The organism is Thauera aminoaromatica (assembly GCF_000021765.1).
GTDB classification, from domain to species: domain Bacteria; phylum Pseudomonadota; class Gammaproteobacteria; order Burkholderiales; family Rhodocyclaceae; genus Thauera; species Thauera aminoaromatica.
Genome location: NC_011662.2, coordinates 284,858 through 737,123 on the forward strand (window position 1 = coordinate 284,858; position 452,266 = coordinate 737,123).

381 protein-coding genes, 4 tRNA genes, 3 rRNA genes, 17 pseudogenes and 1 riboswitch (2 of these 406 cut by a window edge) are annotated in these 452,266 nt (G+C 67.3%); of the genes and pseudogenes, 241 read left to right on the forward strand and 164 right to left on the reverse strand.

All coding sequences use genetic code 11. The annotated features are described in order from the left end of the window. On the forward strand, positions 1-402 hold the final stretch of the coding sequence (locus TMZ1T_RS01185; RefSeq protein ID WP_012584315.1) for a UvrD-helicase domain-containing protein. The gene continues 1,590 nt to the left of window position 1, outside the view; the window shows 402 of its 1,992 coding nt (coding positions 1,591-1,992); its start codon lies off the left edge, out of view; it ends in the stop codon at positions 400-402. 138 nt (positions 403-540) lie between these two features. On the opposite strand, the gene TMZ1T_RS01190 is transcribed toward TMZ1T_RS01185, so the two are convergent. Next, complete coding sequence (locus TMZ1T_RS01190) at positions 541-987, reverse strand: c-type cytochrome (RefSeq protein ID WP_012584316.1); 447 nt, start codon at positions 985-987, stop codon at positions 541-543. Positions 988-1,134: 147 nt separating this feature from the next. On the opposite strand from TMZ1T_RS01190, the gene TMZ1T_RS01195 reads away from it, so the two are divergent. Continuing rightward, positions 1,135-1,211 (forward strand) — tRNA-Arg (locus TMZ1T_RS01195). A gap of 153 nt (positions 1,212-1,364) precedes the next feature. Here TMZ1T_RS01195 and TMZ1T_RS01200 read toward each other — a convergent pair. Continuing rightward, positions 1,365-1,583, reverse strand: a complete 219-nt coding sequence (locus TMZ1T_RS01200) for a helix-turn-helix domain-containing protein (protein ID WP_004357365.1) — start codon at positions 1,581-1,583, stop codon at positions 1,365-1,367. Positions 1,584-1,731: 148 nt separating this feature from the next. Here TMZ1T_RS01200 and TMZ1T_RS01205 point away from each other — a divergent pair, with 148 nt between their 5' ends. Genes TMZ1T_RS01205 through TMZ1T_RS01215 form a run of 3 tightly spaced genes read left to right on the forward strand, consistent with a single transcriptional unit; the run spans position 1,732 to position 4,220 of the window. Beyond that, positions 1,732-1,965: a hypothetical protein gene (locus TMZ1T_RS01205; RefSeq protein ID WP_012584317.1), complete on the forward strand. Its 234-nt coding sequence runs from the start codon at positions 1,732-1,734 to the stop codon at positions 1,963-1,965. Between the two features lie 25 nt (positions 1,966-1,990). Beyond that, on the forward strand, positions 1,991-3,265 hold the full coding sequence (locus tag TMZ1T_RS01210) for a site-specific integrase (protein WP_261789162.1): 1,275 nt from the start codon (positions 1,991-1,993) through the stop codon (positions 3,263-3,265). After that, positions 3,258-4,220, forward strand: a complete 963-nt coding sequence (locus TMZ1T_RS01215) for an HD domain-containing protein (protein WP_004303625.1) — start codon at positions 3,258-3,260, stop codon at positions 4,218-4,220. The genes TMZ1T_RS01210 and TMZ1T_RS01215 overlap by 8 nt, the downstream gene beginning before the upstream one ends. Positions 4,221-6,133: 1,913 nt before the next feature. On the opposite strand, the gene TMZ1T_RS01220 is transcribed toward TMZ1T_RS01215, so the two are convergent. Both TMZ1T_RS01220 and TMZ1T_RS20950 read right to left on the reverse strand, forming a co-directional pair. After that, entirely contained in the window at positions 6,134-7,495 is a 1,362-nt protein-coding gene (locus tag TMZ1T_RS01220) for an IS1380 family transposase (protein ID WP_004357889.1), read from the reverse strand. Positions 7,496-7,580: 85 nt separating this feature from the next. Next, positions 7,581-8,804: a hypothetical protein gene (locus TMZ1T_RS20950; RefSeq protein WP_012584320.1), complete on the reverse strand. Its 1,224-nt coding sequence runs from the start codon at positions 8,802-8,804 to the stop codon at positions 7,581-7,583. 553 nt (positions 8,805-9,357) lie between these two features. Here TMZ1T_RS20950 and TMZ1T_RS01230 point away from each other — a divergent pair. Then, positions 9,358-10,395 (forward strand): IS5-like element ISAzo41 family transposase, encoded by a 1,038-nt coding sequence (locus TMZ1T_RS01230; RefSeq protein ID WP_012584321.1) that lies wholly within the window; start codon positions 9,358-9,360, stop codon positions 10,393-10,395. A gap of 113 nt (positions 10,396-10,508) precedes the next feature. On the opposite strand, the gene TMZ1T_RS01235 is transcribed toward TMZ1T_RS01230, so the two are convergent. Next, a complete protein-coding gene (locus tag TMZ1T_RS01235; protein ID WP_012584322.1) occupies positions 10,509-11,036 on the reverse strand; it encodes a tyrosine-type recombinase/integrase in 528 nt (175 codons plus the stop codon). Positions 11,037-11,264: 228 nt separating this feature from the next. On the opposite strand from TMZ1T_RS01235, the gene TMZ1T_RS01240 reads away from it, so the two are divergent. Together TMZ1T_RS01240 and TMZ1T_RS01245 are read left to right on the forward strand one after the other, a co-directional pair. Continuing rightward, on the forward strand, positions 11,265-12,140 hold the full coding sequence (locus tag TMZ1T_RS01240; RefSeq protein WP_004265662.1) for a tyrosine-type recombinase/integrase: 876 nt from the start codon (positions 11,265-11,267) through the stop codon (positions 12,138-12,140). 7 nt (positions 12,141-12,147) lie between these two features. Further along, entirely contained in the window at positions 12,148-13,353 is a 1,206-nt protein-coding gene (locus TMZ1T_RS01245) for an IS91 family transposase (RefSeq protein ID WP_012584323.1), read from the forward strand. A 506-nt stretch (positions 13,354-13,859) separates the two neighbouring features. Here TMZ1T_RS01245 and TMZ1T_RS01250 read toward each other — a convergent pair. Both TMZ1T_RS01250 and TMZ1T_RS01255 read right to left on the reverse strand, forming a co-directional pair. Continuing rightward, positions 13,860-14,459 carry an OmpA family protein gene (locus TMZ1T_RS01250; RefSeq protein ID WP_012584324.1) on the reverse strand — a complete coding sequence of 200 codons (600 nt, stop codon included), beginning with the start codon at positions 14,457-14,459 and terminating at the stop codon, positions 13,860-13,862. Positions 14,460-14,510: 51 nt separating this feature from the next. Beyond that, positions 14,511-15,473, reverse strand: coding sequence for a TerC family protein (locus TMZ1T_RS01255; protein WP_012584325.1), 963 nt, complete (start codon positions 15,471-15,473; stop codon positions 14,511-14,513). Positions 15,474-16,101: 628 nt separating this feature from the next. Here TMZ1T_RS01255 and TMZ1T_RS01260 point away from each other — a divergent pair. The 7 genes from TMZ1T_RS01260 to TMZ1T_RS01290 all read left to right on the forward strand — a co-directional run bounded on the left by TMZ1T_RS01260 (position 16,102) and on the right by TMZ1T_RS01290 (position 24,737). Continuing rightward, the gene (locus TMZ1T_RS01260) at positions 16,102-17,436 is read left to right on the forward strand and encodes a hemolysin family protein (protein WP_012584326.1); all 1,335 of its coding nucleotides are present in this window, start codon (positions 16,102-16,104) and stop codon (positions 17,434-17,436) included. Positions 17,437-17,473: 37 nt separating this feature from the next. Then, complete coding sequence (gene htpX, locus TMZ1T_RS01265; RefSeq protein WP_012584327.1) at positions 17,474-18,349, forward strand: protease HtpX; 876 nt, start codon at positions 17,474-17,476, stop codon at positions 18,347-18,349. A 25-nt stretch (positions 18,350-18,374) separates the two neighbouring features. Beyond that, a complete protein-coding gene (locus tag TMZ1T_RS01270; RefSeq protein WP_012584328.1) occupies positions 18,375-19,466 on the forward strand; it encodes an AI-2E family transporter in 1,092 nt (363 codons plus the stop codon). Positions 19,467-19,496: 30 nt separating this feature from the next. Further along, entirely contained in the window at positions 19,497-19,796 is a 300-nt protein-coding gene (locus tag TMZ1T_RS01275) for a hypothetical protein (RefSeq protein ID WP_012584329.1), read from the forward strand. 324 nt (positions 19,797-20,120) lie between these two features. Then, complete coding sequence (locus tag TMZ1T_RS01280; protein ID WP_012584330.1) at positions 20,121-22,796, forward strand: cation-translocating P-type ATPase; 2,676 nt, start codon at positions 20,121-20,123, stop codon at positions 22,794-22,796. A gap of 316 nt (positions 22,797-23,112) precedes the next feature. Further along, positions 23,113-23,532 (forward strand): hypothetical protein, encoded by a 420-nt coding sequence (locus tag TMZ1T_RS01285; RefSeq protein WP_021248568.1) that lies wholly within the window; start codon positions 23,113-23,115, stop codon positions 23,530-23,532. A gap of 128 nt (positions 23,533-23,660) precedes the next feature. Then, positions 23,661-24,737 (forward strand): calcium/sodium antiporter, encoded by a 1,077-nt coding sequence (locus TMZ1T_RS01290; RefSeq protein WP_012584332.1) that lies wholly within the window; start codon positions 23,661-23,663, stop codon positions 24,735-24,737. Between the two features lie 526 nt (positions 24,738-25,263). Here TMZ1T_RS01290 and tnpC (TMZ1T_RS01295) read toward each other — a convergent pair. From tnpC (TMZ1T_RS01295) to tnpA (TMZ1T_RS01305), 3 genes are read right to left on the reverse strand one after another with little or no spacing between them, the layout of a single operon-like run. Beyond that, positions 25,264-26,859: an IS66 family transposase gene (gene tnpC / locus TMZ1T_RS01295; protein WP_012584333.1), complete on the reverse strand. Its 1,596-nt coding sequence runs from the start codon at positions 26,857-26,859 to the stop codon at positions 25,264-25,266. A 29-nt stretch (positions 26,860-26,888) separates the two neighbouring features. Next, complete coding sequence (gene tnpB, locus TMZ1T_RS01300) at positions 26,889-27,248, reverse strand: IS66 family insertion sequence element accessory protein TnpB (RefSeq protein WP_012584334.1); 360 nt, start codon at positions 27,246-27,248, stop codon at positions 26,889-26,891. Beyond that, entirely contained in the window at positions 27,248-27,556 is a 309-nt protein-coding gene (gene tnpA / locus TMZ1T_RS01305; RefSeq protein ID WP_012584335.1) for an IS66 family insertion sequence element accessory protein TnpA, read from the reverse strand. Before tnpA (TMZ1T_RS01305) ends, tnpB (TMZ1T_RS01300) begins: the two co-directional genes overlap by 1 nt. A 221-nt stretch (positions 27,557-27,777) precedes the next feature. On the opposite strand from tnpA (TMZ1T_RS01305), the pseudogene TMZ1T_RS01310 reads away from it, so the two are divergent. From TMZ1T_RS01310 to TMZ1T_RS01325, 4 genes and pseudogenes are all read left to right on the forward strand, one after another. Then, positions 27,778-28,065: pseudogene (locus tag TMZ1T_RS01310) on the forward strand (transposase); the annotation flags it as partial. Next, entirely contained in the window at positions 28,034-28,408 is a 375-nt protein-coding gene (gene tnpB / locus TMZ1T_RS21820; RefSeq protein WP_455431905.1) for an IS66 family insertion sequence element accessory protein TnpB, read from the forward strand. The pseudogene TMZ1T_RS01310 and the gene tnpB (TMZ1T_RS21820), both read left to right, overlap by 32 nt. Before the next feature lie 56 nt (positions 28,409-28,464). Further along, entirely contained in the window at positions 28,465-29,991 is a 1,527-nt protein-coding gene (gene tnpC / locus TMZ1T_RS01320; RefSeq protein ID WP_012584337.1) for an IS66 family transposase, read from the forward strand. A gap of 87 nt (positions 29,992-30,078) precedes the next feature. Then, positions 30,079-30,423: a hypothetical protein gene (locus TMZ1T_RS01325; protein ID WP_261789163.1), complete on the forward strand. Its 345-nt coding sequence runs from the start codon at positions 30,079-30,081 to the stop codon at positions 30,421-30,423. 146 nt (positions 30,424-30,569) lie between these two features. On the opposite strand, the gene TMZ1T_RS20960 is transcribed toward TMZ1T_RS01325, so the two are convergent. The 4 genes from TMZ1T_RS20960 to tnpA (TMZ1T_RS01345) all read right to left on the reverse strand — a co-directional run bounded on the left by TMZ1T_RS20960 (position 30,570) and on the right by tnpA (TMZ1T_RS01345) (position 33,639). Beyond that, on the reverse strand, positions 30,570-31,169 hold the full coding sequence (locus tag TMZ1T_RS20960; protein WP_144312133.1) for a hypothetical protein: 600 nt from the start codon (positions 31,167-31,169) through the stop codon (positions 30,570-30,572). Between the two features lie 177 nt (positions 31,170-31,346). Next, entirely contained in the window at positions 31,347-32,942 is a 1,596-nt protein-coding gene (tnpC, locus tag TMZ1T_RS01335) for an IS66 family transposase (RefSeq protein ID WP_012584333.1), read from the reverse strand. 29 nt (positions 32,943-32,971) lie between these two features. Continuing rightward, positions 32,972-33,331: an IS66 family insertion sequence element accessory protein TnpB gene (gene tnpB, locus TMZ1T_RS01340; protein WP_012584334.1), complete on the reverse strand. Its 360-nt coding sequence runs from the start codon at positions 33,329-33,331 to the stop codon at positions 32,972-32,974. Next, positions 33,331-33,639, reverse strand: a complete 309-nt coding sequence (gene tnpA / locus TMZ1T_RS01345; protein WP_012584335.1) for an IS66 family insertion sequence element accessory protein TnpA — start codon at positions 33,637-33,639, stop codon at positions 33,331-33,333. Before tnpA (TMZ1T_RS01345) ends, tnpB (TMZ1T_RS01340) begins: the two co-directional genes overlap by 1 nt. 660 nt (positions 33,640-34,299) lie before the next feature. Between tnpA (TMZ1T_RS01345) and TMZ1T_RS01350 the strand changes: the two genes are divergently transcribed. After that, complete coding sequence (locus TMZ1T_RS01350) at positions 34,300-35,031, forward strand: SOS response-associated peptidase (RefSeq protein WP_012584340.1); 732 nt, start codon at positions 34,300-34,302, stop codon at positions 35,029-35,031. A gap of 96 nt (positions 35,032-35,127) precedes the next feature. Beyond that, on the forward strand, positions 35,128-36,750 hold the full coding sequence (locus tag TMZ1T_RS01355) for a nuclease-related domain-containing DEAD/DEAH box helicase (protein ID WP_012584341.1): 1,623 nt from the start codon (positions 35,128-35,130) through the stop codon (positions 36,748-36,750). Positions 36,751-36,862: 112 nt separating this feature from the next. On the opposite strand, the gene TMZ1T_RS01360 is transcribed toward TMZ1T_RS01355, so the two are convergent. The 3 genes from TMZ1T_RS01360 to TMZ1T_RS01370 form a co-directional block, all read right to left on the reverse strand. Beyond that, positions 36,863-38,185 (reverse strand): IS110 family RNA-guided transposase, encoded by a 1,323-nt coding sequence (locus TMZ1T_RS01360; protein ID WP_041589740.1) that lies wholly within the window; start codon positions 38,183-38,185, stop codon positions 36,863-36,865. A 319-nt stretch (positions 38,186-38,504) separates the two neighbouring features. Beyond that, complete coding sequence (locus TMZ1T_RS01365; protein WP_012584343.1) at positions 38,505-40,328, reverse strand: hypothetical protein; 1,824 nt, start codon at positions 40,326-40,328, stop codon at positions 38,505-38,507. 24 nt (positions 40,329-40,352) lie between these two features. After that, positions 40,353-43,466, reverse strand: coding sequence for an SNF2-related protein (locus TMZ1T_RS01370; RefSeq protein WP_012584344.1), 3,114 nt, complete (start codon positions 43,464-43,466; stop codon positions 40,353-40,355). A 125-nt stretch (positions 43,467-43,591) separates the two neighbouring features. Between TMZ1T_RS01370 and TMZ1T_RS01375 the strand changes: the two genes are divergently transcribed. The 14 genes from TMZ1T_RS01375 to TMZ1T_RS20965 all read left to right on the forward strand — a co-directional run bounded on the left by TMZ1T_RS01375 (position 43,592) and on the right by TMZ1T_RS20965 (position 63,366). Next, positions 43,592-44,479 (forward strand): helix-turn-helix transcriptional regulator, encoded by an 888-nt coding sequence (locus TMZ1T_RS01375; protein WP_012584345.1) that lies wholly within the window; start codon positions 43,592-43,594, stop codon positions 44,477-44,479. Continuing rightward, entirely contained in the window at positions 44,476-45,075 is a 600-nt protein-coding gene (locus TMZ1T_RS01380; RefSeq protein ID WP_012584346.1) for a DUF1819 family protein, read from the forward strand. Before TMZ1T_RS01375 ends, TMZ1T_RS01380 begins: the two co-directional genes overlap by 4 nt. Positions 45,076-45,077: 2 nt before the next feature. Next, the gene (locus TMZ1T_RS01385) at positions 45,078-45,662 is read left to right on the forward strand and encodes a DUF1788 domain-containing protein (RefSeq protein ID WP_012584347.1); all 585 of its coding nucleotides are present in this window, start codon (positions 45,078-45,080) and stop codon (positions 45,660-45,662) included. A gap of 43 nt (positions 45,663-45,705) precedes the next feature. Further along, positions 45,706-49,317: a BREX system P-loop protein BrxC gene (brxC, locus tag TMZ1T_RS01390; protein ID WP_012584348.1), complete on the forward strand. Its 3,612-nt coding sequence runs from the start codon at positions 45,706-45,708 to the stop codon at positions 49,315-49,317. A gap of 53 nt (positions 49,318-49,370) precedes the next feature. Further along, positions 49,371-49,988, forward strand: a complete 618-nt coding sequence (locus TMZ1T_RS01395; RefSeq protein ID WP_012584349.1) for a hypothetical protein — start codon at positions 49,371-49,373, stop codon at positions 49,986-49,988. Then, the gene (locus TMZ1T_RS01400) at positions 49,975-50,964 is read left to right on the forward strand and encodes a nucleotidyl transferase AbiEii/AbiGii toxin family protein (protein ID WP_012584350.1); all 990 of its coding nucleotides are present in this window, start codon (positions 49,975-49,977) and stop codon (positions 50,962-50,964) included. Before TMZ1T_RS01395 ends, TMZ1T_RS01400 begins: the two co-directional genes overlap by 14 nt. Before the next feature lie 3 nt (positions 50,965-50,967). Next, positions 50,968-54,471 carry a BREX-1 system adenine-specific DNA-methyltransferase PglX gene (gene pglX / locus TMZ1T_RS01405; RefSeq protein ID WP_012584351.1) on the forward strand — a complete coding sequence of 1,168 codons (3,504 nt, stop codon included), beginning with the start codon at positions 50,968-50,970 and terminating at the stop codon, positions 54,469-54,471. Positions 54,472-54,531: 60 nt separating this feature from the next. Then, positions 54,532-54,702, forward strand: coding sequence for a hypothetical protein (locus TMZ1T_RS21255; protein ID WP_012584352.1), 171 nt, complete (start codon positions 54,532-54,534; stop codon positions 54,700-54,702). A gap of 13 nt (positions 54,703-54,715) precedes the next feature. Continuing rightward, positions 54,716-55,582, forward strand: a complete 867-nt coding sequence (locus TMZ1T_RS01410) for a GTPase (RefSeq protein ID WP_012584353.1) — start codon at positions 54,716-54,718, stop codon at positions 55,580-55,582. 43 nt (positions 55,583-55,625) lie between these two features. Next, complete coding sequence (locus TMZ1T_RS01415) at positions 55,626-56,453, forward strand: hypothetical protein (RefSeq protein WP_012584354.1); 828 nt, start codon at positions 55,626-55,628, stop codon at positions 56,451-56,453. Next, positions 56,450-57,844, forward strand: a complete 1,395-nt coding sequence (locus TMZ1T_RS01420; protein ID WP_012584355.1) for a hypothetical protein — start codon at positions 56,450-56,452, stop codon at positions 57,842-57,844. Before TMZ1T_RS01415 ends, TMZ1T_RS01420 begins: the two co-directional genes overlap by 4 nt. Before the next feature lie 194 nt (positions 57,845-58,038). Further along, positions 58,039-60,657, forward strand: coding sequence for a BREX-1 system phosphatase PglZ type A (gene pglZ / locus TMZ1T_RS01425; RefSeq protein WP_012584356.1), 2,619 nt, complete (start codon positions 58,039-58,041; stop codon positions 60,655-60,657). Between the two features lie 7 nt (positions 60,658-60,664). Continuing rightward, positions 60,665-62,695, forward strand: coding sequence for a protease Lon-related BREX system protein BrxL (brxL, locus tag TMZ1T_RS01430; RefSeq protein ID WP_012584357.1), 2,031 nt, complete (start codon positions 60,665-60,667; stop codon positions 62,693-62,695). A 137-nt stretch (positions 62,696-62,832) separates the two neighbouring features. Continuing rightward, complete coding sequence (locus tag TMZ1T_RS20965; RefSeq protein WP_144312134.1) at positions 62,833-63,366, forward strand: DUF4124 domain-containing protein; 534 nt, start codon at positions 62,833-62,835, stop codon at positions 63,364-63,366. A gap of 156 nt (positions 63,367-63,522) precedes the next feature. Here the strand turns inward: TMZ1T_RS20965 and TMZ1T_RS01440 are convergent, their stop codons facing one another. Next, positions 63,523-63,720 carry a DUF4926 domain-containing protein gene (locus tag TMZ1T_RS01440; RefSeq protein WP_012584359.1) on the reverse strand — a complete coding sequence of 66 codons (198 nt, stop codon included), beginning with the start codon at positions 63,718-63,720 and terminating at the stop codon, positions 63,523-63,525. A 710-nt stretch (positions 63,721-64,430) separates the two neighbouring features. Between TMZ1T_RS01440 and TMZ1T_RS01445 the strand changes: the two genes are divergently transcribed. Genes TMZ1T_RS01445 through TMZ1T_RS01455 form a run of 3 tightly spaced genes read left to right on the forward strand, consistent with a single transcriptional unit; the run spans position 64,431 to position 67,779 of the window. Then, the gene (locus TMZ1T_RS01445; RefSeq protein WP_012584360.1) at positions 64,431-65,153 is read left to right on the forward strand and encodes a UPF0149 family protein; all 723 of its coding nucleotides are present in this window, start codon (positions 64,431-64,433) and stop codon (positions 65,151-65,153) included. A 9-nt stretch (positions 65,154-65,162) separates the two neighbouring features. Continuing rightward, complete coding sequence (locus TMZ1T_RS01450) at positions 65,163-65,441, forward strand: hypothetical protein (RefSeq protein WP_012584361.1); 279 nt, start codon at positions 65,163-65,165, stop codon at positions 65,439-65,441. Then, positions 65,425-67,779: a TOTE conflict system archaeo-eukaryotic primase domain-containing protein gene (locus tag TMZ1T_RS01455; protein ID WP_012584362.1), complete on the forward strand. Its 2,355-nt coding sequence runs from the start codon at positions 65,425-65,427 to the stop codon at positions 67,777-67,779. The genes TMZ1T_RS01450 and TMZ1T_RS01455 overlap by 17 nt, the downstream gene beginning before the upstream one ends. 142 nt (positions 67,780-67,921) lie before the next feature. On the opposite strand, the gene TMZ1T_RS01460 is transcribed toward TMZ1T_RS01455, so the two are convergent. Then, on the reverse strand, positions 67,922-68,623 hold the full coding sequence (locus TMZ1T_RS01460) for a hypothetical protein (protein WP_012584363.1): 702 nt from the start codon (positions 68,621-68,623) through the stop codon (positions 67,922-67,924). Positions 68,624-68,756: 133 nt separating this feature from the next. On the opposite strand from TMZ1T_RS01460, the gene TMZ1T_RS01465 reads away from it, so the two are divergent. The 5 genes from TMZ1T_RS01465 to TMZ1T_RS01485 all read left to right on the forward strand — a co-directional run bounded on the left by TMZ1T_RS01465 (position 68,757) and on the right by TMZ1T_RS01485 (position 71,860). Continuing rightward, complete coding sequence (locus tag TMZ1T_RS01465; protein ID WP_012584364.1) at positions 68,757-69,161, forward strand: nuclear transport factor 2 family protein; 405 nt, start codon at positions 68,757-68,759, stop codon at positions 69,159-69,161. A gap of 14 nt (positions 69,162-69,175) precedes the next feature. Beyond that, positions 69,176-69,469, forward strand: coding sequence for a hypothetical protein (locus TMZ1T_RS01470; RefSeq protein WP_012584365.1), 294 nt, complete (start codon positions 69,176-69,178; stop codon positions 69,467-69,469). A gap of 60 nt (positions 69,470-69,529) precedes the next feature. Then, on the forward strand, positions 69,530-70,441 hold the full coding sequence (locus TMZ1T_RS21260) for a hypothetical protein (RefSeq protein WP_012584366.1): 912 nt from the start codon (positions 69,530-69,532) through the stop codon (positions 70,439-70,441). A 124-nt stretch (positions 70,442-70,565) separates the two neighbouring features. After that, a complete protein-coding gene (locus TMZ1T_RS20195; RefSeq protein WP_012584367.1) occupies positions 70,566-71,570 on the forward strand; it encodes a DUF932 domain-containing protein in 1,005 nt (334 codons plus the stop codon). Between the two features lie 11 nt (positions 71,571-71,581). Further along, positions 71,582-71,860: a hypothetical protein gene (locus TMZ1T_RS01485; RefSeq protein ID WP_012584368.1), complete on the forward strand. Its 279-nt coding sequence runs from the start codon at positions 71,582-71,584 to the stop codon at positions 71,858-71,860. Between the two features lie 300 nt (positions 71,861-72,160). On the opposite strand, the pseudogene TMZ1T_RS20970 reads toward TMZ1T_RS01485, so the two are convergent. The 6 genes and pseudogenes from TMZ1T_RS20970 to TMZ1T_RS01510 form a co-directional block, all read right to left on the reverse strand. Further along, positions 72,161-72,322: pseudogene (locus tag TMZ1T_RS20970) on the reverse strand (IS5/IS1182 family transposase); the annotation flags it as partial. A 128-nt stretch (positions 72,323-72,450) separates the two neighbouring features. Then, a complete protein-coding gene (locus TMZ1T_RS01490) occupies positions 72,451-72,663 on the reverse strand; it encodes a hypothetical protein (RefSeq protein ID WP_004359146.1) in 213 nt (70 codons plus the stop codon). Further along, the gene (gene istB, locus TMZ1T_RS01495; protein WP_012584369.1) at positions 72,660-73,418 is read right to left on the reverse strand and encodes an IS21-like element helper ATPase IstB; all 759 of its coding nucleotides are present in this window, start codon (positions 73,416-73,418) and stop codon (positions 72,660-72,662) included. The genes TMZ1T_RS01490 and istB (TMZ1T_RS01495) overlap by 4 nt, the downstream gene beginning before the upstream one ends. Continuing rightward, positions 73,405-74,895 carry an IS21 family transposase gene (gene istA / locus TMZ1T_RS01500; protein WP_012584370.1) on the reverse strand — a complete coding sequence of 497 codons (1,491 nt, stop codon included), beginning with the start codon at positions 74,893-74,895 and terminating at the stop codon, positions 73,405-73,407. Before istA (TMZ1T_RS01500) ends, istB (TMZ1T_RS01495) begins: the two co-directional genes overlap by 14 nt. Positions 74,896-75,702: 807 nt before the next feature. Continuing rightward, a pseudogene (locus TMZ1T_RS01505) lies at positions 75,703-76,587 on the reverse strand (IS5-like element ISAzo41 family transposase); the annotation flags it as partial. A gap of 73 nt (positions 76,588-76,660) precedes the next feature. Next, positions 76,661-76,807 (reverse strand): annotated as a pseudogene (locus TMZ1T_RS01510) (DDE-type integrase/transposase/recombinase); the annotation flags it as partial. Between the two features lie 90 nt (positions 76,808-76,897). Here TMZ1T_RS01510 and TMZ1T_RS01515 point away from each other — a divergent pair. The 6 genes and pseudogenes from TMZ1T_RS01515 to TMZ1T_RS21460 form a co-directional block, all read left to right on the forward strand. Then, a complete protein-coding gene (locus tag TMZ1T_RS01515; protein WP_012584372.1) occupies positions 76,898-78,883 on the forward strand; it encodes a relaxase/mobilization nuclease domain-containing protein in 1,986 nt (661 codons plus the stop codon). A 287-nt stretch (positions 78,884-79,170) separates the two neighbouring features. Then, positions 79,171-80,229 carry an efflux RND transporter periplasmic adaptor subunit gene (locus TMZ1T_RS01520; RefSeq protein WP_217683748.1) on the forward strand — a complete coding sequence of 353 codons (1,059 nt, stop codon included), beginning with the start codon at positions 79,171-79,173 and terminating at the stop codon, positions 80,227-80,229. Next, positions 80,226-83,534: an efflux RND transporter permease subunit gene (locus TMZ1T_RS01525; protein WP_012584374.1), complete on the forward strand. Its 3,309-nt coding sequence runs from the start codon at positions 80,226-80,228 to the stop codon at positions 83,532-83,534. The genes TMZ1T_RS01520 and TMZ1T_RS01525 overlap by 4 nt, the downstream gene beginning before the upstream one ends. After that, on the forward strand, positions 83,527-85,017 hold the full coding sequence (locus TMZ1T_RS01530) for an efflux transporter outer membrane subunit (RefSeq protein ID WP_012584375.1): 1,491 nt from the start codon (positions 83,527-83,529) through the stop codon (positions 85,015-85,017). Before TMZ1T_RS01525 ends, TMZ1T_RS01530 begins: the two co-directional genes overlap by 8 nt. A 9-nt stretch (positions 85,018-85,026) precedes the next feature. Then, entirely contained in the window at positions 85,027-86,772 is a 1,746-nt protein-coding gene (locus tag TMZ1T_RS01535) for an ABC1 kinase family protein (RefSeq protein WP_012584376.1), read from the forward strand. Further along, positions 86,769-87,785 (forward strand): annotated as a pseudogene (locus TMZ1T_RS21460) (MGDG synthase family glycosyltransferase); the annotation flags it as partial. The gene TMZ1T_RS01535 and the pseudogene TMZ1T_RS21460, both read left to right, overlap by 4 nt. 1,431 nt (positions 87,786-89,216) lie before the next feature. Here TMZ1T_RS21460 and TMZ1T_RS21465 read toward each other — a convergent pair. Then, positions 89,217-89,441 (reverse strand): annotated as a pseudogene (locus TMZ1T_RS21465) (ISL3 family transposase); the annotation flags it as partial. 76 nt (positions 89,442-89,517) lie between these two features. Between TMZ1T_RS21465 and TMZ1T_RS01545 the strand changes: the two are divergent. The 7 genes from TMZ1T_RS01545 (at position 89,518) to TMZ1T_RS20395 (ending at position 93,785) form a co-directional block, all read left to right on the forward strand. Continuing rightward, complete coding sequence (locus TMZ1T_RS01545) at positions 89,518-90,255, forward strand: CerR family C-terminal domain-containing protein (protein WP_222702374.1); 738 nt, start codon at positions 89,518-89,520, stop codon at positions 90,253-90,255. A gap of 36 nt (positions 90,256-90,291) precedes the next feature. Beyond that, positions 90,292-90,900 (forward strand): sll1863 family stress response protein, encoded by a 609-nt coding sequence (locus TMZ1T_RS01550; RefSeq protein ID WP_012584379.1) that lies wholly within the window; start codon positions 90,292-90,294, stop codon positions 90,898-90,900. A 48-nt stretch (positions 90,901-90,948) separates the two neighbouring features. Further along, entirely contained in the window at positions 90,949-91,656 is a 708-nt protein-coding gene (locus TMZ1T_RS01555; RefSeq protein WP_012584380.1) for a coiled-coil domain-containing protein, read from the forward strand. Positions 91,657-91,765: 109 nt separating this feature from the next. Then, entirely contained in the window at positions 91,766-92,047 is a 282-nt protein-coding gene (locus TMZ1T_RS01560) for a hypothetical protein (RefSeq protein WP_012584381.1), read from the forward strand. 30 nt (positions 92,048-92,077) lie between these two features. Beyond that, on the forward strand, positions 92,078-92,527 hold the full coding sequence (locus TMZ1T_RS01565) for a hypothetical protein (protein ID WP_012584382.1): 450 nt from the start codon (positions 92,078-92,080) through the stop codon (positions 92,525-92,527). Positions 92,528-92,663: 136 nt separating this feature from the next. Beyond that, positions 92,664-93,584, forward strand: coding sequence for a LysR family transcriptional regulator (locus tag TMZ1T_RS01570; RefSeq protein ID WP_012584383.1), 921 nt, complete (start codon positions 92,664-92,666; stop codon positions 93,582-93,584). A 21-nt stretch (positions 93,585-93,605) separates the two neighbouring features. Beyond that, positions 93,606-93,785: a hypothetical protein gene (locus tag TMZ1T_RS20395; protein ID WP_012584384.1), complete on the forward strand. Its 180-nt coding sequence runs from the start codon at positions 93,606-93,608 to the stop codon at positions 93,783-93,785. A gap of 1 nt (position 93,786) precedes the next feature. Here the strand turns inward: TMZ1T_RS20395 and TMZ1T_RS01575 are convergent, their stop codons facing one another. Beyond that, positions 93,787-95,112 carry an ISL3 family transposase gene (locus TMZ1T_RS01575; RefSeq protein ID WP_004265459.1) on the reverse strand — a complete coding sequence of 442 codons (1,326 nt, stop codon included), beginning with the start codon at positions 95,110-95,112 and terminating at the stop codon, positions 93,787-93,789. A 686-nt stretch (positions 95,113-95,798) separates the two neighbouring features. On the opposite strand from TMZ1T_RS01575, the pseudogene TMZ1T_RS20980 reads away from it, so the two are divergent. Beyond that, positions 95,799-96,273: pseudogene (locus tag TMZ1T_RS20980) on the forward strand (IS1634 family transposase); the annotation flags it as partial. Positions 96,274-96,630: 357 nt separating this feature from the next. Further along, complete coding sequence (locus TMZ1T_RS01580) at positions 96,631-96,864, forward strand: S24/S26 family peptidase (RefSeq protein ID WP_012584385.1); 234 nt, start codon at positions 96,631-96,633, stop codon at positions 96,862-96,864. A 133-nt stretch (positions 96,865-96,997) separates the two neighbouring features. Here TMZ1T_RS01580 and TMZ1T_RS01585 read toward each other — a convergent pair whose 3' ends face one another. The 4 genes and pseudogenes from TMZ1T_RS01585 to TMZ1T_RS01595 form a co-directional block, all read right to left on the reverse strand. Beyond that, positions 96,998-98,035: an IS5-like element ISAzo41 family transposase gene (locus TMZ1T_RS01585; RefSeq protein ID WP_012584386.1), complete on the reverse strand. Its 1,038-nt coding sequence runs from the start codon at positions 98,033-98,035 to the stop codon at positions 96,998-97,000. A gap of 18 nt (positions 98,036-98,053) precedes the next feature. Further along, positions 98,054-99,793 (reverse strand): sigma-70 family RNA polymerase sigma factor, encoded by a 1,740-nt coding sequence (locus TMZ1T_RS20200; RefSeq protein ID WP_187283018.1) that lies wholly within the window; start codon positions 99,791-99,793, stop codon positions 98,054-98,056. A 226-nt stretch (positions 99,794-100,019) separates the two neighbouring features. Beyond that, a pseudogene (locus TMZ1T_RS21475) lies at positions 100,020-100,259 on the reverse strand (IS5/IS1182 family transposase); the annotation flags it as partial. A 169-nt stretch (positions 100,260-100,428) separates the two neighbouring features. Next, on the reverse strand, positions 100,429-100,701 hold the full coding sequence (locus TMZ1T_RS01595; RefSeq protein WP_049766889.1) for a helix-turn-helix domain-containing protein: 273 nt from the start codon (positions 100,699-100,701) through the stop codon (positions 100,429-100,431). Here TMZ1T_RS01595 and TMZ1T_RS01600 point away from each other — a divergent pair. The 4 genes from TMZ1T_RS01600 (at position 100,700) to TMZ1T_RS01610 (ending at position 105,390) form a co-directional block, all read left to right on the forward strand. Next, entirely contained in the window at positions 100,700-101,287 is a 588-nt protein-coding gene (locus TMZ1T_RS01600) for a hypothetical protein (protein WP_041589595.1), read from the forward strand. The two genes, TMZ1T_RS01595 and TMZ1T_RS01600, sit on opposite strands and share 2 nt — an antisense overlap. A 15-nt stretch (positions 101,288-101,302) precedes the next feature. Then, entirely contained in the window at positions 101,303-103,648 is a 2,346-nt protein-coding gene (locus TMZ1T_RS20205; protein ID WP_012584390.1) for an AAA family ATPase, read from the forward strand. Beyond that, entirely contained in the window at positions 103,645-103,800 is a 156-nt protein-coding gene (locus tag TMZ1T_RS21265; protein ID WP_012584391.1) for a hypothetical protein, read from the forward strand. Before TMZ1T_RS20205 ends, TMZ1T_RS21265 begins: the two co-directional genes overlap by 4 nt. A 75-nt stretch (positions 103,801-103,875) precedes the next feature. Beyond that, positions 103,876-105,390 (forward strand): NYN domain-containing protein, encoded by a 1,515-nt coding sequence (locus TMZ1T_RS01610; protein ID WP_012584392.1) that lies wholly within the window; start codon positions 103,876-103,878, stop codon positions 105,388-105,390. Positions 105,391-105,573: 183 nt separating this feature from the next. Here the strand turns inward: TMZ1T_RS01610 and TMZ1T_RS01615 are convergent, their stop codons facing one another. After that, on the reverse strand, positions 105,574-106,272 hold the full coding sequence (locus TMZ1T_RS01615; protein ID WP_222702381.1) for an NUDIX hydrolase: 699 nt from the start codon (positions 106,270-106,272) through the stop codon (positions 105,574-105,576). Between the two features lie 175 nt (positions 106,273-106,447). Between TMZ1T_RS01615 and TMZ1T_RS01620 the strand changes: the two genes are divergently transcribed. The 8 genes from TMZ1T_RS01620 (at position 106,448) to TMZ1T_RS01660 (ending at position 115,810) form a co-directional block, all read left to right on the forward strand. Beyond that, on the forward strand, positions 106,448-107,473 hold the full coding sequence (locus tag TMZ1T_RS01620) for an SPFH domain-containing protein (RefSeq protein WP_012584394.1): 1,026 nt from the start codon (positions 106,448-106,450) through the stop codon (positions 107,471-107,473). Positions 107,474-107,489: 16 nt separating this feature from the next. Continuing rightward, positions 107,490-107,972 carry a beta/alpha barrel domain-containing protein gene (locus tag TMZ1T_RS01625; RefSeq protein ID WP_187283019.1) on the forward strand — a complete coding sequence of 161 codons (483 nt, stop codon included), beginning with the start codon at positions 107,490-107,492 and terminating at the stop codon, positions 107,970-107,972. Positions 107,973-108,002: 30 nt separating this feature from the next. Then, positions 108,003-109,703, forward strand: a complete 1,701-nt coding sequence (locus TMZ1T_RS01630; RefSeq protein ID WP_012584395.1) for an IS1634 family transposase — start codon at positions 108,003-108,005, stop codon at positions 109,701-109,703. Positions 109,704-109,819: 116 nt separating this feature from the next. Next, entirely contained in the window at positions 109,820-110,359 is a 540-nt protein-coding gene (locus TMZ1T_RS01635; protein ID WP_049766891.1) for a diacylglycerol kinase catalytic domain-containing protein, read from the forward strand. Between the two features lie 382 nt (positions 110,360-110,741). Next, on the forward strand, positions 110,742-111,368 hold the full coding sequence (locus TMZ1T_RS01640) for an HAD family hydrolase (protein ID WP_012584396.1): 627 nt from the start codon (positions 110,742-110,744) through the stop codon (positions 111,366-111,368). A gap of 379 nt (positions 111,369-111,747) precedes the next feature. Then, positions 111,748-113,205 (forward strand): protein kinase domain-containing protein, encoded by a 1,458-nt coding sequence (locus tag TMZ1T_RS20400; protein WP_012584397.1) that lies wholly within the window; start codon positions 111,748-111,750, stop codon positions 113,203-113,205. Further along, positions 113,202-114,368 carry an ATP-binding domain-containing protein gene (locus TMZ1T_RS01655; protein ID WP_012584398.1) on the forward strand — a complete coding sequence of 389 codons (1,167 nt, stop codon included), beginning with the start codon at positions 113,202-113,204 and terminating at the stop codon, positions 114,366-114,368. The genes TMZ1T_RS20400 and TMZ1T_RS01655 overlap by 4 nt, the downstream gene beginning before the upstream one ends. After that, positions 114,365-115,810, forward strand: a complete 1,446-nt coding sequence (locus tag TMZ1T_RS01660; protein WP_012584399.1) for a hypothetical protein — start codon at positions 114,365-114,367, stop codon at positions 115,808-115,810. The genes TMZ1T_RS01655 and TMZ1T_RS01660 overlap by 4 nt, the downstream gene beginning before the upstream one ends. Positions 115,811-116,133: 323 nt before the next feature. Here TMZ1T_RS01660 and TMZ1T_RS01665 read toward each other — a convergent pair whose 3' ends face one another. The 4 genes from TMZ1T_RS01665 to TMZ1T_RS01680 all read right to left on the reverse strand — a co-directional run bounded on the left by TMZ1T_RS01665 (position 116,134) and on the right by TMZ1T_RS01680 (position 120,263). After that, complete coding sequence (locus tag TMZ1T_RS01665; RefSeq protein WP_012584400.1) at positions 116,134-117,621, reverse strand: Fic family protein; 1,488 nt, start codon at positions 117,619-117,621, stop codon at positions 116,134-116,136. Positions 117,622-117,972: 351 nt separating this feature from the next. Beyond that, positions 117,973-118,968 (reverse strand): tellurite resistance TerB family protein, encoded by a 996-nt coding sequence (locus tag TMZ1T_RS01670; RefSeq protein WP_012584401.1) that lies wholly within the window; start codon positions 118,966-118,968, stop codon positions 117,973-117,975. Between the two features lie 5 nt (positions 118,969-118,973). Beyond that, positions 118,974-119,459, reverse strand: a complete 486-nt coding sequence (locus tag TMZ1T_RS01675) for a hypothetical protein (RefSeq protein WP_144312138.1) — start codon at positions 119,457-119,459, stop codon at positions 118,974-118,976. 183 nt (positions 119,460-119,642) lie between these two features. Continuing rightward, positions 119,643-120,263, reverse strand: a complete 621-nt coding sequence (locus TMZ1T_RS01680) for an HD domain-containing protein (protein WP_012584403.1) — start codon at positions 120,261-120,263, stop codon at positions 119,643-119,645. Between the two features lie 293 nt (positions 120,264-120,556). On the opposite strand from TMZ1T_RS01680, the pseudogene TMZ1T_RS21755 reads away from it, so the two are divergent. Then, a pseudogene (locus tag TMZ1T_RS21755) lies at positions 120,557-120,763 on the forward strand (IS66 family insertion sequence element accessory protein TnpA); the annotation flags it as partial. Positions 120,764-120,843: 80 nt separating this feature from the next. Here the strand turns inward: TMZ1T_RS21755 and TMZ1T_RS01685 are convergent. The 7 genes from TMZ1T_RS01685 to TMZ1T_RS01720 all read right to left on the reverse strand — a co-directional run bounded on the left by TMZ1T_RS01685 (position 120,844) and on the right by TMZ1T_RS01720 (position 129,903). Further along, positions 120,844-122,184: a sigma-54-dependent transcriptional regulator gene (locus tag TMZ1T_RS01685; RefSeq protein ID WP_012584404.1), complete on the reverse strand. Its 1,341-nt coding sequence runs from the start codon at positions 122,182-122,184 to the stop codon at positions 120,844-120,846. Then, positions 122,181-124,040, reverse strand: a complete 1,860-nt coding sequence (locus tag TMZ1T_RS01690; protein WP_012584405.1) for a sensor histidine kinase — start codon at positions 124,038-124,040, stop codon at positions 122,181-122,183. The genes TMZ1T_RS01685 and TMZ1T_RS01690 overlap by 4 nt, the downstream gene beginning before the upstream one ends. Before the next feature lie 20 nt (positions 124,041-124,060). Then, positions 124,061-124,762, reverse strand: coding sequence for a TorD/DmsD family molecular chaperone (locus TMZ1T_RS01695; RefSeq protein WP_012584406.1), 702 nt, complete (start codon positions 124,760-124,762; stop codon positions 124,061-124,063). Beyond that, positions 124,755-125,423, reverse strand: coding sequence for a 4Fe-4S dicluster domain-containing protein (locus tag TMZ1T_RS01700; protein WP_012584407.1), 669 nt, complete (start codon positions 125,421-125,423; stop codon positions 124,755-124,757). The genes TMZ1T_RS01695 and TMZ1T_RS01700 overlap by 8 nt, the downstream gene beginning before the upstream one ends. A gap of 10 nt (positions 125,424-125,433) precedes the next feature. After that, complete coding sequence (locus TMZ1T_RS01705; protein WP_012584408.1) at positions 125,434-128,007, reverse strand: molybdopterin-containing oxidoreductase family protein; 2,574 nt, start codon at positions 128,005-128,007, stop codon at positions 125,434-125,436. 17 nt (positions 128,008-128,024) lie between these two features. Beyond that, a complete protein-coding gene (locus tag TMZ1T_RS01710) occupies positions 128,025-129,107 on the reverse strand; it encodes a hypothetical protein (RefSeq protein WP_012584409.1) in 1,083 nt (360 codons plus the stop codon). Positions 129,108-129,180: 73 nt separating this feature from the next. Further along, a complete protein-coding gene (locus tag TMZ1T_RS01720) occupies positions 129,181-129,903 on the reverse strand; it encodes a hypothetical protein (RefSeq protein ID WP_144312140.1) in 723 nt (240 codons plus the stop codon). Positions 129,904-130,032: 129 nt separating this feature from the next. Between TMZ1T_RS01720 and tnpA (TMZ1T_RS01725) the strand changes: the two genes are divergently transcribed. From tnpA (TMZ1T_RS01725) to TMZ1T_RS01745, 5 genes and pseudogenes are all read left to right on the forward strand, one after another. Then, entirely contained in the window at positions 130,033-130,341 is a 309-nt protein-coding gene (gene tnpA, locus TMZ1T_RS01725; protein ID WP_004355067.1) for an IS66 family insertion sequence element accessory protein TnpA, read from the forward strand. Then, positions 130,341-130,700 (forward strand): IS66 family insertion sequence element accessory protein TnpB, encoded by a 360-nt coding sequence (tnpB, locus tag TMZ1T_RS01730; protein WP_012584411.1) that lies wholly within the window; start codon positions 130,341-130,343, stop codon positions 130,698-130,700. Before tnpA (TMZ1T_RS01725) ends, tnpB (TMZ1T_RS01730) begins: the two co-directional genes overlap by 1 nt. A 29-nt stretch (positions 130,701-130,729) precedes the next feature. Then, a pseudogene (tnpC, locus tag TMZ1T_RS01735) lies at positions 130,730-131,923 on the forward strand (IS66 family transposase); the annotation flags it as partial. A 93-nt stretch (positions 131,924-132,016) separates the two neighbouring features. Then, complete coding sequence (locus TMZ1T_RS01740; protein ID WP_012584412.1) at positions 132,017-133,342, forward strand: ISL3 family transposase; 1,326 nt, start codon at positions 132,017-132,019, stop codon at positions 133,340-133,342. A 31-nt stretch (positions 133,343-133,373) separates the two neighbouring features. After that, positions 133,374-133,805 (forward strand): annotated as a pseudogene (locus tag TMZ1T_RS01745) (IS66 family transposase); the annotation flags it as partial. 85 nt (positions 133,806-133,890) lie between these two features. Here TMZ1T_RS01745 and TMZ1T_RS20410 read toward each other — a convergent pair. From TMZ1T_RS20410 to TMZ1T_RS01775, 7 genes and pseudogenes are all read right to left on the reverse strand, one after another. After that, positions 133,891-134,046, reverse strand: a pseudogene (locus TMZ1T_RS20410) (tyrosine-type recombinase/integrase); the annotation flags it as partial. 134 nt (positions 134,047-134,180) lie between these two features. Continuing rightward, entirely contained in the window at positions 134,181-135,179 is a 999-nt protein-coding gene (locus tag TMZ1T_RS01750; RefSeq protein ID WP_012584413.1) for a site-specific integrase, read from the reverse strand. Next, on the reverse strand, positions 135,176-136,108 hold the full coding sequence (locus tag TMZ1T_RS01755) for a tyrosine-type recombinase/integrase (RefSeq protein WP_012584414.1): 933 nt from the start codon (positions 136,106-136,108) through the stop codon (positions 135,176-135,178). Before TMZ1T_RS01755 ends, TMZ1T_RS01750 begins: the two co-directional genes overlap by 4 nt. Continuing rightward, positions 136,105-137,340 carry a site-specific integrase gene (locus TMZ1T_RS01760; RefSeq protein ID WP_012584415.1) on the reverse strand — a complete coding sequence of 412 codons (1,236 nt, stop codon included), beginning with the start codon at positions 137,338-137,340 and terminating at the stop codon, positions 136,105-136,107. The genes TMZ1T_RS01755 and TMZ1T_RS01760 overlap by 4 nt, the downstream gene beginning before the upstream one ends. Before the next feature lie 86 nt (positions 137,341-137,426). Further along, a complete protein-coding gene (locus tag TMZ1T_RS01765; RefSeq protein ID WP_012584416.1) occupies positions 137,427-138,206 on the reverse strand; it encodes a tyrosine-type recombinase/integrase in 780 nt (259 codons plus the stop codon). A gap of 259 nt (positions 138,207-138,465) precedes the next feature. Beyond that, positions 138,466-139,422 (reverse strand): hypothetical protein, encoded by a 957-nt coding sequence (locus tag TMZ1T_RS20995; protein WP_012584417.1) that lies wholly within the window; start codon positions 139,420-139,422, stop codon positions 138,466-138,468. After that, positions 139,419-144,242, reverse strand: a complete 4,824-nt coding sequence (locus TMZ1T_RS01775; RefSeq protein ID WP_012584418.1) for a site-specific integrase — start codon at positions 144,240-144,242, stop codon at positions 139,419-139,421. Before TMZ1T_RS01775 ends, TMZ1T_RS20995 begins: the two co-directional genes overlap by 4 nt. A 971-nt stretch (positions 144,243-145,213) precedes the next feature. Between TMZ1T_RS01775 and istA (TMZ1T_RS01790) the strand changes: the two genes are divergently transcribed. From istA (TMZ1T_RS01790) to pstB, 6 genes are all read left to right on the forward strand, one after another. After that, positions 145,214-146,434, forward strand: coding sequence for an IS21 family transposase (gene istA / locus TMZ1T_RS01790; RefSeq protein WP_004299421.1), 1,221 nt, complete (start codon positions 145,214-145,216; stop codon positions 146,432-146,434). Continuing rightward, complete coding sequence (istB, locus tag TMZ1T_RS01795) at positions 146,434-147,222, forward strand: IS21-like element helper ATPase IstB (protein WP_004299423.1); 789 nt, start codon at positions 146,434-146,436, stop codon at positions 147,220-147,222. The genes istA (TMZ1T_RS01790) and istB (TMZ1T_RS01795) overlap by 1 nt, the downstream gene beginning before the upstream one ends. Positions 147,223-147,543: 321 nt before the next feature. Continuing rightward, on the forward strand, positions 147,544-148,524 hold the full coding sequence (locus TMZ1T_RS01800) for a PstS family phosphate ABC transporter substrate-binding protein (protein ID WP_004307145.1): 981 nt from the start codon (positions 147,544-147,546) through the stop codon (positions 148,522-148,524). A gap of 94 nt (positions 148,525-148,618) precedes the next feature. After that, entirely contained in the window at positions 148,619-149,551 is a 933-nt protein-coding gene (gene pstC, locus TMZ1T_RS01805) for a phosphate ABC transporter permease subunit PstC (protein WP_004307147.1), read from the forward strand. 16 nt (positions 149,552-149,567) lie between these two features. Further along, positions 149,568-150,491, forward strand: a complete 924-nt coding sequence (gene pstA / locus TMZ1T_RS01810) for a phosphate ABC transporter permease PstA (RefSeq protein WP_004307148.1) — start codon at positions 149,568-149,570, stop codon at positions 150,489-150,491. A 42-nt stretch (positions 150,492-150,533) separates the two neighbouring features. Further along, positions 150,534-151,316, forward strand: coding sequence for a phosphate ABC transporter ATP-binding protein PstB (pstB, locus tag TMZ1T_RS01815; protein WP_012584421.1), 783 nt, complete (start codon positions 150,534-150,536; stop codon positions 151,314-151,316). Between the two features lie 48 nt (positions 151,317-151,364). On the opposite strand, the gene TMZ1T_RS01820 is transcribed toward pstB, so the two are convergent. The 3 genes from TMZ1T_RS01820 to TMZ1T_RS01830 are packed head-to-tail and all read right to left on the reverse strand — an operon-like array spanning position 151,365 to position 155,054. Beyond that, positions 151,365-152,720, reverse strand: coding sequence for a sigma-54-dependent transcriptional regulator (locus TMZ1T_RS01820; protein WP_004307151.1), 1,356 nt, complete (start codon positions 152,718-152,720; stop codon positions 151,365-151,367). Beyond that, a complete protein-coding gene (locus TMZ1T_RS01825; protein ID WP_004307153.1) occupies positions 152,707-154,155 on the reverse strand; it encodes a sensor histidine kinase in 1,449 nt (482 codons plus the stop codon). The genes TMZ1T_RS01820 and TMZ1T_RS01825 overlap by 14 nt, the downstream gene beginning before the upstream one ends. Continuing rightward, on the reverse strand, positions 154,152-155,054 hold the full coding sequence (locus TMZ1T_RS01830; RefSeq protein WP_012584422.1) for a substrate-binding domain-containing protein: 903 nt from the start codon (positions 155,052-155,054) through the stop codon (positions 154,152-154,154). Before TMZ1T_RS01830 ends, TMZ1T_RS01825 begins: the two co-directional genes overlap by 4 nt. A gap of 330 nt (positions 155,055-155,384) precedes the next feature. Between TMZ1T_RS01830 and TMZ1T_RS01835 the strand changes: the two genes are divergently transcribed. From TMZ1T_RS01835 to TMZ1T_RS01875, 9 genes are all read left to right on the forward strand, one after another. Beyond that, on the forward strand, positions 155,385-156,095 hold the full coding sequence (locus TMZ1T_RS01835) for a 4Fe-4S dicluster domain-containing protein (protein ID WP_004307157.1): 711 nt from the start codon (positions 155,385-155,387) through the stop codon (positions 156,093-156,095). A 10-nt stretch (positions 156,096-156,105) separates the two neighbouring features. After that, positions 156,106-156,963, forward strand: a complete 858-nt coding sequence (nrfD, locus tag TMZ1T_RS01840; protein ID WP_004307160.1) for an NrfD/PsrC family molybdoenzyme membrane anchor subunit — start codon at positions 156,106-156,108, stop codon at positions 156,961-156,963. 24 nt (positions 156,964-156,987) lie between these two features. Next, positions 156,988-159,627 carry a molybdopterin-dependent oxidoreductase gene (locus tag TMZ1T_RS01845; RefSeq protein WP_004307163.1) on the forward strand — a complete coding sequence of 880 codons (2,640 nt, stop codon included), beginning with the start codon at positions 156,988-156,990 and terminating at the stop codon, positions 159,625-159,627. Between the two features lie 94 nt (positions 159,628-159,721). Further along, on the forward strand, positions 159,722-160,564 hold the full coding sequence (locus tag TMZ1T_RS01850; protein WP_012584423.1) for a TorD/DmsD family molecular chaperone: 843 nt from the start codon (positions 159,722-159,724) through the stop codon (positions 160,562-160,564). 19 nt (positions 160,565-160,583) lie between these two features. Beyond that, positions 160,584-161,036 (forward strand): hypothetical protein, encoded by a 453-nt coding sequence (locus TMZ1T_RS01855; RefSeq protein WP_004307166.1) that lies wholly within the window; start codon positions 160,584-160,586, stop codon positions 161,034-161,036. Next, positions 161,033-161,737, forward strand: a complete 705-nt coding sequence (locus TMZ1T_RS01860; protein WP_004307168.1) for a beta/alpha barrel domain-containing protein — start codon at positions 161,033-161,035, stop codon at positions 161,735-161,737. The genes TMZ1T_RS01855 and TMZ1T_RS01860 overlap by 4 nt, the downstream gene beginning before the upstream one ends. After that, a complete protein-coding gene (locus TMZ1T_RS01865; RefSeq protein ID WP_004307169.1) occupies positions 161,734-162,204 on the forward strand; it encodes a hypothetical protein in 471 nt (156 codons plus the stop codon). Before TMZ1T_RS01860 ends, TMZ1T_RS01865 begins: the two co-directional genes overlap by 4 nt. After that, positions 162,201-163,316, forward strand: a complete 1,116-nt coding sequence (locus TMZ1T_RS01870) for a 4Fe-4S dicluster domain-containing protein (protein WP_004307171.1) — start codon at positions 162,201-162,203, stop codon at positions 163,314-163,316. The genes TMZ1T_RS01865 and TMZ1T_RS01870 overlap by 4 nt, the downstream gene beginning before the upstream one ends. A 36-nt stretch (positions 163,317-163,352) precedes the next feature. Continuing rightward, a complete protein-coding gene (locus TMZ1T_RS01875; RefSeq protein WP_012584424.1) occupies positions 163,353-163,745 on the forward strand; it encodes a hypothetical protein in 393 nt (130 codons plus the stop codon). A gap of 358 nt (positions 163,746-164,103) precedes the next feature. Here TMZ1T_RS01875 and TMZ1T_RS01880 read toward each other — a convergent pair whose 3' ends face one another. Beyond that, on the reverse strand, positions 164,104-164,799 hold the full coding sequence (locus TMZ1T_RS01880) for an alpha/beta hydrolase (protein WP_004307177.1): 696 nt from the start codon (positions 164,797-164,799) through the stop codon (positions 164,104-164,106). A 98-nt stretch (positions 164,800-164,897) separates the two neighbouring features. Here TMZ1T_RS01880 and TMZ1T_RS01885 point away from each other — a divergent pair, with 98 nt between their 5' ends. From TMZ1T_RS01885 to rrf, 8 genes are all read left to right on the forward strand, one after another. Further along, entirely contained in the window at positions 164,898-165,143 is a 246-nt protein-coding gene (locus tag TMZ1T_RS01885; protein ID WP_040828928.1) for a DUF3820 family protein, read from the forward strand. A 117-nt stretch (positions 165,144-165,260) separates the two neighbouring features. Beyond that, the gene (locus TMZ1T_RS01890) at positions 165,261-166,385 is read left to right on the forward strand and encodes a metallophosphoesterase family protein (RefSeq protein WP_004307180.1); all 1,125 of its coding nucleotides are present in this window, start codon (positions 165,261-165,263) and stop codon (positions 166,383-166,385) included. Then, the gene (locus tag TMZ1T_RS01895; protein ID WP_004307182.1) at positions 166,382-169,018 is read left to right on the forward strand and encodes an AAA family ATPase; all 2,637 of its coding nucleotides are present in this window, start codon (positions 166,382-166,384) and stop codon (positions 169,016-169,018) included. Before TMZ1T_RS01890 ends, TMZ1T_RS01895 begins: the two co-directional genes overlap by 4 nt. A 546-nt stretch (positions 169,019-169,564) precedes the next feature. Beyond that, a 16S ribosomal RNA gene (locus tag TMZ1T_RS01900) occupies positions 169,565-171,103 on the forward strand. Between the two features lie 71 nt (positions 171,104-171,174). Further along, positions 171,175-171,251 (forward strand) — tRNA-Ile (locus TMZ1T_RS01905). A gap of 22 nt (positions 171,252-171,273) precedes the next feature. Then, positions 171,274-171,349: transfer RNA gene (locus tag TMZ1T_RS01910), tRNA-Ala, on the forward strand. 289 nt (positions 171,350-171,638) lie between these two features. After that, positions 171,639-174,525: ribosomal RNA gene (locus TMZ1T_RS01915) — 23S ribosomal RNA — on the forward strand. 117 nt (positions 174,526-174,642) lie between these two features. After that, positions 174,643-174,756, forward strand: a 5S ribosomal RNA gene (gene rrf / locus TMZ1T_RS01920). The 16S, 23S and 5S rRNA genes sit together here with 2 tRNA genes alongside, the layout of an rRNA operon. A gap of 159 nt (positions 174,757-174,915) precedes the next feature. On the opposite strand, the gene TMZ1T_RS01925 is transcribed toward rrf, so the two are convergent. Next, positions 174,916-175,941 carry an AraC family transcriptional regulator gene (locus TMZ1T_RS01925; protein ID WP_004323280.1) on the reverse strand — a complete coding sequence of 342 codons (1,026 nt, stop codon included), beginning with the start codon at positions 175,939-175,941 and terminating at the stop codon, positions 174,916-174,918. Between the two features lie 217 nt (positions 175,942-176,158). Between TMZ1T_RS01925 and TMZ1T_RS01930 the strand changes: the two genes are divergently transcribed. From TMZ1T_RS01930 to TMZ1T_RS01980, 11 genes are all read left to right on the forward strand, one after another. Next, the gene (locus TMZ1T_RS01930) at positions 176,159-176,992 is read left to right on the forward strand and encodes an ABC transporter ATP-binding protein (protein WP_004323279.1); all 834 of its coding nucleotides are present in this window, start codon (positions 176,159-176,161) and stop codon (positions 176,990-176,992) included. Position 176,993: 1 nt separating this feature from the next. Further along, entirely contained in the window at positions 176,994-177,884 is an 891-nt protein-coding gene (locus TMZ1T_RS01935; RefSeq protein ID WP_004323278.1) for a branched-chain amino acid ABC transporter permease, read from the forward strand. Further along, positions 177,884-178,924: a branched-chain amino acid ABC transporter permease gene (locus tag TMZ1T_RS01940; protein ID WP_004323276.1), complete on the forward strand. Its 1,041-nt coding sequence runs from the start codon at positions 177,884-177,886 to the stop codon at positions 178,922-178,924. Before TMZ1T_RS01935 ends, TMZ1T_RS01940 begins: the two co-directional genes overlap by 1 nt. 49 nt (positions 178,925-178,973) lie before the next feature. Next, positions 178,974-180,143, forward strand: coding sequence for an ABC transporter substrate-binding protein (locus TMZ1T_RS01945; protein ID WP_004323274.1), 1,170 nt, complete (start codon positions 178,974-178,976; stop codon positions 180,141-180,143). Positions 180,144-180,146: 3 nt separating this feature from the next. Then, the gene (locus TMZ1T_RS01950) at positions 180,147-180,959 is read left to right on the forward strand and encodes an ABC transporter ATP-binding protein (protein ID WP_004323273.1); all 813 of its coding nucleotides are present in this window, start codon (positions 180,147-180,149) and stop codon (positions 180,957-180,959) included. 14 nt (positions 180,960-180,973) lie between these two features. Beyond that, positions 180,974-182,803 carry an AMP-dependent synthetase/ligase gene (locus TMZ1T_RS01955; protein ID WP_012584426.1) on the forward strand — a complete coding sequence of 610 codons (1,830 nt, stop codon included), beginning with the start codon at positions 180,974-180,976 and terminating at the stop codon, positions 182,801-182,803. Further along, positions 182,796-183,611: an enoyl-CoA hydratase/isomerase family protein gene (locus tag TMZ1T_RS01960; protein ID WP_012584427.1), complete on the forward strand. Its 816-nt coding sequence runs from the start codon at positions 182,796-182,798 to the stop codon at positions 183,609-183,611. Before TMZ1T_RS01955 ends, TMZ1T_RS01960 begins: the two co-directional genes overlap by 8 nt. Before the next feature lie 118 nt (positions 183,612-183,729). Beyond that, entirely contained in the window at positions 183,730-184,866 is a 1,137-nt protein-coding gene (locus tag TMZ1T_RS01965; RefSeq protein ID WP_012584428.1) for an acyl-CoA dehydrogenase family protein, read from the forward strand. A 16-nt stretch (positions 184,867-184,882) separates the two neighbouring features. After that, the gene (locus TMZ1T_RS01970; RefSeq protein ID WP_012584429.1) at positions 184,883-186,082 is read left to right on the forward strand and encodes a thiolase family protein; all 1,200 of its coding nucleotides are present in this window, start codon (positions 184,883-184,885) and stop codon (positions 186,080-186,082) included. 19 nt (positions 186,083-186,101) lie between these two features. Next, positions 186,102-186,869: an SDR family NAD(P)-dependent oxidoreductase gene (locus TMZ1T_RS01975; protein WP_004321104.1), complete on the forward strand. Its 768-nt coding sequence runs from the start codon at positions 186,102-186,104 to the stop codon at positions 186,867-186,869. A gap of 10 nt (positions 186,870-186,879) precedes the next feature. Continuing rightward, a complete protein-coding gene (locus tag TMZ1T_RS01980; protein WP_012584430.1) occupies positions 186,880-188,448 on the forward strand; it encodes an acyl-CoA synthetase in 1,569 nt (522 codons plus the stop codon). Positions 188,449-188,482: 34 nt separating this feature from the next. On the opposite strand, the gene TMZ1T_RS01985 is transcribed toward TMZ1T_RS01980, so the two are convergent. Then, complete coding sequence (locus TMZ1T_RS01985) at positions 188,483-188,974, reverse strand: RrF2 family transcriptional regulator (protein WP_004321108.1); 492 nt, start codon at positions 188,972-188,974, stop codon at positions 188,483-188,485. A 120-nt stretch (positions 188,975-189,094) separates the two neighbouring features. Here TMZ1T_RS01985 and TMZ1T_RS01990 point away from each other — a divergent pair, with 120 nt between their 5' ends. The 3 genes and pseudogenes from TMZ1T_RS01990 to TMZ1T_RS20415 form a co-directional block, all read left to right on the forward strand. Then, positions 189,095-189,451, forward strand: coding sequence for a hemerythrin domain-containing protein (locus TMZ1T_RS01990; protein ID WP_004321110.1), 357 nt, complete (start codon positions 189,095-189,097; stop codon positions 189,449-189,451). Then, complete coding sequence (gene fdxA, locus TMZ1T_RS01995; protein WP_012584431.1) at positions 189,448-189,801, forward strand: ferredoxin FdxA; 354 nt, start codon at positions 189,448-189,450, stop codon at positions 189,799-189,801. The genes TMZ1T_RS01990 and fdxA overlap by 4 nt, the downstream gene beginning before the upstream one ends. Before the next feature lie 150 nt (positions 189,802-189,951). Beyond that, positions 189,952-190,659: pseudogene (locus tag TMZ1T_RS20415) on the forward strand (putative bifunctional diguanylate cyclase/phosphodiesterase); the annotation flags it as partial. 119 nt (positions 190,660-190,778) lie between these two features. Here the strand turns inward: TMZ1T_RS20415 and TMZ1T_RS02000 are convergent. Further along, positions 190,779-191,879, reverse strand: a complete 1,101-nt coding sequence (locus tag TMZ1T_RS02000) for a methyl-accepting chemotaxis protein (protein ID WP_012584432.1) — start codon at positions 191,877-191,879, stop codon at positions 190,779-190,781. Positions 191,880-192,050: 171 nt separating this feature from the next. Between TMZ1T_RS02000 and TMZ1T_RS02005 the strand changes: the two genes are divergently transcribed. Next, positions 192,051-192,659 (forward strand): MarC family protein, encoded by a 609-nt coding sequence (locus tag TMZ1T_RS02005; protein ID WP_004321114.1) that lies wholly within the window; start codon positions 192,051-192,053, stop codon positions 192,657-192,659. A gap of 8 nt (positions 192,660-192,667) precedes the next feature. Here TMZ1T_RS02005 and TMZ1T_RS02010 read toward each other — a convergent pair whose 3' ends face one another. Beyond that, positions 192,668-193,564, reverse strand: a complete 897-nt coding sequence (locus TMZ1T_RS02010; RefSeq protein WP_004321119.1) for a LysR family transcriptional regulator — start codon at positions 193,562-193,564, stop codon at positions 192,668-192,670. Between the two features lie 142 nt (positions 193,565-193,706). On the opposite strand from TMZ1T_RS02010, the gene TMZ1T_RS02015 reads away from it, so the two are divergent. Genes TMZ1T_RS02015 through TMZ1T_RS02030 form a run of 4 tightly spaced genes read left to right on the forward strand, consistent with a single transcriptional unit; the run spans position 193,707 to position 197,860 of the window. Then, the gene (locus tag TMZ1T_RS02015; RefSeq protein WP_012584433.1) at positions 193,707-194,894 is read left to right on the forward strand and encodes an acyl-CoA dehydrogenase; all 1,188 of its coding nucleotides are present in this window, start codon (positions 193,707-193,709) and stop codon (positions 194,892-194,894) included. Between the two features lie 17 nt (positions 194,895-194,911). Continuing rightward, complete coding sequence (locus TMZ1T_RS02020; protein WP_012584434.1) at positions 194,912-196,135, forward strand: CaiB/BaiF CoA transferase family protein; 1,224 nt, start codon at positions 194,912-194,914, stop codon at positions 196,133-196,135. 40 nt (positions 196,136-196,175) lie between these two features. Then, positions 196,176-196,925: an electron transfer flavoprotein subunit beta/FixA family protein gene (locus TMZ1T_RS02025; RefSeq protein ID WP_012584435.1), complete on the forward strand. Its 750-nt coding sequence runs from the start codon at positions 196,176-196,178 to the stop codon at positions 196,923-196,925. 2 nt (positions 196,926-196,927) lie between these two features. Then, the gene (locus TMZ1T_RS02030) at positions 196,928-197,860 is read left to right on the forward strand and encodes an electron transfer flavoprotein subunit alpha/FixB family protein (RefSeq protein ID WP_012584436.1); all 933 of its coding nucleotides are present in this window, start codon (positions 196,928-196,930) and stop codon (positions 197,858-197,860) included. A gap of 74 nt (positions 197,861-197,934) precedes the next feature. On the opposite strand, the gene pdxR is transcribed toward TMZ1T_RS02030, so the two are convergent. Next, positions 197,935-199,419: a MocR-like pyridoxine biosynthesis transcription factor PdxR gene (gene pdxR, locus TMZ1T_RS02035; RefSeq protein WP_012584437.1), complete on the reverse strand. Its 1,485-nt coding sequence runs from the start codon at positions 199,417-199,419 to the stop codon at positions 197,935-197,937. A gap of 120 nt (positions 199,420-199,539) precedes the next feature. Here pdxR and TMZ1T_RS02040 point away from each other — a divergent pair, with 120 nt between their 5' ends. The 6 genes from TMZ1T_RS02040 (at position 199,540) to gabT (ending at position 206,878) form a co-directional block, all read left to right on the forward strand. Then, positions 199,540-200,646 carry an ABC transporter ATP-binding protein gene (locus TMZ1T_RS02040; RefSeq protein ID WP_012584438.1) on the forward strand — a complete coding sequence of 369 codons (1,107 nt, stop codon included), beginning with the start codon at positions 199,540-199,542 and terminating at the stop codon, positions 200,644-200,646. 87 nt (positions 200,647-200,733) lie between these two features. Beyond that, positions 200,734-201,774 (forward strand): ABC transporter substrate-binding protein, encoded by a 1,041-nt coding sequence (locus TMZ1T_RS02045; protein ID WP_012584439.1) that lies wholly within the window; start codon positions 200,734-200,736, stop codon positions 201,772-201,774. 117 nt (positions 201,775-201,891) lie between these two features. After that, positions 201,892-203,166, forward strand: coding sequence for an ABC transporter permease (locus TMZ1T_RS02050; protein WP_012584440.1), 1,275 nt, complete (start codon positions 201,892-201,894; stop codon positions 203,164-203,166). A gap of 11 nt (positions 203,167-203,177) precedes the next feature. After that, positions 203,178-204,002, forward strand: coding sequence for an ABC transporter permease (locus TMZ1T_RS02055; RefSeq protein WP_004314498.1), 825 nt, complete (start codon positions 203,178-203,180; stop codon positions 204,000-204,002). Between the two features lie 76 nt (positions 204,003-204,078). After that, the gene (gabD, locus tag TMZ1T_RS02060) at positions 204,079-205,539 is read left to right on the forward strand and encodes an NADP-dependent succinate-semialdehyde dehydrogenase (protein ID WP_012584441.1); all 1,461 of its coding nucleotides are present in this window, start codon (positions 204,079-204,081) and stop codon (positions 205,537-205,539) included. Positions 205,540-205,576: 37 nt separating this feature from the next. After that, positions 205,577-206,878 carry a 4-aminobutyrate--2-oxoglutarate transaminase gene (gene gabT, locus TMZ1T_RS02065; RefSeq protein WP_012584442.1) on the forward strand — a complete coding sequence of 434 codons (1,302 nt, stop codon included), beginning with the start codon at positions 205,577-205,579 and terminating at the stop codon, positions 206,876-206,878. 37 nt (positions 206,879-206,915) lie between these two features. Here gabT and TMZ1T_RS02070 read toward each other — a convergent pair whose 3' ends face one another. Further along, a complete protein-coding gene (locus TMZ1T_RS02070) occupies positions 206,916-208,028 on the reverse strand; it encodes an NAD(P)/FAD-dependent oxidoreductase (RefSeq protein WP_012584443.1) in 1,113 nt (370 codons plus the stop codon). Between the two features lie 299 nt (positions 208,029-208,327). Here TMZ1T_RS02070 and TMZ1T_RS02075 point away from each other — a divergent pair, with 299 nt between their 5' ends. The 3 genes from TMZ1T_RS02075 (at position 208,328) to TMZ1T_RS02085 (ending at position 211,771) form a co-directional block, all read left to right on the forward strand. Further along, the gene (locus tag TMZ1T_RS02075; RefSeq protein ID WP_004314492.1) at positions 208,328-209,278 is read left to right on the forward strand and encodes a TAXI family TRAP transporter solute-binding subunit; all 951 of its coding nucleotides are present in this window, start codon (positions 208,328-208,330) and stop codon (positions 209,276-209,278) included. Positions 209,279-209,354: 76 nt separating this feature from the next. Continuing rightward, the gene (locus TMZ1T_RS02080; protein WP_012584444.1) at positions 209,355-211,388 is read left to right on the forward strand and encodes a TRAP transporter permease; all 2,034 of its coding nucleotides are present in this window, start codon (positions 209,355-209,357) and stop codon (positions 211,386-211,388) included. Then, entirely contained in the window at positions 211,388-211,771 is a 384-nt protein-coding gene (locus TMZ1T_RS02085; protein ID WP_004314490.1) for a DUF1850 domain-containing protein, read from the forward strand. The genes TMZ1T_RS02080 and TMZ1T_RS02085 overlap by 1 nt, the downstream gene beginning before the upstream one ends. A gap of 19 nt (positions 211,772-211,790) precedes the next feature. Here TMZ1T_RS02085 and TMZ1T_RS02090 read toward each other — a convergent pair whose 3' ends face one another. From TMZ1T_RS02090 to TMZ1T_RS02100, 3 genes are read right to left on the reverse strand one after another with little or no spacing between them, the layout of a single operon-like run. Then, positions 211,791-212,339: a chromate transporter gene (locus TMZ1T_RS02090; RefSeq protein ID WP_012584445.1), complete on the reverse strand. Its 549-nt coding sequence runs from the start codon at positions 212,337-212,339 to the stop codon at positions 211,791-211,793. Further along, positions 212,336-212,965, reverse strand: coding sequence for a chromate transporter (locus tag TMZ1T_RS02095; RefSeq protein ID WP_012584446.1), 630 nt, complete (start codon positions 212,963-212,965; stop codon positions 212,336-212,338). Before TMZ1T_RS02095 ends, TMZ1T_RS02090 begins: the two co-directional genes overlap by 4 nt. After that, positions 212,962-213,729, reverse strand: a complete 768-nt coding sequence (locus TMZ1T_RS02100) for a 2'-5' RNA ligase family protein (protein ID WP_004314484.1) — start codon at positions 213,727-213,729, stop codon at positions 212,962-212,964. Before TMZ1T_RS02100 ends, TMZ1T_RS02095 begins: the two co-directional genes overlap by 4 nt. Positions 213,730-213,823: 94 nt before the next feature. Here TMZ1T_RS02100 and TMZ1T_RS02105 point away from each other — a divergent pair, with 94 nt between their 5' ends. After that, positions 213,824-214,726: an alpha/beta fold hydrolase gene (locus TMZ1T_RS02105; RefSeq protein WP_012584447.1), complete on the forward strand. Its 903-nt coding sequence runs from the start codon at positions 213,824-213,826 to the stop codon at positions 214,724-214,726. Beyond that, positions 214,723-215,919 carry an FIST signal transduction protein gene (locus TMZ1T_RS02110; RefSeq protein WP_004314481.1) on the forward strand — a complete coding sequence of 399 codons (1,197 nt, stop codon included), beginning with the start codon at positions 214,723-214,725 and terminating at the stop codon, positions 215,917-215,919. Before TMZ1T_RS02105 ends, TMZ1T_RS02110 begins: the two co-directional genes overlap by 4 nt. A 52-nt stretch (positions 215,920-215,971) precedes the next feature. Here the strand turns inward: TMZ1T_RS02110 and TMZ1T_RS02115 are convergent, their stop codons facing one another. Together TMZ1T_RS02115 and TMZ1T_RS02120 are read right to left on the reverse strand one after the other, a co-directional pair. Continuing rightward, entirely contained in the window at positions 215,972-217,297 is a 1,326-nt protein-coding gene (locus TMZ1T_RS02115) for a DEAD/DEAH box helicase (protein ID WP_012584448.1), read from the reverse strand. 530 nt (positions 217,298-217,827) lie between these two features. Continuing rightward, a pseudogene (locus TMZ1T_RS02120) lies at positions 217,828-218,106 on the reverse strand (HU family DNA-binding protein); the annotation flags it as partial. Between the two features lie 217 nt (positions 218,107-218,323). On the opposite strand from TMZ1T_RS02120, the gene TMZ1T_RS02125 reads away from it, so the two are divergent. Beyond that, the gene (locus tag TMZ1T_RS02125) at positions 218,324-219,499 is read left to right on the forward strand and encodes a hypothetical protein (protein ID WP_041589762.1); all 1,176 of its coding nucleotides are present in this window, start codon (positions 218,324-218,326) and stop codon (positions 219,497-219,499) included. Positions 219,500-219,532: 33 nt separating this feature from the next. On the opposite strand, the gene TMZ1T_RS02130 is transcribed toward TMZ1T_RS02125, so the two are convergent. Next, positions 219,533-220,033 (reverse strand): flavin reductase family protein, encoded by a 501-nt coding sequence (locus tag TMZ1T_RS02130; protein WP_004323949.1) that lies wholly within the window; start codon positions 220,031-220,033, stop codon positions 219,533-219,535. 111 nt (positions 220,034-220,144) lie between these two features. On the opposite strand from TMZ1T_RS02130, the gene mutY reads away from it, so the two are divergent. Further along, complete coding sequence (mutY, locus tag TMZ1T_RS02135; RefSeq protein ID WP_004323951.1) at positions 220,145-221,224, forward strand: A/G-specific adenine glycosylase; 1,080 nt, start codon at positions 220,145-220,147, stop codon at positions 221,222-221,224. Positions 221,225-221,268: 44 nt separating this feature from the next. Here mutY and TMZ1T_RS02140 read toward each other — a convergent pair whose 3' ends face one another. From TMZ1T_RS02140 to TMZ1T_RS21010, 10 genes are all read right to left on the reverse strand, one after another. Then, positions 221,269-221,871, reverse strand: coding sequence for an LON peptidase substrate-binding domain-containing protein (locus TMZ1T_RS02140; protein ID WP_012584450.1), 603 nt, complete (start codon positions 221,869-221,871; stop codon positions 221,269-221,271). A 41-nt stretch (positions 221,872-221,912) separates the two neighbouring features. Next, positions 221,913-222,539: a flavin prenyltransferase UbiX gene (locus TMZ1T_RS02145; protein ID WP_004323955.1), complete on the reverse strand. Its 627-nt coding sequence runs from the start codon at positions 222,537-222,539 to the stop codon at positions 221,913-221,915. 458 nt (positions 222,540-222,997) lie between these two features. After that, entirely contained in the window at positions 222,998-224,164 is a 1,167-nt protein-coding gene (locus tag TMZ1T_RS02150; protein ID WP_004323957.1) for an ABC transporter substrate-binding protein, read from the reverse strand. A gap of 112 nt (positions 224,165-224,276) precedes the next feature. Beyond that, positions 224,277-224,501 carry a hypothetical protein gene (locus tag TMZ1T_RS02155; protein ID WP_012584451.1) on the reverse strand — a complete coding sequence of 75 codons (225 nt, stop codon included), beginning with the start codon at positions 224,499-224,501 and terminating at the stop codon, positions 224,277-224,279. 94 nt (positions 224,502-224,595) lie between these two features. After that, on the reverse strand, positions 224,596-225,570 hold the full coding sequence (locus tag TMZ1T_RS02160; protein WP_012584452.1) for a branched-chain amino acid ABC transporter permease: 975 nt from the start codon (positions 225,568-225,570) through the stop codon (positions 224,596-224,598). After that, on the reverse strand, positions 225,567-226,433 hold the full coding sequence (locus TMZ1T_RS02165; protein WP_012584453.1) for a branched-chain amino acid ABC transporter permease: 867 nt from the start codon (positions 226,431-226,433) through the stop codon (positions 225,567-225,569). The genes TMZ1T_RS02160 and TMZ1T_RS02165 overlap by 4 nt, the downstream gene beginning before the upstream one ends. A gap of 293 nt (positions 226,434-226,726) precedes the next feature. Then, positions 226,727-228,901: a hypothetical protein gene (locus tag TMZ1T_RS02170; RefSeq protein ID WP_012584454.1), complete on the reverse strand. Its 2,175-nt coding sequence runs from the start codon at positions 228,899-228,901 to the stop codon at positions 226,727-226,729. 188 nt (positions 228,902-229,089) lie between these two features. After that, positions 229,090-229,731 (reverse strand): MBL fold metallo-hydrolase, encoded by a 642-nt coding sequence (locus tag TMZ1T_RS02175; protein ID WP_004265378.1) that lies wholly within the window; start codon positions 229,729-229,731, stop codon positions 229,090-229,092. 278 nt (positions 229,732-230,009) lie between these two features. Beyond that, positions 230,010-231,353 (reverse strand): NADP-specific glutamate dehydrogenase, encoded by a 1,344-nt coding sequence (gdhA, locus tag TMZ1T_RS02180; protein ID WP_004265379.1) that lies wholly within the window; start codon positions 231,351-231,353, stop codon positions 230,010-230,012. Then, positions 231,350-231,529: a hypothetical protein gene (locus TMZ1T_RS21010; protein ID WP_138860752.1), complete on the reverse strand. Its 180-nt coding sequence runs from the start codon at positions 231,527-231,529 to the stop codon at positions 231,350-231,352. Before TMZ1T_RS21010 ends, gdhA begins: the two co-directional genes overlap by 4 nt. A gap of 128 nt (positions 231,530-231,657) precedes the next feature. Here TMZ1T_RS21010 and lysM point away from each other — a divergent pair, with 128 nt between their 5' ends. From lysM to TMZ1T_RS02200, 4 genes are all read left to right on the forward strand, one after another. Next, entirely contained in the window at positions 231,658-232,134 is a 477-nt protein-coding gene (gene lysM / locus TMZ1T_RS02185; protein ID WP_004265381.1) for a peptidoglycan-binding protein LysM, read from the forward strand. Positions 232,135-232,230: 96 nt separating this feature from the next. Next, positions 232,231-232,659, forward strand: coding sequence for an acyl-CoA thioesterase (locus TMZ1T_RS02190; RefSeq protein WP_004265383.1), 429 nt, complete (start codon positions 232,231-232,233; stop codon positions 232,657-232,659). 6 nt (positions 232,660-232,665) lie between these two features. Next, entirely contained in the window at positions 232,666-233,964 is a 1,299-nt protein-coding gene (locus TMZ1T_RS02195) for a TIGR03862 family flavoprotein (protein ID WP_004265384.1), read from the forward strand. A gap of 49 nt (positions 233,965-234,013) precedes the next feature. Continuing rightward, positions 234,014-234,646: a trimeric intracellular cation channel family protein gene (locus TMZ1T_RS02200; RefSeq protein WP_004265386.1), complete on the forward strand. Its 633-nt coding sequence runs from the start codon at positions 234,014-234,016 to the stop codon at positions 234,644-234,646. A 30-nt stretch (positions 234,647-234,676) separates the two neighbouring features. On the opposite strand, the gene TMZ1T_RS02205 is transcribed toward TMZ1T_RS02200, so the two are convergent. Then, positions 234,677-235,879 (reverse strand): ammonium transporter, encoded by a 1,203-nt coding sequence (locus tag TMZ1T_RS02205; RefSeq protein WP_004265388.1) that lies wholly within the window; start codon positions 235,877-235,879, stop codon positions 234,677-234,679. A 345-nt stretch (positions 235,880-236,224) separates the two neighbouring features. Between TMZ1T_RS02205 and TMZ1T_RS02210 the strand changes: the two genes are divergently transcribed. The 3 genes from TMZ1T_RS02210 to TMZ1T_RS02220 all read left to right on the forward strand — a co-directional run bounded on the left by TMZ1T_RS02210 (position 236,225) and on the right by TMZ1T_RS02220 (position 238,549). Next, positions 236,225-237,559 carry a TrkH family potassium uptake protein gene (locus TMZ1T_RS02210; protein WP_012584455.1) on the forward strand — a complete coding sequence of 445 codons (1,335 nt, stop codon included), beginning with the start codon at positions 236,225-236,227 and terminating at the stop codon, positions 237,557-237,559. After that, positions 237,552-238,247: a potassium channel family protein gene (locus TMZ1T_RS02215; protein WP_012584456.1), complete on the forward strand. Its 696-nt coding sequence runs from the start codon at positions 237,552-237,554 to the stop codon at positions 238,245-238,247. Before TMZ1T_RS02210 ends, TMZ1T_RS02215 begins: the two co-directional genes overlap by 8 nt. Before the next feature lie 80 nt (positions 238,248-238,327). Next, positions 238,328-238,549: a hypothetical protein gene (locus tag TMZ1T_RS02220; RefSeq protein WP_004265401.1), complete on the forward strand. Its 222-nt coding sequence runs from the start codon at positions 238,328-238,330 to the stop codon at positions 238,547-238,549. Between the two features lie 795 nt (positions 238,550-239,344). On the opposite strand, the gene TMZ1T_RS02230 is transcribed toward TMZ1T_RS02220, so the two are convergent. Both TMZ1T_RS02230 and TMZ1T_RS02235 read right to left on the reverse strand, forming a co-directional pair. Continuing rightward, entirely contained in the window at positions 239,345-239,596 is a 252-nt protein-coding gene (locus tag TMZ1T_RS02230) for a hypothetical protein (RefSeq protein WP_004265416.1), read from the reverse strand. A gap of 113 nt (positions 239,597-239,709) precedes the next feature. Continuing rightward, the gene (locus TMZ1T_RS02235) at positions 239,710-240,894 is read right to left on the reverse strand and encodes a DUF4062 domain-containing protein (RefSeq protein ID WP_012584457.1); all 1,185 of its coding nucleotides are present in this window, start codon (positions 240,892-240,894) and stop codon (positions 239,710-239,712) included. Between the two features lie 203 nt (positions 240,895-241,097). On the opposite strand from TMZ1T_RS02235, the gene TMZ1T_RS02240 reads away from it, so the two are divergent. Beyond that, positions 241,098-241,511: a VOC family protein gene (locus TMZ1T_RS02240; RefSeq protein WP_012584458.1), complete on the forward strand. Its 414-nt coding sequence runs from the start codon at positions 241,098-241,100 to the stop codon at positions 241,509-241,511. A gap of 49 nt (positions 241,512-241,560) precedes the next feature. Here TMZ1T_RS02240 and TMZ1T_RS02245 read toward each other — a convergent pair whose 3' ends face one another. The 8 genes from TMZ1T_RS02245 to TMZ1T_RS02280 form a co-directional block, all read right to left on the reverse strand. Further along, on the reverse strand, positions 241,561-241,947 hold the full coding sequence (locus TMZ1T_RS02245; RefSeq protein WP_004265432.1) for a bacteriohemerythrin: 387 nt from the start codon (positions 241,945-241,947) through the stop codon (positions 241,561-241,563). 7 nt (positions 241,948-241,954) lie between these two features. Next, complete coding sequence (locus tag TMZ1T_RS02250; RefSeq protein WP_012584459.1) at positions 241,955-243,604, reverse strand: solute carrier family 23 protein; 1,650 nt, start codon at positions 243,602-243,604, stop codon at positions 241,955-241,957. A 563-nt stretch (positions 243,605-244,167) separates the two neighbouring features. After that, positions 244,168-244,242 (reverse strand) — tRNA-Gly (locus TMZ1T_RS02255). A gap of 82 nt (positions 244,243-244,324) precedes the next feature. Next, the gene (gene ptsP / locus TMZ1T_RS02260; protein ID WP_004265629.1) at positions 244,325-246,055 is read right to left on the reverse strand and encodes a phosphoenolpyruvate--protein phosphotransferase; all 1,731 of its coding nucleotides are present in this window, start codon (positions 246,053-246,055) and stop codon (positions 244,325-244,327) included. A 1-nt stretch (position 246,056) separates the two neighbouring features. After that, positions 246,057-246,326 (reverse strand): HPr family phosphocarrier protein, encoded by a 270-nt coding sequence (locus TMZ1T_RS02265; RefSeq protein ID WP_004265630.1) that lies wholly within the window; start codon positions 246,324-246,326, stop codon positions 246,057-246,059. Positions 246,327-246,379: 53 nt separating this feature from the next. Beyond that, positions 246,380-246,769 (reverse strand): PTS sugar transporter subunit IIA, encoded by a 390-nt coding sequence (locus TMZ1T_RS02270; protein ID WP_004265631.1) that lies wholly within the window; start codon positions 246,767-246,769, stop codon positions 246,380-246,382. Positions 246,770-247,262: 493 nt separating this feature from the next. Then, a complete protein-coding gene (locus tag TMZ1T_RS02275) occupies positions 247,263-248,444 on the reverse strand; it encodes a Fic family protein (protein WP_012584460.1) in 1,182 nt (393 codons plus the stop codon). 209 nt (positions 248,445-248,653) lie between these two features. After that, positions 248,654-250,279 carry an ABC-F family ATPase gene (locus tag TMZ1T_RS02280; protein WP_012584461.1) on the reverse strand — a complete coding sequence of 542 codons (1,626 nt, stop codon included), beginning with the start codon at positions 250,277-250,279 and terminating at the stop codon, positions 248,654-248,656. 220 nt (positions 250,280-250,499) lie between these two features. On the opposite strand from TMZ1T_RS02280, the gene TMZ1T_RS20425 reads away from it, so the two are divergent. From TMZ1T_RS20425 to TMZ1T_RS02295, 3 genes are all read left to right on the forward strand, one after another. Beyond that, positions 250,500-250,664: a DUF1328 domain-containing protein gene (locus tag TMZ1T_RS20425; protein ID WP_004265637.1), complete on the forward strand. Its 165-nt coding sequence runs from the start codon at positions 250,500-250,502 to the stop codon at positions 250,662-250,664. Positions 250,665-250,753: 89 nt separating this feature from the next. Then, a complete protein-coding gene (locus TMZ1T_RS02290; protein ID WP_004265641.1) occupies positions 250,754-251,389 on the forward strand; it encodes a response regulator in 636 nt (211 codons plus the stop codon). 13 nt (positions 251,390-251,402) lie between these two features. Further along, positions 251,403-251,834 carry a response regulator gene (locus TMZ1T_RS02295; RefSeq protein WP_012584462.1) on the forward strand — a complete coding sequence of 144 codons (432 nt, stop codon included), beginning with the start codon at positions 251,403-251,405 and terminating at the stop codon, positions 251,832-251,834. Between the two features lie 6 nt (positions 251,835-251,840). Here the strand turns inward: TMZ1T_RS02295 and TMZ1T_RS02300 are convergent, their stop codons facing one another. The 3 genes from TMZ1T_RS02300 to TMZ1T_RS02310 all read right to left on the reverse strand — a co-directional run bounded on the left by TMZ1T_RS02300 (position 251,841) and on the right by TMZ1T_RS02310 (position 254,370). Next, positions 251,841-253,235, reverse strand: coding sequence for a CHASE3 domain-containing protein (locus TMZ1T_RS02300; RefSeq protein WP_012584463.1), 1,395 nt, complete (start codon positions 253,233-253,235; stop codon positions 251,841-251,843). A gap of 110 nt (positions 253,236-253,345) precedes the next feature. After that, positions 253,346-253,657, reverse strand: coding sequence for a BON domain-containing protein (locus TMZ1T_RS02305; protein ID WP_012584464.1), 312 nt, complete (start codon positions 253,655-253,657; stop codon positions 253,346-253,348). Positions 253,658-253,914: 257 nt separating this feature from the next. Then, positions 253,915-254,370, reverse strand: a complete 456-nt coding sequence (locus tag TMZ1T_RS02310; protein ID WP_012584465.1) for a ferritin-like domain-containing protein — start codon at positions 254,368-254,370, stop codon at positions 253,915-253,917. A 340-nt stretch (positions 254,371-254,710) separates the two neighbouring features. On the opposite strand from TMZ1T_RS02310, the gene TMZ1T_RS02315 reads away from it, so the two are divergent. Both TMZ1T_RS02315 and TMZ1T_RS02320 read left to right on the forward strand, forming a co-directional pair. Continuing rightward, a complete protein-coding gene (locus TMZ1T_RS02315; protein WP_012584466.1) occupies positions 254,711-254,956 on the forward strand; it encodes a type II toxin-antitoxin system Phd/YefM family antitoxin in 246 nt (81 codons plus the stop codon). Continuing rightward, positions 254,953-255,378 carry a type II toxin-antitoxin system VapC family toxin gene (locus TMZ1T_RS02320; RefSeq protein ID WP_012584467.1) on the forward strand — a complete coding sequence of 142 codons (426 nt, stop codon included), beginning with the start codon at positions 254,953-254,955 and terminating at the stop codon, positions 255,376-255,378. Before TMZ1T_RS02315 ends, TMZ1T_RS02320 begins: the two co-directional genes overlap by 4 nt. On the opposite strand, the pseudogene TMZ1T_RS21760 reads toward TMZ1T_RS02320, so the two are convergent. From TMZ1T_RS21760 to TMZ1T_RS02340, 6 genes and pseudogenes are all read right to left on the reverse strand, one after another. Further along, positions 255,333-255,536 (reverse strand): annotated as a pseudogene (locus TMZ1T_RS21760) (hypothetical protein); the annotation flags it as partial. The gene TMZ1T_RS02320 and the pseudogene TMZ1T_RS21760 overlap by 46 nt on opposite strands. 336 nt (positions 255,537-255,872) lie before the next feature. Continuing rightward, positions 255,873-257,606: an ATP-binding protein gene (locus TMZ1T_RS02325; RefSeq protein WP_004303623.1), complete on the reverse strand. Its 1,734-nt coding sequence runs from the start codon at positions 257,604-257,606 to the stop codon at positions 255,873-255,875. Positions 257,607-257,615: 9 nt separating this feature from the next. After that, positions 257,616-258,629, reverse strand: a complete 1,014-nt coding sequence (locus TMZ1T_RS20430; RefSeq protein WP_004303621.1) for an SIR2 family protein — start codon at positions 258,627-258,629, stop codon at positions 257,616-257,618. A 245-nt stretch (positions 258,630-258,874) separates the two neighbouring features. Next, the gene (locus tag TMZ1T_RS02330; RefSeq protein WP_004357889.1) at positions 258,875-260,236 is read right to left on the reverse strand and encodes an IS1380 family transposase; all 1,362 of its coding nucleotides are present in this window, start codon (positions 260,234-260,236) and stop codon (positions 258,875-258,877) included. A 490-nt stretch (positions 260,237-260,726) separates the two neighbouring features. Then, a complete protein-coding gene (locus TMZ1T_RS02335) occupies positions 260,727-261,584 on the reverse strand; it encodes a hypothetical protein (RefSeq protein ID WP_004303620.1) in 858 nt (285 codons plus the stop codon). A gap of 183 nt (positions 261,585-261,767) precedes the next feature. Beyond that, entirely contained in the window at positions 261,768-262,886 is a 1,119-nt protein-coding gene (locus TMZ1T_RS02340) for an ISAs1-like element ISTha1 family transposase (RefSeq protein WP_004265615.1), read from the reverse strand. Between the two features lie 347 nt (positions 262,887-263,233). Here TMZ1T_RS02340 and TMZ1T_RS02345 point away from each other — a divergent pair, with 347 nt between their 5' ends. Further along, complete coding sequence (locus TMZ1T_RS02345) at positions 263,234-264,595, forward strand: IS1380 family transposase (RefSeq protein WP_004357889.1); 1,362 nt, start codon at positions 263,234-263,236, stop codon at positions 264,593-264,595. Positions 264,596-264,783: 188 nt separating this feature from the next. Here TMZ1T_RS02345 and TMZ1T_RS02350 read toward each other — a convergent pair whose 3' ends face one another. From TMZ1T_RS02350 to TMZ1T_RS02370, 5 genes are all read right to left on the reverse strand, one after another. Further along, positions 264,784-265,242 (reverse strand): hypothetical protein, encoded by a 459-nt coding sequence (locus tag TMZ1T_RS02350; protein ID WP_041589604.1) that lies wholly within the window; start codon positions 265,240-265,242, stop codon positions 264,784-264,786. A gap of 300 nt (positions 265,243-265,542) precedes the next feature. Next, positions 265,543-266,496: a restriction endonuclease gene (locus TMZ1T_RS02355; protein WP_004265719.1), complete on the reverse strand. Its 954-nt coding sequence runs from the start codon at positions 266,494-266,496 to the stop codon at positions 265,543-265,545. Between the two features lie 133 nt (positions 266,497-266,629). After that, complete coding sequence (locus TMZ1T_RS02360) at positions 266,630-267,967, reverse strand: ferredoxin reductase family protein (RefSeq protein ID WP_012584469.1); 1,338 nt, start codon at positions 267,965-267,967, stop codon at positions 266,630-266,632. Between the two features lie 164 nt (positions 267,968-268,131). Then, complete coding sequence (locus tag TMZ1T_RS02365) at positions 268,132-268,461, reverse strand: PepSY domain-containing protein (protein WP_004265721.1); 330 nt, start codon at positions 268,459-268,461, stop codon at positions 268,132-268,134. Positions 268,462-268,611: 150 nt separating this feature from the next. Then, positions 268,612-269,496, reverse strand: coding sequence for a putative RNA methyltransferase (locus TMZ1T_RS02370; RefSeq protein WP_012584470.1), 885 nt, complete (start codon positions 269,494-269,496; stop codon positions 268,612-268,614). Between the two features lie 119 nt (positions 269,497-269,615). Here TMZ1T_RS02370 and TMZ1T_RS02375 point away from each other — a divergent pair, with 119 nt between their 5' ends. The 9 genes from TMZ1T_RS02375 to TMZ1T_RS02415 all read left to right on the forward strand — a co-directional run bounded on the left by TMZ1T_RS02375 (position 269,616) and on the right by TMZ1T_RS02415 (position 277,958). Continuing rightward, positions 269,616-271,223: a bifunctional aminoglycoside phosphotransferase/ATP-binding protein gene (locus TMZ1T_RS02375; protein WP_012584471.1), complete on the forward strand. Its 1,608-nt coding sequence runs from the start codon at positions 269,616-269,618 to the stop codon at positions 271,221-271,223. 73 nt (positions 271,224-271,296) lie between these two features. Continuing rightward, positions 271,297-272,388, forward strand: coding sequence for a metal-dependent hydrolase (locus TMZ1T_RS02380; RefSeq protein WP_012584472.1), 1,092 nt, complete (start codon positions 271,297-271,299; stop codon positions 272,386-272,388). Next, positions 272,385-273,017, forward strand: coding sequence for a redoxin family protein (locus TMZ1T_RS02385; RefSeq protein ID WP_004265725.1), 633 nt, complete (start codon positions 272,385-272,387; stop codon positions 273,015-273,017). The genes TMZ1T_RS02380 and TMZ1T_RS02385 overlap by 4 nt, the downstream gene beginning before the upstream one ends. Further along, positions 273,018-273,362, forward strand: coding sequence for a toxin-antitoxin system TumE family protein (locus TMZ1T_RS02390; protein WP_261789164.1), 345 nt, complete (start codon positions 273,018-273,020; stop codon positions 273,360-273,362). Next, complete coding sequence (locus TMZ1T_RS02395) at positions 273,343-273,690, forward strand: HVO_A0114 family putative DNA-binding protein (protein WP_004265728.1); 348 nt, start codon at positions 273,343-273,345, stop codon at positions 273,688-273,690. The genes TMZ1T_RS02390 and TMZ1T_RS02395 overlap by 20 nt, the downstream gene beginning before the upstream one ends. Before the next feature lie 12 nt (positions 273,691-273,702). Further along, on the forward strand, positions 273,703-274,683 hold the full coding sequence (locus TMZ1T_RS02400; RefSeq protein WP_012584474.1) for an alpha/beta hydrolase: 981 nt from the start codon (positions 273,703-273,705) through the stop codon (positions 274,681-274,683). A 398-nt stretch (positions 274,684-275,081) separates the two neighbouring features. Next, positions 275,082-276,113 (forward strand): DctP family TRAP transporter solute-binding subunit, encoded by a 1,032-nt coding sequence (locus TMZ1T_RS02405; protein ID WP_004265731.1) that lies wholly within the window; start codon positions 275,082-275,084, stop codon positions 276,111-276,113. A 79-nt stretch (positions 276,114-276,192) separates the two neighbouring features. After that, positions 276,193-276,678 carry a TRAP transporter small permease gene (locus TMZ1T_RS02410; protein WP_004265732.1) on the forward strand — a complete coding sequence of 162 codons (486 nt, stop codon included), beginning with the start codon at positions 276,193-276,195 and terminating at the stop codon, positions 276,676-276,678. After that, a complete protein-coding gene (locus tag TMZ1T_RS02415) occupies positions 276,675-277,958 on the forward strand; it encodes a TRAP transporter large permease (RefSeq protein WP_004265733.1) in 1,284 nt (427 codons plus the stop codon). Before TMZ1T_RS02410 ends, TMZ1T_RS02415 begins: the two co-directional genes overlap by 4 nt. Positions 277,959-278,031: 73 nt before the next feature. Here the strand turns inward: TMZ1T_RS02415 and TMZ1T_RS02420 are convergent, their stop codons facing one another. Beyond that, positions 278,032-278,433 carry a DUF995 domain-containing protein gene (locus TMZ1T_RS02420; RefSeq protein WP_012584475.1) on the reverse strand — a complete coding sequence of 134 codons (402 nt, stop codon included), beginning with the start codon at positions 278,431-278,433 and terminating at the stop codon, positions 278,032-278,034. Positions 278,434-278,561: 128 nt separating this feature from the next. Further along, positions 278,562-279,080 carry a TetR family transcriptional regulator C-terminal domain-containing protein gene (locus tag TMZ1T_RS02425; protein ID WP_261789192.1) on the reverse strand — a complete coding sequence of 173 codons (519 nt, stop codon included), beginning with the start codon at positions 279,078-279,080 and terminating at the stop codon, positions 278,562-278,564. 30 nt (positions 279,081-279,110) lie between these two features. Here TMZ1T_RS02425 and TMZ1T_RS02430 point away from each other — a divergent pair, with 30 nt between their 5' ends. Then, on the forward strand, positions 279,111-280,472 hold the full coding sequence (locus TMZ1T_RS02430; RefSeq protein ID WP_004357889.1) for an IS1380 family transposase: 1,362 nt from the start codon (positions 279,111-279,113) through the stop codon (positions 280,470-280,472). 241 nt (positions 280,473-280,713) lie between these two features. Here the strand turns inward: TMZ1T_RS02430 and TMZ1T_RS02435 are convergent. Continuing rightward, positions 280,714-280,884 (reverse strand): annotated as a pseudogene (locus tag TMZ1T_RS02435) (TetR/AcrR family transcriptional regulator); the annotation flags it as partial. Between the two features lie 198 nt (positions 280,885-281,082). Here TMZ1T_RS02435 and TMZ1T_RS02440 point away from each other — a divergent pair. The 4 genes from TMZ1T_RS02440 to TMZ1T_RS02455 all read left to right on the forward strand — a co-directional run bounded on the left by TMZ1T_RS02440 (position 281,083) and on the right by TMZ1T_RS02455 (position 288,304). Then, positions 281,083-282,282: an efflux RND transporter periplasmic adaptor subunit gene (locus TMZ1T_RS02440; protein WP_012584476.1), complete on the forward strand. Its 1,200-nt coding sequence runs from the start codon at positions 281,083-281,085 to the stop codon at positions 282,280-282,282. 11 nt (positions 282,283-282,293) lie between these two features. After that, a complete protein-coding gene (locus TMZ1T_RS02445) occupies positions 282,294-285,449 on the forward strand; it encodes an efflux RND transporter permease subunit (RefSeq protein ID WP_012584477.1) in 3,156 nt (1,051 codons plus the stop codon). A 1-nt stretch (position 285,450) separates the two neighbouring features. Beyond that, a complete protein-coding gene (adeC, locus tag TMZ1T_RS02450; protein ID WP_012584478.1) occupies positions 285,451-286,929 on the forward strand; it encodes an AdeC/AdeK/OprM family multidrug efflux complex outer membrane factor in 1,479 nt (492 codons plus the stop codon). 241 nt (positions 286,930-287,170) lie between these two features. Continuing rightward, positions 287,171-288,304 (forward strand): CobW family GTP-binding protein, encoded by a 1,134-nt coding sequence (locus tag TMZ1T_RS02455; RefSeq protein ID WP_012584479.1) that lies wholly within the window; start codon positions 287,171-287,173, stop codon positions 288,302-288,304. Positions 288,305-288,383: 79 nt separating this feature from the next. On the opposite strand, the gene TMZ1T_RS02460 is transcribed toward TMZ1T_RS02455, so the two are convergent. Next, the gene (locus tag TMZ1T_RS02460) at positions 288,384-288,869 is read right to left on the reverse strand and encodes a hypothetical protein (RefSeq protein ID WP_004265751.1); all 486 of its coding nucleotides are present in this window, start codon (positions 288,867-288,869) and stop codon (positions 288,384-288,386) included. A gap of 65 nt (positions 288,870-288,934) precedes the next feature. After that, positions 288,935-289,411, reverse strand: coding sequence for a bacteriohemerythrin (locus TMZ1T_RS02465; RefSeq protein WP_004265753.1), 477 nt, complete (start codon positions 289,409-289,411; stop codon positions 288,935-288,937). Between the two features lie 208 nt (positions 289,412-289,619). Here TMZ1T_RS02465 and TMZ1T_RS02470 point away from each other — a divergent pair, with 208 nt between their 5' ends. Together TMZ1T_RS02470 and TMZ1T_RS02475 are read left to right on the forward strand one after the other, a co-directional pair. Further along, positions 289,620-291,074 carry a DUF2868 domain-containing protein gene (locus tag TMZ1T_RS02470; protein WP_261789165.1) on the forward strand — a complete coding sequence of 485 codons (1,455 nt, stop codon included), beginning with the start codon at positions 289,620-289,622 and terminating at the stop codon, positions 291,072-291,074. Further along, positions 291,071-292,459: a GTPase/DUF3482 domain-containing protein gene (locus TMZ1T_RS02475; protein WP_012584481.1), complete on the forward strand. Its 1,389-nt coding sequence runs from the start codon at positions 291,071-291,073 to the stop codon at positions 292,457-292,459. Before TMZ1T_RS02470 ends, TMZ1T_RS02475 begins: the two co-directional genes overlap by 4 nt. A gap of 124 nt (positions 292,460-292,583) precedes the next feature. Here TMZ1T_RS02475 and TMZ1T_RS02480 read toward each other — a convergent pair whose 3' ends face one another. Further along, positions 292,584-292,862 (reverse strand): type II toxin-antitoxin system HicA family toxin, encoded by a 279-nt coding sequence (locus tag TMZ1T_RS02480; protein ID WP_004325032.1) that lies wholly within the window; start codon positions 292,860-292,862, stop codon positions 292,584-292,586. A gap of 34 nt (positions 292,863-292,896) precedes the next feature. Continuing rightward, on the reverse strand, positions 292,897-294,345 hold the full coding sequence (locus tag TMZ1T_RS02485; protein WP_261789166.1) for a PEP-CTERM sorting domain-containing protein: 1,449 nt from the start codon (positions 294,343-294,345) through the stop codon (positions 292,897-292,899). A gap of 187 nt (positions 294,346-294,532) precedes the next feature. Here TMZ1T_RS02485 and TMZ1T_RS02490 point away from each other — a divergent pair, with 187 nt between their 5' ends. Next, positions 294,533-295,588, forward strand: a complete 1,056-nt coding sequence (locus tag TMZ1T_RS02490) for a hypothetical protein (protein ID WP_012584483.1) — start codon at positions 294,533-294,535, stop codon at positions 295,586-295,588. A 176-nt stretch (positions 295,589-295,764) separates the two neighbouring features. On the opposite strand, the gene TMZ1T_RS02495 is transcribed toward TMZ1T_RS02490, so the two are convergent. Together TMZ1T_RS02495 and TMZ1T_RS02500 are read right to left on the reverse strand one after the other, a co-directional pair. Then, positions 295,765-297,441: an ATP-binding domain-containing protein gene (locus tag TMZ1T_RS02495; protein ID WP_012584484.1), complete on the reverse strand. Its 1,677-nt coding sequence runs from the start codon at positions 297,439-297,441 to the stop codon at positions 295,765-295,767. Positions 297,442-297,655: 214 nt separating this feature from the next. After that, positions 297,656-298,675, reverse strand: a complete 1,020-nt coding sequence (locus TMZ1T_RS02500) for a DUF4351 domain-containing protein (protein WP_012584486.1) — start codon at positions 298,673-298,675, stop codon at positions 297,656-297,658. Positions 298,676-298,854: 179 nt separating this feature from the next. Here TMZ1T_RS02500 and TMZ1T_RS02505 point away from each other — a divergent pair, with 179 nt between their 5' ends. Then, entirely contained in the window at positions 298,855-299,448 is a 594-nt protein-coding gene (locus tag TMZ1T_RS02505; RefSeq protein WP_012584487.1) for an IMPACT family protein, read from the forward strand. A gap of 226 nt (positions 299,449-299,674) precedes the next feature. Here TMZ1T_RS02505 and TMZ1T_RS02510 read toward each other — a convergent pair whose 3' ends face one another. From TMZ1T_RS02510 to TMZ1T_RS02525, 4 genes are all read right to left on the reverse strand, one after another. Then, complete coding sequence (locus TMZ1T_RS02510; protein ID WP_012584488.1) at positions 299,675-300,445, reverse strand: LamB/YcsF family protein; 771 nt, start codon at positions 300,443-300,445, stop codon at positions 299,675-299,677. A gap of 94 nt (positions 300,446-300,539) precedes the next feature. Beyond that, positions 300,540-301,592 (reverse strand): 5-oxoprolinase subunit C family protein, encoded by a 1,053-nt coding sequence (locus TMZ1T_RS02515; protein WP_012584489.1) that lies wholly within the window; start codon positions 301,590-301,592, stop codon positions 300,540-300,542. Next, a complete protein-coding gene (gene pxpB / locus TMZ1T_RS02520) occupies positions 301,589-302,350 on the reverse strand; it encodes a 5-oxoprolinase subunit PxpB (RefSeq protein ID WP_012584490.1) in 762 nt (253 codons plus the stop codon). Before pxpB ends, TMZ1T_RS02515 begins: the two co-directional genes overlap by 4 nt. Positions 302,351-302,380: 30 nt before the next feature. After that, complete coding sequence (locus TMZ1T_RS02525; protein WP_004309481.1) at positions 302,381-302,896, reverse strand: winged helix DNA-binding protein; 516 nt, start codon at positions 302,894-302,896, stop codon at positions 302,381-302,383. Positions 302,897-303,171: 275 nt separating this feature from the next. Between TMZ1T_RS02525 and TMZ1T_RS02530 the strand changes: the two are divergent. The 3 genes and pseudogenes from TMZ1T_RS02530 (at position 303,172) to TMZ1T_RS02540 (ending at position 305,955) form a co-directional block, all read left to right on the forward strand. Then, positions 303,172-304,067, forward strand: a pseudogene (locus TMZ1T_RS02530) (TRAP transporter substrate-binding protein). A 58-nt stretch (positions 304,068-304,125) separates the two neighbouring features. After that, a complete protein-coding gene (locus TMZ1T_RS02535) occupies positions 304,126-304,644 on the forward strand; it encodes a TRAP transporter small permease (RefSeq protein ID WP_004309483.1) in 519 nt (172 codons plus the stop codon). Between the two features lie 12 nt (positions 304,645-304,656). Further along, positions 304,657-305,955, forward strand: a complete 1,299-nt coding sequence (locus TMZ1T_RS02540) for a TRAP transporter large permease (RefSeq protein ID WP_004309484.1) — start codon at positions 304,657-304,659, stop codon at positions 305,953-305,955. 28 nt (positions 305,956-305,983) lie between these two features. Here the strand turns inward: TMZ1T_RS02540 and TMZ1T_RS02545 are convergent, their stop codons facing one another. Beyond that, positions 305,984-306,946 carry a LysR substrate-binding domain-containing protein gene (locus tag TMZ1T_RS02545; RefSeq protein ID WP_004309486.1) on the reverse strand — a complete coding sequence of 321 codons (963 nt, stop codon included), beginning with the start codon at positions 306,944-306,946 and terminating at the stop codon, positions 305,984-305,986. A 142-nt stretch (positions 306,947-307,088) separates the two neighbouring features. Here TMZ1T_RS02545 and TMZ1T_RS02550 point away from each other — a divergent pair, with 142 nt between their 5' ends. The 4 genes from TMZ1T_RS02550 (at position 307,089) to tdh (ending at position 312,322) form a co-directional block, all read left to right on the forward strand. After that, a complete protein-coding gene (locus TMZ1T_RS02550) occupies positions 307,089-308,468 on the forward strand; it encodes an L-serine ammonia-lyase (protein WP_004309487.1) in 1,380 nt (459 codons plus the stop codon). A gap of 134 nt (positions 308,469-308,602) precedes the next feature. After that, a complete protein-coding gene (sstT, locus tag TMZ1T_RS02555) occupies positions 308,603-309,841 on the forward strand; it encodes a serine/threonine transporter SstT (RefSeq protein ID WP_004309489.1) in 1,239 nt (412 codons plus the stop codon). A gap of 153 nt (positions 309,842-309,994) precedes the next feature. After that, positions 309,995-311,251 carry a glycine C-acetyltransferase gene (locus TMZ1T_RS02560; RefSeq protein WP_012584491.1) on the forward strand — a complete coding sequence of 419 codons (1,257 nt, stop codon included), beginning with the start codon at positions 309,995-309,997 and terminating at the stop codon, positions 311,249-311,251. 33 nt (positions 311,252-311,284) lie between these two features. Next, positions 311,285-312,322 carry an L-threonine 3-dehydrogenase gene (gene tdh, locus TMZ1T_RS02565; RefSeq protein WP_004309492.1) on the forward strand — a complete coding sequence of 346 codons (1,038 nt, stop codon included), beginning with the start codon at positions 311,285-311,287 and terminating at the stop codon, positions 312,320-312,322. 66 nt (positions 312,323-312,388) lie between these two features. Here tdh and TMZ1T_RS02570 read toward each other — a convergent pair whose 3' ends face one another. After that, positions 312,389-313,924, reverse strand: coding sequence for a cryptochrome/photolyase family protein (locus TMZ1T_RS02570; RefSeq protein ID WP_012584492.1), 1,536 nt, complete (start codon positions 313,922-313,924; stop codon positions 312,389-312,391). 215 nt (positions 313,925-314,139) lie between these two features. Between TMZ1T_RS02570 and TMZ1T_RS02575 the strand changes: the two genes are divergently transcribed. Continuing rightward, positions 314,140-316,584, forward strand: a complete 2,445-nt coding sequence (locus tag TMZ1T_RS02575) for a sensor domain-containing protein (RefSeq protein WP_004309497.1) — start codon at positions 314,140-314,142, stop codon at positions 316,582-316,584. Here the strand turns inward: TMZ1T_RS02575 and TMZ1T_RS02580 are convergent, their stop codons facing one another. Further along, entirely contained in the window at positions 316,585-317,970 is a 1,386-nt protein-coding gene (locus TMZ1T_RS02580; RefSeq protein ID WP_231570626.1) for a fused MFS/spermidine synthase, read from the reverse strand. Between the two features lie 218 nt (positions 317,971-318,188). Between TMZ1T_RS02580 and TMZ1T_RS02585 the strand changes: the two genes are divergently transcribed. From TMZ1T_RS02585 to TMZ1T_RS02620, 8 genes are all read left to right on the forward strand, one after another. Continuing rightward, complete coding sequence (locus TMZ1T_RS02585) at positions 318,189-318,422, forward strand: hypothetical protein (protein WP_004309500.1); 234 nt, start codon at positions 318,189-318,191, stop codon at positions 318,420-318,422. A 207-nt stretch (positions 318,423-318,629) separates the two neighbouring features. Next, the gene (locus TMZ1T_RS02590; RefSeq protein WP_041589767.1) at positions 318,630-319,643 is read left to right on the forward strand and encodes an extracellular catalytic domain type 1 short-chain-length polyhydroxyalkanoate depolymerase; all 1,014 of its coding nucleotides are present in this window, start codon (positions 318,630-318,632) and stop codon (positions 319,641-319,643) included. Between the two features lie 845 nt (positions 319,644-320,488). Then, positions 320,489-321,289: a molybdate ABC transporter substrate-binding protein gene (gene modA / locus TMZ1T_RS02595; RefSeq protein ID WP_012584494.1), complete on the forward strand. Its 801-nt coding sequence runs from the start codon at positions 320,489-320,491 to the stop codon at positions 321,287-321,289. Between the two features lie 188 nt (positions 321,290-321,477). Next, positions 321,478-322,167 carry a molybdate ABC transporter permease subunit gene (gene modB / locus TMZ1T_RS02600; protein ID WP_004318985.1) on the forward strand — a complete coding sequence of 230 codons (690 nt, stop codon included), beginning with the start codon at positions 321,478-321,480 and terminating at the stop codon, positions 322,165-322,167. Beyond that, positions 322,167-323,315: a molybdenum ABC transporter ATP-binding protein gene (modC, locus tag TMZ1T_RS02605; protein WP_004318983.1), complete on the forward strand. Its 1,149-nt coding sequence runs from the start codon at positions 322,167-322,169 to the stop codon at positions 323,313-323,315. Before modB ends, modC begins: the two co-directional genes overlap by 1 nt. 77 nt (positions 323,316-323,392) lie before the next feature. Then, complete coding sequence (locus TMZ1T_RS02610; RefSeq protein WP_012584495.1) at positions 323,393-324,067, forward strand: glutathione S-transferase family protein; 675 nt, start codon at positions 323,393-323,395, stop codon at positions 324,065-324,067. Between the two features lie 73 nt (positions 324,068-324,140). Continuing rightward, on the forward strand, positions 324,141-325,040 hold the full coding sequence (locus TMZ1T_RS02615; RefSeq protein ID WP_004318979.1) for an LOG family protein: 900 nt from the start codon (positions 324,141-324,143) through the stop codon (positions 325,038-325,040). A 202-nt stretch (positions 325,041-325,242) separates the two neighbouring features. After that, the gene (locus tag TMZ1T_RS02620) at positions 325,243-325,971 is read left to right on the forward strand and encodes an IclR family transcriptional regulator (RefSeq protein WP_187283021.1); all 729 of its coding nucleotides are present in this window, start codon (positions 325,243-325,245) and stop codon (positions 325,969-325,971) included. Between the two features lie 4 nt (positions 325,972-325,975). Here the strand turns inward: TMZ1T_RS02620 and TMZ1T_RS02625 are convergent, their stop codons facing one another. The 4 genes from TMZ1T_RS02625 to TMZ1T_RS02640 all read right to left on the reverse strand — a co-directional run bounded on the left by TMZ1T_RS02625 (position 325,976) and on the right by TMZ1T_RS02640 (position 330,291). Then, the gene (locus TMZ1T_RS02625; RefSeq protein WP_004318975.1) at positions 325,976-327,370 is read right to left on the reverse strand and encodes an FAD-binding oxidoreductase; all 1,395 of its coding nucleotides are present in this window, start codon (positions 327,368-327,370) and stop codon (positions 325,976-325,978) included. 28 nt (positions 327,371-327,398) lie between these two features. Next, positions 327,399-328,679 carry a TRAP transporter large permease gene (locus TMZ1T_RS02630; protein WP_012584497.1) on the reverse strand — a complete coding sequence of 427 codons (1,281 nt, stop codon included), beginning with the start codon at positions 328,677-328,679 and terminating at the stop codon, positions 327,399-327,401. Next, entirely contained in the window at positions 328,676-329,161 is a 486-nt protein-coding gene (locus tag TMZ1T_RS02635; RefSeq protein WP_012584498.1) for a TRAP transporter small permease, read from the reverse strand. Before TMZ1T_RS02635 ends, TMZ1T_RS02630 begins: the two co-directional genes overlap by 4 nt. Positions 329,162-329,250: 89 nt before the next feature. Beyond that, a complete protein-coding gene (locus TMZ1T_RS02640) occupies positions 329,251-330,291 on the reverse strand; it encodes a TRAP transporter substrate-binding protein (protein WP_012584499.1) in 1,041 nt (346 codons plus the stop codon). Positions 330,292-330,597: 306 nt separating this feature from the next. Here TMZ1T_RS02640 and TMZ1T_RS02645 point away from each other — a divergent pair, with 306 nt between their 5' ends. Then, the gene (locus tag TMZ1T_RS02645) at positions 330,598-331,227 is read left to right on the forward strand and encodes an esterase/lipase family protein (protein ID WP_231570627.1); all 630 of its coding nucleotides are present in this window, start codon (positions 330,598-330,600) and stop codon (positions 331,225-331,227) included. A 153-nt stretch (positions 331,228-331,380) separates the two neighbouring features. Here the strand turns inward: TMZ1T_RS02645 and TMZ1T_RS02650 are convergent, their stop codons facing one another. Continuing rightward, positions 331,381-332,016 carry a hypothetical protein gene (locus tag TMZ1T_RS02650; RefSeq protein ID WP_012584500.1) on the reverse strand — a complete coding sequence of 212 codons (636 nt, stop codon included), beginning with the start codon at positions 332,014-332,016 and terminating at the stop codon, positions 331,381-331,383. A gap of 98 nt (positions 332,017-332,114) precedes the next feature. On the opposite strand from TMZ1T_RS02650, the gene TMZ1T_RS02655 reads away from it, so the two are divergent. Then, positions 332,115-334,352: an ATP-dependent helicase gene (locus tag TMZ1T_RS02655; RefSeq protein WP_012584501.1), complete on the forward strand. Its 2,238-nt coding sequence runs from the start codon at positions 332,115-332,117 to the stop codon at positions 334,350-334,352. 146 nt (positions 334,353-334,498) lie between these two features. Then, positions 334,499-336,490 (forward strand): acyl CoA:acetate/3-ketoacid CoA transferase, encoded by a 1,992-nt coding sequence (locus TMZ1T_RS02660; protein ID WP_012584502.1) that lies wholly within the window; start codon positions 334,499-334,501, stop codon positions 336,488-336,490. Positions 336,491-336,547: 57 nt separating this feature from the next. On the opposite strand, the gene TMZ1T_RS02665 is transcribed toward TMZ1T_RS02660, so the two are convergent. The 3 genes from TMZ1T_RS02665 to cysK form a co-directional block, all read right to left on the reverse strand. Further along, on the reverse strand, positions 336,548-337,594 hold the full coding sequence (locus tag TMZ1T_RS02665) for a patatin-like phospholipase family protein (RefSeq protein WP_012584503.1): 1,047 nt from the start codon (positions 337,592-337,594) through the stop codon (positions 336,548-336,550). A gap of 179 nt (positions 337,595-337,773) precedes the next feature. Then, the gene (locus TMZ1T_RS02670; protein WP_004313065.1) at positions 337,774-338,154 is read right to left on the reverse strand and encodes a DUF488 domain-containing protein; all 381 of its coding nucleotides are present in this window, start codon (positions 338,152-338,154) and stop codon (positions 337,774-337,776) included. Between the two features lie 7 nt (positions 338,155-338,161). After that, positions 338,162-339,139 carry a cysteine synthase A gene (gene cysK / locus TMZ1T_RS02675; RefSeq protein ID WP_004313067.1) on the reverse strand — a complete coding sequence of 326 codons (978 nt, stop codon included), beginning with the start codon at positions 339,137-339,139 and terminating at the stop codon, positions 338,162-338,164. Positions 339,140-339,312: 173 nt separating this feature from the next. Here cysK and TMZ1T_RS02680 point away from each other — a divergent pair, with 173 nt between their 5' ends. From TMZ1T_RS02680 to TMZ1T_RS02695, 4 genes are all read left to right on the forward strand, one after another. Continuing rightward, positions 339,313-341,799: a patatin-like protein gene (locus tag TMZ1T_RS02680; protein ID WP_004313069.1), complete on the forward strand. Its 2,487-nt coding sequence runs from the start codon at positions 339,313-339,315 to the stop codon at positions 341,797-341,799. Between the two features lie 69 nt (positions 341,800-341,868). Beyond that, positions 341,869-343,140 (forward strand): Eco57I restriction-modification methylase domain-containing protein, encoded by a 1,272-nt coding sequence (locus TMZ1T_RS02685; protein WP_004313071.1) that lies wholly within the window; start codon positions 341,869-341,871, stop codon positions 343,138-343,140. Between the two features lie 226 nt (positions 343,141-343,366). After that, on the forward strand, positions 343,367-343,675 hold the full coding sequence (locus tag TMZ1T_RS02690) for a DUF485 domain-containing protein (RefSeq protein ID WP_004313076.1): 309 nt from the start codon (positions 343,367-343,369) through the stop codon (positions 343,673-343,675). Beyond that, positions 343,672-345,390, forward strand: a complete 1,719-nt coding sequence (locus tag TMZ1T_RS02695; RefSeq protein ID WP_004313077.1) for a cation acetate symporter — start codon at positions 343,672-343,674, stop codon at positions 345,388-345,390. Before TMZ1T_RS02690 ends, TMZ1T_RS02695 begins: the two co-directional genes overlap by 4 nt. Before the next feature lie 75 nt (positions 345,391-345,465). Here TMZ1T_RS02695 and TMZ1T_RS02700 read toward each other — a convergent pair whose 3' ends face one another. Then, a complete protein-coding gene (locus TMZ1T_RS02700; RefSeq protein ID WP_012584504.1) occupies positions 345,466-346,908 on the reverse strand; it encodes a sensor histidine kinase in 1,443 nt (480 codons plus the stop codon). After that, positions 346,886-347,563 (reverse strand): response regulator, encoded by a 678-nt coding sequence (locus TMZ1T_RS02705; RefSeq protein ID WP_004313080.1) that lies wholly within the window; start codon positions 347,561-347,563, stop codon positions 346,886-346,888. Before TMZ1T_RS02705 ends, TMZ1T_RS02700 begins: the two co-directional genes overlap by 23 nt. A 174-nt stretch (positions 347,564-347,737) precedes the next feature. Here TMZ1T_RS02705 and TMZ1T_RS02710 point away from each other — a divergent pair, with 174 nt between their 5' ends. Continuing rightward, positions 347,738-349,000, forward strand: a complete 1,263-nt coding sequence (locus TMZ1T_RS02710) for an MgtC/SapB family protein (protein WP_012584505.1) — start codon at positions 347,738-347,740, stop codon at positions 348,998-349,000. Between the two features lie 34 nt (positions 349,001-349,034). On the opposite strand, the gene TMZ1T_RS21270 is transcribed toward TMZ1T_RS02710, so the two are convergent. Genes TMZ1T_RS21270 through TMZ1T_RS02720 form a run of 3 tightly spaced genes read right to left on the reverse strand, consistent with a single transcriptional unit; the run spans position 349,035 to position 351,394 of the window. Continuing rightward, positions 349,035-349,202 (reverse strand): hypothetical protein, encoded by a 168-nt coding sequence (locus TMZ1T_RS21270; protein ID WP_004313084.1) that lies wholly within the window; start codon positions 349,200-349,202, stop codon positions 349,035-349,037. Positions 349,203-349,212: 10 nt separating this feature from the next. Next, on the reverse strand, positions 349,213-350,385 hold the full coding sequence (locus TMZ1T_RS02715; protein WP_012584506.1) for a YeeE/YedE family protein: 1,173 nt from the start codon (positions 350,383-350,385) through the stop codon (positions 349,213-349,215). A gap of 13 nt (positions 350,386-350,398) precedes the next feature. Continuing rightward, positions 350,399-351,394 carry a sulfurtransferase gene (locus tag TMZ1T_RS02720; protein WP_004321574.1) on the reverse strand — a complete coding sequence of 332 codons (996 nt, stop codon included), beginning with the start codon at positions 351,392-351,394 and terminating at the stop codon, positions 350,399-350,401. Here TMZ1T_RS02720 and TMZ1T_RS02725 point away from each other — a divergent pair. Beyond that, complete coding sequence (locus tag TMZ1T_RS02725) at positions 351,393-352,415, forward strand: DUF3750 domain-containing protein (protein WP_261789167.1); 1,023 nt, start codon at positions 351,393-351,395, stop codon at positions 352,413-352,415. The genes TMZ1T_RS02720 and TMZ1T_RS02725 overlap by 2 nt on opposite strands. A 72-nt stretch (positions 352,416-352,487) precedes the next feature. On the opposite strand, the gene TMZ1T_RS02730 is transcribed toward TMZ1T_RS02725, so the two are convergent. From TMZ1T_RS02730 to putA, 7 genes are all read right to left on the reverse strand, one after another. Beyond that, the gene (locus TMZ1T_RS02730; RefSeq protein WP_012584508.1) at positions 352,488-353,405 is read right to left on the reverse strand and encodes a DMT family transporter; all 918 of its coding nucleotides are present in this window, start codon (positions 353,403-353,405) and stop codon (positions 352,488-352,490) included. Positions 353,406-353,749: 344 nt separating this feature from the next. Further along, positions 353,750-354,463 (reverse strand): ABC transporter ATP-binding protein, encoded by a 714-nt coding sequence (locus TMZ1T_RS02735; protein ID WP_004321579.1) that lies wholly within the window; start codon positions 354,461-354,463, stop codon positions 353,750-353,752. Next, entirely contained in the window at positions 354,463-355,296 is an 834-nt protein-coding gene (locus TMZ1T_RS02740; protein ID WP_012584510.1) for an ABC transporter ATP-binding protein, read from the reverse strand. Before TMZ1T_RS02740 ends, TMZ1T_RS02735 begins: the two co-directional genes overlap by 1 nt. Next, complete coding sequence (gene livM, locus TMZ1T_RS02745; RefSeq protein ID WP_012584511.1) at positions 355,293-356,624, reverse strand: high-affinity branched-chain amino acid ABC transporter permease LivM; 1,332 nt, start codon at positions 356,622-356,624, stop codon at positions 355,293-355,295. The genes TMZ1T_RS02740 and livM overlap by 4 nt, the downstream gene beginning before the upstream one ends. After that, positions 356,624-357,538: an ABC transporter permease subunit gene (locus tag TMZ1T_RS02750; RefSeq protein WP_012584512.1), complete on the reverse strand. Its 915-nt coding sequence runs from the start codon at positions 357,536-357,538 to the stop codon at positions 356,624-356,626. The genes livM and TMZ1T_RS02750 overlap by 1 nt, the downstream gene beginning before the upstream one ends. 208 nt (positions 357,539-357,746) lie before the next feature. Beyond that, positions 357,747-358,841, reverse strand: a complete 1,095-nt coding sequence (locus TMZ1T_RS02755; RefSeq protein ID WP_012584513.1) for a branched-chain amino acid ABC transporter substrate-binding protein — start codon at positions 358,839-358,841, stop codon at positions 357,747-357,749. Between the two features lie 346 nt (positions 358,842-359,187). Beyond that, positions 359,188-362,913 (reverse strand): trifunctional transcriptional regulator/proline dehydrogenase/L-glutamate gamma-semialdehyde dehydrogenase, encoded by a 3,726-nt coding sequence (putA, locus tag TMZ1T_RS02760; protein WP_012584514.1) that lies wholly within the window; start codon positions 362,911-362,913, stop codon positions 359,188-359,190. 195 nt (positions 362,914-363,108) lie between these two features. On the opposite strand from putA, the gene TMZ1T_RS02765 reads away from it, so the two are divergent. From TMZ1T_RS02765 to TMZ1T_RS02805, 9 genes are all read left to right on the forward strand, one after another. Next, a complete protein-coding gene (locus tag TMZ1T_RS02765) occupies positions 363,109-363,573 on the forward strand; it encodes an Lrp/AsnC ligand binding domain-containing protein (RefSeq protein ID WP_004323527.1) in 465 nt (154 codons plus the stop codon). 160 nt (positions 363,574-363,733) lie between these two features. Beyond that, positions 363,734-365,596, forward strand: a complete 1,863-nt coding sequence (locus TMZ1T_RS02770; protein ID WP_012584515.1) for a potassium transporter Kup — start codon at positions 363,734-363,736, stop codon at positions 365,594-365,596. A gap of 119 nt (positions 365,597-365,715) precedes the next feature. Then, positions 365,716-367,029: a glutamate--cysteine ligase gene (gshA, locus tag TMZ1T_RS02775; protein ID WP_004323529.1), complete on the forward strand. Its 1,314-nt coding sequence runs from the start codon at positions 365,716-365,718 to the stop codon at positions 367,027-367,029. 49 nt (positions 367,030-367,078) lie between these two features. Next, on the forward strand, positions 367,079-368,035 hold the full coding sequence (gshB, locus tag TMZ1T_RS02780; RefSeq protein WP_004323530.1) for a glutathione synthase: 957 nt from the start codon (positions 367,079-367,081) through the stop codon (positions 368,033-368,035). Beyond that, complete coding sequence (locus tag TMZ1T_RS02785) at positions 368,026-369,060, forward strand: FAD:protein FMN transferase (protein WP_004323532.1); 1,035 nt, start codon at positions 368,026-368,028, stop codon at positions 369,058-369,060. The genes gshB and TMZ1T_RS02785 overlap by 10 nt, the downstream gene beginning before the upstream one ends. A gap of 30 nt (positions 369,061-369,090) precedes the next feature. Next, complete coding sequence (locus TMZ1T_RS20210; protein WP_187283022.1) at positions 369,091-369,798, forward strand: YhcB family protein; 708 nt, start codon at positions 369,091-369,093, stop codon at positions 369,796-369,798. Between the two features lie 64 nt (positions 369,799-369,862). Further along, complete coding sequence (locus TMZ1T_RS02795; protein ID WP_012584517.1) at positions 369,863-370,750, forward strand: DUF6279 family lipoprotein; 888 nt, start codon at positions 369,863-369,865, stop codon at positions 370,748-370,750. Between the two features lie 49 nt (positions 370,751-370,799). Next, a complete protein-coding gene (locus tag TMZ1T_RS02800; RefSeq protein WP_012584518.1) occupies positions 370,800-371,681 on the forward strand; it encodes a DMT family transporter in 882 nt (293 codons plus the stop codon). Between the two features lie 124 nt (positions 371,682-371,805). After that, positions 371,806-372,414, forward strand: a complete 609-nt coding sequence (locus TMZ1T_RS02805; RefSeq protein ID WP_012584519.1) for a 2-hydroxychromene-2-carboxylate isomerase — start codon at positions 371,806-371,808, stop codon at positions 372,412-372,414. Between the two features lie 323 nt (positions 372,415-372,737). Here the strand turns inward: TMZ1T_RS02805 and TMZ1T_RS02810 are convergent, their stop codons facing one another. Further along, positions 372,738-373,472 carry a hypothetical protein gene (locus TMZ1T_RS02810; protein WP_012584520.1) on the reverse strand — a complete coding sequence of 245 codons (735 nt, stop codon included), beginning with the start codon at positions 373,470-373,472 and terminating at the stop codon, positions 372,738-372,740. A gap of 126 nt (positions 373,473-373,598) precedes the next feature. On the opposite strand from TMZ1T_RS02810, the gene TMZ1T_RS02815 reads away from it, so the two are divergent. Continuing rightward, the gene (locus TMZ1T_RS02815; protein WP_041589772.1) at positions 373,599-375,530 is read left to right on the forward strand and encodes an ATP-binding cassette domain-containing protein; all 1,932 of its coding nucleotides are present in this window, start codon (positions 373,599-373,601) and stop codon (positions 375,528-375,530) included. A gap of 60 nt (positions 375,531-375,590) precedes the next feature. Here the strand turns inward: TMZ1T_RS02815 and TMZ1T_RS02820 are convergent, their stop codons facing one another. Then, positions 375,591-376,793, reverse strand: a complete 1,203-nt coding sequence (locus tag TMZ1T_RS02820; RefSeq protein ID WP_012584522.1) for an HD-GYP domain-containing protein — start codon at positions 376,791-376,793, stop codon at positions 375,591-375,593. A gap of 202 nt (positions 376,794-376,995) precedes the next feature. Here TMZ1T_RS02820 and thrH point away from each other — a divergent pair, with 202 nt between their 5' ends. Both thrH and purU read left to right on the forward strand, forming a co-directional pair. Next, entirely contained in the window at positions 376,996-377,604 is a 609-nt protein-coding gene (gene thrH / locus TMZ1T_RS02825) for a bifunctional phosphoserine phosphatase/homoserine phosphotransferase ThrH (RefSeq protein WP_012584523.1), read from the forward strand. Between the two features lie 45 nt (positions 377,605-377,649). After that, positions 377,650-378,525 (forward strand): formyltetrahydrofolate deformylase, encoded by an 876-nt coding sequence (gene purU, locus TMZ1T_RS02830; protein ID WP_004321158.1) that lies wholly within the window; start codon positions 377,650-377,652, stop codon positions 378,523-378,525. Between the two features lie 10 nt (positions 378,526-378,535). Here the strand turns inward: purU and TMZ1T_RS02835 are convergent, their stop codons facing one another. Beyond that, on the reverse strand, positions 378,536-378,958 hold the full coding sequence (locus TMZ1T_RS02835; protein ID WP_012584524.1) for an Lrp/AsnC family transcriptional regulator: 423 nt from the start codon (positions 378,956-378,958) through the stop codon (positions 378,536-378,538). Between the two features lie 144 nt (positions 378,959-379,102). Here TMZ1T_RS02835 and TMZ1T_RS02840 point away from each other — a divergent pair, with 144 nt between their 5' ends. The 4 genes from TMZ1T_RS02840 to TMZ1T_RS02855 all read left to right on the forward strand — a co-directional run bounded on the left by TMZ1T_RS02840 (position 379,103) and on the right by TMZ1T_RS02855 (position 382,784). Then, positions 379,103-380,191, forward strand: coding sequence for an ornithine cyclodeaminase (locus TMZ1T_RS02840; RefSeq protein ID WP_012584525.1), 1,089 nt, complete (start codon positions 379,103-379,105; stop codon positions 380,189-380,191). A 201-nt stretch (positions 380,192-380,392) separates the two neighbouring features. Further along, a complete protein-coding gene (locus tag TMZ1T_RS02845) occupies positions 380,393-381,793 on the forward strand; it encodes an aspartate kinase (RefSeq protein WP_004321164.1) in 1,401 nt (466 codons plus the stop codon). A gap of 129 nt (positions 381,794-381,922) precedes the next feature. After that, complete coding sequence (locus TMZ1T_RS02850; RefSeq protein WP_004321166.1) at positions 381,923-382,414, forward strand: thioesterase family protein; 492 nt, start codon at positions 381,923-381,925, stop codon at positions 382,412-382,414. 7 nt (positions 382,415-382,421) lie between these two features. Further along, positions 382,422-382,784 carry a cupin domain-containing protein gene (locus TMZ1T_RS02855; protein WP_004321169.1) on the forward strand — a complete coding sequence of 121 codons (363 nt, stop codon included), beginning with the start codon at positions 382,422-382,424 and terminating at the stop codon, positions 382,782-382,784. Between the two features lie 61 nt (positions 382,785-382,845). On the opposite strand, the gene TMZ1T_RS02860 is transcribed toward TMZ1T_RS02855, so the two are convergent. The 6 genes from TMZ1T_RS02860 to TMZ1T_RS02885 form a co-directional block, all read right to left on the reverse strand. Continuing rightward, positions 382,846-383,553: a PEP-CTERM sorting domain-containing protein gene (locus tag TMZ1T_RS02860; RefSeq protein ID WP_004321171.1), complete on the reverse strand. Its 708-nt coding sequence runs from the start codon at positions 383,551-383,553 to the stop codon at positions 382,846-382,848. 360 nt (positions 383,554-383,913) lie between these two features. Beyond that, positions 383,914-384,693 carry a bestrophin-like domain gene (locus TMZ1T_RS02865; protein ID WP_012584526.1) on the reverse strand — a complete coding sequence of 260 codons (780 nt, stop codon included), beginning with the start codon at positions 384,691-384,693 and terminating at the stop codon, positions 383,914-383,916. Positions 384,694-384,853: 160 nt separating this feature from the next. After that, positions 384,854-385,102: a hypothetical protein gene (locus tag TMZ1T_RS02870; RefSeq protein WP_012584527.1), complete on the reverse strand. Its 249-nt coding sequence runs from the start codon at positions 385,100-385,102 to the stop codon at positions 384,854-384,856. Positions 385,103-385,556: 454 nt separating this feature from the next. Continuing rightward, positions 385,557-386,783, reverse strand: a complete 1,227-nt coding sequence (locus TMZ1T_RS02875; RefSeq protein ID WP_004326123.1) for an ammonium transporter — start codon at positions 386,781-386,783, stop codon at positions 385,557-385,559. 110 nt (positions 386,784-386,893) lie between these two features. After that, positions 386,894-387,232 (reverse strand): P-II family nitrogen regulator, encoded by a 339-nt coding sequence (gene glnK / locus TMZ1T_RS02880; RefSeq protein ID WP_004326122.1) that lies wholly within the window; start codon positions 387,230-387,232, stop codon positions 386,894-386,896. Between the two features lie 29 nt (positions 387,233-387,261). After that, complete coding sequence (locus TMZ1T_RS02885) at positions 387,262-387,966, reverse strand: TorF family putative porin (protein ID WP_004326120.1); 705 nt, start codon at positions 387,964-387,966, stop codon at positions 387,262-387,264. 423 nt (positions 387,967-388,389) lie between these two features. Here TMZ1T_RS02885 and TMZ1T_RS02890 point away from each other — a divergent pair, with 423 nt between their 5' ends. From TMZ1T_RS02890 to metH, 11 genes are all read left to right on the forward strand, one after another. After that, a complete protein-coding gene (locus TMZ1T_RS02890) occupies positions 388,390-388,641 on the forward strand; it encodes an accessory factor UbiK family protein (RefSeq protein WP_004326118.1) in 252 nt (83 codons plus the stop codon). A 271-nt stretch (positions 388,642-388,912) separates the two neighbouring features. Further along, positions 388,913-390,415, forward strand: a complete 1,503-nt coding sequence (locus TMZ1T_RS02895) for a YifB family Mg chelatase-like AAA ATPase (protein WP_041589606.1) — start codon at positions 388,913-388,915, stop codon at positions 390,413-390,415. A gap of 66 nt (positions 390,416-390,481) precedes the next feature. Further along, positions 390,482-391,690, forward strand: a complete 1,209-nt coding sequence (locus TMZ1T_RS02900) for a multidrug effflux MFS transporter (RefSeq protein ID WP_004310400.1) — start codon at positions 390,482-390,484, stop codon at positions 391,688-391,690. A 187-nt stretch (positions 391,691-391,877) separates the two neighbouring features. Continuing rightward, positions 391,878-392,717, forward strand: a complete 840-nt coding sequence (locus TMZ1T_RS02905) for an ABC transporter ATP-binding protein (protein WP_004310398.1) — start codon at positions 391,878-391,880, stop codon at positions 392,715-392,717. Further along, positions 392,717-393,421 carry an ABC transporter ATP-binding protein gene (locus TMZ1T_RS02910; RefSeq protein ID WP_004310396.1) on the forward strand — a complete coding sequence of 235 codons (705 nt, stop codon included), beginning with the start codon at positions 392,717-392,719 and terminating at the stop codon, positions 393,419-393,421. The genes TMZ1T_RS02905 and TMZ1T_RS02910 overlap by 1 nt, the downstream gene beginning before the upstream one ends. Before the next feature lie 15 nt (positions 393,422-393,436). Beyond that, positions 393,437-394,306, forward strand: a complete 870-nt coding sequence (locus TMZ1T_RS02915) for a branched-chain amino acid ABC transporter permease (RefSeq protein WP_004310394.1) — start codon at positions 393,437-393,439, stop codon at positions 394,304-394,306. Then, a complete protein-coding gene (locus TMZ1T_RS02920; protein WP_004310392.1) occupies positions 394,306-395,250 on the forward strand; it encodes a branched-chain amino acid ABC transporter permease in 945 nt (314 codons plus the stop codon). The genes TMZ1T_RS02915 and TMZ1T_RS02920 overlap by 1 nt, the downstream gene beginning before the upstream one ends. Positions 395,251-395,343: 93 nt before the next feature. Further along, complete coding sequence (locus tag TMZ1T_RS02925) at positions 395,344-396,549, forward strand: ABC transporter substrate-binding protein (RefSeq protein ID WP_012584530.1); 1,206 nt, start codon at positions 395,344-395,346, stop codon at positions 396,547-396,549. Between the two features lie 233 nt (positions 396,550-396,782). Continuing rightward, complete coding sequence (bamE, locus tag TMZ1T_RS02930; protein ID WP_012584531.1) at positions 396,783-397,274, forward strand: outer membrane protein assembly factor BamE domain-containing protein; 492 nt, start codon at positions 396,783-396,785, stop codon at positions 397,272-397,274. A gap of 13 nt (positions 397,275-397,287) precedes the next feature. Continuing rightward, positions 397,288-397,911 carry a hypothetical protein gene (locus TMZ1T_RS02935; protein ID WP_012584532.1) on the forward strand — a complete coding sequence of 208 codons (624 nt, stop codon included), beginning with the start codon at positions 397,288-397,290 and terminating at the stop codon, positions 397,909-397,911. A gap of 46 nt (positions 397,912-397,957) precedes the next feature. After that, positions 397,958-398,032, forward strand: a riboswitch (S-adenosyl-L-homocysteine riboswitch). A 75-nt stretch (positions 398,033-398,107) separates the two neighbouring features. Then, the gene (gene metH, locus TMZ1T_RS02940) at positions 398,108-401,806 is read left to right on the forward strand and encodes a methionine synthase (protein WP_012584533.1); all 3,699 of its coding nucleotides are present in this window, start codon (positions 398,108-398,110) and stop codon (positions 401,804-401,806) included. A 77-nt stretch (positions 401,807-401,883) separates the two neighbouring features. Here the strand turns inward: metH and fghA are convergent, their stop codons facing one another. Together fghA and TMZ1T_RS02950 are read right to left on the reverse strand one after the other, a co-directional pair. Then, positions 401,884-402,732: an S-formylglutathione hydrolase gene (gene fghA / locus TMZ1T_RS02945; RefSeq protein ID WP_012584534.1), complete on the reverse strand. Its 849-nt coding sequence runs from the start codon at positions 402,730-402,732 to the stop codon at positions 401,884-401,886. A gap of 14 nt (positions 402,733-402,746) precedes the next feature. Then, the gene (locus TMZ1T_RS02950) at positions 402,747-403,859 is read right to left on the reverse strand and encodes an S-(hydroxymethyl)glutathione dehydrogenase/class III alcohol dehydrogenase (protein WP_012584535.1); all 1,113 of its coding nucleotides are present in this window, start codon (positions 403,857-403,859) and stop codon (positions 402,747-402,749) included. 111 nt (positions 403,860-403,970) lie between these two features. Between TMZ1T_RS02950 and trxA the strand changes: the two genes are divergently transcribed. Continuing rightward, a complete protein-coding gene (trxA, locus tag TMZ1T_RS02955; protein ID WP_012584536.1) occupies positions 403,971-404,348 on the forward strand; it encodes a thioredoxin in 378 nt (125 codons plus the stop codon). A gap of 30 nt (positions 404,349-404,378) precedes the next feature. Here the strand turns inward: trxA and TMZ1T_RS02960 are convergent, their stop codons facing one another. Next, positions 404,379-405,296 carry a LysR family transcriptional regulator gene (locus tag TMZ1T_RS02960; protein ID WP_012584537.1) on the reverse strand — a complete coding sequence of 306 codons (918 nt, stop codon included), beginning with the start codon at positions 405,294-405,296 and terminating at the stop codon, positions 404,379-404,381. A gap of 154 nt (positions 405,297-405,450) precedes the next feature. Between TMZ1T_RS02960 and TMZ1T_RS02965 the strand changes: the two genes are divergently transcribed. The 3 genes from TMZ1T_RS02965 to TMZ1T_RS02975 all read left to right on the forward strand — a co-directional run bounded on the left by TMZ1T_RS02965 (position 405,451) and on the right by TMZ1T_RS02975 (position 407,496). Then, positions 405,451-405,843 carry a TerB family tellurite resistance protein gene (locus TMZ1T_RS02965; RefSeq protein WP_012584538.1) on the forward strand — a complete coding sequence of 131 codons (393 nt, stop codon included), beginning with the start codon at positions 405,451-405,453 and terminating at the stop codon, positions 405,841-405,843. Between the two features lie 80 nt (positions 405,844-405,923). Then, a complete protein-coding gene (locus TMZ1T_RS02970) occupies positions 405,924-406,397 on the forward strand; it encodes a phosphate-starvation-inducible PsiE family protein (protein ID WP_012584539.1) in 474 nt (157 codons plus the stop codon). Between the two features lie 187 nt (positions 406,398-406,584). After that, complete coding sequence (locus tag TMZ1T_RS02975; protein WP_041589774.1) at positions 406,585-407,496, forward strand: bestrophin family protein; 912 nt, start codon at positions 406,585-406,587, stop codon at positions 407,494-407,496. A gap of 12 nt (positions 407,497-407,508) precedes the next feature. Here the strand turns inward: TMZ1T_RS02975 and TMZ1T_RS02980 are convergent, their stop codons facing one another. After that, on the reverse strand, positions 407,509-408,453 hold the full coding sequence (locus TMZ1T_RS02980) for a ribose-phosphate diphosphokinase (RefSeq protein WP_012584541.1): 945 nt from the start codon (positions 408,451-408,453) through the stop codon (positions 407,509-407,511). Positions 408,454-408,731: 278 nt separating this feature from the next. On the opposite strand from TMZ1T_RS02980, the gene TMZ1T_RS02985 reads away from it, so the two are divergent. Further along, positions 408,732-410,354, forward strand: coding sequence for a SulP family inorganic anion transporter (locus TMZ1T_RS02985; RefSeq protein WP_012584542.1), 1,623 nt, complete (start codon positions 408,732-408,734; stop codon positions 410,352-410,354). Here TMZ1T_RS02985 and TMZ1T_RS02990 read toward each other — a convergent pair. Together TMZ1T_RS02990 and TMZ1T_RS02995 are read right to left on the reverse strand one after the other, a co-directional pair. Continuing rightward, positions 410,342-411,565: an exo-beta-N-acetylmuramidase NamZ family protein gene (locus TMZ1T_RS02990; protein ID WP_012584543.1), complete on the reverse strand. Its 1,224-nt coding sequence runs from the start codon at positions 411,563-411,565 to the stop codon at positions 410,342-410,344. The genes TMZ1T_RS02985 and TMZ1T_RS02990 overlap by 13 nt on opposite strands. Before the next feature lie 4 nt (positions 411,566-411,569). Then, positions 411,570-412,205 carry a DOMON-like domain-containing protein gene (locus TMZ1T_RS02995; protein WP_012584544.1) on the reverse strand — a complete coding sequence of 212 codons (636 nt, stop codon included), beginning with the start codon at positions 412,203-412,205 and terminating at the stop codon, positions 411,570-411,572. A 209-nt stretch (positions 412,206-412,414) separates the two neighbouring features. On the opposite strand from TMZ1T_RS02995, the gene TMZ1T_RS03000 reads away from it, so the two are divergent. The 3 genes from TMZ1T_RS03000 (at position 412,415) to TMZ1T_RS03010 (ending at position 415,502) form a co-directional block, all read left to right on the forward strand. Further along, on the forward strand, positions 412,415-413,590 hold the full coding sequence (locus tag TMZ1T_RS03000) for an MFS transporter (RefSeq protein WP_012584545.1): 1,176 nt from the start codon (positions 412,415-412,417) through the stop codon (positions 413,588-413,590). Between the two features lie 94 nt (positions 413,591-413,684). Beyond that, positions 413,685-414,089: a hypothetical protein gene (locus tag TMZ1T_RS03005; protein ID WP_012584546.1), complete on the forward strand. Its 405-nt coding sequence runs from the start codon at positions 413,685-413,687 to the stop codon at positions 414,087-414,089. Between the two features lie 105 nt (positions 414,090-414,194). Beyond that, the gene (locus TMZ1T_RS03010) at positions 414,195-415,502 is read left to right on the forward strand and encodes a tryptophan--tRNA ligase (RefSeq protein WP_012584547.1); all 1,308 of its coding nucleotides are present in this window, start codon (positions 414,195-414,197) and stop codon (positions 415,500-415,502) included. Between the two features lie 43 nt (positions 415,503-415,545). Here TMZ1T_RS03010 and TMZ1T_RS03015 read toward each other — a convergent pair whose 3' ends face one another. Genes TMZ1T_RS03015 through TMZ1T_RS21485 form a run of 5 tightly spaced genes read right to left on the reverse strand, consistent with a single transcriptional unit; the run spans position 415,546 to position 419,437 of the window. Further along, positions 415,546-416,475: a CysB family HTH-type transcriptional regulator gene (locus TMZ1T_RS03015; protein WP_012584548.1), complete on the reverse strand. Its 930-nt coding sequence runs from the start codon at positions 416,473-416,475 to the stop codon at positions 415,546-415,548. Beyond that, positions 416,472-417,569, reverse strand: a complete 1,098-nt coding sequence (locus tag TMZ1T_RS03020; protein WP_004304861.1) for a sulfate/molybdate ABC transporter ATP-binding protein — start codon at positions 417,567-417,569, stop codon at positions 416,472-416,474. Before TMZ1T_RS03020 ends, TMZ1T_RS03015 begins: the two co-directional genes overlap by 4 nt. After that, complete coding sequence (cysW, locus tag TMZ1T_RS03025; RefSeq protein ID WP_012584549.1) at positions 417,566-418,474, reverse strand: sulfate ABC transporter permease subunit CysW; 909 nt, start codon at positions 418,472-418,474, stop codon at positions 417,566-417,568. The genes TMZ1T_RS03020 and cysW overlap by 4 nt, the downstream gene beginning before the upstream one ends. A gap of 1 nt (position 418,475) precedes the next feature. Beyond that, positions 418,476-419,312, reverse strand: coding sequence for a sulfate ABC transporter permease subunit CysT (cysT, locus tag TMZ1T_RS03030; RefSeq protein ID WP_012584550.1), 837 nt, complete (start codon positions 419,310-419,312; stop codon positions 418,476-418,478). After that, positions 419,312-419,437, reverse strand: coding sequence for a hypothetical protein (locus TMZ1T_RS21485; RefSeq protein ID WP_261789168.1), 126 nt, complete (start codon positions 419,435-419,437; stop codon positions 419,312-419,314). Before TMZ1T_RS21485 ends, cysT begins: the two co-directional genes overlap by 1 nt. Before the next feature lie 213 nt (positions 419,438-419,650). Between TMZ1T_RS21485 and TMZ1T_RS03035 the strand changes: the two genes are divergently transcribed. From TMZ1T_RS03035 to TMZ1T_RS03045, 3 genes are all read left to right on the forward strand, one after another. Next, the gene (locus tag TMZ1T_RS03035; protein WP_012584551.1) at positions 419,651-419,908 is read left to right on the forward strand and encodes a hypothetical protein; all 258 of its coding nucleotides are present in this window, start codon (positions 419,651-419,653) and stop codon (positions 419,906-419,908) included. Between the two features lie 112 nt (positions 419,909-420,020). Continuing rightward, positions 420,021-420,341 carry a c-type cytochrome gene (locus TMZ1T_RS03040; RefSeq protein ID WP_012584552.1) on the forward strand — a complete coding sequence of 107 codons (321 nt, stop codon included), beginning with the start codon at positions 420,021-420,023 and terminating at the stop codon, positions 420,339-420,341. 10 nt (positions 420,342-420,351) lie between these two features. Further along, positions 420,352-421,635: an NAD(P)/FAD-dependent oxidoreductase gene (locus TMZ1T_RS03045; protein ID WP_012584553.1), complete on the forward strand. Its 1,284-nt coding sequence runs from the start codon at positions 420,352-420,354 to the stop codon at positions 421,633-421,635. Between the two features lie 56 nt (positions 421,636-421,691). Here the strand turns inward: TMZ1T_RS03045 and TMZ1T_RS03050 are convergent, their stop codons facing one another. After that, a complete protein-coding gene (locus TMZ1T_RS03050) occupies positions 421,692-422,699 on the reverse strand; it encodes a sulfate ABC transporter substrate-binding protein (RefSeq protein WP_012584554.1) in 1,008 nt (335 codons plus the stop codon). A gap of 247 nt (positions 422,700-422,946) precedes the next feature. On the opposite strand from TMZ1T_RS03050, the gene ydfG reads away from it, so the two are divergent. Further along, a complete protein-coding gene (gene ydfG, locus TMZ1T_RS03055; RefSeq protein WP_004302354.1) occupies positions 422,947-423,693 on the forward strand; it encodes a bifunctional NADP-dependent 3-hydroxy acid dehydrogenase/3-hydroxypropionate dehydrogenase YdfG in 747 nt (248 codons plus the stop codon). A gap of 272 nt (positions 423,694-423,965) precedes the next feature. Continuing rightward, on the forward strand, positions 423,966-427,010 hold the full coding sequence (locus tag TMZ1T_RS03060; RefSeq protein WP_012584555.1) for a transglycosylase domain-containing protein: 3,045 nt from the start codon (positions 423,966-423,968) through the stop codon (positions 427,008-427,010). Positions 427,011-427,031: 21 nt separating this feature from the next. Here the strand turns inward: TMZ1T_RS03060 and TMZ1T_RS03065 are convergent, their stop codons facing one another. Then, positions 427,032-428,831, reverse strand: coding sequence for an SLC13 family permease (locus TMZ1T_RS03065; protein ID WP_012584556.1), 1,800 nt, complete (start codon positions 428,829-428,831; stop codon positions 427,032-427,034). Positions 428,832-429,078: 247 nt separating this feature from the next. On the opposite strand from TMZ1T_RS03065, the gene TMZ1T_RS03070 reads away from it, so the two are divergent. Further along, on the forward strand, positions 429,079-430,623 hold the full coding sequence (locus TMZ1T_RS03070; protein WP_004302359.1) for an SIR2 family NAD-dependent protein deacylase: 1,545 nt from the start codon (positions 429,079-429,081) through the stop codon (positions 430,621-430,623). Then, complete coding sequence (locus TMZ1T_RS03075) at positions 430,620-434,171, forward strand: WD40 repeat domain-containing protein (protein ID WP_012584557.1); 3,552 nt, start codon at positions 430,620-430,622, stop codon at positions 434,169-434,171. The genes TMZ1T_RS03070 and TMZ1T_RS03075 overlap by 4 nt, the downstream gene beginning before the upstream one ends. A 42-nt stretch (positions 434,172-434,213) precedes the next feature. Here TMZ1T_RS03075 and TMZ1T_RS03080 read toward each other — a convergent pair whose 3' ends face one another. Further along, positions 434,214-435,146, reverse strand: a complete 933-nt coding sequence (locus tag TMZ1T_RS03080; protein WP_004302361.1) for a LysR family transcriptional regulator — start codon at positions 435,144-435,146, stop codon at positions 434,214-434,216. A gap of 189 nt (positions 435,147-435,335) precedes the next feature. Between TMZ1T_RS03080 and TMZ1T_RS03085 the strand changes: the two genes are divergently transcribed. The 4 genes from TMZ1T_RS03085 to TMZ1T_RS21490 all read left to right on the forward strand — a co-directional run bounded on the left by TMZ1T_RS03085 (position 435,336) and on the right by TMZ1T_RS21490 (position 438,445). Further along, positions 435,336-436,277 carry a sodium-dependent bicarbonate transport family permease gene (locus tag TMZ1T_RS03085; RefSeq protein ID WP_004302362.1) on the forward strand — a complete coding sequence of 314 codons (942 nt, stop codon included), beginning with the start codon at positions 435,336-435,338 and terminating at the stop codon, positions 436,275-436,277. 366 nt (positions 436,278-436,643) lie between these two features. After that, on the forward strand, positions 436,644-437,123 hold the full coding sequence (locus TMZ1T_RS03090) for a PACE efflux transporter (protein ID WP_144312142.1): 480 nt from the start codon (positions 436,644-436,646) through the stop codon (positions 437,121-437,123). 1 nt (position 437,124) lies between these two features. Further along, positions 437,125-438,174 (forward strand): UDP-N-acetylmuramate dehydrogenase, encoded by a 1,050-nt coding sequence (gene murB, locus TMZ1T_RS03095; protein WP_012584558.1) that lies wholly within the window; start codon positions 437,125-437,127, stop codon positions 438,172-438,174. A gap of 145 nt (positions 438,175-438,319) precedes the next feature. Beyond that, positions 438,320-438,445 carry an FAD-linked oxidase C-terminal domain-containing protein gene (locus tag TMZ1T_RS21490; protein WP_231570704.1) on the forward strand — a complete coding sequence of 42 codons (126 nt, stop codon included), beginning with the start codon at positions 438,320-438,322 and terminating at the stop codon, positions 438,443-438,445. A gap of 20 nt (positions 438,446-438,465) precedes the next feature. Here TMZ1T_RS21490 and TMZ1T_RS03100 read toward each other — a convergent pair whose 3' ends face one another. Beyond that, positions 438,466-439,212, reverse strand: coding sequence for a flagellar brake protein (locus tag TMZ1T_RS03100; protein ID WP_004310527.1), 747 nt, complete (start codon positions 439,210-439,212; stop codon positions 438,466-438,468). Between the two features lie 226 nt (positions 439,213-439,438). On the opposite strand from TMZ1T_RS03100, the gene TMZ1T_RS03105 reads away from it, so the two are divergent. Further along, entirely contained in the window at positions 439,439-440,326 is an 888-nt protein-coding gene (locus tag TMZ1T_RS03105; protein WP_012584559.1) for a hypothetical protein, read from the forward strand. A gap of 266 nt (positions 440,327-440,592) precedes the next feature. On the opposite strand, the gene TMZ1T_RS03110 is transcribed toward TMZ1T_RS03105, so the two are convergent. Together TMZ1T_RS03110 and TMZ1T_RS03115 are read right to left on the reverse strand one after the other, a co-directional pair. Further along, positions 440,593-442,029 (reverse strand): NAD-dependent succinate-semialdehyde dehydrogenase, encoded by a 1,437-nt coding sequence (locus TMZ1T_RS03110; protein WP_004310529.1) that lies wholly within the window; start codon positions 442,027-442,029, stop codon positions 440,593-440,595. A gap of 446 nt (positions 442,030-442,475) precedes the next feature. Beyond that, positions 442,476-443,627, reverse strand: a complete 1,152-nt coding sequence (locus TMZ1T_RS03115; RefSeq protein WP_004310533.1) for a transglutaminase-like domain-containing protein — start codon at positions 443,625-443,627, stop codon at positions 442,476-442,478. 535 nt (positions 443,628-444,162) lie between these two features. Between TMZ1T_RS03115 and TMZ1T_RS03120 the strand changes: the two genes are divergently transcribed. The 4 genes from TMZ1T_RS03120 (at position 444,163) to TMZ1T_RS03135 (ending at position 449,877) form a co-directional block, all read left to right on the forward strand. Next, a complete protein-coding gene (locus TMZ1T_RS03120; RefSeq protein ID WP_004310535.1) occupies positions 444,163-444,879 on the forward strand; it encodes a class I SAM-dependent methyltransferase in 717 nt (238 codons plus the stop codon). Further along, on the forward strand, positions 444,822-445,604 hold the full coding sequence (locus TMZ1T_RS03125; RefSeq protein WP_012584561.1) for an enoyl-CoA hydratase/isomerase family protein: 783 nt from the start codon (positions 444,822-444,824) through the stop codon (positions 445,602-445,604). The genes TMZ1T_RS03120 and TMZ1T_RS03125 overlap by 58 nt, the downstream gene beginning before the upstream one ends. Position 445,605: 1 nt before the next feature. Then, the gene (locus TMZ1T_RS03130; RefSeq protein ID WP_012584562.1) at positions 445,606-447,792 is read left to right on the forward strand and encodes an acetate--CoA ligase family protein; all 2,187 of its coding nucleotides are present in this window, start codon (positions 445,606-445,608) and stop codon (positions 447,790-447,792) included. Between the two features lie 216 nt (positions 447,793-448,008). Then, positions 448,009-449,877: an MFS transporter gene (locus tag TMZ1T_RS03135; RefSeq protein WP_004310542.1), complete on the forward strand. Its 1,869-nt coding sequence runs from the start codon at positions 448,009-448,011 to the stop codon at positions 449,875-449,877. A 173-nt stretch (positions 449,878-450,050) separates the two neighbouring features. Here TMZ1T_RS03135 and TMZ1T_RS21025 read toward each other — a convergent pair whose 3' ends face one another. After that, the gene (locus TMZ1T_RS21025) at positions 450,051-450,233 is read right to left on the reverse strand and encodes a hypothetical protein (protein WP_144312143.1); all 183 of its coding nucleotides are present in this window, start codon (positions 450,231-450,233) and stop codon (positions 450,051-450,053) included. On the opposite strand from TMZ1T_RS21025, the gene TMZ1T_RS03140 reads away from it, so the two are divergent. Next, complete coding sequence (locus tag TMZ1T_RS03140; protein WP_012584564.1) at positions 450,213-451,568, forward strand: MFS transporter; 1,356 nt, start codon at positions 450,213-450,215, stop codon at positions 451,566-451,568. The two genes, TMZ1T_RS21025 and TMZ1T_RS03140, sit on opposite strands and share 21 nt — an antisense overlap. Before the next feature lie 150 nt (positions 451,569-451,718). Next, positions 451,719-452,266, forward strand: partial view of an adenosine deaminase gene (locus TMZ1T_RS03145; protein WP_012584565.1) — the 5' portion only. 484 nt of this gene lie beyond the right edge of the window; the window shows 548 of its 1,032 coding nt (coding positions 1-548); its start codon is at positions 451,719-451,721; the stop codon falls past the right edge of the window.

A 452,266-nucleotide genomic window follows, 5' to 3' on the forward strand; every position in this document is an offset into this window, starting at 1 on the left:
CTGATGTCCATGCTCGACAAGGAAGACCCCGACTTCGACGGCGTGCAGATGGCCACCCTGCACGCCTCCAAGGGCCTGGAGTTTCCGCATGTGTTCCTGGTCGGCGTCGAGGAGGGCCTGCTGCCGCACCAGAGCAGCATCGACGAGGACAAGGTCGAGGAAGAGCGCCGCCTGATGTACGTCGGCATCACCCGCGCGCAACGCAGCCTCAACCTGACCTGGTGCGAGCGGCGCAAGTCGGGCAAGGAGTTCCGCACCTGCGAGCCGAGCCGCTTCATCGCCGAGATGGGCGGCGACATCAAGATGAACGACCGCAAGACCGCGCAGCCGGTGACGAAGGAAGAAGGCAAGGCGCGGCTGGCGAACCTGATGGCGATGTTCGAGAACCGCGACAAGGCTTGAGCGGCCGCTCGCTTGTGGCGCCCCGACAGGAAAGGGCGCGATAGGGGTCTGCTGCAGGCCGGGGCCCCAGGCGCAAAAAAGGCAGCCGCGGAGGCTGCCTTTCCTGACTTGGCCGACGGCTGCGACGCAGCCCGCGGATTACTGCTCGACCGGCGGCTCGGTATAGCCGGCGCCGGCGAGGTTCGCGAGGTAGGCCACGGCGCGTTTCACCTCGGTGTCGGTGAGGTCGCTGCCGCCGCCGCGCGGGGGCATGGCGTTCTTGCCGGCGATCGCCGAGGCGGTCAGACCGTCGTGGCCGAGCGCCAGGCGGGGTCCCCAGGCCGCGGCGTCGCCGGTCTTCGGCGCACCCACCGCGCCGGCGTCGTGGCAGGCGGCGCAGATCGACTTGTAGATCTGCTCGCCGGTGCGGGTTCCCGGCGTGATGGTCACGGCCTGGATCTCGACACGGGCGACCGGCTGGATCAGCGTGGCGCGGAGTTCTTCATCGACCTTGCCCGAGTCGCCACAGCCGGCCAGCAGCGCGGCTGCAACCAGGGCGACGGGCATTGCGAGGCGGGCGGGCCGCAGGGGGCGTGGGTTCGACATGCTTTGATCCTCGGACGGTGGCGCAAGACAGGGTCTAAAGCGGGGATTATAGCGGGCTAAAAACCATTGTGGCAGCGCGCCATGGACTTTGCCGCCGAAGCGGGCTATGCTTCCGCGCCTTGTTCGGGCGCTTCGTCCGGACACCACGCGCCCGTAGCTCAGCTGGATAGAGTACTGCCCTCCGAAGGCAGGGGTCGGACGTTCGAATCGTCTCGGGCGCGCCATATTTTTCAATGGGTTAGGTCTTCGCGGACCTAGCCCATTGTTCTTTGTGCCCACCCTGTGCCCATTTTGTGCCCGCGTCGTGCCCGCGTCGTGCCCGACGTTTTTGGCACAAGACGTACTAAGTCACCACTTCGACCTTTGCCCGCCGTGCCTCACGCGGTGTTCGTTGCGTCGGGGATGTACTCGAACAACTCGCCAACCGTGCATTCGAACAATGCACACAAGCGATCAATGGTTTCGAGATCAACCCGATTTGCCGTCTCGTTGTAGAGCAGGGTGATTGTGTTGCGGTGCAAGCCCGTTTCACGGGCTACATCGGCGATCTTCAGTTTGTGCTCGCCCATCAGGCGTGAGAGGTGGCAGCGCACCATTGTCGTCCCCTAGGACTAAATGTCGTTCAGAATGACAAAAAAGCCTTGACAAGGGCGTTTTGCGTCTTAGAATGTTATTCAGGGTGGCAAAAAGATCTTCTCAAAGACTTTCTGTCGTTCTGCATGATTCTAACGAGTGGAGAAAGCCATGTCACTGACTTACCTGACCACCGACGAACTGTCCGGAAGGATCAAATACGACCCGCGTACGATTCGCGAGCGCCTTAAAGACAGCGTCCTGTTGGAGGGAACGCACTACATCCGCCCCTTTGGCGGACGAAAGATCCTCTACATCTGGGAGCACATCGAGCGCGACATGGGCTGCACCTCCGAGCAGTCGTTTGCGATCCCAATGGCCAACGGAGGCGTCTGCCATGGCTAGCATCCGTGCCAGAAAGGATAACGGAATGCTCTTCATCGACTTCCGGTACCAGGACAAGCGTTACCGCGAACAGACCGCGCTCGGCGACACCGCAGCCAACCGCAAGCGCTTGCAGAAGGTGCTTGACCGCATCGAGGCCGACATCGCCGCCGGCACCTTCGACTACCGCCGCTTCTTCCCAGGCAGCAAGAACGCCGCGAAGTTCGATCCAGCCCCTGGGGGGATGGTCGGGCCGGTCAGCGCTGCTGCGGTTGCGTTGCCGTCGGCGGCAGCCAGCGTCGCGAGCACTCCGCTCTTCAAGGACTTCGCAGAGACCTGGTACGGCGAGAAAGAGGTGGAGTGGCGGCGTTCGTACAAGACCACGCTGCGCGCGACCCTCGATCGCGCCCTCATCCCGAGGTTCGGGGAGAAGGAGGTCGGCCAGATCTCCAAGGCGGACGTCCTTGCCTATCGCGCCGAGCTCGGGAAAGCGACCGCGAAAGGCAAGCAAACCAAACTGTCTGCGGCAAGGATCAACAAGATGCTGAACCCGCTCAGGCAAGTCCTCAATGAAGCGGCCGACCGGTTTGATTTTCGCACGCCCTTCGACAGCGTGAAACAGCTCAAGACGAAGCGCACCGACGTCGATCCCTTCACCCTCGCCGAGGTCAAGCAGATCCTCGACACCGTGCGGCCCGACTTCAGGAACTACTTCACCGTGCGCTTCTTCACCGGCCTGCGCACCGGCGAGGTCGACGGACTGCAGTGGAAGTACGTCGACTTCGACAACCGCCTCATCCTGGTTCGCGAGACCATCGTCGGCGGTGAAGAGGAATACACCAAGACGGACGGCAGCCAGCGCGACATCCAGATGAGTCAGCTCGTCTTCGATGCGCTGCAGGCGCAGTTCGAGGCCACCGGCAAGCTCGGCAAGTTCGTGTTCTGCAATCGGCTGGGGACGCCGCTGGACCACAAGAACGTCACCAACCGGGTGTGGTACCCGCTGCTGCGGCACCTCAACCTCAAGCAGCGCCGGCCGTATCAGTGCCGCCACACCGCCGCCACGCTGTGGCTCGCCAGCGGCGAGGCGCCCGAGTGGATCGCCCGTCAGCTCGGGCACACCACCACCGAGATGCTGTTTCGGGTGTATTCGCGCTACGTGCCCAACCTCACGCGGCGGGATGGCTCGGCCTTCGAGCGCCTCATCACGCAGACCCTCGGCACCCAGCTCCTGCCGGTGAAGACCGCCCCTGCGGAGGAGGCGGAGCAGGAGGCCGAGCTGCTGGCAGAGAACGCCGCTCAAGGAGGAGACCATGAGTGAATACCGCCTGCCCATCCCCACGGCCGCCCCGGACAACGTAGTGGCCAAGCTCCCGCCCGTGTTTCGCGTGCAGTCGATCAGCCGCCTGCCGCTCGATGAGCATTGCGTCCTGAACCGCGCTGGGCTGTTTCATGAGCGGGCCAGCCTGATGGTCGAGTGGCCCTCGCGCAAGGTCGATGTCCGGCTGGGTGCGGGTTGCCTGGTGTCGATTCGCTGGCTCGGTCGGCCTGTGAGCCTCGGCGGTGCGGTGCGCATCAGCCGCCTGGTCGTGCTCGGGCGCCCCGAGGCCAGCCTCGATCTCTTCCAGACGATCCCGACGGTCTGGGTGAAAGAGCGCACGCTCGTCCGTCGTGCCAGCGCGCTGTGGCAGCGCCTGCCGGTGCACTTCCAGCACCTGTTCAACGCCATTTTCTGGGACAGCCGACGGCTGCATCGCTACCTGGTGGGCGCCAGCTCCTTGAAGGGCCATCACAGCTGCGTGCACGGCAATCTGTGGCATACCCTGGAGGTTGCCGAGCAGGCGCTCAGGATGGCCCAGGGCCAGCCCCTCGCCTGCCCCGAGGTGCTCCTGATGGCCGCCCTGCTGCACGACGCGGGCAAGGCGGACGAGTACCGTCTCGGCTACAGCGGTCTCGAGCTGACGACCCGCGGCAAGCTCGTCGGCCATCGCAACACCATCATCGAGTGGATCGCCGCCGCCATCGCCCACGCGCGCATCGCTCTCCCCGAGTCCCACTACCTCGGCCTGATCCACGCGCTGACGAGCGCCCGTGGGGCGCCGGATTGGCTCGGTCTGCGCGAGCCCTGCACGCTCGACGCGGTCCTGCTCTCCGCGGCGGACCGGCTCTCGGGGCAGATCGAGTTGATGGCGCGGCACTCGCCGGCGGAGTCCGGGTTCGGGCGGTTTCATCCGCATCTGCGCGGGCGCCCCTACGTGGTTGGGGCGGCTTTCTGAAGGGGGAGTCCGGGAAGGACTCCGCTGCGCGGGCCTACATGAAGCAGGCGAGTCAGAGGGGACTTTCCGCGGTGTGGGGACGCTGCGAAGATCGGGTTGTCGGCCTCAGCTGCCGGTGGCTTTAAGGCGCAGTCAGGCGACGGCGAACGGCAGCTTCACCATCCGGCCAACTGGAACTACCGACCCAGTGCCGCCGTTGAGCTTTGAGGAAAGCTGTCGTTCAACGTTTGAGCGGAGGCGACTTCCACTGCATGGCGCTTGGCCGCGAGACTGATGATAGGCACCACGGCCTCGTAGCCCACTCGCCAAGCAATGAAGGGTTGTCTCGAGCGAAGGGTCAGGCTGTGCCTCGCTGCGACTCAAGCTTGACAGCGCCCTGAAGCACGGAGCCGACAAAGTGAACGGCTTCCTCGAGCGTCATTGGGTTAGTCGGTGGTTCATTTCTACCCAGAGCATGCCGTGCATCTTTGCCCGCGACCTCGGCGGAGTTTGCGGTGCGTTCGAATCGCTTCTGCTCGGACTTCGCACATAGGCTACGTCGATAGGGATCGGTACCCAAGTGCTGCTGAACCTCCTCGAGAATTCGATACAGGCGCGGCCAAGTGCGATTGGGATCCGCCCAAATCAGCATGGCGTGCCTAAGGTGCTGTGAGCGTTGCCCTGCTCGAATGAACAACTGCGGATACGTTGGACCATCCGGCGCAGCTCCTAGACTGGAGCGGGAGTACACGGTAGATCTTTCGGCCTTGAGAAAGTAATGCTTCTTCGTTTGACCGTCAGTTCCTCGCTCATGCACGGGGCCTACTCGCGGCCTAGGGTATCGACCTATGTGAGTAGCCATTGCGCCGGTAATGTCGTCGACGAGCGACTCTGCCATGGCGTGCACTTGGGATGGCTCTTGTTGGCCTTCAAAGGCTTGGGCAATTAGGAAGAAGGTCCCGTCCTCGGCCAAACAGCAGATCTCTCCAGTCGCAAAGAAATAGGGCAATTCCTCAAGATCGTAGGCTTCCCCAAGTAGTTCGACCTGCCAGCGTGTCATTGATGTATTTTCTGCTGTCTAACCAGTAGGGCCTATCCCTTGCGTTGCGAGCGTAATTCAGTGTGCGAGTGCGCGCCGCAAGGGATAAGCCTCATTGAACTTGACCGCCGCTCGGTCGGTGGCATTGGCGATACTACGCGCAGCCCATCCACATTGGATAGCGCATAGCTCGGTCTTGGCATCCAGAATGCCAGCAGTGGCGATTTGACCGCTAGATGCATGAGCTTCCGCAAGCCCGACGCTAAGCCGACCGACAGCTTGTGGCTGAACTGAGAGATTTCCGGCGACTAAGCCACGCAGCATCTCGCAGGCCTCCTACGATAGTCTCAAAGCAACCCAATGCCGCTGCTGAGCTTTCAGAAAAGCTGTCGCTCAACCTCGAAGCTCAGTCGACGGACAAAAGTCTTGCTTTTGGCCGGTCGGCTGCAGCCTATTGTTACCCCTAAAACAGAATGTTGTTGATGTCACTAGCCGTGTTCCTGCCAGCTCGATGATCGCTGCTTGTCTTGGGGAGCGTAAAGGTATAACGGCCATCACCCTGGAATACCGCCTTATAGTGCTTTCCGTCCTCTGAGAGTTCAAAGCCCATCCTGGCGAGCGTGCTTCTTGTACGCGCATCCATGTCTCTATAGCCTGAATCCGTGTTGTCTTCAGCGCGTACCCGCTCCGCGAGCCCCAGCGCATGATTTTTCTGCTGCCTGACTCCCAATCTCAGCTCACCGCAGCCCCGAGCACCGTCCTTTCACGGCCCGGAGGCCCGGCGAGCCGGGCTTACGGGGGGTGCGCTACGTCATTTTCCTGCTCCCACGCGGCCGTCGCCCTTTCGCCGCAGCGAAATGGCCTCGATTCGGAGAATTTGGCCGTCGGATTTGCATCACGGCGAAGCCACCGCGCACAGTCGCGCCTGCACCGTGGTGAACACCTTCACATGCGCGGCGACGCCGCGTCCGAAGTCCAGCACCAGGCGGCGGGCGTGTTCGACGAACTTCGCCGCACGGTACATCACCTCCTGCAGCACTGTCTTGATGCGTCGGCGCTTGGCCGGGTGACGGATCGGCGAGAGCTCGCCGGTCAGCCCGAGTTGGCCGATCAGGCGCAGGCAGTTGTAGGCGAACGCGGCCAGATGCATGACCGCGTCGTTGGTGTCGAACTTGCCCGAGGGCAGGCGCTCGAGGTCCAGGTCGGTCTTGATCTCGGAGTGGAACTGCTCGTGCGTGCCGTGGTGCTTGTAGAGCTCGATCACGTCAGCCATCGCCACTTCGAGGCTGGTCCACCAGCCTTCGATCTCGATCTCGGGGGTCAGCAGGTGCTGGCCCTTCTTGTCGATCGTGCGCTCGGTCACCCGCACCACCAGACGCAGCGTGCGCTTGGCCTTCTTCCAGGCACGGTCGATCTTCAGGTCCAGCAGCCCCACCCGCTTGCCCGCGCGCACTTCCTCGAAGACGCCGGCGGCCTCGGCCCGGTCCACCCAGGCGGTCTTGTCCTGACGGCGCGGATTCCACTTGGTGAGGTAGTCGAACGAACGCCCCAGCGCTGCCCAGCGATCGCGCTCGTCGGCCAGCGCGAACAGCAGCCGGGCGCTGTCGAAGCCGCTGTCGGCCCGCCACAGCAGCTTCGCATCGGCCGCACACACCCGGCGCAGGCGCGGGAACGCGCGCTCGAAGAAATACTCGGTCTCCAGCGCCGAGTGGTGCGACCCCGCGCGCAGCTCCAGGCCGAGGTTCCAGCCCTCGTTGCCCAGGTACAGCGCGATCGGCGTGTAGCCATCGACGCCCTGGTAAGTGCGGCTGACCGCCTCCTTCTTGGTGTCGGAGTTGTCCATCACGAAGGTGTCCAGATCGGCGCAGACGTAGCCCTTGTGCGCCGTGATCGGCGCCTCGGTGCGCTCGAGCAGGCGCAGGCTCAGCTCGTCGGTCAGCTCGCGCAGCTCGGCCGCGCGGGCATCGAGCCGTTGGCGCATCCACACGCTGCCGGGCACCTTGGCGAGCCCGAGCGCTTCCTTGAAGAAGCGGTCGCCGCGAAACGGCTCGATCGCCTCGAAGTCGCTTTTGCCCAGGCTCAGCAGCCCCACCACCGACTTGACCAGGTCCGAGCTCCGCATACCCTGCGACACCGGCAGCCTCGGGTCGATCACCGCCTCGACCTGTGCCGCCTGGCAGCACTGCCCGATCAACGCCAGGCCCGAGTAGGACGTCAGATTGAGCTTGGCGGATTGCTTGACTTCGAAGCGCGGCATGGTCGGTTGGGTGAAAGGCTCGGATGCGTAATTATACAATTACATCAATGCGTTAGGCTGGATTTCCGGCTAAGCGAACACGGATTCAGGTATAGGTCTTGAAGAGTGACTTGATTTCCTCTTCGAGTTTCTGCCTAGTATCCGATGATTTGTTAGCAGCCAACAGATCCGTCAAGACGTGATGGCGACGGCTATTTTCTCGGGCGGCACGTAGCGCTTCCCGCAGCGCGTCAACAATGATGTCAGCGATTTCGTGTTCATATAGATCCTGCTCCTTCCCGGCATTAACTAAGCCGCGAGTTGAAGACTGACTGGATGAAGTGACTCGCCTAAGCTCAGCGTTAAGTCTTGAAATTTCCTGCTCGGCGTCAGCCAGTTTGACGTCCTTGGCTGCTTGATCCGCGTCAAACGCCTCGATGTACTCTTGTAGCGCTGTGGATCCCTGCGATTTCAACAAATCGTAGCGCTTACGGGAAATCGATTCCTTTAGATGTGCCCACGTACAATTGGTGCGAGCCCTTCTATTTGAAAGCGCGAGGCGAATGTCCTTTGCAATTTCAATCTGTATGGCGCGAGGGTTCGGTGTTTCGTCATCGATAAAGTATGCGTTGCGCGCATTGCTCTCAGGCCAGTAGACGCCGATAGTGCCACCGAATACGTTACCAGAGTTTGTGAGCGTTTTAACCTTAAATGAAAATATTCGGCTAGGCTCAACTACCACGTGCGCCATTCCGGATACGAATTTCGCCAGTTCGTCGGGATTGATTAGATGGGTACCGTCGAAGCCCGCGCTGACGTAGACAATGGGCAGCTTGTTATTTGCCACTCCCATCATTAGCGCTGCAGCAATTCCAGCCTCGCCCTCGCCCAAACGGAACGGCTTGTCGGTTACTGGTATTTCCCCATCCATGCCGCCGCCCAACTCCGTGAGAGCTTGGCGAATGAAGTACGGCTTCTTCGGAGGGGGTAACCTAACTGCGGTACTGAGAGCTTCACACGAAACCTGAAGGCTGAGCATATGTCGCTCGGGGGTCTTGAGCGACACAATAGATGTAACCCACTCAAGACCATTTTCCGTACGTACGTGCCGGAGGCCACCGATGTCGTAGTCGGCGTTCTTAGCGATAGCGGTGGTTACCTCCTCTGGTCCGTTTGAGTAGCGCTGCTCCAAATCGAGCGGCAGCTCATCAAAAGCCGTTGAAGGAATTCTCGTGTGAGGACTCCCCGTCACCCACTTGCATGCCAAACGGACTACGTCCTCAACGCTATTCTTTGTGTCGATCGGAAATTCTGTTGAAAAGTTGGCCATGACATTTGCTTGCAACGAAAAAAGATAAGGTATTTTCGCCCGCAAATATGCGGGCTCATCCGTTATATTTTGGTATATTAATTCAAATCTGCACCCGTATCAGACTATTCCTAGGCTCTTTCTTGTTTAATCCGAGTTATTTCAGAACCTAAATCAGCAGCGAAACCCGGCAGGGGGTGAAAGTCGTCTCGATGGCTCTGGGAGCTTCTATGCCGAAAACATGAAGTGTAACAGCGACGGACTGCTCTTGGCCGATAGTACCCCCTCGGCATCATCACCGTAAGCAGCCGCCCGCCGGCAAAAGGTGCTTGGCGGGCAGCCGCGCCGGGTTCAGATCTCAATCTGCTCGGAGATCTCCAAGGCATCATCGACCTCGATGCCCAAGTACCGCACTGTCGACTCCAGCTTGGAGTGACCCAGTAGGAGTTGAACGGCCCTCAGATTCTTCGTGCGCTTGTAGATCAATGTCGCCTTCGTGCGGGCGCCTCGAAAAACCTCCGCCTCGCCCGCCCTTGGTAAAATTACGACGTCCTGAACCCCGCAGCCTGCACCGATGAAACCGCGTAGCGCCATCAAGACCGACCTGTTCGCCGACGAGCATCACCGCAAGAAGATCGATTCGCTGGGCGACCCGCTGATCGACATCGAGTCGCACATCGACTTTGCGGCGCTGGCCGCCGAGGTCGATCGGGTCGCACCGCGCACGGTCAGCGCGCAAGGCGGCCGTCCGCCTTACCCGACGGAGACGATGGTTCGGATCCTGGTGCTCAAGCGCCTGTACAACCTGTCGGACGAGCAGATGGAGTACCAGCTGCTCGACCGCATGAGCTACAAACGCTTCTGCGGGCTCGCGAACGCAGCCAATATTCCGGACCGCACCACGGTGTGGACCTTCGAGAACCGGATCGGTGAGCTTGGCGCGAAGGCGCTCTTCGAGGGCGTCTCGGCGCAGCTGCTCAAACGGGGCTTCATCGCGCGTGGCGGGCAGATCATCGACGCCACCTTGGTGCCTGCCCCCAAGCAGCACAACAGCCGAGGGGAGAAGGCGCTGATCGACCAAGGCGCGATGCCTGCCGACTGGAAGCCGGCCAAGCGCCGGCAGAAGGACACCGACGCCACCTGGACGAAGAAACACGGCAAGAGCCACTTCGGCTACAAGCTGTCGATCAACGTCGACAAGAAGTACAAATTCATCCGTGCGCTCGAGACCGACACGGCCAGCACGCACGACAGCCAGCACTTCGACAACGTCTTCGACACGAGCAACACGAGCCGCGACGTCTATGCCGATCGCGGCTATCCGTCCGAGGAGCGGGCGGCCTGGTTGAAGGCGAACGGCTTTCGGAATCAAATCCAGCGCAAAGGACAACGCAACAAGCCGCTGTCCGAATGCCAGCAGCGGCGGAACACGCGCATCGCGCGGACGCGAGCGCGGGTGGAACACCCGTTCGCGGCCATCGCGCAAATGGGCGGCAAGTTGATCCGAACCATCGGCCAGGCGCGGGCGAGCTTCGCGATGACGATGATGGCAGCCTGCTACAACCTGAAGCGGCTGACGTATTTCCAGAAGGCCGGAATCGTGGCCTTCTGACGCCCGAAATGGGCCGAACCGCCGCTGCCCGAGGCGATTCGGAGCAAAAACGGGACAACGCCGCCGGGTGAGGCAGCGTGGTGCCGAGGAAGTCGAGCGGAATTCCGTCGTGATCATCGTTGCACGGCAGGATTTACTGAATACCTCGGGTTATTCGAGGTGCCCGTGCGTCGCATCGAGTGCGTACCGTAGGCGGACGGATCGAGGCCGGCGGCCACCACCCAGTGCTCGACGATCCTCGCGTACTGACGGGTAGAGACATGCGGTGAGTCGTGCAGGCGGCTCGGAAAGAGGAAGTCCTCCGCCCTCAGGCCGGCCTTCGCGATCCAGGCAGCCACAGCCGTACGCGTGGGCTCGGTCAGTTCGAACTGCACGGGCCGCTGCGTTTTCCGCTGCACGACCATGGCGCGTGAGAGCACCTGGTTTCCATGGGTCACGTCGCGCACCCGCAGGCTGACGAGGTCACACCCTCGGAGCTTGCTATCGATCGCGAGGTTGAACATGGCGAGGTCGCGCACTTCGTGCGCGTTCTGCAGATGAATACGGATGGCCCAGATGTCCTTGGGTTTGAGCGGTGCCTTCTGGCCCACCAACTTCCCCTTGTTCCAGGCTTCCCGAAGCGGATGTTCTCGGGTTTCCATGACAGACTCCTTGTTGTTGATCGGAGTCTGATTCTTGAGCCCGTGGCGTGCGGCGGCTATCGGGGAAGATGCCCACAGCGTACTATCGGCCAGGGGACTAAACCGCTCGCGCGGTAGGGGTGTGCTGAACCGCTCGTGACGAGCATCGAAGTTCGTGGTTTCCATCGGCAGCGGGCTTGCCATGGTGGGAGATGAGGCAATCGGCCTCATTTTCGACAGGAGCAAGCCATGGACACCCCGACTCGTCCCGTCAGCCCCTTGCGCCAGCGCATGCTCGACGACATGCGGATGCGCAAGCTCACCCCCAAGACGCAGAGTGCGTACATCCGTGCGGTGTGCCGGTTCACGCGCTATCTGGGGCGCGCGCCCGATAGCGCCACGGTGGAGGACCTGCGCAACTACCAGTTGCACCTGGTCGATACCGGCACCTCGCCGATGTCGCTCAACGCCGCCATCAGCGGGCTGAAGTTCTTCTTCGATATCACGCTTCAACGCGGCGAGTTGATGGCACGAATGCAGCCGGTCCGGCTGCCGCAGCGCTTGCCGGTGGTGCTCAGCCGCGAGGAGGTCGCGCGCCTGATCGCCGCCTGCAACAATCTCAAGCACCAGACGGCGCTGTCGCTCGCCTACGCGACCGGACTGCGAGCGAGCGAAGTGGTCTCGCTCAAGGTCAGCGACGTCGACAGCGGGCGCATGACCCTGCGGGTCGAGCAAGGCAAAGGCCGCAAGGATCGCTACGCGATGCTCTCGCCCCTGCTGCTGGAGCGGTTGCGCGTGTGGTGGCGGGTCGCCCGGGCGCAGGGCAAGATGCTCGATGGCGGCTGGTTGTTCCCGGGCCTCAACCCGATCGAGTCACTGAGCCCGCGTCAGCTCAATCGCGCTGTTCAGGCCGCCGCCCTGGCGGCCGGCATCGACAAGCGGGTGTCGATGCACACGCTTCGCCACTGCTTCGCGACCCACCTGCTCGAGCAGAAGGTCGACATCCGCATCATCCAGGCGCTGCTCGGCCACAAGAAACTCGACACCACGGTGATCTACACGCAGGTCGCCACCGACCTGCTGCGCGAAGTCGTCAGTCCGCTGGAGACCTTGCAGTCGGCGTAGGCGCATCGTGGCTCGCCCCGCACTGGAGGTCGCGGACATCTTCCGCGCCTTCGGGCCGGCGTGGCGTCTCGCCCAGCACGGTCACCTGAGCCTCGGGCAGTTGAAGGTCATGTCGGCCATCGAACAGTGCCGCACTGCGGCGCTGGGTGGGCATGTGCTGCGCTGTGAGGCCTGCGAGCAGATCGACATCAGCTACAACTCGTGCCGCAACCGGCACTGCCCGAAGTGTCAGGCGCGGGCTGCCCAGCGTTGGCTCGAGGCCCGGCAGGCGGACCTGCTGCCGGTCGAGTATTACCACGTGGTCTTCACGCTGCCGGCGCCGATCAGCGCGTTCGCCTACACGAACAAGGCGCTCGTCTATCGGCTGCTGTTCGAGGTCGCCGCCGAGACGCTGCTCACCATCGCTGCCGACCCGAAGCACCTCGGCGCGACGATCGGCGCCACGCTCGTGCTGCACACGTGGGGTTCGGCGATGACGCACCACCCGCACGTGCACGGCATCGTCCCCGGGGGCGGCCTGTCGGCCGACGGGCAACGCTGGATTGCCTGCAGGCATGGCTTCTTCTTGCCGGTCCGCGTGCTCTCGCGGCTGTTCCGGCGGCGTTTCCTGGAAGAGCTGGCGAAGGCGCATCGCGCCGGGGCGCTGCGCTTCTTCGGCGAGTTCGCCCCGCTGGCACAACTGGCCGCGTTCCTGCGCTGGCTCGCGCCGCTGCGCACGAGCGAATGGGTCGTCTATGCCAAGCGGCCCTTCGCCGGCCCCGAGGCGGTGCTCGCCTACCTGTCGCGCTACACCCATCGGGTGGCGATCTCGAACCGTCGCCTGGTGTCGCTCGACGCCGGCAGCGTCTCCTTCCGCTGGAAGGACTACCGCGCCAAGGGGCGCACCCGCCACAAGACGATGACGCTCACTGCCGAGGAGTTCATGCGCCGCTTCCTGTTGCACGTGTTGCCGTGCGGCTTTCACCGCATCCGGCACTACGGATTGCTCGCCAACGCAGGACGGCGGCAGCACCTAGCGCATGCGCGCGAGTTGCTCGTCGCGACGCCGCCAGACGATCCACACGCCATCGCGGTGGAGCCAGCCGCCGCGCTGTCGACCACGCCCACCGCCGGCTTCGTGTGTCGCTGCTGTGGATCGGTGATGCGCGTCATCGAGACCTTTGCTCGGGGTGCGACGATCCGGGCGCCGCCACTCCATGGGGCGACCTCATGACCGGGCATCGCGTCCACGCCCGCAGCCTTCCGCCAGCACCCGTTCGGACGGGCCTGGTCGAAACCCGCTGCGCCCGCCACGCGCCTTCGCATCACATGTCGCGCTGCACTGACGCCGCCCATGCCACCGAGGGCGGGCAACGGCTTCACGCAACACGCCGCACATGGCGCAGCACCATGCACATCGCGTACCTGCGCGGTCGGGCGGCGCTCAAATGCCCATAGCGCTGCGCCCCGATTGAACGGCCTCGCCTCGTTTCGCGGTTTCCTCCCCCGGGCTTTGTCCAACGCCTGCCCACCGACCTGGGTCGGACCTTCATCGCCGCGAGGCAGGGGCAGGCGTCGAACAAAGCTAAACACAAGCTGCCCCCCGACGCTCTGGAGCGTGAATCGTTAAGCCGTCAGCTTCGCCCGGATACCTGCCGCACTAGCGGATGATCTGCAACTTGGCCACAAGCTTAGCGACGGTCTCCCTGAGCAGAACCTTGGCCGGCTCTTCGCCGGGCATCAGCGATCACGGACGCGGACATAAATCTCAACCCAGTGATTGGTGGGGGAGCGTGCACGGTTGTGGTGCTCACCAAAAGGAATGATCTGTATCCGGCCAACGGGCACGCGCATGGCGATCAACTGCTTGCGCACAACCATCAGGGATTGCTCGGCGAGACCGATGTTCAACTGCGGACTTCCACCATCGGGCACGAAGCCTTCCAGCGAAAGTGTGACGCGCTCGTCGGCCTTCGCTGCCTCGGCTACCTCGCGCAGACGGGCGGTCATTTCGGGCGATAGGGAGTCTGCAATCGGCGGCAGCTCGATGACGGCAACCGGTTCCTCTGCGAGGGACGGCATCCCGGTGTCTGCCGCTCCGAACGAGGACTGGCTAGCCCTCGATGCAGCCAGCTCAGCCGAGGAGCCGCCTGCAATCGGATGGGTGGATGCTCCCTGCACCCGCATGCCCTCGGCACTGTTTCCTGACTGCAGACCTTGATCGGGTACCACCGTGCATCCGACAAGCCCGAGTAACACGAAGGCAGGGAGCAGAGGACATTGCCGCTTTGCTCTTGCGGTCACCCGGGTGTGAGTGAGTACGCGTGCTTTGATTGTCATGGTCAGATTCCTCTCCTTGTTGCCGCCAATCTTGTTCGAGGCCTGTCCTCTTCAGACGACGGGTTTCGCCTTGCGCGCCGAGTACCACAGGCTGGCGAACACCGAGCACGCCAGGATGGTGGCAACCACCGACAGCGACACCAGCACGGGAATCTTCACCCACTCGACGATCAACATCTTGGTGCCGATGAAGACCAGGATCGCCGCCAGGCCGTACTTGAGCAGCTCGAAGCGGTCGCCGAGGTCGGCGAGCAGGAAGTACATCGCGCGCAGGCCGAGGATGGCGAAGAGGTTCGAGGTGAGCACGATGAAGGGGTCGGTGGTGATCGCGAAGATCGCCGGGATGCTGTCGACCGCGAAGATCACGTCGGAGATCTCGACCAGGACCAGGGCGAGGAATAGCGGGGTCATCATGCGCACGCCATCGCGCATCACGAAGAAGCGCTCGCCCTCGAGCTTCTCGGTGACCGGGTAGTGGTTGCGGATCCAGCGGATGAGGGGGTTCTTCTCGAGGTCGGGGTCGTGCTCGGAGAACCACGCCATCTTGATGCCGGTGACGATCAGGAAGGCGCCGAAGACGTACAGCAGCCAGTGGAACTCGTTGATCAGCCAGCTTCCGGCGAAGATCATGATCGTGCGCAGCACGATCGCGCCGACGATGCCGTACAGCAGCACGCGGCGCTGAAGCTCCAGCGGTACCGCGAAGAAGCTGAAGATCATCATCCACACGAAGACGTTGTCGACCGCGAGCGACTTCTCGACCAGGTAGCCGGTGACGAAGGCGGTCGCCTGCTCGTTGGCCAGCGCACGCCCGAGCGTGCCGTCGAGGTACCACCACAGCCCGGCGGCGAACAGCATCGCCACCGTGACCCAGGCGAGCGACCAGCCCGCCGCTTCCTTCAGCGACACCCGGTGCTGCTTGCCGCCGCCGAAGGCGAACAGGTCGACCAGCAACATCGTCACCACGATGGCGGCAAAGGCCGCCCACATCCACCACGTTCCGATCGATTCCATCGCGCGCTCCGCACACAAAAACAAAAAGGGCCTGTTCCCGAAGGACACAGACCCTTGCGTATGCTTCGCTCGCACGGACCTTGCCCCTCGGGCAAGGTCTCGCTTGCAACGATGTCGTTGCCTGCAGCACCGGGAGGACGTATTGCGACGATCCTACCGTGATGACGATGCTGCAGCGTGAAAAGCTACTCCCCTTGATGGAGAGCGAGTGTATGTTGCGCTACAGCAAAGTCAAGGACCGTGGTGAGTAGGATCCTCTTTCAGATATCGACACGGCCCCCCAACTCGGGCATGATTATTTTCGTCGCAACAGATAAAGGATTGCGCGGGGTGTTCTGCACTCCGCTCTATGAGTCGTTTTACCCGCCTCCAGAGAACTCTCTCTGCATCCCCGGACGATGGAAGCGATCTGTCTCCGGAAGACGTCCCAGGTCGATGTTGTCCCTGGTTCGTAAGACGCTTTACCACGCACACGAAACGATACGACGCCCTCCGTGATGGGGCTTGTCGGACGCGCCATGCGCCCTTGTGGCCGTGTGGGGCGGGTCCCCTGCGTTCATCTCTCGGCCATGCCTGCGGGCAGGCCTTCGCTCGTCCTCCCCTTTGCGCATTGCGCTGAACCTACACCATGGAAATCGCCTTACTCATCGCCCTCATCGTGCTCAACGGTGTCTTTGCAATGTCCGAGATCGCGCTCGTCACCGCGCGCCGCGCGCGCCTCGCACGGCTTGCGGACGACGGTGACGGCTCGGCCGCAGTCGCCATGAAGCTCGGCGAGGATCCCACGCGCTTCCTGTCCACGATCCAGATCGGCATCACCTCGATCGGCATCCTCAACGGCATCGTCGGCGAGGCGGCCCTCGCGGGCCCGCTGGCGGAGTGGTTGCAGACGCTGGGCATGGAGCAGCGCACCAGCGAGATCGGATCGACCGTGCTGGTCGTCGTCGTCATCACTTACGTCTCGATCGTGGTCGGCGAGCTCGTCCCCAAGCGCATCGGCCAGATCAATCCGGAGGGCATCGCCCGCCTCGTAGCCCGGCCCATGAATGTGCTGGCCATGGCCTCGCGCCCCTTCGTCTATCTGCTGGCCGGTTCGACCGCGCTGCTGCTACGTCTGATGGGACAACGCGAGACGACTGGCCCCAGCGTGACTGAGGAAGAAATCCACGCGATGCTCAATGAGGGCTCGGAAGCCGGCGTCATCGAGAAGAGCGAACATGAGATGGTGCGCAACGTGTTCCGCCTCGACGATCGTCAGATCGGCTCGCTGATGGTGCCGCGTGCCGACATCGTCACCCTGGACGTGGATCGCCCCCTCGATGAGAACCTCGCGCTGGTGGCCGAATCCGCGCACTCGAGTTTCCCGGTGTGCCGGGATGGGCTGGATGAGATCCTCGGCATCGTCAGCGCCAAGCAGATCTTCTCCCAGATGGTGCGTGGCGAGTCGGTCGACTTCACACAAAACCTGCAGGCGCCGGTCTACGTGCCCGAATCGCTCACCGGCATGGAACTGCTCGATCAGTTCCGGGCCTCCGGCACGTACATCGTCTTCGTGATCGACGAGTACGGCGAGGTGCAAGGCATGGTCACGCTGCACGACGTCATCGAATCCGTGACCGGCGAGTTCCTCCCGCACGACACGAAGGAATCGTGGGCCGTGCAGCGCGAGGACGGCTCCTGGCTGCTCGATGGACTCATCCCGATCGTCGAGTTCAAGGATCGCCTGGGCATCAAGGCCGTGCCCGAAGAAGAAAAGGGGCGATACCACACGCTGTCGGGCATGGTGATGTGGCTGCTCGGCCGCCTGCCCAACACCGGCGACATCGCCACCTGGGAGAACTGGCGTTTCGAGGTCATCGACCTCGACGGCAAGCGCATCGACAAGGTACTGGCGATGCAACGGCCGGAACCGGCCCCTGAGACGATCGTCGAAAGCGAGTCTCAGGCGCCTTCGCAAGCCTGAGGCGTGGCAACACACGAATTTTCTGATGGAGTTTTCGATGAAACGCGTTCTGCTATTCCTCGCCACGAACCTGGCGGTGGTGCTCGTGCTGGGCATCGTCGCGAACCTGCTGGGCGTCAACCGCTTCCTCACCGCGAACGGGCTGAACCTCGGGGCGTTGCTGGGCTTTGCGGCCATCATGGGCTTCGGCGGCGCCTTCATCTCGCTGCTGATGTCCAAGCCGATCGCCAAGTGGAGCACTGGCGCCCACGTGATCGACCAGCCGCGCAACGCCACCGAACAGTGGCTGGTCGAGTCGGTGGCCCGCATGGCCAAGGGCGCCGGGATCCCGATGCCCGAGGTCGCGATCTACGAGGGCGACCCGAACGCCTTTGCGACCGGTGCAAGCAAGAGCAGCTCCCTGGTCGCGGTATCCACCGGCCTGCTGCAGACCATGTCGCGGGAAGAGGCCGAGGCCGTCCTTGCTCACGAAGTCGCCCACATCGCCAACGGTGACATGGTGACGCTGACCCTGATCCAGGGCGTGGTGAATACCTTCGTCGTGTTCCTGTCGCGCGTCGTCGGCTACCTGGTCGATTCCTTCCTGCGCCGCAACGATGAGGAGTCGAGCGGCCCGGGCATTGGCTACATGGTGACAACGATCGTCTGCGACATCCTCTTCGGCGTGCTCGCCAGCATCATCGTTGCGTGGTTCTCGCGCCAGCGTGAGTTCCGTGCCGATGCCGGTGCCGCACAACTGATGGGCAGCGCCCAGCCCATGGTGGGCGCGCTGCGCCGCCTCGGCGGGCTGGAGGCGGGCGAGCTGCCGCAGAACGTCGCCACCGCCGGCATCGCAGGCCGCCCTGCGTGGATGGCCCTGTTCGCGAGCCATCCGCCGATCGAAGAGCGCATCCGCGCACTGCAATCCCGCTGACCGCTAAAGCTCCTCGCGAATCCCCATGATCGATCAGGTTGCCGAGAAGATTGTCCGCAGAGTCATCCTCGGCTTCCTGCTCGGCGGTCTGTTGGTCCTCAGCTATGCCGTGCTGCACGTTTTCATCGTACCCGTGGCCTGGGCGATCATCATTGCATTTGCGACCTGGCCGCTTTATCGGAAGCTGCGCGCGCGCCTGAGGCGTTACCCGACGGTCAGCGCGCTGCTGATGACCTTGCTGCTCAGCGCTGCATTCATTCTGCCCGCGCTATGGATGGGCGCGCTGCTGCGAACGGAAGTCGGTGTGGCCATTGCCACGGTCACGGCGCAGATCAAGGCGGGCTCCCTTGCGCTCCCGGATTTCATTCGCTCGATGCCGTGGGTGGGCGATTGGCTGCAGTCGCTCCTCGACAGCCTTACCGGTGACCCCGACGCCTTCAGGGCACAACTCACCGAGTGGGTGCGGCAGGGCAGCGACCAAGCGGTCGCACTCATCGGCGATGTGGGGCGGAACGCCGCCAAGCTCGGCTTTGCGCTGATCACCGTGTTTTTCCTGTACCGCGATGGCGACCGTGTGCTGGCCCAGGTCCAGGTGGTGCTGCACCGGTTTCTGGGCGAGCGGGTCGACGCCTACCTCGCCGCTGTCGGTGGCATGACGAAAGCGGTGGTCTGGGGGCTGATTGCGACCGCGCTGGGGCAAGGCCTGGTGGCTGGGCTGGGTTATTGGTGGGCGGGCCTTCCCGCGCCGGTGCTGCTCGGGGCGGTGACCGCCTTGATTGCGATGATCCCCTTCGGCACTCCATTCGCGTGGGGCTCCCTGGGCGTCTGGTTGCTCGTCAGTGGCGATACGGCCGCCGGCATCGGCCTGCTGCTATGGGGAACCTTGGTCGTGAGCTGGGTCGACAACCTCATTCGCCCCCTTGTCATCAGCAACGCAACCCAGATACCGTTCCTGCTCGTGATGTTCGGGGTCCTCGGTGGCTTGGCGGCATTTGGCCTGGTCGGCCTCTTCCTGGGGCCGGTGGTCTTGGCAGTCCTGATGGCGGTATGGCGGGAATGGATCGAGGAGTCCGACCTAGTCAGCCTCAATCATGCTTCATCCACAAGCAAGAGTTGAGCCGGCGCAGCTTCTGAAGGACATGCTGAGATGGCAGTGAAACGCGCCTTTCCGACCTACTTCAGTGCCCGCTGGAACGGGCATCGGCCCGCGCGCAGCCTCTTCTGGTGGGACCTGACGATCGTCGGAACCTTGGTCAATGGCGTCATGGGCCTGATTGCGCTGATCTTGCTCGCAAAAGGCGTCGATGGCTCTGTCTGGTTGGCGCTTCACCTCCTGCTGATCCCCTACAACCTATTCCTCGTCTTCAGTGTGCACCGGAATACCGGATCCAACCTGATCCACAGGGGCGGATCGATTGCCTGGTTCGGTTGTACGTTGCTGGTTTGAAGGATGCTCGAACGGCAATCGCGCGCAGTGCTCCTCAACGAAGCGAATGACGCCACCGTTAAGGATCCTGGCGGACGATCGGCTCGCCTCCGTTGACTTTGCGATTGACCCACTTACACTCGAGCGCATCAAGGGGAGTAGCTTCACACGTCCCGGCATCGTCATCACGGAAGTTTGATCGAATGACCACTTCCCGGTGCCGGGGGTAACGAGCGTATCCGTTACAAGCGAGACCTTGCCCGTGGGCAAGGTCCGTGCAGCGACAACATGCAAGGGTCTGTGTCCTTCGGGAACAGACCCTTTGTTGTTTCTGTGGAGTCGAACTTGGACACGAACACGCGCCCCTCCGTGGTTCCCTGGCATGCGATACCCGACAAGGCCGTCTGTCGCAAGCTTGAGGTCGCCCCCGATACCGGCTTGCTGCAGACGGAGGTTGCTGTCCGGCTGCAGCGCCATGGTCCGAATCGGCTCGCGGAGAAGCCTCCGCGCCCCGCATGGCTCAAGTTTCTCGACCAGTTCAGGAGTGTGCTGATCGGGATCCTGATCGGCGCAGCGCTGCTCGCCGGACTGATCGGCGACATCAAGGATGCGGCGGTCATTGCCGTGGTCGTTCTGCTCAACGCGACGCTGGGCTTCTTCCAGGAGCGCCGTGCGGAGAACGCGCTGGCCGCCTTGCGCGGCATGCTGGCGCCAAGCGCGCGGGTACGCCGTGATCGCGAAACCCGCGTCGTTCCTGCCGAAGAGCTCGTGCCGGGCGATATCCTGCTGCTCGAAGCGGGCGATCGCGTGCCGGCCGATGCCAGGGTGCTGCAGGCGCATGGGGCCGAAGTGGCCGAGGCGGCGCTGACCGGCGAGTCCCATGCGGTCGGCAAGACCGCCGGGGCGGTGGATGGCGGCGCATCCCTCGCCGAACGTGTCTGCATGGTGTTCATGAACACCGTGATCACCCGGGGTCGCATCGAAGCCGTGGTGATCGCAACCGGCATGCACACCGAAATGGGGCGCCTGGCCGGGCTGCTTGCTCAGACCGCCGAGTCCTCGACACCCCTGCAGATCCAGCTCGATGCGCTGGGTAAGCGTCTCGCGTTCATCGCCGCCGTGGTGGTCGGCCTGATGTTCGTGGCCGGGCTGATGCGTGGTGATGACCTGATCACGACGGCGATGACGGCCATCGCCCTCGCCGTCGCCGCGATCCCCGAGGGTCTGCCGGCCGTGGTCACGGTGACGCTCGCGCTCGGCATGCACCGCATGGCCAGGCGCCACGTGATCGTCAAGAAGCTTGCCGCAGTCGAGACGCTCGGCTGCACCACGGTGATCTGCTCGGACAAGACGGGCACGCTGACGCTGAACCAGATGACCGCTCGCGTGCTGCACGCTGCAGGTCGCCGCTACGCCATCGAAGGCGAAGGCTATGTCGCCGCTGGCCGCATTCTCGACGAAGAGGGGCGCGCTGCCGGCACCGAGCTTCATGGACTCCTGCTCCCAGCCGCCTTGTGCGCCGACGCACGCCTGCAGGACGGCCAGCTGATCGGCGACCCGACTGAAGGCGCATTGCTTGCGCTCGCGGTCAAGGCGGGGGTGGATCCTGCGTTGCAGAACCGGCACACCCCGCGTATTGCCGAGCTGCCATTCGACTCGGCACACAAGTTCATGGCGACCTTCCACCATGATGGCGACGCGGTGCAGATCTGGGTGAAAGGTGCGCCGGACGTGCTCATCAGTCGCGCCGCGCGCATGCAAGGCCCGGACGGCGAGGTCGCGCTCGACACGGACGCGCAAGAAACGCTGCTCCGTGCCAATCAGCAGCTCGCCGAGGGCGCGATGCGGGTGCTCGCGCTCGCCGGACGCCGGATTCCGGCGTCTGCGTTCGACCCTTCCGCTGACCTGATGGACTGGGTGAAGGACCTGAACCTGTACGGATTGGTCGGCATCATCGATCCGCCGCGCCCCGAGGCGCGCGAGTCGATTGCACAGTGCAATGCTGCAGGGATCCAGGTGAAGATGATCACTGGCGACCATCCGCTGACGGCCGCCGCCATCGCGCGCGAGCTCGGGCTGGTCGGCGAGGTGCATGAGGGGCGCGAGCTCGATGGCCTGAGCGAGGAGGCCACCACCGCCCTGGTCGAACGCAGCGCGGTGTTCGCGCGGGTGGCGCCGGAGCACAAGATGCGCATCGTGGAATCGCTGCAGCGGCGCGGTCATGTCGTGGCGATGACGGGCGATGGCGTCAATGATGCGCCTGCGCTCAAACGTGCCGACATCGGCGTGGCGATGGGCATCACCGGCACGGAAGTCACCAAGGAGGCTGCCACCCTGGTGCTCACGGACGACAACTTTGCCTCCATCGTCGGCGCCGTACGCGAGGGACGAACGATCTACGAGAACATCGTCAAGTTCGTCCGTTTCCAGCTGTCGACCAACATCGGCGCCATTCTCACCGTGCTTGGGGCGCCCTTCATGGGCCTGGCGACACCCTTCACCGCAGTGCAGATCCTCTGGGTGAACATCATCATGGACGGCCCGCCGGCGATGACCCTCGGCGTGGAGCCGGCCCGCCCCGGGATCATGGACCAGCCGCCACGCTCGGACGATGCCGCCATCCTGTCGCCGCAGCGCATGTGGCGCATCGCGCTGTACGGGCTGACCATGGCGGTGGGGACCCTGGGCGTCTATGCGTGGGCCATGGCCTCGGGCGATACCGCCCGCGCGATGACGCTGGCCTTCACAACCTTCGTGCTCTTCCAGTTCTTCAACATCTTCAATGCCCGCACCGAGCACGGCAGCGCCTTCAATCGCCAGTTCTTCAGCAATGGGAAGCTATGGGTGGCCCTGCTGGGCGTGGTCCTGCTGCAAGTCGTCGTGGTGCATTGGGCGCCAGCGCAGACGGTGTTCGACACCGTCGACCTGAGTGTGAATGACTGGTTGATTGCCAGTGCTGTCGCATCCTCGACGCTTTTGCTCGAAGAGGCACGCAAGCTGTTGTTCAGGCTGGTGAGGTGACAGCAGATCTGCATGGGGCCGGTTCTTTCTGCCGGCACAGGCCGGTCCCCTTCAACCGAATTACCAGAGAACGGCCTTGCCGCATCACTGGGGAAGGTCTCAGTCCGGCCAGGAGCTGTAGGGCACCCTCACGGCGGATCTGCGATTCCGGTGGCCACTCTAGCCCAGGTACAAGTCGTTCCCAGTTCGGGGCGCTAATTAGCGCGCTGCGATCAAAAGTTCGTCGAAAAAACGGAAGCTTACCATCCTCATAAACGATTAATTCGAACGTTGAACAGTGTAAGAATGGCTTCCGTTACTGCAATACAGCCAGGAGATGATCTTGTTCTACGCACTCAGTTGGTTTTCGGTGTTCGGCCTACTCGCACTCTGGTCGCTATCAGCCTGGGCGCTGCATTCAGTTGCCGTTTGGTCGGTTTCGAATGCCAGCGCGCTGACCGGTGTCGCATCAGGTGTCGAGGGGCTGCGTCTGCCGGAATGGCTACCGTCTTGGGTGCCGCCGGAGATCGCACAGGCGATGACTTCGCTGCTGGCAGGTTTTGTGCCGGTCATGGAAGGTCTGTTGCAGGCTATGCCAGTGCTGGCGGGCGGCCTGACCATGGTGGCCTGGGTAATCTGGGGTCTTGGCAGTGCGCTGCTGCTCCTGCTTGGAGCGGGGCTGCATCTGAGCATTGCAATGTGGCGCCGCCACAGCGGTGATTCCGGGCCGCAACCGGCGAGTCGGTTGGCGGCATGACGGGAGTCACCCCTCCGCGTAAGGGTATTCGACGCCGTGCTCAAGTGGTCCATCGCCAATTTCTTGGCTGTTCGCGCAAGGCGGATAATGCGTATTGGGCAACTTTTTGAGCTCTGCAGGAACTGATCATGAACCTTCTCTTGTTCCTCGGCGGCCTGACCTTGCTGGTTATCGGCGCCGACATCCTGGTTCGCGGTGCGTCCAAGCTGGCGATGTCCGTCGGTATCAGCCCGCTTGTCGTCGGGCTCACCATCGTTGCCTTTGGCACTAGCGCGCCCGAGGTTGCGGTGAGCGTTGGCGCCATCCTCGACGGCAAGACCGACATTGCCATCGGCAACGTGGTGGGCAGCAACATCTTCAATGTGCTGTTCATCTTGGGCATCAGTGCCCTGATCACGCCGCTGGTAGTCAACATCCAGTTGATCCGGCAGGAGGTGCCGATCATGCTGGGCGCAAGCCTGTTGCTGCTGGCGCTCACTCTGGATGGCAGGCTCTCGTTCCTTGACGGGGGCTTCCTGTTTGCCCTGCTGTTGGCCTACACCGTATTCTTGGTCGTGCAATCGCGGCGCGAGACCCAAGCCGCAAAGGACGAGTTTGCCGAAGAGATCAAGCCAGCTCAGACCGGAGCCTGGGACAGCCACTGGGCTGTGCAGATAGGATTGATCGCTGCGGGTCTGGTGGCGCTGGTCTTCGGCTCGGACTACCTGGTCCAGGCTTCGGTGAACTTTGCCAAGGCCATGGGTGTGAGCGACCTCGTCATCGGCCTGACGATCGTCGCCGCCGGCACCAGCATGCCTGAGGTGGCTACCAGCATCACAGCCGCGATCAAGGGCGAACGCGATATCGCGGTGGGGAACGTCGTCGGCAGCAACACCTTCAACATCCTGGGCTGCCTGGGCTTGTCGGGGCTGGTGTCGGGCGACCTGGGCCTGGCGATGGCGCCATCGCTGCTGGCCTTCGATATCTGGGTGATGTTGGCGGTGGCCCTGGCCTGCCTGCCGGTGTTCATGACCGGTCGCGAGATCGCGCGCTGGGAAGGCGGCGTCTTTTTGGGTTACTACATCGCCTACGTGGCCTACCTGCTTCTGGCGGCGCAGCAGCATGATGTGCTGCCGGTCTTCTCGAGCGTGATGATGAGCTTTGTCGTACCGCTGACCGTGGTGACCCTGGTGGTGGTGGTGATCCGCCGTCCGTCCGCAACATGACGGCGCCCATCGTGCAGCGGTTACGCGAAACATCCGCAGCCTTATCCGAAGAGCGGGTGTCGATGCAAACCCTGGCGCACGGCCACGGGGCCGCAGCACACGGCACTATGCTGCTGTTGATGGCAGGGCCTTGCCTCCTGCCCGCATATTGATGAGTCCGCGCCGTTCCGTCCAAACGGGACGTCGCAATGCATACGCAGATTCTCCATCGATTCAAAGGTCGCTCGCGAATGGCGGGTTTCTGCAGGAAGACGTCGCAAAGCCCTCGATTCAGCGACCGTCCGGTCTGGGTCGGTAGTTCCAGTTGGCAGGACGGAGAAGCCGCCGTTCGCCGTCGCCCGACGCGCGAACGGCAGGTGACCGGCACATTGTTGCCTGACTGCGCCATAAAGCCACAGGCAGCTGCGGCCGAGGACTTGACATCGCCCCAGCGCGCACGTAAGCGTCCGCCCAATGCCGTCTTCCCTTCAGCGTAGCTGTCGCTGACGATCGCCCCTCGGTAAGCGCTCACCCAGCGGCGTCGTTGCTACGCAGCGCGCCTTGAGATATCCGAGCGCAACGGCGCTTTGCCGAAGTGCTGCTTCCACAGCCTTGGCGTCAGCTGTGCGACGTCTGCGGCCGGATGTTGGTCGACACGCTGGAGCACGTCGACGAGATAGTCGTACGGATCGAGTTCATGCAGCCGACAGGTCGCAATCAGGCTCTGGACGACGCCGACATGCTGGGCGCCGAGCTCGGTCCAGCTGAACATCCAATTTTTTCGACCCAACGGAATTGGCCGTAGCGCCCGTTCAAGGTGGTTGGTATCGATCGGCACATCCGGGTCGGCCAGGAACACTTCCAGTGCCGCCCGTCGCTTGTGCGCGTAGATCAGCGCCTTGGTCAGCGGGCTGCTCGGCAGCAGCCCTTGCGCGTCCAGGCGTTCCTGTACCCACGTGAAGAAGGCCGCCACGATCGGCCGCGCGTGATCGAGCCGGTACTCGCGCTTGGCCTCGCCCTTGAGCTTGTCGTCGCGGATCTTCGCTTCGACCGTGTAGAGCGCGCCGATGAACTCGAGCGCCTTGGCCGCCAGCTCGGGCTCGGCCGCTTCGGCGTTGATGAATTCGCGTCGGCAGTGCGTCCAGCACTGCGCGTGCGTGAGCCCGGTCTTGCTCGCGTAGGTCTCGTAGGCGCCATAGCCGTCCGAGAGCAGCACACCCCCCTCGGTGGGCTTGAGCCCAAGCACCTTCTCGACGTTGCTGTGCGCGCGGCTGTCGAAGAACGGGAAACAGATCTCGTGCAACTCGCCATAGACTGGCCAGAAGTAGCAGGCCTTCATCTTGCCCGGGCCGGCCCGCCCGGCCTTGATCGGGGTCTCGTCCATGGCCTTGACGCGGCTGGCGCGGATCGATGCGAGCTGCGCCTCGTAGATCGGCACGAGCAGTGCGGCCGCCTGCGCAGCCAGTTGCGTGAGCCAGGCGCGGCTGACCGTGATGCCCGCGTCCGCCAGGCGCTGATGCTGGCGGTACAGCGGGAGGTGCCAGGCGAACTTGTCGAGCAGCAGCCCGACCAGGAAACTCACGTCGGCGCGGCTGCCCTCGAGCACCCCGGCGGGCGCCGCCGGGCAGTGGATCGTCTGCGTGTCGCGACGCTTGATGACCGGGCGCACGTACTTGAGGATCACGTAGCTGCCCGGGCGCTGCGCCAAGCGGTGGCTGACCTTCTCGCCGATCACCTCGAACTGGTCGGCGGCAAGCCCCTCGGTCTCGGGGTTGGCGAGCGTGATGGTCTCGATCGGGACGCGCGTCTCGTCGAAGAACAGCGCCGATTCGTCCTTGTCCTGTGCGTAGTCGGTGCGCGGCGCACGGCGGGTGTGTCCCGCCACGGTCTTGCCGGCGAGTTCGGGCTGTGTGTCGGGGATCGGCAACTCGCCCAGATGCATCTGCGCCGGGTCCGGTGAGACCAGGCGCTTCTCGCTCTTCTGGCCGAAGAGCTGGCGGCGGAACCACTCGAGCTGATGTTGGATGGTCTGCACTTGGCGCTGCAGATCCTCATGCGCCTGGGCCAGCTCGACGACGCGCTCGGGCGCCCACTGGGCGGCCTCGGCAAGGGTCGGAACAGGGGCGGAAGACGGCGCGGGCATGACGCGTATTTTACCGTAGAACCCAGCATTCATGCGGGTTGCACAGCGTTTTCGGGCAGCCGGAAACGGCGCTTGTAGCGGATCGGCTCGATGCCTTCGAGCAGCAGCTTGAGCCCGGTCCAGTCCATCTGGCGCGTGCGAACCTGCGCCCAGTTCGACACGAAGCGCCCCTGTTCGAGGCGCTTGGCCCACACACAGAATCCGGTGCGATCCCAGTACAGCACCTTCATCTGCGTGCCGCGCCGGTTGATGAATACGAACAGCTCGCCCGACAGCGGATCGCAGCCGAGCGCCTGGCGGGTGAGCGCGTACAGGCCATCGAAGGATTTGCGCATGTCGACCGGGCGGCCATAAACATGGACCCGGACCGCGCCTTCGGGGAAGAACATCAGCCGCGCGACAGGTGAAGGATCACGCCCTCGCCCAGATCGAGTCGGAGCTCGAGGCGACCCGTGCCGCCGAGTTTGAGCGTGCCGGCGTCGACGAAGCCGATGCGCTCCATCGCCGGCGCGGCGCACTGCGTACTCGGCTCGCCCAGCAGGCTACGCCAGCGCCGGAAGGTCGACTCGCTGAGCCCCTCACGGGCGCAGAACGGCTCGACCCCCAGCCCACTCTCGGCAAACCGCGCGATGGCTGCTTGCCATTCCTGACGGCTACGCCGCCGCCACTTGTTGTTGGTCGCTGTCGCCCTGGTCACTGCCGGCTCCTCCCTGATGAATGTGGGAGGGATTGTTCTGCGCGGACGGGGGCTGGAGAAGGACGCCGCTCAGTGACCGGTTACGCCCCTCGGAGGGGGCACCCAAATTTGTGCCCACAATTGCATTCATGGACACAAATTTGGACGAACGTCCGCATCGCGGCCCGCGCGGGCCATACCGCCGCCATTCGATCGATTTCAAGCGCACCGTCGTCGAACAGTCGCTGCAACCGGGCGCCTCCGTGTCGCGTCTCGCTCGCCAGCACGACGTCAACGCCAACCAGATTTTCGCGTGGCGCAAGGCCTACCAGGAAGGCCGCCTGGGGGTAGCTGCGTTCGTACCGATCATCCTCGCCGACACCGACGATGAGGACGCGCCCGAGATGCTCGATACCCCAGCGGCCGCGTTCGGTCGGCTGACGATCGAGCGCAAGGGCGCACGGCTGACCGTCGAGGGACGTCCCGACGCCCAGGTGCTTGCGCAGGTGCTGGCGGCGCTGCTGCGATGATCGTCCCGCCCTCCGGGACGCGGATCTGGATCGCGGCCGGCATCACCGACATGCGGCGCGGCTTCGACGGCCTGGCCGCGCTCTCGTTCAGACCCAACTCCAGGCCGATCCCTTCAGCGGACAGATCTTCGTGTTCCGGGGCCGGCGTGGAGACCGGATCAAGGTGCTGTGGTGGGACGGCGACGGGCTGTGCTTGTTCGCCAAGCGGCTCGAGCACGGCAGATTCGTCTGGCCGCAGGTGACTCATGGGACCGTGGCGCTGACGCCGGCCCAGTTGTCGATGCTGCTCGAGGGCATCGACTGGCGGCGTCCGATCAGAACGGCGCCGAATCGCGCTGCATAGCGGCTTATAGGAGCTTTTTAGCGTCATTTGGCGGCATGCTCCGGTAGCATGTCGCCATGTCGAACACCCCTGTTTCCTCTCCTGACGAAGTCATCGCCCTGCGGGCGAAGGTGAGCGAACAGGCCGCCGAGATCGAGCACCTGAAGCTGGTGATCGCCAAGCTGCGCCGCATGCAGTTCGGCCGCAGCTCGGAGCAGATGAACGAGATGCTCGGCCAACTTGAGCTCTCGCTCGAGGAGCTCGAGACCCTGCGTGCCGAGACCCCGGCCGAACCGACGACGCCAGCCGATACGCGCGAGGCGCCCCCGCCTCGCAAACCGCTCCCCGATCATCTGCCCCGCGACATCGAGGAGCACCTGCCTTCGGCGTGCGACTGTCCAGCCTGTGGCGCCTCGCTCAAGAAGCTGGGCGAGACCGTGAGTGAGATGCTCGAGTACGTGCCGGCGAGCTTCCGGGTGATCCGTCATGTGCGCCCGAAGTTCGCCTGCAGCCGCTGCGACACGATCGTGCAGGCGAACGCGCCCGCGCGACCGATCGCCCGGGGGCTGGCCGGCGCGGGGCTCCTGGCCCATGTGCTGGTCGCGAAGTATTGCGATCACCTGCCGCTGTACCGCCAGAGCACCATCTACGCTCGGGAGGGTGTCGAACTCGAGCGCTCCACGCTGGCCGACTGGGTGGGGCAATGCAATGCGCTGCTGCGCCCGTTGGTTGAGGCGCTGCGCAAGCATGTGCTCTCGGCCACCAAGCTGCATGCCGACGACACCCCGGTGCCGGTGCTCTCGCCGGGTGAAGGCCAGACCCGGACCGGTCGGTTGTGGACCTACGTGCGCGACGACCGCCCCGCAGGCGACGCGACGCCGCCGGCGGTGTGGTTCGCCTACTCGCCCAACCGCCGGGGCGAGCACCCGCAACGCCACCTCGCGCACTTCAAGGGCGTGCTGCAGGCCGATGCCTTTGCCGGATTTGCGCCGCTCTATCTGGGCGGGGCCATCCAGGAGGCCGCCTGTTGGGCGCATGTGCGGCGCAAGTTCTTCGATCTGCACAAGGCGCAGGCCTCGCCCCTGGCGGCCGAGGCGCTCAAGCAGATCGGTCTGCTGTACGCGGTTGAAGAGGCGATTCGCGGCAAACCGCCCGAACTGCGCCGGGCCGAGCGGCAGGCGCGCGCTGGCCCCGTGCTGGTCGCGCTACGCGCCTGGCTCGACGCCACGCTCAAACAACTCTCGCAGAAATCGGCATTGGCCGAGGCGATCCGCTATGCGCTCGCCCGCTGGGACGCGCTCGTGCGCTACAGCACCGACGGGCGCATCGAGATCGACAACAACGCCGCCGAACGGGCGCTGCGCACGGTCGCCCTGGGGCGGAAGAATTTCCTCTTCGCGGGCTCTGACGCCGGGGGCGAGCGTGCGGCGGCGATCTACGGCCTGATCGGCACGGCCAAGCTCAACGGCCTCGACCCCGAGGCCTACCTGCGGCATGTGATCGGCCGCATCGCCGAGCATCCGGTGAACCGGGTGGCTGAACTGCTGCCGTGGAACGTCGCAGCCGAATTGGCGCCGCCCGAGCTACAGGCCGCCGCTGCCTGAAAGACATCTCGCCGCATAGACGGTCTGCGGCGGACGCTTACGCTCTTCGGGCGCGGGCCGGCCGGCAAGGACGTCGCGGCGCGCTCGGTGAAGATGCTCGCCGAGCAGCTCGACGCCGACTTCGTCTTCGTGCTGATGGAGGCCTACAGCCTGCGTGCCGACAAGGTCGCCCGCTACGAGGAGATCCTCGACGAGTACGGCTCGCTGGCCGACTGCCCGGCGAGCTGGCGGATCGACGTGGTGAGCCTGGCGCTCGAGACCCGCCACGGCGTGTGGGTCGCCCAGGTGCCGATCAGGCCGAAGGGGATCAGCAAGAAGAAGCGCACGATCGGGGCGCCGGAGTTCCGGCATTACACCGAGGTGCAGGGGCGGTTCACGGATCTGTTGCCGGTGAAGGAAGGCGAGGGCGGTGCAGGTGGGGTGCTGCACTGAGGTTGATCGCACAATTCTTTCCGTGTTCGGGGACACAGGTAAAACCACCGGCACCGGAATGCTACGCTTCAGCTTTGCATTTGACGCGACCTCGATCTCGCATCGTCCAACCGTGATTGTCAGCATGATCGCTTGCTTTACCCCAACTATCGAGTCGCACCGGAGCCGACTTGTTGCGCGGACGGCGATTGCTGAAGCAAGTTCACCGGCTTGATGCGGTAGACCTCGATGAGGAAGAGGTACAGGAAGGCGATCGACATGAAGAGCACCACCAATCCAACGATCGACGAAGTGACCCGTACCTTGTTTGCGCTGATTTCGATCTCGTTTGCTGCCGGATCCTTGCCAAGCCTCGTCGCGTGGTAGAGCTGGTAACCCGAGAATCCCAGACCGCAGAAGACGACAGCTAGGACGGTCCACATCAGCACCTCGGACGCGCGTTGTTGCCACCTGAAATTCTCGATCGCCACTTCGGTCTGCTGCCCCAGGAAGGCGTAGTACTGCACTTGATACTTATCGAAGGCTGCTTGTACTTCAGGGGGCACCAGATGCGACTCCGCTCCCGGTGACCCGTTTTGCCCTTCGACGTAGGGCACAAGCGGTTGACCGCTCGGCTCCCGTGGTGAGGATCTAATTTCCGGTGCATCCGCCGGTGGCAAGGGCTCGGGTACTGCCACTTGAGCGACACGCGGCCAAGCGAGCGCGAACATCAACAGTCCGAGCAGTCGGATTGCAAGCCAACTCACCGAGTCCTCCTTGATCCCTGGATCGTGCCACCGTGGATCTGGCCACCAGCGTCCTGGCAGGCACACGGGCCACCATAGCGACCCACTTGGGCAGTCCAGTCGCAGTATCCGATTGTCGTGTGGCAGATTACGACTCGCGATGGAAAGGGCGTAAGCGCTCACCCAGCGGCGTCGTTGCTACGCAGCGCGCCTTGAGATATCCGAGCGCAACGGCGCTTTGCCGAAGTGCTGCTTCCACAGCCTTGGCGTCAGCTGTGCGACGTCTGCGGCCGGATGTTGGTCGACACGCTGGAGCACGTCGACGAGATAGTCGTACGGATCGAGTTCATGCAGCCGACAGGTCGCAATCAGGCTCTGGACGACGCCGACATGCTGGGCGCCGAGCTCGGTCCAGCTGAACATCCAATTTTTTCGACCCAACGGAATTGGCCGTAGCGCCCGTTCAAGGTGGTTGGTATCGATCGGCACATCCGGGTCGGCCAGGAACACTTCCAGTGCCGCCCGTCGCTTGTGCGCGTAGATCAGCGCCTTGGTCAGCGGGCTGCTCGGCAGCAGCCCTTGCGCGTCCAGGCGTTCCTGTACCCACGTGAAGAAGGCCGCCACGATCGGCCGCGCGTGATCGAGCCGGTACTCGCGCTTGGCCTCGCCCTTGAGCTTGTCGTCGCGGATCTTCGCTTCGACCGTGTAGAGCGCGCCGATGAACTCGAGCGCCTTGGCCGCCAGCTCGGGCTCGGCCGCTTCGGCGTTGATGAATTCGCGTCGGCAGTGCGTCCAGCACTGCGCGTGCGTGAGCCCGGTCTTGCTCGCGTAGGTCTCGTAGGCGCCATAGCCGTCCGAGAGCAGCACACCCCCCTCGGTGGGCTTGAGCCCAAGCACCTTCTCGACGTTGCTGTGCGCGCGGCTGTCGAAGAACGGGAAACAGATCTCGTGCAACTCGCCATAGACTGGCCAGAAGTAGCAGGCCTTCATCTTGCCCGGGCCGGCCCGCCCGGCCTTGATCGGGGTCTCGTCCATGGCCTTGACGCGGCTGGCGCGGATCGATGCGAGCTGCGCCTCGTAGATCGGCACGAGCAGTGCGGCCGCCTGCGCAGCCAGTTGCGTGAGCCAGGCGCGGCTGACCGTGATGCCCGCGTCCGCCAGGCGCTGATGCTGGCGGTACAGCGGGAGGTGCCAGGCGAACTTGTCGAGCAGCAGCCCGACCAGGAAACTCACGTCGGCGCGGCTGCCCTCGAGCACCCCGGCGGGCGCCGCCGGGCAGTGGATCGTCTGCGTGTCGCGACGCTTGATGACCGGGCGCACGTACTTGAGGATCACGTAGCTGCCCGGGCGCTGCGCCAAGCGGTGGCTGACCTTCTCGCCGATCACCTCGAACTGGTCGGCGGCAAGCCCCTCGGTCTCGGGGTTGGCGAGCGTGATGGTCTCGATCGGGACGCGCGTCTCGTCGAAGAACAGCGCCGATTCGTCCTTGTCCTGTGCGTAGTCGGTGCGCGGCGCACGGCGGGTGTGTCCCGCCACGGTCTTGCCGGCGAGTTCGGGCTGTGTGTCGGGGATCGGCAACTCGCCCAGATGCATCTGCGCCGGGTCCGGTGAGACCAGGCGCTTCTCGCTCTTCTGGCCGAAGAGCTGGCGGCGGAACCACTCGAGCTGATGTTGGATGGTCTGCACTTGGCGCTGCAGATCCTCATGCGCCTGGGCCAGCTCGACGACGCGCTCGGGCGCCCACTGGGCGGCCTCGGCAAGGGTCGGAACAGGGGCGGAAGACGGCGCGGGCATGACGCGTATTTTACCGTAGAACCCAGCATTCATGCGGGTTGCACAGCGTTTTCGGGCAGCCGGAAACGGCGCTTGTAGCGGATCGGCTCGATGCCTTCGAGCAGCAGCTTGAGCCCGGTCCAGTCCATCTGGCGCGTGCGAACCTGCGCCCAGTTCGACACGAAGCGCCCCTGTTCGAGGCGCTTGGCCCACACACAGAATCCGGTGCGATCCCAGTACAGCACCTTCATCTGCGTGCCGCGCCGGTTGATGAATACGAACAGCTCGCCCGACAGCGGATCGCAGCCGAGCGCCTGGCGGGTGAGCGCGTACAGGCCATCGAAGGATTTGCGCATGTCGACCGGGCGGCCATAAACATGGACCCGGACCGCGCCTTCGGGGAAGAACATCAGCCGCGCGACAGGTGAAGGATCACGCCCTCGCCCAGATCGAGTCGGAGCTCGAGGCGACCCGTGCCGCCGAGTTTGAGCGTGCCGGCGTCGACGAAGCCGATGCGCTCCATCGCCGGCGCGGCGCACTGCGTACTCGGCTCGCCCAGCAGGCTACGCCAGCGCCGGAAGGTCGACTCGCTGAGCCCCTCACGGGCGCAGAACGGCTCGACCCCCAGCCCACTCTCGGCAAACCGCGCGATGGCTGCTTGCCATTCCTGACGGCTACGCCGCCGCCACTTGTTGTTGGTCGCTGTCGCCCTGGTCACTGCCGGCTCCTCCCTGATGAATGTGGGAGGGATTGTTCTGCGCGGACGGGGGCTGGAGAAGGACGCCGCTCAGTGACCGGTTACGAAAGGGCGGTGTCGGCAAAGGCACCGGCGGCACATTCGCCGGCGTAAGAATCATGGGCGCTTGGCGACCCATCGGGTGACCAAGGTCAGCCGGGCGTGGTGACACTATGACCGGTGCAGGGATCACAGGTAACTCTGATGGGAGCTCCTTCGAACAGACGCCATTCGCATCGCAGCGCGCGTTCTGTGCAAAGGCAGTCTGATCGACGGAGGGGCCGGCCAGGGCGGCTAAGAGAGCGAGTGCTGGCCTATTCATCGCGTGCCCTCCGGACAGGGATGCTTACGGTATAGCAGTGGAGGTGAGTCGGGGCAAGGAGAGCGCACAGCAAGCGCAACCGGTCCTCAGGGTGTGGCGCGCCGTTGCCTGGCGGCTGCGTTCGGGATGTCGCCGGCACTCACGGTTAACTTATGCCAGGTTCCGTCAGGCAGGTCTCGTGCGATCGCCGCATCTCGGACACCGTCCACGTGGTGACACGGATGTGCATGATGGAACTATTGTGAAAAAATGCAGCCCATCGACGCTCAGGGTGCCCTGTTTGGGGCGGTGGTCGCTCCAAGGTCTTGAGGCAAACGCCAATGTGCGGACGCTATGCGCTCTACGGTCCGGTCTCGCGCCTGCGCGAGGCCTTCGACGCGGTGCCCGAAGGTTTCGACTTCGAGCCGCGCTGGAACGCGGCGCCGATGCAGTGGCTGCCGGTGGTGCGCCAGCGGTCGAACGGCGAGCGGGTGATCCACCGCCTGCGCTGGGGCCTCGTGCCGTCGTGGGCGAAGGACGCGACGATCGCCACCAGGTTGATCAACGCGCGCGGTGAGTCGGTGGCAGAGAGACCTTCGTTCCGGGCGGCGTTCCGCCGCCGGCGCTGCATCGTCCCGGCGAACGGCTTCTACGAGTGGCAGCAACTCAGTGACCAGCAGGGCGGCGGCAAGCAGCCGTTCTACATCCATCCGGTCGGGGGCGAGTTCTTCGCGCTCGCCGGGCTGTGGGAACGCTGGACGCGGCCGGCTGACGGCGAGGCGCTCGACACGTTCACGATCGTCACCACCGAGGCCAACGCGGCGATGCGGCCGTTGCACGATCGCATGCCGGTGATCCTGGCGCCGGGGGATTGGTGGGCGTGGCTGAACGGGGCGACTGCGGCCGACCAGGTGCAGGCGCTGGTGAGGCCGTGTCCCGAGGCGGCGCTGGCGGTGTATCCGGTGGGGAGGGCGGTGGGGAATGTGAGGAACGAGGGGGCGGGATTGATCGATCCGTTGTCCAGTGACCATAGTTCCTGTCGCTCGCAAATTGCTCGGGGCTCTCGAGGCTAGCAAGCGAGCTGCATGTCATCCGGCGTCCGGGCGCCCTTAGGAGGGATGTCGTTGTGGGACAATCCATGCCGTCATCCTCAACAACAAGCACACCCGATGGCGCAAATCTCCCCGGCTCTGGATACCCTCCGACACGACGCCGGCCTTTTCCGTGAGCTCGACGTCCTCGACCGCCTGCAGCAGTCGCTGCCCGACGGCTACGACGTGTTCCACAGCGTCGCCTGGCAGACCGCGCATCAGGGCGAGGACCGACACGGCGAGATCGACCTGGTCGTCCTCGCGCCCAGCGGCAATATGCTCCTGGTCGAGGTCAAGGCCGGCGACGTCGCGCTGATCGACGGCAAGCTCGTCAAGCTGTATGGCCGACGCGAGCACGACGTCGCCCGCCAGACCCGCATGCAGCACGCGGCCATGCTCAACCGCCTGGCGGAGTCGGGCCTGAATGCACACGTCACCGGTTGCGTCGTGCTGCCGGACTTTCGGGTGGATGAGGCCGCCATCGTTGCGATGCCGCGCGAACGCATCATCGACGCGAGCGCCTATGCCCAGCTCGGTACCCGCGTGCGCGAGCTGCTCGAGCAAGGCAGCAGTCGCAGCGACGTGGAAGCGCTCCGCCGCTTCCTGGGCAACGTTTTCAAAGTCTCAATTGACCTGCAGGTGCTCGGTGACCAGGTGCGGCAGACGAGCCGCCGCCTCGCCGACGGCCTTGCCACCTGGGTTCCGCGCATTGCATCGCCATCGGGCGTGGTGCGCATCCAGGCGACGGCAGGTTCCGGCAAGACGCAGCTTGCGCTCCGCCTCCTCGACGACGCGGCGGCCGCAGGGCAGCGGGCCCTTTACGTCTGCTTCAACCGCACCCTGGCGGATCACATCGGCCGCATCGCACCGGCGCGTGCGCGGGTGTCGAGTTTTCACGAGCTCTGTGTGGAGCACTGGCGGCGTACGCAGGGTGAGCCGGACTTCACCGCCGAGGGCATCTTCCAGGCGGTCGTCGAGCGCTACGGCAGTGACGCGCAGGACTTCGAAGCGCTGTACGACCTCGCGATCATCGACGAAGGGCAGGACTTCGACCCCGCCTGGGTCACGTGCCTGCTGCCGCATTTGAAGGAAGACGGACGGCTTTATCTCCTCGAGGACGAGGCGCAGCGTCTCTATGAGCGCGACGGCTTCGAGCTCCACGGTGCGGTCGCCGTGCGCTGCAACGACAACTTCCGTTCGCCGCGCGCAATCGTCGATGTGATCAACGCCATGAATCTGGCGGAAGGCATAGTCGAGGCGCGCAGCCCCTATGTGGGCGACCTCCCGACGTTTCGTGCGTACGACGACGAACGCGGCCTGCGTCGCGAGACGCTGGCGGCAGTGGAGTCTTTGCGCGAACGCGGCATTCCGCTCGCCGAAATCGTAGTCTTGAGCGCGCGCGGACACGGTCGCTCGCACCTGCTGAAGGAGGCGAAGCTGGGGGTGTTTGCGCTGCGGAAGTTTCTGGGGCGGTACACAGCCGACGGGGAACCGGTGTGGTCCGAGGGCGAGCTCCTGATCGAGTCCGTGCATCGGTTCAAAGGACAGAGCGCCATGGGCGTCGTGCTGGCGGAGGTGGACTTCGACCAGCTCGACGAGGCAGCACGCAGGCGCCTGTTCGTGGGGATGACCCGGGCTCAGTTGGGGTTGGAGGTGGTGGTGTCGAGGCGAACAGAGGCGGATCTTGCCGCCTTGCTGTAGGGCGATCCTTCGTTGATCGACGCGGTATTGGATTACGACGCCCTACCGAGTGCCAGACATCGTCAACGGTGAGCCTGCCGCTCTCAAGAAACAAAACTAGCCGGGGCGGTTTTCATGCGGCTGCCCCGATGGGGTTGATCTGGAACCCGAGCGCGGTGGCTCGGCGTTTGAGTGCAGCGATGCTGCGCTCGCGTTGCAGTTCTTCGTATCGCTGCTGCCCCTGGTCGACGAAGGCCTCGCCGCGGGTGAGCATGAAATACACCATGCGCGCGAGCTTATGCGCCGTTGCGGTGTTCGCCTTGGGTTTGTCCATCCGGCTGCAAAGGCGCCGATAGAACGCTCCGAGGGCGGAGTTGCTGTGCGATAGCGTCATCGCGGCCATCTTCAGGGCCTGGCGCACGCGGTTGGCCGAACGCTTGGTACCGGCCGAGAGCACCTTGCCACCGCTGACCTTGGTCCCTGGGCACAGCCCCAGCCACGAGCAGAAGTGCTTCACGTTGGCAAAGCGGGAGAGGTCGGGTCCGATCTCGGTCAGGATCTTCATCACCGAGCTCACCTCGAGCCCGTTGATCCGCGTCAGATCGACCCCTGCCCAATTGGCGAGCATCTGCCGGACATCGAAGGCAGCGCGCGCCTTGCTGCCGGCTCGAGGCACCGCGCCAACGTTGATCGCGCACTGCGCCCGCTGCCCGAGCAGCACCTGCATCTGGGCGTCGCATTCGCGCAGGTGACGGGCGATGTCGTCGTACATCGACAGTGCCTGACCCAGCACGAACAGATGCTCCTGGCGCCAGTTCCCGGTCAGCGCACGGATGACCTCCTCGGTGCTGGCCTTGACCCGCCGGTGACGGTGACGCGCCAGCACTTCAGGGTTGCGCTCGCCGGCGACGATGTCACGGATGATCGCCTGACCGCTCATCCCCATCACGTCGGTGAGCACCTCGGTGAGTTGAATGTTCATCTGCACCAAGGCTTTTTGCATGCGCTGCACCCAACTGGCCTGCTCGGCGAGCAAGGTCTCGCGCAGCCGGGCAATCGCCCGTAGCTCACAGACCTCTCCGGCAGGTCGCCATGCTGCGCGCAGCAGCCCGTAGCTCATCAAACGCTGCAGCCACTGACAATCCTGCACATCACTCTTGCGGCCGGGCACGTACTTCATCTGTCGCGCATCGACCAGCCAGACCTGCAGTCCGCGCTGCTCCAGGATCTCGAACAGCGGGATCCAGTACACGCCGGTCGACTCCAAGGCGACGATCTCCACCTTGCACGCCATCAACCAGTCGGCCAAGGCGCGCAGATCGTCCGTCATGACGCCGAACTCGCGCACCGACTCCTCTGCCGCGTCGGGCGGCACCGCCACCCAGTGGCTCGAAGCACCCACATCGATCCCCGCCGCGTTCGGGAACACCGTGTCTGTCCGCTTGCGCATCGCCATCATCTGCTCCATCCTCGTCCAAGAACGGCAGCGCCAAGGGAAGCGTCGATTTCGACTCGATCTCTCAAACGGGATGCACATCGCTGTGCTCACCACTGTCGCCGACGATTCCCGGACCATGCTCAGAGTCGGGCTCGCTCCACAGCGTCCTCTAACGCCGCGAGCTCGCACCAATGACGTGTCGGTCATCGCGGCGCTGCCGTTCTCCTTGTAAGCCATAGTCGTTTCTTCCGGAACGCCGGGCGTGCGGGACGCGCGGATGGGATGCTCAGCAGTGTTCCTTTCCGACATAGTTCGCTGCCCAGGATGTCTCTGGGTCTCAGCAGTGTTCCTTTCCGACATAGTTCGCTGCCCAGGATGTCTCTGGGTCTAGGGGCAGTTTCGGGGGAGGGAGCGCTCTCGTAACCTTGCCCACCTCGAGGAAGCTCAGGCCATAGGCGACGGTCATCCGGTCGTAATTGCTCCGGTGAAGCCCCGGGGCCTCGAGGTTCTTCGGCAACTCGACTCGCCTGGGTTCAGCCCTGAGCCAACTGTAGCCAGGCATCGACTGCATCTGGCTTTGCAGCCTGCTGTAGAACTCCATGCGCATGCCTCCGCCGCAGTAGAACGCAGGTACGCCGATCAGTTGGGCTTGGGTTAGATGCCCGTCCTTCCATGCATGCCAGTAGCTCTTGCCGCGCACCTGGCTGACAACCTTTTTCTGGAAGAACGTGTCGTCGGGGTCGTCCGAGGGCTTGCGTAAGAACACCTTCGCATCATGGACGTAGCGAGTGAAGCGACTCGGCAGAGCGACGGTCCGATCCGTCGGATACTTGTGCTCCGCGAGCGCATTCGAGATGAGTCCGGCCGTGGGTTCGCTGCACCGCGAAAGTGCCTCTTCCCACCACCCCACACGATGACGATGGAGGTTCATGACGCCGTGCGGTTCGACGATCGAGGTGAAAAATTCGAAGTCCCATTTGCCCCCGCGCGCCGGCTTGACGTGGAACAGCGATGAATCGACCGAGCCGGCGCCGACGTCCACCATCAGGTAGATGTTCTGCTCTTTGCGATTGAAGCGGCTCGAATTCACGAAGCCGTAGATCTGCGCAGCGATCTCCGGAACGACGCTGATCTCGACATCCTCGTCCTCCGACATGCGCTCGGGGGCTGCCGCAATTTCGCGCTTGCGATCCCTTGCGGCTGCGATTGTGGTGCGTGAGATATCTCGAGGCGTGCACGCTGCAAGCCAGGCCACGTGCGCGACATCGTTGAAGGTCTGGGTCAGCTCATCGTCCAGGTGGTGGGCGACGGGCAGGCCAATCGAGAGCTTCCACAGGAGTCGGGTTCGGGCGAATACGTCCGCATGCGTTGCGAACAGCCAGCCCCGGGCTTGCCTGATGACCAGGGCGAGCACGGCGGACACGCGCTCGCGCAACAGCAGGTCGCCGGGGTTCGCAATCAATGCGAGTTTCAGGTCGCGATGTGTTTCTTCTCCTTCGCATAAGGAGAACCGTCCTGCCGATTCGTGCAAGCGGGTCGGCAGGAGATACCGGGCGACATCGCTTGCCGTTGTGAACGGTACTGCGAAGGCTTTGCCAAGGGCAGGGTCGCCGATCACCACCTTGATGCTCGATGTCCCGAAATCGACTCCCATGGCGATCAGGTGCTCGTCATCCGCCGTCTCGCGGCAGCACTGGCTGCTCCGTCCCAACTCCTCGTATACATCCAGCACTTCGAGCTCGACCTGTTCGTCGAGGGTGAGCGCAAGCCTTGCGGCGGAGCCGAGGCGAACCTCATAGGGCGACACCTTGCCTTCGGGTGATTTGCCAGCACGCACGGGTGACGAGTCGTAGCAAGCGAGGGGAGCGGCCCTTTGAGACGATTTGACTGGCGCCTTTGCGCGAGCCACCGGATGCTCCGCACGCCACTTCTTGCAAGCCTCGGCGATCGGGTCGGATCTCTTTCCTTCCTTGGGTGCCGTGGGTGCCTTGGGGCCCGCCGGGGGCGATACCGTCGGTGTTTCCGCGCTTTGGCCCGTGTGCTGTGATGACTCGCCACTGCCGGTTGGGAGAACCTTTCGGGTCTCGACCTTGGCGCCTGGAAGCTGCACGCCCTTCTCTGCAAAGGCCTTCTTCAACAGTTCTGCCATCTGGCCAGCCATCTTCTTCTCCCTTTTCGTGCCGGTTCAGACCACTCGGATGACGCCGCCTGACACCATGCTGTCGTGGGCCTGGATCGACTCCTTCAGGCGCAACTCAGCGATCCGTGCCTCGATGCGCTGGGTGAGCTTCTTGAGCCGGCCCTCTTCCGCTGGAATCAGTCGCCTCTGCTTGTCGGTACCGTGCAGTCGATACTTCTCGATTCGTTCGTGGAAGCGCCTGCGCTGGTTATCCAGGTGATGCCGAAGGGTGTTCACCATGAAGCTGACGCGATCTCGGTTCTCGCGGATCTGTGCGTCACGAAATGCGCGAAAACGCTCTTCGAGCTCGGCACGGCAGTCGTCGAGCACCCCGGCGGTGTGCGCATGGTTCAGGCTTGTGCTTGCGCCCAGCCAGTCCCGGCCCTGGAGACCGGCGGCATTCACGAGAAACTCCGCCTGCTCGCCGTCGAGCAACCAACCGTCCGCAAGCCGCTGGACCAGATACTCCAGCCGCTCGATGTCGCGGGCACCCGAGACGGTCCAGCGTGCGATCGCATAGACGTAGATGTCGCGCTCGATGTTTCCAACCGTGTTGCCCAGGATTTCCACCGCCGCAACCGGGCTGTATAGCGGCCCCTTTCCAGCCTTCTTCAACTCATCCGCCACGAAGCGCACGAGCGGATGATCTTGCGTGATCCGTTCCTTTCCGGACGGGTTCCGCCCATGACGGTTCTCGAAGATGAGCCTTGGCGGTGCGGCGCCAAGAAGGCGCGTTGCGCCCTGAAGCCGTTGTTGCTGGAGAAACTCGGAGAAAGCGACGCGGGCCTCGGTCGAGAGCTCGATCACATGCTCGAGCTCGTCGTCATCGTCCGCAAGCAAACGCGTCCCCGGAAACTCTCGCTCGAGAAAATCCTTCACGTAGGCGAGCAGATCTTCGCCTCGGATGAAGCGACCCAGCTCCTTGGCGGCCTGTACCTTGTTCTGGATGAAATCGCCGTGGGCGATCAGTTGGGTGGCTTCCTCTTCCAGCAGCGCCTGCTGCCTGCTCACTCGCTCGATAGCAAGACTGGCGCGGTCGATGCGTTCTTGTTCCTGCTCCGGTGTGAGCTTGTGCGACAGCAGCTCGTAGCTCAGCGTGCGGATCTCGGTGCCCAGCATCGCCTCCATGCTGCCGAGCGCCTGGCGGAAAATGTCGAGGCGCTCCAGCAGTCGGTCGTAGATCCGTTCATCAATCGTGTGCGTGTAGATGAAATTCCAGATCAGGATCTTCTCGGCTTCCTGTCCGATCCGGTCGATACGACCAATGCGCTGTTCGATCCGGGCGGGGTTCCAGGGCAGGTCGTAGTTGATGAGCAGGCTGGAGAACTGGAGGTCCACACCCTCGGAAGCGACCTCTGAAGAAATCAGGATGTCGGGGCCTTCGGTCGACTCGAAGTGCCGCAGCACGCCATGCTTGTCCATCCCGCCGTGAAGCACTGCAGACTGGATCCCTTCTGCCGCCAGCCGGCGTGCGAGGTAGTGGAGCGTGTTGCGGTAGAAGGAGAACAGAACGATCTTCTTGCCGGGGTAGGCGGCCCAGTATTGCTTCAGGTTGCGGACCAGCATGTCGTACTTGCTGTCCACCGATTCGAGTGCCGTGTGGTCGCCAACGCGTCGTGCAATGCCTACGAGTGTTCGCAATAGGGCGCCAAGGTTCGGGCGTTTCTCGTTGTCCTCGGCATCGCCGTAGAGCTCGAAGACCTCGCTTTCAAGCTCTTCGTCATCGACTTCCGTGCGATCGAGCCAACCCTTGCACGCGGCTGCCACGCAGCTGGACAACTGGCGCTGCGGAATCGTCAGCATGAAGCCTTCAGAGATGTCGATGCGCGCGCAGAACTCGCGAACCGCCTCGGTCACTTGATCGTAGAACTCGCGCTCGATCGGGTTCATCTCTACGCGGACCGTCACCGGATCTCGCTGCACGCGCATTTCCTGCACGTCGCGTTTCAGGGTTCGCGTGACGACCTTGGTCAGCGGGTTGATTCGGTCCAGCTGATCGGCAATTTCTGAGCGTCCGCGCGGCGAGGAAAGGTCCTCGGCAGAGGGCGGATGATTGATGAGGTGCTCGAGCTGAGCGTTGTCGCCGAAGATGCGACCACCAACTGCCTCACGCAAGGTCTCTACGAAATCCGTGGGCGTGACCACGTGACTCAGGATCCGGTCGCGCAAGGCGACGATCGGTGCGTTTTCCTGCAGGGAGTATTGGAACGAGGTGGGGAAGGGGAAGGAGTCCTCGTCGATCAGGTTGAGCAGGTTGAAAAGATCGTCGCTCCGCAACTGGATCGGTGTCGCCGACAGCATCACCATGCTCTGCACGACTGGACGAAGCAGCCGGGCCAGACGATGGGTAGCCGTTTCGTCGTTTCGCAGGTAGTGCGCCTCGTCGATGATCAGCATGTCGAGCAGGGGCTCTTCGAGGTCCGCCTCGTTCAGAAAGCGCGCCAGCTTTGCAGTGGTTGCCTGGGAGGGCTCCTCATCGTCATTCCAGCCCTTGGCCGGGCGCAAACCCTGCATGCTGGCGATCAGCGCGAACTGCTGCTGGGGGCGTTCTCGTACGCTCTGCAGGTGGTCGAGCAGGCCGCGTGCATCGACGATCTCCGCGCTCACCCCGAAGCGCTCGGAGAGTTCGGCCTTCCACTTTTCGCGAAGCATCGCGGGACAGATCACCAAGAGGCGCTTCGCATCGACACGGGCGCGGAGCTCCGTCCAGATCAGGCCGGCCTCGATGGTCTTGCCGAGGCCGACCTCGTCCGCAATGAGGATGCCGTTCGAAGGCGAGTCGAGGAACTGCAGTACGGGCTTGAACTGGTAGGCAAGGAACTGCGTGTTCGTCGTGTTCAGGCTGTAGATGAGGTTCGCCAGCCGACCGCTTAAGCGGTAATACGTGATCGCACCACGGAGATCCTCGACTCGGCCGTAACGACCACTGGCCACCATTGCATAGGGGCCGGCCGATGCCCGGTCGACCTTCTCGAGCGAATTCTTGAGCACGAATTGCTCGTCTCCATCCGTGAAGGTGACGAGAACCCGGAGTCGATGCGGTGGGCCATCGGTTTCGTTACCGAGGATGCCAACCCTGCCCGGGTTGGCCTTCAAGCGGACTTTGTCGCCGGGCTGCATTCAGATCTCCGAGGTGGTGCGGGAATCCAGTCGCGTGATGCTGTGCATAGTATGCATCAAAATGATGCCCATCCAGCCCCGGCGCTGGTACCATCCATGACAGATTTCTCAACGGGTGGTATTCCATGCAGCTTCCGCTGTCGCACTCCCAGCGCGAACGCCTTGCCTACCTCGAGCTGAAGGCCTTTTTCGTTGGCGAGCTGCGTCGAGGTGATCTCGAGGCGCGCTTCTCGATCAAGCCAGCGGCGGCTACGCGCGACCTCAACGCCTATCGCGAGTGTGCCCCCGACAACCTGGCCTACGACCGCTACGTCAAGGCCTACATCCCCACCGAGCATTTCCGTCCGCTGTTCCCTTTCTCGGCAGAACGCATCCTGTCCTGGCTGCTGCATGGCTTTGGGGATGGGCAGGCGCCGACGGTTGCGCGGACCTTTCCGTGCGAGGGCGCGGGCGAGCTGGTCCGGCCGGACTTTGGCCTGTTGGGCGTGATCACCCGGGCGATGCATGGCAATCGTCCCTTGCAGGTGACCTACCTGTCGCTCAACTCCGGTCCGGCAAAGCGGGTGATCGTCCCGGTCGCGCTTGCCGACAACGGCTTGCGCTGGCATGTCCGCGCTTACGACCGTCAGCGCAAGCGCTTCTCCGATTTCGTGCTCACCCGGATCGCCAAGGCCAAGCCGCTCGACGAGCGTGCCGAACCGTACGAGGGCATCGAGGCCGATGAGCAATGGAATCGGCGGGTCGAGCTGCAGCTCGTTCCGCATCCCCGCTTGAAGCATCCCGAAGGGGTGGTCGCCGATTACGGCATGAAGGACGGCAGGCTGACCCTCGACGTCTCTGCCGCGCTGGCCGGGTACGCACTGCTGCGCTGGGCGGTGGATTGCTCCGCAGGCCACAGCCTGGACTGCGCACGGCATCACCTTTGCCTTGCCAATCGTGCAGTGTTGGACGGTGTGGAGAGTGGGGTGCTCGCGCCGGGCTACGTCCAGCCCGCCGCTGGAGGCGAAGCGTGAGCGCAGCCATCTACAACGCCGAAATCTCCGCCGGCTCGCTCATGTTGCCCGAGAGCCGGCGCGTCGCCCGCTTCATGCTCACCCAGCCCGACCGCGCGACCTGGTTTGACACGCTCCGAACCGAGAACATCCTGCAGAAGAAGTCGCCTGCGACCGCACGTCGGCAGGCGCGGCTCATCCGCAACCGCCTCGAAACGCTCGACGAGCAAGCGTGGCAGCTGGTGGCCGAAGGCGACCAGGAACTCGCACTGCAGATCCTCCTCGCCGCTTCGGTCAAGCACAGCCGCCTGCTGGGCGATTTCATGCGCGACGTGGTCGCCGGCCACGTTCGCCGATTTGAAGAGCACCTGGTCCCGTCGGACTGGGATGCCTTCCTCGCCGACTGTATCCAGCGCGACCCGGCCGTCGCCGGCTGGTCCGACACCACCAAGGCCAAGTTGCTGCAGGTCATCCTCCGCATCCTGGCCGAGGCCCGCTACCTCGAATCCACCCGCAGCCTGCGCCTTACGCCGCCGCTGCTGCATCCCGAGGTGCAGCACTACCTCAAGTCTCGCTCCGAGGCCGCCGTCTTGGCCACCATGGAGCTCACGCACTGACCATGACCATGACGCAGACATTTGAGGAACGCCTCAACCAGATCCTGCCGCGCATCACGTCTGAGGACTTCCTGCAGAACCGGGGGCTTGGCAACGAGATTGGTTTCTGGATCTTTGAGTACCCGCCGGAGCAGGAAATGGCTGTACGGAGTTTCCTGTCTGAGGTCGTGGAGCCCGCATTGCGGCGCAGACAGCCGCCGTTGAGATATGTCTGTGTCAACCTTCTCGAACTCGTCGTTGACGTGCTCGAGCACCGAAAGCTGTTCGACAAAGTCATCAAGATGCAGGCGGAGAAGGGGGATGACGCAGTCTTTGCATCGCTCCAGGGGGTACTCAACCAAGAGAAGCTTGCGCAGCGAATCGTCGGTCTCCACAACCCCGATGAGCTCGACATGATGATCTTCACCGGCGTCGGGGCCGCGTACCCGCTTGTTCGTAGCCATACGCTCCTCAATGCGCTCCATCCCTTGATGAAGAACACGCCCCTCCTGATGTTCTTTCCTGGCCGGTACGACGGGTACTCCCTGCGGCTCTTCAACAAGCTGACCGACAAGCACTACTACCGCGCCTTCCGCCTCGTGCCTTGAGCTTTTCGCTTTGACCTTTTCGATTGATCACGGACAACAAGAAATGAAGATCGGCGACCTTTTTACCAAGCCCATCAACCGCCCTATAAACGGGGTGATCAAGGCCGACCAGAAGGACGCCGAGAGCGTCTGGCAGGAGCTCGACGAGTACGTCGTCACCAAGCAGCTCACCGAGTATTTCCGCCGCTTCTTCGACGCCTACCTGGCAGCGGCCGACAACCCGAACGACCCGGTCCTCGCTGCGCGCATGGGCGTCTGGGTGTCCGGCTTCTTCGGTTCGGGCAAGTCGCACTTCATCAAGATCCTGTCCTACCTGCTCGAGAACCTCGACGCCACCAACCCCGCCACCGGCGAGAAGAAACGCGCCGCTGCCTTCTTCGACGAGCACAAGATCAAGGATTCGATGCTGCTCGCCGACATCCAGCGCGCGGTGCGCGGCAGTGCCGATGTGGTGCTCTTCAACATCGACGCTAAGGCCGACAGCAAGGACGAGCGCGACGTCATCCTCCAGGTCTTCCTGCGCGTGTTCAACGAGAAGCTCGGCTTCAGCGCCGATGCCCCGCACATCGCCCACATGGAACGCTACCTGGTGGAGAAGGGCGCGTATGACGCCTTCCGTGCAGCCTTCGCCGAAAGCAACGGCTCCACCTGGGAGGCCGAGCGCGATGCGGTCGACTTCCTGCGCGACGACGTCGTGCATGCGCTCTCGGTCGCGCTCGGGCAAAGCGAGGAATCCGCCGGCCAATGGTTCGACCGCTCGCGCGACGAGTACCGCATCAATATCGAATCCTTCGCCAGGCTGGTGAACGCCTACCTCGAGACCCGGCCCGCCGGCCACCGCATCATCTTCCTGGTCGACGAGGTCGGTCAGTTCATCGGCGACAACACCAAGCTGATGCTCAACCTGCAGACCATCACCGAGCAGCTCGGTACCGCGACGCAGGGTAGGGCGTGGGTCATCGTCACCAGCCAGGAAGACATCGACGCCGCGCTCGGCGAGGCCAACAAGGCCAAGTCGCAGGACTTCTCCAAGATCCAGGGACGCTTCCACACCCGGTTGTCGCTCGCCAGCTCCAACACCGACGAGGTCATCGGCGAGCGCCTGCTCGCCAAGCGCGAGGGCGCGCACGATGCGCTGCGCGACACCTTCGAGAAGTCCGGCGACATCATCAACAACCAGCTCGCCTTCGTCGGCAACTCGGTGAACCTGCGCGGCTACAAGGACGCCGCCGAGTTCGTCAGCGTCTATCCCTACGCCCCCTACCAGTTCACCCTGCTGCAGAAGATCTTCGAGTCCATCCGCAAGGTCGGCGCCACCGGCAAGCACCTGTCGCGCGGCGAGCGCTCGCTGCTCGACGCCTTCCAGTCCGCCACCGTTCGCAACATGGACCGGGACGTCGGCCTGCTCATCCCGCTGTACGACTTCTACCCCTCGATCGAGAGCTTCATCGACACCGTCGCCAAGCGCTCCATCGACGAGGCGCCCAACAACGGCGCGCTCGAAGCCTTCGACGTGTTGCTGCTCAAGGCCCTGTTCCTGATCCGCTACATCGCCGACATCGTCAAACCCAACGTCGACAACCTCGCCACGCTCTGCGTCGATCGCATCGACACCGACAAGCTCGCGCTCAAACGCCAGATCCAGGAGAGCCTCGGCCGGCTCGAGCAGCAGCGCCTGGTCAGCCGCAACGGCGACCTGTGGTTCTTCCTCACCAACGAAGAGCGCGACGTCGCGCGCGAGATCGGCAACGTCGAAGTGTCTTCCGCCGAGAAGGCCCGCCTGCTGTGCGAGCTGCTGTTCGACGACATCCTGCAGGGCAGCACCCGCATCCGCCACCGCGACACCAAGGGCGATTACGACGTCAACCGCCTGCTCGACGGCGCCCCGTACAAGAACGCCAGCCACGAGCTCAGCGTCGAGGTCGTCTCGCCGCTGGGCGACGACTGGGACGCGCTCAACGATGCCCGCGCCGTCCTGCGCAGCAGCGAGGGCAATGGCCGGGCGCTGATCCGCCTCGCAGAGGGCGAGCGCTTCGACATCGAGCTCACCCTCTACCGCCAGATCGAGAAGTACATCGACAGCCCCAAGGCCAGCAACGCCACGCCTTCGCTGCGCAACATCCTCATCAACCGCAAGGACGAAAACCGCGAGCGCCGCGCTCGCCTGCGCGAACAACTCGCCACCATGATGCTGCAGGGCGACTTCTACGCCCTCGGCCAGCGCGTCGAACTCAAGGCGTCCAACCCCGGTAGCCTGCTCGACGAGCTGGGCAACTACCTCATCACCAACACCTATACCAAGCTCGGCTACCTCAAGCACCGCAACGCCGACCCGATCGCTGAGATCAAGGCCGTCCTGCTCGCCGACGACACCGCCCAACGCAAGCTCGCGCTCGGGGGCGAGGAGGGCAACCCGCTCGCGCTCGTCGAACTGCGCGAGTTTCTCCAGCTCAAGGCCAGCAACACCCGGGTGATCCTGGACGAGGTGGTCAACCGCTTCACCGGCATCCCCTGGGGCTGGAAGCCCGACTGGGAGGTTGTCCTGCTGGTCGCGCGCCTCTTCATGGCCGGCGAGATCAAGCTGATGATGGACAGCGCCGACCTCGAACCCAAGGCCGCCATCGAGCCGCTCACCAAGTCGGCGCGCTTCAAGCACGTGTCGATCCTCAAGCGCAAGGTGGCCGACGCCGCCAGCATCAAGCGCGCGCGCGAGCTGCACCGCGACCTCTTTGCCGAGATGCCGCCCGAGGCCGAGGACGGCCTGGTCGCCGCCACCCGCGAGCGCCTGGCCGCGCTGCAGGCCGACCTCAAGGGCTACGCCCACGTCGCCGCCACGCCGCATCACCCCGGCAAGGCCGTCATCGACAGCGCGATCGCCGCCATCGGCAAGCAGCTCGGGGTGGCCGACAGCTACGAATTCATCGACGCCTTCGTCAAGGCCAAGGACGACTGGCTGGACCTGTCCGACGACATCCACGACGTCATCAGCTTCTACAAGACCCAGACCCCCACCTGGCGCCGGCTACTCGAGGCTCTGGAGCGCTTCGAGCCCAACCGCGAAGCCCTCGACAAGGACGTCAAGGCCGCCGTGGCGCTGTCGAACCTCGAAGGCATCCGCGACAACCCGAACCCCTGGGGTGCCGTCAGCCAGATTGAGCCGCTGATCACCACGGTCGACGCGGTTAACGAGGCCCTCGCCCAGAGCAAGCGCGAGCACGCGTTGCTCTCCATCGACGCCAAGATCGCCGAAGTGGAAAAGGCGCTCGACGCCGCACAAGCCTCGGACGGCCTGCGCAACCGCGCGCTGCTCAAGCTGCAGGAGCTCAAGACCAAGGTCGTTGGCCTCACCAGCATCCCGATGATCTTCTACAGCCAGGAGCGGGCAGGCGATGCGCTGGATGCGGCGATGACCATGATCGAGTCCGCCACGCCCAAGGCGGCCCCGATCACGGCCGCCGAAAAGGGCAGCACGACCGCTGCCACCAAGACAAGCGGTCCGGTCGTTGCGCCCAAGCCGACCAAGGCGGTCCGCGCGGCCGATTTCAGCCCCAAGACCTACCTGGAAACCGAAGCGGACATCGACGCCTACCTCGCCAAGCTCAAGGCCGAATTGCTCGCCGTCATCCAAAGCGGCGGGCGTGCTCGGCTGCAATAAGTCGATTCATCGACCATGGCATACTGCATGAAACGTCAACGAGGATTCTGACAATGCCCGCCACCGTTTCTGCCGACCTCTCCCGCCTGGGGCAGGGTGCCCGGCTGCATGCCGGCAAGGTCTTCCGCCGCAAGGATCTGGCCGCCTCTCTGCCCAGTGTCGACCGCGAGCTGGGCAGGGCGCTCAAGGCCGGGCTGGTGCGCCGGGTGGCGCAGGGGCTGTACTACGTGCCTCGGCACACCCCCTTTGGCGAAGCGCCGCCCAGCGAGGAGGAGCTGGTCCGCAGCTTCCTCGACGACGACCATTTCCTGCTCTTCAACCCCAGCGTCTACAACAGCCTCGGCCTGGGCACCACCCAGCTCTATCGGCGCAACGTGGTGTACAACCACAAGCGCCACGGGCTCTTCACGCTCGCCGGCTTCGAGTTCGATTTCCGCGACAAGCCCCGCTTTCCCGCGCGCGATCAGGTCAGCCGCGAATACCTGCTGGTCGACATGCTCAACAACCTCGAACAGCTCGCCGAAGACCCGGAAACGCTGCTCGATGCCGTGCATCGCAAGCTCGACACCTTCGATTCCGCACGCCTGGAGCAGGCGCTGCGTGACTACGGCTCGGCCCGCACGCGCCGCCTGTTTCGCCCATGGATGAGCGAGCACGATGCCCAGGCCTGACGCGGCAACGCCCGCCCCGGGCTTCCTGCACGATCACCCCAACTTCGTGGATCTGCTGCGCCAGCTCGCGCAGCAAACCGGCATCGCCACCTACCTCATCGAGAAGGACTACTGGCTCATGCACGGCCTGTGGGTCCTGCAGCAGCAGGGCTGGCAGTTTCAGCTCAAGGGCGGCACCTCGCTCTCCAAGGGCTTCGGCATCATCCAGCGCTTCTCCGAAGACATCGACCTGCGCATCGAGCCGCCTGCCGAACAGCAGGTGAAGGCCGGCAAGAACCAGGACAAGCCCGCACACATCGAAACGCGCCGGCAGTATTTCGACTGGCTGGCGGCGCAGACCCGCATCCGTGCGCTGGCCGGCTTCGAGTCGGTCGAGCGCGACACCGAATACGACGACCCCAAATACCGGGGCGCCGGCATCCGCCTGCATTACCCGGTGCGCACCGACTACCTCCCCGGCATCAAGGAAGGCATCCTGCTCGAGGTCGGCTTCGACGACACCGCGCCCAACACCCCCTGCCTGATCAGCGCCTGGGCGCTCGACGCCGCGCTGGCCAGCCCGGTGCAGGTGATCGACAACCGGGCCGTGGACGTGCCGTGCTACAGCCCGGCCTACACCTTCGTCGAAAAGCTGCAGACGGTCTCCACCAAGTTCCGCCTGCAGCAGGCGGCTGATCCGGCCGCCCCGTTTCCGAAGAACTTCCTGCGTCACTACTACGACCTGTATTGCCTGCTCGCACACCCCGAGGTGCTGGCCTTCATCGGCACGCCGGACTACGAGGCGCGCAAGCGGCAACGTTTCCGGGGCGGGGACGAACTGAACATCGCCCGCAACCCCGCCTTCACCCTGAGCGACCCCACCGTGCGCGAGCGCTACCAGCGCAAGTACGAGGAAACCGCCGGCCTGTACTACGCCGGCCAGGTGCCGTTCGCCGCCATCCTGGCGCGCATCGCCGAACACATCGACCGTCTCTGAGCCATGAACAAAGCCAAACTCAAAACCTACGCCCCCCAGGCCCGCAAGGACTTCATCGCCGCCGTCACCCAGCGCGCCAACCTGCTTGGCCTCTCTGAATCCGCCGGCAAGTTCGAAGCGCTGCCGGCTGAGCGCCGGGGGGATGTGGTGCTGATCGCCGGGCGTGAATGGCCGGCCCGCGTCGCCCAGCAGCGCGAGCGCCTGGTGCGCCGCATCCAGCGCGACGGGTTTGGCTACACGATGGAGGCGGTGGCCTACACCTGGTTCAACCGCTTTGCTGCGCTGCGCTACATGGAGCTGCACGACTACCTCGGCCACGGCCACCGTGTGCTCTCCAGCGCCACCGCCGGCGGCCTGCCGGACATCCTTGCCCACGCGGCGGATCTCGCCGCCAGCCGCGAACTGCCCGGTCTGGACACCGCCCACATCGCCGAACTCAAGCTCGCCGGCAACAAGGACGGCGAGCTCTACCGCCTCTTGCTGGTCGCCCAGTGCAACGCGCTCTCCACCGCCATGCCCTTCCTCTTCGAGCGTATCGACGACGAAACCGAGCTGCTGCTGCCCGACAACCTGCTGCGTACCGACTCGGTCATCGCCAAGCTGGTCGCCGAGATCCCGGAAGAAGATTGGGCCGAGGTTGAGATCATCGGCTGGCTCTACCAGTTCTACATCAGCGAGAAGAAGGACCAGGTCATCGGCAAGGTGGTCAAGAGCGAGGACATCCCCGCCGCCACCCAGCTCTTCACCCCCAACTGGATCGTGCAATACCTGGTGCAGAACAGCGTCGGCCGCCTGTGGCTGATGGCCAACCCGGCCAGCACGCTCAAGAGCGAATGGCCGTACTACATCGAGCCCGCCGAGCAGACCCCCGAGGTCAACGCCCAGCTCGACGTCCTCATCCAGACTCGCATGGCCGAGGACGGCGGCAGCCTCAACCCCGAATCCATCACCGTGCTCGACCCCGCCTGCGGCTCCGGCCACATTCTGGTCGAAGCGTACGCGCTGCTCAAAGGCATCTACCTCGAACGCGGCTACCGCCTGCGCGACATCCCGCGCCTGATTCTGGAGAAAAACCTCTACGGCCTCGACATCGACGACCGCGCCGCCCAGCTCGCCGGCTTTGCCCTGCTGATGAAGGCCCGCGCCGACGACCGCCGCCTGTTCAACGACCCGCCCCGGCTCAACGTGCTGAGCCTGCAAGAGAGCAAGGGGCTGGACCTGGACGAACTTGCCACCCACCTCGCGCCCTTCGGCGTGCAGCGCGCCACCGTCAAGGCGCTGCTCGACACCTTCGAACACGCGAAGACCTTCGGCTCGCTGATCCAGATTCCGGACGTGCTGAATGCGCAACTGCCGGCGCTGGCGGAGGCCTTGGGGAAGGCGAAAGAGACCGGGGATCTGTATGCGCAGATGGCGGCGCAGGATTTGATGGCTCTGGTGGAGCAGGCAAGAGTGCTGGGGCGGAAATTCGATGCGGTGGTGGCGAATCCGCCGTACATGGGTAGCGGCTTCATGGACCCTGTGCTCAAAGCATTTGTAGAACGTCGCTATCCGATGGAAAAAGGCGATCTGTTCAGCTGCTTCATTCGACAGGGTGAGCAGGTATCCACCCCTACCGGTTTTATCGCGTTTGTAACGATGCAAGGTTGGATGTTTTTGTCTAATTATGAATCATTTCGGCGCGATTTTTTGCAGAGGAATGTTATATCCAGTCTTCTGCATTTGGGTAATGGTGTGATGGGTATTGCCTTTGGAACGTGTTCTGCGGTATTCCAGAGGTCTCCCATTAAAGCGTTTGCTGCTAAGTATATTCAGGTCGATGCTTCACAGCTCTCTGATGAAGGTGAGATTGATTTATCAGAATCAATTGCGACTGTTCGAAGCATAAATCATTTTCAGTCTTCTCCAGGTTTGGCCTTGGCGTATTCACTTGAGCCTCATCAAATGGCTCTGTTTGATCAGAATCCTCCCATCTCTGAAAAGGTTGAAGCTCGCGAAGGCATGACAACTGCCGACAACGGGAGATTCCTTCGTTATTGGTGGGAAATTAATACGGAACAGATCAACCGAAGCGCCCTTTCCGAGGCTGATGCCAAGAACTCCCCTCGGCGATGGTACCCGTACCAGAAGGGTGGGGAAGCTGTCAAATGGTTCGGGAACAACCAGTGGGTAGTGGACTGGCAGGATGACGGGGCTGGAGTGAAGGGAAATGTTGATCCGAATACAAAACGGATTCGATCCCATAACTACAATGGGGTGTACTCGTTCAGAGAAGGTATAACGTGGTCGTCATTTAGTAATGGAGGGCTCGCTTTTCGCTATGTTCCTCCGGGAAGTCTGTTCGATAGCACCGGCTCAATGGCATTTTCGTCCTCTAATTTATTCGGTTATCTGGCTCTTCTCAACACTCCTTCGGTATTTCGCTTTCTAAAAGCATATTCTCCTTCGCCGCGTATCAAGATTGAAAGTCTGCTTGCTATTCCAGATATTCTTCAAAATCATGACATCAATGAGCTCGATGAGCTTTCGCGGGAGTGCGTTCAAATCTCGTCAAAAATTAGCAGATTTGAGGAAGTGTCGCCGACCTTCGCTATCAATAAGGAACAAGATCTTCTTTCTCCAAAGGCCCTGAGTTCTACGTTTAAAGCATGGAGAAGCCGCATCACGGAAAACGAGATTCGGATGGAAGAACTTCTTTCCAAAGGATTCGGATTTTCAGAGCATGGCACCATTGATAATGGCACAGGCGGGAGTGAGTTCAATGCGCGTCATCTGATCTCCTACGCCATCGGCTGCATGATGGGCCGCTACAGCCTCGACGAACCCGGCCTGATCTACGCCCACGCCGGCAACGTCGGCTTCGACTCGACCCGCTACAAGACCTTCCCGGCCGACGCCGACGGCATCGTGCCGATCACCGACGAATTCTGGTTCGAGGACGACGCCGCCAACCGCGTGCGCGAGTTCCTTCGCGCCGTGTGGGGCGCCGACACGCTCGACGAAAACATGGCCTGGCTCGCCGAGAGCCTGGGCACCAAGGCCGGCGAGACGGCGGACGAAACCATCCGCCGCTACTTGGCCGACAAATTCTTCAAGGACCACCTGCAAACTTACAAGAAGCGCCCCATCTACTGGCTGTTCTCCAGCGGCAAACAGGGCGCCTTCCAGGCGCTGGTCTACCTGCACCGCTACCACGAAGGCACGCTCGCCCGCCTGCGCGCCGAATACGTCGTTCCGCTTACCGGCAAAATGCAGACCCGCATCGACATGCTGGAAAAAGACGCCGCTGCCGCCCCCAGCACCGCCGCCCGCAACAAGCTCAACAAGCAGATCGAGAAGCTGCGCAAGAAACACGTCGAACTGCTGGCCTACGACGAAAAGCTCCGCCACTGCGCCGACATGCGCATCAGCCTTGATCTGGATGACGGGGTGAAGGTGAACTACGGCAAGTTCGGGGATCTGCTGGCGGAGGTGAAGGCAGTCACAGGTGGCACGGGAGAGGAGTGAGAACATGAGTTCAGTATCGAAGGTCGCTGGCTCGACAGCCCTTGATGCAGGATGCGTACGATGAGATTGATTCTTTTTTTCGTAGTCCTGATCGGGATGATTTTCTTGTTCGCCACCATCCGTAGCGGCATCAGAGACGGTGCGACGCTGACGCTGAAGGTGATCCTGAGTGGGCTTGGCTTCATTGCGTTGCTCCTCTTGTTGTTCGCGCTAGGTGGGTTATTTGGTTGACGAGAGAGACGACATGAACAGGATTCGCGTACTGGTGTTTGGCGCAACGGGCTCCGGCAAGACCAGCTTGTGCAACGTGCTGACTGGCCGGACACGACCTACCGATAGCGACGCGCGTGGGGTGACGAGCAGATCGCATTCATATGCACCCTTTGAGGCGCAGGGCCAGCGGATCGAACTGATCGATACGGTGGGCCTCCATGAGAGCACCGAGGGCACCGTTCCAGCCGACAAGGCAATCCTCGAACTCGTTGAATTGCTCGAGAAAGCCCGGGACGGCTTCAGCCTCCTGATTCATGTGACTCGCGCGACACGCATCACCAAGGAGCATGAGGACGACTACGCGTTCTTCGTGAAGAAGATGACCCAGGGGCGGATCCCGGTGATCCTTGCCGTCGCCGGGTGTGAAAACGAGCACCCGATGGGTGCATGGGTCGAGCGCAATCGTTCGGCGTTCGCAAGTTACCGCTATCGCGAGCTGATTCCCTGCTGTTTTGCCTCGGGTGGGCCGCTCGAGTCTCACTATGTGCCGTTGCGTGAGCAATCTCGCGAGGCTTTGATCGCTTCCGTCGTCCGCAATGCACTCCTCGAGCCTGAGAAAATTTATGGGGGCGAGACCGGGAGTTCCTTCACCGATGCGCTAGCGCGCATCTGGAACGAGTTCGTGGAGATTGCTGGCCTTCCTGAGAAATACCGCAAGAACGTAAACGAATCAGCCTACGAGTTGATGAAGCGCATGGGGGTACCCAAAACCCTGCGAGATGCTGCCGTTGCTCATATTCCAGACCTGTTGCAGGAACTCGGTAACAAGCTGCCAGTGCCGTTCCTTGGACGTATCTTGAAGTTCGTTGCCGGGAAGGCGCTGGGTGCAGGCAAGTAGGGGTGATGGCGGAGGCCGTGACGAGGCATGGCGAGTGGCGGAAATGAGCATGAAAGCCGATTGTTCTGCCGGCCAGCCCTTGATCCGCCGGGTCCTGCTGCTCATCGCGATCGCGCTGGTGTTTTTCGGAGCGTTTCCGGATGAGGGGAGGGCGTTTTGGGGCTCGACCGGAAAGCTAGCGCCCATCATCGCGAAGATTTCGAAGGCACCCGAGGTGCTGCCGAATGACGAGATCGTTCGGCTTGCGCGCCTTGCCTCCGAAGCGAAAGGTACCGCCTGGGTGGGTGAGGAGTTGGGGCGGCTCAATCTACCCAACGAGGTGCTCGAGGACGCCTTCCTGCGCATCGCAGTGCATCAGGGGCGGATCGCTCGAACCGAGGCTGAGGGCATGTTTTCCCGTCTGACGGGCGTGCCGGGCTTCCGCACGACGTTGCGGAAAGTCGTCGGCAACAGCGAGGTGGGGACGGCAGGCCATTTGTACGAACTGCGCTTGGCGGACGGTGCAGCCGGTCGCGGTATGAAGGTGCTCGGGATCGGCGAGAAATTCGACGATGGCCTGAAGCGGGCGCCGACCGATATCGACGTGCTGCTTGAGCATGGACGAACGACGTTCGCGATCGAAGCGAAGAACTACGCGCCCACCACATTGATGCCGCTCGATCGCTACCGTGCCGACCTCGATTCTCTGGTGGCTTACCGCAAGGTGCATGGAAAGAGGGTGGTGCCGGTTTTCAGCATGAGCAACCGCCCTGAGGATATGCGCTACCTGAAGCTGCTGCAGCACGAGGCGAAGAAGCGGGAAGTGGAGCTGATCTTCGGCAGCGCGGAGGAGAGCGTCGAGCAGATCAAGCTTCTGGGAGAGCTGCGATGAGGGGCGTTGTTCTGTTAGGGATGCTGGTAACACCACAGCTCGGTTTGGCAGGCGATGAGGTCGCGACGTTTGCGGCGTTCTACGAGCCATCAGGCATGGTGAATTGGTTGCTGATCAGCCTGATTGCGATCGCTGCGGGTGCCGCCATCTTCTTCTCTGGAGGCGCGGCTAGCCCTGCTGTTGCAGCCATAGGAACGTGGGTTGGGGGAACGATGGGTTTGTCGGGAGCAGCTGCAACCAAGGCTGGTCTGGCCCTACTGGGTGGGGGCTCGATTGCCTCGGGTGGCTTTGGCATGGTTGGGGGGGCTGCGCTGCTGACCGCTGCGCTGACGTTCTCGACCGAACTGGCTTTCGACTATTCGTTCGGTGCCCTGTACGCGAAGTACGAGTATCACGAGCTGGTTGAACGGAGCAAAGGTCTTACGACCCTGCCATTGCCCAGGACTACGGGGGGACTTGAGAAGCGGATCGAGGCGTTGAACGCACTCGACAATGTGGATAAGAAAAAGCCGCTTGTGGCGCCTGGGGACGTCGAACTGATCCGTAAGGCCATCAGTGAGCTGGAAACTGCTGCCGAGGGTGGTGAGTTCGAGCGGCATGAGCAGGCGAGATTGCACAGCCTGTTGTCGCTGCTGCTGTTCATCGTCAACGACTACCAGTCTGCACATGACCATGCCGAACGTGCGATCGAGACCAGCGAGGGGTTGGGCTTATCGAGCACCTTGCCAACCTTCATCCATGCGACAACTCGGTTGTACGACGAACGACTGCGCTGGCGAGACGCATACGCGGACGGTTTGCGCACCGCGCTTGTCGACGAGCCAAAGAACAAGCTCATCCCCCTGTTGGTGGCGATCTATGTTGATCGACTTTCCTTGCGAATGGACGACGGCTCGGTCGGCCCGGAGGCGCTTGCAGTCATCAGGGCCGTGGTGAATGACCCGTTGCTCGAGAAGCACCGGACTACGAATCTGATCGGGCTGACTGGCCGTTACTTCGTCCGGTTGAAGCTTGCACAACAGAAGATCGGTGCCCTCGCGACGAGCAACAGTGTACTCATCCAGAACGATGCCCGCTCGGCCGACGTGCTGGAGCAGACGCTGTCCGATTACGACGTGTTGCTGGAGGGGGCTGAGTCCGCGCTGACCGATCTGCAGGGGACAAACCCCTCTCGCAAGGATGCCGAGCAGATTCAGGTGTTCACGAAGCTCTTTGCGGACTACAGAGGGGATCGCGTCAGACTTGAAGGCCTTGTGAGTGATTTCCGTGAGCGACAGGTTCAAGCGGGTGTAGCGCCAGGGGGCGTGGTGATGTGGCTCATCCTTGGGCCCGTGCTGCTGTTGGTGCTGTTTGGGCTTGCTGCATGGCGGATCAGGGGAAAGGGCGCTTGAGATGGCGTGTGATGGTTGAATCGCTGAAATGTCGGGGGTCGCCTCGCCATCATTGTTTGCGGCGATCACGCGCCTTAGGGAACGTGTTCCTGCGCTGTGCGAGTGTCGCAAGTTCGACTGCACATCTTGGCCGGAGCAGCGATGGATCACCTGGTCTTTACTGAATTGTCCGTCTCCACGGGCTTGGAGTTTCCGTGAGTCACCAACGCATCATCGACGCCCTCGAGGCGCAGTTCGTAGCCCATCAGCTGCTGTTCTGGGACGACCCGGAAGGCGAGTTCGCTGCCTGGGTCGATGGCCTGAGCCTGGAAGGGGTGCAGGTGCTACGGCTCGACCGCACGCCGTCACTGCAGGTAAAGCTCGACGTCGAGCGCTCGCCGGGCACGCGCTGGCTGTTCTACCGGCCTGCAGCCGAACCCGATCCGGCGAAGGACTGGCTCCTCGATCTACGCCTGCGCGGAAGGGCGTTCCGTGCGGACTCGAACTCCATGCTGCTGGACGATCTGGGCCTGACGAGCCAGGCCCTGCGTCCGCATCTGAAGGCGCGCAGCAAGTTCCTGCGGGCCAAGGATCGCGTGGAAAAGCTGCGCCGGCTGGTGACGCCGAGTGATGACGCCGAGGCGCTGGACCGCAAGATGCTGGCGGTGCTGGTGCGCTCGGAGCAGGCGGATTTCCAGACCATTCTTCTTCGCCTGTTGAGTTCGATGGTGCATGAGGGCGAGGCAGATTTGGCGGCCGAGCCGCGTGCGTGGCAGGACATCGTCGCCAATGAGCTGGACTCGGCCTTCTGGGCGCTTGCACTGCAGACGCTGGGGTATGGCGCGGATGGCGTGGCACCGGCCTTTACCCTGCGGGATCTGCTGTACCGAATCCTGGTGACGGATTTCTGCCGCTCGCTCTCTGGCGCGGCGCCGGAGTCGCTGCGGCATTTTGTGTTGCCGGATCGCACGCTGGCGGCCAACGCGTCGGTGTTTGCAGCGCGGTGGCGGACTGATATGGCCGCCTATGAGAGCTACAACCTGCTGTCGGACGCGGTGGCCGGCGAGATCGGCCTGGATGGGGTGCTGAGCGTGTTGCCCGGCGAGGCCTTGGCAGAGACCATGACCTTTGCGGTCGTCGAGCGACGGATCCTGAAGGACTTGAAGGATCGTGTGCTGGCCGGCGCAGGGGCGAGCGATGAGGCCATGCAGGCGCTGATCGCCCGTCGGCGAGATGGTCACTGGGCGAGCCGGCTGATGGCGCAGAGCTCGAGTGAGAGCCGGGCGCTGGCGGCGTGCTACGACGCGATGGAGGCTGGGGCGGCTTTCTTCGAGCTGAAGGCGCGCTTCGATGCGGGTTTCAGCTTTGCCAACGCCGAGGCGGCGCTGATGGCCTATCAGGCAGAGCTGTTCCGCTTCGACCAGCTGTATCGGCATTTCCATGAGGCGGCGGAGAAGGTCGAGCCGATGGGCTGGGCGGTGCTGCATGAACTGCGCGTTCGAATCGAGGAAACCTACACGGGGTGGTTCCTGCCGCAGTTTGGTACCGCCTGGGCGAGAGTGATCGAGGGCGAGGGCGGCTTGCTGAGTCAATGGACGGCCGCCGGGATGCCGAACCAGCATCGCTTCTTCGACATCCAGGTAGCGCCCCTGCTGGCGGCCGGTGCGAAGCGGGTGTTCGTGGTGATCTCGGATGCCTTCCGTTACGAGGCCGCCGAGGAACTGGTGCAGCAGCTCAACAGCAAGAGCCGGTTCAAGGCGGGGCTGTCTTCGCAGCTGGGTGTGCTGCCGAGCTACACCACGCTGGGGATGGCGGCGCTGCTGCCGCATCACAGTCTGGCCTACAAGGCCAACAGCAATCTCGATGTGCTGGCCGATGGGCAGCCAGTGTCGACGCTGGAGCAGCGCAACGCGCACTTGGCGAAGTATGAGGGCTTGGCGATCAAGGCCGACGAGCTGCTGGCCTTGGGGAAGGACAAGGGTAGGGCGCTGGTGCGCGATCGGCGGGTGATCTACGTGTATCACGACCACATCGATGCCCTGGGCGACAAGCAGGCCACAGAGGGGATGACGTTCCGCGCTGTGGACGAGGCACTGGCTCAGCTTTCGCAGCTGGTGAGCTTCATCATCAACAGCTTGAATGGCTCGACGGTGCTGGTCACTGCAGACCACGGCTTTATCTACCAGGAGGCGCCGCTGCTGGCGGCGGACAAGTCGGCGCTTGAAACACAGCCCGAGGGCACCTTGAAGGCGAAGAAGCGCTACCTGCTCGGGCGCGGCATCGGCACGTCACCCAAGGCATGGTGTGGCAACACTGCGCTGACGGCGGGCACGGATCCGGAGGCCAGCCTGGACTTCTGGGTGCCGAAGGGTGCGAGCCGCTTCCACTTTGCCGGTGGGGCGCGCTTCGTGCACGGCAGTGCGATGCCGCAGGAGATCTTGGTGCCGGTGATCACGGTGCGCGAGAGCGAGTCCGACAAGGAGAAGGCGCGCTACGTGGAGTTCAGCCTGCTCGGCGCGTCGAACAAAGTCGTCACCAACACCCAGCGCTTCGAGTTCATCCAGACCGAGGCTGTCTCCGACAAAGTGCTGCCGCGTACGGTGGTGATCGCGCTAAGCGATGGCGAACGGCCGATCAGTAACGAGCAGACGCTCACCTTCGATAGCGCCTCGCAGCTGCTCGACGAGCGCAAGAAATCGGTGTTCCTGACCGTGCTCGCCGGCACCTACGACAAGACGCGCGATTACTGGCTGACCGCGCGAGATGTCACGACCAAGGTCGAGGTGTTGCGCGTGCCGCTGCGTGTTGATCTCGCCTTCACGAATGACTTCTGAAACACATATGACCGAACCCGTAGATACCGCCCGACTTGATGGGCTGCTCAACACGCACTTCGCCGGCAAGGTGGTCCGCAAGGACCTGACCAAGCTGATCAAGGAGGGGGCAAACGTTCCCGTTTATGTGCTTGAGTACCTGCTCGGGATGTACTGCGCGTCGGACGACGAGGCGACGATCCAGAACGGGATGACGATGGTCAAGCGCATCCTGGCCGAGAACTACGTGCGCCCGGACGAGGCCGAGAAGATCAAGTCGAAGATCCGCGAGAGCGGCAGCTACAAGGTCATCGACAAGGTGACCGTGAAGCTCAACGAGAAGCGCGATGTCTACGCGGCGCTGCTCTCGAACCTTGGGGTGAAGAACGCTGAGGTGTCGGACGCCTTCGTTCGCCAGTTCGAAAAACTGCTCGTGGGCGGCATCTGGTGCATCGTCACCCTGAACTACCTGTTCGAGGAGAACCAGCGCGGCTCACCCTTCACGGTGACCGATCTCAAGCCGATCCAGATGCCCAACATGGACATGGCGGGCCTGTTCGAGGGGCGGCGGGCCTTCACCGAGGACGAATGGATCGACGCGCTGATCCGCTCGACCGGCATGGAGCCGAGCTGCTTCAAGGAGCGGGTGAAGTGGCATCTGCTCGCGCGGATGATTCCGCTGGTCGAGAACAACTACAACTTCTGCGAGCTGGGTCCGCGCGGCACGGGCAAGAGCCACATCTACAAGGAAATCAGCCCTAACAGCATTCTGGTGTCAGGTGGGCAGACGACGGTGGCCAACCTCTTCTACAACATGAGCGCGCGCAAGGTGGGCCTGGTGGGCCTTTGGGATACGGTCGCCTTCGATGAGGTGGCTGGCATCAACTTCAAGGACCACGACGGCGTGCAGATCATGAAGGACTACATGGCGTCCGGCTCCTTCAGCCGGGGCAGGGAGGCGATCAACGCCAATGCCTCGATGGTCTTCGTGGGCAACATCAACCAGACCGTCGAATCCCTGGTGAAGACCAGCCATCTGCTCGCCCCGTTTCCCGAGGCCATGATCGACTCGGCCTTCTTCGACCGGTTCCATGCCTATGTGCCGGGCTGGGAGATCCCGAAGATGCGCCCGGAGTTCTTCACCAACCAGTACGGCCTGATCGTCGACTATCTGGCCGAGTACCTGCGCGAGATGCGCAAGCGCAACTTCGCCGACGCGATCGACAAGTGGTTCAAGCTCGGCAACAACCTCAACCAGCGCGACACCATCGCCGTGCGCCGAACCGTCTCCGGCCTGCTCAAGCTGATCTGCCCGCACGGCGAGTACGACAAGGAGATCGTGCGCCGCTGCCTGGAGTACGCGCTCGAGAGCCGTCGCCGGGTGAAGGAGCAGCTCAAGAAAATCGGTGGCATGGAGTTCTACGACGTCCACTTCAGCTACATCGACCTGGAGGCGGGCGAGGAGCGCTTCGTTACGGTGCCCGAACAATCCGGCGGGGCGCTGATCGCGGAAGGCCGGCTCAACCCGGGTACCCTGCACACCATCAGCCTGGGCGACACCGAGATGCCGGGCGCTTATCGCATCGAGATCCAGACCATCGCCGGCGGCGGCAAGGTCTCGGCCTCGGGCCTTGCGCCGCGCGAGGCGGTCAAGGTCGCCTTCGATTACTTCAAGGCCAACTCGGGCCGGGTGAGCGCATCGATCAAGCCGGGCGAGCACGATTTTCACCTGCACTTGGTGGAGCTGCAGCACACCGGCACGCCGAAGGCGCTGACCCTGGCCGGGTTCATCGCCCTGTGCTCGGGTGCGCTCGCCAAGCCGGTTCAGAGCCAGATGGTGGTGATGGGCGACATGAGCCTCGGCGGAACGGTCGTCCAGGTGCGCAACCTGGCCGAGAGCCTGCAGGTGGCCTTCGATGCCGGCGCAAAGCGGATCCTGCTGCCGATGTCGAGCGTGACGGATATTCCGTCGGTGCCTGGGGAACTGTTCGCGAAGTTCCAGACGAGCTTTTACTCGGATCCGGTGGATGCGGTGTTCAAGGCGTTGGGGGTGGAGTGACTGTGTTCCGTGGCGTCCGTGAAGCATCGCTTTCCTCGAATGACCCGGACCGCAGTAGAGCCAGTGGTCCAGAATCTAGACCATTGCGTCGGAATGTTGTTCATCAACCTGCGAACCTTCATTTGTACGGAGGCTGCTTGAGAAACGACCATATGCTGTCGAGAAGTGTCGTACGCGAAACAATCTGCCGCATAGAGAGAGGTTTTGCACTTGTCGCGATCGGATTGTTGTTGATGGCCGCGCCGGGCATGGATGCATGGGCCCAAAGTCTGCCGCAGCCTTCGCGAACGGTCTTTCGATGTGAGGTGGAGGGCAAGGTGACCTACTCGGACTCCCCGTGCCTAGGAGCGCGGAGGATCCAGATCGAACCCACACGGGGGGTAAGCAAGCTTTCCGGAAGAGAACGGATCGGCAATGACGTTCGAGTCGAGCGGCACCGTGAAATCATGGCGGAGGCGTTGCAGCCGCTGACGGGTATGGACGCAAAGAAGATGCAGCTCTTTGGGCGACGGCTCAAACTTGAACCTACCGAGCGGCAGGAATGCTTCGATTTGGACGGCGACCTCGCAACGCTGGAGCAGCGCGAAAGCACCTCCTCAGGATCACAGCTCCAGTCTGTTCAAGGCTCCCTGCTAAAGCTGAGAATTCGCTATCGCGAGCTTGGATGTTAGACGGGGTGCGGCTTGAGGCATTGGAAGGCAGGTTGTTCGAGGGGCCCTATAGAGCGCTGGCACGTTCTTCACAGAGGGAGCCTTGAGGGCCAAGATGCGGGCCGGAACGCCACTCTGTAAGGGGCGCGGGCCGAAGATTCACGCTTACGCAGCCTGTCAAGCGGGGGCGTGTTTGAGCTTCATCAGTTGGCCCATGGGAATGGTAGCGATGGCATATGCGACTCCGTTCACGTCAGCGAACTCGACGAGAACATGGTCATTGTCTAGTTCCTCGACTACCGTTCCGACCTGACCTTTCACCACCTGCTGCTGAGGAAGATCCTGCAGCGAGGCAACCACATCAAACATTTTCATCGCGTTCCCATGGTAAGGACCCGACGAACGGGTTCAGCCGTTTCGCTCAGTTGCAGGCGGCCGGCTGCCAGCGACGCGACAGCGGTTCCCCAACCCTTCTGAAGGGCTGCCAGCATGTCGGCGTAGTCCACACTTGTTGCGACCTGTCGGCGGCATGAAATCGATCCGTACGACGATCTCGTCGAGGTACTGCTGTGCGCCTTGGCCAACACCTGGCCGCCGACGTCGCGCAGTTCAACGCCCAGGTTGTGGAAACAGCGCCTGGGGAAAGCTCCATTGCAATCGGATATCTCAAGGCGTGGCACCGAACAGCGACGCCGCTGGCTGAGTGCTTAAGCTACTACATTCGCAACGGAGTGAGAAACGCCGAGGCGAGTGAACGTCGCGGACGTGTTCAGCTGCGGTGACCCACCGCATTAACGGTACTCCAAGACGCTACGGATTCTGCAAACGGTATGCTGTGGCGCCGCTCTACTTGCGAAACAGCCGCGTTATCATTTTGAAAGGTGTTCGGAACGGCTCGCACGAACCTTGTCCCCAGCCAATGGGGACAGGGGTGTGGGTGGAGCTGTGGATAAATCGTTCCGAGGCTTGCGGATCCCGGCAGTGCAGCATGTGCCTACAAATGAGGCATCGCCTAACATCGGCGTGCTGACGAGCCGCTCGGCAGTAGAATCCACGCGTGACCACGCGATCGATAGCCTCACACGATGACGGAAACCGAGCTGGAAGAACTGGAGGCCTTGCTTTCGTCCGTCGAGGGGGGGAGCGCATCGCTCCCGGTCGATGGCTTACACGGCTTTCTGTCGGCGCTGGTCATGAGCGGAGGCGACACGCGAGCGGAGCCGCTGCTGCCGTGGATTCTCAGCCCCATGCCAGGTTCGCCACTGGATCTCGACCATGTCCCCCAGGCCCGGCGCGTGGGCGAACTGGTCAGCAAGATGCTGACCAGCATCGATATCGAGCTCGATGACCCCGACTATCTCTTTTCGCCGATGGTGCGGGTTTATCCGCACCGGGGTGAGGAGCGTGCGGATGGCTGCGTGTGGTGTGCGGGGTTCTTGCGCGGTATGGCGCATGCTTGGGACCGGTGGTCGTCCTTGTGCGACCTGCAAGATATGGCGTCCCTGCTGTGGCCGATTCACCAGCTGGCGGCCCTCGCCCAGGAGCCCGCACTCGAGGTTGATCGAACGTTTTGCCGCACCGTTCCGGACAGGCCGCTGAGCCCGGCGCAGTGCGAGGCGCTCACCGAGGCACTCACCCGTACCTTGGAGGAAATTGCCGAGCGGATCACCGAGCATGAGGTCAGACATGCGATGGGGGCGATCGCGCGTGGGGAGGAAGCCTCGGCGTGGCGCGAGGATGGGCCTTGTCCGTGTGGTAGCGGGCGTGGTTTTTCGGTTTGCTGTGGCGGGCAGCGGGTGTTGCACTGAGTGCGCACAGTGGGTGCAGAGGCCGTTTATTGGCTTCGCTCCAGGCTGAGATGGGGGGCCGAAGTCTCCAAGAACCAGGATGCCTCGGTCGCCAAGGCGAAGAAGGCCATCGGCCAGCCGGAGGGGCTCGCCGTGCTGATGGTGTTCTTCTGCGAGTGCGCGACGGGCCGCGACAGCGACGTCGGCCTGCATGTCGCCCGACGCCTCGGCCAAAACCTGGGCTATGGTGTCGGTGACAACATGGACGATCTGCTGGCCAAGCATGGATTCGATGGCGGACCACGATGAACTCCGCGCGCTCCGCGCAGAGAACGGCCGGCTGATCGCGCTGCTCGAATCGCACGGCATCGAATGGCGTGCGCAGCAGCGGCCAGCCTCATCGCCTGTCGAGCCAGCGCGGCTGTCCGCTGAAGAGAAGGTCTCGCTCTTCCGACGGCTTTTCCGCGGTCGCACGGACGCCTACCCGGTCCGATGGGAAAGCAAGACCACGGGCCAATCGGGCTACGCGCCGGCCTGTGCAAACGAGTGGCGTGCCGGAGTGTGCGAAAAGCCGCGCATCAAGTGCGGCGACTGCGCCAATCGCCTGCTGATCCCACTCTCCGATGCCGTGATCTATGACCATCTTGCTGGCGAGCACACGGTCGGGGTCTATCCGCTGCTGGAAGATGACACCTGTTACTTCCTGGCGGTCGATTTTGACGAAGCTGCCTGGCGCGATGACGCGCGCGCCTTTATGCAGTCCTGCGAGGAACTGGGCGTTCCGGCCGTGCTGGAAATTTCAAGATCAGGCAAGGGCGCACACGCGTGGGTGTTCTTCGCCAGTCGCGTTGCCGCCCGTGACGCCCGGCGCCTGGGTACGGCCATCATCAGCCATACCTGTTCGCGTACCCGGCAACTGAAGCTGGAGTCTTACGACCGCCTGTTTCCGAACCAGGACACGATGCCCAAGGGCGGCTTCGGCAACCTGATCGCCTTACCGTTGCAGAAACGGCCTCGCGGGAGTGGCTGCAGCGTATTCGTTGATGCTGACCTGCGGCCATACCCGGATCAGTGGGCGTTCCTGGCGTCCGTCCGGCCGATGGCGCCGCACGACATCGAACCGACCATCCTGCTGGCGACGGGCGGCGTCCACCCGTTGGATGTGACATTCATCGAAGATGAAGAGTTGGCCACACCTTGGAAGCGGCAGAGCACGTCAATCAAGAAGCTGGCCGGGCAGATGCCCAAGTCCCTGACCGTGACGCTGGCCAACCTGATCTATTTTGAGAAGGCCCAACTGCCGCAGGTACTCGCCAATCGTCTGATTCGTCTGGCCGCCTTCCAGAACCCAGAGTTCTACAAGGCTCAGGCCATGCGGATCTCGGTGTGGGGCAAGCCGCGCGTCGTCGGCAATGCGGAGAACTACCCGCAGCACATCGCTTTGCCTCGCGGTTGCCTCGATGCTGCCCTGGATCTACTGCGGGACAACGGTATCGCCTGTGATTTGCGGGATGAGCGCTTCGGCGGCGACCCCATCGATGTCGCCTTTGCCGGCACTTTGCGTTTGGACCAGGAAGCCGCAGTTGCCGGAATGCTGCACCACGACACCGGCGTGCTCTGCGCTCCGACAGCCTTCGGCAAGACGGTCACCGCCGCCGCAATGATCGCGCGGCGGGGCGTGAACACCCTGGTGCTGGTGCATCGCACAGAACTGCTCAAGCAGTGGCAGGAGCGTCTGCAAGCCTTCCTGGGTGTTGGTCAGGGTGTGGTCGGCACCATTGGCGGTGGCAAGGCCAAGCCCACGGGCAAGATAGACATCGCCGTTATGCAATCCTTGTCCCGCCAGGGCGAGGTCAACCCACTGGTCGAAAACTACGGGCAGGTGATTGTGGACGAGTGCCATCATGTCGGCGCAGTGTCATTCGACGCGATCCTGAAACGGTCCAAGGCCAAATACGTGCGGGGACTGACGGCAACGCCCATCCGCCGTGATGGTCAGCAGCCCATCATCTTCATGCAGTGCGGGCCGATCCGATACACGGCGGCGAAGCCAGTCGGTGCACCGCACGATCTCGAAGTGCTGCCGCGTTCGCGCTTCACACGGATCGACCTGCCGACCGATGCAGGCATCCAGGACGTTTTTCGGCATCTCGCCAATGACCGGGCCAGAACTGAAGCTATCGCCGACGAGGTGCGCGATGCCCTCGGGCAGGGGCGCAAGGTGCTGGTCCTGACCGAACGTACTGAACACCTTGATGCGATCAAGGCAACCCTTGATGGATTGGAGCCCGCGCCTTTCGTTCTGCACGGTCGAATGTCCAGAAAGCAGCGAGCGGCGCTGGTTGCTGACCTGGATGCACTGCCGCCCGACGCGCCGCGCGTCCTTCTTTCGACGGGGAAGCTGGTTGGCGAGGGCTTCGATCACCCGCCGCTCGACACGTTGGTGCTGGCCATGCCTGTGTCCTGGAAGGGCACTCTGCAGCAGTACGCCGGACGCCTGCACCGGGAGCACGCTAGCAAGACCGACGTACGGATCATCGATTTCGTGGATGCGGGTCATCCGGCGTTACTGCGGATGTGGGACAAGCGGCAGCGCGGTTACCGTGCGATGGGGTACAAGGTCGGCCCCGATGGCCCTGCGGAATGACGACGAATTCTCCAGAGGCCGTCTGGGTTTTCGCCACAACCCGCACCGTCCCACGAGCCCGATCTGCTGCTATGCATCACATTGAGGTCGGTTTCGCGGGGGCAACCGTACCCCACCAGTCAAAGCCATTGCGGCGGATGGCTCATGCCGACGAAGTCGGCTCATCCTTCCACTCCACCGTGTGCTCGCCGTGTGGGTGATCCCAGAACTCTTCTTCTGTGGCCAACCGCATCGGCACCTGACGTCCCTCGCACCAATCTTCAACAGAGGACAGCGGCGCAGCCTCGAGCATCTGTGGCCGTTTCGGTAGGGCGCCGTGCCCGAGCAGGCGTGAGATCACGATTTCGCGCACGTACTGCGAGAGCGTGATGTCGACGTGGGCCGCCAGCGCTTCCAGGTCGTTACGTAATCTGGACGGAACCCAGACCTTGATGGGCGCGACGTTCTTGCCGAACTCGGGCACCCAGTAGGTATCGACCCGAACCTTGCCGGGAGGAGGCGTGGGAGCGGACCTGCTGAACATCACTGGGGGCGGGTCCCTGAAAATCTCCGGGACGGCGGCGCTCATGACGTGGGCGGCATACACGCCATAGGAGTGTTGGGTGAGGAAACGGCGCAACATCTCGCTTCTCGACTCGCCGCCCAATTCTCCCATCTCCGTGAGCGCGAAGCTCACTGGCTCTGGCAGCCAGAACTTGAGCGCGACGTCGTGAGTGGCGAGGTCGCTGAAGTCGCCCATGTCGGCAACCAGGTCCTCGAACCGCATCGGCTTGCGACGAGCCGCCCCTGCACCCTGGGGGTCTGAGTTCTTGGATGCGCGTGCTTTTTTGAGAAACGGCCACATGCCCAGCGCCTAAAAAGTAGGGGAATTTTCGTCCCGATTTTACGACAGGGGTAAGGTTCGCATCGAAACATGATTGATGTGGTTGATGGCCTCGACTGCTTCGACTACGTCCCCACGCCTGGAGGGTGATCGCATGGATGACTTGACCGAGGAGAAGGCAGCCTACCTCTTCGCCAGGGCCTGGAACCGCCTGAATCCGGAGGGCTTCCTGGCCTTGCTGGCGCCTGATGCACGCTACGCATCACAGTGGGTTTTTGAGGAGCTGATCGGTGCTCCTGCGATTGCCGCGTATCTGCGCGGCAAGATGGCGACCCTTTGGGATAAGGCCCGGGAGGATCCCGGCGCAGCGGTCCGCGTCGAGATGGGGAGGACGGCTGAAGGACGCCGTGGGCGCCCTTGCGCCTTCATGACCCAAGGCCACTTCGAGGAGGTGCAGGCAGCAGTGGTTTTCGAGGTCGAGGGTGGCCGGATCATTCGCTACGACCTCTGCATCCCGCAGCTGCTCGGGGCCGTGCGGACAGGCGTGTATCCACTTTGAGGAGACGGACGCGGATGACGAATCAGCCGCCAATGAGCGGAACGGCCGTCGAGATCTCGCAAGGCGACGCTGTCGAAATTGCCGCACGAAAGGTCGGGGTGCGCCCAGAGGATCTGTCCGTGATTTGCCAGGACGATGAAGCTGCGCCGTTCAAGATTTACAACGCGCCAACCGAGCCGTGCTGGTGGATCGTCGCCCCGCATGCCGCCGGTCAGGGTGTGCTGACGTTGCGCAGCAGTCGCTTTGTGCTGGTCGGGCGTTGGACAGGGGTGGTGCACTACGATGGCTCGGCCAACGATGAGGGCTGACGCTCGGTTTGTACCGACGGGCCCGGCGTTTGATCCGCAGCGTCTGGAAGGAGCACTGTGATGACCAAGGTTTCACCTTTCCCGTTGCTGTCTCGCATCGCCCACCAAGCGGGTGTCGTCGAGGCCGCACCGGCGCTCGACGAGATCAAGGCGGTGCTCGCTTCTGTGGGCATCAACCAACGCGGCTGGCGTCTTCTGCTCAGCTTCGGGGATGCGCTCCTCGCCCCCCTCATGCCGCGTGCTCATGGATCGGTATCTCCGTCGATGCCGTCCTTCCGGACGATTTGTGCGCTGCTGTGCTTGATCCAGCAATGTGAGATGGACGTGCTGCCCCCACCCGAGCTGACCCGGGCGTGGATGCGAATGCGGTTCCCGAGCGCGAAGCAGGATCTGGGCGATGTACCGGTCGGGCTGTTTCGTGCCTCATGGCTTGAGGCTGTGCGCCGCCAGTACGAGGGGTACGCGTTCCATCTTCTCTTGGCCGAGGAATTGCCCGCGGTCGTGCGGTGGTTCTTCAGTCAGGAGCCGCCGCTCTCGGGACAACAGCTGAAAAATCCGTGGCGATGGTTCCACGCACAAGCGGAGAACTGGTCGCTTCGCTGCGAGCAGCACTTCTCGTTCGACGTTTGGAAGCCGATTTTGCCGACCCCGGTGTCTGCTGGGTCGCTGCGCATCATCGAGTTGTTGTCCCCGGCGGCCGTCGAAGACGAAGCGCGCTGCATGCGCCACTGCGTCGACATGTTTATCCCCGATTGCGAGTGCGGAGACTATCGGGTGTTCTCGGTCCAGGTCATTCCTACCGGGGAGCGGGTGGCCACCATCGGGATGATCAACGATGACCGCGTCTGGATCATCGATGACATCCGAGGTCAGGACAACGAGGACGTCGACGAGATGGTGTGGGCCTTGGCCGTGCGTGTCCGCCTGGACTGCAACTCGGTGGAAACGCTGCAACAAAGGTTCCGGTTTTGATGGGCCTTCTCGCTGCCCGTCGATGCGTCACGAAGTGCGCAGGGCAGAAAGTAGGGGAATTTTCGGACCGGATCGACGACGAGGGTATCGTCGGAATCGAACGAACAGAACAGGGAGCGCGAACATGGCCCACAACATTGGCGAGATGTTCTACTACGGCGAGCGGCCGTGGCATCGGCTCGGCGAGCGGCTCGAGCAGCCTGCAACGCTGGAGGAGGCGCTGAAGCACGGCGGGCTCGACTGGGAAGTCGAGCTACTGCCGCTGGCGGTCGCCGACGAGCCTGAATCGAAAGCGCCGCAGCGCTGCGCGGTCGTGCGCAAGGATCGCAAGCCGGGTCAGGCCGGCCGGGTGATCGGCGTAGTGCATCCGGGCTTCGGCCCACTCCAGAACCGGGCGGGCGCGGAAATGTTCGACGCGCTCCTCGGTCAAGGGCGGCCCATCTACCATACGGGCGGCTACCTGAAGAACGGAGAAGTGGTCTGGCTGCTGGCCAGGCTCCCCGGGGACATCCAGGTGCAGGAGAAGGATGTCATCGAGACCTATCTGCTCTTCAGCAACAGCCATGACGGTTCGAGCGCGATCGATATCCGCCTCACCACGGTACGCGTGGTCTGCCAGAACACCTTGTCGCTGGCACTGGACAACACCTCGGTGGGCAAAGTCTTCCGGCGTGCGCACGACGGTCGTTACCGGGTGCTGAAGGAGGAGGCGCGCGCGTTCTTCGAGTTCAGCGTGAAGCGAAGCGAGGAAGCGCAGGCGCTCTTTGGCCGCCTCGCGAATGCTGAGTGTGATGACAGGGCGTTCGAGGACTTCCTGGCACAATTGCTGCCGGACCCCAAGCGCCCTGTCACGGCCGGCCAGAACCTGCAGGTGCAGCGTGCCTGGGAGACCCGGCTGGCCAACGTGCGGGCGACCCGCGCCCAGGTGATGGGCGTGCGCCGCGAGGGCATTCCCGCCCAGTGCGTCCCCCCCGAGGGCAAGACCTGGTGGGGCGCACTCAACACGCTCACCGGGTGGGTCGATCACGTTCAGAAAACCAACGCCGACCGATACGCCCACATCCTGTTCGGTGAGGGTGACCGCATCAAGACGACCGCGCTCCACCGGATCCAGGCGATCGTGCGCTGAGTGAGGAAATCATGACCACCCACGACTCGGACCCGGACATCCCCGCATTCCTGCGCCTGCCGCCCGGTGAGCGGCCGCAGCGCATGCGCTGCCTGACGCCGATGGTTTCGCTCGGTGCGCTCGCTGCGGCGCGCGAACGCTATGAGGCGCGGTTCGGCACGGCGCCCGACGAGCGCTACCTGCAGCGCCACGGCATCTGGCACCGGGTCGGGCTCCTCGACCTGGCCTGCGAGCGCGGGGTCGCGCTGGAAGGGCTGCCCGAGGCGCAGCTGGCGGACGCGAATCGATGAGGCTGGCGCAGTTGATCCTGCAACGGGTGATGCGCATGCGTCTGAGAGCGGCCGATACGCCGCTCTCGCCCGAGCGCGCATGGGTCTCGAACGGAACTCAGAGGGGGTGATGGAGACGAGGTGCATCCTTGTTGTGGGCACCTCGAATAACCCGAGGTTTTCAGTAAATCCTGCCGTGCAACGATGATCACGACGGAATTCCGCTCGACTTCCTCGGCACCACGCTGCCTCACCCGGCGGCGCTGCCCCGTTTTTGCTCCGAATCGCCTCGGGCAGCGGCGATTCGGCCCATTTCGGGCGTCAGAAGGCCACGATTCCGGCCTTCTGGAAATACGTCAGCCGCTTCAGGTTGTAGCAGGCTGCCATCATCGTCATCGCGAAGCTCGCCCGCGCCTGGCCGATGGTTCGGATCAACTTGCCGCCCATTTGCGTGATGACCGCGAACGGGTGTTCCACCCGTGTTGCCGGCTCCCTGATTCCGCACAAATCTGGCGTCGTTAAACGGCGTCGTCGAGTGGGCGCCGGCGGCGCCGTAAACGGCACGAGGGCCGCGCGCGTCGGCCCTCGTTGTGCTGGGGGGCGGGGCTCGATCAGAACGACGGATCGTCGAACGGCAGCTCGGCCTGCGTGAGGCGGTCCTGGCGGTAGTGCTCGAACAGGGCGAGCTCGTAGTGCGCCCAGATGCGCTCGCGCAGATCGTCGAGCAGTTCGATCACGGCCCGGGCCTGCTCGGGCGTCCAGTCGGCGTCGATGAGCAGGTCCAGGCCGCGCAGCAGCCCGGACGGCGGGTGGTCGGTCTTCATGCGGGACTCCGTGCGGATTTGCGTTTGCGGGCGTTGGTGGCGGCGCGCTCCTGGGCTTCCTTGTGGCGCCAGGACAGGCCCTTGAGGGCGATGATCTCGGCGTGATGGACCAGGCGGTCGATGAGCGCGACCACGCAGGCGGCGTTGGGGAGCACCTCGGACCATTCGGCAAAGGACTTGTTGGTGGTGATGAGGGTGCTCTTTTTCTCGTGGCGACGGCTGATGAGCTCGAAGAGCAGATCGGCGTGGCGGTTCGAGTAGGAGAGGTAGCCGACCTCGTCGATCACCAGGAGCGTGGGGCTGGCGTAGTGGCGCAGGCGGCGGCGCAGCGCGGAGTCGGAGTCGAGCGCGGCGAGCTCGCCCAGGAGCTGGCCGGCGGTGGTGAAGAGCACGGTGTGCCCGCGCAGCACCGCCTGGTGGGCGATGTTCTGCGCGATGGTGGTCTTCCCGAGCCCGGAGGGGCCGACCAGCAAGGCGTTGGTGGCGGTCTCGAGGAAGCCGAGCGTCATCAGCTCTGCGATGGCGGCCTGGTCGCACTGCTCGGGCCAGCGCCAGTCGAAGTCGGCCAGCGGCTTGAAGCGGCCGATGTGCGCGCAGCGCAGCCGGCGCTCGAGTGAGCGTCGGGCGCGCTCGGTCTCCTCCCACTCGATGAGCGGGGCGATCCACGGGGCCTGGGCGCACTCGGCCCAGTGGCTCACCACCCCGTGCAGTTGCAGCGCACGGGCGCGTGCGAGCAGCGGTTCAGGCGTCGTCATGGTCGTCCTCCAGCAGGCGGTCGTAGCCGGCCAAGGGGTGGGCGCGCACGGTGACGTCGCGCGTCTTCAGATGCGCGGGCAGCGGCACACCCAGCGGCGGGGGCGCCTCGCGCCGGCGCTCGAGCGCCAGGCGCACCGCGTTGGGATGCGGCACGCCGCGCGCGAGCGCCTCGTCGACGGCAACGGCCAGTTCGCCCGCGCCGTAGCGGTCGAGCAGGTCGGTGAGCGCGCGCGTGGTGCGCCCGAGCGGCTCGCCGCGCTCGGCGGCCTGGGCGAGCAGCGCCTGGCAGGTGGGCACGGCCGCCGTCAGGCGGTCGGTGGCGCGGTGGGCGCGGGCCGCGTGCTTGTGCGCGACGAGCGCCTCGAGGTGCGCGGCACACTCGATCTGCTGGCGGCGGTCGTAGCTGCGCGCGTGGGTGGCGATGACGTCCTCGCCGTCGAGGATGCGCACCCGCAGCGGGTCGGCGCACACGGTGAGGGGGCGCTGCACATGGGTGTGGGGGATCGAGTAGTCGTTCAGATCGAAGCGCACGTACGGAGTCTTGCCCGCCGATACCGCGCGCAGCTCATCGGTCGGGAACGGCGCCTCGGGCAGCGCGAGCAAGCGCTCGCGCTCGGCCGCGAAGGCCTCGGTCACCGTCATCGAGGCGTCCTCGGGGCAGCGCCGCGCGCCGGCGGCGCCCTCGCACCAGGCCTGGGCCTGCGCGTTCAGATCATCCAGGTCGGCGAAGGGGCGTCCGGCGAAGAAGGCCTCGCGCACGTAGCGGATCGCGCGCTCGACGCGTCCCTTCTCGTTGCCACGCGCCACCGCCACTGGGCGCGGCTCGAAGCGGTAATGGCCAGCGAGCGCGAGCAAGGTGGGATGGAAGCGGATCGCGTTGCCACAGCGCTCGAGCACCGCGCTCTTCAGATTGTCGTAGAGGGCGATGCGCGGCACCGCCCCCCAGTGCGCGAAGGCGCCCACGTGACCGCGCAGGAAGTTCTCCATGCGCGCATCGAGGAAGAAGCGCAGATAGATCTGGCGCGACCACGACAGCACCATGACGAAGGCCATCAGCGGACGGCGTGCGCGCCCGATCGTCAGGTGCCCGAAGTGCCCCCAGTCGACCTGGGCCTGCTCGCCGGGCAGGGTGCGTAGCCGCAGGTAGGCCTCGGCGCTCGGGCGCGGGCGGTGGCGGGCGATGAGGTGGCGGAAGTGATCGGGGCGCCCGGGGTAACCGCGTGCGCGCACCATGTCGTAGAGCCGCGCGGCCGTAAGGCGCGGAAACTGCGCGAGCGTCTCGTGGAGGAAGGGTAGATAGGGGTCGATCGCCGAGGCGCGCTGCACGGGGCCGTGCCGGGGCAGGCCGGCCTGGGCGAGCACGCGCGCGACGGTGTCGCGGTGCAGCCCGAGCTGCACGGCGATGGTGCCGATGCGCCAGCGCTCGGCGTGGTAGTAGCGCAGGATCTGCGCTTCGTGTTCAGGGGACAGGGCCATGGCGGGGCGGACTCCGTTCGGATCGCGGACAGGGGCGCCGAACCGGGGAGTGCAGGAAGTCCTGACGCACGAACGGGGACAGTGCGCGGTGGCACAGGTGGCACTGCCCGCTCGCGGACGGTACGGACTCGGGCACGGTCGGCGCGGTCCTTACTTCAACAGGCGGGGCCGGCGGCGGGGAACCCTGATGCGTCACTTCCTGGCGTCGCGCGCGGTAGCGGCGCTGGCGTTGCGCGTGCGCCAGGCGCCCCGCAAAGCTCGCCTGGTAGCGCGTGCCGGCTGCCCGCAGCGCGGCCGCGCGGGCACGCTGGGCGCAGCCGGCGGCGCAATAGCGCTGCCCCCGATCACTGTGGCTGCAGATCAGCACTGCCGCGCGGCACGCGGCACAGAGATAGCGTCGTCCGGTCGACTCCATGGGGCCTTGGGCCCGTGGGAGACTCGACGCCAGCGCCCACTTCGTGAAAGACTACGGGCGCAACGACCGCGCAGCCTTGCGCGGGTGTGGGGCGCGACACTGGGGATGACTTGGCGGTTTGAGCCGGTGTCGCGCCTGCGTTGCCACAGGCCGAGCCCGATTGTGCGCGCATCGGCCACTCGGGTGCCAAACGCCCTCCCTCCCGATTGCACGAACACCCCGCCCGCCATCGGCGCGCCGGGGTCAGGGGCGTTTCCAGTCGCCCTACGGGCGCCTTCCAACGCCCCTGACCCCATCAAGCAAACAGCCGCTATCCGCTCACCAGATCAAGGTCATGCTGTGCCGTGCCGGCGGTGGACGCCGGATTTGTGCGGGAATCGACCGCCGTTAACAACCCGCGCTCGCGTCCGCGCGATGCGCGTGTTCCGCCGCTGCTGGCATTCGGACAGCGGCTTGTTGCGTTGTCCTTTGCGCTGGATTTGATTCCGAAAGCCGTTCGCCTTCAACCAGGCCGCCCGCTCCTCGGACGGATAGCCGCGATCGGCATAGACGTCGCGGCTCGTGTTGCTCGTGTCGAAGACGTTGTCGAAGTGCTGGCTGTCGTGCGTGCTGGCCGTGTCGGTCTCGAGCGTGCGGATGAATTTGTACTTCTTGTCGACGTTGATCGACAGCTTGTAGCCGAAGTGGCTCTTGCCGTGTTTCTTCGTCCAGGTGGCGTCGGTGTCCTTCTGCCGGCGCTTGGCCGGCTTCCAGTCGGCAGGCATCGCGCCTTGGTCGATCAGCGCCTTCTCCCCTCGGCTGTTGTGCTGCTTGGGGGCAGGCACCAAGGTGGCGTCGATGATCTGCCCGCCACGCGCGATGAAGCCCCGTTTGAGCAGCTGCGCCGAGACGCCCTCGAAGAGCGCCTTCGCGCCAAGCTCACCGATCCGGTTCTCGAAGGTCCACACCGTGGTGCGGTCCGGAATATTGGCTGCGTTCGCGAGCCCGCAGAAGCGTTTGTAGCTCATGCGGTCGAGCAGCTGGTACTCCATCTGCTCGTCCGACAGGTTGTACAGGCGCTTGAGCACCAGGATCCGAACCATCGTCTCCGTCGGGTAAGGCGGACGGCCGCCTTGCGCGCTGACCGTGCGCGGTGCGACCCGATCGACCTCGGCGGCCAGCGCCGCAAAGTCGATGTGCAACTCGATGTCGGCCAGCGGGTCGCCCAGCGAGTCGAGCTTCTTGCGGTGGTGTTCGTCAGCGAACAGGTCAGTCTTGATAGCGCTACGCGGTTTCATCGGTGCAGGCTGCGGGGTTCAGGACGTCGTAATTTTACCAAGGGCGGGCGAGGCGGAGGTTTTTCGAGGCGCCCACCAGTCGGTGCGACTTCAGGAAGTCTTGCCAGTCGTGGCTGCTGAACTGGCTACCCTGATCTGAATGCACCAGCACCTCCTCAGTCGGTTTGCGCCGCCACACCGCCATCAGCAAGGCGTTCAACGCCAGTTCCTTGGTCATCCGCTCACCCAGTGGCGCGAGGCCCGCGCCACGACAGGACGCCCCGCGTGCTTCGCACGCCGGGGCACGCCCCAGCTTTCAGGGAGCGCAGCCATGAGCGACCGCCGCGACGACGATTTCCGCGTGCGCCCCAGCGCCCCGAAGAACCGGGGCAAGGGCCAGGGGCAGAGCTTCGTTTCCAAGGTACTCAAGCAGGCGGGCAAGGCCAGCAGCGGCAAGTCCACGGTGCGCCTCCCAGCATCGGCGCGTGGCACCGGCCAGCGCCCCGGCTCGCGCCTGGGGCGCGGCCACACGGCGGCGCGCTTCGCCAGGGCGAAGCTGACGCCCATGTCGCGGCGCGTGACCATCAAGACGCTGCTGGTGAATCACCAGCGGGCCAGCCCGCAGTCGCTCGCCAAGCACCTGCGCTACATCGAGCGCGATGGCGTGGGGCGCGACGGCGAGCCGGGCCAAGCCTACGGGCCGCAGACCGATACCGCCGACCTCGACGCCTTCAAGGAACGCTGCGCCGACGACCGGCACCATTTCCGCTTCATCCTCTCGCCCGAGGATGGCGCGGAGCTGGAAGACCTGCGCACCTACACGCGGCACCTCATGGGCCGCATGGAGGCCGACCTGGGCACGGGCCTGGATTGGGTGGCCGTCAACCACTGGAACACCGACAACCCGCACACGCACATCGTCGTGCGCGGGCGCGACGACATCGGCAAAGACCTCATCATCGCGGGCGACTACATCGCCGACGGTTTCCGCCACCGCGCCGCAGAGCTGGCGACCGAATGGCTGGGGCCGCGCACCGAACTGGAGATCCAGCAGACCTTGCAGCGCGAGGTGGAGCAAGAGCGGTGGACGAGCCTGGATCGCACCTTGAAGCGCGAAGCCGGCGACGATGGCCTGTTGCATGTCGAACGGCTCAACGAACCCCACTTGCAGCGCCAGCGCCTGCTGCTGATCGGCCGCCTGCAACGCTTGCAGCGCCTGGGCCTGGCCGACGAGACGCAGCCCGGCACCTGGGCCGTCCATGCCGATGCGGAAAAGACCCTGCGTGCCCTGGGCGAGCGCGGCGACATCATCCGCACCATGCAGCGGGCCATGCGCGGCGAGCCGCGCGAGCTGGCGGTGTTCGAGCCGGGCGACGACGGGCAAACCATCCTCGGGCGCGTGGCCGCGAAGGGACTGGCCGACGAGCTGCGCGACCGGGGCTATCTGGTCATCGACGGCGTGGATGGCAAGGCGCACTACGTCGCGCTCAACGCCCACGACGAACTGGCGAACTATCCGACCGGCGCCGTGGTGGAGGTCAAGGGATCGGCCGACGTGCGCGCAGCCGACAGGAACATCGCCGCGCTGGCGAGCGATGGCCTGTACCGCACCGATCACCACTTGGCGATCGAGCAAGGCCGAGCCAAAGCCGGACGCGATCCGCAGGAGGTTGTCGCCGCCCACGTCCGCCGGCTGGAAGCCCTGCGCCGGGCCGGCATTGTGGAGCGCGTGGCGGAAGGGCTATGGAAGGTGCCGGACGACCTGGCCGAGCGTGGCCGCCAGTACGACGCGCAGCGCCTGGGCGGCGTGGCTGTGGAACTGAAATCGCACTTGCCCATCGAGCGGCAGGCCCGCGTGATCGGTTCCACCTGGCTCGACCAGCAGTTGATCGGTGGCGGCTCGGGCCTGGGCGACCTGGGCTTTGGCGGCGAGGCCAAGCAGGCCATGCAGCAGCGCGCCGACTTCCTGACCGAACAAGGGCTGGCCGAGCGGCGCGGGCAGCGCGTGATCCTCGCCCGGAACCTGCTGGGCACGTTGCGCAATCGGGAACTGGCGCAGGCCGCCAAGGACATTGCCGCCGAATCCGGCTTGGAGCACCGTCCGGTGGCCGACGGCCAGCGCGTGGCCGGTATCTACCGGCGCAGCATCATGCTCGCCAGCGGGCGCTACGCGATGCTCGATGACGGCATGGGGTTCAGCTTGGTGCCGTGGAAGCCAGTGATCGAACAGCGGCTGGGCCAGCAGCTCGCGGCCACAGTGCGCGGTGGCGGGGTGTCTTGGGAGATTGGGCGCGCACGCGGGCCTGCTATCAGTTGAGGCGGTAAACAAAACGCAGCTAGCAACACGATACGGAGGGCTTGCACACCTTCCGATCAAGAAAACATCGAGCGAGCACGGAGGTCATCCGCTCGTTCCGCACTTGACCAAATTATTCGATAAAATATAGTTCGATCGTACGAACTCTATTAGAATCTGACATAACCAAGACCTTCGAGACACTCATGAATCGCTTGACTACCTATGCGCTCGACCTCCATAGACCCGTGCCGTCGGTCCGGGAGACTGGCACTTTGAGCACGGGCAGGAGCGTGCAGGCGTGCACGGTGGCCGTGCTGTCCATGTGTGTACTTCTGCTCGCTGCCTGCACTGATGGCTCAATCTCGTCTAGATCCGTGGCCACGCCGGTGGCTGCAGAAGTCGCTGTGGTACGGCAGGCACGATTACCTGTTACCAACGATGTGACTGGCAGCGTCGTCTCTGACGGACGCATCGACGTAGCTTCGCGCGTGACCGGATTCATTCGCCAGCTCGATGTTCGCGAGGGCCAGGCGGTCAGGCGCGGCGACCTGCTGTTGCGCATCGACGCCTCTGACATCGACGCGGCTATCGCGCAGGCACGCGCCGGCGTGCAGGCCGCCCAGGAGGCTTGGCGGGATGCGCAGTACGACGTGAACCAGAATGCGCAACTGGTGCCGGCTGGCGCGATCTCGGCCGACGCGCTGCGCAAGTCCAGGGTGCGGGAGGAAACCACCCGCGCGACGCTGGAGCAAGCGCAATCGGCGCTGGCGGCGGCACAAGCGCAGCGCAACTACGTGGCCATCACCAGTCCGGTGGATGGCGTGGTCGTCTCGGTGGCCCGGCGCAGCGGTGAGATGGCCACTCCCGGCGCGCCGCTGATGACGGTGGAGTCGCGTGAGGTCTTGCTGTTCAAGGCGTTCGTACCTGAGCGCAGCCTGGCGGCAATCAAGTCCGGTGACTTGATTCCCGTGCGCATCGACGCGCTGGGCGATGAGCGCTTCAAGGGACGGGTCCGGGGCGTGGTGCCATCGGGCGATGGCGTGACCCGCCGCTACGAGGTGGACATCGTGCTGCCGCGGGACGCGCGCCTGCTGCCGGGAATGTTCGGCCGTCTCGAAATCCTGCTGGACGAGAAGCGGGCCGTCACGGTGCCGCGTACGGCCCTCGTGCGGCGCGGCGGTTTGGACGGCGTGTTCGTGCTGCAGGAAGGTGTGGCGCGTTTTCGCTGGCTGCGCACAGGCCAGCGCCTGGGCGATGTGGTGGAGGTGACCGCGGGCCTGTCGGACGGAGAAACCATCCTCGCCAGCGTCGCCGACACCGTCCATGACGGCATGCCGATCCAGGCCGTCGGGGGCGCGCGATGACGTCGCGGCGCCTGAACTTCGCGGGTTTTCTCGCGAAGCACTTCATCACCTCCAAGCTCACGCTGGTCTTCATCATCGCCGTGGCGTTGATGGGTGTCGTGGCGGTGCTGCAGACCCCGCGCGAGGAGAACCCGCAGATCATCGTGCCCGCCGCCGCCGTTATGGTCGGCTTGCCGGGCGCCTCTGCCAGTGAGGTCGAATCGCTGGTGGTCACGCCCCTCGAAGGCATCCTGAGCGAACTGCCCGGCGTCGATCACATCGAGAGCACTTCCCGCAACTCACAGGGAATCGTTCAGGTGCAATTCAAGGTCGGCGAATCCAAGGAGCAGTCACTGGTCAAGCTCTATGACCGCGTGATGGCCAGCCGCGCCTGGCTGCCTGCCGATGCCACGACGCCATTGGTGCAAAGCGTCGACGCGGACGACGTGCCGATCGTCACCTTCACGCTGGCTTCGTCGAAATACGATGACTACGCGCTCAACCGCATGGCCGAACGCATGGCCGAGCGCCTGCGCAGTACCGAGAACGTCTCGGTGGTGTCGCTGCGCGGCGGGCAGCACCGCGAAATCACCATCGAACTGGACCCCGATCGCCTACAGGCTTACGGCGTGACCCTGGGCCAAGCCCGAGCGGCCTTCCCAATCAGCAACCTGACGTTGCCACTGCCGCCCACCGTACGTGACGGCCAGGTACAAGCCATCAAGCTGGATGCGGCCTACACCTCGGCCGAGGATGTGCGTAACCAGCTCATCGCCGTGCGCGACAAGCGGCCGGTTTACGTGCGCGACGTGGCCACCGTTACCGACGGCCCGCCGTCGGAGCCAACCACGGCCAGCCGCCTCTCCTTCGGTCTCGGTGATCCACGCTTTGGCACGGCCGATGCCACAGACCTGCCCGCCGTCACCATCGCCGTGGCCAAAAAGAAGGGCACCAATGCCGTGGTGGTCGCCAATGCAGTGATCGACCGCATGCAGCGCATGCAGGCCACCTTCGTGCCCCAGGACATCCAGGTCGTGGTGACGCGCAACGACGGCCAGAAGGCCGACGACGCGGTCAACCTGCTGCTGGAACACCTGACGATCGCCCTGGTCACCGTGGGCCTGGTGCTGATCCTCTTCCTGGGCTGGCGCGAGGCGTTGATCGTGATGATCACGGTGCCGTTGATCATGGGTATCACGCTGACGGCCAACCTGCTGGGCGGCGTCACTATCAACCGCGTCACGCTTTTCGCCCTGATCCTGGCGCTAGGACTGCTGGTGGATGCCGCCATCGTGGTCATCGAGAACATCCACCGCCACTACGCCAGCCGCAAACCGAAGGCAGACAAGGAAGCGGAAACCGTGCTGGCGACCAACGAGATCGGCAACGCCACCAACCTGGCCACCTTCGCGGTGATGCTGGTTTTCATTACCTTGCTGCTGGCCTTGACCGGCATGCCGCGCCAGTATTTTTTCCCGGTGGCGGTCACCGTGCCAGTTGCCATGGCCGCCTCCATCGTGGTGGCCTACATCGTCGTACCGTGGGCATCCAATCGCTGGCTTCATCGCCACGACATCCGGCAGGAAGAATCAGCGCACGGGCAACAGTCCCATGGCCATGATACACCGGGGCGGATCGAGCGCCTCTACCTGCGCCTGTTCAGCCCCTTACAGCAATACAGAAACGTGCGCATCGGCTTCGCTCTGGCGGTGCTGCTGCTGATGACGGTCTCGCTGATGCAAGGCGCCTGGCAGTTCGTCCGTCCGGCGGGCGTGGGCGGGGCCGTGTCCGCGCTGGGCGTGCCGATCGGCTTTCTGCCCAAGGACGACCAGAACACCTTCAACGTGGTGGTTTCGATGCCGGAAACCACGCCGGTGGAAGACACCGATCGCCTGGTGCGCCAGGTCACCGCAGTGCTGGCGCAGGAATCGCAGGTGCTCAACTACCAGACTTGGGTCGGCCAGGCAGGTGTGGCCGACTTCAACGGCCTGTTCAAGGGCACGGCCGCGCGTGCCGGCAGCCACATCGCGGAAATCCGCGTCAACCTCATCGACAAGCGTCACCGCAAGGAAAGCTCCATCGACATCGTGCGCGAATTGCGTCCCAAAGTGGAGACCATTCGCGCTGCCTGGCCCGGTGCCGAGGTGGCGCTGGTCGAGCAGCCGCCGGGTCCGCCGCTGCGCTCGACTGTTTTGGCGGAAATCTATGGCCCGGACGCCGAGGGTCTGCGCGCACTGTCGGCCCAGGTACGCGGGGCCTTCGCACAGACCTACGACATCGTCGATATCACCGATACCGAGCCGGAAGACGTGCCGGAGCACCGCATCGTGCCGGACAAGGACAAGGCCGCGCTCTCCGGCGTCTCGACTGCGCAGATTGCCGAGGCGCTGGCGCTGGTCTACGGCGGCACCACCCTCGGCCGCGCCCACCTGCCGGACGAGAAACTGCCGGTATCAGTCAGGGCCTTCGTGCCGCGCCGCTTCGAGGTCGATCCCGCCCGGCTCGACCGGGTATTCGTGGACAACGCTGCCGGCCAGCCCGTGCCGCTGGCGGAGTTGGTCAAAGTGGCCCCCGCATCGGTCGATCGCCCCATCCTGCACCGCGACAACGAGAAGGTCACCTTCGTCGGTGCGGAACTGTCGGACTCGGTGCCGCTGTACGCCGTGCTCGACCTGCAACGGCGCCTGCATGGCATCACCGCGCCGGACGGACGTCCGCTGCGCACCGGCAACCTGCGCTTCAAGGAGGACGTACCCGACACCATCGACGGCTACCAGTTACTGTGGGGCGGCGAGATGCGCATGACGATGGACGTATACCGGGATCTCACGATCTCGCTCAGCGGCGCGCTGCTCATCATTTATTTCGCGCTGGTCGCTTATTACCGCTCGTTCATCATTCCGCTGGTGGCCATGTCAGCCGTGCCGCTGGGCATCATCGGCATTTTTCCGGGGCACTGGCTGGTCGGCGTGGATTTCTCCGCGACATCCATGGTCGGCATCATCGCCCTGGCGGGCGTGGTGATCCGCAACTCGCTGCTGATCATCGACTTCATCCAGGACAACATCAGGCACGGCATGCCGCTGGAGGATGCCGTACGCGAGGCCGGCGCGGTGCGTCTGCGGCCGATCCTGCTGACGATGCTGGCGATCATCTTCGGCTCGGCCATCATGGTGACCGACCCAGTCTTCGGGGGGCTGGCCATTTCGCTGATCTTCGGCACGCTGGTCTCGACTGCGCTGACTGTGTTCGTCGTGCCGCTGCTCTATGAGTTGCATGCAAAACGTCATGCGGCCCCTACGTCCCCAGGAGCAGATCATGCATGAGAAGGACCACGGCACATCATCGGCTAGCCATCGCCAAGCCCGCGCAGGCCATGAAACCGGCCCGTCGGTTCACCATCGGCTCGTCGGCACGCTGGCCGTGGCAGTGCTGGCGATGCTGAGCGGTTGCGCCTCGCTGGCACCCGCGCTCGATCCCATCGCACTCCCCGTCGCATCGAACTGGCGGACGCAGCCTGACGCGCCAAGTGGTGCGGCCGCGACTGAATTGGCCTGGCGCGAGTACTTCACCGACCCGGCCTTGCAGGCGCTGATCGAGACCGCGCTGGAAAACAACCGCGATCTGCGCGTGGCGGTGCTGCGCACCGAGGAAGCGCGTGCCGCCTTTCGCATCCAGCGTGCGCAGCAGGCGCCAATGGTCGGCGTGGGGGCGCAGCAAATCCGCGCCGGCCTGCCCGATGGGCTACAGCCGCTGGCGGGCCGCTCGGTCCTGGAGGTCAACGTAGCCTCCGTGGGCATCAGCAGTTGGGAGCTGGACCTGTGGGGCCGCGTACGCAGCATGAAGACCGCCGCATTGGAGCAATGGCTGGCCACCGAGCAGGGCCAGCGCGCCGTGGAATTGGCGCTGGTCGCCCAGGTCGCTGATGCCTACCTGGGCCTGCGCGAACTCGACGAGCGCATTTCGCTGGCAAGGCGCACGGTTGAAAACCAGCAAGAGCTGGCGCAAATCTTCCAGAAGCGCTTGGAGCTGGGCCATGGCTCGCGGCTGGAACTGACCCAAGTGCGCACCCTGCTCAGCCAGGGCAAAGCCCTGCAGGTGCAACTGGAGCTTGCGCGCGAACAGCAGCGCAATGCCCTGGCGCTACTGCTCGGCAGCGAACCCCAATTGCCGCCGTCATCAGCCCCGATGGATGAAGCCCTGGTCATGCCCGAACTGAGGCCCGGGCTGCCATCGGACCTCTTGGTCAACCGCCCGGACATCCTGGCCGCCGAGCATGCGCTGCGGGCACGCCAAGCCAACATCGGTGCGGCGCGCGCCGCATTCTTCCCGCGCATCGCACTGACCGGTGGTGCCGGCTCGGTCAGCACCAGCCTGAGCGACCTGTTTTCGTCGGGCACCCGGGCGTGGTTGTTCCAGCCGACGATCGAACTACCGATCTTCGATGCCGGCATGCGACAGGCCAATCTCGACGTTAGCGTCGTGCGGCGTGACATCGCCATTGCCGAATACGAAGGCGCGATCCAAGCAGCGTTTCGCGACGTTTCCGACGCCCTGGCCGCAAGGCAGAAGCTCACCGAGCAGCTTATCGTGGCACGCCAGGCCCACGCCGAGCAGAGTGAGCGTTTGAAACTGGCGCGAACGCTGTTCGATGCCGGCTCGGCGGCGCACCTGGAGGTGCTGGACGCCGAGCGCGACCTGCTTGCCGTCGAGCAGCAACTGGTGCAGGTACGCAGGGCGGCATTGTCAAGCCAAATCGGGCTGTACGCAGCGCTGGGCGGTGGCATCAACCAGCCCCCGAAAAGATGAGGAGGCGCAATGCTCTGGCAGGCACTGACCGCGATGCGTGATCTACGGCGTTTGCACGAAATCGCCTCGATCCTGATCCGCTACGGGTTTGGCGACATGGTGCGCCGGATGGGGCTGTCCAACGCCTTGGAGCGGGCGGGGACGGCACTGCACTGGAACGAAGCGACAGACTTCGCCCACATGACGCCCCCTGAACGAGTGCGGCGGGCGCTGGAGGAGATGGGGCCGACTTTCGTCAAACTCGGCCAGGTGCTCGCTACCCGGGTCGATCTACTCGAACCCGAGTGGACCGCCGAATTCGGGAAATTACAGGACAGCGCGCCGCCCGCTCCCTGGGCAGCCGTACATCAGCAGCTCACCGAAGACCTCGGCGCGCCGCCCGAGGAAATCTTCGCGGCCTTCGATCCCGAGCCCTTGGCGGCCGCTTCCATTGCGCAGGTGCATCGGGCGCGTCTCGACGATGGCAGCGAAGTCGTGGTCAAGGTGCGCAGGCCCGGCATTCGGCCCATTCTGGAAGCCGATCTGCGCTGGCTTGCGCGCTTGGCCGAACTCGCTGAGACGGAGAGCGCGGAATGGCGCGTCCTGCATCCGCGCGAGATGGTGCGCCAGTTCGGCCAGTCGCTGCGCAATGAACTCGATTTCGCCGGCGAATGCCGCAATGCCGAACGCATCGCCGAGAACTTCACCGGCTATACCGATCAGGACTCTCCTCCTGTCGTCCCGGGCGAGGAGAAGCCGGACGCGGATGGCGCACATCCCATCATCGTCATTCCCCGCGTGTATTGGCAGTGGACCGGCGAGCGGGTCTGCGTACAGGAATTCATTGGTGGTATTTCCGGGCGCAGGCTTCAGGCCGTAGATCAGGCTGGCCTGGACCGCAAGATGCTCGCACGGCGTGGCGCCAATGCCGTACTGAAGATGATCGTCGAGGACGGGGTGTTTCACGCTGACCCCCATCCGGGCAACGTGTTCTATTTGCCGGGCAATCGAATCGCCTTCATCGACTTTGGCATGGTTGGCAGGCTGGAGGAGGAACGCCGCGACCAGTTGATCCGCCTGCTGCTGGGGCTGGTGAGGAACGACGCCCGCAGCGTCGTCGACGTCATGCTCGAATGGACGAGCGACGGTGTGGCAAATGAGCAGGATCTGTTGTCGGAAGTCCAGTCTTTCATAGATCGCTACCACGGCGTGCCACTGAAGCAACTGCGGTTGAGCGTAATGTTGTCCGACCTCGTGGCGATCCCGCGCCAGCATCACCTCGCCCTGCCCAACGATCTGTCCCTGCTGGTCAAAGCCTTCGTCACACTGGAAGGCTTGGGCCGTGAACTCGATCCCGGTTTCGACATGGCCAACCAGGCACTGCCGCTGCTGGAGCGTGCCATGCACGCGCGCTACTCCCCGGCAGCGCTGCTCAGACGGGGGCGGCGGGCGGCCGGTGACATCTTCTCGTTGTTGGCTGGCTTGCCCCAGGACATCTCCCGGTTGCTGCGAGCCGCCCGCCGCGGTCGCCTGGAAGTACACATCGACGTCACCCATCTGAGACGGGTCGGCGATCAGCTCGACAATGCCGCCAACCGTCTGGTGATCGGGATCGTCGTCGCCGCGCTCATCGTCGGTTCGTCCATCGTCATGACCGTGTCGGGAGGGCCGACGCTCCTGGGGTTGCCGGTCTTTGGCTTTCTCGGATTCCTTGGCGCGACAGTCGGCAGCCTATGGCTTCTGCTTTCCATTCTGCGCAGCGGGAGAGGACGATGAGCACCACCGGGAAGGTCGTCATCTTCTATTCTTCCATCGGATACGGACACATCAGTGCCGCGCAATCCATTCAGGACGAGATACGGCGGCAATCTCCGGCGACCCGGGTGCTGATGCAGGACATCCGCACGTTCATGCATCCGGTGTGGCGACGGGTTGACGAGCGCCTGTACTGGTTCGTCGCCAACCATCTGCCGGAGTGCTTCGAGAGTCTGTTCCGTACGATGCAGGCGCGCGGCAGCCGTGTGGCCTCGCTGTCGATGCTGCCCAACGATTATCCAGAAGAAAGCGTATCGGCCTACTTGACCGCGCAGCGGCCTGATGCCGTTCTCGCCAGCCATTACGGGGCGGCCCAAGTGCTGGGAACCTTGCGGGAAAAAGGACTGCTGTCCGACACGAGAATCGGTTGGCTGCATACGGATTTCTTCGAGGGCTATTTCCCGCGCATCTCCAAGCGGATCGACCGTACCTTTCTTGCCCACCCGGAACTGAAAACGCGCTGGCTGGCCGCAGGCGTTCCGGCCGATAAAATCGTTACCAGCGGCATGCCGGTGCGGATTCCCGCGGCATCCGCCGACGCCCGCCGTGCCACGCTCCAGGGCCTTGGGCTGTCGTTGGAGGTGCCGACACTGCTGCTGACCGGCGGCAAGGAAGGAGCGGGCGACTATCTGGGGGTCGTCGAAAGCATCGTTCGCCGCCGCCCGGGCCGCCTGCAGATCATCGCAGTGTGCGGCACGAATACGCGGCAATACGAGGCGCTTGCCGATCTGCGCGAAAGGCTGCCGGACACGGTGACGTTGAAGCCGCTGGGGCTGCTGCCGCGCAGCGAGATGGCGTCGTGCATGGCAGCCACCGACATCCTGGTCACCAAGGCCGGCGGGATGACGCCCGCAGAGGCTTTTGCCCTCGGGGTGCCGACCGTGCTGCTCGACGTGATCAGCGGGCATGAACGCGAAAACGCCGCGCTGTTCCTGCGCCAGGGCCTGGCCCGGTTCGCGGCCAGCGCCGACGATGCGGGCAGATCCGTGATGGAACTGCTGGGCGACCCTGCCGAGCGCGAGGCCATGCTGCGAGCCCAGCAGGAGTTCCGGCAGGGCATCGACATCGCGAGCATCGTGCGGTTTGCGCTGGACGATGGCTTCCGGCCAGGCCGCCCGCTGCCCGGCTATGGCGTCGAGAACGGCGCGCCCGTCCAGGGCATCGATCAGGCGCTGGCGCAACTGGATTCCGAAGCACCGGCAGAGGTCGAGCTGCTGTTGTCCTACGCCACGTCCAAAACGCCGCAACGGGTCGTTCTCGAAAACCCGTTCGGGCATCTTGCCGTGCGCATCGGCGACACCGTCTACAGCGCGAACTACATCGCGGACCCGTCCGTCGACCCGAACTTCCTGCAGCACGTGAGCCTGGCGGACTACCTGTACGGCATCCATCGTCCGTCCCGTTCGCAAGTTCACACCAACACCTACGGCATGGCCTATGGCCGTGAGACGCTCGGGCTGCGGGTCCAGGGCATTCCCGCCGAGCGCCGTGCGGCGATGGTGGCCGAGGCCCACCGCATCGAAAACGGATTCCGGGACGCAAGCCTGCGCTGGAGCAGGAGCGATCTCAATTGCGCCGACGTGGTTGCGCGAATTCTCGCCGCCGGTGGCTACGACGACCGCTCCTTGTACGACCGGGCGGGTCTGCCGAGCATGCCGCTGGATTTGTTCGAGCGGATGCGGGCGCACTTCGAGGCCGATACTTCCTTGCGGGAAGAACTGGTGGCCTACCGATTGCTGCCTGGAACGCAGGCAAGCTACCGCTTCTCCCGTTTTCCGCTGTCGGTCGGGCAGCCATTGCGCTCGATGGCGCGCGTCCTGAGCGATGCACCGCGGGATGCGCTTGAGCAGGCAGCGACCCGGCAGGTCACCGGTTACTTCGGCGACCGGCGGCTCTACGTGGAGAACCTGCGGGCATGCTGGCCAGCTTCGGAATCTGCGCACTCCTCCTTGACCAGCCGTCCTCATTTGGCGCTGGCGCAGGCCATCCGCGCCGATTTGCGGCGTCTGCTCGCGGTATACGTGAAACTGCCGCTCAAGCGGATCGAACGCCTGGGCAGCTTCCCCGCCGCACAGGAGTTCCACCGTCTCGCCGACCGCGGGCTCCAGCTCGCCCGACTCGCCACCGAGCACGTCGAAGATGACTTGCATCCCCGCACCGATCGCCTGCGCGCGCTGTTCACCCGGCTCGTGGAGGACTACGGGCGGATTAACCCGCAGCGTTTGGAGTCGCGCCACGTGCGGTCATACCTTGCGCGGCTTCGGGCGTTCGAGTCGACGCTGGGACGTGAACTCGTACCTACCGGTACTGCGTGGGCGCTCCTGCCCGCCTGGTGGCACAGGATAGCGGCGCTCGCTCGCACCAGTGCGCGGTCGCACCCTCGCAGCGGGGGGACGAGTGGGTTCAGCGGCATGCGGGTTGATCCGGGCGAAGTCGAGCTTAACGGCGATGCGAAAGAGCACGGTGCGCATCCTCTCGAAGCTGATCCGGCCGCGCGTTTGACGCTTGGTGACCTGGAAAAACCCATTCAGGGCTTCCAGGAGGCTGTCAGCCTGGTAGGTCTGGGTCCAGGCGGCGAAGCCCTCAAAGGAGCTTCGGATCAGCCAGGCGACGTCCCTCATCGGCTTGAGACCCCTATGACCGTTGCCACTGACCATGAGGCACCCGATTTTTCGCAATTCCATTACCATTGAAAAGATCGTTCGTATGAACTATATTTTCATCGGAACAGTCGGAGGATGTATGCCAAATCATGCCGAAACAACCAGCGGCCACGAGGCCCGCAGTGCCAAGACCCGATCGCAGTTGATCGAAGCGACGATTGACGTTGTCGCTGCCGTTGGCTACGAGGGGGCAACCACACGTGCCTTGTCCCAAGCGGCTAAAACCACGCTGTCGGCCATTCCCTACCATTTCGGCAGCAAGAAGGAACTCTATCTGGCCGCAGCGGACATGATCGCCGAATATGCGGCCATTCGCTTCGCGGAAGCCGCAGCCTTGCTTGACGATACGTCGGACGTCGGGCTTTCCGCTCGCTTCGAACTCGCACTGATCCAACTGCTCCACACCATGCTGGAGGAAGCCGAGCCGCATGCCTGGACGGCATTCGTGGCCCGCTGCGCTTACGACAACGACGACGCCTTCGCCCTGATTTACGGACGCGCAATCGCTCCGCTGCAGGAGCGTCTAGTGCATGCCGCCAGCCAGTTTAGCGGCAGATCTTCCGATGACGAGGCACTGCGGCTGCGCGTCATCGCAATTCTGACGGCAATTTTCAGTTTCAGGTTTCTGCGCGGCGTGATGCTCCGTGGCATGGACTGGCAAAGCATTCAGAACGAAGCCGTCAGGCAGATCACGGACATGGTCCGCGATCTCTGCCGAAGCGGCTTTCTTGCTGTTCGGCCGGCTGATGACAGCGCGAACCGAAAAACAGGCCCCACTTGACTCCATCAATCCCTCTCAACTGAAAGGAAATGCACTATGACTCTCCAATCCTACGTACACCAGACCATCGCATGGGCGAAGCAGCGTCTCGATGAGACCGATGCCATTCTCTCCGAGGTCGAGAAATCGGCCGCCAGTATCAAGGAGGATGCCCGCAAGCAAGCCGATACAGCTCGCGCACGCCTCGCGGCATCCCGCGCGAAGCTGCAGCAGTACTACGATGATCTGCGCGCCCAGGCGGATACCGCGAAGCAGGAAGCGGGCGAGATTCAGGACAAGCTCGAAGCCGAATGGGTCGAGGTCGAGTCCGCCCTCCAGCAATTTGTCGCCACGACCGGCGACCAAGTGAAAACCGTGCGCAGCATCGTCGTCGTCCGTGCGCGCGCACAGCGGCAAGCGTGGCAAAACTCCCTGAAGGAGTTGCGTGACCAAGCGGCCGATGCCGTCGAGAAGGCCCGCGGCGAACTCGATGCCGCGTTCGATCACCTTTCCACTGAGGCCGAGAAGTTCCAGGCGCGCATCGGCGAGGTCAAGGACGCCGGCGATGAATCCTGGCGTGCCGTCAAGCAGGGGTTCACCAATGCCAAGGCAGCTCACGACGTCACGGTCCAGAAGATCAAGGATGCCTTTTCCAAGGTTCTCTGAACCTAGGCGCCGCATTGCTTTTGTTTTGGCTCATCAGGAGAAATCACCATGAAACTTCGCTTTTCCACGGTCGCCTTGGCGCTGCTTACTCAGGCAGCGCTGCTGTCGGCCCCTCCCGCACTGGCACAAAATGCAGAAGCACAGGCCGCTTCAGCCGCCACGCAGAAGGAGCCCTCAAAGGTTCATCAAGCACTGGCGTGGTCGCAGGATCGGCTGGCCCAGCTTGATGCCAACATTACTGCCCTGGAAAAAGACGCCAGCAGGCTCCGGGACGAGGCGCGTACCAAGGCCGATGCGGCGTTGGCGGACCTGCGCAAGCAGCGGGATGCCTATCGCCGCCGGGCTCAAGATGCCGCAGTCAACGCAAAGGACTGGAGCGATGCCCAGATCGCCGAAGCACGTCAGGCACTCGACAACGATTGGGCCACCTTCCAGGCCGCCCGAGACAAGTATCTTGAAGAAAGCAAGGCCAGCATCGCTACACAGCGTGCCGTACTGGAGGCGGAACTGAATGCGCAGCAGAAAGCGCTTGCTGGATTGCGTGCCGACGCGGCCAAGCTCGCGGCAGATCAGCGCGCAGCCATTGAAGGGCGTATTGCTGCACTGAATGCAGACGTGGAGGAGACCAAGGCCCGGGTCTCAAAAGCCTCGGCCGAGGTATGGGAGACCACGAAAAAGAGCTATGGGGAAGCCCAGCGGCTTTTCTCTGAGACCTATGCGTCTATCCGCCAGTCCATCGACGAGGCTAAAAAGTAATCTCCCTAATGCCGGAGACGCAGACATGTCCTGCGCATTCTCGTCTCTGGCGCATGTGCAGATGCATGGGAAGGTGACAGCCGGAAAATTCTATTGAAGAGGAAAGGCGATGAATCTGGCAAATGAAATCAAAGCCCTTGGCGTACAGATCGCCGAGCAAGCTCGCCAACGGCCGAAGCCGGATGATGAAGCCCCGCCGCCCATCGAAGAAGCGACCGGCGTCGGCGAAGCACGTTCTCAATTGCACGATGCTGACGCTTTCTTGAAAGCTGTAAACGAAACCCTTGATGAGTTTGCGGACGATCTGAATAGGCACCCGCGCTTGACGGCGCTGGCCGCGCTTAGCATCGGCCTGGCTGCGGGCATCGTCATCGGTTACCAGGCTCGATAACCGATTTGTGCTTTCCTTGAAAGGTCTCCTATGTCGACTCTCAACTCTGCAAAACTTTATGGCCGCATCGCATTTCTGCGCCGCCAAGTCCTGCTTCGACAACTCATGCGGCGCAGCGTCACCGCCGCTCTGGCTGTCGCGGCGTTCATCGTTACCTCCGGGCTGGCGACTTATGCACTGTTCCTGGCCATCAAAGCTCCTCTCGGCGATCTCGGGGCAACACTGGCAATCGCTACCCTTTACTTGGTGGCGGCGCTCACTTTGCTGGGTTACACCTTGCATGAGCCACATTCCCCTGAACTGGAGGCACTTGCCGAGATGGAGGCCGCCGCGCTTGAAATAGTCACGGCCGATACGCAAGGCATCGTGCAACTGGCCACCGCAGCCGGCCACCGCATCGAGAATCTTGGCAGCAGCTTGACTCTTGGCGTTGGCATTCTGGGCGCACTTCGCAAGCTCCTGGCTTCTCGAAAGCCTTAAAGAATGGGGCGCAACCGACCGGCTGTGCCGGTGAGTGCTCACAAGAAGAATGCACCGCGAGACGTCGATCTGTGCCAACGCGGAACTCAGTTATCACGGCAAGGATTTGCCAGCCACCCAGTGAGGAAGGGGACGCATGGAACTTCGTCACTTGCGCTGCTTTCTGGCCGTGGCCGAAGAACTCCACTTCGCCCGAGCTGCTGAGCGGCTGCATATCGAACAGTCTCCGCTATCGCGAGCGATCAAGGAGTTAGAAGAGGAGCTGGGCGTGACGCTGTTCGCCCGCACCACACGCAGCACACGACTGACCCTCGCGGGCAAACTATTCTTGGAACATGTCCGGCGTGTCTTCGCCGCCTTGCAGCAGGCGCGCGACAGTGTAAAGGCGGCCGCTAATGGATTTCATGGCCAATTGCGCATTGCCTTGTCGGACGGCATCACACCATCTAGGTTGCCTGCTCTGCTGGCGCTGTGCCGGCAGGAAGAGCCCGAGGTCGAAATCCGGCTGTTCGAGGTTCCGCTATCGCAGCAGATAAAGGGGCTGCATGACGACCTGTACGACGTGGGCTTCGCCCGATCCGATGAGGTCGGTGATGGACTCATTGCCGAACCGGTATGGAGCGACCCGCTTATGGTGGCTGTTCCGGCACGCCATCCTCTACTGGCGCACAAGCGCATTCCGCTGGAAGAGTTGCTGCGTTATCCGTTGGTGCTGTGCGATCCAACGGTATGCGAAGGCGATGCGCGACAAGTTGAGCGCGTGCTGCGGCGGGTGGATATGGAGCCGCTGATTGCCGAGCGGGTCGCTTCCTCCGATCTGATGATGGCGCTGGTATCTGCAGGTTTTGCGCTGGGGCTGACAGGTGCCGCGCATATCGCGACAAGTCGGGAGCCGGGTGTCGTAGCGCGACCCCTGGCAGGACGCTCGCCGGTACTCACGACCTACCTACTGCGTCTTGATGGTGTCCCCTCGGAGACGTTGGCTCATTTCATTGAACGGGTCCAAGCCATCGAATCACCCGAAGCCAACCGGCCCATATCGGGCCGTCCATCCTGACTCTTTAGAGAAGCCCGAGCCATGAAGAAAGCCATTCCGTTCTTGCTGGCCGTGGTATTGACCGGCTGCGGCCAGTCCGAAGTGCCGCAAAAGGCAGACCTGCCAACTGTGGAGGCATTGGCATCCAACCCCGAGCGCCTGAAAGAGCTGCGCCAGCAATGCAAGCTGGAACGGCTCTATGCCCTTTCCAGTGGAAATTGACTCAACAACAAACATGACGGTAGCGCCCGTATTCGCGGGGGATCGCCGGCACCATGGGGTTCTTCGGTAGATGCTCGAGCTTGGACATGCGCAGGTAGGCGACGGCGATGAAATTGTCGAGGTTGCGGAAGCCTCGGGCGGCGGTCTTCGTCTGCTGAAGCTGCCCGTTCATCGCCTCGACGTAGGCGTTGCTGCGCCCGTCGAGCATGCCGCGGAGCACGCCGCCCAGATGCGCCTTGACCGTGGCGCCGAGCCGCTTGAAGGGTTCCAGGCGAGAGCGTCGGGCCCAACTGATCCACTTCATCAAGGCCCCGCGGGCGACCTCTTCGCAGTTGCTCGCCGCCGCCTCGCGGTAGACGAGCCGCAGGCCCTGCTTCATCCGCCACGCCCGCGCACTCTTGAGGCCCGAGCGCTGCAGCCAGTTCATCGCGTCGCACTGTGCCGGCGTCCATTGCGGCGGGTTCTTGCGCATCGCCCACAACAGCTGGCGCAGCGTCTTCTTGTTTCCCGTACCGGCCGCCGCGCGGACCGCGGCTGCGGCGCTGCGCATCTCCTCGCGGCGAACCTCGTCCATCGCCGTATTGGCCAGGGCCACGACGTGGAAACGGTCGTAGCTGACCTGCGCCGTGGGCAGCGCCTGGGCAATCCCCTTGGCGTAGGCCGCGCTCATGTCGATGCAGGCGTGCTCGATCCGCTCCGGCTCGCCACCGTGCGCGCGCAGGTCCTGGGCAAAGGCCTGCAGGGTCGCGTGGTCTCGCCCGGGCGTGGCGAACAGCAGGCGCTTGGCCTCCAGGTCATGCACCACGGTGATGTACGCGTGCCCGCGCTTGACGCTGGTCTCGTCGATGCCGACGTAGCGCACGCCCGACATGTCATCCCGAGCGCGTGCACCGTGAACGTAATGGCGGATCCGCCCCCACAGCCGCTTGGGCGCGACGCGCATCTGGGCGGCGGCCTGGCGCACGGGCAACTCGCTGCACAGGGACAGGCCCAGCGCCTCGAACAGCAGCGTGAAACCGCTGCCCTCGCGAGCCCACGGCACCGGCAGCTGCGTGGTCTTGCCGCAGCCCGAGCACTGCACGCGCGGGATGTCGGCATGGAGCCACGCCTCGAACTGAAAGAAGTCCAGGTGACGCCAGCTGCGCCGCACTCGATCGTGGACCGGCTGATGCGCCGCCCCACAGGCCGGACAGGGCACGCGCTTGCCGGCGTGCTCGACTTCGAAGTCGATCCGCCGCTTCGCGGTGTCGAGGTCCACCTTGGCGACGTACCAGGGCGGCTGCAGGCCGAGCGCGGTGGTGAAGAGGGCTTCGATCGGAGAGCTCATGGTCTGTGCGGGTGCGGGTGCGGGTGCGGGTGCGGGTGCGGTCAAGATCGGGGCGTTGTACCACCGATCACACGGTTTGTTGTTGAGTCAATTTCCACTGGAAAGGGCATAGAGCCGCTGGAACGCGCTCGATTGGGCGACGAGCTATGCAACCGAGTTGCCGAGGCCACGCGCAAGCGGTTCTATGGTGACGGCAAAGTGCCCTACACACCGCCGGAGAACCAGCCCAAGTTCTGATCGTTGGCATCCCGCCAATCATTCAGATAAGCGCACGGCGGAGATGGTTAAGGTCTGATCAAGAGTCGGAAGTTCGGGTTCATCGGCTAGAGAAGCGGCCACTGCCCGCAGTCAGGGGCTTAACGGCCGGTTAACGGCGCATTGCCGACCGAGTTGGGCGAGGGGTCCAAGGTCGGCTCTGGCCGACAACCAGAAGTTCGCACCACCCTCGCCTCGCCCGCTGAACTCGAGAAATCGTCAAAGCACTTGAGTTTTCCTCAAAACTTGCAGCTTTTGTGGCGCTCGAGTCGAAAAGCGTGAAACCTTAGCGTGCCTCGGAGCCGTCCTCCGGCGTGAGCTCAAACGACTCCCGCCCCACGTCTTCAACACGGTCCAGCACGTGTGGCGGTCAGTGACACCCAGTCGGTAGCAGCCCCGAGTGCGTCAGCACCTGATGGATGAGAACCCCCCTGTTGCCCACGCTCAACAAGAGGTGCTCGAGCGCTTCCTATCGGCGCAGCGCCTGATGCTGGACGCCGACCGCTGGCTGCTCAGCCTGGACACACCTCGAGGCGTTGAAGGCCGTGCGCCTAGCCAGCGACAAGCCGCTCGAATTCATCGACGCGGCGCCGGGCCGGGGCTACAGCGAGTTCGTCGAGTTGCTCTAACCCTTCCACGACCAACGACACCACCGCCCACGCAGGAAGTGATCGCGGAGCACCCCTGGAGCGCGCCGCGGTTGGTGGTCGCGCACGATCCAATGGCTTCGGCCACCAAGGCGGATCAGCGCAATGCGCGTCTCGATGAGCTGATCCGCCAGGCAAACCAATGGTCGGGCTAGCTCACCGAGCAGGGCGAAGGTGTGAATCTCCGCGGGCGCGGTACTCGGACAGCGGCGCCAACGCGCGCTTCTACCACGCGGTCAGCGAAGTTCGACGACTGCGCGCTTGAAATCGATCGAATGGCGGCGGTATGGCCCGCGCAGGCCGCGATGCCGGCGTTGGTCCAAATTTGTGTCCATGAATGCAATTGTGGGCACAAATTTGGGTGCCCCCTCCTTGGGGCGATCGTCAGCGACAGCTATCCCGGGGGGAAGACGGCAGTGGGCGGACGCTTACGAAACACGCGCGCCGATGAGGCATCGATAGATGACCGACACGGGGCGTCCGTCACGCACCTTTGACCGATTGCAGTACAGCTCCCGCTTACACCACCTCCTGGAGCGACCTACCGATCGCCCTGGCCATCTGAAGCTGCTGGCCCGGAAGACGTGCCTACACTGGCACCCGAGAACAAGAAAGAATGATGTTCGTGAGTCCCTCCCCTATCAACGAAGAGTTCCTCTTGGCAGCGCTCGACTCTCCGGCGATATTCATCCCGACCGGGCCGACGCCTGTTTCCGCAGGTTTTCCATCACCCGCAGAGGACTACGCGCAGAAGCGTCTGGACATCAAGGAGTACCTCGTCCGCAATCCGATCTCGACCTTTTTCTTCACCGTCAAAGGGGCACCTCGAATAACCCGAGGTTTTCAGTAAATCCTGCCGTGCAACGATGATCACGACGGAATTCCGCTCGACTTCCTCGGCACCACGCTGCCTCACCCGGCGGCGCGTCCCCGTTTTTGCTCCGAATCGCCTCGGGCAGCGGCGATTCGGCCCATTTCGGGCGTCAGAAGGCCACGATTCCGGCCTTCTGGAAATACGTCAGCCGCTTCAGGTTGTAGCAGGCTGCCATCATCGTCATCGCGAAGCTCGCCCGCGCCTGGCCGATGGTTCGGATCAACTTGCCGCCCATTTGCGCGATGGCCGCGAACGGGTGTTCCACCCGCGCTCGCGTCCGCGCGATGCGCGTGTTCCGCCGCTGCTGGCATTCGGACAGCGGCTTGTTGCGTTGTCCCTTGCGCTGGATTTGATTCCGAAAGCCGTTCGCCTTCAACCAGGCCGCCCGCTCCTCGGACGGATAGCCGCGATCGGCATAGACGTCGCGGCTCGTGTTGCTCGTGTCGAAGACGTTGTCGAAGTGCTGGCTGTCGTGCGTGCTGGCCGTGTCGGTCTCGAGCGTGCGGATGAATTTGTACTTCTTGTCGACGTTGATCGACAGCTTGTAGCCGAAGTGGCTCTTGCCGTGTTTCTTCGTCCAGGTGGCGTCGGTGTCCTTCTGCCGGCGCTTGGCCGGCTTCCAGTCGGCAGGCATCGCGCCTTGGTCGATCAGCGCCTTCTCCCCTCGGCTGTTGTGCTGCTTGGGGGCAGGCACCAAGGTGGCGTCGATGATCTGCCCGCCACGCGCGATGAAGCCCCGTTTGAGCAGCTGCGCCGAGACGCCCTCGAAGAGCGCCTTCGCGCCAAGCTCACCGATCCGGTTCTCGAAGGTCCACACCGTGGTGCGGTCCGGAATATTGGCTGCGTTCGCGAGCCCGCAGAAGCGTTTGTAGCTCATGCGGTCGAGCAGCTGGTACTCCATCTGCTCGTCCGACAGGTTGTACAGGCGCTTGAGCACCAGGATCCGAACCATCGTCTCCGTCGGGTAAGGCGGACGGCCGCCTTGCGCGCTGACCGTGCGCGGTGCGACCCGATCGACCTCGGCGGCCAGCGCCGCAAAGTCGATGTGCGACTCGATGTCGATCAGCGGGTCGCCCAGCGAATCGATCTTCTTGCGGTGATGCTCGTCGGCGAACAGGTCGGTCTTGATGGCGCTACGCGGTTTCATCGGTGCAGGCTGCGGGGTTCAGGACGTCGTAATTTTACCAAGGGCGGGCGAGGCGGAGGTTTTTCGAGGCGCCCGTCCCTCGAGTTCGCGAAGGACGCGCGACACCTTGTTGATTGATTCGACCATATGGACGGGAACCCGGACAAGGCGTTGCTGATCGGCAATGCCGCGCGTGATGGCCTGCCTGATCCACCAGGTTGCGTAAGTCGAAAACTTGAAGCCGCGACGATAGTCGAATTTCTCGACCGCCTTCATGAGGCCCAAGTTGCCTTCCTGGATCAGATCGAGGAACGGGAAGCCCGTATGTGTGTACTTCTTTGCAATCGAAATGACCAGTCTAAGGTTCGACTTGATCATTCGATTTCTGTGATCCAGAGCGGAATTCAGGGCGACAGCGACCGCGGCTCCGATGTCCCGATGATCGGGCGAAGCGAGGAGCGTGTTGCACACTGCTTCCAGGAAATCGAAGTTCAGTCCAAGGGCATTCAGTAGGGAGACAATCCGCCCCTGAGCGGCGACAGGGACTTCGGTACTGGCGGGAAGCGAGTACACAAGCCTGCGCAAATCGGCCAGTGCTGCACCGAGTTCTGGCTGGAGTTGCATCTGCTGGCGACCTGCATCGTCGGATGCTTGATCCTGTTCGTCATCCTGCATGGTGGATGACAGTCCAAAGGCGGATTCGTGCGGTTCGTCCTCTGGATTGCCTGCGGCCCGATCAAACATTGATCCGGCATCTGCCTCCCCGCGGCAGACCGCATCTCCAGCGTCGATAATCTGGTCGAGTGCTGCCTTGCATGAGGCAATTGTACGTATCGCTTGCGATACTCCCTCCTCCATCGCGCGTGCGATGAAGGCTTCATCCTCACGTGTGAGTGCCTGATGGGGCCCCACCTCCCGGATATACAGTTTCAACGGATCGTTGTCGCCAGAACAGATGTCGCGGAGATACTCGAGGGCATCCTCACAAGCGTCCTCCGACTCGGCAGCGCCGTGTTCATCAAGACCAAAGGAAGGCGAAACGTCCTCAATGTGGAGCCCCAGGTCGCCAATCAGCCGCTCGATACGCTCCTCAAGGTCGGCCTCATGTGATTCTGTTGCATCGGCGCACGCTTCGACGATATCCGAGCGGTTCACGAACCCGACTGACAGGCCCTGCATGAGCAGAAGGCGGAGACGTGCGAGATCCTCGTCATCAAAACGCCTTCCTCCCGCGGGGCCAGTGCGGACCTCGGGAAGATCGATTTCGATATCTGACCAGTCCTCGTCGGTGCTCGTTGGTGCATGCGAGGAGATCGCCTGCTGAATGGTCCTTGCTGAACTTGTGCGTCGAGTGTCATCGGGTGGTGTGAGCGACTCTTCTTCCGCCTCCCAGCCATTTGGACTGAATTCATCCTCTGTCGTCGCGCCCGACTCGGGTGATGAGCCAGCTGCGGAAACCGGCCTGCCCGTAGGTGGAGGGCATACCGCGGAACCGTCCGCGGTTTCGACTCGGAACTGCATTAGAACTTCCACAACTCCGGTCTTCCCTGCTGCCAAGGCAAGACCGACGGCATCTCGCCCTTCGTGATCGGTGAGAAGCGGGTCTGCTCCCGCGTCGAGAAGCAGTTTGCAGACGTCGGCGTGCCCCCGGACTGCGGCAAGCATGAGCGGCGTTCGACCGTTCTCCTCGACGGCATCCAGATCGTCACCGCGGCGGATGTGCAGTCTGATGGCTGTCTGCACGCCAGCTACAGCTGCCATTTTCAGAAGCGGATTCAAGGGCTTCTTCCGGAATGGGGCCGGATCGTTCAAAGCGGCGTTCCTCGCGGGGGGTGTTGCCTGGGGCGGTTTCCGTCCCTTAGGTGGATGCGCCCTGGATCAGGCAGCGAGCATGGGAAGGATCACCAACGTCATGTGACAAAGTGTATCGGCAAAGGTGTTTGTCCGGCCAGTCTTTACATTTGGCTGAATGTGCTGCATGCCACGCCCGCACTGTGCTTGGCAGGCGCTTGGGCGTCTCATCTGCATAGCCCGTGCCACCGAACTCCGCCCGGTCGTCTTCTCGGATCAGGTGCGGCAACTGGCTGATGGCGGACGTGTAGGCGGGCATCACCGGCACCGCATGTGGCAAGCCGGGCCTGATGTCCGCATCGACGCGGATCTTCATGCCGAAGTGGCGCTGCATGCATTTCCTGATCTGGTGAATTTCGGGGGCGCGTTGCGTGGCCTGATTCTTCCTCGAGGGGCGCCGCAAGCCGGATGATCGCATGCCCTCCGCTCATCGGGCTGGGTGGTGATCCCGGAGGAGCTGACCGGAATCGCCTCGGGATCGTCCACGACGTGGAGCTGCTGGCCACTTCGACTGCCAAGCGCCTGCCCTTCTGCATCCGACGAGGCAACAGTTGCGGATGCCCTCACGCAGCCGGATTGACGATCTCGGCATCCCGTGGTGGCACCTGGAGCAGGTCCGGCGCAGTGACCTCGAGAGCGACGGCCAGTCGGGCGATGTTGTCGAGCGAGATGTTGCGGGCAGCCCGCTCCACGTGGGCCACGAAGGTGCGGTGCAGTCCCGATTCGAAGGCCAGGACTTCTTGGGACCAGCCACGGGCCGAGCGCAGGCGGCGCACGTTCGCGGCGAGCGCGCGCCTCAACGCCAAGCAGTACGGCGCGGCCTTGTCCTGATCCATGGCTGGCATGGTCGGGCTCTGCAGCTTTTGCGTCAGCCGCTTTTACGTCACAATCCGGACGGCGACGCTCGATGCAGTTGTCGTGCGCCGATTCACTTTCCATGACAGAGGAACCGACACCATGAAGTGCGCCCATCACCCCGCCCACGATGCCGTCGGCGTCTGCGCCGACTGCGGCCTCGCCCTGTGCCCCGACTGCCGGGCAAGTGACGAGCGACTTCTCTGTGGGCGCTGCCTTGTCCAACATAACCAGCGCGTGATCCGGCATTTCAGCCTGCGCCTGGCCGGGAGCCTCGCGCTCTTTTTTACGGCCCTCTCGTTGGTCATCAATGCCCAGCTTGGTGTCCTCGAGAAGCTTGCGATTTGCCTCATGGCGGCCTTTTTCCCATTCGGCTGGAGCGCGCTGTCAAAGGTGTTCTCTCCGGGTGACCAATACCCCTTCGGGCTGATGCGGTGGGTTGCGCTCGCGTCGCATGCCGGGGCGTCCGCGGCGCTGGGGTGGGTCGTGGGACCCTTTCAGCTCTACAAGGGAGTGCGGGAGATCCTGAAGGCGAGGCGGGCCAACGTGAGTGTGCAGCAGCCGTAGCGCGGAGGTTGACGGATGAATGCCCGGAATGCCGCGGCAGCGGCCGAAACTGCCCGACGACCTGTCGACAGCGGCGTCCCTGATCGTGTGGAGCGACTCATTGTCCATCTCGACGCAGAGCACGCCCGACGTGACCGCGCACTCGATGCTGCATTTGCGTCGATCGGTCCCGAGCTGCGTGCGATCGAACAGGAACTCAGGGCGACGCTACGCTGGGGCGCGCTGTACCCGGGCCTGACAGCCTTGCGTCGGAAACTGGGTCTCGCGCCGCTCGAGCTCCCCGCATTCCTCATCCTCGGATGTGCGCTCGTCCTATGGATCCTGGCATGGGAAATGATCGGCAGCATGCTGTCGGGGCTTGTCGTTGCCGTCGCCGCGACCCTCGGCGGCATGGTTGCCCTGCGCAGGTATCGGCTGACGGGCGTGCAGGACCGGCTCGAGACGAAGCTGATGCGCTTCGCGGGGCGTGACGACAGCCAGGCGTTTCCCTACCGGTTCGAGTTGCTGTTCGACTACCCCGATGCGGCGCCGGAACTGGGCGAGATGAGTTTTTCGAACATCGACGAGCCGTTGCCCGGAGGCTGCGCCATCCTCCTCTGTGACACGCTGGCGGACAGTATCGCCTGGATTACACGGGGCACAGTCGGCTGGCGGATTCAGGTCGAGGGCAGTGCGCCGCTCGTCCCGGCCGGCATGCCGGTCGATGCCCGCTTCGATGCCTTGGTCGCCCGTTTCGACGCGCTGCGCGAAAGGATCCTCGAGCGCAATGAGGCCCGACAGGCGCTCGAGTCGGGGTGCTTGCGCCGCGACGCGCTTGCCGCCCGTTGGGCAGACATTGCGCTGCCCGCAGATGTCAGGGAGACGCTGCTCGCAGGGCTCGTGCACTTCGCCTACGGCGACGCTGCAGCCCCTCGCGGAATCCTCCTGAAGGGGCCACCGGGTACGGGCAAGTCGCTGGTGGCGCAGGCGTTCGGTGACTGCGTCGAAGCCACGTTCTTCAAGTGCTCGGTGGCCGAGCTCAAGGGGAGGCACATAGGCGAATCGGCCGGTAACGTGAGAGAGCTGTGGGCGCGGGCGCGCGAGGCGGCGCCGGCGATTGTCTTCATCGACGAGTGCGAGGGCGCCTTTCCCGCGCGCGGCTCCGATCAGGCGGACACCTTCACCAACGAGGTGGTACAGACCTTTCTCACCGAGTGGGACGGCATCGGCGGCGAGCATCGCGTGCTTGTGATCGGCGCGACCAATCGTTCCGAACTTCTCGACGACGCCATCGTGAGCCGCTTCACCGACGTGGTGGAGCTGCTGCCCCCGCAGGGTGAGACGCGGCGCGAGCTGGTGCTTGCGGTGGCGCGGGTCGTAGGCATCGCGTCGCCGCCGTCAGATGAGGCGATCGCCCTGTTTTCGGGCATGAGCGGGCGGGAGGTGAGGAATGCACTCCGCCAAGCGATGCGTCTTGCTGCGCCCGCCGAGCCGGCGGTGGAGCACTTCCGGGAGGCGGTGGCGAAGATGCGGGGCAAGACTTCCACGCGCACCGACGAGAACGCCTGCTGGGAGCGTCTCGTCCTGCCTGAACCGGTCAAGCGCGAGTTCGAGGTGATGACGGAGATGGTGCGGGAGTCCGGGGCGCTGCAGCAGAAGGGTATCCCGGTTCCGCGCGCTCTCCTGCTCTACGGCCCGCCGGGAACGGGCAAGACGCAGATCGCGCGCACTCTCGCCAAGGAGGCGGGCGTGGCCTTCATCGCCCGCTCGACGGCAGAGCTCAAGGGCCAGTATCTGGGTCAGGCGGCAAGCCGCATCGCGCAAAGCTTCGAGAGTGCCCGTGCGAACTCGCCCGCGATCCTTTTCATCGACGAGCTCGACGCGCTTACCGCGGCCCGCGGCAGCGAGGCGGGCGATGCGCTCCAGGCCGAGGCGCTCACCCAACTCCTGCAGGAGATGGACGGCGTTCGCGCGTGCTCCGGCCTTGTCTTCGTGGTGGCGGCGACGAACCGGCTCGACGTGATCGACGCAGCGGTGCGTTCGCGATTCGCGAAGCAGATCGAGATCGGCATTCCCGACGAGGCCGGGCGTGCCGAATTGCTGCGCGTGCTCCTTACTGGCCGTCCCGTGGCAGAGGAGCTGGATGTCGCTACGCTGGCCTCCCGCACTGAAGGGTATTCCGGGCGGGACCTCGGCGAACTGGTGGCGACCGCCTTTCAGCGGGCGGTGAGCCGCACCCTTGACGCGGGAGGCGCTGCGGCTGACACGGTGCTGCTGGCAGACGACTTCGGAGTCGCGCCTTGCGGCGTCGAGCGGTCGGGGCTTTGTCGATCGGTGGGTGCCAGGCAACCGGCATTTGCAGCGACGGGAGGTGATGAATGAACGCGGTTGGGCTGGATCGGAACAGCCTTAGAGCGCCGGGTCAGGTTGTCGGGCTGCTGACCGCGGTTGCTGCGATGCTGTTCGGGTTGATGGCGCTTGCCGTGCAGTCACGCTTCGCCGCGTCGGAGCTCGTCCTGACCGCCTCGGGGTAGGTGCATCGTTCGTGACGCTCGTGCAACATGCATTTTTGATATGCTCGCCGATCCATCCAGGCCGAGGGGATAGGGTTGAAAAGCGCACTCTTCGTTGATTTCGATAATGTCTATTCCGGACTGCGCAAGCTCGATCCGGCAATGGCCGACCAGTTTGCGCAGAAGCCGCAGCGCTGGATGCAGTGGCTGGTGGCGTCCCTGGGTCTTCCCGAGCACTCCCCCGAAAGTGCCCGGCGTCGCGTTCTGGTGCGGCGCTGCTACCTCAATCCGCAGGTTTATCAGCGATTTCGCCCCTCGTTCAACCTCGCGGGCTTCGAGATCATCGACTGCCCGTCGCTCACGAGCGAGGGCAAGACGAGCACCGACATCCACATGGTGCTCGACATCATCGATCTGCTGCAGCACGAAGCGCATTACGACGAATTCATCGTGTTCTCGGCGGACGCGGACTTCACGCCCGTCCTGCGCAAGCTTCGTCGCTGGGACCGGCGCACCACCGTCCTTGCGATCGGATTCCCGTCGGCGGCCTACCGGGCTTCCGCCGACCTGCTGATCGATCAGGATCTCTTCGTCCGCGATGCGCTTGGGTTCCGGGAAGAGGAATCCGGAGCGTCGGAGCCGGCGCCGGTGGCCGCACCAGCCCTTGCGACGGCGGACATCGTGCGCGCTGCGCGCGAGCTCATTCGGCGCAAAGTTGAGGAGTCCGTCGGGCCGGTTTCCCTTTCCCATCTCGCCTCGACCATTCTCAGGGACGTCGAAGGTGTTGACGCGACCAGTTGGGCGGGCTTCGGGAGCTTTCGGCAGCTTGTCGATGAGGCCCGTTTCGCGCCGCTGGTGGTGAGCTGGGAAGGCGGTGGGGTCATCTTCGATCCGGCCCGTCACGCGAAACCCGAGCCCGCAGCCAGGAAGGTGAAGGTCGAGGACGAAGTGAACGACGTGACCCGGCTCATCCGGACGGAGGTGGAGGCGTCAGCGCAACCGGTGCCATGCGCACGCATCGCCCAGCTCATCACGTCCAGGCATGGCGCAATCGCCAAGGACTGGAACGGCCTGGGATCCTTCCGCAAGATGGTGGAAGGCCTCAACCTTGCGCCGATCAAGGTGGATTGGGCGGGTGCCGGAGGGCGCATGTACGATCCTGCACGACATCGCCTGACCGCGCCCAATGGGGCAAAGACGAACGGCAGCGCCATGCCGGACTGGGGCAAGGATGCCGATCTCCTGCCGATCGCATCCCAGATCCATGATGTGACCAACGCTCCGCTGTGGTCTCCGGCCGACTACCAGAACCTGTTCCGAATGCTCGCCGAGGACTTGGCGGCGCAGCCGTTCGACCTCGCCGAGACGGGCAAGCGCGTGCGCGACAGGATCCGGGCGCAAGGGCGACCCATCAATCGCCAGAACGTGAACTGGATCCTGCAGGGTTTGCTGTTCCGCGGGCACGTGTTCGGGAGGGGCGAGGATGACTCCACGACGCTGGCGCGCAAGTGCGCCGACAACATCAAGTCCCTGTGCCTGCGCGAGCAGATGGTGATCGACTCGGTGGTGGATGCGGCGATCATGCGGTGGATTGTCGGCGGCAGCGACTGAAGGGGATTGGCCACACGCTGTCACGGGGCATGGCGTCGGAGAAACGGGTTTGCCAAGCGACGGGACGTGATGGTTGCCTGGCGGGCTGGGGCTTTGGATTGTGCAATCCACAAGTGCCGACAAGCCCGGCCATGCGGATGGATCCGTTCCCCACGCTGACGCGATAACACCCGTGCCACCGCACTAATCCGCGGCCGACGCGACGGAATGCGGTTCAAGCGCCCGCGGAAAGTAATGCAACCCCTGGCCCGCCCTGCGTCGGTACAGCCGTGCTGGTCGTCGACTCGTCTCCCTCATCGCATCGAGTTCCTCGACGAGTCCCGCCGCGAGAATGCGCGTGCGAAACGCCTTTTTCTCCAATGGTCGGCCCAGCACCGCCTGGAAGACCTGCTGCAGCTCGCTCAGCGTGAAGGTCGGCGGCAAGAGATAGATCGGCAGTGAGGTGTATTCCGCCTTGCCGCGCAGCCGGGCGATTCCGGCCGCGAGCAGGCGATCGTGGTCGAAGGCGAGAGGTGGCGCGACCGGGTTCGAGCCACCGCCATGGACCGGGAACCATGCCACGTCAGAGACGTTGCCGCCCCGAGTCGGGTGAAGGGATGCGGCGGGCAACAGGGCGAGATAGACGTGGGTGGTCGACCACCCGCGCGGATCCCGGCTCGCGTCCCCCCAACTGCCAATCTGTTCCAGATAGGGCGCATCCACCCCCGTCTTCTCCTTGAGCTTGCGCCGCGCGCAGTCTTCGAGGCTGAGATCCCGTGCCGTGTCCACGATGCCGCCGGGCAGCGCCCACTGCCCCGGAAAGGGCTCGTCAGGGGCACTGTCGCGCTGGACGAGCAGGACCTGCAGCGCATCGTCGAGCAAGGTGAGGATGATCACATCCACCGTGCTCAGGGGGCGCGGGAAGGGCGTGGATTCCGCGGGCGAGAGGGGCTTTCGGGGCACGGCGAACACTCCGGTAGGCGGTTGAAGTTATTTTAGCGCTTGACAGGTGGTCCTGTGCCACTTAAATTAGTGGCACAGAGACACCTAATTCGCAGAGCGCGGAAAGGAGGGCATCATGTTCGGAATCCGATTCATCAAGGCCGATCCCACGACCTACCTCATGCAGGTGCGCGGTGGCCAGATCGTGCGGGAGGGCGCGGGTCAATCCTTCTTCTACTACGCGCCGACGAGCTCGCTCGTGGCGGTGCCGGTCGGCAGCCAGGTGCTGCCCTTCATCTTCGAGCAGACCACGGCCGATTTTCAGAGCGTGACGGTGCAGGGCAGCCTCGCCTACCGCATCGCCGATCCCAAGAGGATCGCCGGGATGCTCAACTTCACCCTCGCCGCCGACGGGTGCGGTTATGCTGCCGAGGACCCCGAGAACTTGCGCACGCGAGTCGAAGGCGCGGTCGAGGTGCTGGTGCAGCAGGCCGTCAGTCGCCGCCCGTTGCGCACGTGCCTGCAGGGCGCCGAGGCGATCGCGGCGGAAGTGCAGGCGGCGCTCGCGGTGCGCGGCGACATCGTCGGGCTCGGCCTCGAGATTCTCTCCTGCTCGGTGACGGCGGTGCGGCCCAAGGCGGAGACGGCGCGGGCGCTCGAGGCCGAGGTGCGGGAAACGATCCTCAAGGCCGCCGATGACGCGATCTACGCGCGGCGCAACGCCGCCGTCGAGAACGAACGGGCGATCCGCGAGAGCGAGCTCGATACCGAGGTCGCGGTGGAACTCAAGCAGCGCACGATCCGCGAGACCCGCATGGCGGCGGAAGCGTCGATTCGCGAGAAGGAAGCCGAGTTGCAGGCGGCGGAGCTGGAGGCACGCATTGCGCTGGAGGGCCGGCGCCAGGAATTCGTCGGGCTCGAGGCCGAGAACACCCGCACGGCTGCCGAAGCGGAGGCCTTCCGCGTGGGGGCGGTGATGAAGGCGATTGGCAGTGCCGATCCGAAGATCGTTCAGGCGCTCGCCTCGACCGGCATGGCGCCGGCGCAGCTGATCGCGCTCGCCTTCGGCGGCATCGCCGAGAAGGCCGAGCGCATCGGCCAACTCAACATGTCCCCCGAACTGCTGCAGTCGCTTGTGGGCGCGGGCGGCCGCGGGCAGTGAGCGGGGAGCATCGGCCATGTCCGTCACGCTCGACCGCAAGATCGTCGTCGTCACGCGCAGGACGCGCCTCGAGGAACTGATCGCTCGCTTCAACTCGGCGGCCCAGGCGCGTTTTTACCTCGAGCACCTCGGCGCCGACTTCGCGGACTATCAGCGCGAATTCGACACCTACCGCGCTGCGCGCGACAGGGTCATGCAGGCGGTCGCCGAGTTCCCGCGCCGCCAGGTGATGGATCGCCAGTTCCTACCCAACTTCCTCTTCGGGCCCGACGATATCGTCGTGGCGCTTGGGCAGGACGGGTTGGTGGCGAACACGATGAAGTACCTCGCGGGCCAGCCGCTCGTGGGTGTCAATCCCGATCCGGGCCGCCCGAGTTCGACAGTTCACCCCGAATTTCGCCCCATTTCCGGAGGCGCCTCCAGCACCGGCGCGGGTTTGAGGGCCACGACCGCAAAAGCGCTGTGGTGGCACGTTTGTAACAGTCACCCTCAAACTTGACGCTGCTTTGTAGGCGGATAGAGTGGCGGCATGCACGTGAAGCTCACCACCTCCGGAGGTCGCCGCTACGTCCAACTCGTCGAGTCCTATCGCGACGAGGCCGGGCGAGTGAAGAAGCGCACCGTCGCCACGCTCGGGCGTGCCGAGCAGGTCGATGGTTCGCTTGACGCGGTGATCAACGGGCTGCTGAAGATCACCGGCCGCGAGCCGATGGGTGCGAAGCCGCCGGCGCCGACGGTGTCGTTCGAATCCGCGCGGGCACTCGGTGACGTGTGGGCGCTGACCGAGCTGTGGAACTCGCTGGGCTTCTCGGGGCTGCGTCGGGTGTTTAGCCGCACCCGCCACACCACGGACGTGGAGGCCCTGATTCGCCTGATGGTGCTCAACCGTCTGTGCGACCCCGAATCCAAGCTCGGCGTGCTGCGCTGGGTGCACACGGTGGCGCTGCCCGACTTCAGGCCGAAGGCGGTGACGCACCAGCAGTTGCTGCGCAGCCTCGATGCGCTCATGGATCACCAGGACGAGGTCGATGCGGTGGTCGCCGGGCTGCTGCGGCCACTGATCGATCAGGACTTGTCGGTGGTGTTCTACGACCTCACCACGATTCGCAGCGAAGGGCTCAGCCAGATGACGGGCGATGTGCGCCAGTTCGGCATGGCCAAGGAGGGGCTGATCGCCCGTCAGTTCATGCTCGGCGTGGTGCAGACCGCCGAAGGGCTGCCGATCTACCATGAGGTGTTCGATGGCAACGCGGCCGAAACCAGGACCTTGCTGCCCACGCTCACCAAAGTGCTCGAGCGCTTCCCTGCGGTGCAGCGCCTGGTGCTGGTCGCCGACCGGGGTCTGCTCAGCCTGGATAACCTCGAGGCCCTGAAGTCCGTGCGTCTGGCCAGCGGCAAGCCGCTCGAATTCATCGTCGCGGTGCCGGGTCGGCGTTACAACGAGTTCATCGACCTGCTCGAACCCTTCCACGAACAGCAATGCGTCGGCGCGACCCAGGAAGTCATCTCGGAGCGCGCCTGGAACGCGCTGCGGCTGGTGGTCGCGCACGATCCGCTCGCCGCCGCCGACAAGACGCAGCAGCGCAACGCGCGCATCGATGCGCTGTTGCGTCAGGCCGAGCAATGGACGGGCAAGCTCACCGACCAGGACGAAGGCGTCAAGTATCGCGGTCGCAAGCTCTCGGACAGCGGCGCGAAGGCGCGCTTCTACCATGTGGTGAGCGAAGCGCACCTGTCGCGCATCATCAAGGTGGATCTGGCCGAGGAGCTCTTCAGCTACGACATCGACGACAAGGCCCGGCGCCTGGCCGAGATGATGGACGGCAAGCTGCTGCTGGTCACCAACGCCGAGGGGCTCTCCGCGCAGAACGTGATTCAGCGCTACAAGTCGCTCGCCGACATCGAGCGCGGCTTCAAGGTGCTCAAGTCCGAGATCGAGATCGGCCCCGTGTATCACCGCCTGCCCGAGCGGATCCGCGCGCATGCGTCGATCTGCTTCATGGCGCTGATCCTGCATCGGGTCATGCGTCGCCGGCTCAAGGCCGCCGACGCGGGCTACACGCCCGAGCGGGCGCTCGAACAACTGCAGCGCATCCAGCATCACCGCGTGCGCCTGAACGGCGGCGAGCCGGTCGCCGGGGTGTCGACGATCAGCACGGAGCAGAACGAGGTGCTTCATGCCTTAGGAATAGGAAAACCGACGGCGCCGGAGCAGCTGGCGCTGTTGTAGTGGCATTTTTGAAAGTGCGCTCCAGCAGAAACAAGGACTTGCGAGCGTAACTGTCGAACTCGGGGGGCCGCTACGACGGACTCCTGCTGCCTTTTGCACCCGGTGACCTCGGCAGGGTGCTCAAGGAGGTCGCCGCCGATCGCCGCGCCGCGCGCGCGGTGACGATGGCCCGGGCGAGTCTGTCGGACGGGCAGGTGCTGCGGGCGGTGAACGATTTCTTCATCGGTCCGCGCAGCCACACCTCGGCGCGTTACGAGATCGGTCTCGGCGAGCGACGCGAAACGCACTCGTCCAGCGGGCTTATCGTGTCGACCGGGCTCGGTTCGACCGCATGGATGAAGAGCATTATCACCGGCGCGCGCGCCATCGCTGCCGGGCTCGGCGTGGATGTCGCGCCCGCGGTGGAGTACCGTCCGCTGCCGTGGGACACCGACCGGCTGCTCTTCGCCGTGCGTGAGCCCTTCCCGAGCATCGCGACGCAGGCCGGACTGGTGTTCGGCGCCATCGAAGCCGACCGGGAACTGAGCTTGCGCTCGCTGATGCCCGAAGAGGGCGTCATCTTCAGTGACGGTATCGAAGCCGACTACCTGCGCTTCACCTCCGGCCTCGAGGCGCGGATCGGTCTGGCGGAACATCGAGGGGCGTTGATCACGTGATTGCGGAGGGGTGAAGGGGATATGTCTTATGGGTGTTTTGCGACCTGCGTGGAAGGGAGGCTCTATGCGTCACGGTATTAGGCAAAGTGAGAAGAAATCGATGCGGGCAGTCCTGAGGATTCGCCCTGGCGGGCTGGTCATCATTCGGCCTCCACTGTTGCGGAGGCTCGGGGGCGATCCTACGAATGTGACCGTCGAGTTGGACGGGAACCGGCTGTATGTTGGGAGGCGCCCGTCACCGCAGGAAGCACGGGTGGCGCGCTTCAGATCGCGACTGGCCGAACGCCTCGGCAAGCTGAATCCCTGAATTCGGAAACTTGAACGAGGGCAGGGGCGGGGGGATCCTTATGCCCGACTCACGCCAATCATCCAGCGGAACACCATGAGACCGATCATTGCTCTGGACGCTGACGGCGTTCTCGTTGATTACCATCACGCCTATGCGGATGCTTGGGCCAAGGCCTTCGGTCGTCGGCCCGCATTGCGCGATCCGGCGGCGTACTGGCCGATGGATCGTTGGGACGTGCGGCGCTTGACTGGCGACGAGCTTGAGACCTTTCGAAAGTGCTTCGATGCCGAGTTCTGGTCGTCGATCCCTGCCATGGCGGGCGCGTTGGAAGCGTGCCGTGAGCTGGTGGAGGCTGGTTACGATCTCGTCTGCGTCACGGCCATGGAAATGCAGTTCGAAACGGCCCGGCTTCGCAACCTCCGCGGCCTGGGTTTCCCGATCGAGCGCGTGATCGCAACTGCGAATGCACAGTCGGCGGAGAGTCCCAAGGCGGCCGCCCTGCGCGAACTGCAGTCGGTGGCTTTCGTGGATGACTACCTGCCTTACATGCGGGGGATCCCGCCGCAGATTCATGCGGCTCTGGTGCTGCGGGAGCCGAACGGGTCACCAAATCGTGGTGCTGAGTTGGAGCAGGTGCATTCGACGCACAAGAATCTCGCGGCGTTTGCCGAATGGTGGTTGAGTGGAAGGCCGGCGGGCACCCCATTCTCGATGCCTTGAAACTGCTGCACGCGGAGACCGGAACGCAATAATCCCCCATCGAGTTGGTCGCCTTCTTGTGCCGGGACCGTACAGGACCGTCCTCGTTCGTTCATCCACAGATTTCGTGGATAACGTGGAGATCCCTGCGAGAGCTTCCTGTGTCTCAGTGCCATCGGTGCTGTGCCAAAATTTTTGCGACGACGGTCCCTTGTTCGGCCTGAACGGACAGTCGGTTACCTCATGGCAGGTGGGCGCAGAATGCTCTACAGCGGCCGCTCGGCACGGTTATGCTACGGCCCGTCGTGCAGGACGCCACTGGCATGCAGCAACGCAATCTATATGCATAGTTCAGTGCAGGGTCTTAATACGCTGGTATTGTTGACCCCCGGAGGAAAATATGCCCGATTTAGCAAGCGAAATCATTGAAGACCTGACCACTCGTGTCCGTCGGTTCCTGAACGCAACTGGCGGATACGAACACCTTGACTTTCTTGCTGCTGGAGGATCGGCAGCGGTCTATCGAGTAGTTCGCAATGGCAATTCGAGTGCGCTCAAAGCATTCAATCCACGTTTCTTCTCAGGCGCTGGTGGTGATGCCGAAAGGCATCGCCTGGATGTTCAAAAGCGACTGATTGGGCACGGCTGCACATCACTGGTTCAGACCTATCAAGTCGTAGAGACGGAGGGCACCGCCTTCGTCGAAATGGAATACATCGAGTGGCCACAGTTAACTAACAAGCTCGGCGAAGTACCAGATAGCGCAATTGTGCCACTCATATCCCAACTCGTCGAAGCCGTTCGTTTCCTCGATTCGCTGAATATCGTTCATCGAGACATCAAGCCTGAGAATATTCACGTTTCTCCTGATTTCAAGTATCTCAAGCTGCTTGATCTCGGTGTCGTTCGTGAATTCGACTCGCCGGATGCTAGCGACGCCTGTGTGACCGATCACGGCAACCAGCGTCCCTTCCTGGCAACCGCGCAGTACAGTTCCCCCGAATACCTGTTTCGCCTTGATGAGCCGACCGCCAAGCTCTGGCGTGGTCTCAACATCTACCAGATTGGCGCGGTGCTGCACGATTTGATCAAGAAGGAGCCGCTGTTCAAGCATGAGATGTCGCTCGGGAATCGATGGCTGGTTGCCAGAGCGGTACTCGCCAAGCAGCCTTCTTTCGCAGACCCCATCCCGAACCGATTGCTGGCCCTCAAGGCCTTGTCATCTCGCTGTCTGATCAAAGACCTTGATACTCGGCTCGCGGTCGTGGGTTGGGAAGATTTCGTACTCGAAGGCGCAAGCGATCCAGTCAGCGCCTTGCGAGGAAGGCTCGCCAAAGGGGCGATCACAAACCGGCGTGGGGCAGGGGAATCCTCTGCCGCACGACTCGAATTCGAGAGGGCGGAATTCATGAAGCGATTCTCCGATCGAATCCGCGCAGAACTGATCCACATCTGTGGTGCACAGTTGCCGTTGACCATGAAGCCACCATCACCCGGTGCGCCGATGGACGTCAGATACGAATTGGCCGTGGACAAGCAGTTGTCCATCAGTTGCCACCTTGGATTCGACTGGCAGGCTGGCCTCTATGAGCGAAGTGCGAATTTGCGCGTTGGTGCGCAATTTCTGTCCGCTGGCCGTGACGATGAGGCACCTGCTATTGAATACAGGCCTGTGGGCGTTGCGGTGATTCAGGAAGCCGAAGATGAGGCCGCAACCCTTGTAACCAATGAGCTGGCGAACTTGGTTGGCCGTGCCCTTGACCGGATTGAAGGCGGGGAGAACTCCGCCAGCCTTCATGGACTGAACCTTCAAGACACACAGGAAAGTCAATCGCTGCAACTGGGAGATAACCAATGATGAACAGAAGTTGGTGGCGTTCGAAAAACGAACTTGATGAAGATCAGAAGGCCTTCATTCAATTGCCAGCCCATGGTCGCTACTCCCTGGTCGGACCGCCGGGTTCCGGAAAAACAAATCTCTTGCTGCTACGTGCGCAATTCATTGCCGGTATGGGTGAAAAGAATGTCTTGATCGTTACCTACACCAAGGCACTTGCCAATTTCATCCGCTCCGGGATCGGCGCAAGCGGATTGATTTCCCCGAATCAAGTCAGAACCTACCACTCATGGGCTTCATCGCACATTCTCGAAAATCTCGGGCAACGTGCGGTTCCAAAAGGCGCTGACTTCGATGACGCCACACGACCAGCAATTCTTGAAATGCTGCGCGAGGCCAATGCCAAGCTGCCTACAAAACAGCTTTTCAGCGCCATCTTCGTCGACGAAGCACAAGATCTTACCGCGGATGAACTCGAAGTTCTTTTGTCTCTAAGCGACAACGTCGCCATCTGTGGCGACGCGCGGCAGGGAATTTATGACAAAAATGGATTGTCGGCCGTCGAGAAACTTGCCTTGCAACCGCACACGTTGAAGCGACACTTCCGTATCGGCCAGAGGATCGCCAAGGTCGCAGACAGGCTCATGCCACCTGAGAATCCGGCGGACAGCCTGGAAGCGATGTCCAATTACGACCTGAAAGCACAGGGCGAATCGAGCGCACACATGAATCCATGTGCGAACCGCGACGAGCAGTTCGAGAAAATGCTCGAGAAAATCGAGATTCAGCTCGATGCCTTCAAGGACGACACCATCGGTATCTTCTGCGGCAAGCGCGAAACCCTCGAAGATCTGCGCATCCGTTTTAACAAGACCAAGCTCTCGAAGCAGGTCTGCGTACACGGCGTGGATGACGACTCTAGTTTTTCTGACAACAAGCCCATCCATGTGCTTACTATTCACGCTTCGAAGGGCACCGAGTTCCGTGCGGTTCACCTGTTCGCAGTCGAAGAGCTGGCCAGCTACCCACTGAACCGCCGCCGTCTGGGCTTCACGGCCATCACTCGTGCCAAGACGGCCCTCAACGCGTACCGCACCGGGGACACGAATCAACCGCTGGAAAATGCGTTTGCGCAACCCCAGCACATGGAGCTGGACGACCTTTTCCCTGGTGACAAATCATGAGGCACGATGAAATCCGCTGGGCAACCATCGACCGTGAGGACTTGCTCGACGTACTGCTGGGAGAGCATCAGCTGCCGGATCTCGACCGCATTCAGTCCGACCTGAGCCTACGCGGGGCCAAGTTGGCTGTCGGCTATCGGGATGTGCGAGGCGGGGGGCGCTACGAAGTACCGGCGTTGATCGTCGTTCCTGACGACACGGCTACGGAAACATTTTCCTGGCTCCGAACCTTTGCCGACGAAGCGTCGCCCCTCAGCCTGTATGGCCGCGTTGCGCTAGCCAGCGACTGGCGCCAGTTTGAGATGCGGCGTAACGTCATGGGCACTAGCGAGCAAAGGCCCGACCGCTGGTCTTCCATCGCCGTAGGCGAAGCGCTGTCCCAGATGGAGAGCGAAACCAGCCTGCAGAATCTGCCCTTATCCCGGTTCTCCGGCTGCTTCACCACCCCGATTGCACGTGCAGCCCTCATCTGGGGGAGCAACGAGGCCACCCATGCCTGCACCAACAGGCTCCGCCTGTTGGAAAGTGACCGGCGCTTTGCGCGCAGACCAGTGGGCATCGAACAACTGCTTCCTGTGTGGGCCATCGCCAGCGCCCGTATCGAGGAGCACCTTTCCCCGTCCGAAGCAGCCAGTTACGTGCTGGATGCGGCAGGCGCCTACTACGGGGCCTACGACCGAAAAGGTGCTGTCTTGGCGTCGTCGCCGATGTTCAACGAGATTCCAGGGTTATCCAGCGACTCGATTGAGGAACGCGTCGGTGCGTTCAACCGGATCGCTTCGGACATTCTCCAACGGGCGCAGTCATCCCGAAGCACGCCGGCACCAGCATTCGACAGTTTGCTTCTGGCTGCCGCCGCGTTCCAGGTGGGCCGGGGCACGTCGCACGTTTTCCTGCTGCAGCGCGCGCATGGGTTTGCGCCCATGGCTGCCGCTTGGTTCGGTGCCATGGCCGCGCTGACCGGCCCGCGTGCGTGGGACAAAGGCTGGCTGAAGGCGGCAAAGGGTGCCGAACGGCTGCTGCGCCCCGAGTTCAGTTGGCTGGACATCTCGGGCGCTGACATCTGCTGGGCCGAGTTCGAATGGATGGCAGAAACGTTCGACGGCCTGGACGTGTTCTTGGAGCTGCCCAAGATGCTCCCACGCACCCTGGGAATCGAAATCGTTCCTGGGGCCGTAGGTCAGTTTCGCCTGGCGGGTGAATCGACCGAAAATGAACCGAAACCTCAACAGGAGCCTCAACACACGGCACGCGAACGTAGGCTCATGGAGACCCTCGCGCAGTTCATCACCCTCGCACAGCGCGCAAAGGATCAAGTCGCCCCGTCATTCCTGGCATCGGGTGGCCAACCCGTGCAGAAATCCTTTGGATTCGACAGCGACACTGACGCCGCCCCGCGCGCGCGAGCCAAGAGAGGCAAACGGGATGCCAACAACAGTTAACCTGAGGGCCGGCCACAACCTTGCCTAGGTGGTCGGCTACGCGTCGGGTACAGCGCTGGTGCTACCCTCCACATCGAAGAACCCGCATATTTCTTCATTCCCTAGAAGCGAGGCCCGGTATTGAACAAGGCCGGATGACTGACGTCCGGTTTACGCCCAAGGATGGACCTACCAAGTCGCCTAGTTCGATGGCCGTTCCGGCCGACGAGCCGATGTTCGTATCCGACACGCCTCACCCGCCGAACTCGAAAAATCGTCACAACACTCGAATTTTCCTCACAACACGCAGCGTTCGTGGCGCTCGAATCGAAGAGAGCCAAACCCTACCTTGCCTCGGAGCCGTCCTCCGGCGTGAGCCCAAACGACTCCCGCACCACTTCTTCAACACGGTCCAGCACGTCGGCAGGCAGATGAGAATACTGTTTTCGCCGCCTCACGGAGAGCCGCCCCTCATTCGACTGCGCCATTCGGATCAAGGCCGACAGGTCCTTCCTGGGCAGATCGAACTCTGCATCCAGCTGCGCGAAGGCCTTGTCGTAGCCGCTCAACCAAGCCAGCTCGCGGGGAATCTCGTCTTCCACGGCTTGCTGGATCATGCTGTGCAGGAAAGCCACTTCCCTGCTGGCATCAAAGAACCGGTAGGCCCTGCTCCCGGGATGCGCCGTCACATGAGCCTCCTCGGCGCGTACATAGCGCCAGAGCCGCGTCACCGGCAGGGAGAAGCCCGACAGCACCTCGAGGTAGGCCGGGATGTTCTTCAGGATGACGGCGGATACGGGTACCACCGTTCCGGTCGGCAGCAGCCCCGAGTGCGTCAGCACGTGATGGATGAGAAACCGGTGCAGGCGCCCGTTGCCATCCATGAAGGGGTGCAGGTAGACGAAGCCAAACGCTGCCGCTGCTGCCTTGACCAGTACATCGGTACAGCGGTGGTCATCGTTGATGAAGGCATCCCAGCCCCTCATCGCGCGCGCGAGTTCGGCCTGCGGCACCGGAAAGAAGGTGACGCGGCCGGTGGCGTCCTCCAGCCAGTTCTGCCTTGTCCGGTAGGAGGCTTCCTGGCTGTAGACGTCGCGCACGACGGCGTTCTGCAGGCTCACCAGCCAGTCCTCGGTGACCTGCATGGTTTCTCCAGCCCGCCGGAGCAGTTGAACGAAGCGCTCCTGCTTGTCCGAGCTCGGATGCTCGCGCTCGATCTCAAAGCTGCTACGGGTCTCTGAAAGGTACAGGTAGCTCAGCGCGCGCTCATGGAGCGACGGGTCCGTCACGGACGCCAGGGTCTCGCGCGCCTTGTCGAGGAGTTCTGGCAACGAAGGTGCGCTCGGAAGCGCCGCGCGCCTCACCACTGGGGAGAAGTCGGCCGTTCCCAGTGCGTTGTTGCGCACGCGGAACTTGCGGTCGTTGGTGGGCTGCCCGGCGGTGACGTAATCGTCCGCAGGAAACAGGTCGACGTAGCCTCCCGCCGGCAAGGCCTCCGCCGGGAGCTCCTGTCCCGTCAGCCACTCCCAAAGATGGCAAGCCCGCCGGATGTGCGCGCCGTTGGGCGCCGCATTCAACCGGGCCAGCAAGTCCTGCGGCGGGAGATGCTCGAACAGGGCGTCGATGACCTCAAGATTCACGCCCTCATGGCGCAGGGCAAATTCGAGGTGGCCGACCAGCGTGTCCTCGATGGCGACGCCACGCGGGAAAAGGACGCGGTCGGCCGAATCCACACGCCGATTGACCGAGCCGCTGATCTCCGCCGGCTTCGCCAACGGTCGGACGGCCAGAGAGAGTCGGCTGATGAGTTGTGCGTAGCCAATCGTGGGCATCGAATCCTCGAAATCTGTTTGCTCGGCTCGAAATACGTTATCAACGAGGCAGCTTACTCACAATTTCATCGAAATTCTCTAGCTCTTTCCGATCGGTCACTTCTTCCGAGTGGTAAGGCGACCGCCACTGCGGTCACCGTCACCAGGACGAGGTCGAGCCAAGTTCCAAGTCGCGGATGCGGGCGTGGATGGGATGGTCAGAGGCGACCGGAACCACGAAAAGGGAATCTGAGCGAGCTGCTTAAATCATTCCGTCCGCAGTCGGGCAAGCTTCAACACCGCTGCCAAGTCGGGCTGCAGCATGCAAGCGACCGCTCTTCATGGGCCGCACGAAAACGTGCCGCTTCGGAGTCAGTCTTGCCGATCGGTTGTCCTCTTTCCGCGCACGAACAGACCTCCAAGCCGGGACACCCCAGCCACCCCCGAACGCACAGTCGCAGTCAGTGCGTCCGAGGCGGTAAGCCCGATCTGGGAAGCGCCCGCAACCGTGGTATTCAGCGCCCACGTAGCCCCCTCGGCAACGGCACCGCCGGCAGTCTCCGCCGAATCAGACAGCTTGCGACCCAGTTCTTTGGCGCTCCGGCCCAGGTGAACTCGCCCTTCATCTTCGAATATGTGAGCGATGCGCTCCACTGCCATTTCTTCACGCTCGTCGATGACGCCATCAGCCTCAATGACCTCCCTCAGGAAGCGCACCACCTCGCGGGTCATCACCCGATAGTTGCAGTCCGGGCTCTCTCGCTTGTAACGGGCCAAAGCCGTGGCAATGTCGGCGATCCGCACTTCGTCAAGGCGCGAATCGAAAAATGCGAGGCCCTTCTGGACGAAACTCGGGTCGTACCCCCATTCCCGAACGAACCAGCGTTCGATCGCCTGCGCCTCAGCCTGATCGATCTCACCGTCCACATGCGCAACCTTCAGTACCAGCGGCGCCATCAAGTCGAACAAGGCCAGGCCGATTATGTCGAGCGGGGTATTGATGAATTCAGGTACGGTTTTGACCCGTGCATCGGCGTGTTCGCGCACATAGCGCGTAATGCCGATCCAGGCCCCGCCAGCAACGACTGCTGCGCCGACGACCCACCCCACGGGCGTCGTCGCCGTCCCGATTCCGATCGCCGACAGGACGCCCGACGACGGGAAAAGAGCTGAGGCGACAGCGGAGGATTTCGCGATCGCCGCTGCAGACGTTGCCGCCCCAAAGACGTCCCACGCCTCGAACACGGCCTTCCTGACACGCAGGCTCGTGTACGCATCCTCGCCGATAGCCAATTGAAGCTTGAACTTGAGCGGTTCGGACACGACTTCGTCCACGCCAGCGAACCAGTCGGTTTGATTGTCCTTCATGTGGTTCACGCAAGCGGAGCGAACTGGGCATGGAACTCGGTGATCTTGCGCTTGAGGGCTTGATCCCGGATATCTTCAAGCACACCAAACGCCGCGCCGACGGCGATGGCGATCGGGGTCACGATCGGCCCCAGGACGACTCCGAGGATGGGGATCGTCGCCACCAAAAATCCGGCGATCGCCCCAAGCAACGCGAAGAAGGTCACCTTGGGAAACTCCTTGACCAGCATGCACACGTAATCGATCACCTTGCGTCCAATGCGGACGACCTGTGCGCCGATCGCGATGCTCGCTTTTGCCAAGGAATAGAGGAGAGACTTGACGTCAGCCGAGACTGCGAGTCGATCAATCCGTTTCCGGATGTCGTCCTCGCTCAGGTCGAAATTGACCATTCGGTCAATGAACTCGCGGCCGATCAGTTCGCTCTCGAACTCCACGGCCTTCTTGCCATCAGGGCTTACTCCCTTGACTCGCATAGTGATCTCCTTCATCGACAGGGCTGGATCGTCCAGAGCATGCGATTGAAATAATAAACCTTTCCTTGTTAGGCGGGGCTGCACCAGTCGCGCACGGCTTGGTTTGGCCTCTTGAAGAGAACCTGCCCGAAATCTCCTTGGATGTAGCTGCTGTGAGCGTTGATGGGGAGACGAGAGTAGCGAGGAACATGAGCACGGCTACTCAGCAGACGGCTTGGACACCTCATCCATCCGCGCCGATGCGAGCTCCAACACCGCCGCCAAGTCACGCCTCAAGGCCACCTCCAGCGCCGCCGGCACCCGTCCGCCAAAGGCCTCGACCAACTCCACGTAGTACCACAGCGATCCATCCTTGCCTCCGGTGAAGCGCGTCCACACCGACTCACCGATCTCCGTCAGATCGAGCAGGATTGCCTGCAGGTTGGCCAGCTTGTCGCAGGCAGAAACGAGAACGCCCTCACCTTCCGCCGCGCGCAGGTGGGCGAGGTAGAGCTCCTTCCGCTCGCGCCAGGGGCTTTTCTGCCCCTGCGCATCGGGCAGGCCATCGGTACAGAACCGCACGAGGTCGAGGACCTGGCCACCAAAGGCGTCGCGGATCGGATCCGCCCACTGCGGGCCACCGTCTTCGAGAACGTCGTGCAGCAGCGCCGCGATGACTTGGTCCTCGTTGCCTCCGTAGCGTTGCGCCAAGGTCGCCACGGCAACCGGGTGCGTAATGTACGGCAATGGCAAACCAAGCGCGTTCTCGGTCCCTTTTCGGATCTGGCCGGAGTGAGCTTCAAGGGCGAGCGACAACGCAGTATCGAACTTCTGGGTCATGATACGAACTCCTGGGTGGTCGTTTTTTCGATTGGGATTCTCGGACATCCAAGGCTCACCCGGTGCGCCCGCTTCGGCATGCTCTCTGTATTTCACCGAACGGTCTCCCAGCATGAACCGGGGCGAACGCTTCTACAGGATCGATCAGTTGCTGACCGCCCGGAGGGTGAGCGGTGTTCTTTTCCCGCCCGCGCCCTCGCACAACAATCCCTCCCACGTTCATGAGGGAGGAATCAGCGGTGACCAGGGCGACAGCGACCAACGACAAGTGACGGCGGCGCAGCCGCCAGGAGTGGGAAACCGTCTTTGCGCAGTTAGCTGCGAGCGGTCTCGGGATCGAGCCGTTCTGCGTGCGCGGGGGGCGAAGCGAGTCAAGCTTCCGGCGCTGGAGGATTCTGCTGGATACCCAGACGCCGGCCGCGCGCCCAGGATCTGGGCAAACGCCTGAGCCCACCGGCTTCGTCGCCGCCGACACGCTCGCCAACCCCGAGACCGAGTGACTCACCGCCGAGCAGTGCTCGACCCATTCAGGCGTCGACGCCCGCCTCGACGCAATGGGGGGCGGGTGGGCGAACACGCGCTAAGTGAGCTCCGCACCATACAAACCGATGAGGCGATAGACGTTTCGCTCGCTGATGCCGAGCGCGGCTGCGGTACGCGCGCGGTTACCGCCGAAACGTTCAAGCGTGCGCAGGAAGTAGCTGCGTTCGAGATCCTTGAGCGTCGGCGGGTGCTCGAAACTGAAGCTGAGTACGCTCGCACCCTCCAGTTCGGGCATCGAAACGTGATCGCGCCGGATGACCACTGCATTGCGAGCCAGGATCACCGCGCGTTCGATCACGTTGCGAAGCTCACGGACGTTGCCCGGCCAGTCGTAGGCCGTCAGCGTGGTGATCGCGTCGCGGGCGAACAGTTTCTTCTGGCCACGGCAGAATTGGGACAGGAAGTGCTCGGCGAGCAGGGCAATGTCCTCGCGACGGTCCCGCAGTGGTGGCGAGGTGAGCACGAAGCTGGAGAGACGGAAGAAGAGGTCGCTGCGAAAGCGCCCCTCGCGCACCATGAGCCCGAGGTTGCGGTGAGTGGCGACGATGAAGCGGACGTCGGCCCGAAGCGTCTTGGTGCCGCCTACACGGCGGAACGTGCCGCTCTCGAAGAGGCGTAGCAGGCGGGCCTGGTTGGCGAGGCTGACCTCGCCGATCTCGTCGAGGAACAGGGTGCCGCCTTCGGCGGCCTCGATCAGGCCCTTCTTCTGCCGGTCGGCGCCGGTAAATGCACCCTTCTCGTGGCCGAAGAGCTCGGACTCGAACAGCGTCTCGGACAAGGTCGTGGCGTCGACGGTCACCAGCTCGCGGTTCTTGCGCTCGCTGCGCTGATGGATCGCGCTGGCGACGACCTCCTTTCCGCTGCCCGATTCACCATGGATCAGCACGGTGGCGTTGGTCGGGGCGACCGCGTCGATGAGGCTCTCGAGCGCCAGGATCGCCGCCGAGTTTCCGATCAGCCCCGATCCCTGGCGTGCCGCCAGCTGACGCTTGTAGAGCGCATTCGAACGACGCATCTCGGCGTTGTCGAGGACGCGGGCGATGGTGAGTTCGAGTTCGGCGAGACTGATGGGCTTGGTCAGATAGTCGAGGGCGCCGGCGTGGATGACCGAGACCGCGCTACGAATACTGCCGTAGCCAGTAAGCACGATGACGGGATACTCGGCAGCGAGCTCGGGCACTGCGAGCTCGGGCGTGGTGTCGGGCAGCTTCATGTCGAGCAAGATGAGGTCGGGCTCGATCTCCTTGAGGCAGGCGCTCGCCTCGGCCCAGCTTGCAGCACCCGTGGTGTCGTAGCCCATGTCGGCGAGCTGGGCGGTCAGCAGGCCGCGAAAGCCGCGGTCGTCATCGATGACGAGGATGACCTTGCTGCGACTCATTCGAGCACCCGGGGCAGAGACACCCTGAAGCGCGCGCCCTCGCCCGGGCGGCTCTCGACCGCGATGCGGCCACCGTAATGGTCCACGATGCTGCGGCAGATGCTGAGCCCCAACCCGGTTCCCGGTTCGCCATCCGCGCGCCGACTGAAGAAAGGCTCGAAGAGATGCGGAACGTCGTCTTCGGGGATCCCAACCCCGGTGTCCTCCACCTCGATCAGCACCTCGTCTCCGATGATGTGGCTGCGCAGGGTCACCTGCCCTCCCGAGGGCATCGCATGGTGGGCGTTCTGCACGAGGTTGATCATAAGCATCCGCAGGTCGGCGTCGTCCGCCCACACCCGCGGTGCCGCCTTGTCGGCCTCAAGGATGTGCTCGATCTGGCGATTCTCCGCATCGTAGGCGAGCAGGCAGGAGGTGTCCGCAAGCACCGGATTGACATCCACCGGCTGGACACGAGCCTGGGGCGGGCGGGACAGCATCAGTAGCCGCTGGGTGACCTGCAGGCAGCGGTCAATCTCCTCATCCATCGTGCGCAGGTAGTCGTCGATGCGATCGTCGCGCTCGGGGCGTCCGCGCAAGCGGCGCTCCATCGCCTCGAGGCCGAGGCGCAGCGAACCGAGCGGGTTGTGGATCTCGTGCGCGATGCCGGCAGCCAGCAAACCGAGCTCGGTCATCCTGTGTTCCTGCGAGATGCTTGCCGCGCGGCTCAGGTCGCGGACCGATTCGACGATATAGCGCTCACGGCCCTGCTCGGTATCGACATCGATCAGGCCGGCGTGTACCTCGACCGCGAACTCCTCGCCGCTTGCACGCCGATGACGGTGGTGGCACTTCAGGACCTGGCCATGCTCGTGCAGCTCGGCGACCGGGCAGCGCACCATCGTCGGCACACAGGGGCTGCTGCGACCATGGCTGGAGAGGTAGCAGGGCTGGCCCGCCGTCGCGGACAAGCCGAGTTGCTCGCCGAACGCCCGGTTTGCGCTAACCACGGTGAAGTCGGACTTGCGGATGACGCGCAGCCCGTCCGGCAGGCCATCGATGAGGTCCTGCAGATATTTGCGGTGCGCGGCGTGGCGGCCGAGTTCGCGCTGGAGCGCGTCGGCCATCGTATTGAAGCGCTGTGCGCTGCGCCCGATCTCGTCGAGGTGGGCGACCTCGACGCGCGCGCTCAGATCGCCAGCGGCGAGCGCGCCTGCGGCGCGATCGAGGTGCGCAAGCGGGTTGAGCACCCGTCTGCGCAACAACCACCATACCGCCATGATTGTGAGCACGATGACCAGCCCGCCCGCAGCCGCGAACAGGGCGGCGCTCGCAAGCGCCTGCTGGCGCACCGGGGTGGCGTCGTAGTCGATCACGAGGACGCCGTTGATCGGCGACGACGACACCGGGCCATGGCACGGCACGCACTCTGTACGGTTGGGCACCGGATTGATCGAACGCAGCACTTCCTCATCCTCGATGCCATGCTCGAACCGGCTCGTGGCCATTCCGCCCGCTGTCGAGGCCACGAGCCCGGGGAGCTGCATTCCGAGCCGGACCGGGTTGGAGGCGAAGCGCACTTCACCATTGGGGGCGAGTACCAGGACGTCACGGATATCGCGCAGCGCACCCAGGCTGGAGACGATCTCGCGCAAGCCCTCGACGTCGCGCTTGAGCATCGCGTTTTCCCAGGTGGTCGCGAGCATCCGGTTCAGGTTGAGCGAGGCATCGGCGCGCGTCGCCTTGAGTTGATCGAGGTAAAGCGCGACGAAGACCGTCGCGAACGCGACCGAGGCGGCGCTCGCAACAATCAGGATTCTCCAGAGCATCTGGCGCGCCAGGCTGTCCTGGCGGGCCGCAACGACACGTATCGGCACTCGCAAGCTTCCGTTCGGGCTCAGTGCTGCACGTCCTTCGCATCGCTACGCGCTTCCGCCGGCTGGGCATGCGCCATGGGCGGGACGTCGATGCAGGCTCGCAGGCTCGCGCACCAGGTCGCGGTGAGCACGGCGAGTGCAGCATAGAAAGAGGCGCCCGTCCGCGCGTGCACCGCACGCGCAAAGTCGTGGATCCAGCGCAACAGGTGCTGGTCGAGGAAGCTGGCGAGCTGTTTCCAGTTCTCTTCGCTCCGCGCCGCCGAGAGCAGCCTTGCGACGAAGCCGAGCTGATGGGTCATGTGGTCTTCCGGACGCTTGCGCCAGTCCTTGACACGCAGCCCCGCCTCGGCATAGCGCTGGCGTAGCTCGAACATTGGCCCTTGGTAGAGCAGATGGTCCTGATCGAGCCAGTAGGATTCGCACGGCGACAGCCGGTACGCGCCGGTGAGATAGATCGCGGCGAACTCCGCGGCGAGCTCATCCAGCGCGGCTGCGTCCGGTTGCACCGGGATCTCGCGCAGCGCAGCAGACAGTGCGCGCCATGCCTCCCTGGCCATCGCATCGCCGGGCAGCAGCGCGAGATTGGCCGGAAAGCCGACCGCGCGCAGGCTCTCGAGCACGGCCGCATCGAGCTCGCTGGCATGCAGGAAACTCAGCATGTCGGCGTCGGCGGCGAGCGCTTGCGCCGCCTCCTGCCCTGGCCAGCGCGCGTGCTCACTCATCTACGCGACCTCGGCGATGTGGCACGAAAACGATCGATGGGTGGGTGAGCGCGGGGTTCGCCATGTCCTTGACCTGTCCAGTGACCCTGTCTCCCGGGCCGACCGCGGTCGTCGGGTACGTCCCCGCCCGCAACGCGTCGATCGGACCGATATCCAGTACCCGCATCATACAGGCCATCACACAGTAAGGCTTACGCCCGGCCTCGAGCTCGTCGATGCACATGTTGCATTTCTTCACGATGTGCTCGGTCGGGTCCCACTGCGGCGCGCCGTAGGGGCAGGCCGCCTCGCAGCGCCGACACCCGATGCAGAGGGTGGAGTCGATGTCGACGACGCCGTTGTCGGCCCGCTTCCAGATCGCACCGGTCGGGCAGGTGGGCAGGCAGGCAGGATCGGCGCAATGGTTGCAGCTCATGTTCACCTTGTAGGCAAACACGTCGGGGTAATGGCCGCCTTCGACATACATCACGCGCCGGAAGCGCGGCCCGGGGGCGAGACCGTTCTTGTCCTTGCAGGCGATCTCGCAGGCGCGACAACCGATGCAGTCGACGTTGTTATGCACGAAGCCCAGCTGTACCGCTGGCTTGACGGGTCTGTAGGTCTGGGCCGCCTGGCGTTCGAGGGCCGAGCGGACTTCGTCCATATCGAGCTTCTTGCTCATGAGCGCATCCTCAATAGTCGCGTCGGAAAACGATCGAGCGCGCGGTAGCGAGCGAATCCCAGCCTGGGCGATGCTCCAGCGTCGTCTTCTTCACGTCGGCCAGCACGGTGTTGTAGGCGAATGCCCCGGCAGGCGAGGGTTGGTCGTCGGTCAGAAAATCCGGGTTACCCGCGCGATCGACGCCCTTGTCGTCGAGATCCATCCACGCGCCCTCATGCAGCACGAGGACGCCCGGCATGCAGCGTTCGGTCACATAGGCCGGCACCACCACCTTGCCGCGTTCGTTCCACACCTCCACTACGTCACCGGTGCGGATGCCGAGCCGCTCCGCATCGCGCGCTGCGATGGTGACCTCTTGCTGGTAGGTCTCCCGCAGCCAGGGAATGTTGTTGAAGATGCTGTGGGTGCGCCAGCGCGGGTGCGGAGAGATCAGGTGGAAGGGATGCTTCGCGGCCTTGCCGGTATCGCCCAGCCACTCGAAGGGCTCGATCCACTTCGGGATCGCCGGGATCGGGTAACCGTACTGGGTCTTGGTCCAGTCGCTGACCTGGGCCAGCGTGGTGGAGAAGATCTCGATCCGCCCCGACGGGGTGTTGAACGGCACCCCTTTTTCGATCTGGTCGCGGAACGCTACGTGCGGTTGCGCGAATTCGAACTTGTATACCCCGCGCTGCTTGAATTCTTCCCAGCTCATCGTGACCCCTTGGTGCGATTGCACCCGGTGCCACCAGTCCACCAGATAGGCCTCGTCTACCGGATCGTCGTTCTCGAAGTAGCTGCGGTCGGCCTTGGGGTTGTAGCGCTTGCCGAAACCTGACAGTCGGGCCGGGTCGAGGGCCTCGAGGCGATAGGCGAGCTCGGTGAAGATCTGGAAGTCGCTCTTGGACTCGCCGAGCGGGGCGATGACCTTGGGCCGATGGATGTAGTAGTGCCCCTTGTACCAAGGCAAGGCGACATCGTGGCGTTCGAAGTGCGTGGCCACCGGCAGCAGGATGTCGGCCCACAGCCCCGAGGGCGTGATCGTGGAGTCGGCGCATACCACCAGCTCGAGCTTGCGGATGGCTTCGATTTCCTTGTTGATGTTGGTCAGCTGATTGAACCAGTCCGAGCCATGCCACCAGATCGCCTTGATGTTCGGGATGACGCCGTCGAACTGGTCAGCGCGCGGCCACAGGCCGATCTCCTCGCGCCGCACGTCGGGGTAGTTGAGTACGCAATGCGCCCAGCGGTCGGACTTGATGGAAGCCGACCACACGTTGGCGTACTCGTCATAGGGGTAGGCCACCGCTTCCGCGTGCCAGCCCTTGCCGACGCCTTCCGCACAGCCGCCGAGGATGCCGATGTTGCCGGTCATTGCCTGCAGGGCCGCCGCCATGCGGTTGTACTGCTCGCCGTAGGCGTTGCGCCCGGGTGACCACGAGGCCTTCAGCGCCGCCGGCTTGGTGCGGGCGTACATGTCGGCAAGCTTGCGGATGTCGTCTGCCGCCACGCCGCAGATCTCGGCAGCCCACTCCGGCGTCTTCGGCTGCCCGTCGTAGGTGCCGAGGATGTAGTCCTTGAAGTTCTCGTGCCCGCGCGCCCAGTCCGGCATCGTGCCCGCGTCCACGCCCAGGCAGAAACGGTTGATGAAGGCCTGGTCCTGCAGCTCATTGACAAAGATGTAGTGCGCCATCGCGGCCAGCATCGCCGCGTCGGTATTGGGGCGGATGGGAATCCACCAGGCGTCATAGGCCGACGCCGAATCCGTGTACTGGGGGTCGACCACGACGAACTTGCAGCCGCGCTGCTTGGCCAGCCGCATGTAGTGGAACGTGTTGCCGCCGTGGAAGGTGTAGGCCGGGTTCCAGCCCCACATGATGATGAGCTTCGAGTGCGCGAAGGCGTCGTCCTCGTTGCCGTCCTCGATGGTGCCGAACGTGGTGCGGCTGGAGAAGGTTGTGCCCTGGTAGCTTGGCACGGACCAGGAGCTGGTTCGGCAACCGAACATCCCGAGGAAACGTGCCAGCAAGCCCTCGATCTGATCCGATTTGTGCAGGACACCGTAGGAGGCGCCGGCATAGGACTGGTCGAGGATGGCCGTCGGTCCGTAGGTGTCCTTCAGCTCGATCATCTTCTTGGCGATGCGGTCGAGCGCTTCGTCCCACGACACGCGCTTGAAGCGGCCCTCCCCGCGTTCGCCCACGCGCACCATCGGGTAGAGCAGGCGCTCGGCGGAGTAGAGCCGCGCGCGGTAAGAGCGTCCGCGCAAGCAGGCGCGCAGCTGCGGCACCGCCTCGGTCTCGAAACCAAAGGCGCCGCCTGCCTGGTAGCGGCCGTCATCGGACGACAGGCGAACGATCACGTCTCCTTTCTTGTGCGCGACCAGCATGTGGCGGGAGCCGCAGTTGTGCGCGCAGCTGGTCACCATGGTGGTGAGCTGGTCGTCGGTGTAGTAGGGCTCGTAAGCGAAGGCCGAAGCCTCCTTGCCCGTGCTTGCCAGTTCCACGAAGCTGCTGGCGGCGGCCGCGGCGGCGCCCGCCGCGGTGGTCTTGAGGAAGTCGCGGCGCGCCGGGTTGATCGGCGCGGCGAGTGTGTCCTTGTTCATGGCGAGTTCCCGTGCTGTCATTTGGCCGCTGGTTTGTCGATCAGGAAGCGTGCTTCCGACCGCGTCGGGCGATCCTTGGCCCATTCGGGCACCTCGTCCGCCATGCCGGGCCAGGCGTTACGTGCAAACGGATAGGCGATGCGGTACCAGGGCCTGCCGCCGTGACAGCCAAAGCACACATCACCGCCGGCCATGTGCTCGCGTCCGGCCTCGGCTGCGGCCTCGATCGCGGCGGGCTTGAGGTAATTGACCTGGTGCCGATTGGTACGGAAGGCCACGTGACAGGCGAGGCAGTCGTTCTGCATGTCGATGCGCACCTCGTGCCAAGGCCCGGGCAGCCCCATGATCGTGTAGTCGGTGGGCTGGCCATGACACTTCAGGCAGATTGCCTCGGTATTGACGGCCTTGCGCAGGGTGAAGTCGCCGCTTCCCTGCGCTGCGGTGTTCGCCGACGTGCCCGGGGCCTCGTCACGCGGGTCATGACCCTGATGGCAGGTCGTACATTTCAGATCCATCAGCTGCTTGGCCAGCGGCGTGACCAGGTGACGACGGTGGAAACTGTCCTGTTCGCCCTGGTAGGTGGAAACCTGTTGGTACCACGCTAGGCTGCCCTTGGCCGCGACACCGGCCGGACTCCGCGCCAGCGGCTTGTCCTCGAGGACGTCGGCATGGCAGGCGAGGCACTGTGCATCGGTGGCCGTCTCGATCGCCGGCTTGAAGTGCAGCGGGCTGTACGTTGCGCGCATGTGTTCGCCAGGCCGCTCGGCGGAGCCGCCGGGCTTGGCGGGCTTCTTCGCCGCGGTCTTCTTTGGTGCAGCGGCATGCCAGCCGCGCAGATCGTAATAGCCGAGCATTCCCGGTTGGTCGAAGGGCGTGTACCAGGCCTCCTGATCGCGCATGACGGCCAGAGTGGCCGGTGCAGGCAGCACGATTCCGCGCTGCAGACGGGTCTTTGCCGCCTCGCTGGTCGTGTGCTGGTGGATCACTGGTGCGCCTGCTGGCCTGGCATCAGGTTGCAGGCCTGCAACGGGATAAGCCGGCGCGTCCGCCATCGCGGCGTTGATGCCAGCAAGAAGAAGGATCAAAACAGGAAGACGCATCTCCGGCACTCTCCAATAAGGGAGGAAGGGGGGCGGCCCCCTTCCCGTGCCCAGCTAGGGCAAACAGTCCCGCTTACTTCTTGGGTGCGTCGGCCGCCATGCCCGACATGCCACCCATGCCCGACATGCCACCCATCCCCGACATGCCCCCCATGCCCGACATGCCGCCCATACCCGACATGCCGCCCATACCGGACATGCCCGACATGCCGCCCATGCCAGCCATACCGGCGGGGATGTTGATGATTACGGTCGTGCCGCCCATGCCAGACATGCCACCCATGCCGGCCATGCCGGACATACCGCCCATACCGCCCATGCCGGACATGCCACCCATGCCGGACATGCCGCCCATGCCACCCATACCGGCCATGCCGCCCATGCCCGACATGCCGCCCATGCCACCCATGCCCGACATGCCGCCCATGCCACCCATACCCGACATGCCACCCATGCCACCCATGCCCGACATGCCACCCATGCCCTGCTGCTGGGCGAAGACGGAGCCGGCCATGGCAAGGGTCAGCGCGCTCGCGGCAACAACGATCAGTTTTTTCATGGCGATACCCATATCAACGTTGATTGAATGCTTGCTCTTGCCTCGCATCCGAGGATGCAGGTAATCCATACCTTGCAATTCCTGGGCCAGAACACCACATACGGCTATCAATCTGTTTTTACTGGACTTTCTTTCTTCATTTGGAATTCGGATACCGGGAAAAACCTGACAAGATTGCAGGTAAAAATCGATAACATCGAAGAAGGTATTGTTTTTTCTGAGAAAAGAGACCTGCAAGAATTGCAGGCCGTCTACAGGCAGTCATCGCGCGCTTTCCCCAGCGTAACCGGTCACTGAGCGGCGTTCTTTTCCAGCCCGCGCCCGCGCGGAACAATCCCTCCCGCATTCATCAGGGAGGAGCCGGCAGTGACCAGGGCGACAGCGACCAACAACAAGTGGCGGCGGCGTAGCCGCCAGGAGTGGGAAACCGTCTTTGCGCGGTTTGCCGCGAGCGGCCTGGGGATCGAGCCGTTCTGCGCCCGCGAGGGGCTCAGCGAGTCGAGCTTCCGGCGCTGGCGTAGCCTGCTGGGCGAGCCGAGTACGCAGCCTGCCGCGCCGGCGATGGAGGCCACTGGCTTCGTCGACGCCGGCACGCTCAAACTCGGCGGCACCGGTCGCCTCGAACTGCGGCTCGATCTGGGCGACGGCGTGATCCTTCACCTGTCGCGCGGCTGATGTTCTTCCCCGAAGGCGCGGTCCGGGTCCATGTCTATGGCCGCCCGGTCGACATGCGCAAATCCTTCGACGGCCTGTACGCGCTCACACGCCAGGCGCTCGGCTGCGATCCGCTGTCGGGCGAGCTGTTCGTGTTCATCAACCGGCGCGGCACGCAGATGAAGGTGCTGTACTGGGACCGCACCGGATTCTGCGTGTGGGCCAAGCGCCTCGAGCAGGGTCGTTTCGTGTCGAACTGGGCGCACGTCAGCACGCGTCAGATGGACTGGACCGGGCTCAAGTTCTTGCTCGAAGGCATCGAGCCGGTCCGCTACAAGCGCCGTTTCAGATTACCTACAAACGCCGTGCAGCCCGCATGAATGCTGGGCTCTGCGGTAAAATCTGTGCCATGTCCGCACCGCACTGCACCCCCGTTCCGACCCTTGCCGAGGCCGCCCAGTGGGCGCCCGAGCAGATCGTCGGACTGGCGCAGGCGAACGTCGCCTTGCAGCGCGACATGGATGCGATGCGCCTCGAGTTTGCGGCGCTCAAGCATCAGCTCGAGTGGTTCCGCCGCCAGCTCTTCGGCCAGAAGAGCGAGAAGCGCGTGGTTTCACCCGACCCGACGCAGATGCATCTGGGTGAGTTGCCGATCCCCGACACGCAGCCCGTCTCCCCAGGCAAGAGCGTAGCCGGACACACCCGTCGTGCCTCGCACACCGACTTCGCCCAGAGCAAGGACGAATCGGCGCTGTTCTTCGACGAGACGCGCGTCCCGGTCGAGACCATCACGCTCGCCAACCCCGAGATCGAGGGCCTCACCGCCGAGCAGTTCGAGGTGATCGGCGAGAAGGTCAGCCACCGCCTGGCGCAGCGCCCGGGCAGCTACGTGATCCTCAAGTACGTGCGCCCGGTCATCAAGCGCCGCGACACGCAGACGATCCACTGCCCGGCGGCCCCCGCCGGGGTGATCGACGGTAGCCGCGCCGACGTGAGCTTCATCGCCGGGCTCATCACCGACAAGTTCTGCTACCACCAGCCGCTGTACCGCCAGCATCAGCGGCTCGGGGACAACGGCATCCGGGTCTCGCGCCCGTGGCTCACGCAGCTCACCCACGCGGCGCTCGCGCTGCTCGAGCCGGTCTTTACGGCCCAGTTCGACTCGATCCGCGCAAGTCGCATCAAGGCGATGGACGAGACCCCGATCAAGGCCGGGCGCGCCGGCCCGGGGAAGATGAAGGGCGGCTACTTCTGGCCGGTGTATGGCGAGCGCGACGAAATCTGCTTCGCCTATCACGAGGGGCGTAGTGGCAAACACATTGCGCAGACCCTGGGGACCGACCCACCGCCCGAGGGGGCGGTGCTGCTCACCGACGGCTACGCGGCCTACGAACGTTACGCACAAAAATGCGGGCTCACGCGCGCGCAATGCTGGGCGCACTCGAGAAGAAAATTCTTCGAGGCCCAGTCGATCGAGCCCGAACGGGCGACGCAGGCATTGGAGATGATCGGCCAGCTCTACGCGGTAGAGCAGCACATCCGTGAGGCACAACTCATCGGCGAGGCACGCCGCGCATACCGGCTCGCCCAGGCCAAGCCGATGGGGCTCTATGCCCTTTCCAGTGGAAATTGACTCAACAACAGACATGACGATCGGTGGTACAACCGTCCGTTCCAGCCGCTGACCAGCCTTTCTATGAGCAACCAGATCGAAGCCCTCTTCACCACCGCGCTTGGCCTGCAGCCGCCCTGGCACGTTGCCAAGGTCGAGCTCAACACGGGCAAGCGCCGGATCGACTTCGAGGTCGAGCACACCGGCAAGCGCGCGGCGTGCCCGGCGTGCGGGATGGAACATCAGCTGATCCACGATCGGGTGCGGCGCAGCTGGCGGCACCTGGACTTCTTCCAGTTCGAAGCCTGGCTGCATGCGGAGATCCCGCGCGTGCAGTGCACGGGCTGCGGCAAGACCACGCAGTTGCCGGTGCCATGGGCGCGCGAAGGCAGCGGCTTTACCTTGCTGTTCGAGGCGCTGGGCCTGTCGCTGTGCCGGGAGCTTCCGGTGCGCCAGGCGGCCAACCAGATGCGGGTGGCGCCCAAGCGGCTGTGGCGGCGGGTGCGGCACTACGTCGAGGTGGCGCGCGCCCGGGACGACATGAGCGGCGTGCGCTACGTCGGCATCGATGAGACCAGCGTCAAGCGCGGACACGAATACATCACCGTCGTCCATGACCTCGAGGCCAAGCGCCTGCTGTTCGCCACGCCGGGACGCGATCACACCACGCTGCAGGCCTTTGCGCAGGAGCTGCGTGCGCACGGCGGCGATCCGCAAGGGGTCGAGCATGCGTGCATCGACATGAGCGCCGCCTACGCCAAGGGCATCGCCCAGGCGCTGCCCGGCGCCCAGATCAGCTACGACCGCTTCCACGTCGTGGCGCTGGCCAATGCGGCGATGGACGAGGTGCGTCGCGAGGAAATGCGCAGCTCGGCCGCCGCAGTCCGTGATGCGGCGGGCACGCACAGCAAGAAGACCCTGCGCCAGCTGCTGTGGGGCATGCGCAAGAACCCGGTGAGCTGGACCCGCGCGCAGTTCGAGGCGATGCACTGGCTGCAGCGCTCGAACCTGAAGAGCGCACGGGCCTGGCGCCTGAAGCAGGCGCTGCGGCTGGTCTATCGCGAGGCGGGCGCGAGCAACAGCGAAGAGATTGCCCACGGGGCGCTGACCAAGTGGATGAGCTGGGCTCGGCGCTCTCGCCTGGAGCCGTTCAAGCGCTTGGCGGCGACGTTGAAGGCGCACCTCGCCGGGGTCGTGCGCGGCATGCTCGACGGGCGCAGCAACGCCTACGTCGAGGCGATGAACGGTCTGCTTCAACAGACGAAGACCGCCGCCCGGGGCTTCCGCAAGGTCGAGAACTTCATCGCTATCGCCTACCTGCGCATGTCCAAGCTCGAGCATCTACCGAAGAACCCTCTGCTGCCGGCCATCGCCCGCGACTACGGGCGCTACCGTCATGTCTGTTGTTGAGTCAATTTCCACTGGAAACGGCATAGAGCCGCCGATGGTCGACCGGTTCTTCGACTGGGTCGGCGCCCAATTCGAATCCCAGGGGCTACTGCCGAGCTCACCGCTGACCACTGCCCTGGCCTACGTGCGTGAGCGCCGGGCCGCCCTCGAGGTCTACCTCGCCGACCCCGAGGTGCCGATCGACACCAACCGCCTCGAGCGGGCGCTACGCGTAGTGCCGATGGGCCGCCGCAACTGGCTCTTCTGCTGGACCGAGGTCGGCGCGAAATACGTGGGGATCGCGCAGAGCCTGATCGCCACCTGTCGCCTGCACGACATCGACCCCTATGCCTATCTGGTCGATGTGCTCCAGCGCGTCGGCCAGCACCCTGCCGCCGATGTCGCGCAACTCACCCCAAGGCTGTGGAAGCAACACTTCGCGGCCAATCCGCTTCGATCCGATCTCCACCCGCGCTCGAAGTAGGCAAGAACGCCGCTCGGTTACCGCTTACGGCCCGAAGGCGCGGAAGATGTCCGCGACCTCCAGTGCGGGGCGAGCCACGATGCGCCTACGCCGACTGCAAGGTCTCCAGCGGACTGACGACTTCGCGCAGCAGATCAGTGGCGACCTGGGTGTAGATCACCGTGGTGTCGAGTTTCTTGTGGCCGAGCAGCGCCTGGATGATGCGGATGTCGACCTTCTGCTCGAGCAGGTGGGTCGCGAAGCAGTGGCGACAATGCCGATATCGGCATTGGAGGCACTATTCCGTGTGCCGGACTACGCCGCGCCGAATCAACCGCGCGCATCGGACTGGCCGAGGCGCGTCGGCAAACTCGGCATAGTCCTGTGCTTCAAGTCTCAGAGTTCTGTGAGGAAGGCGAGCAGTTGGTCATCCGGTCGAAATCTCCCAGGGGTGCTGTCGGGTGGTGTAGTCCGGGCCAAGGCTTGCTCCTTGATGGCGAGGTTCGCGTCCAGATAGATCTGCGTCGTCTCCACGGACTCGTGGCCCAGCCACAGCGCGATTACCGCACGATCGACACCCGCCTGAAGCAACTCCATCGCGGTGGTATGGCGAAGCACGTGCGGTGTGACCCGCTTTTGGGCCAGGGACGGGCAGCTCCGGGCCGCCACCGCGACGTGTTTGGCGAGCAGATACTGCACGCCATCCGCGCTCAGGCGAGTGCCACGGGCACTCGGAAATATTGTCGCGTCGGGGTTGGCGGGAATCTCCTTCAACCAGGCATTGAGGACGGCAGCGGTCTGTCGGGTCAGCGGTGTGGCGCGTTCCTTGCGGCCCTTCCCCATGACCAGGACGTGGGCACCGGATCCCAGGATCACCGTATCTCGCCGCATCGCGGTCAGCTCGGACAGGCGTAGTCCGGCTTGAACTGCGAGCAGGAGCAGCGCGTGGTCCCGGCGTCCGGACCACGTCTGCCGATCGGGCGCGGCCAGCAGCGCGTCGACTTCCGGTCGGGTCAGGAACCCGACCTGGGTACGCGTGAAACGCTGGCTGGGAATCGCGAGCACCCGCTGAATCTGCTCCGCATGGGTCGGCGCCTCGAAAGCGGCATAGCGGAAGAACGAGCGAATCGCGGTGAGGCGTAGGTTGCGGCTGCGGGCCGTGATCCCGCGTTTGTCCTGGAGCTCGTCGAGGAAAGCGGCGATCAGTGGCGCATCGATCTGCTCGAACGCCAACTGCGAGGGCTGCCTGCCGAGTCGCATCTGGGCAAAGCGCAGCAGCAGACGAAAGGTATCCCGATAGGAGCCGATCGTATGCGGGCTTGCCCGACGCTGCTGCATCAGCCGGTCGGTAAAGAAGCGCTGCAACAACGCAGGGAAACTGGGCGTCGCACTCATGGCAGTTCTCCCCAGCGTCGTTCAAGACGCCCGACCGCCAGTCCCATCAGCTCCGGACAGGCGCTCAGATACCAGTAGGTGTCGGCGACATGGGCATGGCCCAAATAGGTCGACAGCACCGGCAACCGTCGCTCGACATCCTCGCCCGAGCGGTACCAGCGCAACAGCGTCTGGACCGCGAAGCGGTGCCGAAAGTCGTGCAGGCGCGGACCGTGGCTGGCGGTCGCGCCGCGCAGTCCGACTTGGCGCGACAGGCGATAGAACGTTCGATGCACATCACCGATGTCGAGATGATGACCGCGACCGGTGATGAAGAATGCCGAGGCTGCATGGCCTGCGAGAAAGGGTTCGCGGTGGGCGCGGTACTGTTGCAGGACCTCCAGCGTTGACGAATGGATCGGGACGAGGCGCGACTTGCCGAACTTGGTGCCGCGAATCGTCAGCAGCCCTTCCTGCAGATCGACGTCCGCGTCCATGAGGCGGATCGCCTCGCCAACTCGCAGGCCGGCGACGCTGAGCAAGCCGAGCAGTGTGTGATACGTCCACGGGCGCAAGCCGCCGGCAGGCGGTAGATCGAGCGCGCTGCGAAGCAGTTGTGCGATGTCCTCATCGGAGTAGAGGTAGGGTCGCGCCCTGCGTGGGCGAAACGGCAGCAGACCCGCCGGGGGCACCTCAGTCTGCGGGTCACTCGCCGCATGATGGCGGGCGAAGCCACGGACGTAGCCCAGCCGCTGCGCCCAGGTCGCAGGCGTCACCGATGGACTTTGGCGAATCCACTCCAGTGCCAGCGCGGTCGTGATGTGTGGGGCGTCGCGGGCTTCCATGAATGCCGCGAACTTCACTAGGCAAAGCCCGGCATCCCGGAGTTTGAACCCCAGCCTGCGGCGCAAGGCGAGATAGTCTTGAATCGCTTGTCCGAGCGGGGTCATGACACACCCCCTGGCCACGGCAAGGCCAACGGGCGCAACAGGTCCAGGTCGACCTTCGCGTAGATCATCGTCGTCTGCGGGCTGCGATGACGCAACAACTCACCGATCTCAGCCAACGAGGCGCCCTGGCGCAACATCTGGGTGGCTACCGTGTGCCGCAACAGGTGGGCACCATGGTGGGCAGGATCCAGTCCGGCGCGCGCGAGCGCACGCCGCACGACGGTGGAAACGGCCGATGAACTCTTGAAGCCACGAGTGGGCGCGCGCATGCGAACAAACACCCGGCGCGAGGTGCAGGCGGGACGCCCGTCACGCAGATAGTCGGCCAGCGCCGCACCGACCTCGTGGGGAAGCGGCAGACGGTTTGCAGATACGCCTGCGCCTTGAATGCAGAGTTCGGCCGCCGCCCAATCGATATCGTCGAGCGTCAGCGCAGTGACTTCACCGGCACGCAGTCCCAAGCGGGCGAGTAACAACAGGATCGCCCAGTTGCGGCGGCCGACTGCGGTCCCCCGCTCGCAACTGGCGAGAAGTCGTTGGAGCTCGACCGCTGACAGGGCGCGTGGCAGCGAGGCCATCGACCAATTCGCCACCGCCGGCACGCTGGGTTTCAAGTCGGCCTCGATAAGCCCCCGGTAACGCGCGTACTGCAGGAACGACCGGACCGCCGTGGTCATCAGCTTGGCCCGCTTGGCATGATGAAGCCGGGCGGCTTCCCGCTGGACAAAGTCCACCACGTCCGCTGCCTGCACGTGCGCGAGCGACGCTTCACCTTTCGGGACCATCTGGGCCAGAAAGCGCCGCGCGAACTCCAGATAGTGGAATACCGTCGCCGGGGCCAGTCGGCGTTCCCGCTCCAGGTAATACCGGAATTCCGTCTCCAGTTGCTCGACCGCCGTCGGCGCGATCGGCGGGTCCTCCACCACGATCCCTTGTTCGGCGAGCAGATTCCGCAAACGCCGCAGAATCGATGCATCTCCCGGTCTGAAGTGCCCACGTCGGGTTCGATCGCGCAGGTAGCCGCTCAGGCTCTCTGGCGTGACACGTGATACCAGGATCCTGCGCTGCATCAGCCATCGACCGAAATCGGCGACCAGTTGCAGCGAGTATCGGATCGAGGGCCTCGCGTACCCCTGGTCGATCAATTGCCGGGCAAAGGCATCAACATATGCACCCAACAAACCTGCCCGCATGCGCTCGAGCGTGCGCGCATCCTTGTATAGCTGTTCCATTGCGATCTCCTTCCTCCGGGGCGATATGCCCCTGAAAGAAGATCAAACTATGCCGAGCCATCGAGAATCCTCTGCTGCCGAAACCCTCACGGCTGCCTGCTTTCCAGGCCCCAGCTGACTCGGCGCGGCGTAGTCCGGCACACGGAATAGTGGCGAAGCGTGTGCATCGACACCCCCTTGTCGATGCCGGCCGCCAGGGCGGCGGCCTGAACAGCGCGATTGAGTTGGCGCGGGCTCAGTGACTCGATCGGGTTGAGGCCCGGGAACAACCAGCCGCCATCGAGCATCTTGCCCTGCGCCCGGGCGACCCGCCACCACACGCGCAACCGCTCCAGCAGCAGGGGTGAGAGCATCGCGTAGCGATCCTTGCGGCCTTTGCCTTGCTCGACCCGCAGGGTCATGCGCCCGCTGTCGACGTCGCTGACCTTGAGCGAGACCACTTCGCTCGCTCGCAGTCCGGTCGCGTAGGCGAGCGAGAGCGCCGTCTGGTGCTTGAGATTGTTGCAGGCGGCGATCAGGCGCGCGACCTCCTCGCGGCTGAGCACCACCGGCAGGCGCTGCGGCAGCCGGACCGGCTGCATTCGTGCCATCAACTCGCCGCGTTGAAGCGTGATATCGAAGAAGAACTTCAGCCCGCTGATCGCGGCGTTGAGCGACATCGGCGAGGTCCCGCTATCGACCAAGTGCAACTGGTAGTTGCGCAGGTCCTCCACCGTGGCGGTATCGGGCGCGCGCCCCAGATAGCGCGTGAACCGGCACACCGCGCGGATGTACGCACTCTGCGTCTTGGGGGTGAGCTTGCGCATCCGCATGTCGTCGAGCATGCGCTGGCGCAAGGGGCTGACGGGACGAGTCGGGGTATCCATGGCTTGCTCCTGTCGAAAATGAGGCCGATTGCCTCATCTCCCAACATGGCAAGCCTGCTGCCGATGGAAACCACGAACTTCGATGCTCGTCACGAGCGGTTCAGCACACCCCTACCGCGCGAGCGGTTTAGTCCTCTTGCCATTATCGCTCCGTGACCAACGCCGCGGGTAGTCCTATCGGAGCAGCTGTGAGCTATCCATCGCTATCGGGTCGAGGCGTTCCCGCAATCTCGTTTTAGCACTTGGCTGGTCGCAGCCCTTACTCGTTTGCGGCCAACTCGGTGAGTAGCTGGAGGCGCGATGCCAGAGAATCGATCACCGCGTCACGGTTGCATACGCGCAGCGGGATGGCAGTGTGCTTCCCTGTTCCCACTCGCTCCGCTACGCAGATATCGAGGTCGATCGGAATCTCTCGCAGGACCGATTCCGTGACGAACGGCAGTTCCGGGCTTTCCTCCTCCAGACGCACCTCCATGCAGTCCGGAAACATCTGGATCAGCCGATGCCATTCGGGGTCGTCTCGATGGCCACGCATCGTGAAGGTGAAGGCGGTGTTGGTTGAGACAAGCCGGCAGCCGCGTAGCGCGAATGTTTCTCGGGAGTGATGGTTAGCAGGCGTCTGGCGGTTGCCGCCAATGGTGCGAGTTGCGGTGATGTAGTCCAGCTTCATCTCGGCACCACGCGCGAGGGTGTACGTGGCCCTCGATATTGCCTGATCTGGGCTGTTGGCCAGCAGTTCCGGCAGATCCTCGGCATCCATCGCGTGTATTTCTGCCCGTGAGGCCAAGTCGTTTCCTACGTCAACGGCCTTGATCGAAATGGTGCGCGCCTCGGTGGCCAAATACTCCGCATTCCGAAGGGCTGTGGCTTCAAGCGTTTGAGCGGTGGGTGTTGTACTTGCGTTGTTGGAGCGAAGATCGATCGCTGCTGAGGCGGGTTCGGCGGGGCTGGATTGCGGGTCTTGTGGCCCGAAAAGCCCGCCGTTCGCAGCTGCGGGAATGACTGCCCGGACGGTGATGCCGGCCGGAAATTCCGCCACCAGGGTTGAAGGACAACGGGGATTGATTTGCCTGAGTGCAGATCCGCACTTTCGGAGATGTTCAATCAGCGACTTTAGAGGAATCGGATTGGTGGCGGCATCCACTGTGATGAAGTTGATGACGGCATACTCTCCAGGCTTCAGTTGACAGCTACGCAGATCAGGTTCGACGCTCATTGTTTCAGCTCCTTGCGGAAATGGACTGCGAGAATTGAGATGGTCACGAGGAATGCATGCCGCGGCGATGCGCGGCGATGACCCGCCGAGTCGGATGACTTGGGGCAGAACAGCACCTTGCATTGGCTGCCGCGCGGGAAGTCCCGGGGCGGACGACATTGGACCGACCCGAACCCCGCGTTGCGGAAGCGATCCAACCAGCATGTGTCGACCGCTGATTGACCCGAAGATCGCACGAGGCACACTGTTTGAATGTCCGCAGACCTGATCGGGCCGAGAAGGGGGCTCATCCGGAGGGCATGTTCAGGCCGTGCGAACGTGAGAGGATCCCCCGCGGTATGTGCTGCGAGGACCACCTCGCGCAGGAGGTCGGCATCCAGATTGCAGGCGGCAATCGCTGCAGGCAATCTGGCTTTCGCCATTTCGGTTATGAAGCGCTGTCGGGAGAGGTCGCGTCGGCCTGCAAGTCGGGTGAGGCGTGCTCGCTGCAGTTCAGAAAGCATCTGTTCCGCGGATTCTGTCTCCTGACGGGTCAGTCGCGCGGTCAATCGAGCCGAATGGATCTCCTCCTTGAGCATGCGCAGACCGAGATAGATGGCGGTCGCCGTGAGGCGCTCCTCCTGGAGATCCGCGTCGGTCCAGGGGATTTCTTCGAGCCCGGCCTGCACAAGCGATCCGAGTTCGCACACCTTGGCGCCAACGGTGGGTATGGCGTCCGACTGCAGGCCCTCAAGGACGTCAAACCAGTCGTCATTGAGGCCTCTGCTCAGTCGTTTGCGATAGGTTGCCGCGGCGATTCCGGTTAGCGCTTCCAGAAATGCGGGGCGGGGTGGGCAATCGGCGGCCCGCAGAATTTCCGTGGCCCAATCCCGTCGTTGGTGGTCCATCCCTGCGAAATACTCCCCGACAGTGACGTCAGGGTGTCCGTGTCCTGCTCGTGCGGAGATGGAATAGAGGGCCTGACGCAAGTCGATCGGCCGACGTTCGTGCCTGGACGGAGACAGAACTGCGTCAATTTCCGAAGTGATTACCGTGCCGCGAGTGCAATGAGGATGAATGCCCCACGCCCCGCTCGCTCGCCGCAGCGCCTCGGTAACCAGGTCATGGATGCGGTCGCCGGAGTCGGTTGCGCGATCCTCGAGATCGGCGCCCAGAAGGGGGATCATTTTGTCTCCTCCGAAGCGCGAGCTTCGCAGGTCGTAGAGCGCCCGTACTTCGCGAATCGTCTCCATGCCATTTAACGGCAGCACGCGCCGCGCATTTCTCGTCTTGAGGGCTGCGCGCGATTCGTTGGTCACGACGATGTGCGGGGCGGGGGAGCTCCCAATCCAGACATCGGTCAATCGGAGATTGATGATCTCGTCCCATCGCAGTGCGACGTCGGACATCAGCCGCAAGGCCGCTTCGGCCCGATGCCACTCGTCACCGGGGGTCCTTCTGCGTGCCGCCAGCATCGAAATGGCCAGGCGAGTTTCACGGTCGGTCAGGAGGTCCGTATACCTGAGTGCTGCTGGCGGTGGTCCGACTCTTCGACCGAGACGATAGTCGATCCCCAGCCAGTCAAGCGCCTGGTTGATGGCCGCTCTGGTTGGTGCGCTGTCGTGGCCATCATGCGCGTCCTTATCCTCGGGCGCCTCGTTGATCAGTTCAAGCCAGTCGACTCCCTCAAGTCCGCCGGAGGCAATGACGCGGCTGAGCGCATGAAGGAAGGGGGCGGCGGCCGTCAGGTAGCGCAGGATCGTGTGTACATTGTCGTGACGGTCCAGCAGAGACCGGCAGTATCCGACCGACAACTCGTGTTCTGAGCTCGGATCGTCTGCCGATCCGGTTTCATCGAGCCATTCCCTGAGTTCATCAATGGCCCTTCGGTGGGACTTCGACGCCGGGACGTCGTCGCAAATGTCCCTTACATGTTTTCTGAACGCGTCAGGTCTGCGGACTGTTCGCGAATTGCGCGAGACCCGGGGAGCAGGCGGCTCACACAACCCCAGATACTGTCGCGCAACGCAGTGTGGCCTGACAGTGCGAGAGAACTTGGAACCGTCCATCCACGCGCGGAGGATGCCCGGGGTGCGGAGTGCAAAGTACGCGCGGGCACATGCCGTGACATAACTGACTGGGGAGCCTCCGGCTGAATCGGCTCCCGACATGGTCAGAAACAGTCGGAACGCCTCGGAAATTGTGTCGAGCGTGACGAGCGAACCGCCGAGTGCAGGTGTTTGGTAAATCAGGCGCACCGTGATTGGCGACAGCCACACGCGTCGAATTCCGAGTGGAGCGGGTCGGGCGTCGACGAAATGAATCTCGCGATGGCGGTACAGGATGCCCTGCCGGAGTTCCTGCAGGACTGCGATGACCTCCTCATCCAGCACAATCGCGTCCTCGAAGATCAGGCTCAGGGCGATTCCCGCCCAGCCGCCTGGAGGACTGTCGGTCCGCCAGAAGCGAAGCAGGTCGGGGAATTGGGCCGCCAGGTGAATCGTGTCCCGGCCGATGGGGCAGGGTTCGGCTCCCTTTGCGTCCTTGAGCGACGCGGGGCAGTCGTCGAGAAGCACGGGGCGATACTCCGGATGAGTGTGGTGGCGGGCGTCATGGAGTTTGCGGGACGACATGGCCGGTGCCGGCGGGAGCGCCAGTTCGCTTAACCAGTCTTCGATGACGGTCGCGCACCGGAGCAGGAATTCGAGCGGCGCAACGCTGCTGGCTGCGCCAATGATTTCCTGTCCGGGCATCGCCCGGCCCATCCAGCCCATTACCGCCGCGCTGTCGAGCCCCGCGTCGCGAAACAGCACATCGAGGAAATGGCGTCCTGCATTCGACGCCATCTGGTGGCGGCCGAGGATCGGGGAAATGTCGTGCGCGCCGAGCGGAGCTGTCGTGCCATTGGCCGAGAAACAAAAAAACAGGGGATGAGCTTCGACCTTTGTGTCGCCCTCCGCGACGGAGCGGATGGCGCGCGCGAGGTGGGGGTCGATCGAGGCCATGCGATAGGCCACGCTGCTGAGCCAGGCGAGATAGGCCCGGAGCCATTCCCTCAGTGTCGGGGGCAGGCAGCCCAGACGGTGTTCGTGGTAGCGCGCGGTGCGCTTGTCCGTGACGACGAACAATCCGGTTTCGACATCGATGCACCGGCGAGTCAGCGTCTCCTCTTGCAAGCTGCGGCCTGCGAGGATGAATTTCAGCGCGGCGTAGAAATGTGTTGCGACCAAGTTGTGGGCCTCATGCACAACTTCGATTGCGCATCGGCGAGGCACGCCTGTCATTGCGGTCCGCACTATCGACAGGCTGTCGCGAATGAAGGCGCGAGCCGTGGCATCTGGGATGAGTCGCAACGAGCCGACGTCCGGCAACGGCTGCCCGCCGCAGTTTCCCGATAGCCCGACGCGCCTGTAGCACTCGCTTGCGATTGACCGGATTCTCGCTGCGCGAAGGAGGCAGTAATTCAGGTTGGCGGTCGTCCCGAGTGTGAAATCGACGCCCATCGCGGCGGCGTAGGTTTCATCCCCTGTCCGGGAGAGGACGTAGCGACCCCAGGAGAAGGACAGTCGTTTCAGCGCTGGTCGGTGGGATGTCAGGGACAGCTCACGAAGCATCAACTTGGTCTTCTTCCCGAGGTGCCCCTTCTCGGAATCGAACAGATCGGCGAGTGTTTTCCCTCCGGTGCTCTGCTGTCGTCTCCTCAACTCTGCGACGGTTTCGGACGGAAGCGGCACCTGCACGTAACGGTCCGATGACGATCTGGTAAACGAATTGTCAGGGGTGTGCCGTCCGATTACCTCGTCGAGATTCCATTCAAGGCATCCAGCAGCGAGATTGATCCGGATTCCAGCCCCTGATTCGGACGTGAGAGGTACCTGGCAGAAGCTCGAAGGCATAACGCCAAGATGAAGCGTCAGCAGAGCGCCGAGCGCTTCGTCCTCCTGTCCTGTGCGCCAGCGGTCCAAGATCTTCGGAACAATGGCCTCGAGCTCGAACGGTTGTGCGTATTCATACAGGGCCGGTGTGCCGGACAGAACCCGGCAACCGGCCTTTCCGATGGTAGCTTTACGTCCTCTCAGGGGGTCGGCAACAGACCGGGCCTGCTGATCACTTCCCACTTCGGAAGCCGCCTCGTGCGCCTCGCGTCGCTCCTCGCCTGAAGAATGCGAAATGACTTGAACAGCCCGGCGAGTAACGAACGGGTTGCTGAACTTTCGGGAAAGTGCCTCAACCAGAACTGCCATGAGTGCAGCTTGAGGGGTGCCGGGTGGGAGACTGTCCCGCCGGAGTCGAAGTTCGTCGGCCGACAGCTCCAGGGGCTGTGCAAAACGGAGGCCCTTTCCGCGCATCCAGCGCGAGAGCTCGGCGGCCAACGTTCTCCCAAGACCGTTGCTTTCGGAAAGGAGGTGGAGTGCAAGGAGTGCGCGGACGCTCCGCAGGCAGCGTCGTTCAGGGGGCGGGAGGGTCAGACTTGGTTGTGTCAGCAAATCCCGCAGCGGGCAGGCCGGCAGGGATCGGAGGTAGGCCAGATCGCGAACCGCGTCTGCTCTGTCTTGGCAGAGGGTATCAAGCAGCTTCCGAAGTGCGTCGGGCAGCTCAGTGGAGACGATGCCGCGGTCCAAGGCATCCAGGTCTGCCCTGAGTTCATGCGCCAAGGCCGCCAGCCCGATGCCGGAGATTGGAACGGCAAAAGTTCGAATGAGGAGCTGGCGAGCGTGGCGGAGTTCGTCCGACTGCGTTTCGGCTTCCGGATGGCTGGCGGTGGACTGGGGTTCGGCAGGGCGCAAGTAGTCCTCGCCTTCCGGCGATGGCATGAGAGTGCAAGGGTTGGTGTCATCCATGGTCAGATCTCCCGAATTGACCAGAAGGGTTGAAGGGAAATGGAGATCTGTTGCCGCGATGGGGCAACGTGGATAACGACGACGCGATCAGACGCCCGCCAGCTGGAGCGTCAGCAGCGAAGGATCAATGCGGAGTTGAGCGAGGACGGATGATGCGTGAGTCGGTTCGTGGCAGCGACAGACGGACTGACGCTGCGATGGCACCATGTGCAGGTGCAGGCGGCCTGAAGGCCTTTTGCGGCATGAATTGCTCGATGCCGTGAGGGGCGGTCCTAGGGGACCTTTTGCGCAAGTGATCTGCGTGAATGTATGTTATACAGAAGTGCTTGAATGCCGCAAGAAAGGGATGTGCCTTGCGGCAGGCACGGGTCATTTCTGGTGCGATAAATCCATGTCGCAAAACCTGATCTGTTTGCCCGGATGTGACAAATCGGCGTGGCGATCGGTTTGGCAAGGCGTGCGATGTCACTAAGTGGCGAACAGATAATCTCTTTTGCGACAGAAGTTTACGGTTCCGGTGATGTGCTGAGCACGTTGTGGACCGATTAAGAACAGCGGGAAACAACGGCCTGCTTTACCCTCCGAAGGCAGGGTCGAATCGTCTCGGGCGCGCCAAACAATTCAATGGGTCAGGTCTTTGCGGACCTGGCCCGTTTTGTTTTGTGCTCATCCCGTGGCCGAACCGCGACCACGCTGTGACCGAGCCGGTGTGAGCTCAGCCCGTCCTCGCTCCCGTTCGAGCGTTGCCTTCCGTGACCGAGCTGTCGGGGCTCGTGCGTCCTGTGCCAGCTTCAGTTCGATCTGCAGTCCCCGGGGTGGCCAGGTTCCAGTTTCCAACTGTCAGGCGACACCGTAAATTGACCCCCTAGCGACACGAGGAACTGACCCCCTCGTTCGCGAGGAGGCCATCATTGGAAACGAAGCACATCGAGGTGAATCCTGTACGCCGTCTGGTTTGCGGAGTGCAGGAGATGTTGGAGCCGGAGGCGGTCACGACGATCGTTCGGTTGGGGCAATCGGGCTGGGGTGCGAAGCGGATTGCGAAGGCGCTGGGCATCGCGCGCAACACGGTGCGGCGGTATCTGAACGCGGGCGGGCCGGTGGCGTACCGGCAGCCGCAGCGTGCCAGCGTGCTGGGCGGTCACGACGCATGGCTGCGGGAGCGTTTCCTGCAGCACCGGGGCAACTGCGACGTGGTGCGTCAGCAGTTGAGCAAGGAATTGGGGATCGAGACGAGCCTGCGCACGGTCGAGCGCGCGTGTCGAGGGTTCCGCCAGGAACTGGAGGCGAGTCGCCGTGCGACGATCCGCTTCGAGACCGGACCGGGCGAACAGATGCAGATCGACTTCGGCCAGACACGTGTGCTGATCGGCGGCGAGTCGGTGCGAGTGTTCCTGTTCGTGGCGACGCTGGGCTATTCGCGCCGGGGATTTGCGTGCGCGTTCCGGCACGAGCGCCAGAGTGCGTGGTTCGCTGGGATCGAGGCGGCGTTTGTCCACTTCGGCGGACGGCCGCAGACGCTGCTCATCGACAACGCCAAGGCGCTGGTCGACAAACACGACACGCAGACGCGCCAGGTCCGACTCAACAGCCGCTTCGAGGCGTTCTGCCGGCACTGGGATATCCGTGCCAAGGCGTGCGCGCCGTTTCGCGCGCGCACCAAGGGCAAGACCGAGAACGGCGTGGGCTACGTGAAGAAGAACGCCATCGCCGGCCATGCTTTCGAGAGCTGGACGGCGATGGAGGCGCACCTGGCGCGCTGGCAGCGCGAGGTGGCCGATGTGCGCATCCACGGTACGACCGGTGTCACGCCCGCTGAGCGCTTCGACTTGGAGCGTGAACACCTGCGTCCGGTTGCCGGGATCGCCCCCTTCCTGCAGGTGCGCGAGCTCGTGCGCCGAGTCAATGCGGAGGGCTGCATCGAGCTCGACACCAACGCCTACAGCGTGCCGTGGCGGCTGATTGGCGAGACGGTGACGGTCGTGGTCAGCGCCGACACCGTGGTGGTCGAGTACGCCGGCGAGGAAGTCGCCCGCCATGCGGAGCTCGCCGGCAGTCGCGGTCGCAGCATCGAGCGCAGCCACCTGCTGGGTGGGTCGCTGCCGCCGGCCCAGATCGAGGCGCCGCCGCCCACCGATGCGCTGCTGCGTCCGCTGGCCGAGTACGAAGCGCTCGTCGGAGGAGGCTGGTGATGATCGATGCCGACCGACTCGACGAACTGCTCACCCGGCTGCGGCTCACGGCGATCCGCGACCAGCTCGACAGCCTGCTCGACGAAGCCAGCCGGGCGCAGATGACACTGCGCGAAGCGCTGCTCTTCCTGGCCGAGCGCGAGGTCGCCCGGCGCGACACCCGACGCATCCAGATGGGCATGAAGCTCGCCCGTTTCCCGTGCGTGCGCACGCTCGAAGGCTTCGACTTCGACGCGCAGCCCTCGATCGATCCAGGGCAGATCCGGGATCTGTCCTCCGGTCGCTGGATCGGGCACGGTCAGGCCCTGCTGCTGCTCGGTCCGCCGGGCGTAGGCAAGACGCACCTGGCGGTCGCCCTCGGGCGCGAAGCGGTGGATCGCGGCTACACGGTGCTCTTCACCTCGGCAGCGGCGCTGATGGCCGGGCTCACGAAGGCGCACGCCGACGGACGGCTCGAGGAGAAGCTGCTGCAGCTCTCCAAGCCCAAGCTGCTGATCATCGATGAGCTGGGCTACCTGCCGCTCGAGCCGGCCGCTGCGCACCTGTTCTTCCAGCTGGTGTCGCGACGCTACGAGCGGGCCAGCATGCTGATCACCAGCAACCGGCCCGTTGGCGAGTGGGGGCAGGTGTTCGGCGACGCGGTGGCCGCTACCGCCATCCTCGATCGGCTGCTGCATCACAGCCAGGTCATCACAATTAGGGGCGACAGCTACCGGCTGCGCGACAAGCGCCGCAGCGGCCTTCTGCAGAAGGCCGCTGCCCCCACCCCGATCACGTCGGAGAGTTGATTAACCCAGGGGGTCAATTCCAGATGTCGTCAGGGGGTTAAATCTTCGTGTCGCTTGACACCAACTGCCGTGAATGCCCGCGGCGCATGGCTGCTTCTCCGACCGCGTTGCGCTCAGTGTGCGCTTCGAAGCCGCCCGGGCACGCGCCCGAATCGGCTCGCCGAGTCATCCTCGTGCTCGATCGAGCCTCTCCCGCGACGCCCATGATTGCAGTGTTTGTGACGATTCATTTTTCTGAAACATTGCGCCGCTAGCATTCGGCGTGGTGCTACAGGTGCCGTTTCTTGCGCCTGGCCTCGTGCATAACTTTCGGAGAAATCGATGAAACGAACCGTTCTTGCTTCTGCATTCCTCGCGCTCGCCGCGACGTCGGTCCAAGCCGAATCGCTGGTCAAGGTTGACGGCTCCAGCACCGTGTACCCGGTCACCGAGGCCGTCGCGGAAGATTTCCAGAAGTCGGTCAAGGGCGAGATCAAGGTCACCGTGGGCATTTCCGGGACCGGTGGCGGTTTCAAGAAGTTCTGCCGCGGTGAGATCGACGTCGCCAACGCATCCCGCCCGATCCTGAAGAAGGAAATGGAAGACTGCGCCAAGGAAGGGATCACCTACTACGAACTGCCGGTGGCCTTCGATGCCCTGACCGTCGTCGTCAATCCGAACAGCAAGATCACCCAGCTCAGCGTCGCGCAGCTCAAGAAGATGTGGGAGCCGGATGCCCAGGGCAAGGTCTCGAACTGGAACCAGGTCGACCCGTCCTTCCCGGATGCGCCGCTCAACCTCTTCGGGGCGGGTTCCGACTCCGGTACGTTCGACTACTTCACCGAGGCCATCAACGGCAAGTCCAAGGCTTCCCGGGGCGACTACACCGCCTCCGAGGACGACAACGTTCTCGTCCAGGGCGTGTCGCGTGATGTCAACGCGATCGGCTACTTCGGCTACGCCTACTACGCCGAGAACCAGGGCAAGCTGAAGGCCGTGGCGATCGTCAATGCCAAGGGCGACGCAGTGCTGCCGTCCGAGAAGAGCGTGATCGATGGTTCGTACAACCCGCTGGCCCGTCCGATCTTCATCTACGTCTCGGCGAAGGCGCTCGAGCGCGCCGAGGTGCGCCAGTTCGTCGATTTCTACATGAAGAACGCCCCGGCGCTCACTTCGGAAGTCAAGTACGTGCCGCTGCCGGCCAAGGCCTATGAGGCCAACATGGAGCACATGAAGAGCAAGAAGCTCGGCACGGTGTTCGGTGGCCATGCCGACGTGGGCGTGACGATCGAAGAGCTGATCTCGCGCGAAGCCAAGCTCTGATCCTTGATTCTCCGAACTGCCTGGATGGGGGTTGTCCCGTCCAGGCAGTTTTTCACCCTTGGAGGGAGCCGTGCCTGGATCCCGAGTCATGAGGATGGACATGTCGTCCATGCACACCACTACGGTCAGCGAGCGCCTGTCGAGAAAGCTTTCGCGCAATGTGCGCGAGCGTGCCATCGAACTCGTACTCTTTCTTGCCGCCTCGGTTTCAGTCCTGACGACCATCGGGATCATCTGGATCCTGATCTTCGAGTCGTATCACTTTTTCGAACACGTCCCGGTGTGGGATTTCCTCACCGACACGATGTGGACGCCGCTGTTCTCGACGCCGCGCTACGGCATCCTGCCCTTGCTGCTCGGTACCGTAACCACGTCCCTGGTCGCGCTTGCGGTCGCGGTGCCGCTGGGCACGGTGATCGCCATCTACATTTCCGAGTTTGCCTCACCTCGTGTGCGTGAGATCGTCAAACCGTTTCTCGAGTTGCTCGGTGGTGTCCCGACCATCGTTTATGGCTATTTTGCGCTGACGGTCGTTTCGCCCGTTCTGCAATACTTCTTTCCGTCCCTGCCCGGCTTCTCGATGCTCGCAGCGGGTCTCGTGATGGGCATCGCGATCGTTCCGTACATCAGTTCGCTCTCCGAGGATGCGATGCGGGCGGTGCCGATGAGCCTGCGCGAGGGTGCATACGCGATGGGCAGCACGCGCTTCCAGACTGCCGTGAGGGTGGTCCTGCCGGCCGCGATTTCCGGCGTGCTTTCGGCCTACATCCTCGGGATTTCGCGTGCAGTCGGCGAGACTATGATCGTGGCGGTTGCTGCAGGCATGCAGCCGAACTTCACCATGGATCCGACGCAGCCGGCGCAGACGATTTCGGCCTACATCGTGCAAGTCGCAATGGGCGACCTGCCGCATGGTTCGATCGGATATCAGTCGATTTTCGCTGCTGGTCTGAGCCTGATGCTGCTGACCCTGTTCTTCAACATCATGGGGCACCTGATTCGCCGTCGTTATCGCGAAGCCTACTGATACCGGATTCCTGAGAATGAACAATCAAGACATCGCTTCGATCCGCGGCATCATCCGAGGCAACCGCCGCTGGGATCTGATCTTCGCAGTTGCCGGCTTTCTGGCATTGACGGTCGGGGTGCTGGCCTTCGTGACCTTGTTCGGCCAGATGGTGATCAACGGATGGGAGCGCCTGAACCCGGACTTCTTCACCAGCTTTCCGTCGCGTCGGGCGGCAAATGCGGGCATCTTGTCGGCGTGGGTCGGCTCGCTGCTGGTCATGCTCGTGACCGCCTTGTCGGCCGTTCCCCTCGGCGTGGCGGCAGGCGTCTATCTCGAGGAGTACGCACCGAAGAATCTGGTCACCGACATCATCGAGATCAACGTGACCAACCTCGCCGGCGTGCCGTCCATCGTCTATGGCCTGCTCGCCCTGGGCGTGTTCGTCTACATGTTCGGCTTTGGCCAGAGCGTGCTGACGGCGGGCTTGACGCTCGGCCTGCTGATCCTGCCCGTGATCATCGTCGCCACGCGTGAGGCGCTGCGCGCGATTCCGGTTCATGTGCGCGAAGGTGCGTATGGTTGCGGCGCGACCCAGTGGCAGGTGGTCAGCGACCATCTGGTGCCTTACGCGACTCCCGGCATCATGACCGGCGTGATCATCGGCCTGTCGCGAGCGATTGGCGAAACCGCGCCGATCATCACGATCGGTGCCCTGACCTTCATCGCCTTCCTGCCCGCGTCGCCGATCTCCTCCACGGCGCCGTTCATCAACTTCGACTGGCTGTGGTCGGGCTTCACCGTGATGCCGATCCAGATGTTCAACTGGACCTCGCGCCCCGAAGAGGCATTCCAGCAGAACGCGGCCGCGGCAGGTCTGATCCTGGTGCTGATGACCCTGCTGATGAATGCACTTGCGATCTGGCTCCGCTATCGCCTGCGCAAGAGCATCGCTTGGTAAGCGACGCTGCCCGACTCCGAAAACTGATCCAGAGACGCCCTCATGGCCAAAACTGAACTGAAAACCGAACTGAAGGCGGAAACCCGCGATTTCAACTTCTATTACGGTGACTTTCACGCTCTCAAGAAGGTGAACCTTCCGGTGCTGGACAAGCGCGTGACCGCGCTCATCGGCCCCTCGGGGTGCGGCAAGTCGACCCTGCTGCGCTCGTTCAACCGCATGCACGATCTGTATCCCGGGAACCGCTACGAGGGCGCCATCGTTTTCCATCCGGACAACACCAATATCGTCGATCCCAAGGTGGACCCGATCGAGGTTCGCATGCGCATCGGCATGGTGTTCCAGAAGCCGAACCCGTTTCCCAAGTCGATCTTCGAGAACGTGGCCTATGGCCTCAAGGTACGGGGGGAGCGCAGTCGCAGCGTGATCGAAGGCCGTGTGGAAAGCGCGCTGCGTGGCGCCTCCCTGTGGAATGAGGTCAAGGATCGCCTCCAGCAGCCCGCCACCGCGCTGTCGGGCGGCCAGCAACAGCGGCTCTGCATTGCGCGCTGCCTGGCCACCGATCCGGAGCTGCTGCTGTTCGACGAGCCCACCTCCGCGCTCGATCCGATCGCGACCGCGAACATCGAGGAACTGATCACCGAGTTGCGCGAAAAGGTCACCATTCTGATCGTGACCCACAACATGCAGCAGGCCGCGCGGATTTCGGATTTCACGGCTTACATGTACGTGGGGGAATTGGTCGAATACGGCGTGACGGGCGACATCTTCACCAAGCCGGTCAAGAAGGAAACCGAGGATTACATCACCGGGCGTTTCGGCTGAGCGAAGTTTCGGCCAGGTGCGGCGGCTGAGATCCTCGGGATGCCATCTTCAGGCGTCGTCGCGCGCCTGCAGCCCGAGGCGTCGCATCTTTTCCCACAGGGTCTTGCGGGTGATGCCGAGTGCCTCGGCGCTGTGGGTCATGTGCCCGCCGTGCTGCTCGAGGACCATGCGCAGGTAATCGCGCTCGCAGTCCATCAGGTAATCCGCCAGCGGGCGTGAGGTCGGCGCTTCGGCGCCGACGTCCTGGTCTTCGCCAAAGAAGGCGTCGGCGCCGAGGACCGGGCCCGGCGACAGGATGCAGGCGCGCTCGACGGCGTGCTTGAGTTCGCGCACATTGCCCGACCACGGGTAACGCGCGAGCGCTTCCTGCGTGCGCGGATCGATCCGCCGGGCTTCCTCCGGATGGGCGCGGTTGAAGGCCTCGACGAAGTGCTGCATGAACCAGACGATGTCTTCCTTGCGTTCGCGCAGCGGCGGAATGCGCAGGTGGATGACGTTGATGCGGTAGTAGAGGTCCTCCCGGAAGCGGCCTTCCTCCACCATCGCCTTGAGGTCGCAGTGGGTGGCGCAGACGAGGCGGAAGTCCACCGCAATCGTCGTCTCGCCGCCCAGGCGTTGCAGCCGATGTTCCTGCAGGACGCGCAGCAGCTTGGCCTGCATCGACAGCGGCATGTCGCCGATCTCGTCCAGGAACAGCGTGCCGCCCTGCGCCTGTTCGAAGTAACCGCGCCGGGCCTTGGCCGCGCCGGTGAATGCGCCCTTCTCGTAGCCGAACAACTCGGACTCGATCAGGCTCTCTGGAATTGCTGCGCAATTGACCGCGACGAAGGGCGCCTCGCCGCCGGCGGCATGGTAATGGAACAGGCGTGCCACATGCTCCTTGCCGACCCCGGACTCGCCCGTGATGAGCAAGGACTCGGTATGCCGGGCCAAGCGAGGCATGTTCTCGGCGATCCGGCCCATTGCCGGCGATACGCCAAGACGCTCGTCGCGTCCTGAGGCAGTCCGGGCCACCCCATAGCGCTCGGCGAGCGCACAGACCTTGGCGACCAGAGCGTCCGGATCGAAGGGCTTGGTGATGTAGTCGGCGGCGCCTGCCTTGATCAGCGCGACCGCGCGCTCAATCGCCCCGAACGCGGTCATGAACAGGAAGGGCGGCAGCGCCGGGGCTTCGGCGAGGAGCTCGATAAAGAGGTCGCCACCGTTGCAGTCGGGCAGGCGGATGTCGCTGACCACGACCGCATGGCGCCGGGTGGCGAGCGCATCCCTCGCTTCGGCGCCGGTGCGGCACCAGTCCACGTCGAAGCCCTCGAGCCGGAACCGGTCGGACAAGGACTCGCCGATGATCTCGTCGTCCTCGATCAGGCAGATCCGCGGCTGCGGCGTACTGTCAGGAGTTGCCATAGGGAATCTCGATGCTGAAGGTCGTGGAGCCGGGTGCGCTTTCGACGTGGATCTCTCCGCCGAGCTGGCGGGTGATCTGATACACGATCCACAGTCCGAGCCCGTGGCCGCTCTCGCGCCCGCTGGAGAAGGGCTCGAACAGGTAGGGCATCTCGTCCTGGCCGATATGGGCGCCATCGTTGAAGACGGCGACGGCCAGTGCGCGCCCGGCCGTGCGCACGTCAAGCCTGACCATGCCCCCGGCCTCGGCGGCGGTCACCGCGTTCAGGAGCAGGTTCAGCACGATCTGGCGCAGCAGTGTCGCCGGTAGCGGGACCGGCGCGGCGATGCGTCCATCGACGACGACGCGCACCGCGCGCGCATGGGCCTCGGCCTCGACCAGGATCAGCAGATCGTCGACGTCCTCGGGCGCAAAGTCCCGATCGGCAATCTTCGCCTCCACCAGCAGCGCGCAGACCGTGTTGCGGATCTGGCTCAGCCCGCGCTGCAGCAGCGACAGCGTGCGTTCGGTGCGTTCGGCGTCGCCCCCGTGGCGCTGCAGGGTGTTGAGCGCGGTGAGCATGCCGGTGAGCGGGTTGTTGATCTCGTGCGCGATGCCGGCGGTCAGGCGGCCGATCGCTGCCAGCCGCTCGGAGCTCAGCATCTGGCGCTCCATCTCCTGCTTGACGCGCATCTCGGCCACCATGCGCCGGAAGGCCGCGCCGAGCTGGCCGATTTCGTCGCGACTCTCCGGCAGGTCGGCCAGCCGTGCGGCCTCGACCTCGAGCGGGAGCTGCTTCATGGCCTCCGCCAGGCGCAGCAGCGGCCGTGCGGTGCGCTGGGCCCAGGCCCAGGACACCGGCAGCAACAGGATCAGCACCAGCACCGTCACCCCGCCCGCCCGTCCGACCAGGCCCGCGACGCGCGGCAGCAGGGCCGGCTTTGCATAAGCCAGGATGACGTGGCCGAGCGCGACACCGTCCGAAATCAGCGGTGTCATCACGAAGAAGAGCGGGCTGTCGGCGGGTTCCAGCAGGCGCTGGTCCTCGGGGGCGCCGTGCGATAGCTCTGCGCGCAGCAGCCCGTAGGCACCCCCCGGGGTGGCTGCGCTTGATCCGATCGGAAAGGTGCGCGGCCGGGTGGAGACGAACACGCGATAGTCCGCATCAGTGACGAGCACCACCTGGGCCTGCAGCTCCGGTGCGGCGGGGTTGGGTTCATGGGCCGACTGCAGGATCTCGTACGCGCGCCAGATGTCGTCATGGAGCACCGGCATGACCAGCGTGTGCGCCAGCACGCGCCCCATGCTGCGGGCGTGGCCTTCGAGGTTCTGGCGCACGATCTCGTAGTCGCGCGCGACCAGCGCCACCGTCACCGCGATCGCGGTGCCGAGCACGGCCCCCACGACCCGCAGCGGAATCTTCCAGCGCAGGGAGAGATCGGCGAGCCGGTTCATGGGTGGCTGACGCGCGCGGCCATGTCAGCGATCTCGTCGTAGAGCGTGGGTGCGCCGACGGTGAAGCCGTCGAGGCGAAGGCGACGCAGCAGCTCCAGCCCGCCGGGGTCGTCCGCCATCTCGAGCAGGACGGTGCGGAACCGGTTCAGTTCGTCGGCCGGGATGTCCGCGCGCGCAACGAAGGGCGGGTAGCCCAGCGGGGGCGAGCGATCGATGATCCGGGTCGCGCGCGTCAGGTCGGGGTGGGACTCGGCGAGGGTCTCCCAGACATAGCCGTCTACCGCCCCCCCATCGGCGAGGGCGACCCCGACCGCCTCGACCACCTTGCGATGCGCCCAGGTGAAGAAGCTGCGGGCGAAGAAGTTGTCCGGCGCCTCGCCCTGTGTGGTCAGCACATAGCGGGGGTAGAGGTAGCCGGAGTTGGAGTCGGGGTCGGAGTAGGCGAACACCTTGCCGCGCAACTCGGACAAGGCCGTGCTGCGGGTGTCGTCCGCGGGCACGATGATGTAGGACTGGTAGCTTGGCTGACCGCGCCAGAGCGGCACCGCCACCAGCGTCATCTCGTTCTGGTAGCGCACGAAGGGATAGCCACAGACCCACGCGAAATCGAGCTTGTGCGCGCGCACGAGGTCGACGATCTCGCGGTAGCTGCCGCGCTGCACGAAGACGACCGCGCGCCCGAGCTTGCGCTCGAGCCACTGCCGCCACTGACCCACGAAGCGCATCTGGTCGTCGAGGAAGACCGGGGTCAGGCCGATGCGAATGGGCATGGCCTCCGCGCGCGCCGGAAGTCCTTGCAGCAATACCGCTGCGCCGACCGCGCGCAGAAAGCCCCGCCGCGGCGCGTGTTCGAGGTCGCTTTGGGGGGCAGGCGAGCGGGCGGAGGCATCCCTGTTCATCTGCCCATGATAGGCATCGTGGCGATTCCTTGTCAGCCCGTGCCGGCGGGGCGTTACGGCGGCGTAACGGTTTGCGCTGCAGCAATCGGTGCCGATGTTACGCCGCCGTAACACCCCCGATTCCCATCTCGCATGGCGACGGGGCTGGCGTCCCCGGCGTTGCTGACTCGTGGCCAAAAACCCTGTTCCTGGCCTGGTTTTTGCGACGGACCCCTCAAGTGGTCCGCATGCACACGGACGGGGCCGGCGGATTGGGCGCCGATGACCCGTCTGCTGCGAAGGCCACTGCGATCGCGGCGCGGCGCGCTGCATTCATTGGAGGGGGAAGGCATGAGTGAAGAACTCAGGGTCTCGCCGATCGAGACCAGGGAGGCGCCAGGCAAGCGCCGGTTCGCGATGGTGGTCGACACGCGGCGCTGCATCGGCTGCATGGCCTGTCAGGTGGCGTGCAAGGCGGAGTACGACACGCCGCTCGGCGTCAATCGCACCTGGGTGCCGTACAAGGTTGTCGGCAAGTACCCCAACGTCAGGAAGCAGTTCCTGCCGCGGCTGTGCAACCACTGCGACGATCCGCCCTGCGTGCGCAACTGCCCGGTGGAGGCCACCTTCAAGGTGGAGGACGGCGGCTTCGTGCTGCAGCGCTATGAGCGCTGCATCGGCTGCCGGAGCTGCATGGCGGCGTGCCCCTACAACGCGCGCTTCATGCTGCCCTCGCACCGCAGCTACACGCCGATCACCAATGTCGTGGACAAGTGCACCTTCTGCTTCCACCGCGTGACGCAGAACCTGGTGCCGGCCTGCGTGCAGACCTGCATCGGACGCTCGCGCGTGTTCGGTGACCTCAACGATCCGAACAGCGAGGTCTCGTACCTGGTCGCGACCCACGCCACCCAGGTGCTGCGCCCGGAGGAGGGCACCAAGCCGCACGTGTTCTACATCGGGGCCGACCGCAACCAGACCGAGTTCGGGCGCGATGCCTATCGCAAGCCCGAGGTGATGGAGCTCGATCGAAGCGCGTTCAAGCGCCACTTCGACATCTGAGGAGAAAACCATGGGTGACTACGTCTGGTTCCACGATGTGTCGTGGCACGCGACCTACGCGATCTACTTCTTCGTGATCGGCATCTGCGCAGGGCTGGCCTTCCTGTCCTACGGCTCGTGGGTGACGCCGGAGCTGCGGCCGCTGCGCGTCAAGGCGGCGGTGGTGTCCTTCGTCCTGCTCGCGCTGGGCGGCCTGCTGCTGATCGGCGACCTGTCGCAGCCGATGCGCTTCCTCGCCATCCTCAATCCGGCCTACCTCAACTTCTCGTCGCCGCTCGCCTGGGGAGCGCTGAACATCGTCGCCTTCGGCATCGCGTCGGTGCTGTATCTGCTGGCGCTGAAGAAGGGGGACGAAGGCCGGGGCAAGCTGCTCGCCGCAATCACCGCGCTGCTCGCGCTGGGCCTGCCGATCTACACCGGCTACGACCTCACGGTGCATCAGTCGCGTCCGGTGTGGAACACGCCGGTCATCCCGGTGCTGTTCGTCGCCATGGCGATCGCGTCGGGCTCGGCGGTAGGGGCCTTGCTGGCGGCCGGGAACGAGGGCGCCCAGCGCGTGCTGCGCCAGTACCTGATGTGGTCCTGCGGGGCGGTGGGCGTGATGCTGATCTCGATCCTGGGCACCACCAGCTACGGCGGCTCGGCGCAGGAGCTCACCTTCCTCATCCTCACCACCGGCACGATGGGCCTGATCTTCGTCGGCATGGGCATTGTCGCCGGCACCGCGGCGCCGATCGCGCTGCTGCTCGCGCCCTTCGGCCGCCAGCAGGTGGGCATCGCGCTGGCTGCGCTGCTCGTCCTGCTCGGTGGCGCGGCCCTGCGCTATGCGCTGCTGATGGGTCCCCAACAGTTGCAGACCCTCTACTGACCGGTCAGGCAAGGAGATCTTCAAATGGACTTCCCGAAAATCACCCGTCGCACCTTCCTGCAGGCCAGTGCCGGCACGACTGCCGCCGCCGCGCTCGCGCCGCGCATGCTGCACGCCATGGAGAACGAGCTGGGCGGCAAGGACTTTAGCCCGGTCACCGCTGCCGAGCGCAAGGCGATCCCGGTCAACTGCCACGTCTGCAACATCCAGGACGGCGCCATCGCCTACGTCGAGAACGACCGCGTGGTGAAACTCGAAGGCAATCCGGAGCACGTCTCCACCCGCGGCCGCCTGTGCGCGAAGGGCAACTCGGGCATGTGGTACAGCTACGACCCCGACCGCATCCTGTATCCGCTCAAGCGCGTCGGCGCACGCGGCGAAGGCAAGTGGAAGCGCATCACCTGGGAGGAGGCGCTGACCGAAGTGGCGGCGAAGCTCGACGCTGCGCTCAAGGAAGACCCCAACACGATCATGCTGAAATACGGGCGCAACCGCACCGGCGGCACGATCGACCGCTTCATGAAGACGCTGGGCTCGGCCACCGTGCTCAACCACACCTCGGTGTGCGAGTCGTCGAAGAAGGTGGGACAGGAGCCGACCTGGGGGCCGGACATCGAGACGCCCGACTTCGCCAACGCCAAGTACGTGCTGAACTTCGGCTCCAACATCCTCGAGGCGGCCTACTTCCACAACCCGCTGTCGCAGCGCATCGCCGAGGGCCGCGTCGACAACCACATGAAGATCGTCACCTTCGACGTGCGCCTGTCGAACACGGCGGGTTTCTCGGACGAGTGGATCCCGGTGTTCCCGGCCACCGACGGCGCGGTGGCGCTGGCGATCGGCCACGTGATCCTGCGCGAGGACCTGCAGGACAGCGCGTTCATCGACACCTGGACCAACGTCACGGTGGATGAGCTGAAGGCGCACTACGCGCAATACACGCCGGAATGGGCGTCGAAGATCTCCGGCGTGCCGGTGCAGACGATCGAGCGCATCGCGCGCGAGTTCGCCACCACCAAGCCGGCGACGCTGTTCACCTACCGCGGCCCGGCCAAGCACCTGTACGGCTCGTACAACGAGAAGGCCTGCATGATGCTGCCGATCATGACCGGCAACGTGGAAAAGCGCGGCGGCTACTGCCTGCCGCGCGGCATGGGCTGGCCGCAGCCGAATCCGCAGCCCCCCGGGCCGAAGCACGATTCCGTGCTCGCGCATCCGCCCGAGTATCCGCTCGCCTCGCACAAGGTCAGCCACCTGGTGCCGTTCTGGATTGCCGAGGGCCGGCAGAAGATCAACGTGGCCTTCACCTACCAGGACAACCCGGTCTACACCAACCCGGGTGCGCAGGCGGTGTGGGGCAAGCTGTACCGCGACGAGAAACTGATCCCGTACTTCATCTCGATGAGCTCGCACATGGGCGAGGAGACGGCGCTGGCCGACATCATCCTGCCCGACTGCCCCTACCTCGAGCGCTGGGAACCCGAGTCGATGCCCAACTCGCTGTGGCCGTGGCTCGGCATCCGCCAGCCGGTGCACAAGTCGCTCGGCGAGTCGCGCGAGAACCGCGTGCTGCTGCGCGACATCATCTGGAAGCTCGACCCGGACGGTTCGCGCGGCATGAAGCAGTTCTGGGCCTTCAAGGATGGCGAGGACTACATGCGCCATCACTTCGACAACGTGCCCGGGCTTAAGGAGGCGGGCGGGCTGGACTTCCTGAAGAAGCACGGTGTGTGGCCGATCTACGGCACGCTCGACCCCAAGACCGGCAAGGTCACCGACAAGACCGGACGCGAGATCCAGGCCGAGTACGGCCTGTACCGGAAGGAACTGTCGGCGGCGGACATGGAGGGCGCGATGGTGGACGCGCACGGACTGATCACGAAAAACGGCAAGGCGATCGGCATCCGGCGTAACGGGCGCAACTACGTGGGTTTCCCGACGCCCAACCGGGTGATCAACGTGCGCGTGGATGAATGGGCCGAGTACGGCTTCAACCCGATGCCGACCTTCAAGCGCATCCCCTGGCACGAGACCATGAAGGACGACGAGATGATCCTGTCGACCTTCAAGCTCAACGTGCACAAGCAGTCGCGCACGGCGGCGGTGAAGTGGCTGGCCGAGATCGCGCACAGCAACCCGGCGTGGATGAACCCGGAGACGGCGAAGAAGCTCGGTGTGAAGACGGGTGATCTGGTGCGCGTCGAGAGCCCGGTCGGCTATCTGGTGACCAAGGCCTACGTCACCGAGGGCATCCACCCGCAGGTGATCTCGATCGCCACCGGCTTCGGCCACTGGGAATACGGCCGGCTTGCCACCCTGAAGCTCAAGGACAGGAAGGGTGACGCCAGCCACGGTGAAGAGGATCCGGACCTGAACAACGTGTGGTGGGACGACAAGGGCGTGCATCCGAACGCCATCATCCCGGCGGTGGCCGACCCGATCGGCGGCTCCCAGGGCTGGTACGACACGGTGGTGAAGGTCACCAAGGCCGGGCCGAACGACAAGTACGGCGATATCCACGGCGACTGGGACAAACACTACGCGGCCTACAAGGAGACCATGCGCTACGCCTACACGGGTGACCTGCATCGCAAGATGCACCCCGAGATGGCGGCGTGGGCCGGACCCGAAAGCGTGAAGCCCAAGGCGTCGGGCGGGCACTGAGCCCAGGGGGTGGGGGCGCCGATTTCGGCGCTTCCGCCGGCTGTGAATCGTCCAGCCGGGCCGCATGGCGACCCGGAATCGAACCGGAGACAACATGCTGAAAACATTGCTTGCGATCGACGACGAGCATGCAGTGGTCGTCGACGAGCGCGCGCCACCGCCGCGCCCGATCGCCGAGCGGCGTGCCGAGTACGACGCGCGCGCCAGCCTGTGCCGGCTGCTGGCCGGGGTGTTCGTCGAGGAGGCCGATGCTGATTTCGTTCGCGCCCTGCGCTGCCCGGAAGTGCTCGCGAGCTTGGCCGCCGCGGGCGTGTGCTTCGAAGCCGATTTCCTCGACGCGGAGGAGGGCGCCCTGGTCGAGCGGCTGGCCTGCGAATACACCACCTTGTTCGCGGCCAGCGGTGGCTTTCCGCCCGTCGAATCGGTGCGGCTGACCGGACGCTACAAGCAGGATCCGCACTTTCAGGTCGCCCAGGACTACGCGAAGTGGGGCTTCGTCGTGGGCAAGGGGCGCTTCGAGCTGTTTCCCGACCAGCTCGGGGTCGAGCTGATGTTCGTCGCCGAGCTGCTCGAGCGTTGCAGTGGGGCACTCGCCGCCGGCGACGAAGCGCTCGCCCGGCGCATCGAGCGCGACCTCAAGCGCTTCTGGACGCAACATCACGCGCGCTGGGTGCGCGGCTACGCCCGCCTCGTCGAGCAGGTCGCCGAGCATTCCTTCTACCGTGGCATGGCCGCCTTCCTCCAGGGCTTTGCCGGCGAGGAGATCGCTGCGATGGGCTTGCGCATCGACGACGAAGATCACGCCCGCGCCGTGGTCCCGAAGAGCGAGATCCGCGTCGAGTTCAATCCCGACGAGCCTGTGTGCAATGGCTGCGAGTCGATTCCGGACACGCAACAGCGTGCGGCGAACGTTCACACCCTGCACGATCTGCGCTGACCCACAGGAGGTTTCGACCATGCTGCTCGATCTTCAAGCCCGGCCGATCCTGCCGCCCGACCGCCAGGTGCTGTCCGAAATCGACTGGTCCGAGGTGGCCACCTTGTGGAACTCGAACGAGCTCGGTGTGCTGCACGACCTGCTCAATGAGCGCTGGTCGCGCCTGATCCGCAACAGCGTGCTGGGCACGCGCGACCCCGAGGCCGAGTTTCTGCAGGGGTTGGCGTTTGCCACGCTGGCGCTGTTCTTCACCCAGAACCGCAATCAGGAGGGCGCCTTGCTGATGGTGGATGATGCGCTCATCGCGCTCGGCAAATACCGGCCTCGTTTCATGGGGGTGCAGATCGATCCGATCATCGGCACCCTTCAAACGCTGCGCCCGCTGATCGCGTCGCTGCCGGCTGATGGCGAAAACCCGATGTTCCCCTTCGTGTATGCGAAGTTCGAGCACGACGGAGCGCTGCCGACATGATCCGCTGCGCCTGCCTTGCCGATACCGCCGATACCGCTGACAGGGCCAAGGTGTCGGCGGAAGTCGAGTTGCTGTTCCGGTTCGATGAGCCTGGGTGCGCACCGCTTGTGGAGGACGGCGGTATCGCGATCCTGCGCCAGGGCGACGAGACCCGTGCCGCCGCCCTGCTCGAAGCCGGTGCGCCGCAGGTGCTGCTGGGCGAGGCGGTGCTGAGCGATGCGGATCTGCCGCTGCGGCTCGCCGCGCGCTTCGGGCTTGATCGCGTCGGGCTGTTCGTGCCTGCTCGCCGCATGGCGGTGTCGTGGTCCTTCGACACCGTGTCGAACGCCGACTTTCGGGTGGTGACGCCGTCGCTGTGCGAGCCCGGCTGGGAAATTGTGCGCGCCGACGGTAGCGCCACCGGCATCCGCGTGGACTGGTGGCTGGGCGAGATGAAGAAGCGTGGGATCGCCACCGTGCTGGTGCAGGTGGATGTCCTCGACGACACTGACCTCAACCTGTGTGCCGGGCTGGTCGAAGCCCTGGGCGAAGGCTTTTGGATCGCCCCGGGCGGGCAGTTCGAACCGGCGCTGGCTGACTGGGTGCGCTACGGCAAGGTCACCCGGATTGCGCTGCCGACGGCGCTTTTTGAGCGTCGCGCTGTGCTGCTGGGTGATCTGTTGGTCCCCGTGGAGCCGATGACCGACATGGAGGAAGCATGATCACGCGATTCCGACGCTACGTTGGCGGTGTGCTGGCGGTCTTTTTGCTGACCGCTTCGGTACAGGCCCACGCAGCAGCGAGCCTGCGCAACGAGATGCAGCTCGGCCTGGCGCTGCGGGTGAGCCCGCCTTGTTGCGTCGTCGATGCGCGCACCGCGGCCGCGCGCGAGGCCTCGCCGCTGGACGAGGCCCTCGTCTATCGCGAGGATCTACGGATCAACCCGACGGCCACGGTGGTGGTGGTCGCGGACACCGACGAGGCCGCGCTGGCGGTGGCCGATTCGATCGCAGCCGCCCATCCCGGCAGCCCGGTCCTGGCGGTCGAGGGCGGTGTCCTCGCCTGGCAACGCGTGCTTACTCGCATCAACGCCGAGCCGCCGGGCGGCCGCGCGTTCCAGTTCGTGATTCCCAAGAACACCTGCGAGCACGGACCCGCCCTGCAGCAACTGCGGACCGCGCCCCGATGAGCCTGGCCTATCCTGAACTCCGCGCCAGCCGCTGCACGCGCTACCGCTTTCGCTACAGCGCATGCAGCCGGTGTGCGGACGCCTGCCCGCACGACGCCCTCGCGCTCACCGACGAGGGGGGGAGGATCGACCCCGCGCGTTGCCAGAACTGTGCGCTCTGCGTCACCGCCTGCCCGACCGACGCCCTCGCGAGCGAGGCCTTGAAGCCGGTGGACATGCTGCGTCAGGCGATCCGGCATGAGCACTTCACGATCGCCTGCGCCCCGTCGGGCGCGAGCGGAGACGCTGTCGTGCCCTGCCTTGGCGCGGTGGATGCGGCCAGCCTCGCGTATCTGGCCAAGCGCCGGATTCCGGTCACCCTGCGGGGGGCCGCGCATTGCGAGCACTGCGCGCACGGTCCCCGCGGCGCGGCCCAGCTCGCCAGCAATCTCGATGCCTGCGGGCTACTTGAGGATGCGGCTGCCAGCATCGAGAAACCCGCCGACTGGATCGCTCCGCAACTGGACGAGGCCGATTTCGCGAACGCCGACAGTCGCGGATCTGCGCCCTTTGCGGCTGTGCGGCGACAGTGGTTCCGCCGCCTGGTGGGACGCGGTGTGGCGGAGGTTGCGCAGTCTCTCGAGCCCCCTGCGTCGGCGCCATCGACTCCGGACAAGGCGATCCGCCCCGGCCCCTACGCGCTGCCGGAGCGGCGCGAGCTGTTGCAGATCGTGTGCAAGCGCAAGGACGACCAGCCTTTCCGTGTGCCGCTGCACGATGCGCTCCCGATGATGGCCTTGTCGCTGCAGCCCGGATGCAACAACTGCGAGGCCTGCTTCCGCGTTTGTCCGACGGGTGCGATCCAGATCGAGGAGTCGCCGGCGGATTATCAGCTCAAGTTCGATGCCGACCGCTGTGTTGCTTGCGCGGTCTGCCTCGAGGTCTGCCAGCCGCACGTGCTCGATGCCGATGCGTCCTTCGACGCGCGGCCCGAACAAACGCCGCGCGTGCTGTTGTCGATGGCCAAGCAGCGCTGCACGCGCTGCGACCGCCATTTCGTCTCGCATACCCCGCAGCAAAGCTGCCCGATCTGCCGCGACGACGAGGACGCCTTCACGGCCATCTTCGGCTGACACGGCACGTTTGCCGAAAGAGGAGGAGAAAACGCCATGGAATGGGAATTCACGCCTGAAGATGTCGTCAAGGCACATGCGGCCTACCCGCTCGAGGACTTCCGCCGCGACCTGGCCGAGGAGGTCCGCATCAACCTGGGGGAGAGCGACCCGCTGCAACAGGTGCGCTGCTTCAACCTGCTCTACGACATGTGCCACGCGCTCGCCACCGGGCGCGCGCTCGAAGACTTCCTGCAACCATACGCCTACGATCCGCCGACCTGCGAGTTCCTGCGCGAGGTCCGGCCGCTGATGGCCGCGAATGTCGACATGCTCGGCGCCATTCTGCAGAGGATGATCATGGAGGGTGTCGAGGAGGGGATGCCGCTGGAGCAGGCGCTAGGCGAGGCCGCTTCGCGTCATGAGCGGATTGTGGCGACGGGCGCGTAGGAGGCGACTCAGCAGGTACAGGGTCCGGCATGTTGCGGCGCACCTTGTTGGTGGCATCCTGGTGCGGGACGGCGCCGGCCGCCATCACGGAGTAGCCAAGGACACGGCCGATCCGATCCGCAAGCGCGAAAGGGCGACGGGCGCCACTTGGCTCATTTGCCAGCACGTGTGGCCTGAGCCACTCGTCGAGCGTGGCTTTCCCGCAGGCGAGCCTGTCGAGCAGATGGGTGGCTGCAAGTGGCTGCGGCGCGATCGAGGGCGAAGTCCGCGACGCACAAGCGGTGCGCGCCTCGATTGCCCGCCGTATGGGTGTGGACATTGGCGCCGTCGTGCCGGCGGGTCTCGCCGGGTCTTCCGGTCAATGCACGAGGGTGCGCAGCCACCGACCGATGTCGGCGATCTCCTCGAGGCTCACCGAGTGCGGCAAGGGGTAGCGGTGCCATTCCGGCTCGATGCCCAGCTGCCGGAGGACCTCGACCGCGTGCTCTCCGAGTGCGGGAGAGACGACATCGTCGTGGGTGCCGTGCGCGGCGAAGACCGGAACCTGTCGATTCGCTTCCACGAACCCATCGACCAGCAGCCCGGGGCTCGGGATGTAGGTCGACAGCGCGATGATGCCGGCCAGCGGGGTGGGGTGGGTGAGCCCGGTCAGATAGGCCACGGCGCCCCCCTGCGAGAAACCGGCGAGGATGACGCGCTCGCCGGGCACGCCGCGCTCGGCCTCGCGCTGGATCAGTTGGCGGACGAGGGTGCGCGATTCGAGCAGTCCGGCCTCGTCGATCTGGCGGCTGTGCGGGGCGAGCGAGACGATGTCGTACCAGGCGCGCATGACGTAGCCGGCGTTGCAGGTGACCGCACGATAGGGGGCGTGCGGAAAGAGGAAGCGCACGGCGGGGCTGCGGGGCAGAGCCAGCGCCGGGACGACCGGCTCGAAATCGCTGCCGTCCGCGCCCAGGCCGTGCATCCAGATGACGCTGTAGCGGGGATCGGGTCCGGTCTCGAGCTCGATGGGCGGGGTGTCGAAGACGAGGCCTGGGGAGGAATGGAGGCTCAAGCGGGTCACCTTGTGGGAGAGTGGAGCGTCGGCGCGCGCGGCCGCGCTCGCAATTGGGCACGGAAATGCGGATGGGCACGGAAAAACGGATCGAACGGATGAATCCTGAACACCTGGTGCTGCTGCTCGAGCGCGAGATGCCCTTCGGCAAGTACAAGGGGCGGGTGATCGCGGATCTGCCGGGATACTACCTCGCGTGGTTCGCCCGCAAGGGTTTCCCGCCAGGGCAGCTGGGCCAGTTGCTCGCGCTGATGCACGAGCTCGACCACAACGATCTGGCCGGGCTGCTCGAGCCGCTGCGCAGGGCGCGGAGGCAGGCTGCCGCAGGGCCGGGCGGCGTGTAACATGCCGGCCGGTGACAAACAGGGATGTGCATCGGTCATGCGCCCGGGTCCGGTGATCGGAGCCCCGGGACGGCGGCCGTGCATGCACGACTTTCCGCTGGATCAGGGGACGGACCGATGCCGCGCTTTCTTCATACCGCCGATTGGCAGATCGGCCGCCAGTACGCGCGCTTCGCGCCCGAGGACGCGCTCGCGCTGGCCGAGGCGCGCTTCTCTGCGGTGGAGCGCCTGGCGGGCATCGCGCGGCAGGAGGCGGTGGATGCGGTGCTGGTGGCCGGGGATGTCTTCGATGCGCAGACGGTGTCCGATCGCACGATCCGCCGGCTGTTCAACGCCATGGGGGCGTATGCAGGCCCGTGGGTGCTGATCCCCGGCAACCACGACGCGGCGCTGGCCGAGAGCGTGTGGTCGCGCGCCCGCCGCCTCGGGGCCGTGGCGCCCAATGTGCATCTGGCGCTGGGCGCGCAGGTGATGGCGTTCCCCGAGCGCGGTTTCGTCGTGCTGCCGGCGCCGCTCACCCAGCGCCAGACCCCGGCCGACGAGACCGCGTGGTTCGATCACGCGGAGACGGCGCCCGGCTTGGTCCGCGTCGGCCTCGCCCATGGCAGCGTCCAGGGCGTGCTCGCCGAGGACATCGACTCGCCCAACCCGATCGCCGCCGACCGCGCCACCCGCGCCGCGCTGGATTACCTCGCGCTCGGCGACTGGCACGGCACACGGCGGATCGATGCGCGCACCTGGTATAGCGGCACGCCCGAGCAGGACCGATTCAAGGCCAACGATCCGGGCAATGTGCTGCTCGTGGACATCCCCGCGGTCGGGGCCGAGCCGGAAGTGGAGGTCCGGGCGGTGGGCCGGCACCCCTGGATCGCGCTCGAGGAAAAGCTGGCGGTGGCCTCGGATCTCGAGGGCACGATCGCCCGCCTGGAGGCCTTGCCCGAGCTTGCCGTGGTCGACCTGAGCCTGTCCGGCGAGATCCACCTGCTCGGCAGGCAGCGGCTCGAAGCCGCGCTCTCGGTGGCGGAGGCGAGGTTCCGCAGCCTGCGCGCCGACCTCTCCGGGCTGCGGCTGCAGCCCACCGAGGATGATCTCGCCGCCCTGCACGCAGACGGCTACGTGGGCCGGGTGATCGCCGAGCTGCGCGAGGAGCAGGATGGCGAGAACGCGGAGGTCGCGAGCGAGGCGCTGGCGATCCTCGCCGCGCTGCTGCTCGAGGCGCAGGCCCAGGGAGCTGCGGCATGAGGCTGCTGCGCCTGAAGGTCGAACAGCTGCGCCGCTTCCGGCAGCCCGTAGAGATCCGCGATCTCGATCCCGGCATCAACCTCTTCACCGGACCGAACGAGTCCGGCAAGAGCACCCTGGTGCGCGCGATCCGCGCTGCATTCTTCGAGCGCTACAAGTCCTCCAGCGTGGAGGATCTGCAGCCCTGGGGCGATTCGGCCGCCGCGCCCACGGTCGAGCTGGAGTTCGAGTCGCAGGGCAAGCGCTGGAAGCTGGTCAAGAGCTTCCTGAAGCGCAAGCGCTGCGATGTCAGCGTAGACGGCGTGGGGTTCAGCGGCGAGGAGGCGGAGGACAAGCTCGCGGACCTGCTCGGCTTCGAGTTCCCCGGGCGCGGGGCCAGCCGACCGGAGCACTGGGGCATCCCCGGCCTGCTGTGGATCGAGCAGGGCGCCGGGCAGGAGATCCACAAGCCGGTCGAGCATGCGGGCAGCCACCTGAAGTCCGTCCTGGGCGCCAGCCTCGGCGAGGTGACCAGCACCGCGGGGGACGAGCTGATCGCCCGGATCACCCGGGAGCGCGCGCGCCTGCTGACCGCCACCGGCCGGCCCACCGGCGACTTCGCTGCGGCGCTCGAGGCGCACGAGCGGCTCGCGCGCGAGCACGCCGATCTGCAGGGGCGGATCCGGCAGTATCGCCAGCAGGTGGATCGGCTCGGGCAGCTGCGCGAGGAGCAGGCCCGCGACGAGTCCGAGCGCATCTGGGAGGTCTACCGGCAGCAGGCCAGGGCGGCTGACCTCCGGCTGGCCGAGGTCGTCTCCTGGCAGCGCGAGCAGGAGCGCGACCAGCAGGCGCTGCAGGCCTGCCAAGCCGGCATGCGCACGAGCCTCGATCTGCTCGGCCGCTTCGAGGCGCAGCGCAAGGACCTGCACAGGCGCGCCGCCGACCGCCAGGCGGCCGAACAGGCGCTCGCCGCGCAGGATGCGCGCAGGCCGGCCGTGGAGCGTGTGCTCGGCGATGCCCGCAAGGCCTTCGAAGCGGCCCGGGCGACGGTCAGGCTGGCTCGCGAGCATCAGCAACGCAAGGACCTGGTACGGGAGCTGGCGCAGGTCGATGGCGAGCTCGCCGGCCTGGATCAGGCGCTGGCGCGCGCCCGCGAGCTGCACGAGCGGTGGCTGCGGCAGCGCGCGTTGCGCCAGTCCCTGCAGGTCGACGCCAAGGCGCTCAAGCGCCTGCGCAAGGTGGAGGAGGAGCTCGCCCGGCTTGCCATCCGCCAGGAGGCGGTCGCCACCCGACTGCAATTCGACCTGCGCGAGGTGGGCGCGCTCACCTTGGGCGGCGAGCCCTTGAGCGGGCGGGGGGAGCGCCTCCTGCTGGAGCCGACCGAGATCCTCGTCGCGCAGCTGGGAAGCCTGCGCATCCTGCCCGGCGGCGACGACATCGCCGATCTGGTGCGCGCGCGCCAGGGGCTGGCGGACGAGAGGGCGAGCCTCCTGTCCGCGCTCGGCGCGGACTCGCTGGCCGCGGCGGATGCCCGCCACGAGCAATGCCGCGAGCTCGACGAGTCCATCAAGCGCGACGCATCGGTGCTCGAGTCGCTGGCGCCCGAGGGCCTCGAGGCGCTGGCGGGTCGAAAGCAGCTCACGCAGGCGCGCCGGGAGGATCTCGGCAAACGGATCGGGGCCCTTCCCGAACCGCAGGAAGACAGCCTCTCGGTGTCCAGGGCCGAGGCGCAGCTCGACGCTGCCGAGGTGTCCCTCAAGGCGGCCGAGGCCGACGAGGCGGGCTTCCGCAGTGCGCTCCTGCTCGCCACGCAGGCGCTGGAGAGTGCCCGGGCCGAGTGGAGCCGGCTCGACGGCGAGCTGCAGGGCGCGGATCGCAAGGCGCGCGAAAAGCAGGCCGAGGACCAGCTGCTGGAGCTGCGTGCCGGCGAGAACCGGCTCGACCAGGCCCTGCGAGAACGGCAGAAGCAGATCGATCAGGCCAATCCCGGCGTCCTGCGCCAGGACGTCGAACGCTTCACGCGCAGTGCGGATGCGGCGGAGAAGGCCGCCGAGCAGCGCCGCCTCGAACTCGAGCGCCTCCGGGCCAGCCTGGAGGCGCTCGGGGCGGAGGGCCTGGAGGAGCGCAGCGCGGAACTGGACGTCGAGCTGGCGCGTGCTGCGCGCCGTAGCGACGAGCTCACGCGGCGTGCCCGCGCGCTGGACCTCCTGCTCGTCCGTCTGACGGATCACCGCCTGCAGCTCACCCGTCAGCTGCAGGCGCCCTTGCAGCGCCACCTGAACCGCTATCTGCAACTGCTGTTTCCGGAGGCCAGCCTGAGCGTGGACGAGGCGCTCGTGCCGGAGATCCTGGTGCGCCAGGGCCACGGCGGGGAAGAGCGTGGCCGATTCGCCGAGCTGAGCTTCGGCGCGCGCGAGCAGATGGGCCTGATCAGTCGCCTCGCCTACGCCGACCTGTTGCGCGAGGCCGGCCGGCCGACGCTCGTGATCCTGGACGATGCGCTGGTGCACAGCGACGTCGAGCGCCTCGGCAACATGAAGCGGGTGCTGTTCGATGCTGCCGACCGGCATCAGATCCTGCTGTTCAGTTGCCACCCGGACAGCTGGCGGGACCTGGGCGTCGTGCCCCGGGACGTCGCCGCGCTGGGAGGCTGAGCGACCACGCCATGACCCGCCGACGGCCCGACAACTCCTTCCACGGTCTCACGCTGGAGGAGGTCCTCTTCCGACGCGCAGACCGGCTCGGCTTGCCGACGCTCGGCGGCGGGTGAGCATCCGCGGCTTCGATCACGAACCCGGCATCGCCTCCGGCCCGAGTTCCTGCACCGCACGCCGTGGGCGCGCGCACAGGTCGAGGCCCTGTACCTCGACACCCGGCCGCCCGCCACCGGCCCGAGCGCGGGCGCGCAGATCCACGGTCCGGGCGCCGGAATCGACTCATAAGAATCTTCGATTCATTTTGTGTTGACGGATTTTCTCGGGTCTCTATAATGCGCGGCTTCCCGAACGCAACAGCGAATCGGCGAAACAGGAAAGCAGCTGAATTCTTTCCTTGCTGCAAGACGGCAGATCTTTAAAAACTTGGACAACCGATAAGTGTGGGTGCTTGGTTGTTGTGGTCGGCGACTTTGGTCGCATAGGTATCACAATGATTGGTGCTCATGCTGATGTAAGTCAGTATTTTGAGTACTTTGCTGGATTGAACTTAAGAGTTTGATCCTGGCTCAGATTGAACGCTGGCGGCATGCTTTACACATGCAAGTCGAACGGCAGCGGGGGCTTCGGCCTGCCGGCGAGTGGCGAACGGGTGAGTAATGCATCGGAACGTGCCCATGTCGTGGGGGATAACGTAGCGAAAGCTACGCTAATACCGCATACGCCCTGAGGGGGAAAGCGGGGGATTCTTCGGAACCTCGCGCGATTGGAGCGGCCGATGTCGGATTAGCTAGTAGGTGAGGTAAAGGCTCACCTAGGCGACGATCCGTAGCGGGTCTGAGAGGATGATCCGCCACACTGGGACTGAGACACGGCCCAGACTCCTACGGGAGGCAGCAGTGGGGAATTTTGGACAATGGGCGCAAGCCTGATCCAGCCATGCCGCGTGAGTGAAGAAGGCCTTCGGGTTGTAAAGCTCTTTCGGCCGGGAAGAAATCGTGGTCTCTAACATAGGCCATGGATGACGGTACCGGACTAAGAAGCACCGGCTAACTACGTGCCAGCAGCCGCGGTAATACGTAGGGTGCGAGCGTTAATCGGAATTACTGGGCGTAAAGCGTGCGCAGGCGGTTTTGTAAGACAGATGTGAAATCCCCGGGCTTAACCTGGGAACTGCGTTTGTGACTGCAAGGCTAGAGTACGGCAGAGGGGGGTGGAATTCCTGGTGTAGCAGTGAAATGCGTAGAGATCAGGAGGAACACCGATGGCGAAGGCAGCCCCCTGGGCCTGTACTGACGCTCATGCACGAAAGCGTGGGGAGCAAACAGGATTAGATACCCTGGTAGTCCACGCCCTAAACGATGTCGACTAGTCGTTCGGAGCAGCAATGCACTGAGTGACGCAGCTAACGCGTGAAGTCGACCGCCTGGGGAGTACGGCCGCAAGGTTAAAACTCAAAGGAATTGACGGGGACCCGCACAAGCGGTGGATGATGTGGATTAATTCGATGCAACGCGAAAAACCTTACCTACCCTTGACATGTCTGGAACCTTGCTGAGAGGCGAGGGTGCCTTCGGGAGCCAGAACACAGGTGCTGCATGGCTGTCGTCAGCTCGTGTCGTGAGATGTTGGGTTAAGTCCCGCAACGAGCGCAACCCTTGTCACTAGTTGCCATCATTTGGTTGGGCACTCTAGTGAGACTGCCGGTGACAAACCGGAGGAAGGTGGGGATGACGTCAAGTCCTCATGGCCCTTATGGGTAGGGCTTCACACGTCATACAATGGTCGGTACAGAGGGTTGCCAAGCCGCGAGGTGGAGCCAATCCCTTAAAGCCGATCGTAGTCCGGATCGTAGTCTGCAACTCGACTACGTGAAGTCGGAATCGCTAGTAATCGCAGATCAGCATGCTGCGGTGAATACGTTCCCGGGTCTTGTACACACCGCCCGTCACACCATGGGAGTGGGTTTCACCAGAAGTAGGTAGCTTAACCTTCGGGAGGGCGCTTACCACGGTGAGATTCATGACTGGGGTGAAGTCGTAACAAGGTAGCCGTATCGGAAGGTGCGGCTGGATCACCTCCTTTCAAGAGATCAGGCCATGATGGCCAAGTATCCACAACTTATCGGTTGTTCAGGCGAGAAGAGCCTCGGATGAGGGTCTGTAGCTCAGCTGGTTAGAGCACCGTCTTGATAAGGCGGGGGTCGTTGGTTCGAACCCAACCAGACCCACCAATCAAGGGTTGCTCGAGACAGGGGGGCTGTAGCTCAGCTGGGAGAGCGGCGGCTTTGCAAGCCGTAGGTCGTCGGTTCGATCCCGACCAGCTCCACCAGGACTGTCCAAGCAACAGGTTCGAGAAGTAAGAGATGTCGATGGCGCTCGAAGATCGTGGCGTCGTCATCTCTTACTTCTTGGTCGGCAGCTTCGGCTGTCGCGCGTAGAGGTTTGCTCTTTAACAAAGTGGAAGAAGTGTAGTACGTACCGAGCCGGTGCGTACTGCAAGTTGTGTGATTGCATCGATCCAGGCTGAGCTTGTCAGCGCAGGCTGGATCGCACAAACGAGTTCGTTCCTGTACGCGGGCCTTCGGGATGGCAACATCGAAGAGGGTCCAAGGTTATAGGATCAAGCGACTAAGTGCATGTGGTGGATGCCTTGGCGATCACAGGCGATGAAGGACGTGTAAGCCTGCGAAAAGCGTGGGGGAGCTGGCAATAGAGCATTGATCCCACGATGTCCGAATGGGGAAACCCGGCCCGCAAGGGTCATCTCACACTGAATACATAGGTGTGTAGAGGCGAACCGAGCGAACTGAAACATCTAAGTAGCTCGAGGAAAAGAAATCAACCGAGATTCCGTAAGTAGTGGCGAGCGAACACGGAAGAGCCTGCACGACTAAACCATCAGCTTAGCAAAACGGTCTGGAAAGTCCGACGATACAGGGTGATAGTCCCGTATGCGAAAAGCCGGTGGCGGGTCTGAGCGTGCGACAAGTAGGGCGGGACACGAGAAATCCTGTCTGAAGATGGGGGGACCATCCTCCAAGGCTAAATACTCGTGATCGACCGATAGTGAACCAGTACCGTGAGGGAAAGGCGAAAAGAACCCCGGGAGGGGAGTGAAATAGATCCTGAAACCGCATGCATACAAACAGTGGGAGCCTCGAAAGGGGTGACTGCGTACCTTTTGTATAATGGGTCAGCGACTTACGTTCAGTTGCGAGCTTAACCGAATAGGGGAGGCGTAGCGAAAGCGAGTCTGATAAGGGCGTCAGAGTAGCTGGGCGTAGACCCGAAACCGGATGATCTATCCATGGCCAGGATGAAGGTGCCGTAACAGGTACTGGAGGTCCGAACCCACTAACGTTGAAAAGTTAGGGGATGAGCTGTGGATAGGGGTGAAAGGCTAAACAAATCCGGAAATAGCTGGTTCTCCCCGAAAACTATTTAGGTAGTGCGTCGTACGGACACTTGCGGGGGTAGAGCACTGTAATCGTTGGGGGGGTCATTGCGATCTACCCCGCGATAGCAAACTCCGAATACCGCAAAGTGATATACGGCAGACAGACATCGGGTGCTAACGTCCGGTGTCAAGAGGGAAACAACCCAGACCGCCAGCTAAGGTCCCAAATGCATGGCTAAGTGGCAAACGAGGTGGGAAGGCATAGACAGCTAGGAGGTTGGCTTAGAAGCAGCCATCCTTTAAAGAAAGCGTAATAGCTCACTAGTCGAGTCGTCCTGCGCGGAAGATGTAACGGGGCTCAAGCCATGAACCGAAGCTGCGGATGTGTCTTTGACACGTGGTAGGGGAGCGTTCCGTAAGCCTGCGAAGGTGTCTCGTAAGGGATGCTGGAGGTATCGGAAGTGCGAATGCTGACATGAGTAGCGATAAAGGGTGTGAAAAGCACCCTCGCCGTAAGCCCAAGGTTTCCTGCGCAACGTTCATCGGCGCAGGGTGAGTCGGCCCCTAAGGCGAGGCAGAAATGCGTAGTCGATGGGAAACAGGTCAATATTCCTGTACCGCTCTTAGATGCGATGGGGGGACGGAGAAGGTTAGCTCGGCCATCTGTTGGAATAGGTGGTTTAAGCGTGTAGTCGTGCCGCGTAGGCAAATCCGCGTGGCTTAGATGAGGCGTGATGACGAGGATCCTCGGATCCGAAGCGAGTGATACCCAGCTTCCAGGAAAAGCCTCTAAGCTTCAGTCTAAGAGTGACCGTACCGCAAACCGACACAGGTGGGCTGGTAGAGAATACCAAGGCGCTTGAGAGAACTCAGGAGAAGGAACTCGGCAAATTGATACCGTAACTTCGGGAGAAGGTATGCCCCTGGTACGTGAAGGCCCTCGCGGCCGGAGCGGAACGGGGTCGCAGAGAATCGGTGGCTGCGACTGTTTATTAAAAACACAGCACTCTGCAAACACGAAAGTGGACGTATAGGGTGTGACGCCTGCCCGGTGCCGGAAGGTTAAGTGATGGGGTGCAAGCTCTTGATCGAAGCCCCGGTAAACGGCGGCCGTAACTATAACGGTCCTAAGGTAGCGAAATTCCTTGTCGGGTAAGTTCCGACCTGCACGAATGGCGTAACGATGGCCACACTGTCTCCTCCTGAGACTCAGCGAAGTTGAAATGTTTGTGAAGATGCAATCTCCCCGCGGCTAGACGGAAAGACCCCATGAACCTTTACTGTAGCTTTGCATTGGACTTTGACGGGACTTGTGTAGGATAGGTGGGAGGCTTTGAAACCGGGACGCCAGTTCCGGTGGAGCCAACCTTGAAATACCACCCTGGTGTCGTCGAGGTTCTAACCCAGGCCTGTGAATCCAGGTCGGGGACCGTGCATGGTGGGCAGTTTGACTGGGGCGGTCTCCTCCCAAAAGGTAACGGAGGAGTACGAAGGTCACCTAGGTACGGTCGGACATCGTACTGATAGTGCAATGGCAAAAGGTGGCTTGACTGCGAGACCCACAAGTCGAGCAGGTGCGAAAGCAGGTCATAGTGATCCGGTGGTTCTGTATGGAAGGGCCATCGCTCAACGGATAAAAGGTACTCTGGGGATAACAGGCTGATTCCGCCCAAGAGTTCACATCGACGGCGGAGTTTGGCACCTCGATGTCGGCTCATCACATCCTGGGGCTGTAGCCGGTCCCAAGGGTATGGCTGTTCGCCATTTAAAGTGGTACGTGAGCTGGGTTTAAAACGTCGTGAGACAGTTTGGTCCCTATCTGCCGTGGGCGCTGGAAGTTTGAGAGGGCCTGCTCCTAGTACGAGAGGACCGGAGTGGACGCACCCCTGGTGTACCGGTTGTGACGCCAGTCGCATCGCCGGGTAGCTATGTGCGGAAGAGATAACCGCTGAAAGCATCTAAGCGGGAAACTCGCCTCAAGATGAGACTTCCCCGGGGCCTCGAGCCCCCTGAAGGGTCGTTGAAGACCACAACGTTGATAGGCCGGGTGTGTAAGCGTGGCAACACGTTCAGCTAACCGGTACTAATTGCCCGTGTGGCTTGATCCTATAACCTTCAAAACAAAACGAACTCAACCCCCTGGTTGCCAAAACAACGCAACCAGACAATCACACAACACTTCTTCCTAACTTTGGCCTGCAAACCACGCAGGCAACAAGTCAAAGTCTGACGACCATAGCTGTGTGGAACCACCCCTTCCCTTCCCGAACAGGACCGTGAAACGCACATGCGCCGATGATAGTGAGGTCCGCCCTCGTGAAAGTAGGTCATCGTCAGACTAACCACACCAACACAACGCCCCACGCACACATCCGTGCCTGGGGCGTCGTGCCGTCTACGCAGAACGCAGGGGTTGAGCCCCCGCGGACCCGTCCCCGGGTACGCGCGCCGCAAGGCGCGAACGCGGCCGCCGTCCGTTCGGCGACCACGTCACAGGCTCAGCGGCCCGCCCCCGCCCTGCGGTAGCTGCCTGGCGGGGATCCCGTCCATTGCTTGAAGGCGCGATTGAAAGCCGCGGGATCGTCGAAGCCGAGATCGGCGCCGATGCTGCCGATCGGCTCGTCGGTGCGCGAGATCCGCGCGATGGCGACGTCGCGGCGCAGCGCGTCCTTGACCGCCTGGAAGTGCGTTCCTTCCGCATCGAGCCGGCGGGCGAGCGTGCGCGCCGAGATGTGCAGCATACGGGCAACGTCTTCCACGGACTGCGGGCTTCCCAGCCCGGCTTCGAGCAGATCGCGCACGCGGTGCGTGAACAGCCGCTCGCTCACGGAGACGTGGATCCAGTCCATCGGCGCCTTGCGCAGGAAGGCCGACAGCGCGGCCTTGTCCTGGCGGATCGGGGCGTCCATGAAGGCCGGCTCGATGTAGAGCGCGGTGAGCGGGCGATCGAAGCAGGCCGGGCCGGCGAACATGTTGATGTACTCACCCGCATGCGGCGGCGCCGGATAGGCGAGATCCACGCGCGCGAACAGGAGCTTGCGCTCGATCATCCACGAAGCGATGCCCTGCACCAGCATCAGCATCAATTCGAGGATCAGGGGGCGGTGGGGTTGGAGCGCAACGCGCTCGACGAGCGCGATGCGGCTCAGGCCCTCGTCCTCACCCAGCTCGAAGTGCAGATCGTCCAGCACCAGGCGGAAAAACCAGCAGAAGCGGTGCAGCGCGACGCGCAGGTTGGCGGCGTCGAGCATTCCAAGGCACAGGAACTTCAGCGTGCCAGGGCGCAGCGGGCGTGAGAACAGCCCTGGCGTCTCGTCGTCGAGTTCGACCGCGAGGGTGCGGTAGAAGAGCGCGAACTGCTCGACCGTCACACGGGCCGATTCGTGTTCCAGCAGCGCGGAAGCGATCCCGGCGCGCTCGACGCATTCCAGGGCCAGCGGCCTGTGCTCACCCAGCCGATCCAGGATCTGGCAGACCATGCGGATGGAGACGGTGACCGCCGGTGCGTGCTGACGCTCGTTCATGTGCAAGAGATTGGTGGCAGAAAATGTCAATCGATTGGCCGGTTCTGTCATCCACAAGGTCGGCCATACTGCCTAGTATGGCGTGCAAATAGCTGCAGCGAAAAGTTTTATGTCTGCGTCGGCGGTTCGAGGCCTCTCGTGTGGTCGCGCTCGCTGGCAATTAAAGCACAGCACGCACAGGTCACCCGCAAAGAGGTGGCCGGCAGGAGGAGACAAGGTGCATCCAGGCAAGGCCAGTCCGATCCTCGAGGTCGAGGGGCTCACATTGTCGTTTGGCGGCATCAAGGCGCTGACCGACGTGGGCTTCGAAGTCGCTCCGGGGTCCATCACCACCGTCATCGGTCCGAACGGCGCGGGTAAGACCTCGCTGTTCAACACGATCTCCGGTTTCTACAAGCCCTCGGTGGGGCGCATCCGCTTCCAGGGCGCGGACATCACCGCCACCCGCCCGCCCGAGCGCGCCCGGCTGGGCCTGGCGCGCAGCTTCCAGAACATCGCGCTGTTCCGCGGTATGACCGTGCTCGACAACATCAAGCTCGGTCGTCACGCCCACTTGCGCACCAACGTCTTCGATGCGCTGGTCTATTTCGGCCGCGCCCGGCACGAAGAGATGAAGCTGCGCGAGGAGATCGAGGAACGCATCATCGACTTCCTCGAGATCGACCACATCCGCCACATGCCGGTGTCGGTCCTCTCCTACGGGCTGCAGAAGCGGGTGGAGATGGCGCGCGCGCTGGCGATGCGACCCAAGGTGCTGATGCTCGACGAGCCCGTGGCGGGCATGAACCGCGAGGAGACCGAGGACATGGCGCGCTTCATCCTCGACGTGCGCGAGGAGTGGGGCGTGACGGTACTGATGGTCGAGCACGACATGGGCATGGTCATGGACCTCTCCGACCACGTCGTGGTGCTCAACTTCGGCCAGGTCATCGCCGACGGCACGCCGGCCGAGGTGCAGGCCGACCCCGAGGTGATCAAGGCCTACCTGGGCTCGGGCGAGGTCTCCGAGCTGCGTCAGCGCCTCCACCAAGCGCTTGCCGTGGAGGCCTGAGATGAGCCTGGAATTCGACTGGCTGTTCCTCGCCGAGATCATGCTCGCCGGCCTCGGTGCCGGCGGCCTGTACGCGCTGACCGGCCTCGCCTTCGTGATGATCTACAAGGCCACGCGGGTGGTGAACCTGGCCATCGGCGAGATGCTGATGATCGGCGCCTACCTGTGCTTCGGCCTGGCCACCGCCATGAACCTGCCGATGTGGCTGGCGATCCTGGTCGCAGTGATCGGCAGCGGCGGGGCCGGCGCACTGCTCGAGCGCGTGGCGATCCGCCCCATGCTGGGCGAGTCGCCGATCGCGGTCTTCATGGTCACCGTGGGCCTGGCCTCCATCCTGGTCGGCGTCGTCGAGCTGATCTGGACCTCGGAGCCGCGCCGCCTGCCGGAGTTCATGCCCGCGACGCCGGTGATGATCGGCGAGGCCTTCGTGCCGTCCAAGGTGTTCTACGGCTTCCTCGTCGCGGCCGTGCTGATCGGCGTGGCGCTGGCGGTGTTCCGCTTCTGGCGCGGCGGCGTTGCGCTGCGGGCGACGGCCTCGGACCAGCAGGCGGCCTACTCGATGGGCATCGACGTGCCCAAGGTGTTCTCGCTGTCCTGGACGGTGGCGGCGATGATCGCGGCGATCGCCGGCGTCATCGTCGGCGCGGTGGGCGGCATCTCCTCGACGATGGGGGTGTTCGGCCTGTCGGTGCTGGTGGTGGTGATCGTCGGCGGCCTCGACAGCGTGCTCGGCGCGCTGGTCGCCGGCCTCCTCATCGGTGTCGTCGAGTCGCTCGCGGGCGGCTTCCTCGGCGGCGAGTACAAGCTGCTGGCCACCTTCCTGATCCTGATCGTCGTGCTGCTGGTCCGTCCCTACGGACTGTTCGGCACCCACGAAATCGAGAGGCTGTAATGCGCATCGGAACCGCACGCTCTAGCTACCGCCACGACGAGGCGCTGTTCGACAGCCGCACCCAGCACGCCTGGCTGGCGATCCTCGCCGTCGCGCTGATCGGCTTCCCCTTCCTCGCCGACGAGTACTGGCTCTACCTCGCCTGCCTGGTGGCGATCAACATCGCCAGCACCACCGGGCTCAACATCCTCACCGGCTACACCGGGCTGGTGAGCCTGGGCCAGGCCGCCTTCATGGGCATCGGTGCCTACACCGTCGCCGCGCTGGAGCAGAAGCTGGGCGCGCCGGTACTCCTCAACCTGCTCGCCGGCGGCTTCGTCGCCATGCTCGGCGGGCTGGTGGTGGGCCTGCCCTCGCTGCGGGTCAAGGGCCTGTACCTGGCGATCGCGACCATCGCCGCCTCGGTGGTGCTGCACTTCGTGTTCGCCAACTGGCATGCGGTCACCGGCGGCCATGCGGGCATCACCCTGGTGCCGGCGGAGATCCTCGGCCTCAGCTTCGACACCTCCTTCCGCCTGTACTGGCTGTTCGTGCCGATCACCATCCTGATGGTGGCCGGCGCGGCCAACCTCTTCCGCACCCGCATCGGCCGCGCCTTCATCGCCATCCGCGACCGCGACATCTCCGCCGAGGTGCTGGGCATTCCGCTGCTGCGCTACAAGCTGCTGTCCTTCGGTCTGTCGTCCTTCTACGCCGGGGTGGCGGGCGGGATGTGGGCCTACTTCTTCCGCGTGGTCACGCCGGAGAGCTTCCCGCTGATCCTGTCGATCTTCTTCCTCGCCGCGGTCATCGTCGGCGGCATGGGCACCATCCTCGGCGCCATCCTCGGCGCGGTCTTCATGACCATGGTGCCCGAGGCGCTGAAGCTCGTCGTCGGCTGGCTGCCGCTGTCGGCCGACGCCACGCTGATCCTGTCGCCGGTGCGCACCATCGTGTTCGGCGTGCTGATCGTCGGCTTCCTGGTGTTCGAGCCGCTCGGCCTGCAGGAGATCTGGCGCCGCATCCGCCGCTTCTTCCACCTCTGGCCGTTCCGCGCCTGAGCTTTCCTCGCCGCACCGCTTCACCCCATATCAAGAGAAGGAGACAAGCATGAGAAGAACCGTACTCAAGAGCCTGCTGGCCACCGCGATCCTCTCCGCCACAGCCGGCCTGCCCGCAGCCCGGGCGGCCGACAAGGAGATCGTCATCGGCGGCTCCATCCCGATGAGCGGCGTGTTCGCCTTCGCGGGCATCGGCATCCACGCCGGCATCCAGGATTACGTGAAGATGGTCAACGCCGCCGGCGGCATCGCAGGCCACACGCTGCGCTACGTGCCCGAGGACAGCGCCTACAAGGTCGACCAGTCGGTGGCGGCGTTCAAGAAGATCACCAGCCAGAACAAGGTGAACTTCTACTACGGCGACTCCACCGCCTTCAGCAAGACCATCAACCCCGAGCTCGACCGCGCCGGCTCGATGATCATGTCGGGCGCCTCCTTCGCCACCGAGCTCAACGACCCGAAGAAGTACCCTTACCAGTTCGTCGCCGGCCCGGACTACACCCAGCAGTTCGGCATCCTGCTGCGCTACATCGCCCAGCAGAAGCCCGGCGCCAAGGTGGCCTTCGTCCATTCCGACACCGAGTTCGGCCGCGACCCGATCGAGACCAGCCGCGGCGTGGCCAAGGCACTCGGGCTCGACGTCGCCATCGAGATCATGACCCCGCCGGGCGCGGTCGATGTGTCCACCGAGATCGCCAAGCTGCGCCGCGCGCGGCCCGACTTCACCATCTTCCACGGCTACATCCTCGGCCCCATCCCCGAATTCATCGGCCAGGCGCGCCAGATGGGCCTGGACACCCAGTTCATGGGCACCTTCTGGACCATGGACAACTCGACCGTGATGCAGATGGGCGAGCTCGCCGAAGGCTTCATGGGCGTGATGCCCTACAACTACTACTACGACCAGAGCGCACCGGCGCCGATGCTCGACAAGATCCGCGCGATGCGTCCCGAGTACCAGAACGTGCCCTACATCCAGGGCTTCCTGTCGGCCATGCTGTACGCCGAGTCGGCCCGCCGCACGCTGGCCGCAGGCAAGGAGATGAGCGCGGCCAACCTCAAGGCGGCGCTCAACTCGATCGAGAATTTCGACACCGGCGGCCTGATCGGCGTGCCCGTCACCCTCCGCGGCAACACCATCCCGGTCGGCCGCATCTACCGCGCCGACACCAAGGCCAGGCGCATGGTGCCGGCCTCCGACTGGATCGTGCTGGAGTAAGCGATGAGTGCGGCCGAATCCGTCCTCGAGGTGAACAACATCGAGGTGATCTACAACAAGGCGGTGCAGGTGCTGCGCGGCCTCTCGCTGGCGGTGCCGCGCGGGCAGATCGTCGCCCTGCTCGGCTCCAACGGCGCCGGCAAGAGCACCACGCTCAAGACCGTCTCCGGCCTCCTCGGGCTGGAGAACGGCGAGCTGACGCGCGGCGAGATCCGCTTCGAGGGCAGGCCGCTGGCGGATTCCAAGCCGCACGAGCTGGTGCGCGCGGGGCTCTTCCACGTGATGGAGGGGCGCCGCGTGTTCGAGGACCTCAGCGTCGAGGAGAACCTCGTCGCCGCCACCTACGCACTCACCGGGCGCAAGGGCGAGAAGGCCGACAAGGAGCTCGTCTATGAATACTTCCCGCGCCTGTACGAGCGCCGCAACGGCCTCGCCGGCTATCTGTCGGGCGGCGAGCAGCAGATGCTGGCGATCGGCCGCGCGCTGATCGCCCGCCCCAGGCTGATCCTGCTCGACGAGCCCTCGCTGGGCCTCGCGCCGCTGCTGGTGGAGAACATCTTCCGCATCATCGCCCGCATCAACGCCGAGCAGAAGGTGTCGATGCTGCTGGTGGAGCAGAACGCCTCGGTGGCGCTGGCGGTGGCGCACTACGGCTACATCATGGAGAACGGCAAGGTCGTCACCGACGGCCCGGCCGAGCGTCTCGCCGGCGACCAGGACGTGCGCGAGTTCTACCTCGGCATGGGCGGGCACGGCGAGATGAAGAGCTTCCGCGACATCAAGCACTACAAGCGCCGCAAGCGCTGGCTGTCGTGATCGAGAGGGTGGCCATGAGCAACAACCTACCCACGCTGACCCTGCCGCAGATGCTGCGCGAGCAGGCGAGGCTGCAACCCGGGCGGCCCGCCATCCGCCAGAAGGACTTCGGCATCTGGCAGGCCATCGGCTGGGACGACTATTACCGCCGCGCGAGCCATGTCGGCCTCGGCCTGCGCGCGCTCGGCCTGCCCGCCGGCGGCCATGTCGGCGTGCTCGCCGAGAACCGCATCGAATGGGTGCTGGCGCAGATGGGCTGCGGCCTCGTCGGCGCCATCGCGGTCGGCGTCTATCCGACCAGCCCGGCACCCGAGGTGGCCTACGTGCTCAATCACGCCGACGTCGAGGTCGTGGTGTGCGAGGACCAGGAGCAGACCGACAAGGTGATCGAGGCGCTCGACCAGCTGCCGCACCTGCGCGCCATCGTGGTGATGGAGACCAAGGGCCTGCGCAACGCCGACGAGCGCGTGCGCGATCGCATCCTGTCCTTCGCCGACCTGGAGCGGCTCGGCGTCGAATACGAGGCCACCCACCGCCACCTGGTCGAGGAGACCCTGGCCGCGCAGCGGCTCGACGACCTCGCGCTGATGATCTACACCTCGGGCTCCACCGGCAAGCCCAAGGGCGCGATGATCCGCTACGCCAACATCCGCGGCGTCGCACCCGGCATCATCGACCGCCTCGGGCTCGCGGCCGACACCGTGCACCTGTCCTACCTGCCCCTTTGCCACGTCGCCGAGCAGATGCTGACCACCTTCTGCCCGATCTACCTCGGCTCCACCGTCGCCTTCGGCGAGTCGATCCGCACCGTGCAGGAGGACCTGCGCGAGATCGCGCCCACGATGTTCCTCGGCGTGCCGCGCATCTGGGAGAAGCTGCACTCGGCGATCACGATCCGGATGCAGGAGAGCGGGCCCGTGCAGCGCTGGCTGTTCGCACGCGCGCTGGCGGCCTGCGCGCCCTTCGCCCACAAGTCGGCGGCGCAGCGCACGGCGGGCGAGCGCCTGACCCACGCCATCTGCTACGGCCTCATCCTGCGCGCGCTGCAGAACTTCATCGGCCTGCGCAAGGCGCGCGTGGCGCTGACCGGCGCGGCGCCGATCCCGCCCGCAGTGGTGCACTTCTTCCGTACCCTCGGGGTGCCGCTGGTCGAGGTCTACGGCCTCACCGAATCGACCGGCATGATCACCGGCCAGCCGCTCGACGCGGTGGCCTTCGGTTCGGTCGGCACGCCCATCCTCGGCGTCGAGCACCGCATCGGCGCGCGTGGCGAGCTGCTGGTCCACGGCGAGATGGTCTTCGCCGGCTACTACAAGAACCCGGAGGCGACCGCCGACGCCATCCGCGACGGCTGGCTGCACACCGGCGACGTGGTCGAGGAGCGCGACGGCCAGCTCTACATCGTCGATCGCCTCAAGGACATCATGATCACCGCCGGCGGCAAGAACCTGACGCCGTCCGAGATCGAGAAGGCGATGAAGTCCAGCCCCTACATCAAGGAGTGCATCGTCGTTGCCGACGGGCGCAAGTTCGTCTCGGCGCTGATCCAGATCGACTACGAGACGGTGTCGAGATGGGCCGAGGGCCGCCAGATCCCCTTCACCCACTTCCGCTCGCTGGTCGAGCACCCCGAGGTGCGCGCGCTGATCGAGGCCGAGATCGCACGCGGCAACGCCCAGCTCGCCCAGGTCTCGCACATCCGCCGCTTCCACCTGCTGAACAAGGAGCTCGACCACGACGACGGCGAGGTCACGGCGACCATGAAGGTGCGTCGCGCGAGCGTCTACAAGACGTACGCCGACGTGATCGAAGCCATGTACCGGGGAGGGGCCGCCCATGCCTGACCCGATCCACGGCGACTGCGTGCGACTCGAGCGTGAAGGCGGGCTCGCCTTCATCACCCTCGACCGCCCGCAGGCGCGCAATGCCCTCGACCTGGCGATGGGGCTGGGGCTGCGCGACGCCGTGCGCGAACTTGCCGCCGCGCCGCCGCGCGTGCTCGTGCTGCGCAGCAGCGGCGCGCACTTCATGGTCGGCGGCGACGTGCGCCGCTTCGACGCCCTGCTCGGCGAGTCGCAGGTCGCCTGTACCGACGAGATCGGCCGCCTCATCGATGCGGTGCACGAGGCCGTCACCGGCCTCACCCGGCTGCCTTGCCCGGTGCTGGGTCTGGTGGGCGGCTCGGTGGCGGGCTTCGGCCTGGCGCTGGCCATGGCTTGCGACCTGCTGGTCGCGGCCGACGACGCGCGCCTCGTGCTCGCCTACGGTGCCATCGGCGCCACGCCCGACGGCGGCGCGAGCTGGCAGCTGCCGCGCCGCGTCGGCCTGCAGCGGGCGCTCGCGATCGCGCTGCTCGACCCGCAGCTCGATGCGGCGCAGGCGAGGGAGATCGGCCTGGTGGCCGACGTGGTGCCGGCAGCGCAGCTGGCCGAGGCCGGGCTGGCGCTGGCCCGACGCCTGGCCGCGGGACCGGCCGCCGCCCAGGCCGGCATCAAGCGCCTGCTGCGCGCGGGCCTCGACACCGACCTGGCGACGGCGCTCGACGCCGAGAAGGCGAGCTTCCTCGCCCTCTCCGCGACGCCGGACTTTGCCGAGGGCGTGCGCGCCTTCTGCGAGCGGCGGCCGGCGCGCTTCGCGCGACCCTCCGGCTAGGCTCGCCCGCGACGCGCTGCTCGAGCGCCTTCCACCCGCAATCCCCGTCGGCGTGCCCAGGCATGCCCGCCCCTTTATTGCCCGTCGTCTGCGCACGGCGGCTTCGCATGGAGACACCATGGACTTCCAGTTGAACCCGGAGCAGCGCGAGATCCGCGACCTGGCGCGCCGCTTCGCCGAGCGCGAGATCGCCCCCCGCGCCGCGCAGGCCGATCTCGACAAGGCTTTCCCGACCGAGGTGCACCAGCGCGCGCAGGAGCTCGGCCTGCTCGGCATCAACCTGCCCGAGACGGTCGGCGGCGGCGGCCTCGGCTGCCTGGAGCTGGTGCTGGTCACCGAGGCTTTCTGCCGCGGCTGCCTGGGCATCGGCACCGCGCTGTGCGTGAACGCGCTCGCCACCGAGCCGATCGTCATCGCCGGAACCGATGCGCAGCGCAGCCGCTACCTCGGCGCCGCGGCCCGCGGTGCGCTCGCCAGCTTCGCGATGACCGAGCCCGGCGCCGGCTCCGACGTGGCCGGCATCCGCACCCGCGCCGAGCGCGTCGAGGGCGGCTATCGCCTCACCGGCAGCAAGATCTGGATCTCCAACGCCAACCTCGCCGAGTTCTGCGTCGTCTTCGCCAAGACCGCGCCGGACGGCGGCCACCGCGGCATGAGCGCCTTCATCGTGCCGCGCGCCAGCGCCGGCCTGACGGTGGGCGAGCCCTTGGGCAAGCTCGGCCAGCGCTGTTCGCCCACCTGCGAGGTCTTCCTCGACCAGGTCTTCGTCCCCGAGGACCACCGCCTCGGCGAGGAGGGCGGCGGCTTCGCGCTGGCGATGGCGGTGTTCGACCACTCGCGCCCGATGGTGGCCGCCTTCGGCGTCGGCCTCATCGAGCGCTGCCTCGACGAGTCGCTCGCCTACGCCACCCAGCGCAGCAGCATGGGCAAGCGCCTGATCGACCACCAGGCCGTGGCGCACAAGCTCGCCGAGATGCGCATGAAGCTCGAAGCCGCGCGCCTGCTCACCTACCAGTCGGCCTGGCTGCTCGACCAGGGTCGGCCGAACACCATCGAAGCCTCGATCGCCAAGGCCTTCGCCGCGGACGCGGCGATGTGGGCGGCGACCGAGGCGGTGCAGATCTTCGGCGGCATGGGCTACTCGACCGAGTACCCGGTGGAGAAGCTCTTCCGCGACGCCAAGGTGCTGCAGATCTACGAAGGCACCAGCGAGATCCAGCGCAACATCATCGCCCGCGAACTGCAGCGGGCATGAACCCGAGGACCCGGAAATGAACCCAAGCAATCCATCGAACCCTAACGAGGCGCTGATCCTGGGCGCCGTGCGCACCCCCTTCGGCCGCCGCGGCGGCGCCCTGCGCGAGACCCGCCCGGACGAGCTCCTCGCCACCGCCATCGGCGGCGTGCTGGCGCGCACCGGCCTGCCTGGCGACAAGGTCGGCGACGTGCTCGCCGGCTGCGTCAGCCAGGCCGGAGAGCAGGGCGCCAACATCGCCCGCCAGGCGCTGCTGATCGCCGGCCTGCCCGCCGAGGTGCCGGGCGTGTCGATGAACCGCATGTGCGGCTCCAGCCAGTACGCCACCCACGCCGCGGCGCAGGCGGTGGCCGCGGGCGACCTCGACTTCGCCATCGGCTGCGGCGTCGAGAGCATGAGCCGGGTGCCGATGTTCCTCGACCTGACCCTGGGCCGGGGCGACTTCCGCGGCTTCGACAACTTGCACCCGAAGATCCTCGAACGCTTCGCCATCCCGCACCAGGTCGAGAGCGCCGAGCGCATCGCCGGGCAGTGGAAGATCTCGCGCACCGAAATGGACGACTACGCGATCGAGAGCCACCGCCGCGCCGAGGCCGCGCGTGCGGCCGGCGTGCACAGCGAGATCCTGCCGGTGGCGGGGGTGGACAAGGAGGGCGGGGCGATCACGCTCGCGCACGACGAGGGCATCCGCGCGGTCATCGACGTCGAGCGCATGCGCGCCATGCAGCCGGTGTTCCGCCAGCCCGGCGAGGGCGGCGTGACCGCGGCCAACGCCAGCCAGATGTCGGACGGCGCCGCTGCGGTGCTGGTGGGCCGCCGCGCCGCCGCCGAGGCGCTCGGCATCCGGCCGCGCGCCCGCTTCCGCGCCCGCGTCGCGGTCGCCTCCGACCCGGTGCTGCAGCTCACCGGGGTGATCCCGGCGGCGCGGCGCGCGCTCGAGATGGCCGGGCTGTCGATCCGCGACATGGACTGGATCGAGGTCAACGAGGCCTTCGCCAGCGTGGCGCTGTGCTTCGTGCGCGAGTTCGCGCCCGACCTGGATCGCCTCAACCCCTGGGGTGGGGCGATCGCCCACGGCCACCCGCTGGGCGGCAGCGGCGCCGGCCTGCTGGCCAAGATGCTCGCCGGCCTCGAATGCCGCGACGGCCGCTTCGGCCTGCAGGTCATGTGCATCGGCCACGGCATGGCCACCGCCACCGTCATCGAACGAATCTGAGACACAAGGAGCACACGCAATGAAGATCGCAAACTCGGTATTCCTGGTGACCGGCGGCGCCTCCGGGCTGGGCGCGGCCACCGCGCGCATGGTGGTCGAAGGCGGCGGCAGGGTGGTGCTCGCCGACCTCAACGAAGAGGCCGGCAAGGCGTTGGCGGCCGAACTCGGCGCGGCGGCCCGTTTCGTGCGCACCGACGTCACCGACGAGGCCTCGACGCAGGCGGCGGTCGAGGCCGCGGTGCAGGGCTGCGGGGGCCTGCACGGCCTGGTGTGCTGCGCGGGCGTGGCGCCGGGCGAGAAGGTGGTGGGCAAGGACGGCCCGCATGGTCTCGACCGCTTCGTTCGCGGCGTGATGATCAACCTTGTCGGCACCTTCAACCCGATCCGCCTCGCCGCCGCCGCGATGAGCAAGGCCGCGCCCAACGAGGAGGGCGAGCGTGGCGTGATCGTCACCACCGCCTCGGTCGCCGCCTTCGACGGCCAGATCGGCCAGGCGACGTATGCGGCGTCCAAGGCCGGCGTGGTCGGCATGACGCTGCCGATCGCGCGCGAGCTGGCACGCTACGGCATCCGCGTGATGAGCATCGCCCCCGGCATCTTCGAGACGCCGATGCTGCGCGGGCTGCCGCAGGCGGTGCAGGATTCGCTCGGCGAGATGGTGCCTTTCCCCTCGCGCCTCGGCCGCTCCAGCGAATATGCGCAGCTGGTGCGTTCGATCTGCGAGAACCCGATGTTGAACGGCGAGGTCATCCGTCTCGATGGCGCGATCCGCATGGCAGCCAAGTGAGGAGCCCGGCATGAACCCCGTACACACGACCATGATTCCCGCCGACGTCCGTCGTGCCGGGCGCAACCTGATCGGCGACGCCTTCGCGCGCTCGGTGCGCCGCAACCCCGAGCGCGAGGCGCTGCGCTTCGAGGGGCGCAGCTGGCGCTACGCCCAGCTCGACCGTGCCGCCAACCGCGTCGCCAACCGCCTGCTCGGCCTCGGCCTGGCGGTCGGCGATCGCGTCGCCGCCTATGGGCGCAATTCCGACGCCTACGTGCTGCTGTGGCTGGGCTGCGTGAAGGCGGGGCTGATCCATGTCCCGATCAACTACGCGCTGCTCGACGCCGAGCTGCGCTACATCGTCGAGCAGTCGGGCGCGCGTGCGTTGTTCTGCGACGCCGACATGGCGACCCACGTCGAGGCCCTCGGCAGCGACCTGCCCTGCGAATGGCGCGGCACGCTGCACGGCGGACAGGAGCGCGACGTCCTCGAGTGGGCGCAGGCCGGCGGCACGGACACGGCCCCGGCGATCGCGCTCGACGAGGAGGCCATCGCGCAGCTGCTGTACACCTCGGGCACCACCGCCGCGCCCAAGGGCGCGATGATGAGCCATCGCGCGCTGCTCGCCGAATACACCAGCACGCTGCTCGCCACCGACATCCGCGCCGAGGACTGCGCGCTCGCCGCGCTGCCGCTGTACCACTCGGCGCAGATGCACGTCTTCCTGATGCCGCAGCTGCTGGTGGGCGCGACCACCCTGCTGATCCAGGCGCCGCAGCCCGAGCGCTGCTTCGAGCTGATCGAGCGCGAGCGCGTGACGTCCTTCTTCGCCCCGCCCACGGTGTGGATCGCCTTCCTGCGTCATCCGGCCTTCGAGCCGGCGCGGCTGGCCTCGCTGCAGAAGGGCTACTACGGCGCCTCGATCATGCCGGTGCCGGTGCTGCAGGAGCTGGCCGCAAGCCTGCCGGCGCTGCAGCTCTACAACTGCTATGGCCAGAGCGAGATCGCCCCGCTCGCCACCGTGCTGCGTCCGGAGGAACACGCCGAGCGCCCCGCGTCCGCCGGGCGGCCGATCTTCAACGTCGAAACCCGCATCGTCGACAGCGACCTCAACGACGTGCCTGCGGGCGAGATGGGCGAGATCGTGCACCGCTCGCCGCAGCTCATGAGCGGCTACTGGGACAAGCCGGAGGAGACCGCGGCCAGCTTCCGCGACGGCTGGTTCCGCTCGGGGGACGTCGGCTACCTCGACGAGGCCGGCTATCTCTACATCACCGACCGCATCAAGGACATCATCAAGACCGGCGGCGTGGTGGTGGCGAGCCGCGAGGTGGAGGAGTGCCTGTACACCCACCCCGCGGTGGCCGAGGTCGCGGTGATCGGCCTGCCCGACGAGCGCTGGATCGAGGCGGTGACGGCGGTGGTGGCGCTCAAGCAGGGCGCGCAGGCCACGGCCGCAGAGCTGATCGCCCACGTGCATGCCCGGCTGGCGGCCTTCAAGGTGCCCAAGCGGGTGTTCTTCGTCGAGGACATGCCGCGCAACGCCTCCGGCAAGCTGCTCAAGCGCGAGCTGCGCGTGCGCTACGCGGAAACCTGAGCGCACCGGGTGGCGGTACCCGTGCCGACTCGCCTCAGTCTGCCCGGGTGCCCGGCCTGATCTCGATCGTCGGCCGGGGGGCTTGCGCGTCCGCTTGCGGGATGCCGAGCACGGCGTGCAGCTGCCCGTCGTCGCCGATCAGGTCGGCGAGCGTGAGGCGGTCGAGGGCGGCAAAGAAGGCCTGCAGGGCGCCGGCCAGTGCGCCCTTGAGCCGGCAGGCCGGATCCAGCAGGCAGTGCGATCCCGATCCGAAGCACTCGACCAGCTCGAAGCTGGGCTCCATCCCGCGGACCACGTCGCCGAGACCGATCTGCGTCGCCGCACGCGCCAGCCGGAGTCCGCCGCCCTTGCCGCGCGCGCCGTCGACAAAACCCTTCGCCACCAGCCCGGTGACCACCTTCATCAGGTGGCTGCGCGAGATGTCGAAGCGTTCCGCCACTTCCTTGATGGTCACGCGTCGCTCGGTGCAGGTGCCGAGGTACATGAGCAGGCGAAGCGCGTAATCGGTGTGCTGGGTGATGTTCATCGCGAAGGAGCGCCGGGGCGTATGGCGGGCTGCATGGTAGCAGCAATAGATTCATTTCTGTTGACTCTTTTAAAGATGCATTTAATATGTATCTTAAAGGCCTCGACCGAAGGAGCTGCCATGAAACGCCACCCCCATCTCGTCCGGCTGTCGCGCGAACACCATGCCGCGCTGCGGCTCGGCAGGCATCTGCTCGCCGGCGGCGCGGCGGCCGAGCTGCGCGCGGAACACGTCGCGCTCGTCACCCACTTTGCCGAGGAAGAGCGCGAGCTGGCCCCCTTGCTCGAAACGGGCGGTCACGGCGCACTCGCCGCGCGCCTGCGCGCCGAGCATGCCCACCTGAGGTCCCTGTTCGCCACCGCAGCGGACGGCGTGCGCGAGGCCGCGGCCGGGCAGGCGCTGATCGACCATGTGCGCTTCGAGGAGCGCGAACTGTTTCCGGCGATCGAAACCCTGTTCGAGGAAGTGCTGCCATGACCCATGTCGTCACCGAAGCCTGCATCCGCTGCAAATACACGGATTGCGTGAGCATGTGCCCGGTCGACGCCTTTCGCGAGGGGCCGAACTTCCTCGTGATCGACCCCGAGGAGTGCATCGACTGCACCCTGTGCGTCGCCGAGTGTCCGGTCGATGCGATCGTGCCGGAAGATGAGTTGAGCGACGAGCAGCGCGAATACCTCGCCCTCAACGCGGCGCTGGCGAAGGACTGGCCGCGTATCGTCGAGGCGCATGCGCCGCTGCCCGATGCCGATGCATGGGCGAAGGTGGCCGACAAGCGCGCGTGGCTCGACACGGCGCGGGCGGGCGACCCCGACGCGAAGGCATGAAACGGCGCCCGGGCGGGCGCCTGCACGCAATCCTCATGAACCGGGAAGAGGGTGGCAGCGGATACAGCGAGAAGGCGAGGACAGCGCACGCGAGATGCGCATCGATGCGGAGGAGATCGTGCATCCGCCGCAATCATGTGGACGATGGCTATGCCGAGGACCGGGCTGCCCAACCGGATGCTGTTCCATGACCGTCTCCGCCATGCGATCGCCCGCCGCAACCACGGCGCGCTGGCGGTGCTCTTCCTCGACCTCGACCGCTTCAAGCAGGTCAACGACGGCTACGGCCACGACGTCGGCGACGCCTTGCTGCGCGAAGTCGCGGCACGCCTGTCGTCCTGCCTGCGGGCCGAGGACACCGTGGCCCGCTTCGGTGGAGACGAGTTCGTCGTCCTCATCGAGGACCTGCCCGGGACGGCGTTCGCGGCGAAGATCGCCGCCCGCCTCGCCGAGCCGGTGCTCATCGGCGGGCGCACGCTTCCGGTGTCCGCCAGCGTGGGCATCGCCCTCCATCCGCGCGACGGCCGCGACCCGCAGACCCTGCTCAAGAATGCCGACACGGCGATGTACCGTGCCAAGGAGTCGGGCCGGGGCGGGTTCTGCTTCTACGCCGGGGAGATGAACGCGCAGGCACATCGGCGCCTCGACCTCGAGAACGGCCTGCGTCGCGCCCTCGCCGAGGGGCGGCTGGAGGTGCATTGCCAGTCCCAGGTGTCGCCCGGGGACGGACGCCTGTGCGGGGTGGAGGCGCTGGTGCGCTGGCGCCATCCGCGCGAGGGGACGATCGGGCCCGACGAGTTCATCCCGATCGCGGAGGAGACCGGCCTGATCGTTCCGCTCGGCCAACATGTGCTGCGCACGGCCTGCCTGCGAGGGCGACCGGCCGCTCTTGCCCGCACTGCGCGGATCCGGTCGCCGCAGCGCCCGGCGCCTGAGCGGCGCCCGTCGCGTACGCCGGATGCCGGCGCGGCGCGTACTCAGCGACCGACGGCCTTGTCCAGCATCCTGCCGAGGCCGCGCATCACCATCAGGTTTGCCCGCTCCATCGCCTGCAGTTCGGCGAGCGCCTCCTCCAGTCGGCCCTGTGCGTGCAGTTCCACGGCGCGCCGCGCATGCACGTGCACCGCGCGATGCGGGTCTTCGAGTTCCCCGTAGCCCGGCAGCCCGGCGAAGTGCTCGCGTCCCTCGCCGTCGTAGTACCACTGGCCGAGGCGGCAGTGCCGCTCGTCGGGCAGGTCTGCGGGGCGCAGCGTCGATACGCCGAGGAAGACCTTGTACACCTCGAGCTTGAGCGCGAGTTCGTCGATGTTGGCGAGCTCGACGTTGGCGAGCAGGGCGGAAGAGGTCACCGCCCGTTCCATGCGGCGCGACAGCTCGAGCAGGTGCTTCATGCTGGAGACGGCCTGCGTGCTGTCCGCGGCGTGGCGTCCGGCGTCGGCGGCGCCGAACTCCATGACCTCCCGCGCGGCGCGCGTCTCGTCCTGGATGTTCTCGACCAGGGTGGCGATCTCGGTGGTGGCCTTCGCGGTGCGCTCGGCAAGCTTGCGCACCTCGTCCGCCACCACCGCGAAACCCCGTCCCGCGTCGCCGGCGCGCGCAGCCTCGATCGCCGCGTTGAGGGCGAGCAGGTTGGTCTGGTCGGCGATCTCCTTGATCAGGCGGACGATGCCGCCGATCTCCTCGGCCCGACGGCTCAGGATGCCGACGTTCCCCGACGCCTCGCCCATGCGCTCGAAGGTGGCGTGGAGATTGCCGGCGATCCGCTCGAACGCGGCGCGGCTGGTGTCGGACTGCGCCGCCGCTTCGAGCGCCGATGCCTTTTCCTGGTTGAGGGTGCCGGCGAGGCCCAGGAAGGATTCGCGCACGCCGCCGAGCGAGTCGCCAAAGCTGCCCAGGCTGGCGAACACGCCGCCCAGCACGGTGCGCTCGCGGCGCAAGGCGTCGGTCTGCGCGCGCAGCTCGGACTGCTCCGCCTCGAGGTCGCGGATACGTTCCTGCAGGGCGGCGTTGGCCTGCTCGAGCAGCAGGTTCTCGGCTTCGCTGGCGCGCAGCCTGTCTCTCGGTCCGGAGAAGAACATCGGGGGCTCTGGTAGGATATTTAAAGTGGAGTATCAGATGAATCTTTTGGCCGGTCAAGCCGCGCATTGCGTCCGCGCCCACGTCGATTTGCGGTGGGTCCGGCCGGCATCGTAGTCTGCGCGTCGCGGGACGACGGCGGGGATGCCCGCCCGCCCGCAGGAGCAAATCGAATGGAATTCGCGAAGATCTTCATCACGCTGGCGGCCCTGATCAACCCCTTCGGCGCCATCCCGGCCTTCATCGGCCTGACCCAGGGGCAATCGTCCCTCGAACGCCGCCGCACCGCGCGTACCGCCGCACTGGCGACCGTCCTCGTCATCACCGTGACCGCGCTCGCCGGCCAGTACATCCTGGCGGGTTTCGGCATCACCGTGCCCTCGCTGCAGGTCGGTGGCGGCGTGCTGCTGTTCATCGTCGCGATCTCGATGTTCAACGCCCAGCCCGCGCCGAGCCGCACCACCCCCGAGGAAACCGACGAGGCCGCCGAGCGCGCCAACATCGCCGTGGTGCCGCTGACGATCCCGCTGCTGACCGGGCCGGGCACGGTCAGCACGGTGATCATCTACGCCGACCAGGGTACGCGAACGGTGCTGATGCTGCTCGGCGCCGGCCTCGTGATGGGCGTCGTGGTGTGGTTCGCCTTCAACCTGGCCGGTCCGATCAGCCGCCTGGCCGGGCGCACCGGACTCAACATCATGACCCGGCTGATGGGCCTGGTGCTGGCGGCGCTCGCGGTGGAGTTCATCGCAGCGGGCATCCGTGCCTATGTGAACGCCTGAGGGCGCCCCTACAGCGGCGTGGCGCGCGCTTCCTCGACCAGCCATTCGCGGAAGTTCGTCAGCGCCGGCCGTTCCGCCTTGCCCTCGGGCACGATCAGGTAGTACGCCCGCGTGCTCGGGAAGCTGCGCAGGCAGGGGCTGATCAGGCTGCCGGCGGCGAGCTCCTGCTGGATCAGGAAGGGCGGGATCAGCGCCACGCCCATGCGCTCGATCGCCGCCTGCGCGAGCATCGAGAACAGCTCCAGGCGCATGCCGCCCATGTCGTTCGCGGGGCGCACGCCGGCCGAGGCGAACCACTGCCGCCAGGCGTAGGGGCGGGTGGTCTGCTGCAGCAGCGGCAGCTCGGCGACCTCGTCCGGGCTCATCTGCTCGCGCACGCCGGGCAGGGCCGGGCTGCATACCGGCACCGGATATTCCCGCATCAGGAAGTGCGCCTCGGTGCCCGGCCAGCCGGTGTCGCCGAAGTAGATCGCGGCGTCGAACTCGGTCTGGTCGAAGAGGAACGGCCGCGTCTGGGTGTGCATGTTCACCACCACGTCCGGGTTCCGCGCCTGGAAGCCGGCCAGGCGGGGCAGCAGCCAGCGCGTGGCGAAGGTCGGCACGACGGCCAGCTCGAGCACGCTGCCGGCGCCGTGGTGTGCCATGACCGCGAGCGTGTCGTGCTCGATCGCATCCAGCCGCGGGGCGATCTGGCGGCTGTAGCTCAGTCCTGCCTCGGTGAGCTGCACGCCGCGCCGGGTGCGGCGGAACAGCGGCACGCCGAGGAAGTCCTCGAGCGCGCCGATCTGCCGGCAGATCGCGCTCTGCGTGAGCGCGAGCTCCTCGGCGGCGCGGGTGAAGCTCTCGTGGCGCGCGGCGGCCTCGAAGGCGAGCAGCGCGGCGGTGCTGGGGATCTTCTTGCGCATGGCGGTCGAGATTTTCTTTCGGAGTTCCGGAAAGGCACAGATTACTGCAGAAATATCGCTTGAGCTGCGCTTCCGGAGTTCATAGGATGCGAATCACACACAGGCAGCCGCCTGCACGACCGATCGCACGAGGAGACACGACATGGCTTCGAACAAGGCTAGCTTCAACTGGGAAGACCCGCTGCTGCTCGACCTGCAGCTGACCGAGACCGAGCGCATGGTGCGCGACACGGCGCGCGCCTACAGCCAGGACAAGCTGCTGCCGCGCGTGCAGGAGGCCTTCCGCCACGAGAAGACCGATGCCGCGATCTTCCGCGAGATGGGCGAACTCGGTCTGCTCGGCGCCACCATCCCCGAGCAGTACGGCGGCTCCGGTCTCAACTACGTGTGCTACGGCCTGATCGCCCGCGAGGTCGAGCGTGTCGACTCCGGCTACCGCTCGATGATGAGCGTGCAGAGCTCGCTGGTGATGGTGCCGATCAACGAATTCGGTACCGAGGCGCAGAAGCAGAAGTACCTGCCCAAGCTCGCCACCGGCGAATGGATCGGCTGCTTCGGCCTCACCGAGCCGAACCACGGCTCCGACCCGGGCTCCATGATCACCCGTGCGCGCAAGGTCGATGGCGGCTTCAGCCTCTCCGGCAGCAAGATGTGGATCACCAACAGCCCGATCGCCGACGTGTTCGTGGTGTGGGCCAAGGACGACGAAGGCCAGATCCGCGGCTTCATCCTCGAGAAGGGCTGGAAAGGCCTGTCCGCGCCCGCCATCCACGGCAAGGTCGGCCTGCGCGCCTCGATCACCGGCGAGATCGTCATGGACGAGGTCTTCGTGCCGGAAGAGAACGCCTTCCCGACCGTGCGTGGGCTCAAGGGCCCCTTCACCTGCCTCAACTCGGCGCGCTTCGGCATCGCCTGGGGTGCGCTCGGCGCCGCCGAGGCCTGCTACGAGACGGCCCGCCAGTACACGATGGACCGTAACCAGTTCGGCCGTCCGCTCGCCGCCAACCAGCTCATCCAGAAGAAGCTCGCCGACATGCTGACCGAGATCACCCTCGGCCTGCAGGCGGTGCTGCGCGTGGGCCGCATGAAGGACGAGGGCATCGCCCCGGTCGAGATCACCTCGATCATCAAGCGCAACTCCTGCGGCAAGGCGCTCGACATCGCCCGCATGGCGCGCGACATGCTCGGCGGCAACGGCATCTCGGACGAGTACCCGGTGGCCCGCCACCTGGTGAACCTCGAGGTGGTCAACACCTACGAAGGCACCCACGACGTCCATGCGCTGATCCTCGGCCGTGCCATCACCGGCATCGCCGCGTTCAGCAACTGAGCCCACGGAGAGCCCCGATGCCCGGCGCCCTGTCGCACGTCCGCGTCCTCGACCTCTCGCGCATCCTGGCCGGCCCCTGGGCCGGGCAGATGCTGGCCGACCTCGGCGCGGACGTCATCAAGGTCGAGCGCCCCGGCGCCGGCGACGACACCCGCGGCTGGGGGCCGCCCTGGCTCAAGGACGAGCAGGGCGCCGACACCGACGTGGCGGCGTACTACCTGTGCGCCAACCGCAACAAGCGCTCGATCACCATCGACATCACCCAGGCCGAAGGCCAGGCGCTGGTGCGCCGGCTCGCCGCCGAGTCCGACGTGGTGCTGGAGAACTTCAAGGTCGGCGGCCTGGCGCAGTATGGCCTCGACTACGACAGCCTGAAGGCGGTCAATCCGCGCCTGGTGTATTGCTCGATCACCGGCTTCGGCCAGGACGGACCGTACGCGCCGCGCGCCGGCTACGACTTCCTCATCCAGGGCCTGGGCGGGCTGATGAGCATCACCGGCCGGCCCGACGGCGAGGAGGGCGGCGGTCCGATGAAGGTGGGCGTGGCACTCACCGACATCCTAACCGGGCTGTACGCTACCAACGCGGTACTCGCTGCGCTGGCCTGGCGCGAGCGCAGCGGCGAGGGCCAGTACATCGATATGGCCCTGCTCGACGTGCAGGTGGCCTGCCTCGCCAACCAGGCGGGCAACTATCTCGCCACCGGGCAGAGCCCGCAGCGGCTGGGCAATGCGCACCCCAACATCGTGCCCTACCAGGACTTCCCCACCGCCGACGGCTACATGATCCTCGCCATCGGCAACGACGGGCAGTTCGCGCGCTTCTGCGCGGCCGCCGGTGCGCCGCAGCTCGCGACCGACGAACGCTTCGCCACCAACCGCGCGCGCGTGGTCAATCGCGCCACGCTGATCCCGCTGCTGAAGAAGCTCACCGTCGAGCGCGGCACCGCGGAGTGGATCGCGAAGCTCGAGGCGCTCGCCGTGCCCTGCGGTCCGATCAACACCCTGGCCGACGTCTTCGCCGACCCGCAGGTGCAGGCGCGCGAGATGAAGGTGACGATGCCGCATCCGGTCGCCGGCCAGGTACCGCTCGTCGCCAGCCCGATGAAGCTCTCGGCCACGCCGGTGGACTACCGCCTGCCGCCGCCGATGCTCGGCGAGCACACCGACGAGATCCTCGCCGCAACGCTCGGTCTCGATGCCGGGGCGATCGCCCGCCTGCGTGCGGACGGCGTGGTCTGAGCCGGAACAAGAACACAGAAGACGAACACAAGGGAACAGCATGAAGATCCTCGTACCCGTAAAGCGCGTGGTCGATTACAACGTCAAGGTTCGCGTGAAGGCCGACGGCAGCGGCGTGGACCTGGCCAACGTCAAGATGAGCATGAACCCCTTCGACGAGATCTCCGTCGAGGAGGCGGTGCGGCTGAAGGAAGCGGGCGTGGCCACCGAGGTGGTGGCGGTGTCCTGCGGCGTGGGCGCCTGCCAGGAGACCCTGCGCGCGGCGATGGCGATCGGTGCCGACCGCGGCATCCTGGTCGAGACCGACGTCGAGCTGCAGCCGCTGGCGGTGGCCAAGCTCCTGAAGGCGGTGTGCGACAAGGAGCAGCCGCAGCTGGTGATCTGCGGCAAGCAGGCGATCGACGACGACGCCAACCAGACCGGCCAGATGCTGGCGGCGCTGGCGGGCTGGCCGCAGGCGACCTTCGCGTCCAAGGTGACGCTGGCCGACGGGAAAGCCGCGGTGACGCGCGAGATCGACGGCGGCCTCGAGACCCTGTCGGTGAAGCTGCCGGCGGTGGTGACCACCGACCTGCGCCTGAACGAGCCGCGCTACGCGACGCTGCCCAACATCATGAAGGCCAAGAAGAAGCCGCTCGACACCGTGAAGCCGGCCGACCTGGGCGTGGATGTCGCGCCGCGTCTGGCCACGCTCAAGGTCGCCGAGCCGCCCAAGCGCAGCGCCGGCGAGCGCGTGGCCGACGTGGCCCAGCTGATCGACAAACTCAAGAACGTTGCGAAGGTGATCTGAACATGGCCATTCTCGTCATTGCCGAACACGACAATCAATCGATCAAGGCGGCCACGCTCAACACCGTGAGCGCGGCCGCGAAGCTGGGCGGCGACGTCCATGTGCTGGTGGCCGGCGCCGGTTGCGCAGCCGCGGCCGAAGCGGCGGCGAAGGTCGCCGGCGTCGCCAGGGTGCGGGTGTGCGACGCGCCGCAGTACGAGGCGCAGACCGCGGAGAACGTCGCCGAGCTGGTGAAGGGCCTGGCGGGCGGCTACAGCCACGTGCTCGCGCCGGCGACGCCGGCGGGCAAGAACATGCTGCCGCGCGTGGCCGCGCTGCTGGATGTGGCGCAGATCAGCGACATCGTCGCGGTCGAGTCCGCCGACACCTTCGTGCGCCCGATCTACGCCGGCAACGCGCTCGCCACCGTCAAGAGCGCCGACGCGATCAAGCTGATCACCGTGCGCACCACCGCGTTCGACGCGGCCGAAGCCGGCGGCAACGCCGCGCCGGTGGAGGCGGTCGCGGCGGCGGCCGACCTCGGCGTGACCGCGCTGGTCGGCCGCGAGATCGTCAAGAGTGCGCGCCCCGAACTGGGCGCGGCCAAGGTCATCGTCTCCGGCGGTCGCGGCCTGGGCAGCGGCGACAACTACCACAAGCTGCTCGAGCCGCTCGCCGACAAGCTCGGCGCCGCGCTCGGCGCCTCGCGCGCGGCGGTGGACGCGGGCTACGTGCCCAACGACTACCAGGTCGGCCAGACCGGCAAGATCGTCGCGCCGCAGCTCTACATCGCGGTCGGCATCTCGGGCGCGATCCAGCACCTGGCCGGCATGAAGGACTCCAAGGTGATCGTGGCGATCAACAAGGACCCCGAGGCGCCGATCTTCCAGGTGGCCGACTACGGCCTGGTGGCCGACCTTTTCGACGCAGTCCCCGCCCTCGTCGCGGCGGCCTGACTCCTACCCGCCTCTCCCCCTCTGCGGCTCGTCCGGTCCGTTTCGACCGGCGGCCGCATTTTTTTCGTCCGCGTTCAGCGGCCTCCTGCCGGCAGGAGGCCGTGGATCAGCCGCACCAGCTTGAGTGCCGGGGCCTCGATCTGCTCCACCGGGACCGCCGCGAAGCCGAGGTTCATGCCGGGGCGCCGGTTGGCGGCGTCGATCGCGTAGAGCGACAGCGGCCGCATCACCACGCCCTCGCGCAGCGCCTGCGATGAGAGCAGCACGTCGTCGAGCGGGCGCTCGAAGTGGACCGGGATGTGCAGGCCGGCGAGGCCGCCGGCCGGCGTGGCGATGCCGGCGAGGTGGCGCCGCAGCACCGCGATGAGGCGGTCGCGGCGCTCCTCGTAGATGCCGCGCATGCGGCGGATGTGGGTGGTGAAATGGCCGCCGTCGATGAACTCGGCCAGCGCCGCCTGCTCGAGCATGCGGCCCTCGCGGTAGAGCTCGGCGTTGCCGGTGGTGAAGGCCTCGACGAGATCCTCCGGCACCACCAGGTAGGCCAGGCGCAGGCCGGGATACATCACCTTGCTGAAGGTACCGACGTAGATCACCCGCTGCGCCGCCGACAGGCCGAACAGCGAGGCCACCGGGTGGTCGTGGTAGCGGATCTCGTTGTCGTAGTCGTCCTCGATGATCCAGATGCGGTTCTTCTCGGCGTATTCGAGCAGGCGGAGCCGGCGTTCGAGCGACATCACCGCCCCGGTCGGGTACTGGCTCGAGGGCGACACGAAGATCAGGCGCGGCGGATGGTCCCAGTCCTCGGCCTGAGGATGGATGCCCTGCGCGTCCACCGGCACCGGGTGGATGGCGAGATCGCAGGCGGACAGCACGTTGCGCGCCCCCCAGTAGCCCGGATCCTCCATCCACGCCACGTCGCCGACGTCGGCGAGCATGCGCGCACACAGGTCGAGCGCCTGGTGCGAGCCGTTCAGGATCAGGATCTGCTGCGGGCTGCACGACATCATGCGGGTCACGCGCAGGTATTCGGCGAGCACCAGCTTCAGCGGCCCGTAGCCGCCGTAGCCGTACTGTGCGAGGTGGCGCTGCTCGAGCCGCATCTGCTTGGCGACCAGCTTGCGCCAGGTGGCGAAGGGAAAATGGGTGACGTCCGGGAAGCCGGGCATGAATGCGCCCGCCTGCACGCGGCTCGACAGCGCATCGGCGGCGATCCGGCACCCCCTTCGCGACAATCCCTCGCTGCGCGCGCCGACCATCCGCCGCGGTTTTTGCTGCGGCGCGGTAGCGGCCACGGCGTCGGAGACGAAGGTGCCCGAGCCCACCCGGCTGTCCAGATAGCCCTCGACGATGAGCTGGTCGTACACCCGCACCACGGTGTTGCGCCCCAAGGCCAGATCCGCCGCCAGGGTGCGGGTGGGCGGCAGCGCGGTGCCGGGGGCGAGCCGGCGCGCGATGATGGCCTCGCGGATGGCGAGGTAGAGGCGCGCGCGGGCGCTGGACGAGGGCGCCTGTTCCGCATAAGCGTGGGCGATGAGCTCGCAGCTGAGTCGGCAATCCATTGCAGTGCAGCAAAAATTGGTTCTATCAAATTATAAGTAATTGGATCAAGCCTGGGCCAATTCGTGGCCTAGGATTCGATCGCCAGAGCGCACAGCGCCCCTTGCAGGAGACGGAGACAGATGGAAGCGGTCCATAACAGCCAGGCACCCCATGTAAGCTTTCGCAACGTCCAGAAGACCTACGACGGCGAAACCCTCATCGTGCGGGACCTCAATCTCGACATTCGCCGCGGCGAGTTCCTCACCCTGCTCGGACCGTCCGGCTCGGGCAAGACCACCTGCCTGATGATGCTGGCCGGCTTCGAGACCCCCACCGGCGGCGAGATCCGCCTCGATGGCGAGGTCATCAACCGGGTGCCGCCCTATCGTCGCAACATCGGCATGGTGTTCCAGAACTATGCGCTGTTTCCGCACATGACGGTGGCCGACAACCTGCGCTTTCCGCTGCGCGTGCGCAAGCTGGCGGCCAACGAGGTCGAGGCGCGGGTGAAGCGCGCGCTCGGCATGGTGCAGCTCGAGGCCTTCGGCAGCCGCTATCCGCAGCAGCTCTCGGGCGGCCAGCAGCAGCGCATCGCGCTCGCCCGTGCGCTCGTGTTCGATCCACAGCTGGTGCTGATGGACGAGCCGCTCGGCGCGCTCGACAAGAATCTGCGCGAGCGCATGCAGCTCGAGATCAAGCACATCCAGCAGAACCTCGGCATCACCGTGGTGTTCGTCACCCACGACCAGAGCGAGGCGCTGACCATGTCGGACCGCATCGCCGTGTTCAACCACGGCGTGATCCAGCAGATCGACGCCCCCGAGGCGCTGTACGAATACCCGACGAATTCCTTCGTCGCCGACTTCATCGGCGAGAACAACGCGCTGGACGGCACCGTGGTGGCCGTGGCGGGCGAGGAGTGCGACGTGCGCCTCGACTGCGGCACGGTGCTGCGCGCGCGCACCGGCAACGTCGGTGCCGGCGGCCGCGCCCGCATCGCGGTGCGTCCGGAGCGCGTACAGCTCGCCGGCGAGGGCGAGGGCGCCAACCGGCTCGACGCCACCGTCCGCGAGCTGATCTACCTCGGCGACCAGATCCGCCTGCGCGTCGAGCTCGCCGGCAAGCACGAGTTCACCATCAAGGCGCCGATCTCGCAGCTCGACCGCTCGCTGCGCCCCGGCGACGCGATCCGCGTCGGGCTCGATCCGGCGCACACGCGGGCGCTCGACGTGCCCGCGGCGCACTGAGGCATCCGCCCACCGCCGCATCCGCAGTCCCGGCCGGCCGCCGGTCTTCACCCGCAGCACCCACATAACCAGAACCGGAGACACATCATGAAGCACGCCGCATCCTTCCTTCGCGCCGCCGTCCTCGTCGCCCTCGGGGGCGCCGTCGGCACCGCATCGGCCGACATCACCGTCATCTCCTTCGGCGGCGCCTCGCAGAAGGCGCAGGACAAGGCCTACTACGCGCCCTTCACCAAGGCCACCGGGGTCAAGGTCGTCGCCGGCGAGTACAACGGCGAGCAGGCCAAGGTGAAGGCCATGGTCGAGGCCGGCAACGTGACCTGGGACGTGCTCGAGGTCGAGTCGCCCGAGCTGGTGCGCGGCTGCGAGGAAGGCCTGTTCGAGAAGATCGACTTCGCGCAGGTGGGCGACAAGGCCGATTTCGTCCCTGCCGCCGTGAGCGAATGCGGCGTCGGCATCTTCGTGTGGTCGACCGCGCTCGCCTACAACGCCGACCGCCTCAAGGAGGCGCCGACCTCCTGGGCCGACTTCTGGAACGTGGACAAATTCCCCGGCAAGCGCGGGCTGCGCAAGGGCGCGAAGTACACCCTCGAGTTCGCCCTGCTCGCCGATGGCGTCCCGACCAGCGATGTATACAAGGTGCTCGCCACCCCGGCCGGCGTCGACCGCGCCTTCGCCAAGCTCGACAAGCTCAAGGCGAACATCCAGTGGTGGGAAGCCGGCGCGCAGCCGCCGCAGCTGCTTGCCTCGGGCGACCTGGTCATGAGCGCCGCCTACAACGGTCGCATCTCCGCAGCGCAGGTCGAAGGCAAGAACCTGAAGGTGGTGTGGAACGGCAGCATCTACGACGTCGATTCGTGGACCATCCCCAAGGGCTCGCCGAACAAGGCGGAGGCGCTCAAGTTCATCCGCTTCGCCAGCCAGCCGGAGAACCAGGCGGTGTTCTCGGGCGAGATCGCCTACGGCCCGGTCAACCTGAAGGCGGTGCCGGCGATCGACGCCAAGGTCGCCGCGGGCCTGCCGACTGCGCCCGCGAACATGAAGGGCGCGATGGCGACCGATACCGAGTTCTGGGTCGAGCACGGCGAGAACCTCGAGCAGCGCTTCAACGCCTGGGCCGCGCGCTGAGCGCTGCCTTCGTCGCATGCCCGTGCGCGGGCATGCCCGTGCCGCCGCGGGCGTCCGGCCCGCGCTGGCGGCCGCAACGCGCGGCCACCGTCTCCATCTGCCCGAACGGACTCGTCCATGAGCACTGCCGTCGACACCTCCGCTGCCGTTCCCTTGCCCGCCGAGGGCAATGGCACGCCGCTGAAGAAGCGCCTGCGCCGCGCCGAGCGCCGCCGCAACCTGCTCTTCGGCGCCCTGATCCTGCCGCTCGCGCTGGTGGTGCTGGTGGCCTTCATCTGGCCGATCGGCTCGCTGCTGACGATCGGTGTCGATAACCCCGAGATCCACGACAACCTGCCGCGCACGCTGGCCGCGCTCGAGGACTGGGACGGTCGCGCGCCACCGGCCGAGGCCGCCTTCCGCGCGCTCGCCGACGAGCTCGCCGCGGCCAAGGGCTCGCCGGCGATCGCCGCGATCGCCAAGCGCCTGAACCGCGAGGACGCCGGCTACCGCAGCCTGGTCATGAAGACCGCGCGCAAGCTGCCGCTCGATCCTGCCGTGCCGGCGCGCGAGGCGCTGCTGGCGATCGACGCGCAGTGGGGCGAGCTCGCCACCTGGCAGGCGATCCACCGCGCCGGCGGCGCGCTGACGCCGTTCTACCTGCTCGCCGCGATCGACCGCACGATCGACGCCGACGGCAACATCGTCGCCGCCCCCGCGGACGAGCGCATCTATGTGGACGTGCTGCTGCGCACCTTCTGGATGAGCCTGGTCGTGACCGTGTGCTGCCTGGTGCTCGGCTTCCCGGTGGCTTACCTGATGGCGAATCTGTCCACCCGCCACAGCAACATGCTGATGGTCTTCGTGCTGCTGCCGTTCTGGACCTCGGTGCTGGTGCGGGTGGCGGCGTGGATCGTGCTGCTGCAGAACGAGGGCCTGGTGAACCGCCTGCTGATGTGGCTCGGCCTCACCGACAGCCCGCTCCAGCTCCTCTTCAACCGCTTCGGCGTGTATGTGGCGATGGTCCACATCCTGCTGCCCTTCATGGTGCTGCCGCTGTACTCGGTGATGAAGGGCATCTCGCCGGTGTATGTGCGCGCCGCGCTCTCGCTCGGCTGCCCGCCCTTCCGCAGCTTCTGGAAGATCTACTTCCCGCAGACCCTGCCCGGCATCGGCGCCGGCGGCCTGCTCGTGTTCATCATGTGCATGGGCTACTACATCACGCCCGCGCTGCTCGGCGGTCCGAAGGAGCAGATGCTGAGCTACTTCATCGCCTTCTACACCAACCAGACGATCAACTGGGGCATGGCCGCCGCGCTTTCCGCGGTGCTGCTGGCGGCGACCCTGCTGCTGTACATGGTCTATGCCCGCTATCTCGGGCCGACCCGGGTCAAGTACATGAAGGCGCGCTGAGGACGACGACGATGCTGCAACCCTACGCTTCGCCCGTGGAACGGGCATGGTATTACGGCATGCGCGGGCTGGTCGGGCTGATCCTGGCCTTCCTGTTCCTGCCCATCCTGGTCATCGTGCCGCTGTCCTTCAACGCCGACAGCTTCCTGATGTACCCGATGTCGGGCTTCTCGCTGCGCTGGTACGAGGAGTTCGCCACCTCGCCGGCCTGGCGCCAGGCGCTGATGAACAGCCTGATCGTGTCGCCGCTCGCCACCCTGCTGGCGATGGTGCTCGGCACGCTGGCCTCGATCGGCCTGGTGCGCGCCGATTTTCCCGGCAAGGCGCTGCTCACCGCGGTGCTGATCTCGCCGATGGTGGTGCCGGTGGTGGTGATCGGCGTGGCGATGTACATCTTCTTCGCCCCGCTCGGCCTCACCGGCAGCTACACCGGCCTGGTGCTGGCGCATGCCATCCTCGGCGTGCCCTTCGTCGTCACCACGGTGACCGCGACGCTGCAGGGCTTCGACTTCAACCTGGTGCGCGCGGCCTCCAGCCTTGGCGCCAACCCGCTCACCACCTTCTTCCGCGTCACCCTGCCGATGGTCGCGCCCGGGATCATCTCGGGCGGCCTGTTCGCCTTCGCCACCTCCTTCGACGAGGTCGTGGTCACGCTCTTCCTCGCCAGCCCCGAGCAGGCGACGCTGCCGCGGCAGATGTTCGCCGGCATCCGCGAGAACATCAGCCCGACCATCGCGGCAGTCGCGACCATCCTGATCGTGCTGTCGACGCTGATGCTGATGACGCTCGAATGGTTGCGCCGGCGCGCCGAGCGCATGCGTGGCGCGCGCCGCTGAGCGCCGCGCTCGCGCCACCCCCGGCACCGACTCCAAGAACCCAAGCTTTCCCCCGACCACCCGACGGACCCCGACCATGAGCCTGAACCTGAAAGATCCCGACCTCTTCCGCACCCGCTGCCATGTCGATGGGCAGTGGATCGACGCCGACGACGGCGCCACCACGAGCATCCGCAACCCGGCCACGGGCGAGGTGCTCGGCACCATCCCGCGCATGGGCGCGGCCGAGACCCGGCGCGCCATCGCGGCCGCCAACGCCGCATGGCCGGCGTGGCGTGCGCTGACCGCCGGCGCGCGCGCGAAGATCCTGCGGCGCTGGTTCGAGCTCATCCTCGCCAACCAGGAAGACCTCGCCGTGCTGATGACCAGCGAGCAGGGCAAGCCGCTCGCCGAGGCGCGCGGCGAGGTGCTCTACGCCGCCTCCTTCATCGAGTGGTTCGCCGAGGAAGGCAAGCGCATCTACGGCGACGTGATCCCCGGCCACCAGCCCGACAAGCGCATCGTCGTCACCAAGGAGCCGATCGGGGTGTGCGCGGCGATCACGCCGTGGAACTTCCCCGCGGCGATGATCACGCGCAAGGCCGGTCCGGCGCTCGCGGCCGGATGCACGATGGTGCTCAAGCCCGCCACCCAGACCCCTTACTCGGCGCTCGCGCTGGCGGTGCTCGCCGAGCGCGCGGGGGTGCCGAAGGGCGTGTTCAGTGTGGTCACCGGCGGCGCGGCCGAGATCGGCGGCGAGCTGACCGCCAACCCGATCGTCCGCAAGCTCACCTTCACCGGCTCCACCGAGATCGGCGTCAAGCTGATGGCGCAGTGCGCGCCGAGCGTCAAGAAGCTCTCGCTCGAGCTCGGCGGCAATGCGCCCTTCATCGTCTTCGACGATGCCGACCTCGACGCCGCGGTCGAGGGCGCCATCGCTTCCAAATACCGCAACACCGGCCAGACCTGCGTGTGCGCCAACCGCCTGCTGGTGCAGGACGGTGTGTACGACGCCTTCGCCGCCAGGCTCGCCGCCGCGGTGGCGCGCCTGAAGGTGGGCAACGGCCTCGCCGAGGGCAGCACCCAGGGCCCGCTGATCGACATGAACGCGGTGGCCAAGGTCGAGGAGCACATCGCCGACGCGGTGGAGAAGGGCGCGCGCGTGCTCGCCGGCGGCAAGCGCCACGCGCTCGGCGGCAGCTTCTTCGAGCCCACCATCCTGGTCGACGTGACCCCGGCGATGAAGGTGGCGCGCGAGGAGACCTTCGGCCCGGTGGCGCCGCTGTTCCGCTTCAAGGACGAGGCCGAGGCGATCCGCATGGCCAACGACACCGAGTTCGGCCTCGCCGCCTATTTCTACGCCAGCTCGATGAACCGCGTGTGGCGGGTCGGGGAGGCGCTCGAGTACGGCATCGTCGGCATCAACACCGGAATCATCTCGACCGAGGTCGCGCCCTTCGGCGGCATGAAGTCCTCCGGCCTCGGCCGCGAAGGTTCCAAGTACGGCATCGAGGACTACCTCGAGGTCAAGTATCTGTGCATGGGCGGCGTGCAGTGAGCCGCCGTTCCCCCAAGCGAATCGACAGGAGACACCCATGAACGCCAACACCCTTCCCCCCGGCCTGCACAACGCCGACTTCATGGCCCGCCGTGCCGCCGCGCTGCCGCGCGGCGTGGGCCAGGCCCACCCGCTGTTCGCCACCAAGGCCCTCAATGCCGAAGTGTGGGACGTCGAGGGCCGCCGCTTCATCGATTTCGTAGCCGGCATCGCCGTGGTCAACACCGGTCATAGCCACCCGCGCGTGGTCGCCGCGGTGCAGGCGCAGCTCACCCACTTCAGCCACACCTGCTTCCAGGTCGTGGCCTACGACGGCTACCTGCGCCTGGCCGAGCGCCTCAACGCGCTCGCCCCGGGCGATGCGGCGAAGAAGACCATGCTGGTGAGCACCGGCGCCGAGGCGGTCGAGAACGCGGTCAAGATCGCGCGCGCCTTCACTGGCCGCCCGGGCGTGATCGCCTTCAACGGCGCGTTCCACGGCCGCACGCTGCTCGCGCTCGGCCTCACCGGCAAGGTCGACCCCTACAAGCTCGGCGTCGGCCCCTTCCCTGGCGAGATCTACCATGCCCCCTATCCCTGCGCGTTGCACGGCATCAGCGTGGAGGACGCCATCCACGGCATCGAGCTGCTGTTCAAGAACGACATCGAGGCGCGTCGCGTCGCCGCCTTCATCGTCGAGCCGGTGCAGGGCGAGGGTGGCTACTACCCCGCGCCCGCCGAGTTCCTGCAGCGCCTGCGCGCGCTCGCCGACAAGCACGGCATTCTGCTGATCGCCGACGAGATCCAGTCCGGCATCGGCCGCTGCGGCAAGATGTTCGCGGTCGAACACAGCGGCGTGGTGCCCGACATCATCACCCTGGCCAAGGGCCTCGGCGGCGGCTTCCCGGTCGCGGCGGTGGTGGGCCGTGCCGAGGTCATGGACGCGCTCGCCCCGGGCGGCCTCGGCAGCACCTATGCCGGCGCGCCGATGGCCTGCGCCGCCGCGCTCGCCGTGCTCGACGTGATGGAAGAGGAGAAGCTGTGCGAGCGCGCGCTCGCGATCGGCGAGCACATGCAGCGCCGCCTGCGCGACATGGCGGCGCGCCACAAGTGCATCGGCGACGTGCGCGGCCTGGGCGCGATGGTGGCGGTGGAGTTCTTCCACGATGGCGACCATGCGCGTCCGGCGCCGGAGATCGCCAAGGCGGTGATCGCCGCGGCGCTGCAGCGCGGCTTGTTGCTGCTGTCCTGCGGCAGCTACGGCAACGTGCTGCGCCTGATGGTGCCGCTCACCATCGAGCAGGCGGTGCTCGACGAAGGCCTCGACCTCCTCGCCGCGGCGATGGACGCCGCGGCCTGATCGGGGTCGGACCTGTGCGCCGGGGAGCGCTGCGGAGTCAGCGCCCCTCGGCCGCGAGCAGCGCCGCGACGTGCTCGCCGATCGCGAGCGCCGCGGTGAGGCCGGGCGATTCGATGCCGTAGAGATGCACCAGCCCCGGCGTGCCATGCGCCGACGGGCCGTCGATGCGGAAGTCGGCGTCGGGCTCGCCGGGGCCGACGATCTTCGGGCGCACGCCGGCATAGCCCGGCTGCAGCCGCTGCGCGTCCAGGTCCGGCCACCAGCGCCGGATCGCGCCGGCGAAGCGCTCCACGCGCGTTGGATCCACGGTGTAGTCCGGCGCGGCGATCCACTCCACGTCGGGACCGAACTTCGCCTGTCCGCCCAGATCCAGGGTCAGGTGCACGCCCAGCCCGCCCGGCTCCGGGATCGGGTAGATCAGGCGCGAGAACGGCGCCTTGCCCGCGTAGCTGAAATACACCCCGCGCGCGTAATGCGCCTGAGGCGCCTGCGCAGAGGCCGGAGCCAGGATCGCGCGCCCGAGCGCCGGCGCATCCAGCCCCGCGGCGTTCACCACCCGCTTTGCCTTCAGCGCGGTGGCGGCCTCGCCTCCGATGCGCAGCACGATGCCGTCGGCCTCCGCGCGGCCCTCCAGCACCGGGCTGCCGAGCGCCAGCATCGCGCCATGGCGCTCGGCCTCGCCGAGCAGCGACAGCATCAGGCCGTGGCTGTCGACGATGCCGGTCGAGGGCGACAGCAGCGCGCCGTGGCCGGCGAGCGCCGGCTCGAGCGCGGTGAGCTCGGCGGCGTCGATGTGGCGCAGGTCGTCCACGCCGTTGGCGCGCGCGCGTTCGGCGATCGCCTGCAGGGCCGGCGCCTGCGTCGCGGTGCTGGCGACCACCAGCTTGCCGCAGCGCGCATGGTTGACTCCGTGCTGCGCGCACCAGGCGTACAGGCGCTGGCGGCCCTCCACGCACAGGCGGGCCTTGAGCGAGCCGGGCGGGTAGTACAGCCCGGCGTGGATCACCTCGCTGTTGCGGGCGCTGATGCCGGTGCCGAAGGCGGTCTCGCGCTCGACGATCACGACCTCGCGCCTGCTGCGGGCGAGGCTGTGCGCACAGGCGAGGCCGACCACGCCGGCGCCGATCACGACGGTATCGACTGTTTCCATGGGGTTGGGACGGCTGGACGCGTGTGCGAGCGTAGGCCGGAAGGGTTGCGGAGCGGCGGTTGTAGCAGATCGCCCACGCGCCGGGGAAGAGGGGGAATCCCCGGGATAGACCCCTGGGGTCGCCCGTGCGCAACCGCCGCTGCGCGGGATTCGAAGTGCGCAAGTGGCGGCCGGACGCGTTCGCCTATCAGGGAAAACGCCGAGCACCGCGGTGGTGCGCTGCGGGCGGGGGTGTTGTTAAAGTGTGGCTGTCCATCGATGGGCAGATAATCGATATTTATTCCAAGGAGGAGTCATCGATGAAGTCCCTGATCCGCAAGTGCGCCCTCGGCACCGTGTTCGTCGCCATGACCACCGCGGCCTCGGCCGCCACCTTCGTGAACGTGCTGACCGGCGGCACCAGCGGGGTGTACTACCCGCTCGGCGTCACCCTGTCGCAGCTCTACGGCGAGATCATTCCCGACAGCAAGGTCCAGGTGCAGGCCACCAAGGCCTCGGCGGAGAACCTCAACCTGCTGCAGGCGGGCCGTGGCGAGATCGGCTTCTCGCTTGCCGACTCGGTGTCCGACGCCTGGAAGGGCAACGCCGATGCGGGCTTCGCCAAGCCGCTCGACAAGCTGCGTGCGATCGCCTCGGTCTACCCCAACTACATCCAGATCGTCGCCCTGGCCGACGCCGACGTGAAGACGCTCGCCGACCTCAAGGGCAAGCGCATCTCGGTCGGCGCGCCGCGCTCGGGAACGGAGATCAACGCGCGTGCCATCCTGAAGGCCGCGGGCCTCTCCTACGCGGACTTCGCCAAGGTCGAATACCTGCCCTTCGGCGAATCGGTCGAGCTGATGAAGAACCGTCAGATCGACGTCACCCTGCAGTCGGCCGGCCTCGGCGTGGCGGCGCTGCGCGACCTGTCGGCGGCGGTGAAGGTCAACTTCGTGCCGGTGCCGGCCGAGGTGGTGGCCAAGGTGGGCGACCCCGCCTACCGTGCGGCCGCGGTCCCGGCCAACACCTACGAGGGCCAGGCCGCCGAGGTGCCGACGGTGGCGATCAACAACCTGCTCGTGACCAACGACAAGGTCTCGAACGAGGTCGCCTACCAGATGACCAAGGGCCTCTTCGACAACCTCGAGCGGCTGGGCAACTCGCACTCCGCCGGCCGCCAGATCAAGCTCGAGAAGGCGGTCGAAGGCCTGCCGATCCCGCTCCATCCGGGTGCGGAGAAGTTCTATCGCGAGAAGGGCCTGATCCAGTAAGCCCTCTCGCCCGCCGCCCGGGTGCGCATCGCCGCGCCTGGGCGGGCCGTGCCCCGCTTCCCTCTCCGGAACTGCCATGAGCTCCTCCGTCGATTCGCCTGTCGCCGTCGCCGGCAAGGGCATGCTGCGCGTCGTCTTCTACAGCGCGATCCTGTTCTCGGTCTTCCAGCTCGTCACCTCGGCCTTCAGCCCGCTGTCGAGCACCGTCGTGCGCGCGCTGCACGTCGGTTTCCTGCTGCTGCTGACCTTCCTGCTCCATCCTGTGCAGGGCGGGCAGGGGCGCACCAGCCTGGCGACCAAGGTCATCGGCTTCGGCGCGCTGCTGCTGTCGGGCTATCACTGGATCTACGAGGCCGACCTCGTGCAGCGTGCCGGTGAGCTCACCCAGGCCGACATGGTGGTGGGCGTCGTCACGCTGGTGCTGGTGTTCGAGGCTGCGCGCCGCATCATGGGGCTGGCGCTGCCGCTGATCTGTCTCGGCTTCCTCGCCTACGCCCTGTTCGGCGAGTACCTCCCGGGCGAGCTCGCCCACCGCGGCTATGGGCTGGACCAGGTGGTGGGCCAGCTCGCCTTCGGCACCGAGGGGATCTACGGCACGCCGACCTACGTGTCCTCGTCCTACATCTTCCTGTTCATCCTGTTCGGCGCCTTCCTCGAGCAGGCGGGCATGATCGACCTGTTCACCAACTTCGCCCTCGGCACCGTAGGCCACACCAAGGGCGGCCCGGCCAAGGTCGCAGTGGTGTCGTCCGGCCTGATGGGCACGATCAACGGCTCGGGGGTGGCCAATGTGGTCACCACCGGCCAGTTCACCATCCCGCTGATGAAGAAGTTCGGCTACACGCCGGCCTTCGCCGGCGCGGTCGAGGCCACCAGCTCGATGGGCGGGCAGATCATGCCGCCGGTGATGGGTGCGGTGGCCTTCATCATGGCCGAGACGATCAACGTGCCCTACGTCGAGATCGCCAAGGCGGCGGCGATCCCCGCCATGCTGTACTTCTTCACCGTGTTCTGGATGGTCCACCTCGAGGCCGGCCGCGCCGGGCTGAAGGGGCTGCCGAAGGAGGAGTGCCCCGACCCGTGGGTGGCGATCCGCGCGCGCTGGTACCTGCTGCTGCCGCTCGTCGGCCTGGTCTACCTGCTCTTCGCCGGCTTCACGCCGATGTTCGCCGGCATGGTGGGCCTGGCGCTGACCGTGGTGCTGCTGTTCGGCAGCAGCCTGGCGCGCCATCTCAACGGCACCTCGCTGCGCCTGCTGTTCTGGATCGTGCTCGGCCTGGCCTGCTCGGCCTTCGCCAAGGTCGGGATCATCTCGGTGGTCGCGGTGGTGGCGGTGCTCGCGGTGCTGCTCGCGCCGCGCGCCGATGGCCGCCACACCCTGCGCCTGGCGGCGAGGGCGCTGGTGGACGGCGCGCTGCACGCGCTGCCGGTGGGCGTGGCCTGCGCGCTGGTGGGCGTGATCATCGGCTCGCTGACCCTGACCGGCGGCGCCACCGCCTTCGCCGGCTACATCATCCAGATCGGCGACGACAGCCTGTTCGTCTCGCTGCTGCTCACCATGCTCACCTGCCTGGTGCTCGGGATGGGCATCCCGACCATCCCGAACTACATCATCACCAGCTCGATCGCCGCACCCGCGCTGCTCGAGCTCGGCGTGCCGCTGATCGTCTCGCACATGTTCGTGTTCTATTTCGGGATCATGGCCGACCTCACCCCGCCGGTCGCGCTCGCCGCCTTCGCCGCGGCGCCGATCGCCAAGGAGAGCGGGCTGAAGATCGGCGTGCGCGCGGTACAGATCGCCATCGCCGGCTTCATCGTGCCCTACATGGCGGTGTATGCGCCCGAGCTCATGCTGCAGGGCGACAAGGGCTTCGAGGCGACGCTGTACGTGGTCTTCAAGGCCCTGCTCGCCGTCACGCTGTGGGGTACGGCGGTGGTCGGCTACTTCCGCTCGCCGATGAACCCGCTCGAGCGCGTGCTCGCCTTTGTCGCCGCGTCCATGCTGGTGGTCGCGCTGCCGATCACCGACGAGCTCGGCTTCGGCCTGGCGGCGCTGGTGCTGGGCTGGCATATCTGGCGCTCGCGCGACACACAGGCGCTCACCGTCTGATGGCGGTCTGCCTCGCCACCAGCGTCGCTGCCGCGGTGGTCGCCGCAAACGCCTTCACCCTGGCGTGGACGCACTCGATCGAGCGCGTGCGCTGGGAGGAGGCGTGGCGGGTGGAAGACGGGGGGCTGGTGCTCGAGCGCGTGCGCGTGCGCGGCCACGGGGCGGGAATGGAACCGGCGGAGGGCGCGGTGCTGCGCGATGGCGCCTGGGAGTGGCACCCGCGCAGCCGCCACGCCGTGCTGCGCCTCACGCGCTCGGCCTATACCGCCGACTACGAGTGGTGTGCAGATGGCGAGTCCTGCAGGCCCTTGTCCGCGCTGATCGCCTCCGATGGCGGCGTCACCGAGCTGCGTGCCTGTCCGGGAGGCGAAGCGGTGCGCTGAGTCGCTCGCGCCGCGCTGCTCAGGCGATGCCCGCGGCCCCCAGCAGCGCGCCGACCAGGATCATCCAGATCGGCGCCAGCTTCGTCCGCAGCGTCACCAGCGCGGTCAGCGTGATCAGCACCAGGGCGCCGTTGCGGTGCGCCGGGTCGCCGAGGAAGGGCAGGGCGAGCAGCCAGCCGGTGGCGAATACCAGGCCCACGGTGACGGGCGCGAGCCCGGCGGTGAACGCGCGCACCAGCGGCGTGTCGCGCCGGCTCGCGCCCCAGCGGCTCACCCCCAGCGAGAGCAGCGTCGAGGGCAACAGGATGCCCACCAGCGCCGCCGCCGCCCCGGGCAGGCCGGCGGCCTGGAAGCCGAGCACCGGCACGAACAGCACGTTGGGCCCGGGTGCCGCCTGGGCGAGCGCGATCGCGGTGGTGAAGTCGGCGTCGCCGATCCAGCCGCGCTCGACGACGAAGTAGCGGTGCATCTCGGGCGCGGTCGACATGGCGCCACCGATCGACAGCAGCGACAGGGTCAGGAAGTGCAGGAAGAGGGCGAGCAGCTCGCCCGCCGGCAGCGTGTTCATCGCATTTCCTCCCCGTGCGCGGCACGCGCGTCGAGCACCGTCACTCGCCAGCGCGCCAGGCCCCAGCCGAGCAGGCCGAGGCCGATCACGATCCATGCCAGCGGCAGGCGGAACACCGCGATCGCCACCAGGCTGGCGAGGCCGAGTGCTGCGCACAGCCAGGGGCCGAGCAGGTTGCCGCGCAAGGTGCCGAGCATCTTGAAGGCCATCGCCAGGATCAGCCCCGCCGCCACCGCGCCCATGCCACGCAGCGCGCCGGCGACGGCGGGGTATTCGGCCAGGCGCTCGTAGCTCGCGGCGAGCGCGATCACGATCAGGAAGGGGGCGAGCAGCATGCCGGTGATGGCCGCGAGCGCGCCGCGCCAGCCGAAGTAGCGGTCGCCGATCATCAGCGACAGGTTGACCACGTTGGGCCCGGGCAGCATCTGCGCGATCGAGTACAGCTCGACGAACTCGGCGCGGCTCAGCCAGCCGCGGCGGTCGACCAGCTCGCGCTGGGCGACCGCGAGTACGCCGCCGAAGCCCTGCAACGCGAGCAGGCTGAAGGCGATGAAGAGCGCGAAGGGCGAGGCGGGGCGATTGCCTGCGGGCCCGCTCGGCGCGACGTCGGGGGAAGGTGTGCTCATGGCGTCTCCGGATGGCGGCCCGCTGCCGGCGTGGGGGCCTGGTCCGCGTCGCCGCGCGCGTCGGGGGCAGGGAGGCGCTCGACGGCGGGCACCGCGTCCCGCCAGTGCAGGCGCCGTGTGGCGAGATCCCACTCGGCCAGCGTGAACAGGGCACCGCCGATTTCGGTGGCGGCGTAGCCCATCAGGCTGATGTGCTCGACCGTGCAGTGCAGCGGTGGCTGTGGCGCGAAGGCGTCGAGCCGGGGCGCGACCGCGGCGGTGTGCAGCGCGTCGGCGTACAGGCCCACGGTCACGTGCGGCACGTACTCGCCCTGCGGGTGCGGCGTGTCCGTGTGCAGGCAGGCGCGCAATGCGGCCAGCGCACCGAGGGCGCCGTCGACATGCAGGAAGGGCGCCGACGAGAAGCTCTCCAGGCCGCCGATGGTGAGCGTGAAGGGCTTGATCCGCGCCGCCGCCAGCGCCTCGACGCGGGCCTGCAGCCAGGCGTGGTCGAACTCGTCCGCCGCCGGCTCCGCGCCCTGTGCCGGAAAGCCGCAAAGGGCCAGGGTGATGTGCGGCTGGCGGCGGTAGCCGTCGAGCAGCAGCCCGTCGAGCGCGCGCTGCGCGGCGACCACGCGCGCGCGCACCGCCGGCAGGTCGACGTCGATCGCCCACAGCAGGTAGTGCGGCCGGCCGCGATGCCACTCGTGGAAGTCGCGGCGTTCGTTGCGAAGGGTCTGCGCCTCGGCGAGAAAGCGCCGGCGCAGCGTGGCGGGATCGGTCATGCGGGAGCGCGGGGTGGCGGGGCGGGGGATGCCCGACGGACGGTGGCGGGATGGAATCGACGGCTAGAATGGAAGCGTGATTGTCCCGGAAAAGATGCCCGCCCGCATGCACTACACCGTCCTCGAGCCCTCCTCCACCGAACGCGTCGCCATCCGCGGCCTCGAATACAACGTGCGCCGCTGGGGCCCGGCCGACGCGCCGAAGGTCTTCCTGCTGCATGGCTGGATGGATACGTCCGCCACCTTCCAGTTCGTCGTCGATGCGTTGCGTCACGACTGGCAGCTGATCGCCCCCGACTGGCGCGGCTACGGCGAGACCACCTGGCTGCACCGCCCCTACTGGTTTCCCGACTACTACGCCGACCTCGAGGCCCTGCTCGCCCACTACGCGCCCGCTGGCCCGGTGCGCCTGGTCGGCCACAGCATGGGCGCCAACATCGCCGGCATCTACGCCGGTCTGCGCCCGCAGCGCGTGGCGCGGCTGGCGATGCTCGACTTCATCGGGCTCAAGGCGCCGGCCGACGTCGATGCGCCGCAGCAGCTCGGGCGCTGGCTCGACGCCCAGCTCGCACCGCCGCCTGCCCGCATCTACGCCGACCGGGCCGCGCTCGCGGAACGCCTGCGCGCGGTCAATCCGCGCCTCACCCCGGCGCGTGCGGAGTTCCTCTGCCGCCACCTCGGGCGCGTGCGTGCCGACGGACAGGTCGAGATCGCCGGCGATCCCTGGCACAAAATCCCCTCGCCCGCGGTCTACCGCATCGAGGACGCGATGGCGTGCTGGCGGCGTGTGCGTGCCCCGGTGCTGATGCTGGTCTCCGCCGAGGGCTATGTGCATGACCGCTTCGGCGACGAGCCGGAGGAACTCCAGCGCCGCATCGACTGCTTCGCCGATGCCCGCGTCGTCACCGTGGCCGATTGCGGCCACAATCTGCAGCACGACCAGCCCGAGGTGGTGGCGGCCGAGCTGGAGGCGTTCCTCGACCGGGAGATCCCATGAACCCGACCCGCTTCGCTGCCGGACATGCCGCCCACGCCGACTGGCGGGTGGCGCTCGCACGCGCGCTCGACGCCCTGCTGCTCGACCTGCGCGCCGCGGGAGGCCATGACCATGCGGGGCGGGACGGGCTGCCCGAATATACCCTCGGCTTCTGCTACCTGAGCGACCGCTTCGCCGCCGACGCCGACGAGATCGTCGCCGAGTTGCAGCGCCGCCTGCCCGGCGTGCATTGGGTCGGCACTGTGGGCATCGGGGTGGCCGCGACCGGTGCCGAGCACTTCGACGAGCCGGCGCTCGCGCTGATGCTCGCACCCCTGCCGCGGCGCGCCTTCCGCGTGTTCTCGGGGGTGCAGCCACTGCGTGCGGATGCCGAGGACTTCCACCCGCACACCGCGCTGGTGCACGCCGACGGCCGCACCCCGGACCTGCAGGAGCTGCTGCCCGAACTCGCCGAGCGCACCGCGAGCGGTTACCTGTTCGGCGGGTTGACCGCCTCGCGTGGGCGCAGCGTGCAGATCGCCGACGGTGTGTTCGACGGCGGCGGCCTGTCAGGGGTGGCCTTCTCCGCCGAGGTCGGCGTCGTCTCGCGCGTCACCCAGGGCTGCCAGCCGATCGGGCCGCGGCGGCTGGTGAGCCGCGCGCGGGACAACTTCGTCATCACACTGGACGGTCGCGGTGCGCTCGACTGCGTGATGGAGGATCTCGGCCTGCCGCCCGACATGGCGCTGGAGCCGGTCGCCGAAGCCTTGTCGAACACCCTGGTCGGGCTGCATCCGGGGGCGGACGCGGAGCTCGTCGCCCCCGCCGCCTTCGGTGCCGACATGCTGGTGCGCAACATCATCGGCCTCGATCCACGTGCCGGCGTGGTGGCGATCGGCGATGAGGTGGAGCAGGGCGCCTGGCTGATCTTCTGCCGGCGCGACCCTGCTGCGGCGCTCGCCGACCTGCGCCGCGTGGCGCGCGAGATTCGCGACGAGCTGGTGGACAGCGACCGTGTCGCGCTCGGCGCGGTGTATGTGAGCTGCTCGGGCCGCGGTGGCCCGCACTTCGGCCGTCCGGCGGCCGAGCTCGAGCTGATCCGCGACGTGCTCGGCGACGTGGCGCTGGCGGGCTTCTTCGCCGGCGGCGAGATCGCCCACAGCCGCCTCTACGGCTACACCGGGGTGCTCACCGTGTTCGCCGCGCCGCGCTGACGCCGCCCGTCGGGATCTTCACGAGGCTCGGGCCCTGGGCGGGCCCGCCGGGTCAGCCGCGCGAGCGGCGGTCGTCGTGGCTGCGCTCGCTGCGCGAAGGATGGCCGTCGCGGCTGAAGCCGCCGCCGCTGCGGCGCGCGTCGCCGCCGGGGCGGCCGTAGCTGCTGCCAGAGGGCTTGGCGCCGCTGCCGAAGCGGCGACCGCTGTTGCCGCCCGGGCGCGGGCCGGCCGGCTTGCGCGGCGAGGGCTCCATGCCGGGGATGGTGTGCACCGCGAGGCGGTCGCCGGTGAAGCGCTCGATCGCGCGGATGAGGCCGGTCTCGCGCGGGCCGGAGAGCGTGATCGCGATGCCGTCGCGGCCGGCGCGGCCGGTACGGCCGATGCGGTGCACGTAGTCCTCGGCCTGGCGCGGCGGGTCGAAGTTGATCACATGACTGATGCCGGCGACGTCGATGCCACGCGCGGCGACGTCGGTCGCCACCAGCACGCCGATGCGGCCCTGGCGCAGGCGGTCGAGGGTGCGGTTGCGCTGGGTCTGGTGCATGTCGCCATGCAGCGCGGCGGCGGAGATGCCCTTTTCCTGCAGCGCGAGCGAGAGCTCGTCGGCGCTGCGCTTGGTGGCGGTGAACACCACCGCCTGGTTCATCCCGTCCTCGCCGAGCAGGGCGTGGAGCAGGCGGCTCTTGTGGCCGAGGTCGTCGGCGAACATCAGGCGCTGCTCGATCTGGCCGCGGTCTTCCTGGGCGACCTCGATCTCGATGCGCTCGGCGTCGCGCGTCATGCGCGTCGCCATGCTGCCCACCACACCGTCGAGCGTGGCCGAGAACAGCAGGGTCTGGCGCTTGGCCGGGGTGGCGGCGACGATGGCGTCGATGTCCTCGGCGAAGCCCATGTCGAGCATGCGGTCGGCCTCGTCGAGGATCAGCACCTCGACGTCCGACAGCTTGATCTTGCGGCGGGTCAGGTGGTCGAGCAGGCGGCCCGGGGTGGCGACGACGACGTCGCACTGGCGCTGCAGCTGCTTGATCTGCGCGAACATCGGCGCGCCACCGACCAGGCAGGCGGTGTTGAGCCAGCGCAGGGCCTTGCCGTAGGTCTGCACCGCCTTCTCGACCTGCTGGGCGAGCTCGCGGGTGGGGGTCAGCACCAGCACGCGCGGACCGCTGCCGGGCGCCGGACGGCGGTCGATGATCCTGTTCAGGGCGGGCAGGGTGAAGGCGGCGGTCTTGCCGCTGCCAGTGTGGCTGGAGACGAGCAGGTCGCGGCCGGCGATCGCCGCCGGGATGGCGCGCTGCTGCACCGGGGTCGGGGTGGTGTAGCCGGTGCTGGCGACGGCCTTGAGGAGTTCTTCGGCGAGGCCGAGGTTTTCGAAGTTCATGCTTCTTCCTGTCTTGCTGCCCGCCGCGCGGGAATGGGCGGGCGGAGCGATCCGGACCCGCCGCAGGCGGGCCGCAATGACATCACGCCGTGCCGTGCCTGCGGACAGGAACGGCACGAGACGTCGCAAGGGCGACGGGACGCGCGATGGGCGTGGCCGGTCGATCCGGTGGCGCATGGACGCCTGGAAAGACCGCGCATCGGCACCAACCGGTTGTCACGATGCCAGACGATCGGAAGAACGAATGGAAAACCCGACGGAGTGTCGGCGACGGGAGGTCGGAGGCGATGGGGCTGTGGTTACAGTCCCTCGGGCCGCTCCGGCTCGCGTCCCTCGACGCGTCGGTATTGCTCTCGGCCCTGTTGCTGCATTGCACAACGACAGGCAGTATACCGGTTGGACGGCAGGCTGTCGCGGTTTATTTTGCACGGCCCGCCTTGGACACGGCGCCGGAATGCAAGCGGGCCCGCTCCGGCAGCAGCCGGAACGGGCCCGCAGGCCACGGCGCCGAGGGCGCCGTCGGTGTGCGCTTACTTGTTGACCGAGGCCTTCAGCGTGGCGCCGGCGGTGAACTTGGGCACGCTCGACGCGGCGATCTCGATGGTGGCGCCGGTCTGCGGGTTGCGGCCGGTGCGGGCGGCGCGCTGCGAAACCTCGAAGGAGCCGAAACCGGTGAAGGCCACCTTTTCGCCCTTGGCGAGCTGCTCGGCGATGATGTCGAGCACGGCGGACAGCGCGCGGTCGGCCTGGGCGCGGTGCACATCCAGACGGTCGGCCAGGGCTTCGACGAATTCACCTTTATTCATGCTTTTCCTCGATTGGTGTGTGAGTGGGAGTTCCGGAAAGTCCGGTCTACGCGGCGGATTCTAGCACTGTCGCGGATCCTGGGGCGTGCGCAGCATTGCACGCTCGCCCTTCTTCCTCCCCGTGGCGGGCGGCCTCGATGCACATCCGTCCACGCGAACAACAAACTTCCCCGATGCGGGTATTCTCCAGCTTGATTCAAGAATGCATACGAGCGACGACATGAGCACACAGGACAGCACCGGCGAGGATCCGATCCGGGTTCTCGCCACCCATGCCGCGGGTCAGGTCCTTGCGGTGTCGCTGCACATCCCCGACCGCGCCTGGATGGGCGGCGCGGTGATCGGCATGGCGCCCGCGGAGGGCGTGGAGCATCTGCGCCGCCACGCCAGCCACAGCCCGCAGGCCCACGCTCACGCCCTCGCGCACGCCTGCGCGGCGGCCGCGGGCGAGCCGCCGCCGGAGCGCGCAGAGCAGCTGCGTACCGAGCGCCGGCTGGCCGCCGAAATGATCGACATGCATCTGCGCCGCCTCCTCCTCGACTGGCCGCCCTCGCTCGGCTTCGAGCCACGCATCAACCGCTATGCCGAATTCCACCGCCGCCTGCTGCATGCCGGGGAGCACGACAACGACTTCGTGCTCGGCGGCGAGGTGCTCGACCTGGTCGCGCGCGAGCTGCTCGCCGGCTTCTTCAACCAGATCCGCATGCCGCACGGAATCGGCGAGTTCCTCGACCGCCTCGCGGGCGGCGGCAGCCTGAGCTCGATCCTGGGCGAGCTGATCGCCCACGGCCCGTCCACCGTGCTGCCGGAAAAACGCACCGCGCTGCTCGGCACGCTCAGCGCCGACGCCTGGGCCGCCGAGGTGGGCACCTGGCCGAGCGCGCAATTCATCCGTCACCCGCGCTACGCCGGCGAGCCCGCCGAGACTGGACCGCTCGCGCGCCACGCCGCCTCGCCACTGGTGCGCATCCTGCTCGAGCGCGGCAACCGCATCTCGGCGCGCCTGTTCGCCAAGGCGATCGACGTGGCCGACTGCGCGAGCACGATGCGCCATCCGGGCAGCGCAGAGGTGGCGCCGCTGATCGACGCCTGCCGCGTCGCCCCGGATGTCGGTCTGGCGCGCGTGATCAGCGCGCGCGGCGTGCTGTTATGCTGGGTCCGCCTCGCCGAGGGTCGCATCGCCGACTGCGCGATCGTGCCGGCGGGTGCGTGGAACCTCGAGCCCGACGGCGTCTATTGCCGCGAGGCGATGTGCCTGCAGGTCACGGACGGCGACCCCGAGGCGTTGAAGAAACGGCTGGAGTGGCTGATGCTCGCGATCGACCCCTCGCTGCCTTTCGTGGTCGAGCTGGTCGCCGCAGGGGAAGGCGCGGGCGTGGCGCCGGCATCCGCCTGAGCCCGGACCGCCGCCGCGCCCGCGGCGCGGCCTTCAGGCACGCAGCTGGCGGTAGGCGCCGCCGAAGTACAGCAGCGGCGCGCGCTCTTCGGCGCGGTCGAAATCGACCACCTCGCTGATGAAGACCACGTGGTCGCCGCCCGCGTGGCGCACCGTGTTGCGGCACTGGAAGCGCGCGCAGCAGCCCGCGAGCAGCGGCACGCCGCCGACCCCCGAGTCGAACTCCAGCCCGGCGAACTTTTCGCCGAGCCGGCTCGCGAAGCGCTGCGACAGATCGGCCTGGTCCTCGGCGAGCACATTGATCGCGTAGTATTCGCAGCCCTCGAAGAGCGTGCGGCTGGGCAGTTCGTTGGCCAGGCTCCACACGATCAGCGGCGGGTCGAGCGACACCGAGTTGAAGGAGTTGACCGTAAGGCCGATCGGCTCGCCGACGGGCGTGCGCGTGGTCACCACGGTGATGCCGGTGGCGAACATGCCGAGCGCGTTGCGGAAGTGGCGCTGGAAGTCCTCGCCGGAAGCTTGCTGTTGGGTCATGGACGGACGGGCGCGGTGGGCCGCGCTGCTCGGGTGGGAGTAAAGCCGGGATTATCGCCGCGCGCGCGGGCAGCGTCGAGCGCGCAGGCAACGCAAGGAACAAAAGGGGACATGAGCGATTTTTCCATCCGCCTGATCGAATGGCAGCGCAAGCACGGCCGCCACGACCTGCCCTGGCAGGGCGGCCACGACCCCTACCGCATCTGGCTGTCGGAGATCATGCTGCAGCAGACCCGGGTCGAGACCGTGATCCCCTACTACGAGCGCTTCCTCGCGCGCTTCCCCGACGTCGCCGCGCTCGCCGCGGCGCCGGTCGAGGACGTCATGGCGTTGTGGAGCGGCCTGGGCTACTACGCCCGCGCGCGCAACCTGCACCGCGCGGCGCGGGTGGTCATGGACGCGCACGGCGGCGCCTTTCCGCGCAGCGCCGCGGCGATCGCCGGGCTGCCCGGCATCGGTCGCTCCACCGCGGCGGCGATCGCCGCCTTCGCCTGGGGCGAGCGTGCGGCGATCCTCGACGGCAACGTCAAGCGCGTGCTGTGCCGCGTCTTCGGCATCGAGGGCTTTCCCGGCGACAAGGCGGTGGAGACGCGGCTGTGGGCGCTCGCCGAGTCGCTGCTGCCGGAGCGCGGGATCGGCCGCTACATCCAGGCGCAGATGGATCTCGGCGCCACGCTGTGCACCCGCGCCCGCCCCGCCTGCGCGCGCTGCCCCTTCCACGACGACTGCGTCGCCCGTCGCGACGGGCGCGTGGCCGCGTTGCCGACCGCGCGCCCGAAGAAGGTGGTGCCGCGGCGTGGTGCGCGCTGTGCGGTGATCCTGCACCAGGGCGCGGTGCTGCTGGAGCGTCGCCCGCCGGCGGGGATCTGGGGCGGCCTGCTGGCGCTGCCGGAATTGCCCGCCGAGGTGGACGACGCCCAGGCCTGGAGCGCCCAGCGTTTCGGCCTGGCCACCGCCGCGCCCCGGCCGCTCGCACCACTCACCCACGCCTTCACCCACTTCGTGCTCGAGCTGCAGCCGCTGCTGCTGCACGCCAGTGCCATCCAAGGCCTGGCCGACGACGGCGCGCTGTGCTGGCTGCCGCTGGGCGCCCACGCCGAGGCCGCCCTGCCCGCGCCGGTGCGGCGCATCCTCGACGGCCTCGCGGCACCGGGCCTCTTCGACGAGGGCGCGCCCGCGCGCGGCGCCTGAGCCTGCGGGGAACGCACCGGCGCGCCGCGACGAGTCGTGCGCGCTCAGGCCTTCTTCGGCATCAGGCCGTGCTCGCGCAGGAACTGCTGGAGGATCTCCAGCCGGCTGACGATATCGTCGAGCTCGAGCAGTTTCTGCTTGGCGAGCAGCGGAATGGGCAGCAGCTCGATGTAGCGCGCGCCCACCCAGGCGGCGTCGTCGAAGTCGTGCGGCGGCGGCAGGCGGTCGCCGAGCTCCTCGACGATCGAGCGCAGCAGCGGCAGAAGCTCGGCCTGCGCGGCGGGCACCGGCTCCGCGGGCGGCTCCTCCAGCCAGCGCACGCTGCCCACCAGGAGGCCGTCGCGCTCGAGCTCGTGGTCGACGATGCGGAAGCGCCGTCCGCCGCGCACCAGCAACTCGAGCACGCCGGGCTGCTCCATGTCCCAGTGCTCGATCAGCGCCTCGGTGCCCACCGGGTGCGGCACGGCGGCTTCGCCGACCTCGTCGCCGGCCGCGATCAGGCAGACGCCGAAGGAGCCGCCCTCGCGCATGCAGCGCGTGACCATGTCCATGTAGCGCGGCTCGAACACGCGCAGCGGCAGTACGCCGCCGGGAAAGAGCACGGTCTTGAGCGGAAACAGCGGGAGGGTGTCGGGCGGCGGGGTCATGGGACGCTCCGGTGCGCAGGGGGCAGCGGTGCCGGCAGGCTTCAGCCGGCCTGCTCGCGATCCTCGCCCCAGCGCGCCATCAGGCTGTGCGGCACGCCGAGCTGGTCGAGGATGCGGGCGACGACGAAGTCGACCAGGTCCTGCACGGTCTGCGGATGGTGATAGAAGCCGGGGTTGGGCGGCAGGATGCACACGCCGAGGCGGGCGAGCTTGAGCATGTTCTCGAGATGGATCGCCGAGTACGGGGTCTCGCGCGGCACGAGCACGAGCTTGCGGCCTTCCTTGATGACGACGTCGGCGGCGCGCTCGATGAGGTTCTGGCTGAGCCCGCCGGCGATCGAGGCGAGGGTGGCGACGGTGCATGGGCACACGACCATGGCGTCGGGCGGGTTGGAGCCGGAGGCCGGCGGGGCGAACCACTCCTCGCGGCCGAACACGCGCAACTGCCCGGGTGCGGCGGTGAAGCGCGCGGAAAGCTCGGCCTCGACCTCGGCCGGGCGCGCGGGCAGGTTCCAGTCCATCTCCTGGCGGGCGACGATCTGCGCGACCTGCGAGTACAGCAACCACACCCGGCAGCCCGCCTGCAGCAGGCATTCGACCAGGCGCACGCCGTAGGGCAGGCCGGAGGCGCCGGTGAAGGCGACGGTGATCGTGCGGGGAGGCGTCATCGAGGTGCGGGAAGGTCGGCGGATGGCGTGAAGCGTACCCCATCCGGCGGACGAGGGGCGCGGCTTCGATACGGTCGCGGGAAGCGGGCGGAGGGCCGCCTGCACTCGCGGCCCTTCGCTGCGCTCCGGGCTGCCCTCGGCCTTGCCGCGTCAATGCGTCATCGTCGGCTCGCACACCGCGCAGCTTTCCAGTGGGAGCGACGCAAGTCGCGATTGCACCGGCAAAGCTGCGTCGACGCGAATCCCGTGCGCCGGAATCGCGACTTGCGTCGCTCCCACGAAAACCGGCACGGCCCCGGGAAGCTCTGCCGCCGCATCCCAGTACCCGTGGAAGGCGGCAGGGAAACTACCGCGGTCGGGGTGACGCTCCGGCAGGAGCGACGCAAGTCGCGATCGCAGCTTTCCAGTGGGAGCGACGCAAGTCGCGATACGCCGATCGCTGGAGCGCGGCCCGCGCCTCACTCCAGGTAGTCGGTGATCAGCTCCCAGCGTCCGTTGCGGATCTGGGCGAGGCGGCCCTTGCGGTTGCCGAGGTGGTCGTCGGCGCTGAAGCGGTAGGCGGGACTGCCGAAGTAGTCGCGGGTGAACGCCATGCCTTCGAGCGTGTGCGCGAAGCGCTCGGGGGTGAGCTCGCGCCCGGTGGCCTCGGCGGTGCGCACGAACAGGTCGGCGAGGGTGTAGCCCATCACGCTCCACACGTTGGGTTCGGTGTTGAAGCGCGCGCGATAGCGCTCGATCCAGGCGGCGAGCTGGCTGTTCGCGCCCTCGGCGTAGGGGTGCGGCAGCACCGAGACGCCGTACAGGCCCTCGACCGCGGCGCCGCCGAGCTCGTGGGTCTGCGCCGAATAGCCGGAGGCGGTGACGAGCATGTCGACGTCCCAGCCGATCTTGCGCGCTTCGGACATGGCGGCGACGGTCTCGCGCACCACGGTGGCGAGCACCACGAGGTCGCAGCGCGCGGCGCGCAGGCGCGCGATCTGGCTGGAGAAATCGGTGGCGCCGCGCTTGTAGCTGGTGCGCTCGACGAGCTCGGTGCCGAGCCCGGCCAGCGCCTTTTCGACGCCCTTCATGACTTCCAGGCCGTAGTCGTCGTCCTGGTAGAGCAGGCAGCTGCGCTGGTAGCCGCGCTCGCGCACCATGTGGCGGGTGGCGGCTTCCATGTAGTCCTGATAGGGCGCGAAGTTCTGGAACTTGAGCGGGTGCAGCGGCTCGTAGGTCGCACGGTGGGGCGAGAAGGGGAACAAGTGCAGGCGGCCGGCATCGACGATGATCGGCATGCTCGCCATGACCACCGGCGTGCCCATGTTGGCGATGAAGGCGAAGGCCTGATCGTGCTGCACCAGCTTGCGCGCGGCCAGCACCGCGCGCTTGGGGTCGTAGCCGGCGTCCTCGACCGCAAGGCGGATCTTGCGCCCATGCACGCCACCGCCGGCGTTGGCCTCGTCGAAGCGCATCAGCATGCCGTCGCGCACGGGCACGCCGAGCATGGCGATCGGGCCGGAGAGGTCGGACACGGTGCCGACGACGATTTCATCGGCGCTCACCCCCGCCGCCGTGGCGGGCAGGGCGCAGGCGAGGGACAGCGAGGAGGCGAGCGCGAGCGCAAGCCGACGCAAGGGGCTCATCGGGAGAACTCCTGGAGGTTGGTTGGATTGCCGTGCGCGGCTACGGCAAGGCGACCGCGGAGCGCGCGCGAGTGGCCCGCAAGCCGGGCCGGTGGGTGATGCGAAGCGTGGATCAGAACGGCAGGCGGCGGCGCGGGGCTGCGGCGGCGCCGGGCTTGGGCTCGGGCCTGGTCTCCGCCGGGCGCGCCTTGACCGGCTTGCGCGGCTCGTTGAACTCGTCGAGCGCGAAGCGCACCTTGCCCTCGAGTTCGCAGCCGCGCATGCCCGGCGAGCAGATCGCGCCGCGCACGCGTTGGCAGATTCCATCGAGGTCGTGTGGGCAACTCCAGGCACTCATGGCGGGCTCCGGCGCAAACTGCATGCAGAATTACGAGAGCGTTACTATCGTCTGCTGCAGCGCGAGAATCAAGCGCCGTCCCACCTCGGCGGCCTCACCGGTCGTGCCCCTTCGCTTCGCCCGCGAGTCCGGCCGGGCGCAGCAGCACGACGCCGACGATCACCGCGCCGAACAGCAGCAGCTCCAGCCCCGAGGCGCGCGCCCAGTCGCCGGGCAGGCGGTCGCGCAGCAGCGAGATCAGCGGCGGGATGGCGACGATCACCAGCGCCCCCCAGGCGGCGCCGGCGAGGCGGCGTGCGCCGCCGATGAAGGCGAGCATGAGCAACTCGAAGGAGAACACCAGGCCGAACTGCTCCGGGCTGATGAAGCCGATCCAGTGCGCGTAGAGCCCGCCCGCCAGCCCGGACAGCGCGCCGCCGACCACGAAGGCCTGCATCTTCGCCGCGTCGTTGTCGATGCCGCAGGCGGCGGCGGCGATTTCGTCGTCGCGCACGGCGCGCCAGGCGCGCCCGTGGCGCGAGGCGAAAAGGCGTGCGCAAGCCAGCATCGCGAGCGCGAGCACCGCCACGCTGACCGTGGCCTGCGCTAGGGTGGAGTCCGCGCGCCAGCCGGCGAGGGTGAAGGCCCCCACCGTGAGGCCCGCGGCGCCGTGGGTAAGCGACTCCCAGCGTGCGAGCGCCTCCTCGACGATGAGGGCGAAGGCGAGCGTGCTCATGCCGAAATACAGCCCGCCCAGCCGCCGCGCCGGCAGGCTGGCGAGCGCGCCGCCGAGCGCACCGGCCGCCGCGGCGACGGGCAGGGCCAGCGGCGCCGGCACGCCGCGCGCGACCAGCAGCGCCTGGGCATAGGCGCCGAGCGCCACGAGTGCGGCCTGGCCGAGGGCGATCTGGCCCGCCTGGCCCACCACCACGACCACGCCGAGGCCGGCGATCGCGTAGGTCGCCACCAGAGTCGCCTTGCCGAGCGCGTAGTCGGTACCCAGCCCGGCGAGCGCGAGCAGCAGCACCGCCAGCCAGGGCAATGCGGCGCGCACCGCCGGCACGCCACCGCGCAGGATGGGTGCGCTCACGCCCGCCCTCGCGCGCCGCCGAGCCCCTGCGGGAACAGCAGCAGCGCCGCCAGCAGCAGCACGTAGGGCACGAAATCCTTCGTGCCTTCGGGCAACGCCAGCCCGGCGAGCGCCTCGGCGACGCCGAGGAAGATGCCGGCCACGAGCGCGCCCGGCAGGCTGGTCAGCCCGCCCAGCACCGCGGCGGGGAAGGCTTTCAGGGCGATGAAGCCCATGTTCAGATGCACGAAGGTGATCGGCGCGAGCAGCAGCCCGGCGACCGCGGCGAGCGCCGCGCCGAGCGCCCACGCCAGGGTGTGCATGCGCGCCACCGGGATGCCCATCAGCGCGGCGCTGCGCGCGTCCTCCGAGCAGGCGCGCAGCGCCAGCCCGGTGCGGGTGTGGCGGAAGAAGGCGGCGAGCAGGCCGGCGAGCAGCACGGTGGCGGCGATCACCCACAGGTGGCTGGCGGCGAGCACGAGGGGGCCGATCGCCAGCGTGTCGGCGGCGAAAGGCAGGCGGTGCATGTCCTGCGCCGCCGCCGGCACCGAGGCGACGCCGCCGCGCATCATCATGCCCAGGCCGAAGGTGAGCAGCACCGCCACCAGGTGCGGCTGGCCGAGCGCGCGCCGCAGCACGGCGCGCTCCAGCACGGCGCCGAGCACGCCCACCGCCAGCACCGCCGCCACCGCCGCGGCGACGAGCGGCCAGCCGGCGAAGGCGTGCAGGCCGAGCGCGGCGAAGGCGCCGAGCATCAGCAGGTCGCCCTGCATGAAGCTGACCGTCTCGGTGGCCTTGTAGATGAGCACGAAGGAGAGTGCGACCAGGCCATAGACACAGCCGATCGCGACTCCGCTGGCGAGGACCTGGACGAATGCGAGCATGGGGGCGAAGCATAGCCGAAGCGCCGCGCCCGTTCGCGCCCTACGGGCCGCGGCGCCACCTCCACCCCCGCGATGCTTGATGCAGGAGCGCCGCAAGGCGCGAATGCGGCGGTGGAGGCCCGCACCCGCATCGGCTCCCTGACCGCCGTCTTCGCGCCTTGCGGCGCTCCCACGGGGAAAGCGGCAGGCGTGTGCGCCACGAAAAAGGGCCGGCCGGCGGGTGCCTGGGGCATTGCGCCCGCACCCGCCGGCCGGCCCCGCATCGGCCTGCTTGCCAGCCGGGGTGCTCCCGATCAGCCGAGGAATCGGTCCAGATAGCCCTGCTGCCAGGCCACGACCACCGCCGCGATCAGCAGCACGAGGAAGAGCCAGCTCTTCCACGGCGTCTTCTTCTCGGCATACGGATCGGTGAGCGCGCGCGAGGCGCCCGGCGGCAGCGCCGCGACGCCGGTGAGCGCGCCGCCGAAGGGGATGTTGATGCGCGCACGCGTGTTGACCGCCCAGCCGTTGGCGTCGAGCAGCGGGCCGAGGTTGCGCTGGCGCAGCTTGAGCCAGGCCAGCAGCATCGACGGACCGGAGATCACCAGCACCGCCCCCACGACCACCAGCGGCATCTGCCACACCGGCAGGCCGAGGAAGGCCGACACCACCGCGGCGAGTGCGGTGCCGATCGCGCCGACGGCGAGACCCATGGCGGCGAAGATACCGGCGAACTTGGCGATGTCGAACGGTGCCGCCGGTGCGGCGGGCGCTGCGGCCGCCGCCGGGGCGGCCTCGATCTTGGCGCTGGCGCCGGCGACGCCGGTCGCGGCCTGGTCATTGACCGCCTTGTCGCGCGCGGCGGCGAACTTCTGCAGCTGCTCGCCGATCATGCGGCCGATGCGCTTGTACGGCGACCAGAAGGCCTGGCGCACGCTGATCGGCGCCTCCACCACCTTGACCACGCTGGCGCGCCAGTCGCGCCCCTGGCGGTCGTAGAAGATGCCGTTGCGGCCGGGCACCATCATCTCGTCGGCGTCGCCGCCGGTCATCGCGGCGACGATGTTCATCGGCGCCTCGCCCTGGCGCTGGCACTCGCAATACACCAGGTAGGTGCCCGACAGCGGCGCGAGCGTGGCGTGGCGGGCCATGTCGCCCACGCGCAGGCAGAGCTCGCAGCTGCGCTGGTCGAGATAGAGCGTGCCGGCCTGGAAGATCGCCTTGTCGTGGCGCGAGTAGAAGTCGCTCAGGGTGACGAAGTTGCGCAGCAGGCGGACAAGGTCGCGGTTGTAGCGCACCAGGCGCTCGAGCGCGTCGACCTGGCCGGCCGCGGTCTCGGCGGCGAGGTCCTCGTCGATCAGGCGGGTGAGCGCGGCGCAGGTGCCGTCGGCGAGCAACGCGCGCACATCGGCGACGGGCAGCACCGCCACCGGGTTGGCCGGCATCGCGGCCACCCAGGCGCGATAGGCGGCGAAGCGCCCGGCCAAGTCCTGCCATTCGGCCTGGGTCAGGGCCTCGCGCATGCCCAGGATGGGGGTGACGACCTCGTCGCGGAACGCGGCGATGCGCGCCTCCCAGGCCGGGTTCAGCGCGACGGACAAGGGCAGCGCGCGCCCCGGGCCGACGAGCGCGAGCGGCAGCGCGGCGACCGCGGCGGAGGCGGCGTCGAGCGATTGCAGCGAGAGCTCGACATAGGCGGTGTCGGCCGGGTTGAGCGCGGCGGCGGCGCGCTCGTCGAAGGCGGCGAGGCGGCAGCGGGTGAAGTAGTCCTCGATCTTCTCGCGCACGGCCTCGAACACCGCGGCGGCGGCGGCGGTGGCATCGCCGAGCGGCAGCACGTTGGCGGCATCGGCATCGGCCTGCGCATGCCAGTCGGACACCTCCTGGGCCGCGGCGAAGAACGCGTCCACGCGCGCCCGGTCGACGCCCGGCTTGCCGCTGCGGTCCTCGGCGGCACCGTAGGTCTCGACGATGCGGGTGATCGCCCCGGCCAGGCGCGGATCGCCGGCGAGCTCGGCAGGCACCACGCCGTCACCGTTCTGGTGCTCGGGCGCGAACAGCTTCTCGGTCTCGGCGAGGTCGCCCATGGAAATCTCGCCCGCGTCGGCCTTGCCGACGTAGGCCAGGACCTTGGAGGCGGTGGCGAGCAGCTTGGCGCCCTCGGCGTTGTTCTCGTCGATGGCCGCCAGCGGCAGGCCGTCGGCGCCGCGGAACAGCACGCCCGGGTCCTTCAGCACCGCGCACACCCAGCGCGTGGCGTCGATGATCTCGGGTGCGCGGATGCTGCCGTCGTCGTCGACGTCGAGCAGCTGCAGCGTGCGCGAATCGAACTCCAGGCCGGAAGTCGGACAGGCCAGCACCGACCACAGCTTCTGGTCGAGTTCGCCGAGGTGGCGCAGATCGTCGGCAGTCTCGATGCGGACCTGGTCGAAGCCACCCGAGCGGAAGAACCGCCACTGGTAGCCTTTCTTGTTGGTTTCGTCGCTCATGTTCTCGAACACTCCCTGTCGATATGCGGGCAGCGCCCGCAAGCCATGCTCGGGGAACGATGTTGCGCCCGAAAATCGGGCCGAACAAGCGATGGATTCCCCGAATTCGGCTCTTGGTCGCGGAACTCCGGGATATCGAATGGCAAGACGCGAAAACGCCGCGGGCATCGCGGCGCATTCCTCGAGACTCAGCCGTAGGCGCCGACGAAGGGGTTGCTGTCGCGCTCCTCGCCGAAGGTCGAGGTGGGACCGTGGCCGGGGATGAAGGTGATGTCGTCGCCGAGCGGGAAAAGCTTCTCGCGGATCGAGCGGATCAGGGTCTGGTGGTCGCCGCGCGGGAAGTCGGTGCGGCCGATCGAGCCGGCGAAGAGCACGTCGCCGACGATCGCCAGGCGCGCGCCCTCGTGCACGAAGACGACGTGGCCGGGGGTGTGGCCGGGGGTGTGGATGACCTTCAGCGTCTGCTCGCCCACGGTGACGGTGTCGCCGTCGTGCAGCCAGCGGTCGGGCTCGAAGGACTCGACGTCGGGGAAGCCGAACATCTTGCTCTGCTGCGGCATGCCCTCGATCCAGAAGCGGTCCTCCTCCTGCGGCCCCTCGATGGGCACGCCGAGTTCGCGCGCCAGCTTCGCGGTGCCGCCCGCGTGGTCGATGTGGCCGTGGGTGATGAGGATCTTCTCGACCGTGACGCCGAGCTCGGCGACCGCGGCGAGGATGCGGTCGAGGTCGCCGCCCGGGTCGACCACCGCCGCCTTCTTCGTGCGCTCGCACCACAGGATGCTGCAGTTCTGCTGGAACGGGGTGACCGGGACGATGGTGGCCTGGATCATGGGCGACGGACTCCTGTTGACGGGTTTGCGCGGCAGTTTAGCGGATGCACGCCGTCGACCCGCACGAGATGCCGGCAGCGGGCGGGGCAGGCGCATGGGGATTGCCGTGCAGGAGCGTCGAGAGGCTGCGGTTGCGTGGACCGCCTGCCGTCGATTCGGAAACGTCGGATTCGCGCCTTGCGGCGCTCCTGAAGGGGGGGCTGCGGCGGTTTCCGTAGGAGCGCCGCAAGGCGCGAACCCCACGTGCCATGCCGGCGCGCCGGCACGGCACGCAGGGATCAGATCACGCCTTGCGCCAGCATGGCCTCGGCGACCTTGACGAAGCCGGCGACGTTGGCGCCGTCGACGTAGCTCACCGTGCCGTCCTCGCGCTCGCCGTACTTCAGGCAGGCGGCGTGGATGCCGAGCATGATCTCCTTGAGGCGGGCGTCGACCTCCTCGCGGGTCCACGACAGGCGCATCGCGTTCTGGCTCATCTCCAGGCCCGAGGTCGCCACACCGCCGGCGTTGGAGGCCTTGCCCGGCGCATACAGCACGCCGTTGTGCTCGAAGATCTTCGCGGCTTCCATGGTGCTGGGCATGTTGGCGCCCTCGGCGACCGCGATCACGCCGTTCTTGACCAGGGTGGCGGCGTCGTTGCCGTCGAGCTCGTTCTGGGTCGCGCACGGCAGCGCGACTTCCACCGGCACATGCCACGGACGCACACCCGGCTCGAAGCGGGCGCCGACGCGTTCGGCGTATTCGGAGGCGCGGCCGTAGTAGTGGTTCTTGATCTCCATGAGGATCGCCAGCTTCTCGGGGGTGAAGCCGGCCTCGTCGATCACGGTGCCGCTCGAGTCGGAGCAGGTGATCGGCTTGGCGCCGAGCTCCATCAGCTTCTCGATGGCGTACTGGGCGACGTTGCCCGAGCCCGACACCGAGACGCGCATGCCCTTGATGTCGCGGCCGGCGCGCTCGAGCATGGCGTTGGCGAAGTAGACCGTGCCGTAGCCGGTCGACTCGGGACGGATCAGCGAGCCGCCGAAGGACAGGCCCTTGCCGGTGAACACGCAGGCCGAGTTGTTCGACAGCTTCTTCATCATGCCGGCCATGAAGCCGACCTCGCGGCCGCCCACGCCGATGTCGCCGGCGGGCACGTCGGTGTCGGGACCGACGTGACGGTACAGCTCGGTCATGAAGGCCTGGCAGAAGCGCATGACCTCACCCGGGCTGCGGCCCTTGGGATCGAAGTCGGAGCCGCCCTTGCCACCGCCCATCGGCAGCGTGGTGAGCGCGTTCTTGAAGGTCTGCTCGAAGGCGAGGAATTTCAGGATCGACAGGTTCACCGAGGGGTGGAAGCGCAGGCCGCCCTTGTAGGGGCCGATCGCGGAGCTGTGCTGGATGCGGTAGCCGCGGTTGACCTGCACCTCGCCACGGTCGTCCACCCAAGAGACGCGGAAGGAGATCGCGCGCTCGGGCTCGATCAGCCGGTCGAGGAGGGAGTGCTCCGCATAGCGCTTGTTGGCCGAGATGAAGGGCCACAGGCTCTCCATGACCTCGGTCACGGCCTGCAGAAACTCGGGCTGGCCGGGGTTGCGCTGTTCGACGTAGGCCAGGAACTCCTCGAGGGACTGATATTTCATGATGTTGGACCCATGGATTGATTGAAGACAGGTTTTTCTTGCGCACGCGCACACGCGATGGCCTCGGTTTTACCCGAGGCCATCGCGCAGTGCAGGCCAATATTGTGCATCAACTCCCCTCTTTGGTGCATGATCTTCGTCAAACCTGCGCCGACTATGACGTTTGACGCATTCATGCACCGTTCTTGTGCGTAACGATGAATGTCATCCGACCCTGCGTTCAGGCGCCGTGCATGGACCGGGAATGACCCAGGGGTTATCCTGACCGTGCACGTGTAGCCAAACCAACGACAGGGAGGTGTTCATGGGGCTGTTCGCATTCATCAAGGAAGCCGGCGAGAAGCTGTTCCGGACGGGCGAGGCCAACGCGGCGGCCGCCGATCCGGCCGCGGCCAATGCCAGGGCGGCGCAGGCGATCCATAACTACATCGTCGCGCTCAAGCTCGCGCCGGCGGACCTGGGCGTGAGCTTCGACGCCGCGAAGAGCCTGGTCGTCGTCAGTGGCACCGCGCCCGACCAGGCCACGCGCGAGAAGATCCTGCTCGCCGCCGGCAACGTCGCTGGCGTGGCCGAGGTCGAGAACCGCCTGTCGGTGGCGCGTGCCGAACCCGAGGCGCAGTTCCACACCGTGGCGCGCGGCGACACGCTGTCGGCGATCGCCAAGAAGTACTACGGCAACGCCAACCAGTACCCGGCGATCTTCGAGGCCAACAAGCCGATGCTGAGCCACCCGGACAAGATCTATCCTGGCCAGGTGCTGCGCATCCCGCCGCAGGCCTGATCACGCATCACCGGCAGGCGGCTTTGCGCTTGCCCCGCCGAGGCCCGGGCCGTTACGCTCGGGCCTCTTCCGTTTCCGCCTCCGCAAACATCCACCATGGCCCGCATCCGGATCGAGCTGCCCGAGCGCTTCACCTTCTCCACCGACATCCCGCTGCTGGTGTCGCACATCAACTACGGCAACCACCTCGACAACGCCCAACTGCTCGGCATCGTCTCCGAGGCGCGCGTGCGCTTCCTCAAGTCCATGGGCTATGGCGAACTCGACGTCGAAGGCCTCGGCATCATCGTCGCCGACGCCGCGCTGCAATACCGCTCCGAGGCCTTCCACGGCGAGACCATGCGGGTGGAGATGGGCGCGGCCGACTTCCATGAGCACGGCTGCGACCTGGTGTGGCGCATGGCGGAGGCGGCCAGCGGACGCGAGGTCGCGCGCGGCAAGACCGGCATCGTCTTCTTCGATTACGGCCAACGCCGCAAGGCGACGGTGCCGGAAGGTTTCGGCCGCCGCTTCGTTCCGGCCTAGGCACCCGTGGAGCGCGCACGCGTCGCGGTCGTCGGTGGCGGCCCCGCCGGCCTGATGGCGGCGGGCGCGCTCGCCGAGCGCGGCTGCACGGTCACGGTGTACGACGCCATGCCCTCGGTCGGGCGCAAGTTCCTGCTCGCCGGGCGCGGCGGGCTCAACCTCACCCACGCCGAGCCCCTGGCGGACTTCCTCGGCCGCTACGGCGCCCGCCGCGACACGCTCGCGCCGCGCATCGAGGTCTTTCCGCCGCAGGCGCTGCGCGAATGGGCGCACGGCCTGGGTGTCGAGACCTTCGTCGGCAGCTCCGGCCGCGTCTTCCCGCAGGAGATGAAGGCCGCGCCGCTGCTGCGCGCCTGGCTCGCCCGCCTGCGCGCGACCGGCGTGCGCTTCGCGGTGCGTCACCGCTGGCTGGGCTGGGCGGAGGATCCCGCGCAGGATGGCGCGCTCCGCGCGGGCCTGCAGCACCTGCGCTTCGCCACCCCGGACGGCGAGCAGACGGTCGAGGCCGACGCGCTCGTGCTCGCGCTCGGCGGCGGCAGCTGGGCGAAGCTCGGTTCCGATGGCGCCTGGGTGGCACCGCTGCGCGCCGCCGGGGTCGAGATCGCCGACCTGCTCCCGGCCAACTGCGGTTTCGACGTCGTCGGCCCCGCCGGCACGGGCTGGAGCGCGCACTTCCTCGATCACTTCCGCGGCCAGCCGCTCAAGTCCGTCGCCGCACGCTGCACCGACCCCGCCGGCCGCGTCCATGCGCGCGCCGGCGAATGCCTGATCTCCGCCACCGGTATCGAAGGCGGCCTGGTCTATGCGCTCTCCGCGCCGCTGCGCGACACCCTGCTCGCGCGCGGCGAGGCCGTGCTCGAGCTCGACCTCGCCCCCGGCCGCAGCCTCGAGCGCCTCGCCGCCGAGCTTGCCCGCCCGCGCGGCAGCCGCTCGTTTTCCAGCCACCTGCACAGCCAGGCCGGCATCAAGGGCGTCAAGGCCGGCCTGCTGCGCGAATGCCTGGCGAAGGCCGAGTTCGACGATCCCGCCCGCCTCGCCGCGGCCATCAAGGCCATGCCGCTGCGCCTCGTCGCCACGCGCCCGCTCGACGAGGCCATCAGCAGCGCCGGCGGCGTGCGCTTCGAGGCGCTGGATGCGCAGCTGATGCTGCGCGCCCGCCCCGGCGTCTTCGTCGCCGGCGAGATGCTCGACTGGGAAGCGCCTACCGGTGGCTACCTGCTCACCGCCTGCTTCGCCACCGGCCTCGCCGCCGGAACCGCCGCCGCCGACTGGCTGTCGCAGCAACCCCGACCGCCCTGCCCCTGACGCCTCACTCCTTCCGCCTCACGCCTCACTCTTCACGCCTCGCACCCCAATGAACCTCCACCCATTCCTGGTCGCAATCGAAGTCGGCGGCACCCTGGCCTTCGCGATGTCCGGCCTCATCGAGGCCACCCGCAAGCGCATGGATATCGTCGGCGTGTTCTCGGTCGCCTTCGTCAGCGCCTTCGGCGGCGGCACCCTGCGCGACATCCTGCTCGACCGCCGCCCGCTGTTCTGGATCGAGAACCAGGAATACCTCTGGCTGGTGCTGGCCATGGTGGCGACGACGCCGCTATGGCTGCAGACCCTGCGCCACAAGGTCGGCGGCCGCCTGATGGAGCTCGCCGACGCGCTCGGCCTCGGCCTCTTCGCCATCTCCGGCGCCACTCTCGCCGACGCCGCCGGCATGCCGGTGCTGGTGTCGATGATGATGGGGGCGATCACCGCGGTGTTCGGCGGCGTGTCGCGCGACGTGCTGTGCAACGAGGTGCCCAAGGTCTATAGCGACCACCGCCCCTACGCCATGTGCGCGCTGTTCGGCTGCGGCGTCTTCCTCGCGCTCGACGCGATCGGCCTGCCGCTGCCGATCGCCACCCTGGCCGGCATCGCCGCCGCTACCGGCTCCCGCCTGCTCGCGCTCGTCTTCGACGTGCGCCTGCCGGCCTGGCCGGCGCATCGGGACTGAACGCGGGGTCGGCGAACGACCGCCTGCCAGTTACCAGTTCGACTCGCGCTCGGCCGTCGCGGTGATGCGGTGGATCGACAGGTCGGCGCCGTTGAACTCTTCCTCGTGGTCCAGGCGCAGGCCCACCGCGAGCTTGAGCCCGCCATAGACGAGCACCCCGCCGGCGAGCGCGACGGCGATCCCGAGCGCGGTCATGATCGCCTGCGAGGCGAACGCCACCCCGCCCAGCCCGCCCAGCGCCTGGCTGCCGAAGATGCCCGCCGCCAGCCCGCCCCAGGCGCCGCACAGGCCGTGCAGCGGCCACACCCCGAGCACGTCGTCGATCTTCCAGCGGTTCTGCGTCAGCGTGAACATCACCACGAACAGCCCCCCCGCCACCGCGCCGACCACCAGCGCACCGAGCGGGTGCATCACGTCCGAACCCGCGCACACCGCCACCAGCCCGGCGAGCGGCCCGTTGTGCACGAAGCCCGGGTCGTTGCGCCCGGCCGCGAGCGCCGCCACCGTGCCGCCGACCATCGCCATCAGCGAGTTGATCGCCACCAGCCCGGAGATGTTCTCCAGGCGCTGCGCCGACATCACGTTGAAGCCGAACCAGCCCACGATCAGGATCCACGCGCCGAGCGCGAGGAAGGGGATCGACGAGGGCGGATGCGCCGAGATCTGCCCGTTGCGCGCATAGCGCCCGCGCCGCGCGCCCAGCAGCAGCACCGCCGGCAGCGCGATCCAGCCGCCCATCGCATGCACCACCACCGAGCCGGCGAAGTCGTGGAACTCCGCCCCGAAGCTCGCCTTCAGCCAGGCCTGGATGCCGAAGGCCTGGTTCCACGCGATGCCCTCGAAGAAGGGATAGACGAAGCCGACGAGCAGGAAGGTCGCCGCCAGCTGCGGCTGGAAGCGCGCGCGCTCGGCGATGCCGCCCGAGATGATGGCGGGGATCGCCGCCGCGAAGGTGAGCAGGAAGAAGAAGCGCGTGAGCTCGAAGCCGTGGTGCTCCACCAGCGCGCCGGCGCCGGAGAAGAAATGCACGCCGTAGGCGATGCCGTAGCCGATGAAGAAATAGGCCAGCGTCGACACCGCGAAGTCGGACAGGATCTTGACCAGCGCGTTGACCTGGTTCTTCCGCCGTACCGTCCCCACCTCCAGAAAGGCGAAGCCGGCGTGCATGGCGAGCACCATGATGGCGCCCAGCAGGATGAACAGCACGTCGTTGCTCGTTTGAACGGGTTGCATGATGCCTCCGAAAGTGACGGGCATCCTTAGCAAGCACCGTTCCAGTGCGATGAATCGGGCGGAATCCAATGCGTCACGCCATGATGGTGCGCAGAAGACGCACCAGAGGGGTGCGTTCGTCAGGCAGCGCGCACCGTGGCGGGGCGTGGCGAGGAGCTCGTCATCGCGCGTGCCGGCCAAGCCGTCGCAGCGCGGACCGCCTGCCGTCCCGTACGCCGCAGGATCGCCGGCTCGTCGAAGAACCGCAGGTGTCGAGAGCCGACATGTCCGGCCAAGCGGGCGTATGATCCGCAGCCGACAAGCGCCAGTTGCGGCGCAGCAGCATGACCCGAAGGAAGTCTTGACTTGAAGGTTCGAGAGGTCCAGCACCCGGCGCACATCGTTCCGTTGGCCTTCCTGATCACGATCCTGATCGGGACCGCGCTGCTCATGCTCCCGGTCTCCCGCGCGGATGCCGTCGGCGCGCCCTGGATCGCGGCCCTGTTCACCGCGGTGTCGGCCGTGTGCGTGACCGGCCTGGTGACGGTGGACACCGGCACCTACTGGTCGTCGTTCGGGCAGTGGGTGATCATGGCGCTGTTCCAGATCGGCGGCTTCGGGATGATGACCGCCGCCACGCTGCTCGGGCTGCTGGTCAATCGCTCCTTTCGCCTGCGCACACGACTCACGGCGCAGGCGGAAACCCACACACTCGGGATCGGCGACGTCAGCAGCGTCGCCAAGCTCGTGCTGTTCGTGACCGTGATCGTCGAGGTGATGACCGCACTGGCGCTGGCTCTGCGTTTGCATCTCGGTTACGACCTGCCTTTGGCCGAGGCTGCCTGGAGCGGCCTGTTCCATTCCGTCTCGGCCTTCAACAACGCCGGCTTTTCGATCCACGCCGATGGCTTGATCCGCTACGCGTCCGACAGCTACTTCCTTGCACCCGTCATGCTTGCGATCGTGATCGGCGGTCTCGGCTTTCCGGTGCTGCAAGACCTCCGCAACAAGCTCAGGGACCCCCAACATTGGTCGGTGCACACCAAGCTGACACTCGTGGGAACGGCCGTGCTGCTGGCTGGCGGCGCGATCCTGCTGCTTGCCTTCGAGTGGGCGAACCCGCGCACCCTCGGATCGATGCCGGCAGGGGACAAGCTGTTGTCGGCGATCTTCGCGTCGGTGTCGGCACGCACGGCCGGATTCAACTCGATCGATATCGGTGGGCTGACGCACGAGAGTCTCGGCCTGCACTACTTCCTGATGTTCATCGGCGGCGGCAGTGCCGGCACGGCCGGTGGCGTGAAGGTGGGCACGGCGATGATCCTGGTGATGCTGGTCATCGCCGAGATCCGCGGCCGGATGGACACCGAGGCCTTCGGCCGGCGCATCAGCCATTCGGCCCAGCGCCAGGCCATCACCGTGCTGGTCCTCAGCAGTGCGGTCGTCGTGCTGGGCACGGTGTTCATCCTGCACACCACCGAGATCGCCACCGACCGGGTCATCTTCGAGGTGATCTCGGCCTTCGCGACGGTCGGCCTGTCCACCGGCATCACTGCAGACCTGCCGGATTCCGCCCAGCTGATGCTGATCCTGCTGATGTACATCGGCCGGGTCGGCACCATCACATTGGCGGCGTCGCTCGCGCTCGGCGAGCACCGCATGCCCTTCCGCTATCCAGAGGAGCATCCCGTTGTTGGCTAGGTTATTTACAGAGCAGTTCGCCTTCTCGAAAGGCGACAGTGTGGTCGTGATCGGCCTCGGGCGCTTCGGGGGAGCCGTCGCCAATTCGCTGATGCAGCTCGGGCACGACGTGATGGGCATCGACCGCGATGCGGAGCCGGTGCACGAATGGGCGGATCTGCTCACCCATGCGGTGCAGGCGGACTCGACCAGTGCGATGACCATGCGCCAGCTCGGCGTGGGCGACTTCGCGCACGCCATCGTGGGGATCGGCGGCGACCTGGCCGCGAGCCTGATGACGGTGATGGCGCTGACCGAACTCGAGATCCCGGACATCTGGGTCAAGGCCATGACGCCCGAGCACGGCAAGATCGCCGAGCGCATCGGCGCACATCACGTGGTCTACCCGGAGGCCGACATGGGCGAGCGCGTCGCGCATCTCATCAGCGGCCGCATGATGGACTACATTGAATTCGACGACGGCTTTGCGATCGCGAAGATCCAGGCGCCGAGCGTCACGCACGAGCGCTCGCTCGCGGAATCGGCGGTGCGCGAGCACTTCGGCGTGACGGTCGTCGGCATCAAGCGCGCACACGAGGATTTTCAGCACGGCAAGCCGGGCAGCGTCGTGTTGCCGGGTGACCTGCTGATCGTTTCCGGACCGACGAAGAAGGTCGAGGCGTTTGCGGCCAGCGGTCGGCGCCGATAGCTGGCCAGCGTCGAGGTGGCGGCTGCGCTGCGACCGTGCCGGCCTGTGCAATGCTCTCATTCCCGGAAAGGCCGCGGAAGATGCTCAACTGGATCCTGAATCAATTCAAGCGACAGTCGGCCGAGGATCTCGAGCGGGCGCGGGAAATGGTAAAGGCCGCGGAAAGGGGGCACTCGCACCCGGACCTCGGGAAGGCACGCGATGTTGCGCGCACGCTCGGAATCGAAGTGGATGTCCATGCGAGCGCCGAGCAGCTCATCCAGGCAATCCGCCGTTACCTCGCGCGCCACGGCGAGATGTGAACCCGACCGCGCAAGACGCCGAACGAGCGCTCGAGCCGGGGGACGCCGACCGGCAGCACGGCAGCTTTTGAAGGATCCTCATCGGCTGGGAATCTGTCGTGGGAACATCGGGGTGATGAATGTCTCTTCCGCATCCGGTCGAGACCGCCACCGTCGGTTTGCCGCGCCCCAACGCGGGTTCGGGGCTGGGAGTGTTTCAGTCCGGCCAGATCGAGACGACCATACCCGTTTCGCCCTGCCGCTGCGAAAGGTGGAGGTTTCACTCCGGCCAGTGGCAACCGCTGGAACGGCGCGCCGGCGGGTGGGCCGTGATGACGGGTCCGTGGCGTTGCGGGCGCTTGGGTCAGGCGAAGGCGTCCGGGGCCTGCATCCACGCGGGAATGTCGCGTTCGCCGTGCAGTACGCGCCAGACATCGATGTGGTCCGCGCGTTCGACGTAAAAGACCAAGTAGGGGTAGCGTAGCGCGAAAGCCTCCACGAGCGCAGATCAGGAAGGTCCAGCTCATGCCCAGAGCGCGGCGAACCCTTCCCCGGATGGCGGGAGATGTGGGTATAAGCCCGTTCCAGTGCGTCGATGAAGCCCACCGCAACCGCCGGGGAGACCTCTTCGAGGTCGTGGGCTATGGCGGCGTCGACGTCCCGGTTTGCCTGTTCACGAGGAACGACGGGCTTCAACTTCACCCGCGAGATGCCGACTTGCCTGCTCCGTGCACCCGGCCACGCAGACTTTCAAAGTAGGCGGCATCCGCCGGCGGCGCCGGCGCAGTGGCTGGCAAGATTTGGCAAGATTGTGCTTCAGCGGCCGCTGCGCCAGGCGTCCAGATCGCTGCGTTCGATGTGAGTCTCGCGCGGGTTGATGTTGCCCGGCAGCAGGGGCCCATCCCATTGCTCGGTGGCCCAGCGCTTGACGTTGGCGTGCAGCTCGCATTGCTGTATCGCGTTTGCCAGCAGGACCTCGGCGTCGTGCGTCGAAATGCCTCCGCCGGCGAGCAATTTCGCCGCGTCGTGCAGCGTCAGGGTGGTGCCACCGTCGCTCGTGTTGGTCATTTTGATCTCCCGGGCCTTGCAGCGTGTGCCGAACCGCGATCTCGACAACGGTGCCGGCGGATGGTGCGGCGAGCCAGCGGGGCGCGGGATCGGGATCTGAACCCGAGTTCCATTCAGCCCCCCGTGGCGTAGGGATACAGCCGGCTGATGAACTCCTTGTCGCCCGATGACAGGGTGGTGTTGGTGCTGAAGATCTGCTTGCCGCCGGTGACTTCCTTCGGGAAGAAGTAGGACATGATGGACAGCGGATCGAAGGGTTTGGCAAAGGGGAAGCGGTCGGTCTCCCAAGTGCGGTAGAGGTACTGGTCGATGGTGTTCTGGTCCCAGTGGTTGGGCGGGCCGCCCAGGAGCTTGAGGACCTCCTTCCTGTCCCAGGGAATGTCGCCGCTGGGGTTGTTGTGTTCGTGGGCGAGGCCCAGCACGTGGCCGAACTCGTGCAGCACGACCGACTCGACGTCGTCGATCGGCAGCGCCGGCACAAGCCAGCCGAGGTTCATGGTCGGCTCGCTCGGCGGCACGGCCAGGGCGTTCGTGCCCTCGTAGGACCAGGAGCCGCCATCCTTGTCGAAGGCGACACGCACCTCGGCATCCTTGTCCTCGCTGGCGACGAAGAAGATGTTGGCGTAGGCGCTCCAGATCTGCGCAAGACGCAGGATGCGTGCCGCGAAGGCGCCGTCGGCGCCAAGGAAGCGCACCCTCAGGCGCGAGCCCGGCACCCACATCAAGGGGTTGGTCCTGCGTGCCGCCGCCTGAACCCCGGGCGCCAGGGCCTCTTCGACCGCAGCATGCCCAAGCTGCGATTGGGCGCGCGATGTCTCCGACTGCCAGCTGTAGAGCGCGGTGACGACCTTGATCGCGAGCGCCTCCGGCGTCTCGAAGGTCGATACCAGCCCTTTTTCCCGCAGGGCCTTGCGCAAGGCGGCGATCTTCTTGCCGCTGTCGTTGTCGCCGGTGGTGGAGTCCATCTGGTCCGGCGGCCACGGCGCGCGATTGTCGGTCAGGAAGATCAGGCAGGGCTTCTTGTGCTTCTTCGCCTCGAGGTACTCCAGCTCGGTCACCGAGCGGCGCTGGGGATTGCCGGCGCGCGGCACGTAGCCGTAGCGCCAGGCGAACAGGCCGATATAGACGTCGCTGTCGCGCACGTCGCGCAGGCACTTGTCGAGCGGGCGCTCGTCGGCGGCGACGTAGTCCTCCATCGCGATGACGTCGTGGCGCAAGGTCCGCAACTGCTCATACACGCGGCGCCGATAGTCCTTCAGGTCCTCGAAGGTCGAGGATATGTAGATTTTCAGGCCCATCGCCTTCCCCTCATGCGGCCCCTGTGCTTTAAAGGTAGTGAGCCGCGGCAAAGTTGCAAGATGAGCATCGGCTTTTCGGGCCGCCCGCATTGACCGCTTCCGGCGGGCTTTGCGGGGAGTCGTCCACCGCGTGGCCCGTCAAAGCGCCGCAGCGTAATCGGGGTCTGTCCCCGTTTTTCATCGGCAAGCGGCGAGGTGTGGAGATGAACACGCTGGGATGGCAGGAACTGAAGGTGGTGGCACTCGCCGTCGACGACCTGGCGAGGGCGGAGGATTTTTACCGCAGCAAGCTGGGCCTCGAGCCGAGGCCGCAGGCGGACGGTGACGTCGGTTTCGCCCTGGGCAGCCTGACGCTCCTGCTCAAGCCGCTTGCCGGACCCGGCGGCGCGGCGGAGAAATCGCCCTATCCGCGCCTGACCGTTGCGGTTGCGGACGCGCCGCGGATGGAGCGGGAACTGGCTGCGCGTGGCGTCACGATCAGCGACGCGGTGCAACTCTATGAGGACGGCTGTTACTGGGTCGGCGCCTTCCTGGACAGCGAGGGCAACAAGCTGTGGTTCTGCTCCGAAGCCGGGAAGCCCGCGCCAAGTGTCTCTGGGGGCAGGTCTTCCCCTTGATTGCAGAGGAAACACGGCCGTGGGGCTGCCCTCGGTTGTCCCAGGCCTTTCATGGCCCGGACGCGTCGCGGTCCGAGTGGGCGATGTGGCCGAGCAGCCAGTCGCGCAGCACCATCAGGAGCTCGACCGAACGCTCCTGGTCCGACAGGTCGCTCATGGCGCACAGGAGCGCGAGCTGATCGCGCAGCGCCTCGTGTTCCTGCCGATGGCGCGCCAGGTCCGGGTGGTCGCGTGCCTGCATCCACGCCTCCTCGCGCGCGAAGTGCCCGGTCACGTAGTCGTCGAGGGTGGCGAGTGCGCTGTGCAGGGCCGCGGAGCTGCGATCGAACAGCATCGCATCGAACACCATGTTCAGCGTGTCGATCAGCTTCTGGTGATCGGCGTCGAGGCTGTCGACCCCGAGCGAGAGCGCCGGGGTCCAGATCGCGATGGGCATGTCGGCCTCACTGCTCGAAACATAGCGAGATGACGCTGCTGCCGTCCGCGCGCTTGCGGTGGGCCATCGCGTCGCTGACCCGGTCGGCGAAGAAGCGGCCGTCCGGGGTGGTTTGCGCGTCCTGCGCCGGGGCCGCGCGCGTGAGACCGATGTGCAGCGTGCAGCCGTTGAAGGCGAGCTTCAGGCTGGAGGCGCGCTCGTCGAGCAGCTCGCGCAGGGTGAGCATGACGCGAACCTTGACGTTGTGGGCCACGTTCCATTCGTCGAGGATCCTCCGGACCTGGCGCAGGCGCTCGCCGACGGGGTGGCCGGGATCGAGGGCGACCGTGGCTTGGCGGGCGTTGCCCCAGCTCAGGAAGGCGTTGACCAGCAGCGCGGCGAACACGCCGATCGCGAGCGCCGAGGACATCAGCGGCTTCACCGAGTCGGGCAGTTGCGCGAACAGGGGGGCGTTGGCGACGCGTGCGATCGCCACCAGGAGCGGAAACGCGACCACTCCGGCCCGGCGCATGTCCATCGGGACGGTGCCGAGGACCTGGAATCCGTTGGCGATGACCAGGCAGCCGGTGAAGACCAGCATCCCGCCGACCACGGGATCCGGCAGGGTGACCACGAGGTGCGTGAACGCCGGACTGAGTGCGAACACCAGCATCCATGCGGCGACGGCGATGCCGATGACGCGGCTGGTTGCGCCGCTCGCGTGCGAAACCCCCACGCTCGAGGTCGAGGAGTTCGTGCCGGTGCTGCCGAACAAGCCCGAGAGGGTGGTGGACAGCCCATCGACGAGCACGCCCCGCCGGATCGCGTGCATCTCCGGCCGAACCCAGGCGGCGTCGTTGATCCGCGCACAGATGTCGACGGCACCCATGGTCTTGAGCGACGCGGCGACCGCGGCGAAGAGGAAGGGGAGCAAGTAGCCGACGTCGAATTCGAGCCCCAGATGTGCGGAGGAGGGCAGGCCGAACAGCGCCGACGAGAAGGCGTCGCTTGCGCTGCTCGGGCCGGGGATGCCGGTCGTCAGGTACACGAGATAGCCGCAGGCCATGCCGAGCAGGGAACAATACAGGCGCCAGCGGCCGCGCCCGAAGACGCCGAAGACCACCGAGACGAAGAAGGTGGCGCCGCCGACCACCAGGCCGGGGACGCCCGCGCCGGAGAGGCGGTTCAGGCCGATGACGCCGATCTCGATGCCGACGATGATGATCGAGAGCGCGACGATCTCATTCGGGAAGAATCGGCGGGCCCGTACCAGCAGGCTGGCGAAGAAGGCCTGGAAGATCCCGGCGACCAGCGTCATCCCGCACACGACCGGCAGCCCCCCGGTGGCCGCGGCGAGCGAGGCCGACAGATAGATCCCCGAGTTGCAGCTGACGATGAAATACCCCGAGCCGAGTCGTCTGCTGCACTGGACCAGCGTCGCGATGGCCAGCGCGATGAGCGAAAACGAGAGCACCCCCTCGGCGGCGGCCGCGTCGACGCCCGCGGCCCGGCAGATCATGACGACGATCGCCAGGTTGGGCGCCGCCACCATGAAATGCTGGAGCCCGAGTGCAGCGAGCGTCAGGGCGCGCGGTTTATCGTCCAGTCCGTGGATGAGGCTGTCCGGCCGTCGCGCCATCAGGGAGTCGGACCCGCGGCGGATACCGGGAAACATCATCGTGATTCTCCGAGTCCGCGGATAGGTGGAACGATGGCGGCGAACGATCCGGGCGCGCCCGACCTCGGGCCGGCTGCAGGTGTGGAACACCCTTCAACCGGCTGGCCGCATCAGGGTGGGAATGGTGCTCGGGCGTTGCGCGACAGGCGCTTCGTCGCGGGCGATTGATTCAACATAGACGAGGAAACAGGCGGGGTCAGGCCTTTCGTTCGACGCTCACCGCGCTATCTGCCGGCGCTCGTGTGCCGACGATGCGAGCCGCGTCTCCACTGCATTTCGGCGCGCCAGAGTTTGCGAGGCATCGGTTAGCGCCCAAGATCGCCGGATCGCCTCGGCAAGGCAGATGATGATCGCCGCGCCCCTGTGCGTCGTTTGTGGCCGGTTCTAGTGCGCTGGGGGGTATAGCCGCCGACTTTCCGTCGCGTGAAGGCCGGACCGGAGCGCAGGCCGAGTGCGTGACTACGCGGTGGCCAGATTGCCCGGATTTGGCTGCACCATGGCTACATGGCGCCACAAAGCACAACGCCAGCCCCGGGAGGCTGGCGCAAGTGCTTGAATTCAGATGGAGCGGGTGAAGGGAATCGAACCCTCGTCATGAGCTTGGGAAGCTCAGGTAATAGCCATTATACGACACCCGCATTTCGGGCCGACCTGGCGTCGACCGCGAAGAAGGCCGGATTGTACTGCCACGGCCGGTGCGCTTCAACCGCGGCGGTGTTTTCAGGCGGTGAGCCGTTCCACCGCCTCGCGGATGCGTGCCGGCTCGTCCATCTTGAGGATGCGCTGCACCCTGGGGGCGAGCTCGCCGAGGTCGGCGCGCAGCACCTGCTGCTTGATCTCGAGGATGCTGCCCGGGTGCATCGAGAAGTTGCGCAGGCCCATGCCGAGCAGCAGCTCGGTGTACAGCGGGTCGCCCGCCATCTCGCCGCACACCGACACCGGCAGGCCGAAGCGCGCGCCGCTGGAGATGGTGCCGGCGATGAGCTTGAGCACGGCGGGGTGGAGCGGGTCGTAGAGGTGCGCGACGGCCTCGTCCGAGCGGTCGATCGCCAGGGTGTACTGGATGAGGTCGTTGGTGCCGATCGACAGGAAGGCCAGCCGCCGGATGAACATGCCGAGCGACAGCGCCGCGGCGGGCACCTCGATCATGCCGCCGATGCGGATGCCCTCGTCGAACTTGATCTTTTCGGCGCGCAGCTCGGCCTTGGCCTTCTCGAGCAGGGTCAGGCACTGGTCGACCTCCTGGGCGTGGGCGAGCATCGGCACCATGATCTGCAGGCGGCCGTGGGCCGAGGCGCGCAGCAGCGCGCGCAGCTGCGTCTTGAACATCTTGGGCTCGGCCAGCGAGTAGCGCACCGCGCGCAGGCCGAGCGCCGGGTTGGGTTCCTCGCGCGCCTGGGCACCGTTGAGCGCCTTGTCGGCGCCGACGTCGAAGGTGCGGATGGTGACCGGCTTGCCGGGCAGGGCCTTGACCACGGCGCGGTAGGCCTCGTACTGCTCTTCCTCGTCGGGCAGGGTGTCGCGGCCGATGAAGAGGAACTCGGTGCGGTACAGGCCGATGCCGTCGGCGTTGGCGCTCTTGACCGCGGGCAGGTCCTTGGGGCCCTCGATGTTGGCGAGCAGGTTGACCTCCTCGCCGTCGAGCGTGGCGGCGCGGGTGTCGCGCAGGCGGTTGAGCTTGGAACGCTCGATCTCGAGCTCGCTGCGGCGCAGGCGGTATTCCTCGACGATCTGCTCGTCGGGGGCGACGATGATCACGCCGCGGGTGCCGTCGACGATGATGAGCTCGTCGTCCTCGAGCAGGTCGCGCACGTGGTGCAGGCCGACCACCGCGGGGATCTTGAGGCTGCGCGCGACGATCGCGGTGTGGCTGGTGGGGCCGCCGACGTCGGTGACGAAGCCGGCGATGTTGTGGTCGCGGAAGCCGATGGTGTCGGCGGGCGACAGATCGTGGGCGACGACGATGCTGCCCAGCCCGTCGCGCCGGCGCGGCGGCAGGTGGCCGGGGTGGCCGAGCAGCACCTTGACCAGGCGCTCGACGACCTGGACGACATCGGCCTGGCGTTCGCGCAGGTAGGGGTCCTCGATCTGGCGGAACTGCTCGACCAGGTGCTCCATCTGCTGCACCAGCGCCCACTCGGCGTTGCAGCGGCGCTCGGTGACGAGCTGGCGGGCGGCGTCGACCAGCATCGGGTCGGCGAGCATCATCAGCTGCAGATCGACGAAGGCGCCGACCTCGCTGTGCGCCTGGCCGGAGGTGGTGATCGCCTTGAGACCGATCAGCTCGCCCTGGACGGTGGCGAGGGCCTCGTCGAGACGGGCGAGTTCATCGTCGAGGTAGCGCGGCGCGACGTGGTAGTGATTGACCTCGAGCAGCGCGTGAGAGACGAGGTGGACATGGCCGATCGCGATGCCCTGCGAGACCGCCAGGCCGTGCAGCGTGAATGACATCTCATTCCCCTTCGCCGAAGCGGTCGGCGACCAGCTCCTGGATGGCCTGCAGTGCCGCGTCGGCGCCCTCGCCCTGGGTGTCGATGGTGATCGTGCTGCCGCGCGCGGCCGCCAGCATCATCACCCCCATGATGCTCTTCGCGTTCACCCGGCGGCCGTTGCGCTCGAGCCAGACCTCGCACGGAAAGCTGCTGGCAAGCTGGGTGAGCTTGGCCGAGGCGCGCGCGTGCAGACCGAGCTTGTTGATGATGGGGGCGTCTCCTCGCGGCATCTTCGCGGTTCTCCGTGGTGCGTTCGTTCGTATGTTCTTGTTGGCGGGTGTGATCAGCCGGGCTGCACGCGCGTCACGCCGTCGCCCGCGCCGCTGACGGCGCGCCGGATCAGGGTGTCGAGGTTGCCGTCGCGATGGGTCAGCACGCGCAGCAGCATCGGCAGGCTGACTCCGGCGACGAGCTCGATGCGCCCGGGCTCGATCAGGCGCGTGGCGACGTTGCACGGGGTGGCGCCGTAGAGGTCGGCGAGCAGCAGCACGCCTTCGCCGTCATCGACCGTGGCGATCATCCGGCGCGCGAGGGGCAGCGCGTCGGCGGGATCCTCGCCCGCCGACAGGCCGAGCTGGCCGAGCAGCGGCGGGCGCTTGTCGAGGACGTGGCACACGCACTGGATCAGCGCTTCGCCGAGGGTGCCGTGGGTGACGAGAAAGAGGCCGATCATGGGGTTCTCCGCAGCCTTCGATTCTAGCCGACTCGCCGCCCGCCGTGCCGCTGCGGGCGGATCGAGTGCGCGGGCGAGGCGAAATCCCATCTGTCATGATCTGTTTGTACAAAAATATGTAGAAAGCTGCAAGACTCCGCCCCTCGTCGCCGCGGCGAAGGCTCGGCCGTGCGCGTGAATTCCGCGAATTCCCATAATCACAAGGAGCTGCAATGACGGATGGCAGCGATCCGATGGCTCCCTCGGGGGCGGTCAATCCGATCGACACCGACTACAAGGTCGGCCAGGACAACACCGTCCTCAACGTCGGGCCCTTCGGCCTCGACATCCACAACCGCGTGTTCGCGGTGTCCGGCCTGCTGGTGGTCGCCTTCGTGATGCTCACCCTGGTGCCGAACCGCCTGCCGTGCGTCCACGCTGGACCCGGGCGCTCCTCCATCGTGCGGAATTGCGCTCGACTCGCCAGGACCGCCGCGAACCTGCAGATGCGGGATCAGGGCGCCTTGACGTTCTTCGGACGGATGCAGCCCGGCCACAGGCGGTTGTCCGTGTCGAGGAGGACGAGTTCGAGCTCGCGCAGCTTCTTGAGGTCGCGGCTGCGGGTCTTGTCGTTGAGCTTGAGGTAGAGGCTGGCGTACCACGGGGCGTGACGTACCGCGTCCAGCCCCTGCGCCTGCCCCTGCGCCAACAGTTGCGAGACGATGGTGTACTGGCGCGGGTTGAGGGTCTTGTTGTCGAGCAGCTCGCGGCAACGGCTCTGGAAGAGCAGGACGCCGACGAGGCGATTGACCCGGTCGTGCAAGGCGTCGATCGTCGCCAGCATGCCTTCCTGGTGAAAGAGCACGAAGTCCGTGTTCGGGTGGGGCCGGTGCTTGTCCGCCCCTTTACGGCAGGTGTTGAAGAGCGTGAAGTAGGCGTCGATGTGCTCGAGGTAGTAGCGCGCCAACGCGAAAGGGGCGTATTCGTAGCCGGCGGCCTGCAGCAAGGTCGCTTCGACGACGCGCCCGACACGGCCGTTGCCATCCCAGAAGGGGTGGATGAGTTCGTAGTAGTAATGCACCAGCGGCGCGCGGACGAGCGGGTGGATGCCTGCATCCTCCAACTGGCCGTGCCAGGTGATCAGTGCTTCGAGCAGGCGCCAGATGTCGCCCCCGTATTGTGGCGGCTTGTAGCGTCCGCCGTGCTGCGGACTGCCGACCTGGGCGGTGCGTCCCTTGGGGGTGTCGCGGAGAAGGCCGGGGCGGTTGTCGGCGTGCGGCAGATCGTGGGTGATCAGGCCGTGCACCTCGGTCATGAAGTCGATCGACAGCTTCCAGCCCGGATCGAGCGCAGCCTGTCTTGCGCGTTCGTAGGCGGCCTTGATGTTGAGCACCCGCCGCTGCTCGATCTCCTGCACCTGCGCGGGATCGAGGTCGATGGCGGAGCGTGTTTCATCCTCGGTGAGCGTGCCGCCTTCGATCGTGTTGGTCCCGTAGATGCTGCTGGCGATCACCTCGCGCTCGAGTTGATTCGCCACCTGCGCGAGCGGCGAGGCGATGAAGCGCCGATGGGCATCCTCGACGCGCTGCATCGGAAGCTGCAGGCGGCCAGTGTCGACGCCCACCTGAAAGAGGAAGGGGCCGAAGCGGTCGGTTTCGACGCGCAGCGCGAGCTCGGGAATCTCGGAGGCGATCATGTCTGCCGGAATGTCCGCTCAAAAAAACAGAATTTAATTCTATTTTCAATGAGATGGCGCGCGTTATCGGCGATCCGTGTCCGTCCGGATGTCCAGCGCTCGAGGCCTGATGGACCCGGCTCGGCAAAAGCGAAGGGGCGAACCGGCCGCCGCATCGCGCGGCAGCGGGTTCGCCCCTTGTCGTGCATGCGCGGCTATCGCCGCGCGGATCAATCCAGGCCTTGCGAGCTGAGATACTCCTCGTACGTCCCGCGGTAGTCGATGATCTGGTGGTCGAGCTTGATCTCGATGATGCGCGTCGCCAGCGAGCTCACGAACTCGCGGTCGTGGGAGACGAACACCAGCGTGCCGTTGAACTTGTCCAGGCCGGTGTTGAGCGACTCGATCGATTCCATGTCGAGGTGGTTGGTGGGCTCGTCCATCAGCAGCACGTTGGGCCGCGACAGCATCAGCTTGCCGAACAGCATGCGGCCCTGCTCGCAGCCGGAGATCACCTTCACCGACTTCTTCACCTCGTCGCCCGAGAACAGCAGGCGGCCGAGCGTGCCGCGCAGCAGGGTCTCGTTGTCCTCGCCGGTGGCGGCGGCGGTGATGCGCGAGTAGGGGGCGATCCAGTCGGTGAGGCTGACGTCCTCGGCGAAGTCGGCCGAGTGGTCCTGCGCGTAGTAGCCCGGCTTGGCCTTCTCCGCCCACTTGATGGCGCCCTTCTGCGGCGCAAGCTCCCCAACCAGCAGCTTGAGCAGGGTGGTCTTGCCGACCCCGTTCTCGCCGATGATCGCGACCTTCTCGCCGGCCTCGATGGCGATCGAGAAACGGTTGATCAGCGGCTTGTCCATGCCCGGATAGGCGAACGAGATGTTGTCCACCTCGCAGGCGAGGCGGTGCAGCTTGTCCTTGTCGTCGTAGTCGAAGCGGATCCACGGGTACTGGCGGGAAGACGGCTTGACGTCCTCGGGCTTGAGCTTGTCGATGAGCTTGAGGCGGCTGGTGGCCTGCTTGGCCTTGGACTTGTTGGCCGAGAAGCGGCGTACGAAGGCTTGCAGTTCCTGGATCTTGTCCTTGGCGCGCGCGTTGGCCGACGACTGGCGCTCGCGCGCCATGGTCGACGCTTCCATGTAGTCGTCGTAGTTGCCCGGGTAGATCGTGATCGTGCCGTAGTCCAGGTCGGCCATGTGGGTACAGACCTGGTTCAGGAAGTGGCGGTCGTGCGAGATGATGACCATCGTGCAGTCGCGGTTGTTGAGCACGTCCTCGAGCCAGCGGATGGTGTTGATGTCGAGGTTGTTGGTCGGCTCGTCGAGCAGCAGGATGTCGGGGTTGGCGAACAGCGCCTGGGTCAGCAGCACGCGCAGCTTCCAGCCGGGGGCGACCTCGCTCATCGGGCCGTTGTGCAGCTCGGTGGGGATGCCCACGCCGAGCAGCAGCTCGCCGGCGCGCGCCTCGGCGGTGTAGCCGTCGTACTCGCCGACCTTGCCCTCGAGTTCGGCGGCGTGCATGTAGTCGTCCTCGGTGGCGTCCGGGTTGGCGTAGATCGCGTCGCGTTCCTTGATCGCCGCCCACAGCTCCTCGTGGCCCATCATCACCACGTCGAGCACGCGCATGTCTTCGTAGGCGAACTGGTCCTGGCGCAGGTAGGCCATGCGCTCGTGCGGATCCTTGGAGACGTTGCCGGCGCTGGGGTCGAGGATGCCGCACAGGATCTTCATGAACGTCGACTTGCCGGCACCGTTGGCCCCGATGAGGCCGTAGCGGTTGCCGTCGCCGAACTTGACGGAGACGTTCTCGAACAGGGGCTTGGCCCCGAACTGCTGGGTGATGTTGGCTGCGACGAGCACGGAAGCGTCCTGATTTTCAGATAAAACAAAGCCTTGGATTATAGCGCAGCGACGCTGCGGCGTGCGCTGCGAGTCGGAGCCGATGCGCGGAGCTGTGCCCGCGTGTCGGAATCGTCCGACGCCGGTTTAGGACCGGGCCGATGGGGCGGAGCGGGGGTGGCGCCTAAAGTGAAGACGTGATCCGGGGCTGCACCGCCCGGCGCCCTCAAAGGAGAACATCATGCTGCACTACGCCGTCGTCTTCTTCGTCATCGCCCTCATCGCCGCCGTGTTCGGTTTCGGCGGCATCGCCGCGGGTGCCGCCGAGATCGCCAAGGTGCTCTTCGTCGTGTTCCTGGTGATGGCGGTCGCCAGCTTCGTCATCAACCTCGTCAAGGGACGGTGAGTCCATGGCCCGCGTCGTTGGTGGGGCCGGCCTCGCCGGCCCGCTTCGGCTATGCTCGCGCCCCTACACCGCATTCCGGACCTCCGCCCATGCTGCGCATCGCCATCGTCGACGACCACCAGATCGTGCGTGCCGGCTTTCGCGAGCTGCTGGCCGACGAGCTCGGCCTCGAGATCGTGTTCGAGGCCGCCTCGGGTGAGGCGGCGCTCGAGTCCCTTCGCGAACAGCCGGTCGACGTGCTGCTGCTCGATCTGTCGCTGCCCGGGCAGAGCGGCGTCGACGTGCTGCGCGCGGTGCGCCAGCGTTACGAGGGCATGCGCGTGCTGATGCTGTCGGGTTTCCCGGAAGAACGCTACGCGCTGGCGATGATCCGCAACGGCGCCGACGGCTACCTGTGCAAGGACTGCTCGCGCGAGGCGCTGCTGCAGGCCATCCGCACCGTGGCGCAGGGCCGGCGCTACGTGTCGGCGCGCACCGCCGAACTGCTCGCCGACGAGCTCGGCGGCGGGGGCGGCGGCGCGCCGCACGAGAAGCTGTCCGACCGCGAGCTGCAGGTCTTCCTGCGCCTGGCGCGCGGCGAGTCGGTGTCGGACATTGCCGCCGTGCTCAACCTGAGCGTGAAGACCATCAGCACCTACCGCACCCGCCTGCTCGAGAAGCTCGGCGTGGCCAGCAATGCCGAGCTGGCGACCTACGCGCTGCGCCACGGGTTGATCCTGGACTGAGGAGCTCGTGTCGATGAGCGCGCCACTCAATTCCGAATCTGCCACCGTCCCCGCGCTGCGCGTCGTGCTCGTGGAAGACTCCGCGATGCTGCGCGGGATGTTGTGCGAGATGCTCGCCGAGCTCGACGGCGTCGGCGTCGTGGCCGAGGCCGAGGACGAGCAAGGGGCGCTTGCCGCGCTCGAGGCGCAGCGCCCGGATCTCGCCATCATCGACCTCGAGCTGCGCATGGGCAGCGGCCTTGGCGTGCTGAGGCAACTGCAGGCCGAGCCGGAGCGCTTCGGCCGTCCGCGCGCGGTGGTGTTCTCCAACTACGGCCACGCGCCGGTGCGCGCGCGCTGCGAGCAGCTCGGCGTCGAGCGCTTCTTCGACAAATCCTTCCAGCTCGACGAGCTGATCGACTTCGTCCAGGGGGCCATTCCAGGCATTCCCGGCATTCCGGGCTGAGCCGCTTCAGTGCATGCGTGCGAACGGCACGCGTGCGGTGATGCGCGTGCCCTTGCCCGGCGCGCTGTCGATCTCCAGCCGACCGGCGAGCATCTGCACCCGGTGCGCCATGCCGGCCAGCCCGTGGCGGTTGTGGCCGCGCGCCGCCGGGTCGAAGCCCACGCCGTCGTCTTCCACCGCCAGCACCAGCTCGTCGCCTTCGACCCCCAGGCGCAGGCGCACCGAGCTCGCCTGTGCATAGCGGCGCACGTTGGTCAGGGCCTCCTGCGCGATGCGGTAGAGCGCAAGTGCCGTCTGCGCGGGCACATCGGGCAGGGCATCGGGCAGCTCGATCGCGAGCCGGCCGCCCTGTTCGCCGATGTCGCCGCTGTCGGGCAGGGCGCGCAGCGCTTCGAGCAGGCCGAGCTCGGACAGCAGCGGCGGACGCAGGCCGGCCACCACCTTGCGCTTGAGCGCGATGCCCTGGTTCAAGGTGTCGAGCAGGCGGTCGAAGCGGCTGCGCATCGGCGCCACGGTGTCGGCCGGAAGCTTGCGCGCGATCCAGGCGGCGTCGAGCTTGGCGGCGGTGAGCAAGGCGCCGAGTTCGTCGTGCAGCTCGCGCGCGAGGCGCGCCTGCTCGGCCTCGCGCGCATTGGTCAGGTAGGTCGCCAGGCTGCTCAGTTCCTCGGTGCGGTGGGCGACTTCGGTGTGCAGGCGCTCGTTCTCGGAGCGCAGCAACTGCGCCATGCGTTCGCGCAGGCGGTCCTGGCGGTAGAGCACCACGACCAGCACCAGCAGCAGCGCCAGCACGCTCGCGCCGAGCACCCGGTTCATCGTGCGCGCGTCGCCAAAGCGTGCGAAGGCGCCATCCTGGGTGGCGTCGATCTCGGCCTGGGTTGCGGTACGCAGGGCGAGGATGCGGGTGCGGATGTCGTCGGTGACCTGCTTGCCGGTGCCGCCGTCGGGCTGGTCGGCGCCGGGCGGAACCCCGCGTTCGATCGCCTGCGTGAGCAGGCTCCAGCGCATGTCGATCAGCAGCGCCAGGTGGTCGACGGTCTCGTGCTGGCGCTCGTCCGCCCAGGTGTCGGCGCGCAAGGCTGCGAGCGTGCTTTCCAGCGCGGCCTGGCCGTCCTGGTAAGGCCTCAGGTAGACCGGGTTCTGCGTCAGCAGGTAGCCGCGCACGCTCGACTCGGCGTCGAGCATCTGCAGCAGCAGGGTGTCGAGGTGATGCAGGCGCACCGAGCGCGCGCGCAGATCCTCCAGCGCGACGCGGCTCGACTCGGACTGCCACTGGCCGGCGAGCAGCCACGCCAGCCCGAGCACGAAGCTCAGCAGCAGCACGGCGATCAGGCGCCCCGCGCGCGGGTGCGGCAGGCGGGATGGGGCGGGGGGCAAGGGCAGAGGCTCCGGATCGGCATTCATGAACCTGTCCTATCCTGGCCCACGCCTGCGGGCTTGTCCGCAGCATGGGGCGGCAGCGCGCACGGCCCCGGGCGCGGGCTAGCGTGGAAACGGGGCTGCGGCGCGCGTCCTCAAGGACGGATCACGATGTCGTTCTTCACCGACTTCACGCCCGGGGTGGTGCGCGCGATCTCGACCGCGCGGTTGCGCTCGGCGGTGCTCTTGGCGAAGCCGGACAACTGCACCGTGCCCTTGAGCGTCTCCACGCTGATCGACATGGCGCTGACGGTCGGGTCTTCGGCGAACTTCGCCTTCACGCGCGTGGTCACGGTGGCGTCGTCGACGTATTCGCCGACCGTGGATTGGTCGCGGGTGACGGCGCAGCCGACGGCGGTGAAGGCGAGCAGGCCGGACAGGGCGAGGGTGGCGGCGGTGTGTTTCATGGCGGGTCTCCTGAGGGTTGTCGTGTCTTGGCGGGTCGGTCCCGCGAGTGGGTTGCAACTCCACTATAGGCGCGACTTCCTGCGGGCGTTGTCCGACGAGGCGGAAAACCGTGTAGGACGATTCCGTCACCTTCCCGTCGGGGGATGCCGATCATCGCGTGCCGGGGCGCTCGCCCGCGTCGCGCGGGAGCCTCCTGCGCGTGCGCAGGCCGCCGTCCTGCGCAGGGCGGACCGCCCTGGACGGTCCGCGTCCGCCCTCAGGGCCGCTGCGTCTGCGCGATCATCTTGTCGAGCGCCATCGTGTGGTCCGCCTCCTCGGTGGCGAACTCCATGGCCAGCGTCTTGATCTCCGGGTCGGTGCTGGTCTCGGAGACGGTGCGGTAGAAATTCATCGCGCGCGCCTCGTTCTCGCGCGCGTATTCCAGCGCCTGCCAGGCGTTCATGGTGTAGTCGAAGGCGTCCTCGTCGCCGACCTCGGTGGGCGCGACCCAGCGGTATTGCCAGGACTTGAGCCGCGGCAGCTCGTGGCCGGCGGCGCGCTCGACGATCGAGTCGCCGTGCATGTTGGAGTAGCGCACCATGTCGCGGAACAGCGAGGCGACCTCGAGGTTGTTGTGCGCCTCCATCATGTCGGCCAGTTCGAGGTAGCGTTCGGCGGCCTCGCGCTCCATGGCGATCGCGTGGGCGAGAAATTCGGGCATCGTGTAAGACATGGTCGTCCTCCTGGAATCGTGTCGTTTTGTTTGGCTTCACATATATCACGTGGTGAAACGGACGACAGGCTATACGCCGACGGTCTGCTTGTCTCGCCGCAGCGCACAAGGGGGGCCACGCACACACCGAAACCGGCTGTCGTCCATCTTCGTCAAGGCCGTCGCCCGGGCATCGGTCGTCGATGCACGCGCCGGAACGACCTCGCCCCCGCACTGGCCCGCACCCGCATGCCGTCTTGTGCCACTTGGCGCAGCTTCACCGTTGGAGAGCCTGTTGATGCCGTGCTTGATTCCCTTGTGAACTGGTCTATAAACTGGTCTATGGCAACCGGAGAACGTGATGAATCTTGAAATCGGCTCATACGAGGCCAAGACCAAACTGCCCGAACTGCTCCGCGGCGTGCAGGCGGGCAAGCGCTACACCATCACCCTGCGTGGCGAGCCCATCGCCGACCTGATACCGGCTGAAGGCGCCAAGCAAGCGGATGCCGCCGCGGCCGTCGATGCGATGCGCCAGTTCATGCGCGTGGCACCCGCCGTCGAGGGGATCGACATCAAGGCGCTGATCAACGAGGGGCGGGCATGAGCTTCGTGCTCGATAACTCGGTGGCGATGTGCTGGCTGCTGGCCGATGGCAAGCCGGCCGATGTGGCGTACGCCGAGGCCGTGCTCGATGCGCTGCGTGAGCAGCAGGCGCTGGTCCCATCGCTGTGGGCGCTCGAGGCCAGCAACATGATCGCCCGGGCCGAGGCCAAGGGGCTGCTCACCGAGGCACGCTCGCAGGCCTTCGTCGTCCTCCTGCAGCGACTGAACATCGCGACCGATCCGGCCACGGCCGCCCACGCCTTGGGTGACACCCTGCACCTGGCCCGGCGTCACAAGCTATCGGCGTACGACGCGGCCTATCTGGAGCTGGCCCTGCGAACCGGCCTGCCCCTCGCAACCCTGGACGCAGATCTCGAGAAGGCGGCGCAGGCCGCGGGCGTGGAGGCGTTCGCCCCGAACTGACCGGGCGCCGAGCCGTCGCCCTTGTAGCGGATGGGCTGATCGGCGATGGCCGTGAAATTGTCCAACTTCGCTTCGAGACGAAGTTCGTCGAAGCAGTTGCCCTTGATTTCCCAGGGGGGAGCCTGAAGCGGCGTCCCGAGTGAAGTGGGTGCGAATATCGCTGGTATCCCGGTGGAGAGACGGGCGTTTCCGAAAAGTTCGGGGGCTGACTGCTGGAGCGGCATGGGCAGCCACCCGGGATGTTGCTGCGTGCAGCCAGCCTGCGCGGACCGCAGCGTGGGTGCAGCTGTCGAGCAGCCCGGTGGGCCACGATCAACCACGGAGTCGATCGTATTCGCATGATGGTTGGAGCTCGTTTCCAATGATCAGTGGCCAATCGAGGCATCTGGCGGGTGACAGCAGCTCGGCCATTGCTGCCATTCGGCTCTTACGATCCAAACGGCGGGATTGTAAGGAAAAGCAGGCTTCGCAGCGGCTACGACACCCGGGGTGCTTCACTGAATGTTTTGCTTACGCCAGTTATCGACTGCAATCGACAAACGGTTGTCTTTGACTGGCTTCTGCCATTCATCCCAAAAATTGACCGTACCACTATTCGGTTTGTTTTTGGGCTCATCAATCCTGATCCGGCTTGGCAGGAGACTGGCGTCACCGACAACCAGAGCTTCGCCTGTATCGAGAGTGGGCAAGACGTCGCTAAATCCGCCAAGGCTATCGGGAAGCAGGCGCTTGATAACGCCTTGATCCTCGGCGTTGGTCAGCCGCATGGACACGAAGTTACTGCACTGGCTGAGCATCGTTTTATTCACTTCGGACGGACGTTGACTTATCACCACCAGGCTGACCCCGTATTTACGTCCCTCCTTCGCGATGCGCTCGAAAATATCGAGCGAGATGTCGTCGGCAGAGTCGGCCATGTTGCGCTGAGGCATGTAGAGATGTGCCTCATCACACAAAAGCGCAATCGGATGACGTAGCTCGGAGGGCGTCCACTGTTGAACGGAGAATGTAACCCGAGCAACGAGGGATACGATCAACGGCAGAACGTCGGAAGGCACTTCCGAGAAGTTAATGACTTTGATCCCGGCCTTGCCATTCTCATCGGCACTCCCGAGTACGGCAGTGGTGAATTTCTCGAGCCAGGTGAAATCCAGAACATCTCCACCGCCGTTGAACATAAAGCCAAGGCGTCTATCGGATATCTTGTTCTCAAGGCGGGAAATCATGCGGGCGAGTTTCCCGAAGAAATCACCTTGCTTTTCGGTACCTACCTTAGCGCCGGGAACCATTTCGACGTTGATGTCATTCAGCCGCCCCATAAGGACATCGAGATCGAACGGAACCGGGCTATCGACGGTGAAATGCTTCAACACATCTTGCTGGCCGTTTTCCTCCAGGTACCTTTGCTTCGCCTGGTTGATTTCGCGCGCCATAATCATGGCCTGGTTGGGGGCGTTCTGGTCGCTGCGGTCAACGAACATAGACACCAGCGCTTCATACGAAAGCAGCCAGTACGGCAGATAGAGGACACCATCGCCGATGGTTTTCTTGGCCTCAACGTCTGCTGGTCCTGCGACCTTGAAATGTTGAATGCCCTGTCCTACTAGTGGCGAGTATTCGCCATGGAGGTCGAAGACAATAGCGTTCGCCGTAGTTAGCCCCGACATCTGTTCGATGATCTTGGCAGTCGTCCAGGACTTACCCGACCCGGTGCTGCCGCCAATGAAGGCGTGGCGCTGGAAAAATTTATTGCCGTTGAGGTAAGCAACGGCGTGCTCGTCCAGCGTGTATTTGCCGAGAGTCAGGGCATTCCCACCGGCTGAGACGCTGGAAAGGGTACGCATGAAACCTGTGAGGTTTTCGCTTTCGAGCGAAAAGCAGTTCGCGTCAATTTCAGGAACGCTTTCGAGCGTACGACGGAACACGTTTTCTTTTTCACCGTCACGATCCAGCATCGTGCCAATCAGAGCGATACGGCACAGATTTAACTCTGACGCGTGGCCGTTGATACTGTCATTGATAATTTCTTCGATGCCGCGCTTACGAGTCACCTGCGTAATGAGACCGATGAGGTGCTGTCCGGGCCTGCTGCTTTGAAGCACGGCGAGATGGTTAACCTGCAACCTTTTGAGCTGGTCGACATTCTCCACCTCTACGATCACATTTGTGGTGTCGACGGAGGCAACCTTCCCAAGCGCTTCTTCGTCCCTAAAGTTAAAAATCGGCATCTCTTCGTCCTACATGATGAGTGAAAGGTAACCTTCAAGACTCCAGATATTCTTTTCCACCTTCAACGGAGCGCTATCTAGGGAGGAATAAACGATGGATTGATCGTCTGTTTCGCCCCGTTCTATTGCCAGGTAGTTCTGTGCTTTACCATCAAGAATAATCTTCTTCGCAGAGTCGGAAAGCGTATAGGTGATAATGGTTATAGGCGTTCTCTGCCGAAGGCACTTCACCATCAGTTTCGGCTGAATATGCTCATCATTAAAACCGTAGCCAATACAAAGGTAAGAACCGGCTTCATTGAGAGCCTGGTCAGCGTTATTAATAATGGAGCGGAACGGCTCAAGATGCGTTTTTTGGTATTTCTGCGTACCAGGAGTCACAATCTGCGGCTGGTAGCCATCCGGTATACCTTGGATATTTGAGAGTGCGACAGTATCTTCCAGAGGGGATTGGAACCAATCCAGAGATCCATGGACCTTCCAAATATTAGCCCTGCGCGCAGAGGTAATTTCTGTAGGGGCTGCGAGCTGGCGGCAGAAGCCGTGTGTGAACCCTGTGTAATGATGGATTCGCCCGTGATCGCAGGCATACTCCGCCAAGCGATCATAGTTTGTAGTGACGATATTTATGACTTTGAGGCTGCTTTTGAACATGTGTTCAAGAAGGCGGCTCAATGGAAAAATCGCATTATCCTGAAGACTCTTTTGAAATATTTCGCTATCTTCAGAGTCAATCAGGATCCAAGTGGCTTTAACAATTCTGGATGTCAGTTCTTCAGAAGCTGTTACTTGGTGTAGGGCGGTTTCTAGGTCAACATTATCCTTCAGCAGCTGGCAGAATTTCTGCCATGCCTCGATTTCAGCAGCATTCAAGCCTGAAATGTCGGTATTTGTGACCAGATGGTTCGCTAGCGCCCACATTCCAGACATGCCGTGTGCAGCCGAGGCGCCGCTGCCCAAAATGATGACTGGTGCCTTCCCGTAAAAGTCCTGCGCTTGTTTTTGGTAATTGAGGTCAGACAAAATCCTGAATCCGTGTTGTCTTCAGCGCGTACCCGCTCCGCGAGCCCCAGCGCATGATTTTTCTGCTGCCTGACTCCCAATCTCAGCTCACCGCAGCCCCGAGCACCGTCCTTTCACGGCCCGGAGGCCCGGCGAGCCGGGCTTACGGGGGGTGCGCTACGTCATTTTCCTGCTCCCACGCGGCCGTCGCCCTTTCGCCGCAGCGAAATGGCCTCGATTCGGAGAATTTGGCCGTCGGATTTGCATCACGGCGAAGCCACCGCGCACAGTCGCGCCTGCACCGTGGTGAACACCTTCACATGCGCGGCGACGCCGCGTCCGAAGTCCAGCACCAGGCGGCGGGCGTGTTCGACGAACTTCGCCGCACGGTACATCACCTCCTGCAGCACTGTCTTGATGCGTCGGCGCTTGGCCGGGTGACGGATCGGCGAGAGCTCGCCGGTCAGCCCGAGTTGGCCGATCAGGCGCAGGCAGTTGTAGGCGAACGCGGCCAGATGCATGACCGCGTCGTTGGTGTCGAACTTGCCCGAGGGCAGGCGCTCGAGGTCCAGGTCGGTCTTGATCTCGGAGTGGAACTGCTCGTGCGTGCCGTGGTGCTTGTAGAGCTCGATCACGTCAGCCATCGCCACTTCGAGGCTGGTCCACCAGCCTTCGATCTCGATCTCGGGGGTCAGCAGGTGCTGGCCCTTCTTGTCGATCGTGCGCTCGGTCACCCGCACCACCAGACGCAGCGTGCGCTTGGCCTTCTTCCAGGCACGGTCGATCTTCAGGTCCAGCAGCCCCACCCGCTTGCCCGCGCGCACTTCCTCGAAGACGCCGGCGGCCTCGGCCCGGTCCACCCAGGCGGTCTTGTCCTGACGGCGCGGATTCCACTTGGTGAGGTAGTCGAACGAACGCCCCAGCGCTGCCCAGCGATCGCGCTCGTCGGCCAGCGCGAACAGCAGCCGGGCGCTGTCGAAGCCGCTGTCGGCCCGCCACAGCAGCTTCGCATCGGCCGCACACACCCGGCGCAGGCGCGGGAACGCGCGCTCGAAGAAATACTCGGTCTCCAGCGCCGAGTGGTGCGACCCCGCGCGCAGCTCCAGGCCGAGGTTCCAGCCCTCGTTGCCCAGGTACAGCGCGATCGGCGTGTAGCCATCGACGCCCTGGTAAGTGCGGCTGACCGCCTCCTTCTTGGTGTCGGAGTTGTCCATCACGAAGGTGTCCAGATCGGCGCAGACGTAGCCCTTGTGCGCCGTGATCGGCGCCTCGGTGCGCTCGAGCAGGCGCAGGCTCAGCTCGTCGGTCAGCTCGCGCAGCTCGGCCGCGCGGGCATCGAGCCGTTGGCGCATCCACACGCTGCCGGGCACCTTGGCGAGCCCGAGCGCTTCCTTGAAGAAGCGGTCGCCGCGAAACGGCTCGATCGCCTCGAAGTCGCTTTTGCCCAGGCTCAGCAGCCCCACCACCGACTTGACCAGGTCCGAGCTCCGCATACCCTGCGACACCGGCAGCCTCGGGTCGATCACCGCCTCGACCTGTGCCGCCTGGCAGCACTGCCCGATCAACGCCAGGCCCGAGTAGGACGTCAGATTGAGCTTGGCGGATTGCTTGACTTCGAAGCGCGGCATGGTCGGTTGGGTGAAAGGCTCGGATGCGTAATTATACAATTACATCAATGCGTTAGGCTGGATTTCCGGCTAAGCGAACACGGATTCAGGAAAATATTATCCCCGTTGATTACGCCAGTCCGAATAAAAAGTCTAGAATTCTATCGGTCAGCAATGCCCCAAACCTTCAACTTATCGATGTCCATCGGGACCAGTGATGATCATCAATCCTAGACAACTCCGGTTCTTATTAGACCATCCTGCCCAATGCTAGCGCTCCACCTTTAGGGGGCTACAAGTAACGAGCGCTCCAGTTGGATCGGCTATATAAAGGATGCGCAATTATCTATTATGCGATTGTGATCAACTGATGGGCAATGTCTGGTTGCAGCTGAGAGCTGTCATCCTGTGCAATCGACCAAGAGTCTGCAACGGCCCACCAGCCGAAGTAGATCGTCTGACAGTTTTCGGGGTGGACCTGACGGTCTGCGTAAAGATCTCAAGGGGCGATTCATTCGATCCATGGCAGCCTACCCTGCTGCGGATCGCACACATTCGACGCTGATGGTTTGTTTGTCGCACATGCGTCAATCAGGACAACATCTCGGCGCCCAGACAATCCAAGTTCGGCGAGAATGGTTTGAACCTTACGGAACTCGCTTTCCGAAAAGTACAGAATCGCTTTGATGGACTTCGCCGTGTCGTTCGCCGCCTCATACACGCCAACCTGATGCTTCATGTTCTGTTTCAGCTTCGAATTCGATGCTAACTTGAATTCGATCAGAGTCTTGTCCCGGCTGCCCTTGGAAACCTTGAAATCGACAGGACCTCTGCCGTTATTCACCTCGCGATTCACGTCGTAAATGGAGGCGCACCACGTAAGCTTATACATGAGTTGCAGGTCCGCCTCTCGATGAATCGGCTTGCCATTGTGGTAGAACATGCGATAGCCATCTTGGTCCTCGATGACCGATTTCAGGTAGTGCAGGCGCCGCATGGATTCTTCGAAGCTGTCATCCGCCTCTTGATAAAATTCTGTACCAACCAGCTTCTGATCGACCAGCGCACGGATCTGATGAATGAACTGCTGCTCTGTGTCGCGAACCTTGGAGTTGCTGACCTTGTGGGCCTCGTCTCCCGTCTCCTCCTTGTGTCGGATGTAGTAGTCCAGCACTTGCGGGAACTGCTCGATGGTGATCGCAGCAGCCTCTCGAATTTCTTCTTCCTTGGCGTCCTCCGACAAGCGGCGCAGGAAATACTCATTAACCTGCGCCCTCAATTGGTCATCGGGGATCGAGTTGTAGACGCCCTGAAAGTTGTCGAGTAGGTCGCTGCGATTAATCCATGCCTCGTCTTTAGTCAGAATCACCTTCGGGGTCAGCAGGACATAGTCGTTGCCGAAAGCCGGCAGGTCATAACGCCCACCCTTCCACCGCCTTGTCTTGTAATCGAAGGCGACCTTCTCGACGGCGAAATTCCGTCGGAAGCTCGACGCAATATGTGTTTTCGCAAAAGTCTGTGTATAGTCAAGCAGCAGGGCCTCCGCACTCGCCTAGCATATCGCCCGGATCCCCAGCATGCGCTCCCGCACCCCGTCATCCCACGCCGCCCCCTTGCGCTTGAGCCGAAGGCTGCTCTTGCGCGTGTCGGTCTTGTCGGCACGGATGATGTTGAGCGCGATCTTGCGCAGCAGCGAAAGGTTCTGCGGCGCGTTGTCCTTGGCCACCGTGCTGGCGTCCTCGCTGAAGCTGACATCGAGGATCCAATGAAGCCGGTTCTCCACACCCCAATGCGCACGTATCGCTGCGGCCAGTTGCTCGGCGCTCAGTGCGCGCGAACTGATGTAGTAACGCCGCTCGAGATCGGATTGCTTGTCGCCGACCACCCGCATCGAGTCGATGCGCCCGATCGTCACGCACTTGGGCCAGTCGGCCAGATCGACGATGCCCTTGGCCGAGAGCACCGAGGCGATCTGCCCGACGGTGCGGCCGTGGCCGCGCTCGACCAGCGAACTGCGGTCGACCGACTCGACGCCGTGCTGATCGATGAAGGCGGTCTCGATCGCTTCGAGCAGCTTGGGCTGGTTGCCCTTGACCATCAGCAGGTAGTCGCCTTTCTTCGCAACGATCTGTTTGGCAATGCTTTTCTGGCAGCCCATGGCGTCGATCGTGACCAGCAGCCCCTTGATCGAGAGCGCCTCCAGCAACTCCGGAATCGCGGTGATCTCGTTGCTCTTGGCGGCGACCTTCTCCTGGCCGAGCACCAGTCCCAACTCGGTGGCGAAGGCGCTGACCATGTGGATCGCGCTCTCGCCGCCGCTGCCCGAGCCGCGCACGGTCTTGCCGTCAATTGCGATCGTGCCGGCGAGGCCCGCATCGTCGCTGAGCGCACCGACCACGCCGCCCACCCAGCGCCGGAACATGTTCTCGAACTGCTTCGGATCGAGCGCACGCAGGATCCGCAGGAACGTCTCTTCGGACGGGATGCCGTTCTTGAGCACGAGGAAGCGGCGCAGCCACGCCTCCTTGGTGCGCGCCCAGAAGGTGATGTCCTCGACCGTGTCGCAGTCCGAGAGCACAGCGGCGATCAGGATCACCAGGATCTCCCGGAAGTCGTGCAAGGTGCCGTTGCTCGGCTTGCGCGGATCATCGATTTCGTCCAGATAGCTCATCAGGGAACCCCTTTGCGTCGCACTCACGCTCTTCGCCCAAAAGGCGAGAGTAGACGTGATTTTCGAAGGGTCCACAAGATGGCTGCATAAGGTGTTGAATGTGAACGAAGATTTTCAGGTGGCTATGCGATCAGGAAAAATGCATTCCGAGTGCGGAGACCCTGAGTCAAGCAGGTATTGCTTGATCAGATTGGTTGTAAAGTCGCTTAAATGGTCGCGACCTACGCCGTCCGCTAGCAGACACAGCTTTTCGAGGTCCTGAATCCGTGTTCGCTTAGCCGGAAATCCAGCCTAACGCATTGATGTAATTGTATAATTACGCATCCGAGCCTTTCACCCAACCGACCATGCCGCGCTTCGAAGTCAAGCAATCCGCCAAGCTCAATCTGACGTCCTACTCGGGCCTGGCGTTGATCGGGCAGTGCTGCCAGGCGGCACAGGTCGAGGCGGTGATCGACCCGAGGCTGCCGGTGTCGCAGGGTATGCGGAGCTCGGACCTGGTCAAGTCGGTGGTGGGGCTGCTGAGCCTGGGCAAAAGCGACTTCGAGGCGATCGAGCCGTTTCGCGGCGACCGCTTCTTCAAGGAAGCGCTCGGGCTCGCCAAGGTGCCCGGCAGCGTGTGGATGCGCCAACGGCTCGATGCCCGCGCGGCCGAGCTGCGCGAGCTGACCGACGAGCTGAGCCTGCGCCTGCTCGAGCGCACCGAGGCGCCGATCACGGCGCACAAGGGCTACGTCTGCGCCGATCTGGACACCTTCGTGATGGACAACTCCGACACCAAGAAGGAGGCGGTCAGCCGCACTTACCAGGGCGTCGATGGCTACACGCCGATCGCGCTGTACCTGGGCAACGAGGGCTGGAACCTCGGCCTGGAGCTGCGCGCGGGGTCGCACCACTCGGCGCTGGAGACCGAGTATTTCTTCGAGCGCGCGTTCCCGCGCCTGCGCCGGGTGTGTGCGGCCGATGCGAAGCTGCTGTGGCGGGCCGACAGCGGCTTCGACAGCGCCCGGCTGCTGTTCGCGCTGGCCGACGAGCGCGATCGCTGGGCAGCGCTGGGGCGTTCGTTCGACTACCTCACCAAGTGGAATCCGCGCCGTCAGGACAAGACCGCCTGGGTGGACCGGGCCGAGGCCGCCGGCGTCTTCGAGGAAGTGCGCGCGGGCAAGCGGGTGGGGCTGCTGGACCTGAAGATCGACCGTGCCTGGAAGAAGGCCAAGCGCACGCTGCGTCTGGTGGTGCGGGTGACCGAGCGCACGATCGACAAGAAGGGCCAGCACCTGCTGACCCCCGAGATCGAGATCGAAGGCTGGTGGACCAGCCTCGAAGTGGCGATGGCTGACGTGATCGAGCTCTACAAGCACCACGGCACGCACGAGCAGTTCCACTCCGAGATCAAGACCGACCTGGACCTCGAGCGCCTGCCCTCGGGCAAGTTCGACACCAACGACGCGGTCATGCATCTGGCCGCGTTCGCCTACAACTGCCTGCGCCTGATCGGCCAACTCGGGCTGACCGGCGAGCTCTCGCCGATCCGTCACCCGGCCAAGCGCCGACGCATCAAGACAGTGCTGCAGGAGGTGATGTACCGTGCGGCGAAGTTCGTCGAACACGCCCGCCGCCTGGTGCTGGACTTCGGACGCGGCGTCGCCGCGCATGTGAAGGTGTTCACCACGGTGCAGGCGCGACTGTGCGCGGTGGCTTCGCCGTGATGCAAATCCGACGGCCAAATTCTCCGAATCGAGGCCATTTCGCTGCGGCGAAAGGGCGACGGCCGCGTGGGAGCAGGAAAATGACGTAGCGCACCCCCCGTAAGCCCGGCTCGCCGGGCCTCCGGGCCGTGAAAGGACGGTGCTCGGGGCTGCGGTGAGCTGAGATTGGGAGTCAGGCAGCAGAAAAATCATGCGCTGGGGCTCGCGGAGCGGGTACGCGCTGAAGACAACACGGATTCAGGGAGGTGGCTTCCACGACTAATCGTTTCGCTTCCGAAATCCTTGAATACCTGATGGAGATTGCGATGAAGCGCTCCGGCAAACTGTTTGCCGAGGCCGCTTCCATTGTTCCCCGTCTTGCTGAATCCGAGCCAGTTCTGGCTGACCTCCGGAAAGCGGAACCAGCTATCAAGCAGTCCCTTGCTGATGCTAGGGTCGCACGATATATCGCGCAGAAACTTCACGTAGCAGATAATTTCGTCGTGGAGGCGCTGGTGTTCAATCTCTTCGCTGTCAAAAAGCAAGAACGGATCGACGAACAGCGGGAGATCGTTGATCAAGGAGATATTGAGCGCGCCATAGTCTTCCAACACCTCGGGCACGACTTCAAAGAAGTCGGTGAAGTAGATCTTTGCCGCTGTCGTCATGTCATCGCCTCGGCATCTCCATCAAATCTCATTGTTGGCAATGGTCAGAAGTCGTCTGGGACCGCAGATGGGCGTAGGTAACAATCAGCATCTTCTGATCTTTCGCTCAGACGCAAGCGGTCGTTCAGACAATAATCCCATTGTAATGCACGACCGGTTCGGACGAAGAGCGGCTGTTGATGCTGGACTTCTTGGACGTCGGCTCAGGCCGAGCTGCTGCCACACGTTTGACTTGACGTAAACGTCCTCGAAGTCGATCAGGACGTGCTTGGTGTGCAAGGCTGGCCTCCGGAGTGGCGGTCAGACGGCTGATCCGCGCATCTGCAGCGTCGCGCGGCATTTCGGGAAACGGACACAGCCCCAGAATCGCCCGTGCGTGCCGTCGCGCGCAGCCATCTTCACCCCGCAGGACGGGCAGGTGGGCGTCGTCCAGTCGCCTTCCGTCGCGAAGTCGAGCAGTTGTCGACGCAGGGCTGCGGGCAAGCGCTCGAGCATGGCGAGGAACAGTTTGCCGTCGAGCAGGGTGATGCGGTTCTCCGCGGCGAAGCTGCGGGCCTCGTCGGTGAAGCCGTTCGGGGCCATGAAGAAGGCCTTGTCGACGCGCTCGTGCGCCATCACACCCCGCAGTTCCCGCACCGGCTTTACGCCGACGGCCTGGTTCCAGGCCTTGCACTGGACGACGGCCGTGCAACGCTGGGGATCGGCGGCGTCCTGGAACAGGCGGATGTCGACGCCGCCGTCGGCGCCGAGCCGGGTGGTTTCGGCGCGGATGCCTTTCACCCGATAGAACTCGCAGCACAGGTCTTCGAAGCGCTTCCACTCGATGCGGTCGATGAGCTCGCGCGACCACGCGGTGGGCCGGGCCTCGGGCGCTGCGGCGCTGGTCGGGGGGGCGAATGATTCCGCAAGCGGGGCCTTGTCGACTTCCGGCAACGAGGCTTCGGTCGCGCGCGCTGCCGCTTGTGCCGGGCGGTTCGTGGGCGAGCGCGGCGGCACTGGCGAGTCCTGCGGGCGCTGCCGCAGCAAGCGGATCAGCGAGATGCCGCCGAAGACGACGGCCATCAGCCAGGCCAGCGGTACGAAGATCAGCACCAGACTGTCGAGCACGCGGCTGCTGCCGAGCAGGGCGGGGATGATGACGGTGGCGGCAAGGACGCACACGGCCGCCATGGCGGCAGAGACCTTCCAGTCGGACGTGGCGGCGATCTCGATCAGGCCCGGATCGCGGCGGGACTTGCGGTAAGGGCGGGGCATGTTGCAATTATGGTTTGCGCGAATGCATTCGGCATGTACCAGGCAATGACACCCGCGAACTACTTCTCGGATCTGGGCCGATTTGATGAGTGTGGTGCGAGGCGCGACGACCGCAGCCGCCGCGCCACTCGCCTCAGCGCATCTCGAACGCCTCGCGCCGGAAGCTCAGCCGACGTCCCCACAGCCGCGCCAGCCCGGCCTTGAGCTGGTCGCCGAAGCCACGCGGGCCGCAGAACCAGACTTCCGCGCGCTGGCCGTCGGTGGCCGTGGTGGCGAGGCGCTCGGGCGTGAGGTCGTCGCCGGCGGCGCGGTCGTGGATGTGCAGGCTCACGCTCGGCAACTCGGCGCACAGGCTGCGCAGGCGTTCGACGAAGGGGTCGTGTGCCGCGCCGCGGGTGCTGTAGTGCAGCTCCACCGTCGGGGCCGCGGCGGGGTCGGCGCGCAGGGCGTCGAGCCAGGCCAGGAAGGGGGTGACGCCGATGCCGCCGGCGATCCAGATCTGGCGCGCCTTGTGGTCCTGGCGGCCGAGCACGAAGCGGCCGTAAGGGCCTTCGACGGTGACCGCCTGGCCGACCGCGACGCGGCTGGCGAGCTGGCGGGTGTAGTCGCCCAGGGCCTTGATCTGGAAGGTGAGGCTGCGGTCGCCGTGGTCGGCGCTGGCGATGGTGAAGGGGTGCGAGCCTTCGAAGCGCTCGAGGCCGACGAAGGCGAACTGCCCGGCCTGGTGACCGCGCCAGGCGCCGTCGAGCCGGCAGACGATCTCGGTGACGTCGGGGGCAGGCGAGGACACGGCGGTGACCACGCCCTGCACCTTGCGATCGTGGCCGATGCGGCCCGTCAGCGCGATGACCGAGGCGACCGTGCCCGCAGCGAGCAGCAGCGCGAGCAGCACGCCGACCGGCTGCGTCCAGTAGTCGGGCGGCGCCAGCACGGCGGCGTGGAAGGCGAGCAGCAGGTAGAACACCGGCATCGCGCGGTGGAGGTGGCGCCAGAACTTGTAGGGGAAGCGCTTCCACAGGCTGAGCACGACCATCGCCAGCACGAGGTAGATGGCGAACTCGCCGAGCTCCTCGCCGGCGTCGCGCAGCATCTCGTAGAGGCCGCCGAACTCGTCGTGCGCTGGCTTCCCGGCCTTGCCGTAGAGCGACTTGATGACGTCGTCGGACATCTCGATCAGCCAGTGCAGCGCGGCGAACACCGCGGCCAGGATGCCGGCCCACTTGTGCAGGCGGAAGATGCGATCCATGCCGCCGAGCGGGCGCTCGAGCACGGTGGGGCGGGTGGCGAGCACCATCGCCAGCGACATCAGGCCGATGGCGAGCAGGCCGCTGAGGTACAGGCCCTGTTCGCGGATCAGCCAGGGCAGGGAGGCGATGCCGCCGTCGAGGGCGGCGACGTTGAGGCCCCAGGCCGCGGCGACAAGGGCGACGAAGGCGGCGAGGGCGGGGAGGGTTGAAAGCGTGGGGATCATGGCGCGAGCTCCCGGCGGTAGGTCGGACAGCGTGGGGTCGGACAGCGTGGGGTTGGGCGCGGCGTGCGCGAGTGGCGGGCGCGCGGTGCACGCGCGTGGCTGCGACGCGGCGATCGCGCACCGAAAGGGGGCGCCGGTCGAGCCGGCCCCCCCTGGGGTGGCGCTTACTTGCTGCGCTTGACCTCGGTCTTGAGGACGTCGCCGGTGACCGGATCGACGTCCAGCTCCACGCGCTGGCCCTGCGGGTCGGTGGCCTTGACCTCGTACTTGTTCTTGTCGCGCTCGATCTCGCGGAAGTCGGTGTAGCCGGCGGCTTCGAGCTTGGTCTGCACGTCCTTCAGGCTCATCCAGCTGGACTGGGCGGCGGGCGTCGTAGCCGCGGCCGGGCTGGCAGCCGGGGTCACGCTCTGGGCGAACGCGGGGGCGATGGCGGCGCCGGCGCCGATGAGTCCGCCGGTGAGGGCCAGGGTGGCGATGAGAGTGGTGGCACGCATGATGGCATCTCCTGTGTCGGTTGGGCGGTCCTGTTGCGACCGTGATGCCATGCTGCGCCGCGCTGGCTGAATCGATGCTGAAGATGCCGTTCATCCGCCGTTCATGTCGAGCGGGCGCTGCAGGTGCGGATTGCCTTGCGCGGTTCGGCTTCAGCCGGGCTGGCGGCGGTAGCGCGCCAGGCGCACGTCCACCGTCATCGTCAGCGCGACGAGCGCCGCCGCGCGGGCGCGGCCTTCGGCGCTGGCGCGGTAGAGGTGGGGCGTCATCGCCAGCAGGTCGGCGATCTGGGCTGCGCCGTCGACGTGGATCTGGAAGCGCAGGGTGTCGCTGGCGAGGTGCTCGAAGCCCGGGGGCGCCGCGCGGCTGGCCGGGCGCTCGGGCTTGAGTGCGGGGTAGATGACTTCGCGCAGCTCGCGCAGGTGGTCCGGGCCGGCGTCGACCTGCAGCAGTTCGCCGCCGGGGCGCAGCACGCGCGCGAACTCGGGGTAGACCGGGAATCCGAACATGCACAGCACGCGGTCGAGCGTGGCCGGCAGCACCGGCAGGCCGGCGTTGCTGCCGACGATCCAGGCGGTGGACGGATCGGCGCCGGCCCGGCTGCGGGCGTCCTGCAGATCGCGCTTCGCCGCCGCCTGCACCGCCCACTTCGAGATGTCCAGACCGGCGAGCGCGAGCGTGCGTGCTTCCACCACCGCCGCGGCGGAGAGCTGGCGCAGGTAGTAGCCCTCGCCGCAGCCGGCGTCGAGGCAGGCGAGCGTCTGGCCGGGGGCCGCGCCCTCGAACACGGTGCGCGCCACCGCGGCGGCGATCGGCGCGTAATGCCCGGCCTCGAGGAAGCGCCGGCGCGCGGCGACCATCTCCTTGCTGTCGCCGGGGTCGCGCGAGCGCTTGTTCTGCACCGGCAGCAGGTTCACATAGCCCTGGGCGGCGAGGTCGAAGCAGTGCCCGTCCGCGCAGCGCAGGCTGCCGCCGTGGCGTTGCAGCGGCGCGCCGTCGAGCGGGCAGGCGAGGGCGGTGAAGGGAGTGGCGGGCATGGTCGGCGTCGGGCGATGGAGGCGGACGGGATGATAGGGGAGCCGACGTCGCGGCGGCGAGCGCTCCGGCTGCGCGCGTCCCGGGCTACCATCGGGCGGATGACCGAGGAGAGCTGCCGATGCATGCATCCGAAACCCTGCTGAACACGCTGCGCCGGCCCGGTGTGCTGCCCGGCTCGGAGGGCGGCGTCGAGCTGATCGAGACCCACATCTCCTGGGTGCTGCTCGCCGGCGAGCACGCCTGGAAGCTGAAGAAGCCGCTCGACCTCGGCTTCCTGGACTTTTCCACGCCGGCGCGCCGGCGCGAGGCCTGCGAGGCGGAGCTGCGGCTCAACCGCCGCACGGTGCCGGAGATCTACGAGGCGGTGGTGGCGGTGCGCGGCAGCCCCGAGGCGCCCCGCCTCGACGGTGGCGGCGAGCCCTTCGACTGGCTGCTGCGCATGCGCCGCTTCGACCAGGCCGGGCTGTTCTCGCGCCTGCTCGACGAGGGCAGGCTGGCGCCCGCGCTCTTCGATCGCCTCGCCCGCCATGTCGCCGCGTTCCACGCCGCCGCCGCGGTGGCGTTGCCGGGCGGGGCGTTCGGCGATGCGGCCGCGGTGCATGCGCCGGTGCGGCAGAACTTCGCGCAGATGCGCGAGCACCTCGATCCCGGCGTCCATGCCGACCTGCTCGCGATGCTGGCCCGGGTGGAGGCCTGGGCCGAGGCGCAGTACGCCGCGCTCGCGCCGGTGTTCGCCGTGCGCCTGGCTGAAGGTCGAGTGCGCGAATGCCATGGCGACCTCCACCTGGGCAACCTGGTCGTGCTCGACGGCGAGCCGCGCCTCTTCGACGCCATCGAGTTCAGCGCCGAGCTGCGCTGGACCGACGTCGTCGCCGACGTCGCCTTCCTGGTCATGGACCTGCAGGCGCGCGGGCGGGCCGCGCTGGGTTGGCGCTTCCTCAATGCCTGGCTGGAGCGCTGCGGCGACTACGCCGGCCTGCGCGTGCTCCCCTACTACCTCAGCTATCGCGCGATGGTGCGCGCCAAGATCGCCGCGATCCGCGCCAGCCAGCTCGACGGCGCCGAACGCAGCGAGAGCGTGGACGAATGCCGTCGCTACCTCGCGCTCGCCGAGGCGCAGAGGGCGCTGGGCGCGCCGGCCTTGCTGGTGGCCTGCGGCGTCGCGGGCGCGGGCAAGACCAGCCAGTCGCAGGCCCTGGTGGAGGCGGGCGGGGTGATCCGCGTGCGCGCCGACGTCGAGCGCAAGCGCCTCGCCGGCCTGGCGGCGGAGGCGACGAGCGGCTCCGGCCTCGGCGGCGGGCTATATACCCCGGAGGCCACCGCGCGCACCTATGCGCGCCTGGCCGTGCTGGCGCGCGTGGTGCTCGAGGCCGGGCGCCCGGTGCTGGTCGACGCCACCTTCCTGAAACGCGCCCAGCGCGCGGCGTTCGCCGGGCTCGCGCAGGAGCTCGGCGTGCCCTTCGCCATCCTCGCCTTCGATGCGCCGGAGGACGTCCTGCGTGCGCGCGTGCGCGCCCGCCTGGCCGCCGGCGGCGACGCCTCGGAGGCCGACGAGGCGGTGCTCGAGGCGCAACTGCGCAGCCGCGAGGGCTTCGCTGCCGAGGAACTCGCGCGCGTCCTGCCGATCGATACCCGGCCAGTGCCGGATTGGCGCAGCCTGCTGCCGGCGCTGTCGAGGCTGTGGCCGGGGGCTCCGCGCACGGACGGCCGGCTCACGTCCAATTGAACGCACCCTGCGGCGTGCCCGGTCTCCGTGCCACGGCGGCCGGGCAAGGCAACACAGAGAACCCCTGCACCCAATGGATACCCTTACCCACGCCCTCTCCGGTGCCCTCGTCGGCCGCGTGCTGGCCTCGCGTCGGCCTGCTGCCGGCACCCGGGCGGCGAACGCAGCGGCGGTGCCGGTCTGGCAGATGGTGGTCGCCGGCACCGCGGCGGCGATCTTCCCCGACCTCGACTTCGTGCTCGGCTGGATCTCCGAGCTCACCTACCTGCGCGGCCACCGCGGCGTCACCCACTCACTGATCCTGCTGCCGCTGTGGGGCGTGCTGATCGCCTGGCTGCTGGCGCGCTTCTGGCAGCGCGGCGGACGGGTGGCGGCGGGCTGGCGAAGCTTCTACCCGGTGGTGTGCGCGGCGATCTTCGTGCACATCCTCGGCGACCTCATCACCCAGTTCGGCACCATGATCCTGGCGCCCTTCTCCGACCACCGCTTCGGCTGGGGTACGAGCTTCATCATCGACCTGCCCTTCACCGGCATCCTCCTCGCCGGCCTGCTCGCGAGCGCGCTATGGCGCAGCAGCCGCGTGCCGGCGACGGCGGCGCTGGTCCTGCTCGCCGGCTGGGTGGGTGTGCAGGCGACGGGGCGCGCCGAGGCGATCGACGCCGCGCGCGCCTACGCCGCGGCCAAGGGCATCGCCGCGGTCGAGGTGGATGCCGCACCGCGCCCGGCCTCGCCCTTCAACTGGACCGCGATCGTGTTCGACGGCGAGCGCTACCACTACGCCCACCTCAACACCCGGCGCAGCGAACCGCTCCTCGCCACCGAGGACGACAACTTCATCCGCCGCTTCTCCGCGCCCTACCTGCCGGTGGCGATGGCGCAGTGGGAGGTGCGCGAGCGCTTCGGCACCGGCAGCACGCGCGCGCTCGCCGAGCAGGTGTGGAACGCGGAGGACTTCGCCTTCTACCGCTGGTTCGCGATGTTCCCGGTGCTCGACCATGCTGGCGAGGCGGGCGACGGCCAGGCATGCGCCAGCTTCAAGGACCTGCGCTTCCTCACCCCCGGGCGCGATGCGCAGCCCTTCATCTACGGCCTGTGCAACGCCGCTGGCGGCTGGCGCCTGTTCGAGCGCGAGGCGGGCGGGCTGCGCTGGATCGATCCGCGATGACGAAGCCGACCGACGACATGGGAGATTCACGACCTGCGCCGGCGCCGCATGCGGAAGCGGAGGGCGCCGGCGCACGCTCGCCCGCGAACGCCGAGTGCGAAACGGCCGAGCCCGTCCGCAAGCCACCGCGCTGGCGGCGTTGGGGCGTGGAGATCGGCATCTTCGTCGTCATCTTTTTCGCGGTGCAGGCCTGGATGGCGCGCGACGTCCCGGCCGGCCTCGCGCCGGATTTCGCCACCGTCGCCGCCGACGGCCGCGGGCTCAGCCTCGCCGAATGGCGCGCCGCGCATCCGGGCAAGGCGGTCGGGGTGTATTTCTGGGCCGACTGGTGCCCGATCTGCACCGCACAGCAGGGCACGATCGATGGCGTGCAGGCGGACCACCCGGTGCTCACCGTCGCCATGCAGTCGGGCGGCGCGGCGGAGGTGACAGGCGTGCTCGCCGAGCGCGGCCTGGCCTGGACCACCGCCATCGACGCCGACGGCCGCATTGCCGAGGCCTACGGCCTGCGCGGCGTGCCGGCCTTCGTCATCGTCGACCCGGCGGGCAAGATCCGCTCGGTGTCGCTCGGCTACGCCACCGGCTGGGGCCTGCGCGCGCGGCTGTGGTGGGCGGGTCTCCAGAGCTGAATGTTGTTGTCTTTGACAACATCCTTTGATGTTGTCAATATGTCCAACATGAAAGCGACTCCCTTGATCCGCCGTCGGGTCGTGCTCGCGCCGGATGCTTTTGCAGAGATCGCCGTGTGGCGGGTTCCGGAGCCGGTGCCGCCTTCCGGGCATCCGTTCAAGTACCGCCTGGCCTACGTGGTCGGTGGCGAGTGTGGTCTGCGCTACGACAACGAGCGTGGCAAGGGCGATCACCGGCATTACGGCGACACGGAAGCGGAATACGTCTTTTCCGATCCGGATCAACTCACCCGTGACTTCGGAGCGGACATTGCGAGGTGGAACCATGAACACGGTCGTTCTTGAAGTGCGCAGCCTGACGGACACGCTGGCGGACGCCGCGCGGGCAATGAAAACCGGGCGGGGTGACGCTCAGGTGCGGATCGCCTTCGCGACACCCGAACTGCTCTGGAAAGTCTTGAGCGCCAAGCGCTGGGAGTTGCTGAAGGCCTTGTGTGCGGCGGGTCCGGTGTCGATCCGCGAGGCCGCGCGCCGGGTCGGGCGCGACGTCAAGGCGGTGCATGGTGACGTCACCGCCCTGCTCGATGCCGGCGTGCTGTTGCGCACTGAAGATGGGCGGATCGAGTTTCCGTTCGATGCCGTGAAGGTCGAGTTTCTGCTGCAGGCGGCCTGAGGAGCAAACGGCATGGGCGCACCCGGACTGATCGCAGCCTTCACCGCCGGCGCCGCCACGCTCGCCGGCGGGCGGGCGCTGGTGCATTGGGGGATCCGCAAGGGCCTGGCGGCGCCGCGGGTGCCGCATCACACCGATCCGGGCGCGCTCGGGCTGGCGTTCGAGACGCTGCGCATCGGCACCGAGCATGGGAAGTCGCTGCATGCGTGGTTCATTCCGGCGCCGGGGAGCGCCTGTGATGGATCGGACCACGCTGCAAGCCCGGGCGCGGACCTTGCGGACGGCGAGCGCGATGACGCTCGTGCCGAGTTCGAATCCGCACCGGCCGTGGTGGTGATGCACGGCTGGGGCGGCAATGCGGCGCTGATGCTGCCGCTCGCCCGCCCGCTGCACGAGGCCGGCTACGCGATGCTGTTCGTCGACGCGCGCTGCCACGGCGCAAGCGACGACGACAGCTTCGCCTCGCTGCCGCGCTTCGCCGAGGACGCCGAGCACGCCTTCGCGTGGCTGGCGGCGCAGCCCGGGGTGGATCCGGCGCGCATCGCGCTGCTCGGCCATTCGGTCGGCGCCGGCGCCGTGCTGTTCGCGGCCTTGCGCACGCCGCAGGTGGCGGCGGTGGTGAGCGTGGCGGCGTTCTCGCATCCGGCGGCGATGATGCGGCGCTGGCTGGCGGGCAAGCGCATCCCCGAGAAGCCGTTGGGGCGCTACATCCTCGACTACGTGCAGAAGACGATCGGCCACCGCTTCGACGACATCGCGCCGGTGAACACCATCGCCCGCATTCGCCGCCCGGTGCTGCTGGTGCATGGCGCGGACGACGAGGTGGTGCCGATCGACGAGGCCATGCAGATCTACGCGATGCGTGGCGATACGCCGGTCGAGCTGATGACGTTGTCGGGCGACCACGAATCCTTCGTCGACCTCGAGCACCACGTCGGGCGGCTGGTGGAGTTCCTCGGGCGGGTGCTCGCGCAGGGCGGTGCGCGGGAATAGCGGCACGCGCGGGTTTCGAGCGCTGCGATCGCGACTTGCGTCGCTCCTACAGGGGAGCCCTGGGCGTGGCGGTTTTTGTAGGAGCGACGCAAGTCGCGATCGCAGCGGTCAATGAACCGCCGCGCGCATGGCGAGTGCCCGACGCCCCCTCCCGACGCCCATCCGACGCCGCTCCCCCGACGCCCCTGGCTGCGCCACGCAAGTCGCAATTGTGGCCTTGAAACGAAGCGCCGCCCCCGGCCGCGTCCCGCGCCCGAAGCCCACACTCGATCGGCCCGCCGTCTCCGCGCTGGCCGTGGGGGCCTCCGGTTTGTAGAATCGACCCTCCTTCCCATCCTCCGGAGGCCCGCGCCGTGTGCCGCGCAGCCGGAAAAACAAGCACAACACGGAGACGCCTCATGCAGAAACGCCGCTTCACCGCCCTCATCGCCGGCCTGTTCGCCTCGACCGCGCTCGGTTTCTCGATGCCGGCCACGGCCCAGCAGTACAAGGACGAGTACAAGCTCTCCACGGTGCTCGGCGAGGCCTTCCCGTGGGGCTGGGGCGCCAAGCGCTGGGCCGACCTGGTCGCAGAGAAGACCGAAGGTCGCATCAAGATCAAGGTGTATCCGGGCACTTCGCTGGTGTCGGGCGACCAGACCAAGGAATTCACCGCGCTGCGCCAGGGCATCATCGACATGGCGGTCGGTTCCACGATCAACTGGTCGCCGCAGGTCAAGGAGCTCAACCTGTTCGCGCTGCCCTTCCTGATGCCCGACCACAAGGCGATCGACGCGCTCACCCAGGGCCGCGTCGGCAAGAAGATGTTCGACATCCTCGCCGAGCGCGACGTGGTGCCGCTGGCCTGGGGCGAGAACGGTTTCCGCGAGGTCTCCAACTCGAAGAAGCCGATCCGCACGCCCGAGGACGTCAAGGGCATGAAGATGCGCGTGGTCGGTTCCCCGCTCTTCCTCGCCACCTTCAACGCGCTCGGCGCCAACCCGACGCAGATGAGCTGGGCCGACGCCCAGCCGGCGATGGCGACCGGCGCGGTCGACGGCCAGGAGAACCCGCTCGCGGTGTTCAACGCCGCCAAGCTGCACACCGTGGGGCAGAAGAACCTGACCCTGTGGGGCTACGTCGCCGACCCGCTGATCTTCGTGGTGAACAAGTCCGTGTGGAACTCGTGGTCCGAGGCCGACCGCAAGGCCGTGTCCGAGGCCGCGCAGCAGGCTGCGAAGGAAGAGATCGCGCGCGCGCGCGCCGGCATCTCGGCGGCCGACGACGCGCTGCTGAAGGAGATCGAGGCCAACGGCGTGGCCGTGGTGCGCCTGACCGATGCCGAGCGCGACGCCTTCCGCCAGGCCACCGCGGGCGTGTACAAGGAGTGGGCCGAGAAGATCGGCGCCGACCTCGTCAAGCAGGCCGAGGAAGACATCGCCAAGCGCTGATCCGCACCCGCAGTGCGCGGGCCGGACAGTACCGAAGTCGGGCTGTCCGGCCTTTTTCCATTGAAGGCACCCTGAACCCATGAATATCGAATCACCCCCGCACGACGCCGAATCCCCCGCCTCCTACACGATCGAGCAGATCCTCTCCGGCACCGTCATGGGGCTGATCGTGCTGATCACCTTCGGCAACGTGCTGGCGCGCTACTTCACCTCGCAGTCCTTCGCCGCGACCGAGGAGTTCTCGATCGCGCTGCTGATCGTGCTGTCCTTCCTGGGTTCCTCGGCCGCCTTCGCCTTCGATCGCCACATCCGCGTCGATTTCTTCGTCCGCAAGCTGCCACCGGGCTTGCGCGCGTTCGCCGACTGGCTGTCGTTCGCGGTCACCGCCAGCCTGTTCGCCTTCATCGCCTTCTACGCCGGCAAGCTCACCTGGGACCAGTACCGGTTTGAAGAAACCTCGCCCGCGCTGGGCGTGCCGCAGTGGTGGTACACGGTGTGGATGCCGGTGCTGGCGGCGGCGCTGGTGCTGCGCCTGGTGCTGACCCGGGTGCGGGGGCGGGCATGATCGGCAGCGTGCTCATCGGCCTTTTCCTGCTCGCCCTGCTCGCGGGCATGCCGCTTGCCACCGGCCTGGGCGTGGCCAGCATCGCCGTGCTCGCGATGGCCGGCTTCGACCAGCTCGCGGTGCCGACCAACATCTACGCCGGCATCGCCAAGTACCCGCTGCTGGCGATCCCGATGTTCATCCTCGCCGGCATGATCTTCGAGCGCTCCGGCGTGGCCATCCGCCTGGTGCGCTTCGTCACCGCGATCGTGGGCGAATGGACGGGCTCGCTGGCGGTGGTGGCGGTGCTGGTGTCGATGCTGCTCGGCGGCATCTCCGGTTCGGGCCCGGCCGATGCGGCCGCCGTGGCGGCGGTGATGCTGCCGTCGATGATCGCGCGCGGCTATCCGAAGGGCTTCTCGGCCGGCCTGATCGCCGCCTCGGGTTCGACCGCGATCGTGATCCCGCCCTCGGTGGCCTTCATCGTCTACAGCGTGATGGTGCCGGCGGCGACCGTGCCGGCGCTGTTCGCCGCCGGCCTGTTCCCTGGCATCGTCGCCGCACTGTGCCTGCTCGTGCCGGCGATCGTGATCAGCCGCAAGTACGGCTTCGGCCGCGACTACAAGGCCGCGCGCCCGCCGCTCGGCAAGAGCTTCATCGAGGCGATCTGGGGCCTGCTGGCGCCGGTGATCATCCTCGGCGGCCTGCGCACCGGCATCTTCACGCCCACTGAGGCGGCGGTGGTGGCGGTGGCCTACGGCATCTTCGTCGGCATGGTGGTGTATCGCAGCATCAGCTTCAGAGGCCTGTTCCGCGTGCTGGTCGAGGCCGGCGAGCTGTCGGCGGTGGTGCTGATGATCATCGGCATCGCCTCGGTATTCGCCTGGGCGGGCAACACGCTGGGCATCTTCGACGCCGCGGCGAAGGCGCTGGTCGGCCTGCACTCCAGTGAATGGCTGATGCTGCTGTCGATCAACCTGCTGCTGCTCGCGGCGGGGATGTTCCTCGACGCGATCTCGATCTTCCTGATCCTGCTGCCGCTGCTGGTGCCGATCGCGGTGGCGATGGGCTGGGACCTGGTGTGGTTCGGGGTGATGATGACGATCAACCTCGCCATCGGCCAGTTCACCCCGCCGATGGCGATCTCCCTGATGATCACCTCGCGCATCGCCGGGATCGGCATGGAGGAGACCTTCAAGTGGGTGATCTGGCTGGTGCTGGCGATGGGTGCCGGGCTGACGCTGATGATCGTGTTCCCGCAGCTCGCGCTGTGGCTGCCGGGGAAGCTCGGCTACCTGTAAGGCCCGGATTCAGTGGGGTTGGACTCGATCGGTCGCCGACCGGGACGATCATCGAGTCCGACCCCATTGATTCTCAGAGCTTGTAGGGATTGCCCTGCTCGATCTTGAAGCGGCCAGCGTAGTTGCCGCCGTCGAAATAGCGGATTTCGCCGTCCGCCTCGTACAGCCGCGCGCAGCGCCGCTCGCCGCCGCGCCAGGAGGTCCAATGGTTGCAGTGCTGGCCGTCGGCGGTGACGTCCCACTTGCCGGTGTCGCTGCTGTTGCCGCTCTTGCCGCGCGTGGTGCCGTCGGGGGCGTTGTAGATCATGAAGCCGCTGCCGGACGCGGTGGTGCCGGTTGCAGTGTTGCCGGACAGCAGGATGCGGACCTTCGCCGCGTCGAGCGGCTTGATGCCCTTGTCGGCAAGTTCTTTCTCGGTGGATGCGCAGGCACTCAGCAGCAGTGCCGCCGCCGCGCAGGCGAGCAGTCTGTTCATTTGGGTCTCCGTCGGGACGTTGTTGTGGTCCTTTGCCGTTGCGCGGCGCGAGAGCAGTGCGCCGCTATGACTGGTCTAGGACTTGGTCATGCGTTCGTCAAGCCGAGGGGATGCCTGGTGCCGGAAGCTCAGCCCGGCTGGTCGAGCAGATCGTTGATGGCGAGCTGGATGCGCTGCGCCACGTGCTTGCGGTCGAGCTCGGGGTTGCGGATCGTGCGCAGCAGCAGGCCTTCGAACAGGGCTGCGAGCACTTCGACCATGTCGGCAGTTGCTTCCGGCGTGTCGTCGTGGCCGGCGGCGCTGCGGATGGCGCGGATGGTGACCATCAGTTCGCGCCGACACGTGGCGTCGGCCTCGCGGACGATCTGCGCCACGTGTGAGTTGCGCGCGGCCTCGGCGACGATCTCCACCTTCAGCGCTGCGCTGTCGGGGTCGAGCTGATCCAGCACGCCTTCGGCGGCGCGTTCGATCAAGGCATGGCGTACGTTGCAGGCGGCGCGCAGCTCGGCGGTCAGGGTCAGCAGGGTTTCAAGATCCTGCGCCACGATCGCGGCGATGATCGCCTCCTTGTTCTCGAAGTAGTGGTACCTGAATCCGTGTTCGCTTAGCCGGAAATCCAGCCTAACGCATTGATGTAATTGTATAATTACGCATCCGAGCCTTTCACCCAACCGACCATGCCGCGCTTCGAAGTCAAGCAATCCGCCAAGCTCAATCTGACGTCCTACTCGGGCCTGGCGTTGATCGGGCAGTGCTGCCAGGCGGCACAGGTCGAGGCGGTGATCGACCCGAGGCTGCCGGTGTCGCAGGGTATGCGGAGCTCGGACCTGGTCAAGTCGGTGGTGGGGCTGCTGAGCCTGGGCAAAAGCGACTTCGAGGCGATCGAGCCGTTTCGCGGCGACCGCTTCTTCAAGGAAGCGCTCGGGCTCGCCAAGGTGCCCGGCAGCGTGTGGATGCGCCAACGGCTCGATGCCCGCGCGGCCGAGCTGCGCGAGCTGACCGACGAGCTGAGCCTGCGCCTGCTCGAGCGCACCGAGGCGCCGATCACGGCGCACAAGGGCTACGTCTGCGCCGATCTGGACACCTTCGTGATGGACAACTCCGACACCAAGAAGGAGGCGGTCAGCCGCACTTACCAGGGCGTCGATGGCTACACGCCGATCGCGCTGTACCTGGGCAACGAGGGCTGGAACCTCGGCCTGGAGCTGCGCGCGGGGTCGCACCACTCGGCGCTGGAGACCGAGTATTTCTTCGAGCGCGCGTTCCCGCGCCTGCGCCGGGTGTGTGCGGCCGATGCGAAGCTGCTGTGGCGGGCCGACAGCGGCTTCGACAGCGCCCGGCTGCTGTTCGCGCTGGCCGACGAGCGCGATCGCTGGGCAGCGCTGGGGCGTTCGTTCGACTACCTCACCAAGTGGAATCCGCGCCGTCAGGACAAGACCGCCTGGGTGGACCGGGCCGAGGCCGCCGGCGTCTTCGAGGAAGTGCGCGCGGGCAAGCGGGTGGGGCTGCTGGACCTGAAGATCGACCGTGCCTGGAAGAAGGCCAAGCGCACGCTGCGTCTGGTGGTGCGGGTGACCGAGCGCACGATCGACAAGAAGGGCCAGCACCTGCTGACCCCCGAGATCGAGATCGAAGGCTGGTGGACCAGCCTCGAAGTGGCGATGGCTGACGTGATCGAGCTCTACAAGCACCACGGCACGCACGAGCAGTTCCACTCCGAGATCAAGACCGACCTGGACCTCGAGCGCCTGCCCTCGGGCAAGTTCGACACCAACGACGCGGTCATGCATCTGGCCGCGTTCGCCTACAACTGCCTGCGCCTGATCGGCCAACTCGGGCTGACCGGCGAGCTCTCGCCGATCCGTCACCCGGCCAAGCGCCGACGCATCAAGACAGTGCTGCAGGAGGTGATGTACCGTGCGGCGAAGTTCGTCGAACACGCCCGCCGCCTGGTGCTGGACTTCGGACGCGGCGTCGCCGCGCATGTGAAGGTGTTCACCACGGTGCAGGCGCGACTGTGCGCGGTGGCTTCGCCGTGATGCAAATCCGACGGCCAAATTCTCCGAATCGAGGCCATTTCGCTGCGGCGAAAGGGCGACGGCCGCGTGGGAGCAGGAAAATGACGTAGCGCACCCCCCGTAAGCCCGGCTCGCCGGGCCTCCGGGCCGTGAAAGGACGGTGCTCGGGGCTGCGGTGAGCTGAGATTGGGAGTCAGGCAGCAGAAAAATCATGCGCTGGGGCTCGCGGAGCGGGTACGCGCTGAAGACAACACGGATTCAGGTGGTAGATATGGCCGGCGCTCATGCCCGCGATCTTCGAGATCCGTGCGATGCTGGCGCCATGAAAGCCGCGCTCGCGGAAGCACTGCGCGGCGGCGGCGAGGATCTGCTGGCGACGGGCGGTGGCGCGCGAGGCTTCGGTAGTGTAGGGCGTGGGGTCCGTGATCTGCATGCTGCTCCGGTCAGGCCTTCGCTCCCGCCGGCGATGAACCACCGGGGCGGGACGATGTCCTTAAAAATCTTGCGATGCAGCAAACCATAACATAGAATGAGCGTTCGATCTAGAATAACCATTCTAATGAGCGGGATGTCGGCCAGCGATCAACAGTCGCACGCCGGTGTCGTCGTTTCTCGCGTTCACGAGGCTCCAATGAAGACAAGCTCCCAACCCCTTTTCAGGTCCGCGGCTGCGGTGGCGCTGAGCGCCCTGGTCCTGGCCGCCTGCAGCGGAGGCAAGGAACAACAGGGTGGCGCGCCGGGCGCCGGGGCGCCGCTGCAGGCGCCGGCGGTGACCGTGATGACGGTCGCCAGCGGCAGCGTGCCGATGGTGACCGAGCTGCCCGGCCGCACCACGCCCTATCTGATCGCCGAGCTGCGCCCGCAAGTCACCGGCATCCTCACCCAGCGCGCCTTCGACGAGGGCAGCGAGGTCAAGGCCGGGCAGGTGCTCTACCGCATCGACGACGCCCCCTACCAGGCTGCCCACGACAGCGCCAAGGCGGCGCTCGCCCGTGCCGAGGCCAATGCCCAGGTCGCGCGCATCAAGGCCGAACGCCACGCCGGGCTGGTCAAGATCGACGCTGTCAGCAAGCAGGCCAACGACGACACCCAGGCCGCGCTGAAGCAGGCCCAGGCCGAGGTCGCCGCGGCGAAGGCGGCGCTCGACAAGGCGCGCATCGACCTCGACTACACCCGCCTCAAGTCGCCGATCTCCGGGCGCATCGGACGCTCGGCGGTGACGCCGGGCGCGCTGGTCACCGCCAACCAGACGCAGGCGCTCGCCACCGTGCAGCAGCTCGACCCGATCTACGTCGACCTCACCCAGTCCAGCGCCGACATGCTGCGCATGCGCGCGGAGATCGCCGCCGGCCGCATGCAGACGGGCGCCAAGGGCGAGGTGCCGGTGAAGCTGATCCTCGAGGATGGCAGCGAATACGCCGTCGAGGGCCGCCTGGCCTTGTCGGAGGTGACGGTGGACGAAGGCACCGGCAGCGTCACCCTGCGCGCGAAGTTCTCCAACGCGGACGGCGTGCTGCTGCCGGGCATGTACGTGCGCGCCCGCCTGCCGCAGGGTACGCGCAGCGACGCGATCCTGGTGCCGCACAAGGCGCTCAGCCGCGACCCGCTCGGCAACGCGCTGGTGATGGTGGTGAACGCCGAGAGCAAGGTCGAGGCGCGCCCGGTGAAGGTGGCGCAATCGCTCGGCTCGGACTGGGTGGTGACCGGCGGCCTCGCAGCCGGCGAGCGCATCATCGTCGAAGGCCTGCAGAAGGCCCGCCCGGGCGCGCCGGTGCAGGCGCAGGAGGCCGGCGCCCAGCCCGCCGCCGCACCCGCGGCCACGGCCAGCTGAGGTAGCCGACCATGGCCCGTTTCTTCATCGACCGACCCATCTTCGCGTGGGTCATCGCCATCGTCATCATGCTGGGGGGCGCGCTGTCCATCCGGCAGCTGCCGGTGTCCCAGTACCCGTCGATCGCACCGCCCGCGATCGTCATCAACGCCAAGTACCCCGGTGCCTCCGCCAAGGCGGTGGAAGACTCGGTGACGCAGATCATCGAGCAGAAGCTCACCGGCCTCGACGGCCTGCTGTACATGAAGTCGACCAGCGACGCCTACGGCAACGCCTCGACCACGCTGACCTTCTCCGCCGACACCGACCCCGACATCGCCCAGGTGCAGGTGCAGAACAAGATGCAGACCGCGCTGCCGCTGCTGCCGCAGGCCGTGCAGCAGCAGGGGGTGACGGTCGCCAAGTCGGCGATGAACTTCCTGATGGTGGTCGGCTTCGTGTCCGCGGACGGCAGCATGGACGGCACCGACCTGTCCGACTTCCTCGTGTCCTCGGTGCAGGATCCGCTGTCGCGCGTCGATGGTGTCGGCGAGGTGCAGGTCTTCGGTGCGCAATACGCCATGCGGGTGTGGATCGATCCGGCCAGGCTGACCAACTACCGCCTCACCCCGGGTGACGTGCGCACGGCGTTGATGGCGCAGAACACCCAGGTGTCCGCGGGCCAGCTCGGCGGCGCGCCGGCGGTGCCCGGTCAGGGCTTCACCGCCACCATCACCGCGCAGAGCCGGCTGCAGACCGTCGCCGAGTTCGAGGACATCCTGCTGCGCAGCAGCCAGCAGGGCGGCGAGGTGCGCCTGAAGGACGTCGCGCGCATCGAGATCGGCGCCGAGAACTACGGCACCGTCGCCCGCTTCAACGGCCAGCCCGCTGCGGGTGTCGGCATCCGTCTCGCCTCGGGCGCCAACGCGCTCGACACCGCGACCGCGGTGCGCGCCAGGCTCGACGAGATGAAGCGCTATTTCCCCGAAGGCGTGCAGTACGTCGTGCCCTACGACACCACGCCCTTCGTGAAGATCTCCATCGAATCGGTGGTGATGACGCTGATCGAGGCGGTGGCGCTGGTCTTCCTGGTGATGTACCTGTTCCTGCAGAACTTCCGCGCCACGCTGATCCCGACCATGGCGATCCCGGTGGTGCTGCTCGGCACCTTCGGCCTGATGGCGGCCTTCGGCTTCTCGATCAACACGCTGACCATGTTCGGCATGGTGCTGGCGATCGGCCTGCTGGTGGACGACGCCATCGTGGTGGTCGAGAACGTCGAGCGTGTGATGACCGAAGAAGGCCTGCCGCCCAAGGAGGCCACCAAGCGCTCGATGGACCAGATCACCAGCGCGCTGGTCGGCATCGGCCTGGTGCTGTCCGCGGTGTTCGTGCCGATGGCCTTCTTCGGCGGCTCGACCGGCGTGATCTACCGCCAGTTCTCGATCACCATCGTGTCGGCGATGGCGCTGTCGGTGCTGGTGGCGATCGTGTTCACCCCCGCCCTGTGCGCGAGCATCCTGAAGCCGGTGGAGAAGGGTCACGAGCATGGCGAAGGCGGCCTGTTCGGCAGGTTCTTCCACTGGTTCAACGTCAAGTTCGAGCGCAGCACCAAGGGCTACGAGTCGGCGGTCGGCGGCATCCTCGGGCGCAGCGTGCGCTTCCTCGCCATCTACCTCGCCATCGTCGCGGTGCTCGGCCTGCTCTTCGTGCGCATGCCGACCTCCTTCCTGCCCGAGGAAGACCAGGGCGTGATGTTCAACCAGATCATGCTGCCCGCCGGCGCCACCCAGGAGCGCACCCTCGCGGTGCTCGAGAAGGTCGAGCACCACTTCCTCGAGAACGAGAAGGACACCGTGCGCGCGATCTTCACCGTCGCCGGCTTCAGCTTCGGCGGCAGCGGCCAGCACATGGGCATCGGCTTCGTGAACCTGAAGCACTGGGACGAACGCAAGGCGCCGGGCAAGGACGTCAAGTCGGTGGCCGGGCGTGCCATGGGCGCGTTCGCGCAGATCCGCGAGGCCATGGTGTTCGCCTTCGTGCCGCCGGCGGTGATCGAGCTCGGCACCTCGGGCGGCTTCACCGTGCAGATGCAGGACCGCTCCGGCCTCGGCCATGACGCCCTGCTCGCCGCGCGCAACCAGTTCCTCGGCATGGCGGCGCAGGACAAGCGCCTGGTCGGTGTGCGGCCCAACGGCCAGGAGGACATGCCCGAACTCAAGCTCGACATCGACCACGCCAAGGCCGGCGCGCTCGGCCTCTCGGTCGCCGACATCAACGACACCTTGTCGACCGCCTGGGGCGGCAGCTACATCAACGACTTCCTCGACCGCGGCCGCATCAAGAAGGTGTACCTGCAGGGCGACGCGGGCTCGCGCATGACGCCCGAGGACCTCGACAAGTGGTACGTGCGCAACAAGGCGGGCGACATGGTGCCGTTCTCGGCCTTCGCCACCGCGCACTGGACCTACGGCTCGCCGCGCCTGGAGCGCTTCAACGGCCAGCCCTCCATGGAGCTGCTCGGACAGGCCGCGCCCGGCTTGTCCTCCGGCGAGGCGATGCAGGCGGTCGAGGAGATCATGGCCAAACTGCCGCCGGGTATCGGCTACGACTGGTCGGGCACCTCGTACGAGGAGCGCCGTTCCGGCTCGCAGGCGCCTGCGCTGTATGCGCTCTCGCTGCTGGTGGTGTTCCTGTGCCTGGCGGCGCTGTACGAGAGCTGGTCGGTGCCCTTCGCGGTGATGCTGGTGGTGCCGCTCGGCGTGCTCGGCGCGCTGCTCGCCGCCAGCGGGCGAGGGCTGTCGAACGACGTGTATTTCCAGGTCGGCCTGCTCGCCACCATCGGCCTGTCGTCGAAGAACGCGATCCTGATCGTGGAGTTCGCCAAGGCGCAGATGGAGGAGGGCAAGGATCTGATCTCCGCCACGCTGACCGCGGTGCGCATGCGGCTGCGCCCGATCATCATGACCTCGCTCGCCTTCGGCTTCGGCGTGCTGCCGCTGGCGATCGCCACCGGCGCCGGCGCCGGCAGCCAGAACGCGATCGGCACCGGCGTGCTCGGCGGCACCATCGGCGCGACGCTGCTCGGCCTCTTCTTCGTGCCGCTGTTCTACGTCGTGATCAAGCGCATTTTCCCGGACAAGCCCAAGGGTGAGGCCGTGGCGCCGATCGCCCAGGAGGGACGTTGAGATGAAGACCCACGCAAAAGCCCTGCTCGTGCCGGATTCGGTGCCGGTGTCGAGCGCCCGTCGCGGGCGTGCAGCCACGCCGCTGCGCAGCCTGGTGGTGGCGCTCGCCGCCGCCACGCTAGGCGCCTGCTCGATGATCCCGGTGTTCGAGCGCCCCGCGGCGCCGGTGCCGGCGACCTTCCCGCAGGCGACGCCGACCGCGGCCCCGGTGGTGGCGCCCCTGGCCGACACCATCGCCTGGCGCGACTACTTCGCCGATCAGCGCCTGCGCGAGGTGATCGCGCTCGCACTCGAGAACAACCGCGACCTGCGCGTCGCCGCGCTCAACATCGAGCGCGCGCGCGCGCAGTACGGCATCCAGCAGGCGGACCTGTTCCCGTCGATCGCGGTCAGCGGCGGGCAGAGTGCGCAGCGCGTGCCGGGCGACCTGAGCATGACGGGTGACTCCAACGTCAGCCGCCAGTACTCGGCCAACCTCGGCTTCGCCAGCTACGAGCTCGATTTCTTCGGCCGCGTCCGCAGCCTCGAGGAGCAGGCGCTGCAGAACTACCTCGCGACCGAGGAGGCTCGCCGCAGCGCGCAGATCAGCCTGGTGGCCGAAGTCGCCAATGCCTGGCTTCGCCTGGCTGCAGACCGCGAACGCCTGGCGCTGGCGCACAACACCCGGCAGACCCGCCAGGCGTCGTTCGATCTCGTGCGGCGCAGCTTGGAGCTGGGGGCAGTGTCGGCGCTCGACGTGCATCAGGCCGAGACCCTGCTGCAGAGCGCGCGTGCCGATGCGGCACGTTTCGAGACCGTGGTTGCGCAGGACCGCAACGTGCTCGCGCAACTGGTCGGCGGCGGTGTCCCGGACACGCTGTTGCCGGACGGGCTCGAGCAGGCGGTTGCGACGGTGGCGGAGCTCCCCGCCGGGGTGCCCTCCGAGGTGCTCACGCGCCGTCCCGACATCGTGCAGGCCGAACGTGCCCTGCTCGCGGCCAATGCCAGCATCGGCGCTGCGCGTGCAGCCTTCTTCCCGCGCATCACGCTGACCGCCAGCGCCGGCACCGCGAGCAGCACGCTCGATGGCCTGTTCGACGGCGGCTCGGGGGCGTGGAGTTTCGTGCCGCAGTTGCGCCTGCCGATCTTCGAGGCCGGCCGCCTCCAGGCCAGCCTGGATCTCGCCGAGATCCAGCGCGACATCAACGTCGCCCAGTACGAGAAGGCGATCCAGTCGGCGTTCAGGGAAGTGGCCGACGCCCTCGCCGAGCGCGCGACCGTCGCCGAGCGCATCGACGCCCGGCGCAAGCAGGTGGCGGCGACGCAGAACAGCTTCAAGCTGTCCGACGCCCGCTACCGCGGTGGCGTCGACAGCTACCTGAGCCTGCTCGACGCCCAGCGCAGCCTCTACGCAGCCGAACTGGAGCTGATCGGCGTGCGCCTCATCGAGGCGACCAACCGCGTCGAACTCTACAAGGCGCTCGGCGGCGGCTGGCAGTGACCGCCCCTTCCCACCCACCGCGATCCGGCCGCCCGTAGGCGCGACGAGAGTCTCGACGCAGCGCCCATGTACTCGGCGGCATCGGTTGCCATCTGCAGCGCCGTATCGCGACTCGCGTCGCTCCTACACACGCCACTGCAAGCGCGGTGTTCCTTCGTAGGAGCGATGCGAGTCGCGATACGCCGCCTTGTGCTCGCGGCAGGCTTCTGATCGTCGGGTGCGCCGGCTACACTGCGGCGCCATGAACATTCCCGCGCAATCCGCCGACGTCGACCGCCGCATTCCGGTGACCCTCCTCACCGGCTTCCTCGGTGCCGGCAAGACCACCCTGCTCAACCACCTGCTGCGCCAGCCGCAGATGGAGGGCAGCGCGGTGCTGATCAACGAGTTCGGCGCCGTCGGGGTCGACCACCATCTGGTGGAGAAGGTGGACGAGAGCCTGGTCGTGCTCGACTCGGGCTGCATCTGCTGCAGCGTGCAGGGCGACCTGGTGCGCGCGCTCAAGAGCCTCTTCATGCGTGCGCTGCGGCGCGAGCTGAAGGGCCTGCGCCGGGTGCTGATCGAGACCACCGGGCTCGCCGACCCCGCGCCGGTGATCCACACCCTGATGGCCGAGCCCTTCCTGTCCGAGCGCTACCGGCTCGACGGCGTGGTGACCGCGGTCGACCTCACCCATGCGCGCGAACAGCTCGCCCACCACAACGAGGCGGTGCGCCAGGTCGCGATGGCCGACCGGGTGCTGCTGACCAAGGGCGATCTGGCCGCCGACGCGATGCGCGCCGAGGTGGGTGCGCTGGTGGCCGCGCTCAACCCCGGCGCGCGCCAGATCGAGGTGGCGGGCGGGGAGGTGGGGCCGGAGGCAGTGTTCGGCTGCGGTCTGTACGACCCCGCTGGCAAGACCCCCGACGTGGCCGCCTGGCTGGGCGAGGAGGCGGTGCGCGCCGCGCATCGTGCACCCGTTGCGCCGCTGTGGCGCAGGCCGGGCCGGAGCGGGGCCGGCGTTCACTCTCTCACGGCCGCGGAGCAGGAGAACTCGCGCCACACCCCCGGCGTGAGCGCCTTCGTGCTCGTCTTCGACGAGCCGCTCGACTGGTTCGGCTTCTCCGACGGGCTCGCCTTGCTGCTGCAGGTCTACGGCGGACGCATCCTGCGCATCAAGGGCCTGCTCAACGTCGCCGGCGACCCGCTGCCGCGGGTGCTGCAGTGCGTGCAGCACAGCGTCTATCCGGCGAGCAGCCTGCCGGCCTGGCCGGATTCGGCGCCCTACGACGACCGCCGCAGCCGGCTGGTGTTCATCGTGCGCGAGCTCGCCGAGGACGAGGTGATCTCCATCCTGGGCAGCTTCACCGGGCAGCTGCCGCGCCGCACGGACTGAAGGGACGAATCCGCCGCCGCCCGCGTTCGAGCTCCGGCCCCGCCGCCTGCGTCGCGGTCCCGCGGCCGGCTCGGCTTACTCAGTCGCAGCGCGCCTTGCACTCGGCGCCGCTGCAGTCCGCGGCCTCCACCACGCACTCCGACTTGGTGCGATGCACGAGGCGGTGGTCGTTCTCGTAGTCGCAGATCACGCGGGTGAGCGTCTTGACGCGCTCGACGCTCAGCTTCTGTGCCTTCGAGGCCTTGATCGAGGCCGCGTCGACGTTGCAGGACAGGTAGCCGTCGAACTTGCCGCCCTCGGCCTCCCACAGTGCGACGTTCTTCACTTCCTTGTAGTTCTCGAAGCTCGCGCAGGTGAGCACGTCGCGGCCGTACAGGCGGGCGTTGTCGCTGCAGTAGCCGGTGTAGGTGTACTTGAGTTCGTCCTCGGTCGGGCAGGGCTGGACCTGGGTCGCCGTGGACAGCGTGGGGCAGGCGAGCGCTTCGGCGTGTGCGGCGGTGGCGCCGAGGCTGCCGGCGAGGACGAGGGCGAGGAGGGCGAGTCGGACCGTGGAAGTGTGCTGCATCGTCGTGTTTCCGGAAGGGTGAGTCGGGTTGCCTGTGGAGGAGTCTGAGGCCTGGCCTGCCGTTCTTACCAGAACTTCCACCACCACTTGCGCTTCTTCATCGCCTGCTCGACGTGATCGGACCACTTGCTGGCTCCGCCGGCCTCGACGAAATACGCGCCGAAGCGCTTGTCCGCCTCGTTGATGTGGCGCGTGAGCCATACCTTGAGGAAGTGCAGGAGTTCGAAGGTGATGGTCGCCTGGCCGGAGTCGAGCTTGTCCTGCAGGGCCTGCACCTGGGCGATCAGGTCCTCGTGGTTCTGCTTGTGGGTGGCGAATTCGGGGTAATTCGACACCCGCATCAGGCTCTCCTCGACCGCGAAGTGGGTGCGGGTGTAGTCGGCGAGCTTGTCGAGGATCTGGCGCGAGGTGGTCGAGCCGTGGTGTTCCTTGATCGCGACGTGGAGCTGGTTGAGCAGCTCGACGAGCTCCTTGTGCTGCTCGTCGATCTCCTGCAGGCCGATGCTGAACTCGTCGGTCCAATGGAACAGGTCGGTACTCATGGGCGCGTCCGGTGGTGGGCGGAAGCCACAAGGCTAACGATTTTGGCTGGGTGTTTATTGATTGAGATCAATTCGCGCCCGGCTCAACCCATTTGCCATGGCGGATCGGCGCCGGATCCGTGCACAGGCGGTCGAGTCCATGCGCTTCGCCGGCGAGGTTGTTATCCTTCCGCTTCCCGACTTCGCCGACCTTTCGTCCGGACCCCGCGTGCCCACGTCATTTCCGCCGAACTCCCTGTCCCTGCGCTGGCTGGCCGAGCTCGTCCGCCGCCATGAAGAACGCCATCCGCCGCTCGACGAGGCGCGCGCGCACGCCGAGGCGCGTGCGGTCGCGGGCGATCTCGAGGCCCGCGTGCTGCGCCGCGCGGCCGTGCTCGAAGCCGCCGGCGGCTGGCGCGAGGCGATCCAGCGCTGGCAGGGGCGGGCGCGCCTGCTGCTGGTGCTCGCCTGCGTGCTCGCCTTCGTGTTCGGCTTCGGCGCCGCCGCGGGTGCGCTCGGCGACGGCACGCGGCCGGTGAATGTGGTGTGGACCCTCGGCGGTCTGCTCGGCGTGCATCTGCTGAGCCTGCTCCTGTGGCTCGCCAGCCTGATGCTGCAGGGACGCGCACAAGGCGGTGCCTTGCAGCACGGCGGCCTGCTCGGTCGTGCCTGGCTGGCCGTGACCGGCTGGCTCGACCGCAGCCGCGAAGCCGCCGACCTGCCGCTCGCGCTCGGCGGCCTGCTCGGCAGTGGCCGTAGTGCCGCGTGGGGCGTGGGCGCGGCCAACCACGCGCTGTGGTTCGGTGCCCTGTCGGGTGCGACCCTGGGCGTGCTGGCGCTGCTCGCCACGCGGCGCTACGGCTTCGTGTGGGAGACCACCATCCTGCCCGCAGACACCTTCGTCGCGCTGAGCGCGGCGCTTGGCGCGCTGCCCGGCATGCTCGGCTTTCCGGTGCCCGACGCCGCCACGGTACTGGCGAGCGGCGACGCCCCGATGCTGGACGAGGCCGGCCGGCGCGCCTGGGCCGGCTGGCTGGTGGGGGCGATGACGATCTACGGCGTGCTGCCGCGGCTGGCGCTCGCGCTGCTCTGCTTCGGGCTGTGGCGGCGCGCGACGCGTGCGCTTGCGCTCGACCTCGGCCGCCCAGGCTACGCCCGCCTGCGCCCGCTGCTGATGCCCGACAGCGAACGCATCGGCGTGCGCGACCCCGAGCCGGCGGCGATGCCCCACCCGCAGCGCCACGCCGCGGTCGCCCATGGCGACGGCGGAGCGGTGGCCGTGGCGCTCGAACTCGGCGACGACCTGGCGTGGCCGCATGCGCTCGCTGGCGCACACGACGCTGCGGTCGCGCTCGCCTGGCAGGACGGCGGCCGACTCGACAGCCGCGAGCAGCGCCGCAGCGTGCGCGCGCGCTTCGCCGCCCACCCGCCGGTGCGCCTGGTGGTCGCCGTCGATGCCCGCCAGACCCCGGATCGCGGCAGCCTCGGCCTCATCGCCGAACTTGCCGATCACGCGCAGGCGACCCGCATCTGGCTGGCCGGCGTCGATGCCGCGGCGGAGCAGGCCGGGCGGCTGCGCCAGTGGCGCGAGGGCCTGGCCGGGATCGGCCTGGGCGAGGCGGCGGCGCTGGCGGACGCGGGCGCCGCGTGCGGCTGGCTGGAACGGGGAGACGAGGCCCGATGAACGACATCCTGCGCGTGGCCGTGGTCGGCCACACCAACACCGGCAAGACCTCGCTGTTGCGCACGCTCGCGCGCGACGTGGGCTTCGGCGAGGTCTCCGATTCCGCCGGCACCACCCGCCACGTCGAGGGCCTGCGCCTGATGGCCGACGGCGTGCCGGCGGCGGAGCTCTTCGACACCCCGGGCATGGAGGACGCGATCGCGCTGCTCGAGTTCATCGACGATCTGGTCGACCCCGGCGAGCGTGTCGACGGCCCCGAGCGCGTGGCGCGCTTCCTCGCCCGCGACGAGGCCGCCGGCCGCTTCGAGCAGGAGGCCAAGGTGCTGCGCCAGATGCTGGCGAGCGACGCTGCGCTCTATGTGGTGGATGCGCGCGATCCGGTGCTGCCCAAGCACCGTGACGAACTCGAGCTGCTCGCCGCGTGCGCGCGACCGCTGCTGCCGGTACTCAACTTCATCGCCGATCCGGTGGCGCGGGCGGACGACTGGCGCGGCGCGCTCGCCCGCCTCGGTCTGCACGCGGTGGTCAGCTTCGACACCGTGGCGCCGCCGCTCGACGGCGAGCGCGAACTCTTCGACACCCTGGCGACGCTGATCCACAGCCACCGCGGCCGCCTGCAGGCCCTGATCGAGGCGCGTGCGCGCGAGGCCGCGGCGCGTCGCGAAGCCGCCCGCCGCCTGGTCGCCGAGCTGCTGGTCGAGCTCGCCGCGCGCCGTGACCGCCTCGCCGATTCCGAGGACGACGAGGCTGCGCTGCAGCGCGCGGTCGAGCGCCTGCGCGCGGACGTGCGCAGTCGCGAGCAGGCCTGCGTGGACGCGCTGCTGCGCCTGTACCGCTTCCGCGCCGACGACGCGCGCATGGCCGAGTTGCCGCTCGCCGACGGGCGCTGGGACGACGACCTCTTCAACCCCGAGACCCTGCGCCAGATGGGCGTGCGCCTCGGCACCGGCGCCGCCGCGGGCGCGGCAGCCGGCGTCGGCATCGACCTGATGACCGGCGGCCTCACGCTGGGCGCCGCCGCCGCCCTCGGCGCCATCGCTGGCGGCCTGTGGCAGACCTTCGGTCACTACGGAGAGCGCCTCGCCGCCAAGCTGCGCGGCCACCGCGAGCTCACCGTGGACGACGCCATCCTGCGCATCGTCGCGCTGCGCCAGCGCAGCCTGCTGGTCGCGCTGGACGGGCGCGGCCACGCCGCGGTGAAGCCCATCGAGCTCGATGCCGGGCGCGCAGGCATGCCGATGATCGCCGACCCGGTGAGCGTGCGCTGGCGCAAGGATGCATTGCCCGAGGCGATCGGCCGCGCCCGCGCCCACCCCGAGTGGGCGGAGGCGGACGGCGGCCACAAGGACGAGGCGATCGCGGAGCTCGCGCGCTCGCTCGCCTGAGCGACGCCCGTCGAGGACGCGCGCGGCCTGCCGGCTGGAGCGCCCGGATTCCTGCGTCGCACGCCTCCGGGCGCGTGGCGCGGCGGCGAAGCCCCGCGACCGCGATGCGGTCGGGCGCGCTGCGTCAGCCCGTGCCGTCCTGGTAGCTCGACGGCGACACGCCGGCGCTGGCGAGGAATTCGCGCAGGTCCTTCACCGCCTGCTTGCCGAAGTCGCTGCCGTGGTGCGGGTGGTGCAGGTAGAACTCGCGCCGGTTCAGCACGACGCGGAAGCGCGCGCCGTGGCCGCTTTCGACCTCGGCGCCGAGGTGGCTCAGCAGCGACTCGACCTCGCGCCAGTGCAGGTTGCCGGCCGGCGGATCGCGGAAGATCGCTTCCAGGGTGTGGCGATGCTTGTTGCTCATGGCGGACTCCGGGCGAAGCGGGAATCCGCTCATGCTAGCGCAGCGAGCCTCCGGCGCGGCAACTGCGTCGCAGTCCTCCGAGCGCCAGCACCGCCAGGGCCAGCAGCGCGAGCGAGGACGGTTCCGGCACGGGAGTGAAATTGGTGGTGATCGGGGTCATGCGACCGGTAAACCGGCCATTCCCGGTGAAACCGATCTCGGTCACGAAAGCCTGCACATCGGTCGGATCCAGTCCTGCCGACGGCTCGATGCCGAGCACGCGGAACCGATCCACGCCGCCGCCCGTGAAGTCGAAGCGCTCTCCTGCGTCCAGAAAGGTTTCGAACACGAAGTCGGCGAGGTTCAGGTCGTAAAGCCAGAGTTCGAAGATTCCGTCACCGACGTTCGGCAGGGTGACGCTTGCGAACAGTGGATCCCCGCTGCCGATCTGATAGTCATAGCCGACCGCGACCACCGGATCGATCAGGATGGTCTCGCCGGCCCTCACCTCGATGTCGAAGTTGAAGTTTCCCGCACTGTCCACGCTCGGCAGGTAGATCGTCCTGTCGCCGGCGTCGTCCGTGAGCGGGGTGAACTCGAAGAAGGTGCGTGCGCGGCCCTTGATCAGGCCGGGTTCGGCGGATTCGAGGATCACCGCCACTTCGTACTTGCTCCCCTGCTCCAGGCCGCTCGGCAGCCCGGGAAGCCCGCCGTTGCTGAAGGCCTGATCCAGGGTGTAGCCGTTGCTGCCCAGCGGCAGGACGGCCTCGTGCACGAGCGTCGCCGCGGTGATGCGCCCGGGCTCCTCGGCGTCGATGCGCCGAAGCTGGATACGGATGTTGGTGATCGGCGCGGTGGTGTCCGGGACGGTCCACGACAGGGTGGGGGCGAGGCCGCCGCCGGTGATCGCGACATCTTGCAGGAAGGGCAGGTTGACGCTGCTGTCGTAGTCCGGGGCTGTGACCCACTTCGTGGTTTCGCCGCCGGGGGCGGACGGGTTCTCGATTCGCAACGCGAACGGGGTCGCGTCCCAGGCGGCGAGCTGCCCCTGTACGAAGGGATTGGCGAGATTGAAGGTCGTCGTGTAGTCGTTCTTGCCGCCGCCGCCGCCGGATTGGAGGCCGACGAACTGCAGGCGGGTATCGAGCCCAGGAGTGGAGGGGTGCGTGACGAAGATCGCGGTCTCGCCGCCGTTCGAGCTCTGATCGTAGAAGTCCGTATCCGGCGAGGGGGTCACCCTTGCGCTCACGCGCAGGCGGTCCGTACCCGCACCGGCAAAGAAGCGGCCAGCGCCGAGCCGGTCGTTGAATACCTGGACCATGTCGACACCGATGTCGAAGGGTTGCGAGGCGATGGCTGCTGCGTGGCTGCTGGAGACGGTCGCCGCGGCGGCGAGGGCGAGCAGAAATCGATAGGCTCTTGGGGCGGACATTCGTGATCTCCCGAGCTGGATGTCATCGAGGAATGCGAGGGATGTCGGTGCGTGGGCTGCAATCGAGCGCATATTCAATATAGAACGTGTTCATGAATGCTCAACGAGTTTCTGATGCACCTCGAATACCTTCGCCCGTCGACGGCGCGGCGCGGGCTTCGGTCCCCGCAGATGGACTTCGAGGCGACCGATCGCGGTCAAGGAACGTGACGGGATGTCGTTAGGTGTACCGGTCAGTCACCTTTGCGAGGCCTTAGCCATGAAAGTCACCGCGTCCAGTGTCGAGCTCCAGTCCTCGCACCGTTTCGCCCAGTCGCTGGAGACCCGTGAGCGCCTCGAAGTCTGGCGAGGCACGCGCGATTCCGGCTCCGCAGCGGAGAGCACGCAGCCCCCGGTGGTGGCGCTCTCCGCCGCGGGCCAGAACGCCCTGGCGGCCGAGAGCGTGACTGCGGCGGTGGACGCGGTCGCCGAGGAGGCGGTCGAAGACGATCCGCGCCTCGCCATGCTGATCCGCATGATCGAGTTCCTCACCGGCGAGCCGGTGCGGCGCTTCAGCATGCGCGACCTGCAGTCTGCCGACGCCGCCGAGCCTGGCTATGAGACCGGCGCAAACCCGGGTACGAGCGGCCAGGCTGGCGCACGGCGCGCCGGCTTCGGGCTCGAATACGACTTCAGTAGCCGCTTCAGCGAGACCGAGACGATTGCCTTCGGTGCCGCCGGCGTGGTGCGCACCGCGGACGGTGCTGAGATCCGTTTCGAGCTCGGCTTCGAGATGTCGCGCAGCTACACCGAGTCGGTGGCGGTCAGTGTGCGCGCCGGCGACCAGCGCCTGAAGGATCCACTGGTGCTCGACTTCGGCGGCCCCGCGGCGGCGCTCTCGGAGGTGCGCTTCGACTTCGATCTGGATAGCGACGGCACCAGGGAGAAGCTTCCGCTGGTGAGCGGCAGCGGCTTCCTCGCCTTCGACCGTAACGCCAATGGCCGCATCGACGATGGCCGCGAGCTCTTCGGACCCGCCAGCGGCGACGGCTTTTCCGAACTCGCCCGCCTCGACGACGATGCCAACGGCTGGATCGACGAGGCCGATGCCGCCTGGTCGCAGTTGCGCGTGTGGCGGCCGGATGCGGCGGGCAAGGGCAGCGTGCGGTCGCTGAGCGAGGCGGGCGTCGGCGCCCTCCACCTCGGCCGCGTGGCGACACCGTTCAGCCTGAAGGGCGCTGCGAACGACACCCAGGGTGTGATGCGCGCGAGCGGCGTCTACCTGCGCGAGGACGGTGGGGTCGGCACGCTGAGCCAGGTCGACCTGAAGGTCTGAGCACGCAGCGGCGCGGCATCCTGCGTCGCAGCCCGACGGCCGCTCGCGACTCGCGTCGTTCCTGCAGCGCGGCTCCAGGAACGTGGTGTTTTTCGCAGGAGCGACGCGAGTCGCGATGGCGGCGGTTGGGTAGCGCTACGTTTCCCGGAGACCCGCCGCGTTCGGGGGGCGGCGCCTCAGCCCGCTTCCGCGACCGGCGCGAGCGCGGCCGCCGCACGCTCCGACGCCACCAGGATCAACTTCATCGTCGCCCGCGTGGCGCCGACGAAAAGCTTGCGCATGGTGAGCTCGTCCATTCGCCCGCCCGTCGTCTCGAAGTCGATCTCGGTAAACAGGATGCAGGGCGCCGACTGGCCCTTGAAGCGATACACCGAATCGATCAGCAGTTCGCCCTGCGAGTGCTCCGGCTCGCCGAGCAGGTCGTAGCGGCCGGTGAAGGCGCGCAGGCGGTGGGGGCCGAGGTGGTCGAGCGGGGTGAAGCGCGAATGCTCGCGGCCGCGGAAGGTCAGCAGCACGATCGCGTCGCGGCGGAAGCCCAGGCCGAGGGCGCGCGTGATCGCGCGTTTGGTGGCATCCATCAGCCCGGCTTCGTCGCGCCAGGCGAAGATCTCCGGTTCGCTGTCGGTCACCGGGCTGCCGGCGCGCACCGGGGCGGGCAGTGGCAGGCGGGCGTTGAGGAGTGCGAGCACGTCGGCCGGGGTGCGGTAGTTGGTGTCGGCGCTCAGCCCCACCCAGCCGGGCAGCGCCACCGGCGGACGGTCGTAGAGGTTCTGCAGCGGGTCTTCCAGCCACCAGGCGCGCCCCGCCGGCTTCAGCAGCGCGAGCAGGGCATCGCGCCAGGGCTCGGTGAAGTCCTGGCCCTCGTCGATGATGAGCTCGTCGAACTGCCAGGCGGGATCGGGCTGCTCGCGCACCAGGGTGGCGAAGTCCGCCTCCATGCGGCGGAAGGCGCCGGGCGCGCCGAAGGCCGGCTTGCGGCCGGCGTCGCGCACGCGGCGGTCGCAGAGCTGGTGGTAGGTGGCGATCTCGCCGCCGGCAGGCGCGATACGCGCGAAGTGGTCGGCGAGCGGACGGTTGTAGCACACGTAGAGCGGGCGCCGGCCGGCGGCGAGCGCGTCGGTGTAGGCGGCGAGCGCGAGCTGGGTCTTGCCGCTGCCGGCGGTGGCGGTCACGCGCAGGCGGTGCGGCTCGACCACGATGCGGCGCGCCCACTCGGTGAGCCCGCCCGACAGCCGGGTGGTGAGGTCTTCGACCTGGCCGATGTGCGACTGCACGTCCGGCACCAGCTCGAGCAGGTCGGCGAAGAAGCGGTGGAGGGCCTGGCGGTGCGCGGCGTCGAGCGCCGGGTCGCCCTCCTGCGGCCGCGTCAGCGCGGCGACGATCGCGGGGAGCTGGTCGCGCCGGCCGGCGTCGACGATGCGCTCGGGGTCGAGTCCGGCGGTGCCGGGCTGGCGCACGCAGTGGTCGGGGCAGTGCAGCAGCACGTCGAGCACGGGCTCGGTGCCGTCGAGCAGCGGGCGCAGGCGGGCGCGCAGGGCGTCGGCGTTGCGCGCGAGCTCGACGCTGAGCTGCGCCGCGCGGCGCCTGCCGGGGCGCAGCAGGCCGGTAGGCGTCTCGTCGAGGAAGCCGGCCTGCTGTTCGACCAGCAGCACCCGCCCGCCCGGGCCGACCACGGCGAAATCGACCTCGCCGAACACCGCCGTGCGACCCTCGGCGCGCGTCCAGTGCAGGCTGTGGTAGATCGTGGTGTCCTCGGGCAACGCGGCGGCGAGGCGGGCGAGGGTGGCGAGCTCGCGCCCGCGCGCGCCCTCCGCGGGGAGCAGGCGCCAGCCTTCGGGGTGGGTGCGGGCCATGGTGGGCCTCAGTCGATGGGCTCGAACAGGCGGGCGACGATGCGCTGGCAAGACGGGAGCTCGAAGGCCTCGGGGTTCATGTCGAGAATGTAATGGCGTTCATCCGCTTTCACGGTTGCGGGGCGAAGTGGCCGGATCGCTTCACCCATCGGAGACCGGCGGGGTTGCGGTGGTTTGCGCACGCCGCTCACCCCGTCCAGCGTGAGCCCGTGCTTCAGTTCCCCGCGAACACCTCGTCGATCGTCCGCGCCTCGAGCACGCGCTCGGCCCAGATCTCGAGCTGCTCGGGCGTGGACTGGGAGAGACGCCGGATGATGTCGGGGGAGAGCGGGCCGAAGCGCCGGTTCAGCAGGCGCAGGAGGACGCTTGCACTGCCTTGGGCACGACCCTTCTCGATCCCCTTTTCGATTCCCTGCTCGATCCCCTTCTCGATACCGATTTCGAGCCCTTGCTCCATGCCCTTCTGCAGCCCGCGCTCGATCGCGAGTCGTTCGACGCTGGTGACGTACTTCACTTTGCGTTCTCCTTCAATATTTTCAATATCTTGCCACAGTCTCTGCTCGAACTCCCTGGGTAGTCGCATCATCCAGTCGAGCACCGAAAAGAAGTCAAGGATGCGTTGTCGCGTCCAGTCGCGTTCATAGAGTAGTCGCACCAGGCGGCGCTTGGCGTCGAAGCGGGCGATCGGGCTGCGGCGGGTGCGACGGGTGTAGAGGTGCGCGGCGGTGACGAGTGCGAAGGGGTTCGGGTTGCACAGCAGCGCGGCTTCGTCCGCTGCGTGGTCGACCAGCTTGGCGACCGGAAATTGCAGATTGTGCCGGCAGCCGAGGCGCTCGTAGCCGAAGCGGTCGGGGCGCCAGGCCGGGTCGTCATCGGCGAGCACGGCCAGGCTGGCGACCGGACGGTCGTAGCTGTCGTAGATGCGGTAGTTATAGACGAACATCCGGCGTGCGAAGTCGGGGTCCATGCTTCCCTGGACCTCGATGTGCACACACAGCCAGTCCTCCTCGCCGGCGTGCGTGGTGACGCTGGCGAGCTTGTCGACATGGCGCCGGCCGAGCGCGGCGTCGCGTACGATCTGCTGCAGCTCCTTGTCGAGGAAGCGGTGGCCGCGCGCCCAGTCGATCTGGCGGCCGGCATCGGGGAAGTAGAAGTCGATGAACTCCGGGAAGGCGTGCTCGACGGCCTCCTTCCACGGACTGTCGTAATCGTCCTGCGCGGCGCTGGCGGGCATTGCGAGCTCCTGGGTGAGGGAGCTGGAATGCTATTTGGAAATATGACAAAAGGGAATTGGGGGCATTGGGATGCGTCCCCGAATTTTCGGAGTATCCGCGATTTTCGGGGGCTGCACGCCATGGCAATGCCGGCTGGCCGCCGCCGTGCCGCCGCGCGAATCGGACTAGAATCCCCCCCATGCCGCTGACCCTCGCCGCTCCCGTCCACAGCGAACTGATCATCAAGAAGAGCCGCTTCATCGGCTGCGTGCAGCCGATGAGCGACCGCGCCGGCGCGCAGAAGGTCGTGGCCGCGTTGTGGGCGCAGCATCCGGGGGCGCGCCATGTGTGCTGGGCGCTGCTTGCGGGCGGGCAGTCGGCGGCGGTGGACGACGGCGAGCCGAGCGGCACCGCCGGGCGGCCGATGCTCGACGTGCTGCGCCACCAGGACCTGGAGGGCGTGCTCGCCACCGTGGTGCGCTACTTCGGCGGCGTGAAGCTGGGCGCCGGGGGTCTGGTGCGCGCCTACATGGACGCGGTGGCGCAGGCCTTGCTCGAGGCCGAGAAGGTGCCGATCGTGCGCCTGGCGACGCTGCGCTGCGTGGTGCCGTATGCGATGGAGGGGCTGCTGCGGCGCGAGCTCGACGCCGCCGGGGCGAGCCTGCTCGCGGTGGCGCACGGGCAGGCGGTGGAGCTGTGCTTCAGCCTGCCCGAGGATGCCGCCGCAGCCCTGCGCGCGCGCCTTGCGGAGGCGGGGCAGGGCCGGATCGAGTGGATCGCGGAGGTCGAGTGAGCGTTGGGCGCCAAGGGGCGGCAGCGTCCGGGTTTGCGCGGGGGCGAGGATCGCGACTTGCGTCGTTCCTACAGGGCGCCTGGGGCGTAGGGTGTGGTCGTAGGAGCGACGCAAGTCGCGATCGAATCATCCGGAGTCCTCCCCCCGGCGTGTCCGGCGCATGCGCAGATCAAGCGCCGAAATCGCGACTTGCGTCGCTCCTGCCTGATCCGCCGGCGGGTCGGCCTCAGGAGAGCTGTGGCAGGGGGGCGATGGTCCAGCCGCGCGCTTCGAGTTCCGTGCGCAGATGTCGCGCGCTCTCCACTGCGCCCAGGGTGTCGCCGTGCACGCAGATGCTGTCCATCGAAGTCGGCAGCACCTTGCCGCTCTGGCTGACCACGCCGCCGGCCTCCAGCATGCGCAGCACGTGGGTGACGAGCTCGTCGTGGTCGTGGATGACCGCGCCGGGCTGGCCGCGCGGCACCAGCGTGCCCTTGTCGGTGTAGGCGCGGTCGGCGAAGACCTCGCCGGCGACCCTCAGCCCGGCGCGCGCGCCGGCCGCATGGAGTTCCGACAGCACCGGGGCGAGCAGGATCAGCCCGGGGTCGATGGCCTTGACCGCGCGCGCGACCGCGTCGGCGAGCGCCGCATCCTCGCAGGCCTGGTTGTTGAGTGCGCCGTGCGGCTTGACGTGGGTGATGCGGCCGCCTTCGGCCGCAGCCATGCCGGCGAGCGCGCCGACCTGGTAGATGATCATCGCCTCGAGCTCGGCCGGCGCCATCTTCATCGGCCGGCGACCGAAGCCCTGCAGGTCGGGGTAGGCCGGGTGGGCGCCGAGGCTCACCCCCGCCGCGAGCGCCGTGCGCACGGTGTGGCGCATCACCACCGGGTCGCCGGCGTGGAAGCCGCAGGCGATGTTGGCCGAGCGCACCACCTGCAGAAGGGCCTCGTCCTCGCCCATGGTCCAGGGGCCGAAGGATTCGCCGAGGTCGGCGTTGAGGTTGATCGTCTTGTTCATGGGCGGGGCTCCTTGGGGTGGGGAGATCGGGGCGTGCAGGCTGGGGGCCGGGATTGCGACTTGCGTCGCGCCAGGGCGGGCGGCGCTTGTGCGATCAATACAGCGGTCGGTATTCGGTGCCGAGGGCATGCACGACGCCGTCGACCAGGTTCCCGGTGTACAGCGCCATCAGGTCGATGCCATCGGGCGGCAGGGCGCGGATCGAGGCGATCAACGCCCGGGTCTCGGTCTCTGCGGCGCGCGCGATGCACGCGCCCTCGGCGGCGCTCACGGCGGCGAAGCGCAGGCTCTGGCCGGGGCGCAGCGCGGCGAGACGGCCGAGGTCGGCGCCGATCACGGTGGCGATCTTGGGATAGCCGCCGGCGGTCTGCGCGTCGGCGAGCAGCACGATGGGCTGGCCGGCACCGGGCACCTGGATGGAGCCGGGCACGGTGGCGTCGGAGACGATCTCGGCGGCGCCGGCGTGCTCCAGCTGCGCGCCCTCGAGGCGGATGCCCATGCGGTCGGCCTCGGTGGTGACGCGATACTCGCCGCCCACCAGGGCGTCGAGCGCGGTGGGGCTGAAGTGGTCGGCCTGCGGACCGGGCACCAGGCGGATCGGACCGGTGTCGGCCGCGGGCGACTGGGCGAGCACGCGGTCGCTGTCCCAGGGGTCGGCGTCGGCGGAGAGCGCCAGGCGCGTGCCGGCGCCGAGCGCACGGCCATCCACGCCGCCGATGCCGGCGCGCGCATAGGTCGAGGCGCTGCCCATCACCGCCGCCGGCTCGAGGCCGACGATCGCGACCATGGCGATGCGTCCGCCCTCCATCTTGCGGATGCGCAGCTGCTCGCCGTCGGCCAGCGTCACCGAGCGCCACGGCGCGAGCTGGCGCCGGCCCTCGGTGCCTTCGACCTCGACCACCGCGTCGCCGGCCACCGCGAGCTTCACCGCGCCGCCGCTCGCGGCGACGTGCAGGCCGCCGTCGAAGCATTCGATCACCGCGGCGTCCTCGGCGCGACCGGCGAGCGCATTGGCGATGCGCATCAGGCGGCGGTCGAGCACGCCCGCCCAAGGCACGCCGATGCGGCGGTGGCCGCGGCGGCCGCCGTCCTGGATGGAGGCGAAGGCGCCGGGGGAGAGGATTTCCACTTCGGTCCGGGTGCTCATGCTGCGTTCTCCGCGGGGGTCGGGGCGCTTTCCAGCCATTGCATGGGGTCGATTTCGGCGCTGGCGAGGCCGGCCTCGATGGCGCGGCATTCCTGGGCGCTCACCGGGACGAAGCGCACGCGGTCTCCGGCCGCGAGCAGCGAGGGCGAGGTGCGGCGGGCGTCGAACAACGGCACCGGGCAGCGCCCGAGCAGGTGCCATCCGCCGGGGCTCTCCCAGGGGTAGATCGCGGTCAGGCCAGTGGCGATCGCCACGCTTCCGGCGGGCACGCGCACGCGCGGCTGGGCACGGCGTGGCAGGCGCAGCGGCGCGGGCAGGTCGCCCATGAAGGGGAAGCCGGGCAGGAAGCCGATCATGTAGACCAGGTATTCCGCTCCGCTGTGCAGCGCGACGACCTCGTCCTCGCCGATGCCGATCGCGCCCGCCACCTCGGCGAGGTCGGGGGCGGCCTCGCCCTCGTAGCACACCGGCAGGCGCCAGTGGCGGCCGTCGGTGGTGCTGCCGTGCTCGGCGGCGGCGATCAGCGGCTGCAGCGTGGCGAGCACCGCATCGCGGTCGGTGACGAGCGGGTCGAAGAACACGGTCAGCGAGCGGAAGGTGGGCATGGTCTCGATCACGCCCGGCAGTTCGCCCGCCTGTTTCCGGCGCAGCACGGCGGCGTCGAGCGCATTGACCTCGGCCAGCAGGGCAGGGTCGATGATGCTGCCGAATTCGATGGTGAGCGCGGCGTCGCCGGCGTCGAGGATGCGAAAGCTCACGGGAGGGCTCCCTGGTGATGTGCAGCGGATTTACAGCGATGAAGTGGAGGCCGCGCGCGCGGCCTGGTCGTAGCGGCCGGACAGGGTGCGCAGCAGGCGGGCGAGTTCGCCGATCTGGGCGTTGTCCTCGGGGCTGCCGGTGAAGCCGGGCATCAGGCAGGCCTCGCGTACGTCGCGGTACGCCAGGCAGATCTCGCGGCCCCGCTCGGTGACGGAGAAGAACGCCTCCTTGCCCTTCTTGACGCTCTGCACCAGGCCGAGTCCGGCGAGCTTGCGCAGCGAGTAGGAGACGACGTGGGTGTCCTCGACGTTGAGCACGAAGCAGATGTCCGCAAGGCGCTTCTCGGAGTCGCGGTGCGACACGTGGTGCAGCACCAGCACGTCGATCGGCGTCATGTCCTTGACGCCGGCGGTGGTCATGCAGCGCATCATCCAGCGTGCGAAAGCATGCCAGGCGATGATGAGGCCGAACTCCATCTCGGAAAGTTCGGGCGATTTCGGCGAGATCAGGTGCTGGGAGGACACGATGCGGCTGGCTTCTTTCATGACTGCCTCCGGGGGTGGAAGACAAGGTTTCGCGGACGTTTTGCAAAAAAAACGTGTACGTTTTGTTGACAAGATACCCACAAAATCTCTATTGTGCAATAACGGTGACTTATCGAAGACCGGTCGCCGCCCGCCAATCCGCGTTCCGGGCTTCTCGCCCTCCTCTACCAGGAGTAATCGCCATGCGCTTCCCGCGTCCCCTCGTCAAGGTGATCGCCACTTCGCTCGTAGGCCTGGGTCTGGCCGCCGTCGCCCACGCCCAGACCGCGTGGGACATGCCCACGCCCTACCCGGCCAACAACTTCCACACCGAGAACATCCAGCAGTTCGCCAAGGAGGTCGACGAGGCCACCGGCGGCAAGCTCAAGATCACCGTGCACGCCAACGGCTCGCTGTTCAAGGCCAACGAGATCAAGCGCGCGGTGCAGTCCGGGCAGGCGCAGATCGGCGAGCTGATCATCTCCGGGCTGGCCAACGAGGACGCGCTCTACGCGCTCGACACCGTGCCCTTCCTGGCCACCGGCTATGCGGATTCGAAGAAGCTTTGGCAGGCCTCGAAGGCGGCGGTCGAAGCGCGCCTGGCGAAGAACGGCCTCAAGATCCTGTACTCGGTGGCCTGGCCGCCGCAGGGCCTGTACTCCATGACCGAGCTCAAGAGCATCGGCGACCTCAAGGGCATGAAGATCCGCTCCTACAGCCCGACCGTGGCGCGCATGATCGAGCTGATGGGGGGCAGCCGGTGACCGTGCAGGCCGCCGACCTCACCCAGGCGCTGTCGACCGGCGTGGTGTCGGCCAACCTGACCTCCTCGGCCACCGGTTACGACACCAAGAGCTGGGAAAACCTGAGCCACTACTACGACATCCAGGCCTGGCTGCCGAAGAACATCGTGTTCGTGTCGAAGAAGGCCTTCGACGCACTCGACCAGCCGTCGCGCGATGCCCTGCTGAAGGCCGCCGCCGCGGCCGAGGAGCGCGGCTGGAAGGTGTCGGAAGAGAAGACCGCCTGGTACATCGACCAGCTCAAGGCCAACAAGATGAAGGTCCAGCCCGCGCCGGAGGCGCTGCAGGCCGAGCTGCTCAAGGTCGGCGAGAAGATGACCGCCGAGTGGGTCGAGAAGGCCGGTCCGGACGGCCAGGCCATCCTCGACGCCTACCGCAAGCTGAAGTGACCGGCGGATGCCGCATCGGCCCCGCCGTGGCGGGGCCTTCTTGTTCAGGAGATCGCCCATGAGAGCGTTCCTCGATTCCTTGTACCGCCTGTCCGGGGCGCTCGCCGCGGTCGGCATGGTGGCCACGCTGGTGCTGGTCGCGACCGGCGTCTTCACGCGCCCGCTCGGCATCTACCTGCCCGGCACCGACGACTACGCCGGCTACGCGATGGCGGCCTGCGGCTTCCTCGCGCTGGCCTACACCTTCAAGCACGGCGAGCACATCCGCGTGAGCCTGGTGCTCGAGCGCGTCGGCCCGCGCCTGCGCGCGGCGCTGGAGTGGTTCTCGCTCGCCGCCGGCACCGCGGTGGCGGCGATGCTGGCCTTCTACGCCGTGCGCATGGTGCTGCAGTCGCACGAATTCGAGGAAATCTCGCAGGGCGTGGACGCCACGCCACTGTGGATTCCGCAACTGTCGATGGCCTTCGGCTCGGTCGTGCTGCTGATCGCGCTGATCGACGACCTGGTGATGACCACCCTGGGGCGCGCACCGGCGCGACTCGCCACCCACAGCGGCGAAGCCGCGCGCATGGAATAAAAGGAGCGCGCCATGGAAGTCATGATTGCGGCCGTACTGATCGGCCTGATGCTGGCGCTGCTCGCCGGCGGCGTATGGATTGGCCTCGCGCTGATGGCGATCGGCATCCTCGGCATGCTCGGCTTCACGCCGCGCGCGCCGGGCGACGGCATGGCGGTGGCGATCTGGAGCCACGGTTCGAGCTGGACCCTGACCGCGCTGCCGCTGTTCCTGTGGATGGGCGAGATCCTCTTCCGCACCAAGCTGTCGGAAGACATGTTCAAGGGCCTGTCGCCCTGGCTGGAACGCCTGCCGGGCCGCCTGCTCCACACCAACATCATCGGCTGCACCTTGTTCGCCGCGGTGTCGGGCTCGTCGGCGGCGACCTGCGCCACCATCGGCAAGATCGCGCTGCCCGAGCTGCAGCGCCGCGGCTACCCCGAGTCGATGGCGCTGGGCACCCTGGCGGGTGCCGGCACGCTGGGCCTGCTGATCCCGCCCTCGATCATCATGATCGTGTACGGCGTGGCGGCGGACGTGTCGATCTCCAAGCTCTTCATCGGCGGCGTGCTGCCCGGCATCCTGCTGGCGAGCCTTTTCATGGGCTGGGTGGTGGTGTGGTCGCTGATGAACCCGGGCAAGATCCCCGCCGCCGACCTCAAGACCGACTTCATGGGCAAGCTGCGCGCCTCGAAGAACCTGATCCCGGTGATCCTGCTGATCGGCGGCGTGCTCGGCTCGATCTACAGCGGCATCGCCACCGCGACCGAGGCCGCCGCGATCGGCGTGATCGGCAGCCTGATCATCGCCGCCAGCCAGCGCACGCTCAATCGCAAGAGCTTCTTCGGTGCGCTGATGGGCGCCACCCGGCTGTACTGCATGATCGCGCTGATCCTCGCCGGCTCGGCCTTCCTGACCCTCGCGATGGGCTACATCGGCCTGCCCCGCCATCTCGCCGAGTGGATCGGCGGGCTCGGCCTCACCCCGGGCATGCTGCTGGTGGCGCTGGCGATCTTCTACATCCTGCTCGGCTGCTTCCTCGACGGCATCTCGATCGTGGTGCTGACGATGGCGGTGCTGATGCCGACCATCCAGGCCGCGGGCATCGATCCGCTGTGGTTCGGCATCTTCGTGGTGGTGGTGGTGGAGATGGCGCAGGTCACCCCGCCGGTCGGCTTCAACCTCTTCGTGCTGCAGGGCCTCACCGGGCGCGACATGACGGTGATCGCGCGCTACGCGCTGCCCTACTTCCTGCTGATGGTGCTGGCGGTGGTGCTGCTGTACACCTTCCCCGGCCTGGTGACCTGGCTGCCCGGGCACATGATCGGGTGACGGGCTCCGCGTCCGCGGCCGCTGGCGTTCAGTCGCCGGGCGCGGGCGCCGTATCTGCGCAAGGGCCGGCGGCGAGTTCCGCCGCACGCGCCTCGGCCGCCAGCCAGTCGTGCACCGTGGCCACGCGCGGATCGGCGAGCGCCCCGGCGGAATGGATCACGCAGTAGCGCTTGCCGGTGCGCACCGACTGCGCGAAGGGCGCCACCAGGCGGCCGCTGTCGAGTTCGTCGGTGATCAGGGTGCGGCGCGCGATCGCCACCCCCATGCCGGCGATCGCGCACTGCATGGTGATGTGGTTGCGGTTGAACATGTAGCCCCGTCGTACCTCCACCTGGGGTGCGCCGATGGCCTTCAGGTAGCGCTCCCACTCGGCGTAGGGCGGGCTCCCGCGCCAGGCGGTCATGTCGTGCAGCAGCGGGTAGTGGCGCAGGTCCTCGGCGCCGAGCAGCGGTGGACGGCCTTCGAGCAGGCGTGGCGAGCACACCGGGAAGATCTCCTCTTCCAGCAGCACGGTGCTCTGGAAGCCGGGGTAGCTGCCGTCGTTGAGGTCGATCGCGAGGTCGAACTCGCCGTCGCGTAGCGAGTACGTGCTGTCCTCGGCCTCGACCTGCAGCTCGATCTGCGGAAAGCGCGCCATCAGGCGCGGCAGACGCGGGACCAGCCAGGTGGCGAGGAAGGAGGGCAGGGTGCGCACCCGTACCACGCCGCTGAGCGCGCCGCCACGCAGGCGGCCGATGGCGAGCTCGACCGCGGCGTAGGCCGGATCGACCGCGGCGAGCAGGCGCTTGCCCGCGTCGGTGAGCTCGAGCCGGCGCGGCAGGCGGCGGAACAGGCGCTGGGCGAGCCAGTCCTCGAGCAGCTTGATCTGCTGGCTCACCGCGCCGGTGGTGATGCTGAGCTCCTCGCCGGCGCGGGTGAAGGACAGGTGACGCGCGACGGCGAGGAAGACGCGTAGCCGGGTATGGATCTGGGAGGGTGCGCTCGTAGCCATGGTTTAGTTTTGCTAAAGAAAAGATCAATAACTATCGATTGAGCACCCGCCCATCCAGCTGGAGAATGCCGCTCATGCACTGATAAGTATTTTCGTGCTTAGCAGAATTAAATCAACAAGCCGTTTCCCCTCGGAGTCTCCCATGTCCATCAGCGTACTCGACCTGTTCAAGATCGGCGTCGGTCCGTCCAGCTCGCACACGGTCGGGCCGATGCGGGCCGCGCACGATTTCGTCGCCGAGCTGCAGCGCCGCGGCCTGCTCGACCAGGTGCGCCGCATCGAGGCGAAGCTCTACGGCTCGCTGTCGGCGACCGGCGTTGGCCACGGCACCGACCGCGCGGTGGTGGCCGGCCTGATGGGCGCGCGCCCGGACGAGGTTGATCCCGACTTCCTGGTGGGCGCGGTCGATGCGGTGCGCATCGATGCCAGCCTGCCGCTAGGCGGCACGACGGCGGTGCCCTTCGAGTGGACGCGCGACCTGCGCCTGCTGCCGGTGAGCCTGCCCTACCATCCCAACGCGATGCGCCTGGCCGCGCACGGCGAGGCTGGCGTGCTGTACGAGAACACCTACTACTCGGTGGGTGGCGGCTTCGTGGTCGACGAGGCGCAGGCGCAGTCGGGCGCGCCGGCCGAGGCCGCGGTCGCCGTGCCCTATCCCTTCGACACCGGCGCAGAGCTGCTCGCCCAGTGCCGCCGCCACGGCCTGCGCATCAGCGAGCTGATGCTGGCCAACGAGTCGGCCTGGCGCAGCGAGGCGGAGACGCGCGCCGCGCTGCTGCGCATCTGGGACGTGATGCGCGCCTGCGTGACGCGCGGCGTGGGCCACGAGGGCGTGCTGCCCGGCGGGCTCAACGTGCGCCGGCGCGCGCCGGGGCTGTATCGCAAGCTCAGCGAGCAGGCGAGCGGGCGCAACATGATCAGCGACTCGATGAGCGCGCTCGACTGGGTCAACCTCTACGCGCTCGCGGTCAATGAAGAGAACGCCGGCGGCGGCCGCGTCGTCACGGCGCCCACCAATGGTGCGGCCGGTATCATCCCGGCGGTGATGCACTACTACATGAAGTTCATGCCCGGCAGCGACGAGCGCGACGTGGAGAACTTCCTCCTCGCCGCCGCCGCGGTCGGCGTGCTGTGCAAGAAGAACGCCTCCATCTCCGGCGCCGAGGTCGGCTGCCAGGGCGAGGTCGGCTCGGCCTGCGCGATGGCCGCCGCGGGCCTGGCCGAAGTGCTCGGCGGCACGCCCGAGCAGGTCGAGAACGCCGCCGAGATCGGCCTCGAGCACAACCTCGGCCTGACCTGCGACCCCGTCGGCGGCCTGGTGCAGGTGCCCTGCATCGAGCGCAACGCGATGGCCTCGATCAAGGCCATCAACGCCGCCCAGCTCGCCCTGCGCGGCGACGGCGCGCACACGGTCTCGCTCGACCAGGTGATCCGGACCATGCGCGACACGGGCCGCGACATGCTCGACAAGTACAAGGAGACCTCCCGCGGCGGCCTCGCCGTCAGCTTTCCGGAGTGCTGAGCGCCGCCACACCGGATCTCCAGCCGAATGTCCACCCGTTCCACCCCCGACCCGGCACAGCCCATCCCGCACGTGCCCGGGTCCAGCCTCACCCGGCTTCCCTAACCACAACGTCATCCACGAGGAGACACTCAATGACCACCGCAAACCCCACGGCTCTGCAGCGCGTGATGCGCATGAGCCTCATCTCCCAGATCGCCATCGGTCTGGTCCTCGGCATCGCACTGGCGCTGATCGCGCCGGGCGCCACCAAGTCGGTCGCGCTGCTCGGCGACCTCTTCATCGCCGCGCTGAAGGCGGTCGCGCCGATCCTGGTCTTCGTGCTGGTGGCGGCGGCGATCGCCAACCACAGGCACGGCCAGCCGACGCACATGCGCCCGATCCTCGTCCTCTACCTGCTCGGCACCTTCGCCGCCGCGGTGGTGGCGGTGATCGCCAGCTTCGCCTTCCCGACCACGCTGGTGCTCGACACCGCGGCCGCGACCGGCAACCCGCCGGGCGGCATCCTCGGGGTGCTCAAGAACCTGCTGCTGAGCGTCGTCTCCAATCCGGTGCGCGCGCTCATGGAAGCCAATTTCATCGGCATCCTGGCGTGGGCGATCGGCCTCGGCGTCGCGCTGCGCCATGCCGCGGAGAGCACCCGCAAGATGGTCAATGACGTCGCGGATGCGGTGTCCTCGATCGTGCAGGTGGTGATCCGCTTCGCCCCGCTCGGCATCTTCGGCCTGGTCGCCGCCACCATGGGCGAGTCCGGCTTCGACGCGCTGCTCGGCTACGGCAAGCTGCTGATGGTGATCGTGGGCTGCATGGTCTTCGTCGCCCTGGTGGTCAACCCGCTGTTCGTGTTCTGGAAGCTGCGCACCAACCCCTATCCGCTGGTGTTCACCTGCCTGCGCGAGAGCGGCGTCACCGCCTTCTTCACCCGCAGCTCGGCCGCCAACATCCCCATCAACCTCGAGCTGTGCAAGCGCATGGGCCTGCACGAGGACACCTATTCGATCTCGATCCCGCTCGGCGCCACGATCAACATGGCTGGCGCGGCGATCACGATCTCGGTGATGGCGCTCGCCGCGGCGCACACCCTCGGCATCGCGACCGACTTCCCGACCGCGCTGCTGCTGTGCCTGGTGTCCGCGCTCGCCGCATGCGGCGCCTCGGGCGTGGCGGGGGGCTCGCTGCTGCTGATCCCGATGGCCACCAGCCTGCTGGGCGTCCAGGCCGACGTGGCGATGCAGGTGGTGGCGATCGGCTTCGTCATCAGCGTGGTGCAGGACTCGTGCGAGACCGCGCTGAACTCCTCGACCGACGTCCTCTTCACCGCCGCCGCCTGCGCGGCGGAGAGCGGCGAGCCGCTTCAGCTGGATCGCACCTGATCCCGGCATGACCGTGCGCCTGCGCCACGGCGCAGGTGTCCGTCCGGCGGCCGTCGCGGCCTCCGGGCGTGGCGGGGCTCCGGCCCCGCGCCTTCCCTGAATCAAGCCCTGCCCGGGGGGCTTCCAATCCCCGGGCACTGCAACGGAGTCGTCATGAACAAGAATCCCGCAACTGCCGTCGAACAGAGCGGCAAGCCCCAATCCCCGGCGCGCGAGCGCTTCCTCGCCCATCTGCACGGTGTCGTCGATCAGATCCGCGCCGACGGCTTCTACAAGGCCGAGCGCGTCATCGACAGCCCTCAGGGTGCCCAGGTCCACCTCGGCACCGGTGCGGACGTCCTCAACTTCTGCGCCAACAACTACCTCGGGCTCGCCAACGACCCGCGCCTGGTCAAGGCCGCCCAGGACGGCCTGGCCGAGGACGGCTTCGGCATGGCGTCGGTGCGCTTCATCTGCGGCACGCAGTCGGTGCACAAGCAGCTCGAGGCGAGCATCTCGAAGTTTCTCGGCACCGAGGACACCATCCTGTACGGCAGCTGCTTCGACGCCAACGGCGGCCTGTTCGAGACCCTGCTCACCGAAGAGGACGCGGTCATCTCCGACGAGCTCAACCACGCCTCCATCATCGACGGCGTGCGCCTGTGCAAGGCCAGGCGCTACCGCTACCGCAACAACGACATGGCCGACCTCGAGGCGCAGCTGCAGGCCGCGGACGCCGCCGGCGTGCGCTTCAAGCTGATCGCCACCGACGGCGTGTTCTCCATGGACGGCGTGATCGCCGACCTGAAGTCGGTCTGCGACCTGGCCGACAAATATGGCGCGCTGGTGATGGTCGACGACTCCCATGCCGTCGGCTTCGTCGGCACGCACGGCCGTGGAACGGCGGAATACTGCGGCGTGGAAGGCCGCGTGGACATCATCACCGGCACGCTCGGCAAGGCGCTGGGGGGCTCCTCGGGAGGCTATACCTCGGGGCACAAGGAGATCATCGAACTGCTGCGCCAGCGCTCGCGGCCCTATCTGTTCTCCAACACGCTCGCGCCCTCCATCGCCGCGGCCTCGATCAAGGTGATGGAGCTGCTCGCGAGTGAAGAAGGTCTTGAACTGTGCCGTCGCGTCAAGGAAAACGGCGAACATTTCCGCCGCGAGATGACCAAGCTCGGCTTCACGCTGGCGGGCAAGGATCACCCCATCGTCCCGGTCATGCTCGGCGATGCGCAGCTGGCCGGTCGCATGGCCGAAGAGCTGCTGAAGGAAGGCATCTACGTCATCGGCTTCTCCTTCCCCGTCGTGCCCAAGGGCAAGGCCCGCATCCGCACGCAGATGAGCGCCGCGCACACCACGGCGCAGATCGACCGCGCGGTGGCGGCCTTCGCCAAGGTGGGCAAGGCACTCGGCGCGATTGCGTGACCACGACCACTGATATCGATTGAGAGGAATCCCATGAAGGCCTTGGCCAAATTGACCCCGTCGGTGGGGCTCACGCTGACCAGCGTGGAAAAGCCGGAAGTCGGACCCAACGACGTCCTCATCAAGATCAAGAAGACCGCGATCTGCGGCACGGACATCCATATCTGGAAGTGGGACGAGTGGGCGCAGAAGACCATTCCCGTCCCCATGCACGTCGGCCACGAGTACGTCGGCGTGATCGCCGAGATGGGCCAGGAGGTGCGCGGCTTCAAGATCGGCGACCGCGTGTCGGGCGAGGGGCACATCACCTGCGGTTTCTGCCGCAACTGCCGCGCCGGCCGTCGCCACCTCTGCCGCAACACCGTGGGCGTCGGCGTGAACCGCGCGGGCGCGTTCGCCGAGTACCTGGCGATCCCGGCGGTCAATGCGTTCAAGATCCCCGACGACATCTCCGACGACCTCGCGGCGATCTTCGACCCCTTCGGCAACGCCACCCATACCGCGCTGTCCTTCAACCTGGTCGGCGAGGACGTGCTCATCACCGGCGCCGGCCCGATCGGCATCATGGCGGTGGCGATCGCGCGTCACGTCGGCGCGCGCCATGTCGTCATCACGGACGTCAACGATCACCGCCTGGAGCTCGCCCGCAAGATGGGCGCGACGCGCGCGGTGAATGTGAGCCGCGAGAACCTCGCCGACGTGAAGACCGAGTTGCACATGGTCGAAGGCTTCGACGTCGGCCTCGAGATGTCGGGCGTGCCGTCGGCGTTCACCTCGATGCTCGAGCACATGAACCACGGCGGCAAGATCGCGCTGCTGGGCATTCCGCCGTCCAACACCGCGATCGACTGGAACCAGGTCATCTTCAAGGGCCTGGAGATCAAGGGCATCTACGGCCGCGAGATGTTCGAGACCTGGTACAAGATGGTCGCCATGCTGCAGAGCGGGCTGGACCTGAGCCCGATCATCACCCACCACTACCCGGTCGAGGAGTTCAAGACCGGCTTCGAGACCATGCTCTCGGGCAACAGCGGCAAGGTGATCCTGGACTGGGAAGCGCTGGCCGCCTGATCCTTGTGCTGTGGCAAACAGGACAGAGCCCGCGCAGGCCCGGGCTCTGTCCGTTGGCGGGCCCGCTCAGAGTTCGTCCAGCCGCGCCAGCCAGTGCGCGGCCTGCGCCAGCGTGGCGGCGCGCTCGCCCGCGTCCATCTTCGCCCACGCCTTGTACGGCATCGCCATGCGCGGGTTGCGTGCGAAGCGCGCCTCGTGGCGCAGCAGGAAGTCCCAGTACAGGCTGTTGAAGGGGCAGGCCGGCTTGCCGCTGGCGCCGTGGCGGCGCCTGGGGTCGTAGGCGCAGCCCTTGCAATAGTCCGACTGCTTGCCGATGTAGCTCGCCGCACCGGCGTAGGGCTTGCTCGCGATCACGCCGCCGTCGGCGAACTGGCTCATGCCGCGGGTGTTGGGCATCTCCACCCACTCGAAGGCGTCGATGTAGATGCCCAGGTACCAGGCGTCCACCGCGTCCGGGTCGCAGCCCGCCAGCAGCGCGAAGTTGCCGGTGATCATCAGGCGCTGGATGTGGTGGGCGTAGGCGGTGTCGAGCGATTGCGCGATGGCGTGGCGCAGGCAGGCCATCTTCGTGTCGCCGCTCCAGTACCACTCCGGCAGCGGGCGCCGGGCGTCGAGCGCATTGGCCTGCGCATAGCCCGGCATGCGCGCCCAATACACGCCGCGCACGAACTCCCTCCAGCCCAGGATCTGGCGCACGAAGCCCTCGCAGCTCGCCAGCTCCACCTTGCCCGCCTGCCAGGCGGCGAGCGCGGCGTCGATGACCTCGCGCGGGTGCAGCAGCTTGACGTTGAGCGCGAACGACAGCCCGGAGTGGAACAGCGTGGTCGAGCGCGTGCTCATCGCGTCCTGGTAGGGGCCGAACCAGGGCAGGGCGTGCTCGATGAAGTGCGCCAGCCCGGCACGCGCCTCGCGCCGGGTGATCGGCCAGCGCAGCTGGTCGGCATGGGGCGCACCGATGGTTCGCACGCCCGCCGCGACGATCTCGTCCCACAGCGCGCAGAGGTCGTGGCCGCGCCAGGGCCATGCCGGCGCGGGCGGGTCGCCCGGCCATTTCTCGCGGTTCTGCGCGTCGAAGTTCCACACCCCGCCCACGGGGACGTCGTCGGCGTCGACCAGGATGCGGTGGCGGCGGCGCAGGTCGCGGTAGAAGAACTCCATGCGCGGCACCTTGGCGGCAAAGCGCTGCGCGAGTTCGGCACGCTCGGCGAGGAAGTGCTCGCTGCCGACCACCGCCTGCGGCAGGCCGAGCGTCTGCGCGGCCTCGTCCAGCAGGCGCTCCACCCGCCACTCGTCGGCCTCCATGCGCTCGAAGCGGGTCGCGCCGCACTCGGCCGCCACCTGCGCCAGGTTGGCGGCGAAGGACTGGCGGTTGTCGGCGTCGCCGATCTTCAGGTAGCGCACGCGATGACCGGCGGCCTGCAGCGCGGCGGCGAAGGCGCGCATCGCGGCGAAGATCGCCAGCACCTTCTGCGCATGGTGGCGGACGTAGTCGGTCTCGCTGCGCACCTCCATCATGAGGTACAGCGCGTCGGCGCGCGGGGCGCGGAACCAGGAGTGGGCGGCGTGGAGCTGGTCGCCGAGGATCAGGCGGAGAGTGGTCATCGTGACGAAGGGCGGGCGAGCTTGTGGTGTCGGCGTGCGTCGGTTCGGCGCGCCGTCATTCTAGGGCGAGGGGCCGCGACCGTGCCCGCTGCCCTGCCCGCGGGGGAAGTCCGTATGCATTTTGTGGTTGCAGTCGGTGCGCTTGATCCGGACACTGTTGTGCCCGAGTCGGGCTGCTCGACCGGCCGCGATCATCAAGGACAACAGGGCTGCACATGAACGACGACAACGCTCGCCTGAGGGCGGCCATCGACACGCTGCGCGTCCCGATCTACATGAAGGATGCGGACGGGCGCTATGTCTACGCCAACGATCTCGCGTGCTCGCTGCTGAAACGCTCGCGTGACGATGTCGTCGGCCGCTGCGACCAGGATCTTTTTCCGCCGGATCAGGCCGAGGTCCTGCGCCGCAACGACCTGCAGGTCATCGCGACCGCCAGGGCGGTGGTCATCGAGGAATATCTGAGCTTTCCCGACGCGCCCGTGCCGCGCTGCTGCATGAACATCAAGCAGCCGGTCGTCGACGCCGGCGGCCGCCCGGTCGGCGTGATCGGCCTTGCCATCGACATCGAGGCGCGCAAGCAGCAGGAGCGGGAGCTGGTCGGCCTCAAGAACGACTATGCCGCGATCCTCCAGGCCCTGCCCGATCCCTTGTTCGAGTTCGACATCGAAGGCCGCTGCCACGGCTACCGCACTCCCGACGAGGATCTGCTCGCCGCGCCGCCCGAAGTGTTCCTGGGGCGCACCGTGCGCGAGGTGCTGCCGCCGGAAGAGGCCGAGGTCTGTCTCGAGGCCCTGCGCGAGGCGGCGGCGAAGGGGCGCTCCACGGGCAAGGTGTTCAAGGTGGAGGCGCCCCAGGGCACGCGCTGGTTCGAGCTCTCGGTGGCGCCGATGGCCAGCGCGGCGGGCCGGACGCAGCGCTTCAACGTGCTTTCGCGCGAGGTGACCGCCCGCGAGCGCATGGAGCGCGCGCTGCAGGAGCAGGAGTCGCTGCTGCGCGCCGTGGTGGACAACACCCCGGTGGAATACTGGGCGCGCGACCTCGACGGGCGCTGCACCCTGCAGAACGCGATGACGGTGGCGCACTGGGGCGACCTGCTCGGCCAGCGTCCGGAAGAGAGCGCGAAGGAACCCGCGGCACGGACCGAGTGGCTGGAGACCAACCGCCGTGCCTACGCCGGCGAGACCGTCCATCGCGAGGTCGAGTACGAGGTCGACGGCGAGACGCGCATCTTCCAGTGCCTGGTCGCGCCGATCCGCGTGGGCGGCGAGGTGGTGGGCATCTTCGGTTTCAACCAGGACATCACCGAGCGCAAGCGCCAGGAGCACCAGATCCACGAGCTCGCCTTCTTCGATCCGCTGACCCGGCTGCCCAACCGGCGTCTGATGTTCGACCGCCTGGAGCGGGCCTTGGGCAGCAGTGCGCGTCGCCGGCACCAGGGCGCGCTGCTGCTGATCGACCTCGACCACTTCAAGGAGCTCAACGATTCCCACGGCCACGAGGCCGGAGACCAGCTGCTGATGAAGGTCGCCGCGCGCCTCGGGCTGAGCATCCGCGAGGGCGACACGGCCGCGCGCCTGGGGGGCGACGAGTTCGTGGTGATCCTGGAGGATCTCGAGGACGTCGCCGACGAGCTCCTGCACATCAAGGCGGTCGCGGACCGCATCGGCCGGGAGCTCGGCCGACCCTTCCAGCTGCAGCGCGGCACGGCGGGCGAGACGATCTCCTACCAGTGCTCGGCCAGCATCGGCATCAGCGCCTTCGGCGAACCGGGCGTCGGCGCGGCCGAGCTGCTGCGTCGTGCCGATACCGCGCTCTACCAGGCCAAGGCCGCGGGGCGCAACGCGGTCAGCTTCTTCGACCCGATCATGCAGGCCGCGGTCACCGCGCGCGCGCGCCTGCATTCCGACCTGCGCCAGGCGATCCGCGGAGGCCAGTTCGAGCTGCATTACCAGGTCCAGGTGGATGCGCAGCGACGGCCCGCGGGCGCCGAGGCGCTGGTGCGCTGGCGTCATCCCGAGAAGGGGCTGATCCACCCGGGCGGATTCATCGACCTCGCCGAGGAAACCGGGCTGATCGTGCCGCTCGGCCACTGGGTGCTGGCGACGGGGTGCCGGCAGCTCGCGCTGTGGGCCCGCCACCCCGCGACCGCGCACCTGCGGCTTGCGGTCAACGTGAGCGCGCGTCAGTTCCGTCAGCCGTCCTTCGCCGACGAGGTGCGTGCGCTGCTCGAACAGACCGGCGCGCCGGCGGACCGCCTCAAGCTCGAGCTGACCGAGAGCAGCCTGATCGAGGACACCGAGGCGGTGATCGAGCGCATGGAGACGCTGCGTGCGCTCGGCATCCGTTTCGCGCTCGACGACTTCGGCACCGGTTACTCCTCGCTCGCCTATCTCAAGCGCCTGCCGCTGGCGCAGTTGAAGATCGACCAGTCTTTCGTGCGCGACCTGATGTCCGATCCCAACGATGCCAGCATCGTGCGCACCATCCTCGCCCTCGGCGACAGCCTCGGCCTCGCCGTGATCGCCGAAGGGGTCGAGACCGAGGCGCAGTATGCCTTCCTGGCGGCGCACGGCTGCCGCGCCTACCAGGGCTACCTGTTCGGGCAGCCGGTCGCGCTGGACGTGTTCGAGGCCGGGCTGGCGGCGTCGGACGGCTGATCAGCTGCCGCGCAGCACGTCGAGGTCGGCGCGGTTGCGCTCGTCGGTGTAGGGCAGGGCGGGTTCCTGCGCCGCGTGCGCCGTGGACGGGGCGGAGCAGATCACCAGCACGTTGCCCTGCGGGCGGTCGCGGAACAGCACCTCGACCGCGCACGCGCCGTACTCGGCCTGGATGCTCGCCAGCAGGCTGCGCGCGTAGGGGCTGGCGAGCTCGCGGTCGAGGATCAGGTTGGCGGCGAGGACGCCGCCCGGCTTCAGCACGGCACGGGTGGCGCGCCAGAACTCGCGCGTGACCAGGTGGGCGGGGATGCTGGTGAGCGCGCTGTAGACGTCGACCACCACCGCGTCGTGGCGCGCGGCGGTCTCGCGCAGGTGGGCACGCGCGTCGGCGGCGACGAACTCGCCGCGCACCGGCTCGCGCAGGAAGTCGCGCTCGGCGATCTCCTTCACCGCGGGGTCGATATCGACATAGACGTAACGATTGAGCGGCTCGCGGTGCGAGAGCGTGAAGCCGCCGGCGCCCAGCACCAGCACGCTGCGCCCGCGGAAGCCGAGCTCGTCGAGCAGCAGGTCGCGCAGGCGGCGGATGTAGCGCGCGTAGCGCGGCGGCTCGCCGGCGTCGAGGATGGAGGCCGGCGAGTTGTTGATGCGCAGGACCTCGGGTGCCACGTAGCCGGGGATCGCCACCGCCTCGACGCGGTAGGTGGCGTAGGCGGTCTCGATCTGCTGCGGCAGCACCAGGTTGGCCACCAGCGCCATGCCCGCGATCGCGAGCGCCGCCGCGGCCGACGGCAGGCGCGCACCAGCCGCGCGGCCGAGCGCCGGTACCGCTGTGAGCAACAGGCCGGCGCACACCAGCACCGCCGCGCCCACGCCCAGCCACTGCATCACCCCCATCGACAGCGTCAGCGCGCCCAGGAAGGAGCCCAGCGTTGACCAGTACAGCGCCGCCCCGCTGCGCGCGCCGACGCGCTCGTGGCGCAGCAGGTTGGTGAGGATGGGCACGGTCTGGCCGAGCAGCCAGGCCACCGGGCACAGCACGCCGCACACCACCACCGCCCAGGCCACCGGTGCCGGCTGCAGCCGGGCGAAGGCCAGCTCCACCACCGGACCCGCCAGCCCGAGCGCGATCAGCGCCGCGGCGAGCAGGAAGTTGCGCCGCACGCGCGCGAGGTAGTCGCCAGCCACCTGCCCGCCGGCCTGGTAGCCGAGCGCCAGCGCGAGCAGGAAGAAGGCGATCGTCGGCGCGGTGACCGTGATCGCGCTGCCCACGTGCGGCACCAGCCGGCGCAGCGCGAGGATCTCGGCGCCGAGCGAGACGAAGCCCTCGACGAAGACGAGCAGGAAGAGCAGGGCGGGCGACAGCGACAGGGCGGGGGAGGGCACGGCGGGCGCCGTCCCGGGGCTGCCGGAGACCGGAGCGTGCATCGCGGAGGTCCTCGCGTGGTGAAGGGGGCGCCTTGGAGGCGACCGATTATCCGGCGCGTTGCCGCCGTAGGCCAGCACGCCTGTGCGCAGTGTTGCGCTGCGCTCCCCCGGCCGATGCCGGCAAGGCCGGAATCGGCTACCCTGCCGCCTGTCTCCTTGTCCCGCCCCGTCTACCCATGGCCCAGCCCACCCTCAAGCAGCGCAAGACCTTCGCCCTCATCCGCATCTTCGGCGGCATGGTCGCCGCGCTCTACCTGAGCTTCGTCGTCGTCACCAACATGCTCGCCGGCCATGCGCTTGAAGGCGAGCTGCTTTATTCCGCCCTGGTCGCGCTCGCCGGCTACGGCTACGCGGCCTGGTACCTGCGCGAGCTCGCCGCGGTGGCGCGCGAGGAGCGCGGCGGCCGATGAGGGCGGCGCGAACGGACCTCGCCGCGGCTGGGTCCGCCAATCCGCCGTCGGCCAGTCTGCCGTCGGCCAACTCGCCCTCCGCTGCACGGACGCGCAACGCGGCGCCCTGCGACGATCGTCTGGCGTGAGCACGTCTGCACGGCCGCCCGAAGGCTGGCGCTCTCCTCCCTCGGGGAGGAGGTGGCGCAGCGACAGGAGGGTAGTGTGGTGAGCCGCCGCGTCCGCCCTTCGCCCCTGTTGCGTGCCATCGAGCGCGCCACCACCGCGATGACCCGGCGCGCGCTCCGCGCCGGCGCGGACGCCGCCGGCAAGGCCGCGGCGCGCGGCGTCGAGGCGATGTCCGCGCCCTACCGCCTGCCGGTGTCGGCCGGCGACTGGATCCCCGGGCAGGCGATCGGGCCGGCGGGCCTGCGCCGCTTCCGGCTGTTCCGCCCGGCAGACGTGCGCAGCAGCGATCGCCTGCCGCTGCTGGTGATGCTGCACGGCTGCGGCCAGAACGCCGCGGCCTTCGCGCGCAGCACGCGCATGGACCGGCTCGCCGCGCGCGAGCGCTTCCTGGTGCTCTATCCCGAGCAGGACCTGGCCGCCAATCCGCAGGGCTGCTGGAACTGGTACGACACGCGCAGCCATCGCGCCGAGGCCGAGGCGGCGACTCTGATCGCGGCGATCGACCAGGCCTGCCTGCTCTACCCGGTCGACCGCGACGCGGTGGCGGTGGCCGGCTTGTCGGCGGGGGCGAGCATGGCGGCCCTGCTCGCGGTGCGCTGGCCGGAGCGCTTCTGCGCGGTCGCGATGCACGCTGGTGTCGCGCCGGGCGCGGCAAACTCGGCGGCCGGGGTGCTGGCCGCGATGCGCGGCCGCAGCCTGCCCCCGACCGCGGTCGAGCGCGGGAACCGGCCGCCGCTGCTGGTGATCCACGGCAGCGAGGACCGCGTGGTGTCGGTTCGCAACGCCCACGCCGCCGCTGAGCAGTGGGCCGCCGCGCTCGGCGCGCGCGCCGCCGATCCGCGCCGGGTGCAGCGCGGGGCGCGCCACGCGATGACGGTGACCGACTGGCGTGTGCGGCGCCGGGTGTGCGTCCGCCTGTGCGAGGTCGAGCGCCTCGGCCATGCCTGGAGCGGCGGCGCCGCCGGCGAGCACTTCAGCGACCCGCAGGGGCCGGATGCATCGACGCTGATCTGGCGCTTCGTGCAGGGGAGCCTGCTTGGGCCTGAGGCGTGAGGCGCCCGCGAAGAGCGGTGACGAGGATTCTCGTAGGAGCGACGCAAGTCGCGATTGCAGCGGCGAAGCGAGCGCAAGCGCATGACGGCGCCGCCCGCTCGCGACTTGCGTCGCTCCCACGAAAACCGCCGCGGCTGCGTGAATTCCCGTCTCGTACGGTCGAGCTGCACTGTAGGAGCGACGCGAGTCGCGATTGCAGCGGCGAAGCGAACGCAAGCGCATGACGGCGCCGCCCGCTCGCGACTTAGGTCGCTCCCACGAAAACCGCCGCGGCTGCGTGAATTCCCGTCTCGTACGATCGAGCTGCACTGTAGGAGCGACGCGAGTCGCGATTGCAGCGGCGAAGCGAACGCAAACGCATGACGGCGCCACCCGCTCGCGACTTGCGTCGCTCCGACGAAAACCGCCGCGGCTGCGTGAATTCCCGTCTCGTACGGTCGAGCTGCACTGTAGGAGCGACGCGAGTCGCGATTGCAGCGGCGAAGCGAGCGCAAACGCATGACGGCGCCACCCGCTCGCGACTTGCGTCGCTCCGACGAAAACCGCCGCGGCTGCGTGAATTCCCGTCTCGTACGATCGAGCTGCACTGTAGGAGCGACGCAAGTCGCGATTGCAGCGGCGAAGCGAGCGCAAACGCATGACGGCGCCGCCCGCTCGCGACTTGCGTCGCTCCCACAAGAACCGTCGCATCTCCAGCCCCCGTCGCGTCTCCAGCCTCCGGTGCGCCGGGGGGCTTGCAGGCGCGACGCAAGTCGCGGTCTCATGTGGCCGCGGTGTCGGCCTGCCGTGTCGGCTGTGCTGGCGTAACGCTGCAGGCCAAGTGTTCAACTGGAGGAGAACGATCGATGTGCCTGTCCAACTTGCCCCTGCGCCGTCGTGTGCTGGGTGCCCTGCTCGCCCTGGCCGCAGGCGTATTCGGACCCCACGCCGCGGCGGGCGAGCGCATCACGGTGGCGGCGGCCTCCGACCTCAAGTTCGCGCTCGACGAGATCGTGGCCGAGTTCGGCCGCGCGCATCCGGGCGACACCGTCGAGGTCGTCTACGGCTCCTCGGGCAAGTTCGCCACGCAGATCCGCCAGGGCGCGCCCTTCGACCTGTATTTTTCCGCCGACATCGCCTACCCGCGCGCGCTCGAGACCGAGGGCCTCGCCCACGGTGCGACGCGGCCCTACGCGCTCGGACGCATCGTGCTGTGGAGCGCGACGCGCGACGCGCGCATGCTCGAACTGAAGGATCTCGCCGACCCGGCGATCGGCCGCATCGCCATCGCCAACCCGCGCCACGCCCCCTACGGCAAGCGTGCCGAGGAGGCCTTGCGCGCCGCCGGCGTCTGGGAAGCGGTGCAGCCGCGGTTGGTGCAGGGCGAGAACATCGCCCAGACCGCGCAGTTCGTGCAGACCGGCAACGCCGCGGTGGGCATCATCGCGCTGTCGCTGGCGCTCAACCCGACGCTGGCCGCGCAGGGGGGCTACACGCTGATCGACGCCGGCCTGCACGAGCCGCTGGAGCAGGGCTTCATGCTCACCCGCGCTGCCGCCGGCAAGCCGCTCGCCACGGCTTTTGCCGAGTTCATCGGCAGCGAGTCCGCGCGCGCGGTGCTGCGGCGCTACGGCTTCGAGCTGCCGGCCGTGTCCGCGGGGCGGTGAGCGGGGGCCGCGTAGCGGCGCTGCCGGATCGCGACTTGCGTCGCTCCCACGAAAGCCGTCGCGTCTCGGGACATGCGGGATCGCGACTTGCGTCGCGCCTACACGAGTGCTCCCCGGCGCGGCACAATGGGGCCCGCCGCCACCCGCGCGCGCTGCCGCGACGATCCTGCCTCCTTCATTCACCCACCATGCCCACCCTGAGCGGCGCCGACTGGTCCGCCATCCGCCTCACCCTGGAACTCGCCGCGGCCAGCACCGCGGTGCTGCTGCTGCTCGGCACGCCGCTGGCGTGGTGGCTGGCGTGCACGCGCTCGCGCTGGAAGGGCGTGGTGGGGGCGGTGGTGGCGCTGCCGCTGGTGCTGCCGCCGACGGTGATCGGCTTCTACCTGCTGGTGGCGATGGGGCCGAACGGGCCTGTGGGCAGGCTCACCGAGGCGCTCGGCCTCGGCCTGCTGCCGTTCAGCTTTGCCGGCCTGGTGGTCGGCTCGGTGGTGTATTCGCTGCCCTTCGTCGTGCAGCCGCTCGCCAACGCCTTCGAGGCCATCGGGCGCCGCCCGCTCGAGGTCGCCGCCACGCTGCGCGCCGGGCCCTGGGACCGCTTCTTCAACGTCGCGCTGCCGCTCGCGCGGCCGGGCTTCGTCACCGCCACCATCCTCGGCTTCGCCCATACCGTGGGTGAGTTCGGCGTGGTGCTGATGATCGGCGGCAACATCCCCGAGCGTACGCGGGTGGTCTCGGTGGCGATCTACGACCACGTCGAGGCGCTGGAATACGCCCAGGCGCACTGGCTGTCGGCCGGCATGCTGGCCTTCAGCTTCGTGGTGCTGCTCGCGCTCTACGGCCGGCGGCGCGGCCACGCAGGCGGAGGTGTGGGCTGATGGCCGATGTTCCGCAGCCAGGCGCCGCAGGCACCGCAACCGGCGCCGCCGCGGGCTGCGCCCGCCCGGCCGCCGGCATCGAGGCGCGCTTCGCCGTCGACTACGCCGGCTTCCGCCTCGATGTCGACCTGCGCCTGCCCGGGCGCGGCGTCACCGCCCTGTTCGGCCACTCCGGCTCGGGCAAGACCACGCTGCTGCGCTGCGTCGCCGGGCTGGAGCCGGCGGCGCGCGGTCGCCTGGTGGTCAATGGCGAGTGCTGGCAGGACGACGCGCGTCGCATCCTGGTGCCTACCCACCGCCGCGCGCTCGGCTACGTCTTCCAGGAGGCCAGCCTGTTCCCCCACCTGTCGGTGCGGCGCAACCTGGAGTTCGGCCTGCACCGCATCCCGGCCGCCGCGCGCCGCGTGCCGCTCGACCACGCGGTGGCCCTGCTCGGCATCGAGGCCCTGCTCGAACGCATGCCCGACCGCCTCTCCGGTGGCGAGCGCCAGCGCGTCGGCATGGCGCGCGCGCTGCTCACCAGCCCGCGCATCCTGCTCATGGACGAGCCGCTCGCCGCGCTCGACCACCGTCGCAAGCAGGAGATCCTGCCCTACCTCGAACGCCTGCACGACGAGCTCGACATCCCGGTGCTCTACGTCAGCCACGCGCCCGACGAAGTCGTGCGTCTGGCCGACCACGTGGTCATGCTCGGCGAGGGCAAGGCGATGGCCGCGGGCGAGCTGCACGCCACCATGGCGCGGCTCGACCTGCCCACCGCCTTCACCGAGGACGCCGGCGTGGTGGTCGACGGCACGGTGGCCGAGCACGACGACCACTACCACCTCACCCGGCTGGACTTCCCCGGCGGCGCGGTGTGGGTGCAGCGCCAGCCCGCGCCGCCCGGCCGCCGCCTGCGTTTCCGCATCCACGCGCGCGATGTCAGCCTCGCTGACCACCTGGTCGAGGGCAGCAGCATCCAGAACCTGCTGCCGGCGATCGTCGAGGAGGTCGTCGGTGCCGACACCCCCGCCCACGTGCTGGTGCGCCTGGACGCGGGCGGCACCGCGTTGCTGGCGCGCATCACCCGCCGCGCCGCCGAGCAGCTCGGGTTGCGCCCGGGGCGGCGGATGTGGGCGCAGATCAAGTCGGTGGCGCTGCTGGGTTGAGTTCCTGCCATCGTTTCAATCCTTTCCCACATCCCGAGTGCGGGGCTGTGACTGCTTTTCTCCGGAGCGCAACGCCGATGACGACGACCCTTTATCACTGCATCAATGCCAGATCCTTCCGCGCGCTGTGGATGCTGGAAGAGCTCGGGCTGCCCTACGCGCTGAAAGTGCTGCCCTTTCCGCCGCGCAGCCGCGACGAGGAGTACCTCGCGGTGAATCCGCTCGGCACCATCCCGGCCTTCCTGGAGGACGACGTGCGGATGAGCGAGTCGGCGGCGATCTGCCAGTACCTGGCGGCGCGCCATTCGCCGCGCGCGCTCGATGTCGGTGTGGACGAAGCGGATTTCGGCGCCTACCTCAACTACCTGCACTTCGGCGAAGCCACGCTGACCTTTCCGCAAACCCTGATCCTGCGCTATGGCCGCTTCGAGCCGCCCGAGCGCCGCCTGCCGCAGGCGGCCGAGGACTACACGCGCTGGTTCCTGTCGCGTCTGCGCACGCTCGAACCCCGGCTCGAAACGCACGAGTTCCTGTGCGCGGGGCGATTCACCGCGGCCGACGTCGCGGTCGGCTACGCCTTGATGCTGGCCACGGACATCGGCCTGCAGGACCGCTTCAAGCCGGCGACCCTGGCGTACTGGCAGCGGCTGCAGGCGCGGCCGGGCTTCCTGCGCGCACTGGAGGCCCAGACGCGAGCCGCGCTGGAACAGGGGGTGTCGACCGCGTCCGTCGCGTGCTGGGACGGGCGCTGAACCGGGGACAGGGCTCGCGTCCCGTCACGCGCGGATGCGATGATGCGGCTCCCCGAACCGGATGGATTGACCGATGAGCAAGAATTCCCCCCTGCGCGCCCGCAACTTCCCCTCTGCCGAAGACGAGGCCAAGGCCGCGCAGCCGCAGGGCCGCTACGACGGCCCCGGCAGCTCCTTCCGCATGGCCTTCACCGACACCGAGTTCCTGCTGCGCGACGAGTTGCGCCCGGTGCGGCTGCAGCTCGAGCTGCTCAAGGCCGAGCTGGTGCAGCAGGAGCAGGGGGTGGAGTCGACCGTGGTGGTGTTCGGCAGCGCGCGCTTCAAGGCGCCGGACGTGGCCGAGGCGATGCTGCGCGACGCGCTGGCGAGCGGCGACGAGGCGGCGACCGCGCGCGCGCGTCAGATGGTGAAGAACGCGCGTTGGTACGAGGAGGCGCGCCGCTTCGGCGAGCTGGTCACGCGCGAGTCCGAGGCGCTCGGCGAGCCGGTGATCGTCGCCACCGGCGGCGGTCCGGGGATCATGGAGGCGGGCAACCGCGGCGCCTTCGAGGCCGGCGGGCGCAGCATGGGGATGAGCATCTTCCTGCCCTTCGAGGAGGCGCCCAACCCCTACATCACGCCCGAGCTGTGCTTCCAGTTCCACTACTTCGCGATCCGCAAGATGCACTTCCTGATGCGCGCGGTGGCGCTGGTGAGCTTCCCCGGCGGGCTGGGCACGCTCGACGAACTCTTCGAGGTGCTGACGCTGACGCAGACGCGCAAGATCCGCCGCCGCCCGATCGTGCTGATCGGGCGCGACTTCTGGCAGCGCCTGATCGACTTCGACGTGCTGGTCGAGCACGGCGTGATCAGCCCCGAGGACAAGAACCTGTTCCACTACGCCGAGACCGCCGAGGAAGCCTGGGACGCGATCAAGGCCGCGTACAGTGGCGACAATCCCTCGCTGACGGCGCGGCAGTTGAAGGGCAACTGAGCGCGCCGTGCGACGGCAACCCCTCGGGCGGGGCGCTCGAATCGAGCGGCGGCTGCACCGGTGTGCAACAATTTCGCCAAGCGCAGGCGCTTGCGGTGCCATGCTGCCTTCCACCTCCACCCGACCCGCGCCACGTCGACGCAGCATGACTTCCTCGAAATCACGCGCCCTGAACGCCGATGCCCCCACGAAGGGGCAGACCATGCTGCGGGGACTCGACATTCTCGAGGCGATCGCGGACGGTGCGCGCACGGTCGCCGAAATCGCCGCACAGACCGGCCTCAGCCTCAGCACCACCCATCGTCTCGCTTCGTCCCTGGCCGATCGCAACTACCTCAAGTTCGAGCCGCGCAAGGGCTACAGCCTCGGCCAGAAGCTCATCGAGCTGGGCTTTGCGGGCTATCGCGAGGCCGATCTTCGCAAGCTGGCCCGGCCTTACCTGGAGGAACTCGCCAGCCGGACGTACGACACCATCCATCTTGCCGCGCTGGTCCACGATGAGGTGACCTACCTCGACAAGATCGCGGGCAAGCGCCCGGTGGAGATCAGTTCCCGCGTCGGTGGGCGCAAGCCGGTGTGCTCCACCGGCGTGGGCAAGGCCCTGATCCTCGATCGCAGTGAAGATTTCTGGCGGCACTGCTATCGCAAGGAGTTCGGCGGCGAGGCCGACCCCGACGCCATGGCCGAATGGATGGCCAGGATGCGCAGCTACGTCGGGCTCGATTACGCCGAGGATTTCGGCGAGAACGAAGGCGCCATCCGCTGCGTCGCCGCACCCATCCGCGATGGCAGCCAGCGTATCGTCGCGGCGGTCAGCGTTTCATCGGCCCGCGAGTACATGGACCGCCAGCGCATGCAGGGACTGATCAACGAAGTTCGCAACACCGCACGCGCCATCAGCGCGGAGCTCGGCGCACCGGGCAAGGACTGAACGCTCAGATCAGCTTGCCTGGATTGAGGATGTTCTTCGGATCCAGGGTGTGCTTCAAGGTCCGCATCAGCGCCAGCTCGGCCTCGCTGCGCGAGTAGTGCAGCCAGTCGCGCTTGAGCGTGCCGATGCCGTGCTCGGCCGAGATCGAGCCGCCGTAGCTGCGCACCACCGAATACACCGCGTCCTCGATGCGCATCTGGCTGTCGTGGTCGCTCGGCACCTTGCACACCACCACATGCAGGTTGCCGTCGCCGACGTGGCCGAAGAACAGCGCCTTGAGCGCCGGCCAGTCGCGGTCGAGCTCGGTGCGGATGCGCGCTGCGCACTCGCCGATCTGCGCGATCGGCACCGAGACGTCGAAGTTGAGCGTCGGCGCATAGTCGCGCAGCACTTCGGCGACGCCATCGCGGATCGCCCAGAAGGCTTCGGCCTCGGCCACCGACTGCGCCACCGCGCCGTCGAGGATCCAGCCCGCCTCGATGGCCTGTTCCAGCATCGCCTCGAAGCGCCCGGCGTCGGTCTCCGGCTGGCCGCAGTGCATGTCGATCAGCACGTACACCGGATAGTTCGTGTCGAGCGGCGCGCGCAGCTTGCCGGCAGCGACGGCGGTGACCAGGTAGTCGTTCCACATGATCTCGAAGGCGCTGACCTGTCCGGACAGGCTCTGCTGCGCATGGCGCAGGAAGCGCAGCGCGGCGGGGTAGTCGTGCAGTGCGACCACCGCGGTGCTCACGCCCTTGGGCAGCGGCTGCAGCTTGAACACCACCCTGGTGACGATGCCGAGCACGCCCTCGCTGCCGATGAAGAGATGCTTGAGGTCCATGCCGGCGTTGTTCTTGACCATCTGGTTGAGCATGCTCAACACCGTGCCGTCGGCGAGCACCACCTCGAGCCCGAGCACCAGGTCGCGGGTGTTGCCGTAGCGGATCACCCGGTTGCCGCCCGCGTTGGTCGACACGTTGCCGCCCACCTGGCAGGAGCCGCGCGCGCCGAGGTCGACCGCGAGCAGCGCGCCGGCGTCGCGGCAGGCTTCCTGCACCGTCTGCAGGATCGCGCCGGCCTCGACGATGACGGTGCCCGAATCGATGTCGATGCGCTCGATGCGGTTCATGCGCTCGAGCGACACCACCACCTCGCCGCCGGCCGGCACCGCGCCGCCACACAGGCCGGTGAGGCCGCCCTGCGGCACCACCGCCTGGCCGTGGGCGTGGCAGATCGCCAGCATGCGCGACAGTTCGTCGGTGCTGCGCGGGCGCAGGATCGCCAGCGGCTGGCCGCCGGCGCAGCCGCTCCAGTCCTGCAGGTACTTCGGACTGGCATCGCCGGGGAGCACGTCGGCGCCGAAAACGGCGGTCAGGGCTTCCAGCGCGGCAGCGGAAGAGGCATTCAGTGCGGTCATCGGCTCGGCTCTCTCGACAGCGTTGCGATCACTTCATCAGGTTGGGCAGCCACAGGGTGATCTGCGGCACGTAGGTCAATACCAGCAGCACCACGATCATCGACAGCAGGAAGGGCGTCGCGCCACGAATGACGCCTTCCAGTTGGGCGTTGCCGACCCGCGAGCCGACGAACAAGTTGATGCCCATCGGCGGGGTGACCATCCCGATCGCCAGGTTGACGATCATCAGGATGCCGAAATGCACCGGATCGACGCCCACCTTCAGCACCACCGGGAGCAGGATCGGGGTCAGGATGATGATCGCCGCCAGCGTCTCCATGAAGCAGCCGACCACCAGGAACAGCACGTTGATCAGCAGCAGGATCATGATCGGATCGCTGGTCAGGGCCACGATCTCGTTGGCCAGCTTGACCGGGATGCCTTCGATCGCCAGCACGCGGCCGAACACCGTCGCCGTGCCGACGATCACCATCACCGTCGCGGAGGTCAGGGCGGAGTGTGCCAGCACTTTGTAGACATCGGCGAGCTTGAGGTCCTTGTAGACGAAAACGCCGACGAAGAAGCCGTAGGCCACCGCCACCGCCGCGGCTTCGGTCGGGGTGAAGATGCCGCCGTAGATGCCGCCCAGGATGATCACCGGCACCAGCAGCGCCCACTTGGCGTCCCACAGGATGCGGAAGATCTCGGCGCCGGTGTAGCTGCGCTCGATGCCGTGGTAACCGGCCTTGCGCGCGATGAACCAGCTCATCAGCATCAGCACCACGCCGATCAGCACTCCCGGGACGACCCCCGCGAGGAAGAGGCTGGACACCGAGGCGCCGGAGGAGGTCGCGTAGATCACCATCGGGATGCTGGGCGGAATCACCACGCCGATGCAGCCTGCGGACGCGACCAGGCCGACCGAGAAGTTGCGGTCGTAGCCGCGCTTGAGCATGGCCGGGAACAGGATGCCGCCGATCGCCGCCACCGTCGCCGGGCCCGAGCCCGAGATCGCGGCGAAGAACATGCAGGTGGCCACGGCGACCAGGCCGAGGCCGCCGGTGTAACGGCCGAACAGGATCTCGCCGACTTCGAGCAGGCGGCGCGAGATGCCGCCGTGGCCCATGAGGTCGCCGGCGAGGATGAAGAAGGGCACCGCCATCAGCGGGAAGGAGTCGATCGAGGTCACCAGGCTCTGCGCCAGATAGCTGCTGTCGACCACGCCGCCGTAGCCGAGCGCCGCCATCGCCGCGATGCCGAGCGAGATGCCGATCGGCACGCCCACGATCATCAGCAGGGCGAACAGCCCGAACAGGATCAGGGAGATCATGCTGCCACCCCCAAGGTGCGCAGGCGCTTGAATCCCGCGACGATGTTTTGAACGAGGCGGATGAACACCAGCGCGAAACCGACCGTCGGCGCCAGGTAGATCACCCCCATCGGCATGCCGAGTGCCGCCGACGATTGGCCGAACTTGAAGATCTTCATGCTCAGCACGAAGCCTTCCTTGACCACCAGCGCAGCGAACAGCAGGAACACCACCTGGGCCACGATGTAGGTGATCTCCCTGGTGCGGGCGGGCAGGTAGCCGGTCACCGCCTCCACGCAGATGTGGGCATTCTTCTTCATGCCGTAGGCCACCCCGAGGTAGGTCGCCCACACGAAGATATAGCGGGCCAGTTCTTCGGACCAGGTCAGGGATTCCTGGACGACGTAGCGCATGAAGATCTGCACGACGATGAGGACGGTCATCGCTGCCATCAGCAGGACGATCAGTGCCTCCTCGAAGTGATCATCGAGTTTCTTGAGCATGGGGTCTCTCGGGGTCGCGGGCCGCGCCGGACGAACGCCGGGGCCGAAAGGACGGCGCCCCGGCTGCGTGCGGCCGGGGCGTCGCAGGCTTAGTTGGTGGCCTGCAGCACCTTTTTGACGATTTCCTCGCCGGCCTTCTTCTTCACCAGGCCGTACACCGGCCCCATCTTGGCGCGGAAGGCTTCCTTCTCGGCGTCGCTCAATTCGGTGAAGGTGATGCCGGTCATCTGCGCTTCGGCCTCGGCGTCGCTCTTCTGCGCGAGGTCGCGCTGGTACGCCTTGGCGGCTTCGAAGGCTTCGGCCATGGCCTGCTTGTCGGCCTCGCTCAGACCGTCGTAGAGCGGCTTGCTCATCAGGATGACGAAGGGCGAGTAGAGGTGGCCGGTCTTGGTGATGAACTTCTGCACCTCGAAGAACTTCATGTCGCGGAACAGGTTGATCGGGGTTTCCTGGGCATCGAAGGTGCCCTGCTGCAGCGCGGTGAACAGCTCGCCGAAGGCCAGCGGCGCCGGGTTGGCACCCAGCTCCTTCCAGGCGGCGAGGTGGACCTCGTTCTCCATCGTGCGCATCTTGATGCCCTTCAGGTCATCCGGCGTCTTCACCGCCACCTTGCTGTTGCTGAGCTGGCGGAAACCGTTCTCCCAGAAGCCGAGGCCCTGGATGTTGATGTCCTGGAGGCTCTTCAGCAGGTACTGGCCGGGTTCGCCGTCGAGCACCTTGTAGACGGTGGGACGATCCTTGAACACGAAGGGCAGGTCGAGGGCGAAGAACTCCTTCTTGAAGCCGCCCAGCGGGGCCGAGGACACGAAGGTCATGCCGACGCTGCCCAGTTGCACCGCTTCGATCAGCTCGCGTTCGCTGCCGAGCTGCGAGTTGGGGTAGATCTCCAGGCTGATGCGGCCGCCCGTCTTTTCGCCCAGCAGGCGGTTGAACTCGACCAGCCCCTTGTGGCCGGTGTTGGACTCCGTGGCGGCGTGGCCGACCTTGATCACCAGCTTCTGGTTCGTCGCTGTGGTCGCGGGTTGCGTGCCTTTCTGTTCGCCCGAGCATCCGGCGAGTGCGAAAGCGGCGAGGGCGAGGCCTGTCGCGAGGATGCGGCGGCGGAGGGGGGTTGCGAGCTGGTTGGACATGGAGTGTAGTTCCTTCATTGGGTACCGACAGGCTGCCTGCGGCTCTCGAGGACTCGCATTTGTCCGGTACGCGGCTGGGTGGAATCCAAACTGGATAATCGATTAAAGCCATGAATGCTGGGGTTTGAGGAAAGCCATGTCAATATGTGAATATAGATCTCAAATATTGAGATTTTTCCGGTGTGTCGAGCTGCAGGATTTGCATGAAGTGCGCGCAAGGAGAGGGACGCCCCCTTTCCTGCAGGGTGCCCCTGCCTGTCTTGTGCGTGGAACGCGGGGGCGCTTGTGGTAGCCGGCGCGGAGTCCGTGATCCTCTTCGTCCACGGCCTGTGGATGCACGGCGTGGTGTTTTCCGCGCACCGTCGCGAGCTGCGCCGCATGGGGCGCGAGAGCCGGGTGTTCTCATGGCATTCGCTGCTCGGCTCGCTCGACGGCGCGGCAGATGATCTTGCGGCGCACATCGCCGCGCTCGGCCGCCGGCCGCTGCATCTGGTCGGGCACAGCCTGGGCGGCTGTGTCGTGCTGAACATGCTCGCCCGCCATCATCCGGAAGGCATCGGCCGCGTGGTCCTGCTCGGTTCGCCGTGCTGCGGGTCCCATGCGGGCGAGCGCATCCTGCGCGTCCCGCTTCTGCGCGGCGCGCTCGGCCGCGTGCTGCCGCAGTGGCTGGCGCGGCCGCTGCCCGAGGTGCCGCCCGGCTACGAGATCGGCGTGGTCGCCGGCAACCGCCCGGTCGGCATGGGGCGCATCGTGCCCGGCATGGAGAAGCCCAACGACGGCATGGTGACGGTGGCCGAGACGCGCTGGCCGGGCGCGCGCGACCACACCGTGCTGCCGGTCACCCACATGCAGATGCTGTGGTCGCGCGCCTGCCTGATCCAGACCCTACACTTCCTCGACACCGGGCGCTTCCTGCGCGGGGGCGTGCGCGGCTGATCGCGCGCAGCGCGCCCCCGGTCGGGGGCGGGGGCTCAGATCGCGTCGCGGATCCGCCGCAGGCGATCTCCCAGGCGTGGCCGCCGTCGCGGTCATGAGGGGTCTGCGCTGGACCTTCGGATTGCGGGCCTGCCGCGCCCGGCTCGATTCAGCCTAGTCCGGCAGCGGGGGGCTGCCAGCCGGATCGTGCGGTCGCAGCTCGCGGGTGTCGATGTGGAGGACGTGGCCGCGGTGGCGGCTTACCTCCTCGACCATATGCGCGGTGCCCCCGGCGCCGTCGCCGCGGCGCCCGTCCCACAGGCACAGCAGCCAGACGCGTTCGCCGCCGCAGGCGAGCGCGGTGTCGAGCAGCCAGCGGTTGCAGCGCTCGAAGGGGTTGTCGGCCGCGGCCGCGGGGGCGGGCGGCATGGCGTGCGGCGGGCTGGCGAGGCGGGCGGCCACCGCGCGGTAGCGCGCCACCCACTGCTCGCCCGCGCTCACCGGGCGTACCGAGCGCGCGATGAACTCGTCCTCGCCGAAGGGCTGCAGGAAGAGCAGCGGCAGCGCGCGCGCCTGCGCCGCCTCGGCGAAGAGCAGGTCGCCGCCCGCCGCGCCCTGGGTGAGGCCGAGGTCGAGCGGGCCGGCCTCCAGGCGATCGAGCGCTTCGGCGATGCGCGCCGCCGCCGCGGGCGCGAGTGCGGGCGGGAAGCGCGGTTCGGCACGGCCGGGCGCATCGATCATGTGGCCGCTGAAGAGGATCACGCGGCGTGGCTGCAGGCAGCTCGGCAGAAGTGGTTCGGGGGCGGGCATCGCGGATCTCCGGTGGTCGGTCGGTGCTGTGCACATTCTGGAGCGATCGCCTCTGCCGCGGCTATCTGCGCGCGCCGAGGCTGAATATACTTACAGCCATGTCGCCCCCTATCGAGACCCTTCCCGGGCCGAACTCCGAGCCTCGCTCCAAGACCTCCTCCCCGCGGCCGCCGGCCGCCGATCCGCTCGCGGCGCTCGACCCCGCCCAGCGCGCCGCGGTCGGGCACGGCATCGGCGCCGATGGCCGCATCGACGCCGGGCCGCTGCTGGTGATCGCCGGCGCCGGCTCGGGCAAGACCGGCACGCTCGCGCACCGCGTGGCGCGCCTCGCGGCGGCCGGGGCCGATCCCGCGCGCATCCTGCTGCTGACCTTCTCGCGCCGCGCCGCGGACGAGATGGGCCGGCGCGTGCGTCGCATCCTCGCGCAGGCCGCCGCCGACCGTCCCGGCCTGGCGCGCGCCGAGCTGCAGTGGGCGGGCACCTTCCACGCCATCGGCGCGCGCCTGCTGCGCGACCACGCCGGCCGCATCGGGCTCGACCCCGGCTTCAGCATCCACGACCGCGAGGACTCCGCCGACCTGATGAACCTGGTGCGCCACGAGCTCGGGCTGTCGGCGACGAAGCAGCGCTTCCCGCAGAAGGGCACCTGCCTGGCGATCTATTCGGCGGTGGTCAACACGCGCGCCGCGCTCGCCGAGGTGCTGCAGGCGAGCTTCCCGTGGTGCGCGCAGTGGGAGGACGAGCTCAAGCGCCTGTTCCGCGCCTACGTCGAGGCCAAGCAGGCGCAGCAGGTGCTCGACTACGACGACCTGCTGCTGTACTGGGCGCAGATGGTGGGCGAGGCGGAGCTCGGTGCCGAAATCGGCGGCCTCTTCGACCACGTGCTGGTCGACGAATACCAGGACACCAACGCGCTGCAGGCGGCGATCCTGCTCGCGATGAAACCGGACGGCCGCGGCCTGACCGTGGTCGGCGACGACGCGCAGTCGATCTACGCCTTCCGCGGCGCCACGGTGCGCAACATCCTCGACTTCCCGGCGGCCTTCGAGCCGCCGGCGCGGGTGGTGACGCTGGAGCGCAACTACCGCTCCACCCAGCCCATCCTCGACGCCGCCAACGCGGTGATCGCGCTCGCCGCCGAGCGCTTCGCCAAGAACCTGTGGAGCGAGCGCGCCTCGGCGCAGCGCCCGCGCCTGGTGACGGTGAAGGACGAGGCGGCGCAGGCCGACTTCGTGGTCGACAGCGTGCTGGCGCGCCGCGAGGAAGGGCTGAAGCTCAAGCAGCAGGCGGTGCTGTTCCGCGCCTCGGCGCACAGCGCGCGCCTGGAACTGGAGCTGACCCGGCGCAACATCCCCTTCGTGAAGTACGGCGGGCTCAGGTTCCTCGAGGCCGCCCACGTCAAGGACGTGCTCGCGCTCCTGCGCTGGGCGGAGAACCCGCGCGACCGCATCGCCGGCTTCCGTGCCATCCAGCTGCTCGCCGGCATCGGCCCCAGGACTGCCGGGCGCGTGCTCGACAACGTCTGCAGCGCGCCGCCGGGCTGCGTGCTGCTCGCCGAGCAGCCGGTGCCGGAGGCGGCGCGCCCGGGGTGGCTGGAGTTCGCCACGCTGGTCGACCGGCTTTCCGGGCGGGAGGAGGCCTCGACCGCCGCATTCGCGCCTGGCGGCGCTCCTGCACGAACCACCGCGCCTGTCCGTGCGGAGGGTCTTGCGGGCGGGGCGAGGGGCGGCCTGCCGTGGCCGACCGACTTCGAGCTCGCCTGCCGTTGGTACGAGGCGCAGATGCCGCGCCTGTACGACGATTTCCAGGTGCGCGTGCTCGACATCCAGCAGCTCGCGCGCATCGCCGCCACCAGCCCGAGCCGGCAGCGCTTTCTCACCGAACTCACGCTCGATCCGCCCAGCGCCACCAGCGCCGAGGCCGGCATGCCGCTGCTCGACGAGGACTACCTGATCCTGTCGACCATCCACTCGGCCAAGGGCCAGGAGTGGAACGCGGTGAGCGTGCTCAACGTGGTCGACGGCTGCATCCCTTCGGACGTCGCCACGCGCGACAGCGCCGAGATCGAGGAAGAGCGCCGCCTGCTCTATGTGGCGATGACGCGCGCGAAGGACGCCCTCGACCTGATCGTGCCGCAGCGCTTCCACGTCACCCAGCAGACGGGCCTGGGCGATCGCCATGTCTATGCCGGGCGCAGCCGCTTCATCCCCAACCGTCTGCTCGGGCACTTCGAGCAGATGAGCTGGCCGTTGCCTGCGCCCGAACTCCAGGGCTCGCCGGCCTCGCGCCAGGCGGCGATCGACCTCGCCGCGAAGATGCGCGACATGTGGCGATGACTGCGCGGTCGCGACCGCGGAGGGCTCGTGCCCTGGCGCTCGATCGCTCCGGATAGGGTAGTCTTTTCGTTCGTCGCGCTGGTGGTGGTGATCACCCGCCGAACACGGTCCGGCCGCTTCCCGGCGCGGCGCGAGGGAGATCCGCCATGGCAAGGAAAACGCATCCGATGGTGGCGTCGCTGCGCGCCGCCGACACCGGCAAGATCGTTTCGGCGCGCGAGGCGGTGCGCCTGATCCGCAGCGGCGACACGGTCGCCACCGGCGGCTTCGTCGGCATCGGCTTTGCCGAGAGCGTCGCGATCGCGCTCGAAAAACGCTTCCTCGAGGCGGAGGGCGGCCCGGGCAGCCCGCGCGACCTGACCCTGGTGTATGCGGCCGGGCAGGGCGACGGCAAGGCGCGCGGCCTCAACCACCTCGGCCACGAGGGCCTGGTGGCGCGCGTGATCGGCGGCCACTGGGGGCTGGTGCCGCGCCTGCAGGCGCTTGCGGTCGATAACCGCATCGAGGCCTGGAACCTGCCGCAGGGGGTGATCACGCACCTGTTCCGCGACATCGCCGCCGGCAAGCCGGGCACGCTGACCCGGGTCGGGCTGGGCACCTTCGTCGATCCGCGCTTCGGCGGTGGCAAGCTCAACGCGCGCACCACCGAGGATCTTGTGCGGCTGATGCCGATCGACGGCGAGGACTACCTGTTCTACAAGGCCTTTCCGATCCATGTCGGCATCATCCGCGGCACCACCGCCGACCCCGACGGCAACGTCACCATGGAGAAGGAGGCGCTGACCCTGGAGGCGCGAGCGATCGCCATGGCCGCGCGCAACTCCGGCGGTATCGTCATCGTGCAGGTCGAGCGCATCGCCGAGCGCGGCTCGCTCAATCCGCGCCAGGTGCAGGTGCCGGGCGTGCTGGTCGACTGCGTGGTGGTGGCGGATCGTCCCGAGCACCACATGCAGACCTACAGCGAGCAGTACAACCCGGCCTTCTCCGGCGAGATCCGCGTGCCGATGTCGGCGATCTGCGCGATGCCGATGAGCGCGCGCAAGATCATCGCCCGCCGGGCCGCGATGGAGCTGCAGTCGGCTGCGGTGGTGAACCTCGGCATCGGCATGCCGGAGGGGGTCGCGACCGTGGCCGCGGAGGAGAAGCTCATCGACCTGCTCACGCTCACCGCCGAGCCGGGCGTGGTCGGCGGCATTCCCGCCGGCGGGCTGAGCTTCGGCGCGGCGGTGAACACCCAGGCCATCATCGACCAGCCCAGCCAGTTCGACTTCTACGACGGCGGCGGGCTGGACATCGCCTTCCTCGGCCTCGCCCAGGCCGACCGCGAGGGCAACCTCAACGTGTCGAAGTTCGGCCCGCGGCTCGCGGGCGCGGGCGGCTTCATCAACATCTCGCAGAATGCCAAGAAGGTCGTCTTCGTCGGCACCTTCAGCGCGGGCGGGCTGGAGGTGGCGGTGGAGGATGGATGCCTGCGCATCGTCCGCGAGGGCGAGACGAGGAAGTTCGTCGACGCGGTCGAGCATCGCACCTTCAGCGGGACGCAGGCGGCGAAGTGGCGGCAGGACGTGCTCTACGTCACCGAGCGCTGCGTGCTCCGGCTGTGCGAGGACGGACTCGAGCTCATCGAGATCGCGCCGGGGATCGATCTGCAGCGCGACATCCTCGCTCGCATGGACTTCGTACCGGTGATGAAGGGCCCGCCCGTGCGGATGGACGCGCGCATCTTCGCCGACGCGCCGATGGGCTTGCGCCACGACCTGCTCGACGTTCCGCTCGGGCGTCGGCTGGCCTACGACGCGCAGCAGGACGTGTTCTTCGTCGACTTCGAGGGGCTGTCGGTGCGCACCCCGCAGGACATCGCCGCGATTCGCGACGCGGTGCGCGCCGCGCTCGCTCCACTCGGGCGCAAGGTGGATGCGGTGGTCAACTACGACCGCTTCTCGATCGTGCCGGAACTGGTGGACGACTACGTCGAGATGGTGAAGGGACTGATGGATGCCCATTACCACACCGTGACCCGCTACACCGCCAACGGCTTCCTGCGCATGAAGCTCGGCGAGGAGCTCGAGAAGCGGCGCATCCCCGCGCACTTCTACGCGAGCGCGAGCGAAGCCTGGCACGGGCTGGAAACCCCGTAGCGGGGCGCTGCGCCGCCGCGCTGCGCCCGCACGGGGCCGGTGTCGGGCATGCAGGCCTCACAGGAACAGGGCGCCGACATCGATCGTCTCGCGCCGGCCGACCTCGTGGGCATGCGCCTGCAGCCAGGTTTCGGCGCGTGCGCGGCCGAGTTCGCGCAGCCGGAGCAGGGCGCTGGCGGTGGCATCGAGCTTGCTCGCGCTGCCGGCGTCGCCGAGCTCGGGGGCATCGATCAGGTGGAAGCGCTCGCGCAGCAGCTTGCGCTCGAGGCGGCCGATCGGCGACCAGCGCGGACGCTCGGCGATGAACTGGCGGGCGTGGGCGATCATGCGCATCTCGCGCAGGAAGGTGGTGGAGAAGCCGAGCTCCATGCTGCGCGCCGCGATGTCTTCGGCGCTGCGGGGGGCCTGCTCGTGCTGCAGAGGGTTCAGCAGCACCATCAGCAGGTCCGGCGTGTCGCATTCGTAGAGCAGCGGGTAGATCGCCGGGTTGGCGGTGAAACCGCCGTCCCAGTAGTGCTCGCCGTCGATCTCCACCGCGTGATGCAGCGTGGGCAGGCAGGCCGAGGCCAGCAAGGCGGCTTCGCCGAGCTCGGCGGTGCGGAAGAGCCTGACCTTGCCGGTGCGCACCGCGGTGGCGGCGATGAAGAGCTTGAGCGGGCACGCGCGGCGGATGCGCTCGAAGTCGAACTGCGCGCGCACCACGTCGCGCAACGGATTGAGCTCGAAGGGGTTGAGCTGATAGGGCGAGAACACGCGGGCGAGCCCGAGCATCATGTTCATCGGCGAGGGGAGGCTGCCGTCACCCGAGGGGCTGAGGCTTTGCAGCAGCTCGAGGTGGAAGGGAACGCTGTCGCCGACGGCCGTCCAGAAGCGGTCGAGCGCGGCGCGCGCGCCCTCCGCCCCGCCCGTGGTCCAGCCCTCGGCGAGCGCCACGGCATTCATCGCGCCGGCGCTGGTGCCGCTGATGCCTTCGATCGGCACTCCCGCCTCGAGCAGGCGGTCGAGCACGCCCCAGGTGTACGCGCCATGCGCGCCACCGCCCTGCAGCGCGAGCGCGACGGGGGTGGAGGCATCCTTCCTGGTTGGCCACGGCAAGCGAAACATCGAAACCCCCTTCGGGTCCGGGCGGACGGCAGGGGAGTCCCTTGGCGCCTGTCCGGCAAGCTGCAGGTCTGCATTGTGCACTGCACAATGCAGATTATCACGCAGTCCGGATTACAGCCGTGCGTACCGGTAACAGGATGCGCGGGCGCGGGCGTCGTGCGCGCCGGCCCGCCGCCGGGTCAGGCATTGCCGGGTCGGGAAGCGGCTCCGCACGCCAGCCACAGGCGCAGCGCCTCGGCGTTGTTGTGCGTGGTGTCGCGCGCGGCGTGGAGCAGGGTGAGGACCGGATGCGCGGCGATCAGGCCGTGCAACTCGGCGAGTGCCGCGGCGGCCGCGGGGGCGCGCAGCTCGTCGGCGTAGCGGCGGCGGAATTCGTCCCAGCGCGCCGGGTCGTGGGCGAACCACTTGCGCAGCTCGCTCGAGGGCGCGAGCTCGCGCAGCCAGTGCTCGATCCGTGCGTTCTCGCGCGCGAGTCCGCGCGGCCACAGGCGATCGACCAGCACCCGGCAGCCGTCCCCGGCTGCGGGTGGGTCGTACGCGCGGCGCACGCGGATCGTCATGGTCTGGTCAGATCGCCATGCCCTTCTCGTCGAACAGGCCCTCGAATAGGATCGAGCTCAGGTAGCGCTCGCCCGAGTCGGGCAGGATCACCACGATGGTCTTGCCGGCGTTCTCGGGCTGCTTCGCGACGCGCGCCGCGGCGGCCACCGCCGCGCCGCAGGAGATGCCGGCGAGGATGCCCTCCTCGCGCGCCAGGCGGCGGGCGTAGAGCACCGCGTCTTCGTTGCTCACCTGCTCGACCGCGTCGATCAGCGAGAGGTCGAGCACTTTCGGCACGAAGCCCGCGCCCAGGCCCTGGATCTTGTGCGGCGCAGGGGTCAGCGGCTGGCCGGCGAGGGTCTGGCTGATCACCGGGCTGGCGGCGGGCTCGACCGCGATCGAGCGGATGTCCTTGCCGCGCACGCGCTTGATGTAGCGCGAGATGCCGGTGATGGTGCCGCCGGTGCCCACGCCCGACACCAGGATGTCGATGCCGCCGTCGGTGTCGTTCCAGATCTCCGGGCCGGTGGTGGTCTCGTGGATCGCCGGGTTGGCGGGGTTCTCGAACTGCTGCAGCAGCACGTAGCGGCCGGGGTCGCTGTCGACGATCTCCTTGGCCTTGGCGATGGCGCCGTTCATGCCCTTGGGGCCTTCGGTCAGCACCAGTCTGGCGCCATAGGCGACGAGCAGCTTGCGGCGCTCCACGCTCATGGTCTCGGGCATGGTCAGGGTCAGCGGGATGCCGCGCGCGGCGCACACGAAGGCGAGCGCGATGCCGGTGTTGCCGCTGGTGGGCTCGACGATCTCCTGGCCGGGGCCGAGGCGGCCGTGGGCGATCGCGTCCTTGACCATCGCCGCGCCGATGCGGCACTTGACCGAGTAGGCCGGGTTGCGGCCCTCGATCTTCGCCAGCACGGTGGCCTGCGCGCCGTCGAGCACGCGGTTCAGGCGCACGAGCGGGGTGCGGCCGATGGATTCTGCATTGTCGGGGTACCAGGTGGACATCGGTTCTCTTCTCCTCGTTGGGGGTGCTCCGGAAGTATAGGCAAAGCGCGCCGCACGGTCGCGCCGGATCGTCGCGCGTGGTGGCGGACGGCGCTTGACGGCGGCGCACCCAGGTGCAAGCTTCAATCCCTTGCGCGAGGTCCGGCACGCGGTCTGGCACGTGGGAGGGGGCGATGAAGGAAAAGGAACTGCGGCTCGCACTGGTGCTGTTCGGCGGCGTTTCGCTCGCGGTGTACCAGCACGGCATCAACCGCGAACTGCTCAACCTCGCGCGCGCCTCGCGCGCCTACCACCGCGTCGAAGGGCCCGCCGCCAAGCAGGCGCCCGGCCATGTGTATCCGGCGGGCGCGGGCGCCGACGCGTGGACCGCCGAGGTGTATTTCGACCTGCTCAAGCGCCTCGGGCGCATGGTGGACCTGCGCGTGCTGGTCGACGTGATCTCGGGCGCGTCGGCGGGGGCCATCAACGGCATCGCGCTCGCGCGCGCGCTCGCGCACGATCTCAGCCTGGCGCCGGTGACGCGGCTGTGGCTGGAGCGCGCCGACATGCAGCGCCTGATCGCACCGGAGGCGCGCGCCGGGAAGTGGGACAAGTGGTACTTCCGCCCGCTGCTGCGGCCGCTGCTGGCGTGGGCCCGGCGCGAGGGAATGCTCGAGACCCAGCCCGACCCCGAGACGCTCGAGCGCGCGCTCGCCTTCGTGCGTTCGCGCTGGTTCAGCGCGCCGCTCGACGGGGCCTTGCTGAGCGCGGAGCTGCTCGACGGCCTGCTCGCGATGGAGACGGGTTCGGTGGCCGCCGGCTCGCTGCTGCCCTCGGGTACCTGCCTGTCGCTGGCGGTCACGGTGACCGACTTCCGCGGCATCGAGCGCGCGCTGTTCACCCACGACCCGCCGCTGCTGCGCGAGCGCGAGCATCGCCACCTGCTGCGCTTCGCCTGCGAGCATCGCAGGACCGGCGAGCTCGACAGCGACTTCGGTCTCGACAACGCGCCCTCGCTCGCCTTCGCGGCGCGCGCCTCGGCGTCCTATCCGGGCGCCTTCCCGCCCGCCCGGCTGGCCGAGATGGACGCCCTGCTGGCCGCGCGCGGGCTGACGTGGAGTACGCGCGAGCGCTTCCTGGCGCGCAACTTCGCGCACTACCGCGCGAGCGGCATGAACCCGGCGGAAGTGGTGTTGCTCGACGGCAGCGTGCTCGACAACAAGCCCATCCTCGCCGCGGTCGGCTACATCCGGGTCCATCGCGCCTTCCGCGAGGTGGACCGGCGGCTGATCTTCATCGATCCGCATGCCGAGGCGCGCGTCGGCGAGGGCGCCGGCAGCGATGGCGGGGAGGGCGAGCCGGGCTGGTTCGAGGTCCTGCGCAGTGCCCTGTCCGACCTGCCGCGCCACCAGCCGATCCACCAGGAGCTTGCCGAGATCAGCCGCTACAACCGCCAGATCCGCCGCCTCAAGGCGACCATCGTGCAGAGCCGGCCCGAGGTCGAGGCGCTCGTCGAGCGCGCCACCGGTGGTGCCCTGTCGGGGCCCTTCACGGCCGTCGAGTTGCGCCACTGGCGGTTGACCTCGACCAACATGCTGGGGGCGATGCCGCTGGTGTACGACCCGTGGTGGCGTGCGCTGGTGCTGGAAGCGCTCGATTTCCTCGCCGGCCTGCTCGGCAGCCTGTGCGGCTGCGCACGCGAATCGCCGGGCGCGCGCTGGCTGCAGCAGGTGGTGGAGGCGTGGGCGGCGCACGCCGGGATCCTGCGCGAGCACTACCGCATCGCGGACGATGTGGGCGAGGATGCCGACATGCCCGCGTTCGCGCGCGTCGTGATCCGTTTCGGCATCGAGTACAAGCGCCGCCGCATCAACTTCGTGCTGCACGAGCTCAACACCCTCTACCACGCCCTGCCGGGCGAGGGCCGCTGCACCACCGCCCCGGGCGTGCTCGACGTGGTGAAGACGCGCATCCACGAGTGCCTCGACGCATTGGCGATCTACGACGACTGCGCCTTCGTCGATGCGCCCGCCGCCGCCGCGGTGCGTGCCCTGCTGCAGCCGGCGACCGCTGCTGCGGCGGTGCGGTCCGAGGCGGATGCGGCGGCGTTCGCGATGCGCAACGCGGTCGCGCTCGACGCCTTGATCGAGCGCATCGGCGACGCCTGCCGGATCGGCGAGGCCAACGCGAACATGGACGCGGTGCTGGTCTCCGACGCGGTGCGGGCGATCGAGCCGCACTGCCGCCGCCAGTTGTTGACCGCCTATCTCGGCTACTTCTACTGGGACGTGATCCTGCGCCCCGCGCTGGGGGCACTCGCGCTCGGCAGCGGGCCGCTGGAGGAGGTGCTGATCGATCGCATCAGCCCACAGGATGCGACCGCGCTCGCCTCCGTGACGGAGGGGCGCCCGGCGCTCGCGGGCACCGCGTTCGCGGGCTTCGGCGGCTTCCTCAGCGCGGCCGCGCGCGAGAACGATTACCTGTGGGGGCGCCTGCATGCGGCCGAGCGGCTGGTCGGCATCGTCGCCAGCGCCGTCGGCGGACCCGGTGCACCCGACGCGTCGGAGCTGCGCGTGTTTCGCAAGCGTGCCTTCGAGGCCATTCTCGACGAGGAGGCGAGCCGGCTGCGCGCCGTGCCCGGGCTGATCGCCCGCCTGCGCGTCGCGATCGCCGCGCTCTGAGGGCAGCGCTCCGCGCAGCGCCGTGAATCCGGGCCCTCGCCGCGCGCGCGCTTGGTAAGATCGCGCCCCATGTCCTCTCCGATCGCCGCCTCTTCCTCCCTGCCCGCCCAGCTTCCCCTGGGCCTGCGCGACGTCGCCGCGCTCGGCCAGGTGTTCACCCCCGAGCCGGTGGTGCGCGCCATGGTCGCCCTGCGTCGCAACGCGGGCCGCGTGCTCGAGCCCTCGTGCGGCGACGGCGCCTTCCTGCGCCATCTGCCCGGCGCGGTCGGTCTCGAGCTCGATCCCGACCATTGTCCGCCCGGCGCGCAGGCGATCGACTTCTTCGCCTACCCCGAGCGCGAGCGCTTCGACACCATCATCGGCAACCCGCCCTACGTGCGCATCCAGGACATCGCCGAGAGCACGCGGGCGCTGATCGAGCGCGGCGCCTACGGGGACCTCCTCGATGGCCGCGCCAACCTCTACCTCTTCTTCATCGCCAAGTGCCTGCGCCACCTGCGCCCGGGCGGCGAGCTGATCTTCATCACCCCGCGCGACTTCCTCAAGGCCACCTCGGCGGTGAAGCTCAACCGCCTGCTGGTCGAGTCCGGCTCGATCACCGACGCGATCGAGCTCGGCGACGCGCGCGTGTTCGACGACGCGGTGCCGAACTGCCTGATCTGGCGTTTCGAGAAGGGGCGCAGCGCGCGCGCGATGCGCTACTGCGCGCTCGGCGTCGGTGACGACCTCGCCGCCGGGCTGGCGGCGCCGGCCTGGGAGGAGCGCCACTTGGTCGAGGCCGGCGGCCACCTGATGTTCGCGCGCGGCGACTACCCGCTGCGCCTGGCCGACGTGGCCTTCGTCAAGGTCGGCGCGGTGTCGGGCGCGGACGAGCTGTTCACCGACGCGGTAAATGGCAACCGCGACTTCGTGTGCTCGTCGACGGTCAGCACCGGGCAGACCCGGCGCATGATCTGGAGCGAGCCGGGCGATCCGCCGCCGGCGCTGCTGGCGCCGCACAAGGCGCGCCTGCTGCAGCGCAAGGTCACCCGCTTCGACGAGTCGAACTGGTGGATGTGGGGCCGCCTGCACCACCGCAGCGCGCAGCCGCGGGTGTATGTGAACGGCAAGACGCGGGTGCCGAAGCCCTTCTTCGTCCATCCCTGCACCGACTACGACGGCGCCGTGCTGGCAATCTTCCCGCGCCGCGCCGACGTGGACATCGAGGCCTTCCGCGACGCCCTCAACGCGGTGGACTGGGAGGACCTCGGCTTCGTCTGCGACGGCCGCTTCCTGTTCACCCAGCGCAGCCTGGAGCACGCGCCGCTCCCAGCGGACTTCGAGGCCTTCCTGCCCGCCTGAGTCGGGTACGCCCCGAGCTTGCTCATCCCCGCGGCCCCGGCGGCCGCCGTTGTCCTGTCCATCCGGATGGAATTGGAGGAGAATGTGCAAGCTTCACGCAAGAATCCGTTAAGTATCTGTTGGAAAAGAAATTTTTATGCGCTCGTAAGCGGAGTGTAAGTCTCCGCCCCTAAGGTGCGCACAACCGGGCAGGCGTCCGGTCCTTTCACCGCAGAAGGAGGGAGATATGGAAAACGATATGGCGACCAAAATCGCCGCAAACCCCAAGTACCAGAAACTGGTACGCACGCGCTCCAGCTTCGGCTGGATCCTCACCGCGATCATGATGTTCGTGTACTACGGCTACATCGCGCTCATCGCCTTCAACAAGGAATCGCTCGCCGCCCGCCTGGGCGAGGGCGTGATGACGGTCGGCATTCCCGTCGGCTTCGGCGTCATCGTGTTCACCATCCTGATCACCGGCTTCTACGTGCGCCGCGCGAACTCCGAGTTCGATCAGCTCACCCGTGAAATCGTCGAGGAGGCGGGCAAATGATCGGTACCAACGCGAAACTCGCGGGCGGCCTCGTGCTCGCCCTGCTGTCCTCGGTGGCGCTTGCCGCGGGCGGCGATCTCGGCCAGGCCGAGAAGCAGGCCACCAACTGGACGGCGATCCTGATGTTCGCCGCCTTCGTGGCGGGTACCCTGTACATCACCAAGTGGGCGGCGGCCAAGACCAAGTCGGCGGCCGACTTCTACACCGGCGGTGGCGGCATCACCGGCTTCCAGAACGGCCTCGCGATCGCCGGCGACTACATGTCGGCGGCGTCCTTCCTCGGGATCTCCGCGGCGGTGATGGCGAGCGGCTATGACGGCCTGATCTACTCGATCGGCTTCCTGGTCGGCTGGCCGGTGATCACCTTCCTGATGGCGGAGCGCCTGCGCAACCTGGGCAAGTTCACCTTCGCCGACGTGGCGGCCTACCGCTTCCAGCAGACCCCGATCCGCGCCTTCGCGGCCTCGGGCACCCTGGTCGTGGTGGCCTTCTACCTGATCGCGCAGATGGTCGGCGCCGGCCAGCTTATCAAGCTGCTGTTCGGCCTCGAGTACTGGATGGCGGTGGTCATCGTCGGCGCGCTGATGATGATCTACGTGCTGTTCGGCGGCATGACGGCGACCACCTGGGTGCAGATCATCAAGGCCTGCCTGCTGCTTGCCGGCGCAAGCTTCATGGCCTTCATGGTGCTGCTGAACTACGGCTTCTCGCCCGAGGCGCTGTTCGCCGATGCGGTCCGCGTCAAGACCGAAGTGTCGGCTGCCACCGGGAAGACCGCTCTGGAAGCTTCCACCGTCGGCCAGGCGATCATGGGACCGGGCTCCTTCATCAAGGATCCGATCTCCGCGATCTCCTTCGGCATGGCGCTGATGTTCGGCACCGCCGGCCTGCCGCACATCCTGATGCGCTTCTTCACCGTGCCGGATGCCAAGGAAGCCCGCAAGTCGGTGTTCTGGGCGACCACCTGGATCGGTTACTTCTACGTCCTCACCTTCATCATCGGCTTCGGCGCGATCGTGCTGGTGTCCACCAATCCGACCTTCCTCGATGCCAAGGGCGGCCTGATCGGCGGCAGCAACATGGCGGCGATCCACCTCGCCAACGCGGTCGGCGGCAACGTCTTCCTCGGCTTCATCTCCGCGGTGGCGTTCGCGACCATCCTCGCGGTGGTGGCCGGCCTGACCCTGTCGGGTGCCTCGGCGGTGTCGCACGACTTGTACGCCACGGTGTTCAAGAAGGGCAAGGCCGACTCGGCTTCCGAGCTCAAGGTCTCGCGCATCACCACCCTGGTGCTGGGTGCGATCGCTGTCGTGCTGGGGATCGCGTTCGAGAAGCAGAACATCGCCTTCATGGTGTCGCTGGCCTTCGCGATCGCAGCCTCGGCCAACTTCCCGGTGCTGTTCATGTCGGTGCTGTGGAAGGATTGCACGACCCGCGGCGCGACGATCGGCGGCTTCCTCGGCCTGATCACCGCGGTGGTGCTGACCGTCGTGTCGCCGTCGGTGTGGGAAGTCACGCTCGGCAACCCGAAGGGTTCGGCGCTGTTCCCCTACGCTTCGCCGGCGCTGTTCTCGATGGCCGCGGGCTTCATCGGCATCTGGCTGTTCTCGATCCTCGACAACAGCGCGCGTGCCAAGGAAGACCGTGCCGGCTACATGGCGCAGAAGGTGCGCTCGGAGACCGGTATCGGCGCGGCGTCGGCCTCGGCGCACTAAGCAGCAAGCGCTCCGCCGGCATCCGCGAGGGTGCCGGCGGGCAGCACGCAAGACCGCGGGGCGGTGGGCGAAGGCTCACCGCCCCGCGGTTTTTCCGTGATGGCCGTCGATTGGCAGGAGTACGCGCACGCGGGTGCCGCGCCCGTCCGGGCCGTCGTCGATCGCGATGCTGCCGCCGTGGCCACGCACGATCTCGCGCGCGATCGACAGACCCAGGCCGCTGCCGCTGGCGCGGGTGCCGGCGTGGCGGTAGAAGCGCTCGAAGACCTGTTCGCGCACTTCGCGGGGGATGCCCGGACCGTCGTCGTCGACCTCGATGCACACCTGGCCCTCTTCGCGCGCGCAGCGCAGCGAGACCTTGCCGCCTTCGTCGCAGTACTTGAGGGCGTTGTCCATCAGGTTGGCGATCAGCTCCTGCAGAAGGGTGGGGTCGCCGACCATGCGCACCGCCTCGCGCTCGACGCCGAGATCGATCGCGCGGGCGTCGGCACGCTCGATCCAGTCCTCGACCAGGGGGTCGATCAGCGCGGTCAGCTCCACTTCCGACGCATCCGCGACCAGGCGGCCGCCTGCTTCTGCGCGGGCGAGCGCGAGCAACTGGTTGGCGAGCCGGATCACCCGCGCCACCGAGACGCGCAGGCGGTGCCGCGCGGCCTCGTCGAGCGGGCGCGACTCGAGCAGCTCGAGCTGCATCTGCAGGCCGGCGAGCGGGGTGCGCAGCTGGTGCGCGGCATCCTGCAGGAACTCGCGCTGGCGGGCGCTGGCATTGCGCTGGCGCTCGAGCAGGCCGTTGAGCGCGCGCACCACCTCGCGCACCTCGTCGGGAACGGCCTTGGGGTCGATCGGCGACAGGTCGGTGCCCGCGCGCCGGCGCAGCGACTCCTCCAGGCGCTCGAGCGGGGCGAGACCGCTCGGAATGCCCAGTCCGGCGGCGATGCCGGCGGCGAGCAGGAGCAGGGCGCCGGCGGAGACGAAGCCGAGGAGTAGTCGGTCCATCGCCGCCTCGCGCTTGACCAGGGTCTCGGCGACGGTGACGTAGTAGCCGCCCGCGGGTGTTTCGCGATACAGGCGCAAGGCGCGGATCGGCTCGCCCGCATGGACGAGATCGCGGAACAGCGGTCGCGTGGAGGGCGCGCGCGGCGGTTGCGGTGTCTCGCGGCCGACCGGGGAGTAGGGCACCGGCAAAGCGGATGCCGCATCGCTGTCGTCGAGCAGCGGCAGGGCCGCGTCGCCGCCGAGCAGGCGCCCGCCCAGGTCGCGTACGCGGAAGTAGATGCGGTCCTGGGTGTCGCTGCGCAGCACCGCCTCGACTTCGGACGACAGCCTCAGGTTGAGCCCGTCCGCTTCTGGGTGCACATGGGTGGCGATCGCGTGGGCGAGGTTGAGCAGGTTGTGGTCGTAGGCATCGCCGACCATGCCCTTGGCCGTGCCGTAGGCCACCGCGCCGGCGATCGCCAGCAGCAGGCCGGTGGGTGCGGCGAGGCTGCTGAGGAGCTTACGCCGGAGGCTGGTCTGCACCGTCGCGCTGCTCCTTGCTGCGTTCGAGGCGGTAGCCGAAGCCGCGTACGGTGCGGATCAGCAACCCTGCCGCCTCCACGCGCGGGCGCAGGCGCGAGATGCACACCTCGAGCGCGTTGCCGCTGCCGTCGCCTTGAAGGTTCTCGCGCGTCACCGTGCGCCCGTCGGCGCGCACCAGCGCCTCCAGCACCTCCCACTCGCGCCCGCTGAGCGTCATCGGCGCGCCGTCGAGCTCGGCGAGGCGGCCGTCGAGGTCGAGGGCCAGCGCCCCGAAGGCCAGCCTCGCCCCGGCGCCACCCCCGCGCCGCTGCACCGCGCGCATGCGCGCACTGAGCTCGGCGAGCTCGAAGGGCTTCACCAGGTAGTCGTCGGCGCCGAGGTCGAGCCCGTAGATGCGGTCGTCGAGCGCGTCGCGCGCGGTGATCACGATCACCGGCATGCGCTGGCCGCGCTTGCGGATGCGACGCACCAGCTCGTAGCCGCCGAGCCCGGGCAGGCCGACGTCGAGCAGGACGAAGTCGTAGCCGTTGTTCTGCAGCAGGCGGTCTGCACGCATGCCGTCGCCTTCCACCTCGACCTCGTCGCCCTGGCCGCGCAGGAATTCCGCGATGCCCTCCGCGAGCGCGGGGTCGTCCTCGACCAGCAAAAGTCTCATCTGTGCTTCTCCATGCCGCGCCGCGCGGGCGGACCCCGCGTCCATCGCGCAGCCGCGAGCGTCGTGTGGAGCGAATCGTATCCCGGCACGGGCGTGCTTGCATCGCCGCGCACGCCCCGGCGTATGATCGGGCTGTCGATCGCCCTCTGCCGGGGCCGCACCCGGCCCGCCGCCATGTCGGACATGCTGCCGCTCGATGCCGAACAGATCGAAGCCTTCCTGATCGCGACCGGAATCGGCCTGCTGATCGGCTTGGAGCGCGAGCGTGTGCCCTCGGCGCGTGCCGGGCTGCGCACCTTCGGCCTGGTCGGCATGCTCGGCGCGCTGGTGTCCATGCTCGGCGAACAGCTCGGGAGCCCCGCGCCCTTCGTCGCCGGCTTGGTGCTGGTGGGCCTCACCATCATCGCCGCCTACCTGCGCCACCCCGATTCTTCCGATCCCGGCACCACCTCGGTGGCGGCGCTGGTGCTGTGCTACTGCCTGGGCGCCGCGAGTTGGCTCGGCCACGCGCAGCTCGCGGTGATGCTTGCGGTGGGGGCCACCGTGCTGCTCTATTTCAAGGCACAACTCCGCGGCGTGGCGACGCGGCTGGAACAACGCGACTGGATCTCGATCCTGCAGTTCGGCGTGCTCTCGCTGGTCATCCTGCCGATGCTGCCGGACGAGGAGATGGGCCCCCACGGCGCGCTCAATCCGCGCCAGATCTGGTGGATGGTGGTGCTGATCGCCGGTGTCGGCCTGGCCGGCTATGCGGCGCTGAAAATCGCCGGCGTGCGCTACGGTGCCGCCTTCGTCGGTGTCTTCGGCGGCCTGGCATCGAGCACGGCGACCACGCTGCTGTACGCGCGTCAGGCGCGCGAGCTGCCCGCGGCGGGTGCGATGGCCGCGCTCGTGATCGTGATCGCCAACCTGGTGATGGTGTTGCGGGTATGGGGGATCGCCGCCGTGGTCGCACCCGGCGTCGCCGCGCCGCTGCTGAAGCTGATCGTGCCGGCGCTCGTGCTCGGCACCCTTGGTGCGCTGTGGCTGTGGCGCCGGCTCGCCGAACGTCACGAGACCGTGCTGCCCGCCACCGGCAACCCGACCGAACTGAAGACCGCGCTCGGCTTCGGTGCGGCCTATGCGCTGGTGCTGCTGGCCGCGGCCTGGCTGTCGGACTATGCGGGCAATCGCGGCTTGTACGTGCTGGCCTTCGTCTCCGGCCTCACCGACGTCGATGCGATCACCCTGTCCAGCCTGCGCCTGTACGCGCTCGAGCGCCTCGAACTGGTCGCCACGGTCACCGCGCTCGGCATCGCCATGCTCGCCAACCTCTGCTTCAAGCTCGGCCTCGCCAGCGTGATCGGGGGCCGCGCCCTCGCGCTACGTGCCGCCGCCGGCATGGCCAGCGTCGCGCTCGGCCTGCTCGCCGGCCTGGCCTGGGTGGGACTCGGGTAAGGCGCGTCCGGCTTTCGCGCCTTAGGCCTTACGCCTAACGTCCCGAGCAATGCCCCCCCGAGGCGGCCTGGCCGCTGCCGAGCGCGATCGGCGGCGGTTCCACGCGGATCCTGCTGCTGCTCATGGTGTCGAGCACCAGCAAGCCGAGGGCGATCAGCCAGAAGGCCGCGAAGCCGGTGCGGAAGAGTCTTTCCTTATCCATGTCTTCCTCCTCACGCACCGACGCGGCGGCGGATGCGCACACCGAGGATGGAGCCGGCAAAGGCGAGCGCGAACCACACCCAGCCGTGCAGGCTGGCCGAGGCGATGCCGCCCAGGTAGGCGCCGACATTGCATCCGAAGGCCATGCGTGCGCTGTAGCCCATCACCAGCCCGGCCACCGCGGCGGCGGCGAGGCGGCGCCCGGAGGGCGCGGAGAACTTCGGCGCGCCGTTCCAGCGCGAGGCGGCGATCGCGCCGTAGATCAGGCCGATGTTGGTCACCGAGGTGACGTCGGCGAGGATGGGCTCGACCAGGCGCTGCGCATGCGGCGCCACGCCCCAGAAGGCGTCGCCCGAGAGGTCCCAGCCGAGCATGGAGACCGCCTTCGCGCCCCACACGCCCATGCCATACACGATGCCCCAGGGCTGGCCTGCGACGACCAGGTGGGCCAGGTAGAGCACCGCCAGCAGCAGCGCCCCCAGCCACCAGCGCGTCGCCCAGCGCGACTGCGCGGGCCCGGCCGCGGCGACGAAGCTCGCCGTGCCGGTGCGTACGAGCCGCTCGGCGATGGCCTGCGGCGAGGGCGGTGCGTCGCCACCCGCCCTGCGTGCGGCGCGCCCGGCCAGCCAGGCCACCAGGCCGCAGCCGGCCACGGTGAGCGCGAGCGCGGTCGGCCAGCCGAAGGCGAGCAGGTTCACCGCCGGCAGGCCGCCGAGCCCGATCCAGGCGGGCTGGTGCGAGGCGCCGAGGAAGCTGCCGAAGGCGAAGGTGGGCAGCACCACGAGGGACAGCGGCGAGCCGCCGCCGGCCTTGTAGAGCGTGCCCGAGCCGCAGCCGTCGGCGAGCTGCATCGCCGCACCGAACAGGAAGGCGCCGAGCACCAGGCTGATCGTCAGCGGCGCCACTGCGCCGACCAGCTCGCCGCCGCTGCCGGCGAGCAGCGGCAGGGTGAGCGCCGCTGCCAGCACCATCAGCAGCATCTGCGCCCACAGGCCTTGCGGGTCGCGGCGCTCGATCATGTCGCGCCAGCCGGTGGTGAAGCCGAAACGTGCGCCCTGCAGTACCGCGCCGAAGCCAACGCCCAGCAGCGCGAGCAGGCCCTGGCGCAGGCCAGCCGCCAGCGTCACCGCGAGCACGCCCGCGAGTGCGCCGAAGACCAGCAGGAATCGGAAGAACCAGCGCATCGTCGCGTCCGCCTTACTTGTCGAGCGCGCGCTTGGCGTCCTGCACCAGCGCGCTCAGGCGCGAGGGCTGGTTGTCCATCGGCAGCTCGGACTGGCTCCATTCCACCACCGAGGAGGGGTAGAGCTTGACCGCCTTGTTGCCGGCGATCTCCGACATCACGAACCAGTTGGTGGCGGCCCAGTGGCCGGTGTTGCAGAAGGACACCGCGGGTGCGGCGGCGGCGCCGGACTGCGCGACCAGGGCCTTGAGCTCGCTCGCCGGCTTGAGCGTGGTGCCGCCCTGGGGGAAGAACTGCGCGTTGTCGAACGACTTCGCGCCCGGCAGCGTACCGTAGCGCGCGGCGGCGTCGGTGCGCGTCTCGCCGGCGAAGAACTTGGGCGGGCGAGCGTCGACCAGCAGCGGTGCGTTGCCGGCCTTGACCGCGGCGGCGAGCTCCTCGCTGGTGACGACCTGCTCCTGGTCGTAGCGGTAGCTGAACTGGCTGGGCGCGACCTGCGGCGCGGCGGTCTCGAGCGCGCCGCCGGCGGCCTGCCAGGCCTTGCTGCCGCCGTCGAGGATGGACAGGCGGGTGAGGCCGCCGACCTTGAGCGTCCAGTACACGCGCGCCGCGGCGCCGAAGTCGGTGTGGTCGCTGCCGGCATGCACGACGACCACGTGGGTGTCGCGATCGACCCCGGCGGCCTGCAGGAGCTGGGTCAGGGCGGCCTCGGCGGGCAGCTGGCCGGGATTTTCCTTCGGGCCGCGATACTTGCCATAGGGGGTGTTCACCGCGCCGGGCACGTGGCCAGCGGCATAGTCCTTTTCGGCGCGGATGTCGAGCACGCGCACACCGGGCTGGCCGAGGAGGGTCTTCAGTTCGGCCGGCTGGAGCAGCGGGGCGGGGGCGGCGGTCGTCGCCACCGCGGCGGCGGGGCTTTGTCCAGTGGTGCTGGCGAAGGCGGGCGTGGCGAAGCCGAGGCTGGCGGCGAGCGCGATGGTCAGGGGAAGGGGGGCGAGTTTCTTCAGCATGGTCGTGTCGTCCGTCGGTTCCGTTTGCTGGGGGCCGGCGCGCCGGACTGCGCGGCGCTGCCATGATGCGCCGCAGAATACGGGAAAGCTGAAATACTCGAAACGTCTTTCAAAGAAAAAGTTTATAACTTTTCAGAATGAAAACGACGGCTGCGCCGGCGTAGAACTCGATGCGCGAGCGGCGATCGAAGCACAACTGGCCTTGCGGCCCCGCAACAGGAAAAACCGCTTGAACACCCTCTCGATCGGCTTGCGCATCCTTGCCGTCCTGCTGCTGCTCGCGGTGGGGCTCAGCTTCGCCAATGATCCGCGTCCCGCGGTGTCTGGCGCGGAGGGCGGCTGGCGCGGCGCGGCGCGCCACTCCGCCGGCATCGCACCCGACCCCGAGCGCTTCGCGGATACCGCGATCGTGCAGGTGTATGCCGCGGCCACCTACGGCTGGCGCGGCTACTTCGCGGTGCATCCGTGGATCATCTACAAGCGTGCCGGCGACACCGTCTACACCCGCTACGACGTCATCGGCTGGGGGCGTGGAAACGTGGTGCGGCGCAACTACGCCTTGCCCGACGGGCTTTGGTTCGGGGCCGTGCCGAGGGTGCTGGTGGAGCATCGCGGCGAAGGCGTGGAGGCGATGATCGGGCAGATCGAGGCCGCGGTGGCGAGTTACCCGTACGCGGACGCGTACCGCAGCTATCCCGGCCCGAACAGCAATACCTTTCTTGCCCACATCGGCCGCGAGGTGCCGGCCTTGCGCCTGGATCTGCCCGCGAACGCGATTGGCAAGGACTATCGCCCCGTCACGCGTCCGCTGGGCGTGTCGCCTTCGGGGTCGGGCGTGCAGTTCTCGCTGCTCGGCCTGCTGGGCTTGAGCGTGGGTGTGCAGGAAGGCGTCGAGCTGAACCTCCTCGGGCTCAACTTCGGCCTCGATCTCAACCGCCCCGGCCTGCGCCTGCCCGGGATCGGCCGCCTGGGCCTCGACGACGCTGCAGTGTTCGACCGCAGCGTGGCCGGGGTGCGCTGACCTCGGCGGCCATGGCATCGGGTTTCGCAAGCGCCTCGGCTTGCGCCGCGCCCAGCGCAGTGGATGGGCTTCTCATTCGCCGCTGCCTGCGCCCTTCTCGCCCTTCGCCGCGAGGTAGATACCCACCAGCAGCAGGCTGAAGCCGACGAACTGCAGCGGCGCGAAGCCTTCGCCGAAGACGAGGAAGGCCAGCAGCGCGCTGCCTACCGGCTCGCCCAGCGTGACCACCGCGACGAAGGTGGCCGACACGTAGCGCAGCGACCAGTTGTAGGCGGTGTGGCCGAGCAGCTGCGGCCCGAGCGCCATCGCCAGCAGCACCAGCCAGGCGGTGTTCGACAGGCTGAACAGTTCCACGCCGCCCGCGCCGCTGGCGGCGAACAGGAACAGCGCCGCGGCGCCGTAGGCGAGCCAGATGTAGGCCGGCAGCCCGAGGCCGGCGCGCAGGCGGCGGCCGATCAGCAGGTAGGCGGAGAAGCACCAGCTGCCGACGAGCGCGAGGAGGTTGCCGAACATGGGGTTGCTGCCGGCGCCGGCGGTCTGGCTGTCGCTCCAGAAGATGAACAGGCTGCCGGCGAAGGACAGCGCGATGCCGCCGATCATCATCTTCGTCGGCGTCTCGCGGAAGATGAGAAAGGAGGCCAGGCCGATCCACAGCGGGTTGGTGGTGACGAGCGCGGTGCTCGAGGCGACCGAGGTGTATTCGAGCGAGCTGATCCAGGTGGCGAAGTGGAGCGCGAGGAAGAAGCCCGCGGCCAGCGCCATGCCGATCTGCCTGCGGGTGAGGCGGGCGAGCTCATGGCGCGATTGCAGGAAGGCGACCGGCGTGATGATGAGCGCGGCGAAGCCCAGCCGCCAGGTCGCGACCGCGAGCGAGCTCACCCCCTCGGCCTGGGCGAGGCGGGCGAAGATGGCGCCGAAGGAGATCGCGGCGAGGCCGATGCCGAGGACGACGAAGGGGAGCCAGCGGGCGGGTTGGGGGGTGTGGGACATCTGGAGAGGGGCGATTGGTGGGTGAGGTGGGTCGAGAGCACCCTGAGGGGCTTCGACCGGTGGCGATGCGTGTTCGAACCGATCGCGGGGACGGCACAGGTGTGCCGGCACTCGGGCGCTTCCGGAGGCGTGGCGGTTTTCCGTAGGAGCGACGCAAGTCGCGATTGCAGCGGGCGGAAATCGCTACGGCGCTGCGGCACTACCCGATCGCGACTTGCGTCGCTCCTACCCGACGCGATGCGGCGCGATTGTGCCGCATCGCGTCGAAACCGCGGCGTTTCGTCTGATCGCGGAGCGGCCCCGGTTGGCGCCATTCCTCTCGCGTCGCACGCCTCACGCGCCTCTCAGGCGTGGCCGCCCTCCAGATACGCCGCCCGCACCTCCGGACTCGCCAGCAGTTCCGCCCCGGTCCCGGCGAGGGTGATCTCGCCGTGCTGCAGCACATAGCCGCGGTCGGCCACGCGCAGGGCCTGGTTGGCGTTCTGCTCGACCAGCAGGATGGTCATGCCGTGGTCGCGGTTGAGCTCCCTGACGATCTGGAAGATCTTGCGGATGTAGATCGGCGCCAGGCCGAGCGAGGGCTCGTCGAGCAGCAGCAGCTTGGGGCGGCTCATCAGCGCGCGGCCGATCGCCAGCATCTGCTGCTCGCCGCCCGACAGGGTGCCGGCGCGCTGCGCCTGGCGTTCCTGCAGGATCGGGAACATCGCGAACACGCGCGCGGTGTCGGCGGCGTAGTTGGCCGGGTCGGCGTGGGCGGTGCCCATCTGCAGGTTCTCGATCACCGTCATGCGCGGGAAGATGCGCCGGCCTTCGGGCACCAGGGCGATGCCGCGGCGGGCGATCTCGTGCGTGTGCACGCGGGTGATGTCCTCGCCGTCGAAGACGATGCGCCCGGCGCTGGCCTTGGGGTTGCCGAACAGGCTCATCATCAGCGTCGATTTGCCGGCGCCGTTGGCGCCGATCAAGGTGACGATCTCGCCCACCTGGACCTCGACGTCGATGCCGCGCAGCGCGTGGATGTGGCCGTAATGGGCGTGCACGCCCTCCATCTTGAGCATCATGCCGCGGCCCCTCCAGTCACTTCTTCTTCCTCGTCCTCGCCCAGGTAGGCCTTGATCACCTGCGGGTCGTGCTTGACCTGCGCCGGCGTGCCCTCGGCGATCTTGCGCCCGTAGCTGATCACGCCGATGTGGTCGGACACGTTCATCACCACGCTCATGTCGTGCTCGATGAGCAGGATCGCGATGCCCATCTCGCCGCACAGGTAGAGCAGGAGTTCGTTCAGCTCCGCGGATTCGCGCGGGTTGAGGCCGGCGGCCGGCTCGTCCAGGCACAGCAGCACCGGATCGACGCACAGCGCGCGTGCGATCTCGATGCGGCGCTGGATACCGTAGGGCAGGTCGCCGGCGGCGTCGTCGGCGAGGTGGGTGAGCTTGAGGCGCGCCAGCCACATCGCCGCGCGTTCGATCGCCTGCTGCTCCGCCTGGCGGTAGCCGGGCAGCTTGAAGAGGCCGGCGATGGAGAACTTCGACGCGCGCTGCAGCACGTTGTGCTGGGCGACGATCAGGTTTTCCAGCACCGTCATCTTGGGGAACAGGCGGATGTTCTGGAAGGTGCGCACCACCTGCGCGTCGCGCGCGACGCGGTGGCTGGGCAGGGCCTCCAGGCGCATCTCGCCACGCGTCGGGTGGGCCAGGCGCAGGGTGCCGGTGGTCGGCTTGTAGAAGCCGGTGAGGCAGTTGAACAGCGTGGTCTTGCCGGCGCCGTTGGGGCCGATGATGCCGGTGATCCTGCCCGCCGGCACCTCCAGCGAGAGGTCGTCGATCGCGGTGAGGCCGCCGAAACGCATGGTCAGGTTGCGCACCGACAGCAGGGTGGCGGGTGTGTTCATCGCGCAGCCTCCGGGGTCGCGGGAGTCTTGTCGAGCGCGTTCAGGCGCACCGTCGGTTCGCGGTGCGACAGCAGGCCGCCCGGGCGCCACACCATGATCAGCACCATCGCCAGGCCGAACAGCAGCATGCGGTACTCGGCGAAGTTGCGGCCGAACTCGGGGATCAGCACCAGCAGCGTCGCCGCCAGCACCACCCCCATCTGCGAGCCCATGCCGCCCAGCACGACGATGGCGAGGATGATCGCCGACTCGGTGAAGGTGAAGCTCTCGGGCGAGATGAAGCCCTGGCGCGCGGCGAAGAACACCCCGGCGAAGCCGCCCAGCATGGCGCCGATGGCGAAGGCCGAGAGCTTGATGTTGGTGGTGTTCATGCCCATCGCCTGGCAGGCGATCTCGTCCTCGCGCAGCGCCTCCCAGGCGCGGCCCACCGGCAGCTTGCGCAGGCGCGACACGAAGGCGTGGGTCAGCAGGGCCAGCACCAGGATCAGGTAGTAGAGGAAGATCAGGCGGTGCATCGGCGAGAACTCGAGGCCGAAGAAGCCGGAGAAGGTCTGCCCGCCTTCCGGTGCGCTGCGGGTGAAGTCGAGGCCGAAGAAGCTCGGGCGCGGGATCGAGCTGATGCCGTTGGGGCCGCCGGAAAATTCGGTCCAGTTCACCAGGATGATGCGGATGATCTCGCCGAAGCCGAGCGTGACGATGGCGAGGTAGTCGCCGCGCAGGCGCAGGATCGGGTAGCCGAGCAGGATGCCGAAGCTGGCGGCGAGCGCGCCCGACACCGGCAGCGCCTCCCAGAAGCTCCAGCCGAACTGGGTCGACAGCAGCGCGTAGGAGTAGGCACCCACCGCGTAGAAGGCGACGTAGCCGAGGTCGAGCAGGCCGGCGAGGCCCACCACCACGTTGAGGCCCCAGCCCAGCATCACGTAGATCAGCACCGTGGTGGCGGTGTCGACCACGTAGCGGTTGTCGGAGAACACGATCGGCAGCGCGATCGAGGCGCCGAGCGCCACCCAGCCGAGCACGTTCACCACGCGCTGGGCGCCGTGGGCGCGGTCGGCGGCGGTGGAGGTGCTGGCGCGGTCGCGGTCCTGCTTGCGGTTGCGCGCCTGGTCGATCGCCCAGCGCAGCAGCAGGCGGCCGGCGAACACCGCGGCCACCGCCGCGGCGAGCAGGCCGAAGCGGGTCTCGATGCCCAGGCGGCCGCCCACGTCCACCGTGGTGAGGCCGATCAGCGGGATGCCCAGGATGAGGCCGACGAAGGCCACCCAGCCGGCGTCGCGCAGGCGTTCAGAAGGCGTCATCGCGTGACGCGCAAAGACGACGGCGCTCATCAGACCTTCTCCACTTCAGGACGGCCGAGCAGGCCGGAGGGGCGCAACATGAGCACCAGGCACAGGATGCCGAAGGTGGCGACGTCCTTGTATTCCGCCCACAGGTAGGCGGCCCAGAAGGATTCGATGAGGCCGATCAGCAGGCCCCCGAGCATTGCGCCCGGCAGCGAGCCGATGCCGCCCAGCACCGCGGCGGTGAAGGCCTTGATGCCGGCGAGGAAACCGATGAAGAAATCGACCACGCCGTAGTACACCGTGACCATCACGCCCGCCACCGCGGCCAGCGCCGCGCCGAGCATGAAGGTGTAGGAGATCGTGCGATCCACGTTCACCCCGAGCAGCGCGGCCATGGTGCGGTCCTGCTCGCAGGCGCGCTGCTGGCGGCCGAAGGGGGTCTGCGTGATCATCCAGGTGAAGGCGCTCATCAGGATCACCGTGGTGACGATGATCAGCATCTGGCTCCAGCCGATCTGCACCGTGAAGCCCGGCGCGTCCCACAGCACGATGCCGCCTTCGAGCACGGGCGGGATGGGCTTGACGCGCGCGCCCTGGGTGAGCTGCACGCTGTTCTGCAGGAAGATCGACATGCCGATCGCGGAAATCAGCGGCGCCAGCCGGGTCGAGCCGCGCAGCGGACGGTAGGCGGTACGTTCGACCGCCCAGCCGTAGGCCGAGGTGAAGAAGATCGACACGATCAGCACGAAGGTGAGCGCGAGCGGGATCGAGGTGACGTCGGCCGCGGCGAGGATCGTGAACGCGGTGACCGCGATGAAGGCGCTCACCATGAAGATGTCGCCATGGGCGAAGTTGATCATGCCGATGATGCCGTACACCATCGTGTAGCCGATGGCGATCAGGCCGTACATGGCGCCGAGCGTGAGCCCGTTGATCAGTTGTTGAAGGGCGTAGGCCACGATGTCTCCTGCTGTGGCGGTGCGGATGGCGCGGATCCCGCTCGGGGCCGCGCCCTGTAGGAGCGGCGCAAGCCGCGATCAAGCGCTGGATCGAAAGTCGTCGCTCGCAGCCCGTCGCCGGCCCCCGGTCTCCTTGTGGGCCGACGGGGGCACGGACACCGGCGCCGCGATTGCGGCGCCGAAGCCTCGGCTCGGACGAGCTTGCGACTTAGTTCGCGTAGTCGTACTGCCCGCCCTTCCAGCGATAGACCACGAAGCCCGGCGCCTTCTGGTCGCCCTTGGCGTCGAAGGACAGCTCGCCGATCACGGTCTTGAAGCTGCCGCCGCGCATGGCCTTCTCGAGGTCGGCGAACTTGGTGCTCTTGGCGGCGGTGGCTGCCTGCTCGAAGAGCTGCATCGCCGCGTAGGCGTAGAGCACGTAGCCTTCCGGCTCGGTCTTGGCGGCGCGGAACTTCTCCACCACCGGGGCAGCGTTCGGGTTCTTGCGCGCGTCGGGCGAGAACGTGAACATCACGTTGTCGGCGGTGGGGCCGGCGGCGGTGACGAGCTCGGAGTTGGTCATGGTGTCGCCGCCCATCACCGTGAGCTGCAGGCCGGCAGCCTGGGCCTGGCGCAGGATGAGCGCGACCTCGGTGTGGTAGCCGCCGTAGGCCATGACCTCGACGCCGGCCTGCTTGAGCTTGGTGACGATGCCCGAGTAGTCCTTCTCGCCGGCGGTGATGGACTCGCGCAGCGTCGGCTTCATGCCCTTGCCTTCCATGGCCTTGGCCATCTCGTCGGCGAGGCCCTTGCCGTAGGCGCTCTTGTCGTCCACCACGGCGACCTTCTTGCCGGCGAACTTCTCGGCGATGTAGCTGCCCGCCACCAGGCCCTGCTGGTCGTCGCGACCCATGATGCGGAAGATGTTCTTCAGCCCGCGCTCGGTGACCTGCGGATTGGTCGACACCGTGGCCATCGGGATGTCGGATTCGACATAGACCTCGGAGGCCGGAATCGTCGAGCTGGAGCACCAGTGGCCGTGCATGAACACGATGCCCTTGTTGACCATGGTGTTGGCGACCGACACCGCCTGCTTCGGATCGCAGGCGTCGTCGCCGACCTCGAGCTTGAGCTTCTCGCCGAGCACGCCGCCGCGAGCATTGATGTCGGCGATCGCCATCTCCGCGCCCTTGCGGATCTGGTCGCCGGCGGAGGCGTACTGGCCGGTCATCGGGCCGGCGATGGCGACCGACAGGTCGGCGAGGGCGGCATTCGAAAAGCCGCCGAGTGCGAGGACGGCGGTGGCGAGCAGGGTCTTTTTCATGAAACGTCTCCTTCGTGGTTGTGGTTTTGGGCCTTGGACGGGGCAGACGGCGCCAAATGGGGCCATCTGCGTCCGGCAAAGGTAAGCGAATTTTTCAAAATTGCCATCCGTGATGGCCCTAGCTGCGACTACCGCGCAGGTTCGTTGTCATCCAGCACCCCTCCGGGGGCATCCGGAAGTGCGTTGGTTTTCCGTAGGAGCGACACAAGTCGCGAATGCAGCGGCTCCGATGGCGCCGCGCCGGATTCCGTGCGCTGAAGATCGCGACTTGCGTCGCTCCTGCGGGCAGGTCCACTCCTCGCCGGGTTGCCAGCGCTGCCGCGGTGCGGGCGCGAATCGCGCACACTCATGCCCCCATCGCCATCAGGCTGGCGTTGCCACCCGCGGCGGCGGTGTTGATCGACAGGGTGCGTTCGTGCACCAGGCGGCCGAGGTCGTAGTCGGGGCAGGGCTGCAGCAGCTGCAGGATCGGGCCGCTGCGCCCGGCGACGCGCACCTGCAGCGCGTCGGCCTCGGCGTCGCTGCCGTCGAACAGCACCGCGCCGAGCGCCTTGTCGAACCAGGCGGCATCCACCGCGACGTATGCGCGCAGCGCCTCGGGGAGCGCGGCCTGCACCGTGCGTGCGGCGGCGCGGTCGGCGAGCAGCAGGCGATTGCCGCTGGCGAGCGCCGCCATCACCTGATGCAGCACGGCGGCCGCGCTGTCCGCCACGCCGGCGATGGTGCCGCGCGCGGTGAAGCGCAGGCTGTCGTCCTCGCCGGTGGGGCCGGGCAGCGCCAGGCGCAGGCCAGCAATACGGCGCGCACGGCAGGCGTCGGCGCGGTCGCGTAGCGCGGCGAGCTCGTCGCCCTCGAGCAGGCCGCGGCCGGCGCCGTCCAGCCATTCCAGGAAGCCGGAGAACGCGGCATCCGCGGCGCGGGTTTCGTCGCTGTCGGTCACCGCGAGCGCGCCATCGGCCAGCACCGGGCCGGGCGTACGCGCAAGCAGCCGGTGCAGGTAGAGCGGTCCGCCCGCCTTCGGGCCGGTGCCGGACAGGCCCTCGCCGCCGAAGGGCTGCACGCCCACCACCGCGCCGATGATGTTGCGGTTCACATACAGGTTGCCGACGTGCGCGCGCGCGGCGACGCGCTCCACGGTCTCGTCGATGCGGGTGTGCACCCCCATGGTGAGGCCGTAGCCGCTGGCGTCGATCGCGTCGATCAGGCTGTCCAATTCGGACGCGCGGTAGCGCAGCACGTGCAGGATGGGGCCGAACTGCTCGCGGCCCAGTTCGCTCAGGGCACCGATCTCGATGATCGACGGCGCGACGAAGGTGCCGTGCGCGCATGCGGCGGGCAGCGGCAGGCGGGTGATGCGGGCGCCCTTGGCAAGCATCGCGGCGACGTGGGCCTCGAGACCGTCGCGCGCCCCGGCGTCGATGACCGGGCCGATGTCCACGCGCACGTCCGCCGGATTGCCCAGGCGCAGTTCGGCGAGCGCGCCCTGCAGCATGTGGAGGACGTCGTCGGCGATGTCCTGCTGCAGGCACAGCACGCGCAGCGCCGAGCAGCGCTGGCCGGCGGAGTCGAAGGCGGAGGCGAGGACGTCCGTCACCACCTGCTCGGGGAGTGCGGTGGAGTCCACGATCATCGCGTTCTGGCCGCCGGTCTCGGCGATCAGCGGCACCTTGCCGCCACGCGCGGCGAGGCTGCGGTTGATCAGCGCGGCGACCTCGGTGGAGCCGGTGAACATCACCCCACGCACGCGCGCATCGGCCACCAGCGCGGCGCCGACGGTCTCGCCGCGGCCGGGCAGCAACTGCAGCGCTGCAGCCGGGATGCCGGCCTCGTGCAGCAGGCGCACTGCATGGGCGGCGATCAGCGGGGTCTGCTCGGCCGGCTTGGCGAGCACCGGATTGCCGGCGGCGAGCGCGGCGGCGACCTGGCCGCTGAAAATCGCCAGCGGGAAGTTCCACGGGCTGATGCACAGCACCGGACCGAGCGCCACGTGGCTGGCAGGGTCGAAGCCACGCGCCTGCTGGGCGTAGTAGCGCAGGAAGTCGACCGCCTCGCGCAGCTCGGCCACCGCGTTGGCCCACGACTTGCCGGCTTCGCGCACTGCAAGCGCGAGCAGGGTGTCGGCCTCGCGTTCGAACAGCGCCGCGGCGCGCTCCAGGCGTTCGCTGCGCGCCGCAGCCGGGGTGGCGGCCCAGTCGGCTGCGGCCGCACTGGCGGCGGCGAGCGCGTGCTCGAGGTCGTCGGTCGTCGCTTCGGCGACGCCGCCGACGACCTCGCCGCGGTCGGCCGGGTTGGAGACCGGGGTCACGTCCGCGGGCACCGCGCTGCGGCCGGCGACGATCGGACCGGCCGCGAAGGGCGTGGTGCGCGAGTTGGCCAGCGCCGCGGCGATGCGGGCGCGCACCGGCTCGCTGGCGAGGTCGATGCCGGCGGAGTTGGTGCGCAGGCCACCGAACAGCTCGGCGGGCAGCGCAATCTTCGGATGCGGCGCGCCGGCGAGCGGGGCGGCCTGCTCGACCGGGTCGGCAATCAGCTCCTCCACCGGCACGCGCTCGTCGACGATGCGGTTCACGAAGCTGGTGTTGGCGCCGTTCTCGAGCAGGCGGCGCACCAGATAGGCGAGCAGGGTCTCGTGGCTGCCCACCGGGGCGTAGATGCGCACCAGGCGGTGACGGTCGGCGCGGCCGACGATCTGGTCGTAGAGCGGCTCGCCCATGCCGTGCAGACACTGGAACTCGTAGTCGCCCGGCTGCCATGCGCGGCCGTCGGCGGCGGCGAGGTGGAAGATCGCCGCCAGCGAATGTGCGTTGTGGGTGGCGAACTGCGGGTAGATGACGTCGCGTGCGGCGAGCAGCTTCTTCGCGCAGGCGAGGTAGGACACATCAGTGTACACCTTGCGCGAGTACACCGGGTAGCCGGCCAGCCCGTCGATCTGCGCGCGCTTGATCTCGGCGTCCCAGTACGCGCCCTTGACCAGGCGCACCATCATGCGCTGGCCGCTGCGGCGCGCGAGGTCGATGACGAAGTCGAGCACGTGGGGGGCGCGCTTCTGGTAGGCCTGGACCACGAAGCCCAGTCCCGTCCAGCCGGCGAGCGCGTCGTCGGTGGCGAGCGCCTCGAGCAGGTCGAGCGAGAGGTCGAGGCGGTCGGCCTCCTCGGCGTCGATGTTCAGCCCGATGTCGTGGCGCCTGGCCTGCAGGCACAGGGTCTTCAACTTCGGCAGCAGCTCGGCCAGCACGCGCTCGCGCTGCGACCAGGTGTAGCGCGGATGCAGGGCCGAGAGCTTGACCGAGATGCCGTTGCCGTCGACCACGCCGCGGCCCCGGGAGGCGACGCCGATGGCCTGGATGGCGCGCTCGTAGTCGCGGAAATAGCGCTCTGCGTCGCTTGCCGTCATCGCCGCCTCGCCGAGCATGTCGAAGGAGTAGCGGTAACCCTTGTTCTCGTGCTCGCGGCCGCGCTCGAGGGCCTCGTCGATGTCGCGCCCGGTGACGAACTGCTCGCCGAGCATGCGCATCGCCAGGTCCATGCCCTTGCGGATCAGCGGCTCGCCGCCGCGCGCCACCAGGCGGGTGAGCGCGGAGGACAGGCCTTGTTCGCTGCTGGTCGACACCAGCCGGCCGGTGATCAGCAGGCCCCAGGTGGCAGCGTTGACGAACAGCGAGGGGCTGTTGCCGATGTGTGCGCGCCAGTCGCCGTCGGCGAGCTTGTCGCGGATCAGGCGGTCGGCGGTGGCCTTGTCGGGCACGCGCAGCAGGGCCTCGGCCAGGCACATCAGCGCCACGCCTTCCTGGCTGGAGAGCGAGAATTCCTTCATCAGGGCGTCGACGCCGGACGAGCGCGTGCGCGTGGCGCGCAGGCCGACGACGAGGTCGTGGGCGAGGGCGCGCACGGGTTCGCGCAGGGCCGCGGGGAGGCGGGCGGCCTCGACGAGCGCGGGCACGCACTCCGGCTCGGGCGTGCGCCAAGCGGCGTCGATGGCGTGGCGGACGGTGCTGCGCGCGGTCGGCGGAAGGGCGGCGGCGGCATCTAGGGCCGCTGCGGCGCGGGCGCTGGAGGGGATGTTGTCGGTCACGGCCGGGCACTCCTGGCATTGCGCACGCTGCGTCGGGCGGGCGTGCTGCAAGCGGTTGCGGGGGCGGCGGAAGACCCGCCGGAATGGCCGAATTCTTCGCCAAAAACCGTAGTTAATGGCTCCAAAATTTGCATTTATATGGTCATAATGACCAAAGTGAGATCACTTCACAGGCCAATCGCCTGCTGCACCGCAATGGACCGCATCGACCAGAAGATCCTCCAGGAATTGCAGGCCGACGCCCGCCTGTCGATCGTCGAGCTGTCGCGCCGGGTCGGCCTGACCAAGACCCCCTGCGCCGAGCGTATCCGCCGCCTCGAGAAGTCCGGGGTGATCCGCGGCTACCACGCCGCGCTCGACCCCGACGCGGTCGGCGCCGGCCACATCGTCGTCGTCCAGGTCCTGCTCACCAGCACTACCGAGCAGGACCTGCGCCGCTTCAACGAGGCCGTGCGGCGCATCCCCGAGATCGAGTCCTGCCTGATGATCGCGGGCGACTTCGATTACCTGCTCAAGGTGCGCACGCGCGACATCAACGAATACCGCCGCGTGATGGGCGAGCAGATCTCCGGCCTGCCGTGCGTCAAGCAGACCCATACCTACGTGGTGATGGAGGTGGTCAAGGACGAGCGCAAGCTGCCGCTGCGCGGCAGCGCGTGAGGCGCCCGGGGGGGGCGACGCGGACTCTTGAGCACGGTCAACACGGGCGCGAAGTTGCGTCGCACAATCGCGCATGGTCCCGGACGATCGACGCTGCGGGCATGTCGTGCGCGGATGGTGGCGCGGAGCTGGCCTCGATGGCGCAACAAAGGTGCAAGTGATGGACTCGAAGCGTGCAATGCCCTCCCTCACCATCGGTGCCATCGGCGTCGTGTTCGGCGACATCGGCACCAGCCCCCTGTACGCCCTGCGGGAGATCTTCAACGGCCACCATCCGATACCGGTCACGCCGGGGAACATCCTCGGCATCCTGTCGCTCGTGCTGTGGGCGATCATGGTGCTGGTCACGCTCAAGTACGTGCTCATCCTGATGCGCGCGGACAACCGCGGCGAGGGCGGCTCGCTCGCCCTGCTGTCGCTGGTGGTGACGCATGCGCGCAGCGCACGCCTGGCCTGGGTGGTGTCGATGCTCGGCATCTTCGCCGCCGCCTTGTTCTTCGGCGACAGCATGATCACGCCGGCGATCTCGGTGCTGTCGGCGGTGGAGGGAATCGGCATCGTGGCGCCGGGGCTCGAGGCCTGGGTGGTGCCGGTGACGGTGCTCATCCTCACCGTGCTGTTCGCGATCCAGCGCCGCGGAACCGGGGTGGTGGGGCTCTTCTTCGGCCCGGTCATGGTGGTCTGGTTTGCCGTGCTGGGTGCGCTCGGCATGGTCGAGATCGTGCGTTATCCGGAGATCCTCGCGGCCCTCAGTCCGCTCCATGCGGTCGCCTTCGTCGTCGATCATCCGGCGCTCGCCTTCCTCGCGCTGGGCGCGGTCGTGCTCGCGGTGACCGGCGGGGAGGCGCTCTACACCGACATGGGACATTTCGGCCCGGCCCCGATCCGGCTGGGGTGGTTCGGCTTCGTGTTGCCGGCCCTGGTGGTGAACTACTTCGGCCAGGGGGCGCTGCTGCTGCACGAGCCGGCGGCGATCGAAAGCCCGTTCTACCACCTCGGGCCGTCGTGGGCGATGATCCCGCTGCTGGTGCTCGCCACCCTGGCCACGGTCATCGCCTCGCAGGCGGTGATCTCGGGCGCCTTCTCGGTGGCCCGCCAGGCGGTGCAGATGGGGCTGCTTCCGCGCATGCTGATCGTCCATACCTCGGGGCACGAGCAGGGGCAGATCTACGTCCCCTTCACCAACTGGACGCTTTACCTGGCGGTGGTCGCACTCGTGGTCGGCTTCCAGAACTCCTCGAACCTCGCTGCGGCATACGGCATCGCGGTGACCGGCACGATGCTGATCGACACGGTGCTGCTCGGCTTCGTGATGGTGCTGATCTGGCGCTGGCGTCCGCTGCTGGCCGGACTGTGCGCGGGGACGCTGCTGCTGGTGGACCTCGCCTTCTTCAGCGCCAACGCGATCAAGATTCCCCAGGGCGGCTGGTTCCCGATCGCCATGGCGCTGGTCTCGTTCACCGTGCTCACCACCTGGCGCCAGGGGCGTCGCCTGGTGCAGCAGGAGATCGCCGCCCAGGGCCTGCCGCTGAACGTGTTCATCGACATGGTCGGGGAGGTGCATCGGGTGCAGGGCACGGCGGTGTTCATGACCAGCACCAAGGATGGCGTCCCCGCCGCGCTGCTGCACAACCTCAAGCACAACCAGGTCCTGCACGAGCGGGTCGCGCTGGTGACCGTGGAGACCGCCGACACCCCGCATGTGAGCGAGCTCGACCGCATCTACCTGCATCGCATCAGGAACGGGTTCATGCGCGTGATCGTGCGCTACGGCTTCATGGAGGATCCCGACATCCCGAGTGCGCTGAAGCACTGCAGCCGCTTCGGCGAATCGTTCGAGATGATGGAGACCACCTTCTTCGTCTCGCGCGAGACGGTGATCCCCAGGCTCAGCCGCAGGCTGTTTTCAGACTGGCGGGCGCGGCTGTTCGCCTTCATGTCCAAGAACGCCACCAGCGCGACCGACTTCTTCCGCATCCCCAACAACCGGGTGGTCGAACTCGGCACGCAGTTGGTGATCTGACGCGGCCACGCGCCATCGGGGCGGCCGGAAGGCGCCCCCGGGCTTTGGTGTAACATTCCGGCCAAAGCATCGGCTGCCGCCCGCCGGGTGGCGGCCCCCTCACGAGAGACACCCAATCCATGGTTCCGCACCTCACCACCGCGCTTACCGGCCCCCTGCTGGAGCTGGAGCGCCAGTTCCTCGACAACGCCTGCGACATCGAAAAGTGGTTCCGTACCCAGTGGCAGGACCACATGCCGCCCTTCTACGGTTCCACCGACCTGCGCAACTCGGGCTTCAAGCTCGCGCCGGTCGACCTGAACCTGTTCCCGGGCGGCTTCAACAACCTCAACGACGTCTTCATGCCGCTGTGCGTGCAGGCGGCGCAGGCGGCGATCGAGCGCATCTGCCCGGACGCCAGCAAGCTGCTGTTGATCCCCGAGAACCACACCCGCAACCAGTTCTACCTGCAGAACGTCGCCAAGCTGGCGTCCATCCTGCGCCTCACCGGCCTCGACGTGCGCATCGGCAGCCTGCTGCCCGAGATCGCCGCGCCGACCGTGCTGGAACTCGCCAACGGCGCCACGCTGACCCTGGAGCCGCTGCGCCGCAGCGGCAGCCGCATCGGGCTCGACGACTTCGATCCCTGCGCGGTGCTGCTCAACAACGACCTGTCTGCGGGCATTCCGCAGGTGCTCAAGGGCCTCGACGAGCAGTGGCTGATCCCGCCCCTGCATGCCGGCTGGCACAAGCGCCGCAAGTCGAAGCACGCCGAGTGCTACGACCGTGTCGCGCGTGAGTTCGCCGCCGCGATCGGCATCGATCCGTGGCGGATCAACCCCGAGTTCGGCGTGTGCGGCCAGATCAACTTCCAGGAACGCACCGGCGAGGAGTGCCTCGCCGCTCAGGTGGATTCGCTGCTCACCCGCATCCGCGCCAAGTACAAGGAATACGGCGTCACCGACGAGCCCTTCGTGGTGGTCAAGGCCGACGCCGGCACCTACGGCATGGGCGTGATGACGGTGAAGGACGCCTCCGAGGTCGTCGGCCTCAACCGCCGCCAGCGCAACAAGATGGCGGTGGTGAAGGAAGGCCTGCAGGTGCACGAGGTCATCATCCAGGAGGGCGTGCACACCTTCGAGACGGTGGAGGACGGCGTCGCCGAGCCGGTCGTCTACATGATGGATCACTACGTGGTGGGTGGCTTCTACCGCGTCCACACCGAGCGCGGCCGCGACGAGAACCTCAACGCGCCGGGCATGCACTTCAAGCCGCTCGCCTTCGACACCAGCGGCACCATGCCCGATGCCGCGCAGGGGCCCGATGCGCCGCCGAACCGCTTCTACGCCTATGGCGTGGTGGCCCGCCTGGCGCTGCTCGCGGCCTCGGTGGAGATCGAGGAGACCGCCCCGGCCGAGGAAGAGGATGCAGGTGGAGACGCCCTGGCAGCCTGAAGTCTCGCGCCGCCTCCGACGGGAATCGACACGAACCGGTGATGAATCCATGACCCGCAAGCTCAAGCTTCTTTTCATCCTCGACCCGCTCGAGGGCCTCAAGGCCTACAAGGACTCGAGCATCGCGATGATGCGCGCCGCCGCGCGGCGCGGGCACGAGGTGTGGGCGCTGCAGCGCGCCGGCCTCACCTGGCGCGAGGGCGTGGTGGTTGGCACCGGCTGCGTGGCGCTCGCGGTGTGCGACGACGACGCGGCCTGGTATCGCGCGGGCGAGGCGCAGGCCCTGCCGCTGGCCGCCTTCGACGCGGTGCTGATGCGCCAGGACCCGCCCTTCGACTTCGAGTACGTCACCGCCACCTGGCTGCTCGAGCGCGCGGCGCAGGCCGGCGTGCGCGTGTTCAACGACCCGCGCGCGGTGCGCGACCACTCCGAGAAGATCGCGATCACCGAATTCCCGCAGTTCACCGCGACCACGCTGGTGGCGCGCGACCCGGCGGACATCCACGCCTTCATCGACGAGCTCGGCGACGTCATCCTCAAGCCGCTTGACGGCATGGGCGGCAGCCAGATCTTCCGTGTGCGCGCCGACGACCCCAACCGCAACGTGATCGTGGAGACGCTCGCCCACGATGGCACTCGCACCATCATGGCGCAGCGCTACCTGCCGCAGATCGTCGACGGCGACAAGCGCGTGCTGATCATCGGCGGCGAGGTCGTGCCCTTCGCGCTCGCGCGCATCCCGCGGGCGGGCGAGACGCGCGGCAACCTCGCCGCCGGCGGGCGCGGGGTGGCGATGGCGCTCACCGCGCGCGAACGCGAGATCGCCGGGTTCCTCGCGCCGACGCTGTGGGCGCGCGGCCTGCTGATCGTCGGCCTCGACGTGATCGGCGGCCACCTCACCGAGATCAACGTCACCAGCCCCACCTGCATGGTCGAGATCGCCGCGCAGCAGGGCTTCGACGTCGCCGGCCTGGTGATCGACAAGCTGGAGCGTGCGTGCGGCTGAACCTGCGCATCCTTGCATTGGCCGCGTGCGCGCTGCTGCTCGCGGCCTGCTCGCGCGCGCAGGTCTTCCATCACGAGGCCTACGTCTTCGGTACCCGGGTCGATGTCGCGGTGTATGGCGAGAACCAGGCCGAGGCCGACCGCGCCGCCGCCGCGGTGCTGCGCGAGTTCGACCGCCTGCATCGCGCCTACCACGCCTGGGAGCCCTCCGAGCTCACCGCGCTCAACGCCGCGATCGCGCGCGGCGAGGCCGCCACCGTGTCCGACGAGCTCGCCGCGATGCTGAAGGACGCGCAGGCGATCGCCGCCACCGGCGACGGGCTGTTCGACCCTGCGCTCGGCGGCCTGGTCGCGCTGTGGGGCTTCCACACCGACACCTTCGTGCCGCAGCGCCCCGACCCTGCCAAGCTGCAGGCCCTGCTCGCCGCGCACCCGTCGATGGCCGACCTCGTCCTCGACGGCAATCGGGTCGAGAGCCGCAACCCGGCGGTGCAGCTCGATCTCGGCGGCTACGCCAAGGGCTACGCGCTCGACCGCGCGGCGGCGATCCTGCGCGCGCAGGGCGTGGCCGACGCGCTCATCAACATCGGCGGCAACGTCATGGCGCTCGGCGCCAAGGGCGACCAGCCCTGGCGGATCGGCATCCAGCATCCGCGCGCGCCCGCTCCGCTCGCCACCCTGCCTTTGTACGCCGGCGAGGCGATCGGCACCTCGGGCGACTACCAGCGCTACTTCGAGCTCGACGGCGAGCGCTACGCCCACCTGCTCGACCCGCGCACCGGCCAGCCCGCGCATGGCACGCAGTCGCTCACCGTCCTGATCACGCCGCGCGCCAATGCCGGCACGCTGTCGGATGCACCGAGCAAGCCCGCCTACCTCGCCGGAGATGGCTGGCGCGAACAGATCCGCCGCTTCGGCATCGAACATGCACTGCGCGTGGCTGCGGACGGCCGCGTCGAGGTCACCCGCGCGTTGCGCGCGCGCCTGCAGTTCCCGTCGCCGGTGGAGGCGACGGTGGTCGATTGAGATCCACAAAGGAGGGAGGACAACATGGACATGACCCCGCAAACCGCCTGGCTGCTCGCCATTTCCGCCGTCGTCATCGTCGGCGTGATCGCGTTCTTCGTCGGGCGTTCGAGCGCCGGTACCAAGGGGCGCATCGACGAGCTCGAGGCCGAGCTGGCGCGCAAGGCCGAGGAGGCAGAGCGCTACCGCAAGGAGGTCGACGCCCATTTCGACAAGACCGCGACCCTGTTCGTGTCGATGGCCGGCTCCTACAAGGAGCTCTTCGAGCACCTGTCCGCCGGCTACGACAAGCTCTCCGGCGCCTCGGCGCGCGAGCGCTTCCAGGAGCGCGTCGATGCGCTGCTGCCCCGCCGCGTGGTCGAGCCCGCCGCGGCCGGCGCGCTGCTCGCGGGGGGAGCGGCGGGCGCTGTTGCGGGTGCGGACGCCGCGGAACCGACGGGATCGAGCGCGGATGCAGTGGTCGGGCCCGCGCCGGTCAGCGTGGTGGATGCGGCCCCTGTTCCGGAGGCGGAGGATCTCGCCGAATCCGTCCCGCCAAGCGTCGGGGCGACTTCCGGAGTGTCTGCGGACGAGGCGGAGAAGGCTGCAGCCGAGTCGGTCGCCGCACCTGCCGGAGCCGAGGAACCCGGAAGTGCTGGCGCCGATGCGGATGCCGCGGAGCGCGTCCGTCGTGCCGAGGGGGCGGCCGCCGAGACCGTCGGCGAGTCGGGCGCCGAGTCCCGCGGCGAGACGCGCTGAGCGGGGCGTGCGCGGGCGGACGGAGCGGGCGAACTTGCCCGCTGCCGGTGCGGTCACAAGCCCCATGTCCGCCCGTGCGCTCCACCGTCTCTTCCTGATCGCCTGCAGCGCGTTGCTGCTCGTCGGTTGCGGCCTGCGTTTCGCGTACTCGCAGCTCGACTGGCTGCTGCCTTGGTATCTGCGCGACTACGTCACGCTCGACGCCGGCCAGCGTGGCGAATTCGACCGCCGTCTGGCCGGCCTGCTCGACTGGCACTGCCGCAGCCACCTCCCCGAGTACGTCGCCCTACTGCGTGCGGCGAACGCGACGCTGGCGGCCGAGCGCGTCGAGCCTGCGCAGCTCGAACGCTTCCTCGAGCGCGGAGAGGCGCTCTGGCGCGAGATCGTCGGGGAACTCGAGCCCGAGCTGCGCAGGCTGGCGGCCGGCCTGGGCGACGAGCAGGTGGAGGAGCTCGCCGCCGCCTTCGTCCGCCGTGGCGAGGAGGCGCGCGCGGAGTTCCTCTCCGGCGACGAGTCCGCGCAGCATGCCGCCCGCGTCGAGCGCATGGAGGAGCGCCTGCGGCGCTGGTTCGGCCGCATGACGCCGGCCCAGCGCGAGCGCATCGCGGCGTGGAGCCGGGCGCTGCAGCCCACGACCGAGGCCTGGCTGGAGGATCGCGCGCGCTGGCAGGCCGAGCTGCTCGACGCCTTGCGCGTGCGCGCGGACGCCGGCGCCTTCGCCCCCCGCCTGGCGCAGGCGCTGGCGCCGCGCGAGGCGCGCTGGAGCGCGCAGCATCGCGCGGCGGTCGCCCACAACCGCGCACGCACGCTGGAGCTGCTCGCCGAACTGCATGCATTGTCCAGCGCAGCACAACGCCGCCAGCTGCGTGACGAGATCGACATGCTCGCCACCCAGTTCGCGGGCATAAGCTGCGCCGAACCGGCTCGCGTTTCCGCGGCTGGCGGCCGATAATCGCGCCCTTCGTCTACCGCCGCCCGCGCCCTGGTGCGGGCTCTCCCGCATGCACAAGACCGAACTCGACCGTCTCGCCATCGGCCTCATGGTGGTGCTGTGCTCGATCTGGGGCCTCCAGCAGGTTGCCATCAAGCTTGCCAGCGCCGGCATCTCGCCGGTGTGGCAGGCCGGCCTGCGCTCGATCGGCGCCACGGCGATCGTCGTCGTTTGGGCGCTGCTGCGTGGGGTGAAGCTCTTCGAGCGCGACCGCAGCCTCGCGCCCGGCCTGCTCGCCGGGGCGCTGTTCGCCGGCGAGTTCGCGATGATCTTCCTCGGCCTGCAGCACACCAGCGCCTCGCGCGGGGTGATCTTCCTGTACACCGCGCCCTTCTTCGTCGCCCTCGGCGCGGTCTGGCTGCTGCCGCAGGAGCACATGCGGAGGCGGCAGTGGATGGGCATGGCGCTCGCCTTCGTCGGCGTGCTCGCGCTCTTCGGCGAGAACCTCTTCGCCGCCACCGAGGGCGCCTGGGTGGGCGACCTCATGCTGCTCGGCGCCGCGCTGCTGTGGGCGGCGACCACGCTGACCGTGAAGGCGAGCGCGCTGGCGCGCGCATCGGCCGAGAAGACGCTGCTCTACCAGCTCGGCGTGTCGGCGCTGGTGCTGCCGCCGCTCTCGCTGGCGATGGGCGAGCCGGGCGTGTTCGCGCCCACGCCCATGGTGTGGGCCAACCTCTTCTTCCAGGCGGCGATCGTCGCCGGCGTGTCGTATCTGGCCTGGTTCTGGCTGGTGCGCGAGTATCCGGCCACGCGCCTGTCCTCGTTCTCCTTCCTGACCCCGGTGATGGGCGTGCTCGCCGGCGGGCTGATCCTCGGCGAGCCGCTCACGCCGGCGGTGTACGCCGCGCTCTTCCTCGTCGGCAGCGGGATCTGGGTGGCGAACCGGTCGTAGCGTGACCGGCTGCCCGGCTGCACTCCACTCTCTTGCGCGTGCGGGCTTGGCGCCCCGCGGTGGGGCGGGGCGCGGGGCGATCGCCTATAGTGACGGCGTCCACCGTCTTCCGAGGAGCCTCCCCATGTCGCGACCCGTCGTCGAGTTCTGGTTCGAGTTCGCCAGCACCTATTCCTACCTGTCGGTGATGCGCATCGAGCGCGCAGCGGCCGCGACCGGCGTGGACATCGAATGGAAGCCTTTCCTGCTCGGGCCGGTGTTCCTCGCGCTGGGCTGGAACGACTCGCCCTTCAACATCTACCCGCCCAAGGGGCGCTACATGTGGCGCGACCTGGAACGTCTGGCGGAGAAGGAGGGCCTGCCCTTCCGCCACCCCAGCCGCTTCCCGCGCAACGGCCTGCTCGCCGCGCGGGTGGCGCTGGTGGGGGTGGAGGAGGGCTGGGTGGCGCCCTTCGCGCGTGCGGTGATGAGCGCGAATTTCGCCGAGGACCGCGAGATCGGCGAGGAGGCGGTGATCGTCGAGATCCTCGGCGCGCTCGGCCTGCCCGCAGCGGAGCTGATGGCGCGCGCGCAGGCGGATGCCAACAAGCTCGCGCTGCGCTGCCAGACCGAGCGCGCAGCCGAACTGGGCCTGTTCGGGGCGCCGAGCTTCCGTGTCGGTGAGGAGTTGTTCTGGGGCAACGATCGCCTGGAGGATGCGCTCGCCTGGGCGTGCCGTGCCGATCGCCGGTAGGCGCGACGCGAGTCGCGAGCGGGCGGTTCGACGGCTGCGGCGCCGGTCCGGGGGCCGTATCGCGACTTGCGTCGCTCCTGGCGGGGTTTCGGGATCCGCGTCGGTTTCTTTTGGGAGCGACGCGAGTCGCGAGCGGGAGGTTCGACGGCTGCGGTGCCGGTCCGGGGGCCGTATCGCGACTTGCGTCGCTCCTGGCGGGGTTTCTGGATCCGTGTCGGTTTCTTGTGGGAGCGACGCGAGTCGCGATCGGGGCGCGAGCACGACTTGCGTCGCTCCCGCCGGCGCCTCGCCGAGGGCCCTCGATTGCGGGCTTGCGGCAGGTCTTACTTCTTCCCCGCCTGCTCCTGCTCGTACTCGCGCAGGCGCTTTTCGTAGCGCGCGCGGTCTTCCTCGGCCTGGCGGGCGCGGCGGGCGGCGGCGTCTTCGGCATCGCGGCGCGCAGACGCGCGCTCGGCGTCCTGGGCCGCACGCTGGCGGGCCGTGGCGGCTTCGGCCTCGCGGCTGGCCTCGACGCGCTGGGCGCGGATGCGCTCGGCTTCGGTAGATGGCGCGATCGTCGCGTCCCCGCTCGGCCCGGAAGGGGCCAGGGGGGAGGCGGCGGGCGGGGCGGCAGGTGGGGCAGGGGGGCTGGGGCGTTCGCCGGCGGCCGGCTTGGCCGCTGCTGCGCGTTGGCGCTCCGCCAGGGTGATGCCGCGGCTTTCGGCTTCGAGCTCGCGGGCACGCCGGATCGTCTCCAGGCGCTGCTTCTTCGCCTGGTCGATGCAACGGTTGACGAGGAACTTCTCGTAACAGCCCGGCACGGTGGCCTGGTAGGTGGCCTCGGCTTCGGCGCGCAGCGCCTTGCCATCGGCTGCGAGCGCCTCCGCGCGGGTACGCTCGGCGGTGCGGGCGGCCTCGTCCGCGGTCTGCGCGTGGGCGGGCAGGATCGTGGAGGCGAGTAGCGCCGCGCACAGGCCGGGCATGATGGAGCGGTGGGCGACGACGAGAGACAGGGAGCGGATACGGATCATGCGTGCGGTTTCCGGATTCGGGTGGCCGAGCGGGGCGATCGAAGACATTCATCGCGTTGCCGCGGCCGAGTGGTCGGCTCGGGTTTCCGGAATGCGTGTTCCGGCTTCGATCGAGCCGGCGCGTAGAATAGCGCCTTTGCAACCGCCCGCGGCCTGCCGGCCGTGTATCCGTTCGTGATCAGTCTTCGTAACTTGCGCCTCGCGCGCGGCGCCAAGGTCCTCATCGAGAGCGCCACGCTGCAGATCCACCCCGGCTGGAAGGTCGGCCTCACCGGCGCCAACGGCAGCGGCAAATCCAGCCTGTTCGCCATGCTGCGCGACCAGCTCCACCCCGATCAGGGCGACCTCGACATGCCGCCGGGCTGGGTGATCGCCCACGTCGCGCAGGAAACCCCCGGGCTGGCGCAGCCGGCGATCGACTACGTGCTCGACGGCGACGCCGAGCTGCGCCGCATCGAGGCCGAGCTGGCCGCAGCCGAAGCCGCGCACGATGGCTCGCACATCGGGGAACTCCACGCCCGCCTGCACGAGATCGGCGGCTATGCGGCGCGCGCGCGCGCGGCGGCCCTGCTCGACGGCCTGGGCTTCCTGCAGTCGGACATCGAGCGCCCCGTGGCGGACTTCTCCGGCGGCTGGCGCATGCGCCTGAACCTGGCGCAGGCGCTGATGTGCCGTTCCGACCTGCTGCTGCTCGACGAGCCCACCAACCACCTCGACCTCGACGCGGTGATCTGGCTCGAGGCCTGGCTGCGCGACTACCGCGGCACGCTGCTGCTGATCTCGCACGACCGCGAGTTCCTCGACGCCTGCGTCACCCATATCGCCCACATCGAGCAGCAGAAGCTCGCGCTCTACACCGGCGGCTATTCCGACTTCGAGCGCCAGCGCGGCGAACGCCTCATCCAGCAGCAGGCGATGTTCGAGAGGCAGCAGCGCGACATCGCGCACATGGAAGACTACATCCGCCGCTTCCGCGCCAAGGCCACCAAGGCGCGCCAGGCGCAGAGCCGGATCAAGGCGCTCGAGCGCATGGAGCGCATCGCCGCGGCGCACGTCGACACGCCCTTCAGCTTCGCCTTCCGCGATGCGCCGCCGGCGCCCGACCCCTTGCTGCAGATCGAGGACGGCGCGGTGGGTTACGGCGACAAGACGATCCTGGAGCGCATCACGCTGACCCTGCGCCCGGGCGAGCGCGTCGGCCTGCTCGGGCGCAACGGTGCCGGCAAGTCGACGCTGATCAAGCTGCTCGCGCACGAGCTGCAGCTCGCCAGCGGCCGCCGCCTGGAAGGCAAGGGCCTGGCGACCGGCTACTTCGCCCAGCATCAACTGGAAACGCTGCGCCCGGACGAGTCGGCGCTGCAGCACATGGTCAGGCTCGATCCGCAGACGCGCGAGCAGGAGCTGCGCGACTATCTCGGCGGCTTCGACTTCCGCGGCGACGGCGTGGGCGGCACGTCTACCCCGGCGACCACGCCCTGCGGGCCGTTCTCGGGCGGCGAGAAGTCGCGCCTGGCGCTGGCGCTGCTGATCTGGCAGCGCCCCAACCTGCTGCTGCTCGATGAGCCCACCAACCATCTCGATCTCGAGATGCGCCACGCGCTGACCATGGCGCTGCAGGACTACGAGGGCGCGATGGTGCTGGTGTCGCACGACCGCGCGCTGCTGCGCGCCACCTGCGATCGTTTCGTGCTGGTCGATGGCGGCCGCATCCAGCCCTTCGACGGCGACCTCGACGACTACCGCGACTGGCTCGCCAGCCGCCGCGCCGAAGTTGCCGCGGCCGCTGCCTGCCCCGACCAGGCTGCCGACAAGGCCGCGCGCAAGGCCGACCGCGCCCAGGCCGCCGCCGACCGCCAGGCGCGCCTGGTGGCGCGTCGGCCGCTGGTGAAGGAGCTCGAGCAGATCGACAAGCGCATGGCGGCGTGGAACAAGGAGAAGGCCGAGCTCGACGCGAAGCTCGCCGATCCGGCGCTGTACACCGGCCCGCAGGCGGGCGAGGTGCCGGCGCTCAACAAGCGTCAGGCCGAGCTCGCCGAGCGCATCGAGGAGGCCGAGCTGCGCTGGCTGGAGCTGCACGAGGCGCTGGAAGCGATCCCGGCGGATTGAGGGGGCCGAACCCCCTTCGCGCCGGGCGGCGCTCCTGCGCAGGACGTCGAGCGTGCAGGCCTACTTCGGTAACCAGTGCGCCGGGTTCAGCTTCCAGGTGGCGAAGTCCTCATGGCCGACGATGCGGTCCTGCGCGTGGCGCAGGTCGAGGTCTTGCGGTGTCAGTGCGTAGCCATCGGTGTGAAACATCACCGTGACCTTCGGCGCGATCAGTTTGTCGGGGTTCTGCGCCTGCACGACCGCAAGGCGCTTGCTTTCGAGCCGCACCAGCGAACCGGCCGGATAGATCCCGACCGCGCGGATGAAGGCGTGCACGAGTTCGGGCTTGAAGTGGAACTTGCTCCAGTCCAGCAGCTTGCGGAGCGCCTCGGTCGGCGGCATGCCCTTGTGATAGACGCGGTTGGACGTAATGGCGTCGTAGACATCCACGATGGCGCCCATCTGGCCATAAAGGCTGATCGCGTCCCCCGCGAGCTTGTTCGGGTAGCCGGTACCGTCGAAGCGCTCGTGGTGCTGGGCGGCGACGTCGAGCGCGATGGCGCTGATGCCGGGTGTGGCCTGCAGGATGATCTTGCTCTGCACGACGTGGTTCTTCATCTTCGCGAACTCGGCGTCGGTGAGCTTGGCCGGCTTGTTCAGGATCGCGTCGGGGACGCTGGCCTTGCCGACGTCGTGCAGCAGTGCGCCCACCGCAATTTCGTGGATGACCGGGCGGGGCAGCTGCAGGTTGCGGGCGAACGTGGTCATCAGCGCGCAGACCGACACCGAGTGCTGGAAGGTGTAGGCGTCGTGCTGCTTGAGCCGGGCGAGCGGGATCAGCGCGTCCTGCTGGGTGAAGATCGAGTCGACGATGCGTTCGACGAGCGGCTCGATCAGCTCCATCTCGATCTGTTTGCCCAGGCGCACGTCGGCCATCATGTCGCGGACGATGAGATTGGCCTCGCGGTGCAGTGCGCGGGCGCGCTCGATCTCGCACGCCACCTCCTGCGCTGCAATGCGCGGGGCGGCCTCTGCGGCGATGGCGTCGATCTTCTCGTCGACCTCGTGCTCGATTTCTTCCCGGGTCGGTGCTTCGGGGAGGTCGAGACCGCGCGCGGTGTCGATGTAGATCTCGTGCGTGCCGATCGCACGCACTTTCCGCACGACCGCTTCGTCCTTGACGGCGAAGCGGCTGCGAACGAAGTTGTGCTCCATCCAGCTGCAGTTCAGGTCGTGGACGTACATCCCCGGCTGGAGTTTTTCGATGGGGATGAGCTTGATCATGGTCGGTCAGCGGATGTGATGCGACATTATCGGCGATGCGCTGGAGCGGGAAACGCGCTTGCGTCGCCCGGATCGAGAAATACGCCACGCAGGACGATGCAAATGGGCCGTCCCGCCCTGCGACGTGTCTGCCAACAGGGTATGGATGCGCCGCCCTGCTAGAATCCTGGTCTTTCCGACAAACTGCCCTCAGGAGTCCGCGGTGCGTATCGTCTGTCTCGACCTCGAAGGTGTGCTCGTCCCCGAAATCTGGATCGAATTCGCCGAGCGTACCGGCATCCCCGAGCTGCGCCGCACCACCCGCGACGAGCCGAACTACGACACCCTGATGAGGTACCGCCTGGACATCCTCGCGCAGAAGAAGCTCGGCCTGCCCGACATCCAGGACGTGATCGCCAGCATGGGGCCGATGCCGGGCGCGCGCGAGTTCCTCGACGAGTTGCGCGACACTTACCAGGTGGTGATCCTGTCCGACACCTTCTACGAGTTCGCCAAGCCGTTGATGAAGCAGCTCGGCATGCCGACGCTGTTCTGCCACAGCCTGGAGGCCGACGCCGGGGGCATCCTGGTCGACTACCATCTGCGCATGCCCGACCAGAAGCGCGAGGCGGTCAGGCGCTTCAAGGAGCTCAACTTCAAGGTGGCCGCCGCGGGCGACTCCTACAACGACACCGCGATGCTCGGCGAAGCCCACGGCGGCATCCTCTTCCACCCGCCCGAGAACGTGATCCGCGAGTTCCCGCAGTACCCCGTGGTGCGCGACTACGCCGGCCTGCGCGCCGAGATCGACAAGGTCTTCGCGCGCGTCTGACCCGCTCCGCTCCCCGCTCCAGACCCCTCACGCCTCACGCCCAGCATGCACCGCCAACGCTTCTTCACGCTGTCCGCCTCCTGCCCCGACCGCGTCGGCATCGTCGCCAAGGTCTCCGGTTTCATCGCCGAGCATCGTGGCTGGATCCTCGAGACCTCGCTGCACGCCGAGCCGCCACTCGAGGCGGGGGAGGTCGGGCGCTACTTCATGCGCATCGAGATCAAGGCCGATTCGCTGCCCTTCCATCTCGCCGAGTTCCGCGAGAAATTCCGCCCGCTCGCCGAAGAGCTGGAGATGGACTGGAAGATCACCGACTCCGCGGTGAAGAAGCGCGTGGTGGTGCTGGTGAGCAAGCAGGAGCACTGCCTGTACGACCTGCTCGCGCGCTGGCAGTCGAAGGAGCTCGACATCGAGATCCCCTGCGTGATTTCCAATCACGACACCTTCCGCGGCTTCGTCGAGTGGCACGGCATCCCTTTCCACCACGTGCCGGTCGGGACCGACAACAAGTCCGCGGCGTATGCCGAGGTGCGGCGCATCTTCGAGGAAGTGCGCGGCGATACCATGGTGCTGGCGCGCTACATGCAGATCCTGTCGCCGGACCTGTGCGCGGCCTACCCGGGCCGCATCCTCAACATCCACCACAGCTTCCTGCCCAGCTTCGTCGGCGCCAAGCCTTACCACCAGGCGTACGCGAAGGGTGTCAAGCTGATCGGCGCCACCTGCCATTACGTGACCGCCGACCTCGACCAGGGCCCGATCATCGAGCAGGACGTGATCCGCATCGACCACTCCGACGCGGTCGAGGACATGGTGCGCTACGGCAAGGACATCGAGAAGACCGTGCTTGCGCGCGGCCTGCGCTACCACCTGGAAGACCGCGTGCTGGTGCATGGGAACAAGACCATCGTGTTCCGCTGATGACAGGCGCCTACACCCGATAGGTTTTCAGGTGGATGCTGGTCTCGCTGCTCTGGATGCCCTTGATCAGGCGGATGCGCTCGAGCACGGTCGATAGCTCGGTGAGGTTGGCCGCGCGCAGGCCGACGAGCAGGTCCCAGCGGCCGTTGGTGTCGTGCAGCTCGGCGACCGCGGGCTCGCCGAGCAGGCTGGCGATCACCGCGCGTGTCTCGTTTCCCTCCACCGCGATGCTCGTCCATGCGTGGATGTCGTGCGGCTGCGCGTCGGGGCGCAGGCGAACGGTGTAGCCGACGATGATGCCCTGGTCCTCCAGGCGCGCGATGCGGTTGGTGACCGTGCCGCGCGAGACCTGGAGCTTGTGCGCGAGCGCGGCCACGCTCAGGCGGGCGTCGTTGCGCAGCAGGCCGATCAACTGATGGTCCAGGGTGTCCATTCGATCATTCCGGCAATTCAGCCTGGCAATTTTGCCTAAAGGCTGACGTTTTCGATACAGAGTTGCGGATTCTGTTTGGCGGGGTATTCGGTCAAGATGGCGTCATCGCAGCGCCACATCCGATAACGAGGACGGAGACCGATCATGAGCGCCCCTGAAGCCAGACGCCTGGACACCCGCTACCTGAGCGCCGAGCATGTCGCCGGGATGGTGCGCCGCAAGGGCCTCGCCGAGTGCATCGCCGGCGTCGCCAGCTACCTGCGCCAGGACTTCCTGCGCTGGAACGATTTCGACAAGTGCGCCCGTGTCGCCACGCACTCCGAAGTCGGCGTGATCGAGCTGATGCCGGTGTCCGATGCCCGCAGCTACGCGTTCAAGTATGTGAATGGCCACCCGTCGAACCACCGCTACCAGCTGCCGACGGTGATGGCCTTCGGCGTGCTGGCCGACGTCGAGACCGGCACCCCCGAGCTGGTCAGCGAGCTGACCCTGACCACCGCGATCCGCACCGCGGCGATGTCCGCGGTGGCGGCGCGGGCGCTGGCGCGCGAGGACGTGCGCAGCATGGCGCTGATCGGCAACGGCGCGCAGAGCGAGTTCCAGGCGCTCGCCTTCCACCACCTGCTGGGGGTCGAGGTCTTCCACCTCTTCGACGTCGACCCCTCCGCCACCCGCAAGCTCGCCGCCAACCTCGAGCGCCTGGGCCTGGCCTGGCGTGCCTTTGGCAGCGTGCGCGCGGCCGTGCGCGGCTGCGACATCGTGACCACGGCGACCGCCGACAAGACCCGGGCCGCCATCCTCACCGCCGACATGATCGAGCCCGGCATGCACCTCAACGCCGTGGGCGGCGACTGCCCGGGCAAGACCGAGCTGCACCCCGACGTGCTGCGCCTCGGCCCGGTGTTCTGCGAGTTCGAGCCGCAATCGCGCATCGAGGGCGATCTGCAGCAGATGCCCGCAGACTTCCCGGTGACCGAGCTGTGGCAGGTCCTCGCCGGCCGCATCCAGGGGCGGAGCGGTGCCGCCCAGGTCACGATCTTCGACTCGGTCGGCTTCGCGCTGGAAGACTACTCGGCGCTGCGCTACATGCGCGACCTCGCGCTGGAGCTGGGCATGGGCGAGCGCCTGGCGCTGATCCCGGCGCTGGACGATCCCAAGGACCTGTTCGGCTTCATCGCCGCGGAGGCCTCCATCGCGGCTGCATCGGGCGCGGCGACGCTGGCGGCCTGCTGAGCCGGTCGGAAGGCCGCTCCGGTTCGGGCGGAGCCGCCCGCGGGCGGCGTGTCCGCTGGTCCGGACGAGAAAATCACGCCGAAATGGCGCCGAATTCGTCCGCAGCTATGTCCATTTCCGCGCCAAAACAATAGGATGACGGGTTTCGGTCGGTCTCTAATCAGAACTGGAACACACGTCATGCAAAGCTCGGGAAAACGGATGATCTCGGTTGAAAAGATCGGTGGCACCTCGATGTCCGCCTTCGGGGATGTGCTGCGCCACATCATGCTCTACGACAAGTCGCGCATCCTCGGCCGCATCTACGTGGTGTCGGCCTATTCCGGCGTGACCAACCAGCTGCTGGAGCACAAGAAGACCGGCGAACGCGGCATCTACGCCCTGTTCGCGGAAGGTTCCGACTACCACGGCGCGCTCGACGCGCTCGCGGTCAGCCTCAAGAAGCTCAACGCCGGCTTCGCCGAGCTCGCCCTGCCGCTGGACGTCGCCGACGCCTTCGTCGATACCCGCATCGGCGAGGTCAAGAAATACCTCGACGCGATGCAGCACGTGCTCGCCAGCGGCTACATCCGCCGCCAGGACGTGCTGCTCGCCGCGCGCGAGGTGCTGGCCTCGGTGGGCGAGTCGCACAGCGCCTTCAACAGCGTCGAGATCCTCAAGGCCAATGGCGTCAACGCCATCCTGCTCGACCTCGCCGGCTTCCACGACGACAAGGCGTGGACCATCGACGAGCGCATCCACAACAGCTTCAAGGGGCTCGACCTCGACAACAGCGTGATCGTCGCCACCGGCTACACCAAGGGCACCGAGGGCATCATGCGCGAGTTCGACCGCGGCTACTCCGAGGTCACCTTCAGCAAGATCGCGGTCGAGGTGCGCCCCGCCGAGGCGGTCATCCACAAGGAATTCCACCTCTCCTCGGCCGATCCCAACATCGTCGGCCTCGAGAATGCGGTGATCGTCGGCGCGACCAACTACGACGTCGCCGACCAGCTCGCCGACGTCGGCATGGAGGCGATCCACCCCAAGGCGGCCAAGCCGATGGAGCTCGCCGGCATCCCGATCCGCCTCAAGAACACCTTCGAGCCCGAACACCCGGGCACCCTGATCACCAAGGACTACGTCGGCGAGCGCGCCCGCGTCGAGATGGTGACCGGCAGCGACAAGGTGACCCTGGTCGAGATCCACGACCCCAGCATGGTCGGCACCGTCGGCTTCGACCTCGGGATCATGGAGATCTTCTGCAGGCACGACATCTCCTACATCCTCAAGGCGACCAACGCCAACTCGATCGCCCACGTGCTGTGGGAGAACTCGGTGACGCCCGCGCTGATCGCCGAGCTCGAGGCGCGCTACCAGGTGGTGACCGTCAAGAACAGCGCGATCGTGTGCGCGATCGGCTCCAACATCAGCATCCCGGGCGTGCTCGCACGCGCGGCGCAGGCGCTCGCCGACGCGCAGATCAACGTGAACTGCGTGTCGCAGACCCTGCGCCAGGTGAACATGCAGTTCATCATCGAGCGCAGCGACTACAAGAAGGCGATCATCGCCCTCAATCATTCGCTGTGCGTGACGCCCGGCGTGCCGGTGCCGCGCGCCTGATCGTTGCCTCGCGCCCTGCGGGGCGCTGCAGGCTGCGGCGCGCATCCGCGCCCGCAAGCCTGCCCGTGGCCCCGGTGCGTGCCCGCCACGCCCGGGGCTGCGCCATTTCTTGCAAGGGAGCATGCATCCATGCCGAAACACTCCACCCCGGCGGAGCTGCCGGTGCAGTTCGAGCCGGAGTTCATCGCCGGCATCCGCGAGATCTTCGAGCAGAAGATCGCCTTCAACGCGCTGCTCGGCCTGCAGATCGACGACATCGGCGGCGAGCGCGTGCATGGCCGCATCGCGATGCGCCACGAGCTCGTCGGCCATTTCGTGCATAACCGCATCCACGGCGGCGTGATCGCCGCCTGCCTCGACGCCATGGGCGGTCTCGCGGTGATGGCCGCGATCGGCGCCCGCCACCTAGACGAACCGCCCTTCCAGCGCCTGCACCGCTTCTCGAAGCTCGGCACCATCGACCTGCGCATCGACTACCTGCGCCCCGGCATCGGCGAATCCTTCCGCATGGAAGCCGAGGTCCTGCGCCTGGGTTCGCGCGTCGCGTCGACGCGGATGAGCTTCCTCGACGCCGACGGCAAGCTGCTGTCCACCGGTTCGGCGGCGTACATCGTTTCGTGAGCGGGGAATGAGCGCCGAGATCCAGGCTGCCGGGCGCGGCAATCTCTTCGCCGCGCTGCCGCCGTCCGCAGGCGGCGAGATCTTCCAGACCCTGTTCGCCAATCCGCGCTGCCGTGTCGAGCGCATCGTCTCGCACGGCCATGCGAGCGCGCCCGGCGAGTGGTACGACCAGGCTGGCGACGAGTGGGTGGCGCTGCTGGCGGGCGCGGCGGTGCTGCGCTTCGAGGGGGGCGACGATGACGGCGACGACGTGAAGCTGAAGGTCGGTGACTGGCTCGTGATCCCGGCGCATCGGCGTCACCGCGTCGAGTCGACCTCGGCGGATGCGCTGTGGCTGGCGGTGCACTGCGCAGCCGACCCCGCAAAGTGAAACGGCCCCGGGCGAACCGCCGGGGCCGTGGTGTCAAGCCGCCTGCACTGCGACGCGTGTCTCAGGCGCGCTTGCGGCGCAGCCCCAGCCCCGCGAGGCCGAGCGCGATCAGCGCGATCGACGCCGGTTCCGGCACCGCCTGCACGCCGACGCCGAAGTCGGCGGCGTCGATGAAGTTGCCGACCGAGGGGCTGCCATTGGCGGTGCTGATGGCCTGATACGAGAAGCGCGTGGCATTGCCGAGGGCGCTGATCGGCGCCTCGCCGGCGCTCGTGTAGAAGGCCCAGGCGGTGTTGCCGGTCGAGTAGTTCTTGGAGAACAACACCGTGTCATCGCCACCGCCGAGCAGGTTGTCGAGGCCGAGGTCGGTGATCATCATGCGCATCGTGTCCACCCCCGAACGTCCGCGGTGGGCGAACTCGAAGCCCACGACGCTGCCCGTGGCGATGCCGAACACGTCCTGGTACAGGGTGGCGAACTGGGTGGCGTTGATCTCGGCGAACTGGCGCCCCTCGTAGGCGGGCACCGGGCCGCCGCTCACCGAGCTGAAGTTGTTGCCCCAGATCTCGATCTGGTTGTCGGTGGCGGTGGTTTCCCAGCCGGGTACCGCCGACTCGTTGAACAGCGCCCAGTTGGCGTCGGCGACGAAGGGCGTCCCCGTTCCGGTTTCGAAGCCGCCGTTGATCAGGCTGGCGTGGGCGGTGCCCGCCGCGGCCAGACCGCCGATCGCGGCGAGGGTGGTGAGGAGGCGGGGGAGCGAGGCGGACATGGGTGGTTCCTTTATTTTTGGGCGACACGTTCGGTGACGGGCGTCGACGCGAAAGGTCGGCCCGAGAGTTTCGACCAGATCTTAAGCAATGATCGCGCCAGCACGCGCGGTAGAAGGTCACAGCGCGTTGATTCCAGTGGGAAATGGGCCTCTGGAGAGGAATGCGCGCGCCATCCCGGGCGTGCTCGAGTTGCTGCAGTGTCAATTTTTCCGACAGCCATCGACCGGGGGCGGCCGCGGCCATCGCGACGGATTCGCCGTTTGCCCGATCGGGTGTCGCAAGGCGCAGCAGGGCCTGCAGCGCGAGGGGGCGCGGCGGGACCTCGGCACGGTGCTGCAACCGCAGGGCCGACCGGCGCTTCAGCGCTCCAGCGCCTTGGCGACCGCGACGATCGGCGCGGGCGTGACCGAGCTCGGCTGCTGGAAGGGGTTGCCCTGGATCAGCACGATGGCGGCGGTGGGGGCCGCGGCGAGCGCGAACAGCAGCACCGCCGCGAAGGCCGCGCGCGGGCGTTCGAGGTGGGCCATGGCCACCGAGACCAGGGTCAGGAAGCCCAGGAAGGCCATTCCCAGCCACTTCAGCGGGTTGACGTGGGTCTGGCTGAGCGCCACGCGCAGGTCGTGGTCGGAACGGATGTCGCTCGCCTTGCGCAGCAGCAGGGCCTGCACGTTGGCGCCCGCGGCCTCGGCGAGCGCGGGGGCGGCGAGCAGCGCCAGCAGCGCGTCGGCGCGGGCGAGCACCTCCGGCGCCTCGCTGTGGCGCGCGAGCTGGGTCCATTCGGCGGCGCTGGCGCGGGCGTAGCCGGCCGCCGCCGCGCGCAGCTCGCCGCCGAGTGGCTCGGGCAGCGTGGCGGCGAGCGCGCCGATGCTGCGCAGGCCGTCCGCCTCGCGATACACCGCGCTCATCGCGCGGTCGTGCGCGCTCCAGGTGTCGTTGGCGAGAAAGGCCAGCACCAGGCCGAAGAGCACGCCGAGCGCGTTCATGAACGGGGGCGCCACCCCCTGCAGGGACTGCATCCATCCCGCCCAGCGCGAGCGCATCATCACCCACTGGATCAGGAACACGGCGGCGAGGGTGCCGAAGAAGGCGACGAAGGCGAGGCCGTAGTGGTCGTAGCTGTGCCAGTCGGAGAAAAGCATGGAGATCCAGGAGGGGCGTTCGGGAGGTCCTCGCAGTCTACCCGTCCGATCGCGCCCCGCCCATGCTCGGGGGCGGTCGCAGCAGCGCGTGCAGGGCTTCGATCGAAGGCCGGGCGCTGGTAGAAGCCGAGCAGCGGGTCGAGTCCCGCGGCGTGCGTGCTCAATCAGTCCGCACTTGCGCGCAGGGCGACATCAGCGAAATCGTCTTGCGGCCGAGGCGTCGGTAGATGCCGAAATTTCTGCCGAGAGTCAGGATGCTGCAGGGCTCGAAGAGCTCGGACATGCGCAAGAGACAGGCGTCGGCCAGCGAGGCTGGCACATTGTCGTCGCGTTCGAACAGCGTGCGCACGGGAGCGGTCTGCGACTCCAGTGACAAGGCGATGTGCACGGCGCTCCGTTCGAGCAGCATGAGTGCCCGGGCGGGGTCGAAGCCGGCACGAGCGAGGAGGAGACAGGCCTCCGCGACCACCGCCTCACAAGTCGGGAAAGGTCCTGGGTATTGCGCAAACTGCGCCTTGGCTCATTCATGGTGCGTGTCATCACGGCAAAGCAGGGCGACCCAGGGGCCGGCATCGAGAATCAGCCGGTAACGAGTGCGGCGAGGGAAAGCAGGCGGAGAGGGGCGATCTTGTGACGCATGGGGCGTTGCCTCGGGGTGGACTGGACCCCGGGGATTCTCCCGATGTCATCGTGCGGTGGGGCGAACGGCAAGCTTGCGGTGCCTCTGGCAGGCTTGCGCTGCGCGAATGCCGGCAGGGGGTTGCGCCCGATCGCTTCCATTGGGGGCGCGCCAAAGAAAAACGGCGCCCTGAAGGGCGCCGCGAGGGGATGGGAACCGGAGGAGCACGGTTCCGCAAGCCGGCTCAGTAGCGGTAGGCGGTCTCGCCGTGCGCCGTGGTGTCGAGGCCCTGACGCTCCTCGTCTTCCGGCACGCGCAGCCCGACCAGCAGGTCCGCGACCTTGTAGGCGACGAAGGCGACCACGGCCGACCACACGATGGTCACGAGCACGCTCCAGGTCTGGATCCACACCTGCGAGGCGATCGAGAAGTCCTCGGCGCCGGTGCCGCCCAGACTGGGCGCGGCGAACACGCCGGTGAGGATCGCGCCGACGATGCCGCCCACGCCGTGCACTCCGAACACGTCGAGCGCGTCGTCCGCACCGAGCATGTGCTTGAGCCCATTCACGCCCCACAGGCAGATGAAGCCGGAGAGGGTGCCGATCACGATCGCGCCCATCGGGCCGACCGAGCCGCAGGCCGGGGTGATCGCCACCAGGCCGGCGACCGCACCCGAGGCCGCGCCCAGCATCGAGGGCTTGCCCTTGATGAGCGCCTCGCCGAGCGACCAGGCGAGCACCGCGGCGGCGGTGGCGACCAGGGTGTTGATGAAGGCGAGCGCAGCGCCGGCGGTGGCTTCGAGGTTGGATCCGGCGTTGAAGCCGAACCAGCCCACCCACAGCAGCGAGGCGCCGACCATGGTCAGGGTCAGGCTGTGCGGTGCGAGCGCCTCACGGCCGTAGCCGATGCGCTTGCCCACCATCCAGGCGCCCACCAGACCGGCGATGCCGGCGTTGATGTGCACCACGGTGCCGCCGGCGAAGTCGAGCGCGCCGTCTTCGAGCAGGTAGCCGCCCGGGCCCCACACCATGTGGCAGATCGGCAGGTAGCACAGCGTGAACCAGATCACCGAGAAGATCAGCACCGCGGAGAACTTCATGCGCTCGGCGAAGGCACCGACGATGAGCGCACCGGTGATGCCGGCGAAGGTGGCCTGGAAGGCGATGAAGGCGAACTCGGGCAGCTTCACGGTCTCGGTGAAGGTGTCGGCGAGCGTCTCGATCGTCACCCCGGACAGGAAGACCTTGTCGAGCGAGCCGATGAAGGGGCTGGCTTCGGTGAAGGTCAGGCTGTAGCCGTAGATCGCGAACAGCAGGGCGTTGAGCGAGAACACGGTCATGACCTGCATGAGCACCGAGAGCATGTTCTTGGCGCGCACCATGCCGCCGTAGAACAGCGCCAGGCCGGGCAGGGCCATCATCAGCACGAGCAGCGTGGAGGTCATGATCCAGGCCACGTCGCCCTTGTGCACCTCGGCCACGGCGGCCGCGGCCTCCTGGGCGAAGGCGCCGCCGGAGACGCCGGCGAGCAGGGCTGCCGCCGGCAGGTATGCGAGGAGTTTTCTCATTTTGCGTTGCTCCCTTACAGCGCGTCCGGGCCGGTCTCGCCGGTGCGGATGCGGATGGCCTGCTCGAGTTCGAAGACGAAGATCTTGCCGTCGCCGATCTTGCCGGTGGCGGCGGACTTCTCGATCGCTTCGATCGCCTGGTCGAGGATGTCGTCGGGGATGGCGGCCTCGACCTTGACCTTGGGCAGGAAGTCGACGACGTACTCGGCGCCGCGATAGAGCTCGGTGTGGCCCTTCTGGCGGCCGAAGCCCTTGACCTCGGTCACGGTGATGCCCTGCACGCCGATGGCCGAGAGCGCCTCGCGGACCTCGTCGAGCTTGAAGGGCTTGATGATTGCAGCGATGAATTTCATGTCTTTCTCCGGTTCCGGATGGGCGATGCTCAGAAGCTCTTGGCGATCGACAGGATCACGCGCTCGTCGGCGAGGTCGGCGTTGTCCACGTCGGTGTCGACGTAGTGCAGGCCGAAGTTGAAGCCGCCGAACTCCTTGGTGACGCCCAGCTTCCAGTCGGTGTAGTCGTCCTGGCCCTTGATGTCGCTGTAACCGACGTGGGCGGCGAGGGTGAAGCCGCCGCCGACATCGACCGCGGCGCCGAGGTCGTAGTACTGGCTGCCGTCCGACTTGTCGTAGCCGAACAGGTCGGTGAAGGCGTACGAGTACTTGAAGGACAGGAACTCCCACGACAGGCCGACATAGCCCTCGAGCGTGTTCGGGCTGTTGTAGGGCTTGGGGTAGCTGCCGGGGTAGTAGTACTGCAGCAGGCCGACGTCGTAGCCGATGGCGCCGACCGTCCCCTTGTAACCGCCGTAGAGGTCGAGCTCGAGGCTGTTGCTGACGTCCGTGTTGGCGTCCGACAGCCACGATACGTTCGAGCCCCACACGCCGGCGTACAGGCCGCTGTCGTGGGCGTAGTCGAAGCCGCCCTGCAGCGCGGGACGCTCGTCGGTCTGGCTCCAGCCGCGGTAGGCGTAGTCGGACACCAGGCCGACGTTGGCGGTGAAGGGGCCGTCGCCGGCATGGGCGGTGCCGGCGGTGGCGATCGTGGCGAGGATGGCGAGCGCGGTGGCGAGCGGTTTCGTGTGCATGGTCATCTCCTGACGAGGTTTGGAAAGTTCGCGACGAGACTCGCTAAGCACGTGGCGTGCCAGGGTGCGGAAAGCCTGGTGATTCCTAGGTTTCCGCTTGTCGGCGGGCGGATCTTGCTGCGCTGCGGCAGGGATGGGCGCGCGATTTCGGGGCGTTGCGCACCAATGTGGTGCGCCATTCGTGTTGTGCGAGCGATGGTTGACGGTTCTTGGCGCCAGATCGCGACTTGCGTCGCTCCTACGAAAACCTTCGCCCACCCCTGCGTCGCCCGGGCCCCTGCCGGAACGACGCAAGTCGTGATCACGGCAATGTCGCGCGCACCGCGCCTGCGCCGATCGTGTGCGGCGGGCCGCCGGCGCTCCAGTCGGCAGGGGCGTGCGTGCTAGACTCCGACGCCTCTGCAACCCGGAATCCACGCCATCATGAGCACGCCCCGCATCCTCGACGAAATCGGTGCCCGCCTCTCCGAACTCGCCGCCAACAGCCCCGTCCGCGACATCGAGAAGAACGCCAAGGCCATGCTCGGCTCGGCCTTCGGCAAGCTCGACCTGGTCACCCGCGAGGAATTCGAGGTGCAGCGCGAGGTGCTCGCGCAGGCGCGGCGCAAGCTCGCCGAGCTCGAGGCGCGCGTCGCCGAACTGGAAGCGAAGCTGGCCGGCGGCGACAAGGCCTGATCCAGCTGCGTTTCCACACGCTGCATTCGCGTCTGGCGGCGCTCCTGCGGAAACCGGCAAGGTTCCCGGAAACCTCGTAGGAGCGGCGCCAGCCGCGAACGGACGGTGGGTGGCGATGGGCGTCGCGACACGCTGGATGCTGCGTTCGCGTCTGCATGAAACACCGTATGCGTCTCGTGACCGAATGCCCCCGGTCCCGCGTTCCGCATATTTCTTTGTCATCGACCGCGGCTCCGCTAGACTGACGATTCCTTTCCGTCCGGAGTCGCAGATGTCGCTCGCCCTCGTTCATGCGCGCGCGCTCGACGGGATCGAGGCGCCCCCGGTCACGGTCGAGGTCCACCTGGGCAACGGCCTGCCGCAGTTCCATCTCGTCGGCCTCGCCGACACCGAGGTGCGCGAGGCGCGCGACCGCGTGCGTGCGGCGATCCAGTCGGCGCAGTTCGAGTTTCCCCAGCGCCGCATCACCGTCAACCTGGCGCCTGCAGACCTGCCCAAGGAGGGCGGGCGCTTCGATCTCGCGATCGCGATTGGCATCCTCGCCGCCTCCGGCCAGGTGGCCGAGCGGCTGCTCCCGCGCCTGGAGCTGTGCGGCGAGCTTTCGCTGAACGGCGGATTGCGCCCGGTGCGCGGGGTGCTCTCGGCAGCGCTCGCCGCCGCGCGCGCCGGACGCGCGCTGGTGCTGGCGCCCGCCAATGCGGCCGAGGCCGCGCTCGCGCGCAGCGCCACCGTGCTCCCGGCCGACAGCCTGGGCGCGGTGTGCGCGCATCTCAACGGACACACCCGCCTCGAGCCGGCGCTCGCGGCGGCCCCCGAGGACGAGGACGCCGCCGGGCTGCCCGATCTCGCCGATGTGCGCGGTCAACTGCAGGCGCGGCGTGCGCTCGAGGTCGCCGCGGCGGGCGGGCATTCCCTGCTGCTGTTCGGACCGCCGGGTACCGGCAAGTCGATGCTGGCGCAGCGTCTGCCCGGCGTGCTGCCGGCGATGGACGAGGACGAGGCGATCGAGGCCGCCGCGGTGGCCTCGATCGAGGGGCGCCTGGATCCGCGCAGCTTCCACCGCAGACCTTTTCGGTCGCCGCATCACTCGGCCTCGGCGGCGGCGCTGGTGGGCGGCGGCGCGGTGCCGCGCCCGGGCGAGATCTCGCTCGCGCACCACGGCGTGCTGTTCCTCGACGAGCTGCCCGAGTTCGACCGCCGTGTGCTCGAGTCCCTGCGCGAGCCGCTCGAGACCGGCACCGTCACGGTGTCGCGCGCGCGCCGGCGCGCCGAATTCCCTGCCCGCTTCCAGCTCGTCGCGGCAATGAATCCCTGTCCCTGCGGCCATCTCGGTGATCCGCGCCGCGCCTGCCGGTGCACGCCCGAGCAGGTGGCGCGCTACCGCGGGCGGCTGTCCGGCCCCTTTCTCGACCGCATCGACCTCACCGTCGAGGTGCCTGCAATCGCGCCGGAGGTCCTGCTCGAAAGCCCGCCGGGCGAGCCCTCCAGCGCGGTGCGCGCGCGGGTGGCGGCGGCGCGTGCGCTGCAGGCAACGCGTCAGGGCTGTCCGAACGCCCGCCTGCCGGCCGGCGAGGTGGAGCGCCACTGTCGCCCCGATCCGGGCGGCGAAACCCTGCTGCGCCAGGCGATGCAGCGGCTCGACCTGTCGGCGCGGGCGTATCATCGTGTCCTGCGCGTCGCGCGCACGCTCGCCGATCTCGCCGGCGCGTCCCGTCCGGGGGCAGCCCAGGTGGCCGAGGCGATCCAGTACCGGCGCAGCCTCGACTCCCGCTGAACGACCCCGCGCCCCGTGCGCCGTCGGCTGCGGACGACGACACCAGGAGTCCGCCCCAAGGCGTACATGATCCGACCGCTCACCCACGCCCGCCTCGCTTCGCTGCTGGCAGCCCTGTCCTCGATCGGCCCGTTCGCGATCGATGCCTATCTGCCCGCCTTTCCGGCGATCGCGGCGGCGTTGGGCGCGAGCCGGCTGGAGGTGCAGCAGACGCTGACGATCTACATGGTGGCGCTCGCGTCCATGGTGCTATGGCACGGCGCGCTCGCCGACCGTTTCGGGCGTCGCCGCGTGCTGGTCGCGTTGACGGTGGTGTTCGCGCTCGCCTCGCTGGTGTGCGCGCTGGCGCCGAGCATCGAGTGGCTGTGGTTCGGGCGCGCGCTGCAGGGGCTGAGCGGCGGCGCGGGCATCGTGGTCGGGCGTGCGGTGGTGCGCGACCTGCACGAGGGGCCGCAGGCGCAGCGCCTGATGTCGCGGGTGATGCTGATCTTCGCGCTCGCTCCGGCGCTGGCGCCGATGCTGGGCGCGGGCCTGCTCGCGCTCGCAGGCTGGCGGGCGATCTTCTTCTTCCTCGCCCTTTTCGGGCTCGCGCTCGCGTGGACGACGTGGCGCTTCCTGCCCGAGACGCTCGCCGAGGAGGACCGCCAGCCGCTGCATCCGCGGCCGCTGCTGCGCGCCTACCTGGCGATCTTCCGCCACCCGGCCTTCATGTTGCTGGCGCTCGGGGTGGCGCTGAACTTCAACGGTTTCTTCCTCTACGTGCTCTCGGCGCCGGTGTTCATCCTCGAGCATCTGAGCCTGGGCAGTGGCGGTTTCGTGTGGCTGTTCGGTCCGGCGGTGGGCGGGATGATGATCGGCTCGACGCTCTCCGAGCGCGTGGCCGGGCGCTGGTCGCCGGTGCGCACGGTGGGCTTCGGCTTCGTCTTGATGTTCGCGGCGGTGGTGGCCAACGCCGCGGTGTCGGGCCTCCTCGTCCCCGCGGTGCCGGTCTCGGTGCTGCCGATCGGCTTGTTCAGCTGCGGCATGGCGGTGGCGATGCCGAGCATGAGCCTGCTCGGGCTGGAGATCTTTCCCGAGCGCCGCGGAATGGCGTCGAGCTGCCAGAGCTTCCTGCAGATCGGCTTCAACGCGGCAAGCTCGGCGCTGGTGGCGCCGCTGTTGTGGTCGAGTCCGCTCGGGCTGGCGTCGGGGATGGGCATGTTCACCGCGCTCGGCCTGTGTGCGTGGATGGCATGGTGGCGGCTGGGCGCGCACGTGCGCGAGGGTGCGGCGTAGCAAGGTCGCGCCACGCCCGTAGTGGTTGGCCCCTATTTTTGTCGCGGATGCATTCGGCTAAGGTCACGCCTCGTTCTAGTATCCGTGTGTTATCGACCGCCCTGCTCGGGGCGTCACGTTCATGTGCCGGTGGGCCGGCTCACGCCGCCTCTGTCGCGCTCTTCTCGCCGCAAGGAATCGCAACGCTATGCTCGAAGTGGATGGCCTGGTCAAAGCCTTCGGCGGCTTCCATGCCGTGGATGGCTGCACCCTGCGGGTGGCCAAGGGCGAGATCCTCGGCCTCATCGGCCCCAACGGCGCGGGCAAGACCACGCTGTTCAACCTGGTCGCCGGCGCCCTGCAGCCGACCGCGGGCACCATCCGCTTCCTCGGCGAGGACATCACCGCGCTGCCTACCGACGCGCGCTTCCACAAAGGCCTGGTACGCACCTTCCAGATCCCCCACGAGTTCCACAACCTCACCGCGCGCGAGAATCTGATGATGGTGCCGCCGCGGCAACCCGGCGAGAACCTCTTCGCCAACTGGTTCGCCGCCGGCAAGGTGCGCGCGGCCGAAGAGGCGGTGCGCCAGAAGGCCGACGACACGCTCGCCTTCCTGGAACTGACTCACGTCGCCGACGAGCGCGCGGGCAACCTGTCCGGCGGGCAGAAGAAACTGCTCGAGCTCGGCCGCACGATGATGACCGACGCCAAACTGGTGTTGCTCGACGAGCCCGCCGCCGGTGTCAACCGCACCCTGCTGCGCAAGCTCGAGGAGAAGATCCTCATCCTCAACCGCGAGCGCGGCTACACCTTCATCCTCATCGAGCACGACATGGAGATGATCGAGAAGCTGTGCGCTCCGGTGGTGTGCATGGCCGAGGGCAAGGTGCTGATCCAGGGCGATTTCCATACAGTGCGCTCCGATTCCCGCGTGCTCGAGGCCTACCTCGGCGAGACGCCGACCGCGGTCGAGCGCGAGGCTGCCGAGCACGACCCCAAGGTCGAGGAACTGCGCGAGCAGGAACTGCACCGGGAGGACCTGTGATGGCGCTCCTCGAAATGAAGGACGTGCGCGGCGGCTACGGCGACGCCGACATCCTGCACGGGGTGTCGATGACCGTGGGCGAGCGCGAGATCGTCGTCATCGTCGGCCCCAACGGCGCCGGCAAGTCCACCGCGATGAAATCCGTGTTCGGCCTGCTCACGATCCGCGGCGGCAATATCGTCTTCGACGGCGAGGACATCACCGGCTGGGCGCCCGACCGCATCGTGCAGCGCGGCATCTGCTACGTGCCGCAGGTGGACAACGTGTTCCGCGAGATGACGGTGCACGAGAACTTCGAGATGGGCGCCTTCCTGCGCCGCGGCGACCTCGCCGCCGCCTACGATCGCATCTACGGGCTCTTCCCCGACCTCAAGGCCAAGCGCCGCAACCTTGCCGGCGACCTTTCCGGCGGCCAGCGCCAGATGGTGGCGATGGGGCGCGCGCTGATGCTCGATCCCAAGCTGCTGCTGCTCGACGAACCCACCGCCGGCCTCTCCCCCAAGTACATGGAACAGATCTTCCAGATCACCCGCGACGTGCGCGACGCCGGTGTCTCCATCCTGCTCGTCGAGCAGCACGCCAAGCAGGCGCTCGCCTTCTGCGACCGCGGCTACGTGCTCGCCACCGGCGCCAACCGCCACGAGGGCAGCGGACAGGCCCTGCTCGCGGATCGCGAGGTGGCCGAAATGTTCCTCGGCGGCTAAGGGAGTCCGGCGCTCATGAGCTTCATGGACTTCCTCAACTTCCACATCGTGCCCGGCGTCGTGCTCGGCTCGATCTACGCGGTGGGCGCGATCGGGATCACGCTGGTGTTCGGCATCCTGCGCTTCTCCCACTTCGCCCACGGCGACATGGCCACGCTGGGCGCCTTCGTCGCGCTCGCCCTGGTCACCGCCGGGCTCACCCCTTGGGCGGCGCTGCCGATCGCGATGGCGGCGGTCGCGGTGGTGGCGATCGTCGTCGACAAGCTGTTCTACGACTACCTCAAGGCACGGCCCAAGATCATGACCGTGATGGCCTCGCTCGGCGTCGCGCTGATGCTGCGCGCGGTGGTGCAGGTGGTGTTCGGCGTCGATCCGCGCACCTACGCCAGCGGCATCGTGCGCCCGGACGAATACTTCGGCATCCTGCTGCGCGACCGCGAGCTGTACACGCTGGCCGCGGTGGTGGCGATCGTGATCGGGCTGACCCTTTTCCTGCGCCATTCGCGCTGGGGCAAGGCGATGCGGGCGATGTCGGACAACCCCGACCTCGCGCGGCTTTCGGGCGTGGATAACCGCAAGGTCACCATGCTCACCTGGGCGATCGTCGGCGCGCTGTGCGCGGCCTCGGGCTTCATGCTCGGCATCAACAACGAGCTGCACTCGATGATGGGCTGGCAGGTGCTGCTGCCGATGTTCGCCGCCGCCATCCTCGGTGGTGTGGGTCGGGTCGAGGGCGCGGTGCTCGGCGGGCTGATCGTGGGCATCGCCGAGGAGCTGTCGATCTTCATCCTGCCGGCGCAGTACAAGGCGGCCACCGCCTTCGCGCTGCTGCTGCTGATCCTGCTCGTCCGCCCGCGCGGCCTGCTCAACGGCAAGGTGCTCTGATGGATCTGCTCGGACTCGCCAACTACGCGGTCTTCATGGCCATCCTGATCGGCATCTACGCGCTGCTCGCGCTCGGGCTGAACATCCAGTGGGGCTTCACCGGCCTTTTCAACGCCGGCATCGCGGGCTTCTTCGCGGTCGGCGCCTACACCTCCGCGATCCTCACCAGCCTGCCCGCCACCGGCCGGCTGGGCGGTTACGAGCTGCCGCTCGTGGTCGGCTGGCTGGCGGCGATGGCGGCGGCGGCGCTGATCGCGTGGCCGATCGGCAAGATCTGCCTGCGCTTCCGCTCCGACTACCTCGCCATCGCCACCATCGGCATCGCCGAGATCATCCGCCTTGTGATCCGCACCGAAGGCTGGCTCACCGGCGGCGTGCGCGGCGTCACCGGCGTGCCCCGTCCCTTCGGCGACCTCGACTACATGCCCTCGCAGATCGCCTACCTGGCGATCGTCGCCACCCTGGTGCTGATCGCCTACCTGCTCGTCGAGCGCCAGGTGAAGGCGCCGTGGGGGCGCATGATGCGGGCGATCCGCGACAACGAGCTCGCCGCCGCGGCGATGGGCAAGCAGGTCGAGGCGCGCCGGCTGCAGGCCTTCGTGTTCGGCTCGGCGCTGATGGGGCTGGCGGGCGCGCTGTTCGTGCACTTCAACCGCTCGATCACCCCCGAGGCGATCGACCCCATGATCGCCACTTTCCTCATCTGGATCATGCTGATCCTGGGCGGCTCCGGGAACAACCGCGGTGCCATCCTCGGCGCGGCGGTCATCTGGATCATCTGGTCGGTGTCCGAGCTGCTCACCGACCGCCTGCCCACCGAGGTCGCGGTGCAGGCCAAGTATGCGCGCGTGTTCATCATCGGCCTGACCTTGCAGCTGGTGCTGCGCTTCCGCCCCGAGGGCATCCTGCCCGAGCGCCAGGCGGGTTCGCCGCCGCATCGTTGAGCTGCGCGCGACCGTGACCAGAACTTCGTGGCGGGCCCGCGGCGGGCCCGCATCGTCCATCAGGTGCTTCGGCACATTCAGGAGGTGACAAAGGTGAAGAAAAGAACAGTCGCAGCAGTGGTCGGCGCCATGCTCGGCGCCGCGGTCGTCGCCGCACCGGCCCACGCCCAGGACGTCAAGCTCGGCCTGATGGCGGCCATCTCGGGCCCGATCGCGGCGCTCGCGCCGCCGATGGCGGCGGCCTCCAAGCTGGCGGTCGCCCACGTCAACGAACAGGGCGGCATCCTCAAGGGCGGCAAGCTCGAGGTCGTGCTCGGCGACAGCGCCTGCAACCCGCAGAACGCCACCGACGTCGCCACCAAGGCGGTGAACATCGACCGCGTGATCGCGGTCGTCGGTCCGGCCTGCTCGGGCGCGGTGCTCGCCTCGGCGAACTCGGTGACCATCCCCGCCGGCGTTCTGATGATCACCCCTTCCGGCACCTCGCCCGAGATCACCAAGCTCAAGGACAAGGACCTCGTCTACCGCACGCTGCCGTCCGACGACTACCAGGGCCGCGCCCTGGCGCGCACCCTCAAGGCGCGCGGCATCTCCAAGGTGGCGGTGGCCTACCTGAACAACGATTACGGCAAGGGCCTGGCCGAATCCTTCAAGTCCGAGTTCGAGGCCAACGGCGGCACCATCGCCGGCTATTCGGGCCACGAGGAGGGCAAGGCCTCCTACCGCTCCGAGCTGGCCACGCTCGCCCGCGGTGGCGCAGACACCCTGGTCATCTTCGATTACGGCGATGGCACCGGCCTGAGCATCCTGCGCCAGTCGCTCGAGAACAACTTCTTCAAGACCTTCGTCGGCGCCGACGGCATGAAGTCCGAGGGTCTGGTCAAGGCGATCGGCGCGGCCAACCTCGGTGGCTTCTTCGTGTCCGCCCCGGTGGGCGAGGCCTCGGCCTCGCTCGACAACTTCAACAAGGCCTTCAAGGCCGCGGGCGAGAACATCGACGCCGTGTTCGCCACCACCTCCTACGACGCCGCCTTCCTCGCCGCGCTGGCGATCGAGAAGGCGGGGGGCGACAAGACCAAGCTGGCCGAGTCGCTGCGCGCGGTGGCGACCGCGCCCGGCGAGCCGATCCTGGCGGGCGAGTGGGCCAAGGCCAAGAAGCTGATCGCCGAAGGCAAGGACATCGACTACAAGGGCGCCGGCGGCGACCACGAGTTCGATGCCGCCGGCGACGTGCCGGGCAACTACGCCTTCTTCAAGGTCAGCGGCAACAGGTACGAGTCGATCGCCGACATGAAGTGATCGCGCCCGCCCGCTCGGCGGGCGGCTTGTTCCGAAATGCAAGCGTTCGCGGCCGCCGCCGCGAGCGCTTGCGACCCCCGCGTGCGATTGCAAAGCCTCACCATTCCCCGATTGCAAAACGGCTCGGCATCATCGATGCTGATGGCGTCGCTGCGCTCCCGGCCGGGCCCGTGCATGGCTGGAGGGCGTCCCGGCGGCCGCTGGCACATGCCGTCGATCAACGGAGAATCCGGATGAAACGCATCCTCGCCTGGCTTTGTGGCCTGCTGTCCGCGCTCGGCATCACGGCCTGCGACTATATCAACGTGAAGGAGCTCAAGCCCGGGGTGTCCACCTCCGCCGAGGTGCGCGAGCGCTTCGGCCCGCCACACATGGAATGGCGCAACGAGGACGGCTCGCTCACCTGGGAGTTCAGCCGTCAGCCGGAGGGGATCGAGTGCTTCATGATCACCATCGGCCCCGACCAGATCCTGCGCCGCATCGACCAGGTGCTGAACGAGGAGACCTTCGCCAAGGTCCAACACGGCATGAATGGCGACCAGGTGCGTCGCCTGCTTGGCAAGCCGGCGTCCAGCCAGTTCTTCCAGCTCAAGCAGGAGACGGTGTGGGAGTGGCGGATCTCGCGCGGTCCCGACGGCACGAACGATCCGGTCTTCTTCACGGTGTCGTTCAACAACGAAGGGCGAGTGACCGGAACCGGAAGACATACCCAGTTCAAGCGTTAGCAGGGAGGCCTCGATGTATTTCCCCAGCACCCCGTCCGTCCGCGCCCAGGCTTCGCCGCTGTGCTGGCTGTGGCCTGTATTGCTGGCCGTCCTGCTCGCAGGTTGCGCGAGCTTCGAGCCGCCGCGTCCCTACACCACAGAGGCCGAGGCCCTGTCCGCGCGCGGTGAGCCCACGCGGCGCTGGAACAACGACGACGGCACGGTCACGCTGGAGTATTCCACCCAGCCCAACGGTCGCAGCTGCCTGATGGTGCAGGTCGACCGGGGCGGGATCGTGCTGCGCCAGTGGGATGCGCTCGCCCCCGAGAATCTCGCCCGCGTCGAGCGCGGCATGGACAAGGAGCAGGTCTCGCGCCTGCTCGGCACCCACCGCTCCGAGCAGCGCTTCCGCAACTCGGGCGAGGAGGTGTGGGACTGGAACATCCGCAACGACGGTCCTGGGATCGCCGTCCTGTTCAACGTGCACTTCATCGACGGCAAGGTGGTGCGGACCAGCCAGACCTACGTGTTCCCGCGTGACGGCGCCGTCCTCGGGGGCTGGAGCGGCTACTACGGCCATCCCTGGGGCTGGGGCATCGGCTGGGGTTATCCCGGCCCCTTCTTCCCGCGGCCGTTCGGGCACCCCTTCTTCTGGTAGGCCGCCGCCCTTGGCAGCGGGCGCATGCTGCCGATAGAATTCTGGGCCTGCCGAGGAGCGCTGCGACCCCCTGATCGATCCGGGGCCAGGCTCGGCAACCGATCAACGGCGCTCACAAACCTTCAGCCGGTTTGTGGCGCCGTTCGCATTTGTGCGTGGCGTTGCCCGGCGACCGTCGAACGACCGAGGACATCCCATGCAAGCCGACCGCAGCATCGAACTCCGCCAGCTTCTCGCCGAGCGCATCCTGATCCTGGACGGCGCCATGGGCACGATGATCCAGCAGGAGAAGCTGGGCGAGGCGGACTACCGCGGCGAGCGCTTCCTCGACCACCCCAAGGACCTCAAGGGCAACAACGATCTGCTGGTGCTCACGCGTCCGGACGTGGTCGCCGGTATCCATCGCGCCTACCTCGAGGCTGGCGCCGACCTCATCGAGACCAACACCTTCAACGCCACCCGCGTGTCGCAGGCGGAGTACGGCCTGGAGGCGCTGGCCTACGAGCTCAACGTCGAGGGCGCCCGCCTGGTGCGCCGGCTGTGCGACGAATACACCGCAAAGGACCCCGCCAGGCCGCGCTTCTGCGCCGGCGTGCTCGGGCCGACCTCGCGCACGCTGTCGATCTCGCCCGATGTGAACGATCCCGGCTACCGCAACATCAGCTTCGATGCGCTTGCCGACGACTACTACGCCTCGGCGAAGGGCCTGCTCGAAGGCGGTGCCGACATCCTGCTGATCGAGACCATCTTCGATACGCTGAATGCCAAGGCGGCGGTGTTCGCGATCGAGAAGCTGTTCGAGGACCTCGGCCGGCGCTGGCCGGTGATGATCTCCGGCACCATCACCGACGCCTCGGGCCGCACGCTGTCGGGCCAGACCGCGGAGGCCTTCTGGAACTCGCTCGGCCACGCGCAGCCGATCAGCTTCGGCCTCAACTGCGCGCTCGGCGCCGACCAGCTGCGCCAGTACGTCGAGGAACTCTCCACCGCCTGCGACACCCACGTGTCCGCCCACCCCAACGCCGGCCTGCCCAACCCGCTGTCGCCCACCGGCTACGACGAGACGCCCGAGCACCTCGCCGGCCAGATTCGCGAGTGGGCGCAGAGCGGCCTGGTGAACATCGTCGGCGGCTGCTGCGGCACCACGCCGGCGCACATCGCGGCGATCGCCGAAGCGGTCCGGGGCCTGGCGCCGCGCGCCGTGCCGGTGCTGGAGAAAAAGCTGCGCCTGTCCGGGCTGGAGCCCTTCAACGTCGGCGGCGACAGTCTTTTCGTCAACGTCGGCGAGCGCACCAACGTCACCGGTTCCAAGGCCTTCGCGCGCATGATCCTCGAGGGCCGCTTCGACGACGCGCTCGCGGTGGCGCGCCAGCAGGTCGAAAACGGTGCCCAGGTCATCGACATCAACATGGACGAGGCGATGCTGGATTCGGTCGCCGCCATGGAGCGCTTCTGCAAGTTGATCGCCACCGAGCCCGACATCTCGCGTGTGCCGATCATGCTCGACTCGTCGAAGTGGTCGGTGATCGAGGCCGGCCTCAAGTGCATCCAGGGCAAGGGCGTGGTCAACTCGATCTCGATGAAGGAGGGCGAGGCAGAGTTCCTGCGCCAGGCGCGGCTCGCACGCCGCTATGGTGCGGCAGTGATCGTGATGGCCTTCGACGAAAAGGGTCAGGCCGACACCTTCCGCCGCAAGACCGAGATCTGCGAGCGCGCCTACAGGCTGCTGGTGAAGCCGGTGGCCGAGGGCGGCGCCGGCTTCCCGGCCGAGGACATCATCTTCGACCCCAACATCTTCGCCATCGCCACCGGCATCGAGGAGCACGACAACTACGCGGTCGACTTCATCAACGCGGTGGCCTGGATCAAGGAGAACCTGCCGTACGCCAAGACCTCGGGCGGGGTGTCGAACGTGTCCTTCAGCTTCCGCGGCAACGACCCGGTGCGCGAGGCGATCCACACCGTGTTCCTCTACCACGCGATCAAGGCCGGCTTGTCGATGGGCATCGTCAATGCCGGCCAGCTCGGCGTCTATGACGAGCTCGCGCCCGAGCTGCGCGACAAGGTCGAGGACGTGGTGATGAACCGCAAGCCCGGGGCGGGCGAGGCGCTGGTCGAGTTCGCGCAGACGGTGAAGGGCCAGGCCAAGGAGTCCGCGCAGGACCTCGCCTGGCGCGAGTGGGCGGTCGAGGAGCGCTTGAGCCACGCGCTGGTCAAGGGCATCACCGAGTTCGTCGTCGCCGATACCGAGGAGGTGAGGGCGAAGCTGGAGGCCGCGGGCAAGCCGCCGCTGGCGGTGATCGAGGGCCCGCTGATGGCCGGCATGAACGTGGTCGGCGACCTCTTCGGCGCGGGCAAGATGTTCCTGCCCCAGGTGGTGAAGTCGGCGCGCGTCATGAAGCAGGCGGTGGCGCACCTGATCCCCTACATCGAGGCCGAGAAGCTGCGCACCGGCGCCAGCAGCAAGGGCCGTATCGTCGTCGCCACGGTCAAGGGCGACGTGCACGACATCGGCAAGAACATCGTCGGCGTGGTGCTCGGCTGCAATGGCTACGAGGTGATCGACCTCGGCGTGATGGTGCCGGCAGCGAAGATCCTCGAGGCGGCGAAGGAGCACGGCGCGCAGGCGATCGGCCTGTCCGGCCTGATCACGCCCTCGCTCGAGGAGATGGCCCACGTCGCCGCCGAGATGAAGCGCCAGGGCTTTTCCGTGCCGCTGCTGATCGGCGGCGCCACCACCAGCCGCAACCACACCGCGATCAAGATCGCGCCGCACTACGATCAGCCGGTGGTGTACGTGCCCGACGCCTCGCGTGCGGTGGGCGTGGTCACCGCGCTGCTGTCCGAAGGCCGGAGCGAGGCCTTCAAGGCCGAGGTCGCCGCCGACTACGAGAAGATCCGCGCGCTGCACGCCAACAAGAAGGGCATGCAGTTGGTGAGCCTCGAGGCTGCGCGCGCCAACGCCTTCCGCGTCGCCTCCGAATACCAGCCGCCGCGCCCGAACATGCTGGGCGTGCAGGCGATCGACGTCGAGCTCGGCGAGCTGGTCGACTACATCGACTGGGGCCCGTTCTTCCAGACCTGGGACCTCGCCGGCCGCTTCCCCGCCATCCTCGACGACGAAGTGGTGGGTGAGGCCGCGCGCAACGTGTTCGCCGACGGCAAGGCGATGCTGGACAAGATCGTCGCCGAGGAGTGGCTGCAGGCGAAGGCGGTGTTCGGCCTGTTCCCGGCCAACGCGGTGGGCGACGACATCGAGCTCTACACCGGCGAGGACCGCAAGCACCTGGCCATGGTGTGGCACGGCCTGCGTCAGCAGCACGAGCGCCCGGCGGGCAAGCCGCACTGGTGCCTCGCGGACTTCGTCGCGCCCAAGGACTCGGGCGTGCCCGACTGGGTCGGCGCCTTCGCGGTGACCGCCGGCCTCGGCATCGAGCCCAGGGTCGCCGCGTTCGAGGCCGCGCACGACGACTACCACGCGATCATGTTGAAGAGCCTGGCCGACCGCCTCGCCGAGGCCTGCGCCGAGTGGCTGCACGAGCGCGTGCGCCGCGAGTGCTGGGGCTACGCCGCCGACGAGACGCTCGACAACGCCGCGCTGATCGCCGAGCAGTACCGCGGCATCCGCCCGGCGCCGGGCTATCCGGCCTGCCCGGACCACACCGTCAAGGGTCCGCTGTTCGAGCTCCTCGGCGCGCGCGAGCGCATCGGCATGGAGCTCACCGAGAGCTACGCGATGATGCCGGCGGCGGCGGTGAGCGGCTTCTACTTCGCCCACCCCGAGAGCCACTATTTCGCGATCTCGAAGATCGGCCGCGACCAGCTCGAGGACTGGGCGCGCCGTACCGGCATGGAGGTCGACGAAGCCGCGCGCTGGCTGGCGCCGCTGCTCTGAGCGGGCGCCCGTCCCGCCGCCCGCCTGCGCGCGAGGTTCTTCACGCGGCGGCGCCGGCAGGCGCGAATGCGGCGCTCTCAGCCGCGCAGCGCGGCGGCGTGGTGGCGCAGGTGGTCGTCGATGAAGCTGGCGATGAAGTAGTAGCTGTGGTCGTAGCCCGGCTGCAGGCGCAGGTTCAGCGGATGTCCGGCGGCGGTGCAGGCGGCGCGCAGGGCCTCGGGGCGGAGCTGCTCGGCGAGGAAGCCGTCGGCCTCGCCCTGGTCCACCAGCAGCGGCAGGCGTTCGGTGGCGCCGGCGATCAGCGCGCAGGCGTCCCACTCCAGCCAGCGCGCGCGCTCCGCGCCGAGGTAGCGCGCGAACGCCTTCTCGCCCCAGGGGCAGGCGCTCGGGTTGGCGATCGGCGCGAAGGCCGACACCGCGCGGTAGCGCCCCGGGTTCTTCAGCGCGCACACCAGCGCGCCGTGCCCGCCCATCGAATGTCCCGAGATCGAGCGCGCGTCGCTCACCGGGAAGTGCGCCTCGACGAGCGCGGGGAGCTCCTCCACCACGTAGTCGTACATGCGGTAGTGGCGGCGCCACGGCTCCTCGGTCGCGTTCACGTAGAAGCCCGCGCCCAGCCCGAAGTCCCATGCGCCGTCCGGGTCGCCCGGCACCCCGGTGCCGCGCGGGCTGGTGTCGGGCGCGACGATGGCGATGCCGAGCTCGGCGGCCAGGCGCTGGGCGCCGGCCTTCTGCATGAAGTTCTCGTCGGTGCAGGTGAGCCCGGACAGCCAGTACAGCACCGGCACGGGGCCGGCCTCGGCCTGCGGCGGCAGGTAGATCGCGAACACCATGTCGCAGCCCAGCACCGCCGAGCGGTGGCGGAAGCGGCGGTGCCAGCCGCCGAAGCTGCGGTTGGCGGCGAGTTGCTCGGGGGCGGTCGTCATCGCGGCCTCCGTCATCAGTACAGGATCACCGAGCGGATGCTCTTGCCCTCGTGCATGAGGTCGAAGGCCTTGTTGATGTCCTCCAGCCCCATGCGGTGGGTGATGAAGGTGTCGAGCGGGATCTCGCCGCGCTGCGCCATGTCGACGTAGGCGGGCAGCTCGCTGCGCCCGCGCACGCCGCCGAAGGCCGAGCCGCGCCACACCCGGCCGGTGACGAGCTGGAAGGGGCGGGTGGAGATCTCCTCGCCCGCGCCGGCCACGCCGATGATCACCGACTCGCCCCAGCCCTTGTGGCAGCACTCCAGCGCCGAGCGCATCACCTTGACGTTGCCGATGCACTCGAAGGAGTAGTCCACGCCGCCGTCGGTGAGGTCTACGATGACCTCCTGGATCGGGCGGTCGTAGTCGAGCGGGTTGATGCAGTCGGTGGCGCCGAGCTGGCGCGCGATCTCGAACTTCTCGGGGTTGATGTCCACCGCGACGATGCGCGCGGCCTTGTTCATGACCGCGCCGATGATCGCCGACAGGCCGATGCCGCCGAGCCCGAACACCGCCACGCTGGCGCCGGCCTCCACCTTGGCGGTGTTGCGCACCGCGCCGATGCCGGTGGTGACGCCGCAGCCGAGCAGGCAGACCTTGTCGAGCGGGGCGTCCTTGCGGATCTTCGCCACGCTGATCTCGGGAAGCACGGTGTATTCCGAGAAGGTGGAGGTGCCCATGTAGTGGAAGATCGGCTTGCCGTCCTTGCTGAAGCGGCTGCTGCCGTCGGGCATCAGGCCCTTGCCCTGGGTGGCGCGGATGGCCTGGCAGAGGTTGGTCTTGCCCGACAGGCAGAACTTGCACTTGCCGCATTCGGGCGTGTACAGCGGGATCACGTGGTCGCCGACCGCCACCGAGCTCACGCCTTCGCCCACCGCCTCGACGATGCCGCCGCCCTCGTGGCCGAGGATGGCCGGGAAGATGCCCTCCGGGTCCGCGCCCGACAGCGTGTAGGCGTCGGTATGGCAGACGCCGGTAGCGACGATGCGCACCAGCACCTCGCCGGCCTTGGGCGGGGCGACGTCCACTTCGGTGACTTCGAGCGGCTGCTTCGCAGCCCAGGCGACAGCGGCGCGGGAACGGATCATGGGATTTCCTTTTCGAATGGGTCCAAACAGGTATTCTAGGCGAAATGCCCGACCCCTCCGTGACCCTTGCGGCGTATCATCGTCATTCGCTAATATGGATTGGAGCCGCAGATGGCCACCCTCGAACTAACCGCCGACAACTTCAACGAGACCGTCGAGCAGAACCCGATCGTGTTCCTCGACTTCTGGGCGGCCTGGTGCGGTCCCTGCCGCAACTTCGCGCCGACCTACGAGGCGGCGGCCGAGGCCAACCCCGACATCGTGTTCGGCAAGGTCGACACCGAGGCCCAGCAGGACCTCGCCGCCGCCTTCCAGATCCGCTCCATTCCCACCATCGCGGTGATCCGCGAGGGTGTCATGGTGTTCCGCGAGTCCGGCGCGCTGCCGGCGAGCGCGCTGAACCAGGTGATCGAGGGCGTGCGCGGCCTCGACATGGACCAGGTGCGCGCCGAGATCGCCCAGCAGCAGGCCGACGCGCAGCAGGGTTGAACGACGCGCGCGCAGCAGGCCGGCCGGCGCTCAGCCCGCGGCCGCCGGCGTCAGCGCGCGCGCGGCCGCGCTGTGGATCGCCTGCATCGCCGGATGCGAGAGCCTGCGCTCGGTGGTGATCGCGTATACCCGCGCGCGCGCTTCCGGCACCTCGCCGAGCACGCGCACCCCGTACTGCCGGCAAACGTAGTCGGCGATCGTGGTGGGCGCGGCGAAGACGCCGTCGCCGGCCTGGCCGAAGGCCTTCATCAGCGCGCTGTCGTCGAACTCGGCGACGATCGCCGGGCGGATGCGCATGCGCTCGAACCACTGCAGCAGCGCGCCGCGGTGGGCGACGTCCTCGCCCGGCAGCAGGAAGGGCGCGCCGTCGAGCCGGCGCGGGAAATCGCCGCGCAGGCGCTCGGCCAGCGCCGGCGCGGCGAACACGCTCAGCGTGCTCTCGCCGAGCAGGTGCTCGTGGCCGCGCACGCTGACCTCGGGCGGGATCGGGCGGTCGGCGATCACCAGGTCGAGGCGGTGCACCGCGAGCTCGGCGAGCAGCTCGGACAGCGGAGACTCGCGGCACACCAGCCTGCCCGGGCGCTCCAGGCGCAGCGCCGGCTCGATCAGGCGGTGCACCATCGACTTCGGCATCGAGTCCGGAATGCCGATGCGAAACGGCAGGCTGCGGCGCAGGCTGTCGTCGCGCAGCGTCTCCACGATCTGGTCCCCGAGCGCGAAGATCTCCTCGGCCTGGCCCAGGATACGCTCGCCCGCCTCGGTCAGCGCCAGGCGGCGGCCGCTGCGGCGGAACAGGGTGACGCCGAGCGCCCCCTCGAAGGTGGCGAGCTGCGCGCTGATCGAGTGCGGCGCCAGCCCGAGCACCCGCCCGGCCTCGGCGATGGTGCCCACGCGCGCAACGGTCCAGAAGTAGCGCAGGTGCTTGTAGTTGAGGTCGCTGCTGCCCATAGTCTTCAGTTCCGTCGAAAAGATCGATCGATAGACTAATCGTAGTCGACTTTTTCGGCGAAGGCTTCTCCCGTAGTCTGCACTCGTCGGCCGCGGCGCACCCCCCGGGAGCGCGCGGCGACGCAAGAGACCGCACACGAAAGGAGACCACGCCATGCGCCACTACGAAACGAACAGCACCCCGGCGGCCGCCCGCCTGCTCGCCCTCACCGTGCTCGCCGACGGCGGCCTGGACCGCAACGAGGTCGACACGATGATGCACACCGACCTCGCCCGCCGCCTCGGCATCGGCAGCGTGGAGTTCGAGCGCATCCTGCGCGAATACTGCGACGATCTGCTGCTGAGCGCGCACTACCTGGACGGCATGCGCCTGAAGGTGGCCGACGAGGTGCTCGACCTGTTGCTCGAGGACATCGCCGACCCCAGGCTGCAGCAGGCCCTGCTGCGCACCATGCAGGACATCGTCAGCGCCGACGGCGTGGAGACCTCGGCCGAGGTCGAGGTGCTGGCCCGCGCGCTGGAGAAGTGGGGCACGCGCCCGCACTAGGGCGTGCCCGGACGAACGAGACGGCGAGCGCGGCCGGACGAGGATCCGGCGCGTTCGTCGCCAAAGCCAGGGAGGCAGTCATGGAGGGAATGAGGCCCGGAGCCGCCAAGGCCCACGACAACCACCTCGGCGATCGTGTCGACGACCCGCTGATCGACCGCCTGCACTGGGTCATCCGCCAGGCGATCCGGGTGCTGGCGGTGCTGATGGTGGCGGTGATCCTGTGGACGGTGGCCGACGTCGTCCTCGTGCTCTACGAGAAGCTGTCCGATCCGCCCTTCCTGCTGCTCGACCTCAACGACATCTTCGTGGTCTTCGCCGCCTTCCTGGCGGTGCTGATCGCGATCGAGATCTTCGTCAATATCACGCTCTACCTGCGCGACGACGTCATCCACGTCAAGCTGGTGATCGCCACGGCCTTGATGGCGATCGCGCGCAAGGTGATCGTGCTCGACCTGGCGACGCTGGCACCGATGTACCTGTTCGCGATCGGCGTGATCGTGCTCGCGCTCGGCGTGACTTACTGGCTGGTGTCTGCGCGGCCGGACGAGTGAGGGGCCGACGCCTGCGCCGCGATGCACCGCAGGCTCGGTGGTGGCGTCGAACTCTTCCGTGAGGGCGGCGTACGGGCGGGTCGGACGGCGAGGGGGGCGATGGCGTCGACGACGATCGAAATCACACCCCATCGCCGCGAAGCTGGCAGAATCCACGCCTTTGCGCTGCGCCCCGCGCCTGTCCGTCGTGATCGTCCGCCCCCGTCCGCACTGGATTCACCTGCTCTTCGTCCGCCGCGGCTCGCTGTTGCCGCGCATCCTCTCGCAGCAGCTCTTCGTGCTGTTGCTGTCCTGCGCGGTGGTGCTCGCGCACGGCCAGCTCTTCCACGTCAAGGTCACGCTGACCTCCGCGCCGTTCTCGCTGATGGGGGTCGCCCTGGCGATCTTCCTCGGCTTTCGTATCAACGCGAGCTACGACCGCTACTGGGAGGCGCGCAAATTCTGGGGCGTCGTGCTGGTAGAGGCGCGCAACCTGTCGCGGCATGCCTTGACCCTGACGCGCGGCGACGTCGATGCACGCCCCTTCGTGCTCGGCCTGATCGCCTTCGCGGGCACGATGCGCAACCAGTTGCGCGGCCGTCCACGCGACGAGGGCCTGGACGGCCTGCTTCCGGACGAGGTGCTTGCGCGCGTGCGGACCGCCCGCTTCGCGCCTGCGCTGGTCCTGCTGTGGCTCGGCCAATGGGTGCGCGACCGCCGCGAGGCGGGCTGCCTGTCGCCGATGCTGGCGCAGCACATGGAGGGCTCGCTCGACGCGCTGTCGGCCGCGCTCGGCGGCTGCGAGCGCATCGCAAATACGCCGCTGCCCTTCACCTACACGGTGATCCTGCACCGCAGCTCGTACACGTATTGCATGCTGCTGCCCTTCGGCCTGGTGGACACGACGGGCTGGATGACGCCGCTGGTGGTGGGCTTTGTGTCCTACACCTTCTTCGCGCTCGAGGCGCTCAGTGACGAGATCGAGGAGCCCTTCGGCACAATGACGAACGACCTGGCGCTCGACGCCATCGTCGCCTCCATCGATGCCAGCCTGCGCGAGTTGCTCGGCGACACGCCGCCGCCCGCGCCGCAGCCGGATGGGGATTTCGTGCTCAACTGAGCGCGCTTCCGCTCACTCGAACAGCGCGCCCACGCTCTGGCCGCTGTGGATGCGCTCGATCGCCGCGGCGAAGAGCGGCGCGACGTTGAGCACGGTGAGCTTGTCGAGGCGCTTGTCCTCGGGCAAGGCGACGGTGTTGGTCACCACCACCGAATCGATCGCCGCCGCGCGCAGGCGCTCGATCGCCGGGCCGCACAGCACGCCGTGGGTGGCGGCGGCGTGGATGCTGCGCGCGCCCGCGGCCTTCAGCGTGTCGACCGACGATACCAGGGTGCCGGCGGTGGCGATCTCGTCCTCGAAGATCACCACGTCGCGCCCGGCCACCTCGCCCACCACCGCGCCCTGCTTGACCGCGGTGTCCGACACGCGGCGCTTGTCGATGATCGCCATCGGGATGCCGAGCTTCTCGGAAAAGCGCCCGGTGCGCTTGGCGCCGCCCGCGTCGGTGGCCACCGCGACCATGTTCGACAGGTCGTAGCGGTTGCGGAAGTGCTCGGCGATCAGCGACACCGCGGTGAGGTGGTCGACCGGCACGCTGAAGAAGCCATGCACCTGGTCGGCGTGCAGGTCCATGGTCAGCACCCGGTTCGCGCCGGCGGTCTGCAGCAGGTCGGCGATCAGGCGTCCGGTGATCGAGATGCGCGGCGCGTCCTTCTTGTCCGAGCGCGCGTACGAGTAGTAGGGGATCACCGCGGTGATGCGCTGCGCCGAGGCGCTGCGCAGCGCGTCGAGCGTGATCATCAGCTCCATGATGTGCTCGCTCACCGGCTCGGTGAAGGACTGCACGACGAAGACGTCGCGCTCGCGCACGTTCTCCTGGATCTGCACGCGCAGGTTGTCGTTGGAGAAGCGCGAGATGTCGATCCGGCCCGGACGCAGGCCGAGGCGGTTGCTGATGTCGCATGCGAGCTCGCGGCTGGCGTTGCAGGCGAAGATCTGCAGGCCGTGCTTGATCATCGGTGGAGGCTCCTGTGGTGGGTTCGCGCAGCGCCGCATCGGAGGCGCGGGCTGCGGTTTCGGGCGCAGGCGCAATGCTACGGGAAGAGGCTGGCCGCGGGCGAATCAGGAAGCTGAATGCCGCCTGAAGCGGGGCGTCCGGAAAAGTGGGGAAGTGGCGCTGCCGGGGGCTTGCGGTGCGCCGTCTTTTGCCACATCGTGGCGTAAAACACGGCGGTCGGGGACAGCACCCATGAACCCGTCCGAGCCGCCCGGACGAGACTCGAATCGAGGCGCTCATGAATGCGCAGGCTTCGGCGCTCGGCCGTTGGCGCGGGGACTTCTTCGGCGGTCTCACCGCCGGCATCGTGGCGCTACCGCTCGCGCTCGCCTTCGGCGTCGCCTCCGGCGCGGGCGCGGCGGCCGGACTCTACGGTGCGATCGTGCTCGGCTTCGTCGCCGCACTGCTCGGTGGCACCCGCATGCAGATCTCCGGCCCCACCGGGCCGATGACCGTGGTGTTCGCCTCCGCGCTCGTGGCGGTGGGCGGCGACCTCGCCCTCGCGATGGCGGCGGTGCTGGTGGGCGGGCTGGTGCAGGTCGGGCTCGGCGTGCTGCGCAGCGGCGGGCTGGTGCGCTTCATCCCCTATCCGGTGGTCTCCGGCTTCATGAGCGGCGTCGGCGTGATCATCGTGCTGCTGCAGAGCGCGCCGCTGCTCGGCGTGACGCCGGCGTCCTCGCCGCTGGCCGCGGTGCTGGCGCTGCCCGGCGTGCTGGCGAACGTGAATGGCGAGGCGCTGCTGCTCGGCGGACTCACCTTGCTGATCGTGTTCCGCACCCCGATGGCGGTCAGCCGGATCGTGCCCGCGCCACTGGTGGCGCTGGTGGCGATGAGCGCGTTGTCGGTCGCCGCCGGCCTGCGGGTGCCGGTGATCGGCGACATCCCCGCTGGCTTGCCGGTGCCGGCGCTGCCGAGCTTCACGCTCGAGACCTGGACCACCGTGCTGCTGCTCGGCATCACCCTCGGGGTGCTCGGCAGCATCGATAGCCTGCTGACCTCGCTGGTGGCGGATTCGATCACGCGCACCCGCCACCACTCCAACCGCGAGCTCATCGGCCAGGGCATCGGCAACCTGCTGTGCGCCTTCGTCGGCGGCCTGCCGGGCGCGGGGGCGACCATGCGCACGGTGATCAACATCAAGTCGGGTGGGCGCGGGCGTGCCTCGGGCGTGGTGCACGCGCTCTTCCTGCTCGCGCTGCTGCTCGGGCTGGGGCCGCTCGCCGAACGCATCCCGCTCGCGGTGCTCGCCGGCATCCTGATCAAGGTCGGCGTGGACATCCTCGACTACCGCATGCTGCGCCTCGTGCGCACCGCGCCGCGCGCCGACGTGGGGGTGATGGCGGCGGTGTTCGCGCTCACCGTGCTGGTGGACCTGATCGTCGCGGTGGGCGCGGGCGTGATCCTGTCGATGGCGCTGATCATCCACCGCCTCGCCCGCCACAGCCGCCTGCGCGTGCGCCCGCTGCCGCACGCCGGGGAGGGCGGTCGCGAAGCCGCCGGCCATGAACTCCCCGGGCTCGCCAGCGGCATCCGCGTGATCGAGATCGAGGGCGCCTTCTTCTTCGGCTCGGCGAGCCAGCTGCTCGACCGCGTGGACCAGGTGATCGGCACCCGCGTGGTCGTCTTCGACTGCAGCCGGGTGCCCTTCATGGACCTGTCGGCGCAGTTCGCGCTCGAGGAGATGATCGAGGGCCTGCAGGCGCAGTCGATCGCGGCGCGGGTGGTGGTGCCGCCCGAGATCCACGCCCAGCTGCTGCGCCTGGGGGCGCCGCAGCTGCCCGCGGCGATCCTGCACGACGAGCTCGACCGCGCGCTCGCCGAGGCGAGGCGGCTGGCCGCGGCGATGCCTCAATCCGGGTAGAGCAGGAAGGGGCGGCGCGTCTCCAGCCACGCCGCTTCGTCGGGGCGGGCGAGCGCGTCGAGCGCGGCCGGCGTCGCCGCGGGGTCGTCCACCCACTCGCGCAGCAAGGGCGAGCCGTTGATCAGGTCGATGGCGAGGCGCTCGTGCTCGTACTCGTAGGGGAAGTCACGCCACAGCGGGTAGTCGGGCCACAGCCTGCGGATCGCCTTGAAGGCGAGCGCCTGCACCCGCCACGGGCGGAAGGCGGCGTGCTCGTAATGCGCGGGGTCCTCGACGTGGATGTGCACGCCGTTGCACAGCTTGCCGGCGTGCTTGTGGAAGGTGGGCTCGAACCAGCACTCGCGCAGCACACAGCCGGCGAGCCACTCGGGCGCCAGGCTGCGCATCTCGCCGACGAGCGCGCGCGCGTCGACATCGGGCGCGCCGAAGAGCTCCAGCGGCCGGGTGGTGCCGCGGCCTTCGGACAGCGTCGTGCCTTCCAGCATCACGGTGCCGGCGTAGGCGCGCGCCATCCACAGGTTGGGGGCGTTGGGGCTGGGGTTGATCCAGGTGCGCTCGCCGAGCGGCCAGCCATAGCCGGGGGCGTCGTCTGGCTGCCAGCCCTGCATCTCGATCACGCGCAGCTCGACGTCGAGCTTCAGCGTGGCGACGAACCAGTGCGCGAGCTCGCCCATGGTCATGCCGTGGCGCATCGGCAGGGGGCCGGCGCCGACGAAGCTCTCCCAGCCGGCGCGCAGCAGCGTGCCCTCGACCGGGCGGCCGGCGGGGTTGGGGCGGTCGAGCACCCACACCGCCTTGCCGTGTCGCGCCGCCTCTTCCAGCACGTAGCGCAGCGTGGTGATGAAGGTGTAGATCCGGCAGCCGAGGTCCTGCAGGTCGACCAGCAGCACGTCGAACGTGTCCATCATCGCCGCGGTCGGGCGGCGAACCTCGCCGTACAGGCTGAACACCGGGATGCCGAGCAGCGGGTCGGTGTAGTCGGGCGACTCCACCATATTGTCCTGCTTGTCGCCGCGCAGGCCGTGCTGGGGGCCGAAGGCGGCCGACAGCGTGAGGTCGGGCAGGGCGGCGAGGGCGTCGAGCGAGTGGGTCAGGTCGCGGGTGACCGAGGCCGGGTGGGCGAGCAGGGCGACGCGCCTGCCCGCCAACGGGCGGCGCAGCTCGGGCTCCTGCAGCAGGCGGTCGAGGCCGAAGCGGACGGGGTGCGCCATGGCTTCAGTCCGCCTTGTGCGTCGCGGTGGCCAGGGTCAGCACGAAGGTGTCGCGGGCGTGGAAGTCGGGTTGCGCGGCGGCGTGGCGCAGGGCCCAGTATTCGAGCGTGCCGTCCTTGCGCTCGACGACCGCGGCCAGGCTCACCTGCAGGTCGCTGCCCGCCGGCACCGCCGGCAGCAGCTCGGCGGGCACGCGCGCCTCCAGCACCAGGCCGTCGTCCGTCTGGCTGAAGAGGACCTCGGGCGTGGCCGCGGGGACGTAGTCCTCGATGCGCTCGCGCCAAGCGCGAAAGCCATAGACCGCCCACTGTCCCGAGGGCGAGAAGTTGTATTCGCGATACCCGGCCTCGCCCGGCGCGCCGAGGAAGACCTCGAAGCAGGTGTGCTTCCACAGCTCGTCGGCGGGGCCGGGTGTGGCCGGCGCCGGGATCGCGAGCTGGGCGGGACGGCTCTCCTCGAGGCGGAACTCGAACACCGCGCCGCCTTCGGGGAGGGCGAACATGGTGGCGAGCAGGCGGCCCACGAGGCCTTGCCAGGGCGCCTCGGCGTCCGGGCTGGTGGGGTGGGGGCGCAGGCCCACGGTGATGACGGGGACGCGGGGACGTTCGGTAAGAGGCTGGGTCACGGTGTGGGCTGACATAAGGGAACTGGCAACGAAGGGCCGGCCGGGAGGCTGGTCTGCGCGGGCCGCGCACAGCCGCGGTGTGCATGCGGCCGGGAAGCGCAATGTTAACCCGTTCGGGCAGCCGCGCCCACGGGGCCGCCGCGGCACGGCCTGGCGGGCGCGCCGTCCTGCGCGTGGATCGCCGCGCTTGAGCCCCTGCGCGCCCTGTGGCACACTGCTGCGCCATGCGCGCCCCTCCACTCCTCGTCATCGTCCTCGCCCAGCTCTTCGGGACCTCGCTGTGGTTTTCCGCGAACGCCGCCGGCGAGGACCTCCTGCGCACCTGGGCGCTGCAGCCGGCCGACATCGGCAGGCTGACGATCGCGGTGCAGCTCGGCTTCATCGCCGGCACCCTGGGATTCTCGCTCAGCGGCCTGGCCGACCGCTTTCCGGCGAGCCGCATCTTCGCCGTCTGCGCGGTCATCGGGGCGGTGGCCAACGCCGGCTTCGCGCTGCTCGCCCACGGGCTGGGCGAGGGCCTGGCGTGGCGCTTCGCGGTGGGGCTCGCGCTCGCCGGCGTGTATCCGCTCGGGATGAAGCTGGTGGTGAGCTGGGTGCCCCAGCAGGCGGGCGCGGCGCTGGCCTGGCTGGTCGGCATGCTGACGCTGGGCACGGCGCTGCCGCACGGGGTGCGCTTTCTCGATGCCGGCTGGGGCTGGCAGGCCACGCTGCTGGTGTCCTCGCTGCTCGCGCTGCTGGCGGCGGCGATGATCTTCACGCTCGGCGACGGCCCGCACCTCGCCCGTCGCGCCGGGGCGCCGCGGTTGCGCCTGGGCGAGGGGCTGTACGCGCTGCGTGCGCCGGACTTCCGTGCCTCCGCCCTCGGCTACTTCGGGCATCAGTGGGAGCTGTATGCCTTCTGGACGCTGGTACCGCTGCTGGTGAGCGCGGCGCGCGGGGCCGAGGTGGGTTTGCCGTCCGGGCCGGCCTTCGCGGTGATCGGCATCGGTGCCGTCGGTTGCGTGCTCGGCGGCTGGCTCAGCCGCCGCATCGGCAGCGCGCGGGTCGCTGCCCTGGCGCTGGCGGTGTCGGCGCTGTGCTGTGCGCTGTATCCCTTCGCCACCGCCTGGCCGCCGCTGGCGCTGGCCGGGCTGATGCTGCTGTGGGGCGCGAGCGTGGTCGCCGACTCGCCGCACTTCTCCGCGCTGTCGGCGCGCGCCTGCCCGCCCGAGAGCGTGGGCAGCGCGCTCGCCTTCCAGAACGCGATCGGCTTCGCGATCACCATGGTGTCGATCGAACTCGTCACCCGGTTGTGGCCCTCGATCGGCGACCGCGTCGCCTGGCTGCTGCTGCCGGGGCCGGTGCTCGGCCTGCTCGCGCTGCGGCCCTTGTGGTCGCGCAGCCATGCCGAGGCGCGCTGAGCGGAGCGGGCCTTTCCCGGCTGCGCTTGCCGGCGCGCGGGGAGCCGCGAACAATGCGGGTGCCCGATCCGGGCGGTACCGGGAGTCGCACCAGATGATGAAACCCTGCAACCGCGTGTTCGCCGCCCTTGCCCTGCTCGCGCTCGCCGCTCCCGGATGGACGCAGGCGGTGGTCGAGGATGCGCCCATGCTCCGGCTCGAGTGCGGCGGCATCGGGCTCGAGGAGTCCGAGCGCATGCGCGCCGAGATCGACATGCATGCGCTGACCGTGTTCTTCTCCACCACCGCGGGCGGCTGGGTCACCGACGTCGAGACGCGGGTCGACGAGCCGCTCTCCGGGCAGCGCGTCGAGGCGTCGTGCGGGCCGATCGGGCAGGCCGACGTGCCCGCGCCGGGGCGCTACCGGATCTCCGCGTCTTATGCCGGCGCGCGCCAGGAGCACTGGGTCGATCTCGTGCCGCAGGGCGGTGCGCGTCTCTCGCTGCGCTGGCAGGAGTGAGCGCGATCGACCCGGCGCGCACGCCCCCGTAGCGCATCCGCCTTATCCGCACGCGTCGAAGCCGTTAAACTCGCGCTCCCTGACCAATTCGAGCCGGAGCGATCCATGTCTGTCCAGCGCGTCCTCACCGGGATCACCACCTCGGGCACGCCCCACCTCGGCAACTACGCCGGTGCCATCCGTCCGGCGGTCGCCGCCAGCCGCCAGCCCGGTGTCGAGAGCTTCTACTTCCTGGCCGACTACCACGCGCTGATCAAGACCACCGACCCGCTGCGCGTGCAGCGCTCGACGCTGGAGATCGCCGCCACCTGGATCGCCGCCGGGCTGGACACCGACCGGGTGTGGTTCTACCGCCAGTCCGACATCCCCGAGATCCCCGAGCTCACCTGGCTGCTCACCTGCGTCGCCGGCAAGGGCCTGCTCAACCGCGCCCACGCCTACAAGGCGGCGGTGGACAAGAACACCGCCGAGGGCGTCGATCCCGATGCCGGGGTCAACATGGGCCTCTACATGTACCCGGTGCTGATGGCCGCCGACATCCTGATGTTCAAGGCGCACTCGGTGCCGGTCGGGCGCGACCAGATCCAGCACATCGAGATGGCGCGCGACATGGCGGGCAGCTTCAACCACCTCTACGGCGAGCACTTCGTGCTGCCCGAGGCCGCGATCGACGCCTCGGTTGCCACCTTGCCCGGGTTGGACGGCCGCAAGATGAGCAAGAGCTACGACAACACCATCCCGCTGTTCGCCCCCACGGCCGAGCTGAAGAGGCTGATCTTCTCGATCGTCACCGACTCCAAGGCGCCGGGCGAGCCCAAGGACGCCGACGGCTCGGCGCTGTTCCAGCTCTACCAGGCCTTCTCGACCGCCGAGGAGACGCGCGCCATGCGTACCGCCTTCGACGAGGGTATCGCCTGGGGTGAGGCCAAGCAGGCGCTGTTCGAGAAGATCGAGGCCGCGGTGGCGCCGATGCGCGAGCACTACCTGGTGCTGATCGCCGAGCCGGCGCGCATCGAGAAGCATCTGCACGAAGGCGCCGCCAAGGCGCGCGCGATCGCCACCCCCTTCCTCGGCGAGCTGCGCCGCGCGGTGGGCCTGCGCAATCTTGCCAGCGTGGCGGGCGAGGCCAAGGCCGAGAAGGCGAAGACCGCACAGCCCCAGTTCAAGCAGTACCGCGAGGCCGACGGCCGCTTCCACTTCAAGCTGGTCGACGCCGACGGCCGCCTGCTGCTGCAGGGCGAGGGCTTCGCCTCGCCGCGCGAGGCGGGCGCGGTGGTGGCGGCGCTGAAGGCGGGGAGCGCCTTCGAGATGAAGGAGGCCGCGCTGTGGCTGGCCGGCGCGCAGGTGGCGATGCTGGCCGACGGCGTCGACGAGGCCACCCTGTGCGCGGCGCTGGGCGCCTTCGCCGACTGAGCCTGCGGGCGGCAGGCGCCCGCTCGGCTGGCGACGCGCCGGTTCAGCCCGCCGTGCCGCCCACCGCGTCCGCGACCACCGTCTCGGTCAGCTCGGGCGCGCACAGCTCGATGAAGCGGTAGGCGAAGCCGCGCAGGTAGTGGCCGCGACGCACCGCGATGCGGGTGACGTTCTCGGCGAACAGGTGGTCGCTGTCGAGCTTGCGCAGGCCCGGGTCGCGCGCCGGGTTGAAGGCCATCGAGGCCAGGATGCCCACGCCCAGCCCGAGCTCCACATAGGTCTTGATCACGTCGGCGTCGAGCGCCGACATCACCACGCCGGGCGTCAGCCCGGCGCGGGCGAAGGTCTGGTCGATGCGGGTGCGGCCGGTGAAGCCCTCGTGGTAGGTGATGAGCGGATGCGTGGCGATCGCCTCCAGGGTCAGCGGGTGCGCTTCTTCGAGCGGGTGCCCGGCGGGCACGACCACCGCGTGCTGCCAGCCGTAGTAGGGGAAGGAGGCCAGCTCCGGCACCTCGGCCAGCGCCTCGGTGGCCACGCCGATGTCGGCCTCGCCGTCGAGCAGCATCTGCACGATCTCGTGCGGGCTGCCCTGGTGCAGCTTGAGCAGCACGCGTGGGTAGGCGCGTTTGAAGGCCGCCACCACCTTGGGCAGCGCGTAGCGCGCCTGGGTGTGCGTGGTCACCACAGTGAGCTGGCCCTGGTCGCGGCCGCGGTACTGCTCGGCGAGGTGCTTGATGTTGGCAGCGTCGAGCAGCATGCGCTCGACCATCACCACCAGCTCCTCGCCGGGCGGGGTGAGGCCGAGCAGGCGCTTGCCCTTGCGCACGAAGAGCTCGATGCCGAGCTCGTCCTCGAGGTCCTTGATGTGCTTGGACACCCCCGACTGCGAGGTGAACAGCGCGTTCGCCACCTCGGTGAGGTTGAAGCCGCGCCGTACGGTCTCGCGGATGATGCGCAACTGCTGGAAATTCATCGGGCGGCTCCGGCCGTCGTGGCGGCCTGTCGCGATTCGAACAGGCTCAGGTGCGAGGGTAGCAGGCGCACGGCCTGTCCTTCCGCGAGACCGAGGCGGTCGACGCGCTCGCGCGTGATCTCCACCTCGAAATGCTGGCCCTGGGCGCCGTTCAGGCCATCGAGCTCGACGCGCGCCGTGATCCCGAAGGCCAGGACGCGGCTCACCCGTGCCGCGATGCCCTCGCCCGCGCCGGCGTCCGGCACGATGTCGAGCTCGTGCGGGCGAGCGAAGGCCAGCACCTCGGCGCCCTCGCCGAAGCCGCGCGCCTGCTGTGGCAGGCGCGCGTCGCCGACGCGCAGGCCCTCGCCGTCGACGCGGCCGTGGAACAGGTTCACCGCGCCGAGAAAACCATATACGAAGGGCGTCGCCGGTCGGCGGTAGACCTCTTCCGGCGTGCCGATCTGCTCGACCGCGCCCTGGTTCATCAGCACCACGCGGTCGGCGACTTCGAGTGCCTCTTCCTGGTCGTGGGTGACGAAGATCGAGGTGACGTGCAGCTCGTCGTGCAGCTTGCGCAGCCAGCGCCGCAGCTCCTTGCGCACCTTGGCGTCGAGCGCGCCGAAGGGCTCGTCGAGCAGCAGCACGCGCGGCTCCACCGCGAGCGCGCGCGCGAGCGCGATGCGCTGGCGCTGGCCGCCGGAGAGCTGGGCCGGGAAGCGGTCGGCGAGCCAGTCGAGCTGCACGAGGTCGAGCAGCGCGTGCACCTTCCCGGCGATCTGCTTCTCCGTCGGCCGCTGGCCGCGCGGCTTCATGCGCAGCCCGAAGGCGACGTTGTCGAACACGCTCATGTGGCGGAACAGCGCGTAGTGCTGGAACACGAAGCCCACCTGGCGATCGCGCACATGCGTGCCCGAGGCGTCGTCGCCGTCGAGCAGCACCTGGCCGGCATCGGCCGATTCGAGTCCCGCGATCACGCGCAGCAGCGTGGTCTTGCCGCAGCCCGAGGGGCCGAGCAGCGCCACCAGCTCGCCGGTGGGAAAGTCGAGCGACACGTCGTCGAGGGCGATGAAGCTGCCGAAGCGCTTGTGGATGTTGCGAACCTGGATGCTCATGGCTGTCCTTCGTGAAGGTCGTGTTGCGCGTGCGCGGCGCGGTGCTCGATCCAGGTCTTGATGCCCAGGGTGACCAGCGCCAGCAGGGCGAGCAGCGAGGCCACCGCGAACGCGGCGGCGAACTGGTACTCGTTGTAGAGGATCTCGACGTGCAGCGGCAGCGTGTTGGTCTCGCCGCGGATGTGCCCGGACACCACCGACACCGCGCCGAACTCGCCCATCGCGCGTGCGTTGGTGAGGATCACGCCGTACAGCAGGCCCCACTTCACGTTCGGCAGGGTCACGTACCAGAAGGTCTGCAGGCCGTTGGCACCGAGCACCACCGCGGCCTCCTCTTCCTCCTTGCCCTGCGCCTGCATCAGCGGGATCAGCTCGCGGGCGATGAAGGGGAAGGTCACGAACACGGTGGCGAGCACGATGCCCGGTACCGCGAAGATGATCTTCACGTCGTGTTCCGCCAGCCACGGCCCCAGCCAGCCCTGGGCGCCGAACACCAGCACGTAGATCAGGCCGGCGATCACCGGCGAGACCGAGAAGGGCAGGTCGATGAGCGTGATCAGGAAGTGCTTGCCGCGGAACTCGAACTTGGCGATCGCCCACGCCGCGCACACGCCGAACACCAGGTTCAGCGGCAGCGCGATCGCCGCGGCGAGCAGGGTCAGGCGCAGCGCGGACAGCGCGTCGGGGTCGACCAGCGCGCTGGCGTAGGTCTCCCAGCCCTTGCGCAGCGCCTCGACGAAGACCGCGATCAGCGGCATGAGCAGGAACACCGCGAAGAAGCTGAGCGCGGTGCCGAGGATCAGCCACTTCACCAGCGCCGTCTCGCGGGTGGCCGCGCGCGCCTCGAAGCGGGTCTGGCCGAAGCCGGTCGCCGCGACGGGGCGGAGGGTGGTCGTGGCGGCCATGTCAGCGGTCCCTCCCGGTTCGTTTGGCGGTCCACGCCTGCAGGCCGTTGATGAGCAGCAGCAGGGCGAAGGACAGGATCAGCATCACGGTCGCGATCGCGGTGGCGCCGGTGTAGTCGTACTGCTCGAGCTTGGTGATGATCATCAGCGGGGTGATCTCCGACACCATCGGGAGGTTGCCGGCGATGAAGATCACCGAGCCGTATTCACCCACCGCACGCGCGAAGGCGAGCGCGAAGCCGGTCAGGAGCGCCGGGAACACGATCGGCAGGATGACGTGGCGGAAGGCCTGCCAGCGCTGCGCGCCGAGGCTGGTGGCGGCTTCTTCGAGTTCGGTGTCGAGGTCCTCGAGGATGGGCTGCACCGTGCGCACCACGAAGGGCAGGCCGATGAAGACCAGCGCCACCAGCACGCCGAGCGGCTTGAACGCGACCTGGATGCCGAGCGGCTCGAGGAACTGGCCGATCCAGCCGTTCTTCGCGTACAGCGCGGTCAGCGCGATGCCGGCCACCGCGGTGGGTAGCGCGAAGGGCAGGTCGACCAGGGCGTCGATCAGCTTCTTGCCGGGAAAGGAATAGCGCACCAGCGCCCACGCCAGCATCAGCCCGAACACCGCGTTGATCGCGGCGGCGAGCAGCGACATGCCGAAGGACAGCTTGTAGGAGGCGACGACCCGCGGCGCGGTGACGACGTCCCAGAACTCGGCCAGGCTGAGTTCGGCCGTCTTCAGGAACACCGCCGCGAGCGGGATCAGCACGAGCAGCGACAGGTAGGCGAGGGTGTAGCCGAGCGTGGGCCCGAAGCCGGGCAGTACGCGGAAGGTCCTGGCGGTGGACATCAGCCTTGCTCCACGATCGGCTCGACGCACTCGGCGTGGCGAAGCTCGCGATCGTTTCTGCGATCGGCCCGGCACGTGGCGCGGGCGGGGTGTCGGATGGGCGCCAGGCGGGCTTTGCTGGCCATGTCGGACTCCTTTCATGGGGGGATGAAAGCGAGTCTAGTCAGTTGCTGCAGGGCAAAAAAATAATAAAAACCGCGTTGCTTATTCGCTTTTCTGCTAATCGAGCCAGAACGCAATCTGGCCGCCCAGACCGCGCCGCTGCTTGCATACAATGCAGGCCCCGCCATGGCGCCCGTTCCGGCCCGGGCTGGCTAGATCGGATCAAGGAGCACGTAGTGACGGACTTCTTCGGCAATTTCCTGCTGGCGCTGCTGCTGGTCGGGCTGATTCGCTTTCTCTACGCCGTCTGCGCGCTGCTCGTGCGCACCCGCGATGGTGGAAACATCGCCTTCGCGATCGCCTTGCCCGTCGCGCTGCTCTACATCGCGGTGCGCAATCCGGTTCCGGTCGGCAGCTGGGCGGGGCTGGGGACCGGCGCGGTCCTCGGTGCGGCGCTGATGCTCGCGATCGGGCGCTGGCGGCGTCGATCCTGAGCGGGTGGTGGGGCGATCCGCGGATCAGGATGCCCGGACAGAATATTGCTTTCAGTTTCGCGGGCGGATCGGCGAGCATCCGCCCCGTCCAACCCATGCGGAGAAAACCGACATGTTCATCGCAACTCGCGCGCGCGCGGCCCTTGCGGCCGCCGCCGCACTCGCCTTCCCTTTATCGGTGCACGCCGCGCCCGGCGATCGCGCGCTGCGCGTGTGGGCGGCCGCCTGCGCGGCCTGCCACGGCACCGATGGTCACGCCCAGGCCGGCATGACGAGCCTTGCAGGACGGAACGCCGACGAGCTCTACACCTTGCTCATCGAGTTCAAGCGCGATGTGCGTCCGGCGACCGTCATGCATCAGCACGCCAAGGGCTACACGGATGAAGAACTGCAAGGGCTGGCGCAGTGGTTCGCCGCCCAGGCAAAGCGCTGAGGAGGCGCACATGAGCACAATCGATCGTCGCGGTTTCATCCGGTCGGCCGGTGGCCTGGCCCTTGCGCTCGGTGCCGGCGTGGGCGTCGGCGCATGCGCGACCCCCGTCGGCCGCGCCGCGCCGGGGCGCGTCGTCGTCATCGGCGGCGGCTTCGGCGGCGCCACCGCCGCCAAGTATCTGAAGAAGTGGGAGCCCCGCCTCGAGGTGACCCTGGTCGAGCGCAACCAGAACTTCGTCTCCTGCCCGATCAGCAACCTGGTGCTGGCGGGTGTCAAGCGGATCGAGGACATCACCCTCGCCTACGATGGCCTGGCCCGGTACGGCGTGCGCCTGGTGCGCGACGAGGCGGTGGCCATCGACGTGGACAAGCGCGAAGTCCGTCTGGCCAAGGGCGATCCGCTGCCCTGGGACCGGCTCGTCGTCGCGCCCGGCATCGACTTTCTCTACGAGCAGATCCCGGGCCTGAACAACGCCGACGCCCGGCAGCAGGTGCTGCACGCGTGGAAGGCCGGTGCGCAGACCGTGGCGCTGCGCAAGCGCCTGGAAGAACTGCCGGATGGCGGGGTCTTCGCGCTCTCGATCCCCAAGGCGCCCTACCGCTGCCCGCCCGGGCCTTACGAGCGCGCCAGCGTCGTCGCCCACTACTTCAAGCAGCACAAGCCGCGCTCCAAGGTGCTGATCCTGGACGGCAACCCCGAGATCACCTCCAAGAAGGCGCTGTTCCTGCAGGCCTGGGAGGAGCGCTACAAGGGCATCATCGAATATCGCCCCGACAGCGTGCTGCAGGACTTCGACGTGCGCGCCAATGTCGGGAAGTTCGAGTTCGAGAGCGTCCGCGCCGAGCTCTTCAACGTCATCCCGCCGCAGCGCAGCGGCCTCATCGCCAGCCCCTTCGCCAATGTGGGCGGGCGCTGGGCGGGGGTCGATTTCCGCAGCTTCGAGTCGACCGCGGTGGCGGGCGTGCACCTGATCGGCGATGCCATCGCCACCGCGCCCGGGATGCCCAAGTCCGGCTTCATGGCCAACAACCACGCCAAGGTGGCGGCGGATGCGGTCATCGCCAGCCTCACCGGGCTCGAGCCCAATCCGGCGCCGATCATCGCCAACACCTGCTACAGCTTCGTCTCCGACCGCGACGCGGTGCATGTGGCATCGATCCACAAGTTCGACACGCAGGAGAACACGCTGCTGCCGGTCAAGGGCGCGGGCGGGCTGTCGGCGGTGGCCAACGACCTCGAAGGCAAGTACGCGCTGGCTTGGGCGCGCAACATCTGGGCCGATGCGCTGACCTGATCGGCGGGCCCGGTGGCGGATGTCGAACGCCCGGATCGCTATCGCGCCGCTCGGGCCTACCTGGCGTAGATCTGGTCGAACACCCCGCCGTCGGCAAAGTGCTTCTTCTGCGCCGCCTGCCAGCCGCCGAGGTCCTCGATGGTGATCAGCTCGACTTTCGGGAAGCGTGCGACGTCGGCCGGGTCGGCGTGTTCGGGCCTGACCGGTCGGTAGTAGTGCTTGGCTGCGATCTTCTGACCGACCGGCGAGTACAGGTACTCGAGGTAGGCCTGGGCGAGCTTCTCGGTGCCGCGCTTTTTCGCCACGCCATCGACGACGGTGACCGGCGGTTCGGCGCGGATCGAGATCGAGGGCACGACGATCTCGAACTTGTCCGGACCGAGTTCGTTGATCGACAGGAAGGCCTCGTTCTCCCACGCCAGCAGCACGTCGCCGATGCCGCGCTGGACGAAGGTGTTGGTGGCGCCGCGGGCGCCCGAATCCAGCACCGGCACGTGCTTGATCAGTTCGGTGACGAAGACCTGCGCGGTCTGTTCGTTGCCGCCCGGCTGCTTGAGCGCGTAGGCCCAGGCGGCGAGGTAGTTCCAGCGCGCGCCGCCGGAGGTCTTGGGGTTGGGGGTGACGACCTCGACGCCCGGCTTGACCAGGTCGCCCCAGTCCTTGATGCCCTTGGGGTTGCCCTTGCGTACCAGGAAGACGATGGTCGATGTGTAGGGCGAGCTGTTGTTGGCCAGGCGTTTCTGCCAGTCGGCGGGGATCTTGCCCGTCTGCTCGGCGATGGCGTCGATGTCGTAGGCCAGGGCCAGCGTGACAACGTCGGCTTCGAGGCCGTCGATCACCGCGCGCGCCTGCTTCCCGGCGCCGCCGTGGGACTGCTTGATGGTGACGGTCTCGCCGGTGCGGGCTTTCCAGTGCTTGGCGAACTCGGGGTTGAAGTCCTGGTAGAGCTCGCGTGTGGGGTCGTAGGAGACGTTGAGCAGGGTGGTCTGCGCGTGGGCGACGCCGGCGAGGCCGGTGGCGAGCGCCAGGGTGAGCAGGGTGCTGCGAAGGGGGCCGAGCTTCATTTCTTTCTCCGGATGGGTGAGTGCGATGGCGAAAATTTAGCCTTCGTGCGCCTTCACCCGAACCAAGAAAAAACGGATTGCTTATTCGCTCGGCGGCCGGGAGGCGACGACCCCGCGCACGACGAGCACCCTGTGCGCGCGGCCCGTCTTTGGAATCCACGACCGGGTTCGCTAACATCTCGCGTTCTTTCGCCCGCCCCGCGACCGCGGCGCGGCCTGTCACGCCTTCGCATGGGGAATTCCACAAATGATCGTCTTCGTCACCGGCGCCTCCGCCGGCTTCGGCGCCGCCATCGCGCGCAGCTTCGTCAAGGGCGGCCACCGCGTCGTCGCCACCGCACGCCGCAAGGACCGCCTGGATGCGCTCGCCGCCGAACTCGGCGACGCGCTGCTGGCGCTCGAGCTCGACGTGCGCGACGCCGATGCGGTCGCCGCGGTGCCGGGCGTGCTGCCCGACGGCTTCGCCGAGGTGGACGTGCTGGTCAACAACGCCGGCCTCGCGCTCGGCCTCGAACCTGCGCACAAAGCCTCGCTGGAAGACTGGCACACCATGATCGACACCAACTGCACCGGCCTGGTGCAGGTCACCCGCGCCTTCCTGCCCGGCATGGTGGCGCGCAACCGCGGCCACATCTTCAACCTCGGCTCGGTGGCCGGACGCTGGCCCTATGCTGGCGGCAACGTCTATGGCGCCACCAAGGCCTTCGTGCGCCAGTTCAGCCTCAACCTGCGCGCCGACCTGCTCGGCACCGCGCTGCGCGTCACCGACATCGAGCCCGGGCTGTGCGGCGGTACCGAGTTCTCCAACGTGCGCTTCCACGGCGACGACGACAAGGCGGCCAAGGTGTATGCCGACGTGCAGCCGCTGACCGCCGAGGACATCGCCGACTCGGTGTACTGGATCGCCACCCGGCCGGCGCACGTCAATATCAACACCATCGAGCTGATGCCGGTGGCGCAGTCCTTCGCCGGCTTGTCGGTGCATCGCGGCTGAGCCCTGGCCGGCGTGCGACCACATCCGCAGCGGAGCGGGCAGGGCGCCGTCGCCGCTCCCTCGCGCTGGCGCCACGTCGGGTTCGCTTGCGACGATGGCCGCATGCGCCTGCCCGGGGGGGCGAGGCGGGCGGCCTGCGGACGACTCCGTGCCTGTGGCGAGTTTGTAACAGTGTCATTTTCTTGCAGCAGGATGCGCATAATTTCCGCAATGCATCATCGATCCGCCCGACCGTGACTCCAGATCTTCCGCCTTCCGCTCCGGAGCCCGCAGTGCCTTCCGTCGGGCGCCGCCCGCGCCCCTGGCGCGTGCTGGGCGTTGCCATCTGCGTGGCGCTGCTGGTGGCGAGCGTGGCGGGCGGCCTGCTGCTGTGGCACGAGGCCGGTACCTCGCGCCTGCAGGCGCGCGCGCTCGCGCGTTACGCCGCGCGCCTCGACTACGCCCTGCTGGCGGGGCCGAGCGCGGCGATCCGCTTTCCTGCCCACGGCCCCTTCGACCAGCGCCTCGGCTACACCGAGCTGGCGCGCTTTTCCGAGCGCCTGCAGGCGCGCGGCTTCGCACTCGTCGAGCAGGTGCGCTTCGACGATGCGCTGCTCGCCCACGTCGAGCGCGGCCTGTTCCCGCCCTACGCCGAGAAGACGCGCGCGGGCCTGGACGTCTTCGACTGTCGCGGCGAGCCGCTGTACGGCTTCCGCTATCCCTGGCGCGGATACGAGCGCTTCGAGGACGTGCCGGCGATCGTCGCCCAGGCCCTGCTCTTCATCGAGAACCGCGACCTCCTCGACGAATCGCGGCCGACGCTCAATCCCGCGGTGGACTGGGCACGCTTCGCGCGCGCGGCGCTCGGCCAGCTCGGACGCATGGTCGATGCCGACCTCGACGCGCCCGGCGGCAGCACGCTCGCCACCCAGATCGAGAAGTACCGCCACTCGCCTGGCGGCATCACCCAGGATGCGCGCGAGAAGCTGCGCCAGATGGTGTCCGCCTCGGTCCGTGCCTATCGCGAGGGCGAGCAGACGCTGCCGCTACGCCGGCGGCTGGTGCTCGACTACCTGAACACCGTGCCGCTCTCGGCCGCGCCCGGTCACGGCGAGGTCAACGGACTGGGCGACGGGCTGTGGGTGTGGTTCGGCGCCGAGTTCGCGCGCGTGAATGCCTTGCTGGCGGCGCCGGTGGGCGAGGGGGAGGAGCGCATCGCCCAGGGTCGAGCGCTGCGCCAGGTGGTCGCGCTGATGATCGCGCACCGTCGGCCCTCGTGGTATCTCGCCGGCGGGCGCGAGGAGCTGGCGCGCACCACCGACGCCTACCTGCGCCTGTTCGCCGAGGCCGGGCTGATCGGCGCCGTGCTGCGCGACGCCGCGCTCGCCCGGCCGCTCGCCTTCCGCGACCTCGTCGCCGATCCGGCCTGGGTTCCGGCCACGCCAGGCAAGGGCACGACCGCGGTGCGCGCCCGCCTCGCCGGTCTGCTCGACACCTCGCTGTACAGCCTCGACCGCCTCGACGCCGAGCTCGGCACCACCCTGCACGGCGGCCTGCAGCAGGCCGTGGGGGACTACCTCGGGCGCCTCGCCGACCCGGATTTCGCGCGCAGCCAGGGCCTGATCGGCGAGCGCATGCTGCAGCCGGCCACCCTCGGCGCGGTGCGCTACAGCTTCACGCTGGTCGAGCGCACCGCGGGCGGCAACCGCGTGCGCGTGCAGACCGACACCACCGACCAGCCGCTCGACATCAACGAGGGCAGCAAGCTCGAGCTCGGCTCCACCGCCAAGCTGCGCGTGCTGGCGACCTATCTCGAGCTGGTCGCCGAACTCCACGGCCGGCTCGCGGCGCTGGATCCTCCGGCGCTGCGCCGCGTCGAGGTCGACGCGCAGGACCGTCTGACGCGCTGGGCGATCGACCACCTCGCCAGCGCGCCGGACCGCAGCCTGCCGGCGATGCTCGAGGCCGCGCTCGAACGCCGCTTCTCGGCCAGCCCGGGCGAAGGCTTCTTCACCGGCGGAGGCCGCCACACCTTCGGCAACTTCAACGCCAGCGACAACGCGCGCAATCCCACCCTGCGCGAGGCCCTGCAGGCCTCGATCAACCTGCCCTTCGTGCGCCTGATGCGCGAGCTCGTGCGTCACACCATGTACCAGGTGCCGGGCAGCACCGCGCGCCTGCTCGAGGACAACGAGGACCCGCGCCGCGTCGAGTATCTGGTCCGCTTCGCCGACCGCGAGGGCCAGCTCTTCCTGCGCCGCTTCTGGCGCAAGTACCAGGACAGCACGGCGGAGGAGATCCGTTCCACCCTGCTCGACGGCCTGCGCCCGGGCGCGGACCGCCTCGCCGCGGTGTTCCGCTACCTGGAGCCCGAGGCCCCGCCGCACGCGCTCGCCGATTTCCTCGCCCGCCGCCTCGGCGAGCCCCCCGCCGCCGCACGCCTCGCCCAGCTCTATGCGCGCAACGCCCCGGAAGCCTTCGACCTGCCCGACCGTGGCTACGTGGCACGCGTGCATCCGCTCGAGCTGTGGCTGGTCGCCTTCCGCCTGCAGCACCCCGAGGCCACGCTGGCCGAGGCGGTGGCGGCGAGCGCGGACGAGCGCCAGCAGGTGTATCGCTGGCTGTTCCGCACCCGCGCCAAGGGCGCGCAGGACTCGCGCATCTTCACCCTGCTCGAGGTCGAGGCCTTCCTCGAGATCCACCGCCGCTGGGCGCGCCTGGGCTATCCCTTCGGCCACCTCGTGCCTTCGCTCGCCACCGCGCTTGGCAGCTCGGGCGATCGTCCGGCGGCGCTCGCCGAGCTGATGGGCATCATCGTCAACGACGGCCAGCGCCTGCCCGTGCAGCGCATCGACACGGTGCGCTTCGCGCGCGCCACGCCCTACGAGTCCGCCTTCGCCATCCGCCCGGTGGAAGGCGACCCGGTGATGGCGCCGGAGGTCGCGCGCGCGCTGCGCGGGGCGCTGTCGGACGTGGTCGAGGGCGGCACCGCGCGCCGTCTGGCGGGCGCTTTCAAGCTGGCCGACGGCAGCGAACTGGCGCTCGGTGGCAAGACCGGCACCGGCGACAACCGCATCGTGGTGCGCGGACGCGCCGGTCTTGCGCTCAACCGCACCGCCACCTTCGTGTTCTACCTCGGCCCGCGCCACTTCGGCACGCTGACCGCCTACGTGATCGGCCCCGAGGCGGCGAGCTACCGCTTCACCTCGGGCTTGCCGGTACAGATCCTGAAGTCGATGGGGCCCTTGCTGATCCCGCACCTGGAGCCGGCGGGCGCGCATGCCTGCCTGCCGCCGCCCTTGTCCGAAGCCGCGCCGCAGCCGGTGACGGCCGGATAGCGTGGATGTCGGCCCGCGGGCTCAGGGCTGGAAGGGCCAGAACAGCGGGATCAGCGCGCTGCACAGCAGCCAGGTGAGGACGTTCATGGGCACGCCGAGGCGGGCGAAGTCGGCGAAGCGGTAGTTGCCCGCGCTATAGACCAAGGTGTTGGTCTGGTAGCCGATCGGGGTGGCGAAGCTGCAGCTTGCGGCGAACATCACGCCGACCACGAAGGGGCGCGGATCCACCCCCATCTGCTGGGCGAGCCCGATCACGACCGGGGTGAACAGCACCGCGATCGCGTTGTTGCTCAGCACCTCGGTGGCCACCGAGGTGATCAGGATCACCAGCGACAACATCAGCCACGGCGACATGCCCTCGCCGAGCGCGGCGAGCTGGGCGGCGAGCAGCTGGTCGAGGCCGGAGTTGCGCATCGCGATGCTGATCGCGAGCATGCCGAAGATCAGCACCAGGATCGGCCACTCGATCGACTTGTAGGCCTCGTCGCTGGTGATGCAGCCGGTGGCGATCACGATCGCCGCGCCGATCAGCGCCAGGCCCTCGATCGGCATCACGTTCAGCGCGGCGAGCAGCATCACGCCGACGATGGTGGCGAGCGCGACCGGCGCCTTGTGGCGGCGGCTGGCCATCTGGCGGCCCTCGGTGATCGCGAACAGGTCGCCGTTGTCGCAGAAGCGCTGGATCTGCGCCGGCGTGCCCTCCACCAGCAGCACGTCGCCGCCGAGCAGCTGGAAGTCCTCGCCGATCTGCGCGAATGAGGCGTCGCGCCGATGCACCGCGACGAGGTGGATGCCGTAGCGCGCGAGCAGGTCGAGATCGCGGATCGGGCGCAGGATGTAGCGCGAGGTCTGGCCGACGATCGCCTCCACCATCACCAGGTCGCGCCGGCGCAGGGTCTCGATGTCGTGGGCCTCGGCGCCCGCCGGCGCCTGCAGGCCGACGCCGTCGCTGCTGCGCAGCGCCATCATCGCGTCGCTGCGGCTGTGCACGACCACGCGGTCGCCGACCTCCAGCCGGGTGTCCGGGGCCGGGTCGGCGAGCTCGATGTCGCCGCGCACCAGGTTGAGCACCTGGATGATGCCGTTCGACAGACGCGCCTCGCGCAGCGTCCTGCCGGCCAGGTGCGAGCCCTCGGGCACGAAGAGCTCGGTCATGAACCAGCGCTCGCCGGCGCCGAACTGCTGGCTCAGCGTCTCGCGCACCGGCAGCAGGCGCGGCGCGAACACCAGCATGAAGGCGCTGCCCACCAGCGCCATGAGGATCGCCGGCAGGCTGATCTCGAACATCGAGAAGGGCGCCAGGCCCTGCTCGCGCGCGACGCCGTCGACCAGGATGTTGGTCGAGGTGCCGACCATGGTGATCAGCCCGCCGAGGATGGTGGCGTAGGAGAGCGGGATGAGCAGGCGCGAGGGGGCGAGGCCCTGGCGGGCCGCCACCGCGATCACCGCCGGGATCATCACCATCACCACCGGGGTGTTGTTGATGAAGGGCGACACCAGCAGGCAGGCGGCGATCAGCGCCAGCAGCAGGCGGCGCTCGCCCGCGCCGGCCGCGGCGGCGAGCCACTCGCCGAGCTGGTCCACGCAGCCGGTGCGCGACAGCGCCGCGCTGATGATGAACAGGCAGGCGATGGTGATCGGGGCGCTGTTGCCGAACACACCGAGCACCTCCTTGGTGTTCAGCATGCCCGCCACGAGCAGCACGCCCACGGCGACCATGACCGCCACGTCGGGCTTCACCCACTCGCGCACGAAGGCGACGAAGAGGACGACGAGGACGAGGCCGACGAAGAGGGGGGCGTGGAGCTCGGGTAGCGGCATGGCGGCACGAATGGGCGGGGGAATGGAGCTTAGCTGCCGCGTTTATGCATTCAAAAGACTTGATATTCCATAGCTTATTCCTCTCGGTTCATTCGAGCGGTGGCTGAAGTCGGGCGGTGCGCGGCGATCCACCTCGGCGCCGCAGCCCGGCAGCGGGTGCCTGCAGTGGCGCAGGGGGTTCGATCTCGCCGTTGTCGGCCTATATTTGTCATGCGGGTCCCGCGAAGCCGCCTAGGAGGGGAAAGTCATGCGTCTCCGTTTCTTCCTGTCGTCCCCGGGCGATGTTGCCGACGAGCGCACATTCGCCCAGCAGGTCATCGAGCAGGAGCTGCCGAAGGATCCCTTCATGCGCGGCCGGGTCGGTTGCGAGGCGGTGCGCTGGGACGACCCTGCGGCACCGGTGGCGATGCCGGCGACACTGACGCCGCAGGAAGCGGTCAATCGCGGGCTGCCGCGGCCTTCGGCGTGCGACTGCGTGATCGTCGTGTTGTGGTCGAGGCTGGGGACGCCGCTGCCGGCGAGCTGCACCCGCCCCGACGGCAGCCGCTATCTCTCGGGCACCGAATGGGAATACGAGGATGCCATCGCCGCGAAGCCGCAGCCCCACATCCTCGTCTATCGCCGGCGCAGCCCGCCCGAGCTCGGCGACCCGCTCGATGCGGACTACGACGAGCGCCTCGCCCAGTACCGCAGGGCGAACGACTTCTTCAAGCGCTTCCGCAACGCGGATGGTTCGCTTGCCGGCGGCTTCGCCGAGTACGACACGCCGCAGGAGTTCCGCGACCGCCTGCGCGTGGATCTGCGCGCCTTCATCCAGCGCCGACTCGACAGCGAGCAGGCCAACGGGCAGACCGTACGCGTCAACGCGCCGCCGCCGTATGGACGGATTGCGAAGGCGCTCGCCAGCGGTTCTGCGGTGCCGATCATCGGTCCCGGCATCTGCCGCTCGGGGCGCCCCGGCGACGAGCCCTGGGACCCCGATGCACCGCGCTTTCTCCCCAGCGGCAACGAGCTGTCGGCGTGCCTGGCCGACGAGGCGGGGTTCCCGTCGCAGGCCGAACGCGACCAGCTGGCGGAGGTGGCGTCCTACTACGAGGCCTTCAAGACCCGCGATGCCCTGCGCGAGCGACTGCGTTCGCTGCTCGCGCCGGCCGCGCCGGACAAGCTCGCCGTGCCGCCGCTCTACTCGTTGCTCGCCAGTCTCGAGAAGCCGCTGCTGATCATCACGACCAACTACGACACCCTGATCGAGCAGGTCTTCCGCAACGCGCAGAAACCCTACGACCTGGTCGTGTACTCCGAACTCAAGGAGCTCGGCAACGCCGTCCTGTGGTGGCCGCACGGCGCCCTGAAGCCGGAGACGGTGGCGCCGAACGAACTTTCCATCGAGCTCGAGAAGAAGACGGTGATCTTCAAGATGCACGGCTCCATCGTTCCCCAGACGTCCGACCTCGACACCTTCGTGATCACCGAGTCGGACTATGTCGAACTGCTTGCGCGCATCGCCAGCAGGTCGGCGATTCCGGCCCTGTTCGCGTCGCACTGTCAGGACCGCAATCTGCTGTTCCTCGGCTACAGTCTGCGCGACTGGAGCTTCCGCACGATCCTGCAGAGCCTCAACCGCTTCTTCGCCAAGCGCCTCGTCGCCGGCGACGACGAGATCCAGTCGTGGGCGATCGACGATCGCTTCTCCGAGCTCGAGCTCAAGTTCTGGCAGCGGCGCGGGGTGTATCCCTACGAGGTGAACCTGGACGAGTTCGTCCGTTTGCTGCGCGCGAGGATGTCGCCATGAACGCCGAGGTCCGCATCGAGCAGCGTTGCCCCTACGTCGGCCTGCAGCCCTTCGAGGAGGCCGACCGGGCCTTCTTCTTCGGGCGCGAGCGCGACCAGCGGGTGATCATCGCCAACCTGCTCTCGTCCCCGCTGACGATCCTTTATGGATCGAGCGGGGTGGGCAAGAGCTCGGTCCTGATGGCCGGCGTCGTGCCGCAGCTGCATCGCGAGCGGCCGCGGACCCCGGTGGTAGTGTTCCGCAACTGGGTGGATCGCGACTTCCAGCTCGCGCTGACGCGCGCCTGCATCGAAACCGTCTGGGCCATGCAGGTGGACCAGCCCAGGCCGGCGGAGACCCTGCCCCTCGACGAGGTGCTGCGCGCCTGCGCTGAAGCTGCGCATGGCACGATCCTGGTGATCTTCGACCAGTTCGAGGAATACTTCCTCTATCACGCCAAGGACAGCGAGGCGGCCGGCGCGTTCGAGGCCCAGTTCGCGCGCGCGGTCAACCGTGAGGACGTGGATGTCGGTTTCCTGGTCGCGCTGCGCGACGACAGCCTGTCGCGGCTGGACCGCTTCCAGGAGCGCATCCACAACCTGCTGAGCAACCGCCTGCGGCTCAACCATCTGGAGCCGGAGGCGGCCGGCGACGCGATCCGCAAGCCGTTGGAGGTGTGGAACGCGCTGCAGGCGGTGGGCGTGCCGCCGGTCGGCATCGACGATGAACTGGTCGACGAGCTGCTCCGCCAGGTCCGTATCGGCCAGGTCTCGGCCGGACGCCCCGGGGGCAGCGGGGGGCTGCGCCACGACGAGGGCTGCATCGAGGCGCCCTTCCTGCAGCTGGTCATGGTGCGACTGTGGGAGGAGGAGCGCGCGCAAGGCTCGGACCGGTTGCGGCGGGAGACGCTCGACCGGCTGAAGGGTGCCGACGAGATCGTCCGCACCCACCTCGACGTCGCGATGGCCCGCCTCGACGCGACGAGCCAGGCAGTGTGCGCCAGCTTCTTCGATCGGCTGGTCACCCCGAGCGGCAGCAAGATCGCCTGCGGCGCCGCGGACCTGATCAGCTGGGCGGGGGATCTCGCGCCCCACGTCCCGGCGGTGCTGCAGTCCTTGAGCGACGCGCGCAACCGCATCCTGCGCACCGTGTCCGTCCCCGACAACCCGGAGGTGATGCGCTACGAGATCTACCACGACGTCCTCGCGCCCGCCATCCTCGACTGGCGCCAGCGCTTCGAGGCCGATCGGCAGCGCGAGGAAGCGCTCCGGGTGGCTCGCGAGAAGGCCGCACGGCGCGAGGAGGAGGCGCAGATCGCGCGCGAACGCGCGGCCCGGCGCGCCTTGCACAGGTGGCTCGTGGGCCTGGGCATGATGAGTTGCGTCGCCGGTGCGGGATGGCTCTATGCGTCCTGGGAGGGAATGCGTTCGGCGGCCAACGAGAAGGCGGCGCAGTCGATCTCGAACGCGCCTATCGATCCCGGAAGTGCGCTGAGCCTGGCGCTGGAGGCGGTGGAGGCGACGGTCCCGTCCTGGATGTCGGTCGCTCGCGCGGCCCGCCTGCACCTGACCCCGACCGCTGCCGCCGAAGACGCCTTGCGCCAGGCGATCCAGGCCTCGCGCCTGGTGTGGACCCTGCCGGTGAGCGGCAGGGCGCTCTCCGATGTGGCTTTCAGTCCCGATGGCGGCCGGCTGCTCACTGCCGGCCAGGATCAGACCGCGCGGGTGTGGGATATCCGCAGCGGCCGTCCCGCCGAGCCCGTCGTCACCTTCGCGCACGACGCCTGGGTGCGGCGGGGCCGCTTCCTGCCCGATGGCGAGCGCGTCATCACGGTGTCCGGGGGCCTGGCCTACCTGTGGTCCCTCGCGCAGCCGACGGCTCCGCTGCGCAGTTTCGAGCATGGCGGGAACATCTATTCTGCCTTCGATACCAGCGCCGACGGCCGGCGCCTCGCGACCGCCGGGGATGGCGCGCAGAAGGCGCGCGTGATCCGCATCTGGGACGTCGACGCGGACGCGCCGCAGCCGCTGCTCACCCTGGATGCGGAGGGGGCCTGGATCATGGGGCTGGCGTTCAGCCCGGATGGCTGCTGCGTCGCCACCGCTGCGGTCGAGCGCGGCAAGGCCGAGCGAAGCGCGATCGCCCTGTGGGGGCTCGAGCGCCGGCGCGAGATCCTCTCCCTGCCGCTCGAGGAGCCGAGTGACGCGATCGCGTTCGCGCCCGATGGCAGCGCGCTGGTCACCGCCAGCCGTGATGGCTGGCTGCGGGTGTGGGAGCCCGCGGGGAAAGGGTTCGATGTGCTGCTGCGCGAAGCGGCGGGCGGCACGCACCGGGGTGAGGTGCTCGCGTGGAATGGGCGGACGCTGGCCGGTCACGGCGACCGCATCCGCAATGTGGAGGTGAGTGCGGACGGGGCCCTGATCGCCAGCGCGGGCGGCGACGGGACGGCAAGGGTCTGGAGCCGGCATACGGGCGAGAACCTGCTTACGCTGACGGGGCACCTCTCCTACGTGGAGGCGGCCCGCTTCAGCCCCGACGGGCGTCACGTGGCGACGGCGAGCCGTGACGGCACGGTCAAGTTCTGGAACATCGAGGGGCACGCCAACACGGTCACCAGCATCGCCTTCAGCCCGGATGGTCGTACCCTGGCCACCGGCAGCAGCGACCGCACCGCCCGCATCTGGGACTTCGCGGACGGTACCCCGCGACTGCGCCATACCCTGCGCGGTCATGCCGATCAGGTGCATCGCGTGGCCTTCGACCCTTCCGGGGCGCGGCTCGCGACCGCCGGGCTGGACAACCAGCTGCGCCTCTGGGACGTCGCGAGCGGCGAGGCGGTCACGCTGCCGAGCGTGCCTCCCGAGCATCGGCACAAGGATCAGCTCAGGGGGGTGGCCTTCAGTCCGGACGGCCGCCTGCTGGCGAGTGCCGGGGCCGACGGCCATGCACGGCTCTATCCGCTTGCGGGGGAGGGAAGCCCGGTCTCCGTGCTGCATGGCGGGGCGACGATCCAGGTGTCGGGCGTGGCCTTTCATCCCGGGGGCGAGCGCTGGGCGACCAGCGGCTTCGACGGCAAGCTGAAGCTGTGGGATCTGTCCGGGACCGATCTCGGCACGGTCGGCTTGCCGGATGACGAGCGTAAGCTCGGTATCCGCATCGCCGGCCTCGCCTTCAGTCCGGATGGAGAATACGTCGCTGCGGTGGTGCAGCGACGTGTGCGGGTCTGGCCGGTCGCTGCCTTCAAGGAGCCGGAGGTCCACCCGCCCGTGCGCCTGCCGCTCATCGAGGGCGCGCGCCACTGCGCGGCGCTCGCCTACAGCCCGGACGGCCGCTGGCTGGCGGTGGGCTGCAGCGACGCCGGCGTGCGCCTGTTCGAGATGCCCGCGGGAACGCTCGTCAAGACCATCACGGTGCACAAGAACGAGGTCCGCGGCGTCGCCTTCAGCCCGGACGGGACGCTGCTGGCCACGGCCAGCAACGACAAGACCTTCCATGTCTCCCCGCTCGCCTTCGAGGCGGTGTACGAGGCCGCGCGGCGCCTGCAGAAGGCGACGGCGGCCGAGCGCTAGTGGTCGGCGCGTGGCGGTCCAAGGGGCGCGCCTTGCGCCAGCCTAGCGCCGCGCCGCGTCCAGGCGCGCCTGTGCGCTGTGCTCGAGCTCGGCGGCACGTTCGCGCAGGAACTCGAGGAAGGCGCCGGCGAGCGGAGTGAGGCGCTTGCCGGCCGGATACACCACCTGCCACTGGGTCGGGAGCGGGGTGCCTTCCACGCGCAGCACCGCGATGCCTTCGTCCACCGCATGTGCGAGCGCGTGGGCGGACAGCAGCGACAGCCCCAGCCCGCCCGCCACCGCCTGCTTCACCGCTTCGTTGCTGCCGAGTTCCAGGCGCGGGCGCAGGGCGAGGCCGTGGGCGGCGAAGAACTGCTCGGCCGCCTGGCGGGTGCCGGAGCCGGGCTCGCGCAGCACGAACTCCTCGGCGGCGATCGCCTCGATCTCCAGCTTTCTGCGGCATCCCGCGAGCGGATGCGCGGTGGAGGCCACCACCACGAGCGGATTCGACAGGAAGGGCGTGGCCACCACCGGCGGCGCCTGCGGCGGCCGGCTCATGATGTAGAGGTCGTCGAGGTTGTCGGCCAGGCGTCGGATCACCGCGTCGCGGTTGAGCACCGCCAGCGACACCTCCACCGCCGGGCGCTCGCGGCGGAAATCGCCGAGCAGGCGCGGGATGAAGGTCTCCGCGGTGCTGACCACCGCCAGCCGCAGCCGCCCCACCACATCGCCGCGCAGCTCGGCGAGGGTCTCGTCGAGGCGCTCCAGCTCCTGCTCGACCCGGTTCGCGGTGTCGAGCACCACGCGCCCGGCCGCGGTCAGGTGCAGGCGGCGGCCGACGCGCTCGAACAGTGGCAGGCCGACCTGCTCGGCGAGCTGGCGCAGCTGCGCCGACAGCGTGGGCTGGGTCAGGTGCAGGCGCTGGGCGGCGCGCGACACGCTGCCCTCGCGCGACACCGCGAGCAGCAGGCGGAGCTGGTGGAAGGTCAGGCGCATCGGCGATGGACGAGCGTCATTCGAGTGATAGAGAAAAATCTATGGTAAGTTGAAGAATAAATCATTTTTCTCGATGTGTGCGCCGCGGCAAAATTCGCCTCGCACTGACGCAGCCGCGCCCCCGGAGAACCGGCGCGGTGCTCCCCCGGTTCCGCGCCCGCGCGCTCCGTTCATCGAGGAAAACAACACATGGTCGATGCCGTTCCCTTCTTCTTCGCCCTCGGCGCGGTGGCCTCGCTCGCCCGCTCCGGCCTGCGCCTGCCCGCCGCCGTCTTCGAGACCCTGTCGATCTACCTGCTGCTGGCGATCGGTCTCAAGGGCGGGGTGGAGATCGCGCGCTCGGAGAGCGCCACGCTGTGGGTCGATGCGTTGCTGGCGATCGGCCTCGGCGCGCTGATCCCGCTGCTGGTCTTCCCGCTCTTCCGCCTGCGCTTCTCGCGCCCGGACGCAGCTTCGCTGTCGGCGCACTACGGCTCGGTCAGCATCGTGACCTTCGCGGTGGGCGCGGCGGTGCTGGCCGGACGCGGCATCGAGGTGGAAGGCCACCTGGCCCTGCTCGCCGCCCTGATGGAGGCGCCGGCGCTGATCGTCGCCACGCTGATCGCGCGCTGGGGGGTGAAGTCAGCCGATGGCAGCTCGACCGCCGGCGCGCTGGTGCACGAGGTCTTCGCCAACAAGAGCGTGGTGCTGCTCGGCGGCGGCATCCTGATCGGCTGGATCGCCGGGCCGCAGGGCCTGGAGCCGCTGTCGCCGCTCTTCGTCGATCTGTTCAAGGGCGCGCTGTGCCTGTTCCTGCTCGAGATGGGGCTGATCGCCGCCGACCGCCTGCCCGACCTGAAGAAGGCGGGGCTGTTCCTCGTCGGCTGCGCGCTCGCCCTGCCGCCGCTGCTGGCGCTGGCCGGCTGGGGCGTGGCGCAGGCGATGGGCCTGGGCGTGGGCGGCACGGTGCTGATGATGACGCTGGCGGGCAGCGCCTCCTACATCGCCGCGCCGACCGCGATGCGGATCGCGGTGCCCGAGGCCAACCCGGCGCTGGGGGTGGCGGCGGCGTTGGCGGTGACCTTCCCGTTCAACCTGCTGCTCGGGATCCCGCTGTACCTGTGGTGGGCGCAGGCGATGGCCGGGGCCTGAGGAGGGCGCCGGGGTGGGGAGGCGGCGGCAAGGCGGCCTCCGTCACGGACACGGACTCCGCTTCGCTGCGGGAGGCCGTACGGCCTTCCGCCTCGGGGTCCGCAGCTTCGAGGTCGCCGGCCGCGGCGGCCATCGCGCGCCGAGGCCGGCGGCGTTCGGGCGGACGCGCCCGCCTCGTCCGGCTTGCCAATCCGCGTGCGACTTGCTAAAAGTCCGCTCGGGTGTCTTCGACACCCGATCCGGTCCGACGCGGGGACGACCCCGCCCGCCCTGCGCGCCTTGCGCTGCGACCGTCGGTTTCCCGCGGGACGACCCGCAGGACGAGGCGTGGGCCCGACCCGCCCGCCGCTGCCCGAGTTCCCTTCCGTGTCCACAAAACCCAAGCTTCGTAGCTTCCCCGACCGCCTGCGCCAGATCGCGATGTTCGAGATCGGCGGCCTGGTCCTGATCACCCCGCCCTTCGCCTGGGCGAGCGGGGTGCCGATCCGCGACTCCATCGGCCTGCTCGCGCTGCTGGCGCTGATGGCGGCGATCTGGAACGGCGCCTACAACACCGCCTTCGACTGGATCGAGGGCCGCCTTACCGGGCGCACCGCCGACCGTCGCCCGTTCCGGCTGCGTGCCGTGCATGCGCTCGGCTTCGAGTCCGGCCTGCTGGTGATGACGCTGCCGGTGATCGTGTGGTGGACCGGCATGGGCTGGGTCGAGGCCCTGATCGCCGACATCGGCCTGGCGATCACCTACACGATCTACGCCTTCCTGTTCAACCTGGGCTACGACCGCCTGTTCCCGATCGCGCCCGCCGGCGGCGAGGCGGACGCGGCCGGACTGGCGGCGGAGCGCTGAGATGGCGACCGGCGACAGCGCGGGTGATGTGGCGGAGGCGGCGGTCGTCCTCGACGCCGACCTCTCCGCGCTCAACACCTTCGGCCTGCGTGCGCACGCGGCCCGCCTGCTGCGCGTGCGTTCAGTCGCGGCGCTTCAGGCGGCGATCGCCGCGCCGGGCTGGAGCGACACGGCGCGCCTGGTGCTCGGTGGCGGCAGCAACCTGGTGCTCGGCGGCGATTTCGCCGGCACGGTGCTGCGGGTGGAGATTCCGGGCCGCCGCCTGTTGCGCGCCGAGGCCGATGCCTGGATCGTCGAGGGCGGCGGCGGCGAGAGCTGGCACGATTTCGTGCGCTGGACGCTGGCGCAGGGCTGGCCCGGGCTCGAGAACCTGTCGCTTATTCCCGGCACGGTCGGTGCCGCGCCGATCCAGAACATCGGCGCCTACGGGGTGGAACTGGTCGAGCGCTTCGAGTCGCTCGACGCGGTCGAGCTCGACACGGGCGAGCTGCGCCGCTTCGATGCCGCGGCGTGCGCCTTCGGCTACCGCGACAGCGTGTTCAAGCGCACTCCCGGAAGGTGGCTGGTCGTCGCGGTGCGCTTCCGCCTGCCACGGCCGTGGCGCGCGCTCACGCGCTATGCCGATGTCGCGCGCGAGCTCGAGGCACGCGCGCTCGCGCAGCCCTCCGCGCTCGAGGTCTCGGATGCGGTGATCGCGATCCGCCGCCGCAAGCTGCCCGACCCGGCGGTGCTCGGCAACGCCGGCAGCTTCTTCAAGAATCCCGTCGTCGACGCCGCGCGCTGCGCACGCTTGCTCGCCGCGCACCCCGCGCTGCCGCACTATCCGCAGGCCGACGGCAGCGAGAAGCTCGCCGCCGGCTGGCTGATCGAGCAGGCCGGCTGGAAGGGGCGCGACCTCGGCCCGGTGGGCTGTTACGAGCGCCAGGCCCTGGTGCTGGTCAACCGCGGCGGTGCCACTGGTGCCGACGTGCGCCGCATCGCGCAGGCGATCATCGCCGACGTCGAGGCGCGCTTCGGCGTGCGCCTGGAGCCCGAGCCGGTCTTCATCTGAACCACGGGCGCCGCAACTCCCGGGCAACGCCGGCGGCAACCGCGTGATCCGCGACGGCATCGCCGAGGTGCTGCGCGAGCAGGCGTCGACGCTGGACCTCGACGTCTAGGTGCCGGTGGGCCGGCTCGGCGAGTGCGTGGCGCGCATGCGCGCCAAGCTGGAGCGCGGCTGGCTGACGTATTCGCGCACCCCGGCGGAGATCGCGCCGATGCGCACGCTCAAGGCGGCACTCGACCCGCGCGGCATCCTCAACCCGGGCAAGATGCTTTAGGGCCGCGGGCCGCCGCGGCCCTAGATGATGCGGCGCGGCTGCTCGATGATGGTCTGATAGACCAGGCTCTTGATCTTCATGCGGTCTTCCGCGCCGAGTTCGTGGAAGTCCACTCCGTAGTGGTACTCGATGCCTTCGGCCTCGGCGTCGGCTGCCTGCTGCACGTTGCGGATCTCGGCCTCGATGTCGAGCTCGGTCTGCAGGCCGTGAAGGTCCACGTCGAAGCGCAGACGGACGATCGCGCCCGGTTCGCCGAGGGAGGCATGGGTTTGGATCAACGCGCCGGTCGCGCTCAGGTTCAGCATCGTGCCCTCGCCCGCCGCGCCGCCGGCCTGGGTGTTCACCTGTACCGGAAACTGCGTGCGCACCCGCGTCGACTTGCGGATCACGCTGCCCTGGATCACGCTCGGAAAGCTCAGGTGCACATAGTCGAGAGGCAACCTGCATGCGCGCAGCACCGAGGCGCGGAAGGCGAAGGCACTCTGGCGCGAGAACACCCGCACGATCACCGGATCGTTCTCGACCAGTTCCACGCGCCGCCCGCCCGCCACTGGCGTGGTCACCAGCAGGCTGATCCCGTCCACATAGCCGACCACACGCACGAATGCGCGCCGCACGCCGGTGCTCGCGGCGCATTCGATCTGCAGGCGGTCGCCGACCGCCAGCCGCATGTCCTCGAAGGTGTAGCCGCGTTGCGCCCCGTCCTCTTCGTGTTCCTCCGCAAGCTCGTCGCGCTGCAAATCCTCGTTGCCCGTGTCTTCGCTCATCGTCCCGCCCGGCCGTTCCGGGATTGCCCCGATGGCCAATTGAAGCTGCTCCGCCCGTCGCCCGCAAGGGCGGATTGCACGCCCGGCCTCGCGAATATCCGCTTTTCCTGATGTGTCGTATCACGATGGGTGGATCCGGTCCCGGTGCGGGGCCTGCTAGTTTGGCGGCCGTGCGCACGACGCTGCGCCGCAGAAGCCAATCAGTGGACAGGAACGGAGACACAAAATGACAACGACCCGCCGCATCGCCCCACTCGCCCTCGCCTGCGCCCTCCTCGCCGCCCCCGCGGCGAGCCAGGCCGCGACCTGGAGCGACACCTTCGTCGGCTACCGTTACGGCAGCGACTTCCGCGAGCCCACCAACACGAAGGACGTCGAGAAGCACGTGCTGCAGTTCACCCACGCCAGTGGCTATTCGGTCGGGCAGAACTTCCTCAACCTGGACATCTTCCAGTCGGACAAGGCCGATCCGGCCAACGGCGGCGGCAGCGGGGCGACCGAGTTCTACCTCACTTACCGCCACCAGGTGCATCTCGGCAAGGCGTTCGACCGCAGCTTCGCCTTCGGCCCGGTCAAGGAGGTCGCGGTCACCGCAGGCTTCGATCTCAACACCAAGAACACCGCGTTCTCGCCGCGCAAGCGCCTCGTGGTGCTGGGGCCCACGCTGAAGTTCGATGTGCCGGGTTTCCTCGACGTCAGCCTGCTCCTGGGCAAGGAGTGGAACCGCTGCGGTCTCGACCCCGTCGCGCCGTCGTCCTTCGATCCCTGCCCGCGGACCGAGGTGAGCTTCGACCCGCAATGGATCGTGAGCGCGGCCTGGGGCATTCCCTTCAGCGCCGGCGCCGTGCCGCTGAAGTTCCAGGGCTTCATCAACATCAACGGCGAGAAGGGCAAGGACTACGCCGGCATCAAGACCCACACCGAGACCCTGATGCGCACCTCGCTGATGGTCGACGTCGGCCAGATGGCCTGGGGCAAGAAGAACACCTTCCTGATGGGCGTCGGCTACGAATACTGGCGCAACAAGTTCGGCAACCACGCTTTCGCGAACGGCGCAGAAAAGCCCGGCATCGACACCGACGCGCCGACCTTCCAGATGGAGTGGCATTTCTGAGCGCATCGATCGCGACTCGCGTCGCTCCTACAAAACCGCCGCGCCTCCCGCGCCGCGCTTCCGGTGCCGCGCGGTGGGAGCGACGCGAGTCGCGATCGATTTCCCGGCCCGCGCGGTGGGAGCGACGCGAGTCGCGATCGACGGTCGGGCAGGGTGCCGCGTGACAGCCACCGCGGCGCGCAAGGCGCCGCACGCAACCCGAATCCGAGGTGGCGGGCTGCCGCGATGCGGCGAGCCCTGCGCCGTCACCGCATCGCGGCAGCGACTTACACGTTCATCACCGTCACCGCGCGCGTGTTCAGGTAGGCGTCGAGCGCCTCCGGCCCGCCCTCGGTGCCGTAGCCCGAATCCTTGATGCCGCCGAAGGGCATCTCCGCGCTCGGCGTCGCGGGTTGGTTCACGTACAGCATGCCGACCTCGAGTTCGTGCGCCAGGCGGTGCGCGTTCTTCAGCGAGCGCGTGAACGCGTAGCCCGCCAGCCCGAAGGACAGGCGGTTCGCCTCCGCGATCGCCTCGTCCAGCGTGGTGAAGCCGCGGATCGCCGCGACCGGCCCGAAGGGTTCCTCATTGAACACCTTCGCGTCCAGCGGCACGCCGGTCAGCACCGTGGGCGCGAAGAAGTTGCCCGCGGCGCCGATGCGCTCTCCGCCCGCCGCCACGGTCGCGCCGCGCGCCAGCGCGTCCTGCACGAAGTCCGCCATCGCCGCCACGCGGCGGGGATTGGCCAGCGGACCCATCTGCGTGCCCTCGGCCAGGCCGTCGCCGACCTTCAGCGTGCTCGCATGCCGGGCCAGCGCGGCGGCGAAGGTCTCGCGCACCGCCTCGTGCACGAGGAAACGCGTGGGCGAGATGCATACCTGGCCGGCGTTGCGGAACTTCGACGCCGCCGACACCTTGATCGCCAGCTCGAGGTCGGCGTCCTCGCACACGATCACCGGCGCATGGCCGCCGAGCTCCATCGTCACCCGCTTCATGTGCTGGCCGGCGAGCGCCGCGAGCTGCTTGCCCACCGGAGTCGAGCCGGTGAAGGTGATCTTGCGGATCGCCGGGTGGGCGATCAGGTAGCTGGAGATCTCCGCCGGGTTGCCATACACCAGCCCGATCACGCCCGCCGGCACGCCGGCATCGACGAAGGCGCGCACCAGCTCGGCCGGCGCCGCGGGCGTCTCCTCGGCGGCCTTGACCAGGATGGAGCAGCCGGTGGCGAGCGCCGCCGCGGCCTTGCGCACGACCTGGTTGATGGGGAAGTTCCACGGCGTGAAGGCGGCGACCGGGCCGACCGGGTCCTTGATCACCATCTGCGTGGCGGCGAGGTTGCGTCCCGGCACGATGCGGCCATACACGCGCAGGCCTTCGTCGGCAAACCACTCGATGATGTCGGCGGCGGCGAGTGTTTCCATTTTCGCCTCGGGCAGCGGCTTGCCTTGTTCCTGGGTGAGCACGCGGGCGATGTCGCCGGCGCGCTCGCGCATCAGCGCTGCGGCGCGGCGCAGGGTCTTGGCGCGCTCGATCGCCGGGGTGCGGCGCCAGGTCTGGAAGCCCTTCACGGCGGCGGCGACGGCGAGGTCGAGGTCGGCGATCGCGGCATGCGCGACGCGGCCGATCTCCTCGCCGGTGGCCGGGTTGTGCACGGCCAGCGTGCGGCCGTCGAGGGCGTCGCACCATTGGCCGTCGATGAGCAGGCGGGTATGGGGGTAGGTCATGGGGGCTTCCTCTCGTGGGAATGTGGGACAGGGCATTCTAGCGGGTGGCGGATGACGGAAGCGCGCATGGGCGCGCCGGGTCGGGCCCCGTCCGGGGCCGCGGTGTCGGGCGCCGCGCGGGGCGTACACTCGCGACCCTTCGCTGGCGCTCAGGGCGGCCCTCGGTGGAGGACGCCGCGGGGGCGGCGACGCAAACGCGTCGCTGCGTGCCTCGGACCTGCGTCGCCTTGTTTCCCCCGAGACGTCCTCCACCTCGGCGCTCCTGATCTTCCCGCGCGGCACCCGATGCCGCGGCCGGGACCGTTTGCGGTGGCTTGCAGGCACGGGGGGCCGCGTGGCCTGCAGCGCTCGCGCAGGTGCGGGGGCTTCGATGCCGCAGGCTGCGGCGCCCGGCCGAGGGCTCGGGATCCCGCGAGGTTTCGCGCTCGCACGCCTGTGTTCCCGCCTCAGGCAATTTCCCGTGCGCTCAGCGTGTAGCTGAAGGCGTCGGGGTCCAGGCTGTCGAAGCGCTGGCCGGCGAGTTCGCCCTGGGGGTACATCAGGAAGGGGATCTCGCTGCCGGTGCTGCCGGGCAGGCGCAGGTCGTGGGCGTCGTTGTAGGCCAGCCAGTTCATCTCCCAGGCGCCGAAGAGCTGCTTGCGCACCGCGGCGACCTTGGGATCGACCATGGAGAGCTTGCCCGGCGGTTCCTCCAGGACGACCTTGCGCACGTCCGCGGGGTCCACCGGCACCCAGCCGAAGCGCTCCAGGAAGACCTCGGCTCGGCAGTGCTGGGCCTTGGAGACGTTGCCGCTCTTGCCCAGGCTCTTGTAGCCGAAGCGCGAGTCGGCGACGCGCAGGCCGTAGACGTCGCGTGCCGGCAGCCCGGCTGCGCGCGCCAGGCCGACGAAGAGGGCGTTGAGGTCGGCGCACTTGCCCGCGAGGTTGCCGGTCTCCAGCATCGTGCGGATGTCGCCGATGCCGCAGCCGCGCACCTTGGGCTCGCGGAAGGTGTTGTCCACGATCCATTCGTAGATGGCGCGCGCCTTGTCCTCGTCGGTCTTCGCGCCGTGGACGATGTCGCGTGCGGTATCGCGCACGATGCCGTCGGTGGGCAGCAGCGCGGTGGCGCGCAGGTAGTGCATGCGTTCGGCGCGCGGCAGTACCTGGGGCGCGGCGCTGGGCTGGCTGAAGTCGATGGCGCGGTCGCGGGTGGCGAAGCGGCTGAGGATCTCGAGCCGGGGCTGGGCGATGCCCGGCGCCCACTCGGCGTAGACCATCTCGGCGCCGGAGCGGTCGCGCACACGTTCCATGAGGTCGGCGTTGCCCTGCCACAGGCTGCCCATCGGGCGCTGCCAGGCGGTCTCGTGCATCGCCGGCAGCGGCACCCACACGCGCAGCGGACCGTCGCCGGGCAGGGGTTCGACGCGGCTCGTCAACTCGAAGCGGCGCCAGCCGGCGTCCGGCGTGGGCGCGAAGGCGGGGGGCTCGGCGAGCGGGGCGGGGGTGGCGAGCGGCGTGGTCGCCGTGGTCGCGGCGGATTGTTGGGCGCGCGCGAGCGCGGGCAGCGCGAGGCCGGCCGCGAGCGTGCCGGCGCGCAGGAAGTTGCGGCGGTTCATGTGTTCTCCCGATGAGCGAAGCCGCCCCGGTGCGGGATGCCGCCGGGGCTTGATGGTTGGCCGTTGCCGGCGGCCGTGTGCGGGGTGTGTCCGCGGCGCGGAAGGCCGATGCGAAGGATCGGCACGCGGGTCCGGCGCGCATTGTCGGCGATTGTGGAGGCCGCGTGAACCGCCGGGGAGATCGCGACTTGCGTCGCTCCTGCAGAGACCGTCGTGTTGCGAGCCTTGTCGTGGGAGCGACGCGAGTCGCGATCCAGCGGTTCCGCGGCTCCGAAAATCGCGACTTGCGTCGCTCCTACGAGAACGGTACTCACCCCGCGGGCCTTGTCGTGGGAGCGACGCGAGTCGCGACCCAGTGGCTCCGATGTGCCGCGCGCGGATCCGCACGAGCGTCAGATGCAGCCCCGTGCTCCGCCTGCCCCCGGGTTCGGGATCTCCGCCATGGGCAGGGCCGGCGGGGCTCGATACAATCGCCCGCATGAATCAGCCGGCTCCCGGGACGGCGACTTGCTGCCCGGTCTGTCTTGGCGCATCCGTGCGCCCCTTTCTGCACGTGGGCGGGCGCGACTACCTGCGCTGCGAAGCCTGCGAGGCGACCTTCCTGCACCCGGCCCAGCGGCCGGCGGCGGATGCGGAGTGCGCCGAATACCGCCTGCACCGCAACGACCCCGAGGATCCCGGCTACCGCCGCTTCCTCGCGCGCCTGGTCGATCCGCTGCGCATCCGCCTCGCGCCCGCGGCGCAGGGGCTGGACTACGGCTGCGGTCCGGGGCCGGCGCTGGCCGCGATGCTGCGCGAGGCCGGCCACCCGATGCGGGTGTGGGACCCCTTCTTCGCCCCTGACCCCGACGCGCTCGCGCGCCGCTACGACTTCGTCACCTGCACCGAGGTGGTCGAGCACTTCCACGCGCCCGCGGCCGAGTTCGCCCGCCTGGACGGTCTGCTGCGCCCCGGGGGCTGGCTCGGCATCACCACCTGCCTGCAGACCGAGGATGCGCGCTTCGCCGCCTGGCACTACCGGCGCGATCCCACCCACGTGGTGTTCTATCGCGCGGCCACCTTCCGGGTGATTGCCGCCCGCTTCGGCTGGCGCTGCGAGCTGCCGGCCAAGGACGTGGTGCTGCTGCACAAGCCCGCGCCGCCGGCGGCCGCCGCGCCGTGCCTTTCTCCCCCCAACCCCGACCGGGAGTCTCCATGCGCTACGAAACCCTCCTCTACGACCTCTCCGACGGCATCGCCGAGATCCGCCTGAACCGCCCGCAGCGCCTCAACGCGGTGACGCAGCGGCTCTACGACGAGTTGAACGACGCGCTCGGCCGCGCCGAGGTTGCGCGCGAGGTGCGCGTGGTGCTGCTCACCGGCGCGGGCCGCGCCTTCTGCGTCGGAGCCGATCTCAAGGAACACAAGGCCGGACGCAGCGCCTTCGACCGCCGCCAATACCTCCAGGGCGAGCAGGACGTGTGCCGCCGCCTGATCGACCTGAAGAAGCCGGTGGTCGCCGCGGTCAACGGCTACGCACTCGGCGCCGGTGCCGAGATCGCGCTCGCGTCCGACTTCCTGCTGATGGCCGAGGGCGCGCAGCTCGGCCTGCCCGAGATCTCGATCGGCAACTTCCTCGGCGGCGGCGTGACCTGGCTGCTGCCACGCCTGGTCGGGCTGGCGAAGGCGCGCGAGCTGGTCTTCCTCGGCGAGCGCATCGGTGGCGAGGAGGCGGTGCGCATCGGGCTGGCGAACCGGGTGTTCGCCGACGCGGGCTTCCTCGACGAGGCGCGCGCCTTCGCGCGCAGGATCGCCGCCAAGGCGCCGTTCTCGATGGAGCTCGCCAAGCGCCAGCTCAATCTTTCGGCCGAGCGCACGCTCGACGCCTGCCTCGTCGCCGAGCTCGAGGGCATGATGTTTGTCGGCACCACGCGCGACTGGCAGGAGGGCGTGGATGCCTTCGCCGAGAAGCGCGCGCCGGTGTTCAGGGGGGAATGACATGAACGAGAACTCGAGCCCTGTGCCCTGCAGTCCGGCGCGCCGCAGCCCGCTGCACGATTTCCTCGCCCCCGCCTCGATCGCGATCGTCGGCGCCTCGGCCGATCCCACCAAGCGCGGCTACAAGGCCATGGTCGGCCTCGTCAAGGGCGACTACCGCGGCCGCGTCTACCCGATCAACCCCAAGGTGCCCGAGATCCTCGGCGTGCCGACCTGCGCCACGCTCGACGACGTGCCCGGGCCGATCGACCTGGCGCTGATCTGCACCCCGGCGAAGACCCTGCCCGGGCTGCTCGAGGCGTGCGGGCGCAAGGGCGTGAAGGGCGCGGTGATCCTCGCCAGCGGCTTTCGCGAGAGCGGGCCGGAGGGCGCCAGGCTCGAGCAGCAGGTGCTGGACGCGGCGCGTGCGGGCGGCGTGCGCATCATCGGCCCGAACACCTCGGGCATGTTCAACCTGCATCACAAGGTGAACCTGCTCGACCTGCGCAACGCCAGGCCCGGCGACATCGGCTTCATCTCGCAGTCGGGCAACATGCTGCTGGCGCTGGTGCTGGAGGCCGAGCACAACGGCCACGTGGGTTTCTCGACCTACGTCGGCCCGGGTAACCAGACCGACGTCGGCTTCAACGACTACCTGCGCTACCTCGGCGAGGACGTGCACACCCGGGTGGCGACGCTGTATGTGGAGGGCTTCCGCGACGGCCAGCGCTTTCTCGAGGTGGCGCGCGAGATCACCCCGGTGAAGCCGGTGGTGGTGTACAAGTCGGGCGCCACCGAGCTCGGCAAGAAGGCGGCGAGCTCGCACACCGGCGCGCTCGCCGGCAGCTACGCGATGACGGTGGACCTGCTGCGCCAGGTGGGGGTGAGCGTGGTGCATCACTCCGACGAGATCCTGCCGGTGGCCGAGGGCCTGGCGCTGATGCAGCAGGCGCGTGGGCGGCGGATTGCGGTGATCGCCGACGGTGGCGGCCAGGCGACGATCACCTCCGACCGCCTGTCGGAGTCCGGCCTGGAACTGGCCGAGCTGTCCGCGGCGACCCGCAAGCGCCTGGCGGCGATCCTGTTCCCGCAGGCCGCGTTGGCGAATCCGGTGGACGTGGCCGGCAGCTCGGACGCCGACCCCGAGGTGCTGGCGCGCTGCGTGGAGATCGTCGCCGACGACGACAACGTGGACGCGGTCTTCCTCGTCGGCATGTTCGGCGGCTACCACATCCGCTTCGCCGAGTCCCTGCTCGGCGGCGAGATGCGCGCGGCCGAGGCCATGATCGAGCTCGCGCGCGCCAGCGCAAAGCCGCTGGTGGTCTACAGCCTCTACGCCCCGGTCAAGCCGCCTGCGCTACGCCGCCTGCACGAGGCCGGGCTGCCGGTGTACGCCTCCATCGAGCAGGCGGTGAAGGTGCTGGAGGCGCTCGCCGAGCGCGGGCTCTACCTGCAGGACCGCCACGGCCAGCCCCTGCAGGCCGGCGCGGCGCCCGACGAGGCGATGCAGGCGATGTTCGCGCGCGCCCAGAACGAGGGCCGCGACCTCTACGAGCACGAGGCCAGGGCGCTGCTGCGCACGCACGGTGTCGCGGTGGCGGAGGAAATCGTCGCCCACACGGCGGACGAGCTCGCGGTGGCGATCGAGCGCTTCGGCGACCAGCCGCTGGCGATGAAGGTGGTGTCGAAGGACATCCTGCACAAGTCCGACGCCGGCGGGGTGAAGCTGAACCTGGTCGGCGAGGCGGCGCTGCGCGAGGCCTGGGCACAGATTCTGGCGGGCTGTCGGGCATACGATGCCGACGCCGACATTCGCGGTGTGCTGCTGACACCGATGGCGAGGAAGGGGGTGGAGGTCATCGTCGGCGTGGTGCGCGACCCGATTTTCGGCCCGGTGCTGATGTTCGGCCTGGGCGGCATCTTCGTCGAGATCCTCGAGGACGTCGCCTTCCGCGCGATTCCCCTGTCCCGGCGCGACGCCGAGACCATGGTCGATCAGCTCGGCGCGCGCAAGGTCCTCGCCGGCGTGCGTGGCGAGGCGGCGGTGGATAAGGTCGCGCTGGTCGAGCTGCTGCTGCGGGTGTCGAGCATCGTCAGTGCCTACCCGCAGCTCTCCGAGCTCGACCTCAACCCGGTGATCGCCTACCCGGACGGCTATGCGGTGGTCGACGCGCGCATCATCACCAACCGCACGGTGGCCAGCAGCTGAGCGGGTCGAGCGGATTCTCGCGCCTTGGATCGGGGTGTGCACGAAGCGGATATCGATCGTGCACAAGCTGGATATTGATCGGTGTGATCGCGCCATAACCTGACGGCCTTGCAAACAAGGAAGCTTGACGCACGTCAAGTTCGTCACTGCTCGCCCGTCCGATCTCCCCTGCAGCAATTCCCCCAAAGAGGCACGATTTTGAGAACGAACGTTCCGATGGAAAACCCGGAGATGGCGCGCAAGCGGCGCAGCACCATCATCTGGGTGATCGCCCTGGCCTTCGTCGGCCTGGTCTTCGATGGCTACGACCTCGTCGTCTATGGCGCAGTCCTGCCCGGCTTCATGGGGCCGGACTCCGCCAAGTGGATCGGCGACCACGCACTCACGCCGAAAGACGCCGGCATGCTCGGCTCGTACGCGATGATCGGCATGATGCTCGGCGCCCTCGTCGCCGGCACCCTGGGCGATCTGATCGGCCGCCGCAAGGTCATGATCGGCGCCATCGCCTGGTTCTCGATCGGCATGGCGGTGTCGGCGATGACCGAGACGCTCGCCGCCTTCGGCGTCTGGCGCTTCATCACCGGCCTGGGCGTGGGCGCGCTGGCGGGCACCACGGGCGCGATGGCGGCCGAGTTCGCCCCGCCGGGGAAGAAGAACCTCGCCACCGCCTTCACCTATGCCGGCATCCCGCTGGGTTCGCTGCTGTCTGCGCTGCTGGCGATCTTCCTGCTGCCGATCATCGGCTGGCGCGGCATGTTCCTGATCGGCGCGCTGCCCCTGGTCACCCTGCTGCCGCTGGCGATCTGGAAGCTTCCCGAGTCGGTGGCCTGGCTGGCCTCGCGCGGCCGCCTGGACGAGGCCCGCAAGGTCTCCGAGCGCACCGGCGTGCCCATCCCCGAGGCGGAGATCAAGCCGCAGCAGAGCGCGGCCGCCAATGCCTCGGACGCGCGTGCGGGCTGGGCGGGTCTGTTCACCGTCTATCTCGTCCCGGCCATCGTCATCGGCTTCGTCTCGGCGTTCTGCCTGCTGCTGGTCTATTCGCTGAACACCTGGCTGCCGAAGATCATGCTGCCGATCATGGGCCAGAACGGATCGCTCGCATTGCTGCTGGTCCTCAACGCCGGCGCCATGGTCGGTACCCTGTACGGCTCCACCCTGGCCGACAAGCACAGCCCGCAGCGCATCGTGGCGCTGGGCTTCCTGGTCGGCGCGCTCGCCATGGGCGCCATCGGCATGATCGCCTCCACGATCGACGTCCCGATGGTCGCCAAAGCAGGCGAGATCCAGCAACTCGCCGACGTCAGCGGCATCGTCGTGGCCCTGCTGCTGCTTACGATCGCGATCACCGGCCTGGGGACCTCGGGGACGCAGACGCTGATCTACGGTCTGGCCGCCAACTACTACCGCACCAACGTCCGTGGCGCCGGTGTCGCCTGGACGGCGGCCTTCGGTCGTATCGGCGGCATCTTCGGGCCGATCTTCGGCGCCTTCCTGGCGGTCACGTTCGCCGGCGAGCTGCACAGCATCTTCTACGTGCTCGGCGGCATCAGCCTCGTCGGCCTGGCCCTCACCCTGATCATTCCGAAGAGCAAGGCGGCGGCGGTTGCACAGGCGGTGGCGCCGACCACGGCGGCTGCGGCGGCCGTGCCCGCCGGCAAGTCCCGTCTCTACGGCACCATCATGGCCGTGGTCGATCACACCGGAAACAGGCTGACGCGCGAGCGTGTCTCCGAGTTCGTCTCCCTGACGGGCTCGAAGGTGCACCTGGTGTATCTCGCGCCGGAGCACGTCCTGTCCGCCGAGGTCGATCAGACCGACAAGGCCATCGACCCGGCGCACGTGGCGAACCTGCAGGAGTATGTGAACGAGGTGAACGCGCAGGGTGTCCCGGCGGAGGGCCAGATCCTGACCTCCACGCTGTTCGGTCGCGGCAGGGCGGTGGTCGACCTGGCCGAGCAGCTGCGCTGCGACCTGATCATCCTCAACACCGAGGAGGGCGGCCAGCGTGCCAAGGCCGAGCTCGCGCAGGAGGTGGCCGGACAGAACCCGAAGATGGCGGTGCTGATCGCGCGCTCGACGCAGTAAGACGCTGCCGCACCACGAAGCCCGCCCCGACCGCTACGGTCGGGGCGGGCTTTTTTGTGCGCGGCGCAACCGCGTCTCGCACCCGGGGTGGGCAACAGGTGTATGAGATATTGTGCAGTCGAAATGTGTTCATGCGCAAAGGTGTGCGATATAGTGCAGTTTTGGCGCCTGGGTCACAGGTGCCTGCGCCATTGCGGCGCACGAACATCGCTCTCTTCGCTCCGTGATGGGGCGGGATGCGGGTCGCGCGCCGTGATCGTGAGCGTCTGCGCGATCTTCGGTCGCAATGCCCGCAGCAACTCCCACAACCCCAACGCAAGCGCCAGGAATCCATCGTGAGAAAAGTAGATGTGCATCAAACAATCGACGAGGCGAAGTTCAACAAATTTCACCTGAACGTGCTGTTCTGGTGTGCGCTCGTCATCATCTTCGACGGCTACGACCTGGTGATCTACGGGGTCGTGCTGCCGGTGCTGATGAAGGAGTGGGACCTCACGCCGCTGCAGGCGGGCTCGCTCGGCAGCGCCGCGCTGTTCGGCATGATGTTCGGCGCGCTGATCTTCGGGCCGCTGTCCGACCGCATCGGCCGCAAGAAGGTGATCATGATCACGGTGATCATCTTCAGCGGCGTGACCTTCCTCAATGGCTTCGCCGAGACGCCCACCCAGTTCGCCGCGATGCGCTTCATCGCCGGCCTCGGCATCGGCGGCGTGATGCCCAACGTGGTCGCGCTGATGACCGAGTACATGCCCAGGAAGATCCGCAGCACCATGGTCGCGGTGATGTTCAGCGGCTACTCGGTCGGCGGCATGACCTCGGCCTTCCTCGGCATGTACCTGATGCCCAGCCACGGCTGGCAGTCGGTGTTCTTCGTCGCCGGCATCCCGCTGCTGCTGCTGCCGCTGATCTGGATCTTCCTCCCCGAGGCCGTCGGCTTCCTGCTCAAGGAAGGTCGCAAGGAAGAGGCTGGCCGCCTGCTCGCCCGCGTCGAGCCGTCCTACTCGCCCGCGGCCGGCGACAACTTCCACCTGGTCACCGGCCAGGGCAGGAGCGTCGCCCTGGTCGCGCTGTTCCAGAACGGTCGCCTGGTCAGCACGCTGATGTTCTGGGTCGCCTTCTTCAGCTGCCTGCTGATGGTGTATGCGCTCGGCTCCTGGCTGCCGAAGCTGATGAACAAGGCCGGCTACGAGCTCGGCTCCAGCCTGAGCTTCCTGCTGGTGCTCAACTTCGGTGCGATCTTCGGCGCGATCGGCGGCGGCTGGCTGGCGGACCGCTTCCACCTGCGCCGGGTGCTGACCATCATGTTCGTGATCGCGGCGCTGTCGATCAGCGCGCTCGCGATCAAGAACGACATGATCGTCCTCTACCTGCTGGTGGCGATCGCCGGTGCGACCACGATCGGCTCGCAGATCCTGCTCTACGCCTACGTCGCGCAGTACTATCCGCTGGCGATCCGCTCCACCGGCATCGGCTGGGCCTCGGGCGTGGGGCGCCTGGGGGCGATTTCGGGGCCGATGCTGGGCGGTGCGCTGATCTCGCTGCCGCTGGAGATGAACTTCCTCGCCTTCGCCATCCCGGGTGCGGTCGCCGGCCTGGCGATCTCCATGGTCGGGCGCAGCGCGGTGCATGCGCCGGAAGAGGAGAAGAACCTCGCCTTCGTGGGCGAGACCGGCAAGCTCGAGGTGGATTGAGGCGATTCCGGGCCATGGGCAACCGTCGGCGCACCGGATCGATGCGGGAACGGCCGGTGCCGTTCCCGCATTCTTGCGTTCGGGTGAATGTGGCGCGGGAACAGCGGCCCGATTGGCGCTAGCATTGAAGTCCCGCCCAGGAGACCCGCCATGGAGCTCGAAGCCTACGTCCGCGCCTTGCCCAAGGCCGAACTGCACCTGCATATCGAGGGCACGCTCGAGCCCGAAATGATGTTCGCGCTCGCGCGCCGCAACGGCGTGGCGCTGCCCTGGGCGAGCGTCGAGGCGGTGCGCGCCGCCTACGCCTTCACCGATCTGCAAAGCTTTCTCGACCTCTACTACGCCGGCGCGGCGGTGCTGGTCCGCGAGCAGGACTTCTTCGAGCTCGCGTTCGCCTACTTCGAGCGCGCACACGCCGACGGCGTGGTCCATGCCGAGCTCTTCTTCGACCCGCAGACGCATACCGCGCGCGGGGTGGCGCTCGAGACCGTGCTCGACGGCCTCGAGCGCGCCTGCGTCGAGGCGCGCGCGCGCTGGGGCATCGGCTCGCGCCTGATCCTGTGCTTCCTGCGCCATCTCAGCGAGGAGGAGGGCTTCGCCACGCTGCAGCAGGCTCTGCCGCACCTGTCGCGCATCGACGGCGTCGGCCTCGACTCGTCCGAGCGCGGGCATCCGCCGGCCAAGTTCGCCCGCCTGTT

What these genes read in the sequence shown, in the direction of transcription:
- TMZ1T_RS02585 (WP_004309500.1), top strand. Translation starts at nt 318,189, where the DNA reads ATGGCCCAGCCCACCCTCAAGCAGCGCAAGACCTTCGCCCTCATCCGC.
- brxL (WP_012584357.1), top strand. Translation starts at nt 60,665, where the DNA reads ATGACCGAACCCGTAGATACCGCCCGACTTGATGGGCTGCTCAACACG.
- TMZ1T_RS01445 (WP_012584360.1), top strand. Translation starts at nt 64,431, where the DNA reads ATGACGGAAACCGAGCTGGAAGAACTGGAGGCCTTGCTTTCGTCCGTC.
- TMZ1T_RS02375 (WP_012584471.1), top strand. Translation starts at nt 269,616, where the DNA reads ATGCATGCATCCGAAACCCTGCTGAACACGCTGCGCCGGCCCGGTGTG.
- TMZ1T_RS02020 (WP_012584434.1), top strand. Translation starts at nt 194,912, where the DNA reads ATGCCCGGCGCCCTGTCGCACGTCCGCGTCCTCGACCTCTCGCGCATC.
- TMZ1T_RS01355 (WP_012584341.1), top strand. Translation starts at nt 35,128, where the DNA reads ATGGCGCAAATCTCCCCGGCTCTGGATACCCTCCGACACGACGCCGGC.
- TMZ1T_RS03085 (WP_004302362.1), top strand. Translation starts at nt 435,336, where the DNA reads ATGGTCGATGCCGTTCCCTTCTTCTTCGCCCTCGGCGCGGTGGCCTCG.
- TMZ1T_RS20995 (WP_012584417.1), bottom strand. Translation starts at nt 139,422, where the DNA reads ATGAGCGTCGAACCTGATCTGCGTAGCTGTCAACTGAAGCCTGGAGAG.
- TMZ1T_RS01685 (WP_012584404.1), bottom strand. Translation starts at nt 122,184, where the DNA reads ATGAGTCGCAGCAAGGTCATCCTCGTCATCGATGACGACCGCGGCTTT.
- TMZ1T_RS02000 (WP_012584432.1), bottom strand. Translation starts at nt 191,879, where the DNA reads ATGTTCTTCTCCGGACCGAGAGACAGGCTGCGCGCCAGCGAAGCCGAG.
- TMZ1T_RS01985 (WP_004321108.1), bottom strand. Translation starts at nt 188,974, where the DNA reads ATGAACATCACCCAGCACACCGATTACGCGCTTCGCCTGCTCATGTAC.
- TMZ1T_RS02415 (WP_004265733.1), top strand. Translation starts at nt 276,675, where the DNA reads ATGATCGGCAGCGTGCTCATCGGCCTTTTCCTGCTCGCCCTGCTCGCG.
- TMZ1T_RS02085 (WP_004314490.1), top strand. Translation starts at nt 211,388, where the DNA reads ATGGCGGTCTGCCTCGCCACCAGCGTCGCTGCCGCGGTGGTCGCCGCA.
- TMZ1T_RS02475 (WP_012584481.1), top strand. Translation starts at nt 291,071, where the DNA reads ATGAACGACATCCTGCGCGTGGCCGTGGTCGGCCACACCAACACCGGC.
- TMZ1T_RS02970 (WP_012584539.1), top strand. Translation starts at nt 405,924, where the DNA reads ATGGAGGGAATGAGGCCCGGAGCCGCCAAGGCCCACGACAACCACCTC.
- TMZ1T_RS02370 (WP_012584470.1), bottom strand. Translation starts at nt 269,496, where the DNA reads ATGCCCGCCACTCCCTTCACCGCCCTCGCCTGCCCGCTCGACGGCGCG.
- TMZ1T_RS02965 (WP_012584538.1), top strand. Translation starts at nt 405,451, where the DNA reads ATGCGCCACTACGAAACGAACAGCACCCCGGCGGCCGCCCGCCTGCTC.
- TMZ1T_RS02840 (WP_012584525.1), top strand. Translation starts at nt 379,103, where the DNA reads ATGAGCGCCCCTGAAGCCAGACGCCTGGACACCCGCTACCTGAGCGCC.
- TMZ1T_RS02540 (WP_004309484.1), top strand. Translation starts at nt 304,657, where the DNA reads ATGGAAGTCATGATTGCGGCCGTACTGATCGGCCTGATGCTGGCGCTG.
- TMZ1T_RS01855 (WP_004307166.1), top strand. Translation starts at nt 160,584, where the DNA reads ATGCTGCTCGATCTTCAAGCCCGGCCGATCCTGCCGCCCGACCGCCAG.
- TMZ1T_RS01935 (WP_004323278.1), top strand. Translation starts at nt 176,994, where the DNA reads ATGAGCCTGGAATTCGACTGGCTGTTCCTCGCCGAGATCATGCTCGCC.
- TMZ1T_RS01575 (WP_004265459.1), bottom strand. Translation starts at nt 95,112, where the DNA reads ATGAGCTCTCCGATCGAAGCCCTCTTCACCACCGCGCTCGGCCTGCAG.
- TMZ1T_RS01885 (WP_040828928.1), top strand. Translation starts at nt 164,898, where the DNA reads ATGAATCCTGAACACCTGGTGCTGCTGCTCGAGCGCGAGATGCCCTTC.
- TMZ1T_RS01625 (WP_187283019.1), top strand. Translation starts at nt 107,490, where the DNA reads ATGTCCGTCACGCTCGACCGCAAGATCGTCGTCGTCACGCGCAGGACG.
- adeC (WP_012584478.1), top strand. Translation starts at nt 285,451, where the DNA reads ATGAAGACCCACGCAAAAGCCCTGCTCGTGCCGGATTCGGTGCCGGTG.
- TMZ1T_RS02230 (WP_004265416.1), bottom strand. Translation starts at nt 239,596, where the DNA reads ATGACCAACACGAGCGACGGTGGCACCACCCTGACGCTGCACGACGCG.
- TMZ1T_RS02570 (WP_012584492.1), bottom strand. Translation starts at nt 313,924, where the DNA reads ATGACCACTCTCCGCCTGATCCTCGGCGACCAGCTCCACGCCGCCCAC.
- TMZ1T_RS01395 (WP_012584349.1), top strand. Translation starts at nt 49,371, where the DNA reads ATGCCCGCCACCGTTTCTGCCGACCTCTCCCGCCTGGGGCAGGGTGCC.
- tnpC (WP_012584333.1), bottom strand. Translation starts at nt 26,859, where the DNA reads ATGCCCGCGCCGTCTTCCGCCCCTGTTCCGACCCTTGCCGAGGCCGCC.
- TMZ1T_RS01695 (WP_012584406.1), bottom strand. Translation starts at nt 124,762, where the DNA reads ATGAGTGAGCACGCGCGCTGGCCAGGGCAGGAGGCGGCGCAAGCGCTC.
- TMZ1T_RS01525 (WP_012584374.1), top strand. Translation starts at nt 80,226, where the DNA reads ATGACGTCGCGGCGCCTGAACTTCGCGGGTTTTCTCGCGAAGCACTTC.
- TMZ1T_RS01940 (WP_004323276.1), top strand. Translation starts at nt 177,884, where the DNA reads ATGCGCATCGGAACCGCACGCTCTAGCTACCGCCACGACGAGGCGCTG.
- TMZ1T_RS01585 (WP_012584386.1), bottom strand. Translation starts at nt 98,035, where the DNA reads ATGAAACCGCGTAGCGCCATCAAGACCGACCTGTTCGCCGACGAGCAT.
- TMZ1T_RS01190 (WP_012584316.1), bottom strand. Translation starts at nt 987, where the DNA reads ATGTCGAACCCACGCCCCCTGCGGCCCGCCCGCCTCGCAATGCCCGTC.
- TMZ1T_RS02165 (WP_012584453.1), bottom strand. Translation starts at nt 226,433, where the DNA reads ATGCTCGCATTCGTCCAGGTCCTCGCCAGCGGAGTCGCGATCGGCTGT.
- TMZ1T_RS02075 (WP_004314492.1), top strand. Translation starts at nt 208,328, where the DNA reads ATGAAGTCCCTGATCCGCAAGTGCGCCCTCGGCACCGTGTTCGTCGCC.
- TMZ1T_RS02385 (WP_004265725.1), top strand. Translation starts at nt 272,385, where the DNA reads ATGACGAAGCCGACCGACGACATGGGAGATTCACGACCTGCGCCGGCG.
- TMZ1T_RS01370 (WP_012584344.1), bottom strand. Translation starts at nt 43,466, where the DNA reads ATGCAGCCCGGCGACAAAGTCCGCTTGAAGGCCAACCCGGGCAGGGTT.
- TMZ1T_RS03005 (WP_012584546.1), top strand. Translation starts at nt 413,685, where the DNA reads ATGATGAAACCCTGCAACCGCGTGTTCGCCGCCCTTGCCCTGCTCGCG.
- TMZ1T_RS01740 (WP_012584412.1), top strand. Translation starts at nt 132,017, where the DNA reads ATGAGCAACCAGATCGAAGCCCTCTTCACCACCGCGCTTGGCCTGCAG.
- TMZ1T_RS01240 (WP_004265662.1), top strand. Translation starts at nt 11,265, where the DNA reads ATGGACACCCCGACTCGTCCCGTCAGCCCCTTGCGCCAGCGCATGCTC.
- TMZ1T_RS01580 (WP_012584385.1), top strand. Translation starts at nt 96,631, where the DNA reads ATGATGTTCGTGAGTCCCTCCCCTATCAACGAAGAGTTCCTCTTGGCA.
- TMZ1T_RS02705 (WP_004313080.1), bottom strand. Translation starts at nt 347,563, where the DNA reads ATGAGACTTTTGCTGGTCGAGGACGACCCCGCGCTCGCGGAGGGCATC.
- TMZ1T_RS01275 (WP_012584329.1), top strand. Translation starts at nt 19,497, where the DNA reads ATGGCAGTGAAACGCGCCTTTCCGACCTACTTCAGTGCCCGCTGGAAC.
- TMZ1T_RS01260 (WP_012584326.1), top strand. Translation starts at nt 16,102, where the DNA reads ATGGAAATCGCCTTACTCATCGCCCTCATCGTGCTCAACGGTGTCTTT.
- TMZ1T_RS02795 (WP_012584517.1), top strand. Translation starts at nt 369,863, where the DNA reads ATGTCCGCCCGTGCGCTCCACCGTCTCTTCCTGATCGCCTGCAGCGCG.
- TMZ1T_RS01400 (WP_012584350.1), top strand. Translation starts at nt 49,975, where the DNA reads ATGCCCAGGCCTGACGCGGCAACGCCCGCCCCGGGCTTCCTGCACGAT.
- TMZ1T_RS01350 (WP_012584340.1), top strand. Translation starts at nt 34,300, where the DNA reads ATGTGCGGACGCTATGCGCTCTACGGTCCGGTCTCGCGCCTGCGCGAG.
- TMZ1T_RS02265 (WP_004265630.1), bottom strand. Translation starts at nt 246,326, where the DNA reads ATGCCGCGAGGAGACGCCCCCATCATCAACAAGCTCGGTCTGCACGCG.
- tdh (WP_004309492.1), top strand. Translation starts at nt 311,285, where the DNA reads ATGAAGGCCTTGGCCAAATTGACCCCGTCGGTGGGGCTCACGCTGACC.
- TMZ1T_RS01570 (WP_012584383.1), top strand. Translation starts at nt 92,664, where the DNA reads ATGGAACTTCGTCACTTGCGCTGCTTTCTGGCCGTGGCCGAAGAACTC.
- TMZ1T_RS02495 (WP_012584484.1), bottom strand. Translation starts at nt 297,441, where the DNA reads ATGGCCCGCACCCACCCCGAAGGCTGGCGCCTGCTCCCCGCGGAGGGC.
- TMZ1T_RS02315 (WP_012584466.1), top strand. Translation starts at nt 254,711, where the DNA reads ATGAATCTTGAAATCGGCTCATACGAGGCCAAGACCAAACTGCCCGAA.
- TMZ1T_RS02680 (WP_004313069.1), top strand. Translation starts at nt 339,313, where the DNA reads ATGAAGGAAAAGGAACTGCGGCTCGCACTGGTGCTGTTCGGCGGCGTT.
- TMZ1T_RS02405 (WP_004265731.1), top strand. Translation starts at nt 275,082, where the DNA reads ATGCAGAAACGCCGCTTCACCGCCCTCATCGCCGGCCTGTTCGCCTCG.
- TMZ1T_RS03020 (WP_004304861.1), bottom strand. Translation starts at nt 417,569, where the DNA reads ATGAGCATCCAGGTTCGCAACATCCACAAGCGCTTCGGCAGCTTCATC.
- TMZ1T_RS03115 (WP_004310533.1), bottom strand. Translation starts at nt 443,627, where the DNA reads ATGAACCGCCGCAACTTCCTGCGCGCCGGCACGCTCGCGGCCGGCCTC.
- TMZ1T_RS02895 (WP_041589606.1), top strand. Translation starts at nt 388,913, where the DNA reads ATGTCGCTCGCCCTCGTTCATGCGCGCGCGCTCGACGGGATCGAGGCG.
- murB (WP_012584558.1), top strand. Translation starts at nt 437,125, where the DNA reads ATGGCGACCGGCGACAGCGCGGGTGATGTGGCGGAGGCGGCGGTCGTC.
- TMZ1T_RS02765 (WP_004323527.1), top strand. Translation starts at nt 363,109, where the DNA reads ATGGACCGCATCGACCAGAAGATCCTCCAGGAATTGCAGGCCGACGCC.
- TMZ1T_RS01220 (WP_004357889.1), bottom strand. Translation starts at nt 7,495, where the DNA reads ATGCCGCGCTTCGAAGTCAAGCAATCCGCCAAGCTCAATCTGACGTCC.
- TMZ1T_RS02395 (WP_004265728.1), top strand. Translation starts at nt 273,343, where the DNA reads ATGAACACGGTCGTTCTTGAAGTGCGCAGCCTGACGGACACGCTGGCG.
- TMZ1T_RS03040 (WP_012584552.1), top strand. Translation starts at nt 420,021, where the DNA reads ATGTTCATCGCAACTCGCGCGCGCGCGGCCCTTGCGGCCGCCGCCGCA.
- TMZ1T_RS02735 (WP_004321579.1), bottom strand. Translation starts at nt 354,463, where the DNA reads ATGCTCAAGATGGAGGGCGTGCACGCCCATTACGGCCACATCCACGCG.
- TMZ1T_RS20425 (WP_004265637.1), top strand. Translation starts at nt 250,500, where the DNA reads ATGCTGCACTACGCCGTCGTCTTCTTCGTCATCGCCCTCATCGCCGCC.
- TMZ1T_RS01655 (WP_012584398.1), top strand. Translation starts at nt 113,202, where the DNA reads ATGATGAACAGAAGTTGGTGGCGTTCGAAAAACGAACTTGATGAAGAT.
- nrfD (WP_004307160.1), top strand. Translation starts at nt 156,106, where the DNA reads ATGGGTGACTACGTCTGGTTCCACGATGTGTCGTGGCACGCGACCTAC.
- TMZ1T_RS02490 (WP_012584483.1), top strand. Translation starts at nt 294,533, where the DNA reads ATGAAAGTCACCGCGTCCAGTGTCGAGCTCCAGTCCTCGCACCGTTTC.
- TMZ1T_RS02350 (WP_041589604.1), bottom strand. Translation starts at nt 265,242, where the DNA reads ATGACGACAGCGGCAAAGATCTACTTCACCGACTTCTTTGAAGTCGTG.
- TMZ1T_RS02275 (WP_012584460.1), bottom strand. Translation starts at nt 248,444, where the DNA reads ATGATCGCCTCCGAGATTCCCGAGCTCGCGCTGCGCGTCGAAACCGAC.
- TMZ1T_RS01775 (WP_012584418.1), bottom strand. Translation starts at nt 144,242, where the DNA reads ATGGATGACACCAACCCTTGCACTCTCATGCCATCGCCGGAAGGCGAG.
- TMZ1T_RS03110 (WP_004310529.1), bottom strand. Translation starts at nt 442,029, where the DNA reads ATGACCTACCCCCATACCCGCCTGCTCATCGACGGCCAATGGTGCGAC.
- TMZ1T_RS02620 (WP_187283021.1), top strand. Translation starts at nt 325,243, where the DNA reads ATGCTGCGGGGACTCGACATTCTCGAGGCGATCGCGGACGGTGCGCGC.
- TMZ1T_RS01925 (WP_004323280.1), bottom strand. Translation starts at nt 175,941, where the DNA reads ATGAACGAGCGTCAGCACGCACCGGCGGTCACCGTCTCCATCCGCATG.
- TMZ1T_RS02240 (WP_012584458.1), top strand. Translation starts at nt 241,098, where the DNA reads ATGAACACGCTGGGATGGCAGGAACTGAAGGTGGTGGCACTCGCCGTC.
- TMZ1T_RS01485 (WP_012584368.1), top strand. Translation starts at nt 71,582, where the DNA reads ATGACCACCCACGACTCGGACCCGGACATCCCCGCATTCCTGCGCCTG.
- TMZ1T_RS01595 (WP_049766889.1), bottom strand. Translation starts at nt 100,701, where the DNA reads ATGGATCAGGACAAGGCCGCGCCGTACTGCTTGGCGTTGAGGCGCGCG.
- TMZ1T_RS02960 (WP_012584537.1), bottom strand. Translation starts at nt 405,296, where the DNA reads ATGGGCAGCAGCGACCTCAACTACAAGCACCTGCGCTACTTCTGGACC.
- TMZ1T_RS01250 (WP_012584324.1), bottom strand. Translation starts at nt 14,459, where the DNA reads ATGACAATCAAAGCACGCGTACTCACTCACACCCGGGTGACCGCAAGA.
- TMZ1T_RS02835 (WP_012584524.1), bottom strand. Translation starts at nt 378,958, where the DNA reads ATGGACACCCTGGACCATCAGTTGATCGGCCTGCTGCGCAACGACGCC.
- TMZ1T_RS01800 (WP_004307145.1), top strand. Translation starts at nt 147,544, where the DNA reads ATGAAACGAACCGTTCTTGCTTCTGCATTCCTCGCGCTCGCCGCGACG.
- TMZ1T_RS01545 (WP_222702374.1), top strand. Translation starts at nt 89,518, where the DNA reads ATGAACTATATTTTCATCGGAACAGTCGGAGGATGTATGCCAAATCAT.
- TMZ1T_RS03135 (WP_004310542.1), top strand. Translation starts at nt 448,009, where the DNA reads ATGGAAAACCCGGAGATGGCGCGCAAGCGGCGCAGCACCATCATCTGG.
- modA (WP_012584494.1), top strand. Translation starts at nt 320,489, where the DNA reads ATGTGCCTGTCCAACTTGCCCCTGCGCCGTCGTGTGCTGGGTGCCCTG.
- TMZ1T_RS02770 (WP_012584515.1), top strand. Translation starts at nt 363,734, where the DNA reads ATGGACTCGAAGCGTGCAATGCCCTCCCTCACCATCGGTGCCATCGGC.
- TMZ1T_RS01875 (WP_012584424.1), top strand. Translation starts at nt 163,353, where the DNA reads ATGGAATGGGAATTCACGCCTGAAGATGTCGTCAAGGCACATGCGGCC.
- mutY (WP_004323951.1), top strand. Translation starts at nt 220,145, where the DNA reads ATGAGCGATTTTTCCATCCGCCTGATCGAATGGCAGCGCAAGCACGGC.
- gabD (WP_012584441.1), top strand. Translation starts at nt 204,079, where the DNA reads ATGAGCCTGAACCTGAAAGATCCCGACCTCTTCCGCACCCGCTGCCAT.
- TMZ1T_RS01410 (WP_012584353.1), top strand. Translation starts at nt 54,716, where the DNA reads ATGAACAGGATTCGCGTACTGGTGTTTGGCGCAACGGGCTCCGGCAAG.
- TMZ1T_RS02850 (WP_004321166.1), top strand. Translation starts at nt 381,923, where the DNA reads ATGCCGAAACACTCCACCCCGGCGGAGCTGCCGGTGCAGTTCGAGCCG.
- TMZ1T_RS01460 (WP_012584363.1), bottom strand. Translation starts at nt 68,623, where the DNA reads ATGTGGCCGTTTCTCAAAAAAGCACGCGCATCCAAGAACTCAGACCCC.
- TMZ1T_RS01890 (WP_004307180.1), top strand. Translation starts at nt 165,261, where the DNA reads ATGCCGCGCTTTCTTCATACCGCCGATTGGCAGATCGGCCGCCAGTAC.
- TMZ1T_RS02480 (WP_004325032.1), bottom strand. Translation starts at nt 292,862, where the DNA reads ATGAGCAACAAGCATCGCCACACCCTGGAAGCGATCTTCCGCGATCCG.
- TMZ1T_RS01555 (WP_012584380.1), top strand. Translation starts at nt 90,949, where the DNA reads ATGAAACTTCGCTTTTCCACGGTCGCCTTGGCGCTGCTTACTCAGGCA.
- TMZ1T_RS02865 (WP_012584526.1), bottom strand. Translation starts at nt 384,693, where the DNA reads ATGCTTTTCTCCGACTGGCACAGCTACGACCACTACGGCCTCGCCTTC.
- TMZ1T_RS02885 (WP_004326120.1), bottom strand. Translation starts at nt 387,966, where the DNA reads ATGCACACGAAACCGCTCGCCACCGCGCTCGCCATCCTCGCCACGATC.
- TMZ1T_RS02200 (WP_004265386.1), top strand. Translation starts at nt 234,014, where the DNA reads ATGAACCTCCACCCATTCCTGGTCGCAATCGAAGTCGGCGGCACCCTG.
- TMZ1T_RS02300 (WP_012584463.1), bottom strand. Translation starts at nt 253,235, where the DNA reads ATGAATGCCGATCCGGAGCCTCTGCCCTTGCCCCCCGCCCCATCCCGC.
- TMZ1T_RS02820 (WP_012584522.1), bottom strand. Translation starts at nt 376,793, where the DNA reads ATGATCAAGCTCATCCCCATCGAAAAACTCCAGCCGGGGATGTACGTC.
- TMZ1T_RS02890 (WP_004326118.1), top strand. Translation starts at nt 388,390, where the DNA reads ATGAGCACGCCCCGCATCCTCGACGAAATCGGTGCCCGCCTCTCCGAA.
- TMZ1T_RS20950 (WP_012584320.1), bottom strand. Translation starts at nt 8,804, where the DNA reads ATGGCCAACTTTTCAACAGAATTTCCGATCGACACAAAGAATAGCGTT.
- TMZ1T_RS03075 (WP_012584557.1), top strand. Translation starts at nt 430,620, where the DNA reads ATGAACGCCGAGGTCCGCATCGAGCAGCGTTGCCCCTACGTCGGCCTG.
- TMZ1T_RS01820 (WP_004307151.1), bottom strand. Translation starts at nt 152,720, where the DNA reads ATGGCAACTCCTGACAGTACGCCGCAGCCGCGGATCTGCCTGATCGAG.
- purU (WP_004321158.1), top strand. Translation starts at nt 377,650, where the DNA reads ATGCACCGCCAACGCTTCTTCACGCTGTCCGCCTCCTGCCCCGACCGC.
- TMZ1T_RS02040 (WP_012584438.1), top strand. Translation starts at nt 199,540, where the DNA reads ATGGAAGCGGTCCATAACAGCCAGGCACCCCATGTAAGCTTTCGCAAC.
- TMZ1T_RS02305 (WP_012584464.1), bottom strand. Translation starts at nt 253,657, where the DNA reads ATGAAACACACCGCCGCCACCCTCGCCCTGTCCGGCCTGCTCGCCTTC.
- TMZ1T_RS02485 (WP_261789166.1), bottom strand. Translation starts at nt 294,345, where the DNA reads ATGCGCTCGATTGCAGCCCACGCACCGACATCCCTCGCATTCCTCGAT.
- TMZ1T_RS03050 (WP_012584554.1), bottom strand. Translation starts at nt 422,699, where the DNA reads ATGAAGCTCGGCCCCCTTCGCAGCACCCTGCTCACCCTGGCGCTCGCC.
- TMZ1T_RS01285 (WP_021248568.1), top strand. Translation starts at nt 23,113, where the DNA reads ATGATCTTGTTCTACGCACTCAGTTGGTTTTCGGTGTTCGGCCTACTC.
- TMZ1T_RS02905 (WP_004310398.1), top strand. Translation starts at nt 391,878, where the DNA reads ATGCTCGAAGTGGATGGCCTGGTCAAAGCCTTCGGCGGCTTCCATGCC.
- TMZ1T_RS03070 (WP_004302359.1), top strand. Translation starts at nt 429,079, where the DNA reads ATGCGTCTCCGTTTCTTCCTGTCGTCCCCGGGCGATGTTGCCGACGAG.
- TMZ1T_RS01960 (WP_012584427.1), top strand. Translation starts at nt 182,796, where the DNA reads ATGCCTGACCCGATCCACGGCGACTGCGTGCGACTCGAGCGTGAAGGC.
- TMZ1T_RS01235 (WP_012584322.1), bottom strand. Translation starts at nt 11,036, where the DNA reads ATGGAAACCCGAGAACATCCGCTTCGGGAAGCCTGGAACAAGGGGAAG.
- TMZ1T_RS03080 (WP_004302361.1), bottom strand. Translation starts at nt 435,146, where the DNA reads ATGCGCCTGACCTTCCACCAGCTCCGCCTGCTGCTCGCGGTGTCGCGC.
- TMZ1T_RS01290 (WP_012584332.1), top strand. Translation starts at nt 23,661, where the DNA reads ATGAACCTTCTCTTGTTCCTCGGCGGCCTGACCTTGCTGGTTATCGGC.
- TMZ1T_RS03015 (WP_012584548.1), bottom strand. Translation starts at nt 416,475, where the DNA reads ATGAATTTCCAGCAGTTGCGCATCATCCGCGAGACCGTACGGCGCGGC.
- TMZ1T_RS02715 (WP_012584506.1), bottom strand. Translation starts at nt 350,385, where the DNA reads ATGCGCTGGTTCTTCCGATTCCTGCTGGTCTTCGGCGCACTCGCGGGC.
- TMZ1T_RS01975 (WP_004321104.1), top strand. Translation starts at nt 186,102, where the DNA reads ATGAAGATCGCAAACTCGGTATTCCTGGTGACCGGCGGCGCCTCCGGG.
- TMZ1T_RS02695 (WP_004313077.1), top strand. Translation starts at nt 343,672, where the DNA reads ATGATCGGTACCAACGCGAAACTCGCGGGCGGCCTCGTGCTCGCCCTG.
- gshA (WP_004323529.1), top strand. Translation starts at nt 365,716, where the DNA reads ATGGTTCCGCACCTCACCACCGCGCTTACCGGCCCCCTGCTGGAGCTG.
- TMZ1T_RS01705 (WP_012584408.1), bottom strand. Translation starts at nt 128,007, where the DNA reads ATGAACAAGGACACACTCGCCGCGCCGATCAACCCGGCGCGCCGCGAC.
- TMZ1T_RS01825 (WP_004307153.1), bottom strand. Translation starts at nt 154,155, where the DNA reads ATGAACCGGCTCGCCGATCTCTCCCTGCGCTGGAAGATTCCGCTGCGG.
- TMZ1T_RS02055 (WP_004314498.1), top strand. Translation starts at nt 203,178, where the DNA reads ATGCTGCAACCCTACGCTTCGCCCGTGGAACGGGCATGGTATTACGGC.
- TMZ1T_RS02250 (WP_012584459.1), bottom strand. Translation starts at nt 243,604, where the DNA reads ATGATGTTTCCCGGTATCCGCCGCGGGTCCGACTCCCTGATGGCGCGA.
- TMZ1T_RS02980 (WP_012584541.1), bottom strand. Translation starts at nt 408,453, where the DNA reads ATGATCAAGCACGGCCTGCAGATCTTCGCCTGCAACGCCAGCCGCGAG.
- TMZ1T_RS01200 (WP_004357365.1), bottom strand. Translation starts at nt 1,583, where the DNA reads ATGGTGCGCTGCCACCTCTCACGCCTGATGGGCGAGCACAAACTGAAG.
- TMZ1T_RS02525 (WP_004309481.1), bottom strand. Translation starts at nt 302,896, where the DNA reads ATGAAAGAAGCCAGCCGCATCGTGTCCTCCCAGCACCTGATCTCGCCG.
- TMZ1T_RS02205 (WP_004265388.1), bottom strand. Translation starts at nt 235,879, where the DNA reads ATGCAACCCGTTCAAACGAGCAACGACGTGCTGTTCATCCTGCTGGGC.
- TMZ1T_RS02140 (WP_012584450.1), bottom strand. Translation starts at nt 221,871, where the DNA reads ATGACCCCGCCGCCCGACACCCTCCCGCTGTTTCCGCTCAAGACCGTG.
- TMZ1T_RS03065 (WP_012584556.1), bottom strand. Translation starts at nt 428,831, where the DNA reads ATGCCGCTACCCGAGCTCCACGCCCCCCTCTTCGTCGGCCTCGTCCTC.
- TMZ1T_RS02720 (WP_004321574.1), bottom strand. Translation starts at nt 351,394, where the DNA reads ATGCTGAAGAAACTCGCCCCCCTTCCCCTGACCATCGCGCTCGCCGCC.
- tnpC (WP_012584337.1), top strand. Translation starts at nt 28,465, where the DNA reads ATGTCGAACACCCCTGTTTCCTCTCCTGACGAAGTCATCGCCCTGCGG.
- TMZ1T_RS02535 (WP_004309483.1), top strand. Translation starts at nt 304,126, where the DNA reads ATGAGAGCGTTCCTCGATTCCTTGTACCGCCTGTCCGGGGCGCTCGCC.
- TMZ1T_RS02095 (WP_012584446.1), bottom strand. Translation starts at nt 212,965, where the DNA reads ATGAGCACACCTTCCCCCGACGTCGCGCCGAGCGGGCCCGCAGGCAAT.
- TMZ1T_RS01665 (WP_012584400.1), bottom strand. Translation starts at nt 117,621, where the DNA reads ATGCCCACGATTGGCTACGCACAACTCATCAGCCGACTCTCTCTGGCC.
- modC (WP_004318983.1), top strand. Translation starts at nt 322,167, where the DNA reads ATGGCCGATGTTCCGCAGCCAGGCGCCGCAGGCACCGCAACCGGCGCC.
- TMZ1T_RS01835 (WP_004307157.1), top strand. Translation starts at nt 155,385, where the DNA reads ATGAGTGAAGAACTCAGGGTCTCGCCGATCGAGACCAGGGAGGCGCCA.
- TMZ1T_RS02345 (WP_004357889.1), top strand. Translation starts at nt 263,234, where the DNA reads ATGCCGCGCTTCGAAGTCAAGCAATCCGCCAAGCTCAATCTGACGTCC.
- ydfG (WP_004302354.1), top strand. Translation starts at nt 422,947, where the DNA reads ATGATCGTCTTCGTCACCGGCGCCTCCGCCGGCTTCGGCGCCGCCATC.
- TMZ1T_RS02070 (WP_012584443.1), bottom strand. Translation starts at nt 208,028, where the DNA reads ATGGAAACAGTCGATACCGTCGTGATCGGCGCCGGCGTGGTCGGCCTC.
- TMZ1T_RS03000 (WP_012584545.1), top strand. Translation starts at nt 412,415, where the DNA reads ATGCGCGCCCCTCCACTCCTCGTCATCGTCCTCGCCCAGCTCTTCGGG.
- TMZ1T_RS03045 (WP_012584553.1), top strand. Translation starts at nt 420,352, where the DNA reads ATGAGCACAATCGATCGTCGCGGTTTCATCCGGTCGGCCGGTGGCCTG.
- cysW (WP_012584549.1), bottom strand. Translation starts at nt 418,474, where the DNA reads ATGGCCGCCACGACCACCCTCCGCCCCGTCGCGGCGACCGGCTTCGGC.
- TMZ1T_RS02515 (WP_012584489.1), bottom strand. Translation starts at nt 301,592, where the DNA reads ATGAGCACCCGGACCGAAGTGGAAATCCTCTCCCCCGGCGCCTTCGCC.
- TMZ1T_RS02740 (WP_012584510.1), bottom strand. Translation starts at nt 355,296, where the DNA reads ATGAACACACCCGCCACCCTGCTGTCGGTGCGCAACCTGACCATGCGT.
- TMZ1T_RS01760 (WP_012584415.1), bottom strand. Translation starts at nt 137,340, where the DNA reads ATGGAACAGCTATACAAGGATGCGCGCACGCTCGAGCGCATGCGGGCA.
- fghA (WP_012584534.1), bottom strand. Translation starts at nt 402,732, where the DNA reads ATGACGACCGCCCCCGAGCAACTCGCCGCCAACCGCAGCTTCGGCGGC.
- TMZ1T_RS01895 (WP_004307182.1), top strand. Translation starts at nt 166,382, where the DNA reads ATGAGGCTGCTGCGCCTGAAGGTCGAACAGCTGCGCCGCTTCCGGCAG.
- TMZ1T_RS01215 (WP_004303625.1), top strand. Translation starts at nt 3,258, where the DNA reads ATGAGTGAATACCGCCTGCCCATCCCCACGGCCGCCCCGGACAACGTA.
- TMZ1T_RS01950 (WP_004323273.1), top strand. Translation starts at nt 180,147, where the DNA reads ATGAGTGCGGCCGAATCCGTCCTCGAGGTGAACAACATCGAGGTGATC.
- TMZ1T_RS01210 (WP_261789162.1), top strand. Translation starts at nt 1,991, where the DNA reads ATGCTCTTCATCGACTTCCGGTACCAGGACAAGCGTTACCGCGAACAG.
- TMZ1T_RS02150 (WP_004323957.1), bottom strand. Translation starts at nt 224,164, where the DNA reads ATGAGCCCCTTGCGTCGGCTTGCGCTCGCGCTCGCCTCCTCGCTGTCC.
- TMZ1T_RS03130 (WP_012584562.1), top strand. Translation starts at nt 445,606, where the DNA reads ATGAACGAGAACTCGAGCCCTGTGCCCTGCAGTCCGGCGCGCCGCAGC.
- TMZ1T_RS02455 (WP_012584479.1), top strand. Translation starts at nt 287,171, where the DNA reads ATGAACATTCCCGCGCAATCCGCCGACGTCGACCGCCGCATTCCGGTG.
- fdxA (WP_012584431.1), top strand. Translation starts at nt 189,448, where the DNA reads ATGACCCATGTCGTCACCGAAGCCTGCATCCGCTGCAAATACACGGAT.
- TMZ1T_RS20395 (WP_012584384.1), top strand. Translation starts at nt 93,606, where the DNA reads ATGAAGAAAGCCATTCCGTTCTTGCTGGCCGTGGTATTGACCGGCTGC.
- TMZ1T_RS02870 (WP_012584527.1), bottom strand. Translation starts at nt 385,102, where the DNA reads ATGCTGCTCGAACGGAGCGCCGTGCACATCGCCTTGTCACTGGAGTCG.
- TMZ1T_RS02105 (WP_012584447.1), top strand. Translation starts at nt 213,824, where the DNA reads ATGCCCGCCCGCATGCACTACACCGTCCTCGAGCCCTCCTCCACCGAA.
- TMZ1T_RS21270 (WP_004313084.1), bottom strand. Translation starts at nt 349,202, where the DNA reads ATGGATAAGGAAAGACTCTTCCGCACCGGCTTCGCGGCCTTCTGGCTG.
- TMZ1T_RS02685 (WP_004313071.1), top strand. Translation starts at nt 341,869, where the DNA reads ATGTCCTCTCCGATCGCCGCCTCTTCCTCCCTGCCCGCCCAGCTTCCC.
- TMZ1T_RS01850 (WP_012584423.1), top strand. Translation starts at nt 159,722, where the DNA reads ATGCTGAAAACATTGCTTGCGATCGACGACGAGCATGCAGTGGTCGTC.
- TMZ1T_RS01755 (WP_012584414.1), bottom strand. Translation starts at nt 136,108, where the DNA reads ATGACCCCGCTCGGACAAGCGATTCAAGACTATCTCGCCTTGCGCCGC.
- TMZ1T_RS02995 (WP_012584544.1), bottom strand. Translation starts at nt 412,205, where the DNA reads ATGTCAGCCCACACCGTGACCCAGCCTCTTACCGAACGTCCCCGCGTC.
- TMZ1T_RS02655 (WP_012584501.1), top strand. Translation starts at nt 332,115, where the DNA reads ATGTCGCCCCCTATCGAGACCCTTCCCGGGCCGAACTCCGAGCCTCGC.
- TMZ1T_RS20205 (WP_012584390.1), top strand. Translation starts at nt 101,303, where the DNA reads ATGAATGCCCGGAATGCCGCGGCAGCGGCCGAAACTGCCCGACGACCT.
- TMZ1T_RS21490 (WP_231570704.1), top strand. Translation starts at nt 438,320, where the DNA reads ATGCGCGCCAAGCTGGAGCGCGGCTGGCTGACGTATTCGCGCACCCCG.
- metH (WP_012584533.1), top strand. Translation starts at nt 398,108, where the DNA reads ATGCAAGCCGACCGCAGCATCGAACTCCGCCAGCTTCTCGCCGAGCGC.
- TMZ1T_RS01490 (WP_004359146.1), bottom strand. Translation starts at nt 72,663, where the DNA reads ATGAAGACCGACCACCCGCCGTCCGGGCTGCTGCGCGGCCTGGACCTG.
- TMZ1T_RS02410 (WP_004265732.1), top strand. Translation starts at nt 276,193, where the DNA reads ATGAATATCGAATCACCCCCGCACGACGCCGAATCCCCCGCCTCCTAC.
- TMZ1T_RS03125 (WP_012584561.1), top strand. Translation starts at nt 444,822, where the DNA reads ATGCGCTACGAAACCCTCCTCTACGACCTCTCCGACGGCATCGCCGAG.
- TMZ1T_RS01565 (WP_012584382.1), top strand. Translation starts at nt 92,078, where the DNA reads ATGTCGACTCTCAACTCTGCAAAACTTTATGGCCGCATCGCATTTCTG.
- TMZ1T_RS01845 (WP_004307163.1), top strand. Translation starts at nt 156,988, where the DNA reads ATGGACTTCCCGAAAATCACCCGTCGCACCTTCCTGCAGGCCAGTGCC.
- TMZ1T_RS02320 (WP_012584467.1), top strand. Translation starts at nt 254,953, where the DNA reads ATGAGCTTCGTGCTCGATAACTCGGTGGCGATGTGCTGGCTGCTGGCC.
- cysT (WP_012584550.1), bottom strand. Translation starts at nt 419,312, where the DNA reads ATGTCCACCGCCAGGACCTTCCGCGTACTGCCCGGCTTCGGGCCCACG.
- TMZ1T_RS01640 (WP_012584396.1), top strand. Translation starts at nt 110,742, where the DNA reads ATGAGACCGATCATTGCTCTGGACGCTGACGGCGTTCTCGTTGATTAC.
- TMZ1T_RS02190 (WP_004265383.1), top strand. Translation starts at nt 232,231, where the DNA reads ATGGCCCGCATCCGGATCGAGCTGCCCGAGCGCTTCACCTTCTCCACC.
- TMZ1T_RS02800 (WP_012584518.1), top strand. Translation starts at nt 370,800, where the DNA reads ATGCACAAGACCGAACTCGACCGTCTCGCCATCGGCCTCATGGTGGTG.
- TMZ1T_RS01700 (WP_012584407.1), bottom strand. Translation starts at nt 125,423, where the DNA reads ATGAGCAAGAAGCTCGATATGGACGAAGTCCGCTCGGCCCTCGAACGC.
- TMZ1T_RS01630 (WP_012584395.1), top strand. Translation starts at nt 108,003, where the DNA reads ATGCACGTGAAGCTCACCACCTCCGGAGGTCGCCGCTACGTCCAACTC.
- TMZ1T_RS01945 (WP_004323274.1), top strand. Translation starts at nt 178,974, where the DNA reads ATGAGAAGAACCGTACTCAAGAGCCTGCTGGCCACCGCGATCCTCTCC.
- TMZ1T_RS02270 (WP_004265631.1), bottom strand. Translation starts at nt 246,769, where the DNA reads ATGATCGGCCTCTTTCTCGTCACCCACGGCACCCTCGGCGAAGCGCTG.
- TMZ1T_RS01440 (WP_012584359.1), bottom strand. Translation starts at nt 63,720, where the DNA reads ATGAAAATGTTTGATGTGGTTGCCTCGCTGCAGGATCTTCCTCAGCAG.
- TMZ1T_RS01535 (WP_012584376.1), top strand. Translation starts at nt 85,027, where the DNA reads ATGCTCTGGCAGGCACTGACCGCGATGCGTGATCTACGGCGTTTGCAC.
- TMZ1T_RS02030 (WP_012584436.1), top strand. Translation starts at nt 196,928, where the DNA reads ATGGCCATTCTCGTCATTGCCGAACACGACAATCAATCGATCAAGGCG.
- TMZ1T_RS02110 (WP_004314481.1), top strand. Translation starts at nt 214,723, where the DNA reads ATGAACCCGACCCGCTTCGCTGCCGGACATGCCGCCCACGCCGACTGG.
- istA (WP_012584370.1), bottom strand. Translation starts at nt 74,895, where the DNA reads ATGGCCCTGTCCCCTGAACACGAAGCGCAGATCCTGCGCTACTACCAC.
- TMZ1T_RS21260 (WP_012584366.1), top strand. Translation starts at nt 69,530, where the DNA reads ATGACCAAGGTTTCACCTTTCCCGTTGCTGTCTCGCATCGCCCACCAA.
- TMZ1T_RS01670 (WP_012584401.1), bottom strand. Translation starts at nt 118,968, where the DNA reads ATGAAGGACAATCAAACCGACTGGTTCGCTGGCGTGGACGAAGTCGTG.
- TMZ1T_RS02355 (WP_004265719.1), bottom strand. Translation starts at nt 266,496, where the DNA reads ATGCCCCGCCCTTACCGCAAGTCCCGCCGCGATCCGGGCCTGATCGAG.
- tnpB (WP_012584334.1), bottom strand. Translation starts at nt 33,331, where the DNA reads ATGTTCTTCCCCGAAGGCGCGGTCCGGGTCCATGTTTATGGCCGCCCG.
- TMZ1T_RS02235 (WP_012584457.1), bottom strand. Translation starts at nt 240,894, where the DNA reads ATGGGCCTGAAAATCTACATATCCTCGACCTTCGAGGACCTGAAGGAC.
- TMZ1T_RS02710 (WP_012584505.1), top strand. Translation starts at nt 347,738, where the DNA reads ATGTCGGACATGCTGCCGCTCGATGCCGAACAGATCGAAGCCTTCCTG.
- ptsP (WP_004265629.1), bottom strand. Translation starts at nt 246,055, where the DNA reads ATGTCATTCACGCTGCACGGCCTGGCGGTCTCGCAGGGCATCGCGATC.
- TMZ1T_RS02010 (WP_004321119.1), bottom strand. Translation starts at nt 193,564, where the DNA reads ATGCGCAAGAAGATCCCCAGCACCGCCGCGCTGCTCGCCTTCGAGGCC.
- TMZ1T_RS01560 (WP_012584381.1), top strand. Translation starts at nt 91,766, where the DNA reads ATGAATCTGGCAAATGAAATCAAAGCCCTTGGCGTACAGATCGCCGAG.
- TMZ1T_RS02465 (WP_004265753.1), bottom strand. Translation starts at nt 289,411, where the DNA reads ATGAGTACCGACCTGTTCCATTGGACCGACGAGTTCAGCATCGGCCTG.
- TMZ1T_RS01515 (WP_012584372.1), top strand. Translation starts at nt 76,898, where the DNA reads ATGAGCGACCGCCGCGACGACGATTTCCGCGTGCGCCCCAGCGCCCCG.
- TMZ1T_RS02420 (WP_012584475.1), bottom strand. Translation starts at nt 278,433, where the DNA reads ATGAACAGACTGCTCGCCTGCGCGGCGGCGGCACTGCTGCTGAGTGCC.
- TMZ1T_RS21485 (WP_261789168.1), bottom strand. Translation starts at nt 419,437, where the DNA reads ATGGCCAGCAAAGCCCGCCTGGCGCCCATCCGACACCCCGCCCGCGCC.
- brxC (WP_012584348.1), top strand. Translation starts at nt 45,706, where the DNA reads ATGAAGATCGGCGACCTTTTTACCAAGCCCATCAACCGCCCTATAAAC.
- TMZ1T_RS01980 (WP_012584430.1), top strand. Translation starts at nt 186,880, where the DNA reads ATGAACCCCGTACACACGACCATGATTCCCGCCGACGTCCGTCGTGCC.
- TMZ1T_RS01375 (WP_012584345.1), top strand. Translation starts at nt 43,592, where the DNA reads ATGCAGCTTCCGCTGTCGCACTCCCAGCGCGAACGCCTTGCCTACCTC.
- TMZ1T_RS21010 (WP_138860752.1), bottom strand. Translation starts at nt 231,529, where the DNA reads ATGAATGCGTCAAACGTCATAGTCGGCGCAGGTTTGACGAAGATCATG.
- TMZ1T_RS01420 (WP_012584355.1), top strand. Translation starts at nt 56,450, where the DNA reads ATGAGGGGCGTTGTTCTGTTAGGGATGCTGGTAACACCACAGCTCGGT.
- TMZ1T_RS01765 (WP_012584416.1), bottom strand. Translation starts at nt 138,206, where the DNA reads ATGGATACCCCGACTCGTCCCGTCAGCCCCTTGCGCCAGCGCATGCTC.
- TMZ1T_RS01365 (WP_012584343.1), bottom strand. Translation starts at nt 40,328, where the DNA reads ATGGCTGGCCAGATGGCAGAACTGTTGAAGAAGGCCTTTGCAGAGAAG.
- TMZ1T_RS02100 (WP_004314484.1), bottom strand. Translation starts at nt 213,729, where the DNA reads ATGACCGATCCCGCCACGCTGCGCCGGCGCTTTCTCGCCGAGGCGCAG.
- TMZ1T_RS02340 (WP_004265615.1), bottom strand. Translation starts at nt 262,886, where the DNA reads ATGAGCTATCTGGACGAAATCGATGATCCGCGCAAGCCGAGCAACGGC.
- lysM (WP_004265381.1), top strand. Translation starts at nt 231,658, where the DNA reads ATGGGGCTGTTCGCATTCATCAAGGAAGCCGGCGAGAAGCTGTTCCGG.
- TMZ1T_RS01970 (WP_012584429.1), top strand. Translation starts at nt 184,883, where the DNA reads ATGAACCCAAGCAATCCATCGAACCCTAACGAGGCGCTGATCCTGGGC.
- pstC (WP_004307147.1), top strand. Translation starts at nt 148,619, where the DNA reads ATGGACATGTCGTCCATGCACACCACTACGGTCAGCGAGCGCCTGTCG.
- TMZ1T_RS02155 (WP_012584451.1), bottom strand. Translation starts at nt 224,501, where the DNA reads ATGAGTGCCTGGAGTTGCCCACACGACCTCGATGGAATCTGCCAACGC.
- sstT (WP_004309489.1), top strand. Translation starts at nt 308,603, where the DNA reads ATGACCACCGCAAACCCCACGGCTCTGCAGCGCGTGATGCGCATGAGC.
- TMZ1T_RS01710 (WP_012584409.1), bottom strand. Translation starts at nt 129,107, where the DNA reads ATGCGTCTTCCTGTTTTGATCCTTCTTCTTGCTGGCATCAACGCCGCG.
- TMZ1T_RS02920 (WP_004310392.1), top strand. Translation starts at nt 394,306, where the DNA reads ATGGATCTGCTCGGACTCGCCAACTACGCGGTCTTCATGGCCATCCTG.
- TMZ1T_RS01270 (WP_012584328.1), top strand. Translation starts at nt 18,375, where the DNA reads ATGATCGATCAGGTTGCCGAGAAGATTGTCCGCAGAGTCATCCTCGGC.
- istA (WP_004299421.1), top strand. Translation starts at nt 145,214, where the DNA reads ATGTTGGAGCCGGAGGCGGTCACGACGATCGTTCGGTTGGGGCAATCG.
- TMZ1T_RS02900 (WP_004310400.1), top strand. Translation starts at nt 390,482, where the DNA reads ATGATCCGACCGCTCACCCACGCCCGCCTCGCTTCGCTGCTGGCAGCC.
- TMZ1T_RS01455 (WP_012584362.1), top strand. Translation starts at nt 65,425, where the DNA reads ATGGCGGACCACGATGAACTCCGCGCGCTCCGCGCAGAGAACGGCCGG.
- TMZ1T_RS02330 (WP_004357889.1), bottom strand. Translation starts at nt 260,236, where the DNA reads ATGCCGCGCTTCGAAGTCAAGCAATCCGCCAAGCTCAATCTGACGTCC.
- TMZ1T_RS02365 (WP_004265721.1), bottom strand. Translation starts at nt 268,461, where the DNA reads ATGCGTGCCACCACTCTCATCGCCACCCTGGCCCTCACCGGCGGACTC.
- TMZ1T_RS01360 (WP_041589740.1), bottom strand. Translation starts at nt 38,185, where the DNA reads ATGGCGATGCGCAAGCGGACAGACACGGTGTTCCCGAACGCGGCGGGG.
- tnpB (WP_012584411.1), top strand. Translation starts at nt 130,341, where the DNA reads ATGTTCTTCCCCGAAGGCGCGGTCCGGGTCCATGTCTATGGCCGCCCG.
- TMZ1T_RS02460 (WP_004265751.1), bottom strand. Translation starts at nt 288,869, where the DNA reads ATGCAGCACACTTCCACGGTCCGACTCGCCCTCCTCGCCCTCGTCCTC.
- pdxR (WP_012584437.1), bottom strand. Translation starts at nt 199,419, where the DNA reads ATGGATTGCCGACTCAGCTGCGAGCTCATCGCCCACGCTTATGCGGAA.
- TMZ1T_RS01205 (WP_012584317.1), top strand. Translation starts at nt 1,732, where the DNA reads ATGTCACTGACTTACCTGACCACCGACGAACTGTCCGGAAGGATCAAA.
- TMZ1T_RS01415 (WP_012584354.1), top strand. Translation starts at nt 55,626, where the DNA reads ATGAGCATGAAAGCCGATTGTTCTGCCGGCCAGCCCTTGATCCGCCGG.
- TMZ1T_RS01600 (WP_041589595.1), top strand. Translation starts at nt 100,700, where the DNA reads ATGGCTGGCATGGTCGGGCTCTGCAGCTTTTGCGTCAGCCGCTTTTAC.
- pstA (WP_004307148.1), top strand. Translation starts at nt 149,568, where the DNA reads ATGAACAATCAAGACATCGCTTCGATCCGCGGCATCATCCGAGGCAAC.
- TMZ1T_RS02915 (WP_004310394.1), top strand. Translation starts at nt 393,437, where the DNA reads ATGAGCTTCATGGACTTCCTCAACTTCCACATCGTGCCCGGCGTCGTG.
- TMZ1T_RS02390 (WP_261789164.1), top strand. Translation starts at nt 273,018, where the DNA reads ATGTTGTTGTCTTTGACAACATCCTTTGATGTTGTCAATATGTCCAAC.
- TMZ1T_RS02690 (WP_004313076.1), top strand. Translation starts at nt 343,367, where the DNA reads ATGGAAAACGATATGGCGACCAAAATCGCCGCAAACCCCAAGTACCAG.
- TMZ1T_RS01860 (WP_004307168.1), top strand. Translation starts at nt 161,033, where the DNA reads ATGATCCGCTGCGCCTGCCTTGCCGATACCGCCGATACCGCTGACAGG.
- gshB (WP_004323530.1), top strand. Translation starts at nt 367,079, where the DNA reads ATGACCCGCAAGCTCAAGCTTCTTTTCATCCTCGACCCGCTCGAGGGC.
- TMZ1T_RS02440 (WP_012584476.1), top strand. Translation starts at nt 281,083, where the DNA reads ATGAAGACAAGCTCCCAACCCCTTTTCAGGTCCGCGGCTGCGGTGGCG.
- TMZ1T_RS02510 (WP_012584488.1), bottom strand. Translation starts at nt 300,445, where the DNA reads ATGAACAAGACGATCAACCTCAACGCCGACCTCGGCGAATCCTTCGGC.
- TMZ1T_RS02575 (WP_004309497.1), top strand. Translation starts at nt 314,140, where the DNA reads ATGAACGACGACAACGCTCGCCTGAGGGCGGCCATCGACACGCTGCGC.
- TMZ1T_RS01680 (WP_012584403.1), bottom strand. Translation starts at nt 120,263, where the DNA reads ATGACCCAGAAGTTCGATACTGCGTTGTCGCTCGCCCTTGAAGCTCAC.
- istB (WP_004299423.1), top strand. Translation starts at nt 146,434, where the DNA reads ATGATCGATGCCGACCGACTCGACGAACTGCTCACCCGGCTGCGGCTC.
- TMZ1T_RS02125 (WP_041589762.1), top strand. Translation starts at nt 218,324, where the DNA reads ATGAGCACACAGGACAGCACCGGCGAGGATCCGATCCGGGTTCTCGCC.
- TMZ1T_RS03100 (WP_004310527.1), bottom strand. Translation starts at nt 439,212, where the DNA reads ATGAGCGAAGACACGGGCAACGAGGATTTGCAGCGCGACGAGCTTGCG.
- TMZ1T_RS02445 (WP_012584477.1), top strand. Translation starts at nt 282,294, where the DNA reads ATGGCCCGTTTCTTCATCGACCGACCCATCTTCGCGTGGGTCATCGCC.
- TMZ1T_RS02220 (WP_004265401.1), top strand. Translation starts at nt 238,328, where the DNA reads ATGCTCAACTGGATCCTGAATCAATTCAAGCGACAGTCGGCCGAGGAT.
- TMZ1T_RS01870 (WP_004307171.1), top strand. Translation starts at nt 162,201, where the DNA reads ATGAGCCTGGCCTATCCTGAACTCCGCGCCAGCCGCTGCACGCGCTAC.
- TMZ1T_RS02935 (WP_012584532.1), top strand. Translation starts at nt 397,288, where the DNA reads ATGTATTTCCCCAGCACCCCGTCCGTCCGCGCCCAGGCTTCGCCGCTG.
- tnpB (WP_012584334.1), bottom strand. Translation starts at nt 27,248, where the DNA reads ATGTTCTTCCCCGAAGGCGCGGTCCGGGTCCATGTTTATGGCCGCCCG.
- TMZ1T_RS02625 (WP_004318975.1), bottom strand. Translation starts at nt 327,370, where the DNA reads ATGACCGCACTGAATGCCTCTTCCGCTGCCGCGCTGGAAGCCCTGACC.
- TMZ1T_RS01990 (WP_004321110.1), top strand. Translation starts at nt 189,095, where the DNA reads ATGAAACGCCACCCCCATCTCGTCCGGCTGTCGCGCGAACACCATGCC.
- TMZ1T_RS01830 (WP_012584422.1), bottom strand. Translation starts at nt 155,054, where the DNA reads ATGAACAGGGATGCCTCCGCCCGCTCGCCTGCCCCCCAAAGCGACCTC.
- TMZ1T_RS02015 (WP_012584433.1), top strand. Translation starts at nt 193,707, where the DNA reads ATGGCTTCGAACAAGGCTAGCTTCAACTGGGAAGACCCGCTGCTGCTC.
- TMZ1T_RS01620 (WP_012584394.1), top strand. Translation starts at nt 106,448, where the DNA reads ATGTTCGGAATCCGATTCATCAAGGCCGATCCCACGACCTACCTCATG.
- TMZ1T_RS02045 (WP_012584439.1), top strand. Translation starts at nt 200,734, where the DNA reads ATGAAGCACGCCGCATCCTTCCTTCGCGCCGCCGTCCTCGTCGCCCTC.
- TMZ1T_RS01955 (WP_012584426.1), top strand. Translation starts at nt 180,974, where the DNA reads ATGAGCAACAACCTACCCACGCTGACCCTGCCGCAGATGCTGCGCGAG.
- TMZ1T_RS02650 (WP_012584500.1), bottom strand. Translation starts at nt 332,016, where the DNA reads ATGCCCGCCCCCGAACCACTTCTGCCGAGCTGCCTGCAGCCACGCCGC.
- TMZ1T_RS02665 (WP_012584503.1), bottom strand. Translation starts at nt 337,594, where the DNA reads ATGTTTCGCTTGCCGTGGCCAACCAGGAAGGATGCCTCCACCCCCGTC.
- TMZ1T_RS02630 (WP_012584497.1), bottom strand. Translation starts at nt 328,679, where the DNA reads ATGATCTCCCTGATCCTGTTCGGGCTGTTCGCCCTGCTGATGATCGTG.
- htpX (WP_012584327.1), top strand. Translation starts at nt 17,474, where the DNA reads ATGAAACGCGTTCTGCTATTCCTCGCCACGAACCTGGCGGTGGTGCTC.
- trxA (WP_012584536.1), top strand. Translation starts at nt 403,971, where the DNA reads ATGGCCACCCTCGAACTAACCGCCGACAACTTCAACGAGACCGTCGAG.
- TMZ1T_RS02090 (WP_012584445.1), bottom strand. Translation starts at nt 212,339, where the DNA reads ATGAACACGCTGCCGGCGGGCGAGCTGCTCGCCCTCTTCCTGCACTTC.
- TMZ1T_RS02050 (WP_012584440.1), top strand. Translation starts at nt 201,892, where the DNA reads ATGAGCACTGCCGTCGACACCTCCGCTGCCGTTCCCTTGCCCGCCGAG.
- TMZ1T_RS02860 (WP_004321171.1), bottom strand. Translation starts at nt 383,553, where the DNA reads ATGTCCGCCTCGCTCCCCCGCCTCCTCACCACCCTCGCCGCGATCGGC.
- istB (WP_012584369.1), bottom strand. Translation starts at nt 73,418, where the DNA reads ATGACGACGCCTGAACCGCTGCTCGCACGCGCCCGTGCGCTGCAACTG.
- gdhA (WP_004265379.1), bottom strand. Translation starts at nt 231,353, where the DNA reads ATGAAATATCAGTCCCTCGAGGAGTTCCTGGCCTACGTCGAACAGCGC.
- TMZ1T_RS02175 (WP_004265378.1), bottom strand. Translation starts at nt 229,731, where the DNA reads ATGATCCAGGCCACCATCGTCCCGGTCACCCCGTTCCAGCAGAACTGC.
- tnpC (WP_012584333.1), bottom strand. Translation starts at nt 32,942, where the DNA reads ATGCCCGCGCCGTCTTCCGCCCCTGTTCCGACCCTTGCCGAGGCCGCC.
- TMZ1T_RS02730 (WP_012584508.1), bottom strand. Translation starts at nt 353,405, where the DNA reads ATGTCCCACACCCCCCAACCCGCCCGCTGGCTCCCCTTCGTCGTCCTC.
- livM (WP_012584511.1), bottom strand. Translation starts at nt 356,624, where the DNA reads ATGAGCGCCGTCGTCTTTGCGCGTCACGCGATGACGCCTTCTGAACGC.
- TMZ1T_RS20400 (WP_012584397.1), top strand. Translation starts at nt 111,748, where the DNA reads ATGCCCGATTTAGCAAGCGAAATCATTGAAGACCTGACCACTCGTGTC.
- TMZ1T_RS02380 (WP_012584472.1), top strand. Translation starts at nt 271,297, where the DNA reads ATGGATACCCTTACCCACGCCCTCTCCGGTGCCCTCGTCGGCCGCGTG.
- TMZ1T_RS02005 (WP_004321114.1), top strand. Translation starts at nt 192,051, where the DNA reads ATGGAATTCGCGAAGATCTTCATCACGCTGGCGGCCCTGATCAACCCC.
- TMZ1T_RS02755 (WP_012584513.1), bottom strand. Translation starts at nt 358,841, where the DNA reads ATGAAAAAGACCCTGCTCGCCACCGCCGTCCTCGCACTCGGCGGCTTT.
- TMZ1T_RS01465 (WP_012584364.1), top strand. Translation starts at nt 68,757, where the DNA reads ATGGATGACTTGACCGAGGAGAAGGCAGCCTACCTCTTCGCCAGGGCC.
- TMZ1T_RS02990 (WP_012584543.1), bottom strand. Translation starts at nt 411,565, where the DNA reads ATGGCGCACCCCGTCCGCTTCGGCCTCGACCGCCTGCTGCAGGAGCCC.
- TMZ1T_RS02950 (WP_012584535.1), bottom strand. Translation starts at nt 403,859, where the DNA reads ATGATCCGTTCCCGCGCCGCTGTCGCCTGGGCTGCGAAGCAGCCGCTC.
- TMZ1T_RS01550 (WP_012584379.1), top strand. Translation starts at nt 90,292, where the DNA reads ATGACTCTCCAATCCTACGTACACCAGACCATCGCATGGGCGAAGCAG.
- cysK (WP_004313067.1), bottom strand. Translation starts at nt 339,139, where the DNA reads ATGTCCACCTGGTACCCCGACAATGCAGAATCCATCGGCCGCACCCCG.
- TMZ1T_RS21265 (WP_012584391.1), top strand. Translation starts at nt 103,645, where the DNA reads ATGAACGCGGTTGGGCTGGATCGGAACAGCCTTAGAGCGCCGGGTCAG.
- TMZ1T_RS01255 (WP_012584325.1), bottom strand. Translation starts at nt 15,473, where the DNA reads ATGGAATCGATCGGAACGTGGTGGATGTGGGCGGCCTTTGCCGCCATC.
- TMZ1T_RS02505 (WP_012584487.1), top strand. Translation starts at nt 298,855, where the DNA reads ATGCCGCTGACCCTCGCCGCTCCCGTCCACAGCGAACTGATCATCAAG.
- pstB (WP_012584421.1), top strand. Translation starts at nt 150,534, where the DNA reads ATGGCCAAAACTGAACTGAAAACCGAACTGAAGGCGGAAACCCGCGAT.
- TMZ1T_RS02080 (WP_012584444.1), top strand. Translation starts at nt 209,355, where the DNA reads ATGAGCTCCTCCGTCGATTCGCCTGTCGCCGTCGCCGGCAAGGGCATG.
- TMZ1T_RS02360 (WP_012584469.1), bottom strand. Translation starts at nt 267,967, where the DNA reads ATGATCCCCACGCTTTCAACCCTCCCCGCCCTCGCCGCCTTCGTCGCC.
- TMZ1T_RS02670 (WP_004313065.1), bottom strand. Translation starts at nt 338,154, where the DNA reads ATGACGATCCGCGTGCGCCGCGCGTACGACCCACCCGCAGCCGGGGAC.
- TMZ1T_RS02640 (WP_012584499.1), bottom strand. Translation starts at nt 330,291, where the DNA reads ATGTCCAACCAGCTCGCAACCCCCCTCCGCCGCCGCATCCTCGCGACA.
- TMZ1T_RS02985 (WP_012584542.1), top strand. Translation starts at nt 408,732, where the DNA reads ATGAATGCGCAGGCTTCGGCGCTCGGCCGTTGGCGCGGGGACTTCTTC.
- TMZ1T_RS02025 (WP_012584435.1), top strand. Translation starts at nt 196,176, where the DNA reads ATGAAGATCCTCGTACCCGTAAAGCGCGTGGTCGATTACAACGTCAAG.
- TMZ1T_RS01675 (WP_144312138.1), bottom strand. Translation starts at nt 119,459, where the DNA reads ATGAAGGAGATCACTATGCGAGTCAAGGGAGTAAGCCCTGATGGCAAG.
- TMZ1T_RS02805 (WP_012584519.1), top strand. Translation starts at nt 371,806, where the DNA reads ATGTCGCGACCCGTCGTCGAGTTCTGGTTCGAGTTCGCCAGCACCTAT.
- TMZ1T_RS02115 (WP_012584448.1), bottom strand. Translation starts at nt 217,297, where the DNA reads ATGAACTTCGAAAACCTCGGCCTCGCCGAAGAACTCCTCAAGGCCGTC.
- TMZ1T_RS02500 (WP_012584486.1), bottom strand. Translation starts at nt 298,675, where the DNA reads ATGCCCGCCAGCGCCGCGCAGGACGATTACGACAGTCCGTGGAAGGAG.
- TMZ1T_RS02550 (WP_004309487.1), top strand. Translation starts at nt 307,089, where the DNA reads ATGTCCATCAGCGTACTCGACCTGTTCAAGATCGGCGTCGGTCCGTCC.
- TMZ1T_RS02310 (WP_012584465.1), bottom strand. Translation starts at nt 254,370, where the DNA reads ATGTCTTACACGATGCCCGAATTTCTCGCCCACGCGATCGCCATGGAG.
- modB (WP_004318985.1), top strand. Translation starts at nt 321,478, where the DNA reads ATGCCCACCCTGAGCGGCGCCGACTGGTCCGCCATCCGCCTCACCCTG.
- TMZ1T_RS02130 (WP_004323949.1), bottom strand. Translation starts at nt 220,033, where the DNA reads ATGACCCAACAGCAAGCTTCCGGCGAGGACTTCCAGCGCCACTTCCGC.
- TMZ1T_RS02245 (WP_004265432.1), bottom strand. Translation starts at nt 241,947, where the DNA reads ATGCCCATCGCGATCTGGACCCCGGCGCTCTCGCTCGGGGTCGACAGC.
- TMZ1T_RS02325 (WP_004303623.1), bottom strand. Translation starts at nt 257,606, where the DNA reads ATGCCGATTTTTAACTTTAGGGACGAAGAAGCGCTTGGGAAGGTTGCC.
- TMZ1T_RS02910 (WP_004310396.1), top strand. Translation starts at nt 392,717, where the DNA reads ATGGCGCTCCTCGAAATGAAGGACGTGCGCGGCGGCTACGGCGACGCC.
- TMZ1T_RS02295 (WP_012584462.1), top strand. Translation starts at nt 251,403, where the DNA reads ATGAGCGCGCCACTCAATTCCGAATCTGCCACCGTCCCCGCGCTGCGC.
- TMZ1T_RS01230 (WP_012584321.1), top strand. Translation starts at nt 9,358, where the DNA reads ATGAAACCGCGTAGCGCCATCAAGACCGACCTGTTCGCCGACGAGCAT.
- TMZ1T_RS20210 (WP_187283022.1), top strand. Translation starts at nt 369,091, where the DNA reads ATGACCCCGCAAACCGCCTGGCTGCTCGCCATTTCCGCCGTCGTCATC.
- TMZ1T_RS02170 (WP_012584454.1), bottom strand. Translation starts at nt 228,901, where the DNA reads ATGAGCGACGAAACCAACAAGAAAGGCTACCAGTGGCGGTTCTTCCGC.
- TMZ1T_RS01750 (WP_012584413.1), bottom strand. Translation starts at nt 135,179, where the DNA reads ATGAGTGCGACGCCCAGTTTCCCTGCGTTGTTGCAGCGCTTCTTTACC.
- TMZ1T_RS03010 (WP_012584547.1), top strand. Translation starts at nt 414,195, where the DNA reads ATGTCTGTCCAGCGCGTCCTCACCGGGATCACCACCTCGGGCACGCCC.
- glnK (WP_004326122.1), bottom strand. Translation starts at nt 387,232, where the DNA reads ATGAAATTCATCGCTGCAATCATCAAGCCCTTCAAGCTCGACGAGGTC.
- gabT (WP_012584442.1), top strand. Translation starts at nt 205,577, where the DNA reads ATGAACGCCAACACCCTTCCCCCCGGCCTGCACAACGCCGACTTCATG.
- TMZ1T_RS21255 (WP_012584352.1), top strand. Translation starts at nt 54,532, where the DNA reads ATGAGATTGATTCTTTTTTTCGTAGTCCTGATCGGGATGATTTTCTTG.
- TMZ1T_RS02145 (WP_004323955.1), bottom strand. Translation starts at nt 222,539, where the DNA reads ATGACGCCTCCCCGCACGATCACCGTCGCCTTCACCGGCGCCTCCGGC.
- TMZ1T_RS03105 (WP_012584559.1), top strand. Translation starts at nt 439,439, where the DNA reads ATGACAACGACCCGCCGCATCGCCCCACTCGCCCTCGCCTGCGCCCTC.
- TMZ1T_RS01530 (WP_012584375.1), top strand. Translation starts at nt 83,527, where the DNA reads ATGCATGAGAAGGACCACGGCACATCATCGGCTAGCCATCGCCAAGCC.
- TMZ1T_RS02545 (WP_004309486.1), bottom strand. Translation starts at nt 306,946, where the DNA reads ATGGCTACGAGCGCACCCTCCCAGATCCATACCCGGCTACGCGTCTTC.
- TMZ1T_RS01470 (WP_012584365.1), top strand. Translation starts at nt 69,176, where the DNA reads ATGACGAATCAGCCGCCAATGAGCGGAACGGCCGTCGAGATCTCGCAA.
- TMZ1T_RS21025 (WP_144312143.1), bottom strand. Translation starts at nt 450,233, where the DNA reads ATGCACATCTACTTTTCTCACGATGGATTCCTGGCGCTTGCGTTGGGG.
- TMZ1T_RS02660 (WP_012584502.1), top strand. Translation starts at nt 334,499, where the DNA reads ATGGCAAGGAAAACGCATCCGATGGTGGCGTCGCTGCGCGCCGCCGAC.
- pglX (WP_012584351.1), top strand. Translation starts at nt 50,968, where the DNA reads ATGAACAAAGCCAAACTCAAAACCTACGCCCCCCAGGCCCGCAAGGAC.
- TMZ1T_RS01965 (WP_012584428.1), top strand. Translation starts at nt 183,730, where the DNA reads ATGGACTTCCAGTTGAACCCGGAGCAGCGCGAGATCCGCGACCTGGCG.
- TMZ1T_RS02615 (WP_004318979.1), top strand. Translation starts at nt 324,141, where the DNA reads ATGAGCAAGAATTCCCCCCTGCGCGCCCGCAACTTCCCCTCTGCCGAA.
- TMZ1T_RS02845 (WP_004321164.1), top strand. Translation starts at nt 380,393, where the DNA reads ATGATCTCGGTTGAAAAGATCGGTGGCACCTCGATGTCCGCCTTCGGG.
- TMZ1T_RS20195 (WP_012584367.1), top strand. Translation starts at nt 70,566, where the DNA reads ATGGCCCACAACATTGGCGAGATGTTCTACTACGGCGAGCGGCCGTGG.
- TMZ1T_RS02400 (WP_012584474.1), top strand. Translation starts at nt 273,703, where the DNA reads ATGGGCGCACCCGGACTGATCGCAGCCTTCACCGCCGGCGCCGCCACG.
- bamE (WP_012584531.1), top strand. Translation starts at nt 396,783, where the DNA reads ATGAAACGCATCCTCGCCTGGCTTTGTGGCCTGCTGTCCGCGCTCGGC.
- TMZ1T_RS01385 (WP_012584347.1), top strand. Translation starts at nt 45,078, where the DNA reads ATGACCATGACGCAGACATTTGAGGAACGCCTCAACCAGATCCTGCCG.
- TMZ1T_RS02610 (WP_012584495.1), top strand. Translation starts at nt 323,393, where the DNA reads ATGACGACGACCCTTTATCACTGCATCAATGCCAGATCCTTCCGCGCG.
- TMZ1T_RS02855 (WP_004321169.1), top strand. Translation starts at nt 382,422, where the DNA reads ATGAGCGCCGAGATCCAGGCTGCCGGGCGCGGCAATCTCTTCGCCGCG.
- TMZ1T_RS02725 (WP_261789167.1), top strand. Translation starts at nt 351,393, where the DNA reads ATGGTCGTGTCGTCCGTCGGTTCCGTTTGCTGGGGGCCGGCGCGCCGG.
- TMZ1T_RS02290 (WP_004265641.1), top strand. Translation starts at nt 250,754, where the DNA reads ATGCTGCGCATCGCCATCGTCGACGACCACCAGATCGTGCGTGCCGGC.
- TMZ1T_RS02810 (WP_012584520.1), bottom strand. Translation starts at nt 373,472, where the DNA reads ATGTCTTCGATCGCCCCGCTCGGCCACCCGAATCCGGAAACCGCACGC.
- TMZ1T_RS02560 (WP_012584491.1), top strand. Translation starts at nt 309,995, where the DNA reads ATGAACAAGAATCCCGCAACTGCCGTCGAACAGAGCGGCAAGCCCCAA.
- TMZ1T_RS01660 (WP_012584399.1), top strand. Translation starts at nt 114,365, where the DNA reads ATGAGGCACGATGAAATCCGCTGGGCAACCATCGACCGTGAGGACTTG.
- TMZ1T_RS01865 (WP_004307169.1), top strand. Translation starts at nt 161,734, where the DNA reads ATGATCACGCGATTCCGACGCTACGTTGGCGGTGTGCTGGCGGTCTTT.
- TMZ1T_RS02635 (WP_012584498.1), bottom strand. Translation starts at nt 329,161, where the DNA reads ATGCTCAAGAAACTCGATGATCACTTCGAGGAGGCACTGATCGTCCTG.
- TMZ1T_RS02430 (WP_004357889.1), top strand. Translation starts at nt 279,111, where the DNA reads ATGCCGCGCTTCGAAGTCAAGCAATCCGCCAAGCTCAATCTGACGTCC.